We start from the raw sequence: 461,373 nt of genomic DNA on the forward strand, positions 1-461,373 counted from the left end.
GCGTTTGCCTCTACCCTCTAGTAAGAAGATAGATCCTTGGGCTTCACCCAAGGGGGTTGCCCCATTCGGATATGCCCGGATCACCTCGTATGTGCCAATCCCCGGACCTTTTCGCAGCTTATCACGTCCTTCCTCGCCTCTGAGAGCCTAGGCATCCCCCGTGTGCTCTTGTCTGTTTCTCTTGGCGGGCTACCCACTACCCGTGCCCGAAAGCAGGAGCAGCAAGCAGCCACTGTACGGGCGTGGCCACCAGACCACGCACTCCGCCCTTCTTACTCGTATTGCCTTTATGTCAAAGAACGTGAACCAGCTCCTAATGAGCTGATGCAGCTGAATAGCCAGAAAAAGACGCATGGGTGGGGGGGCGCTGGCGAGCGGGACTCGTGGTCCCCACGCGCTCCAGAAAGGAGGTGATCCAGCCGCACCTTCCGGTACGGCTACCTTGTTACGACTTAGCCCCAGTTACCTGTTCTACCCTAACCGGCTTCTGTGACGAGCACCGGCTTCAGGTCTACCAGACTTCCATGGCTTGACGGGCGGTGTGTACAAGGCCCGGGAACGTATTCACCGCGTCATGGCTGATACGCGATTACTAGTGATTCCAGCTTCACGAAGTCGAGTTGCAGACTTCGATCCGAACTGAGAACGGTTTTTTGAGATTGGCATCTGGTCACCCAGTAGCAACCCGCTGTACCGCCCATTGTAGCACGTGTGTAGCCCTAGGCGTAAGGGCCATGATGACCTGACGTCGTCCCCGCCTTCCTCACTGCTTGCGCAGGCAGTCTGTCTAGAGTCCCCGCCTTGACGCGCTGGCAACTAAACATAGGGGTTGCGCTCGTTGCGGGACTTAACCCAACACCTCACGGCACGAGCTGACGACGGCCATGCAGCACCTTGCTTTGTGTCCCGAAGGAAAGGCCCATCTCTGAGCCGGTCACGCGCATTCTAGCCTAGGTAAGGTTCCTCGCGTATCATCGAATTAAACCACATGCTCCACCACTTGTGCGGGCCCCCGTCAATTCCTTTGAGTTTCACCCTTGCGGGCGTACTCCCCAGGTGGGATACTTACCGCTTTCGCTAAGCCAGTGACCGTCTGTCGCCACCAGCGAGTATCCATCGTTTACGGCGTGGACTACCAGGGTATCTAATCCTGTTCGCTCCCCACGCTTTCGTGCCTCAGCGTCAGTACCAGCCTAGTCAGCTGCCTTCGCAATCGGGGTTCTAGACGGTATCTATGCATTTCACCGCTACACCGTCTATTCCGCCAACCTCGTCTGGACTCAAGCCCGCCAGTATCCAGGGCAGTTCCACTGTTGAGCAGTGGGCTTTCACCCCGGACTTAACAAGCCGCCTACGCACCCTTTAAACCCAATAAATCCGGACAACGCTTGCACCCTCCGTATTACCGCGGCTGCTGGCACGGAGTTAGCCGGTGCTTATTCACCAGGTACCGTCAGTGTAGGACGCATCCCACTTTTTCTTCCCTGGCAAAAGCCGTTTACAACCCAGAAGGCCTTCTTCCGGCACGCGGCATGGCTGGGTCAGCCTCTCGGCCATTGCCCAATATTCCCTACTGCTGCCTCCCGTAGGAGTCTGGCCCGTATCTCAGTGCCAGTGTGGGGGATCACCCTCTCAGGTCCCCTAAGCATCGTCGCCTTGGTGGGCCTTTACCCCGCCAACTAGCTAATGCTACGCAACCCCATCCGTGACCAATAAATCTTTAACTACCAAAAGATGCCTCTCGATAGTCTTATGCGGTATTAATCCGCCTTTCGGCGGGCTATCCCCCAGTCACGGGCAGGTTGGTTACGCGTTACGCACCCGTGCGCCACTAATGCATTGCTGCATCCGTTCGACTTGCATGTATTAGGCCTGCCGCTAGCGTTCATCCTGAGCCAGGATCAAACTCTCCATTGTAGAAAATCCTGTTCGCTGCTGCTTCAGCAGCAGCCGTGTCTTCTGCGGTGGGTACCCCCCGCCCCGGTCCAGCCTATGGCCAGAGCCCGGACGCAGCGCCCCACGCGCCAGTTCCAAACCGCCCACCCGCAGGTGGGCAGCCCTTACCCAATTGTCTTTTCCAGCTATTCAAAGAACGTCTATCCCCTCCCTACTGGAGAAGATCCAGTGACCTAGCGACCCTAAGCCTTTCTGCTATTCTATTACTACTCCCCCGCCTCCGAGCGAAGCGGGCTGCAAAACTACAACTTCCTGCCGCTTCCCCGCAAGTCCCAAGCAAAACTTTTTTTGCCGGACGCACTTGCTTTTCCGTGCCGAGGAAACCAGGCCCCGCAGCGGGGAGGCAAAGGTACCAACCCACTAGCCCTTTTCCAAGTTCCCGCTCACAGAAAGTTTTATCCCCTTTCCATCAGCAGACTAGCCCAGGACCGGTTTTTCACCAATCGACCTGGCCTACGAGCTCAGCTGCCAGTTGGCTTTTACTAGGAACTGCCTACTCATCGCTTCCTGCTTCCAATCGAAACGGGCTGCAAAGATACACTCACTCCATCAGCCTATGCAAGCACTAGCCTAACTTTTTTTTCTGGTAGCCCAGCGCGGCCAACCGCCTCCACCTGAAACGGGCTGCAAACTTACACCCCCGGCCGTTACTTGCGCAAGTCCCTAGACAACTTTTTTATCAGCTCCCTCTGGTACCAGGACTCTGGGGGCGACGGGGTGGCTAACTGCTCGGACCTTGTTTCTGTTCCGAAATCCTGCTGAAATCTTCTCTGAAGGATGCATGGGGCAGTTTTTAGAAGATTATACTACGCAGAAGAGGTACATGTATGAGGATAGTTATTGAGTTGGCTTGGGGGTGAATGTATCAGATATTGCGGGTGTGCTGGCTCGGGGGCGCTTGACTTCATAGCTGTATATAGCTTGGCCTAATGTGGCTAAGAAGGGCAGTCCGACGGACTCGTACTCGTAGCTGCCGTCGTTGATAATGCCGTCTTTATTTACATAGAGTACGGCGCTGAGCATGAATTCTACATGCTGGGTGGAATCGGTGAAGTACGCTACGTCGGCCAGATAGCCGTGCGACATTCCTACTACATTATAGATGTACAGGCTTGAATTGAGACGTGAGGTAGGCTGTCGGCCGTAATAGAGATATTTCTTGTAGGTATCGAAGTATCGAGCTGAAGTATATAGGCTGTACTGGGAAGCGTGGGGCGTTTGCTGAAGGTATTGACGCAAAAATGTATAATCATTGGGGAATAAGTGAAAGCGCTGGGTAGGCACTACTGCTTCAGGGAAGATTATTGCTTTAAGTAAGTCGGTGCAGTGTTGAAGTGGTAAGTAATTGGCCGTTGTGAAATCGTAGGGGCGCGGGATGATGCGGCCACCGGCTTGGTGTGCATGGCCTTTGGTAACACGCCCCAAGGGAAAGCTGAATGGCCGCGGGTTGAATGCGGCGGGTTGCCGGTAGCAGACTTGCTGAGTAACCGGGTCACGGAATTCGATGGGATTGGTATGACGGTTGGCGACAGTATCGCAGGGAGCGAAACGGCGGACGATGCGGGCCGTTGGGTATCCTAGCTGAGCTAGCCGTTCATTGAGTGGCCGTTGGCCCAGAAATTCATAGAGGCGGTTGTATGCTTGATTGTCGCTGACCAGCAGCATTCGCTTTACGTAGTTGCCCACGGTGTTGATCCGGTCAGAATCGGGGGAGGTGATGTACGGGGCGGGGGTTTGACAGCGGAAAACGGCACCAGTTGCCATGGGTGAGCGGCGCGTGAGGCCGGGCTGGCGTAGCGTATTCAGCTTTTCGAAGGCGAGAATGGCAGTAGGCAGCTTAACGAGGCTGGCCGGGTTAAAATACTGCCGCTCATCAACCCGAAAAGTGTGGGTAACAAACCGAGGCTGCCGTTGTTGGTCGCGGTTGATTTGGGTGTAGATAATTTGCAGCTCATACTCGGCAGCGCGTTGTACCACGGGTAGCAGACGCGCATCGGCTCGGAGCAGGCTGTCGAGCAGCGGACTGTTCTTGGCTTGCGCTGGAGCAACTGCTGAGGCTGGAAAGCGGAACTGTGGGGCTGCTGATGGCAGCAAAGCCAGAATCGGCCACCAAAGGAGCAAGCGTCGCATGATGGGCTACATAGTCGTGAGAACAAAGATGGGCAACTACACCAACGACAATACCTGAGCAGCCAGGCCCAGGCGCTTTAGCTGCGAGCTAGTGGCAGCTGGCGCAAGTAATTGCTCCTCCATACAGCGGGAAGGGTCCAGACGTTACGTACCATTCCGGCTACTGGTCGAGGCGAAATAAGAGCCACAGTGACGCACGTTCCGGCTAACCATAGGCTAAACGGGTACATACGTCAACAGGACACTTCTCTGGCGATGCACGCCCAGTATCTTCTGACTATACGTATTAGTATCCTTCTCCCTATCCTGGCAGCTACACTGGCCCGCAACAAGTTGCGGTAGTTGCATCTATCTTTTTAAAAGAGCCATCCTGCTTAGAGTACAGCTTTATTAGAAGAATAGGTAGTAGTTATCTGCCTTATTCCTGCACTAGCTTGGTGCGGTGGGCGAGTAGTAGGTTGGAGTCGTTTTGGCGCCAGTTGTAGCCCGTGCCGAAGGGCAGCGGACGGGGCGGGGAGGTTTTATCGGAGTAAGAGGCGGTCAGTTCGGGCTGGTAGTGCTTGGCAAACAGGTTGATGGGGCGCTTGTAGGTGCCGTAGTAGGTAAGTTGCCACTCTGCGGGGCGGAAGTACTTCATAGCAATACCCGAATCATCCTGCAAAATGTAGTTGCTGCGCTCCAGGATGAGGTTGCGGACTTTGCTGAAATACAACTTGTGCATAAGGTAGGTGGCTGACTTCACGTAGGTAGCCAGTGGGCCGAGGCTGCGCACGTACTTAATCGGGGCCTGCTGGGTGGTGCCCAGCTTCCAGTCGCTCAGGTCGGCGGAGAAGTAAAGCACCGTTTTCTCCAGGCCGGCTTTGGACTGCAGCTTCAGCTCCACGCCCGGAATGATTTTGGGAGTGGACTTCGGGGCGGCGGTTGAATCGGCGGCTTGCAGCTGGCCGTCGGGGGTGAGCTGCACGTAGCGGAGGCCGGTTACGTGGTGGTCGGTGCGGGCGGCGAAAAGCAGGAGCAGCGGCAAGGCGCCGTCCAGCTCCACGGACTTTAACTCGACGGCCATGTCGTTGGTGCGAAAAAAGCTGAAGCTGAGCACCGACCACAACGAAGCCTTCAGGGCCGTGAAGAGCTTGGGATTTTGCAGCGTAGCGGGGCGCGGCACTGAGCCCACGGGCTCCAGGCCCATCAGCACGTAGGTACGGCTGCCGGGGAACATGGTGGTGACGTTGAGAAAGTCGGGGCCGCTGAAGGGGTAGAAGACCGTGGGGCTGGCGGCGCGCACTGTGTCTAGCTCCGTTGCCGCCCACTGCTCGATTTTGGCCGTGCGGGTATCATGGTAGGTGGTCCAGCTTTTGGCGGCCTCTTGGGCGTAGGCTTGCCAGGCCGGCTGCGTGGTAAGCGGCTGCAAGGTGCTGTGGGCCGCTACGGGCAGCCCCGCCAGGTAAGCGGCAACTTCTTGCTCAGCCGTGACAGCCGGAGCAGGAGCCGGCTCTGGTGTGGGCTGGGGCTTCGCAATCAAGGTGTCAGGGATGGAAATGGTGGAGGTTACGGGCTGCTCCGAAGAAGCTGAGTTGTGTTCGGAGCAGGCCACCAGCGACACCATACATACTGGCAGCAATAGCCAGGCAGCAAAGAAGCGCATAAAAAGTACGAGGGTGAGAGAAGCGAAAATATACGTTGCGCGCGAAAAGCACAGTTTAGGACCGGGCCGAGGTAGCCGGGGCCAGGTAACGGCCTAACCCATATACCACCAAACCGGCGGCCAGCGTGAGCAGCCCGTAGCGGGTTTCGGTGGGCTTATCCTGGGCAATAAACCAAAGCGTCCAGCCATTGAGCCCCAGGAACAACAGGGGCGTGAGCGGGTATCCCCAGGCGCGGTACGGCCGGGACAGATTGGGCTGGCGCACCCGCAGCACAAACAAGCCGAGCACTGTCAGAAACGTGAACAAGCTTAGCACGAAGCCCGCGTACAGCAGCACTTCCTCGAAGGTGGCGGTGAGGATGAAGGTAATTGTAAGCAGGGTTTGGAACAGAGTGGCACGCACTGGAATGCCAGCGGCGCTGCGGTGGGCCAGGAAGCGGAGGGCGCGCAGGTCTTCGCCCATGACCTGCACAATGCGGGGCCCGGCGAATATCATGGAGCTGACCGTGGAAACGAGCAGCGCGGCAATGATGCCGCCCATCAGCCGCCCTACCGCGGGCCCGAATAGCTCGGTGGCCGCCACGAACCCAACTTCAACCTGCCCGGCCAGCTTGGGCAAAGGCGTGGAGTAGAGAAAGACGAAATTCAGCCCCACATATACCAGCAGGACGATGGCGGTGCCCGCGAGCAGGATGCGGGGCAGGTTGCGCTGGGGCTGGTCGACTTCGCCGGTAAGGTAAACGGCCGCGTTCCAACCCGAATAGGCGTACGAGACATACACCAGCGACACGGCAAAGGCCGGGCTCAGCAGCGCCTGCCAATCGGGGGCGGCGCGGGGCAGAAACGCCAGGGGCTGAGGCGTGGCTACCAGCAGCCCGGCCCCAATGAACACCACCAGCACCAGCACTTTCAGGGCCGTGAAAGCCACTTGCAGACGGCTGCCGGCCTGGCGGCTGGTGGCGTGCACGGCCGTAAGAGCCACTACCACGGCCACCGACAGCCACCGCGGCTCCAGGGCCGGCCACACGCTTTGGGCATACTTGCCCAGGGCCATAGCCGCCAGTGCCGTAGGTGCCGCAAACCCCACCGTTGCCGACACCCACCCCGACAAAAACCCCAGCGCCGGGTGGTAGATGCGCGACAAATAGTGGTACTCGCCACCCGACCGGGGCAGGGCCGCAGCCAACTCACCGTAGCTCAGAGCGCCGCACAGGGCAATGACGCCGCCCACCACCCACAGCATCAGCAGCGCGAAGCCGCTCTGAATGCCTAGCACCTGAAAGCCCAGGCTGGTGAAAACACCCGTCCCGACCATGTTGGCCACCACAATGGCAATGCCGGTGAGCAAACTGATTTTATAGGAGTGGTCGGCAGACGCTGTGGGCATGAAAAGGAGCTTTTGGCAGGCCAAAGATGCACATTCTGCCCACCGCTATTCCATAAGCCACTTCTCAAAGCATGCCGGGCCCCTCGCTGGGCGCTCGGGCCAACTGGCTCCGATTGGCCCGGTGCAGCCATACATGACAAAGCCTCAACGAGGCGACACAACTGTCCACAGACAATGGGGGTCGTCCCGTTGAGGCTAGCTAGGCGTCACCAGCTACAAGCCGGGCGCTAGGCTTTCGGACGCTTGTAAATGGGCACGGTGCTGCACGGCTCGCCATACATAAGGCTGGCCGCCACGGGCAGCAGCTTTTGCATGATGGCCACGTAGGCGTAGGTGGGCACAGGCTTGTCGCCGCAGCCTTTCACCACCACTTTGGCGTCGCGGTACTGCTCAGCATCGAGGGCGGCAATAGCTTCGTGAAACAGCTCCTGCTCCAGGGCTTCCAGGTTACCGAACACGTAGCGGTGGGCGTGGCCGTGCAGCTTGGTAGCCAGCAGCATATAGGCCCACGTGGGCACAATGGCATCGGCCGAGCAAATGATGGCCACATTCTTGCCGTCGTACTGGCTCCAGTCGTGGGTTTTGATGAACTCGCGGAAGTCTTTCTCACGCAAAATCAGGCCGTGGAATAAGTTGTCCTTGATGTCATAGGCCACCCGCTCGCCGGAATGAATGAACTCCTCGAGATTGAGCGTGGTCAGGGCGCTTTGCGCCACGCGGTTGATGATTTCTTCCATTGGTAGAAGTGAGAAGTTAGAGGCGAGAAGTGAGACGCATCCTAGTGTAGGAGGTAAGAGTCGAACGAACGTAGTCTCACTTCTCACCTCTTACCATCTCACTTTTGCTGGTAGTAGTGTATACTTCTTTCAGGTAAAACGGCTCGTAGTAGGCTACGTCGCGGAATTCCTGGCGGTGGTAAGCAGCCAGGGCCAGCTCGCCGACGGCTACCGCCGAGGGCGCCACACCCGCCCGAAAAGCGGCGCGCGGCTTCCCGGCTGCTAGAGGCTGAAACTTAGCGGCTCCGCTGCCGAAGAATAACACGGAGTGGTGGGTTAATTGTTCGGCCAGCGTGTCGGGGTTGAGGATGAGAGGTGTGGGCGCCAGCACTTCTTGCCCTGTGTGCGTGTACAAAGCTGCGTACACCTCCTGGCGGCGGGCATCGAGCATGGGGCAATATAAAAACTGCTCGGGCCACGCCGTGCTGCTAGCTACCTGGTGGGCCAGGCTTGGCAGCGTGCCCACGGCCAGCAGCGGAATATCCAGGGCGTAGCACAAGCCCTTGGCCGCCGCCGCCCCAATCCGCAGCCCCGTATACGACCCTGGCCCATCCGACACGGCCACCGCGGCTAAGTCGGCCAGCGCGTGGCCCGTGTTGTCGAGCAACTGGTTAATTAATACGCTCAGGTGGGAGGAATGGGATTTTTCGAGCCGCAGCTCCGACTGCCCCAGAAGGTTGCCGGAACCCAGCTCATGTAACGCCACGGAACAAATGGGCGACGAGGTTTCGAGGGAAAGAAGAAGCGTGGGCATAAACTAGCTGTATCGGCCAAAGTTACGGTAGCAAGTCTCCTATTTCTACTAACGGCTCCCCTGCATTCAGTAACTCTATAGCATCTGGCAAAGCGGTGACCAACACTTGTTGCAACCGCTCATTTGAGGTGTTACCGCACGTGAGCCATATAATTTGAGGTGGCGTACCTAGCCGTTCGAGTAACCGCAGAAAGTCAGCATCTTTAGTAATGACTATAGCCTGAGCAGCTTTTGCTGCTATGAATATTTCTTCATCTTCCGCATCACGTAATCCTAATTCTCGCAGCGGTAATGCCTCAATCTTGAATTTCCAACGCAGCCACACAGCCAATAACGGCGACAATTGAGCATCGAGCCAGAAAATCATGCTGCCAATTGTGGATAGTCTAAACGCTGTGCAGCATACTGTAATGCTGCTTGAATATCAAGCGGTTCTAAATCAGGCATTTCAGCAAGCACCTGCTCTGCTGTGAGCCCTGCTGCCAGCAGGTTTAGCACATCAATCACCCGAATGCGCATACCTCGGATACAGGGACGGCCGCCACATTGGCGTGGATTGACGGTAATACGATGACGTAGGTTTTCCATGGCGATGAAAGTACAATAGATATAGAAGTGAAAAGCAACTCCTATTCGGAGCTGCTTTTCACTTCTACAAAACTATCAGAACTACTGCTTCCCCCCTCCGCGCTTAGCCTCGGGGCGGTTGCGGGCTTCCAGGGTGCCGGCTTTTAGCAGGGAGGCGTAGCGGTTCTGGTCGTTAAGCACGGCCAAGGCCATCAGGATGTTGGGGTCGTCGTCGAAAGAGGCTTCCACGCTGCCTTTCTGGAAGTAGTAGCGCGACACAATTTCCTGCTCCAGCAGCTCCCGGATTTCGGGTTTGAAGCGTTGCAGGTCGTTGGCTTTATTGACAGTTACCTTCTTGCGCATACCCTCCAGCTCGGCCTTCACGTCGTCGTAGTGCTTCTCATCCTTCACTTTCTTGGTGAGGTCGGCCAAGGCTTTTTCGGCGTCGGTGCTGTAGTTGATGTCCTTGCCTTTGAGGTAGTCGACGAACTTCTGGTAGTCGGCGTCCGACAACACAAACTGGCGGGACGGCGCAATGGTAGGATGCTCGGCGCGGTAGCGGGTGGCGTAGTCAAAGAGGTAGCTCTTTTGAAGCAATACGCGGGTGATGTCGGCAATTTCCCGGTCCTGCACCTCCACGTCGGGCGCTACGCCGCCGCCGTCGTACACGATGCGGCCAGCCTGGGTTTTGAAGGCTGTGCGCAGGGAGTCGGGCACTTTGCCCAGAGAGCCATCCTCGGCGCGGTGGGTGTAGTCGATTTCCTGAATGCAGCGGCCGCTGGGAATGTAGTACTTGGCGGTGGTCACCTTCAGCTGGGAGTTGTAGCTGAGCGGGCGCGTGGCCTGCACCAAGCCCTTGCCAAAGGTTCGCTCCCCCACCAGCACGGCCCGGTCGTAGTCCTGCAACACCCCCGACACGATTTCGGCGGCCGAGGCGGAACGGTTGCTGGTAATAACCACCATGGGCACCTGCGTATCGAGGGGCGCGTCGAGGGCCTTGTAGGTTTTATTCCACTCGGTCACCTTGCCCTTGGTGCTCACAATGTCGAGGCCCTTGTCCACGAACAGGTTGGAGACGTTGACGGCTTCGTTGAGCAGGCCGCCGGGGTTGTCGCGGATGTCGAACACCAGCTTCTTGGCTCCCATCTCCCTGAGCTTAGCCACGGCAATCCGGACTTCCTTGCCGGCATCTACGGTGAAGCCCGACAGCTGGAAATAGCCGACTTCCGGCGTCAGCATGCCATAATACGGCACGTTGTCGACCTGGATTTTGTCGCGGGTAATGTTGATTTCCACGGGCGCGTCCTGGCCGTAGCGCGTCACCATAAGCTTCACCTGGGAGTTGGCCTGGCCCTTGAGCAGCTTGCTGATGTCGGCATTCGACTTTTTGTCGACGGCCACCCCGTTGATGCTCAAAATTTCGTCACCGGGCAGCAAGCCGGCTTTCTGGGCCGGGTAGCCTTCGTAGGCGCTCTGCACCACGGTTCGGCCGCCGCGCTTCACCACCACGGCCCCAATGCCGCCGTACTGCCCGGTGGTCATAGTGCGGAAATCTTCGATGTCGTCCTCCGGAATGTAGTTGGTGTACGGGTCCAGGGACTTGAGCATGGCGTCGATGCCCGTCTTAACCAGCTTGGCTGGCGGCACCTCGTCCACGTAGTACGTATTCACCTCTTTGAAGAGGGTAGCAAAGATGTCGAGGTTTTTGGCAATCTCGAAATACCGCTCATTATCCGAACGGAAGGATACGAGCAAGGCGGCTCCACCGAGCAGTGCAGCGGCGGCCAAGGATTTCTTACGCATAGACAAGGCAGGCAGCAGGTAAACAACCCTACGAACGAGACGCTGCTTCGGCCGGCGGGGTTGCGTTGCCGGCGAGTAAACGCTCTAGCCCTGAAATTAATTTTTTTTCTACGAGCGTGAAAGGCTTTTTTTCCTTACCGCTGTAGATAATGGCTAATTGCCCTACACGGTGCCCGCCGGGAGCCTCCACGAGCCGGTATTTATTGAGCCGATAGGCCTCGCGCAAGAGGCGCTTGAGGTAGTTGCGGTCCACTGCCCGCTTGAAGCTGCGCTTGCTTACGCTCACCAGCACCTGGGGTGGGGCAACGCTCGGCTCAGCCAGGGGCAGCCACACCAGGCGCAGGGGGTATAAACCAAAAGAAGAACCCCGGCCGAATAGCTCGTCAATGAGCTTTTTGCGGCACAAGTGTTCTTCTTTCGGAAACGAGTAGGAGCGCGCGCCCAGCGTAGCAGTGTTCATTGCCAGGGAAGGCGGTGCGCCGGCAGCGGCTTAGCGCTTATGACGGCCTTCGTCGGATACGGTCAGGCGCTTGCGGCCTTTGGCCCGGCGGGCGGCCAGCACGCGGCGGCCGTTGGCGGTTTCCATGCGGGAGCGGAAACCGTGCTTATTGCGGCGTTTGCGCTGCGAGGGCTGAAAAGTGCGTTTCATGGTATTGTTAAGTGGCTCAGTGACAAGTAAGGCCGGCAAAGGTAAGCGGCGGATTTGGAAAAGGCAAACCCAATGTGGCCTAAGCTTCAGCTTGGGCCGTGTGCCAGTAGATGTTTTTTGATGCCTGAAGGATAATTGGTAATCTGGCGGCGTACGGCCCAAGCTGAAGCTTAGGCCACATTTTCGTTCCAATAGCTGTAGGGCCAGTCCTGCCAGCTATCCACCAAGCCTGCCTTCACCGGATTTTGTAGTACATACGCTACTACTCGCTCCGGCTCTCCATTTTTGCGCACCACATGGTCGTAGCTTTCGTGCTGCCAGAAGGTGCCGGTGCGACCCAGCAAACGGTTAGCAGCTAAAGCTGTACGGCCTTTCAGCCGTTTCATCATGTGGCTATACGAGCAGGAACCGTCCTCAGGCAGCTGCACAACCAAATGCGCATGGTTTGACATCAGACAGTAGCTAATGACTTTCACATTCGCTTCAGCCAAGCGGTGAATTTCCTCGGCGACGCAGGTGGCTACGCGCGGCTCGCGCAGCCAATGAGGACCGTCTTTTGCGTGGTCCAAGTAAGCATCGAGACGGGCGAAATGCTGCTTGTGTAGCCGGCGCAGGGCTTCTCGCTTTTCGGGCTCGGGCAGGGGCTGATGGAGTTGCTGGGTAGCGGCTTGTTCAGCTTTCTCGAGCAGGCGGTAGAGTACCTCGGCAGGTAAGGAGCCTTCTAGGCGAAAGGTTATAAAAAGGATAGCGCCGGGTGGCACAAAGTGCGGTAAATTGCGCTGGTAAAAGCTCATGTAGCGTAAGCTTTAGCTTGCGCCGTGCGTATAAAGCAGTCTTTGGCGCGTGAGCTAAACTACACTCTCCTTTCGACTTTGGCGGCGTACGGCCCAAGCTGAAGCTTAGGCCACACTTTTCTATGATCCACTACCACGTTTCCTGCGAGAACCCGCTCTCGTTCTACGTTCAAATTCAGATGACCTTCGAGGTGGCTAAGGGCACGGCCGAAGCCGTGGAGCTGCAACTGCCGGCGTGGCGGCCGGGGCGGTACGAGCTGCAAAACTTTGCCCAGAAGCTCCAGCACGTGGTACTGGAAGATGCCAGCACGGGTGAGGCCCTGCCCAGCCGCAAAATCACGAAGGACCGGTGGCAGCTCACGGGCGCCCAGGGCCGCACGGTGCGGGTGCGCTACAACTTCTACGCCCACCAGATGGACGCCGGTGGCTCCTGGGTTGATGAAACCCAGCTCTATCTGAATCCGGTGCAAGGCTTTATGTACGTGGAGGGCCGCCAGCAGGAAGCCTGCCAGGTGACGCTGGACCTGCCCGAGGGCTGGCAGCTGGCCTGTGGCCTGCCTCAGAGCGGCCCTAACATTTTGCAAGCCCAGAGCTTCGATCATTTGGCCGACTCGCCCCTGATTGCCAGCCCCACTTTGCAGTACCGCAACTACGAGGTGGATGGGCTGCCTTTCTACATCTGGATTCAGGGCGAGTGCCCGGTGGACTGGACCCGGCTGGTGGCCGACTTCCGGGCGTTTTCGCAGGAGCAGCTGTCCTTGTTCGGCTCGTTTCCGGCCCGCGACTACCACTTCCTGAACCAGATTCTGCCCTACAAGCACTACCACGGCGTGGAACACCTCAACTCCACGGTAATTGTGCTGGGCCCGGCCGAGCTGCTGATGAGCGAAGGGCTGTACAAGGAGCTGCTGGGCGTGAGCTGCCACGAGCTGTTCCATGCCTGGAACATCAAGAGCATCCGGCCGGCCGAGATGCAGCCCTATGACTACGCCCGCGAAAATTATTTCCGCACCTGCTTTATTGCCGAGGGCATTACGACCTACTACGGCGAATACCTGCTGGCCCGCGCCGGGGTGCGCACCGCCGAACAGTACTTTGCCGAGCTGAACACCGTGCTGCGCAAGCACTACGACGACTACGGCCGCTTTCACTTGTCGGTGGCCGATGCCTCGATGGACCTATGGCTGGATGGCTACAAGCCCGGCGTACCCGACCGGAAAGTGTCCGTCTACCACAAAGGAGCCCTGGTAGCCCTGCTGCTGGACCTGACGCTGCGCCAGCTTTCCCAGCACCAGCGCAGCCTCGACGACGTGATGCGCCGCCTCTGGACTGAGTTCGGCCAGACCGGCACTGGGTACACCGAGGACGACTACATCCGCCTGGTAAAGGAGGTAGCCGGGCGCGACATGCAGGCTTATTTCGACAAGTTCATCTACGGCACGGCCCCGCTGGAAGAACCCCTCAACCGGGTACTGGGCTTCGTGGGCTGCCGCCTGGTGGTGGAAGAAAACCCCTCGGTGGCCGAAGGCGTGTACGGCTTCCGGACGGTGGTAAAGAACGAGCGGACCGAGGTAACCGACATCCTGCCCGACGCCCCGGCGGCCCTAAGCCTGACCGTGGACGACGAAATCGTGGCCGTAAACGGGCGGCGCGTAGACCAGAACTTGCACGCTTTGCTCAGCGACGGTAGCCCCCAGCACGAAGTGACGGTGTTTCGGCAGAACCGTCTGCTCACCGTGCCCTTGGTGGCCGACCCGGCCCACCGCTTCTGGTCGAAAATTACGGTGCAAAAATTGCCCGTAGCCACGCCCGAGCAGCAGGCCAGCTTTCGGCAGTGGCTACAGCAAGATTTCTAACTGCTGAAAGCCGCCGAAGCCTGCAAAACCACAGAACAACAGAAACCCAAGGGAAATCAGAAGAAACCACAGCAAACCACCTACCGGAGCCAATTTGTTTGGTTCTAGCTTTGGTTTCTTTTGGCTTCCCTTGGCTTCCTTTGGTTTCCCAATCTGACTGCCTATTTCCCTTTTTTACGTCCGCTGTTTTCGTTGAGCCCCATTATGTACCGGTTGCGCACCGCCGCGCTAGTCGTGCTCCTGGCCTTGGTGCTGCCGGCTTGTTCCCTCCGTATGCAGCCTGCCGAAAAGCAGCGGCCTACGGTAGCGCTGCCCCCGCCCCCACCACCCAAGCCCCCGCGCATCTACCGTCTCGAACACCTCGACACGCTGGTGCAGCTGCCGGGGCGGGTGCTGCGCATCTACCCGGCGGCACGGCCCGTGTACGAAAAGCTGCCTGCCCCGGCCTGGGTAGCGCCCAAGCCTTCGTCGGCGGAGGAGGAAGAGCAATTGTTTCTGGACTTTGCGGCCGAGGAACAGCGCCGCCTGGCCAAAGCCGGCGCGCGGGTGCGGCGCACGGGCCGGGCCCTGCGCCTGCGCCCCACGGCTGCCCCAGAAGTGCGCTTGGTCAACAATCCGGTGGAAGATGACCGGCACGTGGCCTATGAATATCTGGCCAGCCTGCCCGAAGTTAAGCAGTGGCTGATTTCGGTGCACTTGTACGAAGGCGGCTACTACTTGCTGGTGGACCAGCGCAACGGCCGCCACACCCAGCTAATGGCTCCGCCCGCCGTTTCGCCCGATGGCCGCCACTTCGTGTGTGGCAACTCAGATGTGCTGGCCCGCTTCGAGCCTAGCGGCTTGCAGCTGTGGAGCGCCGAAGGCAGCGCCCCGCACCTGCTGTGGGAGCGGCAAACCGAGTGGGGCTGCACCAATCCCCGCTGGCTCGACAACAAAACCATCCTGTTTGAGCAGGATTTCTTCGACCGGGACGATGTGGACACCCGCGTGGTACGCCTGAAGGTGATACCATAAGCGGACAGGAGCCTCCAATATATTGGAGGCACAACTGCAAAAGTGGAGTTTTTTATATTTCCATGTATACACAACTTTTCATAGATTCATATTAAATATGCTATCATATAACTAACTGATTTTTATTTATATAATTATGATCAATCTACTTCGTGTAATATGAATTTTCTTATGGTATGCATATTGAATTGGACAAAGCTGCTGGCTTATTCAGCACGCAAAACTTCAATTCATAGCCTACATGTTCTTCCCCCTTTTCCCCTCCCCTACTTCCCCCAATCGGGTTGCGGCCACGTCACTGCTGGCAATTGGTGCACTGCTGGCACTTAACGCGTGCTCCGAAAAGCAGGACACCCCGGCCCCCGCTCCCATTGCCGTAACTGCCGACGCCGTAGTACCCGAGAAGCTGACGGGCACGGCCTTCGGAACCAGCCCAGCCTATAATCCCGGCTACGAGTTCGGCAAAGCCTTCGATGGCAGCCTGACCACTTTCTTCGACGCGGCTCCGGGCAGCGGCGGCTACGTGGGCTTGGAGCTGCCCGCCGGCCAGTCTAAAAAAGTGGTACAGATTCGGTTTGCCTCGCGTGAGTGGCTGGGCAGCCGCATGGTAGGCGGTAAGTTTCAGGGCTCCTCAACTAGCGCCACCAGCGGCTACGCCGACCTACACACCATCACATCGGCCCCAGGCAATGGCTGGCAAACCATTAGCGTCAACAACAGCAACGCCTACCGCTGGCTGCGGTACGTTGGCCCGGATGGCTCCCACTGCAACATTGCCGAACTGGAGTTCTACACCGAAGGCACTACCACCACCCCGACTCCGACTGACGCGGTGAGCGGCCCCCCGGCCGGCACGGGCTCCTGGACCAAATCGTTTGAAGACAACTTCGACAGCTTTGATGCGGGCAAGTGGACGAAGGGCTGGCCTTGCGGCAACGGCAACGATGCCCTCTGCACCTACGGCGACCCTGGCGTCCGGCAAAAAACCTACTATTCGCCCGATAACGTGTACATGGCCGACGGCAAGCTCCACATCAGAACCGAGCGTAAAGCCCAGGGCGGGCAAGCCTTCACTTCGGGAGCAATAACCACGGCCGGCAAGACGACCAGCCGCTTTCAGCAGAAGTATGGCTACTTTGAGGTGCGCATGAAGCCAGCCTCCAGCCCCGGCAACGACCCCGATTTCTGGGCATTTCCGCTCAGCAAGCAAGCGGTAGATGCCAACGGGAATCCTGGGCAGTATAAAGAGCTGGACTTCGCCGAGTTTGGCGGCCGGGGCGGGGTGGTGGCCATGACCTCGCACATGCCTTTTAAACCTAACCAGAGCTTCAGCAAGACTGGCGACTGGACCAGCGACTTTCACACCTACGGCGTGCTGTGGGAAGCCAGCAAGGCCACGCTCTACATCGATGGCGTGGAGCAGGGCTCTATTACGCGGGACATTGTGGATGAGCAGGGCGTACTTATTCTCTCCGACGAGGTGGATGACGACAATGGCTCCTGGTTTGGCGACAATGCCGGTTTCACGGGCCCCATCGTCACGCAAGTGGACTGGGTGCGGGTGTGGCGCAAAAACTAACTGAAAGGGAGCCCGTGACCAGCACGGGCTCCCTTTTTGCTTCTCACACCAAGGCCCGCACGGACGGCTAGCTCTAGCCATTCAGCCGCAAGGCCAAGTACAACCTGAAGTGTCCGGCTACCCCAATATGTAGCCAGACACTTCCTTTTCTTTATTCGTCTGCCGGCTGCCTGCCGCGATACACTATAAAAACCGCGTCTTCCTGTGCCGCTTAGTACACGCCCACGGCAGGGCTACCGCTGCCAACGGCCCCAATGGGGTCGGCCGCCGAAAACCAGGGCCGGTGGCCTCACTACAAGGTTGCGGGTTCAGTTGCCCACTGTGGTGCTCTTAGTTGTGGCTTCGTCTTTTTGTCCAGTTAAAAGCCAGGCCAGTTGGATGCCGTGGGCTTTCTCGCTAGGTTACTGCCTTACTTTGCTCTTCTACTTATCACTCGTATGCGTTGTTTGATTGGGGTGCTGCTCATCTGGCTAGGCAGCGTTAGCGCCATGGGCCAAGCCCAACGGCAGGTTGATAGCCTACGCCGCGTGCTGGCCGCTTCACCAACTCAGGATACGGTGCGCGTGAAAACTTTGCTCAAGCTGAGCAAGCAATACCTTGCCACCAAACAATCACGCCAAGCCGCCAACGCTGGCCAGGAAGGCCTGCGCTTGGCTCAGCAGTTGCGCTGGCAGCGAGGTCAGGCCAGAGCTTTTGATGTACTGGGCGACGTCTACTTGTATGAGAATGAGTACCAAGTTGCTCAGCATCATTATATGCAAGCGCTGGCCTTGTGGAAGCAATTAGGTAATCGGCGGCGTACCTACTTGTCGGCTTACAGCTTAGCCTTGGTTTTAAGCCACGTCAACGAACTTCAGGCAGCCATCAAAGCTTATCAGGAAGTATTGCTCTTAGTGAAAGAAGCTCAGGACACGGCTATGATTGTGCGCGTGTACTGTAATCTGGGCGCTAGTCTACAAAGGGATGATCGGCTGCCGGAAAACCGGTTGCCGGAAGCAATTCAGTTCTACCGGCAAGGAATCAGACTAGCCGAACTCATCCACGACGCAGAAATGCTCGGCCTGCTTTTGAGCAACCTAGGCGAAGTGTATAACACCCTTAAACAGCCGCAACAAGCTCTAAGCTATTTGTTTCGGGCCCAAAGCCTTGCCCAGAAAGGCACTAACCTGGAAAATAAGGCGCTGGTGGCCGGTGCTATTTCACATTCTTACCTGCTGCTGGAGCAGCCGCTTCAGGCATTAGGGCATGGCTTAAATGCCCACCGATTGGCCAAAGAGTCGGGGCAGAAATATATTTTGGCTGATATAAGCGACAATTTATCAAAGGTCTACATCGCCTTGAATGACTACCAGCTGGCTTACCGCTACGCACGCCAGAACTACGACTTGAAATGGCAAATCCTAGATGAGGAAAAAACTCGCCGTGTTGCTGACATCCAGGCCCGCTACGAGGCGCAGCAACAGGAGCGCGACATCCAGATTCTAACCCAGCGCAACCAGATTCAGCGCCTGGCCACGCGCCAGCAGCGCACGCTGCGCAACGTGGCGCTGGGCAGCAGCGTGCTGCTGCTGGGCCTGACGGGGGCGGTGTACTACCGCTACCGTAGCCGCCAGCGCCTGGTACGCCTGCTCAATGCCCAGAATCAGGAGAAAGTGCTGCTGCTGAAGGAGGTGCACCACCGCGTCAAGAACAACCTGCAAATCGTGCTCAGCCTGCTCAGCTCCCAGCTCAAAAGCCTGCGCGAGCCGGCCGCCATCGAGGCCCTGCGCGAGAGCCGCACCCGCGTGCAGAGCATGGCCCTGGTGCACCAGAACCTGTACCAGACCAACAGCCTGACCAGCATCCCCGTGCGCCCCTACCTGACGGAGCTGGTGCAGGCCATTGCCCGCGCCTACCAGAGCGAGGCGGCCACGGTGGCCGTGCACCTGGACCTGGCCGAGGCCCAGCTGTCCACGGGCACGGTGATGCCGCTGGGGCTGATTGTCAACGAGCTGGTCACCAACGCCTTCAAGTACGCCTACGCCACCAGCCCCCGCCCGCCCGAGCTGCACGTAACCCTGCACCCCACGGGGCCGCCGCGCACCTACTGCCTTCAGGTAGCCGATAACGGCGGGGGGTTGCCGGCGCTGGAGCTTAGTCAGGTTCGCTCGTTGGGCTTGCGCCTGGTGGTGGGGTTGAGCCGCCAGCTCAAGGCCACGCTGGCCGTGGAGCGCCCCGGCCAGGGCACGTGCTTCAGCCTGGTGTTCAGTGAGCCCGACGAGCCTGGCACCGCATCGTGAGCCGCAATGGGTGGCTGCCTGCGCCGAAATCTGCTACCTTGGAAGGTAAATTTGCTCTGCACACTACGCTTCTACCTTCATGTTGCCTTCGCCTATCCTGGTTGTGGAAGATGAGTTCATCATTGCCGACAACCTGCAAGACATCCTGGAATCGAACGGCTGGGGCCCCGTACTGCTGGCCGTGAGCGTGGAGGAGGCCCTGGCCCACCTGGCGGCCCACACGCCGCGCCTGGTACTGCTCGATATTATGCTGGCCGGCCCCCGCTCCGGTATTGAGCTAGGTACCCTGCTACGTACGCATTACCACCTGCCTTTCATCTACATCACCTCCCACGCCGACAAGCAAACCCTGCAACAGGCCGTGGCCACGCAGCCTCACGGCTACATTCTAAAGCCTTTTCAGGAGGAGGAGATTCTGGCAGTTCTCGACCAGGTGCTGGCCACTACCGCCCCGCCCCCGGCACCAGCGGCCTCCCTTCCGGATATCGTTAGCCAGTCGGCAGCCATTCAGGACGTTTTGGCCGCCTTGCAGCTGGTGGCCCCTCATCCGCATACCGTGCTCATCACTGGCGAAACGGGCACGGGCAAGGAGTTATTTGCCCGCGCCCTGCACGCGCAGTCGGGCCGGCCGGGGCCGCTGGTTACGGTGAACTGCGCGGCCTTGCCCTCGCAGCTAATTGAGAGTGAGCTGTTTGGACACGAGAAGGGAGCCTTTACCGGGGCCGTGGAGCGGCGCGTGGGCAAGTTTGAGCTGGCCGATGGGGGCACTTTGTTTCTGGACGAAGTAGGCGAGCTACCCTTGGAGCTGCAAGCCAAGCTCTTGCGCGTGCTGCAGGAAAAAGAGTTTGAGCGCGTGGGCGGGCGCCGGGTGCTGCGCGCCAATGTGCGCGTGCTGGCTGCCACCAACCGCGTGCTGGAAGACGAGGTGCAGGCTGGCCGCTTCCGCCAGGACCTCTACTACCGCCTCAACGTCTTTCCCCTGCCCCTGCCTCCCCTGCGCCACCGGCCCGATGATATTGAGCCCCTGGCCGAGCTGTTTCTGCGCCGGGCGGCGGCGCAGCTCCGCAAGCCGCTCACGGGATTTAGCGCGGCCATGCGGGAGGCCATGCGGCGCCACCCGTGGCCGGGCAACGTCCGCGAGCTGCAGCACGTCGTGGAACGAGCGGCCCTGCTGGCAACCACGCCCCTTATTACCGACCTGCGACTAGAGCCGACTGCCGCACCGGCCGTCCCCGAGGCCGTTTTCACGCCCCGCACCCTCGAAGATGCCGAGCGGGAGCTGATCCGGGCTACGCTACAGCACTGCAACGGCCGCATCCGCGGGGCCGGCGGCGCCGCCGAGTACCTGCGCATTCTGCCTACCACCCTCGATGCCCGCATCCGCAAGCTGGGTATTCAGAAAGAATTTACCACGGGTCGTAAGTCGTGAGAAGTGAGCGGTAACAGGTGAAAGGTTGGGGGCACTTGGAAACCCTTACTTCTCCAAAAACAGAAAGCGCCCCGCTGCTAGTAGCAGCGGGGCGCTTTTGATTTGAGCTAAGCCAGGCTTACTTGTTTTTCTGCTGCGAAGGATTGGGGTTGCTGCGCGGCTTATTGGCGCGCGCCGAGCGTACGGTGTTGAAGTTGCCGCCCGGCGTGTTGTTTTTAATCGGGTTGCCGCTTTCGGTAATCATGTTCTGGTTCAGGTTTTGGGTCTGATTACCGCCGCTGTTGGAGTGGTTGCGGGTTTCGGGGTCCACGGGCGTTGCGTTGGGTTGCAGCGCGTCGGGGCCCTGAGGAGTGTCTTGCTTTTTATCGGCGGGCTTATTCGACTGGTCTTTCATGGCAGTACGGGCGTAAGGTGGAAAACTCCCTTCTTGTACCGCGTTGCTTCCGGCAAGGTTGTCGAAAACCGCCGCTGGCTAGCCGCTCCGGTTAGGCGTTTTGCGCGGCCGTAGCCGGCACCACGGCCACGAGGTCGGCAAACTGCTGCTCCCGGGCCTCGATTTCCTCCGGCGTCAGGTTGAGCAGGCGCTCCGTGCCGAACTTCTCCACGCAGAACGAGGCCATGGCCGAGCCGTGAATCACGGCCCGCTTCATGTTGTCGAAGCTGATGTCGTCGGTGGCGGCCAGGTAGCCGATGAAGCCACCCGCGAAGGTGTCGCCGGCTCCGGTAGGGTCGAATACCTCTTCCAGGGGCAGGGCCGGGGCATAGAATACCTTGTTTTTGTGGAACAGCAAGGCGCCGTGCTCTCCTTTCTTGATGATGAGGTAGCGCGGGCCCATGCCCAGGATGGTTTTGGCGGCTTTCACCAGGGAGTGCTGGCCGCTGAGCTGGCGGGCTTCCTCGTCGTTGATGCTGAGCACGTCCACCATCTCAATCGTGGTTTTCAGCTCTTCCAGGGCCACATCCATCCAGAAGTTCATGGTGTCCATCACAATCAGCTTGGGCCGGTTGACGAGGCGCTGAATGACGAGGCGCTGAATCTGGGGCGTGAGGTTCCCCAGCATCAGGTACTTACAGTCCTGGTAGGAGTCGGGGATGATGGGGTCGAAGTCGGCCAGCACGTTCAGCTCCGTGGCCAGCGTCTCGCGCGAGTTCAGGTCGTTGGAATACTTGCCCGACCAGAAAAACGACTTTTCGCCCTTCTTGATTTGCAGGCCTTCGGTGTCGACGCCGTGCTCCTGGAGCAGCAGGATATCCGGCTGCGGAAAATCGTCGCCTACCACGGCTACCAGCTTCACGGGCTTGACGGAGTAGGAAGCCGACAGGCCGATGTATGTAGCGGCGCCGCCAATGATTTTGTCGGTTTTGCCGAACGGCGTTTCCAGGGCGTCGAACGCCACGGTCCCAATAACAACCAGACTCATAAGGCAAAAAAAGGGGAAAAGTGATGCATGCAAGTGTAGAGTACTGCCCGGCAACACCGGCGCCGGCCAAATCCTTCCGGCCAGGGGCAGAAAATTGGCCGCCAACCGGGACAGAGCAATAAAAAAGGCCTCTACCGGAGGAAGAGGCCTTTTCACGGTGGGTAAGTAATGGGGCTCGAACCCACGACCTTCGGAATCACAATCCGACGCTCTAACCAGCTGAGCTATACCTACCGTGTTGGGTATTGGAGCCACAAAAGTAGGCGCGCCGCGGGTATTTGCAAGCGTTTGGGCGAGTTTTTTTCACGCTCAGCGTCCACTATCTGCCAGTTCAGGTGCTTACGCCATCACGGCATTATACACCAGCCCCAGCACCAGAAATGCAGCCAGCAGGATGCCCAGGCACAAGGCCACGCGCACCCCCGCCGGGTGGTTGCTGCGCATAACGCTGAGGTTGAGAATGACAGCTCCTGCCCCGACGCCACCGCCCAGCAGGCCGCCGCCGACTACTAATAGCAGAGGCAGGCAGGCCACGATATATTCCCAAATTTGAAGCTTTTTGGTCAGAAATACGGCCTGCCCGTCCACGTAGACTTCCGGCACGGGGTCATGTACGCGGTTATGCACAAGCAGCTGCCGGTGGCTGCCATCGGGCAGTGGAACATGAAATTCCAGGCGCTTATCGAATAAGCCGTTCTTGGGTTGGGGCTTCAGCTCCTGATTATCGGCGTAGAGGCGGGTGCGGCCCGTCCAGAGGGAGCGGTCCAGCACCAGCGCGGGACCATCAGGCAGGCCGGGCAAGCGGAATGGAATCTTCATAACAGGTACGGTGGAAAGATATGAGGCTGCAAAATGCCCGGCCACCGCTTTACATCCTACCTTCCACGCCATCTAACCGCAAGCCGTATACCTGTTATATACCGCACTTGCCGGCTGGCAGGGCGTTGGGCGGCCTGAGCAAACCTGCTACCCCTGCCGCCGGGCCACCCATAGGCAAAGCCCTACCTTTGTGCTTCGCCATTCAGTCTTCGCCATGTCCGACACTCCGCAGCCCACTACTTTCGCCGATTTCAAGCTGAACAAGCAGCTGCTGCTGGCGGTAGAAGAGGCCGGCTTCACCGAGCCCACGCCCGTGCAGGCCCAGACCATTCCGCTGCTGCTGGCCGGCCACGACGTGCTGGGCATTGCCCAAACGGGCACGGGCAAAACGGCCGCCTTTGGCTTACCGTTGCTGATGAAGGTGAAGTACGCCCAGGGCCTGCACCCGCGGGCCCTCATCCTGGCGCCCACCCGGGAGCTGGCTATGCAGCTGGAAGCTCATCTGAAGAGGCTGGCCGCTTATACCGACTTGCGCATTTTTGCCATCTACGGCGGCCTGGGCCCCAAAACGCAGATTGAAACCATTGCCCAGGGCGTCGACATCCTGATTGCCACGCCCGGCCGCCTCATGGAGCTGTACCTGCGCGGCGACCTGGTGCTGAAGGAGCTGAAGACCCTGGTGCTGGACGAGGCCGACAAGATGATGGACATGGGCTTTATGCCCCAGATTCGGCGCATTCTGGAGGTGATTTCGCGCAAGCGCCAGAACGTGCTGTTCTCGGCCACCATGCCGGAGAAGGTGACCAGGCTGAGCGAGGAGTTTCTGGAGTTTCCGGTGCGGGTGGAGGTGACGCCGGCCGCTACCTCGGCCCAAACCGTGAGCCAGAGCCTGTATCAGGTGCCCAATCTGCCCACCAAAATCAACCTGCTGGAGTACCTATTGCTCGACTGGGACACGTTTCACCGGGTCATGATTTTCACCCGCACCAAGGAGCACGCCGACAACGTGGCCAGCTTTCTGCAGCGCAAGGCCCACGGCGAGGTGCGGGCCATTCACGGCAACAAGGGCCAGAACATGCGCATCAACGCCATGGAAGCCTTCAAGGCCGGCGACGTGCGTTTCCTGGTAGCTACCGACGTGGCGGCCCGCGGCATCGACGTGCCCCAGGTTTCGCACGTCATCAACTTCGATGTGCCGCTGGTGTACGACGACTACGTGCACCGCATTGGGCGCACGGGCCGGGCCCAGCACACCGGCGCGGCCATTACCTTCGCCAACGAGGCCGAAATGCACCACATGCAGCGCATCGAGGAGCTAATCCGGCAGCCGATTCCGCTGCTGCCCCTGCCGCCCGAGGTGCCGGTGGTAGAAACCTCCTTTCAAGAGCAGCAGAACATAGCCCGCGAAATAGATGAGCGGCGCAAGCGCGAAGACCCCACCTACCAAGGCGCATTCCACGAGCGGAAAGAGTGGGTGAAGCCCGGCGTCACCATCGACAAGCGCACCGGCCGCGAATACGTGGCCGGGCCCAACCGCAGCCAGAAAGGCCGTAAAGTCAACCCCTCCAAAGGCAAGTCGTCGTCTCCCACCGCCAAAGCCGCCCGCGCCGCCAAAGGCCGCGCCCAGCACAAGCGGAAGAAGTGAGGTAGTGATGAGGTGACAGGTGACAGGAAGAACGTCATGCTGAGCCTGTCGAAGCATCTCTCCCACTTCGTTGAACAAGCATCAGGAAGTTAGCCCTCGGGAGAGATGCTTCGACTTCGCCTCCGGCTGCGCTCAGCATGACGGTCTACTTGTCACCTGTTACCTCACCACCTACCGATACTGGTCGAAGATGGGCAGGTAGCTGAAGCGCACGGCCAGCAGGGTGAGGGCGCCGCCCCAGAGCAGGGCGCTCCAAAGCATGTGCAGCAGGATGCGCCAGCGCGGCACGTGCAGCTGGGTGGCAATGACGGTGCCGCCAATCGGGCTGAACAGCACTGGCGTGAGGAAGGCAATGCCCACCATGCCGAAGCGACGGTAGATGCTGACGATGGTGCGGCTGCGGCGGCTGAACAGGGGCTTGCCTTTCTCTGCCCGCTTACGCCGCTGATGCAGGGCCCAGGCCTTGCCTACGCTGGAAATCAGAATCACCGTCGTCATCATGCCCGCCACTGTGAGGCCCCACACCAGCCCGGCCGGCAGCCCCGCCGCCACACCCGCCACTGGCCCGGCTACAAACTTGAACATGCTCAGCGCAAAAACAGAAGCGTATTTCAGAAGGCTGGGTACCACGGAAGCTGCTAAATCGGAGGGTTCTGGGGGCGTCGTCTTTGAACGCAACGTCGAAGATAACAGGTCGGGAGAATGTGGCCCAAGCTTCAGCTTGGGCCGTGCAGGCGTAGGTTTCTCGCGGAGGTACGCTGAGGACGGCGCGGAGGTACGCTGAGGTCGTTCAACGGGCATGAGAACAGCTCAGCGTACCTCAGCAGAGAAACCTAGCCTGCACAAGCTAAAGCGTGTGCTACAGTTTGCTTCCGTACGCCAAGTCACCAGCGTCGCCGAGGCCGGGGACGATATAGGCCTGGTTGTTGAGTCGCTCGTCGATGGCGGCTACCCAGAGGCTGGCTTCGGGCACTTCGCGCGTCACGTACTCCACGCCTTGGGGGCTGGCAATGACGGCGGCAATATGCACCTGCCGCGGCGTGCCGAAGCGCAGCATGGCCCGGTAGGTCTGCACCAACGACTTGCCCGAGGCCAGCATGGGGTCGGCGAGGATAAGCACCCGCTCGTCGAGGCGCGGGGCCGACAGGTAATCAACCTGCACTTGCACCTGAGCCGTGCCCTCGATGCGGTAGGCCGCCGCAAACGCCGAGGGCGACTGGTCGAAGTAGTTCAGAAAGCCCTGGTGGAAGGGCAGACCAGCCCGCAACACCGTAGCCAGCACCGGAAAGTCGTGCAGGTGCTTGCTCTTGGATTCGCCCAGCGGGGTGCGCACGGTTTTGTCGGTGTAGCTGAGCTGGGAGCTGATTTTGTAGGCAATGATTTCGCCTAGGCGCTGGAGGTTACGGCGGAAGCGCAGGGAGTCGCGCTGCACTTCCACGTCGCGCAGCTCGGCCAGGAAGTGATTGGCCACTGACGGCTCGGCGCACACAATGTGCACGCGGGGATTGGGCTCGGCAGCGGCCGAAGATTCGGCGGAAGGGGGCGTCAGCGCATCCATTGCAGGTACCAGGGGCGTTGGGAGGTGAATGATAGCGCCGCATACGGCACGGGCGCGGCCCCGAAATTGGCGAAAAAACGGGCAATAGACGGTATCATGCCGCCCTCAAAATCAAGGACCAGGCCCGGCGTGCCGGCGCCGTGCCGGATAACGTGGTCGAGCAGCAGCTGGGGGCCGTGGGCCTTTTTTCCTTCGGCCGAAGCAGCAGCCAGCAGGTAAATCAACCCGCCCGTGTGGCGCACAAACAATGCTCCGGCCAACAGCTGGCCCGTGGCCGGGTGACGCACCTGCAACGCCCACGCCAGTTGCCGGTCCTGTAGCTCGGCCACCAGGTGGCGCAGGCGGCCATAGTGCCGCTCCCGCAGGCCCGCGGCCCGGCCTTTTTCCCGCCGAAACAACGCAATCAGCTCCTTCACGCCCGCGGCTTCCGTGACGACCAGTGGCTCAGGCTGCTTCTGGTTGTGGCGCAGGCGCCGCCGAAACTCGGCGGTGTAGCCGGCCAGCAGCTCGGCGTAGGGCGCGGCCAAGCTCAGCTGATAGGTATGGCGGTGGGTGAGCGAGAAGCCGGGCGGCGCGGCGGTTAGCTCCTGGGCGGTGTGCAGCTGCTGATAAAAGCGGGCGTAGCGGCCAGGTAGCAGGGCCAGATAGTCGGGCAGGTGGCGGTGCTGGCTGGCAGCAGTGGTGAGCAGGCCCAGCTGCTGGGTGAAGGGTGGCTGATATACCTCCCGGCCCCAGGGCCGCCACTTCACGGGCAGCGGCAGCACCGAGCGGTAGGCGCCCGTGGCTTCGTCCAGCTCTACCACGGCATCCCAGCGGCCAGCCGTGGCTTGTAGCCACCACCACTCGGCATAGGGCAAGGCCGCCGGCCGGGCGGCCGCCAGGCAGGCATCCCAGGCAGCACGGGTGAGGGCGGAGTGACGAAGCAGGCGGAGCGGCACGAGGCAAAGGCAACAGGAGACGGGCAAAGTACACACAACCGCGCCGAAATGCTGGTGAGGCGAACCTAGGCCAGGGCGCTGCTTTACCGGGTGGCTTATCCGTCAGCTTTTCACTTTTACAATACTGTGGCATTGTATCACCAGCTCATATGGAAAGACTATGTTTGCCTACCTGTCTCCTACTCAAATTACAACCAACCGCACCAGCTATGAACATCCTTCCGTTTGCCCGCGGGCTTTTTGCATTTATCCTGGCCAGCTTGACCTGTCTGGGCCTGCTGGCCCAGCCCAGCCCGGCCATTAGGTGGCAGCCGCTGAACGAGCCGGGCAGCGGGGGCGCTATTACGAGTTTGTCGGTGAGCCCCACCAATCACCAGCGCCTGCTCGTGGGCGGCGACATGCTGGGTGTGGGCGTGAGCGAGGACGGCGGGGCCAGCTGGCGGCCCACGTTTGGCTTCAAAAGCTGGGAAATAGCCGATTTTACCTGGCATCCTACCAACCCTCAGGAAGTGTGGGCCGGCACCATGAGCGGCCCCTACGTGAGCCGCGACGGTGGCCACACCTGGGAGGAGCGCCGTGGAGGAATGCCACCTTTAGCCAACCACTACACCTGTCCCATTCAGAAAATCTTGTTCGACCCCAGCAATGCGGCGCGCCTGCTGGCCTTTGGCGGCTCGCACCGCAACTGGGACGGCGGGCCCGGCACCAGCCAGTGGGGCGCGGTGTGGGAAAGCACCAACGGCGGCACTACCTGGGCGCGCCTGGCCACTATCGGCAACGGCACGGCGCCGGGCATCGTGCAGGCCACCTTTGCCGGCCGCAGCTCCACGGTGCTGCTGGCGGCCGTGGGCAACCAGCGCGTATTCAAGAGCACCGACGGCGGCCGCACATGGAACCCGGCCAACGCGGGCCTGCCCGCTACCTATGTATCGTGGGTGGAAGCCCACCCCACCGATGCTAACACACTCTACGTGAGCACCGAAAGCTACGAGGTGAACGGCACCCGGGAGCCCGGCAAAATTTACCGCACCCGCAACGGCGGGCAGAGCTGGCAGGCTATTACCCAGGGCCTGCATCAAACCAAAACCAACGACTACGCCTTCTGCTCACGGTACCAGACGGTGGTAGTGGCGCCCTCCGACCCCAACGTGCTCTACACCTCTGACATGTCGTACTGGCCTTTCGGCATCTTCCGGAGCCAGGATGGCGGCGACACTTGGGCCCAGGTGCTGGACTACGACAAAAAGCAGCGCACCCCGACTGCCTACGTGCCTGCCCCCTGCATGAGCGTGCTGGCCGTGGACCCGCGCGACGCGCGGGTGCTGCTGGCCGGCAACACGGAATACGTGCTTAAAACAACCAGCGCGGGCCAGAGCTGGGAAGACATTACCAGCACGCCCGTAGCCGGCGGAGCTTTCAAAGGCCGGGGCTACTCGGGGCTGGTAACGACGGTGGTGCGCTTCAACCCCTATCAGAAAGACCACGCCGTGCTGATGGGCCTCGACGACGGCAAGTTTTGGCAGAGCCGCGACGGGCTGCAAACCTGGACCTGGGGCGGCCAGGGTATGCCCCACTGGAACGGCGGCAACAACGTGTGCTTTGCCGGGCCCCAGGGCCGGGTGATGTACGCCAGCTTCGGGCAGTTTGGCAACTACGGCGGCATCGGCAAAACCACCGACGGCGGCCAAAGCTGGACCATCGTTCCGGAAAGCGCCTTTCCGGGCCTCGGCGGCAGCAAGGAAGGCGCCGGGGTATACGCCCTGCCCACCAACCCCGACCACGTGTGGGCCTGCCTGGGCGGCACCCTCTACCGCTCCGAAAACGGCGGCAGCACCTGGGTGCCGGCGCTGATAAAGCCCGGCCTCACCCACATCGAACCCCTGAAAAACAGCCCGCTGACGTTCTACGTGAGCGGCACCGAGGGCGTGTACGAAACCACCGACGGCCGCAACTTCCGCCTGCTGCCCGGCAGCCCGGCCAATGCCACCAAGCTGCGCGTGGACCCCACCACCGACGCCCGGCTGTACGCAATGGCGTGGCGGGCCAGCCCCGGCGGCCTCTGGAAGCGCGAAAACAACACCTGGACCCGCCTGAACCCCGACGCCTCCATCAGCGACGTGGACGTGGACCCTACCAATACCCGGCGCCTGGTCATCGTCACCAACGACCACCCCTACCACGACGCGGCCTACGTGTCGGGGGTGTGGCTGTCGGAAGACGGGGGCGCTACCTGGACGCAGCAGAACGACGGCCTGGCTATGCTGCGCATCGAAACCGTACGGTTTAATCCCTGGCAGGCCGGGCAGCTGGTGCTGGGCACCTACGGCCGCGGCTTTTTCCGGGGGCAGCTGAGCACCACCGTCACGGCCACGGCCGGGCCAGCGGCACAAAGCGCAGCCTGGGCGGTATATCCTAACCCGATTACGCGGGGCGAGCTGACGGTAACCGGCCTGACTTCCGCCGCCGTGCGCTACACCTTGCTCGACCGGGTGGGCCGGCCGCTGCTTACGGGTCGCCGCCCGGCCCAAACGGCATCCGGCTCGCTCATTCTGAACGTGCGCCGGCTCCCGGCCGGCATCTATCTGCTGCGTCTGGAGCAGGAGGGCCGGCAGCAGGTGCGCCGGGTGCTGGTGCCGTAGCAAAGGAGGTGGGCGCCTGCGCTGCTTTGAACTGGCCGCCACCTACGGAAAAGCTGCTCATGCTTGGTGGGCCGCTTTTCTTTTGCGCTGGCTCCCGCGGTGCCCTGCCGGCAAGTGCGTAGGTTTGTAGTCCCGCGTACCACCCGGAAAAGCGCGGCGTTATTAGTTGCGTATGACAAAGTTGCTACTGCTGCTCGGTGCCTGCGGACTGCTGGCTGGCTCAGCATCTGCCCAGGATACTCCTCCCGCCCGCCCCACCGACGGGCAAGGCAACTGGCTGACCTTCGACAAGCCCGTGCCCCCCGCTAAACCCGACCAGCCGGACAAGCCCGAAAAACCAGGCCGCCCCGCCGCCACCCCAGCTGAGCCGCTGCCCCAGCCGGCCCCGCCGCGCAAGACCACCATGGGTACCACCTTCGTGCCCCTCGACGTGGACGTGTACCGCCTCATCGACCGGTACGCCATTCTGCACGGCCCCGATTCCCTGGGCGACCCGCACACCTCGGTGCGGCCCTACACCCGCGCGGCCGTGGCCCGCCTGGCCGAGCGTATGCTGCAAGACTCCGCGGCCGGCCTTTCGCGCCAGGACCGGTTCAACATCCGCTACCTGCTGCGCGACAACTGGCACAACACCCGCCAGGACTCGGCCATCAATCAGCGGGAGCGGCCCTTGCTGCGCTACTTCTACCAGCGCCCTTCCGACTTGTACAGCGTAGAGCAGCCTGATTTTTCGTTGCGGGTGAACCCCGTGGCGGGCCTGAGTCTGGGCAACTCCGACGGGGCCAAAAGCTACACCTTCCTGAACACGCGCGGCGTGCAGGTGGAAGGCACGATAGATGAGCGCCTGGGCTTCTACACCTTCCTGGCCGACAACCAGATGGCCGTGCCCCTGTACGTGCAGCAGCGCGTGGAGCGCGACAGCGCCGTGGCCCACGAGGGGTTCTGGAAGCCTTTTAAAACTACGCCGGGCCAGTACGATTTCCTGTCGGCCAGGGGCTACCTCACCTATGCCGCCGGCCGCCACGTGAGCCTACAGCTGGGCCACGACCGAAACCACATCGGCAACGGCTACCGCAGTCTGATTTTGTCGGACTACGCCGCGCCCTACCTATTTCTGAAGGTGCAGACGCGCATCTGGAAATTTCACTACCAGAACCTGTTTGCCCAGCTGATAGCCAACAACCCGGCCCTGGACGATGACTACGAGCGTAAATACCTGGCCTTTCACCACCTGAGCCTGGATGTGCTGCCCAACCTGAACGTGGGCCTGTTTGAAAGTGTGCTGTACAGCGGCTACACCCAAACCGAAGACATTGTGGGCACTCCGCCCAACACCACTCGCGTGCCGCGGCTGCGGCGCCGGGGCTTCGAGCTGCAGTACCTCAACCCGATTATCTTCTACCGCGCCATTGAGCAGAGCACCGGCTCGGAGGACAACGCCCTGCTGGGGGCCGACTTCAAGTGGAACCTCTTCAAGCGGGTGCAGCTCTACGGGCAGCTGGTGCTGGATGAGTTTGTGCTGAGCGAAATCCGCAGCGGCAACGGCTGGTGGGCCAACAAGCAGGCCGTGCAGCTGGGGGTGCGCTACATCAACGTGGCTGGCATCCGCAACTTCGACGTGCAGGGTGAATTCAACTTTATCCGGCCGTTTACTTATCAGCACGAAGACCGGTTTCGCAGCTACCAGCACGCCGCCCAGCCCCTGGCCCACCCTATGGGAGCCAACCTGTGGGAGCTGATGGGCATTGCCAGCTACCAGCCTCTGCCCCGCCTGCACGTAGTGGCCAAAGGCTTCCTGGTGAAGCAGGGCCTGGACCCCGCCGGCCTCGACCCGGCCCGCACCAACTACGGTTCCAATGTGCTCCGCTCCTACAACACCCGCCCGCAGGAATACGGCTACCAGGTGGGCAGCGGCCTCACCTCCACCCTCTTCCACGGTGACCTGACAGCCACCTGGCAAGCCGCCCACAACCTCTGGCTCGACGGCAAACTCATCTACCGCCGCCGCACCTTCGAGAACAGCACCCCAGCTCCCTACTTCACCGCCGACGGTGGCGCCCTGGCCTCGGTAGCCCTGCGCTGGAACATCGCCCAACGCCTGCATGAGTTTTAGTAGTGAAATAGTGAGGTGGTGAGATGGTGAGTTGTCATTGCGAGGACGAAGGACGAAGCACCCGCAGGAGGGCGCAGCCAATCTGTCCTTCTCAGGGCGCAGACAGTTCGGGTTATTCCAAGCCCTATCGTTGCGCCTCACCCCCGCCCCCTCTCCGGGGGAGAGGCGGAGCCGAATGTCATCGTACAAGGAGGCACTTGGTACTGCCTGTAGGTGCCAGGGAGTTGGCGCATTTAGGTGCTTAGAGCACAGAGGAGGACGGATTGGCTGCGCCTTCCTGCGGGTGCTTCGTCCTTCGTCCTCCGTCCTCGCAATGACACTACTCACCACTTCACTACTCACTATTTCACTATCTCACCACATGCGCCACGAACCGGCTACCCTGCTACTATATCGCCCCGTCAACCAAGCAGAGTTGGACTTGATTGCGGCTTCTGGCTGGACGGCGTTTCCGCCGCGGCTGCCGGAGCAGCCCATCTTCTACCCGGTGTTGAATGAGCAGTACGCCGCCCAGATTGCCCGCGACTGGAACGTACCCTACTATGGTGTGGGCTATGTGCTGCGCTTTGCCGTGGAAGCCGACTACGCCGACCAGTTCCCGGTGCAGAATGTGGGTGGCCGGGAGCACGACGAGCTCTGGGTACCGGCTGAGGAGCTGGCCGAGTTCAACCGCCACATCGTCGGCCAGATTGAGGTAGTCAGCGTCTTCCGCACCGAATAGCCCAGGCGTTCCGGCGGCCGACTTACGTGCCCTGGCGGCAGACTTGCCGCGCAGCGGCGCGTCTGCCCGCCGACCAATGAGGCAAGTCTCCGGACTTGCGGCCGCGCCAGCGGCCAGCCGGTACTGCGCCGCCTGCGCAATAAGCTGCCCAACCAAGCCGCCCCGCATCCTGCCGGCAGCCTGTACCTTTGCGGCTTCCGATGAAGACCTACCTCCGCATTTTGCAGTACGCCCGGCCCTGGGCCGCTTTTCTGCCGCAATACCTGCTCACCACCGTACTGGCTATTCTGTTTGGCCTGGCCAACTTCACGCTCATCATTCCGCTGCTGAGCGTGCTGTTCGACAAGACCGACCAAGTGCCGCTGCCCGACCACCTGCCCGCCTTTCGCCCCAGCTTCGACTGGGTGCGCGACACGTTCTACTACTACTTTGCCGACGTACTGGCTACGCACGGCGAAATGGGGGCGCTGGGCTTCGTGTGCGGGGTGGTGGTGTGCTCGGTGCTGCTCAGCAACGTGTTCCGCTACCTTAGCCTGCGCCTGCTGGCGCGGGTGCGGGCCCGCGTCATTCAAAACCTGCGCCGCCACCTCTACCACCGCATCATTCAGCTGCCCCTGGGTTTCTTTGGAGGTGAGCGAAAGGGGGATTTGATGTCGCGCTTCACCTCCGACGTGCAGGAGGTGGAAACGTCGGTGGTGAACACGCTCACGGCCGTAATTCGGGAGCCGCTGACCATTGTGGCCTACTTCGCCCTGCTGTTCTACATTTCGGTGCCACTCACGCTGTTTACCCTGATTCTGCTGCCGATTTCGGGCGCCATCATTGCCACGGTGGCCAAGCGCCTGCGCCGCCAGGCCCAGCAAAGCCAAAGCACCCTGGGCACCATGCTGTCGGTGATTGATGAAACGCTGGGCGGCATCCGGGTTATAAAGGCTTTCAACGCCCAGGACTACATCAAGGAGAAGTTTGAGGAGCAGAACGACCAGTACGCCCGCACTTCCCGCGCCATCGACAACACCCGCGACCTGGCCTCGCCCTTCTCGGAGTTTGCGGGCGTAACGGTGGTGGCTGGCCTGCTCTACTTCGGCGGCACGCTCATCCTGGGCGGGCAGTCCACGCTCACCGGCGAAACGTTTATCGGCTACGTCATCCTGTTTTCGCAGGTCCTGACGCCGGCCAAGGCCCTGTCATCCTCGTTTGGCAACATCCAGCGCGGCTTGGTGGCCGGGGAACGGGTGCTGCGCGTCATCGACCTGGAGCCCGTCATCCGCGACAAGCCCGACGCCCAGGTGCTGCCGCCCTTTGAGCACCAGATTGAGCTGCGCAACCTCCAGTTCAGCTACGGCGACACACCCGTGCTCCAGGATATCAACCTCACCATCAAAAAAGGCAAAACCATAGCCCTGGTGGGCCCCAGCGGGGGCGGCAAAAGCACCTTGGCCGACCTGCTGCCGCGCTTCTACGACCCCACCGACGGCCAACTCCTCATCGACGGCCACGACGTGCGCGACTGCACCATCCACTCCGTCCGCGACCAGATGGGCATCGTCACCCAGGAAAGCATTCTGTTCAACGACACCATTTTCAACAATATCCGCTTCAACACCCAGGCTACCGAGCAGGAGGTCATCGAAGCGGCCCGCATTGCTAACGCCCACGACTTCATCGTGGCTGCGCCCGAGGGCTACCAGACCGTCATCGGCGACCGGGGCTCCCGGCTCAGCGGGGGTCAGCGCCAGCGCCTGAGCATTGCGCGGGCCATCCTGCGTAACCCGCCCATTCTCATTCTCGACGAAGCTACCTCCGCCCTCGACACCGAAAGCGAAAAGCTGGTGCAGGAAGCCCTGACCCGCCTCATGCAGAATCGCACCAGCCTGGTTATTGCCCACCGCCTCAGCACCGTGCAGCATGCCGATGAAATCATCGTGCTGCAGCAGGGGCGCATCGTGGAGCGCGGCACGCATGAGCAGCTGCTCCGGCGCCCGAATGGACTCTACCAGCGTTTGAGCTTGCTGCAGAATGCGGCCGTCTAGGGCCTTGCCCGCGCCAAAACTGGTGCAAGTAGCCGCAGAACGAGAAGGTACTGTTGTGATTAGTTGCTATACTTTATATTTTGGCTTGCCGCTCAGCTATCGGGAAGGCGCGGCACCTAGTTTTTTTCATCACAGTCAAGTCTATCTACATGAAAAACAAGCTTCTATTTCCCTTGTCGCCATTTCCTTCCCTAGTTGCCGCCGCCAAGCGCCGCGTCATTAGCGGCGGGGTACTGCTCGCCTTACTAGCGCTGCCGCTGGCCCGCACACACGGCTCTGATGCCGGCCTCATCAACCAAGCAGCCACATCCGGCGCCGTAAAAGAGCGGTGCTACACGTGGATCAACTTCATTACGGGCGATATACAGGTGGTTTGCCTGGACTCGCCGGAGCTGCCGCCCAGCCCTCCCGGCGACGGCTGGATCCTTATTCCAGAAGAATCGCCGGGCGGCAACGCGCCCCTGCCCGACCCCAACGACCCATTCCCGCCTTATCCGCGTCCTAACTAGTGCTGGGCGCCTGACTTGCCCTAGCAAGCGTAAGTACTGAGTATATTGCGCCTTCCCGGCCGGAGTGCTTTGCCCAGAATCAGGAAAGAAGAGTCAACGGCAGACAGTTGCGGTTGGCTCTTTTTTTCTGTTGGATGAATTTCTTTTTGATTTCACACCAAACTCACTACTCCTATGCTTGCTCTCAAACGTCTGGTTACGATTTTGGTGATGGTGTTTTTGCTGCTGGCCTTGCTGGTGCTGACGGTGCCCTCGGTGCGTAGCGGCTTTGAGAGCATGGCGGGCTCGGCCCAGGCGTTGTACTTTGGGCTGCTGGTGGCGGCCGTGGTGCTGCTGGGCTTGCAGCTCATCACCGAAAACGTGGACAGCGTGCTGCTGCGCCGCGACGTAGCGGCCCGCGACGGCAAAATCAACGAGCTGAAGGCCCGGCTCTACGACCACCAAATGGAGCAGCGCCTGGCCGCCGACCGCACCCCATCGGCCGTGCGCACCGGCACTACCACCTACCCCACCGAGGAGTCCCGCCCCGTGTTTCCACAGCCCGACCCTGGCCTGAGCAATGCGTCGGTTTCCAAACCCAACCCCATCATTCCGCCCGATGCCACCACCCGGCCGGGCCAATAGCTTCTGCTAGTGACTTCTTCACTTCCCGACCTTATCCACGCCGAGCTGGCGGAGGCCCAGGCCGTGCTCGACCGGTTTGTGCAAAACCCAGCCAGCCTGGCGGCCCTGGAGCAAGCTGCCCGCCTCATGGCCGATTCCCTCAGCCAGGGTGGCAAAATCCTGACCTGCGGCAACGGCGGCTCCCTCTGCGACGCCCAGCACTTTGCCGAGGAGCTGACTGGCCGCTACCGCCAGAACCGCCGCGCCCTCGCGGCAATTGCCCTCACCGAGGCCTCGCACATGAGCTGCGTGGCCAATGACTTCGGCTACGACCACGTGTTCAGCCGCTACGTGGAGGCCCTGGGCCGCCCCGCTGACGTGCTGCTAGCCATCAGCACCAGCGGCAACTCGCCTAACGTGTTATTGGCTGCGGAAGCTGCCAAAGCTGCCGGTATGCGCGTTGTGGGCCTTACGGGCAAAGATGGAGGCCAGCTTGCCGCGCTGTGCGACGTGGAAATCAGGGCCCCGCACAGCGGCTACGCCGACCGGATTCAGGAAATCCACATCAAGGCCATTCACATCATGATTCTGCTGATTGAGCAGCTCGTGAAGTAGGGACGCGTTGCACGCGCCCGCCCGACGTGAGCAGCCCAGGCATGTTCCGATGAGTTATCCTCGTATCTTTTTGCCGGCGTTTTTCTCAGCCGTTTTACTTACTTCCACCTAAACCATCGGGTGCGTGCGACGCGCCCCACCTATGCTGACGAAAACTTACGGCTCGGCCGTGCAGGGAGTCAATGCCTATACTATTACGATTGAAGTAGTTGTATCACAAGGAACGGGCTTTTTTGTGGTGGGCCTGCCCGATAATGCCATTAAAGAAAGCCAGCAGCGGGTGGAGGCGGCCCTGAAGTTTCGGGGGTACCGGATGCCGCGCACCAAGGTGGTAGTGAACATGGCCCCGGCCGATATTCGCAAGGAAGGCTCGGCCTACGACCTGCCCATTGCCGTGGGCATCCTGCACGCCTCGCAGCAGCTCAGCACCGAGCGCCTGGGCGAGTACGTGCTCATGGGTGAGCTGGCCCTGGACGGTGTGTTGCGGCCGATTCGGGGGGTGCTGCCCATTGCCATTCAGGCCCGCAAGGAAGGATTTAAGGGCTTCATTCTGCCCCGTGAGAATGCCGAGGAAGCGGCCATTGTCAACAACCTCGACATCATCCCGGTGGACACCATGCAGGAAGCCGTGGACTTTCTGGAAGGCCGCCTCGACATTCAGCCCCTGGTAATAGATACGCGGGACGTGTTTCAGCACACGGCCAACCAGTACGCCGCCGATTTTGCCGACGTGCAGGGCCAGGAGAACATCAAGCGGGCCTTGGAAATTGCGGCGGCCGGCGGCCACAACGTTATTATGATTGGCCCGCCCGGCGCCGGCAAAACCATGCTGGCCAAGCGCCTGCCCAGCATCTTGCCTCCCTTGGGGATGCAGGAAGCTCTGGAAACCACCAAGATTCACTCGGTGGCGGGCAAGCTGGGCTCCAATGCCTCGTTGCTGAACACCCGCCCCTTTCGGGCCCCGCACCACACGATTTCCGACGTGGCCCTGGTGGGTGGGGGCGGCAACCCGCAGCCGGGCGAAATCTCGCTGGCGCACAACGGCGTGCTGTTTCTGGACGAGCTGCCGGAGTTTAAGCGCACGGTGCTGGAGGTGATGCGCCAACCCCTGGAGGAGCGCCGCGTCACGATTTCGCGGGCCAAGGTTAGCATCGAGTTTCCGGCTAATTTCATGCTCATTGCCTCCATGAACCCCTGCCCCTGCGGCTACTACAACCACCCCGAAAAAGAGTGCGTGTGCGGCCCCGGCGTGGTGCAGCGCTACCTCAATAAAGTGAGTGGCCCGCTGCTGGACCGCATCGACCTGCACGTGGAGGTGACGCCCGTAACCTTCGACCAGATGACCGAAACGCGCCGGGCCGAAGACAGCCGCACCATTCAGGAGCGGGTGAGCCAGGCCCGGCAGCGCCAGGCCGAGCGGTTCCGGGAGTTTCCCGACATCCACTCCAACGCCATGATGCCCTCGCAGATGGTCAAGGACATCTGCCGCATCAACCAGGCCGGCCTTACCCTGCTGAAAACCGCCATGGAGCGCCTCGGCCTCTCGGCCCGCGCCTATGACCGGATCCTGAAAGTGTCGCGCACCATTGCCGACCTGGCCGCCGCCGACGACATCCGCATCGAGCACCTGGCCGAAGCCATCCAGTACCGTAGCCTTGACCGGGAAGGCTGGGCCGGATGAAATGAGTGGATGAGTAAACAGGTCTTGTCATGCTGAGGTGGTAGCCGAAGAACCTTTTTACGGCAGCACGAGTCGTTGCAATGAGTTTTTCGCAGAGGTTCGCTGAGGAATGCGCTGAGGCAAGCAGAGGCTGTTCTGGCGTTAGTCGTTCCAGCGTGAAAAGGTTCTTAGTTAGCTCAGGCTGACAAGGCCCATTTACTCATTTACTCATTTCAATCCGGCAGCGGCTCGCAGCAAAAGCCGCGGGCGTGCAGCAGCTGCGCAACCTGGGCGGCATCAATGGCACCGCCGGCCGCCTGGACGCGCAGGATACGGTCAGGGTCTTGCAAGTCGAAGGTGATGCGCCAGGCGGGAAAATGAGCCCGGAGCTGCTGCAGCAACACGGCAGCTGCGCGGCGCGCTACGGTGGTACGGAATACTTCTACGGCGGGCTCTTGCATAGCAGGGTGGCATAAGTGGCTAAGCAAAGTCAGGGTCAGGCCGCGGCGTCTTCGAGCCACTGCGGCTCGTCGGCAGTGGGGCCGTACACGTTAGGTACGGGCACGTCGAGCAGGCGCAGGTACACCGTGAGCTGGGCGCGGTGATGAATAAAGTGGTTGAGGAATGACTCGCGCACCACCTCGGCTCGTGGCTGTTGCAGCAGCACTTGTTCCCCGTGCCGGAAAGTCCAGACCTGCGCAAAATCGGCGGGCGTAGCTCCTGCCAGGGCGGCGCGGGCGGTGGCGTAGTTGCGTTCCAGGCGCGTCAGCAGCTCGGCCGGCGTGGTGGCCGGCTCCTCGCTTTCGGGGCCGTCGGTGGCGGCGTTGTACTCGGGGTACTCGAACGTGGGCTGCACCCAGGCCAGAATGTCGACCAAGTGGGAGGCCAGCTGGCCCAGGGAGTAGGACTTAGAGTGCGGCTGCCAGTCGAAAGCATCGGCGGGCAGGCGCTCCAGTACGCGGCGGGTGAGCTGCATCTCGCGGTCCAGCTCCGAGAGCAGGGCGGGTACTGAGGGTGGGGCGGCAGTGGTTTGCATGGCTAACAGGTTTAGGTGAATTATGCCCAAACCTCGCCCCACGGCCTGACAGCTGTGTGTCAGCAGCTATAAAAATCTTAGCAAAAAAAGTGCGCCTCAGCGGTAGTGCTGATGCAGGCGCCGGGCCAGCTCCCGTAGCTCCTCGTGCAGCGCCAAAGGCTCCAGCACGGTGGCTTGGTCAGCAAAAAGCAATACCCAGTGCGCCAGCTCCTGCGGGTGCCGTACCCAGAACGTCATATCCATGCTGCCATTGGGGCCGGGCTGCTCGTGGGCCCAGCCGAAGTAATATTTCTGCTCCAGATGCGGCCGGCAGGCTTGAGGCCCAAACCGCACCACGGCCTTGGTCAGCTGCCGGTCGGCGGCTTTCTGCTTCCAGTACGACTCCAGCGTATCGGGGCGGGGCCGGAACTGCTCGGGGCGCAGCTCCAGGCGCGTAATCCGGTCGAGGCGGAAGTCGCGGAAGTCCTGGCGCAGGCGGCAGAAGGCCACCAGGTGCCAGTGCTGAGCGTAGTAGAGCCCAATGGGCTCAGCTTCGCGCACGGTTTGCTCACCGCTGTACCCCGCCTGGTACTCCAAGCGCACCACGCGCTTGGCGGCCAGGCTGGCCAGCAGCTGGTGCTGGGCATCGGGCACGGCGGCCGGACCGCCGCCCCAGGGCCGGTACACCGAAATGTGCGGGCTCAGGGCTTCCAGGTAGTCCCGGTCGGTGCGGCGCAGCACGGCGCGCAGCTTGTCCATGGCCGCGCGGCTGCGCGCGGCGGTGGGCGCGTCGGCGAGCTGGGCCACCAGCTTGTCGGCCGTAAGCAGGGCGGTGGCTTCCTCGCGCGTGAACATGACCGGGGGCAGGCGGTAACCATCGGCCAGGGAGTATCCCACGCCGGCCTCCCCGCATACCGGCACCCCGGCCTCTTCCAAGGTGCGCAGGTCGCGGTAGATGGTGCGCAGGCTCACGCCGTAGCGGGCCGCCAAGTCCGGGCCGCGCACCACGCGCTTGGCCTGGAGCTGGATGAGCAACGCCACAATCCGGTCGAAGCGGTTCATAAACGCCAAGTTACGGCAGGCTGCCGGCTTCCCGGCTAGTGACGTTGCTTCTTGAAAATAAACCGGAGCTTTGTCGCCAGAATCTGAAGCTGTCAGGAAGTCGTCCAAGCCACATTAGACCGTCCTGCTCCATCTGACGTCCGCGCAGCCGATGCATCTCTACCGATTCGTTGCAATACTGTTTGATTGGTACTGCGGTATAGATGCTGCGCCTGCGCGGACGTCAGATGGAGCAGGACGGTTTTATCAACTTTCTGAACAGCTTCTTTACGCGGCCACTCATGTACAAAGCTTTGCTAAAACCACTTTTCTTTCAGCTCGACGCGGAAAAGGCTCACCATCTGGTGTTCGACAACCTGCGGCGGGCCCACCAGTTGCCGGGCGTGCGCACGGCCCTGCGCGGGCTCTACGACTACCAGCACCCCAGCCTGGAGCGCGACGTGCTGGGGCTGCGGTTTCGCAACCCAGTAGGGCTGGCGGCTGGCTTCGACAAAAACGCCGAGCTGACCAACGAGCTGGCCTCTTTGGGCTTTGGCTTCGTGGAGATTGGGACGGTAACGCCGCGGCCCCAGCCCGGCAACCCCACGCCGCGGCTGTTCCGGCTGCCCCAGGACGAGGCCCTCATCAACCGCATGGGCTTCAACAACGACGGCGCGGCGGCAGCGGCCCAACGGCTGCGGCGGCGCCAGCACCCGGACCTGATTATCGGCGGCAACATTGGCAAGAACAAGGACACGCCCAATGAGCTGGCCGCCCACGACTACGTGGCCTGCGTGGAAGCCCTGCACGAGGTGGTGGATTACTTCGTGGTCAATGTATCGTCGCCGAATACGCCGGGCCTGCGCCAGCTCCAGGAGCGGGAGCCGCTGATACGGCTGCTCCAGGAGGTGCAGGAGCGCAACCAAGCCCTGCCGCGTCCCCGGCCGCTGCTGCTGAAAATTGCGCCCGACCTCACCGATGCCCAACTCGACGACATCCTGCTCATTGCCCGCGAAACCCACCTGAGCGGCCTCGTAGCCACCAACACCACCATCAGCCGGGAGCCGCTGCGCACGCCGGCCCCGGCCGTAGCCGCATTGGGAGCGGGCGGGCTGAGCGGCCGGCCCCTGCGCCAGCGGGCCACCGAGGTTATCCGCTACCTGCACCGCCGCACCCACGGCGGACTGCCCATCATCGGGGCGGGCGGCATCCATTCGGCGCAGGAGGCCCTGGAAAAGCTGGCGGCCGGCGCTTCCCTGGTGCAGCTCTACACGGGCTTCATTTATGAGGGCCCTGGCCTGGTGCGGCGCATCAACCGGGAGCTGGCCCGCCGTGGTGGCGCTTGACAAAGCCTTCGGGGCGTCGTAGATTCGTTGGAGTCAGTTCTCACCTAACACCACCGTACGACCATGGGCAAAGGAGACATCAAAACCAAGCGCGGCAAGCGCACCAACGGCAGCTTCGGTGTGCACCGCAAGCGCAAAAAAGCCGGCAAAGCGGCGGCTCCCAAGGCTGCTACTCCAAAGAAATAATCTTCACCTAAGCAGGACGAATACCCCGAAGCTGGGCCCCGGCCCGTCAGCACCGTCGTTCCGAGCAGCGCGAGGAATCTGAGTTAGCCTTAAGTGAGCTACTCAGATTCCTCCCTACGGTCGGAATGACAGTGCTGACGGGCCGGGGCCCAGCTTCGGGGTATTTGTTTTAGAGCCGCACACCTAAGCGGCACTCAATTACGTCGGCGGAGCCGCGGTGCACTTTCAGGTCGAGGCTGCTGAACAAGTGCTCAGTAATCTGGTATTTCAGCCCCAGCCGCTCGTAGTAGAAGTTGTTGGACTTGTAAGGATTGTAGAGGTAGACACCCAGGTGCGAAACGAAGGCGAAGCGGCCAAACAGCAGCTCGTGGCCCAGGTAGAGGCCGGCTTTGCGCACATCGGGCAAACGGTCGGTGGTGCGGGCCGTGTCGCGGAGCTGAGCCGTGAGGCTGCGGTCCAGAAAGCCTTCTACACCAGCCGTGAGCGTGCTTTTGCGGCCCACCCGCCGGCTGGCGGACACCGTAATGGAGTTGACAAGGTACCGGCGGGGGTCCGACTCGCCGTGCTGCTTCAGGCCGGCCGTGGCGCTTAGGCTCACCCTGGTGCGGCCCAGGTCGGCGGGGTCGGGCCCCGGCGCCGGCGGCGACAACGGCCGCCACGGCCGCTGCCCGTGGTAGTTTAGGCCCACGGATACGGTGGGCAGGTTGATGCCGAAGTTGGGCTTGGTGGTGGCGCCGTTGGAGTAGTGGTTTAGGCCGAGAGCCAGCAGCGCCCCCCAGTGCGAAGTCAGGGCCACATCATACTCGGCCCGAAGCTGGATGATGGCGTTGAAGCGGGAGCTGATAATGGTGTTGCGGTGGTTGGTAGCCGCGTCGAAGCCCTGGGGAAAATACGCCAGCCCCGAGCCCAGGCGGGCGTGCACCTCCTGCCGGGCCCGGCGCCACACGGCCTTGCTCAGGTAGATGCCGGCGGCGTAGGAGCGGCCCAGGGTGGGGTTGTGATAGTCGTAGTATGTGAAGGCCACGCCTACGCGCGGGTAGCGGTACCAGGCGTGCCAGGGCTGGGAGCCGTTGGTCTGGCGCTGCACGTTCACCTCAAAGCCCGTGGGGTGCGACACGGCCAGGTGCTTGATAGCGGGCGTGTGGGCAATGATAAAGCTGCCGTGTACCTGCGCCCCCACTAGTACAGGGGCACGTGGAGGGGCTTGCTGGGCCTGGGCTTTCGGCATCCAGCCAAGGGCAGCAGTCACTCCAACCCCTAGCCAGCAAGGTATTTTTTTAAAGATTTTACCCACGCGCATATCGGGACTGGCACCGCTCAGCTTACCACGGCGCTAAACCTTGAAACCAAGTAGATAGAAGGGATTGTAGCTCCGCAACAAGGCGTTTTTTTAGCCTAGTAGCTCAACTTCACAGCAAAGTTAAATTATTCGCTCAACGTAACATTTCAAAATTCTATACGCTATGATGGCAGCCCTCCCACCCAACTAGAGTGCTTATCCTTCCACCTGCCTAACTACTTACTACCCATGAAAAAGATTTTTGCTCTCACGCTCGGCCTAGTTTCGGCCGCTTCCCTGGCCCACGCTCAAGACAGCGGTGGGTTTCGTATTGGCTTGAAAGCTGGTGCCACGTACTCCAACATTTCCGGTGACGATGTTGAGCGGATTACCGGCCCCAACTACGAAGCAGAACTAGGCTCCTACAAGCTAGGCTACAATGTCGGCGTGGGTGTGACCATTCCGTTGAGCAGTGATGGGTTCTTCTCTTTGGCGCCTGAGTTGCTGTACAACCGCAAAGGCTATGAAATTCAGTCGGAGCAAAGAACCAACCTGCCAGCTGGAGTATCCCAGATTGAAATCGAGCAGCAGCGTGTGCTACACTATCTTGACTTGCCAATCCTGGCGAAAATTAACGCTGGTGGCTTGTTTTTCGAGCTAGGCCCGCAGGCTAGCTTCCTGTTTGGCTCACGCAACAAGCAGCAGACCACAACTAAGTTCACCAATGGCGAAAAGGACAAGGTAGAGGATAACGGCAAGTTTCAGGATTACACCGGTGTAGGTGCCCGCGACGAAGCCGACAAATCTGACCTGTCCCAGTTCGACATTAGTGGGGTGGCAGGCATTGGCTATATGACCGATGGTGGCTTCAGCGTGAACCTGCGCTATGCTCGTGGCTTCAACTCGCTGATTGATACCAAAGACCAAGACAACGAGCCCAAGGCCTTCAACAACGCCTTTACATTTCAGGTTGGTTACCTGATTCCGACCAAGTAGTCGGCTGGACAACCTTCCGACTCTGCTGAAAACGGCTGCTTCCGAAAGAGGAGGCAGCCGTTTTTTTGGGCTTATGGACGAGGGCATTGGGTGCTGCCCGCGCTTAGCCCGGCAGTACTGGCACACTTTTAGCCTCCCGACACGCATTACGTTCTACTTTTTCCTTTTTTCCTTATGAAAAAGACTTCGTTTGCTTTGGGAATACTGTTGGCCTTAGGAGCTGCCTCATCGGCGAAGGCTCAGGGTGTGCGGCTGGGCCTGCGGGCCGGCGCCAACTACGCCAACCTTGCGGGCAATGTGCAGAATGAGGACACGTACAACAACAAGTTTGGCTTCCTGGGCGGCGTGATGCTAAACGCCGACCTCACCGGCGACGGATTCTTCTCGCTGCAACCCGAAATTCTGTTTTCGCAGAAAGGCTTCGAGAACAAGCCCACCGAGTACACCAACACAGTACTGGGCATTGGCTACACCGAGAAGCGCGAGGGCAGCGTCACCTTCAACTACCTCGACGTACCAGTGCTGGCCAAAATCAACGCCGGCGGCCTGGTGCTGGAAGCCGGCCCCCAGTACTCCTACCTGCTGAGCGCCAACAACGAAACCAAGGTAACGCGCACCCGCCAACCCAACGGCACGCCCACAGTAGCGGAAGCCGAAAACCAGAAGGACGTCAGCGGGCTAAACCGCAGCGAGTTGGGCTACGTGGCCGGCATCGGCTACCAGACCGATAATGGCCTGAGCCTGAACCTGCGCTACACCGGTGCCTTCAGCGACTTCGTGAAGAGCGACAACGGCACCTACTTCAACGGCGACCTGAAAAACGCCCGTCACTCGGCTGTCCAGCTCTCGTTGGGCTACCTGATTCCGAGCAAGTAAGGTGCTGCTCTCCTGGGCAAAAAAGGCTGCTTTCGTGTGAAAAGCAGCCTTTTCTTTTGAGCAGGTGCTACAAAATTTCACTTCGTGCTGTAGCAGGACAATGCCCTGATAACGATATCGTTCTACCAGTCGCGAAGTGAAACTTCGCGTTACAATTGCTATTAGCTCGGCAGTAATTGCCTAGGCTCGTCATATCCGGCGGCATCGTGCCTAGCGCGGCACATTGGGGCTGCCGTTTGGTGTATTTGGCTTTTCTATTCCTATTCTGTTTATGCCTATTTCAGTTCGGGCGCTGGCCGTTGTGGCGAGTCTACTGCTGCCGGGGGCGGCGCTAGGGCAGCGCCCCGCTTCCCCTCCTCTCCTACTACTGGGCCTGAAAGGGGGCGCTGCCGTTTCCAGCGGCGTCGGGCCCGATGCGCACGGCAGCTCCTTGCGTCTCGGCGGGCACGGCGGAGCCCTGCTACGGGTGCAGCCGCTGGCCCGACTAGCGGTGCAGGCCGAAGCCCTCTATGCTCACCGGGGCGACGGTGCCACGGCCTACGGCCCATCCATTGGCCACCGGCTTAGCTACCTAAACGTGCCCGTGCTACTCCAGTACCACCCCGGCGACCTGTACTTTGAGGCGGGCCCGCAGTTTAGCTGGCTGCTGGCCGCCGCACCCAACACCCCAAGCCAGGGTTCTTTGGGCCGCACACTGTTTCAGTCGCGTGCTATAGGCTTCGCCGCGGGGTTTGGCTACCAGGACACCACGGGTCTGACCCTGGGCTGGCGCTACAACGGGAACTGGCAGAATCTCTACCGCCCGGTGGAGCTAGTCGACCATACCCAGGTGCGCTTACGCAGCAGTGCCATTGAGTTCTACATGAGCTACGTATTTGAGCCCCGGCAGGCAGGGCAGGCCGGTAAAGCCGTGGCGCGCGGTAGCGTCCGGGCCGGCCGCTTTCTATTTGTTACGGTGCCGGTGGGCGCAATGCGTGCCGTTGGCCGTTTGTTCCGGAAGCCGCCAGCGGCTCCGGCCACTGCGCCAGCGACACCAGCACCAGCTTTGCCCAAGCAACCATAGGTTGTTAAAAACGACGCGTTCTGCCACTTTCATAAGGTGCCCCTAGACCTGAATACAAAGGGCGCCGCTGGCCAGCGGCGCCCTTTGTATTCAGGTCTATTTCAATCTCACTGTTTCATACCAGCCGCATAGTTCTGATAAAACAGCGGAATGGTCTCGATGCCTTTAAAGAAGTTGAACAAGCCGTAATGCTCGTTGGGCGAGTGGATGGCATCGGAGTCGAGCCCGAAGCCAAGCAGGACGGTATCCAGCCCCAGCTCCGTTTTGAACATGGCCACAATGGGAATGGAGCCGCCGCCGCGGGTCGGAATGGGCTTTTTGCCGAAGCTGGTTTCCAGGGCTTTGGCCGCCGCCTGGTAGGCCACCGAGTCGGTGGGGGTTACGACTGGCTCGCCGCCGTGGTGGGGCTTCACCACCACCGTCACGCCGCTGGGCGCTATGCTTTCAAAATGGCGCTGGAATAGCTGGGTGATTTCGGCGGAAGTCTGGTGGGGCACCAGGCGCATCGAGATTTTAGCGTGGGCCTTGGAAGCAATGACGGTTTTGGCGCCCTCGCCGGTGTAGCCGCCCCAAATGCCGTTCACGTCCAGCGTAGGCCGGATGCCGATGCGCTCCACGGTGGTGTAGCCTGCCTCGCCGTAGGTGTCCTTCAGGCCGATGCTCTGTTTGAACTCGTCGTCGGAGTGCGGCACGCGGTTTAGCTCGGCCCGCTCCTCCTCGCTCAGCACGGCCACCTGGTCGTAGAAGCCGGGGATGGTAATGTGGTTGTTTTCGTCGTGCAGGGAGGCAATCATCTTGCACAGCACGTTGATGGGATTGGGCACGGCCCCACCGTACAGGCCCGAGTGCAGGTCGCGGTTGGGGCCGGTTACTTCTACCTCGTGGTAGCTCAGGCCGCGCAGCCCCACCTCAATGCTGGGCTGCTCGTTGGAGAGGATGCCAGTGTCGGAAATCAGAATGACATCGGCCTTGAGCTTGTCCTTGTTCTGGCGCACGAAGGTGCCCAGGTTGTTGGAGCCTACTTCCTCCTCGCCTTCCACCATCACCTTCACGTTGCAGGGCAGCGGGCCCTGCTGGCTCATCATTTCCAGGGCCTTCACGTGCATGTATACCTGTCCTTTGTCGTCGCAGGCCCCGCGGGCGTATATGTTGCCGTCCTTGACGACTGGCTCAAACGGCGGCGAATCCCACAGCTCGTAGGGGTCGGCGGGCTGCACGTCGTAGTGCCCGTACACCAGCACCGTGGGCAGATTGGGGTCCACTAGTTTCTCGCCGTACACAATCGGGTAGCCGGCCGTGGCGCACAGCTCCACGTTTTCCAGGCCGGCTTCTTCGAGGCGGGTTTTCAGGTACTCAGCGGCCCGCAGCACGTCGCCGTGAAACTTGGGGTCGGCCGATACGGAAGGGATGCGGAGCCAATCAAGCAGCTCGTTCAGAAAACGCTCTTGGTTCTGCTGGAGGTAGGACATAAAGGGAGCGGGGGGTTGGGTGATTAGGAATGCTAGGAGGGTAAAAGTAGGAAAGGAATTGGTCTTGCCGTGCTGTATTCGCTGGGGTATCTGGTACCTCAACTCATCATTTCCTGTTCACTGTGCTGTTTAAGCAAGCGTATATATCAGGTACCCTAACCAGACCAATAGGCAACTTCCTGATACGACTAAAGCCCGATAAGGCCACTGCCGAAGAACAGCAACTGCTACGAGCATCAAAGTTGGCAGCATAAATACTATTCCCCGAGCTACCTCATTGGGAGTATCTCCGTCCCAGGTAGCGGAATCGAATAGCCAAATCAGCCACGCATATACGATGTTAAATACTGTCGCAAGTGTAAAAATTAATATCTGATGGCTGTTCGTCGGCTCTGCTGCTGTATTACGTTGCCTCACAGCGGAAGTAAGCGACCAAAGCAACGCTATGGCCCCCGGAATGCCGATAATCAAGCCGAAAGTTTGAGGGATGATGAAATCACCTAATGCATAAGCAGGCTGGCAAACGCTTACAAACAGCAATACAACAATAAAGCGACGTATAGTATGGCTCATTAGGTACGTTTTCAAGTTAAAAGCCGCTTCCTACCTCTTATCCCACGGCATAGGCACGCGGCTCTCGGTGCCAGCCCGCAGCCGCCCAATATTAGCGCGGTGGGTGTAGATGAGCAGGCCGGCCAGCACGAAGCCAAACCACACCAGTAGCTGATTCTGCGGCCGAAACTGGGGCAACAGTTGCAGCAGGGCAAAGGCCACTCCGGCCGTCATGCTACTCAGGGACACGTAGCGCGACAGGAGCAGCACGGTGATAAACACCAGAATGCACACGCCCACGGTGGCCGGGGCAATAGCCAGCATCATGCCCAGCACCGTAGCCACGCCCTTGCCCCCGCGGAACCCCGCCCAGATGGGGTAAATGTGCCCCACCACGGCCAAAATGCCGCAAGCCAGCTGGAAGTACAAAAGCTGCTCCGGCACAATAGCGCCCTGGTTTAGCATGACCGTGGCCAACGACGTAGCCACCCAGCCCTTGAGCACATCCACGGCCATGACGAAGGAGCCCGGCCGCTTGCCCAGCACCCGGAAGGTGTTGGTGGCGCCAGCGTTGCCGGAACCATGCTCCCGAATGTCGAGCCCGAAAAACCAGCGCCCCACCCACAGGGCCGTCGGAATGGAGCCAATGAGGTAGGCGGCCACCAGCAGGCCAAAAACAAGGGGTAGGTTCATATGGAGAAAAGTCGTTGGGCTAAAGATACAAGAGGTCAGATGGTGACTTGTCATTGCGAGGAGGCACGACGAAGCAATCCGTCCTGTTCAGGGCGCCAGCGGCCCAGGCTCTAACAAGCCCCTGCCGTGCGCCTCACCCCCCAGCCTCTTCTCCGGGGGAGAGCGGGAGCCAGTCGTCATTGTGTGGAAAGCCTCGATGGCATAAGGGTTAGCCCCGCGCCATCGGGGCCGGCGGCCGAGCCAGGCGTCATCTAATACAAAGCCCCTGCCGCGTTATGCAGCAGGGGCTTCTCTAGGTTACTAGTCGCCGAAGGGGTCGTCGGCTTCCTTCTTTTTCTTCTTCTTTTTGTCGTCGGCGGGAGGGGGAGCGGGGGCGTCGGCGGGCGGGGCGGCGTCGACGGCTTCCTCCTTCTTCTTTTTCTTTTTGCCGGTGTCTTCGGGAGGAGCCGGCTCGGTGGCGGCGGGAGTTGGGGCCGGGGCGGCTTCCGTGGCTTCGTCCTTTTTCTTCTTTTTCTTGGCGGGCTCCTCGGCGGGCGGGGCGGCGCCGGGCTCGGCTTGCAGGGCTTCGTCTACGGGGTCTTTCTTCTTCTTTTTCTTTTTGTTGCCCTCCTCCATGAAGTCGAAGCTGCCGCTGCTCACGGGCTGGGTGGTGTTGATTTTCTTCTTGCCGGTTTCCTTGAGGTAGTCCTTGCGGAAGTGGTTGAGGAAGGTTTGCACCTCCTGGTCGTCGCCGAGGAAGAAGCCGTACTCGGTGGCCGTGTTGTAGTCACCCTTGGCTTTCAGGCCCACAATTTCGTCGAAGGAGCCGTGCTGGGCCTTGGCCAGCATGGTGTTGTTTTGGTACTTGAGGTAGTACCAGGTCTGGGGCTCGGCTTCGAGGTAGATTTCCACGTTGTCGCCAGTGCTTTCCTTCTTGATTTCGATGTAGCCGTCAATCAGGGCGTTGATGTCTTTCTTGCCCACGCTCACCAACCCAATCTTGCCCACCGAGTACCAGGCCTTGAGCCGCTCGTCCCAACGCAGGTTCACCTGGCTCAGCACCAGCGTGTGGAGAAACTTGGCCGACAGCTTCTGCAACGATGCGTTGCCCTTGCGGGAGCTGTAGTCCTGCACGGCTTTGCTGCCCACAAACTCCCCTATCTTATACAGCTGGCCCTGGGAGGTGTTCAGGGCTTCGGGTAGGCCTTTGGCGTTGGTGGCCAGGTCCTGGCCCATGGCTTCCACGGCTTTTTCGGGCAGGTTGATGTCGATGTTCATAAACGCATCCAGCTCGTAGATGCCGCTGTCGGGCTTAGCGTAGCCCAGGCCCGAGGCGGCCAGGGCGTAGTCCTTGTTGGAGTTGATGAAGTTGAGCTTGCCGCGGAAATTCATGGCTCCGGTCGAGTCTTGCAGGGTCAGCACCGAGCCTTCGTACACGTCGGGGTCGGCGGGGTTGTGGCGGCTGATGGCGTAGATGCGCTTCTTCTGGTCGTAGCGCACTGAGCCGTCCACCTCAAACAGGTTGGCATCTGTCACGCCTGGCTTGGGCGCCACAAACAGCGGGTACACTTTGCCCGTGCCTTCCGACAAGAACAGACCCGACAGCATGGGCGTACCGTCGTCAGACTTGGCGCCTTCCACCTTCACCCGGATGCTCTTGGGGTCGATGCTGTCCTGCACGGCAAACCATTCGGAGGCCGATTGGGCCTTCACAAATTCCAGCCGGGCCTGGCCGTCAAACATAAATCCTTTGCGCTGGGAGTTCATCTGCACCCCGCCGCGGTAGGCAATGCGCGGGGCCAAATGGAACTTGTCGGTAGCCGCCAGGGTGGCCGTGGCCAGGGTGGGCGGCGACGGCAGGGGCTCCGGCTCGTCGGGCCCGCGCTTGAGCAGGCCCTTGCCATTGCCGTTCTTTCCGGCGTTGCGCCCCACCGAAGCCGTAGCCACCGCCGACGAATCGACCCGGAAGTTGGCAAACTTGATGGCGAACGAGTCGGCAGCGGCGTTTTTGTAGCTGTACAGGGCATTGCCGCTGAAGGCGTGGCGCGACAACACCTTGATTTCGCCCTTGTACAGGTTGTGGTACTTGTGCAGGGTGTCCATCACAATGCTGGCGTTCTGGAAGTCGCGCATCACGGCGTTGGGCAGGATGTACACCTTGTTGGAATCAGGCGTAATCCAGGCGTCGGCGGCGGCAATGCGGGGCACACCACCGGCCACTAGGCGGTAGCGGCTCAGGTCGTACTGCCCGCTGGCGGCCTGGAACTTCAGGCCGTTCTGCTCGGGCTTGGTACTATAGAAGAAGGAACGCGACGAGTCGGCGCCCGGCGCCACCTTGAACTGCACAATCTTCTTCTTGAAGTCCCACTTGCCCCCCGACAGTGTAGTGCGGTACTGGGAGTAAGGCAAGTCGATGCTGGACTTGGTGTCGCCTTCTTCGCGGGCAAACTCGGTGTTGCCGCCCTTCAGGTCGAAGGTGAAGTTTACGTTGTTGGCCGTCACGGCCGGCTTGTTCACCTCCGCCGACTTGATGCTCAGCGTGGCCTTGCGGCCGGTGTAGCGCGTGGGCTTAAACTCGAAGGCCGTGGAACGGATAAACGACTGCGCCCCGTCCATGCGGCCGTCGCCGTAGAGGCCGCCGGGCGTGTAGGTGAGCGTGCCTTTAAAGCCGTTGTTGAGGTCGTACATGCGGAAGGCCTCGCCGTTAGGCTGAGTGGTCAGGTACATCGAGTCCTGCTTTACGGCCCACTTCATCTGGTAGCCCGGCAGGAAGGTGACCTTGGCAAACTCCGTCCCGTTGAGCGGGCCCGGCGAAATGGTGGCCGTCTTGCCCACCGTCACCACCGAGTCGCGGTAGAAGATAAACTGCTCACTGTTGAAGTCGCCGGTCAGGTACTTCACGTTGCCGATGCCCTGAATACCGCGGTTGCTCATGGCCACCTTGTTGTGGAGCCGGCCCTTGCCTCCGTACAGCGGGAAGCCCTCCTTCGGAATATTGTACACGAAGCCCAGGGACCCGTCGTCCTGCATAGACAGCTTGGTGTTAAAGTTGGGCATGATGCCCCCGCTCACGAACGTGCCCTTGAAGCCCACGGCCGCCCGGTTTTTGTTGTTGAGCGAGTCGAGCTTGAAGGGCGGGATGTCGAAGAAGATGGTGGTGTCGTAGGCGCCGCCCAGGATTTCGGGCTTGTTGAAGAATACGTAGGCGCCGGTGGTGGCGTCGAAGGTGGGGTAGGCGCCCAGCTTCTTGCGGCCCGACTTGTTGTTGGGGTGGTTGATGTAGAGGCGGCCGGCCGAGTTCTTCTTTTTGTTGGTCAGGGTCCAGTCCACATCCTTGCGGGCCTTCATCACCGAGCCCTTCGAGCCCTTGCCCTTCACGATGATGGAGTCAATTTTCACCAGGTCGATGTAAAACCCGTCGTAGTCGAACTTGAACTCCTTGCCCTTGAACACGAAAGCCGAGGCCACCACGGTGCCGTTGAACAGCACCCCGCGGTTTTTCTGAATCCGAATCACCGAGGAATCCGGCTTCACGAACACGGTCACGGAGTCGTCGGAAAAGTTGAAGCGGTCCACGCCCCGCACAATCAGGTCGTTGGTGGTCAGGTCGAGCGTGGCGTTGCGGCCCGAGGGTGAGAGGCTCTTGATGGCAATATGGTCGTAGTCCTTTTTGCCGCGCGAGGAGTTGACGTAGTGCAAAGCCTTGGGCAGCAGCAGAATCTGGTCGGTTTGCGGGTACCAGCCCACGTACCCGTCGCGGGCCAGGCCGGCCACGGCCGAGCGCACGTTGTCGGGCCGGAGCTTGCGGAAGGTGGCTACGTCCTGCACCGTAAACAGCTTGGTGTTGCCGTTTTCGAGGCTGTAGCCCACAATCATCTGCAAAGGGTGCAGCTTATTAATGGCCTTGATTTGCTGGTAGCGGGTGTTGGTGTAGAACTCCTTGCTCTCGAAGTTGGCCGTCACCTGGTTTTTGGCCGTGAGCATGGTCAGGTCGATGCTCGACGTGCGCAGGGGCCAGGTCAGCAGCTCCGTCGAAATCTCCATCTGGTGGTAGGAGTCGTAGTAGGGCGTGGTTTTGTAGAGGCCGCTTTCGCGGGCCAGCTGCAAGGTTTGCTGGGGCTTGGAGAACTTCAACCGCACGCCGGGATGGGTCAGCGAGTCCTGCTTGCCCTGGTAGATGGTCACGGCTGCGCGCTGGGCCGTAATTACGGAGTCGCCCAGCTCGTAGGCCCCCGATGCGGCCCGGAACTTGGGCTTGCCGTCTACGTCCACCAGAATCCGCGACAAGGATCCATCCAGCGAAGCCGACAACGTGCGCCCCCCGGCCAGCGAAAAGCCTCCGTAGTAGCGGATATTGTCGCCGATGTTCTTGACGCGGGCGTCGTTGGTGAGCGAGATAAAGCGCGGGTAGCCGGAGTCGGTGGCGCCGGGCTTTTTCTTCACGCTTTTGTACGACAGGGCGCCTTTGATGGGCGTTTCCAGCACGGCCGCGTAGGTCAGGGTCACGGGCTGGGCCGTGAATTCGGCTTTGCTGATGTCGAAGTCGTAGGTGGTGAGCTGGGCCGAGGCGGGGTTGCCCTTCACCTGCCAGGCAAACTCGCCGCCGTAGCCCACAAACCGGCTGTGGGCCGGCACCACCGCCCCGCTGGTTTTGCGAATGTACACCGAGTCGGCCGGCGAGGCCATAAACAGGTCGGCATCCTTGATGAGCAGTACCGGCCCGCGGGTGGGCGGGGCTACGTAGCTGTTGTAGAAGGGCGTGGGCTCGAAGGCCGGCGCGGGCGAAGCTTTGGCAGGCGTGCCGGCTTTAGCGGCCGGCGCGGTTTTCTTGGCCGTGCCACCCCAGCCATCATCGGCGCCCCAGTCGCCACCGCTCCACATGTCGGCCGTGTCCCAGCCGTCGGCGCTTTTCTTTTTAGGGGCTTTGCCGCTCTGCGACTTGGCATCGGCCGGGGCCGGGGCAGGCTGAGGCGCGGCGGGCGGCGCCATCGAGGGCATATCCGCAGCGTTGTAGGCGAAGCTGAACGTGCCGCCCACTACGCGCAGGGAGCTGTAGCGGGAGCGGTACAGGTAGCGGCTTTGCAGGAAGTTGGCCGAGTTGAACAGGAACTTCTCGGTGTCGGCTACGGGCTCCTTTTCCAGGGTCTTCGCCACCACGTCCAGGAACTCGGTCATCTGCTGGTCCGAGAAGCCTTCGGTGCCCGCCGCGGCCGTAATGGCTGTGAAAAACAGCTCGAAGTGGGGCTTGGGCCGGAACTTGCGGGCCAGCATGTACTGGCTCAGGGCCACGATGTGGCGCTGGTTGGTGGCCGTGAGGCGGTTGCTGGCCCACACCTGCTGGAGCTTGGCCGCCGAGGCCTTAGCCCCGGCATTGTTGGTGCTGGCCATCATCGACTGCGCGTCCACCATAAACTGCTCGGGCTCTGAGCTGAGCTTGCCGGTAAACTTGGGCAGCACGGGCGCCGCCGGAGCCGCGCCGGCAGGCTGCTTGCCGGGGGGCGTCTTCGGCTGCTGCGCCCACACCGGCGTGCTCAAGCCCAACAGCACCGCACACACCCATTTCACTGTAGAGAGCTTCATATTCTGGTACTTCAGCGTCAATTCTGATTAATGGCCTACAATTTCAGGAAAAGCCAGCACTTTCCGGAGGCTTGTGGCCTGAGCCTCAGCACAATTATAGTCCAGCTTTTAATCGTTCAATTCCGGTCTTTCCCGAGGGCAGCCGGCAGCCGCTCAACGTCCGTACCGGCCGAGCTGGTATACCACTGGAAAGCTGCCAGCTATAAGCCGCAAGCGGCAAGCTCTGTTCTAACAACATCTAGAACAGAGCTTGCCGCTTGCGGCTTGTAGCTGGCAGCTTTACCAGGGGCCTACTTCCGGAATACCGCCGATACCCAGTGGTTCTGGGTCAGGTGGCTTTCGTAGCGGAAGCCGGCCTGCTCGGCGGCCTGGCGGATGAGGGGCAGGTCGTCTTCGTAGAAACCGGAAAACAGGATGGGGCCGCCGGGCCGCAGGTAGCGGGCGTAGGCGGGCATGTCGTCCAGGAGCACGTTGCGGTTGATGTTGGCCAGGATAAGGTCGAAGGGCTCCTCCCCTTCCAGGGCGGTTACGTCGCCGAGGCGGGCTTCCACGCGGTCCTGCACGTGGTTTTCCTGGGCGTTATCGGCGGCGTTTTCGGCGGTCCAGGGCTCCACGTCCACGGCCAGCACGGAGCGGGCCCCCAGCTGCACGGCCATAATGGCCAAAATGCCCGTGCCGCAGCCCATGTCGAGCACCCGCTTGCCCTGGTGGTCGAGACCGAGCTGGTTGGTAATCATCAGGGCCGTGGTGTCGTGGTGGCCGGTGCCGAAGGACATGCGCGGCATAATCACGATGTCGTGGGGCAAGTCGGGCCGGGCCTCGTGGAAGGGCGCCCGCACCGATACTTTATCGGCAATAACCAGGGGCTGGAAGTTCTTCTCCCACTCGGCGTTCCAGTTCTGGCGCGTAATGGTGCGGTGGCCGTATTCTAGCTCGCCCAGGCCTTCGTAGCGGCTCATAACCTCGGCCACGTTGTCGGGCGAGAACTGGTCTTCGTCGATGTAGGCGCAGAAGCCCTCGTCGTTGTCTTCAAAGGTGTTGAAGCCAACCTCGGCCAGCTCGGCCACCAGAATGTCGGCCAGCTCGCGCGGGGCTTGCACGCGCAGTTCAATATAATCCATGGGTAGCAGCAGTTGAGTCCGGGGCCCGTGGACACGTCCCCGGTTCGGGCGGCAAGTTCGGACGAAAAAGCCAGCCCGCCGCATTCCGCGCCCCGCCACTCAGGTAGGACCGCGCCGCCTTGCCTTGCAAAGCCGCAGGGGCCGGGGCTTAGATTAGCTGAACAGTATTGGGGGATTTGTGCATCAGACACTTAACTTACCGGCCTATGAAGCACCTGCTACCCCTGCTCACCCTGCTGGCCCTGGCGGAACCGGCTGCCTCGCTGGCCCAGCAACCGGCGCCGCGCCTGCTGGTGCGCCTCGCCGACAGCCCGCGGACCGCCCAGGCCCAGGAGAACAATCAGGCCCACTCTACACTATGGGCTTTCGAGCAGCTGAATCGCCGCTACGGAGCCGTGCGGACCGAGGCGCTGAACCCCAGCCCTTCGCCGAGTAGTTCTGCCGCCACCGCCGGGGTGCCGGCCGTGTACGTAGTGACGCTGCCCGCCGGCACCGATGCCGGGCAGGTGCGGGCGGCGTACCAGCAGAGCGGCTTGTTTCGCTACGTAGAGCTGGACGCGGCCGGGCGGGGCGGCGGCCAGCAGGGCCTGGCCCCGAACGATGCCCTCTACGGCCGGCAATGGAGCCTGAACAATACGGGGAGTTTCAGCCTGTCGTCGGCCAGGCCGGGGGCCGATATGAAGATGGAAGACGGCTGGGCCATCACCCAGGGCGACGCCTCCGTGACGGTGGCCATCATCGACAGCGGCTGCAAGCTCGACCACCCCGAGTTCAGCGGCCGCCTCTGGCGCAACGCCCGCGAAATTCCCGCCAACAACCTCGACGACGACCAGAACGGCTACGTGGATGACATCAACGGCTGGAGCTTCGTGGACGAAACCGCCAACCTGACCGACGACGTGGGGCACGGCACCAATGTCACCGGCATTATCGGCGCTTCGGGCAACAACTCGGTGGGCTACGCCGGCGTGAACTGGGGCTGTAAGCTGATGACCTGCAAGGCCCTCGATGATAAAAACAACGGCTTTTATTCCTGGTGGATCAAGGCCATCTACTACGCCGTCAACAACGGGGCTAGGGTTATCAATATGTCCTTAGGCGGCACCAGTTCCTCGCAGGCCATGCAAGACGCCGTGGACTATGCCACCCAGCGCGGTGTGGTGGTAGTGGCCTGCATGATGAATGCCAACAGCAGCACGGTGTACTACCCGGCGGGCCTGACGGGCGTCATAGCCGTGGGCTCCACCAACCCCGATGATACGCGGAGCAGCCCGTTTTTCTGGAATGCCAGCAGCGGCAGCAGCTTCGGGCCTCACGTGTCGGTGGTGGCGCCCGGCAACTACATCTACGGCCTGCATCACCGCTCCGACAACAACTACAACACCTATTGGGGTGGCACGTCGCAGGCCGCGCCGCACGTGGCGGGCCTGGCCTCGCTGCTGCTCACGCTGAAGCCCCAGCTCACGCCGGCCCAGGTGAAAACCACCCTGCAATCCACGGCCGACGACCTGGTGGGCAACCCCGCGGAAGACACGCCGGGCTGGGACCAATACTACGGACACGGCCGCATCAATGCTGCCCGTGCCCTTTCCTTCGTGGTTACCAGCAGCAGCCAGGCCAGCCGGCTGCCCCAGGCCGCCCTGGATGTATTCCCCAACCCGGCCCGCCACCAGCTCACCCTGCGCACCTCCGATGCACGCCTGCTTAACCAGCAGGTGCAGATTTTCAACAGCGTAGGCCAGCTGGTGTATCACCAGGCCTTGACCAGCCTCTCCATGCAGGTGCCGCTTACTTTGGCGCCCGGCGTGTACCGCGTGAGCCTGGCCGGCACCGGCCGTACGCTGGTGGTTGAGTAATGGCGGTCAGCGGCAAGCTATACGCTGTAAGTGGCAAGCCCTGTCCTGGATATCGTCAGAACAGAGCTTGCCGCTTACTCACATACTCTGGAGGCGGTGGTGGAGCTGGCGGCGCTGGGGGCCGTGGTTGCTGAGGAGGCGCCGCACCGGCACCACGGCCGTGAGCATGATGCTGACGGCCAGCCCGGCCCGCACCCACCACCACGGCATAAAATACAGCGTTGCAGCTGTGGCCAGGGTCAGGATGTTCATGAGCGTAGAGGCATTGTTGCGCATGTTCATCAGGTCGAGGTTTTTGTACACGGGCTTGGCTTTGGAGAGGCTACCCCACAGGCCCAGGGCCAGGAATACGCCGGCGCTCAAGGGCAGCAGCCCCAGTAGCGGCCAGGTTGAGGCCGGAAACAACGCCACCAGCAGCACTGCCGACAGCAGACAGTCGAGCAACAGCACGGGCACGGCCAGCCTGAGGTAGAGCACCAGTAGGCGGGATGTCAGGCCCAGGCGCTGCAACTCGTTCAAGGTCAGCGAATAGAGGTAGCCGTAAAGGTTGTTGTTGGCATAGGTGAAGCTAATAACCGGCAGAAAAACGAGGTAGAAGATAGACCTGCTAGAGTCGGAGCCGTGCTTGGCCTGCATCACGCTGCTTGCTACCAGCAGAAACACCTTAAACGCCAGCCCCATGCTGAGCGCGGGCCAGGTTTTGCGCAAGTAGGCTTTCCACTCCGGCGAGAGGCGGGCCAGCCATTGGCTTTCGGCCGTATCGAGGGCGGGGCGCACCAGGTTGCGGTTGAGAAACTGCGGCCCCAGCCCAGCTACCTGCCCCGCCAGCAGCCCCAGCGGCAGCAGGGCCACCAGCCACGGCAGCCCAGCAGCCAGCGGCCCGGTCAAGCTCTTGGTTGCTGCCAGCGTCAGCCAAGCCCCGGCCAGGGCCAGCACGGCTGCGTAGGCTGCTACGAGTGGGTGGCGCCGGCCCCGGCCCCAGGTCAGCAGCCAGCGCAGCCCAAAGCTCAGGGCCGTGGCACCTAGTAGCAGCGCCACCCCCAGCAAGGCCACCCGCTGCTGCCCCGGCACGCACGCCAGCGCCGCCAGAAATACCCCCAACAGCAAGCGCCGCAGCGAAATCAGGTCGAGCAGAAACGCCAGCTCCGCGCTGCGCCGCCCCGACACCGGAAAGTGGTCGGGCAGCAGGCGCTGCACGGGCCGGTAGCTGGGCACGAAGTCAACCAGCAGCGTGCTCGTAAACACCGTACCGTACAGGCCCAGCAAGAAGTTTGCCCTGAGCGTAGCCGACAAGTCGTGGTTGCCGAGCATGTGCCCGAAGCCCAACCCGTATACAACGGCCAGAAGGCCCAGCAAAACCAGTATAGCCCGTTTGCCGATTTCGGGCGGCCAGGCCCCGGCCCGCAGGTGGCGGCCCAGCAGATAGGGCACGTAGTGGCCTAGCGTTCCGGGGCGGTGCTGGTCAGCCATGTCAAGTCTTGGGTTGAAGTGGTGACCGGGTGCAGCAGCTGGAGCAAGGCCTCGGAGAGGTAGGCGTCGCGGCCCTGCCGGAACTCCGCCAGCGGGCCCCAAAACTTCACGTCACCTTCATCAATGATAAGCAAGTGGGTAGCCAGCTGCTCGATGTGGGTCAGGTTGTGCGACGACACAAACGTGAGGGCCTGGCTGCGGTAGCTGCTGAGTAGCTCCAGCAGGCGGCTGGCCGCAAACACGTCGAGGCCGTTCAAGGGCTCATCGAGGATGAGCAGGTCGGGGCGGTGGAGCAGGCAAGAGGCCACGGCTACGCGCTGCTTCATGCCCGTGGAAAACGAGCTGAGCCGGCGGCGCTGCACCGTGTCGTAGTCTTCGAGCAGGTGGTTGAGCAGGCTGCCAATGCGGTGGGCCGCGTCGGGCAGGTCGTAGATGCGGGCCACGAACTGCAAATACTCCTCGGCCGTGAGCTGCTCCACGAGGTGGCCTTGGTTGATGAGGGCGCCCATGCGCCGCTTCAGGGCCACCGGAAACGTTTCGCCCTGCACTTCCCCATCCAGCACAATCTGCCCGCTGCTGGGCAGCAGCACATTGGTGAGCAGGTTGAACAAGGTGCTCTTGCCGGCCCCGTTGCGGCCCAATACGCCTACGCACATGCCGGGCTCCGCGTGCAGCGTTACGTCGCGCAGAATGGTTTTCGGGCCGAATGACTTGGTTAGCTGCCGTAGCTCTACGTGCATACGCGTCGGTTATATATAGCTGCACTTACTATGCGGTGCGCAGCGGCCAAGATACAGGGTTGCAGCCACCCTTTCGTATCCGGATCAGAATCCTGGCAGTAGGCCTGACTTGGTGTAAACGGACTGCGAACGTCAGGACGAGCCGCCCAGACGCTTCGGCCCCGCGGCCCGCCAGGCATCCACGCTCCAAGGGTAAGTCGGCGCGGCGGCCAGCAGCAGGGCGCACCCCGCCGCGGCCCACACGGAATAGTTGAGGGGTGCCTTAATGCCGAGGGACACCACATGGCCAGCGCAAAGACCAGCAGCAGGGCCGCCGCGCCGTAGGCCGCCAGCCGGGTGAGCTAGCCCAGCACGAGGCAAACACCGAATAGTAGCTCGGCTGCCGTGGCCAGCAGCGGGGATAGTCCCGCCGGCAGAAAGGAATTGACTTGGGCCGTGTAGGCGACAAAATGCGCCTACACGGCCCAAGTCACCTGCGACTGTCCCGGCGCGCCCCACAGGTCCACTCGGCGGTCGGCCACGGCCGAGAGCAGGCCGGCTCCCAGGGCCAAGCGCGCCAAGAGGCTGTAGTAGTGGCTGGCTGGTTTCATAAAGCACTGTAGTAACTAGGAAGTCCCGGCCGCGGCTACGTCACGCAGCCGCTTACCGGGCGTTCTGCTCTCAAAAGTGAGCGGGGCCTGTCACAAACGGGCGGCTGGCTGGTCTACTGGAAAACCGTTATCCTCTTTCTGCTTCCCTATGTCCCCTCTTATTTCGGAGCCCCTGGCTTCTCCTGCTGTTCGTCCCAAGCACAAAGGCTCGGCGCAGCTTTTTCAACATCCGCTGCTGGAGCGGCTTTCGCACACGCACATCGCCTGGCCGGTAGGCATTTTTCTGAGCACCGCGCTGGCCAGCCTGGGCTACGGCCTGGCGCACGGCCTGCTGCCGGGGCTCTCGGCGCTGGGCCTGTTTTTGGCCGGCTGGCTACTGTTTACCTACTTTGAATACGCCCTGCACCGCTACCTCTACCACCTGCCGGCCACTACCCCGCGCCGGGCCCGGCTGCAATACGTCATCCACGGCGTCCACCACGAGTTTCCGAAGGACAAAACCCGGCTGGCCATGCCGCCCTTTATCACGGTGTTCGTGGCCTCGCTGCTGTTCTTTGTCTTCCGGCTGGTGTTCCACAACTGGGCCTTCGGTATGCTGGCCGGCTTCACGTTTGGCTACGCTTCGTACCTGTTCGTGCACTACGCCATTCACGCCTACGCGCCGCCCAAAAACTTCCTGCGCGTCTGGTGGACGCACCACGCCCAGCACCACTACCGCCAAGAGCAAGTAGCCTTTGGCGTATCGAGTACGCTCTGGGACCACCTGCTGGGTACCATGCCGAAGCCGCGTTGACGTCACCAACGACCAGTCACGGAGCTAGTTCGGTGGGGCCGCTGCACTTAGGAAGCTACCCCCGGCGCCGCAGCAGGGGTCGAATCGGTCGGCGCCAGCCAGAGCGTAACGGTCAGCACGAGGCTGCCGATGAGCGCGGCGATGCTGGTGTAGCGGTTGACGGGCGTTACCATGTGCAGGTGGCCCAGGTGGTAGGCCAGGTGCAGGCCGTTGAAGAGCAGCAGGCACAGCGGCACGGCGCGCACCGCTACCAGCCGGGGCCGCAGCAGGGCCAGCAGGGGAAGTATGCTCACGCTCAGAAAAAAGGCCCCCACGTCGCGGATAAGATGCTCGTTGTACGGCCCATCGGAAGCCACCCAGCGCAGGCCCAGGCCGAAATCGGGAAAAAAATCGTAAAATGACTGGGGGCCGAACGCGGCCCACACGCCGGGGAACACATTGCTGATAACCAGGTACCAGAGGTTGAGGCGGACCCACAAGGGCAACGGCGAGGACATATAAGGAGCAGTTAGAGAAGCAATGAGTTCAACTAAGACCCGCCCGCCAGCTGTTTGTGACAACTCGTCGGAAATCTTTTCCGGCGCGACCCCGGCCGGGCCCGGCCCCCGGCCGGAGGTGCCCCGGTCCGGCCCGGCGGAGCCCATCACCGAACTGCGCGGCTCCCTGTTTGCCTTTGCCTACCGCCTCACCGGCCACGCCGCCGATAGCGAGGACCTCGTGCAAGAAGTGCTGGCCAACTGGTTTGCGGCTAATCACGACCACGTAGCCGACCCGCGCCGCTACCTGTTGCGCGCCGTCAAGAACGGCTGCCTGACCCTGCTGGCCCACCGTCCGCGCCGGGCCACCGGCACAGAATTGCCCGAGCCGCTGGTCCACCCCCGCTACGCCCTCGACGCCGGCCTCGACGTGTCTTTCGGGCTCTGGCTCACGCTGGCCACGCTCTCGCCGCTGGAGCGGGCCGTACTACTGCTCAAGGAAAGCTTCGCCTACGAGTACGAAGAGCTGGCCGAGTTGCTCGACATTCGGACGGATTACTGCCGGCAGCTCTACCACCGGGGCCAGCAGCGGCTGCGGGCCCGCCAGCCGCGCTTTCAGCCCTCGGCGCGCGAGCAGCAGCGCTTGCTGACGGCCTTCCGCCGAGCCGTGACGGTCGGCGACCTAAGCCAGCTGGTGCAGCTGCTTCGGCACGACGTGACCATCTACGCCGACGGCGGCCCCCGGCCGGCAGCCCGGCGGCCCATCTACGGGCCACAGGCCTGCGGCCGCTACCTGCTGGGGCTGTACCAGAAATTTGCGCCGGGCCTGCGGGCCGAGGTGGCGCTCATCAATAATTCGCTCGGCCTCCTGCTTTTCGAGCCGGCAAGCACCGTGGCGGATACGGTCGTCCTGCTGGAGCATAGCTCAGCTGGCGTGGCGGCGCTGTATATCGTGCGCGATGCGACCAGAATCCACTTATAATACGGTTTGGAGGCTGTTTAGGGACCGGCACTGCCTGCTTTGCTGCTGCTCTACGGGCCAGCGTTAGCCACTACTGCGCCGCTTGCTGCGGCACTGCCTGACGGCCTGAACCCTAATATTCGTCAGCTAGCCGTGGATGCCGACAACCACCTCATCACCAAAAACCTCTGACAAAACCTCGCCATCAAGCTTATCGACTTCACCGGCGGCACTCCGTTTGGCTTTTGAAATTCCGGATGTTTGGCGCTCTGACAAGAGTGGCTTGACGCCGCTTGCTGCGCGGAATAGCGTGCCTCCTCGCAACAACACTATCACCTTACCGCGTGCGGCAGCCGGCGTAGGAGCGCACTTTGGTGTACTGGAAGCTGAAGTCGGCCAGGTTGCGGTTGTCGGTGACGAAGAAGGCGTAGTCGGCGAAGTCGCGGGCGTCGGTCAGGTACCAGAGGCCGGCTTTGTCGGCGAAGAGCTTGTTGGTTTCCCGGTATACCAGCACGTCGGCAAAGGCTTCTTCGGGCTCCACATACACCGTGGCAAAGCAGTAGCCGCGGCGGCGCGGGTCGGTTTCCAGGTACACCGAGCCGAAAATGCGGCAGGGCTCAACGGAGCCGGCCACCGCCGCCGGAGCTGCCAGCGGCACGCGGGGCGCGGCAAACGGATTCAGAGCCAAAAAACCGGAAAGCAGAAGAGCCGACAGCATAAAAGGAAAACCAGGCCAAGTAGCCGAGCCAACGGTAAAGATACGCGGGAAGTTCAGCCCTTACTCCGTCAGGGTTCCCGTAACGCGGGCGTACTCCAGCCGGGCCGTCAGGAAGTCGTACACGGCTTGCAGGTAGTCGCGCTGGGCTTGCTGCTGGGTGGCTTCGGCGTCGAGGGCTTCGCGGGGCAGGGCGCGGCCGGCCTGCTGGCGCAGGCGCACCAGCCCCGCCGACTCGGCGGCCACGGCCACGTTCTGGCGGCGCACGGCCACGGTGCGCCAGGCGTTTTGCAGCTGTACGCGGGCATTGGCGGCCTCGTAGCGGATGGTCTGCTGTAAGTCGGCCTGACGGTTGCGGGCCTGCTCAGCGCGCAGGCGCTGGGTTTCCACGCGGGTAGCGCGGGCCGAGCCGTCGAGCAAGGGCAGGGCCGCTTGCAGGGCCACGTAGGAGTTGCCGTACCAGTTGGGCACGTTTAAGGCGCTGGTCAGCTTATCGTCGAAGCCCTGGGCGCCCAGAAAGCCCACTACGCCCAGCGTCGGCCGGGCCCCGCGCCGCTCGGTTTGCTCGGCGGCCAGGGCCAGCTCGGCGTTCAGCTGCTCCTGCTGGTACTCGGGACGGCGGGCGGCTACATCAGCGGCGGCCGGGGCGGGGCTGGCGGTCCAGGCGGCGGTGTCGGCGGTGGCCGTGAGCAGAGAAGCCAGCGGGTCGGTAAGGCGCAGCGTAGCGGCCTGGGTGGCATCGGTTCCCAGCGTGGCCAGCAGGTTTTGCTTGCTCAGCACCACGTTCTGGCGGGCCAGGTCCAGGGCCAGAGTGGCGTTGGTGCGGTTGATGCGGGCCGTGGCCACATCGGTAGCCAGGGCACGGCCGGCGCGCTGGCGGGCCGCCAGGTCCTGGTAGACGGCCTGGGTGCGCACCGAGTCGGCGCGGGCAAAGCCGAGCTGGGTTTCGCGCAGCAACGCTTCGTAGTAGGCCCGGCTTACGTCCTGCACCAGCGCCACCCGGCCGCGCAGGGCGGCGTTGGCGGCCAGCTGCTCGCTCACGGCATCGGTGCGGCGCTGGGCCAGGGCCCCGGCATCGTAGATGCGCTGGTTGAGGGTGAGGCCGGCGCTGGACTGCCACTTGGTACCGAAGCGCACGGCTAGCCGCTCACCCGAAGCGGGATTGGCGAAGTTGGGGATGATGTTGGTGGGCAGGATGGCGTTGTAGCGCAGGTCGGCGGCCCCCGACAGCTGCGGGCCGTACAAGCCCCGCGTGGCCCGGCTGGCCTGGGCGGCTATCTGCTGGTCGAGCGTGAGGTTGCGGTAGGTGCCCTGGCTTGTTTTGGCCAGCTCAATAGCCTGGGCCAGGCTCAGCTCCTGCGGTGCGGCTGGGGCACTAGGCGCCGCGCTGCTCCCCTGCCCCACCGCAGCCAGGGGCAGGCTCATCATCACAGAAAGAAAAAACACGATTCGCATAGCCGGAAGACAGTTTTAGCCGCGGAACACGCTGGCCGGTTCGACGCCGTTGATGCGGCGGATGGCAAACACGGCTCCGCCCATGCTGATCAGCAAGGTGATGCCGAAAAAGCCGGCCCGCATCAGCCAGCTGAAACTGAACAAAGCTCCCGTTTTGCCGATGCCGAACCGGAACAGCTCAATAAAGCAGTACCCCAGCCCGAAGCCCGCCGCCGCAAACAAGGCGGCCTGTAGCAGAATCAGCCGGGCTACGTAGCCGTTGCTGGCCCCAATGGCCTTGAGCGTGCCGTAGTCCCGAATCCGGTCGGTGGCCGCCGAGTACAGGGTAAGGCCGATGATGAAGAAGCCCGACACCACCGCAAACACGATGAGCGTGCCGAAGCTGATGGCAATGCCCGAGGAGCCGAGCACGGTTTTCTTGGTTTCGGCGGAGAAGTCGGCTGGCAGCCAGGCCCGCACCCCGTTGATGGTGCGGTTGATCTGGTCGCGCACCTGGGCCGGATTGGCGCCGGGCTGCACGTCCACGAGCACGGCGCTGATGCGGCTGGCGGGAATATTGCCCAGGCGGCGGGCCCGCTCCAGGGTGGTATACATGTACACGGCCCCGAAGCCGCGCAGCCCCTCCGTCATCGTAGCCAGGTACACCCGCTTGCCCCCGATTTCAAACACCGTCCCCACCTGCGCCCCGCCGAGGGCCTTGGAGTCGTACCGGTCGAAGCTCATGGCGCCGTCGGGAATTAGGTCGGCGTAGGTGCCCTGCACGAGCCGGGTCGGGCCGGCCCGGAAGGTGGCCGGGTCGGAGCCGATGATTTGCACGCCGGCGCTGGTGCCATCCGGAAAGCTGGCCGAGCCCCCGGCAATGACCACCGCCGAGGCCGCCCGCACGCCCGGTAAGCTGGCCACCTCGCGCAGCTTGCGCACATCGAGCTGGGCCAGGGCGTTGACGTTGGTGGTGCGGTTATCCACCACCCACAAGTCCGTCGGGGTATTATCCACCAGGCTCGACATGGCATTGGTCAGGAAGATGAAAATGCCGCTCTGCTGCCCAATCAGAAACAAGCTAATCACAATGCCTAGCAACGCCCCGATGCTCTTGGCCTTGTCGTAGCGAATGAATTGAAACGCGGTGCGGAACATAGCTTTAGATTGAGCTACAAGCTATAAGCCACAAGCTACCAGCTGATGTTCTGAAAGCTTGCAGCTTGCGGCTTACAGCTTGTTATAAGAAAATCACGCACTCCACGCGGCTGTTGAACAGCAGATTCTGGGCCTGGGGCAGCACGATGCGCACCTCCCGTACGCGGCGGTCCTCGGCGTCGCCAGCGGTTTCGGCGAATAGGGACTTTTGCTTCAGGTAGGGCGCTACGTAGATGACGGTGCCGGTGGCCAGGGTGTCTTGCCCACCCTGAGGCCGTATGTAGGCGGCCTGGCCCTCTCGCACGCGGCCGGCAAACAGCTCATCTACCTCGCACAAGGCCGTGGTGCGGCCAGCCGGGGCAAAGTCGCCGAGGCTGGTGCCGGGGCTCACGCTGCTACCTACTTCTACATCCAGGCGGAGCACCTGCCCATCGGTGGGGGCGCGCACCTGGCGCTGGGCCAGCTGGGCGGCATTTACGCCAATGTCGGCGCGCAGCTCTTGCAGCTGGCGGCGGGCGGCGGCCAGGGTGCTTTGCAGGCGGGCTACTTCCTGCTCCTGCACCTGGTAGTCGGTGCGGGCGTCGTCGGCGCTTTGCTGGGTGTCGGCACCTTGGGCGGCCAGGTCGGCTACCCGGTCGGCGGTGCGGCGCAGGTTGGCGGCTTTGGCCTGGGCGCTACGCAGGGCCGCTTCATCGGCCTGAATCTGCGCCTGCTGGGTAGCCAGGCGGCTGCGGGCCTGCGTGAGCTGGGCTTGTTCCACGGTGCTGGTCAGCTCCAGCAGCAGGTCGCCCTTCTGCACCCGCTGCCCCTCGCGCACCGCCAGCCGGCTCACCACCCCGCTCACTTCGGCTGCCAGGCTGCTGAGCTTGGCTTCGGGCTCGATGCGGCCCAGGGCCACTACCTCGCGCACCTGGGCTGGCTGCACGGCCACGGGGGCAGGCGCGGCAGCTGGTTTTTGCTCGTCATTGCCCCCGCAGCCGACCAGCAGCAGAAGGCCCCACCAAAACGAATACTTGCGCATGAGAAGAAGAGTAGTGAAACAGAATGTTCAGCGGTGGCCCTCGAGCTTTCGGCCCTGGCAATTAGTGCAGGTCGGCATCGGGGGCGTGCTCCTGTACCCGGCCCTGGTCTACGTACACGAGGCGGTCGGCAAAGGGGCGCAGGCGCAGGTCGTGGGTAACTACGGCCAGGGCCTTGCCATGGGCGGCCAGGGTTTTCAGCTCACCCATCACCACCTCCACCGATTTGGGGTCGAGGGCGGCGGTGGGCTCGTCGCATAGAATGAGGGGCGGCTCCGTAACCAGGGCCCTGGCAATGGCTACGCGCTGCTGCTGCCCGCCCGAGAGCTGCTTGGGCAGCTGCCGGGCGCGGTCGGCCATGCCCACGGTTTCTAGGGCGTGCCGGGCCCGGTCGCGGGCTTCGGCGGCGGGTACCTGCTGCAAGCGCAGGGGCAGCAACACGTTTTCCTCGGCCGTGAGGGGCTGAATCAGGTTGAAGCTCTGAAACACGAAACCAATGTTGCGCAGGCGCAGCTCGGCCAGCTGCCGCTCATTGAGGGTACTCACCGCCTGCCCACCCACCAGCACTTCGCCCTGCGACGGATAAATTACGCAGCCCAACAAGGACAGCAGCGTCGTTTTGCCCGAGCCCGACGGCCCCACAACCAGCAGCAACTCCCCCGCCCGCACCACCAGACTACTCGGCTCCAGAGCCGTAATGGTGGTGTCGCCGGTTTGGTAGACCTTGCCGGCTTGCCGAACTTCGGCCACCGGAGTTGCTGCGTCAGGCATAAGAATAGGGTTGGAATGGCCAGCAAATCTACTACGAACTATAACTAAATTTGATACGAAACAAAACTAAATAAATTATTTATAGTGCCCAGTGGGCTCCGTTGCCCTTACCCGTTGCCTTACATGGCCCGCGACTACACTCTTCTGCACACCATCCTCGACCATTTGGCCGACTACGAAGGCTCTACGCCCGAGCCCACGGCGGCCGGCTTCGGAGCCTGGCTGCACGCCCACACCGCGCCCCCGGAGCCCGGTGCCGAGCTGCCCTACCACGCGCACCCGGCCTACCTCAACCACATGCCTCCTACCCACCAGTTGGGTCCTCTGCTGGTGCGCTTAAGCCATTTCTACCACTTCCATGCCCAGCAGGCGCTGGCTAATCTGCCTATTACGTCTATTCGGGAGTTTGGCGTTATGGCCGCCATTGGCTTTCAGGGCACGCATACCAAGTCGGAAGTGGCGGCCCTGAACTTACTGGAGTTGAGCACCGTGACGGAAGTAACGCGCCGCCTCGTGCAGGCTGGCTTGTTGCAGGAAACCCCCGACGCCACCGACCGGCGTGTGCGCCGCCTCTACCTCACGCCCACCGGGCAGGCAGCCCTCGAACAGGCTACCACCCGCATGGAACAGCTCACCACCCAGCTGTTCAGCCCCCTTCCGCCCCCCGACCAGCTCCAGCTCCTGCGCCTGCTCAGCCCCCTCAACGACATCCACACCACGCAGTTTTTTAGTCAAAAGTGAGGGGGTGACAGGTGACAGGTGACAGGTGACAGGTGACAGGTAACAGGTAACAGGTAACAGGTAACAGGTGAGAACGTCATGCTGAGCTTGCCGAAGCATCTCTCCCGCTTCGTCCGCACATGATGAGAGTTACCCCCAGTAGAGATGCTTCGACTACGGCTGCGCCTTCGCTCAGCATGACCGTTCTACCTGTTACCTGTTACCTGTCACCATTCACTTCCTCAAAACGACTTCACAATCTCCGTAAAGTCGCGGGATTTGAGGGAGGCGCCGCCGATGAGGCCGCCGTCGACGTCGGGCTGGCTGAACAGCTCACGGGCGTTTTGGGCGTTGGCCGAGCCGCCGTAGAGAATGGTGGTGTTCAGGGCGGCCTGGGCGTCGTAGGCGCGGGCTATTTGCTCCCGGATGAAGGCGTGTACCTCCTGGGCCTGCTGGCTGGTGGCGGTTTTGCCGGTACCAATAGCCCAGATGGGCTCGTAGGCAACGACTACCCGATCGAACTCCTCATTGGACAGGTGAAACAAACCGTCTTTCAGCTGCTTTTCGATGAAAGAAAAAGTCTCATCGGCCTCGCGGGTTTCCAGCGACTCGCCTACGCAGAAAATAGGCCGGAGACCAGCACCCAGCGCAGCTTTCAGCTTCTGGCTCAGCAGCTCATCATCCTCGCGGAAATACTGGCGCCGCTCGGAGTGGCCCAGAATCACGTACTCCGCCCCCACCGACTGGAGCATCCGCGCCGAAACTTCGCCGGTGTAGGCGCCGCTTTCCTTCTGGTGGCAGTTTTGCGCGCCCAAATGAAATCGGCTGCCCTGGGGCAGCTGCTTGCCCACGGCCGCCAAAAACGGAAACGGCGGGCAGATGACCACCTGCGGGCCGGGGCCGGTTACTTCGTCCTGCACCATGTGCACGATTTCCGAAATCAGGGCCTGCGCGTCTTGCAGGGTGGTGTTCATTTTCCAGTTGCCGGCAACGATGTTCTGGCGCATAGGATGGGGGCTAAGTACGTGAGGGCCGCAAGTTAGCTCGGTTTCGGCTTCGCGGCGTGCTTTACCAACCCAGGTCGGGGTCGTCTTCGTGGTCGGGGAAGTGAACAAGCTGAGCCAGAAAGGCGGGGAAATCGGGCGCTAGAAAGGTGGCTAGCTGGGCCAGCGGCAAGTTGGCATCCTGGCCCAGCTCGCCTTCCAGGAAATAGACTTGGCCCTCGTTGCCAGACCCCACGCCCAGCAGCAGCGTGTCAATGGCACCTAGGTCAACGTCGGTTTCCAGCTCGGCAATGGCCAGGAAGCTGGTGGGTGGCAGGTCGTCGGGTTGCTGAAGCTGCGTTGGCCACTCCGCCAGGATTTGCAGCCAGTCTTCTATTCCGGCCCGGTCCAGGAAACGCGACACGAAGAAGGCAATTTCATTGGCTCCGGTCGGGTACAGGTCGTTTTGCTGGCGGCTCACGAAGCAGGCCGTGTCCAAAGTTTGCCCAGCGTGAGAAAGAATAAACGCCTGGTAAGCAGCCGGCAAGGGCCGCCCCAAGCGGGCTTCCAGGGCCAGCAAGTCGGCAGGTGAAAACGCGGGGACGGAAAAGGTCTGCTTGAAGTCGTGCGGCTCGCTGACAATGCCCATGTGGAAGTGTGGAAAAGATGAGCCCGCAAGAAAAGAATCCTCCCAAAAACTTCCCTCAAGCAGCTTCACGCCTAGTCTAGCTCCCGGCTGGCGGTGCGCTGCCGCCGGCCCCACCCCACCAGCACCAGGGAACCCACTACCACCAGTCCGGCGGCAGCCGTAGCCAGCCAGCTCAGCACCAGCGTATCGGCAGCGGGGCGGCGGGCAGCCCCGATGGCCAGCAGGCCCCAGGCCACGGCCGCAGGATAGGCCAGCTCCCGAAAGCGGCGTGTGACGTTCAGGGCCAGGCCGGCCACCACGCCCACCAGCACAATGGCTACTTGCAGGCTTTGCTCGGCGCCGGGCTGCCAGCGCGTACCCAGCCACACGGTCACGTTCACCACCGTGGCCACCGAAATCCAACCCAGAAACAGCCCAAACGGCACGCTCACCCAGGCCGGCGCCTGCCGGCGACTGATAAACTGCCGGCTGCGCCCATACACCACCGCCAGCCCGGCCAGAATCAGCAGCATCACCACCACGCTCAAGGGCAGCAGCTCGTAAGCAAACACGATGGACCACGACGCCGTGAGCAGATTAACCAGCGTAAGGGGCCGCGCCACGGCCGCCGGCAACGGGTGCTGGCGCTGAGCCGGCAGCAGCTGCCACGTGGCGTACACCAACAACCCCAGAAAAACCAGCCCCCAGATGCTAAAGGCATAGCCCGCCGGCGTCAGTAGCGTCGGGTACTTGGCCGACACGACGGCGTTGGTTTGGTTGTTGAACGCGCGGGTGTTGGCGTAGTAGTTCAGAAACACGTTGGCCGCCGTAGCCCCCGCCACGGCCCAGCGCCAGGCCCGGCCGGAAGTAGGAGTCGTCAGGGCGTCGAAAGCGGCAGTAGTGGAGGCGTGAGTTGGATTCATCCGGGCAATAACCGTAAGTGGAGTGGTTTGCTTACGCGCTGCGGCAGCATCCGGGGTGTAGGGTCACAGACTTTCCCGGACTCCGTGCTGCTGGTAGTGCCAGTTCAGGTGGGCGCTGATACTGAACCGATGCCGGCCTATTGCATCGAACTGACTACCGCCAAACCGGAAATTGTAGCCGTAAAGCAGATTCACAAAGCCAGCCGCTCCCACGCCCAGAGCCGGCGTCAGCACCAACTGGCCCCGGCGGAAGTCGGTGTAGTACGCCGCCGAAATGTCGGCCGCGGCGGCCATAGCCCCAAACGAATAACCCACTTTGGGGCCGAGCAGCAGCTTGTCTTTGGTGAAGCGGAAGTCGGTGGCGGCGTAGGGGCCAGAGCTGGCTGCTCCCGTCGCCCGCCATTGCACTTGGTGCCGAATCAGACCCACTTCCAGCCAGGCATTGGGCTGGAATGCGCCACCCACGCGCAGCACCGTGCGCGGCGCGGCGTAGTAGCGGGCCCGCTGCCAGTCGGTGGGGTCAGGGGTTTGGGCGTGGGCTACGCCGACACACAGGGTGGGTAGAAAACAGAGGAACTGGCTGCGCATAAAAAAGCTCCTGCCAAAGCAGGAGCTGCAAACATATCATCCGCCTCGCTTTGGGCTGCTACCACTGCACCCGCACCGGGTACTCACTGAAATGCGCGTCCCGGCTCAGCAGCGTCAGGTTTTCGCTGATGGCTTGGGCAATGAGCAGCCGGTCGAATGGGTCGCGGTGGTGATGGGGTAATGTGTGCAGTTGATTTAAGTGATTGTCAGTGATTTCCAGCACCTGAAAATCATAAGACCTAACCACCTGTAACCATTGTGTGTAGGGCTGCGGCAAAATCAGCTTTCCTAGACTATCCTTAATAGCTATTTCCCACAGAGTAGCCCGACTAATTGTTATGCTTACGGTAGTATCAGCAATCAACTCGGCAGTGGCCGCAGGCAGGCGCGGGTCGTTGCCTGCATACCAGATTAGAGTATGTGTATCCAGTAAATAATTCTCCATTACATATAATCTGCAAAGTCCTCTAATGGCTCATCAAAATCATCGGCCATCCAGATGCCATTTCCTCGCGCGAAACCCAACGGGGCCCGCTGTTTGGGGGCCGTTAGCTCTTTAACCGCTTGCGCAATTTTCTGCAAGGCCTCTTTATCCTGTAGCTGCTCAATGGCCGCTATAACTTCCTTTTTCTGCTCGTCGGTAATCATGGCCGTGAGGGTTTATTATGAAAACTACGCAAAAGCCCCGGATGGTTCGCATCCGGGGCTCCGGCCAGTGTCATTCCGAGCATGTTGCGCATCAAGCAAGGACGAGGAATCTGAATCACAGATTGTGCTGATTAAGCTGATTGCACAGATAAAATGTGCTTTGGTAACGTAATCTGCGCAATCAACTCAATCTGCACAATCTGTGATTATAGCTTCTCGGCCAAGAACCGAGCGGTGTGGTTGGTGTCCTTGAGCTTTACCATGTCCTCGGGGGTGCCTTCAAACAGCAGGTGGCCGCCGCCCGTGCCGCCTTCGGGGCCAAGGTCGATGATCCAGTCGGCGCACTTGATGATGTCCATGTTATGCTCGATGATGAGCACCGAGTTGCCTTGCTCCACCAGCGCGTTCAGGGCCGTCATCAGCTTGTTGATGTCGTGGAAGTGCAGGCCGGTGCTGGGCTCGTCGAAGATAAACAGAATCTTATCCTGCTGGAGCGTGGCGCCTTTGGTCAGGAACGAGGCCAGCTTCACGCGCTGGGCCTCGCCGCCCGACAGCGTGTTGGCCGACTGCCCCAGCCGGATGTAGCCCAGCCCCACATCATCCAGCGGCTTGAGGCGCTCCACGATTTTCGGCTGGTCTTTGAAGAAGGTGATGCTGTCCTCGATGGTCAGGTCGAGCACCTCGTTGATGGCCTTGTCCTGGTACTTCACGTCCAGGATGTCCTGCTTGAACTTGCGGCCCTCGCAGGCCTCGCAGGTCAGGAAGATGTCGGCCATGAACTGCATTTCAATCTTCACCTGGCCCTCGCCCTGGCACACTTCACAGCGCCCGCCTTCGATGTTGAAGCTAAAGTGCGAGGGCTTGAAGCCACGGGCTTTGGCCAGGGCTTGGTCGGCAAACAGGCTGCGGATGGCGTCGTAGGCCTTCACGTAGGTCACGGGGTTGGAGCGGCTGCTCTTGCCGATGGGGTTTTGGTCGACGAACTCCACGTGGGTCACCTGCCCGTTTACGCCGGTCAGCCGGTCAAACTTGCCGGTAGCCTCGCCGGCCCCGCCCCCAAGCTGCTTGAGCAGGGCCGGGGCCAGAATGCGGCGAATCAGCGTGCTTTTGCCCGAGCCCGACACGCCCGTTACCACCGTCATCACGCTCAACGGAAACTTCACCGACACGTTTTTGAGGTTGTTTTCGCGGGCACCGGTTAGCTCCAGGGCGTTGCGCCAGGGGCGGCGCACCCGCGGCACGGGCACCGCCAGCTGCCCGCTCAGGTAGCGGCCAGTGTAGCCCTCGTTGTCGCGCAAAATCTCGTCGTAGGTGCCCTGGAAGCGCAGCGTGCCGCCCCCACTGCCGGCTTCGGGCCCGATGTCGATGATCTGGTCGGCTTCCTCCATCATCTTCTCCTCGTGCTCCACCACTATCACCGTGTTGCCAAGCTGCTGCAAGGAGCGCAGCACCCCAATCAGCTGCTCGGCGTCTTTGGGGTGCAGGCCAATGCTGGGCTCGTCCAGGATGTACATGGAGCCCACCAGTGCCGACCCCAGCGAGGTAGCCAACGAAATACGCTGACTTTCGCCACCCGAAAGCGTGCTGCTCAGGCGGTTGAGCGTGAGGTAGCCCAGGCCCACGCGGTTGAGGTAGCCGAGGCGGTTGGTGATTTCCGTCACCAGGCGGTCCGCGACCTTGGTTTCGTGCTCGTCCAGGCTCAGGTTCTCGAAGAACTCCAGGGCCCGGCTCACCGGCAGCAGCACCAGGTCGGTGATGCTCTGGCCCTGGATTTTGACGTACTGAGCGTCTTTGCGCAGGCGGGTGCCGCGACAGTCGGGGCAGGTGGTGCGGCCCCGGTAGCGGCTTTGCAGCACCCGGTACTGGATTTTGTGGGTCTGGGTCGAAACCCACTGAAAGTAAGCGTCGAGGCCCTCGAAGTACTTGTTGCCCTTCCAGAGCAAGGTGCGCTCGGCCTCGGTCAGCTCGTTGTAGGGGCGGTGAATGGGGAAGTCGAACCGGATGCCGTTTTTCAGCAGGGGCTTCAGCCACTCGCTCTGCTTGTCGGTGCGCCAGGGAGCAATGGCGCCCTCGTACACGGTCAGGCTTTTGTCCGGTATCACCAGGTCCTCGTCAATGCCCAGCACCGACCCGAACCCTTCACAAGTCTGGCAGGCGCCGTAGGGGTTGTTGAAGGAAAAAAAGTTGACGCTCGGCTCCTCAAACACCAGCCCGTCCAGCTCAAACCGGTCGGAGAAGGTTTTGGTGGTAGTGGGTAGTGGGTAGTGGGTAGTTGGATTGGTTTCGTCACTATCTGTCTTATTACCAACTACCTCATACCTACTACTCAATACTCCGTGGCCCTCGAAAAACGCCGTCTGCACCGAGTCCGACAGCCGGAACATCAGGTCTTCGTCACCGGGCTGGACGACGGCCCGGTCAATCATGATGAACACTTCCCCTTCCACTTCGGGCTGGCCCTCGGCCAGTAGCTCCTCGATAAAGGCCGTCTGGCCGTTCACCACCACGCGGCTGTAGCCTTTCTGGAGCAGCAAGTCCAGCTCCTTGCTCATGGGGCGGCCTTCTTCGGAGGGCAGCAGCGGGGCCAGCACCATGGCGCGGGTGCCTTCGGGCAGGCCAAACAGGAAGTCCACCACGTCGGCCACGGTGTCTTTGCGCACCTGCTCCCCGCTCACGGGCGAGTAGGTGCGGCCCACCCGCGCAAACAGCAGCTTGAGGTAATCGTAGATTTCGGTGCTGGTGCCGACGGTGGAGCGGTTGTTTTTGATGCTCACCTTCTGTTCGATGGCAATGGCCGGCGAAATGCCGCGGATGTAGTCCACGTCGGGCTTGTCCATGCGGCCCAGAAACTGCCGGGCGTAGGAGCTGAGGCTTTCTACGTACATGCGCTGCCCCTCAGCATACAGCGTATCAAACGCCAAACTCGACTTGCCCGAGCCCGATAAGCCCGTGACAACGATGAACTTGTTGCGCGGCAGCGCCACGCTCAGGTTTTTGAGGTTATGGACGCGCGCGTTTTTGATGAGGATGAACTCGCGCGGGTCGAGCTGGTCAATCGGGTCGGCTGCCGGAGCAGCCACTTGCAAAGCGGATTTGTCGGCCATAGGTCGGGTAACAGCCACGGGCCGGGGTTTGGTTTCAGCCGGGCGGGTATGGGGTAGCGAAGGTACGGCGGGGTGGGGCTACTGTGCTCAACTCAGGCAAAACGAACGAGTAGGGGTAAGCCAACTACCGTTGGTATGCTTGCCGCTACTATCTTGCGTACTAAGGCCAAGTTGCCGCTACAGGTAGTAGCGGCAATACAAATGTTAGTCGCAACCCTGACAAAAGATCATGGAATATAAATTAAACAACTTTCACTACAACGTTCCTGAGCAGGACTTATTAGATGACATTAAAAGAGTTGCTGCTAAACTTAATAAGATGGCCCTAACTTCAAGAGAATATGACGAGGTAGGCAAATATAATTCGGGGACAATACACAGAAGATTGGGATCTTGGAATAAAGCACTTGAAAAAGCTGGATTAGAAGCGGCATTAAGTTTAAATATTCCTGACAAAGATTTATTTGAGAATATTGAAAGGGTGTGGATAAGCCTTGGTCGACAACCGACTCACAGGGAAATGAAGCCGCCGCTTTCCAAATTTTCTACCTATCCTTATGGAAGACGTTTTGGCACTTTTAGGAAAGGGCTTATAGCATTTGTTGAATTCATTAAATCAAATGATGACAATAACCTAGCAATGCAAAATGTTGAATCCGAAAAAATTCCTTCAGAGATAATTCAAGATAACGAGCCAGTTTATAGACATAAAACAAAGCGACTTCCGAGTGAAAGACTAAAAGTTCAAGTACTAATGCGTGACGGAAATAAATGCAGACTTTGCGGCATTACTGTGACAGGTGAAAATATTCACTTTGACCATATCCACCCTTGGTCAAAAGGTGGCGAGACAGTTTTAGAAAATATACAAGTACTTTGTGAAACACACAATCTTGCAAAAGGAAATTTGACTTATGATTCATAGTAGCCACAGAAGGGCAGTCACTAACAGCAGTTTGGTAAAAGGCGGGCTGACGTGCTTCATATGAATTTAGGTGGTATAAATTCCGCTCTTCGCCAAGCTGCGAACCGTTAGCGCAACTCGTGCCCCACCCATAACACAGAACCCGCACGCCTCCCCTGCCGCACCCCAGCACACCAGAACCGCGCCGCCGGGGGTAATCAGGGCGGCGCGGTTGTCGTTCCGGCGGGGGGAGGCACAGCCTCCCGGCATGGCTGGCACGAGTTACGCTGCGCTAAACTCGCGCCAGTCGAGCCAGTCGAAGACAAATGGGATACGTTCACTCAGTTGGCAAACCATGACGCACACGGAAATCAGAGATAAAGTTGTGGCAGGCGGCCAGCTCGCTATCCAGCGCCTCCTTGACCGCAAGAGGCGGGACAACGGCTATGTGGTGGTTTCGCAGAACGGCAAGGTGGTGAGGGTACTGGCCGCAGACATCAAGCTGTAGCCGGCCGAGCTGTGGCAACCCGCCCTCGACCGCGGCGCCGCCGTGCTGGCCGGCCGCGGCGTGACGGCCACCCGCATCCAGCAATTCAAAGACAACACCGCCGAGTTTGGCGACCTGGAGCCCGACACGGTGGTGCAGCAGGAAGGCGCGGCCGTGACCTAAGACATAGACTAGGCGCATATAACCTTGGAAACGGCCATGCAAGCCGTGCTGGGCATCATTGCCACCCAAGACGGCCCGCTACAAACGGCACCCGTTGCGCATCAAGGGGGAAGTGCGGGAGTGGCAGGGGCACCCGCCGCCGCAGCTTCAGGCCACGCGCGAGAACCTGGAGCGCCTGAAGCAGCTGGGAACTGAAGCTATTCAGGAATAAATAAGATTAGGCGACAGATACAGCTTAGCAGTAAAAGAAACTACAGTAACGCCTAGTATCTTTCCTCCTCTGTAGCAGTTGAAATAAATACGTTCTGATATGCCTATTAATTATGGCCGTCTGTTGGTTAGCGGCATAATGACCTTTAGCCTGCTAGCTACCTGTGAATCCTGCCGTCCCGATGCTGAGCGAGCTACTAATTTTCCTAAAACCAATACTTTGCCAGCTACTGCAGTTGTTAATCCAGTCGATTCTACAGCCAGCGTTCCAGATTCAGCCGTTTCTGCACCACCAGCCTCAGACTCGGCCGCAATGGCGCGTACCTCACTGGTCGTTCGCGAATACCGCCGCTATGTAGGCACTGTGGGCACGGTCCCGGTGGTGCTGGAGTTGACAGGAGCCGATTCGATACGGGGCAGCTACTACTATCAGGGCCGTGGCGGTCTGCTCACGCTAAGCGCCGCCCGCCCGGCAGCTGGGCAGCCTCTGGTTCTCCGCGAAACCGATGATACTGGTAGCCTGACAGGCCGCTGGCAGACACAGCAACCGTTTGGTCCGACGCTACGCGGTGCTTGGCGCAGTCCCGATGGCCGTCGTCAATTTCCCTTTGCACTGCGCGAAGACTACGCTGGAGCCGTGCGTTATAGCATTGAAACGTATAGCAGCTATAGTAAGTCCAAAGACTGCGGGTTAGGCGATGGGCGGACGCATATCACCAGCGAGGAGCAGGATGTAGTGTATCTGCGCCCACACCTTACAGCGGCAGAGGCTAAAGTGCAGCGCCAACTATTGCCCGCTCCCCACTCGCAATTGCAGCAATACTTCGATAAGCAACTGCGTAGCTCCGGCGCGTGTCGAGAGCTGAAGAAATTGGCCTGGGTTACGTATAACGCGGATTTCCTACTATCAATTCAGACGTTTGAGCACGAGTTCAACGTTGGAACGCCGCATCCTGTCGGCTATTACTACCATACCACTTTCGACTTGCGCACGGGCCGGCCGCTAGAATTGGGAGAGCTATTGCGGGCTGGTTTCAAGATGCCCCTGCGCCGGCTGCTAAGTGCCCATTTGCGCACCGATTCGCTCTATGTGGATTTTTACCGAGCCGAAATTGAGGGTGACTCTGCCCAAACCCGCTGGCCGCTCGGTCCAGATGGTGAGCCCTTGGCACCGTTGCCACAGAACGGCTACTACCTCATGCCATCAGGCATCGGTTTCCAGTACGACATGTACGAAATAGCGCCGTACGTTTACGGGCCTATATTAGTGGAAATCAGCTACCGTGAAATCAAGCCATTACTGCGGCCCGACGGCCCATTAGCCCAGCTGCTGCAGCGACGCGGGCTGCGGTAGCTGGGTCTCCGTGCATCTAAGCATAAATATTATATGCACCTACGCACCGGGCAGGCGGCTGGCAGCCGCACACCCGGTTGGCTTCGTGCTGACACCCGCACGAGGACGTTTTGCCGGCAACCGAACGGGCGGCTGGCAGCAGCCTGCCCGGTGCGGACGCGGTTCACGAAACGGCTATAATACGAAAAATGATACTGCAAAATCAGCCCTAAGCATGGTCTCGCCCGCGGCGCCGACGCAGCCGCGCAAAGCACATCTATTAAGTCGGAGTCGTCATGTGACGCAGCCGAGCGATGGCGGGGGCATTTATAAGGCCGTTCGCCTCCACCCCACGCCCTACCTTCCCCCACCGCAGCCTCAGCCGCTCCAGAAACATATGCTACTGGGTTGGTTACGAGAACTTGGCGTACCCTCCGAAAGGCAGCTAAGCGGTGCAGACCCGCCTGCCGCTGGCACGGATGACGCTGTTACCTTACGTGTTACCTTTCGTATGAAAGACTACTTGTTGCTACAGCAAGTAGCAGCAAGCCGACAGGACCTCTCCCGGCCAGAACATTTAAGATGACAAAGAATATGACAAGAAGCGTAATCATTGCGAGCCGGCTTCGTGAAGTGTTACTTGATGGACATTGGATTGCAAACACAAATTACAAAGAGCAAATATTAAGTGTGGATTGGCAGCAAGCAGTTCAAAAAGTCAGCAGTTTAAATACTATTGCAGCTCTAACGTATCATATAAACTACTACCTCGCTGGGCTATTGAATGCATTTGAAAACGGGAAACTTGAAATCAGAGATAAATACAGTTTCGACCTTCCGCCAGTAGAATCAGAAAGGGATTGGAATAACTTAGTAGCAGTATTTCTATATAACTCAAACAAGTTCGTGAGCATGGTTGAAAAGATGAAAGATAATATTCTAGATCAACCGTTTGTAGATGAAAAGTACGGAAGCTATCTACGCAATATTGAAGGTGTTATTGAGCACAGCTATTATCATTTAGGACAAATTTCTTTGATACGAAAAATGATACTACAAACTTAACCCTAAGCGTGGCCCTGCCCGCGCCGCCTGCTCAATCACGGCAGCCGCGCATTGCACAACTGCGGAAGCGCAGGCGTCAACCGGCACTGTTAAGTGACGGCGGGAAGGGATTGGGATGATGGCGCTACAAGGAGGAGTGCCCGTAACTTCCGGGCTGCTTTGGGGACGAGTAATTTGAACTCTTTCAGAAATAAATAACAAACAGTATGAAGCATTTTCTGACCATACTATTGGCTCTTCTTTCGCATGGTATTGTTTCTGCTCAGAATACTACCATAATGATTCGCATATCAGAAATAGAAATCGACCCAAATTATCTTGAAGAATACAAAGCAATTCTACAAAAAGAGTCTCAAGCATCTGTGAGATTAGAACCAGGTGTTATTTCTATTTACCCGATGTACCAAAAGGACAATCCAACGCAGGTGAGAATCCTGGAAATATACGCTACCAGGGAAGCGTATGAATCTCATTTGAAGACACCGCATTTTTTAACGTATAAAACTACAACCCTTAAAATGGTCAAGTCATTGAAGCTTATTGATATGGAAGCAATAGACCCCGGAAATATGCCTACGATATTTCGCAAGCTACAAGATAAATAAAGCAAGTCCTGCTCTCGCCCGGCTTTACTGAGCAGGGCGTATGTTTGAGGGACTACGTCCCAAATCCGCCCGCGCCTACCGGAACGCCCGTTTCCAGCGTTTCGCGTTTAGGGGCAGCTCTTGGGTGCGGATGTAGTAGAGGTTTTCGGCAGCAATACCGCCGGCCTGGCGCACCTGGCGCGAGAAGTACAGCGTCTTGCCATCGGCCGAAACAAAGGGGCAAAACTCGCCGGCGGCGGTGTTGACGGCCCTGCCCAGGTTTTGCGGTGCGCTCCACTGGCCTTTCTCCCGGTAGCTGATATAGAGGTCGGAGTCGCCGGCCCCGCCGGGCCGGTCGGAGAAGAACAGCAGGATACTCCCGTCGGGTGAGATGTAGGGGTTAGATTCGGAGGCAGCCGTGTTGAGGCCGGCCAGATTTTCGGGAGCGGCGTAGCCGGTTTTCTGCCAGCGGGCCACGTACAGGTCGTTGCGGCCGCGGCCGTCTTTGCGGTTGGCGGTGAAGTACAGGGTGCCTTCCCGGCTAGGCGAGGCATAGAACTCGCTGACCGAATCAGTCGAAACCGGCGCCCCCACGCGCTGCGGCGCCGACCAGCTGCCAGCCGCGTCGCGGTCCAGTACCCATACATCGAAATCCTTTTTGGCGACGTCACCTTGTACGGGGCGGTCGGAGTTGAAAAACAGCCGCCGTCCATCGGGCGACAAGATGGGGTCAATGTCCCGATAACGGCCCGAAAACGATGCCACCACCGGCGTTTGCCACCGCCCGGCCACGCGGCGGGCCGTCATGATGCGCAGCTGCTCCCGCCCCTTGCTGGAGCTGACGGAATACGCTTCATCACCAGCCGCGTTGAGCGTCAGGCCAAACACACCGCCGTTAGAAAGCGTGTCGGGCGCCAGCATTCGGGCTTGAGCCCAGAGCAGGTGCGGCAGCACAGCAGCCAAGCCGCTGAGCCACCCAATTCTAGAGAATTGTAGACGCATACCAGGAAGTTGTTGCGTTTGGAACCGGTAAATGACCGCTGCGGAGTGGGGGAGTTGCTTTACTCTGTATATAGAAGCTGTTCAGGAAGTCAGTAGACCGTCATGCTGAGCGCAGCGGAGCGCAGTCGAAGCATCTCTACCGCTAGCTAACTCTTAACGCTTGCTCAAGGAAGCGGGAGAGATGCTTCGACTACGGCTGCGCCTGCGCTCAGCATGACGGTCTACTGACCTTTTACACAGCTTCATCAACCCAGCTGCGCACTGAGGCTTATCTTTCACCGACCTATCTGCTTTGCCCAGGCCTCCTACCTCATGCCCACCGAATTCCTTAACACCACCGTTACGCTGGAGAAATTTCCGGGTAAGGGCGGCTGGACTTACGCTCCGCTGACTGGCTTCGACCGGGTTTCCCAAACTCATTTTGGGATGCAGAAGGTCAGCGGCTGGCTGGATGAGGTGGAGCTGCCCACTGCTACGCTCATGCCCATGGGCCAGGGCCGCTTGTTTCTGCCCATAAATGCTGCCTTGCGCAAGCAGCTAGGCAAGCAGGCCGGCGACGCTGTGCACCTGCGCCTGTTTGCGGCCGACGACGCGGCGGCTGCGGCCGTTTCGCTGCTTGATTTTGAAGAGTGCCTGGCCGACACTCCCGCCGCCCTCCGCACTTTCCGGGCCCTGGCGCCAGCGCAGCAGCAGAGCTGGGTGGCGTGGGTGGCTGCCGCTGCCGATGAGCAGCAGGTCCTACGTGTCGAAAAAGCCTGTGTTCTGCTGGCTCAGGGTGCCACCGAGCGGCCGCCGCGCGGCTAAACATCTGGTTCTGCTCGTTGTGGTACTCTACCAAGCGATGAACATGCGGGCAGTAAATATTTCACAGAAACTATCTTCGTAGCTTCCTGTTGTTTAGCTGGCTGCTAGGCAACGCCGCGTCTTTTTGTTATCTTATATCTCGGCAGGATGGCGCACTCTTTGCGGTAGGGAGCAACTCATTTCACTACTGTCCGTCAAATTTGTTATTTTCCGCACCCCTTTGCCACAGAGGCGGTAAAATACCATTGTTGGCTTTCATTTTATGAAGAAAACTCTACTTGTGTTGTGGTGGATTGTGCTGTTGGCGGTGACATCGTTCCATAGCTGGGCCACCCCTCGCCGGGCCGACGACCCACCTGCTGCCCTGAACGGGCAGTGGAAAGGCCCGCTTAAGGTGCCCGGTGGCGAACTGACGCTTATCATTACCCTGGTGCCTTTGTCCAACGGCTCGTACTACGCCGCGCTGGATGCTCCGCAGCAGCGCATCAGCCGCATGCCAGCCGAAGTAGAAGTGAAAGGAAACGATATTACCCTGCGCATTGAGCAGGCTGGCAGCCGGTTTGTGGGCAAGGTAAAGGACGGCGGCGCCACGTTTGACGGCACCTGGACCCAGCCGGGCATGTCGGTGCCGCTGACCCTGCGCCGGGCGTCGGCTCCGGCCATGGCCAACGGTAAAGTGCGCCTCACGCCGCCTTACCGCGAGGAAGAGGTGGTATTCACGAATGCCGCCGCTAAAATCCGGCTGGCGGGCACGCTTACCATTCCGGCCGGGCCCGGCCCCTTCCCCGCCGTGGCCCTGCTCTCCGACTCTGGCCCCCAGGACCGGGACGCCGAGCAGCAGGACTACCGCATGTTTGGCATGCTGGCCGACCACCTCACCCGCCGCGGCATTGCCGTGCTACGCTTCGACGACCGGGGCGTGGGCAAGTCGCAGGGCAACTATCTGACGGCTACCACCGCCGACCTGGTGGCCGACGCCCAGGCGGCCATGTCCTTTCTGCGGGCCCGCAACCTGGTAGACCCCCAGCAAATTGGCTTGATTGGGCACGGCGAAGGCGCCAACGTGGCCCTGCTGGCTGCCGCCGACCACGCTCCCGCCAAGCCGGCCTTTGTGGTGTCGTTGGCGGGCTATGGGCTGCCGGGCCGCGAAGTGCTGGTGCGCCAGCAGGTGGAGATTATGCGTCTGATTGGGGCCAATCCGGCCCAGGTAAAAGCCGCCCTCGACTTGCACGACCGGATGATTAACATCATCCGCCAAACCCCGAACGATGCCCAGGCCCGCGGCAAGGTGGCCGCCGCCCTGCGCCTCAATAACACCGACATCGACCCGCAGATGGCCCGCGCCCGCGCCGCCCAGCTTACCTCGCCCTGGTCGCGCTACTTCCTCGATTTCGACCCGGTCCGCAAGCTCTCCAACGTGAAGTGCCCCGTGCTGCTGCTCAGCGGTACCGCCGACCTGCAAGTGGACCCCGCCCAGCACATGGCCCCGCTGAAGCGAGGCCTGAAGCACAGCAACGTCACCGCCGACCGGCTAAGCGGCATCAACCACTGGTTTCAGCCCGACCCGCAAGACTGGCCTCTGGTGAACGGTGTGCAGCAGCCTACTTTCGCCCCCAAAGCTCTGGATGTAGTACGCGAATGGGTATTTGAGAATACCACCCGACCCCAGCCGCTGCCCATCACCGAGAAACGGCCGAAACCGGTGAAAGGCGCCCGTAAATCAACGAAAACGGCCCAGGCCAGCCGCTAAAGCAACTTGTTACCAGCCTCACCCCGGAGCCTTGCTTCGGGGTGTTTCTTTTTATGACTGTTTGCTAGCAGGGTAAACTGCTACCATTCTGTTGATAACCATAAGGTTATCAACAGAGTTATCCACAATTAGCCTTCTTGTTGGCCTTTCTGAACTCGGTGCAATAGGTTTCAGCAGTTTCCTGCTACGCCTTCTGAGACGTGGGCGTGAGGTCCAAGCGGCGCAGCTGGTTGGCGCGCAGGGCGGTTACGGCCACCACCACTAGCGTTATCATCCCCCCAAACACTACCGAGGGTACTACGCCCATGAGCTTGGCCGCTGCTCCCGACTCAAACGAGCCGATTTCGTTGGACGAGCCGATAAAGATGTTGTTCACGGCCGACACCCGGCCCTTCATGTGCTCCGGCGTGAAGGTGTGCAGCAGCGTAGAGCGCACAATCACCGATACCGAGTCGAACACGCCAGTCAGGAACAGCAGAAACAACGACAACGCGAAGCTGGTAGACAAGGCAAACCCAATGGTAGCCAGCCCGAAGCCCGCCACGGCCCACAGCAGCTTGCGGCCCGCGTAGCGCCGCAGCGGAAAGTAGGTGAGCAGCACCGCCATCAGTACCGAGCCCACGGCCGGCGCGGCCCGCAGGTAGCCCAGCCCATCGGCGCCAGCATGCAGGATTTTGTCGGCGAAGATGGGCAGTAGGGCCACGGCCCCGCCAAACAGCACCGCAAACAGGTCCAGCGACAAGGCCGCCAGCACAATCTGATTCTGAAAAATGAACTGCACGCCCGTCAGCAGGCTTTCTTTCAGGCTGGGCTTTTCACCCTCCACTACTGGCAGCGGGCGACCGGCAATGCTGGCAAACAGCAGCAACGACAGGGCCATGAGGGCCACGTCCACGCCATAGGCCACGTCGATTCCCAGGTGAGCGTACAGCAGCCCGCCCACGGCCGGGCCCAGCACCGCCGAGGCCTGCCAGGTGGTGCTGTTCCAGGTAATGGCGTTGGCCAGCCGCTCCCGGTCGGGCAGCAGCTGGGGCATAAAGGAAAACAGCGCCGGCCCCAGGAAGCCCCGCGCCACCCCGCTCACGAAAATCACGGCGTACAGGGGCAGCGTGTATAGCTGGTCTTTGGCCAGCAGCCAGCTGCCCACCGGCTGGGTGAGCAACCATAGGGCCACGGAGCACAGGAGCAGCAGGGTCACGGCCGCCACGATAATGTTCTTGCGCCGCACCGAGTCGGCCACGTGCCCGGCGTAGAGCGACACCACAATGCTGGGAATGGCTTCGGCCAGCCCAATCAGGCCCAGGGCCAGCGGGTCGTTAGTGAGCTTGAACATCTGCCAGCTCACCACCACGCCCTGAATCTGGGTGGCTACTACCAGGCACACCCGGGCGCTGATGAGGCGCCGGAAATCAGGCACGCGCAGGGCGGCGTACGGGTCGTGGCGAGAGGCGTCGGGAGCAGCAGCGGAGGACATACAGGTAGCGTAGGGGCGCGTCGCACGCGCCCGGTCGTGTGGAACAGCCAACCGCCCGCCCCGCGAATCTAGGAAAGGCGGAGCATGGTACGGTTTGGGGCGGCCGTCGTTGCAAAGGTAGCGCCGGGCGGCGCTGAGCCGTTACGCTTGAGTTGCCGTATACTCCCAGCACCTTTCGGCTCCCAACCCCGTGCTCATCCTATGCCTACTGCTTCTTTCAATCAGGCTTCCGTAGTTGAGTTTCACTTCCGCGACGACGCCAGGGTGCTGCTGGGCCGGTGGCTGCGGCCGGTACACGGCCCCGAGCTGCGCCATAGCTACAAGGCCATGCTGGCGGCGGCCCGCCCCCACCAGGCCCGCTACTGGCTGCTCGACCTGCGCACCCGCGGCACGGCCAGCGAAGACGACACGCATTGGGTGCTCACCGAGTTTCTGCCCCGGTTGGCACCGCGCCTGGGCGAGCGGGTGTATGTGGCCTTCGTGCTACCACCGGCCCAGGTAGGTATGCTCGACCCGGAAAATGGCGCCGACATGGCCCTGCACGCCGACTACCACGTCCGGCTGTTCCTCGACGAAGCACAGGCCCTGCGGTGGCTGGCCCTGCGCCAGCACCACAACAGCGTCTAGCTACTCTCATTGCCTTTTGGTTTGTTTATCCATGAATTCACGTTAGCCAGCTCACCGGCAAATTTCTCCTGATTCTTCACTTGATTTCTAACCTTGTCTACCCAGCCATGCTGCTTCCTTCCCTGCTCTCCCCGCTACGTTGCTTTCTTGTTGGACTGATGCTGCTGGGCAGCACGGCCCTGTCTGCTCTGGCCCAGCAAACCACCCCGGCGCCCCGGCTGAAAGACGGCGTGTACCGCCGCAGCGGCAAGCTGCTTCGGTTACAGGGCGGACGGGTTACGCCCCTTACGCAGCCGCTTGCCTTGGGCAATGGCTTTACGGTTTATCCCAACGGTACATTGGTAGGCCCTAAGGGTGGTCGTCGGCAGTTGGCCAACGGGCAGGCCGTCAACCTCCAGGGTCACGTGGTAAGCTTCCGCGACGATATGCTGTCGGCGCAGGCCATTGAAGACCACGACCGCCGCACCACGGGCGCCCGGCCCACTACCCTTGTAGTGCCGGCCCGCGAGGTGGTGCCGGTTGACTTGGTGGCCCGCCTGCGCCACACCCAAGAACGCTTACACCACTTGCAGCAGCTGTCGGCCTTGCTGGCGGCCCGGGCCTCTGCCGCAGCCGCAGATCCTATCTCCGCCGACGTTGCCGCCCTCGACGGCCGCATTCAGGAATTAAGCCGGCAGCTCCAGGCTAAGTAGCCCATTTTGAGAGAATTTTGCCTCGTTGCAGACCTTGCTTCGCGCAGGGTCTGCTTTTTCTTTGGCGCAAAGGGTAACCGCCTGCTGTTTGCAAACGCTTGATTTACATTAAATACTATTCCCATATTGTGCAGCTGAAAAAAAATATTTCTGGTACGGCTGTTGCGCGTTGTGTTTCGCGAATCAGTTGTCTACATTTGGTTCCGACGAGTTCCCTTCTCACGCTCAATTTCTCTTCACCGGCAACTGCACTCTATGGCCTAAAGCTCTACGTTCCCTAACCCGTAGCCTTTATGGAAACCATGCAGCCGAGCGACTCCGCTCTGATTTCGCTCTACATTGCCGGCCAAGAAGATGCCTTTGCTCACTTGCTTGAGCGGCACAAAGCCCGCGTCTTTACCACCATCATGCTGATTGTGCGCGACGAAGACGTGGCCGAAGACCTGCTGCAAGACACATTTATCAAGGCTATCCACACGATGAAAAGTGGACGCTACAACGAGGAAGGGAAATTCTCGTCGTGGATTTGCCGGATTGCGCACAATCTGGCCATTGACTGCTTCCGCCGCGAAAAACGCAGTCCTTTGTTGAACCTCGACACAACAAGTCACGCCTTCAACTCGTTGTCGTTGGCAGAAGAAGGTGCTGAAGCGGCGCTAACGCGGGAAGAAACCCACGCGCGGCTTCGGGAGCTGATTCAGGAGCTGCCCGCGGCGCAGAAAGAAGTCCTGATCATGCGTCACTACGGCGACATGAGCTTTCAGGAAATTGCCGATGCAACGGGGGTCAGCATTAATACGGCGCTGGGGCGGATGCGCTATGCGCTGATCAACCTGCGGAAAAAAATGGCCGCGCAACCCGTTTTCTATGATTCAAACTTTACCCCACGAGACGCTACTCCGGTACGTGTACAACGAATTGCCGGCTGACCAGCACCACGAAGTAGAACAGGCTCTCCTCCACGACCCCGAGCTGGCTGCCACCTGCGCCGACTTGCTCTTGGCTCAACGGACGCTCGACCACCTGCGGCGTACTCCGCGCCAGCGCACCACCGATTTCATTCTGCAGTATTCCCGCACTTTTCCGAAAGCGGGGTAGTCGACAGTCATTCTCAGTATAATAGAGGACCTTCTCACGCCTGTACGGGTTGTCTTACGACGGCCGGTTCAGTGTGGAAGGTCCTTTATTGTGCTCAGAATGACTGTTTTTTGGGCGTACCTTGCGGCTTCATCTAGCTTCCGGTTATGCGCACGCCCGAGCGGTTCCGCCACTTTATTGACTACTTCACTTCCCACTTTCCCGAGCCGGAAACCGAGCTGACGTATGCCAACCCCTACGAGCTGCTCGTGGCCGTGGTGCTCAGCGCCCAGTGCACCGACAAGCGGGTAAACCAAGTGACACCTCCTCTGTTCCGGCAATTCCCGACGCCGGCTCACCTAGCCGCAGCCTCCGCTGACGACGTCTTGCCGTTTATCCGCAGCGTCTCCTACCCCAACAACAAAGCCAAGCACCTGGCTGGCCTGGGCCGCTTGCTGGTGTCGGATTTTGGGGGCGAGGTGCCTAGCAGTATTGAGGAGCTGCAACGCCTGCCGGGCGTAGGACGCAAAACTGCTAACGTCATCGTGTCGGTGATTTACAACCAACCGGCAATGGCCGTGGATACGCACGTATTCCGGGTGTCGCACCGGCTAGGGCTGGTGCCGCGCACTGCCACCACGCCTCTAGCTGTAGAAAAGACCCTCGTGCGCTACATTCCGAAGGAATTGATTCCTAAAGCCCACCACTGGCTGATTCTGCACGGCCGCTACATCTGCGTAGCGCGCCAGCCGAAATGCGGCATCTGTCCGCTTAAAAGCTGGTGCAAGTACTACGAGCAGGTGGTTAGCAAACATCCTGAAAAAGCTGCTTCAGCTCAGTCCAAGCGTGTTTCCAGCCAAACTACACCAGTGGATGGGCACAACTTAGTATAAAACTAGTCTTAGCTAGCACAAAGCAAGTAGCTTGTTTACTTAGGGTGCTACTTGCTCCAAAATGGCCTGTATTGTCGTGCCAATTTGCTGCCGGTCAAAATATCTGCTGGCAACCTCACGCCCGGCTTGTCCAGCGGCCTGTAGTTGAGCGGGAGCTTGCAGCACTTTTTCTAGCTGCAAGGCTAGGGCGGCGGCATCACTAGCCGGCGAATACCAGCCGCAGCCGTGCTTTTCCACCAGCGTCTTCGTCCAGCCCTGGTTAGTAACTACCACGGGTGTGCCTACCGCCAGGCTGTCGTAAAACTTGGCGGGTGAGTTGGCATCGAGCACCGGCAGGCCCAGAAACGACACCACGGATACCTCCGCCAGCCGGAACCAGCTGAACACCGCGTGCCGTGGCTGCGGAGATACCAGCCGGATACTGGAGCAGCGGGCCGCAGCTGCCCGCACCAGCGGCTCGTCGTAGCCGTGGCCCATGAACAGCCACACCACCTCCGGGCAGCGGGAGGCCAGTTGCTCTGCCGCGGCTACCAGAGTTGGAATGTCGTTGGCGCGGCCAAAAGTACCGGCGTACAGGACCACGCGCTGGCCGTCTAGCCCTTCCTGACGCCGAAGCGCGGCCACCGCCTCCGGAGTGGCGCGGGCGGCCAGGTCCAGGTCGGTGCCGTTGAGCACGGTGGTGAGCTTGCCTTCCGGAACGCCCAAGCCGCGCACGTAAGCCGTCATATCGGGCGAAAGGGGCAGCACGTGGCGCGCCGAGTGATACAGGCTTTTTTCCAGGGCATACAGCTGCCGCTGGGCTAGCCGGCTGGGCACGGCTTCCATGGCAATGGGGAAGGCCGGCCACAGGTCCTGCACCTCAAACACCCACGGCACCCGCCGCAGCCGGGCCACCTGCGCCGCCGCCCAGGCCGCAGTCAGCGGCGTACTGATGCCCCAGATAACGTCGGGCCGGTCGATGCGCAGTCCTTCCCGCAGCGAGTACGCGGCGTACTGCCCAAAGGCCAGGGCCCGCCGAGCCACGCCCATGGTGTTGTCGTAGGCCACATCGGCGGCGCGCAGCTCCACACCTTCCGGCACCCAGGCAAACTCCCGCGTCAGGCGCTGCCGCTCCCAGGTGCGGGTCGTAATCAGCGTCACGCGGTGCTGCCGGGCCATCTGCGCCAGCAACGAGTAGTGCCGACTGGTAGCAGGACAGTCGGGGTTCGTGTGGTACTGGCTGAAGACGGCAATGTGCATGGGAGGAAATGAGTGAATGAGTAAGTGAGTAGATGAGTAACTGAGTGAATGTAATACTGGCCGAAGACAGCACTTCCACATTCACTCAGTTACTCATCTACTCACTTACTCATTTCTACCGTTCCGCCCGGCGGGGCTTGGGGCGGTAGCGGGATTCGGAGAGGATGCGCTGGGCGTTGCGTTCGGCCATGAGCTGCTTCAGCGTCACGTTGGGGTGCTCGGCCATGTACTTGCGCACAATCTGCCAGCCCACCCAGGCCCCTACCCGACCAGGGCAGGTTTTGTCGATTTCCGGAATGTTGGGCCGCTCGCCCACGTACTTCTGCACCGTGAACGGAGCTGTGTTGTAGAGCAGGTTTTTCTCAACGAAGTGGGCCCAGATTTTGCCTTCGTTGAAGACCACGCCGGCCATTTCTTTGTCGGTGTAGCCCATGAGCAGGGAGTCGGGCGTACAGGGTAGCATCCGCTCGGCAAAGTAGAGCGACTTGCCAAACTGCACCATCTCGCCGAGCATAGTTTGGTTGGTCAGCTCCTTTTTGTTGTACTTGTTGCTGATAGCCAGGGCCAGCGTGGGTAGCACGTGCTCCGGGGTGTAGCGGCGCAGAATGTAGCGCGGCACGTTGGGCCGGTATACCGCCTCCGGGCCCACGAAGAAGTCGGTGCTGATGGCAATCAGGCTGTCATTCACGAACAGATCCTGGCTCAGCCCACTCACAAACGTCTTCACGGGCGGCACTCGAAAATCCGGAAAACTGTACCGGATGTGCTGAAACATGGGTTTCAGCTCTTGCTCCAGCTGTTCGGTCCGGAACGTGGTGTCGGCCTGCTGGCCCAGCTTGCGCAGTTCGGTGTTGGAGGCCAGGCGCGTGAGGGTGGCGCTGAGCATACCGGCCGGGTACTGCTGGCTCTGCAAAGCCTGGCGGGCAAACAGCCCGTGTTCCCGCACAAACCGCTCGGCGTCGGCGGGCGTCTGAATCTGGAAGAAGGATTTTTCCAGCCGCTCTACCTGCACCTGCACGGGTACTTTGGCCACGTTCGGGTCCAGCTCGCACTGGTCGTCGTGGCGGTTGCAGGCGGTGAAAAGCACCAGTACGGCCGCGCTTAGGGCGGCCAGCTGGGTTCGTAGTCGGGCAGGAATGTGCATCACGCTTCTATCTTTACCGGGCGAAATTAGCCAAAACGAAACGGCGCCCGGCAGTCGTTTGTGCTTCTCACTCTGTATCTTTTCCATTGCCATGAAAAAAGCCCTGCTTGCCCTTATTTTCAGTGGTGCTACCCTCGGGGCGGCCTCGGCCCAGGTTGAAATCGGCCTGAAAGTGTCGCCCTCCATTACCTCTCTGCGTGTCGACTCTCCTTCTGACTATGGCTTCCGGAATGAAGGCAGCCGGGCCGGCATCGGGGGCGGCGTCATCGTCGATTACTTCTTCGGCCAGAACTACGCCTTTAGCTCCGGCCTGTTCCTGACCGGCAAAGGCGGCACCGTTTCTTACTTCGACGACGCCACCCGCAGCCGCCAGCAGCAGAAGTTTGGCCTGCAATACCTCGAGGTGCCCGTTACGGTGAAGCTGTTCACCAACGACGTAGCCACCGATACTAAGCTGTATTTCCAGGTAGGCGGTTCTTTGAACGCCGCTCTGGCCGGCAAAATCAACGACCAAAAATTCTACAAGGACCCTGGCAACGGCAACGCCGAAACCAAAGCCTACAAGCACATTATCCTGCCCGATGCGGCCTTGCTGGGCTCCTTCGGAGTGGAGTACCAGCTGGGCCAAAGCACCAAGCTCCTGGCCGGCGTCACCTACAAGCGCGGCATCCTCAACATCGACCGGTACTTCGACAACACCCGCAAATTCCGCGACGTAACCATCAAAAACAGCGAAGTAGCCCTGGATTTGGGCATTAAGTTTTAATCACAGATTGTGCACATTGAGTTGATTGCGCAGATTGCGTTACCAAAGCACATTTTACCTGTGCAATCAGCTTAATCTGCCTAATCGGTGATTAAAAAAGCCCGCGGCGCATCTGGCACCGCGGGCTTTTCTTCTATCAGGAGGAGTTTTCTCGCAGAAAAAATCCGTCAGGTAATCAGTCTACTATTTCCAGTTCCCGGTCCTGCAACCGGCTCATGGCCGCCGCGGCCGAGTGCAGCTCGATTTCCTCGCCGTGCTCGTCCTCGATGCGGTATTCGGTGAGGCCCAGACTGGTGTCTTTCATCACCTTTACCCACTTGTAATACTTTAGGTACCACTTCATCTGCCGGCTCACCAAGCCTTTGGTGTAGTAGGCGTGCAGGAAGGGGTGCACGTACAGCGTAATACCCGACTGGTTTTGGGCCACCAGCAGGTCTTCAATGCTGTTGTCGATTTCGTCCGTCACGAGGATGGAAGCCGAAATCTTGCCCGTGCCCCCGCAGGAGGGGCACACCTCACCCGTAACAATGGCCTCGGCCGGCCGCACGCGCTGCCGGGTAATCTGAAGCAGGCCAAACTTGGTGATGGGCAGAATGGTGTACCGCGCCTTGTCGTGCTTCATGATGCTATGCACGGCGTCTTCCACCTTCTTGCGGCTCTCCGGCGACTTCATATCAATGAAATCGACAACGATGATGCCGCCCATGTCGCGCAGCCGGAGCTGGCGGGCTACTTCGCGGGCGGCCGAGAGGTTCACGTGCAGGGCCGTGGCCTCCTGGTCGCCTTCCTGGTTGCTCTTGTTGCCGGAGTTTACGTCGATGACGTGCAGGGCCTCCGTGTGCTCGATGACGAGGTAGCCGCCGCCGGGCACGGTTACGGTTTTGCCAAACAGCGTTTTCAGCTGCTTCTCAATGCCGTAATGCTCAAACAGCTTCACCTTACCGGTGTGCAGCTTCAGCAGGCCGAGCTTGTCGGGCGCAATCTGCTGAATGTAGCTGCGCATTTCCTCGTGCAGGGCCGGCGAGTCGACGGTAATAGCATCAAACGACTCGTTGAGCATGTCGCGCAGCATGGACGAGGTACGGCCCAGCTCGCCCAGCACCTTGTCGCCGGGCTTGGCCGTACGCAGGTTCTGCGTGAGCGTGTTCCACTTGTCTACCATGCTGGTCATGTCCTTGTCCAGCTCGGCCACCTCGCGGCCCTCGGCCACGGTGCGGATGATGACGCCGAAGTTGTCGGGCTTGATGGAGGCAATGAGCCGCTTGAGCCGCTCCCGCTCCGCCTTGCTGACAATCTTCTTGGAAACGCTGATAACGTTGGAAAACGGCACCAGCACCAGGTAACGGCCCGCCATGGAAATGTCCGTGGACAGGCGCGGACCCTTGGTCGAAATCGGCTCCTTTACAATCTGAACCAGCAGCTGCTGGCCCTTCTTGAGGGCGTTGTCGATTTTGCCCACTTTGTCGAGGGGCGCTTCAAACTGAAATGCCTTCAGCGCCCCGACGGTAATTTTCTGCGATTGTACGCCTTTGCCCCACTTTACCAAAGAGGGAAAATTCTCTCCCAAATCGCCATAGTGCAGGAAGGCGTCTTTTTGGTACCCGATGTCGATGAACGCGGCGTTCAGACCGGGCATAACTTTCTTGACCGTGCCCAGGAATAAGTCGCCAACCGAATAGTTGGTGTCGTTGCGGTCAAAGTGGTATTCGATGAGCCGCTTGTCCTGTAGCAGGGCAATCCGTTCTCCTTCCTGAGTAGAATTAATGATTAATTCGTTACTCAATGGATTAAGCGGTTAGAATAGTGTCCCCGAACCAGAGAGCTGGCCTTGTCTTCACCCTTGAAACCCGTAAAGGGAAGCCAGCGCGCACGGCACCGGCTTCCCTTCCAAGCCACGGGGAAAGCGAACTGCTAGCCACTCTCGGGGATACTAAGTGAGAGATAGACAAGGCGTTTGCCTACGCAAACCAGCGCCTTGCCAGCAAACCCCGCGGGGCTTACTTCTTCTTATGACGGTTTTTGCGCAGACGCTTCTTCCGCTTGTGCGTAGCAATTTTGTGACGCTTTCTTTTTTTACCGCAGGGCATGATGATGTTAGGTTAAGTGGTTGATTGGTTTTTCTTTGATTTACAGTTTTTAGTTGGTGGTTAGTGGCTTGTGGAGTTACCCAAAAACCGTAAACCACTAACCAAAAACCAGCTCCTACTGCAGCTTTTGCAGCTCCTCGTCTACCGACGCGGCCAGGGCTGGATCGGGGCTGAGGCTCTTGGCTTTCAGGAAAGCTTGGCGGGCTTCCTGCTTCGCGCCGGTTTGGGCCAGCGAGACGCCAAGATAAAACTGTCCGTCGACGTTTTCGGGGTTTACTTTCGTCAACTCCTGAAAACGGCCCACGGCTTTATCGTACTGTCCGCTTTTAATGGCCAGTAAGCCAAGGTTATACAGCACTTTTTCGTTGCGCGGGTCAGCGGCCAGCACCTCCCGCAGCAGCGTCACTCCCTGCATGGGATTGTCGCTTACCATAAAGGCCATGCCCAAATTGTTCTTGGCATCCAGGTTGTCGGGGTTGTTCTTCAGCACCTTCTGGTACAGCTCCTGGCACTTAGCCCCGAGCAGGCGTTGCCGCTCTGCAGTAGTTGCAAAGCTAAACGCTTCAAAATACTCGTCGGCGGCGCGCTGCCAGGCTTGCTCGCCGGGGCGGGCCAGGGCCAGCTGCTCCAGGTAGTAGCCGGCGCTGTCGTGCTTTTCGGCTGCTTTGTAAGTGTCGGCCAGGGTTTTAGCCAGGCGCAGCTTGGCGGCTGGGTCCTGGGTGCTGGCGTAGCGGCTGCGCAGGCTGTTCAGCTCCTGCCGCTGCGCCGGAGTCAGGGCCATGTGCGGCTGCTCCGGCGAAACGGCCGTGGGCTGCTCCCCCGACGAGGCTACGGCCTTGGACCCGTTGGTAGCCGTGCCGCCCCCGTCGCGGGTGGCGGTGCGGGCGGCATCCTGGGTTAGCTCTCCCCGGCCTTCCTTAGGCTTTACCACTACCTTCGGCAGCCAAAACAACCCAGCTACCAACGCCACGGCCACGGCCAGGAGCAACAGCTGATGTGTGGAGGTAGTACGAGTCATGGACAGGGGATAAAAGCAGGCCGCCGGGCTTCAGTGGAGAAGACGCCCGGCGGCGCAGCTGGCAATATTACAACAACACGCGACTAAGCGTTGGTGAGTTCCTTGATCTTCTTGCTGTTTTTGATCTTACCGATGAATGTTTTCGACGGTTTGAAGCTCGGGATGAAGTGCTCGTCGATGATGATCGACGTGTTTTTCGAGATGTTGCGGGCTACTTTCTTCGCGCGCTTTTTGTTTACGAAGCTGCCGAAGCCGCGCACGTAGATGTTGTTGCCCTCGGCCATGGAGTCCTTTACTACTTTGAAGAAGGCTTCAACGGTAGCCGAAACGTCTGCTTTCTCGATGCCGGTCTTTTCGGCAATTTCGGCGATTACTTCTGCTTTAGTCACGCTGGTAAGTGTACTATGGAGTGAAAAATGTGAGCTGGGCAACAATGCCCCTTGAAAACGTAAGCCCTTGCCCGGTAGGCTGTTCGCTTTTGAATTGGGGCCACAAAGGTAAATTGCTTTTTTGGTTTTACAATAGATTCTGCTGCATTCGCGTCGGGTCTTTAGGTTGTGTACAACTATTTCTTTTTCAAAGTCTTGTCGTCAAATTTCGTTCCATTTGCCGCGCCCTGGTTTGCGCCGGCCCTGCTTGCCTGGTACCCTCGCCACCGCCGCGACCTGCCCTGGCGCCACACCCGCGACCCGTACGCCATCTGGCTGTCGGAGGTAATCCTGCAGCAAACCCGCGTGAAACAGGGCCTGCCCTACTACCTCGACTTCATCACCACCTACCCTACCGTGCACGACCTGGCCGCCGCTCCGCAGGATGAAGTGCTGCGCCACTGGCAGGGGCTGGGCTACTACTCGCGGGCCCGCAACATGCACCACACGGCCCAGCAGGTGGTGCAGGAGCACGGCGGGCAGTTTCCGGGTTCTTACGCCGAGTTGCTGAAGCTGCGTGGAGTAGGTCAGTACACGGCCGCCGCCATTGCCTCCTTTGCCTACGACGAGCAAGTGGCCGTGCTCGACGGCAATGTGTACCGGGTGCTGGCCCGCGTATTCGGCATCACGGCCGACATTGCCGCTCCTGCCAGCCGCAAGATCTTCCAGCAGCTAGCCGATACGCTGATTCCGGCCGAACACCCGGCCGAGTTCAACCAGGCCATTATGGAGTTCGGGGCTATTCAGTGCACACCGGTGAAGCCGGACTGTTTGTTTTGCCCGTTGCAAAGCCAGTGCTACGCCTTTCAGCACGGCATGGTGCAGGAGCTGCCCGTTAAGAGCAAGGCCAAAGCCGGCCGCACCCGCTACTTCCACTACCTGGTGCTACGCTACGGCGACACGCTGTACATGCGCAAGCGCGGCCCAAAGGATATTTGGGAAGGCCTGTACGATTTTGCTCTGCTGGAAACCGATGCGCCGGAGCTGCCGGCTCAGGAAGTAGTAGCGGCCGTGGAAGCTTTGGGCGGACAAGTGGCTGCTACGTTGGCCGAGGAGCCCGTGCGTAGTCTGCGCCACGTGCTCAGCCACCAGAAAGTAGAAGCCAAGTTTCATCCGGTGTGGCTGGCCGCGCCGCTGCCGGATGCCGCGCTACAAAAAGTTGGCTTGACTCCTTATCAGCTGAGCCAGATAGAGGAGCTACCGAAGTCCATGCTGGTTACTAATTATATTAGCAGTATCGCTATTTAATTTCTAAAATAATTGGAATCAAGAATAGTATATCGTATATTTAAGCTTAGAAACATTTCCTTATTTCCTACTTAACCTTTTACCAGTAAGCACAATGGCAAGCGTCAACAAGGTCATTCTGATTGGCCACCTGGGCAAAGACCCGGAAGTTCGTCACCTGGAAGGCGGCAATGTGGTAGCCAATTTCACCATGGCTACCAACGAGTACTACAAAGACAAGCAAGGTACCCGCGTGGAGCGTACTGAATGGCATACCATTGCGGCGTGGCGCAACCTGGCCGAGCTGGCCGAGAAATACCTACGCAAAGGCCAGCAGGTGTACGTGGAGGGCCGCATCCGCACCCGCCAGTACCAGGACAAGGAAAACCAGACCCGCTACATCACCGAAATCGTAGCCGAGGAAATTTCCCTGCTCGGCAGCCGGCCCCAGTCGGGCGAAGCCGTGCCGCAACCGGCCGCTGCCGAAGCACCGACCACCTTCCGGCAGGAACCTGAACTGGATCAGTTGCCGTTTTAAGGTGCTGGTCCTGATTACTCGAAAGCCTCGGCTCCGGCCGGGGCTTTTTTGTGGTCGGGTTCCGCCGGTGAGTGGAGCACCAGCTCTGGTGTTCTGTGGCGACGTTGTGGCTACCTTTACTTTTTCATTCGTCTGCTTTCCGCATGACTCTTTCTCGATTTTTGCGCGCTGGGTGGGCGGTGCCGCTGTTGCTGCTGGCCGCCGGCTGCTCGTCTACGCCCGATTTCACGCCCAAGCCCAAGGGATACAACCGCATCGACCTGCCCCCGCACGCTTATCAGCAGCTGGCGCCGGGGCACCCATACACGTTTCAGTACTCGCGCTACGCCCGGATTTTGCGCGACTCATCCTACCTGGCGCAGCCGCACTGGATTAACGTGTACTACCCACAGCTCCAGGCCAACGTGCAGATAACCTACGCCGACCTGCGCCAGAATAACCGGCTCACTAACAAGATGCTGGAGGATGCCCGTAAGCTCACCAGCAAGCACCAGATTAAGGCCACGGCTATTGACGAAAGCGTGCTGAAAACGCCGGCGGGTATGCGGGTGTCGGTGTTTGAGCTACAGGGCGACGTGCCCAGCCAGTACCAGTTCTATACCACCGACAGCACCCGGCACTTCTTCCGCGGCGCCCTGTACTTCCGCACCGCTACTGCTAATGACTCCCTGGCCCCGGTCATTGACTACGTGAAAAAGGACATTATTCAGCTCCTCAACACGCTGAAATATCAGTGAATTGGTTAGCCGCAAGCCATAAGCTGCAAGCTACAAGCTTTTGTTCTGATAGCTTGTGGCTTGCAGCTTATGGCTTGTAGCTCCCAACTTGCCGCTTAAAGCTTACGGCTTGCAGCTGATCCATGAGCAACTTCTTTCAAACCAAAATAGAATACCTGCGCGGCGTGGGGCTGCAACGGGCGCAGCTGCTGCAAAAGGAGCTGAACCTGTTCACCTACGGCGACCTGATTCAGCGCTACCCCTTCCGCTACCTCGACCGCACGCAGTTCTACAACATCTGCGACCTGCACGACGACTTGCCCTACGTGCAGGTGAAAGGCATTTTGCGGGGCCGCGAAGTGCTGGGCGAAGGGCCCAAAAAGCGCATGGTAGCCAAAGTGACCGATGCCAGCGGGGAGTTGGAGCTGGTGTGGTTTAAGGGCATCAACTACCTGGAGAAGGTTATCAAGAACCACCAGGAGTACATTGTGTTCGGCAAGCCCACGATGTTCAACGGCCGCCCCCAGATGGCCCACCCCGAGCTGGAAGAAGTAACCGAGCAGAAGCCCGGCCAGAGCTACTTGCAGCCGGTGTACAACACCTCCGAAAAGCTCAAGAACTACCACCGCATCGACAGCAAGGCCATTGCCCGCATGGTGGCCGACTTGCTCAAGATTGCCCTGCCCCACGTGCACGAAACGCTGTCGGAAGACCTGATCCGGCAGTATGGGCTAATGAACAAGGCGACGGCGTTGCAGCAGATTCACTTTCCGCAAAGCACCGAGCTGCTCCAGGCGGCCCGGTTCCGGCTCAAGTTTGAGGAGCTGTTTTATGTGCAGCTTAAGCTCTTGCGCCAGAAAACCCAGCGCAAAGTGGAACTGGCCGGGCAGATTTTCAAGGAAGTGCCTACGCTGGTGCATTTCTACAAGAACGTCATGCCCTTCGACCTTACGGGGGCGCAAAAGCGGGTTATCCACGACATCTACAAGGATTTTTGCTCGGGCAAGCAGATGAACCGCCTGTTGCAGGGCGACGTAGGCTCGGGCAAAACTATTGTGGCCTTCATCAGTATGCTCATGGCCGCCGACAACGGGGCCCAGAGCTGCCTGATGGCGCCCACCGAAATTCTGGCCGACCAGCACTACACCGGCCTAAAGCAGTACGCCGACATGCTGGGCCTGAACATCGGCAAGCTCACGGGCAGTACCCGCACCGCCGAGCGGCGGGTACTGCACGAGCAGCTGCGCTCCGGCGAGATGCATATGCTGGTGGGCACCCACGCCCTGCTCGAAGATGTGGTGCAGTTCCGCAACCTGGGCCTCACCATCATGGACGAGCAGCACCGCTTTGGGGTGGCCCAGCGCTCTAAGCTCTGGCAGAAAAACCCCGACGTCATTCCGCACGTGCTAGTGATGACGGCCACGCCCATTCCGCGCACCCTGGCCATGACCCTGTACGGCGACCTGGACGTGTCGGTGATTGACGAGCTGCCGGCCGGCCGCAAGCCCATCGTAACCGTGCACCGCTACGACGCCAACCGCCTCAAGGTGTTTCAGTTCCTGCGCGACCAAATCAACCTGGGCCGGCAGGTGTACATTGTGTACCCGCTGATTGAGGAAAGCGAGGCCATGGCCGACTACAAAGACCTTATGGACGGCTACGAAAGCGTGGCCCGCGCCTTTCCGGAGTTTCAGATCAGCATTGTGCACGGGCGCATGACGGCTGGGGAAAAGGACGCCGAAATGCAACGCTTCGTGGAGCGCAAAACGCAGATTATGGTGGCGACTACCGTTATTGAGGTGGGTGTGAACGTGCCCAATGCCTCCGTGATGGTCATTGAAAGCACCGAGCGGTTTGGCCTCTCGCAGCTGCACCAGCTCCGGGGCCGGGTGGGCCGGGGCGCCGAGCAGAGCTACTGCATTCTGATGAGCGGCTACAAGCTCAGCAAAGACTCGCGCACCCGCATCGAAACTATGGTGCGCACCAACAACGGCTTTGAGATTGCCGACATTGACTTGAAGCTGCGTGGCCCCGGCGACCTGATGGGCACCCAGCAGAGCGGCGTGCTCGACCTGCTCATTGCCGACCTGGCCAAGGACGGCCGCATCCTGACCGAAAGCCGCGCCGCCGCCCAAGCCATTCTCAACGATGACCCCGGCCTGGCCAAACCCGAAAACCGCCCCATCCGCCAGCACATCGAAAGCCTGCCCGCCACGGCCGTCAACTGGAGCCGCATCAGCTAGGCGCAGAACATTGTATCACCACGGTATACGAAGGCCCCATGCTTCCTTCATCGAGGTAACATGGGGCCTTTGCAGGTGCTGACTGGACACAAAAAAGGCGACATCTGCGTCGCCTACCGAGTATCGTACTTACTTATTCAAAAGAAACTGTGGTGGTCGTTGCCGGAGCAGTAGCCTGCCACAATCGGCTGCCACTGCCCGGAACCGGGCCTTTAACAGCCGGGTGCACCGGCAATACAGAGGCGTTGCGCACGGGCACTACCAGTACCTGAGGAGCTGCTTTTGCGGTGGTAGCTTGCTTGTCTGCTTGCTTCGTTATCTTGCCGATAACGACCAAGCTAAGCATGAGAGAAAACCGGAGTAATGATTTCATAGCGGTATGCGTGTTTTGATCGGGGCGGGGGTCAGCAAATTCTACGCCAGTCCGGAGCGACGCCGTAAAATTTCTGTAAAGTTGGAGGTAAGGGGGCAGCTATGTTTCGATAGGCTTCGAATTCAAGGGTATGAGGACTTATAAGTTACCACATAATCTTTATATTATAAAATACAAAAATCCACTCGCCGTCGAGGTTAGATCCTATCGTGTTGTCTGTTCGTTTTGCAAAGTAAACGGATAGCCCCCCTAGTTGTACCATGGCTTTTGATTAAGTATGTATCAACAAATTGTTACATACCCCTTTCCTGTACGGTCCTTTTGCCCATTTGTACCGAATGCTGGTAAAGATGGGTACCTTTGGAGAGTACAGTTTTGTGCTTTAAGCTCTTTGTTCATTCAACACCCGTTTCCGTGCGTTTCTTTCTTCGTCTTGCGTCCGGCGTGGCCTTATCAGGCTGGCTTTTAGGAACAGGCCCTGCGCTGGCACAAAAGGTTAAATCCGCCGCTTTCAGCTACGTTCCGGAGAAATCCGACGACCGATATAACCAACGAATCAGCCAGAAAACCCTAGCCTTGCCAGCCGGCGGCTTTGTAGTACTGGCTCACAAATCGGCCGCGGAATATGCCGTGGAGCGGTACGATGCCGAGCTGAAGCGCCTGTGGAGCACAACGCTGCCGCTGGCCGCCGGCGAATCCATCGACGGGTTTGCCCGTAGCAGCAGCCAGGCCCTGGTTGTTGTTCACCAGAACACCGGAGCCGCGCAGCAACTATCGGCCCTGACCGTGGACCTGGGCACGGGCCAGAAGACGCCCGCCAAAAAGCTGCTAACCGCCGGCACCCGCGACCGGCGCCCCAGCGTGGCCTTTTCGCCCGACGGCTCTAAGTTGGTAGCCTGGCGCTACCTCACCCGTAACGAGCAGATCAAGGCCATCAGCGCCAGCGTGTACGACGAGAAGCTGCTGAAGCTCAAGGACCGCACCTACGACTTCCACGACCAGGGTGGGTTCTTTTCCACCACCGTGCACATCGGCAACGATGGCTCCCAGTTTGTGACCTTGGTGGGCGACGAGATGAAGAAGCTAACTGTGCGCCGCTACCGTAACGATGTGCCCGAGGTGAAGGTGATGTCGGTGTCGGTGGGGGGCACGTTCGGGGGCAAGGTGGTCAACGTGTTTGATTCGCGCTTTGCCCTGCAACCCGACAACGTGCTCTACGCCGCGGCCATTTGCAACGAGCGGCAGTCGGGCCTTTACCACAGCCTGAAGGTCGTGAAGTTTGACTTTGCCGAACAAGGCGACATGAAATTTGCCCCGGAGTTCAAGTTCACACCCGAGTACCTGGCTGAGGCGAACAAAGCCAGCGGCAGCACCGCCAAGCGCCTCGAAGACGTGTACCTGACCGACCTACTCCTCACCAACGACAAGCAGCTGGTGGTGCTGGCCGAGAAAAAGTACGAGGAAGGCGGCGACGACTCGCCCGGCCACGCGCGGGAGCTGCACCTGTTCGGCTACAACGAGTTTCTGTCGCCAGCCTGGCACAGCATTGTAGCCAAAGACCAGGTAGCACCGGCCGCCGAGGGCTTCAGCAGTATCGGCTACCGTGCCGCCGTGTTTGGGCCTGAGGTGCAGATTGTAACCTGGGAGAAGCGTAAAAACAAATCGGACCTGTACCTGCGCCGCGTGAATGCCCAAACCGGCGTGGTGCAGGAACCGAAAGGCCTGGGCCTGAACGTGGCCGCCGACCAGAACCCCTCCTACGTCAAGGACTTTACTACCTGGCTCGACGCCAAAACCCTCATCGGCGTGAGCCGCCCCAGCAAAAAATCAGCAGCCCTGATGCTGAACAAGATTGCCGTGAAGTAGAACCACGGATTAGACAGATTTTTCGGATTTCGCGGATTTAGTGCATGAGAAAAGCCGCTCTTGGTAGCAAGAGCGGCTTTTTGTACTGTAACACCAATTAGACCGTCCTGCTGAGCGCAGGCGCAGCCGTAGTCAAATCGTCTCTACCGCTTCGTCCGCACGATTGAGGTAGATGCTTCGGCAAGCAGACGCCGGATGGAGCAGGACGGCTGGTGAAGCTGTTGCTTACGGGAAGATGCCCAGGGCCTGGTAGCTGACACCTATCTTCTCAATGGCGCTGTAGAAGGCGGCGGTGCGCAGATCGGTGATGCCTTCCACGTCGTCCATCACCTTGCGGATGGAATGGTAGGCGGTAATCATGGTGTCTTCGAGGCCGGAGCGCACCAGGTCAATTTCGTCGGCGCCGTGCACGATAAGCTGGCGCTCTTCCGGGGTGAGGGTTTTGCCGGTGGTGCGCTCAATGGTTTCGACCAGGCGGCGCATGGCACTTTCCTCGGCCCGCTTGCCCATGCGCCCAAACCGCACGTTCGACAGGTTTTTCAGCCACTCAAAATAGGATACCGTTACGCCGCCAGCATTCAGGTAGAGGTCGGGCAAGATGACCACGCCACGCTCCAGCAGAATCTTTTCGGCGGCTTGGGTGGTGGGGCCGTTGGCGCCTTCAGCAATGATTTTGGCTTTGATGGCAGCCGCGTTGCCTTCGTGAATCTGGTTTTCCAGGGCCGCCGGCAGCAGCACGTCGCACTCCTGCTCCAGCAGGTCGAGGGAGTTTGGCACGTCCTGGGCGCCAGCAAAACCCAGGATGGAGCCCGTTTGCTGGCGGTGCCGGAACACGGCTTCCACATCCAAGCCGGTTTCCTGATAAATACCGCCTTCCCGCTCGGCAATGCCGGTAATCAGGGCGCCGGCCTGCTGGCAGAAGTGGGCCGCGTAGTAGCCCACGTTGCCCAACCCCTGCACAATGATGCGCTTGCCGGCAATGCCGCTGCTCAGCCCCATTTTCCGGAGCATGGGCTCGTCGAGCAGCAATTCGCGCAGGCCGTAGAACACGCCCAAGCCCGTGGCTTCGGTGCGGCCCCGGATGCCGCCCTGGCCCACTGGCTTGCCCGTCACGCAGCCCAGGGCGTTGGTGTCGCCGTACTTGAAGGTCATATAGGTGTCGGCAATCCAGGCCATTTCGCGGCTGCCGGTGCCGTAGTCGGGGGCGGGCACATCCATGCCGGGGCCGATGAGGTTTTTCTTGATTAGCTCACTGGCGTAGCGCCGCGTTACGCGCTCCAGCACGTGCTCCGGTGTAGTACGGGGGTTGATTTTAACGCCGCCTTTGGCCCCGCCAAATGGTACGTCCACGAGGGCGCACTTGAATGTCATGAGCGTAGCCAGGGCCATAACCTCTTCCTCATCCACGTACACGCTGTAGCGGATACCGCCCTTGCTGGGCAGCTTATGGTGGCTGTGCTGCACCCGAATGCCCTCGAACACCTGCACATGCCCGTCAACTTCCACCGGGAAGTTCACTTTGTAAATACTGTTGCAGACCCGAATCTGCGCCAGAATGCCGGGGTCCAGCTTAGAAAAGCTGGCCGCGTGGTCGTAGAACTGCAGTACGCTTTCGTAGAAATCCTTGCCCTTTACCTGTTCATTGGCGGTGCTCATGTGCGGTGGGGTTTACGTGGGAGTATTTCCGTGCAAACGGCAGCTGCTGGCCCTACGTTGTGCTACAAGCAAAAAGCCGCTCCCGAAACCGGAAGCGGCTTTTCTACTATCCAGACTCCCGGAATCTACAGCCGGCTACCTGCCAGTAGCGCACTGATAGAATCCGTAAAATCTGTCTGTAATCCGTTTAATCTGTGATTTAGTAGGTGTACTCGTTGGCCTGGATGAGCACGTCGGCAATGCGGCGGCGGGCTTCCTTGGCGTTGTAGAGGTCGGCTTTGGTGAAGCGCTTCAGGCCCATAGCCAGCAGGCGCTGCTCGTCGCCCTCGGTCATGGTGGCAATGGCGTCTTTGCCGAACTTGTTTACCTGGTCCACGGTATCGTAGAGGTAGACGCGGGCAATGTCAATTTGGGTGGCCAGGGCTTCTTCGCCTTTCACGCCGGCTTCTTTCTCCACGCGCAGCAGAGTGCTTTCGGCGGTGTACACCTTGATGGCCATGTCGGCAATGTTCATCAGCACTTCCTGCTCTTTGGCCAGGGAGTTCATGTACTTCTGCACCGCCGTGCCGGCTACCATCAGAATGGCCTTTTTCAGCTTCTGAATGGTTTTCTTCTCGGCCGCAAACAGGCCGGTTTCTTCTTCCAGGTTAAAGTCCGGAATGGCCATCAGCTCCTGCTGCACAGCCTGGGCCGGGCCCATCAGGTCCAGCTCGCCCTTCAGACCCTTCTTCAGGATCATGTCAACGGCCAGCATGCGGTTGATTTCGTTGGTGCCCTCGAAGATGCGGTTGATGCGCGAGTCGCGGTAGGCGCGGTCCATGGGGTAGTCGGCCGAGAAGCCGTAGCCGCCGTACACCTGTACGCCCTCATCTACTACATAATCAAGCACTTCCGAGCCCTCCACTTTCAGGATGGCGCACTCCACGGCAAACTCGCGGGCGGCACCCAGCAGGGCTTCGTTGTGGCTCTGGCCTTTGCCGAGCAGCTCCTGCTCCATGCGGAAAATGTCCATGCCCGCGCGGTAGATGGCCGATTCGACGGCATAGATGCGCACGGCCTGCTGGGCCAGCTTGTACTTGATAGCGCCGAACTTGCTGATGGGCAGCTTGAACTGCACCCGCTCGTTGGCATACTTCACGCTCAGCGTGGCGGCCATTTTGGAAGCGCCCAGACAAGCCGCGGCCAGCTTAATGCGGCCGATGTTCAGGATGTTGAAGGCAATGAGGTGGCCCTTGCCAATCTCGCCCAGCACCGCCGACTTCGGCACTTTCACGTCGGAGAGGAACACCTGACGGGTCGAGGAACCCTTGATGCCCATTTTGTGCTCCTCGTTGCCGAGGCTCAGGCCGGGCGTGTCGCGCTCCACGATGAAACCGGTGAACTGCTCCCCGTCAATCTTGGCAAACACGATGAACACATCGGCGAAGCCGCCGTTGGTAATCCACATTTTCTGGCCGTTGAGCACGTAATGCTCCCCATCTTCGGTTAATACGGCTTTGGTTTTGGCGCCGAGGGCATCGGAGCCGGAGCCGGGCTCGGTGAGGCAGTAGGCACCCATCAATTCGCCGTTGGTGAGGCCAGGCAGGTACTTGGCTTTCTGCTCATCGTTGCCGAAGTACAGAATGGGCAGCATGGCAATGCCGGTGTGGGCCGCAAAGGCCACCGGAAATGAGTGGCCGCCGCCTACGCCCTCGGTCACGCGCAGGGAGGTAGGGAAGTCCATGTCCAGCCCGCCGTATTGCTCCGGGATGCTCACCCCGAACAGGCCCAACTGACCGGCTTTTTCCATGAGGCCGCGCATCAGGCCTTCCTCGTGGTTATCGAGGCGGTCCAGCAGCGGGTTCACTTCTTTCTCCACGAAGTCCAGCGCGGTCTGGTGCATCATGTTCTGCTCCTCCGAGAATTCGGCGGGCGTAAATACGTCCTGGGCGTCGGTTTCCTTGATGATGAACTCGCCGCCTTTCACAAGCTTGTGGGTAACTTCCATGGCTGTGTGTGAGAATGTTGGGTTGGGAATCGTAAGTCGAAAGTCAGAGAAAAGTGTTCGGCTTGCCTACTATTTACAACTGAGGTAGCTGGAAGTTTTGTCGTACCGAAAGATACAAAAATTTGGTATGCTTGCCGAGTACTTTGCGAAAAGAAAACCCCGAGTGGGTCGGGGTTTTTAATATGTGTAACGCGAAGTTTCACTTCGCGACTGAGCGCACGTCAATCAAACCAACGACTCAGCCTCAGTCGCGAAATGAAACTTCGCGTTACGGTTACTTCAGCAGCTCGTAGATGCCGGCTACGCCCTGGCCGCCGCCGACGCAGGCGGTTACCATGCCGTACTTTTTGCCGCGCTGGCGCAGCTCGTGGAACAGCTGAATGCTGAGCTTGGCGCCGGAGCAGCCCAGCGGGTGGCCCAGGGCAATGGCGCCGCCGTTCACGTTCAGCTTGCTTTCGTCGATGCCCAGCTCGCGCACGACAGCAATGCTCTGGGAGGCAAACGCCTCATTCAGCTCAATCAGGTCGATGTCGTCGAGCTTCATGCCGGCTTGCTTGAGGGCTTTCGGCACGGCCTTGATGGGGCCCATGCCCATGATGCGCGGGTCGATGCCTTCGGTGGCGTAGGTCACCATACGGGCCACGGGTTCCAGGTTCAGCTCCTTCACCATGCGCTCCGACATAACCAGCACGAAGGCCGCGCCGTCGGAAGTCTGGGAGGAGTTGCCGGCCGTGACGGTGCCATTGGCGGCAAACACGGGTTTCAGCTTGCCCAGGGCTTCTACCGAGGTATCGGCGCGGGGGCCTTCGTCGGTGTCTACCACGTAGGAGCGGGTTTTCTTTTTGCCGGTGGCCTGGTCGAGGTAGGTTTCTTCGACCGTGATGGGCACGATTTGCTCTTTGAACTTGCCTTCCTGAATTGCTTTGATAGCTTTCTGGTGGGAGTTGTAGGAGAACTGGTCCTGGTCTTCGCGGCTGATTTTGTAATCCTGGGCTACGGCTTCGGCGGTGAGGCCCATACCCAGGTAGTAGTTGGGGTGCTGCTGGGCCAGCTTGTAGTTGGGCACTGTTTTCCAGCCCACCGTGGGCACTAGGCTCATGCTTTCGGTGCCGCCGGCCACGATGCAGTCCGCCATGCCGGCCGAGATTTTGCCGGCGGCCATAGCAATGGTTTCCACCCCGGAGCCACAGTAGCGGTTCACGATGAGGCCCGACACGTTCATGGGCAGGGCCAGCAGGGAAATCAGCCGGCCCATTTGCAAGCCTTGCTCGGCCTCGGGCACGGCATTGCCCACGATTACGTCGTCGATGCGGGCGGGGTCGAGTTGGGGCACGGAGGCCACCAGGTGCTTGATGACATCGGCGGCGAGGTCATCGGGGCGGGTGAAGCGGAAACCGCCGCGGGTGGCTTTGCCCACCGCGGTTCTATATCCAGCAACTATGTATGCATTCATGATTTGTTGAGTCTGTGAAACCTCACCCCCTAGCCCCCTCTCCAAAAGAGAGGGGGAACTAGCGCTAGACTAGTTTCTAAGCCGGATTAGGTCAGTGTAGTTTATTTCTAAATGACTTTCAGCACCCAACTAGTTCTAGAATTAGAGCTAGTTCCCCCTCTCTTTTGGAGAGGGGGCTAGGGGGTGGGGTCCTAATTTCGCAGCGGCTTGCCCGTGGTCAGAATCGACTGAATTCGTTCCAGCGTCTTCCGCTCACCGCACAGCGAGAGGAAGGCTTCGCGCTCCAGGTCCAGCAGGTACTGCTCCGATACTTCGGTGGGCGCCGACAGGTCGCCGCCGCACATGACGTAAGCCAGTTTGTTGGCAATTTTCACGTCGTGGTCCGAAATGTAGCGGCCTTCCTTCATGGCGTGTACGCCGGTCAGGAACATGCCGAGGGCGCCTTTGCCGTGCACCTTGATGTTGGTCTTCTGCACCGGCATGGTGTAGCCGTCTTCAGCTAGCTCAATGGCGGCTTGCTTGGCTTCGGCAATGACGCGGCTACCATTCACCACAATTTCGTCGCCGTGACGCAGGAAACCCAGGTCTTCGGCTTCAGCGGCTGAGGTCGAGACTTTGGCGGTGCTGATGGTGACGAAGGTGTTGCGGATGAGGTTGAATTCCGGTTCGCCTTCTTCGTACTTGGCCGCGGTGCGCAAGGTCATTTCCTTGGTGCCGCCGCCAGCCGGAATCAGGCCCACGCCGAATTCCACTAGGCCCATGTAGGTTTCGGCGGCGGCTACTACCCGGTCGCAGTGCAGATTCAACTCGCAACCGCCGCCCAGGGCCAGGCCGTGCGGGGCGCCCACCACCGGAATGGAGCTGTAGCGCATGCGCATCATGGCCTGCTGGAACTGGGCAATCATCAGGTTCAGCTCGTCGTACTCCTGATCCAGCGCAAACATGTACACCAAACCCAGGTTGGCGCCGGCCGAGAAGTTGGGCCCGTCGTTGCCAACTACCAGGCCGCGGAAGTCCTTTTCCGCCAACTCCACACCTTTCAGCAACCCCTGAATGACATCGGAGCCCAGGGAGTTCATCTTGGAGTGGAACTCCACGTTCAGGATACCGTCGCCGAGGTCGATGACCGAGGCGCCAGCGTTTTTCCACAGCACTTTGCCAGTGGCGCGCAGGTTGTCGAGGATGACGAAGTTCTCAACGCCCGGAATGGCTTTGTAGCTCTTCGACTCGATGTCGTAGAACTGCTTTACGCCTTGCTCACTCACTTTATAAAAGGAAGAGTGGCCGGCGGCCAGCATTTCCTGCACCCAGGGCGCTACGGTTTTGCCTTCGGCTTGAGCTAATTCTAAGCCTTTTTGCACGCCCAGCGCGTCCCAGGTTTCAAACGGGCCCATTTCCCAGCCGAAGCCGGCGCGCAGGGCGTCGTCAATCTTGTACAGGGCGTCGGTGATTTCCGGAATCCGGTTGCTGACGTAGGCAAACAGGCCAGCGAAGGTTTTGCGGTAGAAGTCGGCGGCTTTGTCTTTGCCCGCCACCAGTACCTTAAACCGGTCGGCCAGCTTCTCGATGGGCTTGGTGGTTTCCAGCGTGGCAAACTTCACCTTCTGGCTGGGCTTGTACTCCAGCGTGTTCAGGTCCAGGGCCTGGATTTCCGACTTGCCGCCTTCGCCGCGCACTTTCTTGTAGAAGCCCTGACCGGTTTTGTCGCCCAGCCATTTGTTTTCGCCCATTTTCTTGAGGAAGTCGGGCAATTGGAAAGCGTCTTTGGCTTCGTCGTTGGGCAGGTTTTGGGCCAGGCCGTTGGCTACGTTCATCAGCGTGTCCAGCCCCACCACGTCCGAAGTACGGAAGGTGGCCGACTTGGCGTGGCCGATAACCGGGCCGGTGAGCTTGTCGACTTCTTCTACTGTGAGGCCCAGTTGGCTCATCACTTGCAGCACGTCCATGATGGCAAACACGCCCACGCGGTTGGCAATGAAGGCTGGGGTGTCCTTGGCCAGCACCGTGGTTTTGCCCAGGTACAGGTCGCCGTAGTGCATCAGGAAATCCACGATGGCCGGGTCGGTGGCCGGAGTCGGGATGATTTCGAGCAGCTTCAGGTAGCGCGGCGGGTTGAAGAAGTGCGTGCCACAGAAGTGCCGCTTGAAGTCGTCGGAGCGGCCTTCCGTCATCATATGAATCGGGATGCCGCTGGTGTTGGAGGTGATGAGCGTGCCGGGCTTGCGGAACTGCTCCACGCGCTCAAACAGGCTTTTCTTGATGTCCAGGCGTTCCACTACTACCTCAATCGTCCAGTCGCAGCCGGCAATGTCCTTGAGGTTGTCGTCGAAGTTGCCGGTTTTGATGCGGCTTACCTCGCTTTTGCGGTACAGCGGCGAGGGGTTGGCGGCCACGGTAGCCTGCAATGAGCTGTTCACGATGCGGTTTTTTACCGCCGGCGAATCCAGCTTCAGGCCTTTCTTTTCCTCGTCGGGCGTGAGTTCCTTGGGCGCAATGTCGAGCAGCAGCACCTGCACACCGATGTTGGCGAAATGGCACGCAATGCGCGAGCCCATCACCCCGGAGCCCAGGACGGCTACTTTCTTGATGGTACGGTTCATTCTTGGGGAGGAATGAGGTGGGAAATAAGTTGGTTTTTGGTTTGTAGTTGGTGGTTTTTGGCTCGTGGCTTCGGACGTTGAACCGAGGCCACGAGCCAACAACCAAAAACCCCTTAAGCCGCCGACTGCTCGGAGCGCAGGGGTTTCAGTTTGAAATCCTCGAAGAGGGTTTTGCCTTCAATCATACCCGTAATCTGGCTGACTACCTTAAACAGCACCTCCAGCTCGTGCTGCGGGATTTTCTCACGCACCTTCTGGTTGAAGTGGCGCACGGTCTGGCGCGAAACTTCCTTTTTGCGCAGCCCCTCTTCGGTCAGGAAAATGCGCACCGAGCGTTTGTCGAGCTGGTCGGCCTGCTTGTAGATGAGGCCTTTCTCCTCCATGCTTCGCAGAATGCGCGTAAGGCTGCGGGTTTCCAGGCCCAGCAGGGGCGCAATCTTGGTGGCCGGCGTCCCGTTTTGCTGGTCGATGTTCAGCAGCACAAAGCCGATGCTGGTGGTAATGTCGTGCTTGGCGGCCTGCGTATTGTACATGCGCGAAATGGCGTGCCAGGCAACTTTGATATTATAATCGACGGTTTCTTCGGGTGTCATGAGCGGGGCAAAGCAAGTCCGGTAAACATACAGAAATATGTTATGCTTGCATACTAAGTTACGTGAAAAAAGTTTGGGGGAAGAGCCTGCCTAGCCGGCAGTTCCTCCCCCAAGCTGCTCGCACTCAGCAAACTCGGCTAGGGAACCACAAACGGTACCACTACTGAGGCTGGGCCAAGGCCAACGGGTGTGGTGCGACCCGTGGCCGGGTCTATCATGGAGAGGAATGAGCTAGGCAGTGCGTGTAGGACGGCGTAGGCCGTACTACCCGATGCCAGCCCTAAGCTGTTCAACACCGCTCGGTTGAACGTTACGACGCCGGTTGACGAAGAGTTGAATGATGAAGAGCTAAATGTGGTGTTAGCATACCATGTACCAGTGATAGACGACACGCTGGAGCTATTGCCCACAAATGCCACGTAGCGGTGGAAAGTGCCACTGGGGGGAGCAGCGTTATTTACAATGTTGAACTGGATGCTAACCGTGCCGCTGCCCGCAAAGGAAGAGGATACGAACGGGTTGGTAATCCGGCTCGAAGACGGCTGGGTCAAAGTTGACGTGAAAGCAAATGTGGGCTGCTCGCCCCCAACGTGCGCTACGCTGAGCCGCTTGAATGCACTAACGTCTTGGCGGGCGAAGGCTATGTTGTAGGTGCCGGCCCGCAAGCCCGTAAATTCATAGCGCCCATTGGCATCGGAAGCAGTGGTCCGCTGGGGCGTAATACCTTCCAGCGTTACGTTCACACCGCTTTTGGACACAGGGTTACCAAACTCGTCCACTGGGTTAACGAAACCAACCAAATTTCCGGTCATGGACTGGCTGGCGGGGGTAGGGTCATCTTTTCCTTCACAACCAGCCAGCAACACTGTGGCACAAAAGGACAAGAGGAACTGAGTAAAATTTCTCATGTAGAGAGAATAGGAGTAGAAAATTAAAACCAAGCAATATTATCTAGCTCACGGCGGACATCTATGATTCTTCGACCAACGAGCATTTTCCTCGGTGTATAAATCAAACAGCCCCATCAAACGACGGGGCTGTTGACACTCTTACTTAGAATATTCCTGGCTACCGCTCCACGGCTTGGTGGTACAGGCTTTCGATGATGTCCTTGTTGTTTTCGGAAATCATCTTGCGCTTCACCTTCATGGTGGGCGTCATTTCGCCGGTTTCTACGGTCCAGAGCGTGGGCAGCAGGGCTATTTTCTTTACCTGCTCCCACTGCGCGAAGCCACCATTGTATTTCTGCACCAGCTCCTCGTACATCTTGACCACTTTAGGGTTCTTGATGAGGTCTTCGTTGGAGCCGTTGGCGTCGATGCCGTTGCGCTTGCACCAGCCTTTCAGGTCGTCGAAGGACGGGATGATGAGGGCCGCGGGAAACTTCTGCCCGTCGCCGACCACCATGCACTGCTCCACCAGCGGCGACTCTTTCAGCTTGCCTTCAATTACCTGCGGAGCAATGTACTTGCCGCCCGAGGTCTTGAACATCTCCTTTTTGCGGTCGGTGATTTTCAGGAAGCGGCCATCCACAATTTCCCCGATGTCGCCGGTGTGGAACCAGCCTTCGGCGTCAAATACCTCGGCCGTTTGCTCGGGCTTGTTGTAATAGCCCTTCATCACCGACTCCGACTTGGTGAGAATCTCGCCGTCGGCGGCAATCTTCACCTCGGTGTTGTCGATGATGGGGCCCACGGTGCCAATTAGGTTGTTTTCGGGCTCAAAGCCGCCCACGGCAATAACCGGCGAGGTTTCGGTGAGGCCGTAGCCCTCCATTACCCGGATGCCGGCGGCCCAGAACACGCGCGCCAGGCGCGGCTGCAAGGCCCCACCCCCACTCACGATGCAGCGCAGGTTGTTACCCAGGGCTTCGCGCCACTTATTGAAGATGAGCTTGTTGGCCAGGGCCAGCTGGGTGTTGTAGAAGAAGCCGTGGTCTTTCTGGGTGTCGTACTTGAGGCCCAGGTCCAGGGCCCAGAAGAACAGGTTTTTCTTGACGCCTTCCAGGGTGTGGCCCTTGGCTACAATCTTGTCGTACACCTTCTCGAGCAGGCGCGGCACGGTGGTGAAGATTTCGGGCTTCACCTCGCGCAGGTTGTCGGCAATGGTTTCCATGCTCTCGGCGTAGTAAATGCTCACGCCGTTGATCAGGTAGAGGTGAGTTACCATTCGCTCAAAGATGTGGCAGAGCGGCAGGAAACTCAGGGCCTTATCGTTGTTGCTGACGGGCACAAAGGGCTGCGAGTTGCGGCAGTTGCTGAGGATGTTGTTGTGGGTCAGCATCACGCCTTTGGGCTGGCCGGTGGTGCCCGAGGTGTAGATGAGCGTCAAGAGGTCGTCGGGCTGCACGGCGGCTTTGAGCGGCTCCAGGTCCTGGGGGTTGCCTTGCTGGCCCAGAGCCAGCAGCTCGGAAAAGTGGCGCGCGTCGGGCAGCTGGTCGAAGGTGAAGACGTTTTCGGCGGGAATGTCCAGCCCTTCAGTGGCTTCGCGCACCTTGTCCAGCAGCTTCTGGTCCGACACCAGAATGGCCTTCACGCCGGCATCCCGGAAGATGTACTTGTAGTCTTCGACCGTAATGCTGGGGTACATGGGCACGCTGGTGGCCCCGAGCTGGGCAATGCCGAAGTCGGAAATCATCCATTCCGGCCGGTTCATCGAAATCAGGGCTACTTTGTCGCCGCGGCCAATGCCGAGCTGGCGCAGGCCTAGGCTTACCTGGTTGGCTTGCCGCACCACCTCATCGGTGCTTAGGGGCGTCCACTGCCCGTTGACTTTGGCGGCGAAGCAGTCCGGTTTGTTGTACTTCTGCTCTAGATGAGGCAGAATGTCGAAGGTGCGGCGAATGTCCATGCGGAGAGAGGGCACTTGGTGGGTGGGCAAATGTACGGGGGCCGATGCCGCCAGCGACTGAAAAAAGCAACTGGACGGGAAAACAGCTTAAATAACTACTTTTTTCCGAGGAAAGTCTAGTTCAGGGGCCAAAACGCACTTTTGCCAGGTGGGCCGTGGCCGGCTTTTACGTAGCTTTGTCGGCGTTTGCACCGTCCGCGCCCGATGAATCTGGCCATCTTTTTTGATCCGCTTCGTGAGGAGCTGGTAGCTCCTGCCACCTCCCCTACTGCGCTGGCCGCCTACGCCACGCGGTTTCTGGACGTGTTTCCGGACTGGCGCACCGCCGACCTGGCCCTGATTGGCTTGGACGAGTGGCGGGGCAGCGCCCAGGGCGCCCCCGCCCAGCACGGGGCCGACGAAGTGCGCCGCCGCTTCTACCAGCTTCAGAAAGGTACCGGCGCGGCCCGCATCGTGGACCTGGGCAACCTGCGGCCGGGCCTGACGCTGGAAGACACCTACCAGCGCCTGCGCGAAATTATTGCCGCTTTGCTGGAGCACAACACCGTGCCCGTGCTGCTGGGTGGCTCCCACGACCTCGACTACGGGCAGTTTCTGGCCTACGAAACCCTGGACCGGGCCGTGAGCTTCGCCACCGTGGATGCCCGCGTGGACATGGCCGAGCCCGACACCGGCGCCAGCTGCGAAGACAGCCACCTGCGCCGCATGCTGCTGCACGAGCCCAGCTTTCTGTTCAACTTTGCTCAGCTGGCCCACCAGCAGTATTTGGTGGCTCCCGATGTGCTGGCCGCGCTGGAAAAGCTGCACTTTGAGACCCTGCGCCTGGGCGCCATCCACGCCGATGTGCGGCAGGCCGAGCCCCTGCTGCGCCAAGCCGATTTCGTGAGCTTCGACGTGGCCGCTTTGCGCTGGAACGACGCCCCGGCTTACCACCCGGCTAATCCTTTTGGGCTGAGCAACGAGGAAGCCGCCCAGCTGGCCTGGTACGCCGGCCACAACGACACGCTCAGCTCCTTCGGCCTCTACGGCTACCGCCCCGACTACGACCCCCACGGCCTGGCCGCCGCCACGCTGGCCACCATGCTCTGGTACTTCGTGGAGGGCTACTACCACCGCCGCCAGGAAACCGACTTCCAGAGCCGCCGCTTTCTGCGCTACGCCGTGGGCCTGCCCGGCACGCCGGCCAAGCTGGTTTTCTACAAAAGCAAACGTACCGAGAAGTGGTGGCTGGAAGTGGAAAGCCTGGCCGACAGCGAGGTGAAGCGCATTGTGCCGTGCAGCTACCAGGACTACCTGCGCGCCGCCCAGGGCGACCTGCCCAACCGCTGGATTCTGACGCAGGCGCTGCTTGGATAGGTCTTGGTTTTTGGTTGTTTGTTTTTGGTTTTTGGCTTCTTATGAACGATTCGCCTTTGTCTTCTTCCGAACTTGACAGCCAAAAGCCAACAACCAACAACCCCGAACCAACAACCAGTTACCCCACCTACACCCGCGCCCAGCTGGCCTTGCGTAACGGGCAGGACCGGGACGAAATCTGGGTGGCCTACCAGGGGCTGATTTACGACGTGACCCGCTCCCGCCTCTGGAAGCGCGGCAACCACTACGAGCACTGGGCCGGCCAGGACCTGACCAAGGAGCTGGACCACGACGCGCCCCACACGATTCATGTCCTGGACAAGTTTACCGTCATCGGCCGGCTAGCGTAGGGGCGCGTCGCACGTGCCCGGTGGCACTGTGCCGACGGGTATCATGTAACTTGGCCCAGCTTTATCAACCCCACCCTTTTCCGGCGGGCGCGTGCAACGCGCCCCTACACTCGACGCCCCACTCCCCATGAGCACCACCGAAAGCCCCTCATCATTCGACCACCTCGAAACGCTGAGCACGCGCGAGCTGCTGGCTGGCATCAACAGCGTGGACCAGACGGTGCCGCAGGCCGTGGCCCAGGCTCTGCCGCAGCTGGAGGCGCTGGTAGAGGCTACGGTGGCCCGGCTGGGTGCCGGCGGGCGGCTGTTCTACATCGGGGCCGGCACCAGCGGGCGGCTGGGTATTCTGGACGCGTCGGAGTGCCCACCCACGTTTGGGGTGCCGCACGGGCTGGTCGTAGGGCTGATTGCCGGCGGCGACACTGCTATTCGCCGGGCCGTGGAAAACGCCGAGGACAACGCCGAACAAGCCTGGCACGACCTGCGCGAGTACGATATCAACAACCGTGACATCGTGGTCGGTATTGCCGCTTCGGGCCGGACGCCCTACGTAATCGGGGGCCTGGAGCAGGCCCGGCGCCAGGGCATTGCCACGGGCTGCATCGTGTGCAACGCTGGCTCGGCAGTAGCGGCGGCGGCCGAGTTTCCGGTGGAAATTGTGACCGGGCCGGAGTTTGTGACGGGCAGCACCCGCCTGAAGGCCGGCACGGCGCAGAAGCTGGCCCTGAACATGCTCACCACGGCCACTTTTATCCGCCTGGGCCGGGTGAAGGGCAACAAGATGGTGGACATGCAGCTTTCCAACGCCAAGCTCGTGGACCGGGGCCAGCGGATGCTGATGGAGGAGCTGGGCATTGGGCAAGACGCAGCGGCCGAGTTGCTGCGTCAGCACGGCTCGGTGCGGGCGGCCCTGGACGCGCAGCCGTAGCCCATGCTGTAGCTTGTGCTGTTAGCCGGCCCGTCTGGGTCGGGAGCCGCGAAGCCAAGAAGTTTTCGAAGGCTGTGGGAAACCCTGAGAATTCGGAGGCAGTTACAGCAGCTGACGTCTTTCCGGCATTTCTGAATACGGCACAAGCTAAAGCGTAGCTCCGCTTTCCTTCGGTTGTGCTACATTTTTCCTTCCATGCATACCATCGAGCCGCACTACGCCTGGCTGGAGCAATACTCGGCTACCGAGGACCCCCGCTCCCCCCTGCACGGAGCCGAAAATAGCCTCGACTCCTACACTAATACCATCTACGGCTACTACATCCACCCGCAGTGGGACAGCCTCGACTCCGACACGCTGTTTCTGAAGATCCTGTTCGTGGATTACGACCTCGGCATCGGCATTATCGAGTTTATCGGGGAGTGGAACGACGCCATCGAAAACGACATCATGCAGCTCAAGCGCAACATCATCGACCTGATGACGCACGAGGGCATCCGCAAATTCATCCTCGTCGGCGAAAACGTGTTCAACTTCCACGGCTCCGACGACGACTATTACGAGGAGTGGTTTGAAGACGTGGAGGACGGCTGGATTGCGGGCGTCAACTTTCAGGAGCACGTCATCCGCGAGATGCGCCAGTATAACATCGACTCCTACATCAACTTCGGCGGCCAGCTCGACGAGCTGCCGTGGCGCACCTACCCGCCGCGCAAGCTGTTTGAGGTGGTGGATGGCCTGCTCCGGCGCCGCCTGGGTTGATTCTTCCGGTCCCCCAGGGTTGAAACCCTGGGCTAATCAGCGGAGATAGACGACCTTCTACATAGCCCAGGGCTTCAGACCTGGGACGCCAACCAGCCTTGTCACCCCGATTTCCAACAAAAAAAGGCCTCCCGCGTGGTGCGGGAGGCCTTTTCTATACTAGTTGAAACTAGCCCTGGATTACTGAGCGGGGGTAGTAGCGGGAGCCGGAGTAGCCTGGCTGGGGTTAGCGTCAGCGGCGTCTTCGATTTTGTCGGCAGTAGCGTCGGCCGAGTCACGAACGGCGTCAGCTTGCTCTTCCATAGCGTCAGCTTTGGCTTCGCCAGCTTCTTCTACTTTGTCAGCAGTAGCTTCCTGAGCGTTTTCAGTTTTGCTGTCGCACGAAGCGAAGGTGAACGAAGCAGCAGCCAGGGCGAGGAACAGTACTTTTTTCATGATGAGGGTTTGTTGAGAGAGGTAAAAGTCAGTTTTGAATTGATTGAGCTGCTTTCCGACGTGGTTGGCAGCAAAATCAGGGCTTTATACCATGCTCAACAGAAGGTAACCCGGTCACCTAAAAAAATTTCTGCGCCGATTGGCATCGAGGCAAATATCCCTTGTCATTCCGAGCGGAGCGAGGAATCTGGGTTAGCCGCTAGTGAATAACTCAGATTCCTCGCTCCGCTCGGAATGACATTACCCCTTACTTCTTGCGGAACACGATGCCGATGGGCACGCCCGTGAAGTCGAAATGCTCGCGCAGGCGGTTTTCGAGGTAGCGGGTGTAGCTTTCCTTCACGTACTGCGGCAGGTTGCAGAAGAAGGCAAACACCGGATTGTGCGTGGGCAGCTGGGTGGCATACTTAATGCGCACCATTTTGCCCTTGGTGATGGGCAGCGGGTACTTCTCAATCTCCTTGAGCATCACCTCATTCAGCTCGGAAGTCGGAATTTTGCGGCGCTTGTTTTCGTACACCTGCACGGCCGTTTCGATGGCCTTGTGCACGCGCTGCTTGTTGAGCACCGACACGAACAGAATGGGTGGGTAGTTGATGGGGGCAATCTTCTCCCGAATCTTCTCCTCAAACTCCTTGGCCGTGTTGGTCTGCTTGTCCTCAATCAGGTCCCACTTGTTCACCAGAATCACAATGCCCTTGCGGTTTTTGTCGGCCAGGCCGATGATGTTCAGGTCCTGGGCCTCGATGCCGCGGGTGGCGTCGAGCATCACAATGCACACGTCAGACTCTTCCAGGGCCCGGATGGAACGGAGCACGGAGTAGAACTCGATGTCTTCGTGCACCTTGGTTTTGCGGCGCAGGCCGGCCGTGTCTACTAGGATAAACTCGTTGCCGAAGGCGTTGTAGCGGGCCTGGATGGAGTCGCGGGTGGTGCCGGCAATGTCGGTGACGATGCTGCGCTCAGTGCCGAGCAGCAGGTTCACGAACGAGGACTTACCCACGTTGGGCCGGCCGACGACGGCGATTTTGGGCACGCCGGCATCGGGCTCCTCCACGCCTTCGTCCTCGAAGTGGCTAACCACGGCGTCGAGCAGGTCGCCGGTGCCGGAACCGCTCTGGGAGCTGATGGGGTAGATTTCACCGTCGCCGAGGCCCAGGGCGTAGAACTCGCCGGCGGCGTGGGCGCGGGCGTTGGTATCGGCCTTGTTGGCCACGAGGTAGATAGGCTTTTTGCCCTGGTAGCGGCGCAGCACGTCGGCAAACTCCTCGTCCAGGGAGTGCAGGCCGGCGTCTACGTCCACCATAAACAGCACCACGTCGGCTTCCTCAATGGCGAGCTTCACCTGCTTGTTGATTTCGCCCTCAAAGATATCTTCGGAGTTGTGCACGTACCCGCCCGTGTCGATGACGGTGAAGTACTTGCCGGTCCAGTCGCCGTAGCCGTAGTGTCGGTCGCGCGTGACGCCGCTTTCGTTGTCCATGATGGCCTTGCGCTGGCCCACGAGGCGGTTGAACAGGGTGGACTTGCCCACGTTGGGGCGGCCCACAATTGCAATAGTATTCTTCATGTGTCTGACTCCAGCCGCCGGCCCGACCAGTTTCGGCAGTGCCCGGAGTAGTTGTTATAGTGAGGTCGGAATGTGTTAGACCTGAGACAGTGAGACAGGAGAGGTGAGACTTTCGTGCTGACGGCCACGCCGCTAGAACATCGTCTCACTTCTCCTGTCTCACCCTCTCAGGTCTATCCTTGATTATACCCAAACCGGCTCAGCGCCTTGGGGTCCGTGCGCCAGTTTTCGTTGATTTTGACGTGGATTTCGAGGAACACTTTTTTCTGGAAAAACTTCTCCATTTCCTCGCGGGCCCAGGTGCCTACTTTCTTTAGGGCTGAGCCTTGCTGACCGATGATGATGCCCTTCTGGCTGGCCCGCTCCACGTAGATGATGGCCCGCATCCGGATGATGGCGTCGTCCTCTTTGAACTCCTCCACGGCCACTTCGCAGCTGTAGGGCACTTCCTTTTTGTAGAGCTTGAAGATCTTTTCCCGAATCATCTCGGCGGCAAAAAACCGCTCGGGCTTGTCGGTCAGCTCGTCTTTGGGGTAGTAAGGCGGGTGCACCGGCAGGCGCTCCAGCACCAGATTCAGCACTTGGTCGGTGCCAAACTTTTCGAGGGCCGAAATGGGCAGCACCTCGGCGGCGTTGGGCAGGTGCTCTTTCCAGTAGGCCAGCTTGGCTTCCACGTCGGCCTGCTCGGCCTGGTCTATTTTGTTGACCAGCAGGATGATGGGCGTGTCCTGCATTTTGCGTAGGCGCTCTACCACCGGCTCCTCGTCGTACTTCTCGTAGATGTCCGTCACGAACAGAACCACGTCGGCGTCTTCCAACGATGAGTACACAAATGACATCATGGCGTTGTGCAGCTCGTACTTGGGCTGGATGATGCCGGGCGTGTCGGAGTACACCAGCTGAAAATCCTCGCCGTTGAGGATGCCCAGGATGCGGTGGCGCGTGGTTTGGGCCTTGCTGGTGACGATGCTGAGCCGTTCGCCCACCAGGGCATTCATGAGCGTGGACTTACCCACGTTGGGCTTGCCGATAATGCTCACAAAGCCAGCACGGTGCGGAGTAGGTTCGGTAGTCATTTCAGCGTCTGAAATTTGGCCTGCAAAGGTACGCCTTTTCGGCCAGGACCGGAACTGCCGGGCAAACGTGTTCCAACAAAGCGCCCTGGCTACTTTTGTTCCCGATGCCGCTCACCACCGTTCTGTTCGACCTCGACGATACCCTATTCGACCACACCGCCACGGCGCGGGCCGCCTTGCACGCCAGCACCGCGCACCTTGCTTTTGTGGCGGAAGTAGGGCTGGACGAGCTGTACCGCCGCTACAGCGAGCTGCTGGAAGAAATGCACCCGCGGGTGCTGGCCGGTGAACTATCCTACCACGATGCCCGCCGCCTCCGGTTTCAGCAGCTGCTGGCGCCCTACGGCGTGCTCGGTTCCGATGCCGCAGCGGAGGAGTTTGCCGCCCTTCACTACGACCAGTACCGCCGCCTGCGCCGGCCGGTGCCCGGCGCAGGGGCCCTGCTGGACGCCCTGAAGCCCCGCTACCGCACCGGCATCGTGACCAACAACCGAACCGCGGAGCAGCAGGATAAGCTACAGTTCCTGGGCCTGACGCAGTTGGTAGACGTGCTGATTACGTCGGAAGACGTGGGGGCGACCAAGCCCGACCCACATATCTTCCAAGTAGCGCTGGAGCAGCTGGGGGCCCAGCCCGACGAAGCCGTGTTCGTCGGCGACAACTGGGTGGCGGATGTAGTGGGTGCCCGAAACGCGGGCATCCGGCCCGTGTGGCTGAACCGTTTCGGCCTGGCCTGCCCCGACGCGGCCGTGGCCGTGCTGACCGGCCTGGAGCCGTTGCCCGACGTGCTGTGTGTTATTGAGGTCACAACGCCTTAGCTCACCTAAACAAGCCTAGGTGTTTCTCGGCCATTAGCCCAAACTTTACCGACTGTATCTTTGTAAGGCATACGCTTGGGGCATGCATCAATCTGCCCCTTACAGCGCTTTTTCCACGATATGCCTTCATCTTCCGCTTCTTCCAAAGGCCGCATTGGCGTGCTGCTCGTCAACCTGGGTACGCCCGACTCACCCAACACGCCCGACGTGCGCCGCTACCTCAACGAGTTCCTCACCGACGGCCGCGTGATTGACATGCCGGCCGCCGTACGTTACCCTTTGTTTCAGGGCTTGGTGGTGCCGCTACGCGCGCCCAAGTCGGCCAAGGTGTACCAGCAGCTCTGGACCGACCGGGGCTCGCCCCTGCTCTTCCACGGCCTCGACCTCAAGCAGTTGGTGCAGGAAAAGCTGGGCAAGGACTATCTGGTGGCCTTCGGGATGCGCTACCAGAACCCCAGCATCGAGAGTGCCTTGCAGGAACTGCGCGACGCGGCCGTGGAGCGCATCATCGTGCTGCCCCTGTTTCCGCAGTACGCGGCGGCCTCCACGGGCTCGGTGCAGGAGAAGGTGATGGAGCTGGTGAGCAAGTGGTGGGTGGTGCCCAGCATTTCCTTTATTAGCACCTTCGTGGACGACCCCGGCTTTATCAACAGCTTTGCCGAGCTGGGCCAGGCCGAAATGGCCAAGCACCAGTACGACCACGTGGTGTTCAGCTACCACGGCATTCCGGAGCGCCACGTGCTGAAGGGCAGCCACAAGGGCTACTGCAAGCTGGGCAACTGCTGCAACAGCTACAACAAAAACAACCGCTACTGCTACCGGGCCCAGTGCTTCGAGACGTCGCGGCAGCTGGCTGCGGCCCTGGGTTTGCAGCCCGAGCAGTACACCACTTGCTTCCAGAGCCGCCTGCAAAGCCGCCTGCGCGACCCGTGGCTCCAGCCCTACACCGACGAGGTAATCAAGGAGTTTCCGGCCCGCGGCATCAAAAACGTGCTGGCCTTCTCCCCCGCTTTCGTCGCCGACTGCCTCGAAACCACCATTGAAGTCGGCGAAGAGTTCAAGGAGCTGTTCGAGGAAGCCGGCGGCCAGCACTGGCAGCTCGTCCCCAGCCTCAATTCCAGCCCCATGTGGGTTGATGCCGTGGTGAACATGATTCACCGGAATTAGACTTTTTAGATAGGAGACGATAAGACAGGAGAAGTGAGACTTTGTTCTACTGGCCTAGCGCTATCAGGACGAAGTCTTACTTCTCCTGTCTCATCGTCTCACTTCTTTCTATAAAACGCCCGGTCGTCGTAGCTGGGCTGGTCGTAGAAGGTGCTGGAAGTGGTGGTTTCGGGCAGTTGCAGCTTGAGGGCGCGGAGCATGGCGTGCTCGTACTCGCGGGAAATGTGCACCTCGGCGTAGGGCGGGTACTCCAGCACGCTTTCGGCCGTGAGGGAGGGCACGAACACGTTGTCGCCATCCTCATCAATAGCCGCCACCCCAATGGGCAGCAGAATGCGCCGGTCCCGCTCGTTGATGCCCAGGCTATAGTCCAGCTCAATATCGAGGTAGCGCACTTTCAGCGCGTCCACGTCTACAATTAATTCGGCTACCTGGCCGAAGGCAATGCCGTCGGCGCCGCGCGCGGTCCAGCCCCGCACGTCCGGGTCGCCGTCGGCTACCTCAAACTCGGTCAGGTCGCGCAGGCGGCGCAGGTGCAGGCCTTGCGCCGAGGGAATGGGGTCGGTGGTGGGTTCCATGGCAAAACAGGAGGTTGATTAACGGGCGGGCGCCTGGTTTAGCTTTTCCACAACGGCGGCGGCCTGGGTCAGGTATGCTTTCAGCTGCTGCTGGTCCTGCGCTGTTGTTGCGCGGCCACTCAGCTCGGCGGCCTGGGTGCTGAGTGCGCGCACTTCCCCTTCGAGCTCCGGGTACGCTTTCTGCTGCATGGCCTGCATGAGGGCAGTGGCGGCCACGTAGCCGGGCCGCAGGCTGCTGCCTTCTTCCTCCAGGCGGCTGGTGGCGCTGGTCAGGTCGTCGCGGCGGGTGCTGATGGCGGGGTCGCGCAGGTCGTCCCGGTCGGCCAAGCTCACCAGAGTCGAGGTAAGCAGACGCAGTCCTTCGCGGGCATAACTGGGCTGGGAGGCGTCGCCCTGGGCAAAAGCGGCCAGCACTTCGGATGTAACGGGGGCCGCGTCAGTTGTTGATTCTGCTTCAGCAGGAGCTGCGGCAACTGTATCGGTAGCGGGAGCAGTAGCAGGAGTGGTTGGGGCGGTTTCGGCTAGCTCAGCTTCTTCGGCCGGCTGGGCTGTCGTATTCATATCGGCCCGCAGCAGCAGGTAGGCGCCCACGCCGATAACGGCCAAAACCAGCAGAATCAGCAGCCAGGGGCTGGGAGAGGATTTCTTGCGTTGAATGTTGATGTCGGCCATAGCACAGCAGCGGGTAGATGGAATTTCATACGAACGGCGAGGCACATACGATGCGGGCCGGTACCGCGGCTGATTTCGCGCCGGGTTCTGCGCCGCTCTGCCTGGCAAGGTAGAGCGGCAAGTGGCAAACTGCTATGTTTAGTGGCGGATGAGCTTGATTCCTCATCCGCTGGTGCCTCCTATGCTTTCCGACCACCTTCTCGCCGACCTGCAAGCCCGCGGCCTGCTGCCCGCGGAACAGGCCGCAGCCATCCGGCACGACGAACAAACCCGCCCGTTTTCGCTGCATCAGGAGCTGCGGGCGGCGCTGTACCTGGGCGTCACGCTGCTCACCGGGGGCCTGGGCGTGTTGCTCTACCAGCACCTCGACGCCCTGGGGTTCGGCGTAGTGCTGGCGGGCACCACCCTGCTCATGCTGGCCAGCTTTGCCTACGTGGTGTGGCGTCGGCAGCCGTTTACGTGGGGCCAGGCCAAGGCGGTCAGCTTCGTTCCCGATTACGTGCTGCTGCTGGGCTGCCTGCTGTTTCTGGCCCTCGAAACGTTTGTGCTGGCCTTATTCAACTCGGCAGACACGCGCTATGGTTTGGCTACTGTGGTGCCGGCCGTGCTGTTTTTCGGACTGGCCTACCGCTTCGACCACCGGGGCGTGCTCACCATGGGCATTACGGCCCTGGCTTCCTGGGTGGGCGTGAGCGTGGCCCCGCTGGCGGCCTTCGACAACGCGCACCATTTGGCGCGGCTGGGCGGAGCCGCCGTGCTGCTGGGGCTGCTGCTGGTTGGTGTGGGCCTGTATTCGGACCTGGCGGACCGCAAGCGGCATTTTGCCTTCACCTACATTTCACTGGGGGCCAATCTGGCGCTGCTGGCTTCTACGGCAGTGCTGTTTGAATATTATTCGCAGCCCTTTCTGCCCAAAGTGGTGGCTGTGCTGCTGGGGCTGGCCCTGAGTGCGGGCCTGATATGGTACGCCCGCCGCACGCACTCCTACTTATTCCTGCTGATGGGCGTTTTGTACGGGTATGTGATTGTGACCTATCTGGTTCTCAATTTTCTCATTGGAAGCCACACTAGTGATGATGAGGTTGTGCTTATCCTGCTCTACTTCATATTCTCGGCAGTGGGCGCTGTCCTCCTGTTTATGAACGGCAAAGCCTTTTTGCGTCGCGCATGAGCTGGAAAGCATATAACCCCGCCTGGGCCTACCACGAGGTCATGCGCGCCGCGGCTGTCCGCTGGCACCGCCGTCACCTGCTCACCCCCGCGCAACAGCAGGCCATCGGAGCCGCTTACCCACTGGATTTCTACCGGCCGGGTCTGTTTCAGCGCATCGGGCTATTCATTTTCACCTGCATCGGTGCCCTAGCCGGGGCTGGCTTTGGTGCTTTGTTTGGCGCGGCAGCTGGTATCGAGAGTTTTGGGCTTTGGGCTGCCGCCTGCGCCGTTGGGGGAATAGCCTTTCTGGAATTCCAGATCCGCAACTCCCGGCTCTACCACGCCGGGCCCGATAATGCCCTGCTGTATATTTCCCTGGCATGGCTGTATGTGCTTGTTGTCGAAATAGCCGAAACCCTGGCCACCCCACCGTATTATGTCAGCCTGTCGTTCGGCCATCAGGACTTTACGCTGGTGCTGGTGCCCATGCTTACGTTGCTGGTCCTGGCCGCCATTCGCTACGCCGACCAGCCGGTAACGGCCGCTGCTTACCTGACGGCCTTACTGCTGGCGGCCAATCTGCTCGTGCAGGTATCGGTGGGCCGGCTGCTGCTGCCGTTTGTGCTCATGGGCTTGTCGGCGGCAGCTTACACCCTGGTTCGCCGCCTCACGCGCCGCCCCGACTACCCCTACTACCGCCGCTGCCTGGGCTGGCTGAAAGCCCTGACGCTAACTACTTTTTATCTGGCCGGCAATTACTACGTGGTGCGGGAGGGCAACGCCTGGCTTAGCGGCGCCTCCACATCCAGCCAGATTCCGCTGGCCCCGTTATTTTATCTGTTCACGGCCCTAATTCCGGTGGTATACGTGGTGCACGCCCTGCGCCGCCCCGCCGACCGTACCTGGCTCCTGCTGGGCCTGCTCACGGCGGCGTTTTCGCTGTTCACACTGCGCTACTACCGCTCGGTACTGCCGCCCGAAATAGCGGCCGTAGTGGGTGGAGCCGTGCTGGTGGGCGGGGCGGCCTGGCTGGCGCGCTACCTCCGGCCCGCCCGTCACGGCCTCACCTCCCTGCCCTCCGACGAGCAGCGCCTTTATGTCAACCTGGAGTCGTTGGTGACGGCCGAAGCAGTTGCGGCGCCCGTGGCTTCCGCGGCCCCGGCTTTCGAGTTTGGGGGCGGGCAGTCGGGTGGAGGCGGGGCCGAAGGAACGTATTAGAGCGGCGTGAACTGTTGAGTAGCAGCCCGGAGTAGATAACTCACTAGCAGCCTTCGCTTCCGTTTGGTCGTATAGCCGCTTTGACCTCACGCTCCGCTATGCACCGCACCCTCACTATTACCGTTCCAGCCTCAACCACTGAAACCCTCTGCCAGCAGCTTACTCACCTCGACGACGTTATTGGCCTAAGCGTACAGCCCGGCGCTTCCCGCAAACCTCCCGGCGACGTAATAACGGTGCACGTGCTCAACCGCGGGGCCGACGAAACCCTGCGCACCGTGCATAATCTGGTTTCCGACCCGCAGGCCTTATCCATTGCCACCTCCGAGCTAACCAGCATCATTGCTCCCGCCGATGCCGAGCGGGTCATGAAAGACAAGGACGAGGCTATTTGGGAAGAAATTGAGTCCGGGTTGCGGCACCAGGGCCGCCTTACCGGCAATTACCTTTCGTTGATGACGCTGGGCGGCATCATTGCGGCCGTGGGTCTGGTTTCTGAACCAGTACCGCAAGCTATAGCCTTTATTGCTTCCAGCATCATCTCGCCGGGCTTCGAGCCGCTGGCCAAGATTCCGCTGGGGCTGGTGCTGCGGCGCTGGGTGGTGGCAGCACGGGGCCTGGGCTCCTCGCTGGCCGGGTACGCTCTGTTTGCCCTGGCGGCAGGCCTCACAATGCTGGGACTGGTGTCAATTGACGCAACGTCGGTTGGTGAGTTGGCTACCAACCCGGAAGTGAAAAATCTGGTGCATCCCGGCCTCAAAGAGCTGATTATTTCGGCCTGTGGTGCGGCAGCCGGTATTATCATCGTTGCGGCTTACCGTCGCAGCATTATTGCCGGCCCCCTCATTGCCCTCGTGCTCATGCCCGCGGCGGCCCTGTTGGGCAGCGGGCTAGCCGTAGGCCGCTTCGACCTAGCCTGGGAAGGGCTGGCCCGGTTCCTGGCCGATGCGGGCTTTATCCTCGGTTTCGGTACTCTCATCTTTCTGCTGAAACAGCTAACCGTACACCGCCGGCAACCAATCGAATAGCCGGTTTTCTGCTACTAGTGAAAAGCACCAGACCCCGGCACGTGTATGCCGGGGTCTGGTGCTTTTTAATGGTTATAAGTGCCGACAGGGAGCCTTACACACTCAACGGCTGCTTCCGGTACATCTTAGCCAGCTGCTCCACGGCGTAGTCCACTTCCTCCGTGGTGTTGTACTTGCTCATCGAAAAGCGAATAACCCCGCGGTTGGGGTCGGCGCCCAGGGCGCTGAGCACGTGGGAGCCGGCATTGGCCCCGCTAGTGCAGGCCGAGCCGCCCGACACCGACACCTTGTTGATGTCGAGGTTGAAAAGCAGCATCTCGTTCAGCTCCGACGGCGGCAAACTCACGCTCAGCACCGTGTACAGGCTCTGGTCGGCCTCGGCGGACGTGCCGTTGAACTGGATGCCGTCGATGGTAGCGCGCAGCTTCTCGATAAACCGGTCTTTCAGCCCTTGAATATGGCGCTGGTGGGCGTCCATGTCCCGGTAGGCAATTTCCAGGGCTTTGGCCAGCCCGATGATGCCGTACACGTTTTCGGTGCCGGCCCGCTGGTTGCGCTCCTGGGAGCCGCCGTGAATCAGGGCATCCACGAGCAGGCCCGAGCGGCGGTACAGAAAGCCCACCCCCTTCGGCCCGTGAAACTTGTGCGCCGAGCCCACCAGAAAGTGATTTTTCAGCTGCTGCACGTTGTGGCGGTAGTGGCCCATAGTCTGCACCGTATCGGTGTGGAACACGGCCTCGTGCCGGGCGCAGATGTCGCCGATGGCCCCGATGTCGTTCAGGTTGCCGATTTCGTTGTTGGCGTGCATCAGGCTCACAAACGTGCGGCCGGAGTACGCGGCCAGCAGCTGGTCGAGGTGCTCCAGGTCGAGGCAGCCCTGCTCGTCGTGGCGCACGTAGCTGAGCTGAATGTCGCCGCGCTTTTCCAGGGCTTGCAAGGTGTGCAGCACGGCGTGGTGCTCCAGCGGCGAGGTGATGGCGTGCCGGATGCCCAGAGTCCGCACGGAACCAAAAGCGGCGTAATTGTCGGCTTCCGTTCCGCCCGAGGCAAAGCTGATTTCGGCCGGCGCGGCCTGAATCAGGTGGGCAATGGTTTTGCGGGCATTTTCGATGGCGGCGCGCACCTGCCGGCCGTGGCCGTGAATGCTACTGGGGTTGCCGAAATGGTCCCGCATAAACGGCAGCATGGCATCCAGCACCTCGGGGTCCAGCGGCGTAGTGGCGGCGTTATCGAAATACACGTTCATGAATTAGACACGAGAAAGTGAGACATGAGAAGTGAGACTTTCGTGCTGACGGCTGAATCGAGAGAACGGAGTCTCACTTCTCATGTCTCATGTCTCACTTCTGCAAGTGCAGAACTACTTGCTGATAATTTCCTTGATGTCGCCGATGATTTTGTTGGCCAGGTGGTCGGCGGTGGCGTTGGAGTCCGACTCGGCGTAGATGCGGATGATGGGCTCGGTGTTGGACTTGCGCAGGTGCACCCATTCTTTGTCAAACTCGATTTTAACGCCGTCAACCGTGTTAATAGGCTGCTTGGCGTAGCGCTTCTGCATCTGCACCAGCACCTGGTCGGTATTGATTTCCGGCGTCAGCTCAATCTTGTTTTTCGAGATGAAGTAGTTCGGGTACGAGGCCCGCAGGCGGGTCATGGTCAGGCCGGTTTTGGCCAGATGGCTCAGGAACAGCGCAATGCCCACCAGCGAGTCGCGGCCGTAGTGCAGCTCCGGGTAAATGATGCCTCCATTGCCCTCGCCCCCAATCACGGCGTTGGTTTCCTTCATCTTGTTTACCACGTTCACCTCGCCCACGGCCGCGGCGGCGTAGGAGCCGCCGTGCTTCTCTGTCACGTCGCGCAGGGCGCGGGTGCTGCTCAGGTTGCTCACGGTGTTGCCGCCGCCCAGCTGTTGCAGCACGTAGTCCGACACGGCTACCAGCGTGTATTCCTCACCGAACATGGTGCCGTCTTCGTTCACCAGGGCCAGGCGGTCCACGTCGGGGTCCACCACGATACCTAGGTCAAAGCGCCCTTTTTCGAGCAGCTTCGAGATGTCGCGCAGGTTTTCGGGCAGGGGCTCGGGGTTGTGGGCGAAGTCGCCGGTTGGCTCACAAAACAGCTTCTCAATGGTTTTCACGCCCAACTGCTCCAGCAGCATGGGCACGGCAAAGCCGCCCGTCGAGTTTACGGCATCCACTACCACCCGAAACTTCCGGGCCCGAATGGCGGCGCGGTCCACGAGCGGCAGGGCCAGAATGGCGTTGATGTGCTCCTGCAAGAAGGTATTATCGGTGGTGTATTTGCCCAGCTTGGTAACGGGCGCAAAGTCGAAAGCCTCGGAGTCGCCGAGGGCCAGCACCTGCTTGCCGTCCTCATCCGAAATAAACTCGCCTTTGCTGTTAAGCAGCTTCAGCGCGTTCCACTGCTTAGGGTTGTGCGAAGCCGTAAGAATAATGCCGCCCCCCGCGTTTTTGGCCGGCACGGCCATTTCGACGGTGGGGGTAGTGCTCAGGCCCAGGTCGATGACGTCGATGCCCAGCCCTTGCAGCGTAGCCGACACCAGCCGGCTTACCATGTCGCCGGAAAGGCGGGCGTCGCGGCCGATAACCAGGGTGTTGTTTTGCGTTTTTTGTAGCACCCAGGTTCCAAACGCCGCCGCGTACTTCACCACGTCGATGGGCGTCAGGCCCTCGCCGACTGCTCCTCCGATAGTGCCTCGTATTCCCGAAATCGATTTAATTAGTGCCACTAGCTTGTCAGTGTTAGGAGTGCGCAAAAGTAGGCAAAGCCCCCTGGTTTCCCTACGTTAGGCTGGCGGCGGCTGGTGACACCCCGCTTACAAGCCTCTGAGTGCGGAACGGAAGGGCGTTAGCCGTTGTATATTTGGCCTGATGGAAAAACCTATTGCTGACCGCCGTACCGCGCAGCTAGCCGCTTTTGGCCGCTTGCTCGACGTGCTGGACCGCCTGCGGGCCGAGTGCCCCTGGGACCGGAAACAAACCATGCAGAGTCTGCGCCACCTCACCATCGAGGAAACCTACGAGCTGAGCGACGCCATCTTGCGGCAGGACTTGCCCGACGTGCAGAAGGAGCTGGGGGATGTAATGCTCCACTTGGCTTTTTACGCCAAAATTGCCAGCGAACAGGGTGCTTTCGACATTGCCGATGTGCTGCATGCCCAGTGTGAAAAGCTTATTTTTCGGCATCCGCACATCTACGGCGACACCCAGGCTAGCACCGAGGAGGAAGTGAAGCGCAACTGGGAGCAGCTGAAATTACAGGAGAAAGGCAACACGTCTGTACTTGGCGGCGTACCCGTATCATTACCGGCCTTGGTAAAGGCGATGCGCATTCAGGAAAAGGCTCGGGGCGCCGGTTTCGACTGGGAGCAGCCCGAGCAGGTTTGGGATAAAGTGCAGGAGGAGCTGGCCGAGTTTAAAGCCGAGTTTGCTTCACCGGCGCCCGAAGTCCCGGCTAGTGAGCGGGCCGCCAGCGAATTTGGTGACCTGTTGTTCTCCTTGATCAACTTTGCCCGGCACGCGGGCATCAACCCGGAAGAAGCTCTGGAACAAACGAATCGTAAGTTTATTCGGCGCTTTCAATACCTCGAAACCGAGGCCGCCCGCCAAGGCCAGCAACTCCGCGACCTGACCCTGGCTCAGATGGATGTGTACTGGGAACAAGCCAAAAAACTCTCCATTCCGACCCCCGACCAGCCTACCTCAGAATAGCCTTTTTTTGAGTTACGAACCGTTTTAAAGCGTTTAAAGCCATTTTCTATTTGGCAGCGCGCGGGTTTTTATTTAGGTTTGCCAAGGCTAGACCTACCGTCGGCCAGGGCCCCGCGCACGAGCAGACCCATGTTCCTCCCGCCGTCATACTGCGGAAAGAAACATGCGGGTGAGCGGGGCTCCCCCGTCTATAGGCTGGTCGAAAACAGTTCTTCACTTTTTTACCCTCCCGTTTAACCTTTCACAACAACCCCCTAATTCTCCGGAACAATGGAACAAAAGAATGCCATGAACAAGCCTGCGGCCCGGCCCGCCGCTGCTGCTGCTGCGCCGAAGGGCGATGCCAAGGGCGGTGGTTCGTCCCTGTTTGCCATCCTCGCCATCGTCCTAGCGTTTATTGTCAGCGTCATCGTCTACAAGTTCGTTCTCGGTAACCCCACCCACTTCATTGGCGACAACCCCGCCAATAACCCCAAGCCCGGCGACTACTTCGGTATCGTGTATAAGGGGGGTGTGATTGTGCCCGTGCTGATGACCATGTTCTTGTGCGTTATCATCTTCTCGATTGAGCGCGCCCTGACCATCGGCAAAGCCAAAGGCACCAAGAGCATCGAGCAGTTTGTGCGCAGCATCCGCCAGAAGCTGAACGTAAACGACATCACCGGCGCCATTGCCGCCTGCGACCAGCAGAAGGGTTCGGTAGCCAACGTGGTGAAAGCCGGCCTGCTGAAGTACCAGGAAATGGCCCGTGAGCGTGGCCTCGACAAAGACCAGAAGATTCTGGCCATCCAGAAGGAAATCGAAGAGTCGACGGCTCTGGAGCTGCCCATGCTGGAGAAAAACCTGGTTATCATTTCCACGCTGGCTTCCATTGCCACGCTGGTAGGTCTGCTGGGTACGGTATTCGGTATGATCAACGCCTTCGCCGCTCTGGCTAACGCCGGTGCCCCCGACGCCGTAGGTCTGGCCAACGGTATCTCGGAAGCTCTGATCAACACGGCCCTGGGTATCTTGACCTCGGCCCTGGCTATCGTAGCCTACAACTACTTCACCAGCAAGATTGACGAGCTGACCTACAGCATCGACGAAGCTGGCTTCAGCATCATCCAGACCTTCGCTTCGCAGCACGACGAAACGGCTCCGGCTGGCACTACTACCGGCACGGCTTACACCGCCTAAGTTCAAACGGACAGATAAAGCGCACTTTTTTGCGCAATCATCCGTTAGAATGCACGAAACTTTATTCTAGTCAGCAATGCCCAAAGTAAAGCCCCATAGAACGTCCCCCTCGCTGGATATGACCCCGATGGTGGACCTGGCATTCCTGCTGGTGACTTTCTTCATGCTCACCACCAAGTTTGCCCCGGAAGAGGCCGTGGTGGTGGACACGCCCGGTTCTACCTCCGAGCTGCGCCTGCCTGAGTCACACGTAATCACAATTTCCGTCGACAAAGACCAGCGCGTATTCTTCGGCATGGACGATGCCAAGCCCAAGATTGAGATGTTGAAGCAAGTGGGAGCCAAGTACGGCGTCAGCTTTACGGAAACCCAGGCGAAAACCTTCTCCAATCTGTCGAGCTTTGGTATGCCCATCGAGAAGCTGCCGGCATTCCTGAACCTGTCGAACGAGCAGCGTAAGGCCTACAAGCAGGACGGTATTCCGGCCGACTCGACGAACAACCAGTTCATTGAGTGGGTGGTAGCCGGGCAGACGGCCAGCCGCAAGGAGTTTGGCAAGCCCAACTACATTGCGGTGAAAGGCGACAACAACGCCGACGTGCCGACGGTGAAGAAAATCATCAAGCTGATGCAGGATAAGAACATCAACCGGTTCAACCTCATTACCGACCTGGAAACGAAGCCCGTAGCCGGCCGGTAAATAATCCGCACAGAAGAAATGGCAGAAATCCAACAACAAGCCGACTCCGGCGGAAAAGGCGGAAAGAAGCGGGCCAAGAAAATGTCGACCAAAATCGACATGACTCCCATGGTGGACTTGGCCTTCCTGCTCCTGACCTTCTTCATGCTCACCACCACCTTTAGCAAACCCACCGTTATGCAGGTAACGATGCCGGTGAAGCCAAAGGAAGGTGACCCGCCTTCTGAGCTGCCCGCGCGTAATGCCTTCACGATTTTGCTGGGTGAAAACAACAAAATCTACTATTACGAAGGGCTGTTGCGCGAAGGCGAAGCCAAGCCGGAATTGCAGCTTTCGAGCTACGATGCCAATGGCATCCGTAAGGCCATCCTCCAGCGCCGTCAGGCCAACCCCGAAACGGTTATCCTGATCAAGCCGGACGATAAGTCGAACTACAAGAACATGGTAGATATCCTGGATGAAATGAACATCACCGACCAGAAAAAGTACGCGCTGGTGGACATTTCAAAAGCGGATACCGAGTTGATTAAATCTTCTGGCTTATGATGGACAACACGCAATTGGCCGGCGCTACCCTTGACGATATCGTTTTTGAGGGGCGCAACAAGGCCTACGGAGCTTTTGTGCTCCGGCGGTTGTACGGCAAACACGTGACTCGTGCCGTTCTCATCGCCATTGCCCTTTTCACTCTCATGATTAGCTTCCCGCTGATTGCGCGGATGTTCAAGAAAGAGGAAGTGGCCGTGGATGATAAGATGCTGAAAGAGAACGTGCTCATGGATGCCCCGCCGCTGGACGCTACCAAGCCGCCACCCCCACCGCCACCTCCACCGGAGGCGCCGCCACCCCCACCGCCTAAGCTGACTACCATCAAGTTCACCCCTCCGGTGGTGAAGAAAGATGAGGAAGTAAAGAAGGTGGAAGAAATACCGGACCAGGAAGAGCTGAAGGACAGGGTTGTTGCCACCGAAACGGTGAAGGGCAACACCGACAACCCCGCTGACCTGGCTGGCCTGGAGCCCGGCGAGGGTACCAAGGCCGTAGAGGAAGTAGTGGAAACCAAACCCTACACCTACGTTGAGCAGATGCCAGTTTTCCCCGGTGGGCAAGAAGCTTTGTTGCAATACATTGCCAAGAACATCAAGTACCCGCCGATGGCTCTGCGCAACCAAGTTGAAGGCCGCGTTTTCATTAAGTTCGTAGTAGGTCCCGATGGGTCGGTTACGAATGCTGAGGTGCAGAAGGGTATCGGTGCTGGCTGCGACGAAGAGTCGTTGCGAGTAATCAAGAACCTGCCTCGCTTCACTCCCGGTAAGCAAAACGGCCGCGCTGTACCAGTATACTTCACGGTTCCGGTAACCTTCGCCATCAAGTAAGGCACCTTGTTTTCAGCTCCGGTTGAAAGCAGCACAACCCCGAATCAGACCTTGGTTTGATTCGGGGTTTTTGTTTTATGGTTATTGGCAAAGTAGCGCCAAGAAAATATAGTCGTCAGGCATACTACCTATATTCTATGCAGCGTTTTACGTAATGAAAGCTAGCGGGTAAGTAAGTGTAGCCGGCGAGTGGCTTGGTGTCATTGGTTTCTCAATTCATTCATTTAACCATATACCCTCATGACTACCACCGCACCTACCCCGCTCCCGTCCCTGGACGACATCGTCTTCGAGGGCCGCAACAAAGCCTACGGCGCCTACGTGCTGCGCCAGCAGTACAGCAGCCACCTTCGCACGGCCGTGCTGTTAGCTACTACCCTAGCCGCGCTGCTGATTGCTATTCCGCTGGTAGTGCAGCGGCTATGGCCGGCACCTATTCAGGCAGCCGCTCCTGTTATTCCGAATGAGGAAGGTCATAAGCTGATGAGAGTGGACATAGATCAACCAGTTATGCCACCAGCTCAGGCCAAGCAGGTAGTTGTGCGGCCGCCGCAGTCAGAAGTGCCGACCAAAGTCGTTCCCAACGATGAGGCCAAACCGGTGGAGCCAAGTCCAGCTGTTGAGCCTATTGATGCGCCCACTGAAGTTGGGCCAGTAGCAAGCACTGGGGCAACTGGAAATGAAAATGGTGCCGTTGGTGGCAGCGCAACAGGCGCTGGTGATACTGTAGCTCCGCCCGCCCCGGCGCCGGCCAAGATGGAGCCATTCGTGCATGTGGAGGAAATGCCGGAATTCATGGGTGGCAATGCGGCCCTGATGAAGTACTTGCAGCGCCACCTGCGCTACCCCATGCCGGCTCTGCGGGAGGGTGTTTCAGGCAAAGTCTACATCTCCTTTACCGTGAATACCGACGGCTCTATTACCGACGTGGAAGTGCTGAAGGGCCTGGGATACGGCACCGACGAAGAAGCTTCCCGCGTGATTCGGCAGATGCCCGCCTGGAAGCCCGGCCGCCAAAACCAGCGCGCGGTGCCCGTCCGGTACAATCTGCCGATTACGTTCCGCTACGAGTAAAGCTGCCGGCCGCAACCTAGGCGCGGCCTTGAAGTAAGTCAAAACCAACTGGTGACCTGTCGCCAGTTGGTTTTGACTTTTATTGCGGCAATAAAACCTCCGCCGGCTCGTTTGCCAGAGCCGTAAAACGAACAAACCTTACGCGGTTCTACGTTAGGAGCATGTACACTCGCACTTGCTTTTCACATGCAACATCGTCCGCACACCGACGAACGTCTGGGCCAGCGTGGTCCTCAAAACCTGGTCCGTTACTTTATGCTGCTGATGTCGGTGGTGTATGTGGGGCTTGGTCTGTACCTGTGGTTGGCCCCTCAAACGGCCCTGACGCTGGGCAACACCCCGCGCCAGCTGCTGGCGGCCGTCTTTGTATTTTATGGAATCATTAGATTTGTCCGCACCTATCAGCAACATTTTAAACGGAATCCGAATGATGCGCGCTAACCTGCATGGTCTGAAAGTAGCTCTGACGCTAACCAGTGCGCTATTACTGGCCGGCTGCGGCAGTGAGGGTACCGGCAAAACGGAAGACTACACCGATACGGCTACGAGCGGCGCTATTCGGATCAGCGTGGATGAAACGTTTGAGCCAATCCTGAAATCACACGTCGACACGTTCCAGAAGCTGTACACCGGGGCACGCATCAATGCGTTGTACCGGCCTGAGCAGGAAGCCATGCGGGCCTTGCTGGCCGACAGCGTACGGCTGGCGGTATTGTCGCGGGAGCTGAACCAGGAAGAACGTGCCCTGCTGGACCAGCAAAAGATGATGCCGCGCACCACCCGCATTGGGGTAGACGGGGTGGCCATTATCGTGCATCCCAGCAACCCCGATTCGCTGCTCACGCTGGCCCAGCTTCGGGGCATTTTTACGGGCCAGCAACAGCAGTGGAACCAGGTAAATACTAAAAATAAGCTGGGGGCCATTACCGTTGTGTTCGACAATAACAACTCCAGTACTGCCCGCTTCGTGCAGGACTCGGTGACCAGGGGAGGTGCTTTGACGAAGCAGGCTTTTGCCTCGAAATCGAACCCAGCTCTACTGGATTACGTTGCAACTCATCCAAACGCAATTGGCGTAATCGGCGTCAACTGGATCAGTGACCGGGACGATGCCGCCGTTCAAAAGTTCCTGAAGCGGGTTCGGGTGGTGGGGGTAAGCGCCAAAGACAAGCCTGCCTCGCCCGATGATTACGTCCAGCCTTACCAAGCCTACCTGGCCCAGAAAACCTATCCGTTGCGGCGCGAGCTGTATATTATCAGCCGGGAAGCGCGGGCGGGCCTTGGCACCGGTTTTGCCTCTTTCGTAGCCGGCCAGAAGGGCCAGCTGATTATGCTAAAGGCGGGCCTGATGCCGGCTACGGGCCAAGTGCGCGTGGTCGAGGTAAAGCCTCAATAACTACCTTTCTGTTCTTTTCCTTCCACTCGTTTTTCATTTAACCCTTTGCACATGAATCTCAAGCCCTGGAAGCTTACGCTCCTCGCTGCCTTGTCTGTTTCTGGCACTGCTGCCTTCGCTCAGTCTGTCCAGAGCGCGCAAAAGGCTATGGAGCTGGAGCGGTACAATGAAGCCCGCGCAATGTTGCTCCGTCAGGGTCAGTCGAACGAAACTTCGTACGAGCTGGGCCGCCTGTATCAGATGCGCGACATGCCTGACTCGGCAGCGTTCTATTTCAGCCGCATTTCGCTGAACCAGAAAGACCCGCTGACTATGATTGCCGCTGGCCGCGCCGCGCTGGCCCGAGGCAAAGCGGCCGAAGCAGAAATTCAGTTCGACAATGCAGTGAAAGCCACCAAGGGTAAAGACCCGAAGGTGTACACCCTGATTGCGCAGGCGTATGCGGAGTCCGACATCAAAGACATCAACAAGGCTCTCAGCTACGTGAGTGCTGGCGAAAAGCTGGGCAAGGGAAAAGACGACCCGGCCCTAATGATTGCCCGCGGCGACCTGTACCTCAAAACTGAACAGGGTGGCGGCGACGCTATGACCAGCTACGAACGGGCTTCGCTGGCCGACCCGAACAACGTGCAAGCCTATGTACGTAAGGGTCAGTTGAACATGCGCGCCCGCACGTACAACGACGCCAAAACTAACTTTGACAAGGCTATCAGCCTGGACCCGAACTACGCTCCGGCCTACAACTCCTTGGCTGAAACCTACTACTTCGCTGGCCGCTACGACGATGCCCTGGCTCAGTTCCAGAAGTACTCGTCACTGGCCGAGAAGTCGTCGAACACCGACGCTAAGTACGCCTCGTTCCTGTACCTGACCAAGAAGTATCCGGAGGCGCTGGCAGAGGTGGATAAGGTGTTGGCCAAGGACCCGAACAACCTCACCATGAACCGCTTGCGGGCCTACACCCTGTACGAAACCGGCCGCAACGACGAGGCTCTGACTGCTATGCAGAAGTACCTGCAACTAGCCAGCGCCAGCAACAAAGTCATTACCGAAGACAATGTGTACTACGGTAAGATGCTGATTAAAGGCGGCAAAACGCAGGAAGGCGCAGCCATCATTCAGAAGGCTATTGATGCCGACCCGAAGAAAGCTGCCGAGTTGCAGGGTGAACTTGCTCAGGCCTATATCTCAGCCAAAGACTATCCTCGCGCCATTAGCACCTACCGGGCCCGTATGAAGGCTTCCAACGGTGGTGAGTTGACCGATAAGGTGTATCTGGGCCGGGCCTACGAGATGAACGGCCAGTTCACTCAGGCTGACAGCTTGTATACCTTAGTAGTAACGGAGCGTCCGAACTACGTTCCTGGCTACCAGATGCGGGCTCGGGCCAATGCTAACATCGATAAAGACTCGAAGCAAGGCTTGGCTAAGCCTCACTACGAGAAATACATCGAGGTAGCAGGTGGCACGCCGGAAAACGTTGCCAAGTACAAGTCGGGTCTGGTGGAGGCCAACAAGTACTTGGGCTCGTATTACTACTTCACGAAAGGCGACAAGGCCGCTTCGCTCCCGTATTGGCAGCAAGTGCTGGTGCTGGACCCCAACGACCAGCAGGCCAAAACGGCCGTAGATGAGATTTCGGGCAAAAACAAAACCGCCTCGAAAACTCCCGCCAAAGCTCCGGTAAAGCGCAAGTAAACTTCTGACATCCATGAAAAAGCCTGCTTCAAGTTGAAGCAGGCTTTTTCGTGTTTGTGCGGCTCTACCAAATCAATGTTGATTGGCAATGTACTGCTCCCATTTTTCCAGAACGGCTACGAAATCAGCGGGCAATTCGGCCTCAAAGTGCAGATGCTCGTGGGTGGTCGGATGGACGAAGCCCAGGGACTTAGCGTGTAGCGCCTGCCGGGGCATGAGGGCCAGGGCGTTTTCGGCGAAAGCCTTGTACGAGCCCGTCCGCTGCCCGTACAGCACCCGGTCGCCGCCGTAGGTAGCATCCCCGAATAAAGGATGACCAATGTGCTTCATATGGGCCCGGATCTGGTGAGTGCGGCCCGTTTCGAGGTTGCATTGCAGCAAGGCCACGTGGCCAAACGAGCGGAGCACTTTGTAGTGCGTAACGGCGTGCTTGCCTTGTTCGCCGCCGGGGTACACGGCCTGCACCTTCCGGTCTTTGAGGCTACGCCCGATGTGGCCACGGACAGTACCTTCCGGTTCTTTGGGTACACCCCACACCAAGGCCAGGTAGGTGCGCTCAATGGTGTGGTGGAAAAACTGATTGGACAGATGAGTCATGGCCCATTCCGTTTTGCCGATAACGAGCAGACCGGAGGTGTCCTTGTCGATGCGGTGCACTAGGCCCGGCCGAATCTCGCCGTTACGCCCCGTAGGCAGGTTGTTAAGATGATACGCCAAGCCGTTTACCAGGGTACCATTCCAGTTGCCGAACGCCGGATGCACCACCAGGCCCGCCGGCTTATTGACAATGAGCAGTTCCTCGTCCTCGTACCGGATGTCCAGCTCCATAGGCTCCGGCACTACCCTGAACTCCCGGGGCGGCTCGGGCAGCGTGATGGTGATGACATCAAGCGGCTTTACCCGGTAGTTCGACTTCACGGGCTTGTCGTTCACCTGCACGGCTTCGGCCCGAATAGCATTCTGAATGCGGGTGCGGGACGTGTTGGGCAGGCGGTTGAGCAGAAACTTATCCAGGCGCAGCAGCTCCTGCCCCCGATCGGCCCGGATGCGGTGGTGCTCGTACAGTTCGTCGCCTGCGTCGCCCTCCTCTTCATCCAAGTCCGACGGCGGTAGCTGCTGCTGGCGGGAAGCGTACTGGTCGTCGTCTGCGGGGTATGCTGGCTCTGTCATCATGCAAGCAAAGGTAGCTCGGCAGCCTCCTGAAAAACGCAACAGCCGGAACCTACGTCCCGGCTGTGCAATGTGCTCCAGAGTGAATTGGCAACCTTACTACTTCTTGGACTTGGTTTTCGTCTTGGTAGCAGGCGCGGCGGGTGTAGCGGCCGGAGTAACCGCGGCGGCAGGCTTAGTAGCCGCCGCTGCCGCAGCACCGGGCGTGATGCCCATCTTCTTCAGAATCAAATCCGAAATGTCACCGTCTTTCGGGCCGTGCAGCAGCACGGGGCTGGCACCGTCGGAGTTAAGCACGTAGGTATAGCCATTCTCGTTGGCTACCTGGTCGATAGTCTTCTGCAGCTTGTCCAGGGCCGGCTTCAGCAGGGTCTGCTGCTTCTGCTGCAACGACAGCTCCGCGTTCTGCTGGAACTCCTGAATGGACTGCTGTAGGTTTTGCAGTTCTTTTTCCTTGTCGGCCCGCACGACGTCGGTCATAGTAGCGGCCCCCTTCTGATAGGCTTCGCCTTTGGTGCGAAACTCATTGGCTTTGGCGTCCAGCTGGTTTTTCAGCTGGGTGCTGTAGTCTTTCAGCTGCGACTCGATTTGCTTGCTTTCGGGCATCTGGGACAAGACATACTCGACGCTGGTATAGCCGATTTTCAGCGGTGCGGCGGTCTGTGCCATCGAAGCCGTAGCCGTAGTAAACGTGAGGGCGGCAGCAGCCAGTGCAACGCGAAATTTGTTCATGGTGGTCATTAAAAAGAGAAAAGTCAGAGAGTTAGATGCGCAAAGTTACTTTTTTCGGCTAGCTGGCCGCGAGACTGGCTGTCGGGTGGGGCGGGCCGGCGTACCGGGCTCCGCTTCTACTTCGGCAGCGTCGCCGGCGGGCGTCTGCGGAGTTGTCACGGTGCGGGCGGTGCCTTTCTGGCCGGGCTGGTTCCGCTCCGGCGAAGCCAGACCCAGCTCCTCCAGCACAAACTCGGTGTAGTCGTGCGTGGGGTTGGTGTAGAGCATGGTCAGGTCACCAGCCTTGTCGAATACAATGGCCAGCTGTTTCTTTTTGGCTACTTTCTCAATAGCCTCAAACACCTGGTCCTGTACCGGCTTGGTCAGCTCCTGGCGCTTTTTGAAGAGTTGGCCCTCGAAGCCGAAGATTTTGTTTTGGTAGGCTTTGATGTCCTGCTCCTTTTTCAAAATCTCGTCCTGGCGCTTCTTCTTCATCGGCTCCGTAAGAACCACTTCTTCGGCCTGATAATTCCGGTACATCTTGTCGAGGTCTTTTTTCTGGGCCTCGATGTCCTTCTGCCAGTTGGTTGACAGCGTATTCAGCTCCTGCTGGGCCTGGGCGTAGGCCGGCATCTTGCTCATGATAAACTCCGAGTCGACGTACCCAAACTTCTGGGCCCACGCCAGTTGCGGGGCCCCTACTCCGAGTAGCAGCACCACGGCCACTACCCACGAAACCATCTTGTTCATAGCGGAAAGGAAGAAGTAGCTGGCCGCTCGGCCGCGCTTAGCGGATTTGCTGGCCAATGATGAAGTGGAAAATACCCTTGTCCTGCTTTTGACCGGCCCGGATGATGGGCACTTGGTCGAAGCCCCAGCCGTAGTCGAAGCCTAGCAAGCCAAACGCCGACATGAAGATACGGGCCCCGACACCGGCCGAGCGGTACAGCTTGTACGGGTTGTATTGCGAGTACCGGTCGAAGGAGTTACCAGCTTCCGCGAAGCCCAGCACGAACACCGTAGCCGCGGGGTTCAGGCTAACCGGATAACGCATTTCCAGCACAAACTTATTGTAGGCCACACCCCCGTCTTCCCCTTCGCGAGCCGTAGGAATGGCACTGGCGTCGTTGGGGTCAGCATAGCCGCGTAAGCCAATAAATTCTTGGCCGACAATAAAGTTGGCCGCGCCGCCAAAGCCCAGGCCCGCGCCACCCAGCCTGAACCGTTCAAACGGCCCAATCTGGCGGTTGGCTCCGTAGCTGCCAATAAAGCCAAAGTGGGCCCGCGTGTTCAGCACCAGCTTACCTACTACTGGCGTAAACCACGAAGCGTCGAACATCCACTTGTGAAACTCCACCCACTCGTTTACGCTGGGGTGCGCTCCGGGGAAAACCGAATACGGCGGCGTCAGGTTTACGCTCAACGACAACGACGAACCGCGCCGCGTGAAGGTCGGGTTGTCGATACTGTTGCGGCTGAGCGTGGTGTTGAGGGTGACGTTGGTAGCGTTGCCGGTGCCGCTAGGGAAGAAATTAGTGCCTAGGAACGGGTAGTTCTGCAGCTCATACCGCGTCACCGACAGCGAATTGCTGAGCGTGAAGTAGTCGTCGGGCCAGCGGAGGCGGCGGCCCAGGCTGATGCTGGCAGCACTGGTTTTCAGGAAGCTACCGGTTTCGGCATCGAAGTTGGTGCCGGCGCGGTTAATGGTCCGGTTCAGGCTGAAGGAAAGCGAATTGGGTTTGCGGCCGCCCAGCCACGGCTCCGTAAACGAAAACGAGTAGGCCTGGTACTGCAAGCCGTTGGCTTGGATGTTGAGCGCCAGACGCTGTCCGTCGCCAGCCGGCACGGGGCGCCAGTTGCGCAGCTCTCCGGCCTTGCGCAGCGAGAAGTTGTTGAACACCAGGCCCACCGTGCCAATGAAACCCGCAAAGCCACCCCAGCCGCCCGACAGCGTAATCTGGTCGGAAGGCTTCTCCTCCACTGTGTAGTTGATGTCCACGGTGCCGTCGGCGGGGTTGGGCACCGGGTTCAGGCCGATTTTCTCTGGGTCAAAGTAGCCCAGAGTAGCAATTTCGCGCTGGGAGCGGATGAGCTGCTCCCGGCTGAACTTCTCGCCCGGCAGCGTGTACAAGGACCGCCGCACCACGTGGTCGGAGGTTTTGGTGTTGCCGGCAATGTTCACGTCCTTGATGCGGGCCTGCACCCCTTCCGAGATGCGCATCTCAATGTCGATGGAGTCACCCTCGACTTTGGTTTCTACCGGATCAATAGAGAAGAACAGATAGCCGTCGTTCATGTAGAGCGACGTAATGTCCTGGCCGGTGGGGTTGTAGTTCAGGCGCTTGTCCAGCGTTTCCTTGCTGTACACGCTGCCCTCCTTGATGCCCAGCACCGAGGCCAGGGTCTTGTCGTCGTAGAGGTAGTTGCCGCTCCACGTAATGTTGCGGAAGTAGTACTTTGGCCCCTCATCGACCCGCACCACCAGCTTCAGGGCGTCGCCTACCCGCTCCAGCGTGTCCGATACCACCACAGCGTCGCGGTAGCCCTGGGCATTGTAGAACTCGAGCAGGCTTTTCTTGTCGTTCTCAAACTCGGCCTTCTGAAACTTGCCGGAGTTGAACAGCTTCGGAAACTTCTTTTCCTTGGTCTTCTTGAACTTGCCCTTCAGCTTGCCATCCTTGAAAGCCGCGTTGCCCTCAAAAGCAATGTCCCGGATTTTGATTTTTTCGCCCTTATCCACCTGGATGTTGAGCACCACGCTGTTGGACAGCGACGAGTCGGGCGTCTGGGTGATGTTGACTTTGGCGTCGAGAAAGCCTTTGTTGGTGTAAAACTTGCGCACCTGCGTACGGGTGTTGTTCAGCAGGGCATCGGTCACCACTTTGCCGCGGATGAGCTTGATTTTGTTTTTCAGCTCGTCGGCCTGGCCTTTACTGATGCCCGAAAACTCAAACTTCGACAGCCGGGGCCGCTCTTTCAGGTTGAAGTCCAGGAACACGCGGGAACCTTCGGTGCGCTCGATGCTCACGCTCACGTCACCCAGAATGCCCTGGTCCCAGAGCTTGCGGATGGCTTTGCCAATCTCCTCCCCCGGAATGGTGATAGGGTCCCCGATTTTGAGGCCGGTCAGGGCAATCAGGGTGTTAGGGTCGAGGTAGCGGGCCCCGCTCACGCTAATGCCGCCCAGCGTATACCGCTGAGGCTCCGCCCCGACAGGTGCAGTGGCAGGGGCAGTTTGGGCGTGAGCAGCATACGGTGTGCCCACTCCCAAGATGGCCGCCACGGCCACTACCCGACAAATCTTATGATAAGAAGAACTCATTCTGCTTGATTACGAAACCGTTAGCTGCTCACTGGTTTTGCCAAAGCGCCGCTCCCGCTGCTGATATGCTTGCAAGGCTTCCTGAAAATGCTCCCGCCGAAAGTCGGGCCACAACAAGTTGGTGATGTATAGTTCGGTGTAGGCCAGCTGCCACAACAAGAAGTTACTGATTCGCTGCTCCCCGCTGGTGCGAATGAGCAGTTCCGGGTCCGGAATGCCTGCTGTCGACAGAAAGCCGGCCATGGTTTGTTCGGTAATCTGGTCGGGCTGCAGGCGGCCGGCAGCCACTTCCGTGGCCATGCGCCGCGAGGCCTGCGTCAGGTCCCAACGCCCGCTGTAGCTCAGGGCCAGCACCAAGGTCATGCGGCTGCCCGCCTGGGTTAGCTCCATCGCTTCGGCCAACTCCCGCTGGCAGGAAACCGGCAGGCTCTCAGTTTGCCCAATGGCTTGCAGGCGGATGCTGTTTTTGAGTAGAGTAGGAGTTTCCTGCCGGATGGTGTGTACCAGCAGTTGCATCAGGGCCGTCACTTCGTGGGCCGGGCGAGCCCAGTTTTCGGTTGAAAAGGCGTACAGGGTCAAAAAACGAACGCCAGCTTCGGCGGCGGCTTCCACTGTTTCACGCACCGCCGTGATGGCGCTTTGATGACCGAAGATGCGTAAACCGCCTTTCTGCTTGGCCCACCGGCCGTTACCGTCCATGATAACGGCCACGTGAGCCGGAATAGGTGAAGTATCTTTTTCGGACCGGGCGGCCATCACTATCTTTTGTGTAAAGAGGCTGCAAGTTACAGAAATGGTTGCATTTGGCTTACGGCCGGCAGTCTGCCGGAGCAACCGCACCATGCAACAGCCCCTGGCACACTTTCCGTTCGGAAGTATGCCAGGGGCTGTTGCCTGTATCCGCTGAGTGGTTTTTAGTCGCGCTTGCCGCCGGACGCGTCGCCGCCTGTCTCAGGGCAACGAATCTTGTAAAAGGTGTAGGACAAGCTCAGCCCGTTGTAGAAGTACCAGTCCTGGTCGTTCGGATTGCCCACTCGGTTGTCCTGGCCTCCTCTTTTGCCGTCAATGTGGTCCAGCAAATCGGTAAAGGCCTTCCGGGCCCCAGCTTCGAGGCCCAGGTTCCAGTGCCGCGACAAGGCAAATTTGAAGCCTAGCCCCGCCGGTACCGCTAGCCCAAACTGTCCTTCTTTTTGGTAGTTGAGTACGGGCCGGGCACTGCTGCCAACCTCCGTGTTGGCATAGAACCCCGCTACGCCCACAAACACGTAGGGCGTAAACCGTACTTTCGACTTTCGGTCGTGGTAGTTGAAAAAGTTGTACTCCAAGTTACCGGCCAGCTCGTACAGGCTGCCTTTTAGGTAGGCTTGGCGATACGCATGTAAAGGTGCCGTTCTGCCATTTACGCCTTTCACGCTCCGGTCGTCGGCCCGGAGCATACCGCCCGTAGCTGCCAGCTTCAGGGTCACGGGCGCGGAAATATCCTTGCGGTAGAACAGCGTCAGGGCCGGCCGGTTGTTCCGGAACTGATAGTGGGGTGATATTTCGCCTTTGTAGGATAGGCCTCCCAGGCCAAATCCTAGCTCACTGGTGTTCTGAGCCGCTGCTGATTGAGCAAAAAAAACACTCCCCGCTTGCCCAGCGCAAACAAGGAGTGTTTTGAAAAAACCTGATTTCGTCATTTGACTGGCTGTTGGTGAAGATTGACAGCCAGCATAAGCTGACTACCGGAATTTGGGGCTTCGTACTCGCGGAGCCAAGATATAGTTTACCGAGATGCCCAGCGTGGTGTACCAGTCCTTCTCGTTGCTCTTGCCGCGCATCTGGCCACCTTGAATGCTCTCGGTGTACGTTCCAGGGATTTCACGCGTGATGTCCCACCCGAAGTATTGTGCGGCGCTCGACTGCAAATCACCACGTCTAGCAGCGTAGTTTCCGCTTACGTCATCCAAGTAATCGGTAAACGTTTTGCGGAATCCTAGTTCCAGGCCCAGGTCAAAGCTACGGTTCAGCTTATAGCGAGCACCACCACCAAAGGGAATAACGATTTGGCCAAGATTGTAGGTGCTACTCTGCGCCTCAGTACGCAACGGCTGCAAGGCAACAATATTGCCTTCTGCATCTTCGCCCTTGGGATTGTGGCGAATCACACCGACACCAGCAAACACGTACGGCACGAAGTCGGGGCGCTTAATGTAGTTGTTGCGGTTTTCAATCAAGTCGAAAATACCGGTTACGGCAAACTCCAGGATATCATTCCGGAAGTTCATGTTCCGGTTGTAGCGATACTTAGCTTCAGCATCGTTCTGGTCAGCAGCTTTAGCGTCATCACCCGTGATGCGGCCGTAGGAGAGCGAGGCCCGGCCCGAGATACGCGGAGCAAAGCGGCGGGTGAAGGTCAGGCCGAGGTTGGGGCGGGTGGCACCCGCCCGGAAGCTGGGAATGCTTGGCTTGGGTGTGATGTCGCCAAAGTAGTTCATGGCGTTCAGGTTCACACCAACGGAGTTGTACTGCTTCCGCTTGCTGAATTGCTGCGCACTCGCTTCCGAAGCTACCAAGGCCAAGACCAGTAGCAAAGCTAGAGTGTAAGTGAAGAAATGCTTCATATTAAGCGAGGGTTAAAATATCCTGTTGGAAGAGTGCGAAAATTGTACGGGCACGGTCGCAGGTAGCGACAAAAGTAGAAATTGAAGGGAACTTAAAAAACAAGTAGTGGAAATTCTCTGGATTAAACTGGGATGCCGGACGGATTGCGCCGGTCCAGACCCCAGTTCAATTTGCTGCGCAAGGTACTCAGGAAGTTAACGTGGTTGAGTTTTACCAGACGAGCATTGAAATTTTCCCGACGAACGGCAATCTGAATAGTGGCTTCTACCGTGACAGAGCGTGAATCGAGAGAAAGCAGAAAATTGTTGCTTCTTCCCTCAATTTCAAATGAAATGACGCTACGGTCGGACACGATAAGGGGCCGGACGTTCAGATTGTGCGGACATACGGGAGCAATAATAAAATTGTTTGTTTGGGGCAACATAACCGGGCCACCGCAGCTGAGCGAGTACCCGGTCGAGCCGGTAGGCGTGGATACGATGAGGCCATCGGCCCAGTAGGAGTTCAGGTATTCGCCATCAATATACGTGTGCACCACAATCATGGAAGAGGTGTCGCGCTTCAGGATGCTGAACTCATTGAGGCCGAAGTTGATATCACCAAACGCATCGGGGTCGGTGTCGACGCGAATCAGGCTCCGGTCCTCCAGCACAAAGTGCCCTTTGAACAAGGCATCAATGGCCGGGCTGATCTGGTCGGGAGAAATGGTGGCCAGAAATCCAAGCCGGCCGGTGTTGATGCCCAGAATAGGAATTTGCTGGGCCCCCACGTAGGTTACCGTATCAAGCAAGGTACCGTCGCCGCCGATGCTGAGCACAAATCGTACCCCTTTGAGCGAGTCGCCGCGCCGGAAGCTGGTGGCACTGGGCGGCAACTGCAAGCACTGGCTCAGGTAGTTGTAGAATGATTCGACGATGAGTACCTCGGCTTGCCGCTGCGCCAGGTCATTGAGCAACTCTTGCAGCACGGGGCGCAGGGCTTCGTCGAATGGTTTTCCCAGAATGGCGATTTTCATAACGTAAACATAACCTGACGGCAAAGGCCAGCAGGCTTCAGATGGGAAATTCGGTGCGGAAAAAGAAGCCGCCGTAGCCGTGCCATGTGCGAGTATACTCCACCGTCAGCACCCAGTCGTAGTAGGTAGCCAAGTGCAGAGCCATTCCAGCAGAGGACAGCAGGCGGTTGGGCAAGCGGTTGGCAGGCAGAGCGGCCCGGTTGCGGACGTATCCGGCGTCGACAAAGGTATTTAAATACAGTACCAGCGGAATCTGGTTGAACTTCGGGTTTCGAATAGCTCTTAGTCGCAGCTGGCCGGCATCAAGCAGCTTATACGTCAGGCCTTGCTGTAGCAGGGCGTAGTGGTGGCCTTCCACTACCAGGGCATCGTAGCCGCGCACCAGGGCATCGTAGCCAAAGGCGCGGCTGTCGGCATAGCCCAGGCGCCGGGCCAGGCGAACCTGCCCACGCAGGCCGGCGCTGTAGTAAAAGGGCCCACCCAGGGCTACGTAACGAACATAGCGCCCGCGCAACGTCAGAATGCCGGGAGCTTCGTGCAGGAACGTGCGGTAGGCCACGCTGGCCTGGGCAAACTGGCCGGTGAGTGGGTAGGCAAAGGTGTTACGCTGGTTCAGGGTGCTGGTTAGACTGAACTCGACGTGCCGGCGCTGGGGGCCACTGAGGTAGTACGCCGGGTTACGCCGGAACACCGAGTCGGAAACCTGTTCGTGGGTATAGGTGACGTTGAGGGCCGTGAGGTGCTGCACGGTGCGGCGCCAGCGCAGCCCGGCCGTAACGTAGCGCCGCAGAATCGGGTAGCCTTTATCCCCGTCGGCCTGCCGGAAGTTCACGAGCCGGTCGTTGCGGGTGGCGTAGTCGAGGGCGCGGCTGCGGTAGTAGGAAGCTCCGGCCCCAAACCCGATGCGCCGGCGGCGCCCGTAGCCGGGCGCCTCGTAGAACAGCTCATACTTCCGGTTGAAGCCCAGCTGTACGTTGGCAATCAGCTGCTCGTTGCGGCCGCGAAAGTTGCGCCTGACCACGTGCACGCCGTAATCGACGCGGCGCCACCGGTCGGGACGGTCGAGCCAGGAGCGGTAATTACGGTCGGCCAGCGTGAAAATGGGAATCGGAAATGTATACCACCGCTCTTGCACGCTGAACAGGATGGTCAGCTCGCCCGCGCGGCACGTGGCCTGGAGCAGCACCTGGTGAAACAGCTGCAGGTTGAACAGCCGACGGCGGTTGACTTCAAGGCGGCGGGCTACAGCGGCCGCCGCCAGGGTGTCACCTTCGTGCAGGTCCAGCTCGGCGCGCAGCACGCTTTCTTTGGTTACGGCATTGCCAACCAACACAATAGCGCCCACGCGTAGCTGCCGGTAGTCCGGGCACTGGCTTAGCAGCAGCAGGCTGTCGGGCCGGGCGGCTACTGCGGTGTCAGGAGCCGACACGGGCATCGTTCTGGCTTCAGCCGAAACACGGTGGCTGACCAGCACCAGCAGCAAACAAGCCAGGATACGTGCCAGCACTCAGATGTTCAGATACTTCAGCAGGGCATCGAAACGCTCCTGCTCGTTTTCGCTGACCTCAGCCGTGCCGCTAAACTGGGCCGTGATGGAGTAGCCAAACCGCTCCAGCGTGGCAATGATGCGCGACAAATTGGGCGTGTTGACCTTGAGCGTCAGCCGGATGCGGTAGGTATCGTGCTCGTCCTGGGCCACGTGGGCACTCATGATTTTGGCATTGTTCTCCTCTACGTACCGGCTAATCTGGCTCAGGGAGTAGTCGCGCTCCTCCATCACCAGCACAATGATGCCTTGCTGCCCAGTGGATATGGGCATTTTGCCAAAGGCGGCCAGCGTGTCGCTCACCGTGACGACGCCCAGGTATTCCTGCTGGTCGTCCAGCACCGGCACCAGCTGCAGCCGGTTTTGCACGGCCAGCTCAATGATGTTATAGAAGTGCTGGTCGCGCCGCACGTGCACGTTGGCGTAGCCCAGCGGCAGGCTGCCCAGTAGCTGGTCGGTGCCTTCCCGCTCCAGCAGGTCCGATTCCGTGACGAGGCCGCGGTACTGACGGTCGTCGAGCACGGGCAGCTGGCCCACGTGAAACTCATCGAGCCAGCGGGCAGCCTTTTCCACGGAGTCCGTCACTTTGAGCGGCGGAATCATCTGGTTCAATAAATCTTCGGCAATAATAGAGTGCATCGGAAGCAGAGCTGAAACGGCGGAGTAGAAAGCAGTAGCGCAGCAACGTAGTAGCAGCTACACCAAAGGAAGGTTTTTCAGCCGATACATACGCACACCGGCCCGTAAAAGCGCACCTTCTGTTGTTCAATTTATAGATGCCGGGCTGCTGCGCCAAGTTGCATGCTCCCAGCGCGTCAGGGCTGCTCGGCGGGCACGGCGGTGCGCTGCAAGAAGCGCTGCAAGAGCCGGTTAAACTCGTGGGGGCGCTCCATCATGGGCGCGTGGCCGCACTGGTCAAGAAAGCAAAGCTCCGAACCCCGAATCAGGCGGTTGAACTCGTGGGCGACGACCGGGGGCGTGATGGTGTCGTTGAGCCCCCACACCAGCAGGGTCGGCACCTTGATATTGCCTAGCTCCTTGGCCAGGTTGTGGCGCTGGGCCGAGCGGGCAATGGTGATGATGCGCAGGCACTTGGCGTTGGAGTTGGTGACGCTGAACACCTCATCCACCAGCTCACGGGTGGCCACGGCCGGGTCGTAGAAGGTGTAAGCCACGCGCTCCTCCACGTAGGCATAGTTGCCGCGCTTGGGAAAGGAGCCGCCCATGCTGTCCTCGAACAGGCCGCTGCTGCCGGTGAGCACCAGCCGGGCCACGCGCCGGGGGTTGCGCAGCGTATACACCAACGCAATATGGCCGCCCAGGGAATTGCCGAGCACGGTGCAGGCTTCCACCAGCCCGATTTCGGCCACAAAGTCTTCCACAAAGCCGACCAGCCCGCTGATGCCGGCCTTGGTCAGGGGCATGTCGTAGATGGGCAGCAGCGGGATGAGCACGCGGTAGCGGGAGCTGAACTCGGCCACGACGTCTTGCCAGTTGCTCAGGGCGCCAAACAAGCCGTGCAGCAACAGCAGCACGTCGCCGCTGCCTTCGTCTACATACTGAAAACCGTTTTGTTCCTTGATCTGCAACGCCATCGTTTCAGGAAATAACCGGCCCAGCCGGAGCTACCGGGGTGGTCGGTGCAATGATACAACTCTTGACCCAATTGCCGAGCAAGGCCAATCCGTGCGAGGTGAGTAGAGCTTCGGGGTGAAACTGCACCCCGTACAGAGGCAGCGTACGGTGGCGCAGAGCCATCAGTTCGGGGGCCGCGGGGCCGGTGGTGTAGGCAAGAGGTTCGAGCATAGGCGGCAGCGCGTCCAGCACCAGCGAATGGTAGCGCGTCACGGCCATGCGGGCGGGCAGGCCGGCCCATAGCGGGTCAGGCGTGGTCCAGACCACCTCCGACACTTTGCCGTGCATGGGCTGCTGCCCGCGCCGCAGCCGGCCTCCGAAAAACTCGCCCAGGGCCTGGTGGCCCAGGCACACGCCCAGTATGGGCAGGCGCTGATGGTAAAACTCGATGACTTCCGGCATACAGCCAGCTTCGGCCGGCGTACCCGGCCCCGGCGACAACACCACCGCATCGAAGGACAGTTGCTGCAACTCCGGCAGGGACACGTCGTTGCGGCGCACCAGCACCTCGCACCCTAACTGCTCCAGGTAGTCGAGCAGATTGTAGGTGAAGGAGTCAAAGTTGTCCAGCAGCAGCAGGCGCATGGTTATTGGGTACTTAGGGGCTTGGAGCTTGGTTTACGTTCTGTCATCTGGCAGCCGGCGGCCGAACTGAAGGTCAACGTAAGCAGGAACTTTCTCCCATTAGCACGAGCCGTTGCAACGGTTTTAGCCCGCAGAGGACGCGGAAGGGTGCGCAGAGGGCGCGGAGCTGTTCTGAAACAAGTTGCTCCGCAGTTATTAGGTCCTTTGTTCTTGCTTGCTGCGCGACAGGCTCAGAATGACAGAACGAAAGCTAAGTCCCCAAGACCCTAAGCCCCCAGGACCCTCACCTTAAACACTTCCCGCAGATTGTCCAGCAAGGTGCCGGCGAAGGGCATGACGAAGCTGACGATGCTCAGGGCCAGAGGCGTGGCTTCGCGCACCAGGGGCAGTACCCGCGACTCGGCCACAAGCTGGGGCGAAATCAGCTGGAGCCCCGACAACCCGATGCCGTGCAGCAGCAGGCTCAGGCCCAGCACCCACTTCAGCACTCCGCTGGCCGCTCCGCCCAGGCTGTCGAGCACGCCCAGAGGCGTGAGGTGCACGGCCGTGCGGATAAACCCGCTCAGCAGGTGCACACCCCACACAATGGCTGCAAACACCAGCACAAACGACACCAGCGGCAGCATCCCGAAAGCCTCGCCCACGTAGTGCCGCACCAGCGGAATGGCGTCGTTGAGCAAGGCCAGTCCGCCCACTACGCCCAGCACAAAAGCCAGCAGCGAGGCTACTTCTAGCACTAGCCCCCGCCGGTAGCCCTTCACGGCCCCGATGCCCAGCGGAATCAGCAGCAGAATGTCGAAAGTGGACACGGGGTTTAGGGGCTTAGGAACTTGGGGGCTTAGGGCCTTAGATGACGAGCAAGTAGAGCTGTCATCCTAGGCGTACAAAGAATTTTCTTTGCTTGAACAACGAAAATAGAGCCATTCCGCGCCCTCTGCGCAATCTTCTGCGTCTTCTGCGGGCTTCGTCGTCCTCACGTCTCGAGCCAGTATGGCAAGGCCCTTCGGCTAGCACCTCAGAATGACAGAACACACTAGAGCATCAACCAAGACCCTAAGTCCCTATCTTACAGATTCGTATTGTTTAGCAGGTTGCTGACGGTTTGGGAAATGACTTTGCCGTCGGCCTGGCCGGCCAGCTCGCGGGCGGCTACGCCCATGACCTTGCCCAGGTCGGAGGGGCCGGTGGCGCCCACGCGCTGGATGATGTCCACGAGCTTCTCTACCAGGTCGGCTTCGGAGAGCTGCTGGGGCAGGTATTCTTCGATGATGGCCAGCTCGGCCAACTCGATTTCTTCGAGGTCGGAGCGGAACTGCTTCTGGTAGGTTTCGGCGGCTTCGCGGCGCTGCTTGGCGGCTTTGGTTAGCAGCTTCAGCTCGGCATCGGGGGTGAGGGCGCCGTGTTGGCCTTCGGCGGTTTCGGCCAGCAGAATCTGGGACTTTATGCTGCGCAGGGCCGTGAGGCGCACTTTGTCTTTGGCCAGCATAGCCTTTTTGATATCGGCGTCGATGGTTTCTTTCAGAGCCATAGTTCGGAGAAGATAATGGGGTGCAAGATTACGGCTTATTCCCGAAAACGGAGCCGTTTGACGAGGTAGAGGCACTGGCCAGCGCCGCCCGCAAGCCGGCAGGCTGGTCGAGGTACAAGGCCACGCGGCTCACGGAGCGCCGCACGCCGTACGGCCCCACTGCCTCGTGCGGGCAGCGCAGCGTCAGCAGTACGTTGGGCGGCGTGAGCAGGGCTTGGGCCAGATTGAGCAAACCAGGGGCGCGGGGCGGCGCTTCGGTGAGCGAGTCAATAGCCTCGACATCGGCCACCGGGAGGCGCAGCTGCCACAGAAAGCCAGTGCGCAGCACCAGCTCACCGGTTTGGGTGAGCAGCATGGGCCGCAGGCGCACGGCCCGCACGTGCGCTACCAGCACCATCAGCCCGTACAGGTGCAGCCCCAGCGCCACCCAGGCCACCAGCGGCTGCCAGCGCATCAGCAGCAAGTGGGCCGCGCCCATTTCAGCTACTGACAATAACGCTACCGTGCTCATCAGCGCCGTGAAAGCCGATTCCTGGTGGGTGGTAAACACCACGTCGGTGGTTTGCACCTCCGGCCGGGCCCGCCAGCTCAGGAAAGCGTAATACACCGTGCTTACTTCCATGACGACGGGCGCCGTTAAGCGTCCGAACACCGGGCGCACGGCCTCGTCTAGAGCTTCCACGTAGCCCGCAGCAACTAGCCGTGCCGCCCGAAACGCCCGCCTGATGCGGCGCAGATTTGTTATTAGCAGGCCAAAAACCAGCGCCTCCACGGCCACCAGGCCGTGCCGGGCCCAGCCCAGGTATTGCTGTTGCGAAACCGGCAGCAGCCAGTAGCCCAACGCTACGGCCGCAGCAAACGCGCCGGCTACGGTGCTGACGGGCAGGCGGTAGGGCCGCACTACCAGCAGGTAGAACAGCAGCGGCGGCAGCACCAGCACGTCGAAGCTGACGGCGGCGGGCAGCAGGGGCTGCGTGGCAAAATCGGGGCGGCGGATGATCAGCAGCTCCACCCCTACCCCGGCTGCCAGCAGCAGGCCAAAGAGCAGTAGGGGCCGCAGGCGGAGCGTGGGGGTAAGGGTCATGGATGAAAACGTGGGCGGACCGGGCTGCGCGGGGTGCGTATCTTTGAGCACATACGGACCTCCGCCCAGCCCTCGAATATGACCAAGCTTAGTGTAAACATAAATAAAATAGCCACCCTACGGAATGCCCGCGGCCACAACCGCCCCGACCTGCTACAGGCGGCCCGCGACTGTGAGCGGTTCGGGGCGCAGGGCATTACCGTGCACCCGCGGCCCGACGAGCGCCACATCCGCTACCAGGACGTGCGCGACCTGAAACCCATCGTCACGACGGAGCTGAACGTGGAGGGCAACCCCACCCCCGACTTTCTGGCCCTGGTGCACGAGGTGCGCCCCGAGCAGGTAACGCTGGTGCCCGACGCACCCGACGCCATTACCTCCAACGCCGGTTGGGACACCATCACCCACCAGGACTACCTGCGCGGCATCGTGGCCGACCTGAAGCAGATGGGGGCCCGCGTCAGCATCTTCCTCGACCCCGTGCCGGAGCTGGTGCGCGCCGCCGCTACCACCGGCACCGACCGGATTGAGCTGTACACCGAGGACTACGCCCGCCACTACCACGCCGGCCGCGAAGCTGCCCTCCGCCCCTACCGCGAGGCCGCCGAGCTGGCCCAGGAACTAGGGCTGGGCCTGAACGCCGGCCACGACCTCGACCTCGACAACCTGGCCTACTTGAAGCAGAACTTACCCGGCTTGCAGGAAGTTAGCATTGGCCACGCCCTCATCTGCGACGCCCTGTACCTGGGGCTGGAAAACACCATTCAGCTGTATCGACGGCAGCTGGTATAGCGGTGTAGCGTAAGCTTCAGCTTGCGCCGTGAGCCTCTGTTTCTATTCATCTTACTTTCCGTTTCGCGCTTTCCTTCAGATGACGGCGCAAGCTGAAGCTTACGCCACATGCCCCGCCTTTCGCTGCCTGATTTTCTGCAAGAGCCCACTGCCCACGTGCCTATTTTGGATGTGCGGGCGCCGGTGGAGTACGCCCACGGCCATATTCCGGGGGCGGTGAGCTTGCCGCTGTTTTCGGACGAGGAGCGGGCCCGCATCGGCACCACCTACAAGCAGGTAAGCCAGGAGAAAGCCGTGCTGCTGGGGCTGGACTTTTTTGGGCCGAAGATGAGCCAGCTCGTGAAGCAGGCGCAGAAGCTGGCGCCGCACCGGCAGGTACGGGTGCACTGCTGGCGGGGTGGTATGCGCTCCGGAGCCGTGCAGTGGCTGCTGGAGCTGGCGGGCTTTCAAGTACAGCTCCTCGACAAAGGCTACAAAGACTACCGGCGCTGGGTGTTGGACGAAATAGCCCGGCCCCGCCCGCTGTGGACGTTGGGCGGCCTCACCGGCTCGGGCAAAACCGACGTGCTGCACCAGCTGGCTGCGCAGGCCCAGCCCGTGCTCGACCTCGAAGGGCTGGCCCGGCACAAGGGCTCGGCCTTCGGCGCCATCGGGCAGCCGGCCCAGCCTACGCAGGAGCAGTTTGAGAATGACCTGGCCGCCGCGCTGGCCCGGCTGCCGACTACGGCGCCGGCCTGGGTGGAAGACGAAAGCCGTACCATTGGCAGCGTGCACGTGCCGCCGGGGCTGTTTGGGCAGCTGCACGCCGCGCCGCTGCTGGTGCTGGAGGTGCCCCGTGCCGCGCGGGTGCGTAAGCTGGCCGCTGAGTACGGGCAGCAAGACCCCGCCGCGCTGGCCACAAGTATTCTGCGCTTGCGTAAGCGTCTGGGCGGCTTGGTGACGAAAGAAGCCCTGGCTGCCATCGGCGAAGACGACATGGAAAAGATGGTGAGCCTGGTGCTCGACTACTACGATAAAACCTACGCGCACGGACTGGAAGGCCGCCGCGTCACGCGCGTGCCCACTGCCACCGCCGACCCGGCTGTGAATGCGGAGCTGGTGCTGCAGGTCGTTGCACGTGACTTTTTCTCCAGCCGCATCTGATGCGCACCTCTTCCACTGCTTGTTCTGCCCTGCTTCTCATTTGCTTTGGACTGCTAGCAGGGTGCAGGAATAAAGCGACGGCTTCGCTACCTCCCCGACACGAGCAGTTACTAGGCTTTAAGTCAGTATTCATGGCCAATGAAGGTGATGAAACTGCCTACCGAAAGCTGGGCTTAGCCAGCAAGCTGCGCAAAGGCACTATCGACGTAAAGCAGTTTCGCGACATCCTCTACATTTCGCTGCTCTACCACGCCAATGCTTGCGGAAGCTATGCGGGCAATATTCGTATTAGCCGCGACACCATCTATTTGCAGTATACTCTCGTCTCTGACGAAGTATGTGCCTCCGGGCGGATTGATCAACTCACGTATCTGGTCAATAATCCTGAACGGATTCATTACAGGGTCAGCTACCCCGAGTAAACAGTGTTGTTTTACAACCTCAATTGAATTTCAGTCGGTTTCTCCGCCAAGGCGGCATTTTCGCTTTTTACTACCATGCTCTCCGACACTCCTGCTCAACCCGACGACCAAATTCGCCTTACCCAATACAGCCACGGCGCCGGCTGCGGGTGCAAGATTGCGCCCAAGGTGCTCGACCAGATTCTGCACACCAGCTTGCCCCAGCCTCAGCACGAGCGGCTGCTGGTGGGCAATGCCTCCCGCGACGACGCGGCCGTGTACGACATCGGGGGCGGGCAGGCCGTCATCAGCACCACCGATTTCTTCATGCCCATCGTGGATGATGCCTACGATTTTGGGCGCATTGCCTCGGCCAACGCCATTTCCGATGTGTACGCCATGGGTGGGCGGCCCATTATGGCTATTGCCGTGCTGGGTTGGCCCATCGACAAGCTGGCGCCCGAAGTGGCCCGCCGCGTCATCGAAGGCAGCCGCAGCATCTGCCAGGAAGCCGGCATTCCGCTGGCCGGTGGCCACAGCATCGACTCGCCGGAGCCCATTTTTGGCCTGGCCGTGACGGGGCTACTGGAGATTGAGCACCTGAAGCGCAACGACACCGCTACGGCCGGCTGCGAGCTGTACCTAACCAAGCCCTTGGGCGTGGGAATGCTCACCACGGCCCAGAAACGCGGTATTTTACGGCCCGAGCACGAGCAAATTGCGCCGCAAAGCATGATGTGTCTCAACAGGATTGGGACGGAGCTAGGCCGCCTAGAAGCAGTGCGCGCCATGACCGACGTTACGGGCTTCGGGCTGCTGGGGCACCTGGCGGAGGTGTGCGAAGGCAGTGGCCTCACGGCCGAGGTGGCGTTCGGACGGGTGCCGCGCCTGCCCGAAGCCGAGGAGTACCGGGCGCAAAAAGCCATTCCGGGTGGCACGGCGCGCAACTGGGACTCCTACGGCCACAAAATCGGCCCCGTCACCGACGAGCAGCGGCAGTGGCTCTGCGACCCGCAAACCTCCGGCGGCTTGCTGGTGTGCGTGGACCCGGCCGGCCGCGCAGCCGTGCAAGCCGTTTTTGCCGCTCACGGCCTTGTCTTGGAGCCCTTCGGCCGCCTGCGCGAGCATGCCGCTGACGAGCCGTGGATTCTGGTGCGGTGAGGCACCCAGGGCTGAAGCCCTGGGCTAGGTAGTGGCTCTCGGCCAGCTTCTCCCTTGCTTGTAAGCTACCGCGTAACAGCCAAAAGTAAACGGTTCTGCTTCATTGAGTGTCCCCGCAGCCGAACCGGAGGCCAGTATATCTACCGCTTCGTTGCAGTCGTCAGAAGTTACCTCCGGTAGAGATGCTTCGGCAAGCGGACGCCAGATGAAGCATGACATTCCACTTGTCACCTGTCACTTGTTACCTCTCACTTCTAAAATCCACTCCAGGTGAAGCTGATTTCTGTTTTGCGGCCGATGCTGGAGTTGGGCGCGGTGCTGGCCGCTTTGCTGCTGGGCTTGCGGCTGGTGACGGGGCTGTTTGGGGGGCGTGGGCGTGTGTACCGGCCGGGGTTTGGGCGGCAGCTGTACCTGCTGTTCTGGCCCCTGCTCTGCCTGGCCGTGGGGCTGCCATTTCTGGGCTCCTTGTTTGTGGCAGAGTCGCTTTCTGCTTACGAATGGGCGCTAGTGCTACTATTGGGCTCGGTGGTAGTGGGGTTTTCGGGGCCGGCTCTGGTCCTGCATCTACAGTATTATGTTCGTAATCAGCACACCGCGCTGGTATTTGACCCCAAGCGCAACCTGCTAGAGGTGTACGAAGCCGGCCAGCTGATTCCGTTCGGCAAGAGCGACCTGGTGCGGGTAGAGCGGGTCACGTGCCGGTCGCGGCGCATGTTCTGGAGCCCCTATACCTACCTGCGCCTGCACTTGCGCAGCGGACAGGTGCTTACCCTCACTTCCCTGCTCATCAACCTGGACCCGCTCACGGAGTTCCTGCGCAACACGCCGCTGGAACGCACCACCCGGTGGCTGTGCCTGCTTTGAGCAAGCTGTAGCTCAACGGTTTGTTGCTTACTTTGCCGGGTGCTACGGCAAGAACCCGCGGCTTGACTGGCCTTCTGTTTACGGTTTGTCGGCTACTTTGCGGTGTTCTGACCTTCTGCGTTTCTACCTGATGCGGCGCCTCGTGCTTCTTTTTCTGCTGCTTTGCCGGTCTGGGGTTGCCTGGGCGGCCCCGGAGCAGTCTGAACGGGCGCTGCTGCGGCAGCTCAGCACTCCGCTACCCGACACGGGCCGCGTGCGGGTGCTCAACCAGCTCTGCGAAGCCCTGCACGACCGGGCGCCCACCCGGGCACTGCGCCACGGCGAGCAAGCCGTGAACCTGGCCCGCCGGGTACGCGACCAGCGCGGCCTGCTGCTGGCATTGCTTAACCTGGCCAGCTGCTACGCTAATCTATCCGATGGCCCCCACGCTTTGGAGCTGCAGCGCCAGGCCCTGCTGCTGGCCCGGCGCCTGAGCCACCCCGACGGGCTAGTGCGCAGCTACACGGGTATGGGCGGCGTGCACCATGAGCGCAACGACACGGCCGCTGCGCTGCTGCACTACCGGCGGGCCCTGGAGCTGGCCTACCAGCCGGGCGTGCAGGTGCGCACCCAGCTGGTGCTGTTCGGCAACCTCGGCAACCTGTACTTTTCCTTGCAGCGCCAGCCAGAAGGGCTGGTGTTTACCCGCCGGGCGCTGGCCCTGGCCCGCCGCACCGGCGACGTGGCCGGCGAGTCGCAGTACCTGGCCGAGCTGGGCTCTTTCTACCAGCAGCTAAACCAGCTTGAAACCGCCGAGGGCCTGCTGCGGCAGGCGGTGGCGTTGGTGGAGCCGCTGGAAAACTTCCGCTTCGAGGCCGGGCACCGGGAGCTGCTGGCTGCCGTGCTGCTGCAACGCCAGGAGCTGCCCGAAGCCGAAGCCCTGACCCAACAAGCTTTAGGATTGGCCCGCCGCATCAACTACCAGGAGCGGGTGCTGGATGCCTACGAGCTGCTGGCCGAAATCAACGCCCGCCGCGGCCAGTACGAGGAGGCCTTTGCCTGGCAGCGCCGCTTCCAGGCCCTCAACGACAGCATCAACAGCCGCTCCCGCCTCCAGACCCTGGCCGCCCTGCAAACCCGCTACGAAACTGCCGAAAAAGAAAGTCAGATTCGGTTGCTCACGGAGCGCGGCCAGGTGGCCCAGCAGCGTAACCGGGCGTTGCTGGGCACGGTGGCCGCCTTGCTGCTGGGGCTGGGCGTGGCCGGGCTGCTTTACGCCCAGCTGCGCCGCAACCGGGCCGATTTGGCCGCCAATAACCGGGCCTTGCAGGAGGCCACCCACGAGCTGCGGCAGCTGGCTGCTTCCAAAGACCGGCTCTACGCCATTGTGGCGCACGACCTGCGCGGGCCGGTTACATCCTTTGCCGGCGTAACGGAGCTGATTGACTTCTACTTGCAGCGGGGCGACGAGCAGGGCCTGCGCCGCCTGCCGGCCCTGGTGCGCCAGTCGGCCCACCAGCTCAACCACCTGCTCGACAACCTGCTGAGCTGGGCCGTGAGCCAGACCGGAGAGCTGGCCTTCCAGCCCGAGCGCCTGCCCGTAGGGGCTCTGTTTGATGAAGTGACGGCCCTGTACGCCAGCGCCGCCGAAGCCAAGCAGCTTACCCTGCACGCGGCCACCACCGCCCCCGACCTTGCCGTGTGGGCCGACCCGCACATGACCCGCACCATCCTGCGCAACCTGGTGGGCAATGCCCTGAAGGCCACCCCAGCCGGCGGCACCATCCAGCTCAGCGCTGCTCTTACCGCTACTTCAACCGGGGTGCAGCTCCATGTAACGGATACGGGCCCCGGCATGCTTCCCGAGCAAGTTGCGGCCCTGCTCAGCACCGACGGCCCCACCTCGCTTTCGTATGCCCCCCGGAGTGGCACAGGCCTCGGCCTGCCACTGTGCCGGGCGTTTGCCCGCCGCCAGGGCGGCTCTCTCTCCATCAGCAGCACGCCTGGCCACGGCACTACCGTATCCGTCACGCTACCCGCCAGCCAGGGAAACGACGGGCCGTTGGTGATAGTGAGGTGATGAAGAAAAAGGGTGAGAGGTGAGAGGTGAGAGGTGAATGGTAACAGATAGACCGTCATGCTGAGCGAAGGCGCAGCCGCAGTCGAACCGAAGGTCGCCGCAGGCAAGCATTTCTACCGCGGGCTAACTTTCATCATGTGCAGACGAAGCGGGAGAGATGCTTCGGCTGCGCTCAGCAGGACAAGTAGTACTCATGCGTCACACGCGAGATGCTTCGCGGGGCTCAGTATGACGGTCTATTCACAGCTGACACCAGCTCCCTTATCGAAGTGGGGTTGCCTACCTTTGCGCGTATGCTACTTCACTTCCGCGAAATGGGGCAGGGCACGCCCCTGGTCGTTCTGCACGGCCTGTTCGGCACCCTCGACAACTGGCAAACCCTGGCCCGGCGCTGGGCCGACGCCGGCCACCGCGTGGTGGTGGCCGACCTACGCAACCACGGCCGCTCCTTCCACTCCGACGAGCACTCCTACGAGCTGATGGCCCAGGACGTGCGCGGCTTGCTCGACCACCTGAGCCTGGACGCCGCCACCACTACCCTGCTGGGCCACAGCATGGGTGGCAAAACCGCCATGCGCTTCGCCCTCGACTACCCCGACCGCCTGGCCCGCCTGGTGGTAGTGGACATAGCCCCCGGCTTCTCCGACATGCGCCACCAGGACAACATCATTGCCGGTCTGAACGCCGTGCCCCTGCCCACGCTCGAAACTCGCCAGCAGGCCGACGAAACCCTGGCCCACCACATTCCGCAACCGGGCGTGCGGCAGTTTCTGCTCAAAAACCTCTACCGCCAGGACGACAACTCGTTTGCCTGGCGTCAGAACCTGGCAACCCTCACTCAGCACCTGTCCGCCATCGGGGCCGAAGTAACCGCGCCCCAGCCGTTCCTGAAGCCAGCCTTGTTTATCCGCGGCGGCAAGTCCGACTATATCACCGCCGAAGACAAGCTCACCCACATTCCGGCCCTGTTTCCTAACTCCCAGGTCGAAACCGTGGTGGATGCCGGCCACTGGGTGCACGCCGAAAAGCCCGACGAGGTGTTTCAGCTGGTGCAGGCGTTTATGGGCTCGTAAGTGCCTTCAATGCCGATTACTCAGCGAGTCTACTTGCTTTTGAAGCTCTGATTTTCCTGTTCTTTACCTCATGAACACGCTGCCCGCCTCCTCGCTCACCCGGCTCCAGGGCCAGTACGAAACCGTGTTCCAGCTGCTGGCGGAAGTTGACCCGGCCCTGCTGACCCGGCGGCCGGCTTCGGGCAAGTGGAGCATCCACGAAAACCTGGCCCACATCGGTACCTACCAGGCCACGTTTCTGGCCCGGATGCAGCGCATGCAGGTCGAAGACACGCCCCAGTTTGCCCGTTACGTAGCCGATGAGGACCCCACGTTTGCCCCCATGGTGGCCCGGCCCCCGGCCGAGGTGCAGCAGGCGTTTCGGGAGCTGCGCCAGCCGCTGCTCGACTACATCACCAGCCTGACGCCCACCCAGCTGGCCCGCCCGGCCCGGCACCCGGTCTACGGCCACCTCACCGGAGTAGCCTGGGTGGAGTTTTTTCTCTTGCACGAGACGCACCACCTGTTCACCATGTTCCGGCTGCTCGGTGAGCTTTCGGCGCCCCCACAAGTCAGCGCATAACCTATTCAAGTGCAAAAGACGGTGTCTTGGTGCAGGTTGACCTTGTAAAACTTCGCGCCTACTTCGCGAAAGACTCAACCGCCCGGCCCCGCTTCAATTCCTACTTTTTAATTCTCAATTTTTAATTGAACACGCCCGGCACGCTCTACCTTATTCCTACCGTTTTGGCCGACGACACGGCCGCCCAGGTGCTGCCGCCCCAGGTGGCCGAGCGGGTGGCGGCACTGTCGTACTTTCTGGTTGAAAATGCCCGCACGGCTCGGCGCTTCATCAAGAGCGTGGCCCCGCAGCAGGTAATCGAAGAGCTGAGCCTTACTGTAATCGACAAGGACAGCACCGAGGCCCAGATTCAGGCGGCCCTGCACCCCGTAGCGGCTGGCCAGGATGCCGGCGTGTTGTCCGAAGCGGGCTGCCCCGGCATTGCCGACCCCGGCGCCGAGCTGGCCCGCCGCGCCCATCAGCTGGGCCTGCGCGTGGTGCCGCTGGTGGGGCCTTCGTCGCTGCTACTGGCCCTCATGGCTTCCGGAATGAACGGGCAGAGCTTCGCCTTCCACGGCTACCTGCCCATCGAGCGGCCCCGGCGCGTAGCGGCCCTAAAGCAACTGGAAAAGCAGGCCATCAGCCAGCACCAAACCCAGCTCTTTATCGAAACGCCCTACCGCAACCAGCAGCTCCTCGATGACTTGCTGGCCACCCTTCAGCCCGGCACCCGCCTCTGCGTAGCCGCCAGCCTTACGGCTCCCACTGAGTACGTCCGCACTGACACCATAGCCGGCTGGCGCAAGCAAGGCGCGCCCCAGCTGCACAAGCAACCCGCCGTTTTCCTAATAGGGGCGTAGGGGCGCGTGCGACGCGCCCCTACTTCAGCAGCTGATACACCAGCAACGACGACACGTAGGCCAGACCCGTCATGTATACTAGCTGCAAAATCGGCCACTTCCAGCCTTTGGTTTCGCGGTAGGTGGCGGCCAGGGTGCTCATGCACTGCATGGCAAACACGTAAAACACCAGCAGAGAAAAAGCCCGCACCGGGGTAAAGAACGGCTGTCCGTTGTCGTCTTTCTCGGCGGCCAGCTTCTGCTGCACGGTTAGCTCGTCGGCGTCTTGGCCCACGCTGTAGATGGTGGACATGGTGCCCACAAATACCTCCCGGGCCGCAAACGAAGTGAGCAGCGAAATGCCGATTTTCCAGTCGAAGCCCAGGGGCCGGATGGCTGGCTCGATGAAGTGGCCGAACCGACCGGCGTAGGAGCTTTCCAGCTTTTCGGAGGCCACGTGGGCGTCGGTTTGCTCGGGCGTGAGGCGCCGGCGGGCGGCTTCGGTGCGAGCCTGGGCTTCGGCCCGTTCCATATCAGTGCCCGGCCCGTAGGAGGCCAGCACCCAGAGCAGAATCGAAATAGCCAGAATCACCTTGCCGGCTTGCAGCACAAAGGTTTTCACCTTTTCCACGATGGTCAGGGCCACGTTTTTCCAGCGCGGCCAGCGGTACACCGGAAACTCCATGATGAAGTAGCTCCGCTCCTGGGTCTTCAGCAGCAGCTTCATGGCCCAGGCCGACAAAATAGCCGCGAAGAAGCCCAGCAGGTACAAGCCCATCAGGGCCACTCCGCGCAGGTTGAACACACCCAGCACCGGCACGTCGGGCACCACCAGCCCAATCAGCACCGTGTACACCGGAATGCGCGCCGAGCACGACATCAGCGGCGTAACGAAGATGGTAATGAGCCGGTCCTTGCGGTTTTCGATGGTGCGCGCACTCATAATGGCCGGCACGGCGCAGGCCACCCCCGAAATCAGGGGCACGATGCTCTTGCCGTTCAGTCCGAAGCGCCGCATAATCCGGTCCATCATAAACGTGACGCGGGCCATGTAGCCGGTTTCCTCCAGCACGGCAATGAAGGCGAAAAGCAAGGCAATCTGCGGAATGAAAATCAGCACCCCGCCCAGGCCCGCCAGCACACCCTCGGTAAGCAGGTTGATCAGCGGCCCGCTGAAATTAGTCTGAATCAGCCCGTTGATCCAGGCCACGCCCTGGTCAATCAGCTCCATCGGCCAGCTGGCCCAGGCAAACACGGCCTGAAACATCAGAAACAGCACCCCGAAGAAAATCAGGTAGCCCCACACCTTGTGGGTCAGCACCCGGTCGAGGCGGTTGCTGTAAGGCTCATTCCGCTCGGTGCGCGTAACGGACACGCAGTTGAGCAGGATGTCGTTGATGCGGGCGTAGCGGCTGATGGTTTCCTGGGCCTGCCGGGCCGTGGGCTCGAAGCCGTACTGCTGCACCAGCTCCTGAATATACGCCCGGTCGTCGGCCGACAGCTGCCGGATGTGACGGTACTGGTGGGCGTAGTGCAGGGCCAGGTAGTCGTTGTGCAGGTTGAAGTAGTAGCGAATCTGCCGAATCATGGGCAGCAGCTCGGCTTCGGGCTCGTAGAACTGCACGGTGGGCGCGTCCAGCATCTGCGCCATGACAATCTTGAGGGCCGCCACCCCAATGCCTTTGCGGGCATTCATCGGAATAACGGGCACGCCCAGCTCCTGCTGCAAGGCCGCCACATCAATGTGCACGCCGTGCTGCTCGGCCACGTCCATCATGTTCAGGGCCAGCACCGTGGGCAAGCCCAGGTCGGCGAGTTGGGTGAACAGCAGCAGGTTGCGGCGCAGGTTGCTGGCGTCCACCGTCACCACCACAAAGTCGGGGTAGTGGGGGCTGGTTTTGTCGTAGAACAGGTCGGTAATAACCTTCTCGTCGAGGCTCTTGGGATAGAGCGAGTAGGTGCCCGGCAGGTCAATGATTTCGGCGCGGTGCTGGGGCGTGAGCTGGCTCAGGCCCGTTTTGCGGTCCACCGTCACACCCGGAAAGTTGCCCACCTTCTGATTAAGGCCCGTGAGCTGGTTGAACAGCGAGGACTTGCCGGAGTTAGGATTGCCCACCAGCGCAATGCGCGTGAGCGGGCCGGGGTGCCGCACGGCGGCGTATTCCAGCTGGGCTGCCGAAGCACCTGCGCCGGCCCGGCCGGTAAGGAGTTGCCCGACTGCCATATCAGAAAATGCTATTTCAAAAGAATAGTGGCCGCCTCGCTCACCCGCAACGACAGCGTGTAGTCGGCCGTGTCGCCGACGACCAGCGTAATGGGGCAGCCCAGTGGGGCCCGGCTGTTGAGCCGCACCCGCGTGCCCGGAATGCAGCCCATTTCCAGCAGCTTCAACGCCATTTCGGGGTCTTTAAGGCAGCAGATGGTGCCACTCTCCCCCAGCTGGAGGTCTTTCACGCTACGCGGCGCGGCAGCAGATGGGGCAAGCGGAGAGCGGCTGGACACAGGCTATTTTTTATTTAGATTTACTTCAAACAAAGGTACCACCCATTTAGGTTTCGGCCAAAAAGCAGATTTCCGGTTTGGGTAGTCTAGCTTGCAGCTAACCCGCTGATTTTGTAATTTTTCCGAAAATAAATTGCATTAGTATAAATATTCTGAGAGTACTTGCTTTTTATGCTCAGTTTCATTGTAATTTTGAGTGACCTTATACTGCATGCATATGCTCCAACGCGTACTCTCTTCTCTCTTTCTAGCCCTTCTGTTGCCGATTCTGGGTTTTGCTCAGGAGAACAAAATATCGGGCCGTATTGTCGATGACAAAACCAAGGAGCCCATTCCATTTGCCTCCATCGGCTTGAAGGAAGAGCAAACCGGTGCCCTGACCAACGAGTACGGCTATTTCCAGATGGCCATGCCCGACAAGAACCCCCAGGACTCGCTGATTGTTAACGCCCTGGGTTATTTCCGCAAGGCTATTCTCATCAAGCCCGGCATCAAGGTGCAGGACATGATTATTGAGGTGCCGAAGCGGGCCATCGAGCTGAAAAACGTAACGGTAACGGGTGGTAAAATCAAAGATTTGCAGCTAGGCTCGAAGTCGAGTACGCCGGGCGAAGGCATGATTCAGGGCATGCCGGGCAGCCAGTACGCTTTCTTTGTGAAGAACGACAAGAACAAGAAGCTCGGCAACGTCCGCTCGGTGTCGTTTTACATCGGCGAAAACGGCTTCCCCCGCGAGCCATTCCGGGTGCGCCTCTACAAAGCCGACGGCAACTACAACTCGCCCAACACCGACCTGCTGACCGAAAACATTGTGGTGTCGGCTCCGAAAGGCGGCGAGTGGTACACGGTTGACCTGACCCAGTACAACATCGAGGCCCCGACCGAAGGCTTTTTCGTGGCGATGGAGTGGATTGTGAGTGGTGACAAGTTCTACACCACCAACTTCATGGACAACTACACGCCCTACGGCCAGATTCTGCGCCCCACGTTCGAGTTCAAAGAAAGCCGCACCTGGAACTACACCATCGGCCGCGGCTGGAGCCTGATTACCCTGGCCAACGGCGGCCAGCGCTACAACGCCATGATCCGGGCCGAAGTAGACCAGATCAAAGACTAATTACCGAGCTGGCTGATTAAGCTGATTGCGCCGATTTTCGGCTAGTCTTACTCCTTTACTAAAAAAGCCCGGCTGCCAGTGTTGGCGGTCGGGCTTTTTGCCGTGCTGTGGCGGAGCCTATTTTTTGGTGGGCAGCTTGGTTTGCTGCGCAATCCACTCCCGGATGGTGTCGAGGGCGAGGCTGGAAAACACGGGCTGGGGCCGCCCATTCACCAGCGGCCACTCGGCCGGCTCGGCCTGAAACAGGTGGTTGACGCCCGGCAGCTTCCGGCTTACCACCTTAGTGTTGCCTTTCAGCCGGCTGGTTAGCACGGGCAGGTTGCTGTCAATACTCACTTCCATATCGGCGGTGCCGTTAAGCAGCATCACCGGGCAGGCTACTTTTTCCAGGCCGGCGGTAGGGTCGGCGCTGAGGAACTGCTGGTAGTAGGCCGAGGCCAGGTCGGCGGCGCTGGCCTGGGCGGTATGGGCGTCGAGGGAAGGGGTTTGCTGGCGCAGCATGTTCACCACTATGGCCTGGCGCTGGGCGGCGTCGGCCGTGTGCATGATAATTTCTTGCAGGGCCTGCTCCCGCTTCAGCTCCGCCTGAATTTCCTTGGCGGAGGAGCCCAGGCTCCGTAGCGTGGCTTCGCGCTGCTGGAGCAGCAGCTTCTGGCCGGGCATTCCGGCCGCGGCCAGCGCCACCACAAAGGCTGGGGGCAGGGGCTGGGCAGCTGTCAGCAGCGCCACGTTGCCGCCCTGGCCGTGCCCGATGATGCCCAGCCGCAGGGGGTCTATTTCGGGGCGGGTGCGCAAAAAGCTTAGGGCCGCCTGCGCATCCGTCATCAGTTCGCCTATCACAGCCGGGCCCGGCTCGCCCTGCGACTGCCCCACGCCCCGGTCGTCGAAGCGCAGCACGGCAATGCCGCGGCGGGTGAGGTGGTCGGCCAGCGTGCCCAGCAGCCGGTAGTCGCCCAGCGTCGCGTCACGGTCCTGGGAGCCCGCATCCGACAGGAGCACCACGGCCGGGAAAGGCCCCTCGCCGGGCGGCACCGTGAGCATACCCCCGAAGCGCACGTTGACGGGGATGTTGGTGAAGGCTACCTCCTCTTCGCGGTAGGGCGGCGTGAGGCGGGCTTTGGGGGCAGTGTTGATGGCGGGCACGGCGTAGCTCAGCTGCATGGCAACGTCGTAGCCGGGCTGGTGCCAGGTGCCGGCCACGCCTTTGCCATCCGGAGCCAGGCGGCCGGTGAAGCGGCTGGCGGCATCATCAACCGAGAATATGACGGTGTCGCCCCGCAGGGCTACCTGCACGGGCATGTTGCTGATTTTCTGCAACGGCACGTCCAGGGTGGCAAAATATCCTCCGGATGTCAGGGTCACGACGCGAAAAATTACCTCGACCTGACCACCCGGCATTACCAGAGGTCCGCGCCAGAAGCCATCCAGCGCCGGTTTGCTTTCTGCCTGGGCAGAAAACAGAGTGCTTACCAAAAAAAGAAGGCAGGCGTACACGTGTTTCATCATCAAAATAATTACTTCAGTTACTATTTAAAGATAATTAAACCAATTACATACCTCAACAAAAGCCTACTTTTTTACAGAATTTTATACTTCTTTTCCCATAGGCACGAAAAAGGCCTGTGTAGATGCTACACAGGCCTTATCGGCAAAAGTCGGGGCTTATTGACTACTTAAGCACGGCAATTTCAACGCGGCGGTTTTCCTGGCGGCCGGCGGCGGTGGCGTTGGAAGCCACGGGAGCTTCTTCGCCCATGGGCTCAATGCTCACCTTGTCGGCGGGCATCTGGCCGTTTTTCACCAGCCAGTCTTTCACGGCGGCGGCCCGCTTGGCGCTCAGCTCCCGGTTGTAGTCTTTGTCGCCGCGCGAGTCAGCGAAGCCCAGTATGCGCACCTCGTTGCCCCGGTAGCGGCGGGCAATCGACGAGCTGATTTCAGACAGAGCCCGAGTGGCCGTGGGCTTGATTTCGGCTTTATCGGTGTCGAACAGCACTTTCTCTTCGAGGGCGTACACGTTGTACCGGTCGTCGCCGCGCACCGAGATTTCGGGCAGGTCAATTTCTTCCAGCTTCACGTCGGCCAGGTTGGCCTTGGTCATGTCCCAGGCGTTTTCCACGGCGGCGCCAGCATTGGCGGCCACTTCGCCCACGGTCTGGCCGTCGCGGGCTACCACGGCGGTGTCGGCGGTGGCTTCCGAGAGCTGGTCTTTTTCTTCGGGCTTTTTCAGGTCGCTGCACGAGGCCAACAGGGCCGTAGCAGCCAGGAGAGAGAGCAGGTGTTTTTTCATGAGAGTAGAAGAATGAAGGGAGAGTGAAATGTGAACTGCTTACGCGAAAGCTGGGCTGATGTTAGCATTTTTTCGCGAGGCAATGCGTCAGCGGCCCTTGCTGCCTTCTTATTCAGCTACAAACACCCGCTTCACCCGCTCACTCACGCTAGTAAGCAGCTCGTAGGGAATGGTGCCGATGCGGGCGGCCAGCTCGGACAAGGGCAGCTCCGGCCCAAACACCAGGGCTTCGTCGCCGGCCTGGGCGCCGGCAACGTGGGTTACATCCACCATGCACATATCCATGCACACGTTGCCGACCACCGGGGCCCGCTGCCCACGGACGAGCACCTCCCCCACCCCGTTGCTGAAGCGCCGGTCGTAGCCGTCGGCGTAGCCGATGGCCAGGGTGGCAATGCGCCGGTCGTGGGAGGCGGCCTGGCCGCGGCGGCTGTAGCCCACGGTATGGCCAGCCGGCAGGGTTTTAACCTGGGAGATAGTGGTGCGCAGGGAGCTGACGGGCCGCAGGGCATCCTGCTCCTGCCCGGTAGCCTCTACGCCGTACAGGCCAATGCCCAGGCGCACCATATCGTGCTGGGCCTCGGGAAAGCGCACGATGCCGGCCGAGTTGAGAGCGTGCTTGAGCACGGGGTAGCCCAGGGCCTGTTCCAGCACGGGCGTCATGCGGGCAAAGGCGGCCAGCTGCTCCCGCGAAAAGCTGTTGTGGGCTTCTTCGTCGGCGCCGGCCAGGTGGGTGAGGGCGCTGGCCACGCGCAGGTGGGCGGCGTTTTCGCGCAGCCGGCGGCAAAGTTCGGGCAGGTCTTCTTCGGCGAAGCCCAGGCGGCGCATGCCGGTGTCGAGCTTGAGGTGGATGGCGGGCAGGGGCGGGCCGTCGGGCTGCCGGGCGGCGCGCAGGTAGGCGTCGAGCAGCTCGAAGGAGTAGATTTCGGGCTCTAGATGGTACTGGCGCAGCTTCTGGAAGGCGTCGGGGGCGGGGTTCATCACCATCACCGGCAAGCTGATGCCGTGCTGGCGCAGGTCCACGCCCTCGTCGGGGTAGGCCACGGCGAGGTAGTCGGCGCGGTGAAACTGGAGCAGGTTGGCTACTTCGTAGGAGCCGCTGCCGTAGGCAAAGGCCTTGACCATGACCATGAGCCTGACGCCCGGCCGCAGGCGGCGCCGGTAAAAGGTAAGGTTGTGCACCAGGGCGTCGAGGTTGACTTCGAGCACCGTGCCGTGGATTTTCTGCTGAAACGCCGCCACAATCCGCTCGAAGCCGTAGCGGCGGGCGCCCTTCACCAGAATGGTTTCGTGCCGGAAGGCGTCGGGGCGGAAGGCGGTGAGAAAGGCTTCGGTATCAGGAAAAAACTCAGCCGCCGCGAGGCCGGCAAAGGCGCCGCGGTGCTGGCTCAGGCCCGGCCCGATGCCGATGAGGCGCTCTACGCCGTGGGTGGGCAGCAGGCCCGCCACGCGGGCGTACAGCTCTTCGCCGCCGAGGCCGGATTCGAGCACGTCGCTCAGGATGAGGGTGCGGCGGCCGCGGCGGGGCTGGCGGGCCAGGGCGTCGAGGGCAAGCCGGAGGCCGGCCAGGTCGTTGTTGTAGGTGTCGTCGAGGATGTAGCAGTCGTTGAGGGCCTGCTTCATTTCCAGGCGCATGGCCACGGGCTGGAGCCGGTCGAGGCGGCGCTGGATTTCGGCCGGCTCGACGCCCCAAAACAACAGGCTGCTAACGCAGTGCAGGGCGTTTTCGACGGAGGGCTCGTCGGCAAAGGGTAGGGAGAGAAAGAACTCCCCTGCCGCCCAGCTGATGCGAGCCGGCACCCGGCCGGGAGAACCGGGGGCCGGGGGCAGCAGCGCCACCTGCACGTCGGCGGGCAGGCCCTGGCGCGACCAGGTGAAGGCACTGAGGCCCAGGCGCTGCACGGCAGCGTGCACGGGTTGCTGGTCGCGGCAGTAGAAGAGGCGGCCAAAGCCGGGGCCGGTGAACAGCTGAAGCTTTTCGAACAGCTTTTCTTCCTGGGAGAAAAACCCTGCATCGTGAGCCGAGCCGAGCATGGTGAAAATGCCGGCCGTCGGCTGAATGACGCGGGCCAGGCGCTCCATTTCGCCGGGCTCCGAGATGCCGGCCTCGAAGATGCCCAGCGTGTGGGTGGGGTTTAGCTCCCACACGCTCAGGGGCACGCCCACCTGGGAGTTGTAGGAGCGGGGGCTTTTACAAATTAGCTCGTCGGGGGCCAGCAGCTGGGCCAGCCACTCTTTCACAATGGTTTTGCCATTGGAGCCGGTGATGCCCAGCACGGGCAGGCGAAACTGGCGGCGGTGGTGGGCAGCCACGGCTTGCAGAGCCGTCAGCGCATTGTCTACCACCAGCACACCCGCTTCGGGGTAAGCGGCCAGGCCGCCCGGCACGGCGGTACTATTATCCACCACAAACAGGCGCACCCCCCGCTCGTACAGCTCGGGCAGGTAGCGGTGGCCGTCGTGCTGGGGGCCGCGCAGGGCAAAGAACAGCGCCCCGCCCGGCTGGCCCACCCGGCGGCTGTCGAGCAGAAGCTGCTGCACGGCGGCGGGCCCGGCCGCAGGGGCCTGGAGCACGGTGCCGCCGGTGATGGAAGGGAGGTCGAGGAACTGAAGCATGGCGGCGGCAAAGGTACGGCTGGAGCCTCACCCCCCGGCCCACTTTCCAAACAAGAGGAGGAACTAGCTGCTAGGTGAACTAACAAAGGAAATTGGCCTACATGAGTCCGCTTGAACACTGCGAACCACCGCGCTTTCCTCTGCGAACCACTGCGAGAAATGAAGTCAGCTGGTATGCCAAGTATAGTTGTCGGTTCAGCTTAGGTTGTAGTTGCCTCATCCCTATCCTTCTCCGTCAGAGAACGGCTCTGATTCCAGCTTTTAGTTGACCGTATACTGTCATCAGCCACGCCCACCCCCGCTTGCCGAGGAGGAGAGCTAGTGCTGATGTTATAGCCGTTTCGTAAACAGTGGGGCTAGGGTGTAGCGACGCGACCCTTGGCTACGCCGACCTTCGGGTCGCGTTGCTACACCCTGCATGCACCGGTCCCGAAACCGCCATAACGTCTGCGCCTTGGGTACTTGTGATACGCGGTGAAATAAGCAAACAGCCCGGCCTGCATTCCGGAAAGTTGCCAGATTTCCTTAGTACGGGAATATTTTCGTAGGCAATGGTAATTCTATTGACTTACTTATCTGTCTCAGCTCCTCTCCTCGCTTTCGTGCCCGAACAACTACTCAACTTCCAAGCGGCTTTCGAAGCCCTGCCCGGCAACTTTATACTGCTGCGGCCCGATGCTCCGGCGTACACGATTCTGGACGCCACCGACGAAGCACTGCACCTAAGCCAGCGGACCCGGCCGCAGATAGTGGGGCTGAGCGTGTTTGTCGTGTTTCCGGAAAACCCGGAAGCGGCCGGCGCCGGGTTCACCTCGCTGCGAGCGTCGCTGGATTACGTGCTGCGCTATAAGGAGGCCCACCAGGTGCCCACCGTGCGCTACGATGTGCGCAACGCCAACGGCACGTTTGAGCAGCGGTACTGGTCGGCCCAGAACAAGCCCGTGCTCGATGCCGACGGCAACGTGCAATACATCCTCCACTCCACCACGGAAGTGACAACCCAAATCCGGGCGGAGCGCAATGAGCAGGCCCTGCGCGACATTGAGCGGCCCTACAGCCTGTTTATGCAGGCCCCGGTGGGCATCTGCATCCTGCGGGGGCCCCAGCACAGGGTGGAGCTGATCAACGCGGAGCTGCACCGGTTCTTGGGCACCACGCCGGACATCGTGGGCCGGCCCCTGTTCGACGCCCTGCCCGACACCAGAGGGCAGGGCTTCCCGGAGCTGCTCGACCAGGTGCTTGCCACCGGCCAGCCCTACCACGGCACCGAGTATGCGGTGATGCTGCCGCTCGATGGGCGGGAGGAGCTGCGCTACTACAACTTCGTGTACCAGCCCTACTACGAGAACCCCGCCGACCGGACGGTGGCTACCGGGGTGTTCAGCATTGCCCACGACGTGACCGAGCAAGTGCGGGCCCGCCAGCGCGCCGAAGAAAGTGAGCAGCACTTCCGTCCTCTAATTGACGAAGCCCCCATTGCCACGGCCTTATACCTGGGCCCGGAGATGCGCATTCAGTACGCCAACAGCACCATGCTGAGCTACTGGGGCAAGGATGGATTGGTGGCCGGCAAAACCTTCCGCCAGACCCTGCCCGAGCTGGCCGACCAGCCGTTTCCGGCCCTGCTGGAGCAGGTGTACGCCACAGGCGAAACCTATATGGGCACCCACGAAAAGGCCACGCTACTCGTTCAGGGCCAAGCCAAAACCTCCTACTTCAATTTCATCTACAAACCCCTGCGCAACCAGCAGAACGAGGTGTACGGCGTTCATCACACGGCCATCGACGTGACGGAGGAAGTGCTGGCGCTGCACAAAATCGAGGAAAGTGAGGTGCGCTTCCGCAGCCTGGTAGAGCAGGCTCCGGTAGCCATTGCCCTCACGCGCGGCCGCGACGTCGTACTTGAAAGCATCAACGCCCCCATGCTGCGTCTGATGAGCAAGCAGTCGGCCGGCGAGGTGCTGGGCAAGCCCTTAGCGGACGTGTTGCCCCACCTTGAGCCGCAGGCCATGCTAGGCATTGCGCAAGCCGTGGTGGACACGGGTAAGACGTTCCGGGGAAGCGAAGTGCCCATTCTAATGCGCGGGGACGACGGAGAGGTGGAACAGCGCTACTTCAACGTGGCTTTCAATCCGCTTATTGAAGCTGGCACGGTGACGGGCATCATTCATACGGCCATCGACGTAACCGAGCAGGTGCAGGCCCGCCGGCAGCTGGAGCAAAGCAGCGAGGAGCTGAAGCGGTTCAAGTTCATGGCTGAGCAAGCCCGCGACGCGTTTATCCTGATTCGCCAGGACGGCACGTTTGCCTACCTCAACCCCCAAGCCCTCGATGCCTGGGGCTACACTGCCGAGGAAGCCCGCCGCCTGCGCGTGTCGGACGTGAACCCGATTACTCCGGACGAGGAATTCAACGCGGTGTTTGCCCAGGCCCAGCGGGAAGATATTCCGTTGTTTGAAACCCTGCACCAGCGCAAGGACGGGCATATGTACCCGGTTGAGGCGCACGTAGTGGGGTTGCAGCTGGGCGGCCAGCCCCACCTGTTTGGGGTGGCGCGCGACATCACGGAGCAGAAACGCGTGCTGGCGGCTTTGCAGGAAAGCGAACAGCGCTTCCGCATCATGGCCGACGCGGCGCCAAACATCGTGTGGAGCCTGAATCCGGATGGCTCGGTGCACTACGTCAACAAAGTGCTGCTGGATTTTTTGGGCCTGACGCTGCCGCAGCTAATGGCCGATACGTGGATGCCCTACGTGCACCCGGAAGAGTTGGAGGCCACGCAGCGCAGCATTACCACGGCCATTGAAGAGCGCACCCTCTTCTTTATTGAGTACCGGATGCGCCGGCACGACGGCCAGTACCGCTGGCTGCTGGCGCAGGGGGCGCCCAGCTACTATCCCAGCGGCGAGCTGTACGGCTACGTGGGCTCGGCCATCGACATTACGGAGCTGAAAGAAGCCAACGAGCAGTTGCGGCGCACCAACAGCGACTTGGACAACTTTATCTACACGGCCTCGCACGATTTGAAGGCGCCCATTACCAACATCGAAGGCCTGCTGGCGGCGCTGGTTGGGGAGCTGCCGGCCACCTACCGCGTCGGCGACGTGGACTACGTGCTGGAAATGATGCAGGACTCGGTGAACCGCTTTAAGCGCACCATCGAGCACCTCACCGACATTGCCCGCCTCCAGCAGGAGCACGCCCAGCCCACCACGCTGGTAGACTTGGCCGCGGTAGTTGACGATGTATGCCTGGACCTGGCCCCCCTGCTGCGCGACACCCAAGCCCAGCTGGAAGTAGATGTAGCGGCCTGCGCTGCCATTTCTTTCCCAACCAAAAACCTGCGCTCGGTGGTGTACAACCTGCTCAGCAATGCCCTGAAGTACCGCCACCCCGACCGGGTGCCACGGGTGCAGATTCGGTGCGCCAGCACCCCCGAGCACCACGTGCTTACCGTGGCCGACAACGGCCTGGGTATTGAAGCCGACAGCATGGGCCAGCTGTTTCAGATGTTCAAGCGCCTGCACACCCACGTCGAGGGCTCGGGGGTGGGCCTGCACATGGTCAAGAAAATGATAGAGAATGCCGACGGCCGGATTGAGGTGCAAAGCCAGCCGGGCGTGGGCACCACCTTCACGGTGTACTTCCGGCGCTAGCAGCCGGCTAGGATGAACTGCTTTTAAAGCAAGCCCTTCGGTCCCGTGTCATTCCTTAGATGTTGTGCCAAGGCCTGGGAAGAGGTAACAAGTAGCCCGTCCTGCTGAGCGGAGTCGAAGCATCTCTACCGTTTCGTTGCAATGGCAGATGGTTACCGATCCACGCCCGGCGGCCGTACAACTAAGCCTTTCTTGCCCTGTAGGTATACCTTGTAGCTTTACTTTGCGCGCGAGACTTGGGGCAAGCACTTCAGGATTAAGGTTGGCATGCTGGCTTAGCTGCTTAAGCCTCTCGGCTGGATGATGTAGAAACGCATCATCGGTAGCCTTTGCTCTGGAGCGAGAAAACCAGCTGACTTCCTGCTCTGGGCTGAAATGGCTTCCTTTGCGGCTTCTTTTAGCCATTTTCTACGTTTGAAACTTTCGCGTCATCACCTGGCCGCGCTGGCGGCCTTTCTTATTTGGGGGTTCTTCCCGATTCCGCTGCGCTGGCTGACGGGCTATGCCAGCGGGCAGATCCTGTTTTTTCGCATTCTGCTCTCGTTGTTGTTGCTGGTAGTCCTGCACGGGCTGGGCCGGCGGGCGGCGGTAGCGGCTACGTGGCGGCAGTGGCAGGCGGCGCCGGCTCGGGAACGGCGGCAGGTGGGCTGGAGCACGGCCCTGGGCGGCATTCTGCTGACCTCAAACTGGCTCTTGTTTATTTATGTGGTGAATGAGGTAAGCGTACAGGCCGGCTCGTTTGCCTACCTCATCTGCCCCATTCTCACGGCCTTGCTGGGCTTTTTGCTGCTGGGCGAGAAGCTGCGCGCCAACCAATGGGCAGCCATTGGGCTGAGCGCCCTGAGTTGCGCTCTGCTGGGGGCCGGGGAGCTGCGCACGGTGCTGATGAGCCTGGTGGTGGCCTTCACCTACGCCTTCTACCTCATCAGCCAGCGCCGCCTGCAAGGCTACGACCGGCTGGTGCTGCTCACGGTGCAGCTGGGCCTGGCCGCGCTGCTGATTCTGCCCCTGGCCCCGCTGCTGGGCGCCCGGCCGCTGGCGGGATTCCAGGACGGGCACCTGCTGCTGGTGGCGGGCCTGCTCAGCGCCGGTTTCACGGTGCTGCCCCTGTTTCTGAATTTGTACGCGCTGAATGTGCTGCCCTCGGGCACGGTGGGCATTCTGATGTATCTGAACCCACTGGTGAGCTTTGTGCTGGCGTTTCTGTACTTCGGGGAGCGGGCTTCGGTAGAGCAGGCCGTGGCGTACGGCGTGATTCTGCTGTCGGTGGTGCTGTACAATGTGGTATTTCAGCGGCGGGCACCGTAGGTTGATGGCGCGCAGCTGTGCCCCGTGCCATCAGGAAAGCGGACCAAAACTGGTTTGTAGCTGGCGCGAGTTTAGCGCAGCGTAACTCGTGCCGATAATGCCGGGAGGCTGCGCCTCCCCCGCCAGAACGACCTACGCGCCAGCACGGCCCAGTCCCGACTTGCCGCTGGCGCGGCAGTGGAGGCGCAGCCTCCACCTCATGCGCAGGCACGAGGTACGCTGCGCTAACCTCGTGCCAGGGCGTGCCAGGGCGTCGTCTGCACACGCGCAGACTAATACCGCCAATGTGCTTCACGCTTCTGTCCGTACCTTCGGGCTGCTTTGCTTCACTTCTGAATCGAATGACCACACTCCACCGTCAGGCCACCGTGCCGCTGTGGCGGCGGGTGCTGCCGCACCTGCTGGCCGTCGTGTTTTTCCTGCTGCTGACCGCCGTCTACTTCTCGCCCATCCTGTTTGAGGGCAAGACGCTGGCCCAGCACGACATCGTGCAGTTTAATGGTGGCGCCCACGAGGCGGCCGTGTACCGGGAGCAGACCGGGCAGGAAGCCCTCTGGACCAACTCCATGTTCTCGGGTATGCCCACCTACCTCATCAGCACCCGCTTCCCCGGCGACCTGAGCATTTACCTGCACAAGCTGTTTACGGTGGGGCTGCCGGGGGTAGTAGCCAACCTGTTCCTGGCCCTGGTGTGCGGCTACTTCCTGTGCGTGGCCCTGGGCCTCTCGCCGCTGGTGAGTGTGGTGGGGGCTGTGGCCCTGGGCTTCAGCAGCTACAACCTGATTATTCTGGCCGCCGGCCACAACACCAAGAGCCTGGCCCTGGCCTACGCCCCGCTGGTGCTGGCGGGGCTGCTGGTGGCGTTTCGGCGCAACCGGTGGCTGGGCACGGCCTTGTTTGCCCTGGGCCTGGCCATGAACGTGCGCTCCAACCACTTGCAGATTACCTATTACCTGCTCCTGCTGGTGCTGGTGTTTGGGGTAGTGGAGCTGGTGGCGGCCGCGCGCGAAAAGCGGCTGCCGGACTTCCTGAGCCGCACGGCCCTGCTGGGCGTGGCTGCCCTGCTGGCCGTGGGCGTGAGCTTTGGCCGCCTCTACACCACGCTGGAGTACGGCAAGCACAGCATCCGCGGTAAGTCGGAGCTGAAAACGCCCCCGCCGGCTGCCCCCGGTCAGCAAAACCAGCCGGCCAGTGATGATGGGGCGGGCGGCTCGGGCCTCGACCGGGACTATGCCTTCGGGTGGAGCTACGGGGTGGGCGAAACCGTGACCCTGCTGGTGCCTAACTTCTACGGGGGCGCTTCGCAGATGAAGCTGAGCGAAACCTCGGAAACCGGCAAGGCCCTGACCAACCTGGGCGTGCCGCCGGTGCAGCTGAGCGACTACCTGGCCCAGATGCCCACCTACTGGGGCGCCCAGCCCATTACCAGCGGGCCGGTGTACGTGGGGGCCGTGGTGTGCTTCCTGTTTGTGCTGGGCCTGCTGGTGGCCGACCGCCGCACCCGCCTCTGGCTACTGGTGGGCACCATTTTGTCGATTGTGCTGGCCTGGGGCAAGAACTTCGAGGCGTTCAATTATTTTATGTTCGACTACTTCCCCGGCTACAACAAGTTCCGGTCGGTGAGCATGGCCCTGGTTATTGCCCAGCTGGCCATGCCCTTGCTGGCAGTGCTGGCCCTGGGCCGGGTACTGCGCGCCCGCCTGGCCGCCGCGCCCGTGGCTGCCGGCACTCACCCCAGCCTGGCCGCCCTGACTGGCAAGCCCGCCGACGATGCCGAAACCGCCACGCTGAAGCGGCAAGTGCTGCGGGCCCTGGCCATTACGGCCGGCTTGTGCGCGCTGGCTTTCCTGGCCGGCTTGGTGGCCGATTATGCCGCGCCGATTGACGCCCAGCTCCAGCAGCAGGGTTTCCCCTTGGACGCCCTGCGCCAGGACCGCGCCTCCTTGCTGCGCACCGACGCGTTCCGCTCCTTGTTTTTTGTGGCCGCCGCCGGCGCGGTGCTGTGGTTTTTCTTGCAGCGCAAGCTGTCGGCTACGCTAGCTGCCGGGCTGGTGGGCCTGCTCACGCTGGTGGATTTGTGGGGCGTAGATAAACGGTATCTGAACGACTCAAACTTCCAGACCGAAACTGTGGCCGAACAATTTGTGCCTACCCCGGCCGACCAGCAGATTTTGCAGGACAAAGACCTGAGCTATCGGGTGCTGAACATGCAAAGCCCTTTCAACGAGGCCAACACGTCGTATTTCCACAAGAGCATCGGCGGGTACCACGGGGCCAAGCTGCGCCGCTACCAGGACCTGATTGAGCGGCAGATTTCGCAGAACAACCCCGCTGTGCTGAACATGCTCAACACCCGCTACATCATTGTGCCCGGTGAGCAGGGCCAGCCCCAGCAGGTGCAGCGCAACCCCGGCGCCCTGGGCAACGCCTGGTTCGTGAGCCAGGTGCAGAAGGTGCAGAACCCCGACCAGGAAATTCAGGCGCTGACCACCCTGAACTCCGCCACTACGGCCGTGGTGGACGCGTCGAAGTTTCCGGACGTGAAGACCTCCTACCCTTCCGCCGGCTCCACCATCACGCTGACCAGCTACTCCCCCAACGCCTTAACCTACCGGGCCAACGCGGCGCAGGATGGCCTGGTGGTGTTTTCGGAAGTTTACTACGCCGATGGCTGGAACGCTTACATCGACGGCAAGCTGGTACCGCACCTGCGGGCCAACTACGTGCTGCGGGCCCTGCCCGTGCCGGCCGGCCCGCACACCATCGAGTTCAAATTCGAGCCTACGGAATACGCCCTAGGCAACACGGTGTCGCTGGTGTCGTCGGTGTTGCTGGTGGTGGCCATGCTGGCGGCGCTGTACTACGCCTTCAAGCGCCAGCCAGAGCCCCGTATGGCTGAGGATGCGTTGCTGGCGTAGAGTTGGCGGCAGGTAGCTGGCGGCAGATGCCTCGCCTGCGGCGGGAAGTCTGCCGCTAGGTGCACCCTATCGTTCTGGCAACGTGGGAATACGCGAACTACACCGTATGCGCTACGTCATTTCCCGATGCTTCAGCACTTACCAGAACCCGCCGCCGACCGGGCCGGGGTGCGCCTGCTCCTGTGGCGCGACGACCTGAACCACCCGGAGCTGCCCGGCAACAAGTGGCGCAAGCTCAAGTACAACCTGCGGGAAGCCTGCCGCCTGGGTCACGATACGCTGCTGACCTTTGGCGGGGCCTACTCCAACCACCTAGCCGCCGTGGCTGCCGCGGGGCGCCTCACCGGGCTGCGCACCGTGGGTGTGGTGCGGGGCGAGGAGCTGGCCACGGCCTCGCTCAACCCCACCCTGGCCCAGGCCCGCGCCGACGGTATGCAGCTGCACTTCCTGGACCGGGCCACCTACCGCCGCCAGCACGAGCCAGCCGTGGTAGCCGAGCTGCTGCGCACGTGGGGCCCGGCCTACGTGCTGCCTGAAGGCGGCTCGAATACGCTGGCTCTACCGGGATGCGCCGAACTAGTGCCCGAGCTGCTTCAGCACACCGATTTCGACCACCTGTGCGTGGCCTGCGGCACGGGCGGTACCCTGGCCGGCCTGCTTACCGGCCTGCACGGGCAGCGCCGGGCCCACGGCTTCGCCGCCCTCAAAGGCGCCGACTTCCTGCGCGCAGCTATCAACCGCCTGACCGAGCAAGCCACCGGCCGCACCTACGACAACTGGACCCTGCACACCGCTTACCACGGCGGCGGCTACGCCCGCCTCACGCCGGAGCTGCGCGCCTTCATTGCCGGGTTTCAGCGGCGCCACGGCGTTCTGCTCGATCCGATTTACACGGGCAAGATGCTGGCAGGCGTACTCGACCTGCTGGCCCACGGCTACTTCGGGCGCGGCAGCACGGTAGTAGCCGTGCACACCGGCGGCTTGCAGGCGTGGGCAGGATTTGAATTTGAGCTGTAAGCCACAAGCTGTAAGCCGCAAGCTGCAAGCCACAAGCTGCAAGCCACAAGCACTAGAACCAGCTTGCGGCTTACAGTCTGATGGGTGAGGTCCCGCACCCTCGGGCAGTTTGGCCCGTATGGTTAGGTAAACCTCATCCTTATGTCTACTCCCCGCTTGCTGCGCCGCCTGTTGCCGTTGGTTTTCCTGGTGGGGCTTGGGTGGCTGCTGTGGAGTAAGGTGCGGCCGGCGCTGACGGAGCTGGAAAATCCGCTGAACCCGGCCCCGCGCGTAACCGTCACGCATAACACGGTGCTGGAGAAGGTGGAGAGCCTGGGCCGGCTGGAGCTGGTGCGCTACCAGTTTCGCGACGTGGTGGAGTACCGCAAAAGCACCTACCGCCTGCTGCCCGATGCGAAAGTGGCCCTCATCGTGGCCGGCACCGCCGTGGGCTGCCTCGACCTGCGCCAGCTGCGCCCCCAGGACGTGATGCTGGAAGGCGACTCGGTGGTGCGCCTGGCTTTGCCGCCCGCCGAGCTGTGCGGCTGGCAGATCGACCACAGCAAAAGCAAGGTGTACAGCGTTGAAAACGGCTTCTTCCAGGACGCTGAGCTAGTAGATGCCGGCTACAAGTATGCCGAGCAGAACGTGCGCCGCACGGCCTTGCAGTCGGGCATTCTGGCCCAAACCGAGCAGAACGCCGAGCGTATCCTGCGGCCGCTGCTCGAAACCATGACCGGCCGCCGCGTGGTCCTCACCCGCCGCCTGGAGAATCCGCAGCTGCCGGCGCGGCGATAGCTGTCATTCCGAGCGGAGCGAGGAATCTGAGTGTTCATCAGCGCCTAGTAAGTAATCCAGATTTCTCGCTCCGCTCGGAATGACATTATTGGTCGTCTGCATCCGGCGTTTTGCCCAAGTCATCCAAAGCCATTTTGATGAGGTCTTGCTCGTAGCCTTTGGCCGTGAGGAAGAGCTGGATTTTCTGGCGGCGCTTGTGGGGGTGGCGCTCCTTTTCCTGGCGGTCTTTTTTCTCCAGCAGGTCCACCAAGTTCTGGTAGTACTCGTCGCCGTCGATTTCCTTCAAGCCGGCCTTGATGCAATAATCCGAAATGCCTTTTTGCTTTAGCTCCTGCACAATGCGGCGGCGGCCCCACTTCTTGCTGCGGTAGTGGCCGCGCACGTAGCTTTTGGCGTAGCGCTCCTCGTCCAGCAGCTTCTCCCGGCCCAGCCGGATGATAATTTCGCCGGCTTCGTCTTCGTCCAGCCCGTACTCGCGCAGCTTGGCCTCTACTTCTTTATGATTGCGCTCCTGGTAGGTGCAGAAGGCCGCTATCTTTTGCAAGGCCTCGGCTGGCGTGTAAAACTTCTTTTTGGGCTGATTCATGGGAGAAAAGTGTGGTGTAAGCTTTAGCTTGCGCAGTGCGCCGGCAAAGCATAGCCCCGATTACTACCTAGTACGCACGGCACACGGCGCAAGCTAAAGCTTACGCCACATTTCCCCTTTCTGCTCATGCCCATTACCCAAGGGGCCCGCTACATGCTGCTCAGCACCCTGTTCTTCGCTCTGATGAACGTGTGCGTCAAGCTGCTGCCCCATTTGCCGGCTCTCGAAATCATTCTGTTTCGCTCGGGGCTGTCGGTCATTTTCAGCTACTTCACCCTGCGGGCCCTGCGCATTCGGCCCTGGGGCACCAACCACTTTTTCCTGATTGCGCGCGGCACCACCGGCGCCCTGGCCCTGATTCTGTATTTCTTCACCCTGCAACGCATGCCCTTGGCCACGGCCGTTACCATTCAGTATCTGGCGCCCATTTTCACGGCCATTCTGGGCATTTTTATTGTGCGCGAGAAGGTGCGGGCCTGGCAGTGGGTGTTCTTCCTGATTTCGTTTGCGGGGGTGCTGGTGGTGGAGGGCGTGTCGGCTGACGTGGACTGGCGCTGGGTGGGGCTGGGCGTACTGTCGGCGGTGTTTTCGGGGCTCAGCTACAATTCCATTCGCCGGCTTACGGGCAAGGAGCACCCCCTGGTGGTCGTGTTTTATTTTCCGATGGTGGCCTTGCCCATTGCCGGCCTCTACTGCCTCTGGCACTGGGTCCCGCCCCAGGGCCTCGACTGGCTGTGGCTGCTGCTCACGGGCGTGTGCACGCAGGGCGCCCAGGTGTTTATGACCAAAGCCTACCAGGCCGAGCGGCTGTCGAGCGTGGCCAATCTCAACTACCTGGGCATTTTGTACGCCCTGGGATTAGGGTTCGTATTTTTTGGCGAAACGTTTCAGCTGACTTCCTACCTGGGCATGGCGCTGGTGCTGCTGGGCGTGGGGCTGAACACCTGGTACAGTGCCCGGCAGGCCCGGCAAACCGCACCCCTGGCTCCTACCGAGGAAGTAGTAGCGTAGAACGTTCGGCGGCCCACGAAGCAGAGTCCGCCGACTGGCTCCGTACAAACCCGGATACCGGCTTTGTACAAATACTGATTTTAGGCAAATGGGTGGCAGAACTAGGGGATGCGGGCGTACAAGCTCTGTTTCTACCTTCTCACCACCTACTACTATGGACAAACTTTTGTCACCCGTGGAGGCGCCAGCTTCTCCGGAAACTCCAACTGCGGTGTCGCGCCGATCGTTTCTGCGCTACACCGGTGCCGCTACGGCCCTCACCGGCCTGCTGCTCACGAGCTGCGACGATGACGATGATAACGAGGAAGCCGGCACCGTAGACGTGGGCTCCGGCGATACGGGTGTGCTCAATTTCGCTTATGCGCTGGAGCAGCTCGAAGCCGCTTTTTACACCCGGGTAAAAACCGGTACCTACTACACCGGCCTGACGGCTACCAGCGCCGAGCGGCAGATTCTGGACGACATTGCCCTGCACGAAGAAGCCCACGTGGACTTTTTCAGAACCGTGCTCGGCAACAGCGCCATCAAGGACCTGGACCCCGATTTCTCCACCATCAACTTCAACGACAAGAACAGCGTGCTGACAGCGGCCCGCACCTTCGAGGACTTGGGAGTGGCGGCCTATAACGGCGCGGGCGTTTTCCTGCAAAGCGCCGTTAACCTGGTAGTGGCCGGCAAAATCGTGTCGGTAGAAGCCCGGCACGCGGCCCTGATCCGGGACCTACTGACCTACAACTCCTTCGTGGCCAGCGACGTGGTGGACTTGTTTACGCCCACCTCGGCCACCTCGGCGCCCGGCGAGGGCAGCGGCTCCGGCCTGGAGCGGTCGAAGACCCCGCAGGAAGTAGCCACCCAGGCCAACCAGTTTCTGCAGGCTGGGTCGAAGCTGAACGTTAGTAACATTCGGTAAGCCACGCGCTGCTTGTTTTTTCACCTTACCTCTGTCTTACCGTCATGGATCTGTTCAAGCTTATTTCCGACATCGAAAAAGTCGACCCCGAGATTTACGAGCGTCTCGACCCGCGCCGCCGCGTGTTCCAGCACTTCGGCACCGCTGGCAAAGCCCTTACGGCAGCCGCGCTACCCGTAGTGTTTAGCGGCATATTTCAGCGCGCCTACGGCCAAGCCGCCCTGCCCGCCGACATTCAGGCCGTGCTCAACCTGGCCCTGAGCCTGGAGTACCTGGAATTTTACTTCTACGACACGGGCCTGAAAACCCCCGGCCTGATTCCGGCCACCGACCGGCCGGCCTTCGAGGTAATTCGTAACGACGAGTCGGGCCACATCAAGACCCTGCGCGCCGCCCTGGGCACGGCCGCCATTCCCGAACCCACCCGCGCCGCCTTCGACTACAGCGGGGGCCGCGGCACCCAAGCGGGTCCGTTTGCCGCCGTGTTCAGTAACTACGCTCTGTACCTGGGCGTGTCGCAGTCATTCGTGGATACGGGTATCCGGGCGTATAAAGGCGGGGCACCCATACTGATGCCGAACAAGACCGTGCTGCAAGCTGCCCTGAATATTCACTCCGTGGAGGCCCGCCACTCGTCGCACGTGCGCACGGTACGCCGCGGCGTAGCGGCCAATGCGGTGGCTACCACCGTGCCCGGCAACCCCGCCAACCTGAACTTACAGCCCAAGAGCTGGGTTTCGGGCAACGACAACGGTGGTCCTTCGCCGAACACTACTCCCTCGACGGCGGCGGTGTACGGCCCCGGCAACCCGGCTACGGGAGCTGCCACGGCTGTTTTCTTCCCCGGCGAAGAAAATATCACCCAGGCCGGCGTCAACATCCAAACCAACACCACGCTTACGGGCGCAACCGTGACGGCAGCAGCGGCCTCCGAGGCGTTCGACGAGCCCCTGGATGCTGCTACGGTGAAGGGTATTGCCCGCAACTTCGTGCTGGCCACCACTACCCTGTTTACGTAAGCGCCGCGTTAGATTGTGTTTTTGATTTTGAAAAGGACAGCTGTTAGCTGTCCTTTTTTAGTTACGCCAGGGCTGGCAGGCAACTCTTTCTCATCTGTTTCTATCTACCTTCAACCGGCTACACCCTTATCCCAACTTTACTTGCATGCGGCACTTTAGCTTTCTGTTACTTCTCTTCCTGTGTGTAGTGCCGTTGCTCGGGCGGGCCGGCGTGGTGCGGGGCCGCATCACCGACCCCAAAAACGAGCCGTTGGCCTTTGCCAACGTGGCCGTGCGCGGCGAAACCACCAGCACGGCATCCAACGAGCAGGGCCAGTACCAGCTTCGCTTGCCAGCTGGCACCTACCAGCTGGTGTTTCAGTACGTGGGCTACAAGCCCCGGCTGGAGCAGATACGCGTAGCGGGCGGCGACACGGCCACCGTGCTCAACGTGACGCTCACGCCCGAGCCCTACACCCTGGGCAACGTGACGGTGCGGGCCTCCGACCGGGACCCGGCCTACGCCATTGTGCAGCACGCCATTGATTGGCGGCGCTACCACCGCGCCGAGGTAGCCGCCTTCACGGCCCGCACTTACATCAAGGCGGTGGTACGCCTCACCGATGTGCCCAACAAGATTTTCGGGTTGGTGAAGGTAGACCCCGGCGTGAAGAAGGGCATTGTGTATCTGTCGGAGTCAGTGTCAGATTTATCGTTTCGGCAGCCCAATGTGGTGCAGGAGCGGATGATTTCGTCCAGGGTCAGCGGCAACAGCCGGGGCTTCAGCGTGAACCGGGTGTCGGGGCAGTTCAATTTCTACGAGAACATGATTAAGTCGGGCTTTTCGGAGCGGGGCTTCGTGTCGCCGATTGCCCAGAATGCCTTGCTGTTCTACAAGTACGAGCTGGTGGGTACTTCCCAGCTGAACGGGCACACGCTCAACAAAATCCGCGTGTCGCCCCGCCGCCGCATCGACCCGGCCTTCTCGGGCTTCATCTACGTGCTGGAAGACGGCACCTGGCGCCTGCACAGCGTAGACCTGAGCCTGAACTCCGACGCCGGCATCGAATACGCCGACAAGGTGCAGATTGAGCAGCTGTTTGGGCCCGCGCCGGGCGCCTCGCACGCCTGGGTGCTTCAGTCGCAGAAGGTGTATCTGAGCGGCTCGGGCCTGGGGTTCAAGGGCAACGCCTCGGTGAATGCCGTGCTGTCGAACTACCGCGTGAAGCCTACTTACCCGGCCCCGCCGCCCGCTCTGGTGGCCGCCCAGCAGGCCGCCCCCGCCCCCACCGACGCCGGCCGCCGCGAAACCGTAGCCGACGCCAAGCAGCAGCGGCCCCAGCTGCGCACCCTCAGCCGCGCCACCCGCCGCCAGGCCCGCCAGGCCGCAGCCGCCACCCCCGACACGGCCGCCTTCCGGCCCCTGGCCAAGGGCGAAATTATGGCCGTAGAAAAAGGCGCCAACGAGCGGGACTCCACCTACTGGAACGAGCTGCGGCCCATTCCGCTCACCGACGAGGAGCGCCGCGACTACCAGGTGAAGGACAGCGCCGAGGCCATTACGAAATCGAAACCCTACCAGGACTCGCTGGACCGTAAGCGCAACCAGGTGGACCCGCAGAAGCTCCTGCTGCTGGGCTACCAGTACACCAACTCGTTTAAGAAGCGCACCGTGTCGGTGGAGCCTGTCACCAACGCCTTGCAGTACAACACGGTAGAAGGCGTGGTGGTGAATGTCGAAGCCACCTACATCCAGCGCTACGAGGACCGGCGCAGTTACTCGCTGCGGCCGGTGCTGCGCTACGGGTTCAGCAACCGGCTGTTCAGCCCCAGCCTGAGCGGGGGGTACACGTTTCGGCCCCAGTCGTTTAGCCGGGTGGGCTTTGCCGTGGGCCGCACCATCGAGAACTTCGACCCCCGCTCCCAGCTTACGCCCTTCATCAACAGCTACTACACGCTGTTCACCAACCGTAACTACGCCAAGCTCTACCGCCGCGACGCCCTGGAGCTGAACTACCGCACCGAAGTAGCCAACGGCCTGAGCCTGCGCCTGGCCGCCGCCTACGCCGACCGGCGCGAACTACAGAACACCACCATTAAGGTAGTCCGGGACATTGCGGGCCGGGCCTTCACCTCCAACCAGCCCGTGAGTGAGGAGCTGCCCGGCGGCACCGGCTTTGGCCGCAGCCAGGCCCTTACGCTGGACGCCCTGCTGACCTGGCAGCCCGGCCAGCAGTTCATTACCCGCCCCGACGGCAAGTTCAACCTCGGCAACTCCAAGTATCCGCAGTTTACGCTGGGCGTGCGTCAGGCTCTGCGCGGGGTGCTGGGCTCAGATGTACGCTTTACGCGCCTGGAGCTGGGCACCAGCAAGAATCTGGGCTTCGGGCTGTTCGGGGAAAGCAACTTCAACGTCCGGGCCGGCACTACGCTGGGCGCCTCGGGCCTGACGTTTGTGGACTACCGCCACTTTGCCGGCAACCTCACCAGCCTGGCCGCCAACTTCGAGCAGTTTCAGCTGCTGGACTACTACCGCTTCAGTACCCGCCGCAGCTACTTGGAGGCTCACTACAACCACCACTTCAACGGTTTCTTCTTCAATAAAATACCGCTGCTGCGCCGCCTGAAGTGGCAGGAAGTAGCTTCTCTGAACTACTTGCGCACCCAGGCCGCGGGCCATTATCTGGAGCTGGGCGTGGGCGTGGAGCACATCTTCAAAATCAACCGTATCGACTTTTACACCGCCTTCCAATCAGGCCAGCGCCTCAGTTCCGGCTTCCGGTATGGCATAGGGTTTTAGGCCTCACCCCCCGGCCCCCTCTCCCGCGGAGAGGGGGAGCCGGTTCCGCTGTTCTACGCCGCCCTGTCGGCTAGCGCCTCCAGCACGGCTATCACTGAGGACGATTATAAACAGTACAGCCGCGTAGCGGCTAAAGGATTGTAGTAGCCAGATTCATGCAGATAAGTTCAGCGCCGCGTAGCGGGGCAAGAGACGCTTGACCGTTTCTTGCCCCGCTACGCGGCGCTATGCTGTTCTTTCCCATCCCTCTACAAACCTCTGGACCGCTACGCGGCCACTGTGCTGCTACAGCTTGGTAGCCGTGCTGGAGGCGGTAGCCGAAAGGGCGGCGCTGCCGAAATCGTCAGGCTCCCCCTCTCTACGGGAGAGGGGGACGGGGGGGTGAGGCCCTACTTCACCTCTTCAAAATCAACGTAGTCGCCGCCCTCAGCATCCTTAGGCTTCGCTGACTGGGTGCGGGGCGGCACGTAGTCGACCCGAACTTGGCCGGGGCGGGTGGGCGGTGGCGGAGCCTGGTTGGGAAAAGCGCTTTCGAACTGCTGGCCGTAGCGGCGGGCCTGCTTCTTGAGCAGGTTGCCGACCAGCAGCCGTAGCAGCACGGGCAGCAACGTGCGCACCACAAACGACACCAGCAGCAGAACAAGCAGAAACTTCAGCAAAAACATCAGCGGGAGGCCACTTCGGCGGCCGGCGAAACAGGTTGGAAATATAAATCGGCCGAAACGGCGCTGGCCAGCTGGGCCTCGGAGCAGGGCATCAGCTTTTGGTCTTGCTCGGCCAGCACAAACGGCGCGTAGCCCAGTTCGGCTAACAACCCGGCCACGGCCCGGCGGTTTTCCAGGCCATTCAGCTCCGTTTGGATCAGGGGCCGGAAGCGGCGCAGCGTGTCCTGCATGTGCCGAAACACCTCGTACTCGAAGCCTTCCACGTCGCACTTCACAAAATCCAGACGAGGCAGGTGCCGAAAGAGTTCGTCGGGCACACGCATGGGCACGTCGTAGGTGCGGGCGTAGTGCTCATGGGGGTTGCTGGCCGCCACTTTGGTCATACCGTGGTGGAGCAGGCCGTTGCGCTCCGGGGTGCCCATCTGCACAGTGGTGTTTTGCCCGCCCAAGGCATACGGCAGCAGCGTCAGGTTGCTGATGCCACTGAGGCGCACGTTGTCTTGCCAAATGGCTTGAAACTCGGGAATGGGCTCCACGGCCAGCACCTGCCCCTCCGCCCCCACCAGGCGCGACAGCGCCACGGAGTAGTAGCCCAGGTTGGCCCCAATGTCGAGGCATACGAAGCCAGGGCGAATAATCTGGTGCAGAAAAAACAGCTCTGGATACTTGTCCTTGCCCCAGCCAGCACCCACCAGCCGCAGGTACACGCGGCTTACCAGCCGAATGTACCGCTCAAAGCCCAGTGTGCGGACCAGCAGCTTGCGAAATTGCTTCATCATACGTGCCCGCAAAGATGCCGGAAAGCCGAGACATGCAGCGCCTAAGTCCTTACTCCTGGTTTCGGCTTCCGGCCCGCGCTACCGCAGCTGCTACCACGCCGCCCAGCAGGTACCAGGCCACGGTCATAGCTTGGGTTTGGGGAGTGCGGTTGCTGGGCGCTTCCCCCAGGCCCAGCGGCCCCGGCAGCACCACACCGCCAATGCCGGCGGCCAGGCCCAGCACGGTGCCGCGGGCCCAAGCACTGCGGCCGGTGCCTACCAAGCTGTAGTACAGGCCGTTGCTGAGTAGGTCGCCGGCTAGAGTCAGAGCGTAGGCCGTGCGGGTGTCGGGCTGGGGCGCCTGAGCCAGGCCCAGTAGCTTGCGCAGGCCGCGCATTCCCAGCACGTCCATACGCGGGGCATCGTGGGGGCGCAGGCGGCGCACGGTTTCATGCACTACATTGAGCGCAACGGCACCGGCCAAGCCCGCACCGAGGGCTCGCCATATAGAGGAAGAAGTACGCATAGAAAAATAGAGAGGAAAAAGTAAGAAGCGGCGGGAGCGGACAGGTGCCTCGTGCGCAAAAAATTACGGAAACTGCTTGCGCGTTGTTCGTGCAGCTGCCTATCTTTGCCATTCCCAGTGGCCTCGTGCCAAGTGGGAAACGCCTTCTTAGCTCAGCTGGTAGAGCAGCTCATTCGTAATGAGCAGGTCGCAGGTTCGAATCCCGTAGAAGGCTCTTGAAAGCCATTTTGCATTCGCGAAATGGCTTTTTTATTTCTCTCATCACTAGTACGCAGAAGCGTTTGGCGGTAGGTGTTGCAATGTCTGGCCACTGTATAGACGCAACCTGCTCGCTAGCTAATGCCAACCACCTTTTAGTCAAGGTGAAAGCCCCCACTTGAAGCGACACGACTAAAACGCAAAACGACCGGCAAGCGCGTGAAGCTTGCCGGTCGTTTTAACGGTAGTTCTATCGAACCAGTGCCGACTTACAGACCTTTGGAGTAGTCATCATCGCCGTAGCCACGGGAGGCGCCGCGGTATACCGACTCATTGGAGCTGTTCCAGCGCGAGCTGGAAGCATCCGAAGAACCGGCTCCGTAGCCCTTAGAGTCGCTGTCGTAGCTGCTGTTTGCGGTGTTGCCAGCTTTGTAGCTGCCCGACTGGTACTTGTCCGAGCCGTAGTTGCTGGAGTTTCTGTAGCTGTCGGAGCTTTTGCCGTAGGAGCTGCCGGAGCTGTAGCTATCCGATTTTTTGGTGTTGCCACCGCGGTAGCTGCCACGGTAGGTTTTGCCTGAGTCTGAGGAGCTGCTCTTCGAGCGCAACGCCAGCCAGCTTAGACCGCTTACCAGCAGGGCACCACCCACAATCTTTTGCGTAGGAGTCAGCTTGTTTACCTGCTCCATGGCTTTATTGCCGAGGTCTTTAATCTGGTTCACATTTACGTTGCTAAGCCAGTCCTGCTGGCTCAGCCACGACTTCACCTGGCCTTGAATACCTTGCTGGTCTTGCTGGCCCTGTTGGTCTTGCTTGTTCTGACCGCCCTGAGCACCCGTATTCGTGGGCTGGCTCGAAGCTGAAGTAGCTGCACCACCGGTGCGGTTGGTGTCGGCGCCAGCGGCCGGCGAGCCAGTGTTGCCCGCAGCCGAGGCCGAAGCGCCCGACGGTTGTTGCGAAGCCGACGAACCGGCCGATTTATTAGCAGACGAGTTGGCGTTTTGAGCGGAGCCGCCGTTGGGCTGGTTTTGCTTGTTTTCCATGATGAGTGGGAGTTAAATGATAAAACCTTGCGAGTGAACCGTAGCTGCACCCCTCCCCTATTCGTTAAAAGTCAGCAAAAAGTTATGGCTGCGTTACGCGTTTCTTGCTGAGTACAACCATACTGCCCCAGCAGCTCCGTTTTTTCGCCCCGCCACTACCGCGGCCGCTCAGCCCTGCACGCCCCGGTGGCGCTGTTCTTCCGAAGGCAGTGGCCGGCCCCCGGCGTATAAGTAGGCATTGCGTTCCGCAGCTTCACGAGCCGCCACCTCAAACGGGATACGATAGTACCCGTGCCGAAGCCAGTCCAGCAGATAGCGGCGCAGAAAGCCGAGCCGGCCGTGCTCCTGATACTGCCGGATGTGCTCCATTTCGTGCGCCACCCAGTAGGGGTCTTGCAGAAACTCCTCGCGGGTTACGCCGCTCAGGTGGATGCTGCTGCCGAGCACCATGGCCACGTTGGGCGCACCGAGTTTCAGCCGGGCCAAGCGGGCCCAGGGCGAGTTTTCAATAATGCGGGGTAGCTGCATAGGCCGTAAGGAAAGCAAGCCGCAGTATACGCGCTGATGCGGCAGCCCGTTTAGGACGGTTGCATGAATTTTCTTCTAAATGATTGTGCATACCGAAGAATTTTTCAGACTCTTTTGGTAAGCTCAGCTTTTCTAGTGTAGCTTTAACCAATGGCAGCCTGCTAAGAGAGTAGTCTTTGCCACGACAAGCTTTCCTTTATTTCCTCATTTTTTCGCAGCCCAGGCTCTCTGCCTATCGAAAAAAGCAACGCCCGCTAGCCTCCTGGTTGACCCCGGAAGCTCTTTCTGCCACCCCCTCGACGGACAATGAAACACAGCCTCCTGTATTGCCTCGCCGCGGCCTCGATGGTCCTCTCCTTTTTCTTTGAAAGAACTCCCACTTCCCAACCAGCCGCTACTGCGGCACCTGCGGCCCAGGAAGCCTCTCTGCTGGCCGCCCTGTTCGGCTCCGCCGATGAAGAGCCCCGCTTGCTGTCGGCTTCCGACTCGTTAGCGTACAGCAAGTACGGTCAGCGCCTGGGCTTTGCGCCCACCTACACGGAAGACCGAAGCTTGCTCGAAACAGTGGTAGCCTGGCTGGGCACCCCCTACCGCTACGGCAGCAACAGCAAAAGCGGCACCGACTGCTCCGGCTTCGTGACCCGTGTATTCAAGGAAGTATACGGCATCACCTTACAGCGCAGCTCCCGCTCCATGTTCCAGAGCGTGAAGCACGTGAAGAAGGAAGAAATGCAAACCGGCGACCTGGTGTTTTTCCGCCGCGGCCCCGGCCAGCCCATCTACCACGTGGGCATCTACCTCAAAGACGGCAAGTTTGCCCACTCGGCCACCAACGGCGGCGTGATGGTCAGCTCTCTGCAACAAGCCTACTACAGCCGCAATTTCTACGCCGCCGGCCGCGTAGCCACCGAATAGGCTTTACGGCCGGCGCTACGCCCAGCCTCCTGCGAAAAACGCCCCATCCACCCCGTTGGATGGGGCGTTTTTCGTGACCTGCGGTTCTCAGATTGCCCAAAACCATTTCAGCCCGTAGCAGTATAGCACACACGGCCGGCTAGCTCGGCCGCTTCCACCCTCTTCTTCCTCAACGCTATATGGACAAGCATAACCCACAAGGCGGCCAAATTGCCTCCTCTCCGCTTTTCAAGCAGTTTCTGGGCAAGGCCGAAGATTACCTGAAGCGCCCCACCCGCCTGAAACAGCTCCTGAATGACGCCTACCAGAAGGCCAGCGAGAAAAAAGACCTGGGCACCATTGCCCACGAAGCCTGGGACACGCTGCAAACTCTGTTCCGCCTGATTCGCTCGGCTTCCTCGGGCGAATATCAGGGTCTACCGACCAGCACAATCATAGCTGCGGTGGCCGTTACGGCTTATTTCCTGAGTCCCATTGACCTTATCCCAGACATTCTGCCAGTGCTGGGCCTGCTCGACGATGTGGCCCTGGTGGCGTGGTTTAGCACCACCATCAAGGAAGAGCTGGACAAGTTTCATGAGTGGGAGAAAACCCGCGTGGAACTGGTAGAAGAACCAAAAGACGCCAAGCCGGCTGCTGCCAGCACCATGTCGTCTACGGATGGTACTACTCGTAACTCCGGGCCCAAACCGGCCGCAGCTCCAAAAACAGGCAGCTCAAACACCGACAGCGGGCTGGGCTCGCCGGAGAGCAGCAACCCCAACCCTAGCCGGACCACCGCCACCGACCCGGCCCCCAAAGCCGACGTGAAGCCCCACGCCGACATTGCTGCCAACACCACCGACAGCAGCCGCACGGGCAACAAGCCCGGCCCCGCCGGCGGTGACCCAGGCGGAAATGTTCGGTAAATCAGAGGTGAGACTGTAAGTGTGAGAGGTGAGACGCTGTTCTTCTCCTATATTTGAGACGATGAGAAGTGAGAGCTGAGACTTCGTTTTGAAGTCTGACCAACAAAGTGTCCTTTCACCATCTCCCCTACTCTCTACACACAAAAGCCCGCTCTCCTTATTGGAAAGCGGGCTTTTGTGTGGTTGGCAACTACGGTTTCGGAAGAAGTGACTGTTCTAATTCTGCATCCAATAAAGCCTGCGCTCCTCTCTCCCGCCAGTCTCACTTCTCACGTATGACCTCTCACTTCTACCGCTAAGCTGCTTTGGCATGGGAGGCGACGTAGTTGACAAAGTCGCCGACGGTGGCCAGGGGGACTTCGTCGGGGATGGTGATGTGGAAGTTGCGTTCCAGCTCCAGAATAATGTCCACGACATCTACGGTATCAAAGCCCAGCTCGTGGCTGAGGCTGCTGCCGATGCGCAAGCGCTGGGGCTTAATAGCTTTGCGCTGGCTGATAATGCGCAGCACTTGCTGCTGAATGGCTTTGGGGGCGGAAGTCGTTGAGGTATTCATAAAGGGAACGACGGAAACGTAAAAAAACAACGGAAAGGCAGGAGCGGGGCCTGGTCCTCCCCCGCCTGTGCAGGCGAGGGAGTAGGCTGGGCAGGCAAAAGGTTGCACGCCCCCGAAAAACTTTATGCTTTGACGAGAATGGGCGGCCGGGCGGCCTCAATTTCTTCCTCGTCGGCAGCTTCGTTGGCCGCGCCATCGACCGGGCGACCGGCCAGGCGGGCTTTCAGCCGCTCACTAATCAGGTACATAACCGGCACTACCACCAGCGTGATGAGGGTGGCAAAAGCCAGGCCGAAGATGATGGTCCAGGCCAGCGGCCCCCAGAACACCACCGAGTCGCCGCCGATGAAGAAGTGGGGCTCGAAGGAGTTGAACAGCTCGTAGAAGTCCACGTTCAGGCCAATGGCCAGCGGAATCAGCCCCAGGATGGCGGCCGTAGCCGTCAGAATCACGGGGTTGAGGCGGGTGCGGCCGGCCTGCACCAGGGCCTCACGCAGGGGCACGCCCTGGCTGCGCAGCATGTCGGTGAATTCGACCAGCAGAATGCCGTTCTTCACCACGATACCGGCCAGCGCCACAATGCCCACACCGGTCATCACGATGCTGATTTTCATGCCCGTAGCGGCCAGGCCCAGCATCACGCCCGTTACCGAGAAGATGATTTCGGTGAGGATGATGAGGGTTTTGCTTACGGAGTTGAACTGCGTTACCAGAATCATGAAGATGAGGCCCACGGCCAGCAGGCCGGCCAAGCCCAGGAAGTCCTGGGTTTCCTTCTGATCCTCGGTTTCGCCGCCCATGTTGATGGAGTAGCCGGCCGGCAGCGGGAACGACTTCAGGGCCTGGTCAATCTGAGCCACCACGTCGGGGGCGGTGTAGCCGCCCAGCACGTTCGAGGACAGCGTAATGACCTTTTTCAGGTCCTGGCGCTTGATGCCGCCGAAGGTGCTGCCGTACTCGATGTCGGCCACGGCCGACATGGGTACCTGGCGCATCTGGCCGGTGGCGTCGCGGAAGGTGAGGCGCGAGTTCAGAATGGCGTCGATGTCTTCGCGGTATGGCAGGGCGTAGCGCACCTGAATCGGGTACTCGTCGTCGGGGGTTTTGAACTTGCTGGCTTCGGAGCCGAAGATGGCCGTGCGCACTTCCAGGCCAATCTGAGCCGTGCTCAGCCCTTCGCGGTTGGCCCGCTCCCGGTCAATGTTCACGGCAATTTCGGGGTTGCGGTCCTGCAAGTCGGTGCGCAGGTCCTCGATGCCGGCAATGTTCAGGGAATCCACGTAGCGCTCCACTTTCTTCGACAGCTTAGCCAGCGTGGGGTAGTCGTCGCCGGATATTTCAATGGCAATGGGCTTGCCGGTGGGCGGGCCATTCTGCTCCTGGTCTACGGCTATTTCAGCACCCGGAATTCCCTTCACCACCTCCCGAATCTTGTCTTTGTAGGTACTGGTAGGCGGGCCGGTTTGCTGGCTGAACTCCTTGAAGGCCACCGACACTTTGCCCAGGTGCGACTGGGCCGTGCGGGCTGCATCCTGGGGGTCGTCGGCCCCGATGCCTACGTTGGCAATAACGGATTCGACGTCGGGGTTATTGCGGCCGATGACCTTGTACACGCGCTGCTCCAGCTCCCGCGTGATGGAGTCGGTAATGGCCACCTTGGTGCCCACGGGCATGCGCAGGTACACATAGATGAATTTCGGGTCGCCCTGCGGGAAAAACTCCACCTGGGGGCTGCGCAAGGCTACGGCCACAAAGCCGAACACGAGCAGGCCCACCATGCCCAGCATAATGCCGACCTGCCGCCAGTTGGAACCGTGCACGGCCCAGCTTACCAGGCTGGCGTAGGCGTTCTGGAAACGCGGCAGCACCTTGGTCTGGAACCCGGCAATCCACCGGTAGAACACGAACTGGTCGAGGAAGGCAAACAGGGCCAGGAACACGAACAGGTTGCCGACGAACATCGAGCCCGCCAGGTAGCCGATGCCGGCAATGCCCAGCAGCAGGAACAGCACCCGGCGGAAGCCCGGCGTCCAGCGCGGCTTGCGCAATTCTTCGGGCGAGTTGTGCTCCTCACGCTCCATGAAGCTCACGGCAAACACCGGGTTGATGATGAAGGCCACCACCAGCGACGACATCAGCGTGACAATGAGTGTGATGGGCAGGAAGAACATGAACTTGCCGATGATGCCCGGCCAGAAAGCCAGCGGCACGAAGGGCGCCACCGTGGTGAGCGTACCGGCCAGCACCGGCACAAACACTTCCCCAGCCGCGTACTTGGCGGCCTGGGCCGTGCTCAGCTCGGGGTGGTCGTGCAGGATGCGGTGGGTGTTTTCAATTACCACAATGGCGTCGTCGACCACAATACCCAGGGCCAGCAGGAAGCTGAAGAGCACAATCATGTTCAGGGTGAAGCCCAGGATGGGCATCAGCAGGAAGGCCAGGAACATGGAAATCGGCACCGACAGGCCCACGAACAGGGCGTTGGTGGTGCCCATGAAGAACATCAAGATCAAGGTCACCAGAATGAAGCCGATGACGATGGTATTGATGAGGTCGTGCAGCGTAACGCGGGTGTCGTTGGAGGTGTCGCCGGTGATGGTAATGTTCAGCTCCTGGGGCAGGCGGGTTTTGCTGTCTTGCACAATCTGCTGAATCTTGTCGGAGGCGTCAATCAGGTTTTCGCCCTGGCGCTTAATCACGTTCAGGGTAATGGCGGGCTTGCCGTCGAGGCGGGCGTACGATTCCCGGTCCTTGAAGGCGTCGGTAACGGTGGCAATGTCGCCGAGGCGGATGCTGGCGCCGTTCAGGTTTTTCACCTGGATTTCGGCAATGTCGGCGGCTTTGGCGTACTGCCCAGCCACGCGCACGGCCCGCTTCTGGGCGCCCACTTCCACCGAGCCCCCCGAAATAGTCAGGTTTTCGGACTGAATGGCGCGGGCCACATCGTTGAAGCCCAGGCGGGCAGCCTGCATCTTGTACAGGTCCACGTCCACGTTCACCTGCTGCTCCAGGGCACCCACAATATCCACCCGGCTGATTTCGGGCAGGGCCTCAATCTTGTCCTGGAAGTCGTCGGCGTAGCGCTTAAGCTGGTTGAGCGGCAGGTTCCCCGACAGGTTGATGTTCATGATGGGAAACTCCGAGAAGCTCACTTCCTGCACGCTCGGCGGCGTGGGCAGGTCGCTGGGCAGCTCGTTGCGGGCCTTGTCTACGGCGTCCTTCACCAGCTGCTTAGCGTACTGCACCTCCACGTTGGTGTTGAACTCCACGTCGATGACGGAGTAGTCCTGGTTGGAGGTGGATTTAATGTTTTTCACCCCGTTCACGCTCTTGAGTTCCTTTTCAATCTGGCGCGTGACGAGGTTCTCCATATCGGCCGGCGAAATTCCTGGGTAGATGGTAGCCACGATGATGCGCGGTACCACGATGTCGGGGAAATTCTCCTTCTGGAGCTTGAGGTAGGTGAATATCCCCGCAATGCTGATAATCAGCGTGAGGATGTAGATGCTGGTCTTATTGTCAATAGACCAGCTGGTGGGTTTAAATTCCTTCTGAACGTCCTGCATGGTGGCTGCGGTTGGCCTTCGTTCGCCTCACCCCCTAGCCCCCTCTCCATAAGAGAGGGGGACTAGTTCTAGCTCTAGCTGTAGAGCTGATGGATTTCCGGCAGTTGAAGGCTTGGCTAATAGATGAAAGCAGTGACAGGCTTTTTTAGCAGACTAGAGCTAGAACTAGTCCCCCCTCTCTTATGGAGAGGGGGCTAGGGGGTGAGGCGTTACAAGCTAACGACCTGGCCCTCATTCAAATTCTGATACCCGGATGAAATAACCTGGTCGCCGGGCTGAAGGCCGTTGGTTACTTCTACCTTGCCGTTGTACACGGTGCCGGTCTGGATGACGCGCTTGGCGGCTACTTTCTGGCTGCCTTTCTGGCTGACTACCAGCACGTAGCTGTTCTGCTCATCTTTCTGCACCAGGTCCACGGGCAGCACGGTAGCGTTGGGGCGGTTGTAGTTCTGGATGCGCACGGTGGCTACCATGTTAGGCTGCAAGCGGGCGGCCTGGCTGCCGCTCAGGCGCAACTCCACGTCGAAGGTGCGGCTGGCCGGGTCGATGGTGCTCGACACGGCCCGCACGGTGGCCGGTAGGTCTTCGCGGCCCAGGTCCGGGATGCTCACCAGGGCCCGGTCGCCGGGCTTGATGCGGCCGGCGTAGGCCTCCGACACGTCGGCCACGATTTTGCCGCCGCTGCCGCTTACCAGGCGGGCTACCGGCGCGCCGGGCGCTACGGCCTCGCCCAGCTTGGGCAGCACCTCATCCACGGTACCCGCGAAGGGCGCCACTACACTGTACAGCTCCCGCTGGCGGTTCAGGGTAGCCAGGTTGCGTTGCAGGGCCTCGTAGTTGTTTTTGGCTTGCAGGTACTGGATTTCGGTGCCGATTTCCTGCTTCCAGAGGCGGGCCTGCCGCTCGTACACGGTGCGGGCCAGCTCCATGCGGGTGCGCAGCTCGGCAATGCCAGCGTCCAGAATGTTGGCGTCGATGGTGGCCAGCACCTGGCCGCGGCCTACCCGGTCGCCGCGCTGCACGCGCAGGCTGGTGAGCGTGCCGGCGGCGCGGGCCGCCACGGTGGCGTTCTGGTCGAAATCCACGCGGCCCTGCACTTCGAGGTAGCTCTTGAAGCTCTCGGGCTGCACGTTGAGCACGGCCACGGGCGTGGCCTGAACGGCGGTTTTCTGGCCGGCGCCGGTTTTGGATTCCAGCTCAGCAATGCGAGCCTGGGCCGCGGCCTGTTCTTTTTTCAGCTCCGCCAGCTCGGCCTGGGGGTCTTTGGGAGAGCTGCAAGCGGCAAGCTGCACGCTGCAAGCGGCCAGTAGGCCCAAGGCAAACGTGCGGGAGGAGGTTCTCAGAGTATGCATATCGGACGGTAGTCGGGGGTGTTGGAATGGGGAGGAGCTTGCCGCTTGTAGCCTATAGCTTGCAGCTTACTTGGTGGCTTGGCGGTACAGCTCGCCGGTGGCTTTGTCACGGTCTACCTTGGCCACCAGCACATCGTAGAGGGCGGCGTAGTAGTTGGTCTGGGCGGCGCGCAGCTCGGTTTCGGCCGATACTACTTCCAGGTTGGTGCCCACGCCTTCCTTGAACTTGATGCGCGACACGCGGGCCACTTCCTCCGCTAGCGTCAGGTTCTCGCGCTGATTATCCAGCACGTCCAGGGCATTGATAAGGGTGGTGCGGCTCTGAGCGTCTTGCAGGTCGATGCTCTGGCGCAGGGTTTCAAAGCCCTTCTCGATGGTTTGCTGAGCAATGGTGGCCTGCTGCACCTGGTAGCGCCGCCGGAACCCGTCGAACACCGGTATTTGCAGGCTCAGGCCGATGTTGCCGAAGCCAAACCAGTTCTGGTTGGGGAAGCCATTGGCCGAGCGGGAATCCGGCCCGCGAAACTCAAACAGGGAAGGCGCCGAGCGGGCCCCGCCGTTGAAGCCATAGGCTCCCGTGAACAGCAGGCGCGGATACGCCGCCGAGCGACGGTTGCGCAGGTCGAGGCCGGCCAGGGCCTGCTGGGTTTCCAGGGTGCTGAACTCGACGCGGTTGGCGTAGTTGAAGGTAGCCGCTGCGGCCGGGGTCAGGCCGCCGCTAAGAGCCGTTTGCCGGTCCTGACGCGCCTGGTCGGCGGTGTTTTCCTGGCCGGGAGTGGTGGCGGGCTGGGCCGGCAGGGCGCCGCTGGCGTTGGAACCGCCGCGCTGAAAGTCGGCCACGCCGAGGCGCTGGCGCAGGGCGCCGGCATCAACCAGGGCCCCGCGCAGGGAGTCGGTCAGCAGCACGGGCTGGTCCTGGGGCAGGCCCATCTGAAACTTCAGCAGCGCCACGCTCAGGTCCGTCAGGCGCTGGGCTTTCTGCTGCTCCACCACCAAGTTGTTGCGCTGCACTTGCAGGCGCTGCACGTCCAGCTTCTCCACAAAGCCAGCCTTAAACGTCTGGTTGGTCTGGTAGAGAATGGTGTCGAGGCGCTGCACGTTGCGGGCCAGCAGGTGCAGCCGCTCCCAGGCTACCAAGGTGCTGTAGTAGGCCTTGCTCACCTGCTCTACCACGTCGATTTCGGCTTGCTGGGTTTGCTTGCGGGCCAAGTCGGCGTACACCCGCGCAGCCCGCAGGCCAATAAAGTAGGAGCCGTCAAAGAGCAGCTGCGACACCGAAGCCGAGGCATTGCCCTGCCACTGTAGCCCGAAGGCGAAGGGCTGGGGTGGCAGCTCTACCTGCCGGCTCGATAGCACGGCTTCTTCGCCGCGGCCGGCCGCTGTTATATCACCAGAGGTTAGCACCGTTTGCGACAACGGGAAGCTCACCAGCGCCTGCTGGAGCTTGAAGTTGTCGACCACGTTGGCGCCTACGCTTACCTGCGGCAGGCCCGCCGACTTTACCTCGTTGATACGGGCGCGGGCAGTTTGCTCACCCAGGCGCGTTGCCAGCAGCGACGGTTTATTCTGCACGGCGTAGTCGATGGCTTGCTGGAGGCTCAGGGCTATGGGCGTGCCGGTGGCGGCCGTAGCGGGCGGGGCCGGAGCCGGGGTTTGCTGGGCCAGCGCGGCCCCGGCCGGAGCCAGCAGGGCGGGCCCGGCGGCCAGCAGCAACACGCGGATGTTCTTCTTCATACGAAAGGAATCTGGGTGCGAAAGCGGCTTATTCTTCTTCCGTCACGTGACGGTACTGGTTGATGAGCTTGTGCCCTTTGAGCGTGGCCACGCCCAGCAGGAAGTGCTCCAGGAAGATGAAGTGGATGGTGTTGGGATTGTACTGCCGGGCCGGAAACAGGTCGGCGTTGAAGGCCAGCTCGATTTCGGCCAGGTGCAGGCGGCTGAGCACCTCCACGTTGAGGTCGGCGCGGTACAGGCCCTCGGCCATGCCCCGGCGCAGGTTGTCGCTGATTTTCTCCAGGATGAAAAAGTTCTTATGCTTCTCCCACACCGCCCAGGCGGCCGGGTAGTACTTTTTCAGGTCGTAGAAAATACCGGGGTGCACATCCTGAAACTGACGCTTGGCCCAGGTCATCATCTGAAATAGCTCGTCCAGGGCGTTTTCGGCCTGCTCAAACATGCGGCAGCATTCGGCCTCTTCCATTTGCAGATGATGCTCGGCCACAGCCAGCACAATCTGGTCTTTGTTCTCAAACCATTTATACAAGGTCTTTTTCGACATAGCCAGGTGCTGGGCTATATCATCCATCGACACGCTCTTGATGCCGTTGCGCATGAACAGCGCCTCAGCCGATTGTAGAATTCGGTGTTTTATTTCCATAACAGCGGGCCAAAGATACGCCGGAAACTTTTAACGAGTTCATAGTTTCCAATTTATTTTTTCTAAGGCCCGCTGAGTCTGGCACCGCCAGGTACTGTGCCCGACGATTTCGGGCCCGAAATACTTTACCCAGCAACTATATTTTCTTGGTGGCGCCGCGGGCAGTGTACCGCGAAGCTCCGTGCCCCGGCCGCGCCGCATGCGTACCTTCGTGCCCTCACTTCCTTATTTTGCTTCCAATGAAAATCCGTACCGGCTTCGGCTACGACGTGCACCAGTTGCAAGAGGGCCTGCCCTTCTGGCTGGGCGGCATCCAGATTCCGCACACCCACGGCGCCCTCGGCCACTCCGACGCCGACGTGCTCATCCACGTCATCTGCGACGCCCTGCTGGGCGCGGCCAACTTGCGCGACATTGGCTACCACTTCCCCGACACCGACCCGCAGTACAAAGGCATCGATTCCAAGCGCCTGCTGGCCGAGGTGGTGCGCCTGCTGCACGAGCACCAGTACACCATCTCCAACATCGACTCTACCATCTGCCTCGAGGCGCCTAAGGTCAACCCCCACATCCCCGACATGCAGCGGACCCTGGCCCAGGTAATGCGCATCGAGCCCAACGACATCAGCATCAAAGCCACCACCACCGAAAAGCTCGGCTTCGTCGGCCGCCGCGAAGGCGTAGCGGCATATGCGGCGGTGTTGATAGTAGGGGCTTAGGGTCTTGGGATCTTAGGGGCTTAGATTTTTGAGTCTTTGCAGCTTGGAGTTCGGGGCCTTAGTCAGTGTTCTGCAACGCGTCGTTGTATGTCGAAACATCATCTAAGCCCCTAAGCCCCCAAGTCCCTAAGACCCCTTCCATGCATCCTTCCTGAGTATTTTCGTCTTTCTCCACCCACCTCCATTTTCTTCTCCCGACTACATGAACAAACTTTCCTTTCTGGCCTTGCTGCTGACTGCTGGCCTGACGACGGCAGCCGTGGCCCAGCAGGCTCCCGAGAAAACCAAAGTCAAGGTGAAGCGCAAGGCCAAAACCGAAGCCGCAGCCGCTACCCCCGAAACCGCCGCTCCGGCACCCGCCGCTGCGGCCCCGGCCGCTGCCACCGACGCCAGCCTGACTTACGCCGAAACCATTACCCAGGCCGACTTGCGCCAGCATCTTACCGTACTGGCCTCCGATGAGTACGAAGGCCGCGAAACCGGCGAGAAAGGCCAGAAAATGGCCGCCGACTACCTGGCGGGTCAGTTCAAGCAGCTCGGCCTGACGGGCCCGGTGCAGGGCTCCGACAACCCCTACTTGCAGCGCTTCACTATGGTGCGCAGCACTTGGGCCGACGGCGCCACGCTGAAAGTGGGCGGCCAGACCTTCAAGTGGCTGACCGATTTCTATGCTTCCGGCAGCAAAGGCTTCCAGCAGGAAACGGCCCTGCAACCCGTGTTTGCCGGCTTCGGCATCGAGCAGGACGGCTACTCCGACTACGCCGCCCTGGGCGACGTGAAAGGCAAGGACCTGATTGTATTGCTGGGGGAGCCCCTGAACGACAAAAGTCTGCCGCTGCTGGGCAAAGACGGCCAGCCCAGCAAGTGGGGCATGGACTTCCGGGCCAAGGCGGCGGTGGCCACCCAGAAGGGGGCCCGCTCGGTATTTTTCGTGGATTTCAGCCCTACCAGCAACTTCGCCAAGCTGGCCGCCCGCATGGGGCCCATCATCAGCCGCCCCAGCATTGCGTTCAAGGACGCGGCTGAGGGTGCCACCCGCGTCACGTCGTTCTTCGTGTCGCCGGCTGTGGGCTACAAGATGCTGGGTACCACCGCTCCGGCCGTGACCAAATACCTGACGGCTGCCACTACCAAGCCCGCCGCCAGCCCCTTCAAGCCGGCCAAGGTGCAGATTTCGGCCCCGAAGAAAACCGAGGATTTCACCACCGAAAACGTGCTGGGCTACTTGGAAGGCACCGATAAGAAAGACGAAGTGCTGGTGCTGTCGGCGCACTACGACCACATCGGCGTGATTGGCGGCGAGGTGCACAACGGCGCCGACGACGACGGCTCGGGCACAGTAACGGTGCTGGAGCTGGCCCAGGCCTTTACCAAAGCCAAGGCCGAAGGCCGCGCCCCGCGGCGCAGCCTGCTGTTTCTGGCCGTAACGGGTGAGGAAAAGGGCCTGCTGGGCTCCGAGTACTACACCGACCACCCCATCTTTCCGCTGCAAAGCACCGTGGCCGACCTGAACATCGACATGGTAGGCCGCACCGACAAGGACCACGAAAGCAAGGGCGACTACGTGTACGTTATCGGCTCCGACAAGCTCAGCTCGGAGCTGCACGCTGCTCTGCTGGCCCAAAACGAGAAGTACACCAAGATGGACCTCGACTTCCGCTACAACGACCCCGAGGACCCGAACCGCTTCTACTACCGCTCCGACCACTACAACTTCGCCAAGCACGGCATTCCGGTGGCCTTCTTCTTCAACGGCGTACACGACGACTACCATGGCCCCAAGGATGAAGTCGATAAAATCGAGTTTCCGAAGATGGAGAAGCGCGCCCGCCTCGTGTTCCACACCGCCTGGGAGTTGGCCAACCGCGACAACCGCCCGGTAGTGGACTCGAATAAGAAGTAGTTTATAGACCTGAGACAGTGAGAGGTGAGAGGTGAGAAAGAACAATCATGCTGAGCTTGTCGAAGCATCTCTACCGCTTCGTTGCAATGCTAAATGATTAGCCAGCGGGAGAGATGCTTCGACTGCGGCTGCGCCTCCGCTCAGCATGACCGTTCTACCTGTCACTTGTCACTTGTCACTTGTCACTTGTCACCTCATCACCTCATCACCTCATCACCTCCAGCAAAACCCGCCGAACCTGTGATGGTGCGGCGGGTTTTATCTTTGCTGTGAACCTGTTGCTCCGTGTGCCGCTATGAATACGCCTGCTGCCCCTACCCCTTCCAAAGCTGCCCAGTTTCTTTCGGACGCCGACCGGAAGGCCTTTGACCTGGAGCACCGCCGCAAGATTCGGTTCAACATTGGCAAGTACAACACCGCCGTGCAAACCGGCCTGGGCTTCTACCATGACCATGAGCTGGCGCGGGCGCGGGCCTCGTACCTAAAGGCCCAGGTTATCAATCACCTCGACCAGTACCTGTTGCAGTTCGAGCAGAACTTCACGGCGCGGGGTGGCAAGGTGGTGTGGGCCCAGAATGCGGAGGAGGCCTTGTTTGAGGTGGGCAAGATCATGGCCCGCCGCCACGCCCGCACCGTGGTGAAGGCCAAGAGCATGACCACCGAGGAAATCCACCTCAACCACTACCTCCAGGAGCAGGGCATTGAGTCGGTGGAAACGGATTTGGGCGAGTTTATCGTGCAGCTGAACGGGGAGCGGCCCTACCACATCGTGACGCCGGCCATGCACCTGAGCCGCCTCGATATTGCCGACATCTTCGCCAAGCACCTCGGCATCGAGTACACCGACGACGCCCAGCAACTCGTGCTGACGGCCCGCCACCTGCTGCGCCACAAGTACACCGCCGCCGAAGTGGGCATCACCGGGGGCAACTTCCTGGTGGCCGACACCGGGGCCGTGTGCGTGACGGAAAACGAAGGCAATGCCCGCCTCTCGGCCACGTTTCCCAAAACCCACATTGCCATTGTGGGCATCGAGAAGGTGATTCCGCGCCTCCGGGACCTGGACTTGTTCTGGCCCCTGCTCAGCACCAGCGGCACCGGCCAGCAGGTGACGGTGTACAACACCCTGTACACTGGTCCGCGCCAACCGCTGGAGAAAGACGGCCCCGAGGAAATGGTGGTCATCCTGCTCGACAATGGCCGCACCAACCTGCTGGCCCAGCCCGACAAGCGCGAGGCCCTGCACTGCATCCGCTGCGGCGCCTGCCTCAACGTGTGCCCGGTATACAAGAACATCGGCGGCCACACCTACGAGGCCACTTACTCGGGCCCCATCGGCTCGGTCATCACGCCCCACCTCTCGGGCCTGGCCGAAAACAAACACCTGAGCTACGCCAGCAGCCTGTGCGGGGCCTGCTCGTCGGTGTGCCCGGTGAAGATCAACATCCACAACATCCTGCTCAAAAACCGCCAGCAGAGCGTGCAGGAAGGCTTTACCGACAAAGAGGAGCGCCGGGCCGTGGCCTTGTGGCTGCACGGCATGAAGCACCGCTGGGTGTGGGACCTGGCCCCCGTGGCCGCCAAAAACTGGGTGCTCAGTCGCCTGCTGGGCCAAACTGGCTGGAGCAAGCGCCGCGAAGCCGTACAGGTGGCCCCAAAAACCTTCCGGCAACTATGGAAGGAGCGAAAGTAGATAGTAAGTAAAGTTTTACTACTTTTATTTAAACAAGTCAATTTTCGACTTAAAAAAAGTAAAAATTAGTAAAATTTTACCTATTTGGTTATTCAAAAAACTATAGCTGCAATGGTTGCGAAGCAGCGCCACGTGTTGAGGCTTTCTCAGGCCGAACTGGCGGAGCTGGCTCAGGTATCTCACAGTTTTATTACAAAGTTAGAGGCGGGTAATGCCAATCCTGGCGTGAAGCAACTAAGCCAGGTATTAGAGGCTGTCGGCCTGGAATTACTCATCAAACCGAAATCATGAAACCCTTAGCCGCCGAGGTGCTTTACAACGGAAAGGTTGCGGGTGTTCTGCGCCGTAGCGCCAACCAGTTTTCATTTCGCTACTCGCCTGACTACTTGGCTAGCGACCTGCCCGCTATTAGCCTGACACTGCCGAAGCAGGAGGGCGTTTTTGTGTCGCCGGTTTTATTCAGCTTTTTTCCGGGCTGCTGGCGGAAGGCGCAGCCAAGCAGATTCAGTGTCGTGAGCTGGGCATTGATGAGGAGGATGAAATGTTGCGCCTTCTGAAAACAGCGCACTCGGAAACCATCGGAGCGGTAACCGTCCGGGAAATCCCAGCTCTACGAGTTCCCCCAAAAAGCCGGCCTACTGTGCCGGTTGCTACCGCCACCTGACCAAACAGCAATCTGACTTCTGCACCCAGTGCCAGCACGAGCTTTTTGATGGACGGAATATGGCCGCTACGCTGCCGTTTGCCCCGCCGCAGCAGGCAACACCGGAAGAAGCCTTACGCTACCGCGAACTGACACGCCAGATGTCTATGTCGGGGGTGCAGGAAAAGTTTTCCGTTAAGATGGCCTCGAGCTCGTCAACTCTGGAACTCACCCAAGCGGGAGGGCAATTTATCCTAAAGCCCCTTCCCGTCATTGTGGTATCTCCGGAAGCAGTACCGGCCAACGAGCACCTGACTATGCAACTGGCCCGGCAGGTATTTCGGCTGCCCACTGCTGCATGCGCGGTGCCGCGCTTTGCTACGGGGCAGCCTGCCTACCTCACCCGCCGCTTCGATGTGCTGACCGCTAAGAGCCGTTTACTGCAGGAAGACTTTGCTCAGCTAGGCGGACGTACCAGCCAGCAACACGGCGCCAACTATAAATATGATTACAGCTACGAAGAAATGGGGCTGCTGATTCGCCGGGCGCTGCCTTCCACGTACTTACCTGAGCTAACCGCCTTCTTTCGCCTGCTGCTGTTCAATTATCTGGTTGGGAATGGCGATGCTCATCTCAAGAATTTCTCCCTGCATCGTACTCCTCCGAATAAAGCATATCATCTGACGCCCGCCTACGACCTGCTCAATACCGAGCTGCATTTTCCGTACGAATCGGATACGGCGGTACCTCTCTTTGCTGACCCTGCCACCGACCCGCCGGCCTTCACAGCTTTGGGCTATTACACCCACGACGACTTCCTGGAGTTGGGCCGCCGGCTGGGCCTGCCCTTGTCCCGCGTGCGGAAGCTGCTGGCCGACATTGTAGGTCACGAAAGCCAGGTGCAGGCGCTGATTGACCGGTCTTTTCTGCCCGAAGACTTGAAAACTGCCTACGCCGCCGTGCTGGCTGGGCGCCGGCAGCGGCTGCGTTATTCGCTGGGTGCCTAACCCCAGGCCGCGCAACGGAGTACAAAGCCCGCGGCAGTGGTGCTGCCGTTGTTGCGGGTTTGTATGGAGGAAATTGCTCTTCAGGTGGTGGCCTTTTTGGCCGGTGTTTTTTTGGTTATTGTTACGCTGTCGGCTGCAATTCGCTCGTTTGTGCTGCCCCGCAACGAAAGCGTCCTGCTCAATGCGTGGGTGTTTCAGGGCATCCGGTTTTTCTTTGACCTGGCGGCGGGCTTGTCGCGCACCTATAGCCGCCGCGACAAGATAGAGGCGCACTATGCCCCCGTGGCCCTGGTGACGCTGCCCATCATTTGGCTGACCGTAGTTACGGCAGGCTTCACGCTAATTTACTGGGGCCTGGGCGAGCGGGATTGGCTGGACTGCTTTCAGCTTAGCGGCTCCTCCCTGCTCACGCTGGGCACGCACAAAACGCGCGGCGCCGTCGTCACGGTGTTCACCTTCGCCGAGGCTACCATGGGCCTGTTGCTCATGACCCTGCTGATTTCCTACCTGCCCACCATCTACCAGGCTTTTTCAAGGCGTGAGCTGGTGGTGGCCCGCCTGGAGCTGCGCGCCGGGGCTCCCACCTCGGCCTGCACCTTGCTCACGTGGCTGAACCGCAGCGGCTCCCTGCTGGACGACGATGAGCAGTGGGAGCGGTGGGAAGAGTGGTTTATGGAAATCGAGGAAAGCCACACGTCGTTGCCCATTATCTCGTTTTTCCGGTCGCCGCAGCCGGGGCGCTCCTGGGTAACGGCCGCCGGCCTCATACTGGACACGGCCGCCTTGATGTTTAGCGTAGCAGAAGGCCCGCGCAGCCGCCAGGCCGAGCTGACCTTTAAAGCGGGCTGCATTGCCCTGAATCGGGTGTATCGTTTCTTTGACGAGCGGGGCCGCACCGGGCCGACTTCCCTCATCGAAGACAACGACCCCATCGAAGACCCGGAACGCGCCGACTTCGACCACGTATGTGAGGAGCTGCAAGCCAATGGCTTTCAGCTGCGCCCCAACCGCGACGAAGCCTGGCAGCAGTACCACACCCTGCGCAGCCGCTACCGCGAAGCCCTAGACTTCCTGGCTCGTCTCACCGTTGCGCCTGAGTTGAAGGCCGTCCGGTAAAGCAACTTTATACCCCTTCATCGGGCAGTATTTGCACGTCCTGCACTAGCACCATCTTCTCGATTTCACGGCCGCGGGGGGTGTTGGCCAGGCCGCCCAGGGCGGTTTCCTTGTAGCGGGTTTCCATGCTCTGGCCCACTTCGCCCAGGGCCGCCACGCACTGGTCCACGGGAATAACGGGGTCGACGCCGGCAATGGCAATCTGGGCCGAGCTGAAGGCAATGGCGGCGGCCGAGGCGTTGCGCACCACGCAGGGCACTTCTACCAGCCCCGCCACCGGGTCGCAGACCAGTCCCAGCATACACTGTATGGTAATGGCTACGGCGGCAAACGTCTGCTCCACCGAGCCGCCCAGGCAATACACAATGGCCCCGGCGCCCATGGCGGCGGCTGAGCCGGTTTCGGCCTGGCAGCCGCCCACAGCCCCAGCCAGGGAGGCATTTTGCTCGATGATGAGGGCAATACCCGCCGCCACCAGTAACCCCTCCAGAATGGCGCGGTCCGGGAGCCGGTGCAGGTCCTGGAGCGTAACCAGCACGCCCGGCAAGATGCCCGAAGCCCCGGCTGTGGGCGCCGCCACCACCCGGCCCATGCACGAATTCACCTCCTTGGCCCCCAAAGCCCGCGTAACCAGCTGCTTGAACTCCGGCGACAGAACCGTAACCGGTGAGGCGGCAATCTTTTTGGCGCCGTTGTTGACCATGCCCGAGCGGGACGTCATATTCTGGGTCAGGCCGGTGTGCACGGCGTCGCGCATCACGTCGTAAGCCCGCTGCAAGCCGGTCCAGATTTCCTCTTCGGTGCGGCCCTTCTGCTCTACTTCGTACGCCAGCACGGGCTGAAACAGCGGCTCACCCGTGGCCGCGCAGTGCGCCTGCCAGGAAGCGAAATCGGTAAAGAGTAATGACATGGTGCGGGGTGGGTGGGAAGGTGGGACGGGCAACGAAAAAAGACTGCTGCAATAACGCGCATAGCGCAGCGGAGGTGCGAAAACCGGCCGTGTTCCGCCCCGAAAGTTCGGCAAAAACCACCGACTACATCAGTGCCCCACGCGCAGCCGCAGCTACACATGGGGCATGTAGGCTGCAGCGCAAGCTGGGTAGTTCGCGCATCGGCTGAGCCGTTGAGAAATATTGTTCTAACGGCCCACCGATACGCGCACTACCCAGCTTGTGCTGCAGCCTACGCCTCCTGCTTTTCGCTCACCAGCTTGATGGCGGCCGAGTTGATGCACAGGCGCAGGCCGCTGGGCGGGGGGCCGTCGGGGAAAACGTGGCCCTGGTGGGCGTCGCAGGTGTTGCAGAGCACTTCCACGCGGGTCATGCCGTAGCTGGTGTCCTTCTTGTAACGCAGGGCATTGTCCTTGACCGGCTGCGTGAAGCTCGGCCAGCCCGTGCCCGACTCAAACTTGGTGCGCGAGTCGTAGAGCGGGGTGCCGCAGCACACGCAGGCGTACAGGCCGGCCTCGTGGGCTTCGCAGTATTCGCCGGTAAAGGCCCGCTCGGTGCCGTGCTGGCGGGTGATGTAGTACTGCTCGGGCGTGAGCTGCTGGCGCCACTCGGCGTCGGTTTTTTCTACGCGGGTATCGGGGGCCGGGCTGCCGTGGTTGGCCAGCCGGATAACGTCGTTCCAGGTTTGCATAAGCTGGGCAAGAGTGAGTGTAATGCTGAGTTCCTGTGAAACGCGGCCGGTGGGCAGGAAGTTTGCGGAACGGCGTGATGGGGTAGCGTGAACCGTAAACCGTAGGTCAGCAAAGCTAGAGTGGTTCCCTATTCCAGTGTACAGGTTCGTGCTTGCCAGACCCCAACCCCTCCTTGGTAGGCAGGGGCTGGAGTTAAGAAACAAGAGTTTATAACTGCTCGAATGTGTCGCGGACTGACCACTTGCGCCACTGCTGCCGGGCGAAGCGGAGAAAGGCGGGCGGCGCAGCCCGAAACTCCTTTTCCGTTTCGTAGCGGCCTGCTGTCAGCAGATAGCCTTCGGGGGCCTCAAGCTGGCGCTTACCAAGCGTGTCGAGGCAACACGGATTGGCGGGTGCGCGCTGGCTTATCGGCACCGAATCGACCTGCACGACGGTGTAGCCGCGCAAAGCATACTTTGCCGGACCTTCGCGCATGATAAGCTTGAGCTGGGAAGGGCTTACGTCGCTGCGGCAGGTGAGCTTGTACACCAGCGTGGTTTCGGTCTGCCCGTCGTGGTCAAGGTCCGTGACGGAGGTAGCGCCGGGCAGCGGACCAAGCCACATGTCGAACGGGCAGTTATGCACGGCATCCTGCAAACGCCACAGCTCTTGCCAGCGCCCGGCGCGTCGCACATACTGGCGAGCAAACAACTCCACGTAGTGCTCTGGCTCGGTATACTTCGTTGCTTTCTCCAGCAGTGGCCCCCGCCGGGTCAGTACCAGCAAATTGTCGCCGTTTGCATCGGTCCATTGCCTGGTTTCTAGCAGTGTACCCGGTGGCCGGCTGGTGGTCGGCAGTTGAATAGCTTTCAGTCGCCGTATAGGAATGGAGTCTGAATTTGCTGGCGCCGGAGCAGCAGGCCCACGTGCTACGCTAGGGGCTGCCGCTTCCTGAGGATGTTTTGAGCCTTCGCTGCACGCGGCTAAGGCCATCAGCAGCCCCAGTACCCAGCTTTTTCTTAGTACCATTATCTAGCAGAGAATTTGCCAAGTATACTCATGAAACTCCTTTCCGCCGCCCAAACTCGCGCCCTCGACCAGGCCACCATCGAGCAGCAGCGCCTTGGTCCGGGGCAGCTCATGGAGCGGGCCGCCACGGCCTGCACCAACTGGCTGCTCGACACCGTGGCGCCTAGCTACGACTTGCCCCTGCACATCTTCTGCGGGCCCGGCAACAACGGCGGCGACGGGCTGGTAATGGCCCGCCAGCTCCACCTGGCCGGCTACGCCCCGCAGGTGTGGCTGCTGCCCGCCGCCCACCGCTCCGCCGACTTCGAGCTGCACCGCCAGCGCCTGCCCGCCGAGCTGGCCGTGGCCGAGCTGGAAGCAAATCAGCTGCCAACTATTCCGCCCGAGGCGTGGGTTATTGATGCCCTGTTCGGCACGGGCCTGAGCCGGCCGCTGGAAGGCTTGGCCGCGCAGGTGGTCGAGCACCTCAACCAGTCCGGCGCGGCCATCGTCGCCATCGACCTGCCCTCCGGCCTTTTCGCCGACGCTCCTCAGCCCGCTGACAGCGCCGTAGTGCGGGCCCGCACCACCGTGGGTTTTCAGCTGCCCAAGCTGGCCTACTTGCTGCCCCGCAATGCGCCTTTTGTGGGCGACTGGACCGTGTTGCCCATTGGTCTGGACACCGACTTTATCCACAGCACTCCGGTGGATAACTACTTTGTGGACGCTGAATTCGTGGCGGGCCGGCTGCCGCGGCGGGGCCGGTTTTCACACAAGGGCACGTTTGGGCATGCCCTCCTGCTGGCGGGCAGCCGCGGCAAGATTGGGGCGGCCCTGCTGGCGGCGCGGGCTTGCCTGCGTGGGGGCGTGGGCCTGCTCACCGTACACGCGCCGGCCGTGGGCTACTCCATCCTGCAAACCGCCGTGCCCGAAGCCATGACGCTTACCGACCCGGCCCCCAATTTCCTAACCGAGCTGCCGGAGCTGGCTCCGTACGCGGCCGTGGGCATAGGGCCGGGGCTGGGCCAGGAAGACGCCACGGCCGAGGTGCTGCGCCGGCTGCTGCACCAGGCCGCAGCGGCCCGGCTGCCTCTGGTGCTCGACGCCGACGCCCTTAACCTGCTCTCCCGCCACCGCGACCTGCTGGCCCTGCTGCCCCCCGACGCCCTGCTTACTCCCCACCCCAAAGAGTTTGAGCGCCTCACCGGCGAAGCCGCCCGCAACGACTACCACCGCTTGGAGCAGCTGCGCAGCTTCTGCCGCCAACACCGCTGCTACTGTGTGCTCAAAGGCGCCTACACCGCCCTGGGCACCCCCGACGGCCCGGTATACTTCAACAGCACCGGCAACCCCGGCATGGCCACCGGCGGCAGCGGCGACGTGCTCACCGGCCTGCTGCTGGCCCTGCGCTGCGACCAGCGCCTCTCCCCCCTGAATGCGGCCCTGCTGGGGGTATACGCCCACGGCCGCGCCGGCGACCTAGCCGCCGCCGAAACCGGCGAAGCCGGCCTCATTGCCGGTGACATTGCGCAGTTCATCGGCCCGGCCCTGCGGGAAATAGCAGGACCAGCCAGCTAAACAAGTTTGCCACCCAGCCCAAGCAGCTACGGCTACAGCAGAAAAGCCCGGACTGGTATCCGGGCTTTTTAACTGTAATAACAACTTGTACTGGCAATCAGCTAGCCGTAACGATTGGCTGCACTAAGAATAGAGGTGAATTGCAGTGCGGGAGAGGGAAAGGAAGGCGAGTTGGTTGATTCGATGGCTCAAAGGTCAGGGACAATCCGCCGGCGTGCAAGCCGCCGACAAGCTAAACAGTATCAACTACCGGTTGAGCATGATGAACAACCGAAATTCCCTCTCAATGAAACGCTTTACCTATCAGTTTCAGCAGAAACGGGGAATGATGGCGGCCTTCTTTGGTCTGACCCACGCAGTACAGAGGGCGTTGCCTGCCCCGGTACGCCAGTCGGCTCGTGTGCTTGGGCGCGGGCAACGCGTCCCTACCGTAGCAGCCACACCACCACAACTTGCAGCAGCAGTACCCCATCGGCCAGCAAGGCGAAGTAATAGTCGGGGCGCGACTCCTCGGCCAGCCAGATAACAACGGCCGCCGCGGCCAGTGGCACCAGCAGTGCCGCCTGGGTTGGCGCGGGCAGGCCGGGAGGGGCAATGGCTGCGGCGGCCAGTAGCGCCCCCAGCGCCAGTAGCTTTGTGGCTTGCACTCCGAAAACGCCCGGAAATGTGCGGGTGCCGGTCAGGCGGTCCTTGGTATAGTCGCGGATGTCGAACACCAAAGCCAGGGCCAGGACGAACAGGAAGCGCCGCGCAAACAGGGCCAGCACCACCGGCGCCCCCAGCGGGCGGCCCAGGTAGAGGGCCGGCAGCCAGACGGTGACGGCCGCCCACACGTAGGCAAGCAGAAATACCTTGAGCAAGGGCAAGTCGCGCAAGGCCCGCCAGCGGCCCCGCACCCGCACCAGCGGCCACGAATACAGCCCCGAAATCAGGAGCAGATGGGTCGAGAAGCCCAGCAGCCGGGGCCAGTCGTCCAGCCAGAACAACGTGCCGGCCACGCCCAGCGCCACCAGCGCCAGCGCTAGTAGTTCGCGCCGGTGCGCCCGTATCCAGCGCTTCCGCCCCGACAGTCCCACCGCCTGCTGGTGCTTGTAGGGCAGCACGCTGTCGAGGTTGTACAAAAACAGGGTGGCGGCAAACACCAGGCCGCCGAGCCGCGGTGGAATATGCACCCGCCAGTGCAGAAACGTGGCCCAGGTGAGGCCCAGTGCCGCCAGGGCCAGCCAGGTGCTGCTGTACAGCACGGCGTCCAGGGAGCGGCGCGCGGCCCCGGCCAGCCCAGCGCCAGCGGCCGACGAAGAAACGGAGAATGGCGCAGACGACGGCATAGCAACAACCCTGGGCCACTACTACCGAGCCCGCTACGCAAAAGTACGCCCCGGCAGGCGCTAGTCGCCGGTTTCGTCGTGGCTGGCGTCTACGGGCTTGGACTGGGGAGAGCCGTGCTGGCGCAGAAAGATGGACAGCCCCACAATGGCTACAATGGACAGAAACTCGCTTTGCCAGTTCTGAAACGACTCAAACCAGAACCGGCTCGTGCCCATGTACTCCAGCAGCGTTACGGTGGGCTTGCCTTGGTGCTGCTGCTCAATATTGTACACCTCGGCCCCACCCCTGGCGTGCAGCCACACCGAGCCAAAAAACAGCAGGAAAAACGCCAGGCTCAGGGAGCGGCGGTACAGGGCCAGCTGCCAGCCGCCGCGCTTCACCGGGCCGGGGGCATCGGGCTTGGTGGGGTCGGGCTCCTGGTCTATTTCCTCGTCTTCGTACAGCTTTTTCGACTCGGAAGAGCCGCGCTGCCGCAGCCAGATGGTAAGTACCACGTACACGCCCATCTGCAAAAACTCGCTTTCCCAGTTCTCAAAGGTTGCCTCCAGAAAGTGCCCGGAGCCCAGGTACTGCCCCAGGGTGAGCGGAGCCAGCTGCATCTGCTCTAATTCGCCGTTGTAGTCGTGCCAGCCGGTGAGCGTCTGCCCCACCATGGTGGCCAGCACCAGCGCAAAACCGACGAGCAACAGGCTGTTTTCGTACAGGAAGCGCAGCAAGGGAGAGGAGGGCGGTTGTTTGGGCATAGATGCCTCTACGGTAATCAGCCCCAAAAGTGTTCAGCTTGCTTGTGTACAGCAAAAAGCCCCTCCCGGTTGCTCGGAAGGGGCTGCGGCAGCGGTGTAGCGCAACCTGTGCAGTTGGCGCTACAGCATACCTGCTTAGCTCAGGGCCTCTTTCACGTCCACCTCGTCCAGAGGGTTGCCTTTGGGGAAGGTTTCCTCATATAGGCGGATGCTCTCTTCGATGATGCGGTAGGCATCGTCGCGGCCCATGAAGCGTTCCACGGTCACGTGCTTGTGTTCCAGGGCTTTGTAGTCTTCGAAGAAGCGCTGCATTTCCAGCAGGGTGTGCGGGGGCAGGTCGTCGAGGTCGTTGTAGTGGTTGACGGATACGTCGTGGGCGGCTACGGCAATGATTTTGTCGTCTTCCTCGTCGCCGTCTATCATCTGCATCACTCCAATCACCTTGGCCTCCACCAGGCACATGGGCACGATGTCGACCGAGCACAGCACCAGAATGTCCAGGGGGTCTTTGTCGTCGCAGTAGGTCTGCGGAATGAAGCCGTAGGCAGCCGGGTAGTGCACGGCCGAAAACAGCACGCGGTCCAGCTTGAGCAGGCCGCTGGCTTTGTCCAGCTCATACTTGCCCTTCGAGCCTTTGGGAATTTCAATGATGCCGTTCACAACTTTGGGGGCGTCGTCGCCGCGCTCTACGTCGTGCCAGGGATTAAAATGAGCCATGTTGTAAAAGCTTCAAGCTATAAGCTGCGAGCTACAAGCTTAAAAGTGTAAGAAATGAAAAACGTGTTAAACGAGAATTGTCGCTTCATGGCTGCCGGTTACTGACTTCGCGTGCAGAGGAGCTTGCCGCTTGTAGCTTACGGCTGGCCGCTTTCTTACCACCCGAGAACTTCGGCCAGGGGCTGCCCGGTGCAGCCGTCGGGCTCCTGAATGTGCAGCCACCGCGCCAACGTGGGCGCAATATCGGTAATCTTGGCCGGAGCCGACGACTTGCCGGCCTTCACGCCCCAGCCCCAGAACACCACCGGCACGTGGGTGTCGTAGTTGCCGGCCGAGCCGTGGGTGGTGCCTTTGTTGACGGGGTACTGGTACGACTCCAGCCAGCCGGGCTCCAGCACGATGAGCACGTCGCCGCTGCGCTTGGGAAAGTAGCCGTTTTCCAGGTACATCAGCATCCCGCTTTCCCAGTGCGACTTTTGCAGGTCGTCGGCCGTGATGGCGCGCGTCACGCCGGCGTAATTCAGCATGATGTCGGCCACTTCGTCCTGGAAGGTGCGCAGGTCCAGCTTCTTCTGTTGCAGCAGGGGGCGGTTGAGGTAGACCTGCTGGTTTTCGTAGCTGAGCACCCACGGGCCGGGGCCGTGGCGGCGCACCAGGGCTTGCTGCAGAGAGTCGCGCAGGAGGCGCGGGCCGACGGAACCGGCCGGGATGCGCTGGCTGCGCAGGAAGTCGGGCGAGTGAGCCGCGCCGTGGTCGGCGCTCAGAAACACCAGCACCTGCCGGCGGCCTAGGGTCTTGTCGAGATACGTAAACAGCCGCTCCAGGTCCCGGTCGAGGCGCAGGTAGGTGTCTTCGGTTTCAATGGCATTCACCCCAAACTGGTGCCCCACGTAGTCGGTGCTGCTAAAGCTCAGGGCCAGGAAGTCGGTGGTGCCGCGCTGGCCCAGCTGCTCGGCGCGCAGGGCTTCCAGGGCGAAGTCCAGGGTCAGGGAGTTGCCGAAGGGCGTGGACCGGATGAGGTCGAGGTTGCGGGCCGGGGCTTTTTCGCCGGTGGCTTCCAGGTTTTGCCGGGCCGCCGTGGGCAGGCCGCCGCTCAGCGCGGGCAAGTCGTGCGGGAATACGGGCTTGGCCTCGCCCTTGAACGTGGCCTCCCACGGCGCGTCGTCGGCGGTGCTTTCGGTGTACTGGCTGATGGGCAGCAGCGTTTCCCAGGGCTTGTCGAGGTAGCGGGCGGCGCGGTTTTCGGCGTTGAACTTCCGGGCCCACTCCGGCAGGGCCGCCATGTAAAACGTGCTGCTGATAAAGGCTCCGTTGGCGCCGTCGTACCAGTAGGCGGCGTTGGCGGAGTGGCCGGCCGGCAGGATGGAGCCCCGGTCTTTGATGCACACCCCAATCACCTTGCTCTGGAAGTTGGTGGCCAGGCGCAGCTCGTCGGTGATGGTGGAGGTGAGCATGTGGCGCGGCGACTGTTGCCCGGCCGCCGCCGTACCGCCCACGGCCTGCACGGTGTTGTCTTCCGTCACGTAGGTGCCCTTGCCGGCTTCGCGCACCAGCCAGTTGTTGCCGATGATGCCGTGCACCGAGGGTGTAGTGCCGGTGTAGATGCTGGCGTGGCCCGGCCCGGTGTAGGTGGGCACGTAGTTGTAGTGGGCGTTTTCGTAGCTGAATCCCTCGCCCAGCAGCCGCCGGAAGCCTCCCGGCCCGTACTTGTTCCAGTAGCGGTACAGATAGTCGTAGCGCATCTGGTCCACCACGATGCCCACCACCAGCTTAGGCCGGTTAAGGGGTTTGGCCGCTTTTTGGGCCGCGGCCGGCAGCGCCAGCGTAGCAGCAGCCAGAAGAAGAGAAAGGCGTGTTTTCAAGAAGGTAAGCCAGAGAAAAGAACGGCTGCAAAGATAGGGGCTGTAGAGACGCAACATCTTGCGTCTCGTCGTTGCTGATGTTGTATATCCTGGTCACGCGACATGCGTTGCGGCAACGGTGCTGAGAAGTGCGTCTCCTCACCCAAACCATCCGAACGGAGCCGTTCAACGCTGAAACGCGAAAAGTCGCGCCCGCCGGATGCCCAGCTCCTCCGCAGCCTAAATCCGGGGTGGCCGTACAGCCCATTACCTTTTCCATTTTCCCAGCTATGACAACCGACCAGCCCTATGCCCTCATCTTCGACATGGACGGCACCCTCATCGACAACACCCCTTACCAGGCCAAATCCTTCCAGCTGCTGTTCCGCGACCTGGGCCTGACCACCAACGCCCGCAAGCTGCTGGAGCGCCTCAACGGGATGCCGGCCACCAACATCCTCAAAACCGTTTTCACCAACCCCGTCCCCGAGAAACAGCTCAAGGAATACGCCAGCCAGCGTGAGTTTCTGTACCGGGTGCTGTACTGGGATAAGCGCCGCGAAGTAGCCGGCCTCACCGCGTTTCTGGAGGCGGCCCGCGCGGCCGGCTTCAAGCTGGCCCTGGGCACCGGCTCCCCCGGCGACACCATCAGCTACATTATCGACCACCTCGACCTGCGCCGCTTCTTCGACGTGGTGGTGGGCAAAGACGACGTGGAGCGCGGCAAGCCCCACGCCGACACCTACACCACTACCGCCCACGAGCTGGGCATCCCGCCCGAGCGGTGCGTGGTCTTTGAGGATGCCATTCTGGGCGAACAATCGGCTTACAAAGCCGGTATGCGCTGCATCTGCCTTACCACCTCCATCAAAGCCGACAAGTTCCAGGCGCCCCTGCACGTCATCCGGGACTTCACCGAAATTACCCCCCAGCAAGTACGGGACCTGCTGGAGCAGCATCCCGAAACGCCCAAGCCCAGCCAGGAACTGGCCAAGCGGCAGTACATGAAGCTGTAGCCCTACAACCTCTTAGCCTGATGGTTGGAAAACACCTCGGACTAAGCGGATTTACAAAACTAAAAAAGGCCCGCCTCCTCACGGAAGCGGGCCTTTTCAGCATTAGCAGAAACTACCGACCAGCCGCCAGGGCCTCGGCGCCACCCACGATTTCGAGAATCTCGGTGGTAATGGCCGCTTGGCGAGTGCGGTTGTAAGTCAGCTTGAGCTGCTTCAGCAGCTCGCCGGCATTTTCGGTGGCCTTGTCCATGGCCGTCATGCGGGCGCCGTGCTCCGAAGCGTTGCTTTCCAGCACCGCCTTGTACAGCTGAATCTTCAGCGACTGCGGAATCAGGGTGCGCACGATTTCCTCTTTCGAGGGCTCGAAGATGTAGTCCACATTCGACTGAGCCGGGGCGCCGGCGGGCTGCTCGGCGGGCACCAGGGGCAGCAGCTGCTCGGTGCGCACAATCTGGGTGGCTACGTTGCGGAACTCGTTGTACACCATCACCACCTCGTCGTACTGCCCGGCCCGGAAGCCGTCCATGGCCGCTTCAGCCGCTTCGCGCACTGTCTCAAACGACAGCTTGCCAAACACGTGCTGAAAGTTGCCCAGCAGCGGCAGGCGCTTGCCGAAGTACTCGTGCGCCTTGCGGCCAATGGCCAGCACGGTCACGTTGCCGGCGGCCAGCTGCGCGGCGTAGCGCTCCTGCACCACGGCATTCACACCCTTGAAGATGTTGCTGTTGAAAGCGCCAGCCAGGCCGCGGTCCGAGGTAATGGCGATGATGAGTACGCGGCGCACGTCGCGCACCGTGCCGTATTCGCTGGTCACGTCGGGGCCGGCCAGGGCCGTGAGGTTGCTCAGAATGCTGTTGAGCCGCTGGGCATAGGGGCGCATGCGCAGGATGTTGTCCTGGGCCCGACGCAGCTTGGCCGCTGCCACCATTTTCATGGCTTTGGTAATCTGCTGCGTGCTTTGCACCGACGTAATCCGGCTCCGAACTTCTTTTAAGCTAGCCATTTCTTATTGAGCTGCAAGCTGTAAGCTACAAGCTGCAAGCTCCTAGCCGACGATAAGAACATCAGCTTACAGCTTGCAGCTTGAGGCTTGCAGCTTATTTAGAATATGCCGCCGACAGGTCTTTCGCTACCTGGCGGATGGCGCCGGTGATTTCGTCGTCCAGCTTGCCGGCTTTGAGGGCCTGCAATACGTCGGGGTGGCGGGTGTTCATCACCTGCACAAACTCCTTCTCGAACTCCCGCACCCGGTTCACGGGCACCTGGTCGAGCAAGCCGTTGGTGGCGGCGTAGATAACGGCCACCTGGTCTTCCACCTTTTGGGGCGAGAACTGGGGCTGCTTCAGGATTTCGAGGTTGCGGCGGCCGCGCTCAATGGTGAGCTTGGTCGAGGCGTCGAGGTCGGAGCCGAACTTGGCAAAGGCTTCCAGCTCACGGAACTGGGCCTGGTCCAGCTTCAGCGTGCCGGCTACCTTCTTCATCGACTTGATCTGCGCGTTACCACCCACCCGCGACACCGAGATGCCCACGTTGATGGCCGGGCGGATACCCGAGTTGAATAGGTTGGTTTCGAGGAAGATCTGCCCGTCGGTAATCGAGATTACGTTGGTCGGGATGTAGGCCGACACGTCACCGGCCTGGGTTTCGATGAGGGGCAGGGCCGTCAGCGAACCGCCGCCTTTCACGAGGTGCCGGATGCTGTCGGGCAGGTCGTTCATGTCGCGGGCAATGGCGTCGGAAGCGTTGATCTTCGCGGCGCGCTCCAGCAGGCGGCTGTGCAGATAGAATACGTCGCCGGGGTAGGCTTCACGGCCGGGAGGGCGGCGCAGCAGCAGCGACACTTCCCGGTAAGCCACAGCCTGCTTCGACAAGTCGTCGTACACCACTAGGGCCGGGCGGCCCGTGTCGCGGAAGAACTCGCCGATGGCGGCACCCGTGAAGGGCGCGAAGAACTGCATCGGAGCCGGGTCCGAAGCCGAAGCCGACACCACCACGGTGTAATCCATGGCGCCGCCGCGCTGCAAGGAGTTTACTACCTGCGCTACGGTCGAGGCCTTCTGGCCCACGGCCACGTAGATGCAGAATACCGGCTCGCCGCGCTCGTAGAACTCGCGCTGGTTCAAGATGGTATCAATGGCAACGGTCGACTTGCCCGTTTGCCGGTCGCCGATAATCAGCTCGCGCTGGCCCCGGCCAATCGGAATCATGGCGTCGATGGCCTTGATGCCGGTTTGCAGGGGCTCGTTTACGGGCTGGCGGTAGATAACGCCGGGCGCTTTGCGCTCCAGGGGCATATCGTACAGCTCGCCCTGGATGGGGCCGCGGCCGTCGATGGGCTGGCCCAGCGTGTTTACCACGCGGCCGATGATGCCGTCCCCCACTTTGATGGAGGCAATCTTATTGGTACGGCGTACCGTGGCGCCTTCCCGGATTTCGGAGTAGTCGCCGAGCATTACGGCACCTACGTTGTCTTCTTCCAGGTTGAGCACGAGGGCCTGAAGGCCGTTTTCAAACTCAAGCAATTCCCCCGACTGGGCTTTGCCCAGACCGTAGATGCGGGCTACACCGTCGCCAACTTGCAGCACCGTGCCTACCTCTTCGAGTTCGGCTTCGGTTTTGAAGTTGGAAAGCTGCTCCCGCAGAATGGCGGATACTTCATCCGGACGTACTTCTGCCATGGTGGTTTATAGTTGGGATTGGTAGGGGTTCTTGGAAAATTCGGTGCGCAGCTTGCGCAACCGGTAGCTTACCGAGTCGTCAATCAGCCGGTCGCCGATGCGCAGCACGAAGCCGCCAATCAGCGAGGCATCTACTTTCTCGGTGAGCGTAACCTGGGGCAGGCCGGATTGCTGACGCACCACCTGCCGCAACTGCTCCCGCAGCTCGGCGGTGAGGGGGGCGGCCGTGGTTACCTCGGCCACCTGCATGCCGCGCAGCAAGTTGTACTGGTTCCGAAACTCGGAGCCGATGTACGCCAGGGCGCTTTCGCGGCCGTGCTGGGTGACGATAGAGAAAAACTTGCTGGTCAGCTCCGACACCTTGCCGCCGAACACCGCATTCAGGATGGCCAGCTTCTTGTCGTGCTTCACGATGGGGTTGCGCAGCAGCAGGCGCAGCTCACGGTTCTCGTCCAGCGTTTTCGCGAACAAGTCCATGTCCTGCTTCACCTGCTCCAGCGTCCCACGCTCCTCAGCCAGATCCAGCAACGACTTCGCATAGCGGGAGGCAACTCGTAGTTCAGACATTGGGATGGTAGTAGGTAATTGGCAGTTGGTAGTAGGATTGACACCGAATTAAATGTCCTAATACCTACTACCCAATACCTATTACTAATTCAGCTTTACTTCTTTCAGGTACGAGTCGACGAGCTGCTGCTGGGCGGGCTGGTCGGTCAGCTCACGGCGCAGGATACGCTCGGCAATGTCGATGGAAAGCTGGGCGGCGGTGTTTTTCACCTCGGCCAGGGCGGCATTCTTCTCGTTCTGGATGGCTTCGCGGGCCTGCATGATCATGCGGCCGCCTTCCTCGTTGGCCTTGTTCTTAGCCTGCTCGATGAGCTGGTTGGCCACGTCCGAGGCTTCTTTCAGAATTCGGTCGCGCTCCAGGCGGGCATCGGCCAGCAGCTTTTCGTTGCCGGCTTTCAGCTGCTGCATCTCCAGCTTGGCCTGATCGGCCATGCGCAACGCCGACTCAATCGAGTCTTCCCGCTCATGCAGGGCAGTTAAGATAGGCTTCCAGGCAAAGGAGCGCAGCAAGACTATCAGGATGCCGAAGATGACCAGCATCCAAAAGATTAAGCCAATTTCAGGCGTTACAATTCCCATAGGAGTAGTCAGTAATAAGTACTTCGTACTGAGTATTTAAAGGGGCAGTAAGCGAAACAACCAACTCGTCTAAATACCCAGTACTGACTACCGAATACTTACTGCCTGAAAGCCAAGGCAGCCCGCTGCGCCGTGCGCTGAGGCGACGCGCAGCGGGCTGCTCCTGTGCTAAATTAATCCTTACAGCTTGAACGAAATCAGCAAGCAGACTACTACTGCGAACAGCGCCAGACCTTCGATCAGAGCGGCCACGATCAGCATAGCGGTTTGAATTCTGCCAGCTGCCTCCGGCTGACGACCGATGGCCTCCATGGCTTGACCACCAATGCGGCCGATGCCCAGACCGGCACCCAGAACAACCAGACCGGCACCGATAGCAGCACCAAAAACAGCCAGACCAACAGAGTTAGCAAGTTGCAGCAACAGAGAAAGAAGCATAAGAAAGAAGTTTGTGGGGAGTGAAAAACAAAAAAATCAGGGATGAGAAAGGCTTAGTGGCCGTGAGCGTGAGCCGGCTCGGCTCCGTTGCCACCGCCCATCTGGTAGTCGGCATCTTGGTGCTCTTCCACTGCCCCGCCGATGTACATGGCCGTGAGCAGGGTGAAGATGTAGGCTTGCAGAATGGCTACCAGCAGCTCCAGCATGTTGATAAACAAGCCGAATGCTATGGATATAGGGCTAACTGCAATGTTTCGGAAGATGAAGATGAGCGAGATAAAGCTCAGGATGACGATGTGGCCAGCCGTGATGTTGGCGAACAAACGCACCATCAGGGAAAACGGCTTTACGAAGATGCCGATGATTTCCACCGGAATCATGATGGGCAACAGCAGCTTCGGGACCCCAGGGGTAGCGAAGATGTGGGCCCAGTAATTCTTGTTGGAGCTGAACAGCGTGATAAGCAGCGTCAGCGCGGCCAGCGTCAGGGTCACGGCAATGTTGCCGGTGAGGTTGGCGCCGCCGGGTAGCAGGCCCAGCAGGTTGTTGAACCAGATAAAGAAGAAAACGGTGAGCAGGTAAGGCATGTACCGCTCGTACTTCGGGCCGATAGCCTTCTTGGCTACTTCGTCGCGGATGAAGATGATAATCGGCTCAAAGAAGCTCTGAATGCCCTTGGGCGCGCCGTTGCCGCGCTTGGCGTAGCCACGGGCCACGGCGGTGAATACAATAACCAGCAGCACAGCGCTCAGCATAAGCGAGGCCACGTTTTTAGTAATCGAGAAGTCGTATACCTTGGTGCCATCTTCCGAAACCAGGTGCTCGTGCTCCAGCTTCAGGCCGTCGTACACCTTGCCTTCGGCCAGCCTGGAAGAGGAAAACACGCTTAGGCCGTGGCCGGGGCGGTAGGCAATAATGGGTAGCGGAATGGTGAGGTGGGTGCCGTGCTCTGCCTCGTCGCCGAAGGTGGCAAAATGCCATTCGTGGGCGTCGCCGATGTGGTGAAGAATCATCTCCCCAGGGTTGAACGCCTCTTTATCGGTAGCTTCCTCGATGGTTGGGGTAGGCTCATTGGCATACACCGACAGCGAAAGAAAGCAGAAGAGAGCCAGCAGTAAGCGCTTCATTCAGAATAACTTAGGGCTGCTCACACAGAATCTTTATTCCGTGGTTTCACCCGGTTTTGAAAACGGGCGCAAGTTACTCAGAACGCTCCAGACTTCAAACCCGGCGAAGATAAAATACAGGAGAAAGAAGCTCCCTAGAAAAGCCCACCGCGCGTTGCCCTCGTGCGCCCCACCCCGGAAAAGGTACACCATCACCAGCACCAGCGACAGGAGCAGCCGCGCGGCCATGGTTCCGAAGTAAGCCCCCATAAAATTACCCGGATTAGCCCGCACCAGCCGAGCCGTAACCCAGTAGGTCAATCCGGTCAGCACCACGAAAAAGCTGAAGGTATAGACCGTGAACGGGTGCACGATGCGCGGCCCAAACTGGCTGTACACGGCATACAGCACAAAACCCACTGCCAGGCAGAACAGCGCGTACGAACGAAGAAAGGATTTCAAGGCAGCAAAGGATGAGAGGCGAGAAGTGAGAAGTCAGCTCAGGACTATACGGCCGGGAGTGGAGTAGACTACGGCTAGCTCAGGACTCGCGGGTCAGGGAGCGAATGACATTATATAAAGCTGCAAACAAGCCCAGCAGCATCAGACTCAGTGTAAACCACGGCGTTTGGGTGCGGAAGTGACCGTCGAGCCAGTAGCCGGCCCAGGTGCTCAGGCCGATGGTGGCCAGCATTTGGGCGCCGATGCCGGAGTAGCGGGCCACGGCCCGGAGCCGGTCGGCGTTGCCGTCTGGAGTGGGGCGGCGGGAGGAAGGGGGCGTTTCGGCGGACATGGCAGGAAGGCTAAGGGCGGGAAAAAGAGTACGTAGCGGCAGGGCCAGGGGTGGCGTTTGCGGCCAGAAAAGCCCGAACTGCGCTGCCGGAACGGTTCAGCAAGTAAAACCGTAATTTTACCCACGGTGCTACGTTAAGACAAGAACGGGCCAGTAAGCTGAACGAATCGGCGTGGGGCCCGCGTTTTGAGCCTGACATCTGCCCTGAGCTATTTTGCTGCTTTGACAACATCACGGATTCTTTTTCTGCGCCAGCTGCCTGCCGCCTCGGCGGCTGTACTGCTGGCAGCCGGGCTGAGCGGCTGCGCCTCGGAGCGCCGCTCGGTGGTGGGCCACGCCTACGACAACGTAGTAGCCCGCGACAACGCCTACTTCCTGGCCCGCGAGAAACTACTCGCCACTGAGGACGCCTTGTATAAAGCGCGCGTCAACGACTATAACCGGGTGCTGCCTCTGCTGCCGACGCTGGACGATGCGGCCGTGGCCAAAGTTACGGCCGACCTCGATGATGTCATCAAAAAAGCCTCGCTGCCCATTCAGCACCGCCCCGGCTCCGACTGGACCGACGACAGCTACTTGCTCATCGGCAAGGCCCGCTATTATAAAAAGGAGTTCGAGGATGCGGCCAAGACGTTTAAATACATCAACACCACCACGCAGGACCCCAACGCCAAGCACGAATCTCTGATTTGGCTGATGCGCACGTTTCTGGCTACCAAGGAGCTGGACAATGCCAAGGCCGTGTCGGATGTTCTGGACAAAGAGCAGGGCGTGCCGCGGAACGCGCGGGAGCTGTTCTTAACGCGGGCGGCGTACCACTTGCAGCTCAACGAGCCGGAGAAGGCCATTGAAAACCTGGAACGAGCCCTGCCCTACATCGAGCCCAAGAATGAAAAGTCGCGCACGCGCTACATCCTGGCTCAGCTCTACCAGGCTCAGGGCCGCGACAAAGAAGCGTACGTGCACCTGGATGAAATTCTGAAGCGCAACCCGCCCTACGAGCTAGACTTCTTCAGCAAGCTCATGCTAGGGCAGGTGTCGGACCTGAACCAGAACGACCGGGTCCGGCTGGACAAGTACTTCACCAAGCTGCTGAAAAACCCGAATAACAAGGAGTACCGCGACAAGATCTATTACGAGATGGGGCGGCTGGAGTACCGGCGGGCGGATCTGGCTCAAGCCCTGGCCCTGCTGCAAAAGTCGGTGCGGACGCCGGGGGCTAGCCAGGTGCAGAAGTCGTACGCCTACTTGCTCACCGGACGCATCTACTACGAAAACCTCCAGAAGTACCGCCTGGCTGCTGCTTACTACGACAGCACCGTGCAGGCTTTGCCCCGCGAGGCCCCGGAGTACGCGGCCATTGCCGAGCGGGCCGCTACGCTCAAGGACTTTGCCCAGCAGATAACTATCATCGAAACCCAGGACAGCCTGCAAGCTTTGGCCCGCCTGGATACGGCCACGCTCCGCACCCGCCTTACTGCGTATGCCCAAGCCGAGCTGGACGCTAAGCGCCGGGAAGCTGAGCGCCTGGCTGCTCAGCAGGCCCGCGAGGAGGAGCGCAGCCGCCAGGCCGCCGTGCCGGCCGGTATCAATGCGGCCCGCGACGGACAGCCTGACCTCGACGCCACGGCTTTTGCTGAGATGAACACCGGCGCCAAGTGGTACTTCGACAACCCGACCAGCCTGGGCACGGCCCGCAGCGAGTTTATCCGCCGCTGGGGCGACCGGCCCTTGCAGGACAACTGGCGCACGGTAAGCCAGGTCAGCAACTCGCCCGTAACGGCCCAGGGCGGCAATGTGCCGGTCAGCATTGCCGGCAACACCAGCACCGTGGTGAACGGCGGGGCGGCCGCCGCGGCGCCCCCACCCGATCCGGCCGCGCAGCTGCGCACCTTGGTGGAGCAATACCGCCAGAACGTTCCTCTTACTCCCGCCCTGTTGCAGACCTCCAACCTGCAAACGGAGGAGGCTTTGTACGCGCTGGGAGGCATTTACAAGCAGCAGTTGCGGGAACCCGTGCGGGCCGCCGAAACCTACGAGCGGCTGCTGACCCGGTTTCCGCAGGGCCGGCACACGCCGGAGGCACTTTACATTCTATACCTTATTTATAAGGAGCAAAACGACACCCCCAAGGCTGAAGGCTACGCTCAGCGTCTGCGCGAGGCGTACCCCAACTCCTCGTATGCCCGCCTGGTGGCCGACCCGGAATACTTGCGGCGCACGTCGGCAGTTAACGCGCAGGTGGCCGCGCTGGTAGATTCGGCCTTTATCTTCTACAAGCAGCAGGAATTCAAAAAATCGGCCGCCGTGCTGGCGCGGGCCCGCCGCCAGTATCCGGAAAACGACTTCAACGACCGGGTGGCTTTCCTGAATGCCCTGCTCACCATTCGTACCCAGCCCCCGCTGACGGCTAAAGCAGCCGTGGAGAAATTTTACAAAGACTACCCCCAAAGCCCGCTGGCACCCCAGGCCGCCTCCTTGCTTTCTACCTATCAGCAGCAGGAGCAGGGGCAGATTACGGGGGCCCTGGCCTCTACCGATAAGCCGGTCATTTCCATGTTCCGGCCAGGTGAGGTCGATAACCGCCTGCGCATTTTCTACGGGGAGAATGAGTCGCCGGCCGCTCCGGTTGCCCAAGCGCCACCAGCTCCGGCTCCCACTGCCGCACCTGGCGCTCCAACGACGGGCAATCCGGCGCCAGCGGCGGCCTCCCCTACCCCCACTCCCACTGCTGCCCCGCCAGCAACCCCAGACGCGCCGCCCGCCTCTACGCCGGCTCCGGCTACGCCACCGGTTGCAAGCCCAGCTCCTCCCGTAGTTGACGAGGCCAAAGCTGCCCGCATGGCCGCGGCCCAGGCGCGGGCCCGTGGCAAGAAGCCCGCTCCGGCCCCCAGGAAGCCAGCCGCCACGCCAGCCCCAACTGAGGCTGCTCCGGTTGCCAGCACGCCGCCCGCTGCAAACCCGGCGCCGAAGCCGGTGCCTGCTTCTACGCCGGCTTCCACACCTGCCGCGTCGGCGCCGGCTACTGCTGCCACACCAGCTCCGGCGGCACCAGCCTCAGCAGTGCCTGCCGTGCCGTACAAGACCAACCTGAGTGCCCCGCACGTGGTGGTGCTGGTGCTGGCGAAGGATGCGGCGGTGCTGCCGAGCTTGCCGGGGCAGCTGACTTCCTATAATGGCCGTTATTTCAAGGCCAACAACCTGCAGGTGCGCCAGCAAAGCTTGGGCTCGGCACAGGAACTGGTAGTGGTAGAGCCATTTGCCGGCTCCAAAGTGGCCCAGAGCTACGCCCTCAAGCTGCGGGGGCCTCAGTCGCCGCTTAGCAAGCTGCGCGGGGCGGGTTACCAAACCCTGTTAATCAGTATTGATAATCTGCCGCTGCTGCTGCAAAGCGGCGACCTAGACGCGTACCAGCGTTTTTATCAGCAACAGTACCGCTAGCCTGCACGGTAGCACACGGGCAGCACCTGCTTGGCGGGTGCTGCCCGTGTGTCCGGCGGGTAGTAGCCTTTTTCTTTTTCAGAATGCCCACTTCTAAAACTAAGTCGTCGTTTCGGAAAGCAACCCAGCCCGGCCGCTATTCACGGTTTGTTCGCACGCTCTGGGTGCTGTTTGGGGGTGGCGTGCTGGCCTCGATTCTTTTCGTTTTCGCCGTTAGCATCAACTTCCTGAACCTGTTTGGGCGCATGCCCAACCTGCGCACGCTCGAAAACCCCAAGAGTGAGCTGGCCTCCGAAATTTACTCCGCCGACGGGGCACTCATGGGCAAGTACTTCCGCGAGAACCGCACGCCCGTGGAGTACGAGGACCTGCCCCAGCACCTGATCGACGGCCTGCTGGCTACCGAGGACGTGCGCTTTGCTGAGCACTCCGGCATCGACCTGAAAGGCATGGCCGCCATTCCGTACTACATGGCCACGGGGCGCGTGCGGCGCGGCTCCAGCACGCTCACCCAGCAGGTAGCCAAGCTGCTGTTCCGCACCCGCGAAGACCTCAACGACGGCCGCCTGAACGACGTGCCCGGCCTGCGGATGCTCATCACCAAAACCAAGGAGTGGATACTCTCGGTGCGGCTGGAGCGCAACTACACCAAGCGCGAAATCCTGCGCATGTACCTGAACACGGCCGAGTTTGGGTCCAATGCCTTTGGTATTCACACGGCCGCCAAAACCTTCTTCAACAAGCGCCCCCGCGACCTGAAACTGGAGGAAGCCGCTCTGCTGGTGGGGCTGGTAAACGGGCCGTCGTGGTTTAACCCGGTGCGCAACCCCGAACGGTCCCGCAAGCGCCGCGACTGGGTGCTGAACCAGATGCGCAAGTACGGCTATATCCAGGAGCCCGCCTACGCCGCGGCCGTAGCCAAGCCCATCAAGCTCGACTACAAGGTTGAAAACCAGAACGAGGGTATTGCGCCTTACTTCCGCGTCGAAGTAAGCAAGATGCTGCGGCAGTGGGCCAAGGAAACCGAGCACGACCTCTACGCCGACGGCCTGAAAATCTACACCACCATCGACTCGCGGATGCAGAAGTACGCTGAGTCGGCGGTGGCTGAGCACATGAAGCTGCAGCAGCGGTGGTTCGACCAGCACTGGCGCGGGCAGCAGCCCTGGCGCGACGAAAACGGCCGCGTCATTCCCAACTTCCTCAGCACGGCCATCCAGCGCACCGAGCGGTACGCGGCCCTCAAAAACCGTTTCCCCGACAACAAGGATTCCATCAAGTACTACCTGAACAAGAAGTACCGGATGAAGGTGTTTACCTGGAACGGGGGCGAGAAAGAAGTGCTGATGTCGCCGATGGACTCCTTGGCTTACTACAAGCGCCTGCTCCACTCCGGCTTCATGGCCATGAACCCGCTGAACGGGCAGGTAAAGGCCTGGGTGGGCGGCATCAACTTCAAGTACATCAAGTACGACCACGTGAAGCAGGGCCGCCGCCAGCCGGGCTCTACGTTCAAGCCATTCGTGTACGTAGCCGCCATCGACCAGGGCTACTCGCCTTGCTACCAGCGCCCCGACGTGCCCACCACCTTTCCCGCCGAGCGGGGTCGCCCGGCCTACACGCCCCGCAACTTTGAGGGCAGCTACTCCGGCCGCTCCTTCACGCTACGCCAGGCCCTGGCCCGGTCCCTGAACTCCATTACGGCGTGGCTGGTGCAGAAGCTGGGCCCCGAAACCGTGGTCAGCTACGCCAAGCGCCTGGGCATTACCTCTCCCATTGAGGCCGTGCCAGCCGTAGGCTTTGGCTCCTCCGACGTGAGCATCTACGAGCTGACCGGTGCCTACAGCACCTTCGTCAATAAAGGCGTTTGGACCGCGCCCATGATGGTGATGCGCATCGAGGACAAAAACGGCAACCTGCTGCGGGAGTTCATTCCTCAAACCCGCGAGGCACTAAGCGAGGAAACGGCTTACCTGATGACCTACATGCTGCGCGGGGCTACCGAGGAGCCGGGCGGCACCAGTATCATCCTGAAAGGCGGCTTTAAGTTTCCGTATGAAATCGGAGCTAAAACCGGCACCACCAGCAACTACTCCGACGCCTGGTTTATGGGCCTCACCCCCGACCTGGCCTGCGGCACGTGGGTGGGCGGCGAAGACCGGAGCATCCACTTCCGCACGGGCACCTACGGGCAGGGCTCCCGCCTGGCTCTGCCCATCTACGGCCTGTTTATGCGCAAGGTGTACGCCGACAAGAGCATCGGCATCAACACCGGCCCCTTTCCCAAGCCTACCCAGCCGCTCAGCATCGAAACTGACTGCTCCCGCTACTACGAAGGCGCCACCCAGCGCGACACCATCCCGTCGGACCAGAAGCTCAACCAGGTGCAGCTCGACGACCTGAACGAGGAGGATATCTAAATCACAGATTGGGCAGATTGAACTGATTTCGCTGATTGGTCGAGTCAATGGCAGGTGCTGGCTGGGGTGCTGATTAGGAGGATTTCACTGTTTTTTGAAAATGTGGCTGGGATGTACCGGCCACATTTTTTGTTACAGCTCGGGCGCACCTACTTGCACTGCGAACCTCAGCGCAAACCCTCTGCGTACCTCAGCGAGAAAAACTACGATTGACTGGCTCTAGCCTACGCACGAATCCGCGAAATCAGTTCAATCTGCACCATCTGTGATTTTATGGCCGCCAAAGAACACCTGCAAGACCAAATCCGCCAGCTGCCGCACCGGCCCGGCATCTACAAGTATTTCGACGCCGACGACACCATTATCTACGTGGGCAAGGCTATTGACCTGCGCAAGCGCGTCAGCAGCTACTTCACCAAGCAGGACCACAACAAGAAAACCCAACAGTTGGTCAAGAACATCCACCGCATCGAGTTTACCATCGTAGACTCGGAGTCGGATGCCTTCCTGCTGGAAAACAACCTCATCAAGCAGCACCAGCCCAAGTACAACATCCTGCTCAAGGACGGCAAAACCTATCCTTACCTGCTGCTCACCAACGAACGGTTCCCCCGCCTGATTCCGACCCGCAACAAGCGCCCCGGCGACGGCCGCTACTACGGCCCCTACGCCAACCTCACGGCCATGAACGTGCTGCTGGAGCTGATTCGGGCCCTGTACCCCCTGCGTACCTGCACCTACAACCTCTCGCCCCAGAACATTGAGGCCAGCAAGTTCAAGGTGTGCCTGGAGTATCACCTCGGCAACTGCAAGGGGCCTTGCGAAGCCCTCCAGGACGAGGAAACCTACAACCAGTACATCCAGCAAATCCGGCAGATTCTGAACGGCGACCTGCGCCTGCCCAAGCAATATTTCCGCGAGAAGATGATGCAGGCCGCCCAGGAACAGCAGTACGAGCTGGCTCACCAGCTCAAGCTCAAGCTCGACAAGCTCGACGAGTTCCAGGCCAAGAGCACCATCGTCAATGCCAACCTCACCAACATCGACGTGTTCAGCATTGCGTCGAACGAGAAGTCGGCTTTCATCAACTACCTCAAGGTGATGAACGGCTCCATCATTCTCACCCAGTCTATTGAGGTGCAGAAGAAGCTGGACGAGGCCGACGAGGAAATCCTGGCCCCGCTGATTATGCAGATGCGGGAAGAGTTTGAGAGCCAGTCCAAGGAAATCCTGACCAACGTGCCCATTGCCAGCCTGCCCCTGCCCGGCGTCAGCATCAGCCAGCCCCAGATTGGCGACAAGCGGAAGCTGCTGGAGCTGAGCATCAAAAACGTGCTCTACCTGCGCAAGGAGAAGGAAAGCATGAACGACCGGAGCAAGGACCTGAACGAGGTGCGTATCATGGAAACCATGAAGAAGGACCTGCGCCTCACCGAGTTGCCCAAGCATATCGAATGCTTTGACAATTCCAACTTTCAGGGCGATAATCCGGTGGCGGCCATGGTATGCTTCCGCAACGCCAAACCCAGTAAAAAGGATTACCGCCACTTCCACATCAAAACCGTGGTGGGCCCCAACGACTTCGACTCTATGTACGAAATCGTGACGCGCCGCTACCGCCGCCTGCTCGACGAAGGTGCCAGCCTGCCCCAGCTTGTTATCGTGGACGGCGGCAAAGGCCAGCTCAGCATGGGCGTCAAGGCTTTGAAAGACCTCGGCCTCTGGGGTCAGATTCCCATCATCGGCATTGCTAAGCGCCTCGAAGAAATCTACGTCCCCAACGACCCGCTACCGCTCTACATCGACAAGAAGAGCGAGACGCTGCGCCTCATCCAGCGCATGCGCGACGAGGCTCACCGCTTCGGCATCACCTTCCATCGTTCCCGCCGCGACGCTGCTACCCTCAAAACCGAGCTAACCGACGTCAAGGGCCTCGGCCCCGTCACCGCCGACAAGCTCCTGACCAAATTCAAGTCAGTGAAGAAAATCAGAGAATTAAGCGAATCAGAGCTGATTGCCGAAGTCGGAAAGGCCAAAGCCCGCATCCTGATTGAGTATTTCAATCAGCAGGAAACTCCTCAGCAGCCCTAGCCTAGCCGCATATTCGCTGGCCTGGCAGCTCACCCGCCGCCCCCAACGCAAAAGAGCCCCAGCCGCAAGGCCAGGGCTCTTTTATATCTATCTCATCCAACAGTAAATCGGCTACAAAATCCGTGTAATCCAAAAAAACCGTCTTAATCCGTGGTCCTAGAAAGACCACAGGTTGTACTCGTACTCAATCAGGTCAGACGCAGCTTGCTGCGAAGCAAGAATGCCTTGCTGCTGGCCACCATAGATTTCATCTAGGCGAGCATCATTTGGGTTCGACACTTTCACGATGTAAGAGTTGAACAGCCACAACTCGAAAGCATCTGCCAGATTCTTGTGCTGGGCGTCATTCTGGGGATTAAACCAGATGGCCTTATCCGGATTGTTCCGGAACATTTTCACCAAGTCGCTGTACTTGAAATAGCCAATGGTCTTTTCAATACCCGAGGTGTTGGTGGCCAGCGTGGAAGGCACCAGCAGACCAATGCACTTGATGTCGTGATACATCCGCGACCGTTTCTTGTCGAAGATCATATCTTCCTTCAATTCCATTTGGTACAGTTCCTTGGGGCGATACTCGTAGCTCGGCGGGGCAGCAGGCTTGGCTGGAGCAGCTTTCGCCGACGACTTACCATTTTTGCCTTTGGAAGCCGGAGCACCCCAGCCGTCATCGGCTAAGCTTTCCTCGGTGAAGCCAGCGGCCTTTTCTTCTTCGCTCAGGCCAGCATTGGTTTCAGCGTAGGAAGAATTGCTCAGCACCTCAGCGGGCGAAAGCGTCGACGTCAAGGAATCGTTCTTGTAAGCTTGCAGCTCGCCGCGCTTCACCGCGTCCAGGATTACACGGCTGATTTCCTTGCCTTCCGCAAACATAGGCTTGTTTTGCTTCTCGCGCAGGTCGATTGCACGCCAGATCGTTTTGCGGAACATGATGTCCGAATTCGGAATTGGGCGGTACGAGCCGGTGCTGCTAGCGGTGGTAGCTTGTTCCTGAGCCGAAGCTGCCACCGACAACGTCAAGCCAGCCGCTACAGCGGCGAAGGAGAGGAATTTGTTCATACCATGGTAATCAAAAAAGCGCGGCACTTAGTTCAGGCTAAACAACGACTACAGCAACGGAATATTGAACTGCTTCGACACATTCACCGGTTCGGTGTTGCCCTGGAAGTTCATGCGCTGTACCTCCTTCACTTCGATGTACAGACGGTCACCTTCACGGGCCGAATTCACTACTGAACTCAGATCAACGTTGGGACCATTAACAGAAATTGCTGGCATAGCGGGGCGCTTACCACGAACCAGCGTTACCTCGTAGCGCGTTACCCGATAACGAGCGTCTTCAGGCAGGAAGGTAGCAAATCCGGCATCGGGCACGGCACGCAGCTGCATGTTGCGCACGGCGTTTACCGGAGTGCCTTGCTTTTCGTTGGCCTCGCGGCCACCTACGATGCATTTAATCTCGGGCTTCGGAATCGGACGAACCTGGAAGGTTTGTGAGCCAATGGAATTGCCGCCGTTGCTAACGCTCAGGGTTACCTCTTTCGAGTTCGGCACCAGCGTTACTTCACCGGTCTTGGCACCTTTAATAACGTTAGCGCCCGAAGCTGAGAAGCTCGGCTGATACTGAGCACCCAGGGCGGGCACTTGTACGCTCAGCTTGTTACCGCACCGGAAATACAGTGCCTGTACTGAAGCCGACTGAATCTGCATTACGGGCTTGGTTACGGTGTAGGGCACCGTCACGCGGAACGTAGTGTCGCGGCCGTTCTGCTTAAAGCGAATCGTACCAGTCCACGACTTTTTAGCGTTGCCAGCTTCATCAAAGCCGCCAGGCGTAGCCGTAAACTCAATCTTACCTTTGCCATCGGGACCGACGGACAGCGGCGAACCATTCAGGGTCATGCTGGGGCGCAAGTCCGAAGCGGAAGCCGTCAAAAACAGCTCAGCCTTATACTTCGTACCGGCAGCTACTGTGTTCGACTCAGCGCTGGCAAAAGCTCCAATTTTATCGAATACAATCGTAGTGGCACCTACCTGAGCAGCCAGCTTATTCAGCGCATCAGCTTCATACTTCAGCACTTCGGTTTCTTTCTGCGACAGCACAGCCAGCGCAGCTACCACCGGGGTGTTTTCAAAGTTGAGCTGAGCAAAGTCTTTGCTCTTCTGGTCGGCGGTTACGGCTGGGTCATCCTTAGCATCCAGAGCCAGAGCCGGAGCTGCGAAGCCGGGCACCAGTTTTCCCAAGTCAGCAGCATAGCTATTTAGCTGGTCTTTTAGCTTGTAACCCAGACCATTACGGCTGCCCGCTCCGCCAAGCATGATGTTGGCTACCTTATCGGAAGCCTCCATATTCTTGTACTCGTTTTTGCTCTTGTTCTCCGTGGCGTCCAGCAATTTAGTCCGTACGTCACGCAGGTAGCTCACCATTTGAGCAGTCCGTTCCCGCACACTCTGGCTTTGCTTCAAAATAGCCAGGTCTCGGGCTTGGTTACGGTTTTTGGCTACTGTCTCCTGGATGCCTTTTACGGCACCTTCGTTGGCTCGAGCAGTCTTATCGTTTACACCGAGTAGACTGTCATCCAGAAATTTGAACTTCAGCAGAATTGCTGAATTTACTTGTAGGGCAAGAAGGGCAGTCAGTACCAGGTACATCATGCCAATCATCTTTTGCCGCGGAGTCTCTTTTGCTCCCGCCATCGTATCTCTCTGTGTCTATTCTGCTGTGTAGGAAGTCTAGGAGCCGAGTGTCATTCCGCCCCATTTTATAAGCCTGACAATTAGCTGGTAGCGCGCATTGCGTTCAGCATGTTGCCGTACACGCGGTTCAGCGAGTGGAGGTTAGTAGTCAGGTTGGTTACTTCCTGTTTGAACTGGTCGGTTTCTTTGCCGGCCTCGGTCAGGTTTTCCATGGCTTGCGTCAGCGTGCCATAGAACTTGTTCATCGACTTCAGGTGCGTGTTGGCATCCTGCAGTTCCATTTCGTACACCGCGTTCAGTGCGCCCAGGTTCTTGGTTACGTTCTGCACCTGAACATGGTACTCACGGGCATCATTGGTAGCATCCGACATGGCGCTCATTGCCTGAGCCGTGTTGGCGTATGCCTCGTTGATGCGCTCCAGCGACTGGGCCGCCGAGCGAACCTTAGTTGTATATTCCTCGGTAGCGTTAGTGGCTTCGCCCAGCGTCGAAAGCTGTTGCGTGGTCGTGCTCAAGCGGTTCAGGCCTTGGCCCAGCGAAGCAATAGCTTCGGGAGTTACGTTTGCATCTTTCAGCATGTCGTCCAGCTTGCGAGTCAGACCTTTACCGGTGTTCTGCTCCACAAACTTGTTACTGTTGGTCGAGGGGTCATAGCCTTCGCTCAACTCCGGATATACCAGCGACCAGTCTACTTCTTTGGGTTGCGGCTGGAAGGCGCTCAAGAAGAAGATGAGAGCTTCCGTACCCAGACCAACGATGAGCATTTCATCAGCAAACTTCAAGTGAAGTATTTTGAATAGTGCTCCAATAATTACGACTGCAGCCCCGATGCCGTAGATTTTCGGCATTACCACATCGTAGAAAAAGTTACCGCCTTTTGCTGCCATGTTGTGAAAGTTGGAAAAAAGAAAGTAGTGGAGTGTTAAGAAAAGTGTAAAAGACTGATAGGAAAAGATTGGCAAGCATCACCAATTGGTACCGTTCTGGCGGTTAGTTAGAGCCAGTACCAATCTGAATCATTGCCGTGCGGAAACCAATGTAAGAACGGGCCGAGTCCTGATATTCAAAGTTGCGGGTGCCCGTTTCGAGGAAGTAGGCAATGTCTTTCCAGGAGCCACCGCGTACTACTTTGCGGGGTTCATTGTCGTCGGGGTTAGTAGGGTTCATGTCCCACACTACCGGCACCGAAGCCTCCATATAAGCATCGTCACACCACTCAGCTACGTTGCCCGACATGTCGTACAGGCCAAAGTCGTTGGGGAAGAAAGCCCCTACCGGCGAGGTGTAAGCGTAGCCATCCGAGGCGTAGTCGCCACGGCCGGGCTTAAAGTTAGCCAGCATACATCCTTTGGAGTTGCGCAAGTACGGACCGCCCCACGGATACGTGGCCAGGTCGCGGCCGCCGCGGGCGGCATACTCCCACTCAGCTTCGGAAGGCAGGCGGAAGTTCGGGGTCGGTGCCAGGCCAGCCTCTTCGTTGGCGGCGTTCTTGTGCTTGGTGCGCCAGTTGCAGAAATACTTAGCCGCAAACCAGTCAACACCTACTACTGGATAATCGTCGAAAGCCGGGTGGGTGTAGTAGTACTCCATGAGCGGGTCGCCCATGTGATAAGTGAAGTCGCGCACCCACACCGTAGTATCCGGGTACAGCTCGGTCATGACGTACTCCTCGCCGAGCACGTCAATGGAGTCCTGCCGGATGGCATTCATAAACTGACGATACTCATTATTGGTAATCTCGGTCTCATCCATGTAGAAGCCGGCAATAGTTACCTGCTTGTTCATGTTAACCATAGAAGCCGAAATGTCCTGATCAGTCTGCCCCATGTGGAACGTGCCACCGGGGCACGGTACCATACCGAACGGAACCTCCTGTGGATTGAACTCAGGCCGGTCCTCAGCTCCGACCAGGTCGCCTTGCGGGCCTTTGCCAAAACCACAGCCCCCCAGCAGTAGCGTCGAGAGAGCGACGAGGGGCAATACGAGAAACTTGTTCATGAGAGGAAGAAAAAACTGTTCAGGCGGCGATACCCAAAGATTACAATTTTGTGAGCTGGCAAATCTAGCGATTCAGCGGTTGGAACGCAAGTCAATTGCCCAATGGTTTCAAAATGTCTACAAACCAGCCTAATCGCCAGATAAACAATGGTTGACGACACCCGAGCTTTTCAAGTATGAGCCTGACCCAATAGCAATAACTGGGCCGAGTTGTTAGGGGCAAAAACCTTGAAATTAAAAGCTATACCGAGGAGTGCGAATAGCTGGCCGCACCACAACGCCGGGCTTGGGTAGCCGGTACGATAATAGTATTTCAAATGAGTTGAATGCCCGAGCATCCTGATTAAATGCAATTATGTCGTAAGCTAATCCCACCCGCACGGCGTTGTCTTTTGCGAAGCTCAACCCACCTAATGCCGTAAAAGATTCTTCCGAACGGTACCCCAGTCCTCCCCAGAAACGCTCGTTGAACGTAGCCCGCGCCCCAATTTCGTACGAGTTGTTGCGAAATGAGAATTTATCACTGCTCCCATACTCACCAGGCAACACCATTTTGACCAGAACGGTGGGTGTTAAGACAACGGAAGAAGTAAGGTCAATATTGTAGCCGCCAGTGAGATAGGCGTGATTTTCGTTGATGTACCGGGCAGTTTCCCGCCCTAGGCTGGCCTCGCTGCGGAACCGGTAGTCTGCGCGCAGTAAGTTATTGAAGCTCAGGCCAGCGTATAGCTTTGGGGCTTCGTACCAGAGGCCAGCGCCGACATCAAACTTGGCGTCGGAGCCCTCACGAGGTACAAACTCATCACTTTCGTCGTTGGCCCGGTAACGGCCCAGATAAATATTGTTGAAAAGACCCTGCACACCAATACCCAGCCGGCCCTCTTCCCCAACGGTAATGTGCCGGGAATAGGAAAGCTGCACATTGGTGGTGGTCATCTGGGCTATTTGGTCCCGGTATATGCTCAGGCCCAAGCCTCCGGCCAGAGCCGGCACGGGCATTGAAGCCGTGAGTATAGCTGTGTTGGGAGAGCCGCCTTCGTCGAAAGTACCTTGGTAGTTAAAATATTGAGAGCGGCCAATCAGCGTAAATTCACCGTAGCCTTTTATCCCGGCGTATGCTGGGTTCAGGTACATGCCGTTGAGGCCATATTGGCTAAACTGGGGCTGCTGCTGGGCTATAGTCCGACCGGCCAGCAGCAAAGATGCCACGCAGAGTATAAAGGTTTTCATAACAATGGAGCCGGAGCAGCTGACCTGAATGTGTGCAGAAGGGAGCGTACGTTCCCAAATGTAGAGAAAAAACCGCTGAGATGATTCCGCACCTATACGCAAGAGGAGCAGCGAAGGCTGCTCCTCTTTCACTTGTATGACGTATTAAGCGTTCTGCTTTCCGGTCTTGCTTTTCTCCTTGCCGGCATCAGCACCATGATGATAGCGGATGTAGGCTTCAATGGCCCCGGTCATGGATGGGGCGTTGGGCTGGGGGGCTTCAATATCGAGCTCCAGGCCAGCCTCTAGTACGGCTTTGGCCGTGGTGGGCCCGAAAGCGGCAATGCGGGTGCCGTTTTGCTCGAAATCCGGGAAGTTGATAAACAACGAACTGATACCCGACGGACTGAAAAAGGCGATGCAATCGTACTTGACGTCGGACAGGTCGGACAGGTCGCTGGCAACGGTGCGGTAGATGACAGCCTCGGTGAACTTGAAGTTATTGGCCCGCATGAACTCCGGAATATCGTCCTTGCGGATGTCGGAGCACGGATACAGGAACTTCTCGCTCTTGTGCTTTTTGATAACGTCAAACAAATCGGCGGCGGTGCGCTGGCCCACGAAGAGCTTGCGCTTGCGCAGCACAATGTATTTCTGCAGGTAGTTGGCCGTCTGCTCCGAGATGCAGAAATATTTCATCTCGGCAGGCATTTCAATCTTGGCTTCCTGGCAAATGCGAAAAAAGTGGTCGACTGCGTTGCGGCTGGTAAAGATGATGGCCGTGTGCTCGAGGATATTTACCTTCTCTTTGCGAAAGTCCTTATAGGATACCGGCTGCACCTCGATAAATTCCCGGAAGTCTACTTTGATGCCGTACTTTTCGGCGATGGAAAAGTAAGGCGAGACGTCATTGGTGGGCTTAGGCTGGGTGACAAGGATGCTGGAGATGCGCTTGGCGTGACGGCCCGTCCCCGGTTTGTCGTTGCTCTCGGCCATAGGGTAGAAAAAAGAGTAGATCTAAAAGCAATAAGGGAGTGTTGGGGGGCGAAAGCCGGCGAGCCGGCACGAGGAGCAGCTTACGCAGCTTAGTAGGTAAAAACGATTAGCTTCAGCAGAATGACAAGGGGAATCACTTCTGTGGCGCAAAGGTACGAAAACAAATGCAGATTTAGGAGGGAAGCCCGACGATGAATGGTGCGGGCTACGCGCAGCACACTAGCCACCAACAGCAAGGAAACCACGCCGTTGGAAACCCACAGTACCGTGGCGGGCAGGCGCTGGTGCAGGCCCAGATAGAGCAGCAGCACCAGCGGCAGAAACAGTCCGATGAAGAGGATGGTGCGCACGAATTCCCGGTACTGCACCATCACCAGTTCCGTGAGGTCGAAGATGTAGCCCATCAACTCCAAAAACAGGTACTTGCCCAGCACAAAGCCCGCTACCAACGCCGTGTACAGCAGCACCCGGCTGACAATGGCCGACTCTGGCACGTCGAAGAGCTGGCGCAGAATGACAATGTTTTGGATGTTGGTGTGAATGGCTACCAGCAGCAGGGCGAAGGACAGAGAGAAAAGCAGCACCAGCATCAGATTCAGCCACGTAATCGTGGGCTTGGTGAGAAAGTCTTGCTCGGCGGAAGGTCGCCCGAGCAGGCCCTCAATCTGATAGATACGTGCAAAGCCGGGCTGGTACATGGCCCGCAGACTACCGTAAAGCAGTCCTACCAGCAGCAGAAACCCGATGAACACATTCTGGCCCTGCTGCGTGCGCGGCCAGGGCTGAGCACTCAGAGCCGGCGCCACGCTTTGCCCCTTTTGAGCTGCCGGGGCAGCCACGGCGTTGGTGAAAGACTCCAGGTTAGGAGCACCTTCGGGCTGCCACACGCACAGCAGGTGAGGCCCCGAACCGCTTTCTTTCGGCAGCAGACGGGCCAGGTCCAGGGTGTAGGCGGCGGGCTTGGTGGCCGTGAATACCAGCCGGTTGTCCAGAAACAGACTCAGATTTTCGGGGGCCGTGAACGTAATGCGTAGCGGCTTGCCGGGCTGCACCATCAGCCACTGATAATAGGCGTGGGCCGGCGGATGGTAGTCGGGCAGGTAGAGGACGAGGCGGTTGCGGGCCTCATCGTAGATCAGCCAGTCGGTGGTGAGGCCGGCGCGCGGGGCGGGCGGCAACGGCCGGTACTCGGCGCCCCAGGCTCTACTTGCCGAGACCAGCCCGGCCAGCCACAGCAACCACAAAACCAAACGAAGATGGTGAGTGCGCACTAGGCCGAGGGTGGAAAGTGAGTGACAGGGGCAAAAGGAGCAGCAAACCTGGGGTTAAGAGGCCACGCGCTGCCGGGCGGTTCGGCTGTGGTATACGCCCAGGAAAATGCTTAGCAGACAGGAAAACGCCACAAGGGCGGCAATCAGCATTGTGTTGCCGAGGTAGGCGAAATTGATGACAAACAAAATCACAATCAGGTTGAGCAGGGCCAGCAGCATAACCGTGCTGATCTGCTGAAAGCCCATGGCCAAGATGCGGTGGTGCACGTGGTTTTTATCGGGGGAGAAGGGCGAGCGGCCGGCCATCATGCGCACGATGAACACGCGCAACGTATCAAACAGAGGCACGAACAGAATGCCGGCCGCTACTGCCGGCGACGAGGAAGCAAACGGCTGCCCCACTTTCAGGCCCATTTCAATAAACTGAATAGTGAGCACCGACACAATGAAGCCGCAGACCAAAGAGCCCGTGTCGCCCATGAAGATGGTGGCTTTATGGAAGTTGTAGCGCAGAAAGCCCAGCATGCCGCCCACCACGCACACCGACACGAACACGTAGTTCTGGAAGTTGGGGCCTCCGTAGCGGTAGAAGTAGTAGCCGTAGGTGCTGACGATAATCAGGACGATGGTGCCGGCCAAGCCGTCGAGGCCATCAATCAGGTTGATGGCATTGGTAATGCCGACGATAACCAGAAAGGTGAAGGCGTAGCTGATGCCCACCGGCAGCTCGTGCACACCCAAAATGCCCTGGAAGTTGGTGATGCGGATTTCGGGCTCGGCCATAATCATTACCACACCAGTAGCCAGGAGCTGGCCGATGAACTTCTTGGACACCGATATACTCACCAGGTCATCTTTCAGCCCCACGAAAAACAGGACGATGCACCCGGCCAGCAGCTGCTGCACGCCATTATCGAGGGGGGCGAAGATGGTGAGGGCCGACATGAAGCCGGCAAACACGGCTACCCCGCCCAGGCGCGGCGTCAGCGACTCATGCACGGTCCGCACATTGGGCGTGTCGAGCATGTTCTTCAGATGGGCAATGTAGATGATGGACGGAACGGCGAACAGTGCCACCAGAAATGCCCACAGGGAGGACAAGCCCAACTGAATTCCGAGTGCATTCATTGCGGTTCGGATCTAAGGTAAGCGGGCCCCGCGCGGAGGCCCGGTGATAAGTAAGCAGGCCTAGCTGTGCAGCACGCCGGAACGCTCCAGCAGGGCAATGTGCGTCAGGTTGTCGGGCACAATGGAATCGGGCACAAAGATGAACTTCTTGTCGAAGATCTGCGCCCCGCGGTAGTAGCTGACCCAATACTGATTGTTAAGGTGAAACAGCGCCGGGTCGATGGGCTCAATGGGCACGGCCGAGCGGGGCTCTACTTCCAGCAGCACGTGGCGCAGCGTAGACGTACGCACGGGCTCCCCTTCCGGATTGCTGCCGTAGCCGTTGGCATTCACAATCACGTTGCGCAGCGGATACTCGTTGTGGTTGAGCAGGTACACCTGCCAGCCGGCCTGGCCTTCGGCGGTAGCGGCGGCATCGTCGGGCACTACGGCCACCGACACGCCTTCTACCGGATCAAATGAAATATCTTTTTTCATACAGCGGCTTGCTAAATCGGCTCAGAACAGCTCGGCGCCCAGTTGCGCGGCCAGCTGGGGCAGCAGCCGCTCCTGCACCTCGGCCACCGGCACCGCGTAGCCCAGCTCCTGCTGAAGCGAAGTCACGGCTTTGTCGGTAATGCCGCAGGGCACAATGTGGCCGAAATACGTGAGGTCGGTGGTTATGTTGAGGGCGAAGCCGTGCATGGTCACCCAGCGGCTGCACTTTACGCCCATCGCGCAGATTTTACGCGGGTTGGCGGCACCTTCCTCGAAATCCAGCCACACGCCCGTCAGGCCCGGAATGCGGCCGGCCACCAGCCCGTACCCGGCCAGCGTCTGCATAACGGCTTCTTCCAGGGCGCGCAGGTAGCGGTGAATGTCGGTGAAGAAGTTGTCGAGGTCGAGAATGGGGTAGCCCACCAGCTGGCCGGGGCCGTGGTAGGTGATGTCGCCGCCGCGGTTGATGCGGTGAAAGGTAGCTCCGTGCGCCGCCAGGCCGGCCTCGTCGAGCAGCAGGTGCTCGGGCTTGCCGCTCTTGCCCAGCGTATACACGTGCGGATGCTCACATAGCAGCAGATAGTTGGGCGTAGGCAGGGGCGCAGCGCCGGCTTCGGCAGCCTGGCGGTTGCTGGTTTTTACGGCCAGGGTGTCGGCCAGCAGCTGTTCCTGCAAATCCCAGGTGGGCTGGTAGGCTACCTGGCCCAGCCGCTGCACCTCAATGCGGCGGTTTTGGCCCGCGGCGGCCGGAGCCGCCGCAACTGGGGCGACAGCCGCTGCTACCGGGCTGGCGCAGGAAGAGTACGTAGTAGACATGGGCAGAAAAAATGGCTAAACCGCGGAAAGCAGGAAAAGCGAAGCGCGCCGGCTGGCTGCCAAACGTCCGTTTCCTGCATTCAGCAATTTAGCCATTTCGTGCTGAGGATGGCAGCTTACGCCGACTGAGCCGACAGTTGCTGCTTGAGCCGGTCGATTACCTTCACCGGGGCCGGGTCGATGCCGTTGGCTTCGGCCAGGTAGATGCTGACCCAGTCGAGCAGGTGGATGAGGTAGAAAACCTGGGCGGTAAGCGAGCGGCCCTGGGCTGTTACGTCGAGCACCTGGGCGCCCTGGGCCTCGAACACGGGGCGGCACAGGTTCATGCGCTGGGCCACGCGCCGGTGGTCGAACGACGAATGCAGAAAGAGCACGGTGCTGGCGGACAAAATACGCTTCGGAAATTCCCAGCCCACAATTTCGTTGTGGTTCATCTCCGGAAAGGTGTTCACGTGGCACAGCTGCTTGCTGTTTTCGTTCACCTGCTGCTGGAAGCGCACGGCCGTCGATTCGAGCAGGGCATCGGCGTAGACGATGGGCAGGCGGTCCTGGAGGGCAGTGGTAATCTGCTGGGCTTCCTGGCGCACGGCTTCCTCGGTGGCTTCAATCAGCTGCACGGCTTCGTCGAGGTCGGCGTGGTAGGAGCCGTCGATGAGGCCGGCGGCTTCGAGCACGTAAAACAGCTGGAAAGCCGAGTAGCCGATGTTGGCGCGGGGCATTTTGCTTTCGCCGGGGAACATGATATGCGGATAGTTGCGCTCCTGGGCCACTTTCTGCATCTCGCCGCCCGTCATCACGCACACGATGGTGGCGCCTTGCTGCTGGGCGTGAGTCAGGGCTTCGAGGGTTTCCTCGGTGTTGCCCGAAAAGGAGCAGCCGATAAAGAGCGTGTCCTGGCCTACAAAGGCCGGCAGCGTGTAGGTTTTTACTACCGTTACGGGCACGGGCAGCTTGTCGAGCAGGATAGATTGCACCACGCTGCCACCAATGCCCGAACCGCCCATGCCGGCAATTACGACGTTGCGGTAGGCCTTCTTCGGCAAGTCCAGCTGGCTGGCTTTCCCGACGCGGATGGCATCTCTCATTTGCGCATTAAACTGCTCGACCAGAGTCTTCATAGGGCTTCGATTTTTCTCAGAAAACGCGCAAAGGTACTAGTTTTAGCGCCAACCTTAACAGTTGAGTTTTCCTGCTTAGCCGTGTTCAGCCCAAGACTCCGACGCGGCTCCCTTCCTTCCCGTATGCCTCTATCTGCCCATCAGCTCGGCCACGACGGCGAGGACGCTGCGCTACGCTACCTGGAGCAGCGCGGCTACACCCTGGTGCACCGCAACTACCGCCACCGCCGCGCCGAGGTAGACCTGATTGTGCGGCAGGGCCACGAGTTGTTGGTGTTCGTGGAGGTAAAAGCCCGTTCCTCGGTGCAGTACGGGCACCCCGAGGAGTTTGTGACCGAGCGGAAACGGCAGCTCCTGCGCCTGGCCGCCGAGCAAGTCCAGGAGGACCTCAGCTGGTCCGGCGACATCCGCTTCGACATCGTTGCCCTCACGCCTACCGCTGCCGGCTTGCGCGTCGAGCATTTCGAGGATGCTTTCTATTGATGGTTGGCTGTCACTGCGAGGATGCGGAACAAAGCAATCTTCTCAAGGTGACAAGTGCTGACCTACTCCAAAGCCCCTGCCGGGCGCCTCCCCCCCCGGCCCCCTCTCCGGAAAAGGAGAGGGGGAGCCTGACGTCATTAAATACGACAAGCCCCTGATGTCCGCATTGGCATCAGGGGCTTTCGAGAAGTTGGAAGCTTAGAGCCGTGACAAAGATGCATTGGCTTTGCCTTCCTACGGATGTTTCATCCGGCGTCCTCATAAGGATGCTTATAGCGGTTTTTTAGGACAGCGTACTCTCTTTGTTAGGCTCCCCCTCTCCTTTTCCGGAGAGGGGGCCGGGGGGTGAGGCGAAACATCAGCACGACATTGCTACACAGACCTGAGAGCCGTTGTAGCACTTTACCGCCGGGCGCCGGGGCGGGAGTTATCGGGTTTGCCGCGGTTGTCGAGCTTGTCTTTCTCGTAGATGAGCACGCCGTTGCGGTTATACTCTTTCACCAGCACGGGCTCGGCTACTTCCGGCTCATAGCCCGATTCGCCGTAGAGGTACTTGTAATGGGCGCGGTTGCGGAAGCCCCAGAACTTGGTCCACTCGCCCACTTTGCGGCCATTCTCAAACTGGCCTTCCCAGTCGCGCTGGCCGTTTTCGTGGTAGCGCACGTAGTCACCTTCCAGCTCACCGTTCAGGTACGGAATTACCTCCTTCACCTGCTTCTGAGCCGCGTCGTAGTAGGTAATGGCCGCGTCGCGCGGGAAACCCATTTCGTAGTGGGTTTTGAGTTGCAGGATATTGTCGCGGTTGAGCCGCTCCCAGCGCAGGTGGCGCGTGCCCAGGGCAAAGTAGCCGGTTTCTACCACCTTGCCGCCCTGCATTTTCTTATAAGGCCCGTGCAGCACTTTGTCGGTAGAGGGGTTCAGCTCGCCGCTGGCCTTGAAGATTTTGCGCTTGCGCGGGCTGAAGTAGTAGCGGGCCGGGGCGTACGGGTTGGGCTGCTGGAAGTCGCGCAAATAGTAGAAGACCTCCACTATCTGGTTTTTGCCTTTACCCCCCGATTTCACATAGCCTTTTTTGATTCGCTCACCCAAAAAAACCTTTTTCTTTTTCTTGGGCTTGCGCTGGGCCGCCTTCTCCTTATCCTTAGCGGCTCGTTCCTGATCTTTGCTTAGGGCCACGGGCTTAGCCTCTAAGGATGGCTTGCCGCGCGTGGTGTCGCCGGCAGCAGCGGCCAAGCTATCAGCTGCAGTAGCTTGCAGCAGCTCGTTGGGGCGGCTGTTGAAAGACACCGTCTTCTTAGCGCAGGCAGCAGCCAGCCACAAACCAAGCAGCAAAAAGGGAGACGAACGGAATAGGCGCATTGCGGAAGAAAACTGAATTCGCAGCATCGAACGCAAAACTAGATGGATTTGGTGCCTGGCTGCGGATACAACCGGCGCACCTCACTGAAAAAACAAAACCCCGGCACCTGATTGGCACCGAGGTTTTGTACTGCTTAGAGCGTTTAAGACTTTTTAAGACTACTCGGTAGCCAGCAAATCAGCGCTGCGCTTTACAAACGCAGTTAGCGCCTCACCTTTCAGCATACCCTGCGCCAGCAGAGCGAGGTCAAACGCCTGGCGGGCCAGCTTGGCGCTGGCATCGGCGTCGGCGCGCAGCACGCGCTGGGCCACGGGATGATTGGCATTCACGCTCACGGTATAGGAGTCGGGCAGAGAGCCGAACATCTGCATACCGCCGCCACCGCCCACGCGCTGCATGTCCTTCATGCGGCGCATAAACTCCGGCAGCGTAATGATAACCGGCGCGTCCTGCGGCGACAATGCTTCCACCTGCACGTGCATGTGCTCGTTGCTCACGGCCTGCGTAAACAGCTCCTGCAACTTGGTTTTGTCGTCGTCGCTGAGCACGCTCTCGGTGGCTTCTTCCTTCTCGATGAGCTTGCTGATGGTGTCGGCGTCGACGCGCTTGAAGGTGGTTTTTTCGAGCTTCTGCTCCAGCTGCCCGATAAAGTGCGGGTCGAGCACGGCGTCGAGCTTGAGCACATCGTAGCCGCGGTCGGTGGCGGCCGAAACAAAGGCATGCTGGGCTTCGGCGTCGGTGGTGTACAGCACCACCGTTTGGCCGTTTTTGTCCTGCTGGTTGGCTTGGATGAACTCCTGGTACTCGGTCAGGGTGAAGAACTTACCGGCCGTGTTTTGTACCAGCGCAAAGTCCTTGGCCTTGTCGTAGAATTTCTCATCCGACAACATGCCGTACTTCACAAACAGGCTGATGTCGGGCCACTTTTCCTCGAAGCCTGCGCGGTCCTTGCGGAACAGCTCGGCCAGCTTGTCGGCTACCTTTTTGGTAATGTAGGTGTTGATTTTGCGCACATTGGCGTCGGCTTGCAGGAAACTGCGCGACACGTTGAGCGGAATGTCGGGCGAGTCGATGACGCCGTGCAGCAACATTAGGAACTCCGGCACCACGTCCTTCACCTCATCGGTGATAAACACCTGGCGCGAGTAGAGCTGAATCTTGTTGCGCTGGAACTGCAGCTCGTCCTTCACCTTGGGGAAGTACAGAATACCCGTCAGGTTGAACGGATAGTCCACGTTGAGGTGAATCCAGAACAGCGGCGCCTCCGAAAACGGATATAGCTCCTGGTAGAACTTGGTGTAGTCCTCGTCGGTCAGCTCCGAGGGCTGCTTGGTCCAGATGGGGGCCGTCTGGTTGATTACCTGGCCTTCAAACTCGATTTCGACGGGCAGAAACTTGCAGTACTTGTTCAGGATGCCCCGCAGGCGCTGGGGCTCCAGAAACTCCTCGGAGTCTTCGGCTACGTGCAGCACCACATCGGTGCCGCGCTCGGCCTTATCGGTGGTTTCGAGGCTGAACTCAGTGCTGCCGTCGCAGGTCCAGTGGGCGGCTTCGGTGCCTTCCTGGTAGCTCTTAGAGAAGATTTCAACCTCCTTGGCCACCATAAACGCCGAGTAGAAGCCCAGCCCGAACTGCCCGATAATTTGGTCTTTGGCCGCGGCATCCTGGGTTTTGTACTTCTCTACAAACTCGGTGGCACCCGAGAAGGCAATCTGGTTGATGTACTTCTTGATTTCCTCGGCCGTCATGCCCAGGCCGCGGTCCGAAACCATGATGGTGCGCTTGTCTTTATCCACGCTCACCGTCACTTTCAGCTCGCCCAGCTCACCCTTGTACTCGCCCAACTGGGCCAGGCTGCGCAGCTTCTGCGTGGCATCCACGGCGTTGCTGACCAGCTCTCGCAGGAAGATTTCGTGGTCGGAGTACAGGAATTTCTTGATGATGGGGAAGATATTCTCGGTGTGAATCGAGATGCTACCTTTCTCTTGCATAGTGCGTTGGAAAAGAGGAGTGAAAACGAAAACCGGCGCGGGCCAGCTGGCAGACCAGCCAACCACGCTGCCCGGCCGCCTCCAAATCGTATTCCAGTTCGCGCCCGGCTGTCAGTTTGACAGCGCCGCCGCTTCAAACATAGGACCCCACCCCGGCCCTTCCCCTCTTGCTTTACCAATTATACCGGTATGCTGGCTGAGCAGTTCAGGCCCGAATCGGGGTGGGCCTGCTCCCACTGCCGCTCCAACTGTTCGGCCAGCAGGGCTGAGCCGGTCAGCCAGTCGAGGGCGGCGGGAATGTCGGAGAAAAACTGAATTTCGGCGCAGGGGTAGCGGCGGCTATCAGCCAGCACACTTTCCAGCACCAGCTGGTTGTGCAGCCCCAGGGGTAGAATAAGCGCCACGGTGCGCACAGCCAGCCCCGCAAACTGCGGCAGCCACACGTCGCTGAGCCATGCCTGCTCATCAATGCTCACCAGCGGCAGGTGGGCAATATCGGCCAGCCAGCCGGTAACGCGGTCCTGCTGCGTACTCATTAGCAGCTGCTTAAAAGCAGCCCGAAAACTCGCGCCCGTCAGGGGGCCGTGCCATTCCCACCGCAGCACGCGTAAATCAGCTTCTACCTGAACGTATAACGATTCAAAGACACAAAACATGGCACAGACGCTTAACCAGCCGAGCTTAGCAACTGGATTAGCGAATGTAGCAGGCTATACTAGCTATAATATGAATTCTCGACTATACACATTTTCTACTCGGCGAAATGGTACATTTTCTTGTTTGCCAAAGTAGCTTCCAGTTGTTCGGCGGGCACCCGAGCCGAGGCGGGAACAGCGGCTTGAGCCTGCGCCGGGTTACTAGCGGGCACCAGCGGCTTGCGGTAGCCGTAGCGCGACAAGCGGTAAGCGAATGGGCGCCGGGCAGAGCCGCTCATACAAACAGCACTTCGGCAGTTCCGGCAGCGGGCGTTTTCACGGCCGGCCGCAACGCGCCTATTACGCGGCGGAGCAAACGAATAGCAACAGTTTTCATGGGCGTGGCTAAAAATTAAAGGACGCCACAAAGGTCGCCGGCAGGTATTGCGCCAAGGTTGTCAGGGAGTTATGCTTTCGTAAAATGCAACACCCTGCCCTCGGGAAGCGGAGAGTCGTATTCTGGTTTTTCCGCTTACATTTGTTTTCCTGGCAAAACCTGCTGCTCATGCGCGCACTCCGTTCCCGGTTGGCTGTAGTCCTGCTCCTGTGCTTTGCACGGGTGCTGCTGCCCGATGCCTGGGTATTGGCGCTGCACGCCCATCAGCACACTACCCACGAGCCCACGCAGGCGCCGGGCTGGCCCAAGGGCAAATCCTTGCTGTCGGCCAAGCACCAGCACTGCGACACCGACCAGTTCTTTAAGTCGGCCTTTGAGGCTCCTTTGCCCGTGGTGCTGCCGGTGGCCGCCCGTGGCACGGCAGCGCCGGTGCTTACCGTGGCCACGGTACCGGGTTACGCGGCGCCCTGTTTCCACCCGGCCCTGCGCGGGCCGCCCAGCCGGAGCTAGCTTCTGAGGCTGCCTTGTGCGTGTGTTCGGCAACGTCCGGGCTACGCTTTTGTAGCTGCTTGGCTTGCTTAGTTGCGCGGCGCGCGGCTGAATGTCGGTACTCGTACTGGGCTAGTGCAGCGTGTGGCGGCCGGTTTAGTTTCTGCCGGTAGGTTTCTCTTCTTTTCGTTTATGCTTTTTTCTTCTCCGGGCCTGCTCCGGAGGGCAGTGCAGCGTGGGCTGTGGCTAAGTCTGCTGTGGACGGTGGCCGGGCCCGTGGTGGCGCAGTCTTCCCCGGCAGAGTGCGCCCTGCTGCTCAGCGGCCGCGTGCAGGACCACGAGTCCCGGCAGGTGCTGGCCGGGGCTACAGTGGTGGTGCTGGAAACTCAGCAAGCCACGCAAACTGAGGCCGACGGCCACTACCACCTGGACCTCTGCCCTGGCACTTACCGCGTGCAGGTAACATTTGTGGGCTACGCTCCCGAAACCGTGGAGGTACGCGTGGCCGGCACTGTTATCCGCGACTTCCGCCTCCACCCCGACGCCGTGGCCCTGAAAAGCGCCGTGGTGCAGGGGCAGCGCGTGATGCTTCCCTCGGCTCAGGCCACGGCCACACTCAGCGGCGAAGCCTTGCAGCAAACCCGCGGGCAAAGCCTGGGCGAAGCCTTGCGGAAGGTGACGGGCGTAACGGCCATCCAGACCGGGCCCAGCATCTTTAAGCCCATGGTGCACGGCCTGCACTCCAACCGCCTGACTTTGCTCAACAACGGCGTGCGGCAGGAAGGCCAGCAGTGGGGCCAGGACCACGGCCCCGAGCTGGACCCGTTTCTGGCCTCGCAGCTGACCGTGGTAAAGGGCGCCTCAGCCGTGCGCTACGGCTCCGATGCCCTGGGTGGCGTGGTGCTGGTGCAGCCCCCGCCCCTGCGCGACACGGCTGGGGTGGGTGGCGAAGCGCACCTGGTGGGCATGAGCAACAACGGCCTGGGGGCGGCTTCGGCCCGGCTCGATGGCAACCTGCGCCGCCTGCCGGCCCTGAGCTGGCGGGCCCAGGGCACGGTGCGCCGCGCCGCCACGGCCCGCACGCCGGAGTATAATATTGCCAACTCGGCATTTGCCGAATACAACTACTCGGGGGCCCTGGGCTGGCGCAAGCCCACGTACGGTGTCGAGGCCTTTTTCAGCCAGTACAACACCCGGATTGGGCTGTTTCCGGTGCCCGATGGTAGCCTGGAGGACATTCAGCGGGCGGCGGGGCTGCGGCGGCCCTTGGTGACGTCGGAGTTCAGCTACGACATTGAGCGGCCCTACCAGCAGGTGCGCCACGACTTGCTGAAGCTCACCGGGTTTGTGCGCACCGGCGCAGCGGGCCGCCTCACGGCCACCGTAGCCCGGCAGGTAGACTTTCGGAGTGAGTTTGACAAGTACGGGCAGCGCAATGATGAGCGGGCGGCCCGCAACCTGCCCGAGCTGGACTACCGCAACCGCACCACCACCGCCGATGTGGCCTGGGAGCACCGGACCTGGCGCGGGCTCACGGGCAGCATTGGGCTGAGCGGCACCTACCAGAGCAACACCTACCGGCCCGGCAGCCGCTTTTTCATTCCCTACTACACCAACCTGGTGGGCGGGGTGTACTGGCTGGAAAGCTGGCAGCACGGACGGTGGCAGCTGGAAGGCGGCCTGCGCCTGGACCGCCGCGACCTAACCACCAAGCGCCCGGAGCGCGTGGCCGGCGAGTTTGCGGTGCGCGAAGAGCGGTTCCGGTTCACCACGCCGGCCGCCTCGCTGGGCGCCATCTGGGACCCCGGCGCCCACCTGACCCTGCGCGCCGACGCCTCCCTGACCCGCCGGGCCCCGGCCGCCAACGAGCGGGCCAGCCGCGGGGTGCACAACGGCATCTACGAGGAAGGCTACGACATCAGCCGCCCGGCTGGGGCCCGTGGCCTGACGCCGGAAACCGCCTGGCACACGGCCCTCACGGCCACCTGGCACGACAACCCGCGCCTGAACGGGGAGCTGACCGTGTACCAGACCCTGTTCGACGGCTACATCTACCAGACCATCATTGAACCGGTGCTCACGGTGCGGGGTCGCTTTCCGAGCTACCGCTACCAGCAAACCGACGCCTCATTCCGCGGGGTAGACGCCACGGCGACCTACCAACTGGCTTCGCGCTGGCTGCTGGGGGCCAAAGCTGCCGTAGTGGTGGAGCGTGACCGGACCCGCCGCGACTACCTCATCCTGGCCCCCGCCGACCGCCTAGAAGCCTCCCTGCGCCACGATGTGCGCCTGCCCGCCGCCACCCGGTTTTCGGGGGCATATGCCCAGCTGAGCGGCTTGGGCGTGCGCCGCCAGACCCGCACTCCGGAGGCCGTAGCCGAGGGGCTGGTGGATTACACCGCCGCCCCGCCCGGCTACGCCCTGCTCAACGCCGAGCTGGGCACCACCTTCCGCCTGGCCGGCCACCCGCTCGATGTGAACCTGAGCGGTACCAACCTGCTCAACACCACCTACCGGGACTACCTCAACCGCTACCGCTACTACCTCCACGAGATGGGGCGCAACGTGAGCGTGCGGGTCCGCATTCCGCTGGGTAAGTAACGGGTAAGCACCGGCTTTTTGCTTTTGCTTTCATTCCTCTTTTTCATCTCCTTCGTTCCCTTCACTCTTATGAAAAACCTTCAATTCCGTCCCTTCTGGCTGGCCTTGCTGCTGGCAGCTCCTTTGGCTACCCTGACTTCCTGCGACGATGACGACCCCCAGCCCGAAGAAGACAACGAGCTGATTACAACCGTGCGCTACACCCTGACGCCTACCTCGGGCACGGGCACGCCCGTGACGGTGGAGTGGAAAGACGCGGATGGTGACGGCGGCGCGGCTCCGGTTATCGGCACGCTTCGCCTGGCTCCCAATACCACCTACAACGCCACCATTACCCTGCTCGACGAGTCGAAGAGCCCCGCCGAGAGCATCACCGACGAAATCAGCAAGGAAAAAGAAGACCACCTGTTTGTGTATACGCCGGCGCCGGCGGGCCTGCTGACGGTGACCATCACGGACAAAGACGCCAAAAACCTTGACGTGGGCCTGACCTCGCGCGTGCAAACCGCGGCGGCGGCCTCGGGTACCCTGCGCGTGGTGCTGCGCCACCAGCCCGGCATCAAAACGGGCGCTGCCAACCTGGGCGACACGGATGTAGACGCCACCTTCCCGGTGACCATCCAGTAGGCGCCCCCCGGCACTGGGGGTAGCCCCGGTATTTTCTCCTGCTTTGGTTGTGGAGAAATTGGAGCAAGGCACCGGCCCGTGGTCGGTGTTTTCTTTTTATAGTTGATTGTCAGTGGCAGCATCTCTGCACGTAAAAGCAGCCGTTTAAGTACATTTCTCGCAGTGTTTCGCAGTGTTCTAACGCCGAAACGACCTCCGCGTAATCCTCTGCGAGCCTCAGCGAGAAACCTATCCAGCATGCATCATCACCACGACCATCACGGCCATCATCACCACGCGCCCACTGAGTTTGGGCGCGCGTTTGGCTGGGGCATTGGCCTCAACCTGCTGTTTGTAGCGGCCGAAGTAGCGGGCGGACTGTGGGCCAACTCCTCGGCGCTGCTCTCCGACGCCGGGCACAACCTGAGCGACGTGCTGAGCCTAGCCCTGGCCTGGGGTGCCACCTGGCTGGCCCGCCGCCAGCCCACAGAGCGGTACACCTACGGCTACAAAAGTGCCACCATTCAGGCTGCGCTGCTGAACGCCGCTTTACTCTACCTGGCCCTGGGCGCCATCTTGTGGGACGCCGTAGACCACCTGCGCCACCCCACGCCCGTGAACGGGCCCGTGGTAATGGTACTGGCGGGCCTGGGCGTGCTCATCAACGGCTTTACGGCCTGGCTGTTTCGGCGGGGGCAGGACGTGAACGTGCGCGGGGCCTACCTGCACCTGCTCACCGACATGCTCGTGTCGGTGGGCGTGGTGGTGGGCGGGGCCGTGGTGTACTTCACGGGCTGGCACTGGCTGGACCCGGCCCTGAGCTTCGTGATTCTGACCGTAGTGGCCGTGGGCTCCTGGGGGCTGCTGCGCGAAACCGTGCAGCTGAGCCTGCAAGCCGCTCCTGCTGCTATTGATGTGGCGGCCGTGCGGCAGTTCTTGCTCAGCCGCCCCGGCGTTACGGACCTGCACGACCTGCACATCTGGCCCCTGAGCACCCAGGACACTGCCCTGACCGTGCACCTGGTCCGGCCTGGCCTCTCCAACGGCAACCAGTTTCTGCGCGACTTGCAGCACGACCTTCACCACGAGTTCAACATCAGCCACTGCACCGTGCAGCTCGAAGACGAATTTCCGCTGATGGGCGCCCACGGCTGCTGCGCGTAGAGGCGCGTTGCACGCGCCCGGCCGGCCGAACAGGCTGGTCTTGCACTAAGCAGCTGCACAGCTTTGACAACGTCTTGATGGCGTCGTCTTGGCGCCTGGCAAAATAACCCCGGCTTCTGCCCGGCTTCGGCTTGCGTTACCTATTTTAGACCCCGACCAACGACCGGGCGCGTACGACGCGCCCCTACTGTATGCAGACAGCTTCTTCCCCACCCCGCACCACGGGCCTGCTCAGCGCCATTGTGGTAGTAGCCGCCCTGGGCTACTTCGTGGATATCTACGACCTGATCCTGTTCAGCATTGTGCGGGTCGAGAGCCTGAATGAACTCGGCATTACGGAAGCCACCGCCGTGCGCGACCAGGGCCTGTACCTCATCAACATGCAAATGGGCGGCATGCTGCTAGGCGGCGTGCTGTGGGGCATATTAGGCGACAAGCGCGGGCGGCTGTCGGTGCTGTTCGGGTCGATTCTGCTCTACTCGGTGGCCAACCTGCTCAATGGCTGGGTGCAGACCCTGGAGCAGTATGCCTGGCTGCGGCTGGTGGCGGGCATCGGGCTGGCCGGGGAGCTGGGCGCGGGCATCACGCTGGTATCCGAAACGCTGCCCAAGGAAAAGCGCGGCTACGGCACCATGATTGTAGCCACGGTGGGCGTGAGCGGGGCCATGCTGGCCTACTGGGTGAATGAGGCGCTGGAGTGGCGCAACGCTTACTTCGTGGGTGGCGGGCTGGGTTTGGCGCTGCTAGCCTTGCGCGTGGGCGTGTACGAGTCGGGCTTGTTTGAGCAAACCAAGCAGTCGGCGGTGGAGCGCGGCAACTTCCTGGCCTTGTTTACCAACGGCGCCCGGCTGGTGCGCTACGCCAAGTGCCTGCTCATTGGGGTGCCGCTGTGGTTTGTGGTGGGCATTCTGATTACACTAGCCCCCGAGTTTGGCCGGGAGCTGGGCATAACCGGGCCCGTAACGGCGGGGCTGGCCGTGTTTTGGTGCTACTTCGGGCTGGTGTTCGGCGACTTTGCCAGCGGCACGCTCAGCCAGGTGCTGCGCAGCCGCAACCGGGCCTTGCAGCTGTTTCTGGGCTTTTGCGCCCTGCTGGTGGGCGTGTACCTGTACGGCATCCGGGGCGCTTCGCCCACGGTGTTTTACGGCGTGTGCTTCGTGCTGGGTGTTTCGGTGGGCTTCTGGGCCTTGTTCGTGACGGTAGCGGCCGAGCAGTTCGGTACCAACCTGCGCGCCACGGTGGCTACCACGGCCCCCAATTTCGCCCGCGGCTCGGTGGTGCTGCTCACGCCCCTGTTTCAGCTGTTGCTGCACTGGCCGGTGGGCGGGCAGCCCCTGGGGCAGATTGCCAGCGCCACCATTCTCGGCATTCTGTCCTTGCTCATTGCCTTCTGGGCCGTAAGCACGCTGCCGGAAAGCTTCGGCAAAGACCTCGACTACGTGGAGCAGTAGCTGGTGCTGGCCGTGTGGGCGGGTCTTGCCTGGTGGGCTGTCCAACTATACCGGTTGGGCCTCGTACTAGCTATGGACCCTGTGCCCTACTACTATGAAAAAGATGTTTGCCTTTCTGGTCGTTGCGGCCACCGCCTGTTACGCGCCGGCCGCACTAGCCCAAGCTACCCCCACCGCCGCCGACACGGCGCAGGCCCGCTTACAAGCCCAGCAGCAACGGGCCGCCGAAGCCAAGGCCGCTCTGGAAGCGCAGAAGCAGCAAGCCACCGACTCCCGTAATGCTGCCAACCAAACCAAGGCGCAAATCAAGGAGCAGAAGCGCCAACTGAAAGCCCAGAAAGCGGCTTTGAAAAGCGAACAGGAGGCCGCCAAAGCAGCCCGCCGCCAGGAAAAAGCCGCTAAACTGGCCGCCCGCGCCGAAAAGCAAAAGGCCCGCGCCGCTGCCAAAGCCGCAAAGGCTACCAATTGACGCTTCTGCGTTGCTGCGCCCTGAACTGGCAAAGACCAGCCGGCCTGTAGCAATTTGCTGCAAACACGGCTTCGTTTAGCTGTTAGGAGGTGTTCCATCCTTCCGTTAGAAACTCAAGCAAGTGAAAACTCCGGTCTGTGGGCCGGAGTTTTTCGTATCCTTCCATCATTCATTTTTCACTTGCCCGCTGTATGGCTGAAGCGCAACCCACCAAAAACACCATTCAATTCTACCCGTGGCACCATTTTGTGCTGCTGCCTGCCCTGCTGGTGCTGGCCGGCTACGGCATCCGCCGCTACCTGGGCGTGGCCGGCGACGATTCCGAAACGTCGCGCCTGTGGTTTACCGTGATGGGCCTGGCCCTGGCCACGCTGGGCGTGCTCGTTATACTGCGCCAGCACTACGCCCTCACGCTGCAAGACCGGCTTATCCGGCTGGAAATGCGCCAGCGTTACTTTGAAGTCACCGGCCAGAGCCTCCGCCCGCTGGAAGACCAGCTAACCCTACAGCAAATCATTTCCCTGCGCCTGGCCGGCGACGCGGAGCTGCCCACGCTCGTGCAAGCAGCCATTCGCGAAAAGCTGAGCCCCAAAGCTATTCAGGCCCGCATCCAACATTTCCACTTCGACCATATGCGGGTATGATGAAGGAGGCTTGGAGGCTTGGGGGCTTAGGTACTCCGGTTTTCAAGTGTTGTCAAAGCTTTGGGTTGAGAGGCTTAGTACCAACCGCGCCTTGCACAACCCTGCGGGAGCGTGGATTTTTTACCTGACTTTTGCGTTATCGTACTTCGGCCTTTTTCTCAGCCAGTCCCAAGATTCTAAGCCCCAAGACCCTAAGTCCCTAACATCTATGATTCTATACAACGTCACTACCAGCCTCGACCCGGAAATTGCGGAACAGTGGCTGGAATACATGCGCGACACGCACATGCCCGAGGTAATGGCCACGGGCTTCTTCCTGAAAAGCCAGCTCTGCCGCATGCTCAATGAGCAGGACGATGGTATTACCTACGCCGCGCAATACTACGCCGTGAGTATGGACCAGCTGGAAGAATACCAGCGCGTAGCCGCCCCCGCCCTGCGCAACGATATGGACAAGCACTTTGGCGGCCGGTACGCCTCCTTCCGCACTATGCTGGAAGTGGTAGATTAAACTTCTTTTGCAATCGAAAACGCCTGTCATTCCTCGCTCCGCTCGGAATGACAGGCGTTTCTCTGCACGAGCAGTTCACTGGCTTGCAGCGGCTTCGGCGGCTGGGGCGCAGCAGTAGGCGTGCAGCTGCTCAGCGGTGAGGTTGCCGTTCAGCCATTCGGGGTCGAGGTTGGCGCCGAGTTTTCGGTAGAAGCCAATGGCGGGCTCGTTCCAGTCCAGCACCTGCCACTTCAGGCGGTTCGCGCCGGTGCGGCGAGCTTCGGCCACTACCGTGTCGAACAGCAGCCGGCCCAGGCCGGTGCCGCGGGCGGCTTCCGTCACCACTAGGTCTTCGAGGTAGAGCATGCGGCCTTTCCAGGTGGAGTAGGCCGTGTAGTACAGGGCCAGGCCAATGATGCGGCCATCTTCGGGCTGCTCTGCCACGAAGAACCTGAAAATGGGCTCGGCTCCGAAACCGTCGCGCTGCATGTCCTGGAGCGTGTTGGTGACTTCCTGCGGGGCCCGCTCATACTCAGCCAGCTCTTGGATGAGGGCCAGCACCTGGGGCAGATCGGCCTCGCGGCCACGGCGGATGGTTGCCATTCGTGGTAATGAAAAATTGAGAGGTAAAAATTGAAAACTGTAGCTGCCGAAGCAAGGCGAAAACGAAAATGAGCACCGGCCCAAGGCCAGTGCTCATCTGTTTCGAGTAGCTCACACTACCGGCCGACTTACATCACCGGCTGCATTTTCTTGATGTCTTCGGTGGCATTCACGGCGTTGATTTCGCGCGTGGCCGAGTTGGGAGGGGCTACTTTGCCACCCGTCGTGTCGGGAGCTGGCGGAATGGGAGGCAGGGGCTGTACGGCAGCGTCTTCGTCGGCTTGATATTCGGAGTTACAAGAGGTAGTCGACAGCAGCAGGGAGCCGGCCAGCAGCCCGAAGAGGAGCGTTTTTTTCATATAGAAAGCAAAAATTCAGAAGCAGTTACGTGCTATGCGGCCGCGAAGATACAAACCAGAACCGGGGTTGGCTTTTAGCTGCTGGTTTTTAGTTTTTGATTGCTGATTTCGTCGGCTGCTGCCTTCGGCAAGCAGGAAGTAGCTTCTGGTAACACTACCGCCAAAAAACCAGCACCCCAAAACTAAAACCAACCAAAAGTCTACTTCTTATACGGATTTACGCCCATGTTCTGGAAGGCAAACGACCACACGTCGGCCCACTCCTGAATCTGGAGCTTAGTGCTTTTGCCGGCGCCGTGGCCCGCATTCACGTCGATGCGGATGAGCTGGGGGTGCGGGCCGGTGTTGGCGGCTTGCAGGGCGGCCGCAAACTTAAACGAGTGCGCGGGCACCACCCGGTCGTCGTGGTCGGCGGTGGTGATGAGCGTGGCCGGGTAGCTGGTGCCGGACTTCAGGTTGTGCAGGGGCGAGAATTTGTAGAGGTTCTCGAACTGCGCCTGGTTGTCGGAGGTGCCGTACTCGGGGGCCCAGTTCCAGCCGATGGTAAACTTCTGGTAGCGCAGCATGTCCATCACGCCCACGGCCGGCAGGGCCACGGCGCACAGGTCGGGGCGCTGGGTCATGGTGGCGCCCACCAGCAAGCCACCGTTGGAGCCGCCCGCAATGGCCAGCTTTTCGGTGCTGGTGTAGCCCTGCACTTTCAGGTACTCGGCGGCGGCAATAAAGTCGTCGAACACGTTCTGCTTGTTGGGCGTCATGCCGGCCTGGTGCCAGGCCTCGCCGTACTCGCCCCCGCCCCGCAGGTTCGGAATGGCCAGGATGCCACCGTTTTCCAGCCACAACATGCGCGCCACGGAGAAGCTGGGCGTCAGGGAGATGTTGAACCCGCCGTAGGCGTAGAGGTAAGTCGGGTTCTGCCCGGTCAGCTGCAAGCCTTTCTTGTGGGTGATGAACATGGGCACCTTGGTGCCGTCCTTGCTCTTGTAAAACACCTGCGTCGTCACGTAGTCCTGCGGATTTACGTCCACTTTGGGCGCCCGGAACACGGTGCTGGTGTTGGTAGCCAGGTTGTACTTGTAGATGGTAGTGGGGTAGGTAAACGAAGTGAAGGCGTAGTACACGTCCTTCGAGTCGCGGCGGCCCCCGAAGCCGCTGGCCGTGCCAATGGCCGGCAGGGCCACGTCGTGCTTAAACTCACCCTTTTCGGTGTACACCTTGATGTTGGAGCTGGCGTCCTTCAGGTAGGAGGCCACCAGGTAGCCGCCCACGTGGTCCACGCCTTCCAGCTTCTGCTCGGTTTCGGGCAGCACTTCCTTCCAGTTGGCTTCCTGGGGCTTCTTGGGGTCGATGAGCACCACGCGGTAGCGCGGGGCCTTATAGTTAGTGAGCACCAGCAGTTGCCCGCCCACGTTGCCCACCACCGAGTTGTTGTGCTCGTAGCTGCTGATGAGGGGCGTAAACGTGGTAGCCTGCTTGGGGTCGGTCAGGTCGCGCACCGAGAGGCGGTTGCCGTCGGCCTTGCCATCGGTGAGGTAGAGCACCAGGAAACGCTCATCCTCGGTAGTGCCCACGGTGCGGAAGCCCAAGGGCATCTTTTTGTCTTCGTACACCAGCTTGTCGGCGCTCTGGGGCTTACCCAGCTGGTGGTAGTACACCCTGTGAAACTCGTTTTTGCCCGACAGCTGGTTTTCGCCGGCCTTGGGCGCGTCGTAGCGGCTGTAGAAGAAGCCGTTCTTGTACCACGCCGCCCCCGACACCTTCACCCATTGCAGCTCATCGGGCAGGGGCTGGCGGGTTTGCAGGTCCATGACCTTCAGCTTCTGCCAGTCGGAGCCGCCGCCCGAGGTGGCGTAGGCCAGGTAGCGGTGGTCGTTGGAGAAATAAGTGCCGGCCAGCGCCGTAGTGCCATCGGCAGAAAACTTGTTGGGGTCGAGCAGCACGTTGGGCTGGCCTTCCGAGCCGTCGCTGCGCTGCACGTAGAGCACCGCCTGGTTTTGCAGGCCGTCGTTTTTGCTGAAGTAGAGGGCGTCGCCTTCCCGCTGCGGAATGCCAAACCGCTCGTAGTTCCACATCTGCGTAAGCCGCTCCCGAATCTTGTCCCGGAACGGAATCTGCTCCAGGTAGCCAAACGCGACCTTGTTCTGGGCTTCTACCCAGGCTTTGGTGTCGGGCGAGTCGAGGTCTTCGAGCCAGCGGTAGGAGTCGGCCACGGCAGTGCCGAAGTAGTCGTCTTTGTGGTCGACTTTCTTGCTTTCAGGGTATTGCACAGCGAAACGAAAAGCGGGAGTAGTAGCGGCGCCGCCCGAGGCGGCCGTAGCCGAAGCCGCGGCCGTGGGCGTGCCCGGCTGCGACGACCGGCAGGCGGCCAGCGCCGCGAGGGCCAGAACAGGAAAGGTGAGGTTGCGCATAGATGGAACGGGTTGGGAGAAAGCGCCGAAGATAAAGCACAGATGTTGCAGATTAACCGGATTGCACAGATTATTCTTTGTTATGTGCTGTGGCGTGGGCGCCGGCCTGGCGCTCTGCGGCTACGCCTCTTTCGTAGCCACCCACATCATTCTGCCCGGATGCGGCTTTGGTGGCGCCCTGCTCGTTGCGCAAGCCGCTCAGAACCCTACGCCCCGGTTTTCTACTGCATCCGCCCCACTTTCGGAATCACCTGAATCAGGAAGCGTTTGTTGTCGCCCTCGCGGCGGCCCTGGTAGCGGCCAGTGCCGTAGAAGCCGCTGCCCCCGATAATCAGCTCAATGCCGCGGTCCTGGCTGAAGTTGAGGCCGTTTTGCTTCCAGAGATTGAGTAGGTTGAGGGCGCGGCGGTAGCTGAGCTGGTAGGTGGCCTGCTCCTCCCGTTGGTTGCGCGGGTCGCCCGGCGGGTAACGCGCCGCCATGCCCTCCACGATAACGAGGTAGCGCACGGGCTGGTCAGTTTTGATGTTTTTGAGCACCGTGCGCAGGCGGCGGCCGGCTTGCAGCAGGGCCGGTTTGTAGGCGTCCTGGATTTCGTCGCGGCCCGACTTGAACTGCACCGGCACCAGCAGCTCGTGCCGCTCGTTGGCGGGGTCGTAGCGGAAGTATTTGCCCTCCAGCTGCTGCAAGGAGCGCCGAATCTTGGTAATCTGCTCCAGCTCGGCGGCTTTCACTTTCAGCTCGCCGTTGGCCTGCTTCAGCTCCCCTTCCCTATCCCGAAACAGCTTGAAGCTGTACACGAACAGTACCAGCATCACCACAAACAAGGACGTCATCAGGTCCACGTAGCTGGGCCAGAAGAAGTCGTTGGCTTGGCGATTTGCGTTCTGCATAATTGAATGTAACGCGAAGTTTCACTTCGCAACTCGCGTTGGGGATAATTAGATTGGCACCTGCAAGGCACCCGCCTGCTACCTTTCCGAGTAGATGACTTGCGTCGAAGATACTTGGATAAATCTCCCAACAACGACGTTCTATTGCCTCGCGAAGTACAACTTCGCGTTACATCATAGTGGCTTCACGCCGCCAAACAACCTGTCCATAAACCGCTGAAACCGGTTCTTGGCCGTGGCCTTCACCAGCACTGTGTTTAGGTTCGACAGTTCCAAAAGCAGCTTGGCTTGAATTTGTGAGTCCAGCTCGATTTTGCGGAATAGCTCGCGCTGGGTGGCCGTGATGTCGCGGCTGAGGGCGTCTTGCTGGCTGGTGAGGTTTTGGAAGGGCTCCAGCTGTTTCAGCAGCCGCTCAAACACGTTGTCGGCGTTCAGCTTGTCGAAGTACTGCTGCCACTTCTCGTAAGCTAGCTGGGCCTGCCGCTCGTTGTAGGCGAGGCGCTGGCTCATAACTTCGGCCAGGCCCACGCCAGCTTGGTCGATGTGCTGCTCGGCGCGGTCCTTGAGGTTGCGTAGCTCCACCTGGTGCTTCTGGAAGAAGTCGAGCATGAGCTGCACCGAGTTGTTATTGCCGCCGATATACTGGCCCAAGTCGTTGATGCCCTTCTCGAAGCCGCGCAGCCGGTCCAGAATGCTGTTTACGGCTTCAGCCGAGTGGTAGCCGTTGGCCAGCATGTCGTTGAGCTTCTGCTGATAGCCCGTAAACGCCGCAAACAGCTCCGCCGACTCGCGCACCTTCTCAAATACGGCAATGTTGGCCGCCGCCATCTTGTCGTAGCCGATGGTATCGAGGCGTTCCAGGAAGTCGCTCTGCACCCGGATGTTCTGCGTTACCTTGTCCAGCAATGGGTTGAACAGCTCAATCTGCCCCACAAACTGCTGGTTGAAGGCGTCGAGCACCGACTTCAGGTTGGTGAGCGAGCTGGCCATGTCGGCGTGGAGCACGGGCAGCAGGCGGGCTTGCAGGAAGGTGTAGTACTGGTTCTGGAGCCGGTCGAGGTGGTGGCGGGCCTGGCGCACGAGGCCGTTGCCGAGCAGCGTGAGCAGCAACCCCACGAAAGAGCCCGTCATGGCAATCAGCACACCGGTGAGGAAAGGCGTCAGCGCGTCGTCGTCGCTGGACACGCCGTTGCGGGCAATGCCCACCAGACCCAGAATCACGCCCAGAAACGTGCCGAGCAGGCCCAGGTAGAGCGGCGTGGCTACGTTGGCCTGCACCTCGTTGTCGAGCACCTCGCTCTGGCGCTCCGAAATGTCTTTCAGGATGTTGAAGTCGGCCGCGGCACCTTTGTTGTGGCGCAAATAGTCGTTGGTGTCGCGCAGAATGTGCTCAAACTCCGGCGAAGCTCCCTGAGCCTTGATGAGGTTGGTGGCAAAGGCCTCGGGCGGGGCGTCGGCGGCGTAGTCGGGCAGGTCGCGGCCGTCGGGCAGCACGAGGCGGTGCTCTACGCGCAGCGCCTCACGGGCCGGGTAGAGCTGCGCCAGCCGCTGCGCCGCCGCCCGCGTTTGTAGAAACGTGCGCACCTGCAAGCCAACGACCACGGCCACAACAGCCAGTTCAAGAATGATTTCAAGCATAGATGTAGCGCGAACTAGGTAGTTCGCGTATCTCCGGGTCGTTAAGGTATTATTTCTTCTCTTGGCACGGCGATACGCGAACTACCTAGTTCGCGCTATATCATTCAAACCGAATTCCCGCCTTCTGCTCGATCTGCCAGGTGCTGCCCACTTTGCGCAACACGCCTTCTTCCTCGGTCACGATGCGCGCCACGGCGCCAGTGGGCTGCTGGTAGCGGCAGGCTTCCCGCAGAGAATACTGGGCACTCTGGATGGCGTAGGCGTGCACAGCCGGATTTTGCGTGACGCTGAACGTAGCCAATTCCGGCCACTGCGGGTCCAGGTGAATTTCGTAGATGCTGTCGTGCTGGGGCTCGTCGGCTAAGTCGTACTCGCTGAACGCGCCGTTGACGGGCACTTTTACATAGCGCGTACGGGGCTGAGGTTCGGGAGCTTCGTAACCGGCGAGCTGCACCGGCGGCACCAGCGCATCAAACTCATCGGCGGGAGCTGGGGCTGGCGGCGCAGGCTCAGCAGCCGGCGCAGCCACGGGTTCGGCAGTAGCGGCCGGCGCTGGGGTATAAGCAGCGGGCTGCGTGTAACTGGCTGGCGCCGTAACGGGCGCAACGGAAGCCGCCGGCACAACAGGCGGTGTAGGCTCCAGCCGGGAAACGGCCAAGGAAGCCGCGGCGGTCAGCTGCTCGCGTAGTTTCTCTACCTCTTCCCGCACCTGCTGTTGCACCAGCCGTTCCAGCTCCCGCTGCTGGGCCGCTGACAGTTTCTCCGCCGTTGCCCCAGCCACGGCCGAGCCGACCGGGGCGTTTTGCAGGGCCAGTATCTCGTCGCGCCGCTTGTCGATGCGGGCACTTAGCTCCCGCTGAAACGCCCCGATGCTGCGCCGCAGCAAGGCGTAGAGCACCAAGCTCAGCAAAGACAAAATCAGGGCCAGCGGCCCGAAAAACTTGTTCATCAGGCTTTCCCCCGCACTCCGGGTCGGCGGCACAGGACTGGCCACGCCGGCCTCGGCCGGGCCCGCGTCGCTGGGCGCGGCGGCGGTAGCTTCGTCCACCGGGGCTACTTCCTCGTCTGTTGCCGGGTCGGCAGTTGTTTCGGCGGCGGCCGTGTTCAGCTCGCCAATGGGCGTACCGTTGTCGACGTAGTTTTTGAGGGCAGTTTCGAGCACGGCCACGTTCTGCATGCGGGCCGGACTAGCGCGGCGGGCCGGGGAGGCTTTCAGGCGGTTGATGATTTCCGTGGTCAGCTTTTGCAAACGGGAGTTGTCGGAGCCCAGCCCCTTGTACATCACCCCGCGCCCCTCCAGCGGCTGATACAGCGCCGAGTACACCCGCTGGCTGTCGGGCTTGATGCTACTCTCAAACTCCTTCAGGCTGCCCCCGCAGCTCAGCCGGCTTTTCAGATTCGGCCGGCCCGTGTCCTCGTACACGAACTTCACCGTGGCGCACCAGATTTGCACCTTCTGCTCCTCCAGCGTCGGCTGGCCCAGGGGCGTTTGGGCGCGGGCGGTGGTGGCGAGGAGAAGCAGGCTCGGAAGCAGGACAGCAAAGCGGTGAGAAAGAGGCATAAGGGTTTAGCAGCAGGTGGTTCAAAACGCAGCCAGAGCCAGAGCTAGAGCTACAAACTAGATGGCTAGTTCCCCTCCTTAGAAAGGAGGGGCTAGGGGTGGTTGACAATCGGTGGGACGACCCAGCGATTCATTTGGCGAAAAGGCAGCTTCAATAGCAGCCAGCACACTCTCCGGATGACTCCAGAAATCTTTGTTTTCGAACCGCAATACTCGTAAGCCCTGAGCCTCTAAATAGCACGTACGGTCGATATCCCGTGCATTACCAACCACATTATAATGCCCGGCTCCATCGAGTTCTATTACTAACTTTTCAGCTGGACAGTAAAAGTCTGCGATGTACGGCCCGATGTTATGCTGCCGCCGAAACTTGCGGCCACTCAATTGGCTGCGCTGCAAATACGTCCACAACGAAGCTTCGGCAGCAGTAGTGTGGCTTCGTAGCTCACGGCGCAGCTGTTTTTTATGCAGCAGATTGTGTACTCTCTCCGGGTGGTCGGGCATACGCGGTGTATTTTAGTCTATAACTAGAGTTAGAAAACTAAAGCTAGTTCCCCTCCTTGGCAAGGAGGGGCTAGGGGTGGTTGACCATTAATAGAACGACTGCTAGAGCTAGGAACTAGAACTAGATACCGTAACAACGGTGGTCAACCACCCCTAGCCCCTCCTTGCCAAGGAGGGGAACTAGCTTTAGTTTTAGCTTTAGCTGCGTTTCCCTTCCTCACGCCTGCAATTCCCGGCTCAGGTTATACAAGGATTGCTTCAGCGGCAGGAAGAACAACGTTTCCGGCAGCGTTTCATCGGCGGAGAGTTGGCGCTGGAACTGGTGCAGGCCCAGGCTCAGGCTGTCTTCAATTTCGCGCTGGAGGCTGTCTTTCACCCGCTGGCGGTCCACGTCTACGCCTACTTCGCGCAAGTAGGGCGCCACCTCGTCGCCTTCGAGCACCAGGGTCAGGTACTTGCGTACGTTTTCCAGCACCTGATTTTTCAGGTCGGCATCTACCTGGGCCAGCTTCAGGCGCTGCTGGTTCAGCTCGGCGCCTTCCACGGTGCCGCTGTATTTCACGGGCTTGATGTTGTCGTAGTCGGCGGTGTTGGTTTTTTCCTCGAACAGCACGCCGCCGTTGGTGGTGGCTTCCTTGGGGTTGTCGGCCAGGATGACGCGGAAGTTGTGGGGCGGCTCGGTACCGGTTACGGCCTGGAAAATGGCTTTGGTAATCTTCTCGATTGACGTGAGCGAGCTGCCGCCGGCCATGAGGCGCAGGTAGAGGCTGCCCTTGCCAGAGAAGCACAGGTAGCGCGGCGTTTTCAGGCCCAAATGCTGCACTAGTTGGGCGGTGTGGTAGATGATGCTGGTATAGTGCAGGTAGAACAGCACCCGCAGCTGCCGGCCTTTGCCCAAACCCAGGGCCTGGGAGAAGCGCAGCGCATCATCGTACTTGAACAGCAGGCTGGTTACGTCGGCCGAGCCGAAGTCCGAGTTTTTCAGGGCCGCGTTCAGGTAGCCTTTGTACTCGGCATTTTGCTCGGAGTCGGGCAGGCTTTCCACGTGGCCCACACCGAGGCGGAGCAAGCCATTTTGCTTGGGCGCGCCCTGCACGCGGGCGTACCCGTCGCCCCACAGGTCGTCGCCGGCGAAGCGGAATGAGGTGCTGTAGGCCGGCTTTTGGTCGGCGAAGATGAGCAGGTCCGTGGTGCCGCCGCCGATGTCGATGTTCACCACATTTTCGTCGCGGTTGGGCACCACCTGGTTGGTGGCCGTGAGGTAGTAGTACGGCGCCACCGATTCGGTAAGGCACACGGTGGGCCGTTTGGCCTTAAACACCTGCCGGAACGCCTCGTCCCAGACCTGCTGGAACTGGTTGCGCAAAAACCCATCAAAGCTGAGCGGCGCAAACCACACCACCCGCGTGTCTTCCAGAATGCCGCCGTGCAAGGCCGCCTTGTGGCGCAGCAGCAGCAGGATTTCCTTGAAAAATGCCTCGATGCGCGCCACGCCCTGCGGGTCCAGCTCGGCCGACCATTTCAGGTTGGTTACGAAGCGGTTCTGGGGCAGCTCCGAGGTGTTTTCGGTGTTGATGCTGAAGCCGATGTTGATGTTGCTGAGCACCTTGGCCGGCTCGTTGGCAAACGAGGTGGTTTCGCACACGGCCGTCCGAATCGGAAACTCATACACCGAGCCGCCGTCGCCCACAAACGAGGGCACAAACTCCCGGTTTTGCAGGGTGGCAATGTAGGCCCAAATCTGCCCCGCGCCGGTGCGGTAGCGCTGGGCCGCCGACAGGCCAGCGTCGGCCAGCGGGGCGTGCAGCCACTCCACTTGCACGTCGGCCTCACCGATGGTGAGCGGGCGCGGGTGGGCCGTGGGCGAATCGGCGTAGGCCACGTGGGTGTTAGTGGTGCCGAAGTCGACGGCGAAGGTGAAGCGGCGCGTGCCGCGGTCCAGCTCCCGCCAGCGCGGCACCAGCAGCCCCCGCGCCGGCTCGGCCCCGATGGTAGCCGGCGGGCAAGTCAGTTCGGCCAGGTCGAAGTGGGTGCCGGTGATTTCGTAGTAGGTGCTGCCGGCCGTGGCCATGCTTTTCTGGGTGCGCTCGTAGCGGGTGGCGCGGCGCGCGGCGCCCTGCTCCGTGATTCGCTCCCCGCCCACGAAGAAGTTGAGGTCGTAGCGGCGGTTGAGCATGGTGGGCGCGTTGTCGGCGTCCACCAGCATCACCTTGTACAAGTCGTTGAACTCGGGCTGGTAGCGCACTTTGTAAAACGGAAACACGCCCACGCCCACGTTGGCCCGCACAATGCGGCCTTTCTCCAGAATCTCGCGTCCCTGCGCGTCTTTGGGATTCTGGGGGTTGATGTAGTAGCTCCGCTCGAAGGTGATGAAGCGGCCGGCCTGCACCGGCACGCGCAGCTGCACGCGCACGTGGTTGAGGTCAATGGTAAAGGTGAGCAGCTCGGCCAGCTCGTGCTCGGTGAAGTACTCGAAAAACGCCTGTTTCAGCGGCAGCAGGTACGGAAACCGCGCTCGGCCCTGCCCATCGGCCCCGTACTGGAACGTGACTTTGCCGGTGTGGAAGCGCTGGGTGTTCAGCTCGTAGGGCAGCTCCACCAGCGAGTCTTCCAAGAAGTCGCCGACGGTCAGGTAGGGATACTTGAAGCCTTTGCCGGGCAGCACGCGGTTTTCCAGGGTCAGCTCGTCGTGGTAGGGCACGGGCGTACGGTCGTCCCAGGGCTGGCCATTAAGATAGTTAGCGCCCGGCATGGTCAGGTTGGGGCGCAGCACCAGCGGGCGGGGCCGGCCGCCCACGGCCTCACGGGTGGGCTGGATAAACAGGTCGGAGCTGGTGACGGCCGACTGGTCGGCGCGGCCGGGCAGGGGCACGTTTTTCACGCTGGCCAGGTTGCCCTGCACGTCGGGCAGGGCCGGGTAGCGGGCCGCAAACTGCTGGGCCGTCCGGTCGCCCTGCATCTGGAGCTGGTTGATTTTGGCGCGGTCGAGCAGGGCGTACACGCTGCCGGCAAAGTCGCGGCGCTGCAGCTGCGGATACGCCAGAAACAGCTCGTACACAAACTCCCGAAACTGCGGGTCCCGGTCTTCGAGCAGCACAGTTTGCTTGTCGAAGTAGTGGCCGCGGGCCTGGGGACGCTCCAGGTCCAGGGGCTGCACTTCCGGTCCGGTAAAGAGCAGCGTCAGGGGCGAGGTGCCGCCCAGCAGCCGCGGCCCGCCTGCCACCTCTGGCGACTCATAGAACACCAGGTACATATCGGTGAAGTCGCGGAACCGCTCGTCCTGTAAATACAGCTGCAAGGTTTCGCCCAGCAGGCGCGTGCCCTCGCTCTGCCGCATCCGCCGAATTTCGGCTTCGGCGTTCCAGCGGCGCAGCGTGAGGCGGCGGCCGGCCTGGGTGTAGAGGTGGTAGTTGTAAAGCAGCTCCAGCAGGTCCCAGAAATGGGTCACCAGCTCGTGGTACACCGAGCCGGGGTTGCGCTGCCCTTCACGGGCCAGGAAGTCGAAAGCCGTTTCAAACAGGTGCATCCGCGCAAAGGGCGTCGGGATGCTCACGGCCAAGTTGCGCGACTTGCCGCCCGCCGGGTCCGTGACGGTGTTGATTTCGGTGCTCGTGACGGGCGCGGTTTTCTGCCAGCCTTGCACTTGCTGGGAACCGTTGTTGTGGAGACGAAGGACTTTGGGCATGTACTGTGAAAGCGCTTATTGAAAAAAGCTAGCCTAGGGTCATTTTTTATAGCGTTGTAAAATCAATCCTATATCCTGCTGATCATTGTCCATAAATAAATCATTGCTAGTCCACTCTTGCATCTCGTTTGTAGGAATAAAAACTAGATTACCAAATTCATTGTGCGAAACCAAAGAAATTATTTCACTTCCATCAACCAATTGAAAATTAATATTTACACTGCTTCTTACATCCATTCTCCCTCTACCTCCCACGTTGGGACGTAATGCTTTATAGTCGTCAATCATTTGTCTTATAGTTATTAAGTCTTTAATAATCATAGTATCTCAAATAAACTGCTTAGAATTAGCTGTAGGTGATATAATTATTTGCTTCACACTAGCGTATTTCAGCGTCTGGATTTTCGCTCTTACTTGATGCATATGATTGTATTTATCAATACCTTCCGAAATCATTGTCCAAAATAATAGCAGGATAAACCCTAACAGCAGCAAGCCTTTTATTTTCATACTCATTATTTTAGATTATTCTGCTGCGAGCATGTTCTGTCGGAGTCAATTAGCTCAGCATCGACTACGCTGCCATAGCTTCCTCTCCCTTTTGGGGAGGGGTTGGGGTGGGGTCACACCACCTTCACCTTCTCCTCAAACGCCGTATCCGTCACGTCCCAAAACAGCGCCAGCAGCTTGCGGAAGCTGTCGGGTTCCTGGATGGACTTTTCGGTTTTGTTGAGCGAGTCGAGCAGGTAGTTGTGGCTGAGGCCTTTGTTGAAGAAGTCACTCCACTTTTTCTCGACGGGCTTGCCCTGAATCATGGCGTTGAAATCGTCGGTTTGCAGGTCGAAGGGGCGGAAGGCGCGGCGGTTTTGGGCCAGCTCTTGCAGCCATTGGTCTACGCCCACGTCCTGGCCGTGCAGGAAGGTGTTCAGCTCCCGGAAGATGGGCTCGTTGCGCAGGGCGTAGTCCAGCTTCAGGTTGTCGTGGTAGGGCGCTTTGTCGGTGGCCAGGTGCTGCTTGTGGTAGCGCGTGAAGTAGAGCAGCTGCGTCAGGTTCTTGGCCACGATTTCGCGGGTTTCGTCGGGCAGGTGGGCAAACTGTAGCTCTGGGGCGTCCTGACCCAGGCCGTACTCGTGGAAGTGCGGGCCACCGGTGCGCAACTCGGAAGGCGAGTAGCGCATGAAATCCACGATGCTCAGGGCTGCCAGCAGCTCAATTACATGGGCTTTGTTTTTCTGCTGGGTGCCGCCGGGCTGGTTGTCGTAGGGCGTGTCGGGCGTGTCGGCGAGGTAGTACAGGGCGTCGAGGCCCTGGAGGTTGTGCTCGTAGTAGCTGAGCGCGGCCTTGGTCTTCGTCAGGAAGTTGTTGGAGTCGATAACCGCCTGGTCTTCGCTCTGGAGGGCGAAATAGGGCATCACCGTTACGGCCCCAGTGGGTGCGTCGCGCAGGTAGCGGGCGTTGCTGAGGCGGGTGTTGGTGTCCTTGAGGTTTTTGAGCAGGAGTGGGAAGCCCGCCGCGCCCGTGCCGCCAAAGATGCTCGACACGAAAAACACCCGGTCGCCATCCTGAAAGTTGTCGGCGAAAAACCGCATTTCCGGGCTTTCCACCAGCTTATTCAACACAATACTGCCCACGTTGGGCGAGCCGCGGAAGCCGATGGTGAGCGGACTTTCCAGATTGTCCTGGGTAAAGAGCAAATCCACCAGCCCTTTCGAGTCCACCGACAGCCCGTCGTAGCTCAGGTACTGCCGGAAGCTCTGGTTGATGCCGCCGAAGTCGAAGATGAACGTGTCCTTAACCGAGCCGTTCACGTCCTGCGAAATGCCGCTCAGCGTGCTGATGTCGGTTTTAAAGAACCCTTCGTCACGCGGGCCGAGGCGGCGGTAAATCTGCTGGTAGCTTTGCAGCAGCTGCACCGTGCGGTTCATGTCGCCGTTGTGGGCGTCGGGGTCGATGATGATGGGCACCACCCGGTCGCAATTGGGCAGCTCGACGCCCGCGGCCAGCAGCATGGTCAGGGAGCGAATCACGCGGGAGCCCGTGCCGCCAATGCCGAAAAGAAAGAGTTTAGCCATGATGGAGAGGTGAGACTATGAGAAGTGAGAAGTGAGACTACGTTCGGACGTCAGCACCTTGAACCAAAGTCTCACTTCTCACCTCTCACGTTCTCATGTCTAATATTAGAACGGAGTTGTACTCGCGTTGATGGAGCCGCGCTTGAGCAGCAGGGAAAAAACGAAAAACCAGACCAGGGCCAGGATGGCATTCCAGGTAGCCAGCCAGTAGATGTAGCTGTGGTCGGTGACTTGCTGGGCGTGGGCCTGCCACACCGCTACGCCGAAAGCAATCAGCGCATTCAGCACCAGAAACAGGGTCCAGTGGCCGGCTTTGTTGAACGTGGCCACGCGCAGGGCGCGGTTGATGAGGTAGTAGAACACCAGCACCAGCGCCAGCGAAATGCCCAGGTTGAGCAAGCCAATGTTGGGAAACACCACGTCGCGGTACACGGGCGTGTCGGCGGGGGGCTGAGGGTTGCCGATGATTTCGTAGAGGAAGCGGAAAAAGGCCTTCATGAAGAGCGGTAACACCAACTTTCCGTTGGCGAGTGGTGGAACGATGATGCGTGTACGAAATTGTGAGGCGTAGCGCGAACCGTAGGTCAGCATAGCGAAGCTTCTGCCTCGCGCATCGTTGTCGAGGTTTAACGACTATCGTGCCAACGAATCATGACCTGTCGTGCAACGATGCACGAAGCTTTTGCTTCGCGCTACATTACTCGCCGGGCTGCACCGTGAGTGGCAACTCAAACACCGGCGGCTTCTCCCCTTCTCCACGAGCCTCCAACCCATCCAGCAGCGAGCTAAGCGCAAAGGTTTTGGGAGCGGGCGTGGCGTCGTTTTTCGTGGTCCACTGGGCTACCCAGGCGGGGCGCTGGTTGTCGAGGCGCAAGGTGAGCGGGCGGGCCGCTTTAGGTTGCTGGGTCAGGCGGATTTTGGCGAAGTGAGTGTACTTGCTTTCGGGGCCGCTGCTGCTGCGGGTCTGGTCGGTGGCAGCCGTCACGTCGAGGAGCTGAGCGTCGGTGTCGGTGCCTTGAAGCTTCAGGTTTTGCTTGAGGTAGGCCGGGTCGCGGTACTGGCCGGGCAGGTTGCTCAGGTCCAGGCCTACCACAAACTCCACGGGCTGTTGGGCTGAGGCTTCACTTACGGCCACCACGCGGTAGGCGTCGGCGGTGCGCTTGCTGGCGCCGGCGTCGCCGTAATACCACGCGCCTTTGTTTTGAAACTTACTCAGCAGCGAATACGCCGGCTGCGGGTACGTGACGCCAAAGTGGGCCTGCCGGGCCGGCTCCTGCTCCAGCAGGGCCTGGTCGAAGCGGCGCACGGCGTCGGCGGGCCCAATCACCCAGAAGTAGTAGGGAATATCGGTGTCGCAGCAGTTGGTTTTCTTGCCCGCTGCTTTCAGGGCCGGGTAGTAGGTGCCCCGGAAATCCGAGGTGTAGCCGTACACCGACACGGCCAAGTCCGGGTGGGCGCCGCTGCGGGTCAGCGCGTCCGTAATGTCGGTTTTGATATAGGGAATGGCGCCGGCGTTGCGCGGGGAGTAGATGAAGTCCGAAATCAGCACGTTCACGGTGCCGGGCTGGTAGTAGCGCGTCATCAGCGTGTCGAGCACGGCGGGCAGCTCGGTGCTTTTCGCCGGCTGCTGAATGCCGCCGCGCACCGTGCCTGAAAGCTGCTGGTACGAGTCGTTATAAGGCCGCTCCTTCACCCGGAAAAATGCCTTCTGCCGGGCCGCCCCCGTGCGGTTCACCTCCGATAAAAACTGCGCTACGTGCTGCTGAAACCGGGTATTCTCGCCACTGGCGCCGGCGCGGGGCATGAAGCCCTCCATCGAGCCCGACACTTCCAGAAACACGTTCACGGCCTGCAACGGCTGGGCGGCCGTACCAGCCGCCTCGGGCACGGCCGGGGCACGGCCGGGGGCTGTTTCGGGTGCGGTGGCGGCTGGGGTTTCGGTGGCGGCCGTGGCTTCCTGCTTCATGTCGGAGCGGGAGTAGCAGCCGGGCAGCAGCAGCGTCAGGCCCAGGGCGGGCAGCAGGCGGAAAAGGGGAGTTCTTGGCATTAGGGTCAAAGTAAAAGATGGGGCCGGGCGCCGCCAGCCCGCGTACTGCCGAGCAGCCCGGCGGGTTGTGCCCACAACGCAACAACGGCCCGGAAATTTGCCGCTTGGGTTTAAGCTACCGCCTACGTGCTCATTTCTACGTCGTCCCAGTCGGCGGCGCGGTTGAAAATCCACTCCAGCGCCTTGCGCCGCTCGTACACGATGCCTTCGTTTACCAACGCCGCGCGGCCGTGCAGCCGCTCATCCACGCAGTACCAGTGCAGGCGGTAATGGTAGTCCAGCATACGATACAGCTCCTCGGCGGGCCGTAGTGCCGTCAGTTTCTCCAGTTTCGTGTTGTCTTCCCCCTGCTCCAGGTTGGGCAGCAGGGAAGCCATATTGTCGCCGCACCACTCCGTGGGGTCCAGGTCGGCCACCAGGCCGGTGGCCCAGAGCATGGCCCACAGGCTTTCCAGGTTCCAGCGCAGGCCGCCCAGCTCCCGGTCGGTCAGCTCGGCGTTGCTCTTGGCCAGCAGGGCTTCTTCCTCGGCCGACAAAAACACTTCCAGCTCGTGCCGGGCCAGCCAGTCGCGGATGATGGGGATGGGTGCTTCAAAGGAAATGTTGATCAGCGCATTCAGCACGCTCATGCGGCCTTTTACTTCCTCGATGGACCGCAGGGCCGGCGTTTCCAGGATAGGCAGCCAGTCGCACACCCGGCCGCCCAGGGCCAGCACCTTGCCCTCCGACACGGCCTTGACTTGAAGTTTAAACTCCTCGTTCATGCAGTAGAGTCAGAATATTGCGCCAGATACGCGCCGGCCTAGCTGTAGTCGATTTCCGTATTGTCGCCGATGTTAAGGCTGTGCCGCATACCCTTAAACGACGTGTCGGAGCCCACAATACAGTCGTGCATCACGGCCGACTTCAGCTCGCTGTAGGAGCCGATGATGGAGTCGCAGAGAATGGTGCTTTTGATGATGGTCCGGTCGCCGATGGCCACGTTGGGGCCGATGATGGAGCCCGAAATCTGGCAGTCCTTGCCGATGCTCACGGGCGGAATGATGATGGTGTCCGGAAACTCGGGGTAGTCGCGGCGGCTCAGGAACTCGGGGCGGTTGAGCAGGCGGGCGTTGGCTTCGAGCAGGGAGTCTTTGCGGCCGCAGTCAAACCAGTTGTCCACGGCGGCCGTGGTCATCTGGGCGCCGTCCTGGATCATGAGCATGAGGGCGTCGGTGAGCTGAAACTCGCCGTGGGTGCGCTGGTCGCGCTCCAGGATGCGCTCCAGGGCCGAGGCCAGCCAGTCGGGGTTGTCAATCTTATACAACCCCACCAGGGCATAGTTCGACTTCGGAATGCGGGGCTTCTCTACCACCTTCGTAACGCGCCCGCCCGGCCCAGTTTCGACCAGCCCAAACAGCGAAGGCGTTTTCACCTCCTTCACGGCCAGTACGTTGCCGGGGGTGCGCATCATCTCGCCCAAGTCGATGTCTACGATGGTGTCGCCGAGCAGAATCAGGATGCCGTCCTGCTCGTAGCGGAACTGGTCGCGGGCCAGCCAGAGGGCGTGGGCAATGCCTTCGCGGGGCTCCTGCACCACAAACGTGCTGCGCAGCTGCGGGTAGTGCCGGCGCACGTAGCTCTCAATCTTCTCGCCCAGGTAGCCGATGATGAAGACAAACTCCTCCACGCCGGCCCCCACGAGACGGTCGATGATGTGGCCCAGGATGGTGTTGCCGGCCACCGGAACCAGGGATTTGGGCTGGGTGTGCGTGTGTGGGCGCAGGCGGGAGCCGATGCCGGCCACGGGAATAACTGCTTTCATGCAATAGAGAGGCGCTGGGACGAAGCGCAAAATACAGAATCCGAGGCTGCGGCGCGGCCCTCATAACTGTAGAGACTGGAATACGTACTTTGCACCGCGCTCCGGCGCAGGCTTTCTCCCTTTTCTTCTTTTTCTCCCTTCCTTTTTTTCTGATTTACTCTATGAAACGTTTCCTGCTTTACTTCGCCGGTTTGGTGCTATTGCTGTCCCAGTCGTCGTGCGGCTACAACTCCATGGTGCAGAAAGACCAGGCCGTGAAAGCCCAGTGGGCCAACGTGCAGAGCGCCTACCAGCGCCGCGCCGACCTGATTCCGAACCTGGTAAACACGGTAAAAGGCGCCGCCAACTTCGAGCAAACCACGCTTACCAACGTGGTAGAGGCCCGCGCCAAGGCCACCAGCGTGCAAGTCAACCCCGAGCAGCTCACCCCCGAAAATATCAAACGGTTCCAGGAAGCCCAGAGCCAGCTGAGCGCCGGCCTGGGCCGCCTGCTGGCCGTGTCGGAAAACTATCCTGAGCTGAAGGCCAACGCCAACTTCCAGGAGCTGCAAGCCCAGATTGAGGGCACCGAAAACCGCATCAACGTGGAGCGCAACCGGTTCAACCAGGTCACGACCGACTACAATACCTACATCAAGTCGTTCCCGAACAACCTGTTTGCCGGCACGTTCGGCTTTGCCGAGAAGCCCTACTTCGAGGCCGACCCCGCCTCCCAGAAAGCCCCGACGGTGCAATTCTAGTGTGATAGGGACTTAGGGGCTTAGGGACTTAGGGTCGTTCCGCCGCAGTGGTCGGTGAGCAAAAACTAAGTCCCTAAGCCTCTAAGTACCTGAGCCCCTAACAACATGACCAACCCTCTTACTTCCGAGCAGGAAGCGGCCTTGGTGGAAGCCATTCGGCAGGCGGAGCTGCGCACGTCGGGCGAAGTCCGGGTGCACCTGGAAGACACCTGCCCCACGCCCGAGCCCCTGGACCGGGCGGCGCAGGTGTTTGCCGAGCTGAACATGCACCGCACTGCCCAGCGCAACGGCGTGCTGTTTTACCTGGCCTGGGAAAGCCGGCAGTTTGCCGTCATCGGCGACGCGGGCATCAACGCCGCCGTACCCGACGATTTTTGGGAAGTCACCAAGGAAACCGTGCTTCAGCAGTTCCGCCTCGAGCACTACGCCAAGGGCCTGGAGCAGGGTATCCGGATGGTGGGTGAGCAGCTGCAACGCTATTTCCCGTACGATGCGGGCTCCGACCAAAACGAGCTGGATGACTCGATTTCGTTTGGAGACGCGGATAAGTCGCCGCGCACATGAGGCCGGCGCTGACCTCCGGTGGCCGCCCGTGGCTGCGGCTGGTGCTCTTTTTCCTGCTGCTGCTGAGTCCGGTGCTGGGCGCCTGGGCCCAGGAAGTGCCGCCCCGCCCCTCGCCCCCGCGCCTCGTTAATGACCTGGCCGGCATGCTGCGGCCCGATGAGATTCAGGCCCTGGAGCAGAAGCTGGTGGCCTACAACGACAGCACCTCCTCGCAGGTAGCCGTGGTGACTGTGCCCACCCTAGGCGACTACGACATTTTCGACTACGCCCAGAAGCTCTACGAAACCTGGGGCATCGGGCAGCGCGGCCGCAACAACGGGGTGCTGCTGCTGGTGGCCGAGAAAGAGCGCCGGGCCCGCATCCATACCGGCTACGGCCTGGAGGGCGCCATTCCCGACGCCCTGGCCAAGCGTATCATTTCCAACACCATTGTACCGGCCTTCAAGGAGCAGCGCTACTACGAGGGCTTCGACCGGGCCACCGACCAGCTGTTTGCCCTAGCCAAAGGTGAGTACAAAGCCGACCAAACCACGGCGCCACCGCGCCGCTCCCGCGCCAACGACAGCGGCTCCGGCTGGCTGTTTTGGGTGATAATCGGGGGGCTCATCCTGTTTATTCTGCTGCGCAACCGCGGCGGAGGCGGGGGCTACGGCCGCAGCAGCCGGGGCTTCGGCGGCATGATGCCCCCCATCATCTTCGGCGACTTTTCGGGTGGCCGCGGGGTGTTTGGCGGCGGAGGCGGCAGCTGGGGCGGCGGAGGTGGTGGCTTCGGCGGCTTCGGGGGCGGCTCCTCCGGCGGCGGCGGCGCCTCCGGCGACTGGTAGTCGTTAGGGACTTAGGGACTTAGGGACTTAGGGACTTAGGGACTTAGGGACTTAGGGACTTAGGGACTCAAAGTATATGCTTTCTTGCAACTTAGGTTACAAAAAAGGCCTCGTCATCTATGGATGACGAGGCCTTTTGCATTGTTTGACGAATCTAAGCCCCTAAGTCCCCAAGACCCTGAGCCCCTACTTTATACACCGGCAGCTCATAGAACGGGCGTAGCAGGCGCACTACGTCCAGGGCGTCGGCTAGGGCTTGGTGGGCGACGGTGTGGTCTTCAAACTGCGCGCGGGCTTTGCAGATGCTCATGGTGGGCAGGCGGGAGTCTTTGCGCCAGTTGAGGTAGAAGGCGGCCGGGTCCAGCATGGCCGGCTCGGCCCGTACCAGCGTGCCCCAGCCCGGCAGTTCCCTGAGAAACCCCAGGTCGAAGGAAGCTACGTTTTTGCCGGCCAGCGTCACCGTTACGCAATCTTTTTTATCGGGGCGGAAGCCCTGGGCCAGCAGAAACTCCCGTAACTGGGGCAGCAGCTCGGCGGGCGTGCACAACTCGGGGTTGGGCTCTTTTCGGGCCAGCTCTTGCAGCAGGCCGGCGTTCAGGGCCAGTGCCCCCGCCGTGCCCACATACTCGGGGTGGCGCACCACCCGCCGAAACGCCGGCAGCTCGGCCAGGGGCCGCAGCCGCTTGGTGTCTTCCACCACGGCCGCCAGCTCCAGCACCTGATGGCGCTGCGGATTGCCGCCGGTGGTTTCGAGGTCGAGGGAAATGTAGCGCATGGAGTGGGTGTACGAGAGTAGCTTTTGAGGCAATAAACAGGCAAAAACAAAGCAGCACCGGCAAGTTTGCCGGTGCTGCTTTGTACAACAACGCTTTCTAGACGCTAGTGTTTAATCTGAATCTGCTGCTGCTGCGAAACACCATTGGCCGTGGGCACATGCAGCTGGTAGAGCCCTTCCGGCAAGCCGCGTACATCGAACCGTACCTGCTTGCCGCGGGCTGCTGCCTGCCGCACCTGCCGGCCCTGGCCGTTGTATAGCCGCACGTGGCCTTCCACGTTGTCCGGCAGCTCCACGGTCAGCTCCGTGTCGGCGGGGTTGGGATAGGCTTTGGGGGCCGCATCCGGGGCCCTGCGGTAGGCCTGGCAGGGCTGCCCGTCTATCTCACTGGCTCCATACACCGATTGACCGAATTGTAAGCTGCTGCCGCATTCATTTGTAATGTTTACGCTCACGTACACATACTCACCCGGCGAGGGGCCATTGAGCTGATATGAGTTGGGATTGGAAGACACCATCTACCCATTCACGTACCACGCGTAGTTGTCCTGGCCGCGGGCATTGGCGCGCTCCACCTCAAATACAACTGGCGCATACGGGCAAACGGCGCCGTAGTAATTAGCCGAGCTGCGTAGAATAGCCGAGCCGGCCCCGATTTGGAAGTTGACCGTGGCGCTGTTAGAAGCGCACCCAAACGCGGCGTTGCTGACCTCTACCCGCACCTGGCCGCTGGCCGTGGCGTCCGTGTTCGGCCCAGTGACATCCAGATACGGTACTGTGGTAGTAGCCGAGCCGCCCGGAATCAGCGACGCCGGCGTAGCAGTCCAACGGTAGCTGACGGACCCGCGGATAGGTCGCACCTCATAGCGCCGGCGCTGGTTCAGGCACAAGTCAAAGTTGCTGCCTACAAAAACGGGCGTCGGCAATTGCTGCGAGTAACTCAACACGGCATCGGGAGCCCGCAACGTGGCCGAGAAACCGTTCCGCTCATAGCTGGCTACCAGGGTGATGGTAGCGCCTGAAGTACCGCTGGGAATGATGGTGGGAGTTGCTGCCGAAGCATTGGTCAGGTTCCAGCCTGCCCCGAGCACACTCCAGGCGTAGCCGGTGATTCGGCCGCCCGGCTGGCTACCGCTCACATCCGCCCGAAACCCGTAATCGGTTTGGTCGCCACAGAAAATGGTGGCAGGGGCACCGTTGCTGCCGATGCACACGGTGGGCAGCTGCCGGGTTTCCTCCCGCGTAGCCAGGGTGGTACGGGTGGCGTTCGGGTCGCAGGTGGTATCAATGGCGCGCACGCTAATCGTGCCCCCGGTGTCGCCGGACGTGGTAACGATAATCTCAAAAGCTCCGCTACGGTTATAGCGCCGGGGCGTTGCCCCGTCCGACACGGTGCCGTCTTCATGCCGCCAACCTCGCGGAATCACCCAATCATAGGCCTGCGCTGGTAGCGTTGCTTGCCCTTGCGGCATAGGTACGTTTACCTGCGGCACCCGCAATCGTACGCTGACTACATCGCCAAATGGGACGCTGCCGGTGGTGGAGCCATTCAGCGAGATAGGGCCAATACTGGTCTGACTGAGGGAGCGGATGAAGACGGTTTTAGCCCTAGACGTCTCATTAGCAGAGGCTGGGCTGCATTCGCTGGATTTCACAACTAGTGATTTACCTTGTGCTCCCGGTATATCATTCCAAACCACAGTCATCAATCTAGAATTGGTTCCGTTTTGAGACCTTAATTCTCCTCCTTCTATTGTCCATTCATACTTATTGCACGTTGAGTTAGAAGCCGGCTCCGCAGTGTAAGTATATATTTCACCAGGACATAATGGCCGAGTGCCGTAGGCATCAACGATTTGCAATGTTTGCGCTTGCGCCTCTCCTGCAATTAGAAAGAGCAAAAAAGCGAACAAGTACGCGCTTAAAATTCTGTGCAAAGTTTTCATAATTGTGAAAGTTAATGTTAAGGAAAAGAAACAATGATTCCGATTATCTGAACAGGGCGCCAAGTAAAATTCCATGCGTGAGTAGTTCTAACATCCTGGCCCACGCGGTCTGGTTCTCCATTAAGAAATATTTCACGCACATCTATTTTCTCTTGTTGATATTGATAGGAAAGAGGAAATGCAGTTTCGAAAAATATATAAACTGTTTTAACAGCTCTAGTCTGCGCCCCTACGAAGGGACGTAATTGGGCATTATACTGCTTAGACCTTGAATTAATATCGAGCGTGTAGAAATTAGGAATACCAGGCATATTGTAGTTATAGCTATATCTATAGTTAGAATAGACAGCGCCCCTACCAATCCCTACGCCTGCGTCGGAACCCATATACCAGTTTAAGTTTTTACTTAACTCAAATTGCTTCTCATATCCTACAAAAGTCATGAGCTGCCAAGTACGCGTATTGGGTCCTTCGGAATAGCTGCCAATATTTCTTATCGGCGGCGCGAAGCTGCTAACTGTATCCCGCCCGCTGTACTGCCCCACCACCCGCGCCCGCACGGCTTGGTTGGGCTTCACCTGCCGCTTGTACAGCAGCCCCAGCGGCAGGCTGCGGTTGTTTTTGAAAAATCCATCCAGCACGGGGCTGGCCGTCAGGCCCAGGTGGTGCTTGTAGGCAGTGGCCGTGTCGGCGGTTTGGGCCTGTACTTGATGGTATGAGAGCAATAGGCTAAATGGGAGTGCAGCTAGCCATTTGACGTGATGCAGTATTTTCATGAATGAAAGGATTGGGTGAAAAGAATATATTATAAACGCACCAGTAACCCAATGAACTGCACGGGGCGCCAGCGCAATTGCCAGCTGTCGCTGGTGTAGAAAGCTGTTCCACCCGACGGCAACACACTTCCATCGGGAAATTGCTGTGTTCCCACGCTACGCACCCGGTCGTCTAATCTTTGGTACACTATAGGAGCAGCCATTTCAGCAAGCACACTCCAGCGCGGTGTAATAGCGAACTCCAGTCCAGCGAAAGGTCGCAGTTGCCCCTGCCAGCGTTTACCAGTATAGCGCCAGTCATACTGGTACGGTCCGTTCGCATTTGACCAAGCCACTACGTTGCGCTGGTATAAACGCCCAATACCAGCGCCTACTTCCACACCATAGTACCAGCTAAAGCGCCGGCTGATATGGCGCTGCCACTCGTAGCCGATGAACGCCTGTAGCTGCCATTCCTTGAAGCCTGTGCCATCCTGTAACTGCGCGTAGTTAGCCGTATCCCGGCTACTATACTGCCCCACCACGCGCGCCCGCAGAAATTGCTGGGTCCGCACCTGCCGCTTATACAGCAGTCCCAACGGCAGGCTGCGGTTGTTCCTGAAAAAGCCATCCAGCACCGGGCTAGCCGTCAGGCCCAGCTGGTGCTTGTAGGCAGTGGCCGTGTCGGCGGTTTGGGCCGTGGCGGCGGGGGCTGTGGCGCACAGAGCGAGCGAGAGGAAAGCTAGTTTGTTCATGAGGCTGTAAAGAACAAGCTGGATGGTCACTGCCAGCGAAGCTAGCAATTACTGCTTGCTGGTGCTGATAGAATGAAATCCGCCGTAAGAATAATGCACTCGGCTTCTGTGCTTTAGGACAGTTTCATCGTTTTTGTGAACCAGCTTCTGTTCTACTTTTCAGCTCTCCTTTCTCTACCTACTCACTTCTAAACCGCTTGCAGCCCGCGTAAATACTGGGGTGCCTAAAGGCTACATGCTTCTCACTACTCCGTTTATGACATGGCCTGTCTGCATTGCAAAAAGTGCAGCGGCCAACAGCACGTGTCAGGCCCCATTCCCCAAGTTGCAACGGCGTCTGAAGGGTGTTTTTGCCCATTCCAAAACGTGCAAGGCACCCTGACGGCTGTCAGGCCCCATTCCCACCTTTGCAACGGGGTCTGACACGTTTTTTTGCCCGTTCCCCAAAATGCAACGCCCTTCCGGCACTGCCGGAAGGGCGTTGTATAGTGTGGTGCGCGGCTGCCTAGGCGGCGCCAGACTTCTGCCGGGCCTTGCGGGTGGCAGGTAGCGGGGCGAAGTCGAAGTACGCGGCGGCCTGGGCGGGGTCTTCGGCGAAGGCGGCCAGCAGCGTGCCGTAGTGAGCGAAGAGCAGCACGGCCAGCCGACGCTGGTCGGCCTGAATGGCCGTGCTGTCGTCTTTGGTGGCCTTGGCGGTCTGGCCCTGGGCGTCGTCGGCCTGCTCGAAGGCGGTGAGCAGCTCCTGGGCGCGGGCCGCGACGGTAGCGCCTACCTGCTGCTCGTACTTGCGGGCCGTAGCAATAAAGGCGCGCATGGCCGTGCCGATGGTTTTCTGCGAAGCCCCGCTAAAGGCCGTGCGGCCCTGGGGGAAGAACTCGCGGTACACGGCCGAGCCTTCCTCGTACGCGGGCAGGATGTACTTACGGGCGGCCTCAGCCGGATACGTCCGCAGGGCCTCAAAAGCCGCGCCTACGGTGGTGGTGTGGCCCTGGCGCTGGGCCAGGGTGGCGGCGCCGGAGCCCAAACCCACGGCAAACTGCTCGTAGAGCGGGCGCAGGCGCTGGGCCATGGCGGCCGTATCGGGGGCGCCGGTGGGCTGCTGGGCAGCTTCCAGCGCGTCGAGGTGGGCGCCGGCCAGCTGCTTCATGGCTTCGCGGCTGATGCGCTTGCTCAGAAAGAAATTTCTGAACCGGTTTTTAAAAGGGGATGACATGAAACTGTAAAAGGATAAAAATGAAAGATACCGGCCCCTGCCGGGTAATACCGCACGGGCTGAAATTAAAAAAGAAGGATGTAACCCAAGCGGCTGCCAGCCGCTTGTAGAGACGCATCCTCGCGTCTCGGCACCCGAACGACTGGTAAGGAGCATGGCTGACGGGACGGACGCCGAGACGCAAAGATGCGTCTCTACAAGCGGCTGGGCACGGCGTACACTGTTGCCGATGTGCAGCGCCAGCCGGGCGGTTCACGTATGCAGTGGTACTATCCCCGTCGGCGTGATGCATCGGGCTCACGCTCCACCTTCCCCGCCTTCCGTACCTTCGCCTACTATGACCGACACTGCCGCTGCTCCCGCCAAGAAGCTCTTCCTGCTCGACGCTTTTGCCCTGATTTACCGCGCCCATTTTGCCTTCAGTAAGAACCCGCGCGTCAACTCCAAGGGCCTCAACACCGGGGCCATCCTGGGCTTCACCAACACGCTGGTGGAGGTGCTGCAGAAGGAAAAGCCCACCCACCTCGGCGTGGCCTTTGATGCCCAGAAAAAAACCTTCCGCCACGACAACTTTGCCGACTATAAGGCCCAGCGCCAAGCCATGCCCGAAGACATCGGCACGGCCATTCCCTACATCAAGAAAATCATCCAAGCCTTTCACATTCCCATCCTGATGGTGGATGGCTTCGAGGCCGACGACGTAATTGGCACGCTGGCCCAGCGGGCTGAGCAGCAAGGCTTTGAGGTGTACATGATGACGCCCGACAAGGACTACTGCCAGCTCGTGACGGAGCGCATCAAAATCTACCGCCCGGCCTTTATGGGTAATGCCGCCGAGGTGCTCGACGTGCAGCACGTGCTGCAGCGCTTCGAGATTGAGCGCGTGGAGCAGGTCATTGACATTCTGGGCTTGCAGGGCGACGCCTCCGACAACATTCCGGGCATTCCGGGCATCGGCGAGAAAACGGCCAAAGCCCTGGTGCGGCAGTTTGGGTCGGTGGAAAACCTGATTGCCAACGTGGACCAGCTCAAGGGCAAGCAGCAGGAAAACGTGCGCGCCTACGCCGAGCAGGGCCTGCTGAGCAAAGAGCTGGCCACCATTCACGTCAACGTGCCCATCGACTTCGAGGCCGACCAGCTGACCGTCGACCAGCCCGACACCGAGCAGCTGCGCCAGCTGTTCGACGAGCTGGAATTCCGGCAGCTGGCCGCCCGCGTGCTGGGTGGCGGTGACAGGGGACAGGTGGCCGGTGACAGGCTGAACCCGCGTTCCAGCTCCCGGCGGCCCCGCGTAGCGGCCGGCCAGGGTGACCTGTTCAACTCCTCGGCCGATGCGGCCGTGGCCCTGACTCTGGAGGAAGGCGAAACCGGCCATCTGGGCGCCCCGGCCGGCCCGCGCCGCACCCTGCCCGACGTGCCCCACCAGTACCACCTCGTCGATACGCCCGAGCTGCGCCAGAGCCTGCTGGGCTTTCTGCTTCAGCAAGAGGAAGTCAGCTTCGACACCGAAACCACCGGCCTCGACACCATGACCTCCCGGCTCGTGGGCCTGTCGTTCTGCTATTTGCCCGGCGAGGCCTACTACGTGCCCGTGCCCCCCGACGATGACGCGGCCGCTCAGGCCCTGGTAGATGAGTTTCGGCCTTTCTTCGAGGCTGAGCACATCCGGAAGATTGGCCAGAATATCAAGTACGACCTCACTATTCTCAAGCACTACCGCGTGGCGGTGCGCGGGCCCCTGTTCGATACCATGCTGGCCCACTACCTGCTAGAGCCCGACATGCGCCACAACATGGACGTGCTGGCCGAAACCTACCTGCACTACACGCCCATCAGCATTCTGGAGCTGATCGGGCCCAAGGGCAAAAACCAGAAAACCATGGCCCAGATACCGCCGGCCGAGGTGCGCGACTACGCCTGCGAAGACGCCGACGTGACCCTACAGCTCAAGCACGTATTTGAGCCGCTACTCAAGGAAGTGGGCCTGCTCGACCTGCTGAACGAAGTGGAAAACCCGCTGGTACCCGTGCTGGCCGACATCGAGTACGAGGGCGTGAAAATCGACTCCTCAGCCATGGGGGAGTACTCGGCCGAGCTGCAAGGCTATATCCAGGACATCGAGAAGCAGATTTTCCAGGAGGCCGGGCAGGAGTTTAACATCGGCTCCCCGAAGCAGCTGGGCGAGGTGCTCTTTGACAAGCTGGGCCTGGGCGGGGGCAAAATCAAGAAAACCAAAACCGGCCAGTACGCCACCGGTGAGGAGGTGCTCAGCCAGCTGGCCGCCGAGTCGCCGATAGCGGCCCAGATTCTGGAGCACCGCCAGCTTACCAAGCTGCGCTCCACCTACGTAGAGGCCCTGCCCCAGCTGGTGTGCTCCCTTGATGGCCGCGTGCATACCTCGTTCAACCAGGCCGTGACGGCCACCGGGCGCCTGAGCAGCACCAACCCCAACCTCCAGAACATTCCCATCCGCACGGAGAAGGGCCGCGAAATCCGCAAGGCCTTCGTGCCCCGCGACGACCAGCACCTGCTGCTGGCCGCCGACTACTCGCAGATTGAGCTGCGCATCATGGCCGACTTCTCCGGCGACGCCACCATGATTGAGGCCTTCCGCCAGGGCCTCGACATCCACACCAGCACGGCCAGCAAGGTGTTTCACGTGCCCCTGGACCAGGTAGACGGCGAGATGCGCCGCAAGGCCAAAACCGTCAACTTCGGCATCATCTACGGCATTTCGGCCTTCGGGCTGGCCCAGCGCATCGGGGTGTCGCGCAAGGAAGCCACCGACATTATCGAGGCCTACTTCGAGGAGTTTCCGGCCGTGAAGCGCTTCATGGACGACTCCATCAACCGGGCCCGAGAGCTGGAGTACGCCACTACCCTACTCGGCCGCCGCCGCTACCTGCGCGACATCAACTCCCGCAACGCCACGCTACGCGGCTACACCGAGCGCAACGCCATCAACGCCCCCATCCAGGGCACCGCCGCCGACATCATCAAAAAGGCCATGATCAACATCCACGAGTGGCTGCGCCAGGAAAAGCTCGGCACCAAGATGATTTTGCAGGTGCACGACGAATTGGTGTTCGATGCCGTGCAGGAAGAGGTGGACTACATTACGCCCCACATCAAGGAGCTAATGGCTACCGCCCTACTCCTGCCCCACGGCGTACCATTGGAGGTAGAAGTAGGCACTGGCCGCAACTGGCTGCAAGCCCACTAAAACAACTAGCCCGGCGCTGTATTACGGCCCATTAGAACGATTTACATAGCGTCGTTCTGGTGAGCCGTAATATAGCGCCGGGCTAGTTGTATGGTCCGTTACTTCACCTTATAGCTTTCTACTACCGTAATAGGGGCACTGAGCAGTTCTACCTGATAGGAGATTTTCAGCGACGTATCCGTCAGCTCGACAACGGTAAACTCTTGGGTGGCCGTGGTAGACGTACTGGCTGTTGATTTCAGGGCCAATTTTGTGAAGTCGGTGCTCAGCGTCCAGGTGCCGCTTTCCGCCAATGAAGGCACACAGACTTTGGTATTCTCCAGGCGCTTATAGGTGTTGCTGTTGTTGGCACTGGCGAATTGCAGGAGATTGTCCCGCTTACACTCCTCGTACAATTTCGTGCTGAACACATCCACTGCCCGACCTCCAGCCGTAGTGGTAGCTCCGGTAATAGCCCACTCGTGCTCCACGAGCATGTTCAGCTTGGTTCTGACCGGAGTGGGGTCTTCTTTCTTTTCTTTTTTGCCGCAGCCGACCAGGAAACTGCTAGCTGCCAGCACTGCAACCAGCCAGAAATTACGTTGCATGAAGTAGGTGAATAGAATGAATGATGAGACGCGTAACTAGGGTAGAGGCCGACCATTACTCACCAACCGGGAATAGCGCCATCTGTGCTATAGGAGGTAAGTTTTGTGGTGATTTCGCTTGTTAAAGTACAAAGTATCCGACTATTCTCATCGTTTTTCGATGAACCAAGCATATTACTCTTTGTACTACTCCTTCCTAACGCTGCACAAAAAAGCCGCCCCGTTGTGGGTGCGGCTTTTTACTACTTATATCCAGCTTACTGAGCCGTGAATGTCTGGCGCGTAATGATAGTCGGTGTGCTCCTGGCATCGGTCATTTTCACAACCAGCTTCGTAGCAGTCAGCTCTTCGATTTCGCCTTTTTGCGTGCTGGAGAGCAAGCCAGTACCAAAGAAACCTACTTGGTACGTCAGGCTCTTATCACCGTCGGAAAGGGCCCATACGCCGTTTGCGCTAGCGGGGTCCGTGGGGTCTTCCCGCGTGGCGCCTTCTTCCATCACAAACACGCTGTTAGCCTGAAACTTATAGACATTGTCTTTTTCGTACGACTCGTAGTCGTTGTACGTGCTTACGGGTGCAGCCGTGCCCGTGGCCTCAGTTTCGGCGGTCAGCATCCAGCTTTTCGCCATCAATAGCTCCGAGTTAGTCTTAGTAGGTGTGGGGTCGTTTTTGTCGTCGCTGCCGCAGCCAACAAAAGCACTGCTGGCCGCCACGGCCAGTACCAGAAAAGGAACGCGTTTCATGAAATGTGATAAAATGATAGAAAAGAAATGAAGCACGCTTGATAAGTCCGGGCGCAAATAAGCAGGCAGGGATAAAAGCCGTTATTCTACTATATACTTCCTTATGTAACACCTAATCAATCGTGCGGCGAAAGTAGGAGGCATTTTTCTTATTTAACCATTTATAGATATAAATTTTGCAGCCGGCCGCCGGAACGTGCTCTATGGCAAGCTCCAGCGGCCGGCTGCAAAGGATGTCGGCTAAGTAGCCAAGCAGGCTATTATCGGCCTAAAAAGCGGTGAAGGTGATATCTACCACAACCGTTATTCCATTAATAACCTCTGACTGCCGGATTTGCATCGTCTTATCAGTCAGCTCCGCAATATCAAATAGGTCGGCTAAGGTGCCACTCTGCTATTCGAGCATTAGGAAGTAACATTGTTAGCTGAATTCTACTAAATATTATAGTACGACCCGCAAACAATTTTATCGTCAAAAAGGAAAAGGTACACGAGGTTTCTCCTCAATGATTTCTATTGTATGAGATTCTTCACTAAAATCTAATCCACCATAAAGTGGTCCTAACCATTGGTATACTGCAACCAACTTGTATTTACCTAGCATAGCATCATAATTTCCGTCTTTTGGAAGAGTAAATGAATATACTTCATTCGGCTGAGTGCCAGTTGCTATAATATTGGGATGTATTCTGCGCAAAAATGTTCTTCTATTAGTTGGGTCACGCAAATAGAAATCAATAAATATGGCATCATCTACGCCACTTCCAATATTAGAGTATGTAAACCAGAACTGCTGGCCTGTTTTAATAAAAGGCTGAAATTTGCGTGTGAACTGTGTTCCATCTGAAATATTTGCATTTATATCAGGCTGACTTAAAAACCTTGGTGGATAAAATCTGTCTCCAGCATCTTGGCTATCCTTTTGTTCAGGTACTGACGGCTGAACAACCACTTCATCACTACAACCCATAGTTGAGATGAATAGAGTAAGGAGAAGTGAAGTTTTTAGTAAGTTTTTCATTAGACCATTAGATTTGAATGAATGTATTTACAAATATATCATAAAAAAGTCCAAGATAGTATAAATCAAAACAAACTTTTTTTATATAAAAACGATTTATATTGTAACTTGTTGTATTACAAATATTTATCAGTAGTTTAGAGGGCACTCTTGCTGGTTGTTCGCTTCTGTTCGCGTTGGCTATTGTATTGATCAATCATGAGTTAAATGCGGGCGTAGTGTATATCCAGGCACCGCCTGAAGGAGCAGGACTTGCACAGTAAGACCGCACATTTCTGGCGCAAGGAGCAGTTAATGGCCTCGACGATGCTGGTCTGGCCACTGCCTTTGGGACTGGGTCGGTGGGCGTAGCGCGGCAGCACGCCCCGGTCGGTAGGCCTCATACTCATCGGTAAAATACTACGCTATGTGCCGATGCGGTACTCGCCCGGCAGCGCCTGCCACAGACACCAAGTCGTAGCCCGGCCCAATTCGCCTAGAGGCTGTTATGGACTAGCGGGGAGAAAAACGCCTTTTGCCAGCAGTAGCGTAACGAAGGCGAGGAAATGGAACTGCTGCATGGTGAGGGCGAGGCGTTCGTAGTCGCGGGCAAGGCGGCGGAAGCGGGCCGCCCAGCCGAAGCTGCGCTCGACGACCCAGCGGCGGGGCAGTAGCACAAAGCCGGTCTGCCCTTCGGGTTTGGCCATCACCTGCAAATCAATGTCGTGTGCGGCCGCGGCGGCTTCGGCCGCTTCTCCCCTATAGCCTTGCTCCGTGTAGGCGACCTGCACCTTCTGGCCGGTGACGCGCTGCACCTGTTCACATAGGGCGGCTACTGGCCCGCGGTCGGGCTCGTTGGCCGGCGTGACCACGGCGGCCAGCAACTGGCCCAGCGTGTCCACGGCCACATGTACCTTGCTGCCCTTGCGCCGTTTGGCCCCGTCGTAGCCGGCCCGCGCCCCGCTCTCGGGCGTGCTCTGCACCGTACGGGAGTCCAAAATCACCGCCGCCGGTTCCGCTTCGCGGCCGGCCAGCACCCGCGCCAATTCGCGTAAATCGGCCATCATGTGCTCGAAACAGCGGTTATCACGCCAGCGCGCCCACTGCTGATACACCACTTCCCACGGGGGCAAATCATGGGGCAAGTAGCGCCAGCCACAGCCCGTCTTGACCAGGTAGCGCAAGCCATTGAACACGGCTCGCAACGAATGCTGCCGCTGTGGCGCGTCTTCCCGCACCAGAGCCAAATACGGTGCTACGAACAGCCATTCCTTATCCGTCACGTCGCTGGGGTAATCTCTCCGCTGGGCCATCCCCCAAATTATGCCACCAGTCCATAACAGCCTCTAGTACTCAGGCCACAATTCAGCGTGTGTGCCATCCGACAGTTTGGCACAGCCATACTTTGCGCTTTTTGCGGCCCGCAAAGGTCCAAGTCTCATCTACTTCCAGCGTCCGCGGCCGGCTCAGTTTGGACCGCTATTGCAATAGGGTCTGCGCTTTTTTCGGCAGTTTAGCCACCGTCATGCGTGCCACGCCAGCCCACCGGACGGATAGCCTATTGAGAAACGCGCTTGAACAATAGCTTTTCCACCTACGTATATTGCGCCGCTTTGCGCAGGGTAGTGGGCTCGAATACGGCTTGGGGGCGGCAGCTTAGGCACAGGTATTTGGCTTTACCCCTGCTTTGGCCATTTTGCGCAGGGTGGACGCTGCCGCACTATAAAGTACCTTGGATCATGCCCTAAAACAGGAAAAAAGCACCTAATAGACCACTGCATAATATTGTAGTTATAAATGACTCCTTTATGCTACACCTGCTGAACATTCTTTCTTTGACGTGGCCGTGGCGAAGGTGGGTTAGGCGAATCTGGTCTATGTCCTGAAAGTATACAGATGATTGTCACAAAAAACTCCGACCAGTCGGCCGGAGTTTTTCAGGAACTAACTTTAGACACAATCAAGAATGCGGAAACAGTACGGCTTCTACACATTATTAGCACAGCAGCTCTATAGAGCAGTATAGGTGATGATTTCTACTACCTTACCACCAGTGGTACGTTCAGTAAAGTTATACCTGATTTTTAAAGTCGTTTCCGTTAGCTCTACTAAATCAGCTACGCGTGCCGAACTACCTCCTAACTCATTAAATAGAATTTTGGTTTCGTTACTCGTAAACTCCCAATTTTCAGTAACAGTCTGTGGATCAGTCGGATCACATTTACTAATTCCTTCGTCAAACTTTACTGTCTTATCCGTATTGAACTTAGCAAAATCGTCTTTACGACATGGTTCGTAAACGGTAGGATCGGCATACAAATCAAAGGTTCTACCATTGAACTCGGCAATGTCAGCTGAAACACGCCAGTTCTTGGCCGTGATTACATCTGTCTTCGTTACCTGGGGCTTTGGATCTTCTTTATCGTCCTTCTTACAGCCTGTAAAGGTGCTCAGCGCCACAAAAGCTGTTAGAGAAAGCAAGGATATTTTTTTCATGAACAAACGTTAAAACAGAAATAAAAAAGGACGTGTTTTTGTCGTAACGGCAAGCTCCGCTTAGCTTTTTGCGGCCTTAGTGTTATTACATCAGCTTACGACTGAGGCCAAAGCTAGCACGGTTTAAGAAGTAAACAAATCCGCCTCTTTTTTATATGTTCTGAACTCCTGGCCGGCATTGCCGGTAGTACAGCGTATGCACACACCTGCTGAACATTCTTCCTTTGATGTGGTAGTGGTGGGGGCCGGGCCGGTGGGGCTGGCCTGCGCCCTGGAGGTGCAGCGGCGCGGCCTCACGGCCGTAGTCGTCGACAAAGGGGCGCTGGTAAACTCCATCATCGGCTACCCTACCAACATGGAGTTCTTCTCCACGCCCGAGCTGCTCGAAATCGGGGGTCACCCCTTTCCCACCCTGCACTACAAGCCCCTGCGCGAAGACGCCCTCGACTACTACCGCCGCGTGGCCCAAACTGAAAAGCTCACCCTGCGCCTCTACGAGCGGGTGCTGGGGCTGGAAGGCGAACAAGGCCGCTTTGAGGTCGTCACCGATAAAGGCCGCATCGGGGCGCGGTTCGTCATCGTGGCTACCGGCTTCTACGACGTGCCCAACTACCTGCGCGTGCCCGGCGAAGACCTGCCCCACGTGACCCACTACTACAAAGAGCCCTACGCCCACGCCGACCAGGATGTGGTGGTAATTGGCGCCAAGAACTCGGCTGCCAAAGCGGCCCTGCAACTGTTGCGCGCCGGCGCCCGGCCCGTGCTGGTGGTGCGCGGCCCCGACATCAGCGAGTCGGTGAAGTACTGGATCCGGCCCGACCTCGTAAACCGCATCAAGGAAGGCCGCATCGGGGCGCTGTTCAACACCACCGTGCAGGGCATCACGCCCGCGGCCGTGGAGGTGCTTACCCCTGAGGGCCCGCGCAGCCTGCCGGCCCAGCACGTGTACGCCCTCACCGGCTACCACCCCGACTTTCAGTTCCTGGCGGCCCTGGGCATCACCTGCCAAACCGACCAGGCCCAAACCCCCTCCCACGACGCCGACACGCTGGAAACCAACCGCCCCGGCCTGTACTTGGCCGGCACCGTGTGCGGGGGCCTGAACACTAGCCGCTGGTTTATCGAAAACGGCCGCTACCACGCCCAGCTTATTGCCGCCCGCCTGGCCGGCGAGGCTGCCCCAACGCTGCCCACGGTGTTGCAGCCGGTGCAGTATTCGTAAGAAGTGGGAAGCTGCTCTTGCTGCTGAATTGCTGGAGTAAGGTCTATTCCAAGTCAAGCAAAAGGCCCTTTCCGCAAGTGCAGAAAGGGCCTTTCTATGGTACTGCAGATAAGCAGTCAGCTACAGCTTACTGTGGGAAACGCACGCTGCGGTAGTCGTTGGGGTTGAGCTGCGGCACGCGGGAGCCGTACGTGGAGTTGATGACCTTAATCATTTCGTTGGTCACGATGGCGTAGCCCCGGGGTGTGGGGTGCACGCCATCCAGCGAGAACAGGTTGCCGCTGATAAAGGCCGTTGTATTGCTCACGCCGTTGATGGTTACTCCGGCACGGGCCACGTTGTTGAAGTAGGCATTGGCATCAAACAAGGCCAGTCCTTTGCGTGCGGCGGCGGCCTGAATCACGGCGTTCAGCTCGGCGGTACGGGAAGCTACCGCAGCGGCTTCCGTCTCGTCGAGCACTAAGTTGTTGGGCACTGCATTGGAGGCTTCAGCTAATCTTGCAGCCACAGGTGCTGGCACACCCGGAACCACCAGCCCAATACCACCGGGAAACAGGTTCGGGGCCACGGGGGCCGAGTTGATGAACGTGCGGGCAGGCAGCAGCAGCAGGTCGGTGGCGCGAGCTTCGCGTACGGCTGTGGCAGCAGGGCCAGTGCGCACGTACAGGCCAAAGCGCGTACCAGCCGGTAGGGGCGAGCCGGCCGGCAAGCCTAGCTGGGCTACAATCAGCGGCACCAGGGCAGCCGGAATGGGCGTGGCATTTACCTGGGCAATAACGGCAGCCGTGGGCACGGTCGTGAACAGGGGCGTGCTGGTTACGCTCGGAATTGTTACCAGCACCCCTTTGGCGCCGTTCACCGTCAGGGCGTCTACCATCTGGTTGTACTTGGTGGTAAACTCGGCGACGGCGGTAAGTGGGGTACCTGTGCCACCCGAACCGGCATACCCCAGCACGTCGTTGTTGCCGAGCCAGTTGGTAAAGAACGTGGGCTTCAGCGTGTTTACGCGCTCCTGCGTGTACTGCAAGTACGACAGCAGGCTGCCAGCCGGCAGCAGGCGCTCAAAGAAAGGGTTAAAGCCCAGGGGGTTGTTCAGGCCGTAGCCCGGCGTGGTAATGTCCGCGACGCGGATGCCGGGCACGCCCAGGTTCTGGTTGTCGGTGCCGGTGTAGCGGGCCAGCAGCGGCGTACGGTTGTCGGCCCCGAGGCCCGTAACAGCCAGGTTAGCAGTTTCCTGGCCCAGTACGGGGTTGCCGTTGTTGATGGCCGTGATTCTCAGGAAGCCACTGCCGTTAAACCGATCGGCCGGGAACAGGGGCTGGGCAAAGTTGCCGCCGCCCACCGCCCGAAACTGCTGCGCCAGCAGGGCCGGGTAAGATTTCTGCTGGCCTTCCAGCGACAAGCCATTGTCCTGAAAACCAGCCGTGAGCGAGTTGCCCACGGCAACGTAGGTGGTGAAGTCGGCCGAGCCGGCCGAGGGCTTGAAGTCGTCCTCCAGGTCGGGCTGGCAGGCAGCGAGGCCCAGGCCCAGCACCGCCAGCAGCGGCGCGTATGTGCGAAACAGGTTGGTAGTCATGTCTATCAGAAGCAAGGGCGGTTAGAAGGCGTAGTTCAGGCCGATGCCCGGAACCACGACGGTGGTTTTGTAGGTACCGGCAATCCGGTCGGTGGTGCCGTTGTTGATCAGGTCGGTTTGCGTCTGGGTGCGCTTCTGCACAAACACAAACTGGCTCGACAGGTCCACGCTGAACTTGCCGAAGGCGTAGGACGCCCCCACCGTCCCGCTGATCCGGTCGGCATCGGGGGTTTCGGGGGTTACGTAGCCGTCCTTCACCGGCGAGAAGTCGTAGGCGCCGCCGCCGCGCACGGTGAGGCCGCTGGTGAGCTGGTACTGGCCGCCTACGCGGAAGGTCAGGGCATCTTCGTAGAAGCGCTTCGACGAGGAGGTAGTAGAGCCGTTGATGGGCTGGTCGAAGGTGAAGTCCAGGGTGCGGTAGTCGCTCCACTCGGCGTAGTTGGCGTCGAGGCCAATGGTCAGCTTCTCATTGGGCATGATGCCGATGCCGATGCTGGTAGTAGCCACCAGGGGCAGCGTGGCGCTGAACTTGGTAGCCAGGAAGCGCGACTGGAAGGCGACCGGCACGTTGGTGTACGTTACGTCCCCGTCTTTTACCTCGGCGTCAATCTTCGAGCGGTAGTTGATGCCCACGGTCAGCTTCTCCGAAGGCTTGAAGAAAATACCGGCGTTGAAGCCCACTTTGGTTTCCGCCTTGCCGTCCAGCTCGATGCTGCCAAATGAATCGGGAAACGGAATGTCACGCTTCAGGTTCACGGCGCCGCGGGCCAGCACCATCAGGCCGGCGCCCACGCTGAGCTGGTCGGTGATGGCGTAGCTCACGGTGGGCTGCACGTAGATGGAAGTCAGCTCAATATCGGTGAGGGAAGTGCGCCCCTCCCAGCCGTTGGCGTACTGCAGCTTGGAGCCAAAGGGCGTGTATACGGCAATACCGGCGCGGAATTTACCTTCGGCCGGCCCAAAACCAGCGTAGAAGTTGAAAGGCGTCGTCACGGAGTTGCGCAGCTCCCGCTGCGTGCCGCCGGCCTCGGCCACGAAGGCCTGGCGGGCCAGAGTGCCGTTTACGCCAAGCTGCACGCCGCGCTGCTTTACCAAGGCCAGGGCACCTGGGTTGTAGAACATGGCCGCCTGATCCAGCGAAAGTCCTACGCCTACTCCGCCCATGCCGTTGTTTTTCTGGCCGGCCAGCGTAACCTGGTAGCCACCCGCCGAGGCGGCGGTGCCCGTGAGCAGGACGCCTCCCACAAGGAGTAGAGATTTTACTGTCATAAAAAAAGGGAAAAGGTGAGAACTGCGTTGCGGAGGCTAAATGTAGGCAGAAATATAATCTGCATGACGCGTTTCGACCCCGGAAATACCCAAGCAAAAACCGACGCAGTTACTTTGTGGCCTTCTCCTCTTCCTCCACCCCGCGCGTGTGCAGGTCGAAGTGCTGGCCCGCCACCAGCAGGTGCACCCGCAGGTTCTGGCCGCTGACGGGCTCCCCGCGGCCGATGCGGCCCAGGTTGCTGCCGCGTAGGTGGCTGCCGTCCACTACCATCACCACACCGTCGCCGAACACCTCGGCGTGCCGGCCGCGCCGGATGATGAGGCCGGTTTCCTGGCCCAGGCCCAAACCCAGCTGGGTGGGGTGCTGCAATACGGCGTGGGCTAGGCGCCCAAACCGGCCCCGCTCGGCAAAGTGCTGGTCGATGTAGAGGTTGGGCAGCAGGCCCAGGCCGGGAGCCGTGCGCAGACCGCCCTTGGTGAGGGCGCTGGCCCCGTGGCCGGCTACAATCATGTGCGTGGGCATGACGGAAGCGCCGGCACTGGTGCCGGCCACCAGCAAGCCAGCGTCTTCGCGGTAGCGCCGGGCCAGCACCTGCCAGGCCTGGGTGCCGGCCCAGAACTCGGTGATGCGCTCTTGGTCGCCGCCGGTGAAGAACACCAGCCCAGCCTGCTCCAGCCGGCTCAGGTGGCCGGGCGTGTCGGCGGGGTGATGCTCGTCGATGGGCAGGTGGCGCACGTACCGGCAGCCCAGCTCTTGCAGGGCCTCCACGTAGGCCTGCCCCGTGGCAGCGGCATCCGCCACGACGGCCGTGGTAACCACCTCTACGGGCGCATCGGGTGAGGGCAGCAGGTCGGCGAGCAGCGCCAGCAGGGCATCATCATCGCCCCCACCGAGGGTTACGAGCGTGCCGAGCGGAAAAGCAGACGACTGGGGCATGGGGGCAGGTGTGGAGCGGGGCAAATCAACTGCGGAAAGGTAAACGAACCAAATGGAGCCGGCGCCGGAGGTCTGGGAAGCATACGGACGGCTGGCGCCAGCAGCCGGAAAAGATGCACCAGCCGGGCCGAAAGCTACGCTCCCAGCCGGAAGCTGCACCGGAACGAAGCCGGGACGCCGGGCGTATGCACTTCATCACCAGCCGGTCTGAAAGCAGTATCTGGTTTTCTTCCTCTACGCTCAGCGCAATGATTTTGTATAAACCAGGTGAGTGGTGGAAGGCTCTGCTGCACTTTCATACCACGGCCGTTATCCGGCGCCTGCTCGGGCGGGTGTTACTCGTGGGCTTGTACGTGGCCGTGGTTACGGCAGCCCAACTCGAATACTTCCGGTTTATTCTGAAGGTGGAGCGCGAGTATTTCTCATTTCTGGGTATTCTGCTTAGTCTGCTCCTGGTGTTTCGCACCAACACGGCCTACGACCGGTACTACGAGGGCCGGCGCCTGTGGGGCCTGCTGCTGGCCAGCTCCCGCAACCTGGCCGGCCTGCTGGGGGCCGTGCTGCCCGCCGAGGCTGCCACGCATCGTCTTTTCTACGCCCGCATGCTGTCCAACTTCGCGCTGGCGCTGGAAGGCCATTTGCGCGAGGGCGTGGCCTTCGACCAGCTGGAAGCCGTGGACGGCGTGGACCCGGCAGGTTTGCGCGCCGCCGACAATCCGCCTACGTACCTGGCCTCCTTGCTACAGTCCAGCTACGAACGGCTGCACCAGGCTCAGGTGTTGCAGCCCGTGCACCTGCTCAGCTTGCAGCCCTACCACCAGAGCCTGCTGGAGGTGGCTGGCTCCTGTGAGCGAATCAAGTCCACGCCCATTCCGTTTGCTTACAGCTTCTTTATCAAGGGGTTTATCAGCGTATTTATCCTGCTCATGCCCTTCGTGCTGCTCGACACCTACGGCTACTTCACTATTCCCATTGTCATGATTGGGGCGTACACGCTGTTGGGGCTGGAGCTGATTGGGGAGGAAATCGAGAATCCGTTTGGGCGCGAAAGCAACGACCTGCCCATTGCTCAGCTGGCTAACACAGTGCGCGTGAGCGTGCACGAAACGCTGAGCGTGCCCCTGCCCCAGCACAAGAAAGCCCTGGCCGAGGCGCCCTACACCATCGTGTCGTAACCGCAGGTAGCTACTGGTGCGAGGTTACCGGGAACTGGCTGGCGGACACTGGCGCGAGTTTAGCGCAGCGTAACTCGTGCCGAGAATGCCGGGAGGCTGCGCCTCCCCCGCCAGAACGATATTCGTTAGCACAGCGCGGTACCGGCTTGCCGCTGGCGCGGCAGTGGAGGCGCAGCCTCCACCTCATGCCCAGGCACGAGGTACGCTGCGCTAACCTCGCGCCAGTGCCCGCCAGCCGACGCCAAAAAACTCCGCCGCAGGGCAACGAAATATTGCCGCCAGCACCGCGCGGACCGGCTTTTTTCGGCTATTTTTGCGCGCCATTTGGCCATTCCAACCCCGTCTGCCTAGCGAAGCACTTCCCTCCCGTTGTTTTCATGAATCAGCACCCGACTACCGACCACATCACGTCCCTGATTCAGGAGGGCGAGTTTTTCAAACTCAAAGAGCTGCTTAAAAAATTTGAGCCCGCCGAGCTGGTGGAGCTGATTGAGCAGGAAGAGGAGCGGGAGCAGCTGATTATCTTCCGGCTGCTGCCCCTGAGCCTGGCCACGCAGGTGTTCGAGTACCTGGACCTGGAGGTGCAAAAGCACTTTCTGGCCAACCTCTCGCAGGAGAAGATTACCGGCATTCTGAATGAAATGTCGCCCGACGACCGGACAGCCCTGCTGGAGTTTCTGCCCGACGACTTCGTAAAGGAGCTGATTCAAACCCTGTCGGAGCCGGAGCGGCGCGTGACGCTGGAGCTGCTGGGCTACCCCGAGTACTCGGTGGGCCGCCTGATGACGCCCGACTACATTGCCATCCGCGAAAACTGGACCGTGCAGCAGGTGCTCGACTACATCCGCCGCCACGGTGGGCAGTCGGAAACGCTGAGCGTACTCTACGTCACCGACGAGCGGGGCGTACTGCTGGACGACATCCGCATCCGGGAGTTTCTGTTGTCGCCGCCCGAGCGGCGCGTGAGTGAGCTAATGGACCGGCGCTACGTCAAGCTTAACGCCATGCAGGACCAGGAAGCCGCCATCGAGGTGTTCCGCCGCAACGACCGGGTGGCCCTACCCGTGGTAAACGACGAAGGCGTGCTGTTCGGCATCGTCACCATCGACGACATTCTGGACATTCGGGAGGAAGAAGACACCGAGGACATCCAGAAGCTGGGCGGCTCGGAGGCTCTGGACGAGCCCTACCTGGCCACGTCCATCTGGAGCATGGTGAAAAAGCGGGCCGGCTGGCTGGTCATTCTGCTTATTGGCGAAATGCTGACCACCTCGGCCATGCACCACTTCGAGGACGACTTGCAGAAGGCGGCCGTGCTGGGCTTGTTTATTCCGCTGATTATCTCGGCGGGCGGCAATGCCGGCTCCCAGGCCACCTCCCTCATCATCCGGGCCATGAGCCTGGGCGAGTTTACGCTGAGCGACTGGTGGCGGGTGCTGCGCCGCGAAATCCTGTCGGGCCTACTGCTGGGCGCCATCCTGGGCGTGGTGGGCTCGGCCCGCATTGTGCTCTGGGCCACAGCCGTCGACCCCGGCTATTTCGGGCCGTACTGGCAGCTGATTGCCGTGACGGTGGGCTTCTCGCTGCTGGGCATTGTGCTGTGGGGGGCCTTGTCGGGGGCCATGCTGCCCATGATTCTGAAGCGCCTGGGCCTCGACCCGGCCACTGCCTCGGCGCCCTTCGTGGCCACGCTAGTGGATGTAACCGGACTCATCATCTATTTTTCCGTAGCCACGCTGGTACTGCGCGGCACGCTGCTGTAGTGGCCAATGAGCGAATGAGTAAATGGATAAATGAATGGGTAACGAGCGAGAAGCCCCAGCGGGGCGGCATGTCGGTAAAAATCAACAGCTATTACCCGTCCAAAGCTCCGGCGGGGCGACACCCGGTCGTGCCGGCGTTAGGTGTCGCCCCACCGGGGCTTCGTCGTTCTTAGCTACCTCCTATCTGCTACCGATATGCCGCCCGGCCGGGGCTGCGCATCCAGCAACTCCCTCCGTCCCTCATTCACTCATTTACTCATTCACTCAATTACTCATTTTATTCCTGCTGGGTGGGTGCGCGGCCGTGGGGCGCGTGGAGCAGCTGCCGGCGGGGCGCTACCGGGTGCTGCGCTCCACCAATGCCACGCTAAAATCCTACCACGGCCGGCCCTTCTATCTGCGCCAGGCCACCGATACGCTGCTGCTGTCCTTGGCCGACACGGCCCAGGCCCAGCAGGTGCCGCTGGGGCGCCGCCACAGCACCCTGCTGCTCAGCCGCCGCTTCGACCTCGACGTATTTACCCTGCCGTTTAAGATTCGGCCGGCGCGGGCGCCGCTGCCGGTGCAGCTCAACACCAGCTTCAACGCGGCCCTGTACGTGGGGCGCCGCCTCGACTTCTACCACGTCACCACCCCGCCCCGGCACCGCCTGGGCACCGCTCCTTTCGTGCGCGACACGGGCATCGGCTACGGCCTGTTTACGGGCCTGGGTGCGGCCGTTATCAACCCCGACGTAACCCGACAGCAAACCGCCATTGCCGAGTATGAGGGGCTGGTAGGCCACATCGGCGCGGCCGTCATCTACGATGCGCGCGTGTTCAACGTGGGCCTGGCCGCCGGTCTCGACCACCTGTTCGGCCCCGACCGGCGCCATTGGATCTACCAGCACCGCCCCTGGTTCGGGGTGCTGTTCGGCCTAGACCTTAACTAAAATCACAGATTGGGCAGATTAAGCTGATTTCACAGACTGAAACGGCTTGAGAGTAACCAAAACGTCCTGCTCCATCTGGCGTCCGCCGGCCGAGGCGTCTCGCTGGCTGATGTTGCAATAGTATTGTCATGCTGAGCGCAGGCGCAGCCGTAGTCGAAGCATGACGGTACAGCAAGTATTGAGCAGCTTCCTAATCTGTGCAATCAGCTTAATCTGCCCAATCTGTGATTTAGTAGTCCACCCGGCCGCGGTTGGCCTTTTTGTCGCCGTGCTTTTTCTTGGATTCCAGCCGCTGGCGCACGGCGCCGGCGCTGGGCTTGGTGGCTTTGCGGGGTTTGGGCTTGTGGAGAGCTTTGAGCAGCAGGTCGTGAAACTTCCGCAGGGCCGTTTCTTTGTTGCGCAGCTGGCTCCGGTCTTCCTGAGCCGCTACCAGCAGCTCGCCTTCCTGGGTGAGGCGCGAGGCCAGCTTTTGCAGCAGCGTCTGTTTCTGCTCGTCGGTGAGCAGCTGGGAGTCAGAGATGCGGAAACGAAGCTCCACGCGGCTTTCTACTTTGTTTACGTTTTGCCCGCCGGGGCCGCTGCTGCGGCTGGTCTGGAAGTGGAGTTCGGGCAGGAAGGCGTCGGCGGGAGGCAGCATGTGGGGGAATGTAGATGAATGTGCATAATGTGAGAAATGTAGGGAATGTGAAAATGTAGCGGCTACGCATCTTGCTCTTGCCATTTTCCACATTCCCCACATTCCCACCACATTTCCGTTTCACATTGTAGTCCACAGCAACCACCCAAGAAGCCCGGCGCGGGCGGTCCAGGCCAGGGTGCGGACCCAATTGGTGCGCACCAGCCCGTCGATGGCCACGTAGTCGTAGCCGCGGGCGAGGCGGTTGTGGAAGGGCACGGAGACAAAGAACGTGGCGGCCCAGATGACGAGCACCAAGGCCAGCTGCCCCCAGCGGGCCGCCCCCAGGCTCGCGCCAGCCCAGGCCAGCCAGCCGGCCAGCCCCAACTCCAGCACCATCGGGACCAGCACCACCCAGCTGATGCGCCGGGAATGCTGCCGGTGAAACGCCTCGAATGTGTCGCGGGCCGCCTGGGCAAAAGCGGGATAGTGCACGAGCTGCACTGTCCAGATGACGCCGGTGAGGTACAGGGCCAGGGCCAAGTTGAGCAGCAGGAGGTGGGAAAGATGCATGGCCAGGCAACAGCTGAACAGGGACAGTTGTCTATGCGCTTACGGGAAGCTGCTACTTTCGCCGTAGCGCGGGCTTCCGCCCGCCGCTCCCGGAAATTCCTGCTGCTCGCGGCAGCAGCGGGCTAAAGCTCACGCTACACTACTCTACTCCCAAACTTTTCTTCTATGACCCTCTCCCTTATCCTGCGGCGGCCTTCGTGGCTGCTGGCACCGGCTCTGCTGCTAACCCTGGCCGCCTGCAACTCCGGCGGCAAGTCTACCTCCGCCCGGCCCGACCTGCTCCGGGCCAACCTCGACACCACCGTTCATCCCGGCAACGACTTCTATACCTACGCCAACGGCGCCTGGTTTAAGAAGCACCCCATTCCGGCTTCCGAAAGCAACTGGGGCATTGGCAAAGAGGTACAGAATGAGGTGTACGCCCGCCTGCGCAAGCTCAACGAAGATGCCGCCCGCAGCCAGGCCGCGCCCGGCTCGGTGCAGCAGAAAATCGGTGACTTCTGGGCCACGGGCATGGACTCGGCGGCTATCAACCGCCAGGGCCTGGCCCCGCTGCAAGCCGAGCTAAACCGCCTGCAAGCCCTGCAAACCACGGCCGATGTGCAGGCCGCCATTGCCCGCCTGCGCCCCCTGGGCGTGAGCACCGTGGTGGGCGCCTACGTGGGCCAGGACGCCAAAAACAGCGACAAGATGACCTTGCAGCTCTGGCAAACCGGCCTGGGCCTGCCCAACCGCGACTACTACTTCAACAAGGATACGCGCACCACCAACATCCGCAAGGAATACGGCCGGCACCTAGCCACGATGTTTGGGCTGATGGGCCAGGACGCCGCCGCGGCCCAGGCCAACGCCCGGCGCGTGCTACAGCTGGAAACCCAGCTGGCCGGCGCCTCCCGCAAGCTCGAAGCCCTGCGCGACCCGTACGCCAACTACCACAAAATGGCCGTGGCGGGCCTCGACCAGCTGACGCCTGGCTTGAGCTGGAAGCCCTGGCTAACCCAGATGGAGCTGGCCAAGGTGGACACGGTGATTGTGGGCCAGCCGGAGTTCTACCGCGAAGCCGGCCGCCTGCTCCGCTCGGCACCTATCGAGGACTGGCGGGCCTACTTGCAGTGGCAGCTGGTGCACGCCTACGCCTCCACGCTGAGCAAGCCGTTTGATGACGAAAACTTCCGCTTCTACGGCACCGTCCTACAAGGCGCCAAAGAGCAGCGCCCCCGCTGGAAACGGGTGCTCGACGCCGAGGAAGAAGCCATGGGCGAGGTGCTGGGCCAGCAGTTTGTGAAAGAATACTTCCCGCCCGCCACCAAAAAGCGCTACGAAGACCTGACCGAAAACGTGGTGGTGGCCTTCCGGGAGCATATTCAGCGGCTCGACTGGATGAGCGACTCCACCAAGCAGAAAGCCCTGGCCAAGCTCAACAAGATTCGGCGCAAGGTGGGCTACCCCGACAAGTGGAAAGACTACTCCACGCTGGAAATCAAGCGCGACTCGTACGCCCAGAACATGATGCGCGCCAACCAGTGGGCCTACCGCCACAACCTGAGCAAGCTGGGCAAACCCGTAGACCGGGAGGAGTGGGAAATGACGCCCCAGACCTACAACGCCTACTACAACCCCTCCAACAACGAGATTGTGCTGCCGGCCGCCATCTTCGCCATTCCGGGCCTGCCCGACGCCGAGGCCGACGACGCCACCATCTACGGCTACGCCGGGGCCTCCACCATCGGCCACGAGCTGACCCACGGCTTCGACGACGAAGGCAGCCAGTTTGACGAGCGGGGCAACCTGCGCAACTGGTGGAGCAAGCAGGACCGCCGGCAGTTTCAGCAGCGCGTAAACCGCATCGTGCGCCAGTTCAACGGCTATACCGTGCTCGACTCTCTGCACATCAACGGCAAAGCCACGGCCGGCGAAAACATAGCCGACCTGGGCGGCATCGTCATTGCCCTGGATGCCTTCAAGAAAACCGAGCAGTACAAGAAAGGCGAGAAGCTGGGCGGCCTGACGCCGGTGCAACGCTACTTCCTGGGCTACGCCCTGGGCTGGCAAACCCACCAGCGCGACGAGCGCCTGGCCCAGGCCATCCTCACCGACGTGCACTCCCCGGCCCAGTTCCGCGTCAACGGCCCCTTGGCCGACGTGCCCGAGTTCTACGAGGCCTTCGGGGTGAAGCCCACGCACAAGCTGTACCTGTCCGATTCGGCGCGGGTGAAGATTTGGTAAGGTGTAGCGCGAAGTTGTACTTCGCGAGGCGCCAGAACGATGCCGTTGGGGGTCGACCTGACAGTGCGGACGCCTCGCGAAGTACAACTTCGCGTTACATTCTCCTATGCCTCCCACCCATGCCTGGCGAAATCAATCTTGACGTGCTGCTCCGGTCCATGCAGCCCGTGCTGCACCCCGGCGAATACGTGTTCTGCACTCTGGCGCCCGGCCAGCCCGCGCCAGCTGGACTCAGCCCCGTAGCCACCTTTCGCGAAGCTGAAGGTCTGACACTTGTTCTACCAACCGCTCAAGCCGAAAAAGCGGGTCTGGCCGGGGTCTATCTGTGTCGCTGGCTGACGCTCAACGTGCATTCCAGCCTGGAAGCCGTAGGGTTTCTGGCCCGCATCACGGCGCATCTGGCAGCGCACGGCATCAGCGTCAATCCGGTATCCGCTTTCTACCACGACCACCTGTTTGTGCCTGCCGCCCAGGCCGACGAGGTGCTGCGCCTGCTGGAGGAATTGCGCGGCTAGGCGGCCACGGCAGATGTTGTAGAAAAGCCGCTTCCGCGTTTGCGGAAGCGGCTTTTTCTTGGCGGCGAGTCAGTAAGGGCGGCGCTTTTTGGCAGCTACCTTTCCACCCCAGCGGGCGTAGCGGGCTGAAACCGGGCCAGACCATTGGCGGCAGCGGCTTGCACCTTCCGTTGCAGAAAGCCCGACCAGCCCAGCAGCCAGCCCATCGGCCCCAGCGCCTGCCGGGCCCAGCGCCAGAAGCTAAACTCGTCGTGGTGGGTACGGATTAGGCCATCCTGAAAGGTAAACCGGGCCCGAACTTGGTTGTGCACCGGGCGGCCGGTTTGGGAAAACGTGTAGCGGGCCTCCCAGTTGGCAGAGCCGCTGTGCTCCGTAGCCTGAATACCGTCGTAGGATAGGCGCAGGTCATGGCCCCGTTCGCAGAGCATGCGCCACATCTTCCCGATTGCGGGACCTTGCAGGTGAAAGGCCGCGTCTTCAAAAGTGGCGTCCGGATGGTAACAGGCCGCCATGCCGGCATAGTCACGGCGCTGAAAAGCCTGGTAGAAGCGGTGGAGCAGTTGTTCGTTTGCGTGCATAGCAGGTAGGGAGAAAGTGCGAGGAAGGCCGATGGTGGCCGCCTAAAGGTGCACAAAAAACACTGCCCGCCGGATGGCCGGCGGGCAGTGTCAGCGGGTGAAGCGTGGGGCCTTTTAGGCCGGTTGAGCGGCCTGAGCAGTAGCCTGCCGAAACACCGGCGCAAATACGGTTTGCACAAACTCGTCGAGGGTGGTGGGGGTGGTAGCGGCGGGGGTGCGCGGCTCGTTCACCATCACCTTTTCCTCGTTCATGTTGCGCGTCATTTCATCGTAGAGCGTGGCCATGCTTTCGGAGAGGCCGGCTTGCACCATGCCCTGCTTGGCCTGGTCGTAGGGAAACTGCACGTACTGGAGGTCGGGGCGGCCGATGGCCGGGCCGATGGCGCGGGCGGCGTCCTGCTGGGAGTAGTTCTGCGGGCCCAGCACGTAGTGCACCGAGCCGGCCTCAAGGTCCCGGTCAAGTAGCTCAGCGGCTTTGGCGGCAATGTCTTTGGTGGCTACCATCGGAAACTTCAGGTCGGGGCGCATGGCTGAGCCCATAATGCCCATGTGCTGAATCATGCCCACGTTGGCCAGCAGGTTTTCCATGAAGTAGGCCGGCCGCAGGTGAGCTACTTGCAGGCCATCTACGCCATTGAGGCGGGCTTCCTGATGGTACAGCCCCACTACCGGGCCCGTACCGGCGGGCTGGTCGGCGCCAATGCTGCTCAGGTGCACGGCCTGCCGCAAGCCTGCCGCGCGCACCGCCTGCACAATAGCCTCGCCTACTTCAGCCTGATAAGCCAGGAAGTCGGGCGTTTGCATGTTGGGCGGAATCATCAGGAACGCCGCGTCGGCGCCCCGGAGCACCCCGGTTAGGAAGCCGGCGTCGTGCAAGTCGCCGGCCGCGGCTGTGGCGCCGGCCTGGGCCAGGGCGTCGAGGCGGGCGCTGGGCCGCGCTACGGCCGTGACGCGGTGGCCCCGCCGCAGGAGTTCGTGCACGAGCGAAGTGCCAATGTTGCCGGTAGCGCCGGTTACGACAATGTGCTTTGCCATAGTCTTTTGAAAGCAAAAATGAGATGAATACGCACCGGGCATGACCCTCACGCCCGGAAAGCTGCTGCACCCTACCAGCCGGTGGTGGCGAGGCGAAGCGGTACAAAGGAAATGCGTTACCTTTACTTTTAGCAAGTACCTACGAAAAAGTACGGCACCTACTTTTTTCTCAGAAACACTGATAATCAGGCACTAAAAAATGAATAAAGTTACCAAGCAGCAGCAAGCCGAAGCCGGTTGGCAGACCCTTACCGAGCTGGGGCCGTTTGATTTCTGTCCCGTACGCACCACCCTCAATGTGCTGGGCGGCAAGTGGAAGCTCCTCATTCTGAGCAACCTGTTCAGCGGAGCCCGGCGCTACGGGGAACTGCGCCGCCTCCTGCCCGAAATCACGGAGAAGATGCTGATTCAGGAATTGCGGGAGCTGGAACTGGACGGCGTGGTGGCCCGCACGGTGTACCAGCAGGTGCCCCCCCGCGTCGAGTATACGCTCACCGAGCAGGGCCAGCAGGTAGAGCCCTTACTAGGAGCTTTGGTGAAATGGGGCGAGGGTTACCTGCTGCGCGACGGCCGCACCCGCCCAAACTGCCCCAGCTAGCCCGAGTTGCCTACCAAGAGCTAGAAGCTAGTTCCCCTCCTTGGAGAATTCCGCGCATCAAACAACTAGGCCAGGGGCGGTTGACCGGAGCGGGAGGATTGCTAGCGTTGGTTGCCTCACCCCAACCCCTCTCCGGGAGGGAGGGGCTCTAGTTCTAGTTTTTAGTTTCTAGCTTTTTAGTTGACCTTCTCCCAGCACCAACCACGCCTAATCCCTCCTCATTCGAGGAGGAGAACTAGCCCTAGCTCTAGGCCGCAACGTAGGTCTGTTAACAAGCCTACACAATTCAGTGAAGCTGTTTAGGAAATTGATAAAATGTCATGCTGAGCTTGTCGAAGCATCTCTCCCGCTTCGTTGCACTGCTAATCAGTTAGGCAGAGGTAGAAATGCTTCGACAGCCTCAGCATGACGTTCCGGTATGTTTTAAAAGACTTCCTACACAATTCAGTATTACTTTCTTACAACACCCAGGCAACGCTTGGGACGGTGGGTTCATCTTTAGGGCTGATGTTCAACCTAACCCTGCTACCTGCATGAAAACGTTACGCTTGTTTTGGCCTGCTCTGCTGCTGTGCGCAGTGCTTTTGTCGGCTTTTCGGATGGCCGCCGTCCGCGAAACCCGTTCGGTAGGCTCCTTCACGTCGGTGGGCCTGGCGGGCTCTATGAAGGTAGTGGTGCGGCAGGGCAGCCCGCAGAAAGTGGAGGTAGAAGGCGAAGCTGAAGACGTGGCCCACGTCGAAACCACCGTCGACAACAACCGCCTGCGCATCAATACCAAGCGCCAGAACGGCACCTGGGGCTACCGTTACAAAGGCCCCATCACCGTGTATGTGACTTTGCCAACCGTGCGGAGCCTGGCAGTGAGCGGCTCGGGCAGCCTGCAAGCTCCCGAGGCCCTGCAAGCCGACGACCTGGATTTGGCCGTCAGTGGCTCCGGCAGCATCAACCTGGCCCGCGTCACGGCCACTAGCATCAGCTCGGCGCTGTCGGGCTCGGGGTCTATTGAGGCCTCCGGCGCGGCTCCCCAGCACAACATCAGCGTGAGCGGCTCGGGCGGCGTAAAGGCGCCGAAGCTGGAAAGCAAAACGTGCAGCATCAGCATCAGCGGGTCGGGCAACTGCCAGGTGCGGGCCACCGAACTGCTGAAAGCCAGCATCATGGGCTCCGGCAACGTGTACGTGAGCGGCAACCCGCAGGTGAAAAGCTCGGTGATGGGCAGCGGCCGGGTCCGGCAGGAATAGCGCGGCGACTTTGCCAACTCGCCCCCTATCCAGGCAACTCGGAAGCACAAACCTAGTTCATTACCCCTTGAAGCCCCCGCTGCGGCGGCCAGCTCTGCTGGCTAGCTGCGGCGGGGGCTTCAAGTGCTATGCCGGACTGAAGCTGCTTGGTGGTAGTGACCGGGTGCGGGCATCTCGCGTGCTGGCTAATGGCTGACGCTTGCTCAGCTCAGCACGTGAGGTGCTTCATTCCATTCAGCAGGCTAGTCCTTTGGCTTCCTGTCCACAGACTTTGGAGCGCAACGCCTACCAGTCGAACAGGCCGCGGCGGGGCTGGTCTTTTGTCTTTGACTTAGACTTGCTTTTCGACTTAGACCGGTCTTTGTCGCCGCCGAACAGGCCATTTAATACGCCATCTTTCTTGTCTTTGATAAAGATGTAGCGCACGGAAAAGGCCGTCGGGAACCGGGCCCAGTCGTCGGAGTTGAACTCCACGGTGGGCTTGAAGTCGAGGCTGAGCACGAAAGGCACGAAAGCTACTTTGTATTCGATGCCGGCCAGGGCGTCGAGGCCGCCGAAGGTACCGGTGTCTTTGTGCCGCCCCAAGTGGCCGCCCGCCCCAAAGTAGTAGTTGAGGCTGGGGCCCAGAATGCCGAAGTGGCGCTCGGCCAGCACCGTGGCGCTTACCTCACGCGTGCCCACCAGCCCCAGGCCTTCGAGGGTGGTTTTCTCGAAAATCTTCTGCTGCACGGTCAGGCCGTAGTTGTTTTTGCCGAGGCGGATGCCGGCGGCGGTGCGGTATTTCTGGGCCTGGGCCGGGGCAGCCAGTAGCGCCACGCCCAGCAGGGCAGCCGCCGCCGCGCCGCGCCGGCCCCGGTAACAAAAGCGAAACGTCATAATCTTGTAAGAAGGGCGGTTAACTCCGTCCCGGTGAGGCCGTTTGAACGAGCACCATTGCCGCAAAGTACGCGCCACCATCCAAAAGTACGGCCCGTACGCTGCCGGCCCCTTACCTTGCCCTGCCTTTCCACCCGCCCTTTCCGCTCCACTCCCCGTGTACATTCACCACGTTGCGGCCTACCTGCCCGCCGAAATCATTACCAACGAACATTTTACCCGCCTCAACGGACTTTCGCACGAGTGGATAACGGAGCGCACCGGCATCCGGACCCGGCGCAAAGCAACGCCCGGCGAAAACACCAACACCATGGCCGTCGAAGCTACCCGCCGTGCCCTGGCGGGTGCCCCGGCCTTCCCGGCTGCGGACGTTGACCTCATCGTGGGCGCTACTTACACCCCGCACGACACCATCTACACCGTAGCTCACGCCGTGCAGCGCGAATTGCAGGTGTCTGATATTCCGGTGGTGAGCGTGTCGTCGGCCTGCTCGTCGCTGCTGAATGCCGTGGAAATTGTGGAAGGCTACTTTGCCTTGGGCAAGGCCCGCCGGGCCCTGGTGGTGGTGAGTGAGCACAATACCGCCTACAACAACGAGCACGACACCGTGGCGGGCCACCTCTGGGGCGACGGCGCGGCCACTCTGCTGCTGAGCCCGGAGCGCCTCGCTCCCACCGACCTGCACGTGCGCACCGTACTGACCGGCGGGGCCGGCAACGTGGGCAAGGCCGACGCGTCGGTGACGCTGAAGCCGGTGGAGCGCGGCATTGTAATGCCCCACGGCAAAGACGTATTCACGCACGCCTGCCAGTACATGTCCCGCGTAACCCAGCAGGTGCTGGAACGCAACGGCCTCTCCGTCGCCGACGTGGCCTACCTGATTCCGCACCAGGCCAACCTGCGCATTACCCGCAACGTGGTGCAGCAGCTGGGCCTGCCCGAGGAGCGGGCCGTGTCCAACATCGAGGAATTGGGCAACACGGGCTGCGCCGGTGCCGCCATTGCCCTGGCCGATATCTGGCCCCGCCTCCAGCCCTCCGAGCAGGTGGTCGTCACCGTGTTCGGCGGCGGCTATTCCTACGGAGCTATGCTGCTGGGGCGGTAAGTTTTTTAGGTAAGAGCCTTTCTCGCGGAGGTTCGCTGAGGTTGACGCAGAGGTCGTCCACTGCGAACCTCCGCGAAACCCTCTGCGGACCTCTGTGGACCTCTGCGAGAAATTGAAACATTCACCGCACCCGCACCAGCCGGGCCCGGCCGCTGGCCCCGGCCGAGTCGTTCCAGCGCACGATGTACCAGCCGGCCCGCAGCAGGCCGGGCGGCGCCAGGCGCAGCACGTTCACGCCCTGCTGATAGTCCAGCAGAGTGCCGCCCAGGTAGCGGCCCACCGCGTCGTAGAACCGCAGGGTGAGCGTGCCGGCGCCGGTGCCGAGGTATTGCAGCTGTAGGTTGTTGTCGGCGTCGGTGAGGGGGTTGGGGAAGAAGCGCAGGCCGTCGGTAGCCAGGGTGGCGTCGTCGGTGACGAGCACGGGGCGGGCGTTGTCCAACGTACCATCGGGGCGGCGCAGGCGCAGGCGGTAGTAGCTCAGGCCCGGCAGGGGCCGGGGGTCCGGGAGGCGGTATTGCCCGCTGGCGGCGCCGGCTGCCACGGCGCCCACCCGCTGCCAGCCAGCCGTGGTATCAACCGGAGCCCGCTCCACCACAAACTCCTGCACAAAGCACTCGGCGCGGGTGGTCCACTGCACCTCGGCGCCGGCGCTGCCCAGGTTGCGGGCCACCTGCCCCGTCAGCGGGGCGGGCAGCATGGGTGCCGGCCCGCAGGAGCCCGGCACGAAGCTTTTGGTGCGCAGCACAAACCGGCCGCCGGCAATGTCGCTGGCCTGGGCCAGGGTGCGGCTGCGCTGCCCGCGGCCAATAGCATAGTGCATCACGGCCGCAGGCAAAATCAGGTGGGAAAGCTGCTGGGCGTGCCCCAGCTCGTGCAGCACCACCGACTCAAAATCCAGCTGACTGCCTACCGGGCTGCCGGGCCCAAACTGCCAGGGTGCGGCATCATCGAGCTGCATGTCAACCTCGTGCACGCTGAAACGCACGGTGCCGTCGGGCTGGTAGCAGCCGCGGTAGTAGCTGGTGGTGCGGCCCAGCACGCCCGTCGGCAGCTCGCCGCCGCTGTCGAAGCCCACGGCGTTTTCGCCGTCGTCGGCGGGGCCGCGGCCGGTGCGGGGCGTGCCCAGCGCCCAGTTGATGCCGGTTTGGCAGCGCCACGCCGCCAAGGCCCGCTGAAAGGCGGCGCTGGCGGCGGTGTTGGCGTTCAAGCTGCTTTCAAACCGGAACGAGAGGCCGCCGGCACCGTTCTGGTCCTGGTGGCCCGCCACCACGCGCTGGCCCGTGCGCGAGTCCTGCACGTTGGTGGCCGCGTAGGTGACGACCACCGGCACGGCGCTCAGCGCCGCCACCAGCCCCGACGTGGTGACGCGCACCACGCCCGTCCCGGCCGGGTCGCCGGTGGCGCTATTGGAAGGTACCCGCACCCGAATCTGGGTGTCGGTCCAAGCTACGTAGTCGCCGTCCTGCACCCGCGTGAAGGTGTTGCCGCCGTCGTTGGCATTGCGAAACTCCACCGTGCCGCGCGCCGCCCCGAAGCCCGAGCCGCTGATGGTCAGCACCTGCCCTGTGCCGGCCGTTAGGGTCAGCGGGGCCAGCGTGCTGATAACCGGGGCCGCACCTTTGGCCGCGGTGGGCTGGCGGCGGGCCAGGGCTGCCGCCAGGGCCGGATTGGGCTGCACCTCCTGGGGCACGGCAGCGGTAGAAGCTGCTACTGCTTTATAAAAATCGGCATTCAGCTGCGGATACGTCCGAAATGGGTCGGCGGCGGTGGCCGTGGTCAGGTCGTAGCGCACGAAGCCTTGCTGGCTGGCATACACTTCCCAAGCCGGGCCGCCGGGGGCAGGTTGGGCCGAGGCGCGCAGAAAAAATACGCCCTGCTCGCCGGCCGCCAGGCGCAGCGTGTTAGTTAGCTGCTGCTGGTCGAGGCCCACGGTGCCGCCTTCGGTCAGCAGGGTCAGTTCGGAACCCGGCGCGGAGCCTTTCAACACCTTATATACCCGCAGCTGGTGGGCCGTGAAGATACGCCCATCGGCTGCCCGAAACCCTTGGCTGCCGAGCACTTCGGCTTCGAGCACTAGGGCAGCCTCGGCGGCACGTGCGGCCGGGGCTACCGGCGTCAGCAGGCAATGGGTTACGGGGCCCGAAGGCGCGGCTGGTTGGGGTTGGGCCTGGCTGGCGGCTGCGGCCGTCAGCAGTAACAAGAAAGTAGCTATGCGTTGCATTGAATGACGATATCGGGCCGTTATAGGGCGGCCATCGGTTCAAGGTACGGGTTTGAAAGCCGAACCCGCAAAAAAGAAATATGCACCGGCGCCGTCAACCTTTCGGCAGCCGGGCGTCTCCTATAACCGGTTTATCTTCTTCCTCTTATTTCTTTTCTTCGATGCATCGTTTTGCTTGGCTACTGGCGGCCGGTCTGGCCGCGCCTCTGGGCGTTGGGGCCCAGACTGTTCCCGCCGCCCCCGACACTACCACGGGCCGCTCGGCCGCCTGGCAGCACCGCACGTTGCTCAAGCTGGGCACCGGCCTGACGCGGGGCTTTGAGTTAGGCGGATTTTCCGGCCTTTCGGTGCCGGTGGTGCTGGGGGTGGAGCGGAGCATAACGCCGGGCTGGAGTGTGTATGCCAACGGCTTCACGGGAGTGCGAGTGTATCAAGCCGAGCGTTTTCAACAGATGTATCCCGGCAGAAGACGCAACCTGCTCAGAAGTCCTGGTTTCGACCTTGGCGTTCGGTGGTACTACAATCAAACCAAGCGCCAGGCGAAGGGCAAGCCCTCCGGACCGCTTATCGGCAACTACGTGGCGCTGCACTCGCCCACTCAGTTCTGGTATTCGGCTTACCGCCCTAACCGCTTCGTGTACGGCTACTCCGCCTTAATGCTAGTGTGGGGCCTGCAACGCCGCGTGGGCGGCCACGGTCTACTGGATGCCTACGTGGGAGCCGGCGTCAGCAACCCTCGCTACTTCCGATACGACGACCAAACCGGTGCCATACGCCAAGTGCGCCAGCTAGGCATTGCCACTGAGTTAGGAGTTAAGTTCAGCCTGATACCGTGAGGAGGTGAGGTGAAGAGGTAATGAGGTGACAGGTGACAGGTAAGAAGGAACGTCCTGCTGAGCTGGCCGAAGCATCTCTCCCGCTTCGTCTGCACGATTGAGATTAGCCCGCGGTAGAGATGCTTCGGCCAGCTCAGCAGGACCGTTCTTTCTTGCTTGTCACCTGTCACCTGTCACCTCATTACCTCTTCACCTCACCTCCTCAAAACAAGCTCCCCTGCACGGGCTGCTCGATGATGTGGGGCGGCGTTACGGCCAGGCCGGTTAGCTCGTGGAGGCGGTGCAGGAAGTGCTGGGCCCAGATGGGCGAGTGCAGGATGTCTTTCTGATGAATGAAGACGTACGCCTCGTGCAGGCCGGCTTCCAGCCAAGCCGCCAGACGCGCAGCCCAGTCCTCGGCGCGACGGAAGTCGGAGGCTACCAGGCCGTGGCCGTTGAGGCGCACCAGGGCTACGGGCGTGGTCAGGCGCTGGTGCAGCACGTCGCGGCGGCCGGCCACGTCGCTCAGCACCAGGGTTTTGCCCAGGGCCTCCAGTAGCGCCGACACCGCACTCAGCAGCTCCCTATCGGCGAACCAGCCGGGGTGGCGCAGCTCCACGGCCAGGGGCACGTAATCGGGAAAATCGAGCAGGTAGCGCTCCAGGCGAGGCAGATGCTCGGGCCCGAAGGTGGGCGGCAGCTGCAAAAACGCTCTGCCCAGCGTGGGTCCCAGGCCCTCGATGGCCCGGCAAAACGAGGTCGTCAGGGCCTCGGTGTTGTAGAGCTGCCGGTCGTGGCTGATAACCTGGGGCAGCTTGGGGCAGAAGCGAAACGTATCGGGTACGGCTCCGCGCCACTTGCGCACGGTGGGCGCGTCGGGAATGCGGTAATGGGTGGTATTCAGCTCGATGCTGTTGAACTGCCGGGCGTAGTGGTGCAGATAGTCACTGTCGCGGATGCCAGCCGGAAAATAGCTGCCGAGCCAGGCCTTGTTGGTCCAGATGGGGCAGCCCACGTACACCCGCGGCGGCGCCGGCTGTGCTACGCGCGCCCGCGCCAGCACCCCGGCCGTTTCGGGGTGGTCGGGTGGCAGGCGAAAGTCAACGTAGCGCAGGTCAGAAAGGCGGCCGAAATCCATGGGCCAAAGATACTTGGAGAGGTGGTGAGATGGTAAGGTGGTAAAAAACGTCCTGCTCCATCTGGCGTCCGCCCCGCGAAGCAGCTCTACCGCGGGCTACCTTCCACTGACTGCAACGGAGCCGGAGAAATATTCAGCCTACGCCTTCCTTTGGTTTGGCGGCGGCTCTGCACCCTGGCTTGGTGCGACACCTGCTCAGCGGGACTGTTTCTTACCCGCTACCTCCCAGGTCATAGTACATTTCCGCGACTTTTGCAACCTCCGATATTGCCAGGGTTACCCTGCGAAGCCAAAATTTTTTAACCGGCAGATAATCTTATTTGCCCGTGGGCTTCTCACCTTCTATCTATAATACAAAATACGCCTTCAGGAAACACAAACGGACATTTCGCCAAGTTCTAGTGAATAATTTAAATGCAAATTTTCTTTAAAAAGGTAAATTCATTATACTTGGCCTGTGCTATTCCAGGCGGAATTGCACTGGCAGTTTGGAAGTCACTTCTAGATTTGTCGCACTCACCAACCAAGAGCACAAAATGAAGTTGACTACACGACTGCATGTCTCGGGCTTGATGATGGCCATGTACCTCTTGTTGCTGCCGGCCTTCTCTGCGCCGGCCCGCGCCAGTAGGTTCAGTGATGATGAAAAAGCCCCGGCCGCTTCGGCCAAAAAGGCCACCGTTCTGCGGGGCCGCGCTTCCTGGTACGGCCGCGAGCATCAGGGCCTGCGCACCAGCAACGGCGAGCGGTTCGACCGCAACAAGTACACCTGCGCCCACAAAACCCTGCCTTTCGGCACGCGGCTGCGCGTTACCAACCCCCAAACCGGCAAGGCCGTGGTGGTGCGCGTTACGGACCGCGGCCCCTTCCGCCACCAGCGCATCCTCGACCTGGCCGAAATTGCGGCCCGCCCCCTGGGCATCGTTACGCACGGCGCAGTAGGGGTAGTAGCTGAAATAGTACCCGTCGACACCCCCCTGGGCCCCACCGACGCCCCCGCCGACCTGGCCCTGCTGGCCGCTGAACCCGCCGCTACCGCCGAAGCCGGCCTGCACACCGACATTCGTACGGGCACCACCGAGGCCCAGGACGTAGCCGCTACGCCCGAACCCGCCGCTACCTACGTTATTCAGGCCGGCACCTTCGGCGACCCGCGCAACGCTCAGGCCGTGATGGACAAGATTCAAAGCGTGGTAGACGCCAAAACGCTGGTGTCGGTAGCCGCCGCCACTACTGCGAAAGGCAAAACCGTGAGCCGGGTGTTGGTAGGCCGTTTTGCCACCTCCGCCGAAGCCGATGTGGTACGCCGCCGCTTGCAGCAGGTGGGCGTGTCGGGCCTGGTACGGCAGAGCGAGAATCTGTAGACACCCTATTTAGCTGATACTGAGAGAAAAGCCGCCGGCGCCTAGCGTCGGCGGCTTTTTCGTTGCAACCTATCGGCTGGTGCCAGGCTCCAAAGTACAGTTTTGTCTTCTACCTATGTTTTTATGCACAAAATAATGAAGAAGCTTTTGCTTTTAGCAGTAAGTAGCACCCTGGCTTTACCCACACTGGCGCAAACCGAACAAGGCTCCAAGCTAATAGGAGTGAGCGTGGGGGGCTTGGCCTACCGCACCGACAAAAAGAACAATAACTTTTCAGCGACGCTGTATCCGTCGATGGGGGTGTTTGTAGCCAACAATCTGCTGGTAGGTAGCAACGTGCTGCTAGGCTACCAGCGCTTACGCTTCGAAACCAGTTTTGCAGACCAAACGAGTCGGAGTTTTTCTTACGGCCTGACGCCTTTTGCGCGTTACTATGTGCCGGGCACTGGCCGGCACCGTTTCTTTGGGCAGCTAAGCGCAGGAGTACACTGGAACAGCTACCGCTCCAGAAAAGAGAGTGTAAACCAGCCCATTGAAACGAGCCGCCAGACAATCAGGTCCTTTACGTACGGGGGCGCGCTGGGCTACAATTATTTCCTGAGTCAAAATGCCGCTCTTGAAGTTACGGCCGGCTACAACCGTTACAGCCAGAAGCCTGGCAACGGCTCCTATGGTGACTTGGACATCCAGGCGGGTTTTTCCATCTTCCTCCCCTCCAAGAAAGCTGCTGCATCTGGTAACTAAATCCAGCTGGCACACTTCAGAAGCGGCGCGCACTCCGGCCCGGAGTTGCGCGCCGCGTTTTTTTGTCGGATGTTGGACTACGCTTTTCTCCGCCTGCCTATGCTGCGTTTCCTCAAGCCCGCTCTAGCCCTGCTCGTTAGCCTTACCCTTACCTGGGTGCTGAACACCAAGCAGGGCGACGTACCGCCCGTGGGGCGGCTGCTGAGTCCGTACCGGGGCTTCTGGCAGAACGGCGAAACAGCCGCCGACTTCCCCGTCCGCCAAACCCTGGCCCTGGCCGAACTGCACCAGCCCGTGCAGGTGCGCTTCGACGATAGGCGCGTGCCCCACCTGTTTGCCCAGAACGAGCACGACCTGTACTACGCCCAGGGCTACCTCACGGCCCGCGACCGGCTCTGGCAAATGGAGTTTATGACCCGCGTGGCAGCGGGGCGCATTTCGGAAGTAGTGGGGCCCAGGGCCCTGGAGTATGACCGGTTTCAGCGCCGCATGGGCCTGCCCTACGGGGCCGGAAAGTCGCTGCAAGCCATGCTGCAAAACGACACGACCCGGCAGGTGCTGGAGGCCTACTCGGCGGGGGTGAATGCCTATATCAGCCAGCTGCGGCCCCAGGACTATCCGTTTGAGTACAAGCTGCTCGACTACGCCCCCGAGCCCTGGCAGCCGCTGAAGTGCGCCCTGCTGCTCAAGCTCATGGCCTGGGACCTGAGCGGCCGCTCCGATGACCTGCGCCTCAGCAACATTCTGCGCAAATACGGCCCAGCGGTGGTGCGCGACCTGTTTCCTGGCTACCCCACCCGCGAAGACCCCATTGTGCCCGTGGGCACGCCGCGCGACTTTACGCCCCTGCCGGTGCCGCCCGTGCCCCCGTCGTTTCAGGCGGCCGTATCGGGGCGGGTGCCGGCGTGGGAGCCGGATGCCGAGCTGGGCTCCAACAACTTTGCCGTGGCGGGCAGCCGCTCGGCCTCGGGCCTGCCGCTGCTGGCCAACGACCCGCACCTCCAGCTCAACCTGCCCAGCATCTGGTACCAGGTGCAGCTGCACGCGCCCGGCCTCAACGTGTACGGCGTCACGATTCCGGGCGCCCCGGCCGTCATCATCGGCTTCAACGAGCACGTGGCCTGGGGCGTGACCAACGTGGGCGGCGACGTGCTCGACTGGTACCAGCTGAAGTTCCGGGACAGCACCCGCCGCGCATACTGGCACGATGGGCGCTGGAAGCCGGTGCGCCGGGTGGTGGAGCGCGTCCAAGTGCGCGGGCAGGCCGACCGTATTGACACCGTGCTTTACACCCACCACGGCCCGGTGGTGTACGACCAGGCCGAGGAGCCTTTCAACCCCCAGACGCCCGTGCGCCACGCCCTGCGCTGGACCGCCCACGACCCGGCCAACGAGGTACTAGCCTTTCTGCGCCTCAACCGGGCCCGCACTTACCAGGACTACGACCGGGCCCTGCGCACCTACGGCTCGCCGGCCCAGAACTTCATCTTCGCCAGTCGCCAGAACGACATTGCCATCCGGCCCAACGGCCGCTTTCCGCTGAAGTGGCCCGAGCAGGGCAAGTTTATTCTGGACGGCACCGACCCGCGCCACGACTGGCAGGGCTGGATACCGATGAGCCAGACGCCGCGGGTGCAGAACCCGGCCCGCGGCTTCGTGTCGTCGGCCAACCAGCACTCCGCCGGCCCCGACTACCCCTACTACCTGGGCTGGGACTACGCGCCCTGGGACCGGGGCCACCGCATCAACGAGCAACTAGCCAAGATGCGCCGCGCCACCCCGGACAGCCTGCGCCGGCTGCAAAACGACAACCTGGGCGTGAATGCCCGCCTCATGCTGCCGTGGATGCTGGCAACCCTGGAAGGCAACAAGATGACCGATAACTGTTATGGCCTGCTCGCTCCAAACTCTCCGGAATCCGCAGCCGCTCAAGAGCTGGCGAAATGGGACTACCACTACACCACCGACGCCGTAGCGGCTACCATCTTTGAGCTGTGGTATCAGGAGCTAGTGAAGCGGTTGTGGGATGATGACTTCGGGAAGAAAGCCACTGGCCTGGAAATGCGCCACCCCTCGCGCGACCGGACAAACCGGCTGCTGCTCTCTGAGTCAGGCAGCACGCTGAATTGCTTTCAAGGTGCTAGCCCGTGGATTGATGACCGGCGCACACCCGAGAAGGAAAACGTCCACGACCTGCTGACAGCTTCCCTGCACTTCGCCGTCGATTCTTTGACCCGCAAGTTTGGGCCGCTGGGGCCGAAGTGGCGCTGGGCCAACCAGAAGAGCACCGATATCAACCACCTGGCCCAACTGCCCGGCTTCGGCCACCAGGACATCGACTGCGCCGGCAGTCCCGGCACCGTGAATGCCACCGGGCCGCGCAACGGTCCGTCGTGGCGCATGGTGGTGGCGCTGGGGCCGCAGGTGCGCGCCTACGGCATCTTCCCCGGCGGCCAGAGCGGCAACCCCGCCTCCCCGCACTACGACGACATGCTCGAAACCTGGCGCACCGGCCGCCTCGACGAGCTGGTGTTTCTGCGCGCCGCCGACGAAAACCACCCGCGGGTGCGAGCGGCGTGGCGGCTGGAGTAGTGAGCTGCTCCCTGTGTTGTTTTCAAGCGTAACGTATCCTTTTTCTCTTCTGCTTATCTCTACCTGCGCGTGATGTTGTCTATTCTCCCCTTTTCGATTCGCCCGCTGCTAGCCCTGTGCCTGGCCGCTGGCTTGGCCACGCCGGCGCTGGCGCAGAAAAAACCTGCTTCAAAAGCACTAGCCGCCAAAGTTGCGCCTGCCAAGCCGCGCGTATTTGAGCCGTATGAAGTGCAAACGCCGCCAGAATACGCCGAGGGCCAGTATGCTCTGCAACAGTACCTACGCCGGCCGACGCCCGCTACCGACGGCCCCGTACGCGGCATCGTGCAGGTGTCGGCAGTGGTGCAGCCCGATGGGCGCCTCACCGACGTGTTTGTTGTTCGGGGCCTGAGTGCGGGGTGCAATGCGGAAGCCCTGCGGCTGGTGAAGGCCATGCCGCGCTGGCGCCCGGCCCGCTCCAACAACCAGCCCGTAGCTGCCCGCACGTCCCTGGTCTTCGGCTTCGAGCCGGCCGGCGCTACTGTTACCGTCCGGCAGCCGGGCGGCGACCTGGTCGGCCTGGGACAGCCGGTAGTCGAAGAGGTGGTGGAGAACAAGGCGTATATGTATGTGGAGCAGATGCCTGTTTTTCCGGGCGGGCAGGAACGGCTTATCCAATACATCCAGGCCAGCCTGCGCTACCCGGCCGAAGCGGTGGCCAACAAGGTGGAGGACAAGGTGTTCGTGAAGTTTATTGTGGGCCCCGATGGCAAGGTGGTCAAACCGGAAATTGTGAAGGGCATTGGGGCGGGCTGCGACGAGGAAGTTCTGCGCGTCGTCCGGGACTTGCCGGTGTGGGAGCCGGGCAAGCAGAACGGCCGCCAGGTATCGGTGTACTATACCGTTCCGGTCAATTTCAGCCTGCAAACCACGCCGGGGGCGCCGGGTGTTACTACTCCGCCACTGCCGCCAGTGCCCAAGCCGGAGGAGAAGGTGTACACCTACGTGGAGCAGATGCCTACCGTGCGCGGGGCCGTTGGCCCCAGCACGGCAGCCATCAGCGCGGCCCTACAAACGGCGTTGCAACTGCCGGCCGACGTAGTGAGTGGCCGCAGCGGCGGTACGGTGTACGTGAGCTTCGTGGTGCGCCCCGACAGTTCCGCTACCGATGCCAAGGTGGTGCGCAGCCTTTGCTCCGCCTGCGACGAAGCGGCTCTGGCGGCGGTGCGCGGCTTACCCAAGCTGGTACCGGGCAAGCAGAACGGCCGCCCGGTATCCGTGCAGCTGACCATGCCCGTGCCCATGTACGGTCCCGGCCACGTGTTTGAGGCTAATCAGGTGGCCACGGCCGCCCGCTTTCCGGGCAACGACGATGCCTTGCGCCAGTACCTGACCGACGCCTTGCGCACACCCAAAGTGCTGAAGCAGGAAAACCTGCAAGGCGCTGTGGAAGTGCGTTTTGTGGTACAGGCCGATGGTAAAGTGGGCGCCGCCGAAGTGAGCCGCCCCCTCTGCCGCAGCTGCGACGAAGAAGCGCTGCGCCTAGTGCGGGCTATGCCGCGCTGGACGCCCGCCCGTAACGCGGCCGACCAGCCGGTAGCTGTACGCCAGCGCGTGCTGGTTCAGATGCCTGCTCGCACCGTTCCTAACCGGATAGATTAGAGAAGCCAGTAGCTATTCCGAAGTATGAAAGGATTTCTTGCTCTTACCCTCCTTATTCTGCTGGCTACGGCCGCGGCTCAATTCTTCCTACCCTGGTGGAGCATCACGCCTCTGTGCCTGGCCCTAGCCGCCTGGCGCGGCGGCACGGGCGGGCGGACATTTCTGGCGGGCCTGCTGGGCGCGGGTCTGCCGTGGTGGCTGGGCGCGGCCTGGCTGAACACCCACGGCGCGGGCCTGCTGGCCGGGCGCCTGGCCACGCTACTGCCCCTGGGCGGCAATGGATGGCTGCTGGTACTGGTTACAGGCCTGGTAGCGGGCCTCGTGGGCGGGCTGGCGGCCCTGGCCGGCGCCTGGGTGCGGCAGGCCGTGGCTCCTCGCCCTCAGCCACAGCAATACTTACACAACGACGCATGAATGTAGAGACGCAACATCTTGCGTCTCCTCGTTGAACGGCTGGCATAGCACGTTCTGGAGCAACAATGTTAGCATCGATAAGACGTAAGCAGGCGTCTCTACGCAAATAAAAAGGCCTCATTCCGTGTGGAACGAGGCCTTTTTGCTATTGAACAGGCATTGGTCAAAACTTCGAGATAAAGGCAAAAGCCTCCAGCGTGTACTGACCCACGGAGCTGAAGTGGTTGCCGCCCTGGATGGGGTGCAGCTCTACCTGCGTGGCGCCGCGGGCCCGCATGGCGTTGTAGGCATCCTGGGAGTTGAAGAAGGGCACGTAGTCATCGGCGGTGCCGTGGAAGAGGGCCAGCGGGGCGCGGGGTTTCCAGTCGTGCAGGTCGTTGGCGCGGAAGGCGGCCGTGATGCCGGCGTCGGAGCCGCTGAGCACGCCTTGGCGGAACGACTCGGCGAAGAGCTGCTTGGGCAGGCGCGGCACGTCGCTGAACGGGTCGGCTTGCAGGCGCGCGGCCCAGGGCTCGTTGAAGTACATCGCCAGCGGCCGGTTGAGGTCGTACACGCGGTTGTAGGTGTGCAACACCCACACGTAGGTGCTCAGGAAGTTCAGCGGCTGGTCGGAACTGAGGATGTGCTTGGCGAAGGCCGACTTGTGGTAAGCCCCAGCGCCGGGGGCGCTGGCCGTTACGGGCAGCTCCTGAGCGTACTTTTCTTCCAGCAGCTTGTGCATGGCCATGGTGGCATAGCCGCCTTCCGAATAGCCCAGCAGGAAGTTTTTTGGCGTCAGGGCCACCTTCTCGCGGGTGCAAAACTCCCGCGCTGCCCGCAGCATATCCACCGACGCCGAAGCCAGCGAGGCGCCGTGCTCGTAGGGGTGCGGCAAGGCCTTGCAGGCGCCATAGCCAATATAGTCGGGGGCTGCCACCGCGTAGCCCGTAGAAGCCAGCACCGATACGGCCGTCCACAACTCGCTGCCCGCACTGTAGTACGACGGCGCCCGACGCTCATCGTCGGGCCGGATGGTGCCGTGCTGGTAGCTGATGACGGACACGGCCTGCGGAGCCACCGGCACCAGCAGGGCCCCGGAGGCGGTAATGCTCTTGCCATCCACGTTGCGGGTGGTGTAGGTGAGGCGGTACACCCGGATGGGGTAGCGGGCCAGGGAACCTAGCAGCGGAATGTTACCCACGCGGCCCGCCAGGTCGGCCGGCGTGTACTCGCCCAGCAGAGTGCCGGCCACCAGAACTGGGGCCGGGGCTTCGGGCGCCGGAGCTGCCGGTGTCGGGTTAGGCGAAGTATCGGAAGATTGGCAGCCGGCCGCCGAAGCGCCGGTTAGCGTCAGGCACAGCAGCCACGCGGCCAGACGACGTTGCACACTCACTAGCATCAGGTAGAAGTCTATCAGAAGTACGATGGGCTTCTATAACACGGGAGCGGGCAAAAAATTCGTTGGCCGGGGTGAGCACCAGGGCCAGCGTGCCCAACACGGTGCTGGCCGCCCGCAGCGCCGCCCCGCCCAGCAGCCCGGCCGCTTCCTCGGCCGCGGCGGCTAGTAAGAGAATAGTAATCAATAAAAAAAGCCGCACTACCTAGGTGCGGCTTTCATTCAGTAGAATGTATTAAATAGTTCTTGCTTCTATCGTTCGTTGCCCTCGTAATCAAAGGCTTTGAGTGTCCAGCTAATCAGTACCTCATCAACAAAGGCAACGAAGCTATTGTACACTACCTCCGGCGTATCCTCATCGGTATACTCGTAATTAGAAACCCAGAACACGACCGGGCAAGAAGGATTATTCTCAGCAAAGCGGGTATCAAAACAGTAAAAGTTGCCACCACCGTCTGAACTGAAGGGTACCAGATAGGGAAACTGAGGCACCATCACCTCCTCATGCTCTCTGCGGTACACCGCTTCCAGCGACATCGGCATATCCGTCTGGGCTCCATAAATTCCATACACTTCGTCTCCCATGATGCTGAACCCGTTGCTTTGAGCTAGAGCGGCTTTGTAGTCGGCGGGCAGCCGTACGCCGTGGGTTTCCTCAAATGCTTGAATCAGCGAAGGAACTGCCGGCGGGTTAAATTCGGCCACGTCAGGCGAAAACTTGCGCAATTCACTGAATAATTCTTCAACAGTTTTCATGGAGTTAATCCTTAGGAGCGTTAGGAAACTGTTTCTTCCAGTACTTTTTCTTAGCAATATTAAACTCGGTGCGCCTTAACTATAAATACAAAATCCCTTCAAAAATGAAGGGATTTTGTATTTATAGTTAAGGTACAGAAAGCTAAAAATCCGCTTCATCCTCTTCTTCATCATTTCCTGCTTCTAGCATTTTCTCCAACATACGCTGAAACAGTTCATCAGCTGTGTCGAACGTTTCATACACGCTGGTGCCTACTACCCGATCTGAAATTTCAAACTTGTTAGCTATCAGATTGTGGCGAAAAGCATCTATACCTGATTCGGCGAAGTAGATAAAATCTTTATCAGGTGTGTAAGCGAGACGAAGTTGAACGTTGGCCTCCAACAATCCTTGAATGTCAAGTTCATCGTTATCATGCAGCCGGGTTTCGCTGGCATACAGAACAACCCCATTCCATTCTAACCCGTCTGTTACACTCAGAATATTCAGGTAAGTATGAGGCAAGTTATAAGACAGGGTGCTAGCCACACGACTTTTAAATGCCTCAGCGGTCAGTTCGGAAAGGGGTAGTTGAGGTTGTATCTCATACTGCGTTAGCTGTTCAAGCACGGCTGACAGCAAATCTGTTAATTGAGTTTGGGCTTCCATATCGAAAAGTCAAGGTTGTGTACTAGGGTAGACAATTCCGCGGCTGTAAGTAGGCCATTTAATTATCACACTCTGTCCCGGAGTCAAGTGGCCTGTATTCGTTTTCTGGTATCCCGTTACTGCACTATGATAGGGGGTATTCTTTATCAGGAGCAGGTTGTTGAAACTATTATCTCCACCGTCATCTAGCGGAAGCTTATGGTGGACTTGCCAACCTGTAGGGACGTTACCACCTTGCATTATTTTTAATGCTTGATCGTCGAATCCGGCTTTCCGTAACTCAGCAACATACATAGGGTCATTGCTGATTTTCTTTAAAAATTTCGGCCGTATACTAGATGCGAACTTACGACGTAATGCATCGGTGTCAGCTTTGCTGCGTTTTGTGTAAGTAATATTCTCAAAGTGAAAACCAGGCAACCCTTGAGGTTGCTTTTTATAGCGGCCTATAACATCCAAATCCGCCACGCTCTGCACCCGAACGCCCTTGACCTTGGCCAACAAAGCCACGTACTCCGCTTCTTCCTGCTGGCTCAAGGCCCGGTACTCCCGTTCCCGTTCCAACTCGGCCAGGCGAATGGCGTCCAGGTTTGGCGGGTGGTTTTTCTGGAAGCTCTTCTCCGCGTCGTAGCCGGGGGCGTCGGCATCATTGGCCGGGGTGAGCACCAGGGCCAGCGTACCCAGCACGGTGCTGGCCGCCCGCAGCGCCGCCCCGCCCAGCAGCCCGGCCGCTTCCTCGGCCGCGGCCGCGGCGGCGGCCGGAGGGATGGTGCGCGGGGGCAAGGGCGGCAGGTGCGGCGGCAGCAGGGGCGGGGGCTGGATGAGGGCGCGGCGGCGCACCCGCGGGTCTTTCTCCCAGGGCAGGCGGGAGTAGAACTCCGTGTACTGCCCGTTCAGCTCGATGGCGGCCGGTGAGAAGCGCAAGGTCAGTTCGAGGGACGGCTGACCCTGCTGCCCTCGCGCATCGAAGCGAAACCCCAGGCGCGTACAGTAGGCGTCGTAAAAGACGAGGTGGCGCACGACCTGGCCCTGGGCTGTGCGCCAGACCAAGTGCCCGCTCTCCCGCCGCACGGAGTCGGCGGCCAGCTCGTCCCAGATGGACCAGCAGGCGGCTTCGCCCGTAATTGTTACCTCAATCGGGTGGCTGCGCACGCGCGTGCTGCGGCGGCCCGCAAAGTCGGTTTTCTGGCGCAGCCCCTGCCGGGTCGTCGTGCACAGCACCCGGTGCCGGGCTACTTGTAATTCCGCGTCCAGAACGGGCGTAGGCATTATGATACCACATTAGTAAAGTAGATACGGCTGCTACCTGAATGGCAGCAGGAAAATAAATCCTTCCACCGGCACCGCTTCGGAAAGAGACGCTACCAATGGAAGGCAATAGGTGTGTGAATAGAGCAGTACGGCAGCCAAGATAGGAAAACCAGCCAACTTCAGTACGGCTTACTGGCTCTTACCTTAAGCCCGCAAAGCCTACCCTAACCCAGAAACGGCCTTTGCTAAAGCCCATATGCTTCTTGCCAGCAAAATCTCCTACCTTCGGGGCCTCGTTTGCCTTCAACCCGTTTCTTTTCAGTGTCTTATTTTCGGACTGCTTCCCGCCTGACGGCCCCGCTGCTTGCTTCTCTGGGCCTTGCCTTTGCTCTTACCACGCTGCCCGGCTGCAGCACCACCCCCGAAAAAGCCGCTGCTACCGAGGCCGCGGCCGTGGCTCCCAAACCAGTTGTGGTTGATTCGGCGGCTCTGAAGCGCCAAGCCATGCGCCGCGACTCGCTCAAGGCCGATTCTATTGTGAAAGCCAACGGCCAGCTGCCGGGGGCCATCTTGCCGGGCAAGCGCATCGTGGCGTTTTATGGCAACATTCGGGCGAAGGGCATGGGCATTCTGGGCCGGGAGCCCAAGGAGCAGATGTTGCGCAAGTTCCGCGGCGTGCAGAAGGAGTGGCAGGCCGCCGACCCCAGCATTCCGGTGCAGCCCGCTTTGCACAGCGTAACCATCACGGCCCAGGCCGCCCCCGGCAAGGACGGCAAGTACCGCCTGATGAACTCGAAGGCCACCATCGACGAAACCATTCAGTGGGCCAAGGACAACAACTGCATCGTGTTCCTGGACGTGCAGGTGGGCCTGAGCGACCTGGAGCACGAGCTGCATAAGCTGGAGCCCTGGCTGAAGGACCCCATCGTGCACATGGGCATCGACCCGGAGTTTGCCATGAAAACCAAAGGCGTACGCCCCGGCAAGAAAATCGGCACCTACGACGCCAAGGATGTCAACTACGCTATCAACTTCCTGGCCCGCATCGTGGCCGAAAACAAGCTGCCGCCCAAGGTGCTGACCGTGCACCGCTTTACGCAGGGCATGGTTACCAACTACAAAAACATCAAACTGGACCCGCGGGTGCAGGTGGTGATGCACATGGATGGCTGGGGCAACCCCGTCCTGAAGAAAGACTCCTACCGCGACTACATCCAGACCCAACCCGTGCAGTACACCGGCTTCAAGCTCTTCTACGAGTACGATGCCCGGCCAGCCCCCCACCACATCATGACGCCCAAGGAAGTGCTGGCCCTCACGCCCAAGCCCTTGTACATTCAGTACCAGTAAGCTGCTTGTTCGGCTGAGCATTGACAACCAAACAGAAAAGGCCTGCTACCGTGGTAGCAGGCCTTTTCTGTTTGATTCTAGCGTGTCATGCTTCGGGGACACAGGACACCAAAGTCTACCGATCAATATCCCGGCTGGCGGTTACGCTGCGCTGGAGGCGTACGTTGAAGGTGCCGGGGCCGGCGTTATAGAGCATGTAGTCGGAGTAGCCGCCGTAGCCGAATTGCAGCGTGACGCCGGCAGGCACATCCAGCTTGTACTCGCCGCTGGCGTCGGTGCTGGCGGCTAGCTGCGTGCCCTGCACCAGCACGGTAGCCCCCACCAGTGGCCGGCCCCGCTCATCGGTGATGCGGCCGCGCACCGTACCGTCGGGAGCCGGCATAGCGTTTACCGGGGTGGCAGTGCTTGGCGTAACCGAGTTGCTTGACCCGGCTGTAGAGGGCAGCGCCTTGGGCAAGGCATTGGTCGTGGAGTCGGCAGACAAGGGGGCTATAGCAGCTTCGCGCAGGGGCAGGGTTTCCGGCTCAGGCTCCGGGCGTCTCTGAGTCACTTTCGTGACTGCCACTGCGCGGCGCACCCGCTCGGGCATTGCTGGCATCAGCGTGTCCGTTTCGGCAACGGGTGCTTCCGTAAACTGCTCCACGAAACGCTGGGTAGCCTCGCTGGCGGAGGTAGCCGCCCGCGTAACGGCGGCCACTACCGGCGCCGGCACCAGGGGCTCGTTCCGAATCCACTGCACTACGCTGGCTACACTCAGAGCCAGAAACATTCCCGTTGCCACCCGCACCACCGGCCGCCGCAACGGCCCCATCCGGGACACGGTGGGCTGGAAGATGAGCTGCTGCTGCACCCACTGCGGGGCTACAAACGTGCCGCCCTGCCGCCGGGCCTCGTCGGCCAACTCGTGGTAGCGGCCCAGCACCACCCCTCGCTGCACGGGGCTGCGCTTCAAGTACGCTTCGATGGTTTGGGTTAGTCCCGGCGACAAACGGCCCTGCAAATAGGCGTCGCGGTACTCAGGCAGCAGGTCCCCGGTAATGGGGTCGAAGGGCTCGTTTTCGGGATACACCGTGGCGCGCATGGCAGTATTATGATTGTACAAGGGTAGTTTTCAGTTCTTGCCGCAGGTGCTGCTTCTGCCGCTTTATGGTGCGGCTGGCCCGGCGGGCCATGGTGTAGATGACGATGCCAAAGCCCAGCTTGTTGATGACGTCGCCGAAGTTGTAAACCAGATTCCGGTTGAGGTTCAGGGCTTCAAACACATTAAAAGGAATAGTCATGTAGCCGAGCGGATAAATGGCCCACCCGATCAGCACGAAATAGCCCAGGTAGGTGAATGCCCGCACCACGTCTTCGTTCGACGACCGGTCGGCTACGCGGGCCAGGGGACCAAACCAGATTTCGTAGATGATAACCAGGTATCCCAGCGTCGACACGCTTCCCCACAGAATAGACCAGTAGGCATTGGACGTTTCGCCGAAGTAGCCGAAGCCAATCATCCAGAGGCCAGCCAGTACTAGCCGCCACAACGACCCCGGCTGGGCTCCGGCGGGCCGGAGCAGCAGGTAAAACTGCGTGCACATGAGCGGCACAGTAAACAGCCAATCCACGTACCGGAAGCGGGTGGGGCCCATGCCGGTGTTGAGGTACATGCCCTGCATGTAGTAGTAGTTGGCGCCGGCAATCAGACAGATAATCCCCGCCAGCGTCATGTTGGCGTGCCAGCGCCAGGGCACATTCCGGCGTTCCAGAAAGAAGAAGGCAGCTCCTCCCAGCAAGGCAAACATGCTGAAGAAGAACGTGCCCGCCACCAAGTCATTCTCCAAAGCCAGGTAGTACGGCTGCATGGGAGTAGCTGCTGTGGGCACTTCCAGAAGTAAGGATTGCGGCATATGCAGAATGTGTGAAACGGCTACTTACATACATCTTGTTTAATTTTTTGTTGCATTATATTAAACAAATAATATTTTTATGAGAGCATAAGATATTAATAATAAGAGGTTTAATAAAATAGAGAAACATACATTTACGTAGTTTTTCTCCTGCTTTTCAGTAGATATCCCCATACTACTTGGTGAGTACCCCGGCTGCCTGCACGACCCGCTTGCCCTGCTTACTCAGAGCAATACAAAGGCAGAAAGCCCCGTCGCTGTAGCTGGCAGCCGTACCAGCCCGTTTTAGCGAAAAGTGGCCGCCCAGCCATTGGGTAATGAACCGGGTGATGAGCTGCTACGACGAGCGGCAAGAACTTTTCAAGAGCCGGCCTGGGACCTGCCTGGGCAAGCTCCCACTAGCAAGCAATTTGCACGAGCATTGCGGGCCGAGCCTTGACCGCCGTTTTCATTTTTCGTTTTTTGCCGGGGAGGTGGGAGTGAAACGCGCCGTGCTTGCTGTTGCACTGCTACCTTAGCTCTGCATGTCTTCCCCTCACCTCGACCCCCAGCTTACCCGCGAACAGGTGCTGCGCGCCCTGCGCCAGATAGACCGTGAAGGTGGCCCCAGGATGCCGCTGAGCACCGTGTATGACCTGGTGTACCGGGGCCGGCGCTACGCCCCGCGGGCAGTAGCACAGCTGGCGTACCGCCTGGCTACGGGCAAACCGGAAGCTACGTGGCCTCTGGCGGCGGGCACGCCCACCAACCGGGTGCTGGAGCAGCTCGACTTTACCATTGCCACCAAGCGCCCCACCCTCGAAAACTCGCCTTTGCTCGACGGCGACGTGGCCGCTCAGGAGGCCATGCAGGAGCTGTACACCGGCCCCAACCACCCCATAGCCAAAACCCAGAAACCAGCGCCGTCCGCCGACGAAGCAGCCGCTACGCCCCTGGTGCAGGAACCCGCTCCAGGCTACGAGTTGCCCCCTGCGCGGCCGTACGGGCGTGCAGAGGCGTTGACGGAGTTGTTTCTGAGCGAAGACCAGCTAGATGCCGCACTAGCAGCCCTGCGCCGCCGCCGCAACGTGGTGCTGCAAGGTCCGCCGGGCACGGGCAAAACGTTTCTGGCCCGCCGCCTGGCCTGGCTGGAGCTGGGCGCCACCGATGCCGGGCGCGTGGAGCTGGTGCAGTTTCACCCGAGCTACAGCTACGAAGACTTCGTGCAGGGCTTCCGGCCCGATGCACACGGCACGTTTCGGTTGCAGGATGGTGTACTGCCCACGCTGTGCCGCCGGGCGGCCCAGGACCCGGAGCGGCCGTATTTTTTGCTGATTGACGAGCTGAACCGGGGCAATGTGTCGCGCATTTTTGGGGAGCTGCTGCTGCTGCTGGAAGCCGACAAGCGCGGCCCCGCTCACGCCGTGCGCCTGCCCTACGCCTCGCCGGACAGTCCGCCGTTTTTCGTGCCCGACAACGTGTACGTCATTAGCACGATGAACCTGGCCGACCGGAGCCTGGCGCCCCTGGATTACGCCCTGCGCCGCCGCTTTGCTTTCGTGGGCATGGCGCCGGAGTTTAGTTTGCGCCTGGAGCAGTTTCTGGCGCGGCAAGGCGTGCCCGCAGCGTTGGTGCAGCGCCTCTGCACCCGCCTGACGGAGTTGAACCGCGCCATCACCGACGACCCGGAGCTGGGTTCGGACTTCTGCATCGGCCACAGCTACTTCTGCCAGCCTCCCGCTTCGGCCGCCGACGCCGACCAGTGGCTTACGCTGATTCTGGAGCAGGAAATCTGTCCACTGCTGGATGACTACTGGCTGGACCAGCCCGCCAAAGCTGCCCAGCACAAAAAGAAGCTGCTAAGCTAAAGCCGCTGGCCACTGGCAGAAGGCCGACTGGCAGAAGTCTTAAGCCGCCGCAGGCGGCGTGACTTCTAGCCACGAAAATGGGGCAAGTCTCCCGACTTGCGGCCGCCGCAGGCGGCCAGCTCGCGTCAGGGCCGTTAAAAGTGCAGCGTTGCTTCAAGCATCGTTGTACAGGTGTCATTCCAGCTCCCAGGGCTTCAGCCTTGGGACACGCGGGACGGTCTAGCATTGTGCTGCCGTGTCGCGAAATACAACTTCGCGTTACATCTTCTGGCCGCGCTACAGGCTCATACGGCGCGGTGCCGCCTGGCCGCTGGCGCGGCCGCAAGTCGGGAGACTTGCTCCATTCCTGGCGGGCAGACGCGCCGCTGCGCGGCAAGTCTGCCGCCAGTATCTTCGTTTTGCTGTGATACCCATTCAGAACCTGTATTACCTGCTGTGCTACGCCTGGAACCGGCTGCCGGAGCGCGACGAACTGCTGGCGACGGAAGCCGAGCCGTTTCACCGGCCGCTGGAGCTGCTGGCTCATGTGCTGCTGGTGGGCACGCGCCGGCTGCTGCGGCAGGGACTAGCCGTAGCCTACGCCGAGCGCACCGAGGAGCTGCCGGAGCTGCGGGGCCGGGTGCAGCTGGCGCCTAGCCTCGCGCGCAACCTGCTGCCCCAAGGCCGAGCCGTGTGCCGATTTGATGAGCTGGGTCCCGATACGCCTTTCAACCGCCTGCTGCTGGGCACGCTGCAGCAGCTGAGCCGCACGCGCAGCTTGCCTGCCCCGCTGCGGCAAGAGCTGCGGACGGTACAGCGGCGCTTCCCGGCCATGGTGGTGCCCGAGCCGCTTAGCAGTGCCACGCTCCGGGCGGTGCGTCGGCTGCGGCCCACGGGGCCGGCGAGTTTTCTGCTGAACGTGTGTGAGCTAATCTACGCCAGCGCCCTGCCTACGCCCGATGCTGAGGGCCCGGCCCGCTTCCGCGACTTCCGCCGCGACGAAGCCCTGATGGCGCGGCTGTTTGAGCAGTTCGTGCGCAACTTCTACCGCCTGGAGCAGCGCCGGTTTCGGGTGCTGTCGGAAACCATCCGCTGGCAGGCCACGGCCGAGCAGGATGCCAGCCTGGACCTGCTGCCGGCCATGATAACCGACACTACTCTGGAAAGCCCGGCGCGCAAAATCATCCTCGACACGAAGTATTACACCGCCGCCCTGCGCCCCCGCTACAATCAGCAGAAGCTGCTGGCTCCTCACCTCTACCAACTCTACGCCTACCTCCAAAACCAGCCCGCCGCGCCCGGCCAGCTTCTCGAAGGCATCCTGCTCTACCCCGCCGCCACCCACACCGCCGACCTGCGCTACACCCTCGGCGGCCACCCCGTGCGCATCGTCACGCTGGACCTGAATCAGCCCTGGCAACAGATTGCCGCGGATTTGCTGGGGCTAGTGGCGTAGGGGCGCGTCGCACGCGCCCGGCCGCCAGAACGGCTGCTGTAGCACTGGTGCGCTGCCAATGGCAGAGTGGAGCCGCTCACTTCATTCCAGACACCCACAACCAACGGGCGCGTGCGACGCGCCCCTACCATGCAGCCCCGCCCAACCGGGTGCGTCCTTCGGTTGCTTTTGGCGGATGTTCTGCCTAAACTTCCTCTCGGTTTCTCACCCTATTCCTCATCTTAAACTTCTACTTCCTTGAAAAGACGTGACTTTGTGGGCCTGACGGGCCTGGCGGCCGGGGCTCTGTGGCTGCCATCGGTGCCCGGCTTTGGCGGTACCTCGGTGGAGGCGGCCCGCCTGCTGGAGCCTGGCCCGGACCCCGCCGTGAAAAAACGCCTGGCCGACGCGGCTCTGAACGCGGCCAAAGCCGCCGGCGCTACCTACGCCGACGTGCGCATCGGGCGCTACCTGAACCAGAGCATTTTTACCCGCGAAAAGCAGGTGCAGAACATTGCCAACGGGGAAAGCTACGGCGCTGGTGTCCGCGTCATTGCTAACGGCACCTGGGGCTTCGCGGCTACGAATACCGTGACGGAAGCCGGCATGGCCAAAGCGGCCCAGCTGGCCGTGCAGATTGCCAAAGCCAACTCCAAAGTGCAGAAAGAGCCCGTGAAGCTGGCCGCGCAGAAAGGCTTTGGTGAGGTGCAGTGGAAAACGCCGATTCAGCAGAACTCGTTTGAGGTGCCCATCAAGGACAAGGTAGACCTGCTGCTGGCCGCCAATGCCAAGGCCCTCGACAATGGCGCTTCGTTCGTCAATTCGGCCTTGTTCCAGGTGAATGAGCAGAAGTATTTCGCCTCCACCGACGGCTCTTACATCGACCAGGACGTGCACCGCATCTGGCCGACGTTCGGCGTAACGGCCATCGACCGGGCCTCGGGTAAGTTCCGCAGCCGGGAGGCGCTCAGCTCGCCCATGGGCATGGGCTACGAGTACATGGTGCCCAAAGCCCAGGACAAGATTGCTGGTCCCGCTGGCACCGGCCTGGTGGGCTACAAGTACTCCTACGACATGCTGGAAGACGCCGCCCTGGCCGCCAAGCAGGCCAAAGAAAAGCTCACGGCCAAGTCGGTAACCGCCGGCAAGTACGACTTGGTGCTCGACCCGAATCACCTCGGGCTGACCATCCACGAGTCGGTGGGGCACCCGCTGGAACTGGACCGTGTACTGGGCTACGAGGCTAACTACGCTGGTACCTCCTTCGCCACCCTCGACTGGAAAGCCAAGGGCCAGCCTTACGGCTCCAAGCTTGTGAATATTGTAGCCGACAAGCTGCAACCGGGTTCGTTGGGCGCCGTGGGCTTCGATGATGAGGGCGTGAAGACCAAGGAGTGGAACCTGATTCAGGAAGGTAAGCTGGTGAACTACCAGAAAATCCGCGACCAAGCCCACATCATGAACCAGCCCGAATCGGACGGCTGCTGCTACGCCGACTCCTGGAGCAGCGTGCAGTTTCAGCGCATGCCCAACGTGAGCCTTAAGCCCGGCACCGAGAAGCTGAGCGTAGACCAGATGATATCGGCCGTAGATAAAGGCATCTACATTGCCGGCCGCGGCTCCTTCTCCATCGACCAGCAGCGCTACAACTCCCAGTTCGGCGGCACGGTGTTCTACGCCATCGACAAGGGCAAGATTTCGGGCATGCTGGAAGACGTGGCCTACCAGACCAACACAATCGAGTTCTGGAACTCCTGCGCCGCCATCTGCGACCAGTCCGACTACCGCCTGTTCGGCTCCTTCTTCGACGGCAAAGGCCAGCCCTCCCAGGTATCGGCCGTGAGCCACGGCTCCAGCACCACGCGCTTCAACGCCGTGAACGTCATCAACACCGCCCGTAAGATTGGGTAATTTTTAATGTGAGAAATGTGCAGAATGTGGCAAATGTGCTCTGAGTTTAACGCTGCTTCCTAATGCTTCAGCCACAGCTGTCTGACAATCCGGTTACGCGGCTCTCATTTGAGCTGTCGTTGCAGGTGATGGAGTTTGTAGAGGAAATGGAACGGGCTCGGCGCTTTGTGCTGGCGCAACAGGTGCTACGCAGCGCTACTTCGGTGGGGGCCAGCATCCGCGAATCCCAGCACGCCGAAAGTCGGGCTGACTTCATCCACAAGTGCAAAGTGGCGGCTAAAGAGGCAGAAGAAACGGAGTACTGGCTTCTCCTCTGCCAACATGCTCCTTCCTATCCAACGCCATCTGCTGCTGTGTTCGACACCTTACAGCAAGTGCGGTGCGCCTCCTCCTAGCCCGCATTATCATCAGCAGCAAAGCCAATGGTGCCTAAGACACCTCATCCCTGCTGCCAGCCAACACATCCACCACATTTCTCACATTCTTCACATTCCCTCCACATTCCGCATAGTAAAACATATGGCAATACTTACCCAAGACGAAGCGCAGACCATCCTCAAAAAGGTGCTCAGCTTCAGCACGGCCGACGAGTGCGAGGCCACGCTTACCGGCGAAACGGGCGGCAACGTGCGCTCAGCGCGCAACGCCATCAGCACCAGCGGCGCTGTCGATAACGTGAGCCTCGTAGTGGAGTCGCGGTTTGGCAAACGCTCGGGCATTGCGACCTGCAACGAGTTTGATGACGCCACCTTGCGGCGCTGCGTGCAGCGGGCCGAGGAAATTGCCCGCCTCGCCCCGGAAAGCCCCGAGTACATGCCCCTGCTCGGGCCCCAGCAGTACGTGGCCTCGCCCAAGGCGTTTGCCCAAAGCACCGCCGCCATCACGCCCGACTACCGCGCCCAGCAAATCGGGGCCAGTATGAAGGTGTGCGACGAGCGGAAGCTGTCGTCGGCGGCCTTCCTGAACGACTCGGCCGGGTTTGTGGCCAAGCGCAACTCTAAGGGCCTCGAAGCCTATCAGCAGCTCACCAACCTGGAGTTCAGCATCACGGTGCGCACCCCGGACGGCACCGGCTCGGGCTACGCCACCGCCGACTACAACGACGCCAGCCAGTTCGACGCCGCCCGCCTCACCCGCATTGCGGCTGATAAAGCGGCCGGCTCGCGCAACGCCAAAGCCCTGGAGCCGGGCAAGTACACGGTGATTCTGGAGCCGGCCGCTCTGGTAGCCAATACCGACGCTTCGCTGCTGGCCGCGCTGATGGGCGCCTTGGATGCCCGCTCCGCCGACGAAGGCCGCTCTTTCCTGAGCAAAAAGGGGGGCGGCAACCGCAAAGGTGAGAAGCTATTTGATGAGCGCGTGACCATCTACTCCGACCCCACTCACCCCGACATTGCCGACCTCACGTTTTCGGGCGACGGGCGGCCCTTGCAGAAGATGACCTGGATTGAGAAGGGCGTAGTGAAAAACCTCTACACCTCGCGCTTCTGGGCCCAGAAAGCCGGCATCCCGGACATTCCCCGCCCCGGCGGCTGGATTATGGAAGGCGGTACCCAGAGCGTGCAAGACCTTATCAAAGGCACCCAGCGCGGTATTCTGGTTACGCGCCTGTGGTACATCCGCCCCGTCGACCCCCAAACCCTGCTCTATACCGGCCTCACCCGCGACGGAACCTTCTTCATCGAAAACGGCAAAATCAAGCACCCGGTGAAGAACTTCCGCTTTAACGAGTCGCCCATCATCATGCTCAACAACCTGGAAGCCATTGGCAAGCCTGTACGCGTCGGTGGCAACCTGGTGCCCCCGCTGAAGATTCGGGACTTCACGTTTACCAGCCTCTCGGATGCGGTATAGCAAGCAGCGCGAAGCACGAGCTTCGCGCTGCTTTTTACTGTGCCGATAGGCCCTCAAATAATCAGTGAAATCAAAAAAATCTGCACAATCTGTGATTATGAAAAGACGTGACTTTGTGGGCCTGACGGGCCTGGCGGCCGGGGCCCTATGGCTGCCGCCTCTACCGAGCTTCGGCGGCACCGAGGTGGACCCGCTGCGCCTGCTGGAGCCGGGCATTGATACGGCAGCCAAGAAACGCCTGGCCGACGCGGCTCTGAACGCGGCCAAAGCTGCCGGCGCCACCTACGCCGACGTGCGCATCGGGCGCTACCTGAATCAGGGCGTGTTCACCCGCGAAAAGCAGGTGCAGAACATCCTCAGCACCGAAAGCCAGGGAGCCGGCATCCGCGTCATTGCCAACGGCACTTGGGGCTTCGCGGCCACCAACCAGGTGACGGAAGCCGGCATGGCTAAGGCGGCCCAACTGGCCGTGCAAATTGCCAAGGCCAACTCCAAAGTGCAGAAGGAGCCCGTAAAGCTGGCCCCGCAGAAAGGCTACGGCGAGGTTAGCTGGAAGGCGCCCATCAAGCAAAACGCCTTCGAGGTGCCCATCAAAGACAAGGTAGACCTGCTGCTGGCGGCCAACGCCAAGGCCATGGACAACGGGGCCTCCTTCGTCAACTCGGTGCTGTTTCAGGTGAACGAGCAGAAGTATTTCGCCTCCACCGACGGCTCCTACATCGACCAGGACATCCACCGCATCTTCCCCACCTTCGGCGTGACGGTGGTAGACCGCGCTTCGGGCAAGTTCCGCAGCCGCTCGGCCCTTAGCTCGCCCATGGGCTTGGGCTACGAGTACCTCACGCCCAAGGCCGAAGACAAAGTAGCCGGCCCCCAGGGCTCCGACGTGGTAGGCTATAAATACTCCTACGACATGCTGGAAGATGCCGCCCGCGCCGCCAAACAGGCCAAGGAAAAGCTGACCTGCAAGAGCGTGGTGCCCGGCAAGTACGACCTGGTACTGGACCCTCACCACCTGGGCCTGACGATTCACGAAAGCGTAGGGCACCCGCTGGAGCTGGACCGCGTGCTGGGCTACGAAGCCAACTACGCCGGCACCTCCTTCGCCACATTGGAATGGAAGGCCAAAGGCCAGCCCTACGGCTCCAAGCTCGTCAATATTGTGGCTGATAAGCTCCAGCCCGGCTCTTTGGGTGCCGTGGGCTATGATGATGAAGGCGTGAAGACCAAAGAGTGGAACCTGATTCAGGAAGGTAAGCTGGTGGACTACCAGAAAATCCGCGACCAGGCTCACATTGTGGGGCAGAAGGAGTCGGATGGGTGTTGCTACTCCCAGTCGTGGGCCGATGTGCAGTTCCAGCGCATGCCCAACGTGAGCCTGCGGCCCGGCACGGCTAAGCTGTCGGTGGACGACATGGTGAAGAACGTGGACAAGGGCATCTACATTGCCGGCAATGGCTCGTTCTCCATCGACCAGCAGCGCTACAACTCCCAGTTCGGCGGGCAGGTGTTCTACGCCATTGAGAAAGGCAAAATCACGGGCATGCTGGAAGACGTGGCCTACCAGACTAACACGATAGAGTTCTGGAACTCCTGCGCCGCCGTCTGCGACCAATCGGACTACCGATTCGCGGGCTTCTTCAACGATGGCAAAGGCCAGCCCAGCCAAAGCTCCGCCGTGAGCCACGGCTCCAGCACCACGCGCTTCAACGCCGTGAACGTCATCAACACCGCCCGTAAGATTGGCTAACTTCCACCGCGGACCTCACCCCCTAGCCCCCTCTTCAAAAGAGGGGGGAACTAGTAACCCCACCCCAACCCCTCCCCAAAAGGGAGGGGCTATAGTTCTAACTTTTTAGTCCAGAGCTAAAAACTAGTCCCCCCTCTTTTGGAGAGGGGGCTAGGGGGTGAGGTCCCCACATTCTGCACATTAGATATATGGCAATACTTACCCAAGACGAAGCCCAGACCATCCTCAAAAAGGTGCTCAGCTTCAGTAAGGCCGATGAGTGCCAGGCCAGCTTGCAGGGCCGCGTTACCGGCAACATCCGCTACGCCCGCAACACGGTAAACACGGCCGGCTCCACCGACAATGTGTCGCTGGCGGTGGAGTCGCGGTTTGGCAAACGCTCGGGCGTGGCCACCTGTAACCAGTTCGACGATGCCACCTTGCGCAACTGCGTGCAGCGGGCCGAGGAAATTGCCCGCCTTGCCCCGGAAGACCCCGAGTACATGCCCCTGCTCGGGCCCCAGCAGTACCTGACGCCCAACTCCTTCTCGGCGCGCACGGCCGCCATTACCCCCGACTTCCGCGCCCAGGTGGCCCAGGACAGCATTGCCCTCAGCTCGGGTAAGCAGCTTACCGCCGCCGGCTACCTCGAAGACGGCTCCACCTTCCAGGCCCTGCGCAACAGCAAGGGGCTAGAAGCCTACCAGCAGGGCACCAACGTGGACTTCTCCGTGACGGTGCGCACGCCCGACGGCACCGGCTCGGGCTACGCCGTGGCCGACTTCACCGACGCCAGCCAGTTCGACGCCCGCAAGCTGACGCAGATTGCCGTGGACAAAGCCGCCGGCTCGCGCAACGCCAAAGCCCTGGAGCCGGGCAAGTACACCGTCATCCTGGAGCCGGCCGCGCTGGTGTCGGACGAGGGGCTGCTGAACAATTTGGTGTACAACTTCGGGGCGCGGGAAGCCGACGAGGGCCGCTCGTTTTTGAGCAAGAAGGGTGGCGGCAACCGCAAAGGCGAAAAGCTGTTCGACTCGCGCATCAGCATCTACTCCGACCCGCTCAACGCCCAGGCGCCCGGCTCCGTGTTCGACGGAGAAGGCCTGCCCGTAAAGCGCATCAACTGGGTGGAGAAAGGCGTGGTGAAGAACCTCTACTACAGCCGCTACTGGGCCGAGAAAACCGGCCAGCAGCCCACGGCCTTCTCCGGCAACTTCATCATGGAAGGCGGCACCCAGAGCGTGCAGGACCTCATCAAGAGCACCGCCAAAGGCATCCTGGTCACGCGCCTGTGGTACATCCGCGACGTCGACCCGCAGACGCTGCTGTTCACCGGCCTCACCCGCGACGGCACCTTCTTCATCGAGAACGGCAAAATCAAGTTTCCCATCAAGAACTTTCGCTTCAACGAAAGCCCGGTCATCATGCTCAACAACATCGAGGCCATCGGCCGCCCCCAGCGCCTGGGCGGCAACCTGGTGCCCCCGCTAAAAATCCGGGACTTCACGTTTACGAGTTTGTCGGACGCAGTGTAGATTCTGCTACAGTTGGTCAATAAATTGCAGCCTATGCCTTTGCTCTTCTGAGCGGACATAGGCTGCAATTTATTTGAGCCCACAAGTAATAGTATGAAGCACCTCTTGTTACTCTCGGCCTTTTTGCTGTTCACTTTTTACTGTGCCGCGCAATCATCTAGTAGTCCGCTTGACAGCACCACTTGGCAAGATACTGGGCCCAAAACGCCTCACGGACTAGCGGTAGCTACAACCACCGATGGCAAAACCATCCGGACCTACTTCCCGGTGGATTGCATTGGTTTCGAAGAAAAAATATCATACTTCAGCCGCAATCCGGAAGTAAGACCGTTTCCGCGCATCCAGTATGTAGATGTAAAGAAAATAGCTTCCGCCACTATTCGGGGGCATCGGTTAGAAAACATGGCAGCCGCAGGTTGTCCTGAAGTGCTAGCTCTCCGTCTGATAAATGGACCTGTGGAGCTGTTTGCCTTCAGCGGCTCGGTAGGCGAAAAGGTGCCACTAATTTTTGCAGTAGTAAGCCCGGCCTTGGCCATGCCTACTCTACTGGCTCAATTGAGCGGCAGCGCTATTGAGCGCAATCGGTGGTTTGTCCGCCGCAATGGACAACTTCTAGCTCTCACTCATAGCAATTTTCGCAAGACGATGAGCGAGTACACCGCAGACTGTTTGGCCATTAGTACACAGATTAAGCAGGGCGCTGAAGGGTTCCATTATAAAGACATCCCACAAATTGTCAACCTGTACAACCAGTTTTTGCAGGAATCCGCTAATAAGTAAGTAGACCCTGTTATTTTCACTTCCCACCGCCCAGCTGCAAGGCCGCGTACAGCTGAAACACCCGGTTTTGTAGGCGCGGGTCGTTGATGCCGGAGAGGTTGTCCACGTCGTTGACGTCGTTGAGGCCGGCAATGAAACGGCCACCCACGGAGAAGCCGCCGGCCATTTTCAGGCCCGCGCCGGCCACCAGGCTAAAGTCGCCGCGCTTGAAGCTGCCGGTGGCGGGGCGGTCCACGTTGCCGTAGGCGGGGGTGCCGTCCTCGGCCAGGCCCACTTGCAGGCGGCCGTTCTGATTGGCGCGCAGCAGCACGCCCAGCTGGGGCCCGGCCTCGGCAAACACCGGCCCGATGCGCACCTTAGCCAGCACGGGCACCGTGAAGTATTGGAGCTTGGTGTCGTAGTCGGTGAAGGCCGATTTGAGCCGCCCGCCCTGCACCGAGTACTGCACCTCGGGCTGAATGGACAGCGGCCCCAGCACTTTGAATTCGTAGAGGGCACCCACGTGGTAGAAGGGCTTGTAAGAGGCGTCTTCGCCCACGCGGCCTTCGAGCACAGCTACGTTTAGGCCACCTTTTACCCCGAACTGGGCGTGGGCGGAAGTGCCGAGCAGCAGGCTCAGCAGGACAGACAGCAGGATGTTTTTCATAACAGAAGCAAGTTTAAATAGGACCAGTACAACGGATTACAGTGCTGCCGCAGTGCCCGGTGGTACGAAATATTTTTTCGATAAGCTGCTGTCGAGCAAGTATTTGCTGAAACTGGCTGTAGTCCGAACTAGGTAGTTCGCATAACTCCGTGCCATTAGAGCGACGTTGTTCTTACTGCCCGCCAACACGCGAACTACCTAGTTCGCGCTACAGCCGGAGAGCCGCTTAGGGCCAGCATTGGTTGTATTTTGCACCTCGAAGCTGCGAAGCAAGCCACCCACCGGCGGCTTTTGCGTCTCTGGCCTACTCTTTCTTCATTTGTGCTTTTTCCAGTGCCCACCCCATTCACCTTCGTGCGCCTGCAATACCGCTCCGGCGACTGGGACGCCGTGGACGAGCGGATGCCGGCCAACCTGCTGCACTCTCTGGTTCAGTACACCCAAGTGCCCGTCGACCCCAAGGAGAAAGTGGTGGCCCTGGACTCGCCGGAGCTGTTTCGCTACCCGTTCTGCTACCTTTCGGGGCATCGGCTGGTGCAGTTTTCGGCCCCCGAGAAAAAGAACTTCGAGCAGTACGTGCGTGGCGGCGGCTTCGTGTTCGTCGACGACTGCAACCACGACATCGACGGGCTGTTTGCGCGCTCCTTTGAGGAGCAGATGCGCGTGTGCTTCGGGGCGGGGGCGCTGAAGAAGCTGCCCAAGACGCACCCCATCTACTCCCAGTTTTTCAAGTTCCCCGACGGCCCGCCCAACACCGGCTTCGAGCTGAACGGCTGGGGCGACGACCTCGTGCACGACTACCTCAAGGGCATCACCCTCAACGGCCGCCTCGCCGTGCTCTACTCCAACAAAGACTACGGCTGCGAGTGGGACTACGACTTCCGTAACAAACGCTTCCTGGCCGAAGACAACACCAAGTTCGGGGTGAACATCATTCTGTATGCGCTGACGGCGTGATGCTCGTGCTATGTGTCAGAATTGATAGCCAATCCCCAGCCGTACGTCTGGTCTGAAGCCGGGGCGGACTCTTTCTTGCTGGTAAATATCTCCGAAAGTGGAATAGTACGCGTAAGGATCATTCGTCCGATCAACACCTATCCGCATCTGATAATAAGTTCCGGCAGCCATATCCAGTACAAAGCGGGGGCCAGCATATTTGCCAATGGGTTGTTGCCAGCCCAGTAACAAGCCAGTGGCTATGCGCTTGGCATAAGTTGTAGCGGGGGTATTGCCCCAATATCCCTCGGTGATACGCAGGGCGCGGTAATGCACAACTGGCGACACGTATGCCCCGGCTAATGGTGGAGCATAGCGGCCCGCTGGCAGAGCATAGTACCGTACCAGTATTCCTGCCCCGCTACGCCGCTGAGTAGGGTCGCCACCGTTAACCAGAACCTCGCCGCCCGCACTCCACCGCCCGCTCAAAGAGCGTTCATAGGAAATTAGAACCGGAAACACGAACCCATGATCTTTCCAGAAATTATACGAGATGTTGTAGCCTAGGACCGTACCCCAATCTATACGCACGATATTGGTGGTAGCCCTAGTAGGCCCACTAGAGGTCGAGACAGTGCCATCGGGAGTCCCCTGCGCCTGAGCACTACCCGTAGATTTCCCTACTGCGCTTAGGCAGGAACCCATGCTTCGTTCGTAAGGGGCCAGCAATGAGAGAAGAGGCGTACTATTACCCACGGTTACATTAGCCACTGAACTCACAAGAACAGCTTCGGCGCCAATCTTATAGTAAGTAGGAGGGGCATTATGAGTAAAATTCGGCAGTATAAGTTGAGCGGCTGCTGTGTGAATAGCCGGCAACCCGAAGCTGCACAGTAGTGTTATTGTTGCTTTACATAGCATGCGGTAAAATAGCGGCGTTGCTGGGTAACAGGCCAAACCAAGTTTTTTGTTTTTTAGGCTTTAGGTACCGAATAAATTTACCTCTGAATGGCCCGACCAAGCAGCCATCCAGCACTGCATCGGACTTTAGGCAGTACACCTCTTTTTTGCTTTGTGGCATAGCCCCCAATTTTTTACCTGTGACCGAACAAGACGTACAAAAGCTACTAGCCAAGCTGCCCCAGCTCAAACAAGAAATCGGGAAGGTGATTGTGGGGCAGCAGGAGGTGTTGGAAGAGGTATTGGTGGCCCTGCTGGCCAGCGGGCACGCTTTGCTGGAAGGTGTGCCGGGCCTGGCCAAAACCCTGCTGGTGCGCACCCTGGCCCAGGCCACCGACCTGCCCTTCCGCCGCATCCAGTTCACCCCCGACCTGATGCCGACCGACATCCTGGGCACCGAGATTCTGGAGGAAGACCACGGCACGGGGCACCGGTCGTTTAAGTTCAACGAGGGGCCCATCTTCGCCAGCCTCGTGCTGGCCGACGAAATCAACCGCACGCCGCCCAAAACCCAGGCTGCCCTGCTGGAGGCCATGCAGGAAGGCCACGTGACCTACGCCGGCCAGGAACACGCCCTGCCCCGGCCCTTCTTCCTGCTAGCTACCCAAAACCCCATCGAGCAGAGTGGCACCTACCCCCTGCCCGAAGCCCAGCTCGACCGGTTCCTGCTCTACATCCGCATCGGGTACCCCTCGGAGCAGGAGGAGCTGGCCGTGCTGAGCGGCACCACCGGCGCCGTGCGGCCCGAGGTGAAGCCGGTATTAGGTGGCGAGGAAATTCGGCAGTTGCAGCTGCTGACGCGGCAGGTAAGCATCAGCCCCGAGCTGCTGGGCTTTGTGAACCGGCTGGTGCGGGCCACGCGCCCGGCTACGTCCGGGGTGAAGTTTGTGCAGGACTACGGCCGTTGGGGCGCGGGGCCACGCGCCGGTCAAGCCCTGGTGCTCTGCGCCAAAGCCCGTGCCCTGCTCCACGGCCGCTTTGCCGCCACCTTGGAAGACTTGCATACCCTGGCCCCGGCCGTGCTGCGCCACCGAATTCTGTTGAACTTCAACGCCGAAGCCGAGAACTTGACCCCGGATGATGCCGTGGCGGCGTTGTTAAAGGCTGTGGCTATGTAATTTCTCGCAGTGTTTCGCAGCGTGCTGACGCCTGAACACTGCGAAACACTGCGCCATCCTCTGCGAAACACTGCGAGAAATGTCGTTACTAAAACCAGAACACCTCCACGCCCTGCACAACCTGCCGCTAGCCGCCAAGCAAGCGGCCGAAGGCCTGCTGCACGGCGCCCACCTGAGTCGGCGCCGGGGCGCGGGCCTGGAGTTCAGCCAGTACCGCCCCTACCAGCCCGGCGACGACCTGCGCCGCCTCGACTGGCGCCTGGCGGCCCGCTCCGACCGATATTACCTGCGCGAATCGGAGGTGGACACGAGCCTGGTGGTGCATTTGGTGCTGGACGCCACGGCCAGCATGAACCACCAGGACAGCAACGGCCTCTCGAAGCTCGATTACGCCCGCCTGCTGTGCGCGGCCCTGGCCTACGTGGCCACCCAGCAGGGCGACGCCGTGGCCCTCACCGTGCTGCACCCCGCCGGCCTGCACCACCTGCCGCCCCGCGCCGACGCCCGCCAACTGCCCCGCCTCTACCACGCCCTGGAAAGCATCCAGGCGGCCGGCCGCTTCCCCGATGCCGGCACCCTGGCCCCGCTGACGGCCCGCCGCCAGCCCGCCCTCACCGTGTGCGTGAGCGACCTGTACGAGGAAGGTCAGGAAATGGAGCAGCTGTTTACGCGCCTGCGGGCCGCCTCCGGCGAAGTGCTGCTGCTGCACGTAGTGGCTCGCAACGAGCTGGAATTCAGCTATCGGGGTGCCGTCACGTTTGAAGACCTGGAAACCGGCCGCCAGCTTCAGCTCGACGCCGACCAGCAGCGCCGGGCCTGGCAGCAGCACATGCAGCAGTGGCTGCGCACCACCGCCCAGCAGGCCCGCACCCACGGCTTCGACTACTATCAGTTGACTACCAGCGAGCCACTCACGGCCACGCTGCGGGAGTTTCTGCGGCGGCGCAGCGTGGTGTAGAGCATGAGTGGCCTTGTCCTGCGGAGCGCAGCGCAGTCGAACCGAAGGTCGCCAGATGGAGCAGGACTTAGACTGTGTTTTGGCAAATTCCTAAACCCGCTTTCAGGCCGGCTACTGACGCGGATGAACGTAGCTGCGCCGGCTACCTTATTTTTCTGCTTATTTCGGTATGCTTCGCTATGTACTCCCTATTTTGCTACTGACGGCCGCGCCGGCTGTAGCGCAAACCGTTGAGCCAACTGGAGCCCAGCGCCCAGCCGTCCGCCGGCTACCGGGCCTGCCGCTTGATTCCGCAACCTACCAGATTAGCTTCCGGGGTTCTTTGCCGGTGCCGGGCGTGCCGCGGGCCGAGCTATACGGCCGTGCCCAGGAGTGGGTAGCCCGCCACTTCGAGCAATACGGGGCCGTAGTTCAGCTGGCTTCTCCCGAGCGAGGGGTGTTGCTTGGCCGGGCCCTGACCCAGGCTTATGGTCCGGCGCAAAAAAACCTGGATGCCCGAAGTTTTACCCTGCTCTTCCTGTTCAGCTTCCGGGCTCAGGATGGGGCCCTGCGCTACGAGCTGACCGACATCAGCTACCCTCGCTACGCGGCCACCTCGGTGGTGGGAGATGCCAGCAGTGCGCGCCTGGCTGATGGCCTGGTAGAATGGCTGCGGCAGGACGCCTTTTCCGCCATCGGCACCACGGCCGCGCAAACCCACCGCATCCCCGTGGAGCCGGCCCTACGCAGCTACGACCAGTACAACGACCGGGGGGAGCCCCGGCCGCGCATGGTGCAGCAGTGCCAGGGCATTCAGGAAGCCATGACGACGCTGCTGGCTTCGCTCCAACAAAGCCTCAGCCATCCGCGGCCCTGAACCGGCGGCTGCCTCCCGCAGCGGCGGCCCTTTTGTTGCCGCAACGCTGACGCCCAAAGCTGTGTCTGTAGCTGTATTCACTTCACACCTGCCTCCCTTCTTGCCCGCTTTCTTTGTCCAACACGCATTTACCGGCTGGCTGGCCCTGCTGGGGCTGGCCGTGCCGGTGGCTATCTACCTCTGGAACCGGCGGCCGGGGCGGGTGGTGCAGGTGGGCAGCCTGCGGTGGCTGGAAGCGGCTGCCAACCGCCGCCTACGCAGCCTCCGGCCCGAGCAGTTGCTGCTGCTGCTGGTGCGGGCCGCCGTGCTGGGGCTGCTGGCTTTGGCCGTGGCGGGCCCCACGCAGCAGCTGCCAGCTCCGCCCCGCCGCGGGCAGGTGCTGCTGAGCCCGCAGCTGAGCCCCGCCGCTCTGTCCGGCGTGGTGCCGCTGGTGGATTCGCTGCGGCAGCGCGGCTATGAAGTACGGACGCTGGCGCCGGGGTTGCCGCTGCTGAGCCCTGAGCAGTGGGCCCAGCGCCGCGCGGCCGCCGGTTCTACCGCGGCTCCGGCCCCAACCGTCCTGACCGCCCTACCACCTGATTCTTCGGCGGCAGCCGGCCCGGTGTGGAGCCTCGTGCGCCAGGCCGCCGACTCGTTGCCGGGCCGCCCGTTGCTGGTGGTAGCCCCCACTTTGCTCAGCGACTTTCGGGGCACCCGGCCTACGCTGCCGCCCACCGTGCAGTGGTACCCCGTTCCGGCTCCCGACTCCGTGGTGTGGCCGGTGGCAGCCTGGGCAGTAGCGCCCGGCCGGCTGGCCCTGCTCTTGGGCCGGGGCTCCGAAACCGGCATCCACTACCAAACGCTGACACTGAACCGCCCACGCGTGGGGGCTACCGTGCCGGTGCCGGGCCTGCCAGGCGCCGTGCTTCAGGCCGGAGCTGCGCCCGGCCACGTGCGCATCACGCGGGCCGGCGCCAGCTACACGGTGCCCGTGCACACGCGCGCCCTGCGCCTGCACCTCAGCCACGATGCCGCCCACACCCCCGATGCCCGCGTGCTGCGGGCCGCGCTACGAGCCGCTGGCTCGGTGCTGCCCCTGGCCCCGCGCCTTACCGTTTCCCAAGCACCGCCCACCGCTTCCGATTCGCTGGACTGGCTGTTTTGGCTGCGCGACGATGCCGTGCCCGCCGTCTGGCAGCGGCGCATAGCCCAGGGACTCCAGCTGTGGCAAGATGCCCCGGCCCCCGGCACCGTGGCCCCAACATCCGTTGCAGTTCCCGGCAGTAGCAGCATAGTACGAATTCAGCGGCTCAGCCTCCCGACCAAGGTGGCTTTGGATGAAGATGTGCGTTGGACCACGGCCACGGGCCAGCCTCTGCTCATAGCCCAGCACCAAGGCCACGGCCGGCGGTATCGGCTGCACACCCGCCTGCACCCGGCCTGGAGCGAACTGGCCGATAGTCCCGACTTGCCGGCCCTGCTGCTGCCCCTGTTGCTGCCGCCCCGCCCGCCCCAACCCGACCCGCGCCTGCTCGACGCCGCGCAGCTGCCCTCCGTCCCGGCTGCCCCCGCCAGTGCCCCGCCCGTTCCCGCTGGCCCTACCCGCGACCTGACGCCCTGGGTGGTGCTGGCGGCCGGGTTGCTGTTTGGGGCAGAACGGTGGCTGGCGGCCCGCTCGTCCGTTGTTTCATCTCCCGTTGCCGTGCCCGCATGAGCCTGCTGCTGACTGCCCCCGCCGCCGTTTCGGAAGCTGCTCCGCTGCTGCGCACCCTGCACCGGGCGTGGCTGGGGCGGCGGGCTGTGGCTTTGCTGCTGCCGGCCCTGGCCGCGCTGGCCTTATTGTTGGCCCTGGGCACCGGCTGGCCTCTGCTCCGCGGACCGGTAGCCGGGGCCACCGTGCTCTGGCTAGGCGTGGTGGGCTGGCAGTTGCGCCGTCTTTTGCGCGCGTCTCCCGCCGACCTCACCCGCCACCTCGACCGGCTCTATCCCGCCCTCGAAGACAGCGCCGGCCTACTGCTCCCGGCTCCGGTGGAGCCCAACCTGCTGGTGCAGCTTCAGCAGCAGCGGGTGCTGAGCCGCCTGCGGGAGCTGCGCGCTACCACCCGGCCGCTGCTGCCCGTGCCGTTGCGCGGGCCGCTGCTGCTCAGCGCGGCGCTACTGGCGTTGGCTGCCGGGGCTTGGGGGCTGCGGCCTGCTGCCGGAGGGCCGGCAGGCCGGGCCGAGGAGAAGCCTGTGCAGCTGCGGTTTTCGGAAACGCCCGCCCTGCCGCCAGCCGCGCCGCGCATCCTGGCTACTCGCCTGCTGGTTACGCCGCCGGCTTACACTCGCCGGGCCGCGTTTTCGCCCGCTGAACCCTCGTTTCGTTGCCCTCAGGGCAGCCGGGTGCGCTGGACGGTGCAGGTAAGCCGCCCCACCACCGCGGCGCCGGTACTGGAGCTGGGCGGGCGCCGGGTGTTGCTGCGCGCCACGGGGCAGGGCCCCAGCCGAGAGTTTGCGGCGGAGGCAACGCTGACGGCCTCGGCCCTGTACCGGGTGCGCCTGGGCGGGCAGGTTTCCGAGGAATACGCCATCGAGGTGCAGCCCGACCACGCGCCCACCGTGCAGATTATCAGCCCCAAAGCCTACACCTTGGCCGAGTTTGGCCGCCCGCCCCAGGTGGCGGTGCAGGTGCGCCTGCGCGACGACTACGGCCTGAGCCGGGCCCGGCTGGTGGCTACCGTGGCCCAGGGCCAGGGCGAAGCCGTGAAGTTCCGGGAAGTAGTTACCGACCTGAGCGCGCCGCTCAGCGGCCAGCCCGCCACGGCCAGCCTGCGGCACGTGCTGCGCCTGCCCAATCTGGGCCTCACCTACGGCGACGAGGTGTACTTCTACGTGCAGGCCTGGGACAACCGCCGCCAGCTCACCCGCTCCGACACTTACCTGGTGCAGTGGGAAGACACCACCGTGCAGGAAAGCGCCCTGGATGCGTCCCTGGGCGTGAATACCACCCCGGCCTACTTCCGCAGCCAGCGGCAGATTATCATCGACACCGAAAAGCTCCTGACCGAACAGCCCCGCCTCGACCAGGCCACGCTGCTGGACCGCTCCAACAGCATCGGCTTCGACCAAAAGGTGCTGCGCCTGCGCTACGGCAAGTTTTTGGGTGAAGAGTTTGAGGAAAGCATTGGGGCGGCTACCCGTCCGCCCGTGGCCGAAGCTCCCGCCGACGAGGACGCCGGCCTGGGCTCCGTGGTAGCCGAAGACCATACCGCCGCCACCGACCACGACGAGCACCACGGCCACGACCACCCACCCGGCCAGCACCCCGCCGACGACCACGGCCACGCACACACCCCGCCGCCAGCCGACGCACCGCCCGGCGCTGCCGCTGCCGCCGAGCTGATGGAGCCCTACATCCACCGCCACGACGACTCCGAAACCGCCGATTTTCTGGAGCCCGCCGTGAAAGCCAAGCTGCGGGCCGTGCTCAGCGAAATGTGGGAAGCCGAGCTGCGCCTGCGCACCGGCCGCCCCCGCGAGGCCCTGCCTTACGAGTACCGCGCCCTGCGCCTGCTCAAGCAGGTGCAGCAGCAAACCCGTGCCTACGTCAAAAAAGCCGGCTTCACGCCCCCGCCCATGCCCGAAGCCACCACCCGCCTCACCGGCGACCTGGCCGGGGCTGCCGCCCCGCGCCGCCAGGCTACCACCAGCGCCCCACCCCAGCAGCCCACCGTGCGGGCCGCCCTGCGGGCCCTTCAGCAGCTCCGCTCCGGCCAGCCAGCCCCCACCGGCACGGCCGCCACGCTCGACCAGGCCGGGCAGGAGCTGGCCCGCGCGGCCCTGCAAAAGCCGGGCGCCTACCTGACCGCCTTGCGCGAGCTGCGCCGCCTCAGCAGCGCCTTACGCGCCGGTACTCCGCCCCCTTTGGCCGCGGTACCCATAGTAGAACGCGCCCTCACCGACCTTCTACCTCCACCCCGCTCTGCTCCATCTCGCCCGCCCGCTGCTCCCACTCGCCTCGCCCAGCGTTATTTTCAGGAGCTAAGTCAATGATGAATTCTGCTTAGAACCGGAAAAACCTCAAAGCGGCAAGTAGCATATCTTGCTTGTAACCAGATAACTAACACCTTTGCGGCTATTATAGAAAGTCGCTAGAACGTCCTGCTGAGCCTGCCGAAGCATCTCGCGTACTGACGTTGCAATGGTATTGTCATGCTGAGCCCCGCGAAGCATCTCTTTCGCTTCGGTGCAGTGCTATCCAGACGAAGCGGGAGAGATGCTTCGACTTCGCCTCCGGCTGCGCGGACGCCAGATGAAGCATGACCATTCTCTTGTCACCTGTCACCATTTACCTCATCATCCCTTCACCTCAAATGCCCGCCACTTTTCCTTTTTATCTGCTGCTGGCCTTGGCTGTGGTGCTGGGCGGCGGGCTGGCGGTGGCGGCGTGGCGGCGCCCCAACCGCCGATGGCGGGCGGCGCGGCTGGCAGCCGGGCTGGCAGCTGTGGGCGGCCTGTGGCTGCTGGCATTTCCGCCAGCCCGAACGGCACCCGCGCCCGTCGCCACCGATGCTATTCTGCTCACGCCTGGCTACCAACCCGATACGCTGCGCCACCTGCTGGCCCGCCTGGGCGCGGGTACACCGCTGTGGCGCTACGGGGCTGAGCCTGGAACTGCGGCTCCCGACACGCCCACGCTGAGCAACCTCCCGGTGCTACGTCACCTGCTGCCCCAGCTGCGGCGGCTGCACGTGCTGGGCCAGGGCCTGCCCGCCGCCGACGTGCCTCTGCTGCCTGCCGCGCAGCTGGTAGTTCACCAGCCCCGGCCCCGGGTGGGGTTCCGTTCGGCGGCCTGGGCCCGGCAGCCGGAGCTGGGCCAGAGCTGGGCTGTGGAAGGCTTTTTCGAGCAGCCGCCAGCCCGCAACGAGCCCGTATGGATCAGCCTGCACGCGGCTGGTGCCGCCCGTGACTCGGTGCGGCTGCCAGCTGGCCAGGGGGCCTTCCGGGTGCGCTACACGCCCAAAACGGTTGGGCGGGCCGTGTACACGCTGGTGGCCCGGCAGGCTGGGCAGCGGGTGGCAGCCGAGCCCGTACCGCTGGACGTCCAGGCCGCCCGGCCGCTGCGGGTGCTGCTGCTGGCCGTGGCGCCTTCGTTCGAGGTGCGCTTTCTGAAAAACCACTTAGCCGCCCACCAGCATCAGGTGGCAGTGCGTACCGGGCTCAGCCGTGGCCTCACCCAAACGGAGTTTCTGAACCTGCCCTCCCGCCCAGCCTTGGGCCGCCTTACCCCGGCCCTGCTGCGGAGCTTCGATGTGGTGCTCACCGACCCCGGCACCTTGGCCGGCTTGTCGGCAGCCGAGGCGGCTGGTGTGCACCAGGCCGTGCGCCGGGGCAGCTTGGGGCTGCTGTTGCTCACCGAGGCCACCGCGCCCCTACCCGCTCAGCTACCCGGCCGGGCGGCGTTTCGGGTGCAGGGCCGCTCTGGGGCCGCGGCGACGGTTGCCCACCGCCTTACCTGGCCCGATGCTCCGGCCCGCCTCACGGCGCTGGCCCCAGCCACGCTGGCTCCGGGCCCAGCCTTGCGCCCGGTGATACTCGACGCTGACCAGCACCCCGTGGCCGCCACTCAGCGTGTGGGCCTGGGCCAGGTGCTGCTCACTACCGCCACCGAAACCTACACCTGGCTGCTGCAAGGTGCCCCCACCGCCTACGACACCTACTGGAGCCGCCTGCTGACGGCCGTAGCCCCACCGCCTGCTACTACTGGCCTTCAGCTAACTCCGCTCAACAATTGGCCCCGTCCCCATGCGCCGCTGCTGCTCCAAACCACCAACGCGCCGCGCACCCCACTGGCCCTGAGCCCTCCGGTCGGCGCGTCCGTGCGTCTCGCCCTGCGCCAGGACGAAGCCGTACCAGAGTGGGCCACCGCCACCTTCTGGCCGGCCGTTTCCGGCTGGCACGAAGTCCGCCTTGGCACAAGCAGCCAGTGGTTTTACGTGTTCGGGGAAGCCGACTGGCGCGGCCCCGAGCAGCAGGCCCGCTCCGCGGCAGCCAGGGGCTGGCAATCTGTTGCGCCTCCCTCAACTCCTACTGCCGCCGTCGTGCCCCCAGCGCGCACATACTGGCCCCGCTGGGTGGGTTTCTTAGTGTTTCTGGCGGCCGCGGGCTTGCTGTGGCTGGAGGAAAAACTGTAGGGGCGCGTCGCACGCGCCCGCCCTCCTGAACGACCAGCAGAATGTAACGCGAAGTTGTACTTCGCGAGGCGTTAGAACGAGGCCGTTGGGGGTTAACCTGATGGTGCTTACGCCTCGCGAAGTACAACTTCGCGTTACATTCTGCTGGTCGTTTAACAAGCTGCGGCAAGTAGAACCTTACCAGCCTTTTTCTCGGTAACTTTCCTTGCTGACAAAAAAGCAGCCCGGACTCCGCTGAGCAGAATCCGGGCTGGGAAGCAGCAGGCCGGCCAGAGCCGGTGCGCAATTACTTTTGCTCGGTCGTGGTAGTGGTGGTCGACGAAGCTTCGGTGGTGGTAGTACCATCGGCGGGAGCAGCAGTAGCGGCAGCAGCCGGGTCGGTGGTAGCGGGAGCAGCCGTGGCGGCCGAGTCAGTCGTCGTGGCAGTGGCGTCTACGGCGGTGGTTTCGGTCGTGGTGGTGGTTTCTTCAGCCTTCTTGGTTTCGCAGGAAGCGAGGCCAGCAGCGAATACCAGAGCCAGAGCAGATACCTTCAGCAGGTTTTTCATTTTGGTAGTAGGTTTGAAAATTGTAGTCCAAAAAACGCCTTTCATACCCGCCATGGCGAATGGTAACCCAACCATAGAAATTATTTCTTCGCCGGGTTACCCCGCCGGGCACCACGTATTAATCAGCAAAGCGAATGGGTAAGGGACAACCTTCCTACACCGACGAGGAGTTTGTGGCGGCCATCCGTCGCGGCGACGACCGGGCGCTGGCGCAGCTCTACCGGCTGCACTTCCCGATGATTTCGCACTACGTGCTGCAAAACAGCGGCACCGACGACGAAGCCAAGGATGTGTATCAGGAGGGCGTCATGGTGTTTTATGAGAAGGTTCGCGACGGCTCCCTGGAGCTAAGCTGCCAGATCAAAACCTACCTCTACGCCGTGTGTCGCCGCCTGTGGCTGAAGCGCCTGACTGAGAAAACCCGCTTCGGCGGGCGCCTCGACGACCACGAGCCCTACCTCGAAACCGGCGCCGAAGCCGACCTGGAGGAGGCCGAGGAGCGCAACCGCCGGATGGGGACCATGGCGCAAGCCCTGGACCGCCTGGGAGAGCCTTGCCGCTCGCTATTGGAAGGATTTTACCTGCTCGACAAGTCGATGCAGCAGCTTACGGCCGAGTTTGGCTACACCAACGCCGACAATGCCAAGAACCAAAAGTATAAATGCCTTGTCCGGCTAAAGAAGCTGTTCTTCAGCCAGTATCAAGAGCTAATGTAGATATGAGACAGTGAGAGGTGAGAAGTGAGATGATGTTCAGGCGGCGCAGTCGTCAGCACAAAAGTCTCACTTCTCATGTCTTACTTCTCACTTCTAAATAAGAGATGAAAACGGAAGCCGACTACTACGCTTTATTTGACGCCTACCGCGCTGGTGAGTTGGCCGCGGCCGACCGCGCCAGCCTGGAGCAGCGCCTGGCCGCCGACCCCGAGCTGGCCCGGCGCCTGCGCGAGTACGAGGAGCTGACGGGCACGCTCACCGCCTACGGCCAGCGCCTCAGCCTGCGCCGTAAGCTGCGCGCCATCCAGGCCGATATGGACGCCGAGGAAGCCGTACGCCTCGCGTCGCCGGCCGCTGATGCTCCGGCCGCGCCCTTTGCTACGGGCCAGGCCCCGCCGCCGCTGCTGCGCATTTCGCGCACTGAGCAGAAGCTGCGCGCCTTCTGGAACGGGCACCGCGCCACCATGATGGTAGCCGCCTCGGTGGCCATTATGGCCGTGTTTGCTACCCTACTGGGCCTGGAGTGGTGGCGGGCTTCGCAGAAGCCTTCTCTGTACGGTTACACCGTGCTGCGGCGCGAGGTGGAGCGCATCAAGCGCACCCAGCGGTCCATGAACCGGGCCCTGAACCAGATAGATGCCGCCCAACCCGACCGCGCCAACCCCGGCAAGTTCAGCGGCACGGGCTTCGCTCTCACCGCCGATGGCTACTTGGTCACCAGCTACCACGTCATTCAGGGTGCCGACTCGCTGCTGATTGAGGGCCGCGACCAGCAGCGGTTCCGGGCCGAGCCGGTGTTTACTGATGTGGCGCATGACCTGGCCATTCTGCAAATCAAAGACAAAAGCTTCAAGGGTTTTGGCCGCCTGCCGTATTCGTTTAAGCGGGGGCAGTCGGACCTGGGCGAGCGGGTGTACACGCTGGGCTATCCGCGCGAGGACTTGGTGTTTAACGATGGCTCCTTGAGTGCCCGCTCGGGCTTCGAGGGCGACACGGGCTTCTACCAGATCAGCATTCCGGTGAACCCCGGCAACTCGGGCGGGCCTTTGCTCGATGACCGGGGCAACCTGATTGGCGTTATCAGCGGCCGGCAGATGGACGTGCAGAGCGCGGCCTTCGCCACCAAGTCGTCGTACCTGATGCGGCTGGTGGATTCGCTGAGCGCCACCGGGGCTGGCCAGTCGTACAACCTGCCCCGCGGCAACCAGCTGGCGGGCACTTCTCGTCCCCAGCAGATCCGCAAGCTCCAGGATTATGTGTTTGTGGTGAAAGTCTTTGAATAAGCCAACCCCTTGATAGTCATGCGGAAGCCCAACTCAGCTGCTGAGTTGGGCTTTTTTGTTTGGCCTTCGCAATGAAAGATAGCCGACACAAAATTTTATTAGGCAGTATTTCAAGAAAACTATAGTGCTGATGCAAGATTAAACCGCAACACTTGTATTTTATCTAGATATTTTTTGAACTCTGTGTTGCATATCAATAGCGTAACTCATTCCTTACAAGCTGCTTACCCGTTCTTTCTTCCTCCTTTCCAACCAATTGCCTATGAATCGTAGAACTTTCCTCAGTAAGCAGACGGCACCATTGGCGGCTCCCGCCGCGGCCATGCTGGAGGCGGCGCCCACCCCAGCCGCGGCCGGCGGCGACCCACCCGGTGGAGATGATGAAACCGTTAGCCGGTTCGCCAACAGGCACCTGCCCACTACGGCCCGGCCCACGGCCGGCCTGGCTGCGTATACCGGCCCCTGGGGCTACACGCAGGCCGCTCACTTGCTGCGCCGAACCACCTTTGGGCCCACCCGCGCCGAGATTCTGGCCGCGGCGGGCAGCAACCTGACCCAGGTATTGAACGGGCTGCTCACGATTCCAGCTGCCCCGGCGCCCCCGGTCAACGGCTTCACCAACGACACCAGCGTGGCCGTGGGCCAAACCTGGGTAAACCTGCCCTACAACAACGACTTCGAGTACTGGCGCATGCGCAGCCTGCGCGCCTGGTGGGTGGGCCAGATGCTGCAAAGCACTACGCTGGTAGAGAAGATGACCTTGTTCTGGCACAATCACTTCGTGATTGAGTTCGACGACATCTACGAAGGCCGCTACAGCTACCGCTACCAGGCCATGCTGCGCAGCTCGGCGCTGGGCAACATGCGCCAGCTGACCAAGGACGTTACCATTGACCCCGGCATGCTGCGCTACCTGGGCGGCAACCAGAACCGTGCCGGAGCCCCCAACGAGAACTATGCCCGCGAGCTGCTGGAGCTGTTTACCGTGGGCAAAGGCCCGCTGGCCGGCCCCGGCAACTACACCACCTACACCGAAGCCGACGTGCAGGCCGCCGCCAAGGTGCTTACCGGCTGGCGCGACTCCGCCACCGACATCAACAGCTACTACACGGCCAACCGCCACGACACTACCACCAAGCAATTCAGCGCCGCCTTCGGCAACAAGACCATTGCCAACCAGGGCGACCAGGAATACAAGGCGCTGGTAGACATGATTTTCGACAAGACCGATACGGCCTTGTTTCTGGCCCGCAAGCTCTACCGGTGGTTTGTGTACTACGTCATCGACGCCAACACCGAGCAGAGCGTGATTCAGCCCCTGGCGGCCTTGCTCAAGCAAAACAACTACGAGGTGGTACCCACCCTGCGGGCCTTGCTGGGCAGCCAGCACTTCTTCGACACCATGAGCATGGGCTGCGTGATTAAAAGTCCCATTGAGTTTGTGGTGGGCACGGCCCGGCAGTTGCAATTGCAGTTCCCGCCGGCCTCCAACGTCACGGCCCAATACGGCATGTGGGACTGGCTCGTGGACCGGGCTTCGGTGCAGCAGCAGCAGCTCGGCGACCCGCCCAACGTGGCCGGCTGGCCCGCCTACTGGCAAACACCCCAGTACTACGAAATGTGGATCAACGCCGTGACCCTGCCCCGCCGCAGCCAGTTCACGGACCTGATGGTAAGCCAGAACGGCTACACGCGCTACATCAATAACACGGCCTACAACCTGAAAACCGACGTGCTGGCTCTGGCTCAGGCCCTGCCCGCCGCCACCGCCGCCGATGCCAACCTGCTGATTGCGGAGTTCACCAAGCTGCTGCTGCCCATTCCGCTCACGGCCAACCAGCTCAGCTACCTCAACGACATTCTGCTGCCCGGCCTGCCCGACTTTGAGTGGACGGTGGAGTGGAACGGCTACCTGGCCGCGCCCACCAACGCCACCAGAAGAATGGGAGTCGAATCCAAGCTCCGCGCCTTGTTTAAGGCCATTCTGGGCCTGGCGGAATATCATCTTAGCTAAATGAGTGAATGAGCGAATGAGTGATTGAGTGAATGGCAAAACGGCAGATTAAAGACGCCCGAATTGCCTTTTCACTCATTCGCTCATTCAATCATTCGCTCACTCACTCATTCACTCATTGAGCCAATGAAACGCAGACATTTCCTCCAGACTACGGCGGCCGCCACGGTGCTGCCGGCTTTTTTGGGCGGCTTTCCAATTGGGGCGTACGGCTTCTCGCAGGAGCTATTTGCCCTGACCGGGGGCACCACCCAGACCGACCACGTGCTGGTGCTCATCCAGCTGAACGGCGGCAACGACGGGCTGAACATGATTCTGCCCCTGGACCAGTACGCGGGGCTGATGGCGGCCCGCGCCGACATTGCCATTCCCGAAAACCAGGCCCTGCGCCTCACCCAGGCCACTGGCCTACACCCGGCCATGGCGGGCCTCAAAAACCTCTACGACAACGGGCAGGTGGGCGTGGTGCACAGCGTGGGCTACCCCAGCCCCAACTTCAGCCACTTCCGCGCCACCGACATCTGGACCTCCGGCTCCGACTCCAACGTGACTACGGCCTCGGGCTGGGCCGGCCGCTACCTCGACGACGAGTTTCCGGGCTATCCGCAGGGCTACCCCAGCACCCAAAACCCCGACCCGCTGGCCATCAGCATCGGGTCGGTGGTGAGCAACTGCGTGCAGGGGCCTACCCTGAACATGGGCATGGCCATTGCCAGCACCTCGTCGTTTTACCAGCTGCTGAGCGGAGGCGTGGATGCTGCCCCCAACACCCCGGCCGGCCACGAGCTGACCTTTATCCGGCAGGTGGTGCAGCAAACCCAGGTGTACACCACCGCCATCCAGACGGCGGCCGGCAAGGCCAAGAACCTGTCCACGATGTACCCCGCCGCCGGCCAGAACTCCCTGGCCGACCAGCTCAAGATTGTGGCCCAGCTGGTGGCCGGCGGCCTGCAAACTCGCATCTACGTCTGCAACATCGGGGGCTTCGACACCCACGTAAACCAGGTGTCGGCTACGGGCAGCACGACTACCGGCAGCCACGCCACGCTGCTGGGCCGGGTGTCGCAGGCCATTGAGGCTTTCCAGGACGACTTGCGCCTGCTGAAAATTCAGGACCGGGTGGTGGGCATGACCTTCTCGGAGTTCGGGCGCCGCATCAAGGCCAACTCCGGCAAGGGCACCGACCACGGCGCGGCGGCTCCGCTCATCGTGTTCGGTACCAGCGTGAACCCGCGCATCCACGGCACCAATCCCGTGATTCCGGCCAACGCGGGCGTCAACGACAACGTGCCCATGCAGTTCGACTTCCGGGCCATCTACGCCAGCGTGCTCAAAGACTGGTTTAAAGTGCCCCAGGCTACCATCAACGCCCTGCTGCCCTCAGCCCAGAGCCCATTCCCGTACGTGCCGGTCATCCGCCAAGGCGTCGTCAATGGCACGGCGCCGGCGGCGGCTACCAACGTGGCGGGCTTCCGGGTGTTTCCGAACCCGATTCGGGAAGGGCGGGCCACGGTGGAGTTTGAGTCGGAAGGCGGCCACGTGCAGGTGGTGCTGTTCGACAACGTGGGCCGGGAAGTGCTGCGCCCCCTCGACCGGGCCCTGCCACGCGGCAAGCACCAGCTGCCCGTAGACACCAGCCAGCTAGCCGCCGGCGCCTACTACTGTCACGTGCAGGAAGGCAGCCGCGTCAGCAGCCGCCTGGTGGCCGTGGAGTAAGGGTAGTTGGAAGTGAGACAGTGAGAGGTGAGAAGTGAGACTTCGTTCTGAGGCAAGCACTGCTGGAACAAAGTTTCACCTCTTACCTCTCACTGCTTCCGGTCTATGAGAAAACCGGAAGTCTCATTTCTCACTTCTCACTGTCTCACTTCTACTTCATGTAGCCTTAGCGGTGGTTTTCCCGTACACGGCTTCCGGAGGTGCTTTGGTAGCACCGCAGCACTTTCTTTCACTGTACTTTCCTTCTGTTATGAACAACCAACTCCCGCAGCAAGTCGAGAAAATTGCTCCCGAAGACATTATCAATACCCTGCAAAGCGCCTATAAAGTATTTCAGGGCGAGGCCGACCAGCTCGACGACCTGCTCCGGCACGGCGGCCACTTGCTGAAAAAAGCTGCTCAGCGCTTCACTACCACTCAGCTCATCATCGGCATTGCTGTTATAGCCAGCGTCGGCGTTTTTGCGGCTGCCAAAGCTGCTGAGCGTGATTCGGAAGACACCGTGCCGCAACCGAAGCCCGTTCGGTAAGCTTGATTTGCTGTCTTCCCCAGACCAGTAAAAGCCTGCTCCTTCCCGAGCAGGCTTTTTTTGTGAGATGCTATATTCAGCTTGTCTATTTCTTAATAATTTATCTACTTGCCGAGCTGTCCTGTAAATCCTAAACAAAATACTATGAACAAGCTATTCGCGCTCCTCGTGCTAGGCAGCTTTGGCGTACTCGAATCAGCTGCCGCTTCGTCTCTTGGCGCTTCCGCAGCTGTTCCGCCCCCGGCCGCAACAGTTACCTCCTCTTCGGCAGCATCCGCAGCAGACTCCGGCATACTCAAGCGGAAGAAACGGAAAGTAGCCCCTGCCTACCGCCGCCTGCGCAAGCGGTAATCTTATAGCCCGTCCTGCTCTGCTTGGCGTGCTGATGCTTGAAGCTACCTGTACTGCTGAGTGCAGCCGGAGCAGGACGATGCCTAGGGTTGAGGATATGAAGTGTACCGCGAAGCGTTAGAACGATGTCGTTGGGGTGAAGCCCAGATGACGCGGACGCCTTGCGAAGTGCAGCTTCGCGGTACAATCAAAGCCGCCGTTACCTAGTTTCGGGGTAGCGTTGCAGGAGCTGAAGCAGCACGCCGTTGGTCCACCCGAAGCCGTCTTGCAACGGGTACTCACCGCCGCCGGCCGGCGCATTGGGGTTTACGACGTTGTATTTCTCCATCAGCTTACCGGTTTGCTCGAACACACGGCGGTTAAGCGTCACCCACCGCCCACTGATGGTGTTGGCCAATTCTTTGTGCCCATACTGAGTCAGGCCTTCAATAGCCATCCATTGCAGCGGCGCCCAGGCGTTGGGGGCATCCCACTGCTGACCGGTAGCAGCAAGGGTAGTGACGAGGCCACCAGGCTTGAGAAAGTCGCGGCCCAGGGCAGCAGCCACCTGCCGGGCCTGGGCGGGGGTGGCCAGGCCGCTTTCCAGCGGGAACATGCCCGCCAGGGTGCGCACCGGCGAAGGCCGCCGTTGCTCCCAGTCGTAGTCCACGAACCAGCCGGCGCGGGCATCCCAGCAGTAGCGCAGCACGGCCTGGCGCCGGGCCTGGGCCGCTTGCTCGTAGCGGCGGGCCGCTGATGCGTCGCCTGCGGCCCGGCTGCTGCGGGCCAGCAGCTGCTCCAGCTGAAAGAGCAGGCAGTTCAAATCGACGGGCACGAAGCTGGTAGTGCGAATAGACTCCAAGCCCTGCCCCGGCACAAACCAACGGCTGCTGAAGTCCCAGCCCGAGGCCGCCGCGGCGCGCACGTTGCGGTAAAACTGCGCCGGAGGCTGCGGGCTGCGCTTGGCCGCCGTCACGTCCTCCTGGTACGACTCTTCGCGGGGCTGGTCGCTCAGGTCCCAATAGCGGTTCAGCACCTCGCCGCTGGGCAGACGCACCACCGAGCGGTGCGCCGTGCCCGGCCGCAGGGAGTCGGCGCCGGCCATCCAAAACCGGTACTCCCCTACCAGGGCCGGGTGGTAGCGCCGCAGCACCGAGTCGGCGGCGGGGCCGGGAGTAGGGGCCAGCAGCAGCACCATGCGGCTGAAGAAGGGCGGCTGGGAGCGGGTGAGGTAGTAGGTGCGGGTGCCGTTGGGAATAAAGCCGTAACGCCCAATCAGATACGCAAAATTATCGACCATAGCCCGTACCAGCTCCCGGCGGCCACTGGCTTGCAGGCCCAGCATGGTAAAGTACGAATCCCAGTAGTACACCTCCCGAAACCGCCCGCCCGGCACCACGTACGGGTAGGGCAGCGGCAGCAAGGACGATCCTTCTACCACAGCTGTATCCTGGCGCCGTTGCAGCACGGTCCAGAGCGTGTCGAGGTGGCGGTTCAGCCCGGCCTGCACGCGGGTGCGGTAGGAGCCGCCCACCGGGGCCGGCAGCACAAAGTGCTGCTCCACAAAGGCCCGCAGATTAAAGTTCGGCTGGCGGCTCTGTTGCTCCCAGGCCCGGCGAATGGCCGCCGGCGGCTGCCGGGGCACGGCATCCACAAAGGTTTTATTGTCGGGGTAGATGCGGCCAAGCTGCACGGCTTCAAACAAGCCAGGGTACAGCTGCCGGGGCGTGAGCGGAGCCTGGGCTGCGGCACCCAGGGCCAGCCAGCAGCCCAGCAGGACGCCCACCCAGCGGGGCAACCCGCCCCAAGGAGCCTGGGAAGTAACCGGGCGCTTCATCAGGCGGCGGCAGGCTGCAACACCTCCGGTGAATTGTGGGCCGGCGAGTTCACCAGCGTACTAACGGGGTAGGCGCGCATCAGCTCGGCCGGGTAGGGCGCCAGCAGGGCTTGGTGGTCGGCGGCGTTCAGGCCATCGTCGAGCCAGGCCAGCTCGGCCTCGCGGCCCCGCAATATCACCGGCATGCGGTTGTGGATGGGCGCCATGAGGGAATTGGGCTCGGTGGTGATGATGGTGAACGTGGGCTTCACCTCTCCGGTAGCCCGGTCAGCCCATTCATCCCACAGCCCTGCAAAGGCAAAGGGCTCCTCGCTGCGCAGCAAGATGCGGTACGGCACCTTACCCCGGCTGCCAGGCATGGCCTGCCACTCATAAAAGCCATCGGCGGGCACCAGGCAGCGGCGGCGCTGGAGCAGCTGCCGAAACGAAGGCTTTTCGGCCAGGGTTTCGGCGCGGGCGTTGATGGGCTTGGGCGCCTGCTGCACGTCCTTGACCCAACCCGGAAGCAGGCCCCACTGAAGCAGCTGAATCTGGCCCGGCTCGGTGTTGCGCACCACCGGTAGCTGCTGCGAGGGCGCTGCGTTGTGGTTGGGTGCGGCTTCGGGAGCAGCGAAGGTGGCTTCAAAACGCTTTTCGAGTACCGGACGGGGAGCAGTAGTGGTGTAGCGGCCGCACATACGAACGTGGCTATTCTAAGGAAGAAGGAGGAACGATGCCAACTGCTGGCATCAGTGCCTACGCGGGCGGGCCGCGCAGGTTTGCTGGTAACCCGCGCGGGTGCCGTTGGTCCGGCCCGAGCCTGGTCCTCAACTACGTAGCTGCACAACACGTATGTAAGGCATTAGTTTACTTATTCCAATAAATTAGTACATTATAACAGTTGCTATTCGTGGCCTGTTTTGCCAAAGGCCTTGACTGCTCTGGCAGACGGCAGATTTCTAGCAGGTTGTTTTTCTTTCTGTTAGGTAGCTACTGGTGTTCGGCAGGCGTTAGGTGCTCAAAAAATTTCCTGTTGCTTTTAAGTTGATGTGAAAATTTCTTCTTTTGCACATATCTAATTGCGGCACTTTGCCCTAGCCTAAAACAGCCGGGGCAGCAGCCGAATCAGGTTGTTCCGCTCTTCGTACTCTTCCCCGTCCTTCCTATGAAAACGTTCTTCTACCCTCTCCTTTTTGCTGCCTTGTTGGTGCGCGCCGGACAGGCCGTTGCGCAAGACGCCCCCGCTCCTGTCCTCGCCGACTCGGCCCAGGTCTCGGCGGCCCCAGTTGCCCCCGCTCCGGAAGCACTGCCCGCCTCAACGGCTGCTACCGCTACCCCGCCGGCCGCCGACGCCGACTCTACGACGCGGGTGCTGCTCACGGGATATGTGCTCAACGAGCAGCAGCGGCCCTTGCAGGGCGCCACGGTGTTGCTCAAAGGCACGAAGGAAGCTACCAGCACCGACGCCAGCGGCCACTACACGCTTCCCGTACCGCCCGGCACCAACACCCTGCAGTACGACTACGCCGGCTACCAGGGCCGCGAGGTGCTGGCCAGCAACTTCCTGCCCGTCACCGTCACGCTGATGCCCGCCGACAAAGCCCGCAAGCGCGACCGGCAGTAGCCACCAGCCTGGTAGGCCGCGTAACGCCCTTCCTGACCGGAAGACGACCTGGGTGCCCTTTAGCTGGAGGTGCGACTATGATTCAGGCTGCCCTGCTCTAGCTGGCGGCGGCCCCGCGCAGCATATCTCCCGCTTCCTCTGAATACTACTGCACCTGCACCGAAGCGGGAGAGCTGCTTGCCTGCGGCGACCTTCGGTTCGGCTACGGCTGCGCACCCTGGCTTGACGCGCCACCTGCTCAGCAGGACAGGTACCACTCATGCGGCAGCGCGCCAGCCGCTGGCTTCCGGCGACCTTCGACCCGGCAAGCGGATGCCAGCTGGAGCAGGACAGACGACCTGCAAAGGTGCTTTACTATGAAAGCTGCTTACGACTTCAACTGATCGGGAAGGCGGATGGTGAAGGTAGAGCCCTGGTTTTCCACGCTCTGGACCTGAATGGTGCCTTGGTGCAGCTCCACAATGGTTTTGATAATGGACATGCCCAGGCCCGTTGATTTCTCTCCGCGCAGGCCGGGGCGGCGCGCCTTGGTGAACCGCTCAAACAGCACTGGCTGCATGCCCTGCGGAATGCCGACACCATCATCCGTTACGGAAACCAGCACGTAGCCGGGCTCCTGGGCCACGCGCACCCAGATATTGCCACCTTCCCGCGTAAACTTGATGGCATTGCTGAGCAGGTTGTTCATCACCTGCATAAACTTATTTTCGTCGACTTCAGCGTAGATGACCGGGTGCGAGGCTTCGTAGTGAAAGCGCTTGGCCAGCTGCTCCTCGCTGCGCTTATACTCTTCCATCATCAGGCGCAGCCGCTCCACCAGGTCGTAGCGCTCCAGCTTCAGCTCCACATTAGCCGATTCCAGAAACTCGTTGTCGACAAAGTCACGAATCAGGTTTACGCTGTCGCGGCAGGTGTCGTGCATCACCCGCAGCAGCTCAATCAGGGTTTCGTCGTGCAGGGGCTCCACTCGCTCCTCAATGTAACCAGCCAGCTGCTGCAGCATGGCAAACGGGCCGGCTAGGTCGTGCGAGAGAATTTCGAGGGTAGCATTTTTCTTGGCGTTGAACTTATTGGCGTTGTTGATGTACTCCTTGGAAGCGGTAATATCGGTAATCAGGCCGCTAAGCAGCACCTGCCCTCTAGCGTCCACCGTATGATAAGGGTCCACGCACAGCCACTGCTCCGCGCCGTCGGGGTGCAGCAGGCGCAACTCAAACTGCTCATTGAGACGGCCGGCGTTCCATAACTGCCAGCAGCGGGCGGCATAGGCCCGGTCGTTGGGATGCAGCAAGGCCACCAGGTGAGGCAACTCGTCGTTGAGCTGGGCGCGGGGGCGGCGCATCACCTGCTCGTAGGCCGCGTTTACGGTTTCTACGCGTTGCTGCGCCGGGTCATACACGAAGAAAACCTGACGCAGATTTTCTAGCACCTGAGGGTAAAACTCGGGCAAATCGAGGGAGGAGGTCATAGAAAAGGGACTAGGCTGCCTTTGTACCATGAGCAGGTAGTAGAAGTTCCCGCCGCTGTTGTATACAACATGGCGAATACAAAGTTAACTTCGGGCCGCATTTGCCACGGGCATGCACTTTTTTTAGTTCCTTATCTTTTTCTAATGCACTACCTGTACTCCCTCATTCTGGCTCTTCTGCTGCCTGCACAGCTGATTGCCACCCTGCCTGATGCGCCGGCTGCCCCACCGACCCGCCGGCCCCAGCAAGAACCCGGCAAGGATTCCTGCCCCACTGTAACCGGCCGAATTCTCGACCAAAACGGGCAGCCGCTGGTAGGTGCCACCGTTCTTGTGAAAGGAACCCTCAATGTGCATACCACCAATTCGGAGGGGCAGTACGTGATGCGGGGCCCCGTAACGACGGGGGCTACATTGGCCGTAAGTGCCGCCGGCTACAGCGCCCTGGACATTCCGCTCACCACCTGCCAGATTTCCGACATTAGCCTTACGCTACTGCCTGGTACCCGCCTCCGGAACAACGGGCGCATCAAGCGCACCACCGCCACGGGCAAGATCAAATATTAGACGCCCCGGCGCCACCCGTAACGACGGGTGCCAGCCGTCCGCAACACGCCCGAGCCTTTTGCTGAACAGCAAAAGGCTCGGGCGTTTTTGCTGCTGTATGAAGGCACTACAGTTGAGCTTAGCATTTCTTTTAGTTTTTATTCAACTTTTTTGTTTGGCCCACGTTTAGCGCAGCACTTATCACTGAACCAGCTGCCTTTTTCATATGAAACGTTTTCTACTTCTTGCCTCTTTTGCGGCCCTGCTGACTTCTCCGCTGGCTGCTTCCGCCCAACGCGCTGATGCCACTCCTGCGCTGGCTTCGGAGCGTATTGCCCTGGCCGAGCCTGCCCCGAAAGCAGCTCCGGCTCCCACCACGCGGCTGGGGTGCGCCCAGTTCAGTGGCCAAGTGCTCAATGCCCAGGGCCAGCCTCTGGTGGGTGCTACCGTGATGCTGGAAGGCAGCCGCTTCCCCACCATCACCAACTCCGAAGGGAAGTACCTGCTGCAAGAGCCCGTATACCAGGGCCAGGTGCTGCACATTGCCGCCGCCGGCTACGTCGACCAGAACATTGTGCTGAACAGCTGTGAGGCACCGGTGGTAGGCCTGGAGCTAGCCGAAGGCACCCGCGTGAAGCGCAACGGCAAACGTGCCGGCCAAATCGTCCGTTTCGGGCAGGCGTACCGCCAGTAAGCTCCCGGCATTCCCAACTCACTTCGCTTTGCTGCTGAAGTGAGGTAACACAGCTCCTACAACGAACGCCCCTGGCTGCTTAGCCAGGGGCGTTTGTCGTTACTAGGTCACACTGGCCATACGGCAACCCCGGCTGCATTGTGCAATTGTGGCTTGTGCCTCATCCCCGGCCCCGGTGCATTCGCAGGTTTTCCACGGTCGGCCACCACGCCGGCTGCGGGGGCAGGTGCAGCTGCCGGCCCTCAAACTGCCGGATGCCGTGGGCCGCGCCGGCGGGCTCCGCAAAACCATCGGCGAGACAGACACGGTAGGTATCGTCTATCCAGAGCAGGTGGCGGTCGAAGGCGCGGTGCAGGGTAGGCGTCAGGGCCAGGCCGTTGGGGAGGGTATCGTCGTGGCTCTGGGCCCAGGGCACGATGTGGCAGGCGTCGAGCAGAGGGTTAGGGGTGGCCGTGTGGGTGCTCACCAGCTTCAGCCCCGAAATGGCGCAGGTGTGGTCGTAGGCCTCCAGCACCACGCGCTTGAATAGGCCGCTGCGCACAGCGGTGTCCAACTCGTCGGCTGGAGCCAAGTGGGTGCGGTACACGGCGGCGGGCTCCTCCAACATCTGCCGGCGGATGGCCTGCACGGCTTCGGTGCCGGCGGCGGGGCGGTAACAGTGGCGCGTCTGCGGGAAGTAGCGCCGCAGCAGGGCCTGGCGCAGCTCCTCGCGGGCCGGGGCCTCGAGCAGCAGAAGCCACAGGTCAGGGTCGAGGGTGGCGTACTCCACCGTCTCGCGCAGGCTCCGAAAACTCTTGACCGAACGAGAGGCCGTAAGCACTACTTCCAGGCCGGGGTAGGTACGCAGGCGCCAGAACCTGTCGCCGGTGAGGTGGTAAAACGGCAGGAAAAAGTCATTGGCCCGAAACAGCGCCGAGGTGCTCAGGTCGCGGCAGAGGCTGCGGAAAGCGGCTAGCAGCTCCGGGGTGATGTGGATGCGGTTGTCCTGAATGGTGCCGTCTTCGATGCCATCCAGCACGGCCAGCAGCAGAGCGGGTTTATACGGCGCCTCGCCGTGCTGGCGGCTGCGCGCCACGCGCAGGTGGGTGAAGCGGTGGAGGTAGGGGGTAATCAGCAAAATTTCAGAAACGCTATTGCAATTGTCTTAGCAACCGAAGGCGATAATACTACAAGTAATTACTTCTTCTTTGCAAATACCGAATGCTGTTCATAGTATTGAAAAACAACCATAACCAGTTTTATAAGAATGGCTTCTACTAGTACCGAGGATTTTTTCGATGAACAAACTGAAAGGTCATTAGTCAAGTCAACCATCGTCGCTAAATATCTGTACGTTTGGGCAAAAATAATTATTCCACAAGTTAAGAACCGGGCTCATCCGCCCAAGTTTGCAGCTTATGTTGACTTATTCGCTGGGCAGGGGCGCTATAGTAATGGGCAAGAATCTACGCCACTGCTTGTGCTGCGTCGAGCTATAGAAGAAGCGGATTTGCAACAGCATTTACAAATCGTTTTCAATGAACGCGACCCTAAATCATATGAGAAACTTAAAAATGAGGTAAATGCATTCCCTGGTGTCGACACCATAAGACATAAGCCTTTTTTTATGAACGAGCAGGTCGGCACTGGAAAAATAGAGCAACTATTTACTCGTACAGACAGGCCTCGCCCGCCCATGCTAGTTTTTGTGGACCCATGGGGCTATAACGGCCTTACAATTGACTTACTCACCTCTATATTAAAACTTTGGGCTTGTGAAGTTATCATATTCTTTAACTATCAACGAATCAACCCTGCACTTTCTAACTCGGTCTTTATTGAAAATATGGCGCTATTATTTGGTGAGCAACGTGCTAGCACATTGCGTGATGAATTGAGCCGCATTACTGAAGAAACTAAGGGAAAGAACCGATCAGCTAAGCGGGAGGAAGCAATTATTGAAGCAGTAGAACAGGCCTTAAAGGAGCGAATGGCACCGCACTTGTCAGCCGATGAAAGCGTCTATACTGTAGACTATCGTTTTCGTGACCCAAAACATGGTACACGCACTACGCATCATTTGATTTTTGCTACCACAAATGCTCACGGGTTCCTCAAGATGAAAGAGGTGATGGCTGGCGAAAGTAAGAAGCCATCCGATTCGATAGGACTTTTTGAATATAGTCCTACTAAAGCCACTGACCCGCTACCGCAATTACAACTATTCCAACCAGAACGTCCTATCGACGTCTTGGCGGAGAAGCTACTTGCCTTCTTTGCCGGCTGTACTTTATCGACCAAAGACATCATATACCGGCATCATACAACAGGTAAATACATTGGTAAAAACTATAAAGACGCCTTAAAGCTCCTAGAAGATCAGGGGCGTATTGTAGCTTTTCCAGCTAAGAGCGTCCGTCCTCAAGGCACGTTTGGTGACCAAGTTCAGGTTTCCTTTGTTAATTTGAGTAGCCAAACAACTTAGTCTAGCTACTCAAATTAGTAAATCTATGGCCCAGTCGAGCATTGAATGGACCGAAATGACTTGGAACCCTACAACTGGGTGCGACAAGATTTCGGCTGGTTGCAAGTTCTGCTACGCGGAGGTGCTGACAAAGCGCTTGAATGCCATGGGGCAAGCTAAGTACGCCAATGGCTTTAAGCTTACGCTGCATGAAGAAGAGATAAGCCGCCCCTTAAGTTGGCGAAAGCCTAAAGTGGTTTTCGTTAACTCTATGAGCGACTTGTTTCACAAAGATGTTCCTATTGAGTTCATCCAGCGAGTATTTGCGACCATGAATAACTGTCCGCAACATACGTTTCAAGTGCTGACAAAGCGTGGCGACGTGTTAGCTCGCATGGCAGAGCACCTTACTTGGTCGGATAATATATGGATGGGCGTTTCAGTAGAAGACCACCGTGTGGTAGACCGAATTGATTTTCTACGTTCCACTCCTGCGCAAACCAAATTCCTCTCATTAGAACCGTTGATCGGGCCATTACCGGTCCTCGACCTAACAGGTATTGATTGGATAATTGTAGGTGGTGAGTCCGGCCGGAAACCTAGACCAATGCGTGAAGAATGGGTCCGCGACATCCAGCAACAGTGTGCAGCAGCAGGTGTTGCCTTTTTCTTCAAGCAGTGGGGTGGCGTAAATAAAAAAGCATCGGGACGTTTGCTTAACGGTCGGACTTACGATGAAATGCCAGTTCGGCCAAGGGTAGGACAACTAACTATGGCGCTCTAGTTTATGATGTTGCTAGGCTTCTTTGAAGCCATCAAGAACCCAACGAGCCGCTGGGATTTCAGCGGCTCGTTGGGTTCTTGATGCAAAGCTGAATACTATCCCAAACTCCGATACCTCACGCGCTTGGGCTCCACTCCACGTCCCCGAGGCGCTTCTTCTTAGCTTCCTCGTAGTCGGAGAAGTCGCCCTTGAAGGCTAGGATGTGAGTGGCCAGGCGGTAACGTCTTCCAACGCTATACAGCACTAAGCTAACCGCGCCAACAGGTCAAACAGCGGCTGGTTGACGTAGTAGTTTGACTTGCCTAGCCTGTATTTCTGGAGCAGGCCACCGGGCTCGGCCAATTGATTGAGGTAGCTGGAGGCCGTCAGGCGGCTTACGCCTAGCTCCTGCTGTACGAATTCAATTTTGGTATACGGGTGGCGAAAGAGGTTATTGAGCAGGTCCTGGCTGTAGAACCGGTACTCCCGCAGCCGCTGCCGCGTGTGCTGCATCAGCTGGCGCATGTCGTTGATGAGGCGGATGGTTTCGTGGGCGGTTTGCTCTACGCCCGTCAGCATATAGAGTAGCCACGGTTCCCACTCTCCCGTGTCGCGCACGTGCTGTAAGTAGCGGTAGTAATCGGCTTTGTGCTGAATCAGGTAGCGGCTCAGGTAGAGCACGGGCAAGTCGAGCAGGCCTTTGAGCACCAGGTACAGAATGTTGAGGATGCGGCCGGTGCGCCCGTTGCCGTCGTAGAATGGGTGGATGCTCTCAAACTGAAAGTGGAGCACGGCCATTTTTACGAGTGGGTCGGCGTCGCTCAGCGCGTCGTCGTTTAGGTACTGTTCCAGGTTGCCCATCAGCGCTATGATGGTGTCGTAGTCCTGCGGCGGAATAAAGACCACCTCGCCGGTCTGCTGGTTTTTGAGCGTGGTGCCGGGCAAGCGGCGGTAGCCGGCGTTGTTGTGCTCCAGCTCGGCCTGAATCCGGGCCACGTGGTTTACACTCAGAAACCCGTGCTTCTGCACCAGCTCGAAGCCCAGCCCCAGCGCCGCCGCGTAGTTCTGCACTTCTTTGGTGGCTTGATTGGGTAGCTCCTCCAAGCGCAGCTCCGCCCGAAACAGCTCATCGTGGGTAGTAATAATATTTTCCACGGCCGAACTGTCCTTGGCTTCCTGCAAAGGCAGCGTGTTCAGCAGAATTTCTTCAGTTGGGATAGTGCCCAGCACTCCTTTCAACTCCGCTAGCGCCCGGTGCGCCAGCGTCAGCTTTTTCAACACAGTGCGGGTTTCTAACTCTTCGGCTGGTGGCAGTAGGGAGGGATGCCAGGACATGGGCATATGGTTTAGATACTACTGGGCAGGCAAGTCATGTAAAGAGAATACATGGTTTCTTTACTTGTATTCGGCCTCATGTATAGAAAAATGGATTTTGCTTTACACGAAGTCGAAGATATGTAAAGAAAAGGTGGCTTTACTTTACATGAGCCCTTTAGCCCGCGACTAAAACCAAACGCGCCGCCGGAGATACTTCCAGCGGCGCGTTTGTTCGTGGCTTAGCTAACCCCTACCCCAGGCTCCGGTACCGCACGCGCTTGGGCTCCACGTCGCCGAGGCGTTTGCGCTTGGCTTCTTCGTAGTCGGAGAAGTTGCCCTCGAACCAGACCACTTGCGAGTCGCCCTCGAAGGCCAGGATGTGGGTGGCCAGGCGGTCCAGGAACCACCGGTCGTGGCTGATGATGACGGCGCAGCCGGCAAAGTTCTCCAGGGCGTCTTCCAGGGCCCGGATGGCGTTTACGTCGAGGTCGTTGGTGGGCTCGTCGAGCAGGATGAGGTTGGCGCCCTGCTTGAGGGTGGTGGCCAGGTGCACCCGGTTCCGCTCCCCGCCCGAGAGGTTGCCTACTTTCTTTTCCTGGTCGCCGCCCCGGAAGTTGAAGTTGCTCACGTAGGCGCGGGCATTTACGGGGCGGCCGGCCAGCAGCATAGTTTCGGTGCCGCCCGATATCGTCTCGAACACCGTTTTGTTGGGGTCCAGCGTGTCGTGCTGCTGGTCCACGTAGGCCGTCTGCACGGTGGGTCCCACCTCGAAGGTGCCGGCATCGGGCTGCATCTGGTTGGTGATGAGGCGGAACAGGGTGGTTTTGCCGGCCCCGTTCGGCCCGATGATGCCCACGATGCCGCCCTGGGGTAAGTTGAAAGACAGGTTCTCGAACAGCAGCTTGTCGCCGAAGGCCTTGGTCAGCCCCTCGGCCTCGATGACCTGGGCGCCCAGGCGCGGGCCGTCGGGGATGAACAGCTCCAGCTTCTGCTCCTTCTCCTTGGCATCGGTGTTCACCATCTTGTCGTAGCCGGCCAGGCGGGCTTTGCTCTTGGCCTGGCGGGCCTTAGGGGCCATGCGCACCCATTCCAGCTCCCGTTGCAGGGTCTTCTGGCGCTTGCTCTCGGTCTTCTCTTCCTGGGCCAGGCGCGAGGCTTTCTGCTCCAGCCACGACGAGTAGTTGCCCTTCCACGGAATCCCCTCGCCGCGGTCCAGCTCCAGAATCCAGCCGGCCACGTTGTCGAGGAAGTACCGGTCGTGGGTTACGGCAATGACGGTGCCTTTGTACTGCTGCAAGTGCTGCTCCAGCCACAGCACGCTCTCGGCGTCGAGGTGGTTGGTGGGCTCGTCGAGCAGCAGCACGTCGGGCTCTTGCAGCAGCAGGCGGCACAGGGCCACGCGGCGCTTCTCACCGCCCGAGAGGTTGCCGATGACGGCTTCCTGCGGGGGCGTGCGCAGGGCATCCATGGCCCGCTCCAGCTTGGAGTCGAGGTTCCAGGCATCGAGCTGGTCGAGGCGTTCCTGCACCTTACCTTGGCGCTCGAGCAGTTTGTCGAAGTCGGCGTCTTCGGCCCCGAAGGCCTCGTTAATTTCGTCGAACTCTTTGAGCAAGGCTACCGTCTCGGCCACGCCTTCCTCAATGACTTCGCGCACGGTCTTGGCCGGGTCGAGCTGGGGCTCCTGCTCTAGGTAGCCCACCGAGTAGCCCGGCGACCATACCACCTCGCCCTGAAACTGCTTGTCAACCCCGGCAATAATCTTGAGCAGCGACGACTTACCCGAGCCGTTGAGGCCGAGCACGCCGATTTTGGCACCGTAGAAGAAGGAGAGGTAGATGTTTTTGAGAACCTGTTTTTGGGGCGGGTAAACCTTGCTTACCCCGGCCATGGAGAAAATGATGGTGGGCTGGTCGCTCATACAAGAAAAAAAGTGGTGCGTGGTGGCTGCATCCCTCTTCCAGGGGGTTGCGGGTGCAGCGCAGATGTATATTTTGCAGAACAATAGGCTGCGGCTGCCGGTTGGCAACCCGGCTTTTGGCCCGCGCATAGGCTCTTGCCGAACTTCCGCCGCCCGCTCCGGCAGCGGGCAGGTGCCGGGCGGCGGCAGCCCGCCCACCAAAGGTAGGCAGCCGACCACGGAATCTGAAGTGCTCCGGGCACCGAAGATTTAGCCGACAACGCGTAAACTTGTACTTCTTTCCGGCTTTGTGCCGTTCTACAACCCGACCTTTCCACCTATTCGCTCTCCCGCTATCTGATTATGGAACACCCCGACCACCTACTGGCCGAAGCCCGCCGTTATGGCTACATCGAGGGCGACCAGGTGTGGCTCCGCCCGCTGCTGGACTTCCCGGCCCGGCAGGTAGGCCAGGTGAAAGAATCTCCTGACGCATCGCTGGTATACTTTGCCCAGCGCTTTGAGCTGTTCCGGGCTAAAGTTGAAGACCTGCTGCGCAAAATCGAGGAGTCTGAAAACAAGGGCTCCTTCCTGATGAAAGCCCTGCACCTGAAAGAGCAGGTGGGCAGCTACGACGCCCTCGGCGACTTTGCCAGCCTCTACCAGCGCCTCACCGAGGCCGAGGAGGGCATCAAAGTCACCATTGCCCGCAACCGGGAGAAAAACCTGGCCACCAAGCAGGCCCTGATTGCCGAGGTCGAAGCCCTGGCCGACACCATCGACTGGCAGGCCGGCAGCGAGAAAATCAAGGACCTGCGCCAGGGCTGGATCAAAACTGGCCCCGTCGACAAGCACCTTACCGACGAGCTGGAAGCCCAGTTTCAGCGGGCCGTAGACACGTTTTTTGCCCGCAAGAAAGAGTTTCAGGCCGAGAAGAAGGCCATGGTTAACCGGGTGTATGAGCAGTACAAGACGCTCATTCATAAATCGGAGGCCCTGCAAAACTCCACCGACTTTGAGGAGACGACCCGCAAGCTCAAGCAGCTCCAGCAAGACTGGAAGGACATCAACGGCACCCTGCCCCGCAAGCAGGCCAACGACCTGTGGACCCGGTTCCGGGCGGCGCACAACCATTTCTTTGAGCGCCTGAAGGTGCACATCGAGAGCAAGCGCCAGGAGCAGCAGCCCACGCCCGGTGGCAGCGGCGAAGACAACCTTAGCCGTAAGCGCGCCTTGGTAGCCGAAGCCCAAGCCCTGCTGCGCCGGCCCATGTCGGAGGCGGTGGCGCGGGCCAAGGAGCTGCAAGCCGCCTGGAAAAAGGTGGGCCCCGTGCGCGGCGAAGAGTCGGATCGGGTGTGGGAGCAGTTTATTCTGGCCTGCGACAAGGTGTTTGAGATGAGCGCCCTGGAGCACTACATCCGCAAGCGCCAGCCCAGCGGCCCCGAAGCCGGCAGCTCCGCCGACCAGGCCACGCTGCGCATCCAGGCCCTGCGCGACTTCATCAAGTATGACAAGCAGGAGCAGGAAGTGCTGGTTGACAACCTGGGCAAGCTCAACGACTCGCCCGGCAATGAGGCCTTCCGCACCATGCTGCAAGGCAAGATTCGCGCCTTCGACCGGAAGATTCGTACGAAGAACGAGCTAATTGCTATGTTCCAGCAGCGTCTCGGTAGCTAGCCCAACTTTACTGAGTATTTTACGTTGTCGTCAGCAAAAAGCAGCCGAGCCGGCAACAGTGTCAGGTGTGGCACCGCCGGCCGGGTTTTTGCTGACCCGCTTCTCACATCCGCTAACCTTTTAGTAGCAACACACGACTATGTACTGGACTCTGGAACTTGCTTCGTACCTGGAAGATGCCCCCTGGCCCGCCACGAAGGATGAACTCATCGATTATTCTATCCGCTCGGGTGCCCCGATGGAGGTGGTAGAAAACCTGCAGGCTCTGGAAGACGACGGACAACCCTACGAGAACATCGAAGAAGTATGGCCGGACTACCCGACCAAGGAAGACTTCATGTTCAACGAAGACGAATACTAGGATGTAGAGGTGAGATGATGAGAAGTGAGAGGTGAGACTAGGTTCTGACAACTCGCTAAGAGCCAACAGAACGAAAGTCTTACTTCTCACTTCTCATGTCTGACCTCTCACTTCTACGCATAGAACAGCTAATTGCGGGGTATGGACGGCGCGTCCTGCTCCGCAATTTGTCTTTTACGGTGCCGGAGCCGGCGTTTGTGGCCATTGTGGGGCACAACGGCTGCGGCAAGACGACGCTGTTTCGGGCCCTGACGGGGCGTATTCCTTACCAGGGCACGGTGCAGGTGCGGGGCCAGGACCTGCGCGCCGTGCGCCAGCCCGCCGCCAGCGGCCTGCTGGCCCACCTGCCCCAGCGGGGCAGCGTGGAGTTTTCGATTCCGGTGCGGGAACTGGTGGTGATGGGCCGCTTCCGCCACCACCGCTTCCTGAGTGCTTACTCGCCCCACGATTACGCCTTGGCCGACGCGGCCCTGGCCCGCGTGGGGGCCGCTCACCTCGCCCAGCGCGACTTTACGCAACTCTCCGGTGGCGAGCAGCAGCTGGTATGGCTGGCCCAGCTCAGCCTCCAGGATGCGGCCCTCTACCTGCTCGACGAGCCCACCCAGCAGCTCGACGTCTACTACCGCCGCCGCGTCTTCGACCTGCTCCAGACCTGGGTAGCTGAGCAGCAGAAAACCATCCTCTGCATCACTCACGACCTTGATAACCTACCCACTCTGCGCGGCTACCTGCTCAACCTTTCCGCGCCTCAGCCTACACTGGAGCCATTGAACGCCGATACCGTGCGTGCTGCCAAGGAGTATCTGGAGAGCGAGGAGAGCTTGGCGGGACCTCACCCACTGGCCCCCTCTTCAAAAGAGAGGGAGGACTAGTTCTAGTTGTAGTTGCCTCACCCCAACCCCTCTCCGAAAAGGAGAGGGGCTCTAGTTGTAGTTTTTAGCCGACGTTCTTTCCACATTAATCATCCCCAACATCCTCAGCTGAGCAGGGGAGCTAGCCTCTAGTTCTAAAAGCTAGTTCCCCCTCTCTTTTGGAGAGGGGGCTAGGGGGTGAGGGCCCGCCTCCCCGGCCGGCGGCGCAGCACGTGCCAGATGGAGCGCAGGAAGGGCCAGGGTGTCACGGAGTTCATGATTTGGAAGTTTTCCTTCCAGGTGGTGCGCTCGTCCAGGAAGTCGAAGATGCGCTCCACGGGGTTGCGGCTGAACAGCTCGGCGAAAATGTTGTGGGTCCGCTCGCCCTGGCGCTGCATGATGTCGAGCAGCAGCGTATCGAAGAGGTGGAACTGCCACTGGTCGCCGGTGAGGTTGGGGGGCAGCTGGCCGGTGGCGGCCAGGGCCTGGGCGAGCCGCTGGGAGTGGGCCTGAATGCGCTTGAAGGCATAGCCCGTGCTGGGCTTGGCCCGCCCGGCCCGGGTGCCCAGGTTGATGATGCGGCTGCTTTGGGCCGCTGGCAGCGGGTGGTCGGTCATGGGGATGGCGCCCACCTCCTCGGCGGTGATGCGGTAGTTGGTCAGACCCAGCGTATCGCGCAGGTAGTCCCGCAGCGCCGTTTCGTACTCGGCCTTGGGCAGGGGGGTTTCTGAGAACAACGTGTACTCCACCAGCGCCCGGCGCGGGCTGAACGGCAATACGTACATGAACCGCGCCTCGTGGTGCTGCTTGCCCCGAAAGTCCATGAACTCCACCGTTGTGGGGTCGAATACGTCGTGGTCCGTCTCCACCTCCCAGCCTACGAAGTGCTGCAGCAGGTAGCGGTGGCGCTGGGGCTGCCGCAGCTGCTCCAGCTGCGGCGGACGGCTGTCGAAGGCATACCGGCCCGTGAACTCGCCGGCTGGCGTGGTGGCCTGTACTCCGGCCGCATTGGGCAGCTCGCGTAGGTCCTGTACGGCAGTCGGCACCCACGTCACTTGCGGACTAGCTTCCAGGACCGCGCGCACGTGGCGGTAGAAGTCCAGCCCCCGAATCATCTTGTAGCGGTGGCGCTGCAGCTCAAACACCTGCTCAAATTGCGGGCTGCGAAAGGCAATCCGGCCCCATTCGTGCGCCACGATACCGTCGAAGAGCATGGGCGCGTCGGTCCAAAACGACCAGGTCCGGTCGTTCTGGTTTTTGGCTTCGGGCTCCAGAATGAGCATCCGCTTACCAGCCAGACGTGGCTCCTGGCTGATGTGATACGCGAGGCTCAGGCCGGCTGCTCCCCCGCCTATCAATAGGTAATCAAAGTCTGAGGCTGCGGCCATGCTCGACAGGAAGTGCGCTGCCCACATGCGAAGGGCAAGGCGCAAGTTGCAAACTTATCCGCTACCAGATTGTGCGGGCAGGCAGCAGAAAGTGGAGTGTAGAACGTCCTGCTCCACCTGACCTGGCGCCCGCGCAGCCGGAGCCTCTAGCGTGCCGACGCGTGAGTGGTAAACCGTCCTGCTGAGCGGAGGCGCAGCCGTAGGCAAGCATCTTTCCCGCTTCGTTGAGCAAGCGTTAAGAGTTAGCCAGCGGGAGAGCTGCTTGGCTCCGCCTTCCTTCGGTTCGACTGCGGCTCCGCCTCCGCGGACGCCAGATAGAGCAGGACGTTCCTCTTCTTATGTACTCAAAAAAATATACCAGTCTGGCGGCGCAGCGGCGGCACGGGACTAGGGGTTTACTTCAGCACAATGTCTTTGGCAATGCCCAGCTTGCGCACCCGCGCATCCAGCGTGTTCGGGTGCATCTGCAGCAGCTCGGCCGCCCCGCCTACGCCCCGAATCCGGCCGTTGCAGTAGCGCAACGTAGCCCAGATAAACTCCCGCTCCATCTCTTCCAGAGACCGGGGCACGAACTCAGGCTCGGTGGTGGCGGCCACTGCCGGGCTGGCGGCAGGCTGCACGCCCAGCGTGGTAATGAGCGGGCCGCGAGCCAGCAGCACGGCCCGCTCTACCAGGTGCTGTAGCTCCCGCACGTTGCCGGGCCAGTCGTAGCGCTGCATTTCGGACCAGGCTTCGGGGCTGAAGTCCTGCACGGGCTTGCCCAGCTGCTGCCGGGCCTTTTGCAGGAAGAACTGCGCCAACGGAGCAATGTCGCCGCGCCGCTCCCGCAGGGGCGGAATGGTGATGGGAAACACGTTGAGGCGGTAGTAGAGGTCGGCGCGGAAGCGGCCGGCGGCCACTTCGGCCGGCAGGTCGCGGTTGGTGGCGGCAATAACCCGCACGTCCACGGGCAGGGTCTCGGAGCCGCCCAGGCGCTCAATCTCCTTTTCCTGCAACACGCGCAGCAGCTTGGGCTGCAGCTCCAGGGGCAGCTCCCCGATTTCATCCAGAAAAATAGTGCCCTTGTGCGCCAGCTCAAACTTGCCGAGGCGCCGCTCACTGGCTCCCGTGTAGCTCCCCTTCTCGTGCCCAAACAACTCACTCTCAATCAGCTGGGCCGGCAGGGCCGCGCAGTTGACCTTGATGAGCGGATAGCTGTGCCGGGCCGACTGGGCGTGGATGGCGCGGGCAAACAGCTCCTTGCCCGTGCCCGTTTCGCCCAGCAGCAGGGTGGTCATGTCGTAGGGCGCCACTTGCCGCACTTGCTCAAACAGGGCCTCGGTGGCCGGGTCCTGGCCTACCAGGTCCTGGAAGTTGTGCGTCGCCCGAATTTCCTCGGTCAGGTACGCTTTTTCCAGGGTCAGCTGCTCGTTGGTAGAGCGCACCTGGGCCAGCTCGACGGCGGCCACGATTTCGGCTTCCTTGAAGGGCTTGAGGATGTAGCCGTGGGGCTGCGTGGTCACGGCCCGCTGCAGCGTCAGCTTGTCGGCGTGGGACGTGACGTAGATGAACGGGATGCGGTAGCGCGTGCGCAGCAGCTGGCCCAGCTCAATGCCGCTCCGCTCTCCTTGCAGCATAATGTCCACAAACACGAGGTCGGGCCGGTTGGCGTCGAGGTGGGCCAGGGCGTCGGGCACGGCAAACGCCAGGAAGACGTCGCTGCCCAAACGACGCTGTAAGATTCCTTGCAAGTCGTTGGCAATAACAAACTCGTCTTCGACTAAGAGAATGCGGAGTGGGGTCATAGAATGCAAGATAGGAAGTAGACACCCGGCCGAAACTACGCCTGGGCAGCCACCGGCGTTTGGGGCAGCTCGCGGAAGGTCAGGGTAAAGCAGGCGCCCGGTGCGGCCGCCACCTCCAGGCGGGCTTTCATCTGCTGGGCCAGCCCGGCCACCAGGCGCAAGCCCAGCGAGGCCACCTTGGTGGGCACCACACTGGCGGGCAGGCCCACGCCCGAGTCGGCCACCACCAACTGGTAACGGCCGGCCTCCACCTGCCCCAGCGTCACCCACACACGCTGGTCGGGATAGCCGGGCGGAAAGGCATACTTCAGCGCATTGGTCACCAGCTCATTGACAATCAGGCCCAGGGGCACGGCCGTGTGCGTGTTCAGTTGCAGGGGCTCGACGCTCACGTGCAGCTGCACGCGGGCGGCCTCCTGCCGGAAAGCCTCGCTGATGGCTTCGGTCAGCTCGCCGAAGTAGCTGAGCATATCGATGCGGGCCAGGCTCTCGGACTGGTAGAGGTTCTGGTGAATCAGGGCCATGGTCTGCACCCGGCTCTGGCTGTCGCGGATGGCCTCGATGGCGGCCGGCTCGTGCAGGGTGTTGACCTGGGTGTTCAAGAGGCTGAGCACAATTTGCAGGTTGTTCTTGACGCGGTGGTGCACCTCCTGCAAGAGCAGCGTCTTCTCGCGCAGCAGCAGCTCTTTTTCCTGGTCGCGCACTTCTAGCACCTGCTTCTGGGCATTGAGTTGCTGCACCGCGCGCTGGCGCAGGCGGTAGCGGTTATATAGGATGCCCACGGCCAGCAGCAGCAGCCCGGCCGTAACAAAGGCCGCATTGCGCAGGGTACGCTGTTGCAGGGCTGCCAGGCGAGCAATCTGGTTTTGCTGCCGTAGCATCTGAATGTTGCGTTCCTTTTCTTTGGTATCGTAGCGGCCTTGCAGCTCGGCTACTTTCGCCTCCTGCTCCTGCTTGCGCAACTGGGCTTCGAGGCGCCGGTTTTCGGCGCCGTACCGCCGAGCCAGGCGGTAGTTACCTTGCTGCACATAGAGGGTATCGAGCAGGTCGTTAATACTGATAATCATCGATATATTCCTAAGCCCTATGCTTTCTTTCCGGGCACTGAGGCCGTGATACACGGCCATGTCTAACCGCCCCAGCTTGCCGTAGGCCTGCGCCAGTGTAGCCTCTGACAGATTCTCCGCTGTCTTGTCGCCGATTTTACGCGCTATGCGAATGGCTTTGAACAAAGGAGCCAGAGCCACCCGCGGCTTATCCAACTCAAGGTAGGCGTCGGCTAAGTTGTTGAGCGCATAGACTACTGTTGAGTTTTGCCCACTCCGCCGCCACCGGGCCAACGCCACTGCCTTCTCGTAATAAGGTATAGCGGCTTGGGGCTGATGCTGCCGGGTGTAAATTAGCCCTCGTCCGATATACGCCCTGTTCAAAGCAATAGTATCGTGAACAGCTCGGGCCAAAGTCATAGCGCGCATATTCCACGTTAACGCCTGGTCGAACTGCTGATTTTCGACCAGCAGATTGGCAATGTAGAGCGCCGTTTCAGGCATGCGGCGCTTCTCGCGCAACTGCTCCCAGATAGTCATACACTCCAGCATTTCTCGCTGAGCCTGAATGAAATATCCCTGCCGGGCATGAAGCATACCTAGCAGCTCAAGCGCCTGAGCTTGGCCCCAACGCCAGCCCAGGCGCTTCGCTTCAGCCCGCCCCTGTTGAATATAAGCCGCTGTCTGATCGTAATCGAAGTTGAAGTACTCGTTTGCCAGCGCGTTGATAATCAGCACCCGTGTCGTATCAGTAGAAGTCTGCAGCTCTCGTTTGAGGCTGTCAATCTTGGCAGTATTGGCAGGAAGCTGGGCAACCGCGTTCCAGCTACACAACAAAGCAAGCAAGCAGGGCAGCAAACGACGCATAAAGTCAGCAGGCAATGGTGGTCTGGCAAGACCTCGTGAAACACACCGGCAAGCTAAGCTGCTTTCTTCGATTTCTATAATTTATCTAGACCCCACATTTCGTGTTTGACATGTGGTATATCACTGAATCAGTGACGTAAAATTGTACAGAACCATTTATTTCAATATCAACAATTTTTAACTTAATAAACTAGTATACAGTATTTTGATACTAGTTTACAGTAAGCAAATTACACAAAAATAGGCCTGGCATAACTATTGGAACCGGGGCGGCCAGCTCAAAACTAATTGCATCCAAGGCGCTACTTGCCTCGGATTTGGTTTGAATAATTCAATTTGCATCTTGTAATACCTTCTCCTTGCGCATTACCGGCCGGCGTAGTCTAAGAAGGTGTGCTTTTGCCGCTGCTTTTTCCATCCATTAAATCCTTTCTGCTCTATGAGTACACATTTCTTCACTCTTTCCTCTCAGACACGTTCTTTACGTGGTGTGTGTCGGCCGGCAGGACTGCTGGTAGCGGCTTTGATACTGGGCGCGCTGGACCCTGATCCTGCCCAGGCCCAGGTGGCGGCCAAGCCAGCCGATTCGTTTGTGGAGTCCATTGGCGTAAACACGCACTGGAGCTACCCCTCCTATTCCAACTATGCGGGTCTTAAACAGAAGCTAAGCGAGTCTGGCATCCGTTACATCCGTGATAGCTCCTATCCGGGCAATTTCGACAAGTACAATGAGCTATACTCTGCCCACGGCATACGCACAAACGTGCTGCTGGGCCGCCGTCTGCCCGGCGACTGGCCTCAACCCCTGGACCTAGGGCAAATCGGCACCGAGCTCAGCAGCGTCAAGAGCGGCATTACAACAGCGGCGGTTGCTTCCCTGGAGGCCCCCAATGAGTACGACCTTTCTCACGGAAGCGGTGAATCGGACTGGGTGGGCAAAATCCAGCAGTACACCAAGGACACGTATGCCAAGGCCAAGGCTGATGCGACGCTGAAAAATCTACCCCTGCTGGGCCCTTCCCTCACCAGCGGCAGTGCCTATTCGCGAGTGGGCAACATGGACCCGTGGATTGACTACGTTAATCTCCATCCCTACCAGTCGGACCGCCATCCTGGCAGTGGAGGCTGGGGCGATGATGGCTACGGCAGCATCTACTGGCACAGAAAATATGGCGCCACCCTACAGTCTTCTTCGGGCAAACCCACGCAGGCCACCGAGTGCGGCTACCACAATGACCTGGCCAACGATGGATTGTCGGAAGAAGCCGCTGGCAAGTACACGGCGCGCATGTACGCCGAATTCTTTCGTACAGGCTTCAGCGTGCGCTCCTTTAAGTATGAGTTGCTTAACCAAGGCACCGGCTACAAGGAAGATGTATTTGGTCTGCTACGCAACGACTTAACAGAGAAGCCTTCGTTCCGGGCAGTGAAAAACCTGATTAGCGTGTTGTCGGACAAAGGGACGGCCTTTACACCCGGCTCACTAAATTATACGCTTACGGGCAACACCAACAACGTGCGCCAGTTGCTGTTTCAGAAGCGCAACGGCGATTTTTACCTGATGCTCTGGCTGGAGGTACCCAGCTGGGACGTGAATGCCAACAAGGACCTCTATCCGGCTGCCCAGACCGTAACTCTGACTCTACCCGGCACTATTAAGTCGGCTACCAAGTATGAGCTCAGCAATAACTCGGACCTGAGCACCGCTGCCGTATCCATCAGCGGTGGAGCGGTGACCTTGTCCGTATCGGATAAGGTAATGATTGTGAAGCTCAGCAGCGGCACGGTAACTTCAGTGCCCGGCACGCCCACTACGGGCGCGTTTAGCGGGGTGTACCGGCTGGTGGCGCGCCACTCAGGTAAAGTACTGGACATTAGCGGGGCCAGCACGGCTGAGGGTGCCGCTGCCATCCAGTGGACTTCTAAGGCCAGCAGCAACCAGCACTGGCAGCTGACGCAGCAAAGCAATGGCAGCTACAAGCTCGTAGCGCAGCACTCGGGCAAGTGCCTGGACGTGAATGCCGGCAGCACGGCCGACGGGGCTAAGGTGCAGCAATGGACCGACAATGGCACCAATGCCCAGCGCTGGGAAATTAAGCCGGCGTCGGATGGCTACTACACCCTCACCAACGTAGCCAGCGGCAAAGTGCTGGACGTGGCCGGCGGCGTTTCCGCCACGGGCGATGGTGTGAAGGTGCACATGTGGACAGCTCATGGCAATACCAACCAGCAGTGGAAGCTGGAGCTTGTTAGCTCTGCTGCCGGGGCCACTTCTACTGCCGACCAGCAGACGCTGAGTATATATCCGAACCCGATAGTGGAAGCCAGCGCCGACCCGGTTACTGTGCAGTACGTGTCCAGCAAGGCCCAGACTGCTCGCCTCATGGTAGTGAATTCCCAGGGTGTTACGGTGTACAACCAGGTAGTGCAGCTGCGCGCCGGGTTGAACAAGATACAGGTTCCGGCCTCACAGAAGCTCCACGGTGGCGTACACGTGGTGCGCCTGGCTACCGATGCCGGCGCCTTCACGCAACGCCTACAGGTAGCCCGCTAACTTCATCTGCGGCTACGCCTCTGCTTGCCGGCCCGTAGCCTTTCACCAACCTGAGCCCGATAAGAGTCCATACCTGTTGGTAAGCGCCCTTCTTATCGGGCTCTTGCGGCTCAGAGCCGGTCCTTGCCGGCCGCTTGCTGGGCTGCTTTCACCCACTTCCTTACTTGCCTACGCGCTATGAAAACACCGCTTACTTTCCCCCGCTTCCTGTCTTGGCTTCGTCTCGGCCTGGGGCTGCTGCTCGGTCTGCACGTGCTTACTGCCGGCCGGGCCCTGGCCCAGATACCAGAAGTCGTATTTCCCGCCGATGCCGGTGTAATCAATATTACGCAGGCGCCGTACTTCGCCAAGGGCGACGGCAAAACCGATAATACGGCCGCCCTGCAGCAGGCCATCAACGACTACCTGAAATCGGGCCGTATCCTATACTTCCCCAAAGGCATCTATCTCATCAGCAACAAGCTGACCTACGGCAGCGACCTGAGCAGGGCGAAGAACCTGATGCTTCAGGGCCAGAGCCAGGCGGGCACAGTCATTAAGCTGGCCAACGGCGCCGCCGGCTACGGCAGCGCCAGTTCGCCCAAGCCCTTGCTCACCATGTTTGAGGGCGGCAGCACCGGGCAGGCCTTCCGCAACACCATCAACGACCTGACCTTCGACGTGGGCAGCGGCAACCCCGGCGCTATCGGGGTCGAGTTCATGAACAACAACCAGGGCGGCATGGAAAACGTGACCATTCGCTCCAGCGACGCCACCAAGCGCGGCGCCACGGGCCTAAGCTTCACTAGGTCCTGGCCGGGTCCCGCCTACTTCAAAAACGTCACCATCGAGGGTTTCGACTATGGAATTCGCGCCACCAACTACGAGTACAGCCTGGTGTTTGAGCACCTGACCCTGCAGGGCCAGAAAGTGGCGGGGCTGCGCAACACCAACCAAACCTTCACCATCCGGGATTTCAGGAGCGTGAACACGGTGCCCGCCATTCAGCAGCTGGAAAAAGCGGGGCAGGTATCGGTGCTGGGCGGCAGCTTCACGGGAGGCTCGTCGGCCAACGCGGCCGTCACCGACAACAACGGCCGGCTGATTCTGCGCAACGTCAGCAGCAGCGGCTACGGCCAGCTCATCGACCACTCGGCCGGCAGCGGCATTGCCGACGTGGCCGGGCCCAATGCAGTGGAGTATTACTCGCACGCCACGAACAGCCTGTGGCCCAGCCCGCCACGCGCCTTGAGCTTGGCGGTGGAAGAAGCTCCCCAGGTAGCGGCGGCACCGCTGTCTGAGTGGGTGAAGGTGGCCAACGGCAGCGGCGATGACGCAGCCAGCATTCAGGCCGCCATTGATGCCGCCGCTGCCGCCGGCAAAACCACCGTGTACTTCCCGAAGGGCACGTACAACATCGGCAAAACCATTCGGGTGCATGGCAGCGTGCAGCGCCTGTGCGGGGTGGAGTCGACACTGGAAGTTGTGGAGCCGCTCCGCAAATCCACCGGGACGGTATTCAGGTTCGAGGACCTGACCGGCAACGCCGTGGTGGTGGAGCGGTTTCGGTGGGCACCGTATGGCAACGAAATTCCGGCGCCTTGGACGGGTGGCAAGTTTACGTGGCTGGAACACGCCTCACCGGCCACGCTGGTGGTGGAGCACGTTACGGCCTTTTCGGGCAACGCCTACAAGGCCTCCGGCGCAGGCAAGGTGTTCGTGAATGATGCCGCCATTTCCGGGTGGACGTTCAACGCCGGTCAGCAGGTCTGGCTTCGCCAGATCAATCCGGAGTCGAACAGCACGATGATTGCCAACAACGGCGCCACGCTCTGGGTGCTGGGCGTGAAAACCGAAGGGTGGGGCACGGTAATTTCAACCACGAGCGGCGGCAAGACGGAGGTAGTTGGCGGGCTTCTTTACCCGGTCCGGAGTGACTACGAAAGGAAGTATCCGGCATTTGTCGTTGACAATGCGTCGGCTTCGCTCACCTTTACGCACACTGGCAACGAGCGGTACGAGGTGTACGTGCAGGAAACCAGGGGCAGCGAGACGCGGCAGCTGCTGGAGGCCCAGGCCGGCAACGGGCGCAACATCGTCTTGTTCAGCGCGCACACGGGAACCGCGCCGCCTGCCCCGGCTCCGGTGGAGTACATCGTCGACAACCAGGACGCGGGGTTCAACACCACGGGCACCTGGACCGCCAGCACGGGCCTGCAAGGCTACCACGGTAGCAACTATCTGCACGACGGCGACGCGCAGGCCAGTGCCGCGGACGTAGCCACTTGGACCTCGCCCATCACCACGGCCCGCGCCGGCACCTACGACGTGTACATGCGCTGGACCAAGGCCGCCGACCGCCCGGACGCGGCTCCCGTCGAGGTGAACTACCAAGGTGGCGTGGCCAGCTTGAAGCTCAACCAGTCGGTAGGTGGGGGCGAATGGGTGAAAATCGGTACCTGGCCCTTTACCGGCGGCAGCGGCGACTACGTCCGCATCACCGGGGCTGATGCCGGCTACACCATTGCCGATGCCGTCAAGTGGGTGAAGGTCAGCGGCGAGGCAACGGGGCGGGCCGCTGAATCGGCGGTCGTTGCGGCGGAACCACCGGCTCTGCCTTCGGGCCCGATAGTCGAAAGCAGCCTCGTGGCCTACCCCAACCCCAGTCCCGATGGGCGCAGCACGCTGGCCCTGCAGGTCCGGCAGGCCCAGCGCGTGAACGTATACGTGCACAACGCCCAGGGCCGGCTGGTGAGCATGTTCTCCGTCTCCTGCCAGCCTGGCCGCAATGACTTCCGCCTGCCCGCTCCTCTGCCCCCCGGCACCTACTACCTGCGTGCCACCCCCGACGGCACCCCCCACTACTTCACCCTTGACGTGCAGTAGGTGGCTTGCCTGTACACAAACAAGGCTCCGGTGCAGGGACGTGCGCCCTCACAGAATCGCTCGGAACCATGGATAGGGCAGCTTTTGGTTGCGAAGGCCGGTAACGGTCTTTCTTCCAGCCCTGGCCTCTTTCCATTCAATCCTACTCAGCATGTCTCATGCCTAGACACTTTCCTTTTGTCGTCCGCTCAGCCTGGGAGCGGACGACACTGCAGCAGCAGTGGGCACCGCTGTTTTCGGCGCGGATGCTGTTCTCCCGGCCGCCTCCACCGCCCACGAGCAGGTGACGGCCAAGCCCGCCGAGCCGATTGTAAAAATAACTACGGCCAGCACAACGAGCTGTACTCCACCCATTTTCTACCCATGTAAACCAGCAGTCATGAAAAATTTTTCTATAGCTTTTCTGTGCGTTTTGCTATTTGTAGCAAATAGCGTCAAAGCGCAGTCTCCGGACCTGAAATGGGCGGGGATAAATGTGAATACCAATGGTGATGGTTATTTCGACGTTCCTTATGTTACGGAAGCGGACAAGCAGGTTAATACGCTACAGCTCGGGATTGTCCGGATGGGGGTGAATCAGGTGGGTGGCAGAAACACGTCGGCCTCCTTTTCATGGACCATCAGGGACCGAGTTGTAGATACCCATTTAGCTGCCGGTTTAAGCATTCATGCCACGGTTTCCCCTGGTAGGGAAACTGTGGACAAAGGCAGCAGCACTGCCGAGTGGAAAAACAATTACCGAAATTTTTGCAGAAATATTTTCGCCCATTACAAGGGCAAAATATTTTACTATATAACGGAAAATGAACCTGACCTGATAGGTGATACATTTCCTCCCCAGCTTTGTGTGGAGATGCAGCAAATTGCCTTTGAAGAAGCCCGTAAGGTGGATGCATCGATTCGCATCGAGAGTGCACCGACTTCAAGCACGGGCAACAAAGGGTATCTTGAAGACATGATCAAGCTGGGCGTCACCAGGTATTGCGATGTTATTGGCGTGCATACCTATGGTGCACAAATCAACGACGAATCCTGGTATGATCACCTCGGCAGGCCCTGGGAATACATGGCCGCCGCCAACGCGGCGTCCGGGTATCCGATACGGCCGGTGGCGAGCAGCGAAAGCGGCGCCTCTGCCTACTGGCCCGCAGATCGGGGGTTTGGGGGGGGGGTAGACGGCCGGGTATGGCAGGCCCGTTGGTTCCGCCAAGCCTGGATCGCCCACAAACGCTGGGGGTATGACAGCCACCTGCTTTATAGCCTCACCCGTTCTGACGCGGGGGAGGGTTGGAACATAGCCAGGTGGAATGGGTCTGCGCTTGTCCCCTACCAGCCCACCTACGATGCCATAAAGTCTGCGTACAAACTCACGCCGTTTGCCAACGGAAACTTCGAGGCGGCCAATGACCGGGAGCTGGGCTGGGCTATTAACACCGGAGTAGAACAGGGAAACAGTACTCCGTTTGAGTGGGGCCGCATCACCTTTCCTACCAATGATGCCGCAAATTCACGTAATGGCAATGGCCATTGCCGCATGAACATGGACGGCGACGCTCCCAGCAAAGCCATAAATACCAGGAGAGTAAGACGCGTTGCGGAAACGTTAACCCCGAACACTCTTTACACGGTTACCGCTTATGTAAGAATTACCGGGGGTGGTACGGCTACCCTCAAAGTTCAGGGGTTCGATAATCTTAATGGGGCAAAAGAAGTAAGTACTTCAACAAGTACAACCGGAGGCTGGCAAAAGCTGGAGGTTAGCTTTACACCTAAGCGTACGTGGGGAGTAATAACGCTGGAAGGCACGGGTACCGGTGCCGGCCGTATTATTTCTTGGGACGACGTTTCCATCTCAAATAGTACGCCCCCAACGATAAGTGCGCCGGACTTGGTGGTAACGGACATCAGCTGGAGCCCGGCCAGCCCGGCCGTGGGCACGGCCCTCACCTTTAGCGCCACCATCAAAAACCAGGGCACCGCCGCCACGCCGGCCGGCGTCGTGCACGGGGTGGGCTTCTTTGTCGACGGCACTCAGGTCGGTTGGTCGGACAACTCCACCGACGCCCTGGCGGCCGGCGCCTCGCGCACGGTCAGCGGCACGGGCCCGCTCTATACCCTGACGGCGGGCACGCACACGGTGGAGGCATTCGTGGATGACATCAACCGCATTGCCAACGAGAGCAACGAGACCAACAACAAGCTCACCGAAACGCTGACGCCCGGCACTGGCAGCGGCCCGTTCAGCGGCGTTTACAAGCTCACGGCCCGTCACTCAGGCAAGGTGCTGGACGTATACGAGGCCAGCCGGTCCGACGCGGCAAACGTGGTGCAGTGGACGGACCTGGGCGTGGCCAACCAGCAGTGGAAGATTGAGGCGGCCGGCGACGGCTACTACACGCTCACGGCCCAGCACTCGGGCCGACGCCTGGCCCTGGACCTGAGCGCCAGCACCAACGGCGGCCACACCGACGCCACGGCCGACGGCGTGCGCGTGTTCCAGTACGGCACCAACGCGGCCGGCAACCGCCTTTGGAAAATTGAGGCCACCGGCGACGGCTACTACACGCTCGTCAACAAGCGCTCAGGCAAGGTGCTGGACATCAGCGGTGGCCCCTCGGCCACGGGTAACGGGGCCAAGGCGCAGAGCTGGCGAAACGTGGGCGGCGCCAACCAGCAGTGGAAGCTGGACAAGGTAGCCATCCCGGCCAGTGCCGCCAGCGCCAGTGTCGCCACGGCCGCCACGGCCAGCGCGGCCGAAGGCACTGCCACCAGCGCCGGCGCGGCCGAGGGCACGCGCTTGATGGCCTTTCCCAACCCCAGCCCCGACGGGCGCAGCACGCTGGCGCTGGAGGCGCGCCAGGCCCAGCGCGTGACCGTGTACGTGCACAACCGGCAGGGCACCCTGGTGAGCATGTTCTCCGTCTCCTGCCAGCCCGGCCGCACCGACTTCCGCCTGCCTGCCACCTTGCCGGCCGGCACCTACTTCCTCAAGGCCGCCCTCGACGGGCAGCAGCAGCAGTTCACCCTCCAAGTAGAGTAACAATTTAAGGGTGACATTCTAGTAGCGCGGGCTAGTTTCTCTGCATGAAGTAGGTGGAACTAGCCCTACTCTGGGTTGACAACTGAAGTAAGCTTTTGGCATAACATAGCAAGCATGGATACGGTGCGCGGGCAGCAAGCCGCGTGGGCATTGTGCACACGCTGAGCTGGCAGCCGTGGTTATGCTGGGCAATGAAATGGGTCGTGAGCAGATACTTGTGCTTCGGGCCTAGGGCAGCAAGTCGTAGGCTAGTAAGCCAATGCGCCCTGTACTAGCTAAGGTCACAAGGGAGATGAAGCCTGGTGCTGCGCAGCTACTAGCTATTGAAGCTCCCTTCAGGTGGCCACCTGTTTCCGGCTTAGGGCCCTGTCTGGGTAACACCTCCGTTTGCTTGTTTTCGGCTGCTGCTTGCTAGCATAAGAATACTCTTCAGTTGCTCAGACTATGCCGGCTGCTCAGACAGATCCTTAAAGAACAAGCTTCGCGCTGGCTTTACTTCTCCTTCCGGCTATGGTAACGGACCAACTTTCTTTCCTGAACAAGGCTTATCCGTGTCAGTGGGGTTTAGCGGGTCGCCTAGCCGGTCTACTGCTGTTGGTGTTGGGGTTCCTTTCAGCGGGGGCCCAGAACTTCACCGTGCAGGGGCCAGCCATCTATGATCCTGCGGGCCAGGAATTCATTCCGGTGGGAGCCAACGTTAATGCCTTCAACTTTCAGGGCTGGGCCCGGGTGGGGCATTCCGCCGCCGAGCGCAACACATGGCGCGACTGCTGGAAGTTTAACTGCCTGCGGGCCAACCTGTACCTGTATGCGCCGCAGTGGCAGGGACAAACTACCGATAAACCCTTTTTCGGTAATGAAACCGAAGCATTCCAGCACTTCGACAATTTGGTCAACCTCTACACCCCATCCAAGATTGTGGTCATGTTTGAGGTGCATGACTTTACTGGTACCTGGCCCACAGCCGCCCAGCAGACGGACCTGAAAAACTTCTGGAAGCAGATGGCCCTCCGCTACAAGAATAACCCCTACGTCTGGTTCAACATCATGAACGAGCCAGGAGCTGAAAAACCGGTACCAGTGCGCTACCGCGACATTCACCGCGACGTGACTCAAGCCATCCGTGACCAGGGAGCCAGCAACGTCATCATCGTCGACGGCACGCAATGGGGACAAGAGGCTCACACCTGGGACGACAAGCCCATTCCGGCCGACCACAGCGGGGTGCTTACGTACGGCCCGGCCATCGTGAGCGGCTTCAGCAACGTAGCCTTCAACTTTCATCTGTACGACCAGTGGGTCAACAACTACACGCCTAAAACGACCAAGTACAACGACTACGTGGACCGGGTGCGGGCCCTGAATCTGAGCATCTTTGTGGGCGAAGTAGGCAGCGTCGACACCGAAGCAACTAAACATGCCACCGAACTGGCGTATGCCGGTCTGAAAAGCAAGAAGGTTGGCATGTTGGCTTGGCACTATACTGGCGCCGATGAGTTCAAGATGACCGACGGCGGCTCGGGGAATGTTCTCAACAACTGCATCATCCCAACCAACCTCACTCCGCTGCAAGGCCGCTTTTTCTGGAACGCCACCCACCAAGATGGCTTCGGTCTAGGCTATCAGGCTACTACCGTTGCTTCCGGCAACTTAGTGGTTAACGGCGGGTTTGAGAATAACCTGACGGCCTGGAGCGGAAGTACCGGCTCTGTATTGGTCACCACGAGCAACGTGCGTAGCGGAGGTGGCAGCAAAGCCCTGGCCGTTGCCAATGCCGGGACCTGGGTGCACAACAGTTTGTCGGGCTACGTGCCGGGCCAAGCCTACACTATTTCGGCCTGGGGCAAAGTAGCGGCTGATGGGCAACGCACCATCGTCGGCCTAAAAGGTAGCACTGGTGAACTGCAAATCCTAACTTTCACTTCAACAACCTACAGCCAGCAGCAAGCCACCTTAACCGTGCCAGCTGGCACTACTTGGCTGCAAGTATTCGTCTACCAGCCCGGGGCCGGCACCGGTTATATCGATGATATCTCGCTGACGACCAGCCTCGGTGGCATTCTGACGGCTAGGCACGCCACGACCCGCTCTACTGGCTCGGAAACGCTCCACGCATATCCCAATCCGGCCCATGAACAGCTAACGGTACAATGCCGGCTGTGCTCCTCCAGCTTGGTGGAGTTGCGCCTGATGGACGCGCTGGGCCGCCTTGTGCGCCGCCAGACTCACCAACCAGTCGCTTCTTCTGGTTTGCACCAGCACGTACTGGACACGCGCGGCTTGCCGGCCGGCACTTACCTGCTCGAACTGCGAACCGCCAATGATACTACCAACCACCTGCAACGCCAAGTCGTGCTCCTTCAACCCTAAGTAGCTGCCCACCGGCACCTATCACCTGCGCGCCACTCCCGACGGCGCCCTCAGCACTTTACTTGAAAGTTTAGTAGTTCCTTTCACTCTTAACCAGCATTTGTATGAACACGCACACAAGCATTCCGGCCAGCCGCCTCTTAGGCTGGCTTCTGCTCGGCACCGCGGCCACGCTGGCTTCCTGCCAGAAGCAGGAAGAAGTAGTAGCGCCCCAGATGCAGGAATCTACCAGCAAGGCCGAAAACATCGGGGCCGCCGCCGGCGCCCTGGCGTACTGGCCCCTCGATGGCAGCGCCGCCGACGCCAGCGGCAGCAGCTCCGGCACGGTGGTGGGCGCCACCTTCGAAGCCGGCATCAGCGGCCAGGCCCTGCGGTTCGACGGCAACGACTACGTCAACGTTCCGGCGGGCCGTGCCTACAGCCCCGATGGCTCCATATCCGTCTGGGTGAAAACCACCCAGACTACGGCGGGGCGCCTGGTTTTCAACACGCAAATTAGCCCGAACGAAGGCACCACGGACGCCATGTTCCTGGGCCTGACTGACGGGAAGCCCCAGCTGTTTTTCGGCGGGGCCCCGAGCTTCGACCCCCGCCCCTTTTCGCTGGTGGGCAACCGGCGCGTCAACGACGGGCAGTGGCACCACGTGGCCGCCACCTGGGCCCTGAACCCCGTAGAGGGCTTCCGGGCTACCCGGCTCTACGTAGATGGTGCCCTGGTCGTCAATGATGATGATGGAACGGGCCCTGACGCTGATGGCTCCACCCTGGCCGACCCCCTGGCCGGCAGCTTCGATTTCAGCCGGCCCATCCGCCTGGGCGCTTCCCCTACTTCAGCCGCTTTTTTTGTAGGGTCGCTGGATGATGTCAGCATCTATAACCGCGCGCTGACCGCCGCCGAGGTAACGGCCCTGGCTGCCCGGCCTGCTACTCCGGCTCCGGTGGAATACATCGTCGACAACCAGGACGCGGGCTTCGGCACGACGGGCACCTGGACCACCAGCACGGGCCTGCCTGGCTTTGCCGGCCGCAATTACCTGCACGACGGCGACGCGCTGGCCAGCCCCGGCAAGGCCGCCACCTGGGCCTCGCCCATCACTACGCCCGCCCGCGCCGGCACCTACGCCGTGTACCTGCGCTGGACCAGCGCCGCCGACCGCCCGGACGCGGCTCCCGTCGAAGTCAACTACCAGGGCGGCCTGGCCCAACTCACCGTCAACCAGCGCCAGCGGGGCGGGCAGTGGGTGCTGCTCGGCACCTGGCCCTTTGCTCCGGGCAGCGGCGACTATGTGCGCCTGTCTGCCACCGACGCCGGCTTCACCATCGCCGATGCCGTTCGCTGGGTGAAGCAGTAAGGCAACCAGCCGCCGGTCCGGTTGCGTGTCGTGATTGGGCCGGCCGCGCTAGCGCCGGCGGGTTCCCGTATGGCACTCCAGATGGCCTGTACGCCGCCACATACCGCCATAAGCGCGTGTGCCGGTCATAGCCGTCAGCGTAAAGGTGCGCCAAGGGACGGGTAGCAGTAGCGACCCGCGTCGGAAGCGGAAGAAAATCACGTGGCCACTGGCATGGAGCTTCTGCCATGGGGGCTTCCATGGCGCGTTCCGCGTCTTCGGCGCTAAGCGTGTGACCGAACCTAGGAAAAAGCCCGTTGACGTTGACAGCCATGGCTACCGTACGCTATGGCGAAGCTTCGAGCACGGATGAAACAGCTAGCTGTTGCCAGCGACAGGCACCTGCCGGACATCATAGCGCGGTTGAAGGCGTTGCGGCGCCGGCGCAGCAGGAAGACGAAGAGTTTCTGGCAGCCAGCGCAAAGCCACCCTCGGCGTAACTAAACAGACTAGGCGTATCACGTATGCCGAAAGCATTTCCTGCACCAGCTCAGTAAAGCCTGTTATGCACTGCTACGTCAAAACGCGGTTTGTGAAAAGCAGCTGAGCGTCTTAGAAGCCCACTCCGACCCGCCAAAGCGTTTTTGGCTACACAGCTACCGCTGAAGCAGTAGCGGCTTGACACAAAAAGCGCCTCTATTGCTCAGAAAATCCATGACTGGCGCTAGCAAGCTTATCAGGAGCCACAACGAGATTGTGTTCTACGAAAGCGACGAGGGACCTGCTGCTAAGCAGCCCCCTGGCTTTTGCTGCTCCTGATGAGCATAGCTCAACGCACATTCTGCAAACCCGCGAAAACACACGAAAAACGGCTTGTTCAGTCGAGCAAGCCGTTTTTCGTGTGTTATAACCACAGCTGACTTGAATCAGAAGTTGGGCGAAAGCAGATACTTGCTGTAGAAGTCGTCGATGATTTTCACGGCCGAAGCGGCATCGTCCACAATCTGCACTAGGTGCAGGTCTTCGGGGGAGATGTTGTGCTCCTCGTGCAGCATCACGTCCTCAATCCACTTAAACAGCCCGTTCCAGTAGGCCGAGCCCACCAGCACGATAGGGAAGCGGCCGATTTTCTTGGTTTGAATCAGGGTAATGGCCTCGAACAGCTCGTCCAGGGTGCCGAAGCCGCCGGGCATCCCAATAAAGCCCTGAGCGTACTTCACGAACATCACCTTGCGCACAAAGAAGTAGTCGAAGTTGATGATTTTGTCGGGGTCGATGTAGATGTTGTGGAACTGCTCGAAGGGCAGCTCAATGTTCAAACCCACCGACTTGCCGCCCTCCGACCGGGCACCCTTGTTGCCGGCTTCCATAATGCCGGGGCCGCCGCCCGTAATCACGCCGTAGCCGTGGCGCACCAGCTTGGCCGCAATTTCCTCGGCTACCTGGTAATAGGGATTTTCGGGCTTGGTGCGGGCCGAGCCGAAGATGCTCACGCAGGGGCCAATCTTGGTCAGCTTCTCGAAGCCTTCCACAAACTCGGCCATCACCTTGAAGATCTGCCAGGAGTCGGCAATCTTGATTTCGTTCCAGTCTTTGTCGACAAAGGCCTTGCGGATGCGCTGCTCATCGTCGAGCTGAATGGTTCGCTCGCCGTGAGTTTGCTCGCGCAGGTCGCTGATGGTCTTGACTTTATTGTCGTTGACGTTGGGTTGCACGATGGTCTGGCCGCTGCCGGCATTCAGCACTTCGTCGGCCACTTTGGTGCGGCTGGTTTTTTTAAGCTTCGACATGAGCTTCAGAGGTAAGGCGGCGCGGGCAGCCGGCTGTTGCCGGCCCCCGGTGGGGTAAGCCCCGCGCCGGGTAAACAAGAAAATAATAGGCAAAAAGAAAGCCGCCCACGGAAGAAGGCGACCAAAAGTAACGGCCCGCAAGTTAACAATTTGTTAACATCAAGTTAAGAAAGTGATGGGGTAATGAGGTGAGGAGGTGACAGGTGAATGGCAACAGGTAACACGTCTGTCATGCTGAGCGCAGCCGGAGGCGCAGTCGAAGCATCTTTACCTCTGACTAACTCCTGATGCTTGCTCAATGAAGCGGGAGAGATGCTTCGAGTGCGGCTGCGCCTCCGCTCAGCATGATTATACCACCCCAACATCAGCACGCGAGATGCTTTGACAAGCGGACGCCAGATGCAGCATGACGTTCTACTTGTTACCTGTCACCATTCACCCCATCACCCAAAACTACTTGGCCCGAATGGCAATAACCGGGTCGAGGTTGGCGGCCAGCACGGCGGGGATGATGCCGGCCAGCACTCCAATGACCACCGACACCGTGAGGCCCAGAGAGATATTGCCGGCTGATAGCGTCAGGGGCAGCGCGTCCTGGGGCACCAACGTCACGAGCCAGACCAGCAGGATGCCGGCCGCCCCGCCCAGCAGGCACAGAAACACGGCCTCAAACAAGAACTGGAACAGCACGAAGTAATTCTTGGCGCCCAAGGACTTCTGAATGCCGATAATGTTGGTGCGCTCCTTCACCGATACAAACATAATGTTGGCAATGCCGAAGCCGCCCACTAGCATGGCAAACGAGCCGATAACCGCTCCCGCCACGCCAATCACCGAAAACAGGCTGGAAATGGCGTTGGCCAGCATTTCGGGTCGGTTCAGGGAGAAGTTGTCTTCCTCGCGGGGCTTCAGGCCGCGGATGTTGCGCATGGCGCCTTTCAGCTCGTACTCCAGGTCGAGCAGGCCGGGGTCGTCGTCGGTGCCCTTCACGCCGATGCTGGGCGTGACGCCGCCAAACCCGCTCGTACTGATGGTAAACATCTTGGCAAACGCCCCGAACGGAATAATGCAGTTGTTGTCGTTGCCGGTGATGCCGAGCACGTTTTTGCCGGCCTTCTCCATCACCCCAATCACCACGAAGCGCTGCCCGCGGGTTTTGAGCACCTGCCCGATGGCCGAGCGGCCCGGAAACAGGTTTTTAGCCACTTCATTGCCGATGATGGCCACGCCGCGGGCACTTTCAATTTCCTGGGGCGTAAAGTAGCGGCCTTCCACCACGGGCACGTCCGAAATCTTGCGGAAGTCGAACGTCACGCCCTGGAGCATGGCCCCGCTCATGCTGTTGGAGCCGGCCCGGAACGTATTGCCGTTCATGTTGGCGAAGATGGCTACGCCCTGGCTGTTGGAACTGAGGTTTTTCTGGAGCAGGCGGTACTCACGCACCGTGGGCACGGGCCGCTTGAAAAACTTCCACCACGGAAACTTCGGGTCGAACACCCACGGCCACTTGTCCACGTAAATCACCTTGTCGCCCACGAAGCTCATGCTGTCCCGGATGTTCTTCTCCAGGGAGTCGACCACCGTAAACACGGCAATGATGGCGAAGATGCCCACCGTGACGCCCAGCAGCGACAAAATGGTGCGGAGCAAGTTGGCTTTCAGGGCGTGCCACGCAAAGCGGAAACTCTCCAAAGTCAGGCGTAGCGCTTTCATACGGTGGCAATAGTTCGGCTAAGGGCGTAGCAGGGGCAATAAGCAGATTTTAGGCGAAAAGTAAGGAAAATACCGGCCGGATGCGTACTTTCGCGGCTCAAATTTTTGTAGTAGGTTCCCCTTCTATTGCCCTGTCTGGCCCATGAAACTGTCTGAGTTTAAATTTGACTTACCGGAAAGCCTGCTGGCACAGCACCCGGCCAAAAACCGCGACGAGTCGCGCCTAATGGTGCTGCACCGCGACAGCGGCAAGATTGAGCACCGCGTGTTCAAAGATATTATCGAGTATTTCGGCGACGGCGACGTGATGGTGGTCAACGACACGAAGGTGTTTCCGGCCCGCCTGTACGGCAATAAAGAGAAAACCGGCGCCCAGATTGAAGTGTTCCTGCTGCGCGAGCTGAATAAGGAAGTACACCTGTGGGACGTGCTCGTAGACCCGGCCCGCAAAATCCGGGTCGGCAACAAGCTGTACTTCGGCGAGTCGGACATGGTGGCCGAGGTTATTGACAACACCACTTCCCGCGGCCGCACCATCAAGTTTCTGTTCGACGGCACCGACGAGGAATTCTACAAAGCCCTGCACGACCTGGGCGAGACGCCCATCCCGAAGGAGTTCATTCCGCGCGACACTGAGGCCGCCGACAAAGAGCGGTACCAGACCATCTACGCCAAGCACACCGGCGCCGTGGCAGCTCCGTCGGCGGGCCTGCACTTCACCCGTGAGGTGCTGAAGCGCCTGGAAATCAAAGGGGTGGACGTGGTGCCGGTGACTCTGCACGTGGGCCTGGGCACATTCCGGCCCGTAGACGTGGAGGACCTGACCAAGCACAAGATGGACTCGGAGAACTTCATCGTGCCGGCCGAGTCGGCGGCGGTGGTGAACCGGGCCCTGGATGCCAAGAAGCGGGTGTGTGCCGTGGGTACCACCTCCATGCGAGCCATGGAGTCGTCGGTGTCGGCCAACTCGCGCCTGAAGCCGACCGAGGGCTGGACCGACAAGTTCATCTTCCCGCCCCACGACTTCAAGATTGCCAACACGCTGCTCACCAACTTCCACACCCCGGAAAGCACGCTGATGATGATGGCCGCCGCCTTTGCCGGCTACGACTTCCTCATCGAAGCCTACCAAACCGCCATCAAGGAGAAGTACAAGTTCTTCAGCTACGGTGACGCCATGTTGATTTTATAGAGGTGAGAAGTTAGAAGTGAGAGGTGAGACATGAGAGGGTAGACCTTCGTCACTTCCAGAAACTTCACGAACCGCTTACGCCCGGCTACCTTTGGTGGCCGGGCGTTTTGCTGTCTTGCAATTGTCCTTCTCACCTCTCACTTCTCACCTCTCATGTCTACATCCCGCTTTGCCATCATCGTTGCCGGGGGCAGCGGCACGCGCATGGGCACCGACCGGCCCAAGCAGTTTCTGGAGTTGGGCGGGGAGCCGGTGCTGGTGCACACGCTGCGGCGGTTTTCGGAGCCGGCCCTAGGCGTGCAGGAGTGCGTGGTGGTGCTGCCCCCCGACCAGTTTGACACCTGGCAGCAGCTTTGTGCGCGCTACGCCGTGGGGTTGCCGCACGCGGTGGTGGCAGGCGGCCATTCGCGCTGGGCTTCGGTGCGCAACGGCTTGGCCCACCTGCAGCAGCACACGGCTGGCATCGTGGCCGTGCACGACGGGGTGCGGCCCCTCACGCCGGCTGCCGTCATTGAAGCCACGTTTCAGGCCGCCCACAACCACGGCGCGGCGGTAGCAGCGGTGGTGCCCAAGGACTCGGTGCGCAACCTGAGCCAGCAGGGTTCTTATGCCCTCAACCGCAGCCGCCTGCGCCTCGTGCAAACCCCGCAGTGCTTTGAAATTAACCTGCTGCGCCGGGCCTACCAGCTGTCCGAGCTGCCCACCTTCACCGACGACGCCAGCGTGGTAGAAGACTTGCACCCGATTCATCTAGTAGACGGCGACTACCGCAATATCAAGATTACTACCCCAGAAGACTTATTGATTGCCGAGGCGCTGCTGAAAGGGAATGAGTGAATGAGTAAATGAGCAAATGAGTGAATAGGCTGTCATCTTGAGCTGTGCAAAGGGCCTTATAACACCTGAGCGGATACTGCTAACCCGACCCTATTGTGCAACCGACACCGTACCATCGTGAGCAGGCTCTTTGCTGCGCGGAAGCCAGATGAGGATGACAGTATCTTTACTCACCCATTCACTCAGTCACTCATTCACCGATTCACTCATTTCCTCATGTACTCCTGCCTGCTCTACGACGTGCGCCCGGATGGCGTCGCCACCATCACCCTGAACCGCCCCGACGTGTTCAACGCCTTCAACGACGCGCAGAGCTACGAGCTACAGGACGCCCTAAAGCAGGTGGCCCGCGACGCCAGCGTGCGGGCCGTGGTGCTGACCGGGGCCGGGCGGGCATTTTGCTCGGGGCAGGATTTGAAAGCCGCCAAGGAAGCCGAAGCCGCTGAGGGCCAGCCCCGCTCCTTCTACGACTCCCTGCACAAACGCTACAACCCCATCATCCGGGCCATGCGCGGGCTGCCCAAGCCCATTATTGGGCGGCTCAATGGGGTGGCGGCCGGTGCCGGCTGCTCCCTGGCCCTGGCCTGCGACGCTGTTATTGCCTCGTCGGAAGCTTCGTTGATTGAGGTATTTATTAATATTGGGTTGGTACCCGACTCGGGCTCGTCGTGGTTTTTGCCGCGGCTGGTGGGCACGCTCAAGGCGTTTGAGCTGTGCACACTGGGTTCCAAGGTAACGGCCGAGGAGGCGCTGCGGCTGGGCCTGGTGAACCAGGTAGTAGCGCCCGAGCAGCTCGACGAGGCCACTTACGCCCTGGCCACGCGCTACGCCCAGGCGCCCACCAAGTCCATCGGCCTCATCAAGCAGATGCTCAACAAAGCCGGTGCCAGCACTCTTGACGAAATGCTCGACTACGAAGCCTACTGCCAGCAGATTGCCGGCGAGTCGGAGGACTACCGAGAGGGCGTGCAGGCTTTTCTGGAGAAGCGCAAGCCTCAGTTTCGCGGGCAGTAGGGGCGCGTCGCACGCGCCCGGCCGTGGAACGGCCCTACGGCGCGGCGGCCACGTTCAGCACAAAGCCCACGCGGGGCACGTTGCGCAGCTGCAAGGCGGGGTCGTGGCGCAGGTGCTTGCGCAGGCGCGAGATGAACACGTCGAGGCTGCGGCCCAGGAAGTAGTCGTCGGAGCCCCAGAGGGTTTGCAGGATGTCTTCGCGCCGCAGCACCTGGCCGGGGCGCTGGCTGAAGAGGGCAAGCAGTTGGGCTTCTTTCTGGGTGAGAACTGCCGCCCCGGCCGGCCCGGTCAGCGTGAGGTTGTCGGCGTTGAAGCGGTACTGGCCCAGCCGTACTTCTGCTGGCCGCGCCGGCCCGCCCACGGTGCGGCGCTTCAAGAATACCTCGATGCGCAGCACCAGCTCCTCGAAGCTGAAGGGCTTGGTAATGTAGTCGTCGGCGCCGGTTTGCAGGCCGGCTATCCGGTCTTCTTTTAGTGATTTGGCGCTGAGAAACAAGATGGGTACGTGGGCGTTGCGGCGGCGAATGTGCTGGGCTACGGCAAAGCCATCGGCGCCGGGCAGCATCACGTCCAGCAAACACAAGTCGAACATGCCCTGGTCGAAGGCGGCCAGGGCCGCGGCGCCATCGGGGCAGTGCGTGACGTGGTAGCCGCGGCCCGTGAGCAAGTCGCAGGTTATGAAGCCCAGGTTCACGTCGTCTTCGGCGTAGAGCAGGCGGGCAGCGGGCTGGGGCTCAGGCATAGGCAGGCTCCCCCGGCATAACGAGCGTGAACGTGCTGCCCTGCCCCGGCGCGCTGTTCAGCGACAAGTGCCAGCGGTGGGCCTGCGCCACGCTGCGCACGTAGTACAGGCCCAGCCCAAACCCCGCCGGCGCCGCCGCGCGGGCCGCTGGGGCGGGCACCCGGAAGAACTTCTCGAACACGCGCCGCTGGTACGGGCGCGCAATGCCCACGCCGTTGTCGGCCACGGTGAGGTGCAGCTGGCGGCCGTGGGTGCGCGTGCCCAGGCGCACCACCAGCGGCGCCGCGGCGGCGTACTTCACGGCGTTGTCGAGCAGGTTGAACAGCAGGTTAGCCAGGTGCGTAGGGTCGGCGTGAACGTGGGCGGGCCGGGCCGCCAGTTCGGTTTCGATGCGGGCCGGCGCGGGAAAGTTGCGCACCACTTGCTCAATCAGCGCGTGCAGGTCGAGCCGCTCGGGGTGCAGGCCCAGGACTGCCCGCTCGCCGCGGGCCAGCTGCAACACCTTGTTTACCTGCTGGTTGAGGCGGCGGTTTTCTTCCTGAATGATGCCGGCGTAGCTGCGCAGCCGCTGTGGGTGCTGGGCCGCGTCGGGGGCGGCCAGCACATCGGCGGCCAGCCCGATGGTGGCAATGGGCGTTTTGAACTCGTGGGTCATGGAGTTGATGAAGTCCCGCTGCACTTCCGACAGCTGCTTCTGACGCAGAATCACGAACAACGCGTACCCGAAAAAGCCCGTTACCACCAGCAGAATCACCGACATCAGCATCCAGATATCGAGCCGGCTTACCAGGTAGGAAGTCCGCGCGGGCAGGTGCAGCCCGAAGTAGTAAGTGTAGCGGTGATACTTGGGCAGCGCCGCCACCGGAGCCGCCGGGCGCGGGGCGCGGGCACTCACGTAGCTGCCGTACACCATCCGATCGGTGGTGCAGTCGTAGATGGCATACTCGTAGTCCATGCGCAGGTTGAGGGCGTTGAACTCCTGGCGCAGGTAGTGCTCCAGCACGCCGGCATCTATCCGGTCGTTGACGTTGACCACGTAATAGTTCGATGACAGCTGGCTAACCGGGCTCTGCGCCGGCAGGGCCACGCCGTTGTAAGTAGCCAGGCGGGCGGCCACATTTTTCAGGGCAATGCAGAGGCTTTGGTTGAACTGCCGCTCTTCGTTGTCGAAGGCCTTGCGCACCCAATACATCTGCATGGTGACGATGCCCAGCACCGACACCACGCCCAGCACGATTACCGTCCGAATGGTGGCCGAATTCATGCCCCTAAGCTACTACTGCCCCGCGCTCCGGCCGCGGCTCACCGGCGGCATTAACATCTCATTAACAACTCTTGAGCTTTCCTTAACACCGCTGCCAGAACCGCTTATCTACCTTTGAACCGGCGCCACCACTCTATCTTCTCACCTTTCATTTGCCCTAAACAGCCATGAAAATTGCGTTTTTGCTTACCGCAGCGGCGGCCACTCTCGGCTTCTCCGAAACTTCGTTTGTTGCTTCCATTCCGGCGGCGGTGGCCGCCGCACCCGTCGCCAGCAGTGCCGTGCAGTGGCGCACCACGCAGCACAACTTCGGCGAAATCGTGCAGGCTGTGCCCGTCACGGCCACCTTCACGTTCAGAAACACCGGCAAAGTGCCCGTGCTGCTCACCCAAGTGCAAGGTTCCTGCGGCTGCACGGCCACTTCCTACCCCACCGAAGCCATCCAGCCCGGCCAATCGGCAGCCATTACGGCCACTTTCAATGCCGCCAACCTGGGCGGCTTCAACAAAACCGTAACCGTTACGACTAACACCGCCGACGCGCCGCAGGTGCTGACCCTGCGCGGCACCGTGGTAGTGGCAAAATAAGCCGCCCCGTACGCCCAAACAGTGAACTGCCGCCGGTTGCTAGTGCAGCCGGCGGCAGTTTGTTTATACCATATTGTCCGGCCAGGTGCCGCTGGCTAATGAGCCAATTACGGTTGAGTTTAGCTAAGCGGGAAGGTTTTTTAAGCCGGCCAGATACCAACCCCAACCGTTAGGGCTCGTATAGCCTTTTCATCACTCGCCTTTCTTTAAAACTTTGACTTTATGCTGGTTGCTCGATGGACTGGTTTGCTGCTGTTGCCACTGCTCGTAGCCTGCTCGGGCGGTGAGAGCAACAAGGACCCGGTAGCCGAAGCCAAGTTTCAGAACGAGAAGCGCATCGGCGAACAAGACATAACCGAAAAGCAGCAGCGCGACGCCGAGTTTGTCGTAAACGCCGCTAGCCGCGGCATGTTGCTATTGGAAATCAGCCAGATAGCCTTGCGCAAAGCCACCTCGCCGGCCGTCAAAACGCTGGCCCAAACCATCGTCAGCCAGCACACGGGCTTGCAGCAGGAAGTGAAAACTCTGGCGGCGCAGAAAAGCATTGTGTTGCCCTCGGCCCTGGGTAAAGACCAGGGCGAGCAGGCCGGCGAGCTGACGGCCCTTAACGGCCCGGCCTTCGACACGCGCTACCTGGAGCAGCTGGAGAAGCTGCACGAGCAGAGCATCGACGACTACGACGACATGAGCGAAGATGCCTACGACGGCGACATCCGGGCGCTGGCCGCCCGGCAGCTGGCTCAGCTCAAGCAGCACCTCGAAGCCGCCGAACAGGTGCAGGACCAACTGAAAAAATAACTTTCTCTCCTTTTGCTTTCTCTATGAAAATGCGCTTCCTGCCGGCCTTTACTGTAGCTTCCGTGCTGCTGTTGAGCGGCTGCAACACCGAAAAACGCGACGACGCCACCGCTGGCGAAGCCGTCAGCGACATGAACCAGGCCGCCGACGAAGGCGGGGTAAAAGCCGACGCCGTGGTGATTGACAACCAGGCCGGCCCCACTGTTACGGCCGATGCCGACTCCGCTGGGGCGGCTACGGACAGCACCGCTGCCACGCCGCGCCCCTAACGCACTCCTACTCAGAACTCTCTCTCCGTACTTACCACTAATTAACCACCAACGTCTATGAAACGCATCATCCTTTCCGTAGCCTGCCTGGGCCTGCTGAGCCTGGGAGCCTGCAACACCTCCAACACCGACACGGCCGGCGCTACCACCGCCACCGACACGTCGAGCGGGCGCGGCAACGGCACCCCGGACGCCGCCGAAACCAGTGGCACGAGCAGCACGGCTGCCGCCACCGACGCCACCACACCTTCGGCCGCTAACACCGACGACCAAGGCCCCACGGCTCCGCACTCCACCGACGAGGAGTTCATGAAGTCGGCGGCCCACAGCGACCAGAACGAGATTCAGCTAAGCAAGCTGGCCCTGGAAAAAGGCGTAACGGGCATGGCCAAGGACCACGCCAACATGATGATTAAGGACCACACCAAGTCGACAGCCGACCTGAAGGCCGTGGCCCAGAAAAAAGGCGTGACCTTGCCCACCGACATGGACGAGGAGCACAAAGCCATTGCCACGTCCATGCGGGCCTTGTCGGGCAAGGAGTTCGAGAAGAAGTTCATGGACCAGATGGTACTCGACCACCAGAAGACGGTGAACACCATGAAGGCTCACCTGAAAATGACCCAGGACGCCGACCTGCAAGGCTTCATTAACAAGACGACGCCTGTAGTACAAAGCCACTTGGATATGTCGAAGAAGCATGCTGCTATGATGTAGCATATGCTTCGGCCTATGCTTGCTAGTATACTAGCAAAAAAAGCCCGTTACAGCTGTGTAACGGGCTTTTTGCATTCCGGGACGGCAAACTACCGATAGCCAAACCGGTAGCGCAAACCGAGCACGCTGATGCCACCTCGCAGATTCTGGTCGGTTCCCTTAGCCCGTTCCCGCAGGGCTGTCGTCAGCATCAGCTCCGAGGTGAGCTGGATGCGCCGCCGCCGTCCGAACCCATAGCTGATATTCAGACCGCCGGTGGCGTGCAGCCCGAAAGCGCGGCGCCGAAAGCCGTATTCACTCGTGATTTGCCCATTAGTGAGCCACTGCTCCCGGTAGCGCACCGACGACCATATCGGTACCAGTCCGCCCACGGCGTCGAACTGCAACCGCTTCAGGAAGACGCGGGTGAGGGAGTAGCGCACCAACGTGGGCACCGCCACGCCCCGCTCTTTCGCCACTCCTTGGGCAGTAAGGCCTGACGAGTTGGCTGCACTTCTGGACGAGCTAGTGCTGGCTTGCTGCCACCCCACCTGCACGGCTAGGCGCGAGCTTACGTAGTAGCCGGCATAGTAGTAGAGAGGAAAAAAGTCCAGATCATACACTCCCACTCCTGACTGATTTCCTGTAACGGTAGAGGGCAACTGATTGGGCAAGGTTCGGTAGGGGCTGCTGGCGGAGTAGTGCACCTGATAGATATAGCCCCCCAGGAACAGGCCGGCATAAGCGCGCGGACGCAAGGTCTGGTCCTCGTTCAGGGGAACTGGCCGGGCCTGGTACGGCGCTACCGGCCAGGAGCTGAGCGCCACCCCGATGCGAAAGCTGCCCGTAGGATACAGCCCTGGCATGCGGCTGGATAAGTCGCTGCCCAATCCGACGTTGACGTCCAGAAAGCTGTAGCGGCCCAGGCGGCGCTGCAAGCCATACACAGCGCCCAGCTCTGCATAGTCGCGCAGCGGGCTTACCCGGTTGGCGAAGGCTAGTGACACGTAATTGGCCGAGAAGTGGGTGGTATTTCGGCCTAGGCGCAGGCGCCGCCCTAGGTTATAGTAGTAGCGCCCGGCTAGCTGGGTGCGCACCTCCAAACGCCGCTTCAGAGCCGCGCCGGCCTCGGTGCGGTAGCGAATCACGGCCGGGCTTACCTCGCCCATCACCGACCAAGCCGGGTGCCCCAGCCGACGCTCATACGCTATATGCACTCCGTGGCGGGTGTAGTACCTGCTGGAATCGAGCAGGTTGGCACTACTCAGGGTGAAGTTGTTCAGGCCCAGCTTCCACAGGCCCTGGTCTTCGCGCTGCACCCGTAGCAGCGTATCGGCTACCAGAGGAGGCGCAGTCACGGTTTCTTCGCCGTAGCTCAGGCGGGCAGTGTCGGCGGGAGTGGTTTGGGCCAGGGCCGAAGAGGTGGCACCGGCCAGCAGCCCCGCGCAGAGCAGCTGTTGGCAGATGCGAAAGGTAGACGAGTGTGGCATGGCAAAGGAGCGTGTAGCAGGGGAAGAACAAGACACCCGGAGCAGCTGGAGGCAGGCCGGCTGCTCAGAGCTGGGAGGAAAGCGCCTGGGTTTGCAGCGTCAGCGGCGCGTAGGAGGTATTCACGTGGAGCAAAGGCCGCTTGCCCTGGGGCGTAGCTAGTGTGGCGCGGCTGCTCCCCTTCTTCGCCTCGTTGTAGGCTGGGGGCACGGTCAGGGTGCCTTGCAGCACGCCCAGCTGATAGGCAAACTGCTCCGGCTGCGGGGCGCTGATGACCACTTCGGTACGGTCGGCCTCTACGGTGAGCTTGCGCAGGGCCGCCGTAGGCTGCACCCGGATGTTGCCGTAGAAGTTGCGCACGAAACAGGTGCCGCCCAGCCCCAGCAGCTCCACGCTGGACTTGTTGGCGTCGCAGCGGAAGCTAGCCTGCACGTTGGTGGCGGCCAGGCTGGCGTAGCGGGCCGTTATGGCCAGGGTGCCGCGCAGGTTGCTGAGCATAATCTTCCCGAAGCTCTGTTCCAGCTCCTGCTCCCCGGTCAGGTCGGCCAGCTCGGTTTGCCCGTAGGCGTTAATGATGTGGATGGGGTTGCCGGCCGGCATAAGCACGGTGTACTCGGCGCGCAGGTCGCTGCGCACGGCCGGAGCGCCGGCTGGCAGGGAAAAGAAGTTAAGCAAGTCCAGGGCATTACCGTTCTTTTGCAGGCGGTAGCGGGCCACGGGCAGGTCCTGCTCGGCCACGGCCCGCTCGGGGTGCCGGGCACTCAGCCGCAAGGTCACCTGCACGGTGGGCTTGTCCCAGCCCCGCACCCGCAGCGTGGCTTTTTCGGCCCGGATGCGCACGGCCATGCCGGGCGGGCAGCTCCAGCTTTGCTCCAGCGTGCGGGTCACGACCTGCACTTTCTGCTGCGCCCAGGCTGCGGGCAGCAGGAGCAGCCCCAGCAGCGCGGCCAGCAGGCCCGTTCGCAGCTGTGCCAAGGAGTAAGTGACAAGGACACGGTTCATGAGATAAGCAATTGAACTAGTTCGCGGGTAATAGAAGCTTTCAGGGCCGTAAGCTGGGCCTGCTGGCGCAGCAATTCCGGCGACTGGCCGAAGCGGCGGACGTCCTGCTGGAGGCGGGCCTGCTCGGTTTCCAGCTCGGTCAGCTGGCTACGCAGGGAGCGGAACTCGCCCGTCTGGCACACGGTGGGCAGCGAGGTGCAGTGCGCATCAATGAAGGACAAGCCTTGCTGCTCCAGCGGGTCGGCGGCCGGGGCAGTGGGTGGGGCGGGCAGGGGCACCACTTCTTCCTGGGTGTAAGCCACCGTTTCGCGGGGGCCGATAGTGGCGGGGCGCAACAGCCACCACACGCCCAGCAGCAGCACTACGCTGGCGGCCAGGGCCAGCACACGGCGCATGGCCGGAGCCGGCCACAAGGACCGCACCACGGCCTCCCCAGTCGGCGCTTCAACTTTAGAGAGTGATAGGGCGGGCGCGGCCTGATCCAGGCGCGCAGCAATCTGGCCCCAGAGGGCGTCGTCGGGCTCGTGCTGGGGTAGCGCGGGCACAGCACGGGCCAGAGCCTCGTCAGCGGCCAGCCGGACCTCAATGGCGGCCCAGGCAGCCGAATCGGGCTCGTGCTGAGGAAGGGTATCGAGAGCCCGCCGCAGATTGGGGCGGCCGGCTTCCGGTTGTTCGGGTATCGTACTCATGAGTAGAGATGCTGAAGTTTGCGTTGCAGCAGGCGCTTGGCGTGGTAGAGCTGCGACTTGCTGGTGCCCTCCGTGATGCCCAGCAGCTCGGCTACCTCGCGGTGGGCATAGCCTTCTACCTCCACCAGGCAAAACACGGCCCGGTAGCCGGCGGCCAGCTCGCCAATGGCCTTTTCCAGGGCCTCGCCCGTGAGGTTGTCGTGCCAGGCTACTAGGGGCTCGGGGTGGCGCTCCTGGTCGTACACGTCCATGCGCTGCTCGCGCCGCAGGGTGCGCAGGGCCCGCCGCACCACGATGGTCTTAATCCAAGCCCCCAGGGTAGACTGCTGCCGGAAGTCGGCTAGGTGCTGAAACACCTCCACAAAAGCCTCCTGCAAAGCATCCTGGGCCAGGTCCCGGTCGTTGAGAATGCGCAGGGCCGCCGAAAACATAGCCGACTTGTAGCGCTGGTACAGCTGGTACTGCGCGTGCCGGTCCTGGGCCAGGCAGCCAGTGAGCAGGTGCTGTTCTTCGAGGGGCAGAGGAGAGGCAGTCACAGACAGGGACCTGAAATTTGACGGAAAGTGTCAGGCCGTGAGGGAATGGTTGGTTGCGTGATGGAATATTTTTCTGAGGATGAAGAAGCAATGTGCCACGCAGATGCAAAAAGCCCGCTGCGGAATACACAGCGAGCTTTTTACTTGGTTAAAAAACCAGTTGTCCGGTATCGGGCGTGCGGCGTACGGCGCAAGCTGAAGCTTACGCCACATCGGCATACTTGCTGGTTTTCAGCTCCTCGGCCAGGAAGCGGCTGGTGTGGCCTTTGGCGGCTTTGGCCACTTGCTCAGGCGTGCCCTGGGCCACGATGGTGCCGCCGCCCGCGCCGCCTTCGGGACCGATGTCGATGATGTGGTCGGCTACTTTAATCAGGTCGAGGTTGTGCTCGATGATGAGGACGGTGTTGCCTTTGTCGGCCAGTTTGTGGAGCACGGCGGCCAAGTGGCTGATGTCCTCGAAGTGCAGGCCGGTGGTGGGCTCGTCGAGGATGTAGAAGGTTTTGCCGGTGTCCTTTTTGCTTAGCTCGGTGGCCAGCTTCACCCGCTGGGCTTCGCCGCCGCTTAGCGTGGTGGCTTGCTGGCCCAGGGTGAGGTAGCCCAGGCCCACTTCGTTCAGGGTCTGGATTTTGCGCAGGATGCGGGGCTGAAACTCGAAGAACTCCACGGCTTTTTCCACCGTCATGTCGAGCACGTCGGTGATGCTCTTGCCTTTGAAGCGCACTTCCAGCGTTTCGCGGTTGTAGCGGCGGCCTTTGCAGGTTTCGCAGGGCACGTGCACGTCGGGCAGGAAGTTCATTTCGATGGTGCGCATGCCGGCGCCCTCGCAGGTTTCGCAGCGCCCGCCCTTCACGTTGAACGAGAAGCGCCCCGGCCCGTAGCCGCGAATTTTGGCCTCGGGCAGCGAAGCAAACAGCTGGCGGATTTCGGTGAACACGCCGGTGTAGGTGGCCGGGTTGGAGCGCGGCGTGCGCCCAATCGGCGACTGGTCCACCTCAATTACCTTGTCGATAAACTCCAGCCCTTCAATCTTGTCGTACGCCAGTGGCTCCCGCTTGCTGTTGAAGAAGTGCTGGTTGAGAATCGGGTAGAGCGTATCGTGAATCAAACTCGACTTGCCCGAGCCCGACACGCCCGTGACGGCAATGAGCTTGCCCAGCGGAAACTTGGCCGTCACGTTTTTGAGGTTGTGGCCGCGCGCACCCTTCAGTACCAGCTCGTTGCCTTCGCCCTTGCGCTTTTTCTTGCGCAGCTCAATGTGCTTCTGTCCGCTTAGGTACTGCGACGTGAGGGAGCCCGACGAGAAAATCTCGGTCGGGGAGCCTTCCGCCACAATGTGGCCGCCGTGAATGCCCGCGCCGGGGCCGATGTCGAGCACGTGGTCGGCGTGTAGAATCATGTCTTTATCGTGCTCCACCACGATGACCGAGTTGCCCAGGTCGCGTAGGTGCTGCAAGGCCTTGATCAGGCGCTCGTTGTCGCGCTGGTGCAGGCCGATGCTGGGCTCGTCCATGATGTAGAGCACGCCCACGAGCTGGGTGCCAATCTGCGTGGCCAGCCGGATGCGCTGGCTCTCACCCCCACTCAGCGTGCGGACCGAGCGGTGCAAGTTGAGGTAGTCGAGGCCCACTTCCAGCAAAAACCCGATGCGCTTGCGGATTTCCTTCAGCAGCTCCCGCGCAATCAGGTTCTGGCGCTCCGTGAGCCGGTCTTCCAGCCCCTCAAACCAGGAAGCCAGCTGGCTTAGGTCCATAATAGACAGCTCCCCGATGTGGCGGCCGTCGAGCTTGAAGTGCAGACTTTCTTTCTTGAGGCGGAAGCCGTGGCACTCCGGGCACTCCTGGGCCTGGGTGTACTGCTGAATCCACTCCCGAATGTTCTCGGAATCGGATTCCATCTGGCGGCGCAGGAAGGGAATGATGCCCTCGAACGGCTCGGAGTAGCTGGCCTTTTTCGGGTCGGCGTCTTCCTCCTCCGGGATGCCGTGCAGCAGCCGCTCCACCAGGTCCGGCGGCAGCTTTTCCAGGGGCGTGCTCAGGCTGGCCTTGTGTTTCTTGAGAATAACGCCCAGCTGCTGGAAAATCCAGATGTCGCGGTACTCACCCAGGGGCGCAATGCCGCCGCGACTGATGCTGAGCTTCTTGTCGGGCATCACCGAGTCTTCGGTTATTTCCTGCACTTCGCCCAGGCCATTGCAGGTGGGGCAGGCGCCGTAGGGCGAGTTAAAGCTGAACGTGTTGGGCGCCGGGTCGTCGTAGGCAATGCCAGTGGCCGGGTCCATCAGGAAGCGCGAGAAAAACTGCGTTTTCTGCGTATCCGGGTCCAGGACCAGAGCCGTGCCCTTGCCGTGGGTCAGGGCGTTCTGCATGGAGCCCGACAGCCGGAACCGGTCTTCTTCTTTCACTACCAGCCGGTCGATGACAATTTCAATATCGTGGATTTTGTAGCGGTCCACCTGCATCTTGGGGGTGATGTCGAGCAGCTCGCCATCGACGCGCACTTTGGTAAAGCCCAGCTTGGCCACCTGCTGAAACAGCTCCCGGTAGTGGCCTTTGCGGCCCTTCACTACGGGGGCCAGCACCACCAGCTTCTTGTCCTTGTAGTGCTTGAGAATGTAGTTGATAATCTGGTCGTCGCTCTGCCGGATCATCTTCTGGCCGGTGGCGTAGCTGAAGGCCTCGGCCGTGCGGGCGTAGAGCAGGCGCAGGAAGTCGTAAATCTCGGTGATGGTGCCCACCGTGGAGCGGGGGTTGCGCGAGGTCGTCTTCTGCTCGATGCTAATCACCGGCGACAAGCCCTCAATCTTGTCCACGTCGGGCCGCTCCAGCCCACCCATGAACGAGCGGGCATAGGCCGAAAACGTTTCCATGTAGCGCCGCTGCCCCTCGGCGTAAATCGTGTCGAAAGCCAACGACGACTTGCCCGAACCCGAAATGCCCGTAAACACCACCAGCCGCCCCCGCGGAATCTGCACCGACACGTTTTTAAGGTTGTGCTCCCGCGCCCCGTACACCTCGATGTAGGGCGCTTCCAGGTCGGCGGGGCCAGTGAGCTGGCCGCGGGTAGCGGCTACGTGCTGTTCAATAACGGCCTCATTCACCACTTCGGCGCGGGGCACGGCCTGCACGGCTTCGGTGGTGTGGTGGCCGGCGTGGTCGGCTACGGCCGCGGCAGCAGGTTGGGCAGCCTTGCGCTTGGCCTTAGGAGCGGCAGCAGCGGTGGTAGCAGAAGCGGAAGCAGTTGATTTTTTGGCCATGCGGCAGCGAAGCGGATAAGTCTGCAAAAGTACGCAAAAGGTGAGCCGGCAACTAGCCCGAATAGCTTCTTTGCCAGTCGGTTTGGCAACAGCCACCGAAAGCTCACCCCGAGGCAGATGGTCTGTAACAAGCAACCGTCGGCTTTTGTCCCCTGCGCTTTCCGTATCAGCCGTCTTACCTCACGCTAGATTCCGCGCATGAGGCGGCGTGGGCTGGGGGTGGGGTACAGGTCGGCATCTGTAGCCGAAGCCAGCTGGCCCCAAGCTGGACTTTGGCGTTGTTCTTGCCTCACGGGTCGCAGCTGTTTTTTCCACGTAGCTTTTCTGTGTATGAAGACGCTTTCCAAGCTCGCTTTTTCGGGTCTGCTGGCCGTGCTGCTCACGGCGGGAGCCGCCCGCGCCCAGGTTACCATCAACATCAACCCGCCCAGCTGGGGCCCGGCTGCGCCGGCCGGTGCGCAGTATTACTACGTGCCCGAGTACGGCGGCTACTACGACCTGCAAGCCCAGCGCTACATCGTGCAGCGCGACGGGAAGTGGCTGCGCGTAGCCTCGCTCAGCGGCTACAATCCCGCTCAGTTCCACCCCATCGTTATTGATTACCGCGGGGCTACGCCGTGGGTGCGGGTGCAGGAGCACCGGAGCCGCTACGGCTACAAAGGCCACCCCCACGGCATGCCGCCCGGCCAGGCCAAGAAGATGCGCCGCGCGGCTCCCGGTCCCGGCGTGATTGTGGTGCAGCCCGGCGTGCGCTACGACCATGATGACCATGACGACCGGGGCCACAGCAAGCACGGAGGCGGCCACCCCGGCAAGGGCCACGGCAAAGGCAAGCACTAGGTTTTGTCCTTTCGGCCGCCGGTGGCTGTTCTTCCTTTCTGGCCCCACTTCGCCGGCTAGCGCAGCCGAGGAAGTGGGGCCTTTTTCGGCTAAAAACGCCAGAAGAGCAGTCCAGCGGCCCGGCAATCCAGGCGCGGCTCCCACTGCGTATACAATTGATGCATCTTTTTAAGGTTCAATCCGTTCAGGGCGCTATGTTCTCTCCCCTTGGTGCCAGCCCCCGCCGCACCCGCGCGTATTTGCTGGCCTTGATTGGGCGGCGGCACCGCTGCCTGCTGGTGTACCGCACGCCCGGCACATCGGCCCAGTTCAGCGTCAGCGGGGTGGTCGTAAACCTTCGGCGGCGCGAGCAGGTAGAGTACCTGTGTCTCTCGGATGGCTGCGAGCTGCGCCTCGACTGGCTGGTGGCCGTGCACGAACCGGCCGAAGCGGCTTAACTCTTCCCCGTAACCATTTGCTGCGTTATGCCTACGTCAGCCACGTACCGCCCCATCAGCTGCTCGTTTTATGACGAGTTGGAAGCCCGCGCCACTACCGGCCAGGCCTGCACCCTCACTTACCGCACCCAGCCCGACACGCCGCCCAGCACCTACCACGGCACTATCCAAGACCTCTACCTCCGCGAAAAAGTGGAGTACCTCCGCCTCGCCGACGGCTTCGAGCTGCGCTTCGATGCGCTAGTAGCCGTGGATGACAAGGAGCTGCGGAATTACTGCTAGGCGCGTTTCGTTATCTTGCGCAGATTCAACTTATCCCGTTATGGCTACTCTAGATCTTGCTGAGGAAGCTTTCATAGCGCGTATACTACCTGACTTGATGCGACTCAGTCCTGCTGCTCAACTCGAACTAGCCCGCCGGTTAATTGAGTCCATCCAAGCCGATATTGCCAACAACGTACTACCTCAAGAGTGGACTAAACCACGTGCACCGCTTGATAATTTATAAAACACAACAGGCGGCCCCACCCGGAACCACCTGTTGCTTTTCTACCCATGCACAAAATCCGCGTAATCCGAAAAATCCGCCGGAATCCGTGGTTTAGAATTCCGCGCTTTTCGGGTACCGCGGGAAGGGAATAACGTCCCGGATGTTGGCCATGCCGGTCACGAAGAGCAGCAGGCGCTCAAAGCCCAGGCCGAAGCCGGCGTGGGGCGCGGTGCCGTACTTGCGCAGCTCCAGGTACCACCACAGCTCGTGCTCGGGTACGTGCATCTCGGCCATGCGGCGGCGCAGCTTCTCCAGGTCTTCTTCGCGCTGGGAGCCGCCGATGATTTCGCCGATGCCAGGGAAGAGCACGTCCATGGCCCGCACGGTGCGGCCGTCCTCGTCCAGCTTCATGTAGAAGGCCTTGATGTCCTTGGGGTAGTTGGTGAGAATAACCGGCTTCCGGAAGTGCTTCTCCACCAAATACCGCTCGTGCTCCGATTGCAAATCGGTGCCCCAGTCCACCGGAAACTCGAACTTCTGCTTGGCTGACTTCAGAATGTCCACGGCCTCGGTGTAGGTGAGGCGCTGGAAATCGTTGTCGACCACGAAGCGCAGGCGGCTGAGCAGCTCTTTATCGTACTGGTCGTTGAGGAATTGCAGGTCTTCCGGGCAGTGCTCCAGGGCGTAGCGCACCAGGCTGCGGAGGAAGTCCTCGGCCAGGTCCATGTTGTCCTGGAGGTCGTAGAAGGCCATTTCGGGCTCCACCATCCAGAACTCGGCCAAGTGGCGGGCGGTGTTGGAGTTTTCGGCCCGGAACGTGGGCCCGAAGGTGTACACCTTGCCAAGGGCCAGGGCCGCTACCTCGGCCTCCAGCTGCCCCGATACGGTGAGGTTGGTTTGCTTGCCGAAAAAGTCCTGCTTGTAGTCCACGCCCGACTTGTCCTCCATCAGCGGCGGGTTCTGGTCGGGCAGGGTTGTGACGCGGAACATCTGGCCGGCGCCCTCGGCGTCGGAGCCGGTGATGATGGGCGTGTGGACGTAGTAGAAGCCGTGGCGGTTGAAGTAGTCGTGGATGGCAAAAGCCATGGCGTGCCGGATGCGCAGCACCGCTCCAAAGGTGTTGGTGCGGGGGCGTAGGTGGGCAATGTCGCGCAGAAACTCTAGCGTGTGCCCCTTTTTCTGGAGTGGGTACGCAGCGGGGTCGGCGGTGCCGTACACCGTAATTTCTTCGGCCTGAATTTCAACGGCTTGCCCTTTACCCTGGGAGGCTACCAGCCGGCCGCGCACCTGCACGGCGGCCCCGTTCTCCACGCCGTCGGCCTTCAGCTTCTCCTCCGGGAACTGCTCGGCATTGGCCACTACCTGAATGGAATTGAAGCCGGAGCCGTCGTTCAGGGCTATAAACTGCACGTATTTGTTGCCACGGCGGGTGCGCACCCAGCCGCGCACCAGCACGTCGCGGTCCAGGTCGGTGCTGCGCAACAGCTCTTGCACGCTGGTTCGTCGGAGGTCAGCCATCGAAAGATTGTGTTCTTCTGAATGATAAAAAGTTGCGGAAGGCAAAAGTAGCGCGGAAATCCGTTCCGCGACGAGCCAAGCCAGTATCTGGGCGGGTGCCGACTGCCCTACCCGCTTGGCTCGTCGCGGAATAGACCTCACATAGTTTCGGCGCTATTTCTTTCCTAACATTTTAGCGCCAACCCAAGTACAGAAAGGCCTATATTTGACCTAACACCCCGTTTCGACCCTGGCGGGGTGTACGCGTTTTCAGAGTATGCAACGACTGGACATGAAGCAGCTTCTCTCTCAGAAGCTGTCCCCCCAACAAATACAATTCATTAAGCTGCTGCAAATTCCGACGGCAGAGCTGGAAGCTCGTATCAAGGAGGAGCTGGAGGTAAACCCGGCCCTGGAGGAAGGCGACGACCACGAGGAGGAATTTGAGGAGCAGGACCGCGACGATTCGGACGACTCGGATGAGGACTTCGACAACGACCCCGACGCCGAGTTTGACAACCCGGATAACACCCTGGACGAGGATTTTGACGACCGTAGCGAAGAGCAGCCCGAAGTAGAGCTACCCACGAAAGAAGAACCCGCCGACTCGAAAGACGACAGTGGCGACGACCTCGACCTGAGCGACTACCTCAACGACGATGAAATAGCCGGCTATAAAATGCAGGGCGACGGCCCCGGTGAGGACGAGGACGACCGGGAAATGCCCCTGGCCGACACCAGCGGCTCCCTGGTGGACTCCTTGCTCGATCAGCTGGGCTTTGCCGACCTCGATGAAAAGCAGGAAGCCATTGGCCGCCAGCTCATTGGCTCCATCGACAACGACGGCTACATCCGTCGCGACCTGGCCGCCATTGCCAACGACCTGGCGTTTTCACAGAACATCGAGGCCACCGTGCCCGAGATTGAAGCTGTGCTGCACGTCATTCAGAGCTTCGACCCGCCCGGCATCGGGGCCCGCGACTTGCAGGAGTGCCTGCTGCTCCAGCTGGAGCGCCGCCCCCAGGACGAGGTAACCGAATACGCCGAGCGTATCCTGAACGAGACGTTCGATGAGTTTACCAAGAAGCACTACCAGCGCATTCAGCAGAAGCTGGACCTGGAGGACGACGAGCTGAAAGAAGCCATTGCCCTGATTCTCAAGCTCAACCCCAAGCCCGGCGGCACCGGCCCGGTGGGCATGGGCAAGGTGCAGTACATCATTCCCGACTTCATCCTCACCAACGAGAACGGGCAGTTCAACCTGACCCTGAACTCGCGCAACGCCCCCGACCTGCGCGTGTCGCCGGCCTACACCGAGATGTTCCGGGCCTACGACAAGGCCTCGAAGAAGGACAAGAAGATGAAGGAGGCCGTGACCTTCGTGAAGCAGAAGCTGGACTCGGCCAAGTGGTTTATCGACGCCATCCGGCAGCGCCAGAACACGCTGCTGCGCACCATGGACGCCATTGTGCGCTACCAGCGCGAGTTTTTCCTCGACGGCGACGAAAGCAAGCTGCGGCCCATGATTCTGAAGGACATAGCCCAGGAAATCGGCATGGACATCAGCACGGTGAGCCGGGTGGCCAACTCCAAATCGGTGCAGACCGAGTTCGGCATCTACCCGCTCAAGTACTTCTTCTCCGAAGGCATTGCCACCGACTCGGGCGAGGACGCCAGCTCCCGCGAGGTCAAGCACATTCTCAAGGAAATCATCGACGGCGAAAACAAAGCCAAGCCGCTGTCGGATGACAAGCTGGAAAAGATGCTCAACGCCCGCGGCTACAACATTGCCCGCCGCACCGTAGCCAAGTACCGTGAGCAGCTGAACATTCCGGTAGCCCGCCTGCGGAAGGAGTTGTAAGCAGGGACTTAGGGGCTTGGGGTCTTAGGGTCTTAGTTGACCGTCCTGTTAAGCGCAGCCGGAGGCGAAGGCGAAGCAGCTCGCGTGTTGACATTGCAATGCTATTGTCCTGCTGAGCCTGTCGAAGCATCTCTACCGGGGGTAACTTCAATCGTGAGGACGAAGCGGGAGAGATGCTTCGACAGGCTCAGCAGGACGGTCTAGTAACTTTCCAACATCCTCTAAGTCCTTAAGCTTCCAAGTCCCTTAGTCCCTTGTGAACAAACCCCTCGCCACGGCTTTATCGGCGGTGTTTCATCCGTTGCTGGTGCCGTTCTACCTGTTTTACGTGGTGTGCTACCAGCTGCCGGGAGCGGTGCAGCAGCCGGAGCTGCCCGACCGGTGGGTGGTGCTGGGCGTGGTGGTGCTGTTCACGTTTGTGCTGCCTACGCTTGGTACGGCTGTGCTGTACTATCTGGGCCTGGTGGATTCGCTGGAGCTGCCTGAGCGGCGGCAGCGGGCGTGGCCCTTGCTACTGGCCGCCATCGGCTTTGGGGCGGCGGCCGTGCTGCTGCACCGCCCCGGCCGCTTTGATGCCTTGCTGCCGCAGATGATGCTGGGCATGACGGGGGCCGTGGTGCTGACGTTTCTGATTACGCTGCGCTGGAAGATTTCGGCGCATAGCGTGGGCGTGGGGGGTGCCGTGGCGCTGCTGGCCCTACTATACCTGGGCGGGGTGGCACCGGGGCACGCTGCGGGGTGGCTGGCCGGCACTGCACTGGTGGCCGCTGCCGTGGGCTGGGCCCGCTTGGCTTTGCACGCCCACACCCCGGCGCAAGTGTGGACGGGTTTGGCGCTGGGAGCGGGACTGGTAGCTGGTTTCGGGGCGACGGTGGCATTGGTCTGATGCCGGCTATTGCGTACCTTTCCCCTTACTAGTATCGTGTTTATCTGGCCGGCGCCGGCGCCCGAGCAACCTTAGCTTTGCGGCCCCGCCACCGGCTGCCCGCTGCCCCATGTTTCCTTCCTCCGAATCTGATTCTGACCTGGCTTCCTTGCCCGAACAGCTGGCCCTGGAGCGCCAGGCCCGCGCCGCCGCCGAGCAGCAGGTGCGCGACCTGCGCCGCCACCTGGCCTCGACGCAGCGGGTGGTGAACCGCCTGACCGACAGCATCACCCGCCTCACCCAGAACCTGCGCGTGGCGGTGCTGGTGGTGCATTATCACGGCATGGTGGCCCTACTCAACCAGGAGTTTTGCGACTTGTTTGGGCTGCAGCAAACACCCGTGGACTTGCTGGAGCAGCCCGTAGCGCCGGTGCTGGAGCAGCTACTCAACCGGACGGCCCGCCCCGAGGTGGCCCGCCAGCGCCTGGAAGCCATTCGGCGGGCCAACCAGCGCGTGCTGGGCGAAGACCTGGCCCTGGCCGATGGCACCGTGCTGGAGCTGGACTTTGTGCCCATGAGCGGGCAGGATGAGCTGGTCCCGGCCGGCTACCTGCTGTCGTTTCGGGACGTGACGCAGGCGCGGCGCACCGAGCAGCACCTGCATTCCTTGTCCCGGATTCCGGGCCAGAGCCCTAACCCTACCCTGCGCCTCGACGTGAACGGCCACGTGCTGTACGCCAACCCCGCCGCCGAGGCCCTGCACCGGGAGTACACTACCCCTGTCACGCAGCCTGAGCTGGCGGGGAAGCTCTACGAGGCAGCCACGGCGGCGCTGGCCGCCAACCAGGCCCAGCAGCTCGAAGTTGGGTTTGCCGACCGGTGCTACCAGCTGGCCGTGGTGCCCTTCGTCGACGACCAGTACGTGAACCTGTACTTCACCGACATCACGGGCCTCAAGGATGCCGAAAAGCGCCTGGCCGAGCAGCAGGAGTTTTACGAAACGGTGCTCAGCCAGCTGCCCGCCGACGTGGCCGTGTTCGACGCCGAGCACCGCTACCGCTACGTGAACCCCGCCGCCATCCGCGACCAGGCGCTGCGGGAGTGGATTATCGGCCACGACGACTTTGAGTACCTGGCGTACCGCAACCGGCCGCTGGAGCTGGCTCAGCAGCGGCGCGGCATTTTCCGGCGGGCCGTGGAGCAGCGCAGCCTCATAGCCTGGGAAGAAACCTTTCCGGACCCCAGCGGCAACGGCCAGCGCCTGGCCCTGCGCCACATGCAGCCCGTGTTCGGGCCCGACAATGAGCTGCGCCTGGTCATTGGCTACGGCATCGACATCACGGAGCGCCACGCCGCCGAGGAGCGGGTGCGCCGCAGCGAGGCTACCCTGCTGGAGCAGCAGGAGTTTGTGCGCATGGTAGTCGATACCACCCCCAACATCATTTGGGTAACCAATGGCCGGGGCAAGGTGCTGTTCAGCAACCGCACCTTCGATGAGATTGTGGCCCGGAGTGACCACCGCGACGTGGACCTCAACGACCCCGACAGCCGGGTGGCCGCCGAAGCCCGCGAGTTTATCAGCACCGACGACTACGTGATGCGCACGGGCCAGGAGCTGGTGCTGGAAACCACCTACACCCTGCGCGACGGCACCACGCTCTGGCTGCAAACGGTAAAGCGCCCTCTGCGCCGGGCCAATGGCTCCGTCAACGTGCTGGGCGTGAGCACCGACATCACCGAAATGAAGCTGGCCCGCCAGACTCTGGAGCGCAGCGCCAAGCAGTACCGCGACCTGATGCACTACTCCCAGGCCCTGATTTGCACCCACGACCTGGAGGGGCGGCTGCTGTCGGTGAACCCGGCGGCGGCCCAGCTGGTGGGCCACACGCCCGAGCAGCTGGTGGGCCGCCACCTGCGCGAGGTGCTGCACGCCGACTTGCACGGCCAGCTCAACGAGTACATGGCCAAAACCCGCGTGCAGCAGGAGCTGACGGGCCTGCTCACCCTGCGCGACGTGGCCGGCCGGCCCCGCCACCTCATGTACATCAATTACCGCGTGGAAGAAGCCGGCGAAACGCCCTATGTTATTGCCTACGGCCAGGAAATTACCGAGCGCATCCTGGCCGAGCAGGAGCTGCTGCGGGCCAAGGAAGCCGCCGAGAATACGGCCAAAGCCAAGGAAAACTTCCTGGCCAACATGAGCCACGAAATCCGCACGCCTATTAACGGGGTACTGGGCATGGCTGGGCTGCTGGCCAAAACGCCCCTCGACCCGGTGCAGCAGGAGCACCTGCGCATTCTGCGCAACTCGGGCCGCCACCTGCTCACCGTCATCAACGACGTGCTGGACGTAGCCAAGATTGAGTCGGGCAAGCTGGAGCTGGAGCAGGTGCCCTTCGACTTGTGCCAAACCATCAAAGAAGCGTTTCAGACCCTGGAGTTCCGGGCCGAAGAGAAAGGTATTGAGCTGCGCCTGACGCCCCTGCAACTGCCGCACTCCGTGGTGCTCGGCGACCCCGGCCGCATCAACCAGATTCTGCTCAACCTGCTCAGCAACGCCATCAAGTTCACGACCCAGGGCTACGTGGAGCTGACCGGGCGCCTCCTGCGCGAAACGGACGAGGAGCTGGAAATCGAGTTTCAGGTACGCGACACGGGCATTGGCATTGCGCCCGACAAGCTGGACACCATCTTCGAGAGCTTCTCGCAGGCCTACGCCGACATTTCGCGCCGCTACGGGGGCACGGGCCTGGGCCTGACCATCAGCCGCCGGCTGGTGGAGCAGCTGGGCGGGCGCATGTGGGTGGAAAGTGAAACCGACCGGGGCAGCACCTTCTTCTTCTCGCTCACGCTGCCCAAGGCCTTGCTGCCCCTGGAGCCGCCGGCCCCTCCCGCGCCGCTCGTGTATGACTCGCTGCGCCACACGCGGGTGCTGCTGGTGGAGGACCACCCCGTCAACCAGCAGCTCGTGCAGCTAATTCTGGAAAGCTGGGGCGTGGAAACCTACCTGGCTTCCGACGGCCCCGAGGCGCTGGCCCAGCTGGAAGCCCGCCTCTACGATGTGGTGCTCATGGACATTCAGATGCCGGGCATGAACGGGCTGGAAGTCACCCAGCACCTGCGCCAGCACGCCGACCCGCTGCGGGCCGAAACGCCGGTTATTGCCCTCACGGCCAACGTCATGCGCTCCGACAACGAAGCCTACCGCGCCGCCGGCCTCGACTACCTGTCCAAGCCGTTTGAGGAAGACGACCTGTTCCGGAAGCTGGAAACCAACCTGCGGCCCGTGCGGGCGGCCCAGCTCGAAACCCAGGCCCCCCCGCCCCCACCCGCGGCGGCGCTGGGCATAGAGGAGCCGCTACCGTCTTTCCGCAGTGAGCCGGCCACAGAACCCGTCGAAGAAGTGCTCTACGACTTCACGCTGCTGCGCCAGACGGCCCACGGCAGCACGGTTTTCATGCAGAAGATTATCGACTCGTTTACGGCGCACACGCCCACCCACGTGGCGAAGCTGCGCGAAGCCGCCGCCGCCGCCGACTGGGAAACCGTGGGCAGCCTAGCGCACAAGCTGCGGCCGTCGCTGCATTTGCTGGGTGTGGACGCGGTGCAGGCCATCGTGGCACAGCTGGAACCCCTCTCCCGCCCCACCGAGCTACCCGCGCCGCCCGCTGCCTCCGACGCCGAGCTGCGCGCCCAAGCCAACACCCTCGCCGACCTGCTGGAGCGCACCGTAGCCCAGCTAGCCGTGGCCCCGATTGAATCGTAGGGGCGCGTCGCACGCGCCCGGCCGTTGAAGGGTATATAAAAAAGTGTAACGCGAAGTTGTACTTCGCGAGGCGCATAAACGAGACGAACTAACGACATCGTTCTAACGCTTCGCGAAGTACAACTTGGCTTCGCCTTCCTGCGGTTCGCGTTACTTGCTTTGGGCCCTTCAACGGGCGGGCTAAATCCGGTTCAGCTTGCGGAAAAAGGCTTCCTGATAGGACTTGCCGATGGGCACGTGGTGGCCGCCGGGCACTACGGCCGCCCCGTCCTCAATGGCCTCGATGCGGCGCATGTTGAGGATGTAGGAGCGGTGCACCCGCACGAAGTGGTCGAAGGGCAAGCGGGCGTCCAGAGCTTTCATGGTGGTGTACACGATGTACTTCTGCTTGTCGGTCACAATCACCACGTAGTCCGACAGAGCTTCAATGTAGGTCACCTCGTCGAAGTTGATGCGCACCATCTTGTTGTTCACCTTCACAAACAGGTCGTTGTCGGGAGGGGTGGCGGGCGAGGTAGCCGGCGTGGCGGGCGTAGCGGCCGGGGCGGCGTGCTGCACCAGCGCGCGTTGCACGGCCCGGCTAAAGCGGGCGTAGTCGAAGGGCTTCACCAGGTAATCAGTCACGCGCAGGTCGAAAGCATCGACGGCGAAGTCCTCGTGGGCAGTAGTCAGGATGACGATGGGCGGCTCGGGCAGCACCCGCAGCAGGTCCAGGCCGTTCAGCTGGGGCATCTGCACGTCCAGAAACAGAATGTCCACCCGGTTGCCGGCCCGGAAGTAGTTCAGGCCCTGCATGGCATCGTCCAGGGACGTTACCAGTTGCAGCGAGTCGGTCAGGGAAATATAGTGCTCCAGCGTCAGGCGGTTGATTTCCTCGTCGTCGATGATAGCACAGGTGAGTAGAGAAGTGGCCATAGAAAAAGGAAAGGAGGGGCGAATATTGGACGAAGCTACGTAGTTGCGGCACCAGCGGACTGCGGCTTTGGGCCTGTTTTCCCTCACACGTTCATCCCCACTACGCTTGCCAGGCGCCCTATCAAATACCGCGCCGACCAGCTCATTCTCACCTGGATACACCCTACGTGCGGCTGCTGCTCGGCCTGCTTCCCGCCTTGGGTGCCGGGCAAGACCATAGCCGAAGCCAGACGCCGTGTTCGGCGCTGCATTATAGCATTATAGTTCGACTTACAGCTACCTGCGCTACAGCACTACAGATGATGGGGCCGCCGGGCCATTTCCTCGGCTATCAGGCGCTGCACCTGGGGGCGGTGGTAGTCGGCCTCGGTGTGGATGTGGGGCATGAGGCGCTGCATCACCCGCTCCTGCTCCTGGCCGTTGGCCCAGGCCTCGGCGTAGGGCGTGTGCGAAAACGTGACCTGCGCGTACAGCGGCAGCCACTTGTCGGGGTACTGGGCCGAGATGAAGCTCTCGATTTTCTTTTGCAGCAGAAACTGCGGGTCGGCCACCCGGTCGCGCATCTCCTCGAAGTTGTACAGGGCCAGGTCGGCCATGGCGTCGGCGTTGGGCTTGCGCTGGCGCTGAAACTCATCAAACACCGCGGGCCAGTCGGCGCCGTGGCGGCCCAGCAGCTCGTGCAGCACCGAGCAGTCCTCGAAGCCGGCGTTCATACCCTGCCCGTAGAAGGGCACAATGGCGTGGGCAGCGTCGCCGAGCAGCAGCACCTCGTCGTGGTAGGTCCACGGGAAGCAGCGGATGGTAACCAGGGAGCTGGTCGGATTCTCGAAAAACTCGGCTTCCAGCTCCGGCATCAGCGGCACGGCATCCGGAAACACCTCCTCAAAAAAGGCCCGCACCTGGGTCGGCGTCTGCAGGGCCGCAAACGAGCGGGGCCCCTCAAACGGAAAGAACAGCGTGCAATTAAACGAGCCGTCGAGGTTGGGCAAGGCAATCATCATGTACTGCCCCCGCGGCCAGATGTGCAGGGCGTTTTTCTCGATGGCCCACTCGCCACCGGGCCCGGCCGCAATGGTCAGCTCCTTGTAGCCGTAGTCGAGGTAGTGCTGGCTGAAGTTGAACCGGTCGGTTTTCTGCAAGGCTCCGCGCACGGCCGAGTAGGCCCCGTCTACCCCAAACAGGCGCCGGTAGGGCCGGGTCGTCGTCTGGCCGGTGTCGGCGTCGAGCATGTCGAGGGTGCGGCGGCGCAGGTCTACGCGCTGGCACTGCTGGTTGAAGCGCAGGCGGATGCGCGGCTCCTGCTCCACCAGGTCCAGCATGCGCCGGTTCAGCCCCGCCCTCGACACCGAGTAGATAGCCTGGCCTTCCTTGCCGTAGGGCTGATACGTGAGTTGGCCGCGCGCATCGTGCATGACGCGGCGGTACATGGCAATGGCCACCTCGTGCACGGGCGCGGCAATGCCCACGCCCGCCAGGGCCCGCCACCCCCGGTCCGACAAAGCCAGGTTGATGGAGCGGCCTTCCACCAGGCCGCCCCGGCGCAGGTCGGGCCGGCGCTCGAACATCTCTACCGGATGGTCGTGCTGGGCCAGGTACAGGGCCAGCAACGACCCCACCAGGCCGCCGCCCACTACGGTAAGCGGCTCAGCAGCGGAAGCAGACGAAGAAGCGGAGGAAAGCGGCATAGCGGGCACCAGAGAAAGCAGAGTAAACGAAAAGGCAGCGAATGTAGCCGATTCTGGCCGCATCGGTTAATCGAGGAAAAAACAAAGTTGGGCGGGCAGGTAGCCCCGGTTGGTCGTGAAATGCTGAATGGCGGTCGGTGTTCTTTGTTACTTTGAACTTTTCAACGATACAATTAGCCTACTATTTCCGCAGCATGCTAGTTCGCCTCCACAGGATACAGGGCACGCCACTCCGGGCATGCTACCGTCATCGGCGGTTGGCCCAGCGCTCTATTCGCCTGTCCAGCAGCGCCTTTGAGTACAATCTGTTACCCAGTAAGACCCGGACGTATCTGCCCAAAGCGGCATCGGCTTCAGCCAGTCAGATAGAATTCATTCCTCAATCTGGCTCTTTGCAAGTTGGTGATTATGTGATAGGTGACGAGAATTGCCCGCTGCTGCACGGCCCGGCTGATCTTCGCTATTAACCTATTGGCAGGCAGTAAGCTAGCCGCCGCCAAAAGTATCTTTATGCTATAGAATAGGAAAAGTTCTATTCGATGAACAGGCCGGAATACTCGGCCGTTGCATATGCCCAGGTTGGTAACGGGCCCGGTAAATGCTAGTTTTGCCGGCCCTTTCGTGAGAAACGCACATTTGTCCCATTTGTAATTTTCCTAGCATGAGCAAACTTTACCGTTTTCTATTACCCTTTTTACTGCTGTTTCTGGCGCAAGCACCGGCTTGGGCTCAGGAACCTGTTTCGGTGGCTGGCACCGTCCAGACCGAGACCGGCGAGCCGGTGCCGGGCGCTACCATAATCGTCCGCGGCTCGTTTATCGCCACCAGCACCAACCGGGAAGGCAAGTTTATCCTGCGGCCCGATTTCAACCAGGGCCCGGTGGTGTTGTCGGTGTCGTTTGTGGGCTACGAAAGCCGCGAGGTAACCCTGACCCAGCCCGACAACGCGGTGCTAGTGCAGCTCAAGCTCGACCTGACCAAAACCAATGAGATGATTGCCTCGGCTTCGCGCGTGGAAGAAAGCATTCTGCAAGCGCCCGTAACCGTGGAAAAGGTAACCTCGCAGCAGGTGCTGCGCCTGCCCCCGCCCGACGTGCAAGTGGGCCTGAACCAGCTGAAGGGCATCGACGTGAACAGCACCAGTATGCTGATGAACTCGCTGAGCACGCGCGGGTTCAACTCGGCCAAGTCGGAGCGCCTGATTCAGCTCACCGACTATTTCGACACTCAGTCGCCCTCGATGAACATCAACCCAGGCAACCTGACCGGCCTGCCTGAGCTGGACATCGAGAGCATTGAAATCATCCACGGGCCGGCCTCGGCCCTGTACGGGGCCAATGCCTTCAACGGCGTGCTGTTGCTGAACTCCAAAGACCCGTTTGTGAGCGAGGGCCTGAGCGTGCGGGTGCGCGGCGGGGAGCGGAGCCTGTTCGACGGGCAGCTACGCTACGCGCAGAAGCTCGGCGAGAAGTTTGCCTTCAAGATAACCGGCGCCTACCTGACGGCCAACGACTGGCTGCCGAGCAACTACAGCGCCACCAGCACCCGCGTGCAGCGCCTCAACAACCCCGAAGGCTCGGGCTTCGGCTACGATGCCGTGAACCGCTACGGCGACCTGGATTTCACCTACGGAGCCACCGGAGGCTTGCTCAGCGGCCGCACGGTGTTTATGCCGGGCTTCGACGAAAAAACGCTGGTGGGCGACGACAACCGGGCTAAGGCCCTGAAGGTGCACCCGTCGATTTCGTACCTGCTGAGCAGCTCGGTAAAGATGACCATTGGTGCCAACTACAACCGCGGCACGGCCAGCTACCAAAGCTCCAGCCGCTACCGGCTCAAGAACTTCGGCACCAACCAGTACCACGGCGAAATCAAAGGGGACCGGTGGTTTCTGCGGGGCCAGTCCATCATCGATGACGGCAGCGGATCGTATGACCTGGGCTTTTTGGGCAGCTTCATCCAGAACTCGCCGGTGCCGGGCCTGGTGGATGGCAGCGGCCGGCCGGTTACCTACGCCCAGCGCTACTTTACCGCCTACGCCCGCGCCTACAACGTGGCCCGCCTGAGCGGCCGCACCGAAGCCGAAGCCCAGGCAGCGGCCCAGGCGGCCGCCAACCCGCTTCAGCTCGACCCCAACAGCGCCGAGTTTGCCGCTCTGCGCAAGCAGATTACGCAGGACGCTACGCCAGGCCGCGGGGCGCGGCTCAACCCTAGCTCCCTGCTGAACGAGGGCACGGCTCAGTATAACTTCAAGCTGGGCCAAACCGCCGACTTGATTGTGGGCGCGGCCTACCGCAAGTTCCGGTTGGGCTCCAACGGCAACCTGTTCTCCGACGACAACGCCCGCATTCAGAACCACGAAATGGGCGGCTATGCCCAGCTGACCAAGAAGTTTCTGAACGAGCGGCTGAAGCTGGCCCTGGCTGGCCGCGTCGACGACTTCAAGAACTTTGACCCGGCTTTCTCACCCCGCGCTTCGGCGGTATACTCGGCCGGCAGCAGCAAGCAGCACAACTTCCGCGCTTCCTATGGCCGCGCTTTCCGCTCGCCCACTCAGCTCGACCAGTATATCCGCCTGGACCTGGGCCGGGTGCTGCTGCTGGGCAACGTGGGCAGCGGCTACCAGGGCTATAGCACCTTGACCCGGCAGGCCATTACGGTGGCGCCGCTGGACCTGGAGCGCGTGAGCACCTACGAAGCCGGCTACAAAGCGGCCATCGGCGACAAGCTGGCCGTGGACGTGAACTACTTCCGCAGCTACTACAACGACTTTATCGGGGCGCAACGCTTCGTGGGCAATGCCGACGGCAGCCGCCCGGCTACTCCGGCGGTCGGCCGCGTGCTGCAAGTGTGGACCAACTCCGACCAGGAAGTGCGGACCCAGGGTGCCGCCGCCGGCGTGACCTACGCCGTAGCGCCGGCCCTGAACCTCTCGGCCAACTATACGCTGAACCTGCTGGACCGCTCCGACGTGACCAACGCTGAGTTTGAAACCTACTTCAACACTCCCAAGCACAAGTTCAACGTGGGTGCTACCGGTGTGGTGCTCAACCACCTCAGCTACGCGCTGAACTACCGCTGGGCGCAGGGTCACGAGTACGGTATGCCGTTCGCCGTGGGTCAGTTGGCTGATTACAGCTCCGTGGATGCGTATCTGGGCTACGGCCTACCCCGGTGGGGCGCGGTACTCCAGGCCGGGGCCTCCAACTTGTTCAATGCCAACAATACGCAGGTATACGGGGCGCCTAACATCGGCCGCCTGGCGTATGTAGGCTTACAGATTGACGTTAGGTAAAATACAATTCAGCTTACCTTAACGGAGCCTTCCCATAAAGGGAAGGCTCCGTTGTTTTGTTGGTATTCTGCAAGACGTACTACTTATGCGGCTACGTATTAGAAGGCTCGCCGGATTGCGTTTACGATAAATTTCTCGGCAGAAGCATTTCATTTTCTCAGGCAGAAGCCTAGATGCTGTTCTATTTTCATTTTGGTCCTATAACGGTACGCATTGATCCGTGTTTATACTTCATTCAGCGAAAAGCCCTATTTTCTACACTTGTTGCCATTAGGTTTGCCACTCTTTTTCGACACACCTATTCGCGCAACATGCAACAACTGTATCCACCCGTGCTGGCGGCGCTGCTGCTGCCTCAGCTGGTAGCAGCCCGCCCGGCAGCTTCAATCGAACCGCTTCCCAGTTCCTACCCTACTGCTACCAATCCTGAAACGCCCGATTTAAATATCAGCGGCCAGGTGCTGACCGATGAAGGACAGCCGCTGCCCGGCGCTACGGTATTCGTGAAGGGCAGCTTTATCGGGACCAGCACCAACCGGGAGGGCAAGTTTTCGCTGGGTACCTCCTTCGACAATGGCCCCGTCACGCTGGTGTTTTCGTACGTGGGCTACGAAACCCGGGAAATCAAGCTCGAAGCACCGGAGTCGATGCTGAACGTGGGCTTGTCGCCGAGCGCGGCCCTGCTCAACGAAACGGTGGTGTCGGCGTCGCGGGTGGAGGAGGCCGTGTTGCGGGCTCCCGTAACCATCGACAAGGTGTCGCAGCGCCAGCTGGAAACCGTCACCAACCCGGAGATTATCAACCGCCTGGGCTACCTGAAGGGCGTCGACGTGAATTCGGCCTCGCTGCTGTTCACCAGCGTGAGCACGCGCGGCTTCAACACGGCCAAGTCGGAGCGCCTGGTGCAGCTCATCGACTACGCCGACATGCAGCTGCCCTCGCTCAACTTCAGCCCCGGCAACCTGGTGGGCATTCCGGAGCTGGACATGGAAAGCGTTGAGATTATTCACGGCCCGGCCTCGGCCCTGTACGGCTCCAACGCCCTGAGCGGGGTGGTGTTGTTTAACTCTCGGGACGCCCACGTGTATGAGGGCCTGACGGCCCGCCTGCGCGGCGGCGAGCGGAACTACCTGGACGGGCAGCTGCGCTACGCCAAAAAGCTTACCGAGAAGTGGGCCTTTAAGGTGAATGGCAGCTACTTCCGGGCCCGCGACTGGGAGCCCAAGAACTACGATGCCGCTACCGGCTCGGCCAACCCGGCTGGCTCGTCGCTGGGCTACAACGCCGTGAACCGCTACGGCGACCTGGAGTACACCTTTACGCCCCAGCAGCAGCTGCCGGGCGGCACCAGCCCCGAGCTGTACGGGCGCACGGCTACCCTGCCGGGCTTCACGGAGGGCGAGTTGATTGCCGACGACAAGCACACCACTTCCTACCGCTTGCAAGGCAGCGTGTCGTACCTGATTAAGCAGGACCTGAAAGCCACCGTGGAAGCCAAGCGCGCGGCCGGCACCTCCACCTACCAGAACTTGTCGCGCATCCGGGCCAAAGGCGTGGGCATTAATCAGTACAAGGCTGAGCTGAAAAGCTCCCGCGGTTTTGTACGCCTGTACTCGACCGAAGACTTCAGCGGCGACTCCTACGACTTGGTCTACCTGGGCAGCTCCCTGCAAGCGTCGCCCACGGCCGAGGGCAGCCCAGTGAGCTACGCTGCCACCTATTTTGCTACCTACAACGCGGCCTACAAGCAGGCCCGTAATGCCGGCGCCAGCCCCGATCAGGCCCTGCAAGCCGCCCAGAACGCGGCCCGCGGCGCCCAGCTTTCGCCCTCCGACCCGCGCTTTACTACCCTGCGCCAGCAGCTCGTCAACAGCACGGACCTGACCCGCGGGGCCAAGGTGAATTTTAATTCGTTTCTGAACGACGCCAGCGCCCAGTACAGCTTCCGCCTGCCCACCGGCACCGACCTGGTGACGGGCGCCGCCTACCGCGAGTACCGCCTGGGCTCCGACGGCCTGCTGTTCTCGGACACGCCGGGCAAGCGCCTGCGCAACTACGAGTACGGCGCCTACGCCCAGCTGACGCACTCCCTGCTCGACAACCGGCTGAGGCTGTCGGCCGCCGGCCGGGTTGATGAGTTCAAGAACTTCAAGCCGGCTTTCTCGCCGCGGGTGTCGGCAGTGGCTACCGTGGGGGCGGAGAAGCAGCACAACTTCCGCATCAGCTACGCCAGCGCCTTCCGCAGCCCGTCGCAGATAGAGCAGTATTCGCAGGTGGAGGGCCTGATTCGGTTGCAGGGCAACCTGGGCAACGGCTACCAGGGCTATACCCTTGTGAATGCCGCCGGGCAGCGCCTGGGCACGCCGGGGGCTCCGCTCAGTTCGTTTGAGTTTAGCGTAGGCCGCCTGGACCTGGAGCGGGCCAATACCTACGAAGTAGGCTACAAAGGCGCTCTGCTCCCGCGCCTGTACCTGGACGTGAACTACTTCAACAGCCGCTATCAGGACTTTATTGGTGGGCAGGCCTTTATCGGCAACATCGACGGCACGCGCCCCACGCTCCAGCAGTTGGCGGCCGGCCAGGCCAACAACTTCCAGGCGGGCCAGTCTACGCGCTTGCTGTATGCGTTCTACAACAACAACCAGACGGTACGCACCCAGGGCGCCGCGGCGGGCCTCACGTACTACGCTCTGAAGAGCCTGAACCTCTCGGCCAACTACTCGCTGAACGTGCTGAACCGCAGCGGCCTGCCGGAGGACTTCCAAACCTTCTTCAACACGCCCAAGCACAAGTATAACGTGGGTGCCGAAGGGCAGATTGGGCAACGTCTGCGCTACAACCTGAACTACCGCTGGGTGCAGGGCCACTTACAGGAAACGTATTTTGCCACCGGCCGCATTGCCGACTACAGCTCCCTGGACGGCTACGTAGGCTACACCCTGCCCAAGCTGAATACCACTTTCCAAGCCGGCGCCACCAACCTGCTGAACAGCAACAACGTGCAGGTGTACGGTGGACCTCAAATCGGCCGCCTGGCGTATGTGGGACTGCTGGTGAACGTGAAGTAAGGCAGCCCAGTACGTAACGCGAAGTTGCCCTTGGCCGGGAGCCAGCACGAAATCGTCGGGTAAGAGGACGAGGACGTGCTGGCGCCCGGCCAAGGGCAACTTCGCGTTACGGGCTACTGAAGCGTGGGCGGGGCCCGCAATGCCGCTATCTCACAATCTGACGAAAAGTAAGATTGAGGCGGGGGCCGACGGGGCGGGCGGTTTTGGGCAGGGCGTGTAGCCAGTGCTGCTGGGTGGGCCCGCGCATAACCAGCAAACTGCCAGCCGTCAGCTCCAGACTGAGGGGTGCGTGCTGAACGAGCTGCGGATGGCGGGGCTTGAGGCGAAACGTGCGCGTGGCGCCCAGCGTGAGCGAGGCAATAACGGGCTCGGGGCCTAGCTCGGGCTCATCGTCGGCGTGCCAGCCCATGCTGTCCTGGCCGGAGCGGTAGAGGTTGAGCAGCACGCTGTTGAAGCGGGTGTTGGTGGCGGCTTCCAGGCGCTGGCGGAGCTGGTGCAGCTCGGGCAGCCACGGCCGAGGCTCCAGGTGCAGACCGGAGTAGCGGTAGGTGGCGCCGGCGTCGCCGTACCAGGCGGTGAGGCGGGGCTGCATCACCTCCCGGCCAAACAGCCGGATAGGCTCCTGCCGCCAAGCCACGGCAGCCGTAAGCGTGGTAAGTAGCTGCGCGGCTGCCGGGGCCGGCACAAACTGCTGGTCCAGCAGCAACTCGGCCTGGGGAAGTGGCACAGCAGTGAAAGGCATACCAAAGGCCGCCGGCTACTGCGTCGGTAGGTTCAGCTCCGCCAGGCGCTGCATCAAAAACGAGCCCAGCAGCATATAAGCGCCGAAGCGCAGCACCGTACAAATCAGGAACGGAATCAGCCAGCCGCGGCTCTGGTAGCGCACCACCCCCACGTAGCGGGGCCAAAACCACAGATTGTACGCCATGATGGCCGGCAGCTCGGCAAACAAGAGCAGCACCATCATACCCGCCCGCAGCAGCGGCCCCACAAACAAGGCCAGCACCACCAGGTAAGCCACAATAAACAGCACCAGCCGCCCGATGGCCCCATTGCGGCCCAAGGTGCGGAAATTGATGGCCAGCAAGGCGCCCCCAGCCAGCATGGAAAAGAAAACGGAGAAGATGGTGATTGTGACCGGCGAATAGAGCACGGGGCCAGCGTCGGCGGCTTCGTCGTCGGAAGCAGCAGTAGCGGCCTGGCGCTGGGCTTCGGCGGCCTGCTGGGCTTGCACCACGGGCAGCAGCTCGGCCCGCACGGCTGCGGCATCAAGGCCTGCTGGCAGCGGCAGGGCTCGGCGCTCCGCTTCGTCGAGGGCGGCTAGTACGGCCTCCTCGCGGTACTCGGCGCGGTTGCGCAGGTATTGCAGCAGCTCGGCGTCGGTTTTGCGGCTCATCTTCGCCGCGTAGTCTTCGGCCATCATATTCAAAACAAACAAATCAGGAAAGGCAAGCTGCCGGAGCAGCTCTTTTACGCATATAAACTATAAGCGGCGGAAAAAGCTTTCCGCAAGTTTGGTTTTAGGATATTGGTGGAGAATGATTTACGGGTTAGTGTCAAACGGCAGAGGCAACGCACCCAGCATCTTGCCTAAAGACCGTCTTGCTTCATCTGGCGTCGACTTGTCGAACCGAAGGTCGTTGCAGGCAAGCATCCCGCGTACTGACGATAGAGGCTAACCGTCATGCTGAGCTTGCCGAAGCATCTCTCCCGCAGTGGTAATCAACTAGGATTGGCAACGAAGCGGGAGAGATGCTTCGACTCCGCTGCGCTGCGCTCAGCATGACCTAAACCGTGTTTTGCTAAATTTCCCAACACGCTCTAACTGGTTGACAAGTTCTATACGTGCGTCACCTTTTTCTCTTTTTCAGTTGCCGGGCGGCTGGTAGCCCAGTTGCGCAGCACTTCCCCCGCCCGAAACACTTCCTCGAAGGTGTTGTAAAGCGGCACCGGCGCCAGCCGGATGACGTTGGGCTCGCGCCAGTCGCCGATGATGCCGGCCGCCATCAGGTGCTCGAACAGGTTGCGTCCGCCCTGGTGCACCAGCAACGAGAGCTGGCAGCCGCGCTGGGCCGGGTCCTGGGGCGTGATGATTTCGAGCCGGGAAGCCGGCAGCCCCAGGCCCCGGATCAGAAACTCCAGGTAGCCGGTCAGCAGCTCGCTTTTACGGCGCAGGGCCGCCATGCCGCCGGCGGCTTCGTGCACGGCCAGGGCGGCCTCGTGTACGGCCAGGGTCAGGATGGCGGCATTGGCCAGCTGCCAGCCCGCGGCCCCGCGCATGGGCCGGAAGCCCTTCTTCATCTGAAACCGCTGCTCTTCGTCGTAGCCCCACCAGCCGGCCAGGCGCAGCAGCTCAGGCTGGTCGGCAAACCGCTCGTGCACGAAGGCCCCGGCCACGCCGCCCGGCCCCGAGTTCAGGTACTTGTAGGAGCACCAGCAGGCAAAGTCCACGTCCCAGTCGTGCAGGTGCAGGGGGATGTTGCCGGCAGCGTGGGCCAGGTCGAAGCCCACCCGCGCGCCCACCGCGTGGCTGGCCTGCGTAATAGCGGCCATGTCGTACACCTGCCCGGTGTAGTAGTTGATGCCGCCCATGAGCACGGTGCACAGCGAGCTGCCCAGCTCCTCGATTTTGACCAGAATGTCTTCGGTGCGCAGGGTATGCTCGCCGGGCCGGGGCGTCAGCTCCACGATGGCGTCGTCGGGGGAAAGGCCGCGCAGGCGCACCTGGCTTTCCAGGGCATACTGGTCGGAAGGGAAGGCGCCGCCTTCCATGAGCACCTTGTAGCGGGTGGGCGTGGGCTGGTAGAAGGAAATCAGCAGCAGGTGCAGGTTGGTGGTCAGGTTGTTCATCACCACCACTTCCACGGGCCGGGCGCCCACGAGGCGGGCCGCGGCGTCCTGCACGCGCTTATGGAAGTGCAGCCAGGGCGTGTCGCCCCGGAAGTGGCCCTCCACGGCCAGCTCCTGCCAGTTCCGGAACTGCTGCTCGGCAGCGGCGCGGGCCGTGCGCGGCTGCAAGCCCAGGGAGTTGCCGCAGAAGTAGATGCACTCGGCGTCCCCGTTGGGCGCGGGCGGAATATGAAACTGCTGGCGAAAGCTGCGCAGCGGGTCCTGCGCATCAAGCTGGCGGGCAAAGTCGAGGGTGGGCTGGTAGGCAGTCATACCAAGCAAAGATAGGCACCGCTCAGCGGGCTTGCGGCATATGATTTGGGGCCTCACCCGCTGGCTCCGCCGCACACCGGATGCCCGGCCGGCAAGCCCAGCCAGTCCAGGGCGTTCTGGCCAAGCATCCGGGCTTTCACATCGTCGGGGTAGGGCATGGAGCGGATGAGGCGGCCAGGCTCCGTTTCGCCCAGCGGAAACGGGTAGTCAGTGCCGAGGGTGATTTTGTCAGCGCCCAGGGTCTGCACCAAGTAGTCGAGCAGGCGCGGGTCGTGCACCAGCGAATCCACCCAAAACCGGCCCAGGTACTCGCGTGGGTGCACGGGGTTGTCGACGGCGCACAGGTCGGGGCGCACCTCGAAGCCGTGCCCGATGCGGCCAATGGTGCTGGCAAACGTGCCGCCGCCGTGGGCCACGGCCACGCGCAGCCGCGGCAGCCGCTCCAGCACGCCCCCGAAGATGAGGGAGCACAACGCCAGGGTGCTTTCGGCGGGCATACCCACCAGCCAGGGCAGCCAGTACTTGGGCATTTTCTGCTGGGCCATCATGTCCCAGGGATGAATGAACACGCAGGCGCCCAGCGCCTCGGCCGCCTGAAACACCGGAAACAGCTCGGGCGCATCGAGATTCCAGTCGTTGACGTGGGAGCCAATCTGCACACCGGCCAGGCCCAGCTCCTGCACGCACCGCTCCAGCTCCCACACGGCCAGGTCGGGGGCTTGCAGGGGCAGAGTGCCCAGGCCCACGAAGCGGGTGGGGTAGCGGCGCACCACATCGGCAATATGGTCGTTGAGCAGGCGGCTCAGGTCCAGGGTATCATGGGGCTTGGCCCAGTAGCTGAACATGACCGGCACCGTGCTGAGCACCTGCACCGGCGCCCCAAACGGCGCCATTTCGCGCAGGCGCACCTCCGGGTCCCAGCAGTTGTCCTGGATTTCGCGGAAAAACCGGTCGTCCTGTAGCATGCGGGCGCAGCAGGGCCGGTGGTGCTCCAGCCGAATGAAGCCCCCGTAGCCGTACCGCTCCCGCAAATCAGGCCACCGCTCGGGCAGGATGTGGGTGTGGATATCAATTTGCAGCACGGAATCGGTGGTCAGCTTGGTAGTGAAATACCGTCTGAGCTTACAGCTTAGCTGGCGCTTCCATGTAGGTGCCGCAGTTGCGGCAGGTCCGCAGCTCGTCGGAGGCCCAGAAGCGGTTCATGATGGGCGGCAGCTGGGCCACGATGTCGGTGATTTCGGCAAACTCTTCGTGGAGCTTGTGGCCGCAGTTTTCGCAGTACCACTGAAAGCCGTCCAGCTCGCCGGGGGTGCGGTACCGCTCCAGCACCAGGCCCACCGAGCCGGCCGGGCGGCGCGGGGAGTGGGGCACGCCGGGCGGCAGCAGAAACATGCTGCCGGCCTTGATTTCAATGTCCACGGGCCGGCCGTCTTCGATGATTTTCACCACGATGTCACCTTCCAGCTGTAGGAATAGCTCCTCGCCTTCGTCTACGTGGTAGTCTTTGCGGGCGTTAGGGCCGCCCACTACCATCACGATAAAGTCTTTATTGTCTTTGAACACCTGCTGGTTGCCCACCGGGGGCTTCAGCAAATGACGGTGTTCATCTATCCACTGCTGAAAGTTGAAAGGACGAGCGACAGGCATGGGGGTGAATGTGAGGAATGTGGGAAATATGAGAAACGTGCAGGAATGTTAAACGAGGGTAGATGTAGTCAATACGGACATCCGGGTTATACGCAAAGAGGCGACACCATAGCAGCAAGGTAAACAGCCGAGTATATTTCTAATAATTGCATGTTGCGCGGACTGGTACTGCCATTATCTGCTTCAGCCCAGCCCGCCGACAATTACGATTCCTCACACTCCCCTCATTCCTCACATTTCCCACATTCACTCACCCTATGGATTTTCTTTCCCAGCGTGCCCTGGTGGGCGGCAGTACGCAAGGCATTGGGCGGGCCGTAGCCGAGGAGCTGGCCCGGCGCGGCGCTACGGTGACGCTGCTGGCCCGCGACGAGGAGCGCCTACGCGCCACGGCTGCCGCCCTGCCCACGCCGGCCGGCCAAGAGCACCGCTTCCTGGTGGCCAATTTTACGCAGCCCGACACACTCCGCCAGCGCCTGCACGAGCACCTCGCGCGCCACCCCGAAGGCTTCGACATTCTGGTAAACAACACCGGCGGCCCGGCTGGTGGGCCTATTCTGGATGCGCCGGCGGAGGCATTTCGGGCGGCGTTTGAGCAGCACCTCATCTGCAACCATCTACTGATGCAGGCCGTGGTGCCGGCCATGCGCCGCCAGGAGTACGGGCGCATTATCAACATTATCAGCACCTCGGTGAAGCAGCCGCTGCCGGGCCTGGGCGTATCCAACACCATTCGGGGGGCGGTGGCCAGCTGGGCCAAGACGCTGGCCAACGAGCTGGGGCCGCTGGGTATTACGGTCAACAACGTGCTGCCCGGCGCCACCGTCACCCAGCGCCACACGTCTCTGATAGCCGCTAAAGCCGCCCAAACCGGCCAGGATGTGCCTGCTATTGAGGCCGCCATGCTGCGTCTGATTCCGGCCGGGCGCTTCGGGCAGGCCCAGGAAGTAGCGGCGGCGGTGGCGTTTCTGGCTTCGGGGGCGGCTTCCTACATCAACGGCATCAACGTGCCCGTGGACGGGGGCCGCACCAGCAGCTTGTAAGGTGGCGGGCTACCAGGGTGCCGGCAGGGTGCGGGGCTGATACACCACGAAATTGGGCGTAGCATAAACGAGCCGAAACGTGCGCAGCAAGTCCGGGTGCGCCGGCCCGAAAACCCGCATGTTGCGCTGGCTCAGGATCAGATAGTGCAGTTTTTTTTGCTGCATCCGGTTAAGCAGCTCCGTTTCAGTCACCGTCGCCAGGTCCGACTTCCAGGTGATGCCGCGCCGGTTGAGGTACACCAATGCCAGGTTGGGCGCATCTTCGCCGAGCACCAGCACCTGCGCCCGCGCCGGCACGCGGGCACGAGCCAGGGCCGCATCGGCATTCACCATCCAGTGGTAGGAATAGTAGTTGCTGAAGTTGCCGTACGGCTCCTGCATCCGCTGGGTGTGGCGGTGCCAGCCAATAGCCAGCAGCACCACCACACCCACGCCGGCTGCCACTCCGCTCCACTGCCATTGCTGCCGGTCCGCTACGTATGCCGCACCGGCCACCACCAGTGTGAGTAGCGGCGCGTACGGGGCCAGCGCATAGTAGTCGTGGTCGATGAACTGCTTACCCATGAGCGCAAAAAACGCCAGCCCACCCACTACTACCGTCATGGCTGCGCCCACCAGCGGGTGATACCGGCGCCAGCCGCCGCGGCGGCTTTTCCAAGCCAGCAACCCTACGGCTGCACCCAGCACCAGGCTGGCTGGCAGACTGAAATATTCGGGCCACCATACCTGCTGAATGCGCGCCCAAATAAAAGCGGCTGTTGCAGGCGAGTCGATGGGGCGGGGCGCGGCCAGAAACAGCGTGGAATTATAGGCGGCGTTCAGGTAACGCGTGTACAGCAGATAGCCGATGATGCAGGCGCCACTACCCAGCGCGCTGGCAGCCAGCGCCAGCCAGTGCCGTGCGCCGTAGCGGAGACGATGCTGTAGCAGGTACAGGCCCAGGCCCACCACAGCGCCGCCCAAGTAGAGCCCGGCCGACAGCTTCACCAGCGTCGCCACCGTGAGTACCAGAATCCCGAGAATCATACCCCGCACACCCGCCGGCTGAGCGCGCACGGCCCGCACTAGCACGTAGATGCCCACCAAGACCAGCGACGCCCCGGCAGCATCGGGCAGGTAGTTACCGGAGTAATACACGAAGGCCGGCGACGACAGCAAAAAAGCTGCGGGCAGTAAAGACAGCGCAAACTTGCCGGTGAGGTCGTATACCAGCCGAAACGCGCAGTAGCAGCCCGCAGCGGCGGTAGCCAGGGTGAGCAGCCGGAAGGCCGGGCTGATACCTTCGCGCCCGAACACGATTCCCAGCAACGAAGCCAGGTAGGAGTACAGCGGAAACTCCACGCCCGTAACACCGTCGGCAGACTGCACGCTAAACGTGCGTGGATGCCACAAGTCAAACCCAAAGTCGTAGAAGCTAAGGGCCAGGGCCAGGCGGTCGGCCTGGGCCCACTCGTGAATGCCGCGCGGCAGCCATCCCAGGTACGGCACATAGAACAGCAACGCCGCCCCTGCCAACAACAGGGCCGCCACGCGGGAGCCACGCGTTACCGTGGCTGCGGTAGAATCAACAGCCATATCCTATCGGGCTGAACCAGCTGCGCGTATCGTCCGATCCTACTCGGCTTCCGTAATAACCAAGTCGTCTAGGTACACGGGCGCGGGCGTGCTTTGGGACCATAGGTAGACACTGAGCCCATGCTCGTAGGCAATGTTGGGGCTGAGCATGATGTGCTCGTTGAGCTGCACCCACTTGCCGTACGTATTGATTTTGTTGCTCAGGCGCAGGCCATCCCACATCACATTTCCTTGGGGGCCACCTACCTGCACCACCAGAATAGCCGTGCTTTCCGCGTTTGGCACCCATACCCAGGCGGTAATATTGATTTTGCGCGGCTTGGTGTCGCTCAGCTGGCCCAGGGGCGCTCCAAAGGTAGCACTGTATTCTACCCCCGGACCGACGGTTAGTGAGTACCGGCCACTGTGCGCTTTTTCTTGCGTAATGGAAGCCGCCTTATCCGAACTCACCCACCCCCATAGACCTTCAAAATCCTGATTTACCCACTGCTTGTTACCGGAGCCTACCGGCGGCACATCGGCGGAACGATGGCAGCTGGCAAACAGGCTCACAGCAACGCAGCAGACTAGAAGGTGAACAAAGCGGCGCATAGCATTCAAAGTAGAAGAGTGGTGCGTATTGGATACCAGATAGCCCGTGGCTACCAGCGGGTAGGTGGTTGCAGGGGCTGCAAGATGGCACAGTCGCCGGACAGCAGCACGAGGCGAAACGAGTTAAGCAAGGCGGGGTTCTGCTGCCGCAGCAGCTCCAGTATCTGGCGGCGCATAACCAGGTACGCTAAGCGGCGCCCTGCCATGGACCGCAGCACCGTCTCGGCCTGTAGCTGAGCCAGCTCTGGCTTCCACACAATACCGCGTCGGTTGAAATACACCAGCGAAAGATTGGGGGCATCTTCGCCCAGCACCAGAATGAATGCCGACGCCGGCACGCCGGCCGCGCGCAGCTTATCTTCGCCGCCCACCAGCCACCGGTACACGTAAGAGTCGCTGTGTGGCTTGTAGGGGTCGGCCATCCGGGCATGATGATGACGAAATCCGGCATACATTGGCCAGGCTACGGCCGCCATCAGCACGGCCGTGGTTAGCCAGCGCCCCCAGCCCCGGTTAAACACCGCCGCCACACACCACGTAGCCGCGCAAACTAGTAGCAGCAGCAGCGGTAGAAGCGGGGCAATGATGTAGTAGTCATGCACGGGTATCTGGCTTCCGAGCAAGATGTACAGACCCAGCACGCCTAACGCGCACAATACCAGCAGCATCCCAACGGGTGAGTAGGCTGGAACCTGCCGCCACCGCAGCACCGCATACAGCAGCAGCACGATTACTCCTCCTTTGAGCAGGACGTAGCCAGCAGGTGTGAAATACTCGAAGGACCAGCACAGCCGCATTTTCTCCCAAATCTGCTCGTGCTCCCGGAACGACTGGATGGGCAGCGCCTTGGCCAGAAACAACCCGGGCCCGTAGGCCTCTTGCAGGTAGTGATGATACAGCACGTAGCCCAGCAACGTCAGTATAATACCGGCAATCAGGCTCAGAAAGGCTATTTTCTGGCGCAGCGTTAGCAGGCTCGGCCAAAAGTAGCTGAGCATCAGGATTACGCTGGAAAACGCAATGAAGTACACTCCGGAAGACAGCTTCACAAGCATGGCCAGCCCCGACAGCAAGGTAGCCGCCACCAGATGCCGGAACTGCCGGTCACGATAGTAGAAGCGCCAGTAGTAGTAGGTAGCCACGGCCAGCAGCGACACGCTGAACGGATCGGGGGTGTAGGTGCCGGAGTAGTAAATAAAAACGGGGGAGGTGAGCAGAAAGGCAACGGGTACCAGCCCGGCCCAGAAGCGCCCGGTGCTCTCAAAAAGCAGTCGAAACAGAAAGTAGAACCCCGTGACCATCATGGCCAGATCAAGGCAGCGAAACGCCACCGTAATGTTGGCGCGGCCCACCACCAGCCCCAGCAAACCAGCCAGGTATGCCTGCAACGGCAGCTCTACGCCCGTCACGCTGTCCACTGTTACCAGCGAAAGTGTGCGGGGATGAAAGAAGTCGAAATTGTAATCGTAGAAGCCTAGGGCTAAAGCCAACCGGTCTGACTGGGCCCAGTCATGAAAGCCATAGGGTAGTTTGGTAAGATATGGTCCATAAAACACCAGTGCCAGCAGTACAAAAAGCGCCAGCGCAATACCCCGGTGGACGCGCCCGGAAAGCGGCAGCCCTACCTTTTCCAACAGAGTCATTCAGATTGAATTATACCCGGCAAAGGTAAAGCTATTTGCTAATCTGCAAGGGTAGGTTGCCGGCTTACAGCTCCGCTCCGCGGGTATTGCTGGCAGGATTTAGCACTTTTGCAGCCTCACTTCTCACTTGTTTTGCGCGCTGTACCCGTGGATCTGTCCGTCATCATTCCCATCTACAACGAAGAAACCAACATTGCGGCCCTCTACGAGCGGCTGCGCGGGGTGCTCGACCCCATGCCGCTGCCGGGGGGCTACGAGTTTATCTTCGTCAATGACGGCTCCCGCGACCAGTCCCTGGCCCTGATCCGGACCCTGGCTGCCCGCGACGAGCGGGTGCGCTACCTCGACTTCAGCCGCAACTTCGGGCACCAGATTGCCGTGACGGCCGGCCTGGACCGGGCCGCGGGCGAGGCGGTGGTCATCATCGACGCCGACTTGCAGGACCCGCCGGAGCTGATTCCGGAACTGTACCAGAAGCTGCGCGAAGGCTACGAGGTGGTGTACGCCAAGCGCCGCTCCCGCCAGGGCGAAAGCGCGGCCAAAAAGCTCACGGCCAAGCTGTTTTACCGCCTGCTGGCCCGCATCACCAGCATTTCCATTCCCGTCGATACCGGCGACTTCCGCATTATCTCGCGCAAGGTGGTGGAAGCCCTGCGGCGCATGCCCGAGCAGAACAAGTTTATCCGGGGGCAGATTTCGTGGATTGGCTACCGCCAGACCTACATCGAGTACGACCGGGCCGAGCGGGCCGGCGGGGCCACGGGCTACACCTACCGCAAGATGATGCGCCTGGCCCTGGACGGAATTACAGCCTTTTCGGACGTGCCGCTGAAGGTGGCTACCATCGGGGGCTTTGCCGTGTCGGGCATTGCCTTTGTGGTGATGCTGTACACGCTTTATGCCCGCTTTGTGAGCCACGACTACCAGCCGGGCTGGGCTTCGCTGATGATTAGCATTCTGTTTCTGGGCGGGGTGCAGCTGATTGCGGTGGGCATTATCGGCGAATACCTGGCCCGGCTGTCGGCCAACGTGCGGCAGCGGCCGCTGTATATTGTGTCGGAGTCGAACCTGCCGGAGCCGGCGGCCGTGCAAACCCATCGGCAGCTGCCCTAGCGGCGCGCGGGCCGGCGCAGCAGCACATAGCCACCTACTTCCTCTTCCTCGGTGAAGCCCAACGGCTCAAACAGCCGCCGCACGTAGGCCCGCACCGGCTGCCGGGCGTACGCCGGGTCGAAGACGAAAGCGGCAGGATCATACGTGCGCAAAAAGTCCTGGAGTTGCGCTGGCGTCGGGGCAGCCTGGTTGACGGCCGCCGGGTCGGACTGCACGCGCAGCACGGCGCTGAGCACGGCATCCTGCTCGAGGCCCTGAAACAGCGCCGGACTAACCCGCGACACGTAGCCGCCGGGCAGCTTTTTGCGGTGCACGGCTTGGTAGAACAGCTGCTCGGTGGCCATGTCGCCCACGCGCCGATGCCCGTCTTGCACACCCAACGGCACCGGAATCAGTGACGTGCCTGCCAGGTGGCGCACTTGCTGGTACACTGCCGGCACTGCTGCCAGCGCGGCCCGGTGGTAGGGGCGCGGCCAATACTCCACTGCTACTACCGCGCACAGCAGCAGGCCGAGCCCCGTTTGGGTGGCCGGGCGCAGCCGCCCGCGCCACGCCGCTTCCAGCGCGCCCAGCGACACAATGGGCAGCACCAAGCCCACAAGCATAATCCAGCGCGTGGGGCAGCGAATATTATTGAAAAACGGCACGAAGTGCAGCACGCTGGTGGGCAGGTTCAGCCACTCGTGGCCGTAGATACGCAGGCCCGGCACCGTCAGGAGCAGCAGTACGCCGAGCACCCACGCCAGCGGCCGGCCCAGCGGGTCCTGATGCCACGCGGCGGCGCGCCAATACCGCGCCACCCACAGGCCGATGGCCAGCGCCGGCAGCGCGTAGCCCACAAACAGCGTATTCTCGACTGAGCCGGGCGTATTGAACACGTCGGGGTTGGCGTGGAGGCGCGCGGCCCACTCGAAGGCCAGCCAGCGGCTGGTGGGCGGGGGCAGGAAGAAGGCTACCACGTCGCCGCCCCACCAGAAGCCGCCATTGGTGTCGAGGCCGGCGTGGCGCAGCTGCTTGATGAGCACGTGGCTAGCCAGCAGGCCCGCGCCCAGCCACGCCCACGTGCGCCACGCGCGCCACCGGATGCGGCCGATGCGCAAGCCAAACCACGCCGCGTACGCCAGCGTGAAGTACAGCAGGCCAAACAGGACGTAATAGTCGCTGAACAGGGTAACAACGCCGAGCACCGCACACGCCGCTACGGCCCGCCAGCTGCGCACGGCGGGTAGCCACCGGCCTTCCTGCCACGCAAATGCTTGCAGCAACGCCAGCACGTAGAATGGCACAGTGGCCGTCAGCACCAGGTTGTAATGCTCCGGCAGGCGTTGCAGCTTGAACGGCGAAAACGCAAACACAAACCCGGCCAGCAGGCCAAGCACCGGGCTGTGCAGCCAGCGCCGCGCCAGCACGTAGGCCCCCGTGCCCGACAGCGCAAAGCTGAGCCACAACCCCACGTTCACGCCCAGTAGTTCGCTGCCTAACACGGTGCCGAGGATGCCCAGCACGGGGGTGTAGGCGTGCATCACCAGCCATGTGCCACGCGGAAAAAACAGCCAATCGGTGTGGTAGGGGTTGTGGCCGTGTACGGCGGCCTGGCGAAAGTGCCAGGCATTCCAGAAAAACTGGAAGGAGTCGCGGCCGGGCACGGCCAGAAACGACGACGTGGCGTTTGGCAGCAGCGGCCACGTACATACCACGAATATCACCGCGTACAAAGCAAACACCAGCGCTAGGCGCAACCCCTGTTTCATGGCGCAAAGTAAGCCGATTGCGCGGCAGCAGGCAGCGTGCGCTTCACAAAGACGTTACCTTCATCCTCGCTATGCTGCCCCTGCTCAACTACCTCAACGGCCACTACCAACCCGCCCACAACGGCCGCACCCTACCCGTGACGGAGCCGGCCACGGGCCAGCCCTACGCCACCCTCCCCGACTCCGCCGCCCCCGACGTAGACCAGGCCGTGCGAGCTGCCGAAGCGGCCCTGCCCGCCTGGCGCCGCCGGCCGGCCGAGGAGCGGGGCCGCCTGCTGCTGCGCCTGTCGGAGCTGATTACGGGCCACCTGGACCGCCTGGCCCAGGCCGAAAGCCAGGACACGGGCAAGCCCCTGAGCCTGGCCCGCACGCTGGATATTCCGCGGGCGGCCAGCAACTTCGCCTTTTTCGGCACGCTGGCGCAGCACTTTGCCACCGAAACTCACTTGCAGGAAGGCTTGGCCCTGAACTACACGGTGCGGCACCCGCTGGGCGTGGTGGCCTGCATCTCGCCCTGGAACCTGCCGTTGTACCTGCTTACGTGGAAAATAGCGCCGGCCCTGGCCGCGGGCTGCTGCGTGGTAGCCAAACCCTCGGAGCTGACACCTTACACGGCGCACCTGCTGGGTGAGCTGGCAACGGCAGCCGGCCTGCCGCCGGGGGTGCTGAATGTGGTGCACGGCACCGGGGCGCGGGCCGGGCAGGCGCTGGTAGAGCACCCCAGCATCCGGGGCATCAGCTTCACGGGTGGCACGGTCACGGGCCGACACATTGCCGCCGTGGCCGCGCCGCAGCTCAAGAAACTGTCGTTGGAGCTGGGCGGCAAAAACCCCACCCTCGTGTTTGCCGACTGTGACCTGGCCGAGGCCGTGCAGACCAGCGTGCGGAGCGCCTTTGCCAACCAGGGCCAGATTTGCCTGTGCGGCTCCCGCATTCTGGTGGAGCGCCCCATCTACGAGCAGTTCAAAACCGAGTTTCTGGCCCAGGTGCAAGAGCTGACCGTGGGCGACCCGCTCGCCGAAGCCACCCGCCAGGGCGCCCTGGTCAGCGAAGCACACTTGCACAAAGTGCTGAGCTACATTGAGCTGGCCTACCGGGAAGGCGGCCATCTGCTGGCTGGCGGGCAGCGGGTGCAGCTGCCGGGCCGCTGCGCCGGCGGGTACTTCGTGCAGCCTACCGTGTTCGAGGGCCTGGGCCCGGAGTGCCGGGTAAATCAGGAGGAAATCTTCGGCCCCGTCGTCACGCTCACGCCCTTTGATACGGAGCAGCAGGCCCTGGCCTGGGCCAACGGCACCGAGTACGGGTTGTCGGCCGCCGTCTGGACCCGCGACCTGGCCCGCGCCCACCGCCTCAGCCACCAGCTGCACGCCGGCGTGGTATGGGTGAATACTTGGCTGCACCGCGACCTGCGCACACCCTTCGGCGGTATGAAAAGCTCCGGCGTCGGGCGCGAAGGTGGGCTGGAGGCCCTGCGGTTTTTCACCGAGGCCCAGAACGTGTGCATCAAACTGTAGGGGTGCGCGTTGCACGCGCCCGGCCGGTAGCACGATGTTGGGCGTTTTAAAAGCAAGTAACGCGAAGCTGTACTTCGCGAGGCGTCCGCGCCGTCAGGTCACCCCCCAACGGCCTCGTTCTAATGCCTCGCGAAGTACAACTTCGCGTTGCTTGCTTGCTTGGTGTTCTGACGGCCGGGCGCGCACGAAGCGGCCCTACCAGAACTTCACGTACAGCGCCGTTACCAGCAGCAGAATCAGCACAATCAGAAACGTATTCTGGGGGCTGACTTTGAACATGGCCAGGTTCAGGTTCAGGGCTTTGGGGTTGACGCGGGGGCCGGCCAAGCTGATGACCACCATGAGCACCACCGTGAAGAAGAACGACCAACCCATGCTCACCAGGAAGGGGATTTCGTAGAAACCCTGAGCATTCATAAACGCCGTGTACAGAGGCGTTTCGGGCCCGAACAGCGTGGGGGCGTAGTTGTTGAACAGCACCGACAGCAGGAAGCCCGCCAGAATGCCGGCTACGGCGGCCGGTCCCGTGGTGCGCTTCCAGAACATGCCCAGCACAAACACCGCCACAATGCCCGGCGAAATGAAGCCGGTGTACTTCTGGATAAACGTAAACCCGCCTTCGCCGCTGATGCCCAGGGCGTCCTTCCAGGTCAGGAAAATAGCCATCAGCATGGCTCCCAGAATGGTGACGCGGCCAATCCACACCAACTTCTTCTCGTCGGCGTCCTTGTTGAGGTAGCGTTTGTAGATGTCGAGGGTGAAGATGGTGGAAATGGAGTTGGCCTTACCGGCCAGGGAGGCCACGATGGCGGCCGTGAGGGCAGCCAGAGCCAGGCCTTTCATGCCGTTGGGCAGGAAGGTGAGGATAGCCGAGTAGGCGTTGTCGGGGTTGAAGGTGCCGGTGGACGCCATTTCGGCTTGCAGGGCGCCGTTTTTGTGGAGCACGTAGGCCGCGATGCCTGGCAGCATTACAATCAGGGGCATGATGAGCTTGAGCAGCGCGGCAAACAAGATGCCGGTGCGGGCCGTGTTGAGGTCGGCGCCCAGGGCGCGCTGGGTGATGTACTGGTTGCAGCCCCAGTAGTTGAGGTTGGCCACCCACTGCCCGGCGGCGTACATGGCCAGACCCGGCAAGGCCAGGTAGCGGTTCACCTCGGCCTGGGGCGCACCGGGGCCAGGCTTCTCGAAGATCATGTGAAAATGGTCATCGGCGTCCTTGATCATGGCCTGGAAGCCGGCCAGCACGTCGTTGCCCAGCCCAAATTTCTGGCTTACCAGCGTGAGGGCAATGTACGTAGTAGCCAGGCCGCCGATGAGCAGCACGGTTACCTGCACCACGTCGGTATAGCCCACCACCTTCATGCCGCCCAGGGTCAGGAACAGGGCAAACACGGCCAGGGCCAGCAGGATGTAGTGGAAACTGTCGCCGCCCACCAGGTTGTTGATGGCCAAGGCTCCCAGGTACAGGATGGCCGTGAGGTTGACGAGCACGTACAGGAACAGCCAGAATACGCTCATAATCAGGCTCAGCGTGGAGTTGTAGCGCTGCTCCAGAAACTGCGGCATGGTGTAAATCTTTTCCCGCAGGTAAATCGGCATGAAGAACACGGCCACGAAAATCAGAATCAGGGCCGCTACCCACTCGTAGGCCGCAATGGCAATGCCCTGCACGAAGCCCCCGCCCGACATCCCGATGAACTGCTCGGCCGAGATGTTGGAGGCAATCATGGAGGCCCCGATGGCCCACCACGTCAGGGAGCCTTCGGCCAGGAAGAAGTCTTTGGAATCGGCTTCGGCCTTGAAGTGCTTGCGCCGGTAGATGTAGTAGCCGTAGAGCGACACGCCCACGATGTACAGCAGAAAGACCGCCAGGTCGATAAAGGCGAGGTTTTGGGACATGAGGTGGGTTGTGGGAGAGGAAGTGGATAGTGAGGTGGTGAGTTTAAGGATTATTTGTCATTGCGAGGAGGTACGACGAAGCAATCCGTCCTTGTCAAAGTGCAGACAGTTCGACCTCTCAAAGCTCTAACGTCGGTGTGCTGCCAGGGCTTTAAAGAGTTCAGCCGCTTTTAACCCTGACAAGGACGGATTGCTTCGTCGTACCTCCTCGCAATGACCAGGATTACTTCCGCACGCCGAACTTGTAAATGGTGGTGGATTTCAGCGTTTCGCCGGGGCGCAGGATGGTGCTGGGGAACTTGGGCTGGTTGGGCGAGTCGGGGAAGTGCTGGGTTTCGAGGCAGAAGCCGTAGTGCTGCACGTAGGCCGTGTTGCCCTTGCCCGTGAGGTTGCCCTTGAGGAAGTTGCCGGAGTAGAACTGCACGCCGGGCTGGTCGGTCAGCACCTCCATGGTGCGGCCCGACTCGGGCTCGTACACCGTGGCGGCGGGCTGGGGCGTAGGGCGCTGCTCGTCGGCCAGCACCCAGTTGTGGTCGTAGCCGCCGGGCGCGGCGCCGGGCACCTGCTTGATTCGCTCGCCGATGGCGTGGGGCTGGCGGAAGTCCATGGGCGTGCCCTGCACCGGCCGCAGCTCCCCGGTCGGAATCAGCTGGTCGTTTACCACCGTAAACCGGTCGGCATTCAGGGTCAGCACGTGGCCCAGGGCGTCTTTGGCCTGGCCGTGGTTGAGGTTGAAGTAGGAGTGGTTGGTCAGGTTGACGGGCGTGGCCTTGTCGGTGGTGGCGGTGTAGTCGAGGCGCAGGGCGTCGTCGGCGGTCAGCGTGTACACCACCTGCACCCGCAGGTTGCCGGGGTAGCCTTCTTCGCCGTCCTTACTCAAGTAGCTGAGCGTGAGCGTCTGGCCCGCTTCCGAAGTGCCGGGCGTGGCCTGCCACACCACCTTGTCGAAGCCGCGCTTGCCGCCGTGCAGGTGATTGGGGCCGTTGTTGGTAGCCAGGGTGTACTCCTTGCCTTCGAGCGTGAAGCGGCCTTTGGCAATGCGGTTGCCGTAGCGCCCAATCAGCGCCCCGAAGTAGGGGCCTTCCTTCAGGTACTCGGGGCCGAAGTAGCCGGCCACGTCATCGAAGCCCAGCACCACGTCGCCCAGCCGCCCGTTTTTGTCGGGCACCAGCAGGCTGGTGAGCGTGCCGCCGTAGGTGGTGATGGTGGCCTTGACGCCGTGGGCGTTGGTGAGGGTATACAGCTGCACCTCCGTTCCGTCGGAGGTTTTGCCAGCGGCGGTAGAAGTAGGCATAGCGGTAGCAGCGCCAGCCGCGGCGGCCGGAGCGGTAGACTCAGTTTGAGTGGTGGTTTGGGGCGAGTTGCAGGCGGCCAGCGCAGCCAGTCCGGCCAGGAGGAAGAAGGGGGCGTTTTGGGTCATGGGCGAGAAATACGGGAAATATCAGGAGAGAAAAGCTAGCGGAAAGTGGGGGAAGGTAACCAGAAGACGGCCTTACCGGGCCCAACATACTCATCTGGTCATTGAAAAGCCGGGTTGCCTGGGCAAAGGCACTACCTTGCGCACCACAGGTACTCGTCTCGTAAAAGCTCGTGTATGCCGGACCCTACCCTGCGCGCGCACTACGACGCCATCTTCGCTCAAGGCGCCCAGGCGCTGCGCACGGGCGAGGCGGCCGGTGATAAGCTGCTGCTCCATCCCGCCCAAGACACCCGCCTGGGCCTGACGGTGCTGCTGCCCCTGCCCCACCTCGCGGCGGCCTTGCAAGCAGTTCAAGCCGAAATCCAGGCTACCGAGCCGGCCTTGTACCAGTACCCGCCCACCGACCTGCACGTTACCGTCATCAGCCTGCTTACGGCCCGCCCCAACCGGCGTTTTTCGCCGGCTCAGTGGCAAGCCTACGCTGCGGTAGTAGCCGCAGCGGCCACCGAGACTGCCGCTTTCACCATTTTGTTTGAAGGGCTGACGCTCAGTGCGCAGGCCGTGGTGGCGCAGGGGTACCCCACGCCCGCCTTGCAGCAGCTGCGGGAAACTATTCGGGCCCTGGCCGTGGCCCAAGGCTTGCCGCTCGACGAACGATATCATAGTCAAACAGCTCATGCCACCTTCGTGCGGTTTCCGCAACTGCCCCGGCACCCGCAGGCCTTGGTCCAGTTTGTAGAAGCCCACCGTGACTTGCCGCTCGGAACCGAAACGGTAACGGAAATTCTGCTGGTAGCCCACGACTGGTACAACCGCCAGGCGCGCAGCCAGGTACTGGCCCGTTTTCAGCTGAAGTGAGCACGGAGCCATGAGCAAGCTACTGATTTTCGATGGCGAATCGGTCGAACGACGCGGTGGCCGCGGCGGGGCCGTGCACTAGCACCCCGGCCCGGATGCCCCGGTCCCAGGGCGGCAGGTAAGTACCGTTTATGGGCTGCCCATCGGCGGGCAGGGGCTGCCAGGTGCGGCCGGCGTCGGCGCTCCAGCTAAAGCGGAACTGGCTGCCCTGCTGCGCTTGCAGGCGCAGCTGCACGGCCTTGGCAGCCGCGGGCATGGTGGCCTCAGCTAGGGTTTTGGTCTGGCCTTTTTCTACTTGTACCACTTGCAGCTTGCCGCCTCCAGCCAGCAGGGCCAAGGTGTTATCCGGGTCGCCGTGGGCGGCCAGGCCGGCGGTAGTGCCGGCGGTTAATGCGGCCGGGTTGAGGAGCGTGGTGGTGGCCGTGTAGGTGGGGCTAGTAGTACTCAGGCCCAGGGCCGCGCCGGCATGGTCGGAGCGGGCCGTGAGCTGGAGCTGGCCCCCGCGCACAGCGTAGGTGGGCTTCTGCTCCACGGGCCACTGCCAGGTAGGGCCCAACGCCTTGCCGTCAAACTCCTCCGTAACCGTGCCTGGCTTGGCCGGCGTAGCGGCCACGGGCGTGCTGCCGCCCCGGAACTCGGGCCAGCCGTCGGCCGTCCAGGTAAACTCGCTCAGCACGCCCTGGCGGCCCAAAAACTGCTGGCCCTGGGTGGCGTAGGCGTGGTGCAGCAAGTACCAGCGGCCATCCCGCTGCACTACGCTGCCGTGGCCAGGGCACCGCCAGGTGTCGTTGTTGACGAGCACGGGGTTCTTGGCGTACTTCTCCCAAGGGCCCAGCAAGGTTTTGGAGCGGGCCACGCCGGTAGCGTAGGTGCAGCCCGGTCCGCAGCAGCCGGCCCCAGCATAAAAGGTGTAGAAATAGCCGTTGTGTTGAATCAGGGCGGCGCCTTCCACCAGGTTGCCTTCCCAGGTGGCGGGGTTGTTCCGAAACAGCTCCTGCTTCTCCCCTACTAGCTTGCGCCGGTCGTCGCTCAGGCGCTGGGCCCAGATGGGCGTGGGCTGGTTGATGCTGTTGCCGTCCTCCTTCCAGATGAGGTAGAGCTGGCCGTTTTCGTCGCGCATCGGGAAGCCGTCAATCGAGCCATCGGGTTGCCCCACGAGCGGGCCGTGGTCGGTGTAGGGGCCTTCGGGGCGGTCGGCGGAGGCTACACCCACAGCCAAGTTGCCGCCGCGCTGGTGGGCAGAGTAAAATACGTAGGTTTTGCCGTTGTCGTAACTGATTTCCGGGGCCCAGAAGTAGTAGTCGGCCCACTGGGGGCGCTCCTGCGGAAACACATGCCCCGCCAGTTCCCAGCTCGTCAGGTCTTTTGACTTCAGCAGCGGAAAGATGGGGCCCCAGTTGGAGGTAGTCGCCGTAGCCCAGTACGTGTCGCCGATTTTCACCACCGACGGGTCGGGAAAGTCGCCGGGCAGCACGGGGTTGGGAATGGTAGCCGCCGTGGTGGAGGCGGTGGGCGCCGAAGCAGCGCCGGCGGCCGAGGGTTGCTGGGCAGAGCGGGTTTGGCAGGCGCCGGTGCTCAGGGCCAGGCTCAGGGCCAGCCAGCGGGCAGCCGGACGAAGTGCAGCGGAAAGAACCGTCACGAAGTAGAGGTGAGAGGTAAGAAGTGAGAAAATAAAGCGAGTACCCCGAACCGAAAGTCAGCACAGCTCCGGGGTACTCGCTTTGGCGTCAAAGAAACCGGCAGCCGGGGCGGTTGCCCACCCCTAACACGGGCAGCCGTTCCCGCGGCCCGCCCCGGCTCACCGGCTTCACTCGCCGCCGGGCTCCGGCAGGGCCGTCCCCAGGGGGGCCGGGTCGCCGAAGTTAGGCGTGTCGTCGGCGTTCCAGCTGAATTTCTGCATCCGCGGGCTGCGGGCCCCGCCGCACCCCTGGCCGGCGTTGGCGTTGGCATGGTACAGAATCCAGTCTTCCTGGCCGTTTTTTGATTTGAAGAAGGAATTGTGGCCGGGCCCGAAGGCGCGGTCGGCGGGGTCCTTGGTGAAAACCGGCACGCTACTTTTGGTCCAGGACGCCACGTTCATAGGGTCGGCGGTGCTGGAGGCCGTGAGCATACCCAAGGCGTAGTCGTCGGAGGAACAGTGGCTCGCCGAGTACACAATGAAGGTTTTGCTGCCCCGCTTCAGCACCTGCGGCCCCTCATTCACGTCGGGGTCCCCGATGGTTTCCCAGCCAAACTCCGGCCGGCTCAGCTGCACCCGCGGGCCCACAATGGTCCAGGGGTTGCTCAGCTGGGCAATGTAGAGGCGCTGCTCCACTGAGTTCGGCTCCTGCCCCGACCACAGCACGTACCGCTTGCCGTTCTGCTCCAGAATAGTAGCATCAATGGCCCACAGGTCCTGGCCCGGCACCGTGAGCTGGCCCCGGTCTACCCAGGTGCCGGTGGTGGGGTCGGCCGCCGAGTTTTCGAGCACCCACATGCGCTGCCCGGCGCAGCAGCCACCAGGCCCGGCCGTGAAGTACACGTACCACTTGCCGTCCAGAAAGCGAATTTCCGGCGCCCAGATGTCGCGGGACGTGGGCCCCGAGGCCGGTGGCGTCCAGATGACCTTGCTCGGCGCCGACCCCAGCTCCGACATCTTGGCCGTTTTCCACAGGGTCAGGTTGTTGCCGGTGGTGTGCATGTAGTAGTAGAACCCGTCCTTTTCCGTCACCCACGGGTCGGCGCCAGAAGCCAGCAGCGGGTTGCGGTAGGTGGTGGTTTCCGTGGCCGGCGGGGCGGATGGAATATAGGGCTGGGAGTCTTTCTTACAGGCCCACAATCCCAGCAGCAGCGCCGGAAGCAGCGTACGGAAAAGTGCTAGCTTCATAAAATATAGAAGAGTAAGGAGGTACTATGAACTACCGGGAATTGGTGGGCGGGCGCCGAGCCTGCGTGGGGTGCCGCCAGCTTAGGCAGATTGTTACCAGCAACGCAAAAGCCCGGCCCCGGCTCACTCCAGCGGAGCGAGGCCAGCGCCGGGCCAGCGGAGGTTAGTAGCCGGGGTTCTGGGCCAGCTTGGCTACGTCCACGTCGGTGCGCGGGATGGGCAGCAGATGGGTTTTGCCAACCACAAAGAAGTTGAAGTCTTCGTCGCGGGCTTTGAGCTGGTTTACTCGGGCTGCGTCGTCGAGCAGGCCCCAGCGGCGCAGGTCGTGCCAGCGCCAGTTTTCGCCGGCCAGCTCGGTTACCCGCTCGTGCATAAGTTGCATGCGCAGCCCTTCCTGGCTGAGGCCAGCCAGCGGGGCCAGGCCGGCGCGGGCCCGCACCTGGTTCACAAGCGGAATAGCCGCGGCCGTCTGTCCCCGCTCGTTCAGGGCCTCGGCTTGCAGCAGCAGCACGTCAGCGTAGCGAATCACGCGGTGGTTAATGGGCGAGTAGTAACCCTCCTCGTTGCGCCAGTAGTCGTTTGCATACTTGCGCCAGTAGATGCGGTTGCGGTTGCGGGCATCGTTCGGGAAGCGCTGCTCCAGGGTCAGGTTGTCGTAGGTAATCTGGTCCTGGTCGACGGGGTCAGTGGGGTCCACGGGGTAAGCGGCGCCGTTGCTGAGTGGGCGGGTGCGGGCAAAAAATGCCGTAGCCGCCAGGCGTGGGTCCTTCTTACCATCCACCCGGCGCTCCTTCAGGAACTCTTCCAGTACCCAGGGCCGCACTTCGCCGTCGTTCCAGCCTTTGCCGGGCATACCGAAAAACTGGCTCCGCTGGTTGGCTTCCGAAGCACCGGCAAAGTCGTCTTCCCGGTCGGCACTGAACTCGCTCACAAACTGCACCTCGAAGATAGATTCGGCGTTGTTCTCGGTCGTGTGCTTGAAGTTGTCGCGGAAGTTGGGCACCAGCGAGTAGCGGTTCGAGCTGATTATCTCGGCAAACTGGGCGCTGGCTTCGTTCCACTTTTTGGTTTGCATGTAGGCCTTGCCGAGCAGGGCCGTAGCGGCTCCTTTGGTAACGCGGCCCACGTCGGCGCCGGTGTAGGAGTCGGGCAGGTCGGCCTTGGCTTGCAGCAGCTCGGCAATTACAAAATCCCAGGCAGCCTGCTCGGTAGCAGCCTGCGGAAATCGGCTGTTAACTGACTCGGGGGCTTCGAGAACCAGAGCCGGGCGGCCGTACAAGGAAGTTAGGTTAAAGTAATGCAGGGCCCGAAGAAACCGGGCCTCCGCTATAACACGCTTCTTCAGCGGCTCAGGCATCTGGATATTCGGCACGTTTGCCAGCACCTGATTGGTGCGGAAGATGCCTTGGTAATGCTGCTGCCAGATTTCGGCATTTACCACGAAATCGTAGTTGATAATCTGAAACTTATTGAAGTTCTGCAAGTCAGGCCAGGGACTGGTGGAGTGCCCCTCATCCGAGCGGATGTCATACGCAAAGTGAATCCAGCGCCGGTAGGTACCGTTAAGCTGCAACCCGCTATACGCCGCAGTTAACCCTTTCAGGGCATCGGCTTCGGTTTTCCAGAATGTTTCCACCGGAGCAGCATTGGGGTTGTCCTGATCCAGCAGATCGTTTTCACAACCCGAGGTCAGTAGCAGGCCCCCAAGCAGGGCGGCCGCAAAGTATGTTTTATGCAAATTCATAGGTTTCATGACTGAGAAATGAAGACAGATGTCAACGCTTAAAAATTGACTTGCAAGCCCCCGGTGAACGTGCGCAAGTTGGGGAAGCTGCCATCATCCACGCCGCGCACGAACACGTTGTTTGGGTCGCCGGGGTTATTAGGCACGACTTCCGGGTCATAACCGGTATAGTCGGTGATGGTGAATACGTTTTGTCCCGTCACAAAGAGCCGTACGCTGCCCAAACCATTGACGCGGCCGGTGAGCGACTCCGGTAGGGTGTACCCTAGCTGCACGTTTTTCAGGCGCAGATAAGAGCCATCTTCCAGCCACCGCGTAGAGTTAGCCCGCGCGTTTTGCGACCCGCCCAGTAAGGGCCGCGGCGTAGTGGTCGAGGGATTATCGGGCGTCCAAGGGCTTAGGTCGCGGCGGAAGTTGCCGTTATCGTCCAAACGGTCGGTCCAGAAGCGGGTGCCGTTCCAGATATCGTTGCCGGTTACACCCTGAAAGAACATCGTCAGGTCGAATCCCTTGAAGCCGGCGTTCAGGTTAAGAGCGTACTGTAGCGTGGGAATCGGGCTACCCGTAAAGACTCGGTCGGCGTCGTCAATTTGGCCGTCCCCGTTTACGTCGCGGTACTTTACGTCACCAGGTTGCGCATCCGGCTGGGCCCGGTGAGCAAGCACTTCTTCGCGGGTTTGGAAAATTCCTTCCATCGGCACCAGGAAGAAAGCGCCCACCGGCTGGCCTACCTGCGTACGGGTAATACCACCATGCGGACCAGCGTTAATAACCTGGCCTTCAAAAGACAGCTCCTTTACTTCGTTCTTGATGGTAGTGAGGTTGGCCGACGCCCCATAGCGGAAGGGCTTACGATTTTCCGAGTAGCCTAGCTGGAACTCAAAACCACTGTTGCGGATTCGGCCCAGGTTGGTGAAAGGCCGCCCGCCGGCATTGCCGAGGTAGTAAACTACATCAGGATTGACCAGCGCGTCACGCGTTTCCGATACGTAGTAGTCGGCGGCCAAAGTGAAGCGGTCCTCCAGTAATCCCAGATCAAAACCGAAGTTGGCCGTATTCCGTGATTCCCAACGAATGCCTGTGCTGGGTAGTTGCGTAGCAATGAATCCGTTGTTAACGGTACCCGTTCCAAACGGATAGTTTACGTTTTGATTTAGTGTGGCTTGGTACAGATACCCGCTGTTCAGCTGGTCGTTGCCCAGTTGGCCGTAGCTGCCGCGTAGCTTCAGGTTGCTGATGGCCGTTATCCCCTCGAAAAAGCCTTCTTTGCTGATGCGCCAACCGCCCGAGAAAGCGTAAAAGTTACCCCAGCGGTTATTAGGATCGAAACGGGAAGAGCCGTCACGGCGGAAGGCACCCGTCACGAGGTAGCGGTCGGCGTAGTCATACGCCACCTGAGCAAAGTAAGACCGTTTAGTCCAAATGTCACGACTGCCTTCTACCCCCGGTGTACCAGTACCACCAGATAGCGAATAATAGTATGTGGGACCTGTGCCGAAGCCTTGGGCGATGGAGCGGGCTAAGTTGAACGTGTTTTTTTGCTCGGAGTAGCCGATTACGGCCTGCACGTTGTTGTCTCCGAAGCTGCGGTTGAAGGTCAGCGTGTTTTCTGCCAGCAGAAACAGGTTGTCGCCGCGCCCTTCGCGCAGTACAGCCGGCTGGACCGGAGCATTAAAGCTCAAGCCGCCAGCTTGGCCGTTTTTCGCCTGAAACCGGTCAACGAAACTAACGAACTCTGTGCCCAGGTTGAGACGGTAGCGGAGGAAGTCGAAGATAGTCAGTTCCCCAGCCAGTGAGCCAATTAACCGGTTCTCGGTGTTGCGGTCATTAAATACATCCTGCGCCCCAATGGGGTTGGTACCGAACGTTACCCGGTCAGGATTGCCGAAGCCATAGCCACTGACCGTTGTGGGGTCGTTTACCGGAATAATGGGCAGCATCCGCACTACGTCAATAAATGGCAGGCCGATTATGCGCTGCTGGTGTGAACGGCTAAGCTGAGCCGACTCGGTAATGCGCAGGCGGCCGCGGTTGAAACCTGAGTTCAGACGCAGGCTGTAACGCTCAAAGGATGGCCCTTTGATAGTGCCCTTCTGCCGGAAGTAGCCAGTGGAAATGCTGAAATTAGATGCCTCACCAGCGCCACTGAAACCAATGCTATAGTCCTCGACGCTACCTGGCCGAATCAACTCTTCCTGCCAGTCGGTATCAACCCCAGCAGGCGGGTTGGTTATACCATTGTAGGGAGTTTGGTTGGCGTTAGTGTACATCAGGCGGGCAGTGTTGGCCCATTCCTGTGCATTCATCAGGTCGTAGGTACGCCAGATGTTTTGTACACCCCGGTAGGCGTTAATGTTGATGGCTGGCTTACCAACGCGCCCCCGGCGGGTGGTTACAATAATAACCCCATTAGCGCCGCGCGACCCATAAGGCGCCAGCGAAGCGGCATCTTTCAGCACGGTGGCTGATTCTACGTCATTCGGATTGATGTCGCGGATATTTTCGACCCACACCCCATCCACTACGTAAAGCACGCCGTTACCTCCTCCCACCGAGCCAATGCCTCGGATATTAACGATGGGCGCCTGGCCGGGCACCCCGGAGTTGGTGACTTGCACGCCAGCCGCCCGGCCCTGAATGGCTTCCGTGAGCGTGGCTACGGGAGCCCGCCGGATTTCCGCGCTGCTTACCTGCGACACGGCGCCGGTTACCTGCTCCCGCTCCTGGGTCAGGTAGCCCACTACTACTACCTCATTCAGGGCGCGGGTGTCGGGGGCCAGGGATACATCAATGGTAGTGCGGCCCGCCACGGCAATCTGCTGGGTGGTGTAGCCCACAAAGGAAAACGTCAGCGTAGCGTTGTCGCCGACGCTGAGAGTAAAGCGGCCGTCGGCGTCGGTGGTAGCGCCGTTGCTGGTGCCGCGCTCCAGCACAGTTACGCCAGGCAGTCCTTGCCCTTTTTCATCGATTACGCGGCCACTCACGGTAACGGCCGGTGCCGTAGTGCCATCGAGCCGCAGCAAGCTGGCCGGCGCCACCTCGGCAGAAGCCACAAAGGGTAGCGGTAAGCAGCAGAGCAACGCCGGAACGGCTAACCGGCGCATTCTGGGTAGGGTGTTTTTCATAAAAGGTGCTGTTGGGTAGAAGGTGGGAAAGTTGGAAGCAAACGTTTGCGCTACATGGGAATTGCAAACGTTTGCTTAGTGCTACAAAAGCGGCAGGCTAAGCAGCCGAAGAAGCCAGTACGACCTTGTTTTCAACCTGGATCAGCCCGAAACAGCGTCTGGCGCTGTCCGCATGCCGGCTGGTATTCCTCCAGTTTAGCGTAAGGATAAAAATGAATTAAGGTAAAGTCAAGGAATTGTCAAGAATAGTTATGTTTTCTCCTTTGCTGCAGTTCTAAAAGAAGTCGGATTAGTGCTATACTGACGTTGTAACGCCTAGTGTATCTGTAACTTAATTCATAATCAGTTGAATAAAGCAACGCTATAGAGCAATGCAGTTTTGCTGCAAACGTTTGCATAACGACTCGTCGCTTCTTTACTTTAAAACCTACAGTGGGCTGGGCTTACTCAGCTTACGCACCCGTGAAGCATCAACCCTATTGCAGATTCTACATTTGCTCTACTTCATGGGGTAGCATTCACACTCAGCTCCCGCCTGGTCCGCTGCGGATGAGAATCTTTAGCGACTTCGGGCCCGTACCTGTTCCTTCCACCCTTGCTTTGTTCAGCTATGCTTGCTCATCTACTCGCGGCCTCCTTTCAGCGCCAGTTCAATTATTCGCCCTTGCTTGTGCGGGCTCCCGGCCGGGTAAACCTGATTGGGGAGCACACCGACTACAACGGCGGGTTTGTGCTGCCCGCGGCTATTGACAAGGAAATCTACTTTGCCGTGGGCCTCAATGGCACCGAAACGGTCCGGCTGCACTCCTACGACAAAGACGAGTCGTACACCGCGACGGTGGGCGAGATGCGGCGCGGCAACACGCTGTGGGCCAACTACCTGAAGGGCGTGGTGGCGCAGTTTCAGAAGCGCGGCGTTACGGTACCGGGCTTCGACTGCGTGTTTGGCGGCACAGTCCCCATGGGGGCGGGCTTGTCGTCGTCGGCGGCGGTGGAGTGCGGGCTGGCCCTGGCCCTGGACGCGCTGCTGGGTACCAACTTGAGCCGGCTGGAGCTGGCCCGCATGGCCCAACTGGCCGAGCACGAGTTTGCGGGCGTACAGTGTGGCATCATGGACCAGTTTGCCAGCCTGTTTGGGCGGCCCGGCCACGTGGTGCGCCTCGACTGCCGCTCCCTGGAGTACGAGTACTTTCCCTTTAATACCGACTCCTGCCACATTGTGCTGTGCAACAGCGGCGTGAAGCACTCCCTGGCCAGCTCCGAATACAACCTGCGCCGCCAGGAGTGCGAACAGGGCGTGGCGGTATTGCGCCAGCACTACCCCGAGGTGCAGAGCCTGCGCGACGCCACCCCGGAGCAGCTGCACCGCCACCGCCCGGAAATGAGCGACGTAGTGTACCGGCGCTGCCTGTACGTGGTGCAAGAAAACCTGCGCGTGGAAGCAGCCTGCCAGCATCTTATGGATGGTGACCTAGCAGCTTTTGGGCGGCAGATGTACGCCTCACACGCCGGCCTGCGCGACGATTACCAAGTAAGCTGCCGGGAGCTGGACGTGCTGGTGCAGATAGCCCAAGGAATACCCGGTGTGTACGGGGCCCGGATGATGGGCGGGGGCTTCGGCGGCTGCACCATCAACCTGGTGGATGTAGCTCACCTCGACAGCTTCACCCAGCACATCAGCGAGGCCTACCAGCGCCAGGTGGGTATTCCGCTGGAAACCTACCACACCACCATTGTGGGCGGCGTGGACGTGCTGGAGCCCGTGCAAAAGTTTTAAACAGTGCCTCACCCCCTAGCCCCCTCTCCAAAAGAGAGGGGAACTAGCTTTTTAGTTGTAGTTGCCTCACCCCTACCCTCTCTTCCAGAAAAGGGCTCTAGTCGTAGTTTTTAGCTGACGTTCTTTCCTCATCGACCACCCCAATCCCGCCTTTCCAAAGAGGGGAGCTAGTATTAGTCTAGCTCTAGCAAACTAGAAGGCTAGTTCCCCCTCTCTTGTGGAGAGGGGGCTAGGGGGTGAGGTCCTACCCTACCACCATAACCCATGACGACTTTCGACAGCGCCCTGCATCCGCACCGCCGCTTTAACCCCCTGACCGGCGAGTGGCTGCTGGTGTCGCCGCAACGGGCGCTGCGGCCCTGGCAGGGCCAGCAGGAAGCCCCCGACCGGTCGACGCGGCCGGCCTACGACCCCACGTGCTACCTCTGCCCTGGCAACACCCGCGCCAACGGGGAGGTGAACCCGCCTTACGAAGGCACGTTCGTGTTCGACAATGACTTTGCCGCCCTGCAGCCCGAGGTGCCGGCCGGCTCCATCGACGTGGGTGGACTGCTGCGGGCCGAGCCGGAAAGCGGCGTCGGGCGCGTCATCTGCTTCTCGCCCCGCCACGACCTGACCCTGCCCGAAATGGACGCGGCCGCCATCCGGGGCGTGGTGGACGTATGGGCCGAGGAGTTTGCCACCCTCGGCGCCCGGCCCGACATCAACTACGTGCAGATTTTCGAGAACAAGGGCCAGGTGATGGGGTGCTCCAACCCCCACCCCCACGGCCAGATCTGGGCCCAGCGCACCGTGCCCGGCGACCCGGCCAAGGAAACGGTGCAGCAGGCCGCCTACTTCCAGCAGCACGGCCGCACCCTGCTCAGCGACTATTTGGAGCTGGAGTTGCGCGAGCAGACCCGCGTGGTGCTCGAAAACGGCCATTTCGTGGTGCTGGTACCGTTCTGGGCGGCCTGGCCCTTCGAGACGCTGCTGCTGCCGCGGCGGGCGGTGCAGGACGTGACTCAGCTCAGCGGCCCGGAGCGCGACGCCCTGGCCGATGCCCTGCGCCGCCTCACCATCCGCTACGACAACCTGTTCCAGACTTCCTTCCCCTACTCCGCCGGCCTGCACCAGCGCCCCACCGACGGCCAGGCCCACGAAAGCTGGCACCTGCACATGCACTTCTTCCCGCCCCTGCTGCGCTCGGCTACGGTGCGCAAGTTCATGGTGGGCTACGAGCTGCTGGCCAACCCCCAGCGCGACATCACCCCCGAATACGCTGCCCAGCGCCTCCGCGAGCTGCCCGAGGTACACTACAAGCAGCTCACGGAGGCCGTCCCTACGACCCGCTAGCTAGCTCACGTTGGGGACTAGCTGCTAGTTCTCCTTCTCAGAAAGGAGGGGCTAGGGGTGGTTGACTGGGTTCTAGCTCTGGTCGCCTCACCCCCACCCCTCTCCGGAAAAGGAGAGGGGCTCTAGTTGTAGCTTCTAGTTGACGTTCTGGCGAGTATCAACCACCCCTAGCCCCTCCTTACCTAGGAGGGGAACTAGCTTCCTAGCTCTAGTTTTTATCCTCCGCAATTTGAGTGAGCTACTGCTCCCGGAAAGCAGCCAGCCTCGGCCGTTGCCTGTGTTATTCCCCCGACGGGCGCGGCAGGGGCTGCCCGGCGGGCACGGGCCGGCCAAAGTTGGGCGTGCCGTCGGCATTCCAGGTGAAGGGCTGGGCCCGCGGTGAGCGGAACCGCCCGCAGCCCTGGCCCGCTTGGGAATTGGCGTGGTAGAGAATCCAGTCCTGAGTACCGTCGGGCGACTTGAAAAAGGAATTGTGCCCCGGCGCGTACACTCCGGCCCCGGTATCTTGCCGGAACACCGGCACCGGCGACTTCGCCCAGGCCCCCGGCTGCATCAGGTCGGTGCCTTCGGTGGCCGTGAGCATGCCCAGGGTGTAGGAGTCGGTCCAGCAGCCGCTGGCGGAGTAGATGAGGTAGAGCTTGCCCGCGTGGCGCAGTACCTGGGGGCCCTCGTTTACATCCACGTGGGGCGGGTTTTGCGGGTCGTTCAGGTCGCCGTCCCGCTCCCAGAAGTACACCGGCGTGGAAATCTTGACCCGCGGCCCCTCCACGGTCCAGGGGTTTTTGAGGCGAGCCAGGTAAATGTCTTGCCGCCCGTTCACGTCGCCTTCCCACCCCGACCACACCAGGTACTGCTGGCCCCCGCTCTCGAACACGGAGCCATCAATGGCCCACTTGTTGGTGGCGTCGGTGAGCTGGCCTTTGTCGACCCAGGTGCCAGTGGTGGGGTCGGCCGCCGAATTCTCCAGCACCCACAGGCGGTGGGTCTGGTTGGTGCCGGCGTCGGCGGCGTAGTAGAGGTACCACTTGCCGTTGAGGAAATGCAGCTCGGGCGCCCAGATGTCGCGGGAGTTGGGCCCGGTGGCGGGCGGAGTCCAGACGACGGTGCTGGGGGCCGTGGCTAACTGGCTCAGGGACTTGGTTTTCCAGAGCGTGATGTTGCGGCCCGTGGTGTGGGTGTAGTAGTAGTAGCCGTTGTGATGGATGCTCCAGGGGTCGGCGCCGGAGGGCAGCAGCGGATTGGTGAACGTGGCGGCAGGCGGCGCCGGCTGGGCCTGGGCACTGGTCCAGGTCAGGCCTAGCCCCACCAGCACCACGCGCAGCCAGCCCACCACCCGCCGCGTAACGAACGAGTACGCAGTAGTCGAAGCCATTACTTCCCGTTCAGCTTTTTAATCAGGTCGGTTTCGTCCTGGCGGTAGGGGGCGCCGTCTTTGCGGAACACCTCGTGGAACCACTCCACCGGGTCGGAGCCGTCGGCTATGGGCGTGTCCCACTGGTATTTGGTGTTGGTTTTGCCGTCGACGAGGCCCCAGTTGATGGCGCCCACGTTCTGCTTTTTGAGCAGGGGCATGATGGTGGCAAAGCGGCTGTTGCGGGTGCGGGCCATGTACTCGGTGCACACCAGCGGGCGGCCGTGGGTTTCGAGCAGCTCAATTACGCGCTGGTGCATGGGCGCGTCCTCGTAGTTGTGGTAGGTGATGACGTCGGAGTTGCGGGCCTGGTAGGAGTTCAGGGCCTCGTAGTCCCAGGCCCACAGGCCGATGGTCAGGGGCTGGTCGGGATTCACGGCGCGGGCCCAGGCAAACACGTTGCGCACCAGCGGCAGCGAGGTGGTGAGCTTGCCGGAGTTGCCGGGCTCGTTGTACAAGTCCCATAGTATCACCCGCTTGTCATTTTTGAAGCGGGTAATAACGTCCTGCACGTAGGGCTTCAACTTCACGAACGTTGCGGAGTCGCGGGAGTTTGGCTCGCCGGGGTCCTGCATCCAGCCCGAGTTGTGCACACCGGTTTTGGGGGCCGGCTGCTGACCGATTTTCGGGTCTTTGTTCCAGCAGTCATCAAAAAACACCAGAATGGTGCCGATGCCGTGCTTGTCAGCCAGGCCCAGGTACTGGTCGACGCGCTTTTTGAAGCCTTCGGGGTCTTGCTGGTAGGCCAGGCTGTGCAGAAACACCCGCATGGTGTTGAAGCCGATACTCTGGGCCCAGCCCAGCTCCCGGTCGATGGTGGTGGGGTCGAAGGTGGCGGCCTGCCACATTTCGAGCTGGTTGATGGCCGTGCTGGGAATAAAGTTGGCCCCCGACATCCAGGGCCGCCCCCGGTACCAGGCCCAGGCTTTTTCCGGGGTCCAGCGCTGGGCCGCCACGGTGGCCGCGGCGGCGCCCTTGGTTTTTACTTTGACTTTTTGGGCGAAGCCGCCAAACGACAGCAGCACCGCAGCCAGCAGCAGGAAGAATTTTTTCATGAAGGTGGGTTTGGAAAGGACGAGAATGAGTAAGAGAGAGGAAAAGCCCCTTATTCGCCCGCTGGACGGGGCTGGGGCGTAGTTAGCGGCGTAGGCTCACTGAAGTCAGGAGTGCCATCAGGGCGCCAGCCGAAGCGCTGGAGGCGGGAGCTGCGGCCGGCGCACTTGCCGTCGGCGGCGGTTTTGGCGTGGTACACCAGCCAGTTTTCGCGCCCGTCGGGTGAGGTGGTGAAGCCGTTGTGGCCCGGCCCGTACACGCCCGCTGCCTTCGACGACCGAAAAACGGGCTCCGGAGTTTTCGTCCACAACTCGGCCCGGAGCAGGTCGGCGCCGGCCGGGGCCGTGAGCAGGCCCAGGCAGTAGTTGTCGTCCCAGCAGGCGCTGGCCGAGTACACGATGAACAGCTGCCCGCGTGGCCCGGCCAGAAACTCCGGTCCTTCCAGAATCTGCCGCCCCCCGCCCTTTTCCCAGGCGTGCGTGGGCCGCGCCAGGATTACTTCCCGCTCTACGTCGGGCGTCCAGGGGTTGCGCAGGGGCGCCAGGCACAGCACGCTCTGCGGCCCCACGTAGGCCGAGTACGCGAAGTAGGCCTGGCCCTGATGCTCGAACACCGTGCCGTCGAGGCCCGAATACCGGGTAGGCACGCGGCCTTTGTCGGTCCAGGTGCCGGTGGTGGGGTCGGCGCTGGCATTTTCTAGCACGAACACGTAGCGGGTCTGGTCGCCGGGGTTGGCTTTGTCGGTGGCCGTGTAGTAGAGGTACCACTTGCCCTGGAGGCGGTGCAGCTCCGGGGCCCAGATGTCGTGGGAGTTGGGGCCCGCGGCCGGGGGCGTCCACACCACCCGGCCTTCGCCGCGCCCCACCTCGCTCAGCTTGGCGGCTTTCCAAAGCGTGAGGTTGTTGCCGGTGGTGTTGGTGTAGTAGTACTGCCCGGCATGGTACACAATCCAGGGGTCGGGGCCGTCCGGGCGGATGGGGTTGCGGAAAGTGGCCGGGGCCGGGCTCTGCCCCGCCGCTTGCGTCAGGCCGCCCACCATGAGGTTACCCCAGATTCCTAACACGTAGCAAAATTTCATCGGCGAAGAAAATAGAGGTGGACACCCTGCTTGCCTTAAGCCAAAACAGCCTTTTTCACCCGTTTAGGCTATGGTAATCAAGCGGTAACGCCTGATTCTGGCCACGCACCACAAGCGCGCAAGGCGTTGTTAGAAGGCCTGCGAAGGCCTCAGCCGGGGCCAAGCTAAAATATAGCCGGAGAGAATGCAAACGTTTGCACATTTCTCTGCATCTTCGTTTTCTACCGAACTCTCATTCTTTCCTCCTATTCCCTGCGTATGCCCACCCGCCGACACTTCCTGCAGCAAGCCAGCTTCGGGCTTGCTTCCCTGGCTTTGTGGCGGCAGCAAGCCGCTGCCGCTGCCCGCACCTACACCAACCCCGTGTACGCCGGGCAGTTTCCCGACCCGTTTGTGCTGCGGCACAAAAACCTGTACTACGCGTTTGGTACCACTGGCAAGGGCCGCACCTCGGATGGCCGCATTTTCACGGTGCTAACCTCCCCTAACCTGGTCGACTGGAAGCCGGCGGGCGGGGCCCTGCTGCCGCCCCCCGAAGCGGACGGTGCCGACTTCTGGGCCCCGGAAGTGGTGGAGCACAAGGGCACCTTCTATATGTATTATTCGCGGGGCGGCGGGGCCATTGCGGCCACCGTGGGCCACCGCCTGCACGTGGCCACCAGCCGTAACCCAGCCGGGCCCTACCATGAAGTAGCTCAGATTAAAGTGCCCGGCAGCCAGTTCACCATCGACGCCCACCCCTTCCGCGACGTGGACGGGCAGTGGTACCTGTTCTATGCCCGCGACTTCACCGATACTGATACGGCCAACGGCTACCGCCCCGGCACGGGCCTGGTGGCCGACAAGCTGGTGGGCATGACCCGCCTGGCTGGGCAGGAGCGCACCATCATGCGGGCCCGCCACGACTGGACCGTGTTCGAGAAAAACCGCCTCATGCCTCTGTACGGTAACCAGACCTTCCCGGAGTGGCACACGCTGGAAGGCCCGTTTGTACGCCGGCACGAAGGGCGCTACTACTGCTTCTACAGCGGCGCCAACTTTCTCACCGACCGGTACGGCGTAGACGTGTGCGTGGCCGACTCGGTGCTGGGTCCCTACACCGATGCCGGGGCCGAAAACGGGGCGCGCGTGCTCCACTCGGTACCCGGCAAGGTGCGCGGCCCCGGCCACCACTCCCACATCATGGGCCCCGATGGCCGCACCGAATACCTGGTGTATCACGCCTGGAACGAGGCCATGACCGAGCGGCAGCTTTGCATCGACCCGCTGCTGTGGACGCCCGAGGGCCCGCGCTGCCAGGGCCCAACGTTCACGCCCCAGCCGTTGCCTTCCTAGCCGCGGCCTGGACTGGCGTACATGGCTTCGCTGCATAGCCCAGGAAACATCCTGCTCGATGTGGCATCCGCCTGTCGAACCGCAGGAAGGCGCAAGCCAAGCATCTCGCGTGCTGACATCAGAGGCTAAATGTCATGCTGAGCGCAGCCGAACCGCAGGAAGGCGCAAGCCAAGCATCTTTACCTCTGGCTAATCAATACCATTGCAACGAAGCGGTAGAGATGCTTGGCTTGCGCCTTCCTGCGGTTCGACAAGCGGACGCCAGATGGAGCATGACCGTTTACCTCTTACTTGTCACCTGTCACCTGTTACCATCTCACCTCTACCTTCTGCCCATGAATCGTTGGCTACTCCTGTGTTGCGCTGTTGTGGTTGGGTGGAGCTGGCCGGCCAGGGCGGCGGTGCGGCTGCCGGCGCTGGTCGGCTCCCACATGGTGTTGCAGCGCGACAAACCGCTGCCGCTCTGGGGCTGGGCCGATCAGGGCGAAGCCGTTACCGTCACGTTTCGGGGTAAGACTTACCCGGCCCGCTCCGGCGGCCCCAGCGGCAAGTGGACCGTCACGCTGCCGGCCACGCCCGCCGGCGGGCCCTACGAGCTGGTAGTACGCGGCCGCACCACCCTGCGCCTGACCGATGTGTTGGTGGGCGACGTGTGGCTGGCTTCGGGGCAGTCGAACATGGAATGGCCCCTGCGCGAAGTGCTTAACTACCAGCAGGAAATTGCCCAGGCCACGTACCCGCAGATTCGCCTGTTCAACGTTACCAACACGGTAGCCTTCCAGCCTCAGGCTGAAGCGGCGACTAGCGCGGGGTGGCAGGTGTGCAGCCCCCAAACGGTGGGCGACTTTTCGGCCGTGGCGTACTTTTTCGGGCGCGACCTACACCGGCGTTACAAGGTGCCAATTGGGCTTATCAGCAGCGAATGGGGCGGCACGCCAGCCGAGGCCTGGATGAGCGCCGAGGCGCTGCGCCCTTTCCCGGAGTTTCGGGCGACGATGGGCGAGCTGGCGGCTACAGCGGCCCCGCCCGATCAGGTGGCAGCGCGCTTCGCCCAGAAGGGCCGGGCCTGGCAAGCCGTGCTGCGGGGCTACGACCAGGGCTACCAGCCCGCGGGGCCAGCCTGGGCGGCTCCGGCCTTCGATGCCAGCACCTGGGCCCAGATGCCGCTGCCCGGCCTGTGGGAAGAAACCACCCCGACCCTGCGCGACTTCGACGGCGTGCTGTGGCTGCGGCGCGACCTGACGCTGCCTCCGGCTGCCGCGGGCCAGCCCCTCACCCTGCGCCTGGGCCCCATCGACGACAACGACTCCACCTATTTTAACGGGGTGCTGGTGGGCCACACGGCCGGCTACGACCAGCCTCGCCAGTACCAGGTACCCGCCCGGCTGGTGCAGGCGGGCCGTAATGTGCTGACCATCCGCGTGTTCGACCAAGGGTGGGGAGGGGGCGTGTGGGGTCCGCCCGACGGTTTGCAGGCCGAAGCGGGCGGCACCCGCCTGCCCCTGGCTGGCCCCTGGCAATACCGGGTAGGATTTAATCTGCGCGAGGTGCCGCCGAGCCCATTGCCGCCGGTGCCGCAGAAAGCCCCCACCTTGCTCTTCAACGGCATGATTGCACCCCTGCGGCCAATGGCTTTGAAGGGTGTGATTTGGTACCAGGGCGAAGACAACGCCGAGCGGGCCGAGCAGTACCGCCGCCTCTTCCCGGCCCTTATCCAAGACTGGCGCCAGCAGTTCCGGGAGCCCAACCTGCCGTTCCTGTTCGTGCAGCTGGCCGGCTTTCAGCACGACCTGCTCCAGCCCGCTGATTACTCCTGGGCCGAGCTGCGCGACGCCCAGCGGGCCGCCCTGGCCCTGCCCCACACCGGCATGGCCACGGCCCTCGACATCGGCGACGCCAACGACATCCACCCGCGCAACAAGCAGGATGTGGGTGCCCGCCTGGCCCTGGCGGCGCGGCAGGTGGCCTACCTCGAGCCTCAGATAGTAGCCTCCGGGCCTACGCTGGTGGGCCACACGGTTGAGCAGGGCCGCATCCGCCTGCGCTTTGGCAGCCTCAGTGGGGGGCTGGTGCTCCGCGACACGGCTGGGGCTTTTCTGAAAAGCTTTGCCATTGCCGGCCCTGACCGCCGCTTTGTGTGGGCGAAGGGCCGAGTGGAAGGCAACACGCTGGTAGTCTGGAGTGAGCAGGTGCCTGCCCCCGTGGCCGTGCGCTACGCTTGGGGCAACAGCCCGTTTCCCAACCTCTACAACCAGGCCGGCTTGCCCGCGTCACCCTTCCGCACCGACAGCTGGCCGGGCCTGACTGCCGGAAAAAAATAGCGGAAGCGGCACTGTTCCGGCCCAGCTTCAAGGGTTCTTATTATCAGCGCAAAAGACCCACTACTTTTGCACAAAGTGGACGCATTTTTGCGTAGCAGTTGCGCTTATTATTTTCTGGATACCGAACCCGTTTCTCACATTCTAATCTTCATACGGTAGTGGCGCGCACCAAAGCTTCTATTTCTGACCTGGCCAAGCAACTAGGCGTATCTGTTTCCACGGTCTCGCGGGCCCTTAGCGACCATGCCAGCATCAGCGACGCTACCAAGAAGCGGGTGTGGAAGCTGGCGCGCGAGTTGCACTACCAACCCAACCACCTGGCCGCGGGTTTGCGCAAAGGCCGCAGCAATTTGCTGGGCGTAATAGTGCCGCACATCGACGGGCACTTCTTTGCTTTGGTGGTAAAGGGTATTGAAACGGTGGCCACGCGGGCGGGCTTCAACGTGATGATCTGCCAATCGAACGAAGATGTGGCCCACGAGCGGAAGAACATCGAAACCCTGCTCAGCGCCCAGGTCGAAGGCATTCTGGTGTCGTTGGCCCGCACCACCCGCGACTTCCGCCACTTCGAGAAGGTGCGCAAGCAGGAAATTCCGCTGGTGTTTTTTGACCGGGTGCTCGATGGCCTGGACGTGAGTGCCGTGGTGCTCGACGACCGGGAAGGCGGCTACCAGTCCACCAAACACCTGCTTGCGCAGGGCTGCCGCCGCATTGCCCACTTTGGCGGGCCCCAGCACCTGAACATCTACAAAAACCGCCGCCAGGGCTACGTCGACGCCCTGCTGGAACACGGCCTGCCGCTGGATGAAGACCTGATTTTCTACTGCGACATGACCCAGGAAGACGGCATGGAGGGCATGGAGCGCCTGCTGAGCCTGCCCCACCCGCCCGACGCCGTGTTTTCGGCCAGCGACTTTTCCATCGTGGGCGCCCTGCAAGTCATCAAAAGCCGGGGTCTGCGCGTGCCCCAGGACATTGCCCTGGCCGGCTTCAGCAACGAAACCTTCACCTCCCTCACCGAGCCCATGCTCACCTCCATCGACCAGCGCTGCGAGCAGATGGGCCAGTCGGCGGTGCGGCTGTTTCTGGAGATGCTGGAGGAGAAAACCAGCAAGTTTTCGCCCCGCCGCATCGTGCTCCAACCCGATCTGCTGATCCGGGACTCGTCGTTGCAAGCCGCAGCCGTGGCCCAGCCAGTGCAGGTGTAGGGCTTGGAAAGCGGTGGAGTTAAGCAGCGGTTGGTGGTAGTTGTTGCAGCATCACCCTGCTTGTAAAGGCACGACCCTTGGCTACGTCTTCCTGTGGTGCGCGTCTTTACCCCACTCCGAAGGCTGAAACACTTTTGTCGAATGGCTTTAAGAAGCGGCTTCTCTGGAGTGTAGAGACGCGACCCTTCGCGTCTCGTCTTCCGCGCCGTTTAGTCGATGGTTGTTCAAGCAGCGTCGGTCAACGCCGAGACGCGAAGGGTCGCGTCTCTACACCCCAGCTACACCGGTCCCGAAACTGCTATGAAATACCTCCCGCTGTGGCTGGCCTGGGGAGCTACCGCACCAAATGAAGCCGGCATGTCCGACGCTGGTTTCCGGCCCGCAGCTCAGCCACGTACAGCCCGGCGGCTGGGAAGCTGGTAACGTCCAGCCACTGCTCGTGGCTACCGGCGGCCTGCACGGCCCCTTTAAGCGGACGCAGCACTTCGCGGCCCTGCGCATCGAGCACACGCAGCCACACGGGTGCGGCGGCCGGCAGGCGGTAGACCAGCAGGGTGGAGGTATCAAACGGATTCGGGAAGTTAGGCTCCAGCACTACGTCGGTGCTGGCTCCTTCCTCCAGGTCGTCGGGGGTGCCGGGCGGCGGGACAGGCCCTGGGGTGGGGGCCGGGGCAGTGGCATCCAGCAGGGAGGCGCCGGTGGTGTGGCGCACGTGCGCGTACTGCCGGCCAATATAGCTCAGGTGCTGAGCGTCCCACGACGGGTACTGCCCCAGCTCGCGCATGGATTGGCTGTAGGCCTGGTACACCAGCAGCTGGTTGGCGGCTTGCTCAGAGGTAAGGTTGGCCGGGCGCCGCCGGC

386 protein-coding genes, 2 tRNA genes, 2 rRNA genes and 3 pseudogenes (2 of these 393 only partly in view) are annotated in these 461,373 nt (G+C 60.9%); 180 read left to right on the top strand and 213 right to left on the bottom strand.

Annotated elements, in window-relative coordinates; all coding sequences use genetic code 11:
* The 13 genes from OIS53_RS11980 to OIS53_RS12040 all read right to left on the bottom strand — a co-directional run.
* A 23S ribosomal RNA gene (locus OIS53_RS11980) occupies positions 1–182 on the bottom strand; it reaches 2,733 nt to the left of the window's first position.
* A gap of 221 nt (positions 183–403) precedes the next feature.
* Positions 404–1,917, bottom strand: a 16S ribosomal RNA gene (locus OIS53_RS11985).
* The 16S and 23S rRNA genes sit together here, the layout of an rRNA operon.
* Before the next feature lie 876 nt (positions 1,918–2,793).
* Positions 2,794–4,086, bottom strand: coding sequence for a class A beta-lactamase-related serine hydrolase (locus OIS53_RS11990; RefSeq protein WP_264678807.1), 1,293 nt, complete (start codon positions 4,084–4,086; stop codon positions 2,794–2,796).
* 418 nt (positions 4,087–4,504) lie between these two features.
* Positions 4,505–5,728 carry a hypothetical protein gene (locus tag OIS53_RS11995; protein ID WP_264678808.1) on the bottom strand — a complete coding sequence of 408 codons (1,224 nt, stop codon included), beginning with the start codon at positions 5,726–5,728 and terminating at the stop codon, positions 4,505–4,507.
* 55 nt (positions 5,729–5,783) lie between these two features.
* The gene (locus OIS53_RS12000) at positions 5,784–7,115 is read right to left on the bottom strand and encodes an APC family permease (RefSeq protein WP_264678809.1); all 1,332 of its coding nucleotides are present in this window, start codon (positions 7,113–7,115) and stop codon (positions 5,784–5,786) included.
* A gap of 227 nt (positions 7,116–7,342) precedes the next feature.
* Positions 7,343–7,852 carry a DUF2480 family protein gene (locus OIS53_RS12005; protein ID WP_264678810.1) on the bottom strand — a complete coding sequence of 170 codons (510 nt, stop codon included), beginning with the start codon at positions 7,850–7,852 and terminating at the stop codon, positions 7,343–7,345.
* Between the two features lie 76 nt (positions 7,853–7,928).
* Positions 7,929–8,645, bottom strand: coding sequence for a tRNA (adenosine(37)-N6)-threonylcarbamoyltransferase complex dimerization subunit type 1 TsaB (gene tsaB / locus OIS53_RS12010; protein ID WP_264678811.1), 717 nt, complete (start codon positions 8,643–8,645; stop codon positions 7,929–7,931).
* Positions 8,646–8,667: 22 nt separating this feature from the next.
* Positions 8,668–9,012 (bottom strand): DUF5615 family PIN-like protein, encoded by a 345-nt coding sequence (locus OIS53_RS12015; protein ID WP_264678812.1) that lies wholly within the window; start codon positions 9,010–9,012, stop codon positions 8,668–8,670.
* Complete coding sequence (locus OIS53_RS12020; protein ID WP_264678813.1) at positions 9,009–9,233, bottom strand: DUF433 domain-containing protein; 225 nt, start codon at positions 9,231–9,233, stop codon at positions 9,009–9,011. Before OIS53_RS12020 ends, OIS53_RS12015 begins: the two co-directional genes overlap by 4 nt.
* A gap of 81 nt (positions 9,234–9,314) precedes the next feature.
* Positions 9,315–11,015, bottom strand: a complete 1,701-nt coding sequence (locus OIS53_RS12025; protein ID WP_264678814.1) for a S41 family peptidase — start codon at positions 11,013–11,015, stop codon at positions 9,315–9,317.
* Between the two features lie 28 nt (positions 11,016–11,043).
* On the bottom strand, positions 11,044–11,475 hold the full coding sequence (locus OIS53_RS12030) for a ribonuclease P protein component (RefSeq protein WP_264678815.1): 432 nt from the start codon (positions 11,473–11,475) through the stop codon (positions 11,044–11,046).
* A 30-nt stretch (positions 11,476–11,505) separates the two neighbouring features.
* Complete coding sequence (gene rpmH, locus OIS53_RS12035) at positions 11,506–11,664, bottom strand: 50S ribosomal protein L34 (RefSeq protein WP_264678816.1); 159 nt, start codon at positions 11,662–11,664, stop codon at positions 11,506–11,508.
* Between the two features lie 170 nt (positions 11,665–11,834).
* Entirely contained in the window at positions 11,835–12,458 is a 624-nt protein-coding gene (locus tag OIS53_RS12040; protein WP_264678817.1) for an REP-associated tyrosine transposase, read from the bottom strand.
* A gap of 122 nt (positions 12,459–12,580) precedes the next feature.
* On the opposite strand from OIS53_RS12040, the gene OIS53_RS12045 reads away from it, so the two are divergent.
* The 5 genes from OIS53_RS12045 to OIS53_RS12065 all read left to right on the top strand — a co-directional run bounded on the left by OIS53_RS12045 (position 12,581) and on the right by OIS53_RS12065 (position 20,615).
* A complete protein-coding gene (locus tag OIS53_RS12045) occupies positions 12,581–14,314 on the top strand; it encodes a M61 family metallopeptidase (protein ID WP_264678818.1) in 1,734 nt (577 codons plus the stop codon).
* A gap of 273 nt (positions 14,315–14,587) precedes the next feature.
* Positions 14,588–15,328: a hypothetical protein gene (locus OIS53_RS12050; protein WP_264678819.1), complete on the top strand. Its 741-nt coding sequence runs from the start codon at positions 14,588–14,590 to the stop codon at positions 15,326–15,328.
* A gap of 241 nt (positions 15,329–15,569) precedes the next feature.
* Complete coding sequence (locus tag OIS53_RS12055) at positions 15,570–16,907, top strand: glycoside hydrolase family 16 protein (RefSeq protein ID WP_264678820.1); 1,338 nt, start codon at positions 15,570–15,572, stop codon at positions 16,905–16,907.
* A 437-nt stretch (positions 16,908–17,344) separates the two neighbouring features.
* Positions 17,345–19,186: a sensor histidine kinase gene (locus OIS53_RS12060; protein WP_264678821.1), complete on the top strand. Its 1,842-nt coding sequence runs from the start codon at positions 17,345–17,347 to the stop codon at positions 19,184–19,186.
* Positions 19,187–19,265: 79 nt separating this feature from the next.
* Positions 19,266–20,615, top strand: coding sequence for a sigma-54-dependent transcriptional regulator (locus tag OIS53_RS12065; RefSeq protein ID WP_264678822.1), 1,350 nt, complete (start codon positions 19,266–19,268; stop codon positions 20,613–20,615).
* Positions 20,616–20,733: 118 nt separating this feature from the next.
* On the opposite strand, the gene OIS53_RS12070 is transcribed toward OIS53_RS12065, so the two are convergent.
* The 4 genes from OIS53_RS12070 to OIS53_RS12085 form a co-directional block, all read right to left on the bottom strand.
* Positions 20,734–21,009, bottom strand: a complete 276-nt coding sequence (locus tag OIS53_RS12070; protein WP_264678823.1) for a hypothetical protein — start codon at positions 21,007–21,009, stop codon at positions 20,734–20,736.
* A gap of 91 nt (positions 21,010–21,100) precedes the next feature.
* Complete coding sequence (locus tag OIS53_RS12075) at positions 21,101–22,036, bottom strand: PfkB family carbohydrate kinase (RefSeq protein WP_264678824.1); 936 nt, start codon at positions 22,034–22,036, stop codon at positions 21,101–21,103.
* A 160-nt stretch (positions 22,037–22,196) separates the two neighbouring features.
* A tRNA-His gene (locus tag OIS53_RS12080) sits at positions 22,197–22,270 on the bottom strand.
* A 105-nt stretch (positions 22,271–22,375) separates the two neighbouring features.
* Positions 22,376–22,855 (bottom strand): hypothetical protein, encoded by a 480-nt coding sequence (locus OIS53_RS12085; RefSeq protein ID WP_264678825.1) that lies wholly within the window; start codon positions 22,853–22,855, stop codon positions 22,376–22,378.
* A 214-nt stretch (positions 22,856–23,069) separates the two neighbouring features.
* On the opposite strand from OIS53_RS12085, the gene OIS53_RS12090 reads away from it, so the two are divergent.
* Positions 23,070–24,500, top strand: coding sequence for a DEAD/DEAH box helicase (locus tag OIS53_RS12090; RefSeq protein ID WP_264678826.1), 1,431 nt, complete (start codon positions 23,070–23,072; stop codon positions 24,498–24,500).
* A gap of 171 nt (positions 24,501–24,671) precedes the next feature.
* Here OIS53_RS12090 and OIS53_RS12095 read toward each other — a convergent pair whose 3' ends face one another.
* The 3 genes from OIS53_RS12095 to OIS53_RS12105 all read right to left on the bottom strand — a co-directional run bounded on the left by OIS53_RS12095 (position 24,672) and on the right by OIS53_RS12105 (position 26,996).
* Positions 24,672–25,085 carry a hypothetical protein gene (locus tag OIS53_RS12095; RefSeq protein ID WP_264678827.1) on the bottom strand — a complete coding sequence of 138 codons (414 nt, stop codon included), beginning with the start codon at positions 25,083–25,085 and terminating at the stop codon, positions 24,672–24,674.
* 274 nt (positions 25,086–25,359) lie between these two features.
* Entirely contained in the window at positions 25,360–26,058 is a 699-nt protein-coding gene (upp, locus tag OIS53_RS12100) for a uracil phosphoribosyltransferase (protein ID WP_264678828.1), read from the bottom strand.
* Positions 26,046–26,996 (bottom strand): GNAT family N-acetyltransferase, encoded by a 951-nt coding sequence (locus tag OIS53_RS12105; protein ID WP_264678829.1) that lies wholly within the window; start codon positions 26,994–26,996, stop codon positions 26,046–26,048. Before OIS53_RS12105 ends, upp begins: the two co-directional genes overlap by 13 nt.
* Before the next feature lie 209 nt (positions 26,997–27,205).
* On the opposite strand from OIS53_RS12105, the gene OIS53_RS12110 reads away from it, so the two are divergent.
* From OIS53_RS12110 to OIS53_RS12145, 8 genes are all read left to right on the top strand, one after another.
* Positions 27,206–29,635: a VPS10 domain-containing protein gene (locus OIS53_RS12110; RefSeq protein WP_264678830.1), complete on the top strand. Its 2,430-nt coding sequence runs from the start codon at positions 27,206–27,208 to the stop codon at positions 29,633–29,635.
* A 172-nt stretch (positions 29,636–29,807) separates the two neighbouring features.
* Positions 29,808–31,748, top strand: a complete 1,941-nt coding sequence (locus OIS53_RS12115) for a hypothetical protein (RefSeq protein WP_264678831.1) — start codon at positions 29,808–29,810, stop codon at positions 31,746–31,748.
* Positions 31,749–32,109: 361 nt separating this feature from the next.
* Positions 32,110–32,469, top strand: coding sequence for a hypothetical protein (locus OIS53_RS12120; protein ID WP_264678832.1), 360 nt, complete (start codon positions 32,110–32,112; stop codon positions 32,467–32,469).
* 200 nt (positions 32,470–32,669) lie between these two features.
* Complete coding sequence (locus OIS53_RS12125) at positions 32,670–34,502, top strand: ABC transporter ATP-binding protein (RefSeq protein ID WP_264678833.1); 1,833 nt, start codon at positions 32,670–32,672, stop codon at positions 34,500–34,502.
* A gap of 149 nt (positions 34,503–34,651) precedes the next feature.
* Positions 34,652–35,011 (top strand): hypothetical protein, encoded by a 360-nt coding sequence (locus tag OIS53_RS12130; protein ID WP_264678834.1) that lies wholly within the window; start codon positions 34,652–34,654, stop codon positions 35,009–35,011.
* 174 nt (positions 35,012–35,185) lie between these two features.
* Positions 35,186–35,635, top strand: coding sequence for a hypothetical protein (locus tag OIS53_RS12135; protein ID WP_264678835.1), 450 nt, complete (start codon positions 35,186–35,188; stop codon positions 35,633–35,635).
* Positions 35,636–35,644: 9 nt separating this feature from the next.
* Positions 35,645–36,229 (top strand): D-sedoheptulose 7-phosphate isomerase, encoded by a 585-nt coding sequence (lpcA, locus tag OIS53_RS12140; RefSeq protein ID WP_264678836.1) that lies wholly within the window; start codon positions 35,645–35,647, stop codon positions 36,227–36,229.
* Between the two features lie 142 nt (positions 36,230–36,371).
* Positions 36,372–37,910, top strand: a complete 1,539-nt coding sequence (locus tag OIS53_RS12145; RefSeq protein WP_264678837.1) for a YifB family Mg chelatase-like AAA ATPase — start codon at positions 36,372–36,374, stop codon at positions 37,908–37,910.
* A 212-nt stretch (positions 37,911–38,122) separates the two neighbouring features.
* Here OIS53_RS12145 and OIS53_RS12150 read toward each other — a convergent pair whose 3' ends face one another.
* The 3 genes from OIS53_RS12150 to OIS53_RS12160 form a co-directional block, all read right to left on the bottom strand.
* Positions 38,123–38,350: a hypothetical protein gene (locus tag OIS53_RS12150; RefSeq protein ID WP_264678838.1), complete on the bottom strand. Its 228-nt coding sequence runs from the start codon at positions 38,348–38,350 to the stop codon at positions 38,123–38,125.
* 35 nt (positions 38,351–38,385) lie between these two features.
* On the bottom strand, positions 38,386–38,925 hold the full coding sequence (locus OIS53_RS12155) for a DinB family protein (protein ID WP_264678839.1): 540 nt from the start codon (positions 38,923–38,925) through the stop codon (positions 38,386–38,388).
* A 96-nt stretch (positions 38,926–39,021) separates the two neighbouring features.
* Positions 39,022–39,966, bottom strand: a complete 945-nt coding sequence (locus OIS53_RS12160) for a helix-turn-helix transcriptional regulator (protein ID WP_264678840.1) — start codon at positions 39,964–39,966, stop codon at positions 39,022–39,024.
* A 281-nt stretch (positions 39,967–40,247) separates the two neighbouring features.
* Here OIS53_RS12160 and OIS53_RS12165 point away from each other — a divergent pair, with 281 nt between their 5' ends.
* Together OIS53_RS12165 and OIS53_RS12170 are read left to right on the top strand one after the other, a co-directional pair.
* Complete coding sequence (locus OIS53_RS12165) at positions 40,248–41,291, top strand: quinone-dependent dihydroorotate dehydrogenase (RefSeq protein ID WP_264678841.1); 1,044 nt, start codon at positions 40,248–40,250, stop codon at positions 41,289–41,291.
* A gap of 63 nt (positions 41,292–41,354) precedes the next feature.
* Complete coding sequence (locus OIS53_RS12170) at positions 41,355–41,477, top strand: 30S ribosomal protein THX (protein WP_264678842.1); 123 nt, start codon at positions 41,355–41,357, stop codon at positions 41,475–41,477.
* A 169-nt stretch (positions 41,478–41,646) separates the two neighbouring features.
* Here the strand turns inward: OIS53_RS12170 and OIS53_RS12175 are convergent, their stop codons facing one another.
* Positions 41,647–42,726: an acyloxyacyl hydrolase gene (locus OIS53_RS12175; protein ID WP_264678843.1), complete on the bottom strand. Its 1,080-nt coding sequence runs from the start codon at positions 42,724–42,726 to the stop codon at positions 41,647–41,649.
* A gap of 279 nt (positions 42,727–43,005) precedes the next feature.
* Here OIS53_RS12175 and OIS53_RS12180 point away from each other — a divergent pair, with 279 nt between their 5' ends.
* The 3 genes from OIS53_RS12180 to OIS53_RS12190 all read left to right on the top strand — a co-directional run bounded on the left by OIS53_RS12180 (position 43,006) and on the right by OIS53_RS12190 (position 45,691).
* Positions 43,006–43,752, top strand: a complete 747-nt coding sequence (locus OIS53_RS12180; protein ID WP_264678844.1) for a porin family protein — start codon at positions 43,006–43,008, stop codon at positions 43,750–43,752.
* Positions 43,753–43,926: 174 nt separating this feature from the next.
* On the top strand, positions 43,927–44,628 hold the full coding sequence (locus OIS53_RS12185) for a porin family protein (RefSeq protein WP_264678845.1): 702 nt from the start codon (positions 43,927–43,929) through the stop codon (positions 44,626–44,628).
* A gap of 271 nt (positions 44,629–44,899) precedes the next feature.
* Entirely contained in the window at positions 44,900–45,691 is a 792-nt protein-coding gene (locus OIS53_RS12190; RefSeq protein ID WP_264678846.1) for a PorT family protein, read from the top strand.
* Between the two features lie 107 nt (positions 45,692–45,798).
* Here the strand turns inward: OIS53_RS12190 and OIS53_RS12195 are convergent, their stop codons facing one another.
* The 5 genes and pseudogenes from OIS53_RS12195 to prmA form a co-directional block, all read right to left on the bottom strand.
* Complete coding sequence (locus OIS53_RS12195) at positions 45,799–47,160, bottom strand: dipeptidase (protein ID WP_264678847.1); 1,362 nt, start codon at positions 47,158–47,160, stop codon at positions 45,799–45,801.
* 129 nt (positions 47,161–47,289) lie between these two features.
* Entirely contained in the window at positions 47,290–47,733 is a 444-nt protein-coding gene (locus OIS53_RS12200) for a hypothetical protein (RefSeq protein WP_264678848.1), read from the bottom strand.
* A 30-nt stretch (positions 47,734–47,763) separates the two neighbouring features.
* A complete protein-coding gene (plsY, locus tag OIS53_RS12205; protein WP_264678849.1) occupies positions 47,764–48,405 on the bottom strand; it encodes a glycerol-3-phosphate 1-O-acyltransferase PlsY in 642 nt (213 codons plus the stop codon).
* A gap of 300 nt (positions 48,406–48,705) precedes the next feature.
* The gene (locus OIS53_RS12210) at positions 48,706–53,964 is read right to left on the bottom strand and encodes a hypothetical protein (RefSeq protein WP_264678850.1); all 5,259 of its coding nucleotides are present in this window, start codon (positions 53,962–53,964) and stop codon (positions 48,706–48,708) included.
* 353 nt (positions 53,965–54,317) lie between these two features.
* A pseudogene (gene prmA / locus OIS53_RS12215) lies at positions 54,318–55,169 on the bottom strand (50S ribosomal protein L11 methyltransferase); the annotation flags it as partial.
* A gap of 122 nt (positions 55,170–55,291) precedes the next feature.
* Between prmA and OIS53_RS12220 the strand changes: the two are divergent.
* Positions 55,292–56,941 carry a S8 family serine peptidase gene (locus OIS53_RS12220; RefSeq protein ID WP_264678852.1) on the top strand — a complete coding sequence of 550 codons (1,650 nt, stop codon included), beginning with the start codon at positions 55,292–55,294 and terminating at the stop codon, positions 56,939–56,941.
* A 78-nt stretch (positions 56,942–57,019) separates the two neighbouring features.
* Here OIS53_RS12220 and OIS53_RS12225 read toward each other — a convergent pair whose 3' ends face one another.
* The 4 genes from OIS53_RS12225 to OIS53_RS12240 all read right to left on the bottom strand — a co-directional run bounded on the left by OIS53_RS12225 (position 57,020) and on the right by OIS53_RS12240 (position 59,741).
* Positions 57,020–58,411, bottom strand: coding sequence for a hypothetical protein (locus tag OIS53_RS12225; RefSeq protein ID WP_264678853.1), 1,392 nt, complete (start codon positions 58,409–58,411; stop codon positions 57,020–57,022).
* Positions 58,381–59,151 (bottom strand): ABC transporter ATP-binding protein, encoded by a 771-nt coding sequence (locus tag OIS53_RS12230; RefSeq protein WP_264678854.1) that lies wholly within the window; start codon positions 59,149–59,151, stop codon positions 58,381–58,383. Before OIS53_RS12230 ends, OIS53_RS12225 begins: the two co-directional genes overlap by 31 nt.
* Before the next feature lie 132 nt (positions 59,152–59,283).
* Positions 59,284–59,430 carry a hypothetical protein gene (locus OIS53_RS12235; protein WP_264678855.1) on the bottom strand — a complete coding sequence of 49 codons (147 nt, stop codon included), beginning with the start codon at positions 59,428–59,430 and terminating at the stop codon, positions 59,284–59,286.
* A 176-nt stretch (positions 59,431–59,606) separates the two neighbouring features.
* On the bottom strand, positions 59,607–59,741 hold the full coding sequence (locus tag OIS53_RS12240; protein ID WP_264678856.1) for a hypothetical protein: 135 nt from the start codon (positions 59,739–59,741) through the stop codon (positions 59,607–59,609).
* 148 nt (positions 59,742–59,889) lie between these two features.
* On the opposite strand from OIS53_RS12240, the gene OIS53_RS12245 reads away from it, so the two are divergent.
* Positions 59,890–60,534, top strand: a complete 645-nt coding sequence (locus OIS53_RS12245) for a sterol desaturase family protein (RefSeq protein WP_264678857.1) — start codon at positions 59,890–59,892, stop codon at positions 60,532–60,534.
* A 47-nt stretch (positions 60,535–60,581) separates the two neighbouring features.
* Here OIS53_RS12245 and OIS53_RS12250 read toward each other — a convergent pair whose 3' ends face one another.
* Positions 60,582–61,031 carry a hypothetical protein gene (locus OIS53_RS12250; protein WP_264678858.1) on the bottom strand — a complete coding sequence of 150 codons (450 nt, stop codon included), beginning with the start codon at positions 61,029–61,031 and terminating at the stop codon, positions 60,582–60,584.
* A gap of 22 nt (positions 61,032–61,053) precedes the next feature.
* Between OIS53_RS12250 and OIS53_RS12255 the strand changes: the two genes are divergently transcribed.
* Positions 61,054–61,992, top strand: a complete 939-nt coding sequence (locus OIS53_RS12255) for a sigma factor (RefSeq protein WP_264678859.1) — start codon at positions 61,054–61,056, stop codon at positions 61,990–61,992.
* Positions 61,993–62,308: 316 nt separating this feature from the next.
* Here OIS53_RS12255 and OIS53_RS12260 read toward each other — a convergent pair whose 3' ends face one another.
* From OIS53_RS12260 to OIS53_RS12280, 5 genes are all read right to left on the bottom strand, one after another.
* A complete protein-coding gene (locus tag OIS53_RS12260; RefSeq protein ID WP_264678860.1) occupies positions 62,309–62,659 on the bottom strand; it encodes a DUF6150 family protein in 351 nt (116 codons plus the stop codon).
* Between the two features lie 90 nt (positions 62,660–62,749).
* Complete coding sequence (locus tag OIS53_RS12265) at positions 62,750–64,132, bottom strand: TolC family protein (RefSeq protein WP_264678861.1); 1,383 nt, start codon at positions 64,130–64,132, stop codon at positions 62,750–62,752.
* A 24-nt stretch (positions 64,133–64,156) separates the two neighbouring features.
* A complete protein-coding gene (locus tag OIS53_RS12270; protein WP_264678862.1) occupies positions 64,157–65,278 on the bottom strand; it encodes an ABC transporter permease in 1,122 nt (373 codons plus the stop codon).
* An 82-nt stretch (positions 65,279–65,360) separates the two neighbouring features.
* Positions 65,361–66,299, bottom strand: a complete 939-nt coding sequence (locus tag OIS53_RS12275) for an HlyD family secretion protein (protein ID WP_264678863.1) — start codon at positions 66,297–66,299, stop codon at positions 65,361–65,363.
* 61 nt (positions 66,300–66,360) lie between these two features.
* Positions 66,361–67,068, bottom strand: a complete 708-nt coding sequence (locus tag OIS53_RS12280; protein ID WP_264678864.1) for an ABC transporter ATP-binding protein — start codon at positions 67,066–67,068, stop codon at positions 66,361–66,363.
* 123 nt (positions 67,069–67,191) lie between these two features.
* Here OIS53_RS12280 and OIS53_RS12285 point away from each other — a divergent pair, with 123 nt between their 5' ends.
* Positions 67,192–67,809 (top strand): MarR family winged helix-turn-helix transcriptional regulator, encoded by a 618-nt coding sequence (locus OIS53_RS12285; protein ID WP_264678865.1) that lies wholly within the window; start codon positions 67,192–67,194, stop codon positions 67,807–67,809.
* A 221-nt stretch (positions 67,810–68,030) separates the two neighbouring features.
* Here the strand turns inward: OIS53_RS12285 and tpiA are convergent, their stop codons facing one another.
* From tpiA to uvrA (OIS53_RS12320), 7 genes are all read right to left on the bottom strand, one after another.
* The gene (tpiA, locus tag OIS53_RS12290) at positions 68,031–68,795 is read right to left on the bottom strand and encodes a triose-phosphate isomerase (protein WP_264678866.1); all 765 of its coding nucleotides are present in this window, start codon (positions 68,793–68,795) and stop codon (positions 68,031–68,033) included.
* A 61-nt stretch (positions 68,796–68,856) separates the two neighbouring features.
* Positions 68,857–69,420 carry an SMI1/KNR4 family protein gene (locus tag OIS53_RS12295; protein WP_264678867.1) on the bottom strand — a complete coding sequence of 188 codons (564 nt, stop codon included), beginning with the start codon at positions 69,418–69,420 and terminating at the stop codon, positions 68,857–68,859.
* Between the two features lie 71 nt (positions 69,421–69,491).
* Complete coding sequence (locus OIS53_RS12300) at positions 69,492–70,322, bottom strand: hypothetical protein (protein WP_264678868.1); 831 nt, start codon at positions 70,320–70,322, stop codon at positions 69,492–69,494.
* A gap of 63 nt (positions 70,323–70,385) precedes the next feature.
* Entirely contained in the window at positions 70,386–70,910 is a 525-nt protein-coding gene (locus tag OIS53_RS12305) for a hypothetical protein (RefSeq protein WP_264678869.1), read from the bottom strand.
* A gap of 58 nt (positions 70,911–70,968) precedes the next feature.
* A complete protein-coding gene (locus tag OIS53_RS12310) occupies positions 70,969–71,355 on the bottom strand; it encodes a type II toxin-antitoxin system VapC family toxin (RefSeq protein ID WP_264678870.1) in 387 nt (128 codons plus the stop codon).
* Positions 71,355–71,558 carry a DUF2281 domain-containing protein gene (locus OIS53_RS12315; RefSeq protein WP_264678871.1) on the bottom strand — a complete coding sequence of 68 codons (204 nt, stop codon included), beginning with the start codon at positions 71,556–71,558 and terminating at the stop codon, positions 71,355–71,357. The genes OIS53_RS12310 and OIS53_RS12315 overlap by 1 nt, the downstream gene beginning before the upstream one ends.
* 206 nt (positions 71,559–71,764) lie before the next feature.
* Positions 71,765–74,662: an excinuclease ABC subunit UvrA gene (gene uvrA, locus OIS53_RS12320; protein ID WP_264678872.1), complete on the bottom strand. Its 2,898-nt coding sequence runs from the start codon at positions 74,660–74,662 to the stop codon at positions 71,765–71,767.
* Between the two features lie 229 nt (positions 74,663–74,891).
* Between uvrA (OIS53_RS12320) and OIS53_RS12325 the strand changes: the two genes are divergently transcribed.
* The 5 genes from OIS53_RS12325 to OIS53_RS12345 all read left to right on the top strand — a co-directional run bounded on the left by OIS53_RS12325 (position 74,892) and on the right by OIS53_RS12345 (position 79,449).
* Positions 74,892–75,587, top strand: coding sequence for a homing endonuclease associated repeat-containing protein (locus tag OIS53_RS12325; protein WP_264678873.1), 696 nt, complete (start codon positions 74,892–74,894; stop codon positions 75,585–75,587).
* 334 nt (positions 75,588–75,921) lie between these two features.
* The gene (locus tag OIS53_RS12330) at positions 75,922–76,074 is read left to right on the top strand and encodes a hypothetical protein (RefSeq protein WP_264678874.1); all 153 of its coding nucleotides are present in this window, start codon (positions 75,922–75,924) and stop codon (positions 76,072–76,074) included.
* Positions 76,075–76,546: 472 nt separating this feature from the next.
* Complete coding sequence (locus tag OIS53_RS12335) at positions 76,547–77,800, top strand: RsiV family protein (RefSeq protein WP_264678875.1); 1,254 nt, start codon at positions 76,547–76,549, stop codon at positions 77,798–77,800.
* 561 nt (positions 77,801–78,361) lie between these two features.
* Entirely contained in the window at positions 78,362–78,844 is a 483-nt protein-coding gene (locus tag OIS53_RS12340; protein WP_264678876.1) for a DinB family protein, read from the top strand.
* Positions 78,845–79,050: 206 nt separating this feature from the next.
* Entirely contained in the window at positions 79,051–79,449 is a 399-nt protein-coding gene (locus OIS53_RS12345; protein ID WP_264678877.1) for a putative quinol monooxygenase, read from the top strand.
* Positions 79,450–79,524: 75 nt separating this feature from the next.
* Here the strand turns inward: OIS53_RS12345 and OIS53_RS12350 are convergent, their stop codons facing one another.
* Positions 79,525–80,430, bottom strand: a complete 906-nt coding sequence (locus OIS53_RS12350) for a TolB-like translocation protein (protein ID WP_264678878.1) — start codon at positions 80,428–80,430, stop codon at positions 79,525–79,527.
* 312 nt (positions 80,431–80,742) lie between these two features.
* Between OIS53_RS12350 and OIS53_RS12355 the strand changes: the two genes are divergently transcribed.
* Positions 80,743–81,234 (top strand): DUF1905 domain-containing protein, encoded by a 492-nt coding sequence (locus OIS53_RS12355; RefSeq protein ID WP_264678879.1) that lies wholly within the window; start codon positions 80,743–80,745, stop codon positions 81,232–81,234.
* A gap of 262 nt (positions 81,235–81,496) precedes the next feature.
* Positions 81,497–82,984 (top strand): alpha/beta hydrolase family protein, encoded by a 1,488-nt coding sequence (locus OIS53_RS12360; protein WP_264678880.1) that lies wholly within the window; start codon positions 81,497–81,499, stop codon positions 82,982–82,984.
* A 184-nt stretch (positions 82,985–83,168) separates the two neighbouring features.
* Here OIS53_RS12360 and OIS53_RS12365 read toward each other — a convergent pair whose 3' ends face one another.
* A complete protein-coding gene (locus OIS53_RS12365) occupies positions 83,169–84,458 on the bottom strand; it encodes an MFS transporter (protein WP_264678881.1) in 1,290 nt (429 codons plus the stop codon).
* A gap of 201 nt (positions 84,459–84,659) precedes the next feature.
* On the opposite strand from OIS53_RS12365, the gene OIS53_RS12370 reads away from it, so the two are divergent.
* From OIS53_RS12370 to nth, 5 genes are all read left to right on the top strand, one after another.
* Positions 84,660–85,085 carry a hypothetical protein gene (locus OIS53_RS12370; RefSeq protein ID WP_264678882.1) on the top strand — a complete coding sequence of 142 codons (426 nt, stop codon included), beginning with the start codon at positions 84,660–84,662 and terminating at the stop codon, positions 85,083–85,085.
* A 107-nt stretch (positions 85,086–85,192) separates the two neighbouring features.
* Entirely contained in the window at positions 85,193–85,777 is a 585-nt protein-coding gene (locus OIS53_RS12375) for a DUF6799 domain-containing protein (RefSeq protein ID WP_264678883.1), read from the top strand.
* 293 nt (positions 85,778–86,070) lie between these two features.
* Positions 86,071–86,706: an RNA polymerase sigma factor gene (locus OIS53_RS12380; RefSeq protein WP_264678884.1), complete on the top strand. Its 636-nt coding sequence runs from the start codon at positions 86,071–86,073 to the stop codon at positions 86,704–86,706.
* The gene (locus tag OIS53_RS12385; protein WP_264678885.1) at positions 86,684–86,875 is read left to right on the top strand and encodes a hypothetical protein; all 192 of its coding nucleotides are present in this window, start codon (positions 86,684–86,686) and stop codon (positions 86,873–86,875) included. The genes OIS53_RS12380 and OIS53_RS12385 overlap by 23 nt, the downstream gene beginning before the upstream one ends.
* A gap of 146 nt (positions 86,876–87,021) precedes the next feature.
* Positions 87,022–87,747, top strand: coding sequence for an endonuclease III (nth, locus tag OIS53_RS12390; protein ID WP_264678886.1), 726 nt, complete (start codon positions 87,022–87,024; stop codon positions 87,745–87,747).
* Positions 87,748–87,786: 39 nt separating this feature from the next.
* Here nth and OIS53_RS12395 read toward each other — a convergent pair whose 3' ends face one another.
* Positions 87,787–88,986: a glycosyltransferase family 4 protein gene (locus tag OIS53_RS12395; RefSeq protein WP_264678887.1), complete on the bottom strand. Its 1,200-nt coding sequence runs from the start codon at positions 88,984–88,986 to the stop codon at positions 87,787–87,789.
* A 115-nt stretch (positions 88,987–89,101) separates the two neighbouring features.
* A complete protein-coding gene (gldB, locus tag OIS53_RS12400) occupies positions 89,102–90,130 on the bottom strand; it encodes a gliding motility lipoprotein GldB (protein ID WP_264678888.1) in 1,029 nt (342 codons plus the stop codon).
* Between the two features lie 91 nt (positions 90,131–90,221).
* Between gldB and OIS53_RS12405 the strand changes: the two genes are divergently transcribed.
* Complete coding sequence (locus OIS53_RS12405; RefSeq protein WP_264678889.1) at positions 90,222–90,896, top strand: porin family protein; 675 nt, start codon at positions 90,222–90,224, stop codon at positions 90,894–90,896.
* A gap of 175 nt (positions 90,897–91,071) precedes the next feature.
* Here OIS53_RS12405 and OIS53_RS12410 read toward each other — a convergent pair whose 3' ends face one another.
* The 3 genes from OIS53_RS12410 to OIS53_RS12420 form a co-directional block, all read right to left on the bottom strand.
* Complete coding sequence (locus tag OIS53_RS12410) at positions 91,072–92,679, bottom strand: Rne/Rng family ribonuclease (RefSeq protein ID WP_264678890.1); 1,608 nt, start codon at positions 92,677–92,679, stop codon at positions 91,072–91,074.
* Positions 92,680–93,098: 419 nt separating this feature from the next.
* The gene (locus OIS53_RS12415) at positions 93,099–94,001 is read right to left on the bottom strand and encodes a tetratricopeptide repeat protein (protein ID WP_264678891.1); all 903 of its coding nucleotides are present in this window, start codon (positions 93,999–94,001) and stop codon (positions 93,099–93,101) included.
* A gap of 83 nt (positions 94,002–94,084) precedes the next feature.
* A complete protein-coding gene (locus OIS53_RS12420) occupies positions 94,085–94,390 on the bottom strand; it encodes an HU family DNA-binding protein (protein ID WP_264678892.1) in 306 nt (101 codons plus the stop codon).
* 195 nt (positions 94,391–94,585) lie between these two features.
* On the opposite strand from OIS53_RS12420, the gene mutY reads away from it, so the two are divergent.
* The 5 genes from mutY (at position 94,586) to OIS53_RS12445 (ending at position 101,392) form a co-directional block, all read left to right on the top strand.
* The gene (gene mutY / locus OIS53_RS12425; RefSeq protein WP_264678893.1) at positions 94,586–95,677 is read left to right on the top strand and encodes an A/G-specific adenine glycosylase; all 1,092 of its coding nucleotides are present in this window, start codon (positions 94,586–94,588) and stop codon (positions 95,675–95,677) included.
* Positions 95,678–95,771: 94 nt separating this feature from the next.
* Entirely contained in the window at positions 95,772–96,194 is a 423-nt protein-coding gene (locus tag OIS53_RS12430; RefSeq protein WP_264678894.1) for a single-stranded DNA-binding protein, read from the top strand.
* Between the two features lie 143 nt (positions 96,195–96,337).
* Positions 96,338–96,931: a gliding motility lipoprotein GldD gene (gene gldD, locus OIS53_RS12435; RefSeq protein WP_264678895.1), complete on the top strand. Its 594-nt coding sequence runs from the start codon at positions 96,338–96,340 to the stop codon at positions 96,929–96,931.
* Between the two features lie 122 nt (positions 96,932–97,053).
* Positions 97,054–99,153, top strand: a complete 2,100-nt coding sequence (recG, locus tag OIS53_RS12440) for an ATP-dependent DNA helicase RecG (protein ID WP_264678896.1) — start codon at positions 97,054–97,056, stop codon at positions 99,151–99,153.
* 949 nt (positions 99,154–100,102) lie between these two features.
* Positions 100,103–101,392 (top strand): hypothetical protein, encoded by a 1,290-nt coding sequence (locus OIS53_RS12445; RefSeq protein ID WP_264678897.1) that lies wholly within the window; start codon positions 100,103–100,105, stop codon positions 101,390–101,392.
* Between the two features lie 225 nt (positions 101,393–101,617).
* Here OIS53_RS12445 and OIS53_RS12450 read toward each other — a convergent pair whose 3' ends face one another.
* From OIS53_RS12450 to OIS53_RS12480, 7 genes are all read right to left on the bottom strand, one after another.
* On the bottom strand, positions 101,618–103,048 hold the full coding sequence (locus tag OIS53_RS12450) for a Glu/Leu/Phe/Val family dehydrogenase (protein ID WP_264678898.1): 1,431 nt from the start codon (positions 103,046–103,048) through the stop codon (positions 101,618–101,620).
* A gap of 199 nt (positions 103,049–103,247) precedes the next feature.
* Entirely contained in the window at positions 103,248–105,035 is a 1,788-nt protein-coding gene (locus tag OIS53_RS12455) for an acyl-CoA dehydrogenase family protein (protein WP_264678899.1), read from the bottom strand.
* A gap of 274 nt (positions 105,036–105,309) precedes the next feature.
* Positions 105,310–106,488 (bottom strand): acetyl-CoA C-acyltransferase, encoded by a 1,179-nt coding sequence (locus OIS53_RS12460; protein ID WP_264678900.1) that lies wholly within the window; start codon positions 106,486–106,488, stop codon positions 105,310–105,312.
* Between the two features lie 191 nt (positions 106,489–106,679).
* Complete coding sequence (locus OIS53_RS12465) at positions 106,680–109,088, bottom strand: 3-hydroxyacyl-CoA dehydrogenase/enoyl-CoA hydratase family protein (RefSeq protein ID WP_264678901.1); 2,409 nt, start codon at positions 109,086–109,088, stop codon at positions 106,680–106,682.
* 113 nt (positions 109,089–109,201) lie between these two features.
* Positions 109,202–109,681 (bottom strand): MarR family winged helix-turn-helix transcriptional regulator, encoded by a 480-nt coding sequence (locus tag OIS53_RS12470; RefSeq protein ID WP_264678902.1) that lies wholly within the window; start codon positions 109,679–109,681, stop codon positions 109,202–109,204.
* A gap of 137 nt (positions 109,682–109,818) precedes the next feature.
* Positions 109,819–110,589 (bottom strand): carboxypeptidase-like regulatory domain-containing protein, encoded by a 771-nt coding sequence (locus OIS53_RS12475; protein WP_264678903.1) that lies wholly within the window; start codon positions 110,587–110,589, stop codon positions 109,819–109,821.
* Positions 110,590–110,749: 160 nt separating this feature from the next.
* A complete protein-coding gene (locus tag OIS53_RS12480; protein ID WP_319805457.1) occupies positions 110,750–112,546 on the bottom strand; it encodes an AMP-dependent synthetase/ligase in 1,797 nt (598 codons plus the stop codon).
* A gap of 171 nt (positions 112,547–112,717) precedes the next feature.
* Here OIS53_RS12480 and OIS53_RS12485 point away from each other — a divergent pair, with 171 nt between their 5' ends.
* The 4 genes from OIS53_RS12485 (at position 112,718) to OIS53_RS12500 (ending at position 115,927) form a co-directional block, all read left to right on the top strand.
* Positions 112,718–113,887 carry a formimidoylglutamase gene (locus tag OIS53_RS12485; protein ID WP_264678904.1) on the top strand — a complete coding sequence of 390 codons (1,170 nt, stop codon included), beginning with the start codon at positions 112,718–112,720 and terminating at the stop codon, positions 113,885–113,887.
* A 143-nt stretch (positions 113,888–114,030) separates the two neighbouring features.
* On the top strand, positions 114,031–114,237 hold the full coding sequence (locus OIS53_RS12490; RefSeq protein ID WP_413775195.1) for a cytochrome b5 domain-containing protein: 207 nt from the start codon (positions 114,031–114,033) through the stop codon (positions 114,235–114,237).
* Positions 114,238–114,364: 127 nt separating this feature from the next.
* Entirely contained in the window at positions 114,365–115,165 is an 801-nt protein-coding gene (gene murQ / locus OIS53_RS12495; RefSeq protein WP_264682353.1) for an N-acetylmuramic acid 6-phosphate etherase, read from the top strand.
* Between the two features lie 195 nt (positions 115,166–115,360).
* Complete coding sequence (locus OIS53_RS12500; RefSeq protein ID WP_264678906.1) at positions 115,361–115,927, top strand: hypothetical protein; 567 nt, start codon at positions 115,361–115,363, stop codon at positions 115,925–115,927.
* Positions 115,928–116,107: 180 nt separating this feature from the next.
* Here the strand turns inward: OIS53_RS12500 and OIS53_RS12505 are convergent, their stop codons facing one another.
* The 3 genes from OIS53_RS12505 to era all read right to left on the bottom strand — a co-directional run bounded on the left by OIS53_RS12505 (position 116,108) and on the right by era (position 119,008).
* Positions 116,108–116,362: a hypothetical protein gene (locus tag OIS53_RS12505; RefSeq protein ID WP_264678907.1), complete on the bottom strand. Its 255-nt coding sequence runs from the start codon at positions 116,360–116,362 to the stop codon at positions 116,108–116,110.
* Positions 116,363–116,609: 247 nt separating this feature from the next.
* Complete coding sequence (gene der / locus OIS53_RS12510; RefSeq protein ID WP_264678908.1) at positions 116,610–117,932, bottom strand: ribosome biogenesis GTPase Der; 1,323 nt, start codon at positions 117,930–117,932, stop codon at positions 116,610–116,612.
* A 173-nt stretch (positions 117,933–118,105) separates the two neighbouring features.
* The gene (gene era, locus OIS53_RS12515) at positions 118,106–119,008 is read right to left on the bottom strand and encodes a GTPase Era (protein WP_264678909.1); all 903 of its coding nucleotides are present in this window, start codon (positions 119,006–119,008) and stop codon (positions 118,106–118,108) included.
* A gap of 104 nt (positions 119,009–119,112) precedes the next feature.
* Between era and OIS53_RS12520 the strand changes: the two genes are divergently transcribed.
* Complete coding sequence (locus OIS53_RS12520; RefSeq protein WP_264678910.1) at positions 119,113–119,826, top strand: HAD family hydrolase; 714 nt, start codon at positions 119,113–119,115, stop codon at positions 119,824–119,826.
* 120 nt (positions 119,827–119,946) lie between these two features.
* Complete coding sequence (hemH, locus tag OIS53_RS12525) at positions 119,947–120,993, top strand: ferrochelatase (RefSeq protein WP_264678911.1); 1,047 nt, start codon at positions 119,947–119,949, stop codon at positions 120,991–120,993.
* A 98-nt stretch (positions 120,994–121,091) separates the two neighbouring features.
* On the opposite strand, the gene OIS53_RS12530 is transcribed toward hemH, so the two are convergent.
* Together OIS53_RS12530 and OIS53_RS12535 are read right to left on the bottom strand one after the other, a co-directional pair.
* Complete coding sequence (locus OIS53_RS12530) at positions 121,092–121,571, bottom strand: PRC-barrel domain-containing protein (protein ID WP_264678912.1); 480 nt, start codon at positions 121,569–121,571, stop codon at positions 121,092–121,094.
* Between the two features lie 18 nt (positions 121,572–121,589).
* Entirely contained in the window at positions 121,590–122,243 is a 654-nt protein-coding gene (locus OIS53_RS12535; RefSeq protein ID WP_264678913.1) for a hypothetical protein, read from the bottom strand.
* A 181-nt stretch (positions 122,244–122,424) separates the two neighbouring features.
* On the opposite strand from OIS53_RS12535, the gene OIS53_RS12540 reads away from it, so the two are divergent.
* The 3 genes from OIS53_RS12540 (at position 122,425) to OIS53_RS12550 (ending at position 125,641) form a co-directional block, all read left to right on the top strand.
* Complete coding sequence (locus OIS53_RS12540) at positions 122,425–123,414, top strand: DUF2157 domain-containing protein (protein WP_264678914.1); 990 nt, start codon at positions 122,425–122,427, stop codon at positions 123,412–123,414.
* Positions 123,411–124,613 carry a hypothetical protein gene (locus OIS53_RS12545; protein ID WP_264678915.1) on the top strand — a complete coding sequence of 401 codons (1,203 nt, stop codon included), beginning with the start codon at positions 123,411–123,413 and terminating at the stop codon, positions 124,611–124,613. The genes OIS53_RS12540 and OIS53_RS12545 overlap by 4 nt, the downstream gene beginning before the upstream one ends.
* Before the next feature lie 98 nt (positions 124,614–124,711).
* Positions 124,712–125,641 (top strand): DUF389 domain-containing protein, encoded by a 930-nt coding sequence (locus OIS53_RS12550; RefSeq protein ID WP_264678916.1) that lies wholly within the window; start codon positions 124,712–124,714, stop codon positions 125,639–125,641.
* Between the two features lie 94 nt (positions 125,642–125,735).
* Here OIS53_RS12550 and OIS53_RS12555 read toward each other — a convergent pair whose 3' ends face one another.
* A complete protein-coding gene (locus OIS53_RS12555) occupies positions 125,736–126,887 on the bottom strand; it encodes a cysteine desulfurase family protein (RefSeq protein ID WP_264678917.1) in 1,152 nt (383 codons plus the stop codon).
* 114 nt (positions 126,888–127,001) lie between these two features.
* Positions 127,002–128,390, bottom strand: coding sequence for a phosphoglucosamine mutase (gene glmM / locus OIS53_RS12560; RefSeq protein ID WP_264682354.1), 1,389 nt, complete (start codon positions 128,388–128,390; stop codon positions 127,002–127,004).
* A 142-nt stretch (positions 128,391–128,532) separates the two neighbouring features.
* Here glmM and mazG point away from each other — a divergent pair, with 142 nt between their 5' ends.
* From mazG to OIS53_RS12605, 9 genes are all read left to right on the top strand, one after another.
* Positions 128,533–129,372, top strand: a complete 840-nt coding sequence (gene mazG, locus OIS53_RS12565; RefSeq protein WP_264678918.1) for a nucleoside triphosphate pyrophosphohydrolase — start codon at positions 128,533–128,535, stop codon at positions 129,370–129,372.
* A gap of 270 nt (positions 129,373–129,642) precedes the next feature.
* On the top strand, positions 129,643–130,551 hold the full coding sequence (locus OIS53_RS12570; protein WP_264678919.1) for a MotA/TolQ/ExbB proton channel family protein: 909 nt from the start codon (positions 129,643–129,645) through the stop codon (positions 130,549–130,551).
* A 76-nt stretch (positions 130,552–130,627) separates the two neighbouring features.
* Positions 130,628–131,251, top strand: coding sequence for an ExbD/TolR family protein (locus OIS53_RS12575; protein WP_264678920.1), 624 nt, complete (start codon positions 130,628–130,630; stop codon positions 131,249–131,251).
* 18 nt (positions 131,252–131,269) lie between these two features.
* Positions 131,270–131,797 (top strand): ExbD/TolR family protein, encoded by a 528-nt coding sequence (locus tag OIS53_RS12580; RefSeq protein WP_264678921.1) that lies wholly within the window; start codon positions 131,270–131,272, stop codon positions 131,795–131,797.
* On the top strand, positions 131,794–132,627 hold the full coding sequence (locus OIS53_RS12585) for an energy transducer TonB (RefSeq protein ID WP_264678922.1): 834 nt from the start codon (positions 131,794–131,796) through the stop codon (positions 132,625–132,627). The genes OIS53_RS12580 and OIS53_RS12585 overlap by 4 nt, the downstream gene beginning before the upstream one ends.
* A 240-nt stretch (positions 132,628–132,867) precedes the next feature.
* Positions 132,868–133,701: an energy transducer TonB gene (locus OIS53_RS12590; protein WP_264678923.1), complete on the top strand. Its 834-nt coding sequence runs from the start codon at positions 132,868–132,870 to the stop codon at positions 133,699–133,701.
* Between the two features lie 186 nt (positions 133,702–133,887).
* Positions 133,888–134,142, top strand: coding sequence for a hypothetical protein (locus OIS53_RS12595; RefSeq protein ID WP_264678924.1), 255 nt, complete (start codon positions 133,888–133,890; stop codon positions 134,140–134,142).
* Positions 134,129–135,097, top strand: coding sequence for a PstS family phosphate ABC transporter substrate-binding protein (locus tag OIS53_RS12600; RefSeq protein ID WP_264678925.1), 969 nt, complete (start codon positions 134,129–134,131; stop codon positions 135,095–135,097). The genes OIS53_RS12595 and OIS53_RS12600 overlap by 14 nt, the downstream gene beginning before the upstream one ends.
* 180 nt (positions 135,098–135,277) lie before the next feature.
* Positions 135,278–136,795: a tetratricopeptide repeat protein gene (locus tag OIS53_RS12605; protein ID WP_264678926.1), complete on the top strand. Its 1,518-nt coding sequence runs from the start codon at positions 135,278–135,280 to the stop codon at positions 136,793–136,795.
* A gap of 72 nt (positions 136,796–136,867) precedes the next feature.
* Here the strand turns inward: OIS53_RS12605 and OIS53_RS12610 are convergent, their stop codons facing one another.
* The 15 genes from OIS53_RS12610 to OIS53_RS12680 form a co-directional block, all read right to left on the bottom strand.
* On the bottom strand, positions 136,868–137,965 hold the full coding sequence (locus OIS53_RS12610) for an RluA family pseudouridine synthase (RefSeq protein WP_264682355.1): 1,098 nt from the start codon (positions 137,963–137,965) through the stop codon (positions 136,868–136,870).
* Positions 137,966–138,064: 99 nt separating this feature from the next.
* Positions 138,065–138,697: an OmpH/Skp family outer membrane protein gene (locus tag OIS53_RS12615; protein ID WP_264678927.1), complete on the bottom strand. Its 633-nt coding sequence runs from the start codon at positions 138,695–138,697 to the stop codon at positions 138,065–138,067.
* A gap of 45 nt (positions 138,698–138,742) precedes the next feature.
* The gene (locus tag OIS53_RS12620) at positions 138,743–139,426 is read right to left on the bottom strand and encodes an OmpH/Skp family outer membrane protein (RefSeq protein ID WP_264678928.1); all 684 of its coding nucleotides are present in this window, start codon (positions 139,424–139,426) and stop codon (positions 138,743–138,745) included.
* A 37-nt stretch (positions 139,427–139,463) separates the two neighbouring features.
* Positions 139,464–141,998 carry an outer membrane protein assembly factor BamA gene (bamA, locus tag OIS53_RS12625; protein ID WP_264678929.1) on the bottom strand — a complete coding sequence of 845 codons (2,535 nt, stop codon included), beginning with the start codon at positions 141,996–141,998 and terminating at the stop codon, positions 139,464–139,466.
* A 9-nt stretch (positions 141,999–142,007) separates the two neighbouring features.
* The gene (locus tag OIS53_RS12630; RefSeq protein WP_264678930.1) at positions 142,008–142,754 is read right to left on the bottom strand and encodes an isoprenyl transferase; all 747 of its coding nucleotides are present in this window, start codon (positions 142,752–142,754) and stop codon (positions 142,008–142,010) included.
* Between the two features lie 158 nt (positions 142,755–142,912).
* Positions 142,913–143,677, bottom strand: coding sequence for a type IX secretion system protein PorG (porG, locus tag OIS53_RS12635; RefSeq protein WP_264678931.1), 765 nt, complete (start codon positions 143,675–143,677; stop codon positions 142,913–142,915).
* A gap of 42 nt (positions 143,678–143,719) precedes the next feature.
* Positions 143,720–144,601 (bottom strand): DUF6089 family protein, encoded by an 882-nt coding sequence (locus OIS53_RS12640; RefSeq protein WP_264678932.1) that lies wholly within the window; start codon positions 144,599–144,601, stop codon positions 143,720–143,722.
* 122 nt (positions 144,602–144,723) lie between these two features.
* Positions 144,724–145,617, bottom strand: coding sequence for an NAD kinase (locus tag OIS53_RS12645; protein WP_264678933.1), 894 nt, complete (start codon positions 145,615–145,617; stop codon positions 144,724–144,726).
* Between the two features lie 37 nt (positions 145,618–145,654).
* Positions 145,655–147,124: a POTRA domain-containing protein gene (locus OIS53_RS12650; RefSeq protein ID WP_264678934.1), complete on the bottom strand. Its 1,470-nt coding sequence runs from the start codon at positions 147,122–147,124 to the stop codon at positions 145,655–145,657.
* Complete coding sequence (locus tag OIS53_RS12655; RefSeq protein ID WP_264678935.1) at positions 147,125–147,802, bottom strand: CBS domain-containing protein; 678 nt, start codon at positions 147,800–147,802, stop codon at positions 147,125–147,127.
* Between the two features lie 176 nt (positions 147,803–147,978).
* Positions 147,979–148,758: an alpha/beta fold hydrolase gene (locus tag OIS53_RS12660; RefSeq protein WP_264678936.1), complete on the bottom strand. Its 780-nt coding sequence runs from the start codon at positions 148,756–148,758 to the stop codon at positions 147,979–147,981.
* Positions 148,759–148,762: 4 nt separating this feature from the next.
* Positions 148,763–149,383, bottom strand: coding sequence for an anthranilate synthase component II (locus OIS53_RS12665; RefSeq protein WP_264678937.1), 621 nt, complete (start codon positions 149,381–149,383; stop codon positions 148,763–148,765).
* Positions 149,384–149,649: 266 nt separating this feature from the next.
* On the bottom strand, positions 149,650–150,192 hold the full coding sequence (locus tag OIS53_RS12670) for a CvpA family protein (protein WP_264678938.1): 543 nt from the start codon (positions 150,190–150,192) through the stop codon (positions 149,650–149,652).
* 257 nt (positions 150,193–150,449) lie between these two features.
* Positions 150,450–150,911, bottom strand: coding sequence for a GatB/YqeY domain-containing protein (locus tag OIS53_RS12675; protein ID WP_264678939.1), 462 nt, complete (start codon positions 150,909–150,911; stop codon positions 150,450–150,452).
* A gap of 28 nt (positions 150,912–150,939) precedes the next feature.
* Positions 150,940–151,995, bottom strand: a complete 1,056-nt coding sequence (locus OIS53_RS12680; protein ID WP_264678940.1) for a hypothetical protein — start codon at positions 151,993–151,995, stop codon at positions 150,940–150,942.
* 78 nt (positions 151,996–152,073) lie between these two features.
* Between OIS53_RS12680 and OIS53_RS12685 the strand changes: the two genes are divergently transcribed.
* The 9 genes from OIS53_RS12685 to OIS53_RS12725 all read left to right on the top strand — a co-directional run bounded on the left by OIS53_RS12685 (position 152,074) and on the right by OIS53_RS12725 (position 160,889).
* Positions 152,074–152,787: a pyridoxine 5'-phosphate synthase gene (locus OIS53_RS12685; protein ID WP_264678941.1), complete on the top strand. Its 714-nt coding sequence runs from the start codon at positions 152,074–152,076 to the stop codon at positions 152,785–152,787.
* A 108-nt stretch (positions 152,788–152,895) separates the two neighbouring features.
* Complete coding sequence (mnmH, locus tag OIS53_RS12690; protein WP_264678942.1) at positions 152,896–153,930, top strand: tRNA 2-selenouridine(34) synthase MnmH; 1,035 nt, start codon at positions 152,896–152,898, stop codon at positions 153,928–153,930.
* 131 nt (positions 153,931–154,061) lie between these two features.
* Positions 154,062–154,352 (top strand): hypothetical protein, encoded by a 291-nt coding sequence (locus OIS53_RS12695; protein WP_264678943.1) that lies wholly within the window; start codon positions 154,062–154,064, stop codon positions 154,350–154,352.
* Positions 154,353–154,427: 75 nt separating this feature from the next.
* Positions 154,428–155,492, top strand: a complete 1,065-nt coding sequence (selD, locus tag OIS53_RS12700) for a selenide, water dikinase SelD (protein WP_264678944.1) — start codon at positions 154,428–154,430, stop codon at positions 155,490–155,492.
* Between the two features lie 270 nt (positions 155,493–155,762).
* Positions 155,763–156,356 (top strand): hypothetical protein, encoded by a 594-nt coding sequence (locus OIS53_RS12705; RefSeq protein ID WP_264678945.1) that lies wholly within the window; start codon positions 155,763–155,765, stop codon positions 156,354–156,356.
* Positions 156,357–156,498: 142 nt separating this feature from the next.
* Complete coding sequence (locus OIS53_RS12710) at positions 156,499–158,415, top strand: ATP-binding protein (protein ID WP_264678946.1); 1,917 nt, start codon at positions 156,499–156,501, stop codon at positions 158,413–158,415.
* A gap of 293 nt (positions 158,416–158,708) precedes the next feature.
* On the top strand, positions 158,709–159,488 hold the full coding sequence (locus OIS53_RS12715; protein ID WP_264678947.1) for an alpha/beta fold hydrolase: 780 nt from the start codon (positions 158,709–158,711) through the stop codon (positions 159,486–159,488).
* A 70-nt stretch (positions 159,489–159,558) separates the two neighbouring features.
* On the top strand, positions 159,559–160,050 hold the full coding sequence (locus OIS53_RS12720) for a DinB family protein (protein WP_264678948.1): 492 nt from the start codon (positions 159,559–159,561) through the stop codon (positions 160,048–160,050).
* Between the two features lie 125 nt (positions 160,051–160,175).
* Positions 160,176–160,889 carry an SAM-dependent methyltransferase gene (locus OIS53_RS12725; RefSeq protein ID WP_264678949.1) on the top strand — a complete coding sequence of 238 codons (714 nt, stop codon included), beginning with the start codon at positions 160,176–160,178 and terminating at the stop codon, positions 160,887–160,889.
* A gap of 19 nt (positions 160,890–160,908) precedes the next feature.
* Here OIS53_RS12725 and feoB read toward each other — a convergent pair whose 3' ends face one another.
* The gene (feoB, locus tag OIS53_RS12730; RefSeq protein WP_264678950.1) at positions 160,909–163,092 is read right to left on the bottom strand and encodes a ferrous iron transport protein B; all 2,184 of its coding nucleotides are present in this window, start codon (positions 163,090–163,092) and stop codon (positions 160,909–160,911) included.
* Positions 163,093–163,103: 11 nt separating this feature from the next.
* A complete protein-coding gene (locus OIS53_RS12735) occupies positions 163,104–163,370 on the bottom strand; it encodes a FeoA family protein (protein WP_264678951.1) in 267 nt (88 codons plus the stop codon).
* 217 nt (positions 163,371–163,587) lie between these two features.
* Here OIS53_RS12735 and OIS53_RS12740 point away from each other — a divergent pair, with 217 nt between their 5' ends.
* Complete coding sequence (locus OIS53_RS12740) at positions 163,588–164,487, top strand: carboxypeptidase-like regulatory domain-containing protein (protein WP_264678952.1); 900 nt, start codon at positions 163,588–163,590, stop codon at positions 164,485–164,487.
* A gap of 117 nt (positions 164,488–164,604) precedes the next feature.
* On the opposite strand, the gene OIS53_RS12745 is transcribed toward OIS53_RS12740, so the two are convergent.
* The 3 genes from OIS53_RS12745 to OIS53_RS12755 all read right to left on the bottom strand — a co-directional run bounded on the left by OIS53_RS12745 (position 164,605) and on the right by OIS53_RS12755 (position 169,390).
* Positions 164,605–165,849: an alpha/beta hydrolase family protein gene (locus OIS53_RS12745; RefSeq protein WP_264678953.1), complete on the bottom strand. Its 1,245-nt coding sequence runs from the start codon at positions 165,847–165,849 to the stop codon at positions 164,605–164,607.
* A 307-nt stretch (positions 165,850–166,156) separates the two neighbouring features.
* Positions 166,157–166,774 carry an OmpA family protein gene (locus OIS53_RS12750; protein WP_264678954.1) on the bottom strand — a complete coding sequence of 206 codons (618 nt, stop codon included), beginning with the start codon at positions 166,772–166,774 and terminating at the stop codon, positions 166,157–166,159.
* 108 nt (positions 166,775–166,882) lie between these two features.
* A complete protein-coding gene (locus OIS53_RS12755; RefSeq protein WP_264678955.1) occupies positions 166,883–169,390 on the bottom strand; it encodes a bifunctional UDP-N-acetylmuramoyl-tripeptide:D-alanyl-D-alanine ligase/alanine racemase in 2,508 nt (835 codons plus the stop codon).
* Positions 169,391–169,992: 602 nt separating this feature from the next.
* On the opposite strand from OIS53_RS12755, the gene OIS53_RS12760 reads away from it, so the two are divergent.
* The 5 genes from OIS53_RS12760 (at position 169,993) to OIS53_RS12780 (ending at position 179,066) form a co-directional block, all read left to right on the top strand.
* A complete protein-coding gene (locus OIS53_RS12760) occupies positions 169,993–173,046 on the top strand; it encodes a PAS domain-containing sensor histidine kinase (RefSeq protein WP_264678956.1) in 3,054 nt (1,017 codons plus the stop codon).
* 414 nt (positions 173,047–173,460) lie between these two features.
* Positions 173,461–174,354, top strand: a complete 894-nt coding sequence (locus OIS53_RS12765) for an EamA family transporter (protein ID WP_264678957.1) — start codon at positions 173,461–173,463, stop codon at positions 174,352–174,354.
* A gap of 341 nt (positions 174,355–174,695) precedes the next feature.
* Complete coding sequence (locus tag OIS53_RS12770) at positions 174,696–177,272, top strand: YfhO family protein (RefSeq protein ID WP_264678958.1); 2,577 nt, start codon at positions 174,696–174,698, stop codon at positions 177,270–177,272.
* A 126-nt stretch (positions 177,273–177,398) separates the two neighbouring features.
* Complete coding sequence (locus OIS53_RS12775) at positions 177,399–178,289, top strand: 1-aminocyclopropane-1-carboxylate deaminase/D-cysteine desulfhydrase (protein ID WP_264678959.1); 891 nt, start codon at positions 177,399–177,401, stop codon at positions 178,287–178,289.
* A gap of 141 nt (positions 178,290–178,430) precedes the next feature.
* Positions 178,431–179,066, top strand: a complete 636-nt coding sequence (locus tag OIS53_RS12780) for a DUF4230 domain-containing protein (protein ID WP_264678960.1) — start codon at positions 178,431–178,433, stop codon at positions 179,064–179,066.
* Between the two features lie 85 nt (positions 179,067–179,151).
* On the opposite strand, the gene OIS53_RS12785 is transcribed toward OIS53_RS12780, so the two are convergent.
* Complete coding sequence (locus OIS53_RS12785) at positions 179,152–179,652, bottom strand: regulatory protein RecX (RefSeq protein ID WP_264678961.1); 501 nt, start codon at positions 179,650–179,652, stop codon at positions 179,152–179,154.
* A 126-nt stretch (positions 179,653–179,778) separates the two neighbouring features.
* Between OIS53_RS12785 and OIS53_RS12790 the strand changes: the two genes are divergently transcribed.
* From OIS53_RS12790 to OIS53_RS12805, 4 genes are all read left to right on the top strand, one after another.
* A complete protein-coding gene (locus OIS53_RS12790; protein ID WP_264678962.1) occupies positions 179,779–180,663 on the top strand; it encodes a DMT family transporter in 885 nt (294 codons plus the stop codon).
* A gap of 154 nt (positions 180,664–180,817) precedes the next feature.
* Positions 180,818–181,573: a ferritin-like domain-containing protein gene (locus OIS53_RS12795; protein WP_264678963.1), complete on the top strand. Its 756-nt coding sequence runs from the start codon at positions 180,818–180,820 to the stop codon at positions 181,571–181,573.
* A gap of 44 nt (positions 181,574–181,617) precedes the next feature.
* Positions 181,618–182,592 (top strand): ferritin-like domain-containing protein, encoded by a 975-nt coding sequence (locus tag OIS53_RS12800; protein ID WP_264678964.1) that lies wholly within the window; start codon positions 181,618–181,620, stop codon positions 182,590–182,592.
* 145 nt (positions 182,593–182,737) lie between these two features.
* Entirely contained in the window at positions 182,738–185,371 is a 2,634-nt protein-coding gene (locus OIS53_RS12805) for a DUF5686 and carboxypeptidase regulatory-like domain-containing protein (protein ID WP_264678965.1), read from the top strand.
* Positions 185,372–185,760: 389 nt separating this feature from the next.
* Here the strand turns inward: OIS53_RS12805 and OIS53_RS12810 are convergent, their stop codons facing one another.
* The 3 genes from OIS53_RS12810 to OIS53_RS12820 are packed head-to-tail and all read right to left on the bottom strand — an operon-like array spanning position 185,761 to position 187,320.
* Positions 185,761–186,036, bottom strand: a complete 276-nt coding sequence (locus OIS53_RS12810; RefSeq protein ID WP_264678966.1) for a DUF4834 family protein — start codon at positions 186,034–186,036, stop codon at positions 185,761–185,763.
* Complete coding sequence (locus tag OIS53_RS12815; protein WP_264678967.1) at positions 186,036–186,815, bottom strand: FkbM family methyltransferase; 780 nt, start codon at positions 186,813–186,815, stop codon at positions 186,036–186,038. Before OIS53_RS12815 ends, OIS53_RS12810 begins: the two co-directional genes overlap by 1 nt.
* A 49-nt stretch (positions 186,816–186,864) precedes the next feature.
* Complete coding sequence (locus tag OIS53_RS12820) at positions 186,865–187,320, bottom strand: hypothetical protein (protein WP_264678968.1); 456 nt, start codon at positions 187,318–187,320, stop codon at positions 186,865–186,867.
* A 141-nt stretch (positions 187,321–187,461) separates the two neighbouring features.
* Here OIS53_RS12820 and OIS53_RS12825 point away from each other — a divergent pair.
* Positions 187,462–187,534: transfer RNA gene (locus tag OIS53_RS12825), tRNA-Thr, on the top strand.
* Between the two features lie 253 nt (positions 187,535–187,787).
* Here OIS53_RS12825 and OIS53_RS12830 read toward each other — a convergent pair.
* Both OIS53_RS12830 and OIS53_RS12835 read right to left on the bottom strand, forming a co-directional pair.
* Positions 187,788–188,558 carry a hypothetical protein gene (locus OIS53_RS12830; RefSeq protein WP_264678969.1) on the bottom strand — a complete coding sequence of 257 codons (771 nt, stop codon included), beginning with the start codon at positions 188,556–188,558 and terminating at the stop codon, positions 187,788–187,790.
* A gap of 168 nt (positions 188,559–188,726) precedes the next feature.
* The gene (locus tag OIS53_RS12835) at positions 188,727–189,086 is read right to left on the bottom strand and encodes a hypothetical protein (RefSeq protein WP_264678970.1); all 360 of its coding nucleotides are present in this window, start codon (positions 189,084–189,086) and stop codon (positions 188,727–188,729) included.
* 306 nt (positions 189,087–189,392) lie between these two features.
* Between OIS53_RS12835 and OIS53_RS12840 the strand changes: the two genes are divergently transcribed.
* Positions 189,393–190,001, top strand: a complete 609-nt coding sequence (locus tag OIS53_RS12840; RefSeq protein ID WP_264678971.1) for a C40 family peptidase — start codon at positions 189,393–189,395, stop codon at positions 189,999–190,001.
* Between the two features lie 179 nt (positions 190,002–190,180).
* On the top strand, positions 190,181–190,909 hold the full coding sequence (locus tag OIS53_RS12845; RefSeq protein WP_264678972.1) for a YkvA family protein: 729 nt from the start codon (positions 190,181–190,183) through the stop codon (positions 190,907–190,909).
* Positions 190,910–191,204: 295 nt separating this feature from the next.
* Here the strand turns inward: OIS53_RS12845 and OIS53_RS12850 are convergent, their stop codons facing one another.
* From OIS53_RS12850 to OIS53_RS12870, 5 genes are all read right to left on the bottom strand, one after another.
* Positions 191,205–191,465, bottom strand: coding sequence for an acyl carrier protein (locus OIS53_RS12850; RefSeq protein ID WP_264678973.1), 261 nt, complete (start codon positions 191,463–191,465; stop codon positions 191,205–191,207).
* Between the two features lie 122 nt (positions 191,466–191,587).
* Positions 191,588–195,031 (bottom strand): efflux RND transporter permease subunit, encoded by a 3,444-nt coding sequence (locus tag OIS53_RS12855; protein ID WP_264678974.1) that lies wholly within the window; start codon positions 195,029–195,031, stop codon positions 191,588–191,590.
* Between the two features lie 209 nt (positions 195,032–195,240).
* Entirely contained in the window at positions 195,241–196,383 is a 1,143-nt protein-coding gene (locus tag OIS53_RS12860) for an efflux RND transporter periplasmic adaptor subunit (protein ID WP_264678975.1), read from the bottom strand.
* 66 nt (positions 196,384–196,449) lie between these two features.
* Positions 196,450–198,117, bottom strand: a complete 1,668-nt coding sequence (locus OIS53_RS12865; protein ID WP_264678976.1) for a TolC family protein — start codon at positions 198,115–198,117, stop codon at positions 196,450–196,452.
* Between the two features lie 28 nt (positions 198,118–198,145).
* Positions 198,146–198,760, bottom strand: coding sequence for a TetR/AcrR family transcriptional regulator (locus OIS53_RS12870; RefSeq protein WP_264678977.1), 615 nt, complete (start codon positions 198,758–198,760; stop codon positions 198,146–198,148).
* A 239-nt stretch (positions 198,761–198,999) separates the two neighbouring features.
* Here OIS53_RS12870 and ispF point away from each other — a divergent pair, with 239 nt between their 5' ends.
* The 7 genes from ispF to OIS53_RS12905 all read left to right on the top strand — a co-directional run bounded on the left by ispF (position 199,000) and on the right by OIS53_RS12905 (position 205,841).
* Positions 199,000–199,479 (top strand): 2-C-methyl-D-erythritol 2,4-cyclodiphosphate synthase, encoded by a 480-nt coding sequence (ispF, locus tag OIS53_RS12875; RefSeq protein WP_264678978.1) that lies wholly within the window; start codon positions 199,000–199,002, stop codon positions 199,477–199,479.
* A 202-nt stretch (positions 199,480–199,681) separates the two neighbouring features.
* On the top strand, positions 199,682–201,382 hold the full coding sequence (locus OIS53_RS12880; protein ID WP_264678979.1) for a M28 family peptidase: 1,701 nt from the start codon (positions 199,682–199,684) through the stop codon (positions 201,380–201,382).
* A gap of 295 nt (positions 201,383–201,677) precedes the next feature.
* Complete coding sequence (locus tag OIS53_RS12885; protein WP_264678980.1) at positions 201,678–203,075, top strand: LutB/LldF family L-lactate oxidation iron-sulfur protein; 1,398 nt, start codon at positions 201,678–201,680, stop codon at positions 203,073–203,075.
* A gap of 84 nt (positions 203,076–203,159) precedes the next feature.
* Positions 203,160–203,366, top strand: coding sequence for a helix-turn-helix domain-containing protein (locus tag OIS53_RS12890; protein ID WP_264678981.1), 207 nt, complete (start codon positions 203,160–203,162; stop codon positions 203,364–203,366).
* Entirely contained in the window at positions 203,363–203,632 is a 270-nt protein-coding gene (locus tag OIS53_RS12895; protein WP_264678982.1) for a HipA N-terminal domain-containing protein, read from the top strand. The genes OIS53_RS12890 and OIS53_RS12895 overlap by 4 nt, the downstream gene beginning before the upstream one ends.
* A gap of 253 nt (positions 203,633–203,885) precedes the next feature.
* Positions 203,886–204,725 carry a HipA domain-containing protein gene (locus OIS53_RS12900; RefSeq protein ID WP_264682357.1) on the top strand — a complete coding sequence of 280 codons (840 nt, stop codon included), beginning with the start codon at positions 203,886–203,888 and terminating at the stop codon, positions 204,723–204,725.
* A gap of 63 nt (positions 204,726–204,788) precedes the next feature.
* Positions 204,789–205,841, top strand: a complete 1,053-nt coding sequence (locus OIS53_RS12905; protein ID WP_264678983.1) for a hypothetical protein — start codon at positions 204,789–204,791, stop codon at positions 205,839–205,841.
* A gap of 7 nt (positions 205,842–205,848) precedes the next feature.
* Here OIS53_RS12905 and sdaAA read toward each other — a convergent pair whose 3' ends face one another.
* The 3 genes from sdaAA to OIS53_RS12920 form a co-directional block, all read right to left on the bottom strand.
* Positions 205,849–206,751 (bottom strand): L-serine ammonia-lyase, iron-sulfur-dependent, subunit alpha, encoded by a 903-nt coding sequence (gene sdaAA / locus OIS53_RS12910; protein WP_264678984.1) that lies wholly within the window; start codon positions 206,749–206,751, stop codon positions 205,849–205,851.
* A 272-nt stretch (positions 206,752–207,023) separates the two neighbouring features.
* Positions 207,024–207,482 (bottom strand): peptide-methionine (R)-S-oxide reductase MsrB, encoded by a 459-nt coding sequence (msrB, locus tag OIS53_RS12915; RefSeq protein WP_264678985.1) that lies wholly within the window; start codon positions 207,480–207,482, stop codon positions 207,024–207,026.
* A 208-nt stretch (positions 207,483–207,690) separates the two neighbouring features.
* Positions 207,691–208,491: a M949_RS01915 family surface polysaccharide biosynthesis protein gene (locus OIS53_RS12920; RefSeq protein ID WP_413775161.1), complete on the bottom strand. Its 801-nt coding sequence runs from the start codon at positions 208,489–208,491 to the stop codon at positions 207,691–207,693.
* Between the two features lie 30 nt (positions 208,492–208,521).
* On the opposite strand from OIS53_RS12920, the gene OIS53_RS12925 reads away from it, so the two are divergent.
* Positions 208,522–210,048: an NAD(P)H-hydrate dehydratase gene (locus OIS53_RS12925; protein WP_264678987.1), complete on the top strand. Its 1,527-nt coding sequence runs from the start codon at positions 208,522–208,524 to the stop codon at positions 210,046–210,048.
* A 425-nt stretch (positions 210,049–210,473) separates the two neighbouring features.
* Here the strand turns inward: OIS53_RS12925 and OIS53_RS12930 are convergent, their stop codons facing one another.
* From OIS53_RS12930 to pafA, 4 genes are all read right to left on the bottom strand, one after another.
* Positions 210,474–211,376 carry a UbiA prenyltransferase family protein gene (locus OIS53_RS12930; RefSeq protein WP_264678988.1) on the bottom strand — a complete coding sequence of 301 codons (903 nt, stop codon included), beginning with the start codon at positions 211,374–211,376 and terminating at the stop codon, positions 210,474–210,476.
* Between the two features lie 60 nt (positions 211,377–211,436).
* A complete protein-coding gene (locus OIS53_RS12935; protein ID WP_264678989.1) occupies positions 211,437–212,120 on the bottom strand; it encodes a DUF6766 family protein in 684 nt (227 codons plus the stop codon).
* A gap of 135 nt (positions 212,121–212,255) precedes the next feature.
* On the bottom strand, positions 212,256–212,837 hold the full coding sequence (locus tag OIS53_RS12940; RefSeq protein ID WP_264678990.1) for an inorganic diphosphatase: 582 nt from the start codon (positions 212,835–212,837) through the stop codon (positions 212,256–212,258).
* 155 nt (positions 212,838–212,992) lie between these two features.
* Positions 212,993–214,699 carry an alkaline phosphatase PafA gene (gene pafA, locus OIS53_RS12945; protein WP_264678991.1) on the bottom strand — a complete coding sequence of 569 codons (1,707 nt, stop codon included), beginning with the start codon at positions 214,697–214,699 and terminating at the stop codon, positions 212,993–212,995.
* Between the two features lie 269 nt (positions 214,700–214,968).
* Here pafA and OIS53_RS12950 point away from each other — a divergent pair, with 269 nt between their 5' ends.
* A complete protein-coding gene (locus OIS53_RS12950; RefSeq protein ID WP_264678992.1) occupies positions 214,969–215,694 on the top strand; it encodes an HAD family hydrolase in 726 nt (241 codons plus the stop codon).
* 112 nt (positions 215,695–215,806) lie between these two features.
* Here the strand turns inward: OIS53_RS12950 and atpG are convergent, their stop codons facing one another.
* The 8 genes from atpG to OIS53_RS12990 all read right to left on the bottom strand — a co-directional run bounded on the left by atpG (position 215,807) and on the right by OIS53_RS12990 (position 221,855).
* Positions 215,807–216,697, bottom strand: coding sequence for an ATP synthase F1 subunit gamma (atpG, locus tag OIS53_RS12955; RefSeq protein WP_264678993.1), 891 nt, complete (start codon positions 216,695–216,697; stop codon positions 215,807–215,809).
* A 94-nt stretch (positions 216,698–216,791) separates the two neighbouring features.
* Positions 216,792–218,372, bottom strand: a complete 1,581-nt coding sequence (gene atpA / locus OIS53_RS12960) for a F0F1 ATP synthase subunit alpha (RefSeq protein ID WP_264678994.1) — start codon at positions 218,370–218,372, stop codon at positions 216,792–216,794.
* 6 nt (positions 218,373–218,378) lie between these two features.
* Positions 218,379–218,939: an ATP synthase F1 subunit delta gene (gene atpH, locus OIS53_RS12965; RefSeq protein ID WP_264678995.1), complete on the bottom strand. Its 561-nt coding sequence runs from the start codon at positions 218,937–218,939 to the stop codon at positions 218,379–218,381.
* Positions 218,940–219,023: 84 nt separating this feature from the next.
* The gene (locus OIS53_RS12970; RefSeq protein ID WP_264678996.1) at positions 219,024–219,518 is read right to left on the bottom strand and encodes a F0F1 ATP synthase subunit B; all 495 of its coding nucleotides are present in this window, start codon (positions 219,516–219,518) and stop codon (positions 219,024–219,026) included.
* Between the two features lie 180 nt (positions 219,519–219,698).
* Positions 219,699–219,956, bottom strand: coding sequence for an ATP synthase F0 subunit C (atpE, locus tag OIS53_RS12975; RefSeq protein WP_264678997.1), 258 nt, complete (start codon positions 219,954–219,956; stop codon positions 219,699–219,701).
* A gap of 53 nt (positions 219,957–220,009) precedes the next feature.
* Positions 220,010–221,083 carry a F0F1 ATP synthase subunit A gene (atpB, locus tag OIS53_RS12980; protein ID WP_264678998.1) on the bottom strand — a complete coding sequence of 358 codons (1,074 nt, stop codon included), beginning with the start codon at positions 221,081–221,083 and terminating at the stop codon, positions 220,010–220,012.
* 33 nt (positions 221,084–221,116) lie between these two features.
* Positions 221,117–221,524: a hypothetical protein gene (locus tag OIS53_RS12985; RefSeq protein ID WP_264678999.1), complete on the bottom strand. Its 408-nt coding sequence runs from the start codon at positions 221,522–221,524 to the stop codon at positions 221,117–221,119.
* Positions 221,525–221,603: 79 nt separating this feature from the next.
* Positions 221,604–221,855, bottom strand: coding sequence for an AtpZ/AtpI family protein (locus tag OIS53_RS12990; RefSeq protein WP_264679000.1), 252 nt, complete (start codon positions 221,853–221,855; stop codon positions 221,604–221,606).
* A 222-nt stretch (positions 221,856–222,077) separates the two neighbouring features.
* On the opposite strand from OIS53_RS12990, the gene porW reads away from it, so the two are divergent.
* The 3 genes from porW (at position 222,078) to uvrC (ending at position 229,807) form a co-directional block, all read left to right on the top strand.
* Positions 222,078–225,296, top strand: a complete 3,219-nt coding sequence (gene porW, locus OIS53_RS12995) for a type IX secretion system periplasmic lipoprotein PorW/SprE (protein WP_264679001.1) — start codon at positions 222,078–222,080, stop codon at positions 225,294–225,296.
* Positions 225,297–225,379: 83 nt separating this feature from the next.
* A complete protein-coding gene (locus tag OIS53_RS13000; protein ID WP_264679002.1) occupies positions 225,380–227,716 on the top strand; it encodes a penicillin-binding protein 1A in 2,337 nt (778 codons plus the stop codon).
* Positions 227,717–227,989: 273 nt separating this feature from the next.
* Positions 227,990–229,807 carry an excinuclease ABC subunit UvrC gene (uvrC, locus tag OIS53_RS13005; RefSeq protein ID WP_264679003.1) on the top strand — a complete coding sequence of 606 codons (1,818 nt, stop codon included), beginning with the start codon at positions 227,990–227,992 and terminating at the stop codon, positions 229,805–229,807.
* A 156-nt stretch (positions 229,808–229,963) separates the two neighbouring features.
* Here uvrC and porN read toward each other — a convergent pair whose 3' ends face one another.
* From porN to OIS53_RS13060, 11 genes and pseudogenes are all read right to left on the bottom strand, one after another.
* Positions 229,964–230,887, bottom strand: a complete 924-nt coding sequence (porN, locus tag OIS53_RS13010) for a type IX secretion system ring subunit PorN/GldN (protein WP_264679004.1) — start codon at positions 230,885–230,887, stop codon at positions 229,964–229,966.
* 21 nt (positions 230,888–230,908) lie between these two features.
* Positions 230,909–232,498: a type IX secretion system motor protein PorM/GldM gene (gene porM / locus OIS53_RS13015; protein ID WP_264679005.1), complete on the bottom strand. Its 1,590-nt coding sequence runs from the start codon at positions 232,496–232,498 to the stop codon at positions 230,909–230,911.
* Positions 232,499–232,578: 80 nt separating this feature from the next.
* Positions 232,579–233,385, bottom strand: coding sequence for a type IX secretion system motor protein PorL/GldL (gene porL / locus OIS53_RS13020; RefSeq protein ID WP_264679006.1), 807 nt, complete (start codon positions 233,383–233,385; stop codon positions 232,579–232,581).
* A 103-nt stretch (positions 233,386–233,488) separates the two neighbouring features.
* On the bottom strand, positions 233,489–234,496 hold the full coding sequence (gene porK / locus OIS53_RS13025; RefSeq protein ID WP_264679007.1) for a T9SS ring complex lipoprotein PorK/GldK: 1,008 nt from the start codon (positions 234,494–234,496) through the stop codon (positions 233,489–233,491).
* 234 nt (positions 234,497–234,730) lie between these two features.
* Complete coding sequence (locus OIS53_RS13030) at positions 234,731–235,726, bottom strand: PorP/SprF family type IX secretion system membrane protein (RefSeq protein WP_264679008.1); 996 nt, start codon at positions 235,724–235,726, stop codon at positions 234,731–234,733.
* A gap of 144 nt (positions 235,727–235,870) precedes the next feature.
* Positions 235,871–236,701, bottom strand: a complete 831-nt coding sequence (locus OIS53_RS13035; protein ID WP_264679009.1) for a uroporphyrinogen-III synthase — start codon at positions 236,699–236,701, stop codon at positions 235,871–235,873.
* Between the two features lie 89 nt (positions 236,702–236,790).
* The gene (locus OIS53_RS13040) at positions 236,791–237,945 is read right to left on the bottom strand and encodes a DUF4271 domain-containing protein (RefSeq protein ID WP_264679010.1); all 1,155 of its coding nucleotides are present in this window, start codon (positions 237,943–237,945) and stop codon (positions 236,791–236,793) included.
* An 81-nt stretch (positions 237,946–238,026) separates the two neighbouring features.
* Complete coding sequence (locus OIS53_RS13045) at positions 238,027–239,100, bottom strand: MraY family glycosyltransferase (RefSeq protein WP_264679011.1); 1,074 nt, start codon at positions 239,098–239,100, stop codon at positions 238,027–238,029.
* Between the two features lie 60 nt (positions 239,101–239,160).
* On the bottom strand, positions 239,161–239,577 hold the full coding sequence (locus OIS53_RS13050) for a hypothetical protein (protein ID WP_264679012.1): 417 nt from the start codon (positions 239,575–239,577) through the stop codon (positions 239,161–239,163).
* Positions 239,578–239,598: 21 nt separating this feature from the next.
* The gene (lipB, locus tag OIS53_RS13055) at positions 239,599–240,393 is read right to left on the bottom strand and encodes a lipoyl(octanoyl) transferase LipB (RefSeq protein WP_264679013.1); all 795 of its coding nucleotides are present in this window, start codon (positions 240,391–240,393) and stop codon (positions 239,599–239,601) included.
* Between the two features lie 116 nt (positions 240,394–240,509).
* Positions 240,510–241,517: pseudogene (locus tag OIS53_RS13060) on the bottom strand (bifunctional phosphoglucose/phosphomannose isomerase); the annotation flags it as partial.
* 117 nt (positions 241,518–241,634) lie between these two features.
* Here OIS53_RS13060 and OIS53_RS13065 point away from each other — a divergent pair.
* A complete protein-coding gene (locus OIS53_RS13065) occupies positions 241,635–241,994 on the top strand; it encodes a YraN family protein (protein WP_264679014.1) in 360 nt (119 codons plus the stop codon).
* Positions 241,995–242,396: 402 nt separating this feature from the next.
* Here OIS53_RS13065 and OIS53_RS13070 read toward each other — a convergent pair whose 3' ends face one another.
* The 4 genes from OIS53_RS13070 to OIS53_RS13085 all read right to left on the bottom strand — a co-directional run bounded on the left by OIS53_RS13070 (position 242,397) and on the right by OIS53_RS13085 (position 246,279).
* Positions 242,397–243,353 (bottom strand): toxin-antitoxin system YwqK family antitoxin, encoded by a 957-nt coding sequence (locus tag OIS53_RS13070; RefSeq protein ID WP_264679015.1) that lies wholly within the window; start codon positions 243,351–243,353, stop codon positions 242,397–242,399.
* A 159-nt stretch (positions 243,354–243,512) separates the two neighbouring features.
* Complete coding sequence (htpG, locus tag OIS53_RS13075; RefSeq protein WP_264679016.1) at positions 243,513–245,345, bottom strand: molecular chaperone HtpG; 1,833 nt, start codon at positions 245,343–245,345, stop codon at positions 243,513–243,515.
* Positions 245,346–245,524: 179 nt separating this feature from the next.
* Complete coding sequence (locus OIS53_RS13080; protein ID WP_264679017.1) at positions 245,525–245,881, bottom strand: hypothetical protein; 357 nt, start codon at positions 245,879–245,881, stop codon at positions 245,525–245,527.
* Positions 245,882–246,096: 215 nt separating this feature from the next.
* A complete protein-coding gene (locus OIS53_RS13085) occupies positions 246,097–246,279 on the bottom strand; it encodes a hypothetical protein (protein ID WP_264679018.1) in 183 nt (60 codons plus the stop codon).
* Positions 246,280–246,545: 266 nt separating this feature from the next.
* On the opposite strand from OIS53_RS13085, the gene OIS53_RS13090 reads away from it, so the two are divergent.
* The 8 genes from OIS53_RS13090 (at position 246,546) to OIS53_RS13125 (ending at position 254,312) form a co-directional block, all read left to right on the top strand.
* Positions 246,546–246,887: a hypothetical protein gene (locus OIS53_RS13090; protein WP_264679019.1), complete on the top strand. Its 342-nt coding sequence runs from the start codon at positions 246,546–246,548 to the stop codon at positions 246,885–246,887.
* Between the two features lie 171 nt (positions 246,888–247,058).
* Positions 247,059–249,467 carry a TonB-dependent receptor gene (locus OIS53_RS13095; RefSeq protein WP_264679020.1) on the top strand — a complete coding sequence of 803 codons (2,409 nt, stop codon included), beginning with the start codon at positions 247,059–247,061 and terminating at the stop codon, positions 249,465–249,467.
* Between the two features lie 69 nt (positions 249,468–249,536).
* Entirely contained in the window at positions 249,537–250,094 is a 558-nt protein-coding gene (locus tag OIS53_RS13100) for a hypothetical protein (protein ID WP_264679021.1), read from the top strand.
* Positions 250,095–250,331: 237 nt separating this feature from the next.
* Positions 250,332–251,237 carry a cation diffusion facilitator family transporter gene (locus OIS53_RS13105; RefSeq protein ID WP_264679022.1) on the top strand — a complete coding sequence of 302 codons (906 nt, stop codon included), beginning with the start codon at positions 250,332–250,334 and terminating at the stop codon, positions 251,235–251,237.
* A 191-nt stretch (positions 251,238–251,428) separates the two neighbouring features.
* Complete coding sequence (locus tag OIS53_RS13110) at positions 251,429–252,688, top strand: MFS transporter (RefSeq protein WP_264679023.1); 1,260 nt, start codon at positions 251,429–251,431, stop codon at positions 252,686–252,688.
* Between the two features lie 94 nt (positions 252,689–252,782).
* Positions 252,783–253,157: a hypothetical protein gene (locus tag OIS53_RS13115; RefSeq protein WP_264679024.1), complete on the top strand. Its 375-nt coding sequence runs from the start codon at positions 252,783–252,785 to the stop codon at positions 253,155–253,157.
* A gap of 191 nt (positions 253,158–253,348) precedes the next feature.
* Positions 253,349–253,801: a DUF6526 family protein gene (locus OIS53_RS13120; protein ID WP_264679025.1), complete on the top strand. Its 453-nt coding sequence runs from the start codon at positions 253,349–253,351 to the stop codon at positions 253,799–253,801.
* A gap of 208 nt (positions 253,802–254,009) precedes the next feature.
* Positions 254,010–254,312, top strand: coding sequence for a DUF4286 family protein (locus OIS53_RS13125; protein ID WP_264679026.1), 303 nt, complete (start codon positions 254,010–254,012; stop codon positions 254,310–254,312).
* 75 nt (positions 254,313–254,387) lie between these two features.
* Here OIS53_RS13125 and OIS53_RS13130 read toward each other — a convergent pair whose 3' ends face one another.
* The 14 genes from OIS53_RS13130 to OIS53_RS13195 form a co-directional block, all read right to left on the bottom strand.
* Complete coding sequence (locus OIS53_RS13130) at positions 254,388–254,894, bottom strand: GNAT family N-acetyltransferase (protein ID WP_264679027.1); 507 nt, start codon at positions 254,892–254,894, stop codon at positions 254,388–254,390.
* A 128-nt stretch (positions 254,895–255,022) separates the two neighbouring features.
* The gene (locus tag OIS53_RS13135; protein WP_264679028.1) at positions 255,023–255,253 is read right to left on the bottom strand and encodes a hypothetical protein; all 231 of its coding nucleotides are present in this window, start codon (positions 255,251–255,253) and stop codon (positions 255,023–255,025) included.
* 200 nt (positions 255,254–255,453) lie between these two features.
* On the bottom strand, positions 255,454–257,661 hold the full coding sequence (locus tag OIS53_RS13140; protein WP_264679029.1) for a prolyl oligopeptidase family serine peptidase: 2,208 nt from the start codon (positions 257,659–257,661) through the stop codon (positions 255,454–255,456).
* A 221-nt stretch (positions 257,662–257,882) separates the two neighbouring features.
* Positions 257,883–258,551: a hypothetical protein gene (locus tag OIS53_RS13145; protein ID WP_264679030.1), complete on the bottom strand. Its 669-nt coding sequence runs from the start codon at positions 258,549–258,551 to the stop codon at positions 257,883–257,885.
* A 174-nt stretch (positions 258,552–258,725) separates the two neighbouring features.
* Entirely contained in the window at positions 258,726–260,189 is a 1,464-nt protein-coding gene (locus tag OIS53_RS13150; protein ID WP_264679031.1) for a hypothetical protein, read from the bottom strand.
* A gap of 100 nt (positions 260,190–260,289) precedes the next feature.
* Positions 260,290–261,750 carry a flagellar biosynthesis protein FlhF gene (locus tag OIS53_RS13155; RefSeq protein WP_264679032.1) on the bottom strand — a complete coding sequence of 487 codons (1,461 nt, stop codon included), beginning with the start codon at positions 261,748–261,750 and terminating at the stop codon, positions 260,290–260,292.
* A 78-nt stretch (positions 261,751–261,828) separates the two neighbouring features.
* Positions 261,829–262,254, bottom strand: coding sequence for an endonuclease domain-containing protein (locus OIS53_RS13160; protein ID WP_264679033.1), 426 nt, complete (start codon positions 262,252–262,254; stop codon positions 261,829–261,831).
* A gap of 217 nt (positions 262,255–262,471) precedes the next feature.
* Positions 262,472–265,939, bottom strand: a complete 3,468-nt coding sequence (locus OIS53_RS13165) for a hypothetical protein (protein ID WP_264679034.1) — start codon at positions 265,937–265,939, stop codon at positions 262,472–262,474.
* A gap of 39 nt (positions 265,940–265,978) precedes the next feature.
* Positions 265,979–266,260, bottom strand: coding sequence for a hypothetical protein (locus tag OIS53_RS13170; RefSeq protein WP_264679035.1), 282 nt, complete (start codon positions 266,258–266,260; stop codon positions 265,979–265,981).
* A gap of 302 nt (positions 266,261–266,562) precedes the next feature.
* Positions 266,563–268,011, bottom strand: a complete 1,449-nt coding sequence (locus tag OIS53_RS13175; RefSeq protein WP_264679036.1) for a hypothetical protein — start codon at positions 268,009–268,011, stop codon at positions 266,563–266,565.
* A gap of 105 nt (positions 268,012–268,116) precedes the next feature.
* Positions 268,117–268,509 carry a hypothetical protein gene (locus OIS53_RS13180; protein ID WP_264679037.1) on the bottom strand — a complete coding sequence of 131 codons (393 nt, stop codon included), beginning with the start codon at positions 268,507–268,509 and terminating at the stop codon, positions 268,117–268,119.
* Positions 268,510–268,708: 199 nt separating this feature from the next.
* On the bottom strand, positions 268,709–270,058 hold the full coding sequence (locus tag OIS53_RS13185; RefSeq protein WP_264679038.1) for a hypothetical protein: 1,350 nt from the start codon (positions 270,056–270,058) through the stop codon (positions 268,709–268,711).
* A 122-nt stretch (positions 270,059–270,180) separates the two neighbouring features.
* Complete coding sequence (locus OIS53_RS13190; RefSeq protein WP_264679039.1) at positions 270,181–270,822, bottom strand: DUF4272 domain-containing protein; 642 nt, start codon at positions 270,820–270,822, stop codon at positions 270,181–270,183.
* A gap of 38 nt (positions 270,823–270,860) precedes the next feature.
* Positions 270,861–271,862: a sugar phosphate nucleotidyltransferase gene (locus OIS53_RS13195; RefSeq protein WP_264679040.1), complete on the bottom strand. Its 1,002-nt coding sequence runs from the start codon at positions 271,860–271,862 to the stop codon at positions 270,861–270,863.
* Between the two features lie 161 nt (positions 271,863–272,023).
* On the opposite strand from OIS53_RS13195, the gene OIS53_RS13200 reads away from it, so the two are divergent.
* The 3 genes from OIS53_RS13200 to OIS53_RS13210 all read left to right on the top strand — a co-directional run bounded on the left by OIS53_RS13200 (position 272,024) and on the right by OIS53_RS13210 (position 273,990).
* Positions 272,024–272,602 (top strand): LemA family protein, encoded by a 579-nt coding sequence (locus OIS53_RS13200; RefSeq protein ID WP_264679041.1) that lies wholly within the window; start codon positions 272,024–272,026, stop codon positions 272,600–272,602.
* 105 nt (positions 272,603–272,707) lie between these two features.
* Positions 272,708–273,166, top strand: a complete 459-nt coding sequence (locus tag OIS53_RS13205) for a TPM domain-containing protein (RefSeq protein WP_264679042.1) — start codon at positions 272,708–272,710, stop codon at positions 273,164–273,166.
* The gene (locus OIS53_RS13210; RefSeq protein ID WP_264679043.1) at positions 273,163–273,990 is read left to right on the top strand and encodes a TPM domain-containing protein; all 828 of its coding nucleotides are present in this window, start codon (positions 273,163–273,165) and stop codon (positions 273,988–273,990) included. Before OIS53_RS13205 ends, OIS53_RS13210 begins: the two co-directional genes overlap by 4 nt.
* 154 nt (positions 273,991–274,144) lie before the next feature.
* On the opposite strand, the gene OIS53_RS13215 is transcribed toward OIS53_RS13210, so the two are convergent.
* From OIS53_RS13215 to OIS53_RS13240, 6 genes are all read right to left on the bottom strand, one after another.
* Positions 274,145–274,765, bottom strand: coding sequence for a 3'-5' exonuclease (locus tag OIS53_RS13215; protein ID WP_264679044.1), 621 nt, complete (start codon positions 274,763–274,765; stop codon positions 274,145–274,147).
* Between the two features lie 104 nt (positions 274,766–274,869).
* Complete coding sequence (locus OIS53_RS13220; RefSeq protein WP_264679045.1) at positions 274,870–275,283, bottom strand: T9SS type A sorting domain-containing protein; 414 nt, start codon at positions 275,281–275,283, stop codon at positions 274,870–274,872.
* Positions 275,284–276,237: a hypothetical protein gene (locus OIS53_RS13225; RefSeq protein ID WP_264679046.1), complete on the bottom strand. Its 954-nt coding sequence runs from the start codon at positions 276,235–276,237 to the stop codon at positions 275,284–275,286.
* 491 nt (positions 276,238–276,728) lie between these two features.
* The gene (locus OIS53_RS13230) at positions 276,729–277,487 is read right to left on the bottom strand and encodes a hypothetical protein (RefSeq protein WP_264679047.1); all 759 of its coding nucleotides are present in this window, start codon (positions 277,485–277,487) and stop codon (positions 276,729–276,731) included.
* 29 nt (positions 277,488–277,516) lie between these two features.
* A complete protein-coding gene (locus OIS53_RS13235) occupies positions 277,517–278,251 on the bottom strand; it encodes a hypothetical protein (RefSeq protein ID WP_264679048.1) in 735 nt (244 codons plus the stop codon).
* A gap of 475 nt (positions 278,252–278,726) precedes the next feature.
* Positions 278,727–279,434 (bottom strand): hypothetical protein, encoded by a 708-nt coding sequence (locus tag OIS53_RS13240; protein ID WP_264679049.1) that lies wholly within the window; start codon positions 279,432–279,434, stop codon positions 278,727–278,729.
* 337 nt (positions 279,435–279,771) lie between these two features.
* Between OIS53_RS13240 and polA the strand changes: the two genes are divergently transcribed.
* Entirely contained in the window at positions 279,772–282,657 is a 2,886-nt protein-coding gene (gene polA, locus OIS53_RS13245; RefSeq protein ID WP_264679050.1) for a DNA polymerase I, read from the top strand.
* A gap of 98 nt (positions 282,658–282,755) precedes the next feature.
* On the opposite strand, the gene OIS53_RS13250 is transcribed toward polA, so the two are convergent.
* From OIS53_RS13250 to OIS53_RS13275, 6 genes are all read right to left on the bottom strand, one after another.
* Positions 282,756–283,244: a lipocalin family protein gene (locus OIS53_RS13250; protein WP_264679051.1), complete on the bottom strand. Its 489-nt coding sequence runs from the start codon at positions 283,242–283,244 to the stop codon at positions 282,756–282,758.
* Positions 283,245–283,501: 257 nt separating this feature from the next.
* Positions 283,502–283,987: a lipocalin family protein gene (locus tag OIS53_RS13255; RefSeq protein ID WP_264679052.1), complete on the bottom strand. Its 486-nt coding sequence runs from the start codon at positions 283,985–283,987 to the stop codon at positions 283,502–283,504.
* Positions 283,988–284,459: 472 nt separating this feature from the next.
* Complete coding sequence (locus OIS53_RS13260; RefSeq protein ID WP_264679053.1) at positions 284,460–285,008, bottom strand: hypothetical protein; 549 nt, start codon at positions 285,006–285,008, stop codon at positions 284,460–284,462.
* Positions 285,009–285,211: 203 nt separating this feature from the next.
* Positions 285,212–285,391: a hypothetical protein gene (locus OIS53_RS13265; protein WP_264679054.1), complete on the bottom strand. Its 180-nt coding sequence runs from the start codon at positions 285,389–285,391 to the stop codon at positions 285,212–285,214.
* Positions 285,392–285,493: 102 nt separating this feature from the next.
* Complete coding sequence (locus OIS53_RS13270) at positions 285,494–286,300, bottom strand: IS5 family transposase (protein ID WP_264679055.1); 807 nt, start codon at positions 286,298–286,300, stop codon at positions 285,494–285,496.
* A 697-nt stretch (positions 286,301–286,997) separates the two neighbouring features.
* Complete coding sequence (locus tag OIS53_RS13275) at positions 286,998–287,483, bottom strand: hypothetical protein (RefSeq protein ID WP_264679056.1); 486 nt, start codon at positions 287,481–287,483, stop codon at positions 286,998–287,000.
* A gap of 196 nt (positions 287,484–287,679) precedes the next feature.
* Here OIS53_RS13275 and OIS53_RS13280 point away from each other — a divergent pair, with 196 nt between their 5' ends.
* On the top strand, positions 287,680–288,705 hold the full coding sequence (locus OIS53_RS13280) for a YpdA family putative bacillithiol disulfide reductase (RefSeq protein WP_264679057.1): 1,026 nt from the start codon (positions 287,680–287,682) through the stop codon (positions 288,703–288,705).
* Positions 288,706–288,832: 127 nt separating this feature from the next.
* On the opposite strand, the gene OIS53_RS13285 is transcribed toward OIS53_RS13280, so the two are convergent.
* From OIS53_RS13285 to OIS53_RS13295, 3 genes are all read right to left on the bottom strand, one after another.
* A complete protein-coding gene (locus OIS53_RS13285) occupies positions 288,833–290,281 on the bottom strand; it encodes an SGNH/GDSL hydrolase family protein (RefSeq protein ID WP_264679058.1) in 1,449 nt (482 codons plus the stop codon).
* A 21-nt stretch (positions 290,282–290,302) separates the two neighbouring features.
* On the bottom strand, positions 290,303–291,550 hold the full coding sequence (locus tag OIS53_RS13290; protein ID WP_264679059.1) for an OmpP1/FadL family transporter: 1,248 nt from the start codon (positions 291,548–291,550) through the stop codon (positions 290,303–290,305).
* Between the two features lie 109 nt (positions 291,551–291,659).
* A complete protein-coding gene (locus OIS53_RS13295; RefSeq protein ID WP_264679060.1) occupies positions 291,660–292,487 on the bottom strand; it encodes a cyanophycinase in 828 nt (275 codons plus the stop codon).
* 248 nt (positions 292,488–292,735) lie between these two features.
* Between OIS53_RS13295 and OIS53_RS13300 the strand changes: the two genes are divergently transcribed.
* The 3 genes from OIS53_RS13300 to OIS53_RS13310 all read left to right on the top strand — a co-directional run bounded on the left by OIS53_RS13300 (position 292,736) and on the right by OIS53_RS13310 (position 296,356).
* Positions 292,736–293,662, top strand: a complete 927-nt coding sequence (locus OIS53_RS13300) for a bestrophin family protein (RefSeq protein WP_264679061.1) — start codon at positions 292,736–292,738, stop codon at positions 293,660–293,662.
* A gap of 377 nt (positions 293,663–294,039) precedes the next feature.
* The gene (gene mgtE, locus OIS53_RS13305; protein ID WP_264679062.1) at positions 294,040–295,425 is read left to right on the top strand and encodes a magnesium transporter; all 1,386 of its coding nucleotides are present in this window, start codon (positions 294,040–294,042) and stop codon (positions 295,423–295,425) included.
* Between the two features lie 313 nt (positions 295,426–295,738).
* Entirely contained in the window at positions 295,739–296,356 is a 618-nt protein-coding gene (locus tag OIS53_RS13310; RefSeq protein WP_264679063.1) for a hypothetical protein, read from the top strand.
* 229 nt (positions 296,357–296,585) lie between these two features.
* Here the strand turns inward: OIS53_RS13310 and arfB are convergent, their stop codons facing one another.
* Both arfB and OIS53_RS13320 read right to left on the bottom strand, forming a co-directional pair.
* Positions 296,586–296,993 carry an alternative ribosome rescue aminoacyl-tRNA hydrolase ArfB gene (gene arfB, locus OIS53_RS13315; RefSeq protein ID WP_264679064.1) on the bottom strand — a complete coding sequence of 136 codons (408 nt, stop codon included), beginning with the start codon at positions 296,991–296,993 and terminating at the stop codon, positions 296,586–296,588.
* Positions 296,994–297,113: 120 nt separating this feature from the next.
* The gene (locus OIS53_RS13320; protein ID WP_264679065.1) at positions 297,114–297,545 is read right to left on the bottom strand and encodes a hypothetical protein; all 432 of its coding nucleotides are present in this window, start codon (positions 297,543–297,545) and stop codon (positions 297,114–297,116) included.
* A 165-nt stretch (positions 297,546–297,710) separates the two neighbouring features.
* Between OIS53_RS13320 and OIS53_RS13325 the strand changes: the two genes are divergently transcribed.
* Both OIS53_RS13325 and OIS53_RS13330 read left to right on the top strand, forming a co-directional pair.
* Positions 297,711–299,771, top strand: coding sequence for a M13 family metallopeptidase (locus OIS53_RS13325; RefSeq protein ID WP_264679066.1), 2,061 nt, complete (start codon positions 297,711–297,713; stop codon positions 299,769–299,771).
* A gap of 119 nt (positions 299,772–299,890) precedes the next feature.
* Positions 299,891–300,286 carry an ACT domain-containing protein gene (locus OIS53_RS13330; RefSeq protein WP_264679067.1) on the top strand — a complete coding sequence of 132 codons (396 nt, stop codon included), beginning with the start codon at positions 299,891–299,893 and terminating at the stop codon, positions 300,284–300,286.
* Positions 300,287–300,381: 95 nt separating this feature from the next.
* On the opposite strand, the gene OIS53_RS13335 is transcribed toward OIS53_RS13330, so the two are convergent.
* Entirely contained in the window at positions 300,382–300,864 is a 483-nt protein-coding gene (locus tag OIS53_RS13335) for a nuclear transport factor 2 family protein (RefSeq protein ID WP_264679068.1), read from the bottom strand.
* 114 nt (positions 300,865–300,978) lie between these two features.
* The gene (locus OIS53_RS13340; RefSeq protein ID WP_264679069.1) at positions 300,979–301,899 is read right to left on the bottom strand and encodes an NmrA family NAD(P)-binding protein; all 921 of its coding nucleotides are present in this window, start codon (positions 301,897–301,899) and stop codon (positions 300,979–300,981) included.
* A gap of 199 nt (positions 301,900–302,098) precedes the next feature.
* On the opposite strand from OIS53_RS13340, the gene OIS53_RS13345 reads away from it, so the two are divergent.
* Both OIS53_RS13345 and OIS53_RS13350 read left to right on the top strand, forming a co-directional pair.
* Positions 302,099–302,497, top strand: coding sequence for a winged helix-turn-helix transcriptional regulator (locus OIS53_RS13345; protein WP_264679070.1), 399 nt, complete (start codon positions 302,099–302,101; stop codon positions 302,495–302,497).
* Between the two features lie 533 nt (positions 302,498–303,030).
* Positions 303,031–303,738, top strand: coding sequence for a head GIN domain-containing protein (locus OIS53_RS13350; protein ID WP_264679071.1), 708 nt, complete (start codon positions 303,031–303,033; stop codon positions 303,736–303,738).
* Positions 303,739–304,023: 285 nt separating this feature from the next.
* On the opposite strand, the gene OIS53_RS13355 is transcribed toward OIS53_RS13350, so the two are convergent.
* Positions 304,024–304,614, bottom strand: coding sequence for a hypothetical protein (locus OIS53_RS13355; protein ID WP_264679072.1), 591 nt, complete (start codon positions 304,612–304,614; stop codon positions 304,024–304,026).
* A gap of 157 nt (positions 304,615–304,771) precedes the next feature.
* On the opposite strand from OIS53_RS13355, the gene OIS53_RS13360 reads away from it, so the two are divergent.
* The gene (locus OIS53_RS13360) at positions 304,772–305,719 is read left to right on the top strand and encodes a 3-oxoacyl-ACP synthase III family protein (RefSeq protein WP_264679073.1); all 948 of its coding nucleotides are present in this window, start codon (positions 304,772–304,774) and stop codon (positions 305,717–305,719) included.
* Positions 305,720–305,840: 121 nt separating this feature from the next.
* Here the strand turns inward: OIS53_RS13360 and OIS53_RS13365 are convergent, their stop codons facing one another.
* A complete protein-coding gene (locus OIS53_RS13365) occupies positions 305,841–307,940 on the bottom strand; it encodes a matrixin family metalloprotease (protein ID WP_264679074.1) in 2,100 nt (699 codons plus the stop codon).
* 161 nt (positions 307,941–308,101) lie between these two features.
* On the opposite strand from OIS53_RS13365, the gene OIS53_RS13370 reads away from it, so the two are divergent.
* Positions 308,102–308,776, top strand: a complete 675-nt coding sequence (locus OIS53_RS13370; RefSeq protein WP_264679075.1) for a hypothetical protein — start codon at positions 308,102–308,104, stop codon at positions 308,774–308,776.
* Positions 308,777–308,978: 202 nt separating this feature from the next.
* On the opposite strand, the gene OIS53_RS13375 is transcribed toward OIS53_RS13370, so the two are convergent.
* Positions 308,979–309,893, bottom strand: coding sequence for a DUF72 domain-containing protein (locus OIS53_RS13375; RefSeq protein ID WP_264679076.1), 915 nt, complete (start codon positions 309,891–309,893; stop codon positions 308,979–308,981).
* A gap of 536 nt (positions 309,894–310,429) precedes the next feature.
* On the opposite strand from OIS53_RS13375, the gene OIS53_RS13380 reads away from it, so the two are divergent.
* The 5 genes from OIS53_RS13380 (at position 310,430) to OIS53_RS13400 (ending at position 316,648) form a co-directional block, all read left to right on the top strand.
* The gene (locus OIS53_RS13380) at positions 310,430–311,257 is read left to right on the top strand and encodes a septal ring lytic transglycosylase RlpA family protein (protein WP_264679077.1); all 828 of its coding nucleotides are present in this window, start codon (positions 310,430–310,432) and stop codon (positions 311,255–311,257) included.
* A gap of 123 nt (positions 311,258–311,380) precedes the next feature.
* Positions 311,381–312,001: an autotransporter outer membrane beta-barrel domain-containing protein gene (locus tag OIS53_RS13385; RefSeq protein WP_264679078.1), complete on the top strand. Its 621-nt coding sequence runs from the start codon at positions 311,381–311,383 to the stop codon at positions 311,999–312,001.
* Between the two features lie 99 nt (positions 312,002–312,100).
* Entirely contained in the window at positions 312,101–314,593 is a 2,493-nt protein-coding gene (locus tag OIS53_RS13390) for a penicillin acylase family protein (protein ID WP_264679079.1), read from the top strand.
* A gap of 72 nt (positions 314,594–314,665) precedes the next feature.
* Entirely contained in the window at positions 314,666–316,234 is a 1,569-nt protein-coding gene (locus tag OIS53_RS13395; protein WP_264679080.1) for an energy transducer TonB, read from the top strand.
* 24 nt (positions 316,235–316,258) lie between these two features.
* Entirely contained in the window at positions 316,259–316,648 is a 390-nt protein-coding gene (locus tag OIS53_RS13400) for a hypothetical protein (RefSeq protein ID WP_264679081.1), read from the top strand.
* A 163-nt stretch (positions 316,649–316,811) separates the two neighbouring features.
* Here the strand turns inward: OIS53_RS13400 and OIS53_RS13405 are convergent, their stop codons facing one another.
* Positions 316,812–318,014, bottom strand: a complete 1,203-nt coding sequence (locus OIS53_RS13405; RefSeq protein ID WP_264679082.1) for an alpha/beta hydrolase family protein — start codon at positions 318,012–318,014, stop codon at positions 316,812–316,814.
* Positions 318,015–318,051: 37 nt separating this feature from the next.
* On the opposite strand from OIS53_RS13405, the gene OIS53_RS13410 reads away from it, so the two are divergent.
* On the top strand, positions 318,052–318,192 hold the full coding sequence (locus OIS53_RS13410) for a hypothetical protein (RefSeq protein ID WP_264679083.1): 141 nt from the start codon (positions 318,052–318,054) through the stop codon (positions 318,190–318,192).
* A gap of 83 nt (positions 318,193–318,275) precedes the next feature.
* On the opposite strand, the gene OIS53_RS13415 is transcribed toward OIS53_RS13410, so the two are convergent.
* The 3 genes from OIS53_RS13415 to tssD all read right to left on the bottom strand — a co-directional run bounded on the left by OIS53_RS13415 (position 318,276) and on the right by tssD (position 320,697).
* On the bottom strand, positions 318,276–318,779 hold the full coding sequence (locus tag OIS53_RS13415) for an SMI1/KNR4 family protein (protein ID WP_264679084.1): 504 nt from the start codon (positions 318,777–318,779) through the stop codon (positions 318,276–318,278).
* Between the two features lie 142 nt (positions 318,780–318,921).
* Positions 318,922–319,428: a YrhA family protein gene (locus OIS53_RS13420; protein WP_264679085.1), complete on the bottom strand. Its 507-nt coding sequence runs from the start codon at positions 319,426–319,428 to the stop codon at positions 318,922–318,924.
* A 9-nt stretch (positions 319,429–319,437) separates the two neighbouring features.
* Complete coding sequence (gene tssD / locus OIS53_RS13425; protein WP_264679086.1) at positions 319,438–320,697, bottom strand: type VI secretion system tube protein TssD; 1,260 nt, start codon at positions 320,695–320,697, stop codon at positions 319,438–319,440.
* Positions 320,698–321,000: 303 nt separating this feature from the next.
* On the opposite strand from tssD, the gene OIS53_RS13430 reads away from it, so the two are divergent.
* A complete protein-coding gene (locus tag OIS53_RS13430; RefSeq protein ID WP_264679087.1) occupies positions 321,001–322,029 on the top strand; it encodes a hypothetical protein in 1,029 nt (342 codons plus the stop codon).
* Between the two features lie 115 nt (positions 322,030–322,144).
* On the opposite strand, the gene OIS53_RS13435 is transcribed toward OIS53_RS13430, so the two are convergent.
* Both OIS53_RS13435 and OIS53_RS13440 read right to left on the bottom strand, forming a co-directional pair.
* On the bottom strand, positions 322,145–323,131 hold the full coding sequence (locus OIS53_RS13435) for a carboxypeptidase-like regulatory domain-containing protein (RefSeq protein ID WP_264679088.1): 987 nt from the start codon (positions 323,129–323,131) through the stop codon (positions 322,145–322,147).
* On the bottom strand, positions 323,118–323,921 hold the full coding sequence (locus tag OIS53_RS13440) for a bacteriorhodopsin-like (RefSeq protein ID WP_264679089.1): 804 nt from the start codon (positions 323,919–323,921) through the stop codon (positions 323,118–323,120). The genes OIS53_RS13435 and OIS53_RS13440 overlap by 14 nt, the downstream gene beginning before the upstream one ends.
* Before the next feature lie 524 nt (positions 323,922–324,445).
* On the opposite strand from OIS53_RS13440, the gene OIS53_RS13445 reads away from it, so the two are divergent.
* From OIS53_RS13445 to OIS53_RS13480, 8 genes are all read left to right on the top strand, one after another.
* On the top strand, positions 324,446–325,768 hold the full coding sequence (locus OIS53_RS13445; protein ID WP_264679090.1) for an AAA family ATPase: 1,323 nt from the start codon (positions 324,446–324,448) through the stop codon (positions 325,766–325,768).
* A 403-nt stretch (positions 325,769–326,171) separates the two neighbouring features.
* Positions 326,172–327,203, top strand: a complete 1,032-nt coding sequence (locus OIS53_RS13450; protein ID WP_264679091.1) for a 5-methylcytosine restriction system specificity protein McrC — start codon at positions 326,172–326,174, stop codon at positions 327,201–327,203.
* 237 nt (positions 327,204–327,440) lie between these two features.
* A complete protein-coding gene (locus OIS53_RS13455; RefSeq protein WP_264679092.1) occupies positions 327,441–329,093 on the top strand; it encodes a TldD/PmbA family protein in 1,653 nt (550 codons plus the stop codon).
* Between the two features lie 62 nt (positions 329,094–329,155).
* The gene (locus OIS53_RS13460; RefSeq protein WP_264679093.1) at positions 329,156–329,488 is read left to right on the top strand and encodes a four helix bundle protein; all 333 of its coding nucleotides are present in this window, start codon (positions 329,156–329,158) and stop codon (positions 329,486–329,488) included.
* 124 nt (positions 329,489–329,612) lie between these two features.
* Positions 329,613–330,947, top strand: a complete 1,335-nt coding sequence (locus OIS53_RS13465) for a TldD/PmbA family protein (RefSeq protein ID WP_264679094.1) — start codon at positions 329,613–329,615, stop codon at positions 330,945–330,947.
* 97 nt (positions 330,948–331,044) lie between these two features.
* Complete coding sequence (locus OIS53_RS13470; protein WP_264679095.1) at positions 331,045–332,697, top strand: TldD/PmbA family protein; 1,653 nt, start codon at positions 331,045–331,047, stop codon at positions 332,695–332,697.
* A gap of 188 nt (positions 332,698–332,885) precedes the next feature.
* Positions 332,886–334,211, top strand: coding sequence for a TldD/PmbA family protein (locus OIS53_RS13475; RefSeq protein ID WP_264679096.1), 1,326 nt, complete (start codon positions 332,886–332,888; stop codon positions 334,209–334,211).
* Between the two features lie 93 nt (positions 334,212–334,304).
* Entirely contained in the window at positions 334,305–334,991 is a 687-nt protein-coding gene (locus tag OIS53_RS13480) for a hypothetical protein (RefSeq protein WP_264679097.1), read from the top strand.
* Between the two features lie 16 nt (positions 334,992–335,007).
* On the opposite strand, the gene OIS53_RS13485 is transcribed toward OIS53_RS13480, so the two are convergent.
* A complete protein-coding gene (locus OIS53_RS13485) occupies positions 335,008–335,637 on the bottom strand; it encodes a porin family protein (protein WP_264679098.1) in 630 nt (209 codons plus the stop codon).
* A gap of 321 nt (positions 335,638–335,958) precedes the next feature.
* Between OIS53_RS13485 and OIS53_RS13490 the strand changes: the two genes are divergently transcribed.
* The 7 genes from OIS53_RS13490 (at position 335,959) to OIS53_RS13520 (ending at position 346,617) form a co-directional block, all read left to right on the top strand.
* The gene (locus tag OIS53_RS13490) at positions 335,959–336,594 is read left to right on the top strand and encodes a DUF4159 domain-containing protein (protein WP_264679099.1); all 636 of its coding nucleotides are present in this window, start codon (positions 335,959–335,961) and stop codon (positions 336,592–336,594) included.
* Between the two features lie 1,079 nt (positions 336,595–337,673).
* Entirely contained in the window at positions 337,674–338,651 is a 978-nt protein-coding gene (locus OIS53_RS13495) for an AAA family ATPase (protein ID WP_264679100.1), read from the top strand.
* A gap of 79 nt (positions 338,652–338,730) precedes the next feature.
* Positions 338,731–339,609: a DUF58 domain-containing protein gene (locus OIS53_RS13500; RefSeq protein WP_264679101.1), complete on the top strand. Its 879-nt coding sequence runs from the start codon at positions 338,731–338,733 to the stop codon at positions 339,607–339,609.
* Positions 339,610–339,778: 169 nt separating this feature from the next.
* A complete protein-coding gene (locus OIS53_RS13505; RefSeq protein WP_264679102.1) occupies positions 339,779–340,465 on the top strand; it encodes a DUF4468 domain-containing protein in 687 nt (228 codons plus the stop codon).
* A 100-nt stretch (positions 340,466–340,565) separates the two neighbouring features.
* Positions 340,566–342,158, top strand: coding sequence for a BatA domain-containing protein (locus tag OIS53_RS13510; protein WP_264679103.1), 1,593 nt, complete (start codon positions 340,566–340,568; stop codon positions 342,156–342,158).
* Positions 342,155–344,476: a DUF4175 domain-containing protein gene (locus tag OIS53_RS13515; protein WP_264679104.1), complete on the top strand. Its 2,322-nt coding sequence runs from the start codon at positions 342,155–342,157 to the stop codon at positions 344,474–344,476. The genes OIS53_RS13510 and OIS53_RS13515 overlap by 4 nt, the downstream gene beginning before the upstream one ends.
* A gap of 320 nt (positions 344,477–344,796) precedes the next feature.
* Positions 344,797–346,617, top strand: coding sequence for a hypothetical protein (locus OIS53_RS13520; protein ID WP_264679105.1), 1,821 nt, complete (start codon positions 344,797–344,799; stop codon positions 346,615–346,617).
* 286 nt (positions 346,618–346,903) lie between these two features.
* Here the strand turns inward: OIS53_RS13520 and OIS53_RS13525 are convergent, their stop codons facing one another.
* A complete protein-coding gene (locus OIS53_RS13525; protein WP_264679106.1) occupies positions 346,904–347,164 on the bottom strand; it encodes a hypothetical protein in 261 nt (86 codons plus the stop codon).
* A gap of 134 nt (positions 347,165–347,298) precedes the next feature.
* On the opposite strand from OIS53_RS13525, the gene OIS53_RS13530 reads away from it, so the two are divergent.
* From OIS53_RS13530 to OIS53_RS13550, 5 genes are all read left to right on the top strand, one after another.
* Positions 347,299–347,880: an RNA polymerase sigma factor gene (locus OIS53_RS13530; RefSeq protein ID WP_264679107.1), complete on the top strand. Its 582-nt coding sequence runs from the start codon at positions 347,299–347,301 to the stop codon at positions 347,878–347,880.
* A gap of 104 nt (positions 347,881–347,984) precedes the next feature.
* The gene (locus OIS53_RS13535) at positions 347,985–349,163 is read left to right on the top strand and encodes a trypsin-like peptidase domain-containing protein (protein ID WP_264679108.1); all 1,179 of its coding nucleotides are present in this window, start codon (positions 347,985–347,987) and stop codon (positions 349,161–349,163) included.
* A 262-nt stretch (positions 349,164–349,425) separates the two neighbouring features.
* Positions 349,426–351,177, top strand: a complete 1,752-nt coding sequence (locus OIS53_RS13540) for a DUF1800 domain-containing protein (protein ID WP_264679109.1) — start codon at positions 349,426–349,428, stop codon at positions 351,175–351,177.
* A 126-nt stretch (positions 351,178–351,303) separates the two neighbouring features.
* On the top strand, positions 351,304–352,893 hold the full coding sequence (locus OIS53_RS13545; protein ID WP_264679110.1) for a DUF1501 domain-containing protein: 1,590 nt from the start codon (positions 351,304–351,306) through the stop codon (positions 352,891–352,893).
* 250 nt (positions 352,894–353,143) lie between these two features.
* Positions 353,144–353,422: a hypothetical protein gene (locus tag OIS53_RS13550; RefSeq protein WP_264679111.1), complete on the top strand. Its 279-nt coding sequence runs from the start codon at positions 353,144–353,146 to the stop codon at positions 353,420–353,422.
* A 550-nt stretch (positions 353,423–353,972) separates the two neighbouring features.
* Here OIS53_RS13550 and treF read toward each other — a convergent pair.
* Together treF and OIS53_RS13560 are read right to left on the bottom strand one after the other, a co-directional pair.
* Entirely contained in the window at positions 353,973–355,589 is a 1,617-nt protein-coding gene (gene treF / locus OIS53_RS13555) for an alpha,alpha-trehalase TreF (protein ID WP_264679112.1), read from the bottom strand.
* Entirely contained in the window at positions 355,589–356,266 is a 678-nt protein-coding gene (locus tag OIS53_RS13560) for an SOS response-associated peptidase (RefSeq protein ID WP_264679113.1), read from the bottom strand. The genes treF and OIS53_RS13560 overlap by 1 nt, the downstream gene beginning before the upstream one ends.
* Before the next feature lie 467 nt (positions 356,267–356,733).
* Here OIS53_RS13560 and OIS53_RS13565 point away from each other — a divergent pair, with 467 nt between their 5' ends.
* Positions 356,734–357,192, top strand: coding sequence for a carboxypeptidase-like regulatory domain-containing protein (locus OIS53_RS13565; RefSeq protein WP_264679114.1), 459 nt, complete (start codon positions 356,734–356,736; stop codon positions 357,190–357,192).
* A gap of 367 nt (positions 357,193–357,559) precedes the next feature.
* On the opposite strand, the gene OIS53_RS13570 is transcribed toward OIS53_RS13565, so the two are convergent.
* Positions 357,560–358,660, bottom strand: coding sequence for a PAS domain-containing sensor histidine kinase (locus OIS53_RS13570; protein ID WP_264679115.1), 1,101 nt, complete (start codon positions 358,658–358,660; stop codon positions 357,560–357,562).
* 144 nt (positions 358,661–358,804) lie between these two features.
* Here OIS53_RS13570 and OIS53_RS13575 point away from each other — a divergent pair, with 144 nt between their 5' ends.
* Both OIS53_RS13575 and OIS53_RS13580 read left to right on the top strand, forming a co-directional pair.
* The gene (locus OIS53_RS13575) at positions 358,805–359,227 is read left to right on the top strand and encodes a carboxypeptidase-like regulatory domain-containing protein (protein WP_264679116.1); all 423 of its coding nucleotides are present in this window, start codon (positions 358,805–358,807) and stop codon (positions 359,225–359,227) included.
* 205 nt (positions 359,228–359,432) lie between these two features.
* Positions 359,433–359,900 carry a carboxypeptidase-like regulatory domain-containing protein gene (locus OIS53_RS13580; protein ID WP_264679117.1) on the top strand — a complete coding sequence of 156 codons (468 nt, stop codon included), beginning with the start codon at positions 359,433–359,435 and terminating at the stop codon, positions 359,898–359,900.
* Positions 359,901–360,060: 160 nt separating this feature from the next.
* On the opposite strand, the gene OIS53_RS13585 is transcribed toward OIS53_RS13580, so the two are convergent.
* Positions 360,061–361,017 (bottom strand): HNH endonuclease, encoded by a 957-nt coding sequence (locus OIS53_RS13585; protein ID WP_264679118.1) that lies wholly within the window; start codon positions 361,015–361,017, stop codon positions 360,061–360,063.
* A gap of 129 nt (positions 361,018–361,146) precedes the next feature.
* Here OIS53_RS13585 and tcmP point away from each other — a divergent pair, with 129 nt between their 5' ends.
* Positions 361,147–362,364: a three-Cys-motif partner protein TcmP gene (gene tcmP / locus OIS53_RS13590; RefSeq protein ID WP_264679119.1), complete on the top strand. Its 1,218-nt coding sequence runs from the start codon at positions 361,147–361,149 to the stop codon at positions 362,362–362,364.
* 25 nt (positions 362,365–362,389) lie between these two features.
* Entirely contained in the window at positions 362,390–363,127 is a 738-nt protein-coding gene (locus OIS53_RS13595) for a DUF5131 family protein (RefSeq protein ID WP_264679120.1), read from the top strand.
* Between the two features lie 243 nt (positions 363,128–363,370).
* Here OIS53_RS13595 and OIS53_RS13600 read toward each other — a convergent pair whose 3' ends face one another.
* Positions 363,371–364,441, bottom strand: a complete 1,071-nt coding sequence (locus OIS53_RS13600) for a Fic family protein (RefSeq protein WP_264679121.1) — start codon at positions 364,439–364,441, stop codon at positions 363,371–363,373.
* Positions 364,442–364,673: 232 nt separating this feature from the next.
* Positions 364,674–366,341, bottom strand: coding sequence for an energy-dependent translational throttle protein EttA (ettA, locus tag OIS53_RS13605; RefSeq protein ID WP_264679122.1), 1,668 nt, complete (start codon positions 366,339–366,341; stop codon positions 364,674–364,676).
* Between the two features lie 342 nt (positions 366,342–366,683).
* Between ettA and OIS53_RS13610 the strand changes: the two genes are divergently transcribed.
* From OIS53_RS13610 to OIS53_RS13620, 3 genes are all read left to right on the top strand, one after another.
* The gene (locus OIS53_RS13610) at positions 366,684–367,997 is read left to right on the top strand and encodes a DUF349 domain-containing protein (RefSeq protein WP_264679123.1); all 1,314 of its coding nucleotides are present in this window, start codon (positions 366,684–366,686) and stop codon (positions 367,995–367,997) included.
* 139 nt (positions 367,998–368,136) lie between these two features.
* The gene (locus OIS53_RS13615) at positions 368,137–368,358 is read left to right on the top strand and encodes a DUF2795 domain-containing protein (protein ID WP_019948259.1); all 222 of its coding nucleotides are present in this window, start codon (positions 368,137–368,139) and stop codon (positions 368,356–368,358) included.
* A gap of 95 nt (positions 368,359–368,453) precedes the next feature.
* Positions 368,454–369,230, top strand: a complete 777-nt coding sequence (locus OIS53_RS13620; protein ID WP_264679124.1) for an ABC transporter ATP-binding protein — start codon at positions 368,454–368,456, stop codon at positions 369,228–369,230.
* A gap of 170 nt (positions 369,231–369,400) precedes the next feature.
* Here OIS53_RS13620 and OIS53_RS13625 read toward each other — a convergent pair whose 3' ends face one another.
* The 4 genes and pseudogenes from OIS53_RS13625 to OIS53_RS20505 all read right to left on the bottom strand — a co-directional run.
* Positions 369,401–370,642, bottom strand: coding sequence for a lycopene cyclase family protein (locus OIS53_RS13625; RefSeq protein WP_264679125.1), 1,242 nt, complete (start codon positions 370,640–370,642; stop codon positions 369,401–369,403).
* A gap of 350 nt (positions 370,643–370,992) precedes the next feature.
* Entirely contained in the window at positions 370,993–372,381 is a 1,389-nt protein-coding gene (locus OIS53_RS13630; RefSeq protein WP_264679126.1) for a sigma-54-dependent transcriptional regulator, read from the bottom strand.
* Positions 372,382–372,416: 35 nt separating this feature from the next.
* A complete protein-coding gene (locus OIS53_RS13635) occupies positions 372,417–373,448 on the bottom strand; it encodes a sensor histidine kinase (protein WP_264679127.1) in 1,032 nt (343 codons plus the stop codon).
* Between the two features lie 147 nt (positions 373,449–373,595).
* Positions 373,596–374,294: pseudogene (locus OIS53_RS20505) on the bottom strand (tetratricopeptide repeat protein); the annotation flags it as partial.
* Positions 374,295–374,784: 490 nt separating this feature from the next.
* On the opposite strand from OIS53_RS20505, the gene OIS53_RS13640 reads away from it, so the two are divergent.
* The 5 genes from OIS53_RS13640 (at position 374,785) to OIS53_RS13660 (ending at position 386,475) form a co-directional block, all read left to right on the top strand.
* Positions 374,785–376,848 (top strand): RICIN domain-containing protein, encoded by a 2,064-nt coding sequence (locus OIS53_RS13640; RefSeq protein WP_264679128.1) that lies wholly within the window; start codon positions 374,785–374,787, stop codon positions 376,846–376,848.
* A gap of 177 nt (positions 376,849–377,025) precedes the next feature.
* Positions 377,026–379,713 carry a glycosyl hydrolase family 28-related protein gene (locus tag OIS53_RS13645; RefSeq protein WP_264679129.1) on the top strand — a complete coding sequence of 896 codons (2,688 nt, stop codon included), beginning with the start codon at positions 377,026–377,028 and terminating at the stop codon, positions 379,711–379,713.
* Between the two features lie 1,891 nt (positions 379,714–381,604).
* The gene (locus OIS53_RS13650; protein WP_264682358.1) at positions 381,605–382,753 is read left to right on the top strand and encodes an RICIN domain-containing protein; all 1,149 of its coding nucleotides are present in this window, start codon (positions 381,605–381,607) and stop codon (positions 382,751–382,753) included.
* A 600-nt stretch (positions 382,754–383,353) separates the two neighbouring features.
* Complete coding sequence (locus OIS53_RS13655) at positions 383,354–385,123, top strand: cellulase family glycosylhydrolase (protein WP_264679130.1); 1,770 nt, start codon at positions 383,354–383,356, stop codon at positions 385,121–385,123.
* Positions 385,124–385,227: 104 nt separating this feature from the next.
* Positions 385,228–386,475 carry a golvesin C-terminal-like domain-containing protein gene (locus OIS53_RS13660; protein ID WP_264679131.1) on the top strand — a complete coding sequence of 416 codons (1,248 nt, stop codon included), beginning with the start codon at positions 385,228–385,230 and terminating at the stop codon, positions 386,473–386,475.
* 905 nt (positions 386,476–387,380) lie between these two features.
* On the opposite strand, the gene OIS53_RS13665 is transcribed toward OIS53_RS13660, so the two are convergent.
* Positions 387,381–388,244 (bottom strand): LOG family protein, encoded by an 864-nt coding sequence (locus OIS53_RS13665; protein ID WP_264679132.1) that lies wholly within the window; start codon positions 388,242–388,244, stop codon positions 387,381–387,383.
* A 453-nt stretch (positions 388,245–388,697) separates the two neighbouring features.
* A complete protein-coding gene (locus tag OIS53_RS13670) occupies positions 388,698–389,957 on the bottom strand; it encodes an ABC transporter permease (RefSeq protein ID WP_264679133.1) in 1,260 nt (419 codons plus the stop codon).
* 142 nt (positions 389,958–390,099) lie between these two features.
* Between OIS53_RS13670 and queA the strand changes: the two genes are divergently transcribed.
* The 3 genes from queA to OIS53_RS13685 all read left to right on the top strand — a co-directional run bounded on the left by queA (position 390,100) and on the right by OIS53_RS13685 (position 393,000).
* A complete protein-coding gene (gene queA / locus OIS53_RS13675; protein ID WP_264679134.1) occupies positions 390,100–391,149 on the top strand; it encodes a tRNA preQ1(34) S-adenosylmethionine ribosyltransferase-isomerase QueA in 1,050 nt (349 codons plus the stop codon).
* Positions 391,150–391,302: 153 nt separating this feature from the next.
* The gene (locus OIS53_RS13680; protein ID WP_264679135.1) at positions 391,303–391,986 is read left to right on the top strand and encodes a 2-C-methyl-D-erythritol 4-phosphate cytidylyltransferase; all 684 of its coding nucleotides are present in this window, start codon (positions 391,303–391,305) and stop codon (positions 391,984–391,986) included.
* Positions 391,987–392,202: 216 nt separating this feature from the next.
* On the top strand, positions 392,203–393,000 hold the full coding sequence (locus tag OIS53_RS13685; RefSeq protein ID WP_264679136.1) for an enoyl-CoA hydratase-related protein: 798 nt from the start codon (positions 392,203–392,205) through the stop codon (positions 392,998–393,000).
* 34 nt (positions 393,001–393,034) lie between these two features.
* On the opposite strand, the gene OIS53_RS13690 is transcribed toward OIS53_RS13685, so the two are convergent.
* Both OIS53_RS13690 and OIS53_RS13695 read right to left on the bottom strand, forming a co-directional pair.
* A complete protein-coding gene (locus OIS53_RS13690; protein ID WP_264679137.1) occupies positions 393,035–393,742 on the bottom strand; it encodes a response regulator transcription factor in 708 nt (235 codons plus the stop codon).
* Positions 393,735–395,006 carry a sensor histidine kinase gene (locus tag OIS53_RS13695; RefSeq protein WP_264679138.1) on the bottom strand — a complete coding sequence of 424 codons (1,272 nt, stop codon included), beginning with the start codon at positions 395,004–395,006 and terminating at the stop codon, positions 393,735–393,737. Before OIS53_RS13695 ends, OIS53_RS13690 begins: the two co-directional genes overlap by 8 nt.
* A 167-nt stretch (positions 395,007–395,173) precedes the next feature.
* Here OIS53_RS13695 and OIS53_RS13700 point away from each other — a divergent pair, with 167 nt between their 5' ends.
* From OIS53_RS13700 to OIS53_RS13715, 4 genes are all read left to right on the top strand, one after another.
* A complete protein-coding gene (locus OIS53_RS13700; protein WP_264679139.1) occupies positions 395,174–395,593 on the top strand; it encodes a DUF1573 domain-containing protein in 420 nt (139 codons plus the stop codon).
* A 222-nt stretch (positions 395,594–395,815) separates the two neighbouring features.
* The gene (locus tag OIS53_RS13705) at positions 395,816–396,391 is read left to right on the top strand and encodes a DUF4142 domain-containing protein (RefSeq protein ID WP_264679140.1); all 576 of its coding nucleotides are present in this window, start codon (positions 395,816–395,818) and stop codon (positions 396,389–396,391) included.
* 23 nt (positions 396,392–396,414) lie between these two features.
* The gene (locus OIS53_RS13710) at positions 396,415–396,660 is read left to right on the top strand and encodes a hypothetical protein (protein ID WP_264679141.1); all 246 of its coding nucleotides are present in this window, start codon (positions 396,415–396,417) and stop codon (positions 396,658–396,660) included.
* A 57-nt stretch (positions 396,661–396,717) separates the two neighbouring features.
* On the top strand, positions 396,718–397,377 hold the full coding sequence (locus OIS53_RS13715) for a DUF4142 domain-containing protein (protein ID WP_264679142.1): 660 nt from the start codon (positions 396,718–396,720) through the stop codon (positions 397,375–397,377).
* 89 nt (positions 397,378–397,466) lie between these two features.
* Here the strand turns inward: OIS53_RS13715 and OIS53_RS13720 are convergent, their stop codons facing one another.
* The 5 genes from OIS53_RS13720 to uvrA (OIS53_RS13740) all read right to left on the bottom strand — a co-directional run bounded on the left by OIS53_RS13720 (position 397,467) and on the right by uvrA (OIS53_RS13740) (position 404,324).
* The gene (locus OIS53_RS13720; protein WP_264679143.1) at positions 397,467–398,846 is read right to left on the bottom strand and encodes a hypothetical protein; all 1,380 of its coding nucleotides are present in this window, start codon (positions 398,844–398,846) and stop codon (positions 397,467–397,469) included.
* 64 nt (positions 398,847–398,910) lie between these two features.
* Positions 398,911–399,846, bottom strand: coding sequence for a hypothetical protein (locus OIS53_RS13725; RefSeq protein ID WP_264679144.1), 936 nt, complete (start codon positions 399,844–399,846; stop codon positions 398,911–398,913).
* A complete protein-coding gene (locus OIS53_RS13730; protein ID WP_264679145.1) occupies positions 399,843–400,535 on the bottom strand; it encodes a hypothetical protein in 693 nt (230 codons plus the stop codon). The genes OIS53_RS13725 and OIS53_RS13730 overlap by 4 nt, the downstream gene beginning before the upstream one ends.
* Positions 400,532–401,071 (bottom strand): RNA polymerase sigma factor, encoded by a 540-nt coding sequence (locus OIS53_RS13735; protein ID WP_264679146.1) that lies wholly within the window; start codon positions 401,069–401,071, stop codon positions 400,532–400,534. The genes OIS53_RS13730 and OIS53_RS13735 overlap by 4 nt, the downstream gene beginning before the upstream one ends.
* A gap of 202 nt (positions 401,072–401,273) precedes the next feature.
* The gene (uvrA, locus tag OIS53_RS13740; RefSeq protein ID WP_264679147.1) at positions 401,274–404,324 is read right to left on the bottom strand and encodes an excinuclease ABC subunit UvrA; all 3,051 of its coding nucleotides are present in this window, start codon (positions 404,322–404,324) and stop codon (positions 401,274–401,276) included.
* Positions 404,325–404,654: 330 nt separating this feature from the next.
* Between uvrA (OIS53_RS13740) and OIS53_RS13745 the strand changes: the two genes are divergently transcribed.
* The 3 genes from OIS53_RS13745 to OIS53_RS13755 all read left to right on the top strand — a co-directional run bounded on the left by OIS53_RS13745 (position 404,655) and on the right by OIS53_RS13755 (position 405,883).
* Positions 404,655–405,164 (top strand): hypothetical protein, encoded by a 510-nt coding sequence (locus OIS53_RS13745; RefSeq protein WP_264679148.1) that lies wholly within the window; start codon positions 404,655–404,657, stop codon positions 405,162–405,164.
* Positions 405,165–405,358: 194 nt separating this feature from the next.
* Entirely contained in the window at positions 405,359–405,601 is a 243-nt protein-coding gene (locus OIS53_RS13750) for a hypothetical protein (RefSeq protein WP_264679149.1), read from the top strand.
* Between the two features lie 27 nt (positions 405,602–405,628).
* Positions 405,629–405,883 carry a hypothetical protein gene (locus OIS53_RS13755; RefSeq protein ID WP_264679150.1) on the top strand — a complete coding sequence of 85 codons (255 nt, stop codon included), beginning with the start codon at positions 405,629–405,631 and terminating at the stop codon, positions 405,881–405,883.
* 319 nt (positions 405,884–406,202) lie between these two features.
* Here OIS53_RS13755 and asnS read toward each other — a convergent pair whose 3' ends face one another.
* Positions 406,203–407,609 (bottom strand): asparagine--tRNA ligase, encoded by a 1,407-nt coding sequence (gene asnS, locus OIS53_RS13760; RefSeq protein ID WP_264679151.1) that lies wholly within the window; start codon positions 407,607–407,609, stop codon positions 406,203–406,205.
* A 256-nt stretch (positions 407,610–407,865) separates the two neighbouring features.
* Here asnS and rpoN point away from each other — a divergent pair, with 256 nt between their 5' ends.
* The 3 genes from rpoN (at position 407,866) to OIS53_RS13775 (ending at position 414,080) form a co-directional block, all read left to right on the top strand.
* The gene (gene rpoN, locus OIS53_RS13765; RefSeq protein WP_413775162.1) at positions 407,866–409,449 is read left to right on the top strand and encodes an RNA polymerase factor sigma-54; all 1,584 of its coding nucleotides are present in this window, start codon (positions 407,866–407,868) and stop codon (positions 409,447–409,449) included.
* A gap of 256 nt (positions 409,450–409,705) precedes the next feature.
* A complete protein-coding gene (locus tag OIS53_RS13770; RefSeq protein WP_264679153.1) occupies positions 409,706–410,335 on the top strand; it encodes a hypothetical protein in 630 nt (209 codons plus the stop codon).
* A gap of 109 nt (positions 410,336–410,444) precedes the next feature.
* Positions 410,445–414,080 (top strand): PAS domain S-box protein, encoded by a 3,636-nt coding sequence (locus OIS53_RS13775; protein ID WP_264679154.1) that lies wholly within the window; start codon positions 410,445–410,447, stop codon positions 414,078–414,080.
* A 180-nt stretch (positions 414,081–414,260) separates the two neighbouring features.
* Here the strand turns inward: OIS53_RS13775 and OIS53_RS13780 are convergent, their stop codons facing one another.
* Entirely contained in the window at positions 414,261–414,995 is a 735-nt protein-coding gene (locus tag OIS53_RS13780) for a LytR/AlgR family response regulator transcription factor (protein ID WP_264679155.1), read from the bottom strand.
* 293 nt (positions 414,996–415,288) lie between these two features.
* Positions 415,289–416,680, bottom strand: coding sequence for an FAD-dependent oxidoreductase (locus OIS53_RS13785; RefSeq protein WP_264679156.1), 1,392 nt, complete (start codon positions 416,678–416,680; stop codon positions 415,289–415,291).
* A gap of 661 nt (positions 416,681–417,341) precedes the next feature.
* Here OIS53_RS13785 and OIS53_RS13790 point away from each other — a divergent pair.
* Both OIS53_RS13790 and OIS53_RS13795 read left to right on the top strand, forming a co-directional pair.
* On the top strand, positions 417,342–419,975 hold the full coding sequence (locus OIS53_RS13790; protein ID WP_264679157.1) for a TonB-dependent receptor: 2,634 nt from the start codon (positions 417,342–417,344) through the stop codon (positions 419,973–419,975).
* 311 nt (positions 419,976–420,286) lie between these two features.
* Positions 420,287–423,043 (top strand): TonB-dependent receptor, encoded by a 2,757-nt coding sequence (locus tag OIS53_RS13795; RefSeq protein WP_264679158.1) that lies wholly within the window; start codon positions 420,287–420,289, stop codon positions 423,041–423,043.
* A gap of 145 nt (positions 423,044–423,188) precedes the next feature.
* Here OIS53_RS13795 and OIS53_RS13800 read toward each other — a convergent pair whose 3' ends face one another.
* The 5 genes from OIS53_RS13800 to OIS53_RS13820 all read right to left on the bottom strand — a co-directional run bounded on the left by OIS53_RS13800 (position 423,189) and on the right by OIS53_RS13820 (position 427,852).
* Complete coding sequence (locus tag OIS53_RS13800; RefSeq protein WP_264679159.1) at positions 423,189–423,785, bottom strand: alpha-ketoglutarate-dependent dioxygenase AlkB family protein; 597 nt, start codon at positions 423,783–423,785, stop codon at positions 423,189–423,191.
* 15 nt (positions 423,786–423,800) lie between these two features.
* Positions 423,801–424,466, bottom strand: coding sequence for a hypothetical protein (locus OIS53_RS13805; RefSeq protein ID WP_264679160.1), 666 nt, complete (start codon positions 424,464–424,466; stop codon positions 423,801–423,803).
* A gap of 416 nt (positions 424,467–424,882) precedes the next feature.
* Positions 424,883–426,205 (bottom strand): kynureninase, encoded by a 1,323-nt coding sequence (gene kynU / locus OIS53_RS13810; protein WP_264679161.1) that lies wholly within the window; start codon positions 426,203–426,205, stop codon positions 424,883–424,885.
* A gap of 53 nt (positions 426,206–426,258) precedes the next feature.
* Complete coding sequence (locus tag OIS53_RS13815; protein ID WP_264679162.1) at positions 426,259–427,287, bottom strand: amidohydrolase family protein; 1,029 nt, start codon at positions 427,285–427,287, stop codon at positions 426,259–426,261.
* Between the two features lie 40 nt (positions 427,288–427,327).
* Positions 427,328–427,852, bottom strand: a complete 525-nt coding sequence (locus OIS53_RS13820) for a 3-hydroxyanthranilate 3,4-dioxygenase (RefSeq protein WP_264679163.1) — start codon at positions 427,850–427,852, stop codon at positions 427,328–427,330.
* 257 nt (positions 427,853–428,109) lie between these two features.
* Here OIS53_RS13820 and OIS53_RS13825 point away from each other — a divergent pair, with 257 nt between their 5' ends.
* The gene (locus OIS53_RS13825; protein ID WP_264679164.1) at positions 428,110–428,895 is read left to right on the top strand and encodes an SDR family oxidoreductase; all 786 of its coding nucleotides are present in this window, start codon (positions 428,110–428,112) and stop codon (positions 428,893–428,895) included.
* Between the two features lie 9 nt (positions 428,896–428,904).
* On the opposite strand, the gene OIS53_RS13830 is transcribed toward OIS53_RS13825, so the two are convergent.
* The 3 genes from OIS53_RS13830 to OIS53_RS13840 are packed head-to-tail and all read right to left on the bottom strand — an operon-like array spanning position 428,905 to position 432,551.
* Positions 428,905–430,470: a glycosyltransferase family protein gene (locus tag OIS53_RS13830; protein WP_264679165.1), complete on the bottom strand. Its 1,566-nt coding sequence runs from the start codon at positions 430,468–430,470 to the stop codon at positions 428,905–428,907.
* A 39-nt stretch (positions 430,471–430,509) separates the two neighbouring features.
* The gene (locus OIS53_RS13835) at positions 430,510–431,061 is read right to left on the bottom strand and encodes a hypothetical protein (protein WP_264679166.1); all 552 of its coding nucleotides are present in this window, start codon (positions 431,059–431,061) and stop codon (positions 430,510–430,512) included.
* A 50-nt stretch (positions 431,062–431,111) separates the two neighbouring features.
* Complete coding sequence (locus tag OIS53_RS13840; protein ID WP_264679167.1) at positions 431,112–432,551, bottom strand: ArnT family glycosyltransferase; 1,440 nt, start codon at positions 432,549–432,551, stop codon at positions 431,112–431,114.
* A 285-nt stretch (positions 432,552–432,836) separates the two neighbouring features.
* Between OIS53_RS13840 and OIS53_RS13845 the strand changes: the two genes are divergently transcribed.
* Positions 432,837–433,817: a glycosyltransferase family 2 protein gene (locus OIS53_RS13845; RefSeq protein WP_264679168.1), complete on the top strand. Its 981-nt coding sequence runs from the start codon at positions 432,837–432,839 to the stop codon at positions 433,815–433,817.
* Here the strand turns inward: OIS53_RS13845 and OIS53_RS13850 are convergent.
* Complete coding sequence (locus OIS53_RS13850) at positions 433,814–435,568, bottom strand: hypothetical protein (RefSeq protein WP_264679169.1); 1,755 nt, start codon at positions 435,566–435,568, stop codon at positions 433,814–433,816. The two genes, OIS53_RS13845 and OIS53_RS13850, sit on opposite strands and share 4 nt — an antisense overlap.
* A 71-nt stretch (positions 435,569–435,639) precedes the next feature.
* On the opposite strand from OIS53_RS13850, the gene OIS53_RS13855 reads away from it, so the two are divergent.
* Positions 435,640–437,082: an aldehyde dehydrogenase gene (locus tag OIS53_RS13855; RefSeq protein ID WP_264679170.1), complete on the top strand. Its 1,443-nt coding sequence runs from the start codon at positions 435,640–435,642 to the stop codon at positions 437,080–437,082.
* A 195-nt stretch (positions 437,083–437,277) separates the two neighbouring features.
* On the opposite strand, the gene OIS53_RS13860 is transcribed toward OIS53_RS13855, so the two are convergent.
* Complete coding sequence (locus OIS53_RS13860) at positions 437,278–438,981, bottom strand: sodium:solute symporter family transporter (RefSeq protein ID WP_264679171.1); 1,704 nt, start codon at positions 438,979–438,981, stop codon at positions 437,278–437,280.
* A gap of 223 nt (positions 438,982–439,204) precedes the next feature.
* On the bottom strand, positions 439,205–440,401 hold the full coding sequence (locus OIS53_RS13865) for an aldose epimerase family protein (protein WP_264679172.1): 1,197 nt from the start codon (positions 440,399–440,401) through the stop codon (positions 439,205–439,207).
* Positions 440,402–440,575: 174 nt separating this feature from the next.
* Here OIS53_RS13865 and OIS53_RS13870 point away from each other — a divergent pair, with 174 nt between their 5' ends.
* Entirely contained in the window at positions 440,576–441,259 is a 684-nt protein-coding gene (locus OIS53_RS13870) for a 2'-5' RNA ligase family protein (protein ID WP_264679173.1), read from the top strand.
* A gap of 19 nt (positions 441,260–441,278) precedes the next feature.
* On the opposite strand, the gene OIS53_RS13875 is transcribed toward OIS53_RS13870, so the two are convergent.
* The 4 genes from OIS53_RS13875 to OIS53_RS13890 form a co-directional block, all read right to left on the bottom strand.
* The gene (locus OIS53_RS13875) at positions 441,279–442,898 is read right to left on the bottom strand and encodes a family 43 glycosylhydrolase (RefSeq protein ID WP_264679174.1); all 1,620 of its coding nucleotides are present in this window, start codon (positions 442,896–442,898) and stop codon (positions 441,279–441,281) included.
* Positions 442,899–443,066: 168 nt separating this feature from the next.
* Entirely contained in the window at positions 443,067–444,125 is a 1,059-nt protein-coding gene (locus tag OIS53_RS13880) for a glycoside hydrolase family 43 protein (protein WP_264679175.1), read from the bottom strand.
* Positions 444,126–444,288: 163 nt separating this feature from the next.
* Complete coding sequence (locus tag OIS53_RS13885) at positions 444,289–445,869, bottom strand: RagB/SusD family nutrient uptake outer membrane protein (protein WP_264679176.1); 1,581 nt, start codon at positions 445,867–445,869, stop codon at positions 444,289–444,291.
* Positions 445,870–445,907: 38 nt separating this feature from the next.
* Complete coding sequence (locus tag OIS53_RS13890; protein ID WP_264679177.1) at positions 445,908–448,922, bottom strand: SusC/RagA family TonB-linked outer membrane protein; 3,015 nt, start codon at positions 448,920–448,922, stop codon at positions 445,908–445,910.
* Between the two features lie 682 nt (positions 448,923–449,604).
* On the opposite strand from OIS53_RS13890, the gene galK reads away from it, so the two are divergent.
* A complete protein-coding gene (gene galK / locus OIS53_RS13895) occupies positions 449,605–450,771 on the top strand; it encodes a galactokinase (RefSeq protein WP_264679178.1) in 1,167 nt (388 codons plus the stop codon).
* 264 nt (positions 450,772–451,035) lie between these two features.
* Positions 451,036–452,106: a UDP-glucose--hexose-1-phosphate uridylyltransferase gene (locus OIS53_RS13900; RefSeq protein ID WP_264679179.1), complete on the top strand. Its 1,071-nt coding sequence runs from the start codon at positions 451,036–451,038 to the stop codon at positions 452,104–452,106.
* A gap of 280 nt (positions 452,107–452,386) precedes the next feature.
* Here OIS53_RS13900 and OIS53_RS13905 read toward each other — a convergent pair whose 3' ends face one another.
* From OIS53_RS13905 to OIS53_RS13915, 3 genes are read right to left on the bottom strand one after another with little or no spacing between them, the layout of a single operon-like run.
* Positions 452,387–453,478, bottom strand: coding sequence for a glycoside hydrolase family 43 protein (locus tag OIS53_RS13905; RefSeq protein WP_264679180.1), 1,092 nt, complete (start codon positions 453,476–453,478; stop codon positions 452,387–452,389).
* On the bottom strand, positions 453,478–454,572 hold the full coding sequence (locus tag OIS53_RS13910) for a glycoside hydrolase family 5 protein (RefSeq protein ID WP_264679181.1): 1,095 nt from the start codon (positions 454,570–454,572) through the stop codon (positions 453,478–453,480). Before OIS53_RS13910 ends, OIS53_RS13905 begins: the two co-directional genes overlap by 1 nt.
* Positions 454,573–454,622: 50 nt before the next feature.
* Positions 454,623–455,648, bottom strand: a complete 1,026-nt coding sequence (locus tag OIS53_RS13915; protein WP_264679182.1) for a glycoside hydrolase family 43 protein — start codon at positions 455,646–455,648, stop codon at positions 454,623–454,625.
* A gap of 258 nt (positions 455,649–455,906) precedes the next feature.
* On the opposite strand from OIS53_RS13915, the gene OIS53_RS13920 reads away from it, so the two are divergent.
* From OIS53_RS13920 to OIS53_RS13930, 3 genes are all read left to right on the top strand, one after another.
* Positions 455,907–456,983 carry a glycoside hydrolase family 43 protein gene (locus OIS53_RS13920; RefSeq protein ID WP_264679183.1) on the top strand — a complete coding sequence of 359 codons (1,077 nt, stop codon included), beginning with the start codon at positions 455,907–455,909 and terminating at the stop codon, positions 456,981–456,983.
* A 335-nt stretch (positions 456,984–457,318) separates the two neighbouring features.
* Positions 457,319–459,304, top strand: coding sequence for a sialate O-acetylesterase (locus OIS53_RS13925; protein WP_264679184.1), 1,986 nt, complete (start codon positions 457,319–457,321; stop codon positions 459,302–459,304).
* A 158-nt stretch (positions 459,305–459,462) separates the two neighbouring features.
* The gene (locus OIS53_RS13930; protein WP_264679185.1) at positions 459,463–460,512 is read left to right on the top strand and encodes a LacI family DNA-binding transcriptional regulator; all 1,050 of its coding nucleotides are present in this window, start codon (positions 459,463–459,465) and stop codon (positions 460,510–460,512) included.
* 334 nt (positions 460,513–460,846) lie between these two features.
* Here OIS53_RS13930 and OIS53_RS13935 read toward each other — a convergent pair whose 3' ends face one another.
* Positions 460,847–461,373, bottom strand: the end of a protein-coding gene (locus OIS53_RS13935; protein WP_264679186.1) for a PIG-L family deacetylase. The gene runs 685 nt beyond the window's last position; 527 of the gene's 1,212 nt are visible here — the last part of the coding sequence; its start codon lies beyond the right edge, outside the window; it ends in the stop codon at positions 460,847–460,849.

The sequence above is a fragment of the Hymenobacter sp. YIM 151500-1 genome, from assembly GCF_025979885.1.
Taxonomy (GTDB): domain Bacteria; phylum Bacteroidota; class Bacteroidia; order Cytophagales; family Hymenobacteraceae; genus Hymenobacter.

What these genes read in the sequence shown, in the direction of transcription:
- OIS53_RS11990 (WP_264678807.1), bottom strand. Translation starts at nt 4,086, where the DNA reads ATGCGACGCTTGCTCCTTTGGTGGCCGATTCTGGCTTTGCTGCCATCA.
- OIS53_RS11995 (WP_264678808.1), bottom strand. Translation starts at nt 5,728, where the DNA reads ATGCGCTTCTTTGCTGCCTGGCTATTGCTGCCAGTATGTATGGTGTCG.
- OIS53_RS12000 (WP_264678809.1), bottom strand. Translation starts at nt 7,115, where the DNA reads ATGCCCACAGCGTCTGCCGACCACTCCTATAAAATCAGTTTGCTCACC.
- OIS53_RS12005 (WP_264678810.1), bottom strand. Translation starts at nt 7,852, where the DNA reads ATGGAAGAAATCATCAACCGCGTGGCGCAAAGCGCCCTGACCACGCTC.
- tsaB (WP_264678811.1), bottom strand. Translation starts at nt 8,645, where the DNA reads ATGCCCACGCTTCTTCTTTCCCTCGAAACCTCGTCGCCCATTTGTTCC.
- OIS53_RS12015 (WP_264678812.1), bottom strand. Translation starts at nt 9,012, where the DNA reads ATGATTTTCTGGCTCGATGCTCAATTGTCGCCGTTATTGGCTGTGTGG.
- OIS53_RS12020 (WP_264678813.1), bottom strand. Translation starts at nt 9,233, where the DNA reads ATGGAAAACCTACGTCATCGTATTACCGTCAATCCACGCCAATGTGGC.
- OIS53_RS12025 (WP_264678814.1), bottom strand. Translation starts at nt 11,015, where the DNA reads ATGCGTAAGAAATCCTTGGCCGCCGCTGCACTGCTCGGTGGAGCCGCC.
- OIS53_RS12030 (WP_264678815.1), bottom strand. Translation starts at nt 11,475, where the DNA reads ATGAACACTGCTACGCTGGGCGCGCGCTCCTACTCGTTTCCGAAAGAA.
- rpmH (WP_264678816.1), bottom strand. Translation starts at nt 11,664, where the DNA reads ATGAAACGCACTTTTCAGCCCTCGCAGCGCAAACGCCGCAATAAGCAC.
- OIS53_RS12040 (WP_264678817.1), bottom strand. Translation starts at nt 12,458, where the DNA reads ATGAGCTTTTACCAGCGCAATTTACCGCACTTTGTGCCACCCGGCGCT.
- OIS53_RS12045 (WP_264678818.1), top strand. Translation starts at nt 12,581, where the DNA reads ATGATCCACTACCACGTTTCCTGCGAGAACCCGCTCTCGTTCTACGTT.
- OIS53_RS12050 (WP_264678819.1), top strand. Translation starts at nt 14,588, where the DNA reads ATGCAGCCTGCCGAAAAGCAGCGGCCTACGGTAGCGCTGCCCCCGCCC.
- OIS53_RS12055 (WP_264678820.1), top strand. Translation starts at nt 15,570, where the DNA reads ATGTTCTTCCCCCTTTTCCCCTCCCCTACTTCCCCCAATCGGGTTGCG.
- OIS53_RS12060 (WP_264678821.1), top strand. Translation starts at nt 17,345, where the DNA reads ATGCGTTGTTTGATTGGGGTGCTGCTCATCTGGCTAGGCAGCGTTAGC.
- OIS53_RS12065 (WP_264678822.1), top strand. Translation starts at nt 19,266, where the DNA reads ATGTTGCCTTCGCCTATCCTGGTTGTGGAAGATGAGTTCATCATTGCC.
- OIS53_RS12070 (WP_264678823.1), bottom strand. Translation starts at nt 21,009, where the DNA reads ATGAAAGACCAGTCGAATAAGCCCGCCGATAAAAAGCAAGACACTCCT.
- OIS53_RS12075 (WP_264678824.1), bottom strand. Translation starts at nt 22,036, where the DNA reads ATGAGTCTGGTTGTTATTGGGACCGTGGCGTTCGACGCCCTGGAAACG.
- OIS53_RS12085 (WP_264678825.1), bottom strand. Translation starts at nt 22,855, where the DNA reads ATGAAGATTCCATTCCGCTTGCCCGGCCTGCCTGATGGTCCCGCGCTG.
- OIS53_RS12090 (WP_264678826.1), top strand. Translation starts at nt 23,070, where the DNA reads ATGTCCGACACTCCGCAGCCCACTACTTTCGCCGATTTCAAGCTGAAC.
- OIS53_RS12095 (WP_264678827.1), bottom strand. Translation starts at nt 25,085, where the DNA reads ATGTTCAAGTTTGTAGCCGGGCCAGTGGCGGGTGTGGCGGCGGGGCTG.
- upp (WP_264678828.1), bottom strand. Translation starts at nt 26,058, where the DNA reads ATGGATGCGCTGACGCCCCCTTCCGCCGAATCTTCGGCCGCTGCCGAG.
- OIS53_RS12110 (WP_264678830.1), top strand. Translation starts at nt 27,206, where the DNA reads ATGAACATCCTTCCGTTTGCCCGCGGGCTTTTTGCATTTATCCTGGCC.
- OIS53_RS12115 (WP_264678831.1), top strand. Translation starts at nt 29,808, where the DNA reads ATGACAAAGTTGCTACTGCTGCTCGGTGCCTGCGGACTGCTGGCTGGC.
- OIS53_RS12120 (WP_264678832.1), top strand. Translation starts at nt 32,110, where the DNA reads ATGCGCCACGAACCGGCTACCCTGCTACTATATCGCCCCGTCAACCAA.
- OIS53_RS12125 (WP_264678833.1), top strand. Translation starts at nt 32,670, where the DNA reads ATGAAGACCTACCTCCGCATTTTGCAGTACGCCCGGCCCTGGGCCGCT.
- OIS53_RS12130 (WP_264678834.1), top strand. Translation starts at nt 34,652, where the DNA reads ATGAAAAACAAGCTTCTATTTCCCTTGTCGCCATTTCCTTCCCTAGTT.
- OIS53_RS12135 (WP_264678835.1), top strand. Translation starts at nt 35,186, where the DNA reads ATGCTTGCTCTCAAACGTCTGGTTACGATTTTGGTGATGGTGTTTTTG.
- OIS53_RS12145 (WP_264678837.1), top strand. Translation starts at nt 36,372, where the DNA reads ATGCTGACGAAAACTTACGGCTCGGCCGTGCAGGGAGTCAATGCCTAT.
- OIS53_RS12150 (WP_264678838.1), bottom strand. Translation starts at nt 38,350, where the DNA reads ATGCAAGAGCCCGCCGTAGAAGTATTCCGTACCACCGTAGCGCGCCGC.
- OIS53_RS12155 (WP_264678839.1), bottom strand. Translation starts at nt 38,925, where the DNA reads ATGCAAACCACTGCCGCCCCACCCTCAGTACCCGCCCTGCTCTCGGAG.
- OIS53_RS12160 (WP_264678840.1), bottom strand. Translation starts at nt 39,966, where the DNA reads ATGAACCGCTTCGACCGGATTGTGGCGTTGCTCATCCAGCTCCAGGCC.
- OIS53_RS12165 (WP_264678841.1), top strand. Translation starts at nt 40,248, where the DNA reads ATGTACAAAGCTTTGCTAAAACCACTTTTCTTTCAGCTCGACGCGGAA.
- OIS53_RS12170 (WP_264678842.1), top strand. Translation starts at nt 41,355, where the DNA reads ATGGGCAAAGGAGACATCAAAACCAAGCGCGGCAAGCGCACCAACGGC.
- OIS53_RS12180 (WP_264678844.1), top strand. Translation starts at nt 43,006, where the DNA reads ATGAAAAAGATTTTTGCTCTCACGCTCGGCCTAGTTTCGGCCGCTTCC.
- OIS53_RS12185 (WP_264678845.1), top strand. Translation starts at nt 43,927, where the DNA reads ATGAAAAAGACTTCGTTTGCTTTGGGAATACTGTTGGCCTTAGGAGCT.
- OIS53_RS12190 (WP_264678846.1), top strand. Translation starts at nt 44,900, where the DNA reads ATGCCTATTTCAGTTCGGGCGCTGGCCGTTGTGGCGAGTCTACTGCTG.
- OIS53_RS12195 (WP_264678847.1), bottom strand. Translation starts at nt 47,160, where the DNA reads ATGTCCTACCTCCAGCAGAACCAAGAGCGTTTTCTGAACGAGCTGCTT.
- OIS53_RS12200 (WP_264678848.1), bottom strand. Translation starts at nt 47,733, where the DNA reads ATGAGCCATACTATACGTCGCTTTATTGTTGTATTGCTGTTTGTAAGC.
- plsY (WP_264678849.1), bottom strand. Translation starts at nt 48,405, where the DNA reads ATGAACCTACCCCTTGTTTTTGGCCTGCTGGTGGCCGCCTACCTCATT.
- OIS53_RS12210 (WP_264678850.1), bottom strand. Translation starts at nt 53,964, where the DNA reads ATGAAGCTCTCTACAGTGAAATGGGTGTGTGCGGTGCTGTTGGGCTTG.
- OIS53_RS12220 (WP_264678852.1), top strand. Translation starts at nt 55,292, where the DNA reads ATGAAGCACCTGCTACCCCTGCTCACCCTGCTGGCCCTGGCGGAACCG.
- OIS53_RS12225 (WP_264678853.1), bottom strand. Translation starts at nt 58,411, where the DNA reads ATGGCTGACCAGCACCGCCCCGGAACGCTAGGCCACTACGTGCCCTAT.
- OIS53_RS12230 (WP_264678854.1), bottom strand. Translation starts at nt 59,151, where the DNA reads ATGCACGTAGAGCTACGGCAGCTAACCAAGTCATTCGGCCCGAAAACC.
- OIS53_RS12240 (WP_264678856.1), bottom strand. Translation starts at nt 59,741, where the DNA reads ATGAAACCAGCCAGCCACTACTACAGCCTCTTGGCGCGCTTGGCCCTG.
- OIS53_RS12245 (WP_264678857.1), top strand. Translation starts at nt 59,890, where the DNA reads ATGTCCCCTCTTATTTCGGAGCCCCTGGCTTCTCCTGCTGTTCGTCCC.
- OIS53_RS12250 (WP_264678858.1), bottom strand. Translation starts at nt 61,031, where the DNA reads ATGTCCTCGCCGTTGCCCTTGTGGGTCCGCCTCAACCTCTGGTACCTG.
- OIS53_RS12255 (WP_264678859.1), top strand. Translation starts at nt 61,054, where the DNA reads ATGAGTTCAACTAAGACCCGCCCGCCAGCTGTTTGTGACAACTCGTCG.
- OIS53_RS12270 (WP_264678862.1), bottom strand. Translation starts at nt 65,278, where the DNA reads ATGTTCCGCACCGCGTTTCAATTCATTCGCTACGACAAGGCCAAGAGC.
- OIS53_RS12275 (WP_264678863.1), bottom strand. Translation starts at nt 66,299, where the DNA reads ATGCGCAAGTATTCGTTTTGGTGGGGCCTTCTGCTGCTGGTCGGCTGC.
- OIS53_RS12280 (WP_264678864.1), bottom strand. Translation starts at nt 67,068, where the DNA reads ATGCCTGACGCAGCAACTCCGGTGGCCGAAGTTCGGCAAGCCGGCAAG.
- OIS53_RS12285 (WP_264678865.1), top strand. Translation starts at nt 67,192, where the DNA reads ATGGCCCGCGACTACACTCTTCTGCACACCATCCTCGACCATTTGGCC.
- tpiA (WP_264678866.1), bottom strand. Translation starts at nt 68,795, where the DNA reads ATGCGCCAGAACATCGTTGCCGGCAACTGGAAAATGAACACCACCCTG.
- OIS53_RS12295 (WP_264678867.1), bottom strand. Translation starts at nt 69,420, where the DNA reads ATGGGCATTGTCAGCGAGCCGCACGACTTCAAGCAGACCTTTTCCGTC.
- OIS53_RS12300 (WP_264678868.1), bottom strand. Translation starts at nt 70,322, where the DNA reads ATGAATCCAACTCACGCCTCCACTACTGCCGCTTTCGACGCCCTGACG.
- OIS53_RS12305 (WP_264678869.1), bottom strand. Translation starts at nt 70,910, where the DNA reads ATGCGCAGCCAGTTCCTCTGTTTTCTACCCACCCTGTGTGTCGGCGTA.
- OIS53_RS12310 (WP_264678870.1), bottom strand. Translation starts at nt 71,355, where the DNA reads ATGGAGAATTATTTACTGGATACACATACTCTAATCTGGTATGCAGGC.
- OIS53_RS12315 (WP_264678871.1), bottom strand. Translation starts at nt 71,558, where the DNA reads ATGATTACCGACGAGCAGAAAAAGGAAGTTATAGCGGCCATTGAGCAG.
- uvrA (WP_264678872.1), bottom strand. Translation starts at nt 74,662, where the DNA reads ATGGCCGACAAATCCGCTTTGCAAGTGGCTGCTCCGGCAGCCGACCCG.
- OIS53_RS12325 (WP_264678873.1), top strand. Translation starts at nt 74,892, where the DNA reads ATGGAATATAAATTAAACAACTTTCACTACAACGTTCCTGAGCAGGAC.
- OIS53_RS12330 (WP_264678874.1), top strand. Translation starts at nt 75,922, where the DNA reads ATGACGCACACGGAAATCAGAGATAAAGTTGTGGCAGGCGGCCAGCTC.
- OIS53_RS12335 (WP_264678875.1), top strand. Translation starts at nt 76,547, where the DNA reads ATGCCTATTAATTATGGCCGTCTGTTGGTTAGCGGCATAATGACCTTT.
- OIS53_RS12340 (WP_264678876.1), top strand. Translation starts at nt 78,362, where the DNA reads ATGACAAAGAATATGACAAGAAGCGTAATCATTGCGAGCCGGCTTCGT.
- OIS53_RS12345 (WP_264678877.1), top strand. Translation starts at nt 79,051, where the DNA reads ATGAAGCATTTTCTGACCATACTATTGGCTCTTCTTTCGCATGGTATT.
- OIS53_RS12350 (WP_264678878.1), bottom strand. Translation starts at nt 80,430, where the DNA reads ATGCGTCTACAATTCTCTAGAATTGGGTGGCTCAGCGGCTTGGCTGCT.
- OIS53_RS12355 (WP_264678879.1), top strand. Translation starts at nt 80,743, where the DNA reads ATGCCCACCGAATTCCTTAACACCACCGTTACGCTGGAGAAATTTCCG.
- OIS53_RS12360 (WP_264678880.1), top strand. Translation starts at nt 81,497, where the DNA reads ATGAAGAAAACTCTACTTGTGTTGTGGTGGATTGTGCTGTTGGCGGTG.
- OIS53_RS12365 (WP_264678881.1), bottom strand. Translation starts at nt 84,458, where the DNA reads ATGTCCTCCGCTGCTGCTCCCGACGCCTCTCGCCACGACCCGTACGCC.
- OIS53_RS12370 (WP_264678882.1), top strand. Translation starts at nt 84,660, where the DNA reads ATGCCTACTGCTTCTTTCAATCAGGCTTCCGTAGTTGAGTTTCACTTC.
- OIS53_RS12375 (WP_264678883.1), top strand. Translation starts at nt 85,193, where the DNA reads ATGCTGCTTCCTTCCCTGCTCTCCCCGCTACGTTGCTTTCTTGTTGGA.
- OIS53_RS12380 (WP_264678884.1), top strand. Translation starts at nt 86,071, where the DNA reads ATGGAAACCATGCAGCCGAGCGACTCCGCTCTGATTTCGCTCTACATT.
- nth (WP_264678886.1), top strand. Translation starts at nt 87,022, where the DNA reads ATGCGCACGCCCGAGCGGTTCCGCCACTTTATTGACTACTTCACTTCC.
- OIS53_RS12395 (WP_264678887.1), bottom strand. Translation starts at nt 88,986, where the DNA reads ATGCACATTGCCGTCTTCAGCCAGTACCACACGAACCCCGACTGTCCT.
- gldB (WP_264678888.1), bottom strand. Translation starts at nt 90,130, where the DNA reads ATGCACATTCCTGCCCGACTACGAACCCAGCTGGCCGCCCTAAGCGCG.
- OIS53_RS12405 (WP_264678889.1), top strand. Translation starts at nt 90,222, where the DNA reads ATGAAAAAAGCCCTGCTTGCCCTTATTTTCAGTGGTGCTACCCTCGGG.
- OIS53_RS12415 (WP_264678891.1), bottom strand. Translation starts at nt 94,001, where the DNA reads ATGACTCGTACTACCTCCACACATCAGCTGTTGCTCCTGGCCGTGGCC.
- OIS53_RS12430 (WP_264678894.1), top strand. Translation starts at nt 95,772, where the DNA reads ATGGCAAGCGTCAACAAGGTCATTCTGATTGGCCACCTGGGCAAAGAC.
- gldD (WP_264678895.1), top strand. Translation starts at nt 96,338, where the DNA reads ATGACTCTTTCTCGATTTTTGCGCGCTGGGTGGGCGGTGCCGCTGTTG.
- recG (WP_264678896.1), top strand. Translation starts at nt 97,054, where the DNA reads ATGAGCAACTTCTTTCAAACCAAAATAGAATACCTGCGCGGCGTGGGG.
- OIS53_RS12450 (WP_264678898.1), bottom strand. Translation starts at nt 103,048, where the DNA reads ATGAGCACCGCCAATGAACAGGTAAAGGGCAAGGATTTCTACGAAAGC.
- OIS53_RS12455 (WP_264678899.1), bottom strand. Translation starts at nt 105,035, where the DNA reads ATGGAAGTTACCCACAAGCTTGTGAAAGGCGGCGAGTTCATCATCAAG.
- OIS53_RS12460 (WP_264678900.1), bottom strand. Translation starts at nt 106,488, where the DNA reads ATGAATGCATACATAGTTGCTGGATATAGAACCGCGGTGGGCAAAGCC.
- OIS53_RS12465 (WP_264678901.1), bottom strand. Translation starts at nt 109,088, where the DNA reads ATGAACCGTACCATCAAGAAAGTAGCCGTCCTGGGCTCCGGGGTGATG.
- OIS53_RS12470 (WP_264678902.1), bottom strand. Translation starts at nt 109,681, where the DNA reads ATGACACCCGAAGAAACCGTCGATTATAATATCAAAGTTGCCTGGCAC.
- OIS53_RS12475 (WP_264678903.1), bottom strand. Translation starts at nt 110,589, where the DNA reads ATGAGAAATTTTACTCAGTTCCTCTTGTCCTTTTGTGCCACAGTGTTG.
- murQ (WP_264682353.1), top strand. Translation starts at nt 114,365, where the DNA reads ATGAGCACCACCGAAAGCCCCTCATCATTCGACCACCTCGAAACGCTG.
- OIS53_RS12500 (WP_264678906.1), top strand. Translation starts at nt 115,361, where the DNA reads ATGCATACCATCGAGCCGCACTACGCCTGGCTGGAGCAATACTCGGCT.
- OIS53_RS12505 (WP_264678907.1), bottom strand. Translation starts at nt 116,362, where the DNA reads ATGAAAAAAGTACTGTTCCTCGCCCTGGCTGCTGCTTCGTTCACCTTC.
- der (WP_264678908.1), bottom strand. Translation starts at nt 117,932, where the DNA reads ATGAAGAATACTATTGCAATTGTGGGCCGCCCCAACGTGGGCAAGTCC.
- era (WP_264678909.1), bottom strand. Translation starts at nt 119,008, where the DNA reads ATGACTACCGAACCTACTCCGCACCGTGCTGGCTTTGTGAGCATTATC.
- OIS53_RS12520 (WP_264678910.1), top strand. Translation starts at nt 119,113, where the DNA reads ATGCCGCTCACCACCGTTCTGTTCGACCTCGACGATACCCTATTCGAC.
- hemH (WP_264678911.1), top strand. Translation starts at nt 119,947, where the DNA reads ATGCCTTCATCTTCCGCTTCTTCCAAAGGCCGCATTGGCGTGCTGCTC.
- OIS53_RS12530 (WP_264678912.1), bottom strand. Translation starts at nt 121,571, where the DNA reads ATGGAACCCACCACCGACCCCATTCCCTCGGCGCAAGGCCTGCACCTG.
- OIS53_RS12535 (WP_264678913.1), bottom strand. Translation starts at nt 122,243, where the DNA reads ATGGCCGACATCAACATTCAACGCAAGAAATCCTCTCCCAGCCCCTGG.
- OIS53_RS12540 (WP_264678914.1), top strand. Translation starts at nt 122,425, where the DNA reads ATGCTTTCCGACCACCTTCTCGCCGACCTGCAAGCCCGCGGCCTGCTG.
- OIS53_RS12545 (WP_264678915.1), top strand. Translation starts at nt 123,411, where the DNA reads ATGAGCTGGAAAGCATATAACCCCGCCTGGGCCTACCACGAGGTCATG.
- OIS53_RS12550 (WP_264678916.1), top strand. Translation starts at nt 124,712, where the DNA reads ATGCACCGCACCCTCACTATTACCGTTCCAGCCTCAACCACTGAAACC.
- OIS53_RS12555 (WP_264678917.1), bottom strand. Translation starts at nt 126,887, where the DNA reads ATGAACGTGTATTTCGATAACGCCGCCACTACGCCGCTGGACCCCGAG.
- mazG (WP_264678918.1), top strand. Translation starts at nt 128,533, where the DNA reads ATGGAAAAACCTATTGCTGACCGCCGTACCGCGCAGCTAGCCGCTTTT.
- OIS53_RS12570 (WP_264678919.1), top strand. Translation starts at nt 129,643, where the DNA reads ATGGAACAAAAGAATGCCATGAACAAGCCTGCGGCCCGGCCCGCCGCT.
- OIS53_RS12575 (WP_264678920.1), top strand. Translation starts at nt 130,628, where the DNA reads ATGCCCAAAGTAAAGCCCCATAGAACGTCCCCCTCGCTGGATATGACC.
- OIS53_RS12580 (WP_264678921.1), top strand. Translation starts at nt 131,270, where the DNA reads ATGGCAGAAATCCAACAACAAGCCGACTCCGGCGGAAAAGGCGGAAAG.
- OIS53_RS12585 (WP_264678922.1), top strand. Translation starts at nt 131,794, where the DNA reads ATGATGGACAACACGCAATTGGCCGGCGCTACCCTTGACGATATCGTT.
- OIS53_RS12590 (WP_264678923.1), top strand. Translation starts at nt 132,868, where the DNA reads ATGACTACCACCGCACCTACCCCGCTCCCGTCCCTGGACGACATCGTC.
- OIS53_RS12595 (WP_264678924.1), top strand. Translation starts at nt 133,888, where the DNA reads ATGCAACATCGTCCGCACACCGACGAACGTCTGGGCCAGCGTGGTCCT.
- OIS53_RS12600 (WP_264678925.1), top strand. Translation starts at nt 134,129, where the DNA reads ATGATGCGCGCTAACCTGCATGGTCTGAAAGTAGCTCTGACGCTAACC.
- OIS53_RS12605 (WP_264678926.1), top strand. Translation starts at nt 135,278, where the DNA reads ATGTTGCTCCGTCAGGGTCAGTCGAACGAAACTTCGTACGAGCTGGGC.
- OIS53_RS12610 (WP_264682355.1), bottom strand. Translation starts at nt 137,965, where the DNA reads ATGACAGAGCCAGCATACCCCGCAGACGACGACCAGTACGCTTCCCGC.
- OIS53_RS12615 (WP_264678927.1), bottom strand. Translation starts at nt 138,697, where the DNA reads ATGAACAAATTTCGCGTTGCACTGGCTGCTGCCGCCCTCACGTTTACT.
- OIS53_RS12620 (WP_264678928.1), bottom strand. Translation starts at nt 139,426, where the DNA reads ATGAACAAGATGGTTTCGTGGGTAGTGGCCGTGGTGCTGCTACTCGGA.
- bamA (WP_264678929.1), bottom strand. Translation starts at nt 141,998, where the DNA reads ATGAGTTCTTCTTATCATAAGATTTGTCGGGTAGTGGCCGTGGCGGCC.
- OIS53_RS12630 (WP_264678930.1), bottom strand. Translation starts at nt 142,754, where the DNA reads ATGGCCGCCCGGTCCGAAAAAGATACTTCACCTATTCCGGCTCACGTG.
- porG (WP_264678931.1), bottom strand. Translation starts at nt 143,677, where the DNA reads ATGACGAAATCAGGTTTTTTCAAAACACTCCTTGTTTGCGCTGGGCAA.
- OIS53_RS12640 (WP_264678932.1), bottom strand. Translation starts at nt 144,601, where the DNA reads ATGAAGCATTTCTTCACTTACACTCTAGCTTTGCTACTGGTCTTGGCC.
- OIS53_RS12645 (WP_264678933.1), bottom strand. Translation starts at nt 145,617, where the DNA reads ATGAAAATCGCCATTCTGGGAAAACCATTCGACGAAGCCCTGCGCCCC.
- OIS53_RS12655 (WP_264678935.1), bottom strand. Translation starts at nt 147,802, where the DNA reads ATGCACTCTATTATTGCCGAAGATTTATTGAACCAGATGATTCCGCCG.
- OIS53_RS12660 (WP_264678936.1), bottom strand. Translation starts at nt 148,758, where the DNA reads ATGGCGTTGCAGATCAAGGAACAAAACGGTTTTCAGTATGTAGACGAA.
- OIS53_RS12665 (WP_264678937.1), bottom strand. Translation starts at nt 149,383, where the DNA reads ATGCGCCTGCTGCTGCTGGACAACTTTGACTCCTTCACCTACAATCTG.
- OIS53_RS12675 (WP_264678939.1), bottom strand. Translation starts at nt 150,911, where the DNA reads ATGGCTCTGAAAGAAACCATCGACGCCGATATCAAAAAGGCTATGCTG.
- OIS53_RS12680 (WP_264678940.1), bottom strand. Translation starts at nt 151,995, where the DNA reads ATGACCCTTACCCCCACGCTCCGCCTGCGGCCCCTACTGCTCTTTGGC.
- OIS53_RS12685 (WP_264678941.1), top strand. Translation starts at nt 152,074, where the DNA reads ATGACCAAGCTTAGTGTAAACATAAATAAAATAGCCACCCTACGGAAT.
- mnmH (WP_264678942.1), top strand. Translation starts at nt 152,896, where the DNA reads ATGCCCCGCCTTTCGCTGCCTGATTTTCTGCAAGAGCCCACTGCCCAC.
- OIS53_RS12695 (WP_264678943.1), top strand. Translation starts at nt 154,062, where the DNA reads ATGGCCAATGAAGGTGATGAAACTGCCTACCGAAAGCTGGGCTTAGCC.
- selD (WP_264678944.1), top strand. Translation starts at nt 154,428, where the DNA reads ATGCTCTCCGACACTCCTGCTCAACCCGACGACCAAATTCGCCTTACC.
- OIS53_RS12715 (WP_264678947.1), top strand. Translation starts at nt 158,709, where the DNA reads ATGCTACTTCACTTCCGCGAAATGGGGCAGGGCACGCCCCTGGTCGTT.
- OIS53_RS12720 (WP_264678948.1), top strand. Translation starts at nt 159,559, where the DNA reads ATGAACACGCTGCCCGCCTCCTCGCTCACCCGGCTCCAGGGCCAGTAC.
- feoB (WP_264678950.1), bottom strand. Translation starts at nt 163,092, where the DNA reads ATGGCAGTCGGGCAACTCCTTACCGGCCGGGCCGGCGCAGGTGCTTCG.
- OIS53_RS12740 (WP_264678952.1), top strand. Translation starts at nt 163,588, where the DNA reads ATGCTCCAACGCGTACTCTCTTCTCTCTTTCTAGCCCTTCTGTTGCCG.
- OIS53_RS12750 (WP_264678954.1), bottom strand. Translation starts at nt 166,774, where the DNA reads ATGAAAAAACACCTGCTCTCTCTCCTGGCTGCTACGGCCCTGTTGGCC.
- OIS53_RS12755 (WP_264678955.1), bottom strand. Translation starts at nt 169,390, where the DNA reads ATGCTTCAGTTCCTCGACCTCCCTTCCATCACCGGCGGCACCGTGCTC.
- OIS53_RS12770 (WP_264678958.1), top strand. Translation starts at nt 174,696, where the DNA reads ATGACCACACTCCACCGTCAGGCCACCGTGCCGCTGTGGCGGCGGGTG.
- OIS53_RS12775 (WP_264678959.1), top strand. Translation starts at nt 177,399, where the DNA reads ATGCTTCAGCACTTACCAGAACCCGCCGCCGACCGGGCCGGGGTGCGC.
- OIS53_RS12780 (WP_264678960.1), top strand. Translation starts at nt 178,431, where the DNA reads ATGTCTACTCCCCGCTTGCTGCGCCGCCTGTTGCCGTTGGTTTTCCTG.
- OIS53_RS12785 (WP_264678961.1), bottom strand. Translation starts at nt 179,652, where the DNA reads ATGAATCAGCCCAAAAAGAAGTTTTACACGCCAGCCGAGGCCTTGCAA.
- OIS53_RS12790 (WP_264678962.1), top strand. Translation starts at nt 179,779, where the DNA reads ATGCCCATTACCCAAGGGGCCCGCTACATGCTGCTCAGCACCCTGTTC.
- OIS53_RS12795 (WP_264678963.1), top strand. Translation starts at nt 180,818, where the DNA reads ATGGACAAACTTTTGTCACCCGTGGAGGCGCCAGCTTCTCCGGAAACT.
- OIS53_RS12800 (WP_264678964.1), top strand. Translation starts at nt 181,618, where the DNA reads ATGGATCTGTTCAAGCTTATTTCCGACATCGAAAAAGTCGACCCCGAG.
- OIS53_RS12805 (WP_264678965.1), top strand. Translation starts at nt 182,738, where the DNA reads ATGCGGCACTTTAGCTTTCTGTTACTTCTCTTCCTGTGTGTAGTGCCG.
- OIS53_RS12810 (WP_264678966.1), bottom strand. Translation starts at nt 186,036, where the DNA reads ATGTTTTTGCTGAAGTTTCTGCTTGTTCTGCTGCTGGTGTCGTTTGTG.
- OIS53_RS12815 (WP_264678967.1), bottom strand. Translation starts at nt 186,815, where the DNA reads ATGATGAAGCAATTTCGCAAGCTGCTGGTCCGCACACTGGGCTTTGAG.
- OIS53_RS12820 (WP_264678968.1), bottom strand. Translation starts at nt 187,320, where the DNA reads ATGCGTACTTCTTCCTCTATATGGCGAGCCCTCGGTGCGGGCTTGGCC.
- OIS53_RS12830 (WP_264678969.1), bottom strand. Translation starts at nt 188,558, where the DNA reads ATGGAAAACAAGCAAAACCAGCCCAACGGCGGCTCCGCTCAAAACGCC.
- OIS53_RS12835 (WP_264678970.1), bottom strand. Translation starts at nt 189,086, where the DNA reads ATGCAGCTACCCCGCATTATTGAAAACTCGCCCTGGGCCCGCTTGGCC.
- OIS53_RS12840 (WP_264678971.1), top strand. Translation starts at nt 189,393, where the DNA reads ATGAAACACAGCCTCCTGTATTGCCTCGCCGCGGCCTCGATGGTCCTC.
- OIS53_RS12845 (WP_264678972.1), top strand. Translation starts at nt 190,181, where the DNA reads ATGGACAAGCATAACCCACAAGGCGGCCAAATTGCCTCCTCTCCGCTT.
- OIS53_RS12850 (WP_264678973.1), bottom strand. Translation starts at nt 191,465, where the DNA reads ATGAATACCTCAACGACTTCCGCCCCCAAAGCCATTCAGCAGCAAGTG.
- OIS53_RS12855 (WP_264678974.1), bottom strand. Translation starts at nt 195,031, where the DNA reads ATGCAGGACGTTCAGAAGGAATTTAAACCCACCAGCTGGTCTATTGAC.
- OIS53_RS12860 (WP_264678975.1), bottom strand. Translation starts at nt 196,383, where the DNA reads ATGCATACTCTGAGAACCTCCTCCCGCACGTTTGCCTTGGGCCTACTG.
- OIS53_RS12865 (WP_264678976.1), bottom strand. Translation starts at nt 198,117, where the DNA reads ATGAAGAAGAACATCCGCGTGTTGCTGCTGGCCGCCGGGCCCGCCCTG.
- OIS53_RS12870 (WP_264678977.1), bottom strand. Translation starts at nt 198,760, where the DNA reads ATGGAAATAAAACACCGAATTCTACAATCGGCTGAGGCGCTGTTCATG.
- ispF (WP_264678978.1), top strand. Translation starts at nt 199,000, where the DNA reads ATGAAAATCCGTACCGGCTTCGGCTACGACGTGCACCAGTTGCAAGAG.
- OIS53_RS12880 (WP_264678979.1), top strand. Translation starts at nt 199,682, where the DNA reads ATGAACAAACTTTCCTTTCTGGCCTTGCTGCTGACTGCTGGCCTGACG.
- OIS53_RS12885 (WP_264678980.1), top strand. Translation starts at nt 201,678, where the DNA reads ATGAATACGCCTGCTGCCCCTACCCCTTCCAAAGCTGCCCAGTTTCTT.
- OIS53_RS12895 (WP_264678982.1), top strand. Translation starts at nt 203,363, where the DNA reads ATGAAACCCTTAGCCGCCGAGGTGCTTTACAACGGAAAGGTTGCGGGT.
- OIS53_RS12900 (WP_264682357.1), top strand. Translation starts at nt 203,886, where the DNA reads ATGTCGGGGGTGCAGGAAAAGTTTTCCGTTAAGATGGCCTCGAGCTCG.
- OIS53_RS12905 (WP_264678983.1), top strand. Translation starts at nt 204,789, where the DNA reads ATGGAGGAAATTGCTCTTCAGGTGGTGGCCTTTTTGGCCGGTGTTTTT.
- sdaAA (WP_264678984.1), bottom strand. Translation starts at nt 206,751, where the DNA reads ATGTCATTACTCTTTACCGATTTCGCTTCCTGGCAGGCGCACTGCGCG.
- msrB (WP_264678985.1), bottom strand. Translation starts at nt 207,482, where the DNA reads ATGCAAACCTGGAACGACGTTATCCGGCTGGCCAACCACGGCAGCCCG.
- OIS53_RS12920 (WP_413775161.1), bottom strand. Translation starts at nt 208,491, where the DNA reads ATGGTACTAAGAAAAAGCTGGGTACTGGGGCTGCTGATGGCCTTAGCC.
- OIS53_RS12925 (WP_264678987.1), top strand. Translation starts at nt 208,522, where the DNA reads ATGAAACTCCTTTCCGCCGCCCAAACTCGCGCCCTCGACCAGGCCACC.
- OIS53_RS12930 (WP_264678988.1), bottom strand. Translation starts at nt 211,376, where the DNA reads ATGCCGTCGTCTGCGCCATTCTCCGTTTCTTCGTCGGCCGCTGGCGCT.
- OIS53_RS12935 (WP_264678989.1), bottom strand. Translation starts at nt 212,120, where the DNA reads ATGCCCAAACAACCGCCCTCCTCTCCCTTGCTGCGCTTCCTGTACGAA.
- OIS53_RS12940 (WP_264678990.1), bottom strand. Translation starts at nt 212,837, where the DNA reads ATGGCTCATTTTAATCCCTGGCACGACGTAGAGCGCGGCGACGACGCC.
- OIS53_RS12950 (WP_264678992.1), top strand. Translation starts at nt 214,969, where the DNA reads ATGACAACCGACCAGCCCTATGCCCTCATCTTCGACATGGACGGCACC.
- atpG (WP_264678993.1), bottom strand. Translation starts at nt 216,697, where the DNA reads ATGGCTAGCTTAAAAGAAGTTCGGAGCCGGATTACGTCGGTGCAAAGC.
- atpA (WP_264678994.1), bottom strand. Translation starts at nt 218,372, where the DNA reads ATGGCAGAAGTACGTCCGGATGAAGTATCCGCCATTCTGCGGGAGCAG.
- atpH (WP_264678995.1), bottom strand. Translation starts at nt 218,939, where the DNA reads ATGTCTGAACTACGAGTTGCCTCCCGCTATGCGAAGTCGTTGCTGGAT.
- OIS53_RS12970 (WP_264678996.1), bottom strand. Translation starts at nt 219,518, where the DNA reads ATGGGAATTGTAACGCCTGAAATTGGCTTAATCTTTTGGATGCTGGTC.
- atpE (WP_264678997.1), bottom strand. Translation starts at nt 219,956, where the DNA reads ATGCTTCTTTCTCTGTTGCTGCAACTTGCTAACTCTGTTGGTCTGGCT.
- atpB (WP_264678998.1), bottom strand. Translation starts at nt 221,083, where the DNA reads ATGAAGCGCTTACTGCTGGCTCTCTTCTGCTTTCTTTCGCTGTCGGTG.
- OIS53_RS12990 (WP_264679000.1), bottom strand. Translation starts at nt 221,855, where the DNA reads ATGTCCGCCGAAACGCCCCCTTCCTCCCGCCGCCCCACTCCAGACGGC.
- OIS53_RS13000 (WP_264679002.1), top strand. Translation starts at nt 225,380, where the DNA reads ATGCCCACTTCTAAAACTAAGTCGTCGTTTCGGAAAGCAACCCAGCCC.
- uvrC (WP_264679003.1), top strand. Translation starts at nt 227,990, where the DNA reads ATGGCCGCCAAAGAACACCTGCAAGACCAAATCCGCCAGCTGCCGCAC.
- porM (WP_264679005.1), bottom strand. Translation starts at nt 232,498, where the DNA reads ATGGCGGGAGCAAAAGAGACTCCGCGGCAAAAGATGATTGGCATGATG.
- porL (WP_264679006.1), bottom strand. Translation starts at nt 233,385, where the DNA reads ATGGCAGCAAAAGGCGGTAACTTTTTCTACGATGTGGTAATGCCGAAA.
- porK (WP_264679007.1), bottom strand. Translation starts at nt 234,496, where the DNA reads ATGAACAAGTTTCTCGTATTGCCCCTCGTCGCTCTCTCGACGCTACTG.
- OIS53_RS13030 (WP_264679008.1), bottom strand. Translation starts at nt 235,726, where the DNA reads ATGAAAACCTTTATACTCTGCGTGGCATCTTTGCTGCTGGCCGGTCGG.
- OIS53_RS13035 (WP_264679009.1), bottom strand. Translation starts at nt 236,701, where the DNA reads ATGGCCGAGAGCAACGACAAACCGGGGACGGGCCGTCACGCCAAGCGC.
- OIS53_RS13045 (WP_264679011.1), bottom strand. Translation starts at nt 239,100, where the DNA reads ATGAATGCACTCGGAATTCAGTTGGGCTTGTCCTCCCTGTGGGCATTT.
- OIS53_RS13050 (WP_264679012.1), bottom strand. Translation starts at nt 239,577, where the DNA reads ATGAAAAAAGATATTTCATTTGATCCGGTAGAAGGCGTGTCGGTGGCC.
- lipB (WP_264679013.1), bottom strand. Translation starts at nt 240,393, where the DNA reads ATGTCTACTACGTACTCTTCCTGCGCCAGCCCGGTAGCAGCGGCTGTC.
- OIS53_RS13065 (WP_264679014.1), top strand. Translation starts at nt 241,635, where the DNA reads ATGCCTCTATCTGCCCATCAGCTCGGCCACGACGGCGAGGACGCTGCG.
- OIS53_RS13070 (WP_264679015.1), bottom strand. Translation starts at nt 243,353, where the DNA reads ATGCGCCTATTCCGTTCGTCTCCCTTTTTGCTGCTTGGTTTGTGGCTG.
- htpG (WP_264679016.1), bottom strand. Translation starts at nt 245,345, where the DNA reads ATGCAAGAGAAAGGTAGCATCTCGATTCACACCGAGAATATCTTCCCC.
- OIS53_RS13080 (WP_264679017.1), bottom strand. Translation starts at nt 245,881, where the DNA reads ATGAGTACGCAGCAGGACCGCGTTACCGGCTGGCTGGCCGATATTGCC.
- OIS53_RS13085 (WP_264679018.1), bottom strand. Translation starts at nt 246,279, where the DNA reads ATGAGCGGCTCTGCCCGGCGCCCATTCGCTTACCGCTTGTCGCGCTAC.
- OIS53_RS13090 (WP_264679019.1), top strand. Translation starts at nt 246,546, where the DNA reads ATGCGCGCACTCCGTTCCCGGTTGGCTGTAGTCCTGCTCCTGTGCTTT.
- OIS53_RS13095 (WP_264679020.1), top strand. Translation starts at nt 247,059, where the DNA reads ATGCTTTTTTCTTCTCCGGGCCTGCTCCGGAGGGCAGTGCAGCGTGGG.
- OIS53_RS13100 (WP_264679021.1), top strand. Translation starts at nt 249,537, where the DNA reads ATGAAAAACCTTCAATTCCGTCCCTTCTGGCTGGCCTTGCTGCTGGCA.
- OIS53_RS13105 (WP_264679022.1), top strand. Translation starts at nt 250,332, where the DNA reads ATGCATCATCACCACGACCATCACGGCCATCATCACCACGCGCCCACT.
- OIS53_RS13110 (WP_264679023.1), top strand. Translation starts at nt 251,429, where the DNA reads ATGCAGACAGCTTCTTCCCCACCCCGCACCACGGGCCTGCTCAGCGCC.
- OIS53_RS13115 (WP_264679024.1), top strand. Translation starts at nt 252,783, where the DNA reads ATGAAAAAGATGTTTGCCTTTCTGGTCGTTGCGGCCACCGCCTGTTAC.
- OIS53_RS13120 (WP_264679025.1), top strand. Translation starts at nt 253,349, where the DNA reads ATGGCTGAAGCGCAACCCACCAAAAACACCATTCAATTCTACCCGTGG.
- OIS53_RS13125 (WP_264679026.1), top strand. Translation starts at nt 254,010, where the DNA reads ATGATTCTATACAACGTCACTACCAGCCTCGACCCGGAAATTGCGGAA.
- OIS53_RS13130 (WP_264679027.1), bottom strand. Translation starts at nt 254,894, where the DNA reads ATGGCAACCATCCGCCGTGGCCGCGAGGCCGATCTGCCCCAGGTGCTG.
- OIS53_RS13135 (WP_264679028.1), bottom strand. Translation starts at nt 255,253, where the DNA reads ATGAAAAAAACGCTCCTCTTCGGGCTGCTGGCCGGCTCCCTGCTGCTG.
- OIS53_RS13140 (WP_264679029.1), bottom strand. Translation starts at nt 257,661, where the DNA reads ATGCGCAACCTCACCTTTCCTGTTCTGGCCCTCGCGGCGCTGGCCGCC.
- OIS53_RS13145 (WP_264679030.1), bottom strand. Translation starts at nt 258,551, where the DNA reads ATGCAGAACGCAAATCGCCAAGCCAACGACTTCTTCTGGCCCAGCTAC.
- OIS53_RS13150 (WP_264679031.1), bottom strand. Translation starts at nt 260,189, where the DNA reads ATGCTTGAAATCATTCTTGAACTGGCTGTTGTGGCCGTGGTCGTTGGC.
- OIS53_RS13155 (WP_264679032.1), bottom strand. Translation starts at nt 261,750, where the DNA reads ATGCCTCTTTCTCACCGCTTTGCTGTCCTGCTTCCGAGCCTGCTTCTC.
- OIS53_RS13160 (WP_264679033.1), bottom strand. Translation starts at nt 262,254, where the DNA reads ATGCCCGACCACCCGGAGAGAGTACACAATCTGCTGCATAAAAAACAG.
- OIS53_RS13165 (WP_264679034.1), bottom strand. Translation starts at nt 265,939, where the DNA reads ATGCCCAAAGTCCTTCGTCTCCACAACAACGGTTCCCAGCAAGTGCAA.
- OIS53_RS13170 (WP_264679035.1), bottom strand. Translation starts at nt 266,260, where the DNA reads ATGATTATTAAAGACTTAATAACTATAAGACAAATGATTGACGACTAT.
- OIS53_RS13175 (WP_264679036.1), bottom strand. Translation starts at nt 268,011, where the DNA reads ATGGCTAAACTCTTTCTTTTCGGCATTGGCGGCACGGGCTCCCGCGTG.
- OIS53_RS13180 (WP_264679037.1), bottom strand. Translation starts at nt 268,509, where the DNA reads ATGAAGGCCTTTTTCCGCTTCCTCTACGAAATCATCGGCAACCCTCAG.
- OIS53_RS13185 (WP_264679038.1), bottom strand. Translation starts at nt 270,058, where the DNA reads ATGCCAAGAACTCCCCTTTTCCGCCTGCTGCCCGCCCTGGGCCTGACG.
- OIS53_RS13190 (WP_264679039.1), bottom strand. Translation starts at nt 270,822, where the DNA reads ATGAACGAGGAGTTTAAACTTCAAGTCAAGGCCGTGTCGGAGGGCAAG.
- OIS53_RS13195 (WP_264679040.1), bottom strand. Translation starts at nt 271,862, where the DNA reads ATGAAAGCAGTTATTCCCGTGGCCGGCATCGGCTCCCGCCTGCGCCCA.
- OIS53_RS13200 (WP_264679041.1), top strand. Translation starts at nt 272,024, where the DNA reads ATGAAACGTTTCCTGCTTTACTTCGCCGGTTTGGTGCTATTGCTGTCC.
- OIS53_RS13205 (WP_264679042.1), top strand. Translation starts at nt 272,708, where the DNA reads ATGACCAACCCTCTTACTTCCGAGCAGGAAGCGGCCTTGGTGGAAGCC.
- OIS53_RS13210 (WP_264679043.1), top strand. Translation starts at nt 273,163, where the DNA reads ATGAGGCCGGCGCTGACCTCCGGTGGCCGCCCGTGGCTGCGGCTGGTG.
- OIS53_RS13215 (WP_264679044.1), bottom strand. Translation starts at nt 274,765, where the DNA reads ATGCGCTACATTTCCCTCGACCTCGAAACCACCGGCGGCAATCCGCAG.
- OIS53_RS13220 (WP_264679045.1), bottom strand. Translation starts at nt 275,283, where the DNA reads ATGGTGTCTTCCAATCCCAACTCATATCAGCTCAATGGCCCCTCGCCG.
- OIS53_RS13225 (WP_264679046.1), bottom strand. Translation starts at nt 276,237, where the DNA reads ATGCCGCAAGGGCAAGCAACGCTACCAGCGCAGGCCTATGATTGGGTG.
- OIS53_RS13230 (WP_264679047.1), bottom strand. Translation starts at nt 277,487, where the DNA reads ATGAAAATACTGCATCACGTCAAATGGCTAGCTGCACTCCCATTTAGC.
- OIS53_RS13240 (WP_264679049.1), bottom strand. Translation starts at nt 279,434, where the DNA reads ATGTCATCCCCTTTTAAAAACCGGTTCAGAAATTTCTTTCTGAGCAAG.
- polA (WP_264679050.1), top strand. Translation starts at nt 279,772, where the DNA reads ATGACCGACACTGCCGCTGCTCCCGCCAAGAAGCTCTTCCTGCTCGAC.
- OIS53_RS13250 (WP_264679051.1), bottom strand. Translation starts at nt 283,244, where the DNA reads ATGCAACGTAATTTCTGGCTGGTTGCAGTGCTGGCAGCTAGCAGTTTC.
- OIS53_RS13255 (WP_264679052.1), bottom strand. Translation starts at nt 283,987, where the DNA reads ATGAAACGCGTTCCTTTTCTGGTACTGGCCGTGGCGGCCAGCAGTGCT.
- OIS53_RS13260 (WP_264679053.1), bottom strand. Translation starts at nt 285,008, where the DNA reads ATGAAAAACTTACTAAAAACTTCACTTCTCCTTACTCTATTCATCTCA.
- OIS53_RS13265 (WP_264679054.1), bottom strand. Translation starts at nt 285,391, where the DNA reads ATGAGGCCTACCGACCGGGGCGTGCTGCCGCGCTACGCCCACCGACCC.
- OIS53_RS13270 (WP_264679055.1), bottom strand. Translation starts at nt 286,300, where the DNA reads ATGGCCCAGCGGAGAGATTACCCCAGCGACGTGACGGATAAGGAATGG.
- OIS53_RS13275 (WP_264679056.1), bottom strand. Translation starts at nt 287,483, where the DNA reads ATGAAAAAAATATCCTTGCTTTCTCTAACAGCTTTTGTGGCGCTGAGC.
- OIS53_RS13280 (WP_264679057.1), top strand. Translation starts at nt 287,680, where the DNA reads ATGCACACACCTGCTGAACATTCTTCCTTTGATGTGGTAGTGGTGGGG.
- OIS53_RS13285 (WP_264679058.1), bottom strand. Translation starts at nt 290,281, where the DNA reads ATGACTACCAACCTGTTTCGCACATACGCGCCGCTGCTGGCGGTGCTG.
- OIS53_RS13290 (WP_264679059.1), bottom strand. Translation starts at nt 291,550, where the DNA reads ATGACAGTAAAATCTCTACTCCTTGTGGGAGGCGTCCTGCTCACGGGC.
- OIS53_RS13295 (WP_264679060.1), bottom strand. Translation starts at nt 292,487, where the DNA reads ATGCCCCAGTCGTCTGCTTTTCCGCTCGGCACGCTCGTAACCCTCGGT.
- OIS53_RS13300 (WP_264679061.1), top strand. Translation starts at nt 292,736, where the DNA reads ATGATTTTGTATAAACCAGGTGAGTGGTGGAAGGCTCTGCTGCACTTT.
- mgtE (WP_264679062.1), top strand. Translation starts at nt 294,040, where the DNA reads ATGAATCAGCACCCGACTACCGACCACATCACGTCCCTGATTCAGGAG.
- arfB (WP_264679064.1), bottom strand. Translation starts at nt 296,993, where the DNA reads ATGCTGCCTCCCGCCGACGCCTTCCTGCCCGAACTCCACTTCCAGACC.
- OIS53_RS13320 (WP_264679065.1), bottom strand. Translation starts at nt 297,545, where the DNA reads ATGCATCTTTCCCACCTCCTGCTGCTCAACTTGGCCCTGGCCCTGTAC.
- OIS53_RS13325 (WP_264679066.1), top strand. Translation starts at nt 297,711, where the DNA reads ATGACCCTCTCCCTTATCCTGCGGCGGCCTTCGTGGCTGCTGGCACCG.
- OIS53_RS13330 (WP_264679067.1), top strand. Translation starts at nt 299,891, where the DNA reads ATGCCTGGCGAAATCAATCTTGACGTGCTGCTCCGGTCCATGCAGCCC.
- OIS53_RS13335 (WP_264679068.1), bottom strand. Translation starts at nt 300,864, where the DNA reads ATGCACGCAAACGAACAACTGCTCCACCGCTTCTACCAGGCTTTTCAG.
- OIS53_RS13340 (WP_264679069.1), bottom strand. Translation starts at nt 301,899, where the DNA reads ATGGCAAAGCACATTGTCGTAACCGGCGCTACCGGCAACATTGGCACT.
- OIS53_RS13345 (WP_264679070.1), top strand. Translation starts at nt 302,099, where the DNA reads ATGAATAAAGTTACCAAGCAGCAGCAAGCCGAAGCCGGTTGGCAGACC.
- OIS53_RS13350 (WP_264679071.1), top strand. Translation starts at nt 303,031, where the DNA reads ATGAAAACGTTACGCTTGTTTTGGCCTGCTCTGCTGCTGTGCGCAGTG.
- OIS53_RS13355 (WP_264679072.1), bottom strand. Translation starts at nt 304,614, where the DNA reads ATGACGTTTCGCTTTTGTTACCGGGGCCGGCGCGGCGCGGCGGCGGCT.
- OIS53_RS13365 (WP_264679074.1), bottom strand. Translation starts at nt 307,940, where the DNA reads ATGCAACGCATAGCTACTTTCTTGTTACTGCTGACGGCCGCAGCCGCC.
- OIS53_RS13370 (WP_264679075.1), top strand. Translation starts at nt 308,102, where the DNA reads ATGCATCGTTTTGCTTGGCTACTGGCGGCCGGTCTGGCCGCGCCTCTG.
- OIS53_RS13375 (WP_264679076.1), bottom strand. Translation starts at nt 309,893, where the DNA reads ATGGATTTCGGCCGCCTTTCTGACCTGCGCTACGTTGACTTTCGCCTG.
- OIS53_RS13380 (WP_264679077.1), top strand. Translation starts at nt 310,430, where the DNA reads ATGAAGTTGACTACACGACTGCATGTCTCGGGCTTGATGATGGCCATG.
- OIS53_RS13385 (WP_264679078.1), top strand. Translation starts at nt 311,381, where the DNA reads ATGCACAAAATAATGAAGAAGCTTTTGCTTTTAGCAGTAAGTAGCACC.
- OIS53_RS13390 (WP_264679079.1), top strand. Translation starts at nt 312,101, where the DNA reads ATGCTGCGTTTCCTCAAGCCCGCTCTAGCCCTGCTCGTTAGCCTTACC.
- OIS53_RS13395 (WP_264679080.1), top strand. Translation starts at nt 314,666, where the DNA reads ATGTTGTCTATTCTCCCCTTTTCGATTCGCCCGCTGCTAGCCCTGTGC.
- OIS53_RS13400 (WP_264679081.1), top strand. Translation starts at nt 316,259, where the DNA reads ATGAAAGGATTTCTTGCTCTTACCCTCCTTATTCTGCTGGCTACGGCC.
- OIS53_RS13410 (WP_264679083.1), top strand. Translation starts at nt 318,052, where the DNA reads ATGGGCTTCTATAACACGGGAGCGGGCAAAAAATTCGTTGGCCGGGGT.
- OIS53_RS13415 (WP_264679084.1), bottom strand. Translation starts at nt 318,779, where the DNA reads ATGAAAACTGTTGAAGAATTATTCAGTGAATTGCGCAAGTTTTCGCCT.
- OIS53_RS13420 (WP_264679085.1), bottom strand. Translation starts at nt 319,428, where the DNA reads ATGGAAGCCCAAACTCAATTAACAGATTTGCTGTCAGCCGTGCTTGAA.
- tssD (WP_264679086.1), bottom strand. Translation starts at nt 320,697, where the DNA reads ATGCCTACGCCCGTTCTGGACGCGGAATTACAAGTAGCCCGGCACCGG.
- OIS53_RS13440 (WP_264679089.1), bottom strand. Translation starts at nt 323,921, where the DNA reads ATGCCGCAATCCTTACTTCTGGAAGTGCCCACAGCAGCTACTCCCATG.
- OIS53_RS13445 (WP_264679090.1), top strand. Translation starts at nt 324,446, where the DNA reads ATGTCTTCCCCTCACCTCGACCCCCAGCTTACCCGCGAACAGGTGCTG.
- OIS53_RS13460 (WP_264679093.1), top strand. Translation starts at nt 329,156, where the DNA reads ATGCTTCAGCCACAGCTGTCTGACAATCCGGTTACGCGGCTCTCATTT.
- OIS53_RS13465 (WP_264679094.1), top strand. Translation starts at nt 329,613, where the DNA reads ATGGCAATACTTACCCAAGACGAAGCGCAGACCATCCTCAAAAAGGTG.
- OIS53_RS13470 (WP_264679095.1), top strand. Translation starts at nt 331,045, where the DNA reads ATGAAAAGACGTGACTTTGTGGGCCTGACGGGCCTGGCGGCCGGGGCC.
- OIS53_RS13475 (WP_264679096.1), top strand. Translation starts at nt 332,886, where the DNA reads ATGGCAATACTTACCCAAGACGAAGCCCAGACCATCCTCAAAAAGGTG.
- OIS53_RS13480 (WP_264679097.1), top strand. Translation starts at nt 334,305, where the DNA reads ATGAAGCACCTCTTGTTACTCTCGGCCTTTTTGCTGTTCACTTTTTAC.
- OIS53_RS13485 (WP_264679098.1), bottom strand. Translation starts at nt 335,637, where the DNA reads ATGAAAAACATCCTGCTGTCTGTCCTGCTGAGCCTGCTGCTCGGCACT.
- OIS53_RS13500 (WP_264679101.1), top strand. Translation starts at nt 338,731, where the DNA reads ATGTCGTTACTAAAACCAGAACACCTCCACGCCCTGCACAACCTGCCG.
- OIS53_RS13505 (WP_264679102.1), top strand. Translation starts at nt 339,779, where the DNA reads ATGCTTCGCTATGTACTCCCTATTTTGCTACTGACGGCCGCGCCGGCT.
- OIS53_RS13515 (WP_264679104.1), top strand. Translation starts at nt 342,155, where the DNA reads ATGAGCCTGCTGCTGACTGCCCCCGCCGCCGTTTCGGAAGCTGCTCCG.
- OIS53_RS13520 (WP_264679105.1), top strand. Translation starts at nt 344,797, where the DNA reads ATGCCCGCCACTTTTCCTTTTTATCTGCTGCTGGCCTTGGCTGTGGTG.
- OIS53_RS13525 (WP_264679106.1), bottom strand. Translation starts at nt 347,164, where the DNA reads ATGAAAAACCTGCTGAAGGTATCTGCTCTGGCTCTGGTATTCGCTGCT.
- OIS53_RS13530 (WP_264679107.1), top strand. Translation starts at nt 347,299, where the DNA reads ATGGGTAAGGGACAACCTTCCTACACCGACGAGGAGTTTGTGGCGGCC.
- OIS53_RS13535 (WP_264679108.1), top strand. Translation starts at nt 347,985, where the DNA reads ATGAAAACGGAAGCCGACTACTACGCTTTATTTGACGCCTACCGCGCT.
- OIS53_RS13540 (WP_264679109.1), top strand. Translation starts at nt 349,426, where the DNA reads ATGAATCGTAGAACTTTCCTCAGTAAGCAGACGGCACCATTGGCGGCT.
- OIS53_RS13545 (WP_264679110.1), top strand. Translation starts at nt 351,304, where the DNA reads ATGAAACGCAGACATTTCCTCCAGACTACGGCGGCCGCCACGGTGCTG.
- OIS53_RS13550 (WP_264679111.1), top strand. Translation starts at nt 353,144, where the DNA reads ATGAACAACCAACTCCCGCAGCAAGTCGAGAAAATTGCTCCCGAAGAC.
- treF (WP_264679112.1), bottom strand. Translation starts at nt 355,589, where the DNA reads ATGAAGCGCCCGGTTACTTCCCAGGCTCCTTGGGGCGGGTTGCCCCGC.
- OIS53_RS13560 (WP_264679113.1), bottom strand. Translation starts at nt 356,266, where the DNA reads ATGTGCGGCCGCTACACCACTACTGCTCCCCGTCCGGTACTCGAAAAG.
- OIS53_RS13565 (WP_264679114.1), top strand. Translation starts at nt 356,734, where the DNA reads ATGAAAACGTTCTTCTACCCTCTCCTTTTTGCTGCCTTGTTGGTGCGC.
- OIS53_RS13570 (WP_264679115.1), bottom strand. Translation starts at nt 358,660, where the DNA reads ATGACCTCCTCCCTCGATTTGCCCGAGTTTTACCCTCAGGTGCTAGAA.
- OIS53_RS13575 (WP_264679116.1), top strand. Translation starts at nt 358,805, where the DNA reads ATGCACTACCTGTACTCCCTCATTCTGGCTCTTCTGCTGCCTGCACAG.
- OIS53_RS13580 (WP_264679117.1), top strand. Translation starts at nt 359,433, where the DNA reads ATGAAACGTTTTCTACTTCTTGCCTCTTTTGCGGCCCTGCTGACTTCT.
- tcmP (WP_264679119.1), top strand. Translation starts at nt 361,147, where the DNA reads ATGGCTTCTACTAGTACCGAGGATTTTTTCGATGAACAAACTGAAAGG.
- OIS53_RS13595 (WP_264679120.1), top strand. Translation starts at nt 362,390, where the DNA reads ATGGCCCAGTCGAGCATTGAATGGACCGAAATGACTTGGAACCCTACA.
- OIS53_RS13600 (WP_264679121.1), bottom strand. Translation starts at nt 364,441, where the DNA reads ATGTCCTGGCATCCCTCCCTACTGCCACCAGCCGAAGAGTTAGAAACC.
- ettA (WP_264679122.1), bottom strand. Translation starts at nt 366,341, where the DNA reads ATGAGCGACCAGCCCACCATCATTTTCTCCATGGCCGGGGTAAGCAAG.
- OIS53_RS13610 (WP_264679123.1), top strand. Translation starts at nt 366,684, where the DNA reads ATGGAACACCCCGACCACCTACTGGCCGAAGCCCGCCGTTATGGCTAC.
- OIS53_RS13615 (WP_019948259.1), top strand. Translation starts at nt 368,137, where the DNA reads ATGTACTGGACTCTGGAACTTGCTTCGTACCTGGAAGATGCCCCCTGG.
- OIS53_RS13620 (WP_264679124.1), top strand. Translation starts at nt 368,454, where the DNA reads ATGTCTGACCTCTCACTTCTACGCATAGAACAGCTAATTGCGGGGTAT.
- OIS53_RS13630 (WP_264679126.1), bottom strand. Translation starts at nt 372,381, where the DNA reads ATGACCCCACTCCGCATTCTCTTAGTCGAAGACGAGTTTGTTATTGCC.
- OIS53_RS13635 (WP_264679127.1), bottom strand. Translation starts at nt 373,448, where the DNA reads ATGATTATCAGTATTAACGACCTGCTCGATACCCTCTATGTGCAGCAA.
- OIS53_RS13645 (WP_264679129.1), top strand. Translation starts at nt 377,026, where the DNA reads ATGAAAACACCGCTTACTTTCCCCCGCTTCCTGTCTTGGCTTCGTCTC.
- OIS53_RS13660 (WP_264679131.1), top strand. Translation starts at nt 385,228, where the DNA reads ATGAACACGCACACAAGCATTCCGGCCAGCCGCCTCTTAGGCTGGCTT.
- OIS53_RS13665 (WP_264679132.1), bottom strand. Translation starts at nt 388,244, where the DNA reads ATGTCGAAGCTTAAAAAAACCAGCCGCACCAAAGTGGCCGACGAAGTG.
- OIS53_RS13670 (WP_264679133.1), bottom strand. Translation starts at nt 389,957, where the DNA reads ATGAAAGCGCTACGCCTGACTTTGGAGAGTTTCCGCTTTGCGTGGCAC.
- queA (WP_264679134.1), top strand. Translation starts at nt 390,100, where the DNA reads ATGAAACTGTCTGAGTTTAAATTTGACTTACCGGAAAGCCTGCTGGCA.
- OIS53_RS13680 (WP_264679135.1), top strand. Translation starts at nt 391,303, where the DNA reads ATGTCTACATCCCGCTTTGCCATCATCGTTGCCGGGGGCAGCGGCACG.
- OIS53_RS13685 (WP_264679136.1), top strand. Translation starts at nt 392,203, where the DNA reads ATGTACTCCTGCCTGCTCTACGACGTGCGCCCGGATGGCGTCGCCACC.
- OIS53_RS13690 (WP_264679137.1), bottom strand. Translation starts at nt 393,742, where the DNA reads ATGCCTGAGCCCCAGCCCGCTGCCCGCCTGCTCTACGCCGAAGACGAC.
- OIS53_RS13695 (WP_264679138.1), bottom strand. Translation starts at nt 395,006, where the DNA reads ATGAATTCGGCCACCATTCGGACGGTAATCGTGCTGGGCGTGGTGTCG.
- OIS53_RS13700 (WP_264679139.1), top strand. Translation starts at nt 395,174, where the DNA reads ATGAAAATTGCGTTTTTGCTTACCGCAGCGGCGGCCACTCTCGGCTTC.
- OIS53_RS13705 (WP_264679140.1), top strand. Translation starts at nt 395,816, where the DNA reads ATGCTGGTTGCTCGATGGACTGGTTTGCTGCTGTTGCCACTGCTCGTA.
- OIS53_RS13710 (WP_264679141.1), top strand. Translation starts at nt 396,415, where the DNA reads ATGAAAATGCGCTTCCTGCCGGCCTTTACTGTAGCTTCCGTGCTGCTG.
- OIS53_RS13715 (WP_264679142.1), top strand. Translation starts at nt 396,718, where the DNA reads ATGAAACGCATCATCCTTTCCGTAGCCTGCCTGGGCCTGCTGAGCCTG.
- OIS53_RS13720 (WP_264679143.1), bottom strand. Translation starts at nt 398,846, where the DNA reads ATGCCACACTCGTCTACCTTTCGCATCTGCCAACAGCTGCTCTGCGCG.
- OIS53_RS13725 (WP_264679144.1), bottom strand. Translation starts at nt 399,846, where the DNA reads ATGAACCGTGTCCTTGTCACTTACTCCTTGGCACAGCTGCGAACGGGC.
- OIS53_RS13730 (WP_264679145.1), bottom strand. Translation starts at nt 400,535, where the DNA reads ATGAGTACGATACCCGAACAACCGGAAGCCGGCCGCCCCAATCTGCGG.
- uvrA (WP_264679147.1), bottom strand. Translation starts at nt 404,324, where the DNA reads ATGGCCAAAAAATCAACTGCTTCCGCTTCTGCTACCACCGCTGCTGCC.
- OIS53_RS13745 (WP_264679148.1), top strand. Translation starts at nt 404,655, where the DNA reads ATGAAGACGCTTTCCAAGCTCGCTTTTTCGGGTCTGCTGGCCGTGCTG.
- OIS53_RS13750 (WP_264679149.1), top strand. Translation starts at nt 405,359, where the DNA reads ATGTTCTCTCCCCTTGGTGCCAGCCCCCGCCGCACCCGCGCGTATTTG.
- OIS53_RS13755 (WP_264679150.1), top strand. Translation starts at nt 405,629, where the DNA reads ATGCCTACGTCAGCCACGTACCGCCCCATCAGCTGCTCGTTTTATGAC.
- asnS (WP_264679151.1), bottom strand. Translation starts at nt 407,609, where the DNA reads ATGGCTGACCTCCGACGAACCAGCGTGCAAGAGCTGTTGCGCAGCACC.
- rpoN (WP_413775162.1), top strand. Translation starts at nt 407,866, where the DNA reads ATGCAACGACTGGACATGAAGCAGCTTCTCTCTCAGAAGCTGTCCCCC.
- OIS53_RS13775 (WP_264679154.1), top strand. Translation starts at nt 410,445, where the DNA reads ATGTTTCCTTCCTCCGAATCTGATTCTGACCTGGCTTCCTTGCCCGAA.
- OIS53_RS13780 (WP_264679155.1), bottom strand. Translation starts at nt 414,995, where the DNA reads ATGGCCACTTCTCTACTCACCTGTGCTATCATCGACGACGAGGAAATC.
- OIS53_RS13785 (WP_264679156.1), bottom strand. Translation starts at nt 416,680, where the DNA reads ATGCCGCTTTCCTCCGCTTCTTCGTCTGCTTCCGCTGCTGAGCCGCTT.
- OIS53_RS13790 (WP_264679157.1), top strand. Translation starts at nt 417,342, where the DNA reads ATGAGCAAACTTTACCGTTTTCTATTACCCTTTTTACTGCTGTTTCTG.
- OIS53_RS13795 (WP_264679158.1), top strand. Translation starts at nt 420,287, where the DNA reads ATGCAACAACTGTATCCACCCGTGCTGGCGGCGCTGCTGCTGCCTCAG.
- OIS53_RS13800 (WP_264679159.1), bottom strand. Translation starts at nt 423,785, where the DNA reads ATGCCTTTCACTGCTGTGCCACTTCCCCAGGCCGAGTTGCTGCTGGAC.
- OIS53_RS13805 (WP_264679160.1), bottom strand. Translation starts at nt 424,466, where the DNA reads ATGATGGCCGAAGACTACGCGGCGAAGATGAGCCGCAAAACCGACGCC.
- kynU (WP_264679161.1), bottom strand. Translation starts at nt 426,205, where the DNA reads ATGACTGCCTACCAGCCCACCCTCGACTTTGCCCGCCAGCTTGATGCG.
- OIS53_RS13820 (WP_264679163.1), bottom strand. Translation starts at nt 427,852, where the DNA reads ATGCCTGTCGCTCGTCCTTTCAACTTTCAGCAGTGGATAGATGAACAC.
- OIS53_RS13825 (WP_264679164.1), top strand. Translation starts at nt 428,110, where the DNA reads ATGGATTTTCTTTCCCAGCGTGCCCTGGTGGGCGGCAGTACGCAAGGC.
- OIS53_RS13830 (WP_264679165.1), bottom strand. Translation starts at nt 430,470, where the DNA reads ATGGCTGTTGATTCTACCGCAGCCACGGTAACGCGTGGCTCCCGCGTG.
- OIS53_RS13835 (WP_264679166.1), bottom strand. Translation starts at nt 431,061, where the DNA reads ATGCGCCGCTTTGTTCACCTTCTAGTCTGCTGCGTTGCTGTGAGCCTG.
- OIS53_RS13850 (WP_264679169.1), bottom strand. Translation starts at nt 435,568, where the DNA reads ATGAAACAGGGGTTGCGCCTAGCGCTGGTGTTTGCTTTGTACGCGGTG.
- OIS53_RS13855 (WP_264679170.1), top strand. Translation starts at nt 435,640, where the DNA reads ATGCTGCCCCTGCTCAACTACCTCAACGGCCACTACCAACCCGCCCAC.
- OIS53_RS13860 (WP_264679171.1), bottom strand. Translation starts at nt 438,981, where the DNA reads ATGTCCCAAAACCTCGCCTTTATCGACCTGGCGGTCTTTCTGCTGTAC.
- OIS53_RS13865 (WP_264679172.1), bottom strand. Translation starts at nt 440,401, where the DNA reads ATGACCCAAAACGCCCCCTTCTTCCTCCTGGCCGGACTGGCTGCGCTG.
- OIS53_RS13870 (WP_264679173.1), top strand. Translation starts at nt 440,576, where the DNA reads ATGCCGGACCCTACCCTGCGCGCGCACTACGACGCCATCTTCGCTCAA.
- OIS53_RS13880 (WP_264679175.1), bottom strand. Translation starts at nt 444,125, where the DNA reads ATGAAGCTAGCACTTTTCCGTACGCTGCTTCCGGCGCTGCTGCTGGGA.
- OIS53_RS13885 (WP_264679176.1), bottom strand. Translation starts at nt 445,869, where the DNA reads ATGAATTTGCATAAAACATACTTTGCGGCCGCCCTGCTTGGGGGCCTG.
- galK (WP_264679178.1), top strand. Translation starts at nt 449,605, where the DNA reads ATGCTTGCTCATCTACTCGCGGCCTCCTTTCAGCGCCAGTTCAATTAT.
- OIS53_RS13900 (WP_264679179.1), top strand. Translation starts at nt 451,036, where the DNA reads ATGACGACTTTCGACAGCGCCCTGCATCCGCACCGCCGCTTTAACCCC.
- OIS53_RS13905 (WP_264679180.1), bottom strand. Translation starts at nt 453,478, where the DNA reads ATGGCTTCGACTACTGCGTACTCGTTCGTTACGCGGCGGGTGGTGGGC.
- OIS53_RS13910 (WP_264679181.1), bottom strand. Translation starts at nt 454,572, where the DNA reads ATGAAAAAATTCTTCCTGCTGCTGGCTGCGGTGCTGCTGTCGTTTGGC.
- OIS53_RS13915 (WP_264679182.1), bottom strand. Translation starts at nt 455,648, where the DNA reads ATGAAATTTTGCTACGTGTTAGGAATCTGGGGTAACCTCATGGTGGGC.
- OIS53_RS13920 (WP_264679183.1), top strand. Translation starts at nt 455,907, where the DNA reads ATGCCCACCCGCCGACACTTCCTGCAGCAAGCCAGCTTCGGGCTTGCT.
- OIS53_RS13925 (WP_264679184.1), top strand. Translation starts at nt 457,319, where the DNA reads ATGAATCGTTGGCTACTCCTGTGTTGCGCTGTTGTGGTTGGGTGGAGC.